General features: G+C 40.3%; 374 protein-coding genes and 1 pseudogene (2 of these 375 only partly in view). 168 read left to right on the forward strand and 207 right to left on the reverse strand.

Going from position 1 to position 461373, the window contains the following annotated elements; all coding sequences use genetic code 11:
- The 3 genes in view from BUR11_RS01945 to BUR11_RS01955 are tightly spaced (at most 51 nt apart) and all read left to right on the forward strand, a layout consistent with a single transcriptional unit that may run on beyond the window.
- Positions 1-479, forward strand: the final stretch of a protein-coding gene (locus tag BUR11_RS01945) for an NAD(P)/FAD-dependent oxidoreductase (protein WP_234982056.1). Its footprint begins 619 nt before the window's first position; only the last 479 of its 1098 coding nucleotides appear in the window; its start codon lies off the left edge, out of view; the stop codon is at positions 477-479.
- 51 nt (positions 480-530) lie between these two features.
- Complete coding sequence (gene nhaC, locus BUR11_RS01950) at positions 531-1982, forward strand: Na+/H+ antiporter NhaC (protein WP_074223152.1); 1452 nt, start codon at positions 531-533, stop codon at positions 1980-1982.
- A 1-nt stretch (position 1983) separates the two neighbouring features.
- Complete coding sequence (locus BUR11_RS01955; RefSeq protein WP_074223153.1) at positions 1984-2589, forward strand: 3'-5' exonuclease; 606 nt, start codon at positions 1984-1986, stop codon at positions 2587-2589.
- On the opposite strand, the gene BUR11_RS01960 is transcribed toward BUR11_RS01955, so the two are convergent.
- A complete protein-coding gene (locus tag BUR11_RS01960; protein ID WP_074223154.1) occupies positions 2579-3190 on the reverse strand; it encodes an IMPACT family protein in 612 nt (203 codons plus the stop codon). The two genes, BUR11_RS01955 and BUR11_RS01960, sit on opposite strands and share 11 nt — an antisense overlap.
- A 114-nt stretch (positions 3191-3304) precedes the next feature.
- Here BUR11_RS01960 and BUR11_RS01965 point away from each other — a divergent pair, with 114 nt between their 5' ends.
- From BUR11_RS01965 to BUR11_RS01975, 3 genes are read left to right on the forward strand one after another with little or no spacing between them, the layout of a single operon-like run.
- Positions 3305-3730, forward strand: a complete 426-nt coding sequence (locus tag BUR11_RS01965; protein ID WP_074223155.1) for a sugar 3,4-ketoisomerase — start codon at positions 3305-3307, stop codon at positions 3728-3730.
- The gene (locus tag BUR11_RS01970; RefSeq protein ID WP_084560838.1) at positions 3702-4637 is read left to right on the forward strand and encodes a hypothetical protein; all 936 of its coding nucleotides are present in this window, start codon (positions 3702-3704) and stop codon (positions 4635-4637) included. The genes BUR11_RS01965 and BUR11_RS01970 overlap by 29 nt, the downstream gene beginning before the upstream one ends.
- On the forward strand, positions 4634-5584 hold the full coding sequence (locus tag BUR11_RS01975) for a glycosyltransferase (protein ID WP_074223156.1): 951 nt from the start codon (positions 4634-4636) through the stop codon (positions 5582-5584). Before BUR11_RS01970 ends, BUR11_RS01975 begins: the two co-directional genes overlap by 4 nt.
- Here BUR11_RS01975 and BUR11_RS01980 read toward each other — a convergent pair.
- From BUR11_RS01980 to BUR11_RS02000, 5 genes are read right to left on the reverse strand one after another with little or no spacing between them, the layout of a single operon-like run.
- A complete protein-coding gene (locus tag BUR11_RS01980; RefSeq protein ID WP_074223157.1) occupies positions 5581-6852 on the reverse strand; it encodes a M16 family metallopeptidase in 1272 nt (423 codons plus the stop codon). The two genes, BUR11_RS01975 and BUR11_RS01980, sit on opposite strands and share 4 nt — an antisense overlap.
- Before the next feature lie 2 nt (positions 6853-6854).
- Positions 6855-8066 carry a type IX secretion system outer membrane channel protein PorV gene (gene porV, locus BUR11_RS01985; RefSeq protein WP_074223158.1) on the reverse strand — a complete coding sequence of 404 codons (1212 nt, stop codon included), beginning with the start codon at positions 8064-8066 and terminating at the stop codon, positions 6855-6857.
- Complete coding sequence (porU, locus tag BUR11_RS01990) at positions 8063-11314, reverse strand: type IX secretion system sortase PorU (protein WP_084560839.1); 3252 nt, start codon at positions 11312-11314, stop codon at positions 8063-8065. Before porU ends, porV begins: the two co-directional genes overlap by 4 nt.
- Positions 11311-12003 carry a CDP-diacylglycerol--serine O-phosphatidyltransferase gene (gene pssA / locus BUR11_RS01995; RefSeq protein WP_074223159.1) on the reverse strand — a complete coding sequence of 231 codons (693 nt, stop codon included), beginning with the start codon at positions 12001-12003 and terminating at the stop codon, positions 11311-11313. The genes porU and pssA overlap by 4 nt, the downstream gene beginning before the upstream one ends.
- Positions 12000-12710, reverse strand: coding sequence for an MBL fold metallo-hydrolase (locus tag BUR11_RS02000; protein WP_234982058.1), 711 nt, complete (start codon positions 12708-12710; stop codon positions 12000-12002). Before BUR11_RS02000 ends, pssA begins: the two co-directional genes overlap by 4 nt.
- Between BUR11_RS02000 and BUR11_RS02005 the strand changes: the two genes are divergently transcribed.
- From BUR11_RS02005 to BUR11_RS02015, 3 genes are read left to right on the forward strand one after another with little or no spacing between them, the layout of a single operon-like run.
- The gene (locus BUR11_RS02005) at positions 12709-13755 is read left to right on the forward strand and encodes an NAD(P)/FAD-dependent oxidoreductase (RefSeq protein WP_074223160.1); all 1047 of its coding nucleotides are present in this window, start codon (positions 12709-12711) and stop codon (positions 13753-13755) included. The two genes, BUR11_RS02000 and BUR11_RS02005, sit on opposite strands and share 2 nt — an antisense overlap.
- 22 nt (positions 13756-13777) lie before the next feature.
- Entirely contained in the window at positions 13778-17080 is a 3303-nt protein-coding gene (locus BUR11_RS02010) for a biopolymer transporter Tol (RefSeq protein ID WP_074223161.1), read from the forward strand.
- A gap of 15 nt (positions 17081-17095) precedes the next feature.
- A complete protein-coding gene (locus BUR11_RS02015) occupies positions 17096-17977 on the forward strand; it encodes a YicC/YloC family endoribonuclease (protein ID WP_074223162.1) in 882 nt (293 codons plus the stop codon).
- Positions 17978-18001: 24 nt separating this feature from the next.
- Here the strand turns inward: BUR11_RS02015 and BUR11_RS02020 are convergent, their stop codons facing one another.
- The 17 genes from BUR11_RS02020 to BUR11_RS02100 form a co-directional block, all read right to left on the reverse strand.
- Positions 18002-19561 carry an N-acyl-D-amino-acid deacylase family protein gene (locus tag BUR11_RS02020; protein ID WP_074225069.1) on the reverse strand — a complete coding sequence of 520 codons (1560 nt, stop codon included), beginning with the start codon at positions 19559-19561 and terminating at the stop codon, positions 18002-18004.
- 103 nt (positions 19562-19664) lie between these two features.
- A complete protein-coding gene (locus BUR11_RS02025; protein ID WP_074223163.1) occupies positions 19665-20336 on the reverse strand; it encodes an energy transducer TonB in 672 nt (223 codons plus the stop codon).
- A gap of 147 nt (positions 20337-20483) precedes the next feature.
- Entirely contained in the window at positions 20484-21158 is a 675-nt protein-coding gene (locus BUR11_RS02030; protein WP_074223164.1) for an energy transducer TonB, read from the reverse strand.
- Positions 21159-21225: 67 nt separating this feature from the next.
- The gene (locus tag BUR11_RS02035) at positions 21226-21597 is read right to left on the reverse strand and encodes a VanZ family protein (RefSeq protein WP_143185803.1); all 372 of its coding nucleotides are present in this window, start codon (positions 21595-21597) and stop codon (positions 21226-21228) included.
- Positions 21598-21608: 11 nt separating this feature from the next.
- Positions 21609-21983 carry a glycine cleavage system protein GcvH gene (gcvH, locus tag BUR11_RS02040; protein WP_074223166.1) on the reverse strand — a complete coding sequence of 125 codons (375 nt, stop codon included), beginning with the start codon at positions 21981-21983 and terminating at the stop codon, positions 21609-21611.
- Positions 21984-22039: 56 nt separating this feature from the next.
- Positions 22040-29008: a T9SS outer membrane translocon Sov/SprA gene (gene sov, locus BUR11_RS02045; protein WP_143185804.1), complete on the reverse strand. Its 6969-nt coding sequence runs from the start codon at positions 29006-29008 to the stop codon at positions 22040-22042.
- A 177-nt stretch (positions 29009-29185) separates the two neighbouring features.
- Positions 29186-29785 carry a Holliday junction branch migration protein RuvA gene (gene ruvA, locus BUR11_RS02050; protein ID WP_074223167.1) on the reverse strand — a complete coding sequence of 200 codons (600 nt, stop codon included), beginning with the start codon at positions 29783-29785 and terminating at the stop codon, positions 29186-29188.
- The gene (locus BUR11_RS02055; protein WP_074223168.1) at positions 29782-32052 is read right to left on the reverse strand and encodes an NADP-dependent malic enzyme; all 2271 of its coding nucleotides are present in this window, start codon (positions 32050-32052) and stop codon (positions 29782-29784) included. The genes ruvA and BUR11_RS02055 overlap by 4 nt, the downstream gene beginning before the upstream one ends.
- A 22-nt stretch (positions 32053-32074) precedes the next feature.
- Positions 32075-33172 carry a DUF4837 family protein gene (locus BUR11_RS02060; RefSeq protein WP_074223169.1) on the reverse strand — a complete coding sequence of 366 codons (1098 nt, stop codon included), beginning with the start codon at positions 33170-33172 and terminating at the stop codon, positions 32075-32077.
- A gap of 120 nt (positions 33173-33292) precedes the next feature.
- Positions 33293-34687 (reverse strand): LysM peptidoglycan-binding domain-containing protein, encoded by a 1395-nt coding sequence (locus BUR11_RS02065; protein WP_074225071.1) that lies wholly within the window; start codon positions 34685-34687, stop codon positions 33293-33295.
- 14 nt (positions 34688-34701) lie between these two features.
- Positions 34702-36129, reverse strand: a complete 1428-nt coding sequence (gatA, locus tag BUR11_RS02070; protein WP_074223170.1) for an Asp-tRNA(Asn)/Glu-tRNA(Gln) amidotransferase subunit GatA — start codon at positions 36127-36129, stop codon at positions 34702-34704.
- Between the two features lie 18 nt (positions 36130-36147).
- A complete protein-coding gene (gene tatA, locus BUR11_RS02075) occupies positions 36148-36345 on the reverse strand; it encodes a twin-arginine translocase TatA/TatE family subunit (protein WP_074223171.1) in 198 nt (65 codons plus the stop codon).
- Positions 36346-36454: 109 nt separating this feature from the next.
- Positions 36455-37702 carry a murein hydrolase activator EnvC family protein gene (locus tag BUR11_RS02080; protein ID WP_074223172.1) on the reverse strand — a complete coding sequence of 416 codons (1248 nt, stop codon included), beginning with the start codon at positions 37700-37702 and terminating at the stop codon, positions 36455-36457.
- Positions 37703-37707: 5 nt separating this feature from the next.
- The gene (locus BUR11_RS02085) at positions 37708-38448 is read right to left on the reverse strand and encodes a DUF4292 domain-containing protein (RefSeq protein WP_074223173.1); all 741 of its coding nucleotides are present in this window, start codon (positions 38446-38448) and stop codon (positions 37708-37710) included.
- The gene (locus tag BUR11_RS02090; protein ID WP_074223174.1) at positions 38441-40126 is read right to left on the reverse strand and encodes a tetratricopeptide repeat protein; all 1686 of its coding nucleotides are present in this window, start codon (positions 40124-40126) and stop codon (positions 38441-38443) included. Before BUR11_RS02090 ends, BUR11_RS02085 begins: the two co-directional genes overlap by 8 nt.
- A gap of 207 nt (positions 40127-40333) precedes the next feature.
- Positions 40334-41836 carry a polysaccharide biosynthesis C-terminal domain-containing protein gene (locus BUR11_RS02095; protein ID WP_074223175.1) on the reverse strand — a complete coding sequence of 501 codons (1503 nt, stop codon included), beginning with the start codon at positions 41834-41836 and terminating at the stop codon, positions 40334-40336.
- A gap of 15 nt (positions 41837-41851) precedes the next feature.
- Positions 41852-42637: an enoyl-CoA hydratase/isomerase family protein gene (locus tag BUR11_RS02100; protein WP_074223176.1), complete on the reverse strand. Its 786-nt coding sequence runs from the start codon at positions 42635-42637 to the stop codon at positions 41852-41854.
- A gap of 213 nt (positions 42638-42850) precedes the next feature.
- Here BUR11_RS02100 and BUR11_RS02105 point away from each other — a divergent pair, with 213 nt between their 5' ends.
- Together BUR11_RS02105 and BUR11_RS02110 are read left to right on the forward strand one after the other, a co-directional pair.
- Entirely contained in the window at positions 42851-44305 is a 1455-nt protein-coding gene (locus tag BUR11_RS02105; RefSeq protein ID WP_074223177.1) for an NADP-dependent isocitrate dehydrogenase, read from the forward strand.
- 94 nt (positions 44306-44399) lie between these two features.
- Positions 44400-45689, forward strand: coding sequence for a glycosyltransferase family 4 protein (locus BUR11_RS02110; protein WP_074223178.1), 1290 nt, complete (start codon positions 44400-44402; stop codon positions 45687-45689).
- 151 nt (positions 45690-45840) lie between these two features.
- Here BUR11_RS02110 and BUR11_RS21145 read toward each other — a convergent pair whose 3' ends face one another.
- Together BUR11_RS21145 and BUR11_RS02115 are read right to left on the reverse strand one after the other, a co-directional pair.
- Entirely contained in the window at positions 45841-46017 is a 177-nt protein-coding gene (locus BUR11_RS21145; protein WP_159439201.1) for a hypothetical protein, read from the reverse strand.
- 12 nt (positions 46018-46029) lie between these two features.
- A complete protein-coding gene (locus tag BUR11_RS02115) occupies positions 46030-46872 on the reverse strand; it encodes a VOC family protein (RefSeq protein WP_074223179.1) in 843 nt (280 codons plus the stop codon).
- A gap of 162 nt (positions 46873-47034) precedes the next feature.
- Here BUR11_RS02115 and BUR11_RS02120 point away from each other — a divergent pair, with 162 nt between their 5' ends.
- The 7 genes and pseudogenes from BUR11_RS02120 to BUR11_RS02150 all read left to right on the forward strand — a co-directional run bounded on the left by BUR11_RS02120 (position 47035) and on the right by BUR11_RS02150 (position 54821).
- A complete protein-coding gene (locus BUR11_RS02120; protein ID WP_074223180.1) occupies positions 47035-48174 on the forward strand; it encodes a DUF819 family protein in 1140 nt (379 codons plus the stop codon).
- A 329-nt stretch (positions 48175-48503) separates the two neighbouring features.
- Positions 48504-48722, forward strand: a pseudogene (locus tag BUR11_RS02125) (SusD/RagB family nutrient-binding outer membrane lipoprotein); the annotation flags it as partial.
- A gap of 56 nt (positions 48723-48778) precedes the next feature.
- Complete coding sequence (locus BUR11_RS02130; protein WP_074223181.1) at positions 48779-49717, forward strand: RraA family protein; 939 nt, start codon at positions 48779-48781, stop codon at positions 49715-49717.
- A gap of 27 nt (positions 49718-49744) precedes the next feature.
- Positions 49745-51022 (forward strand): mandelate racemase/muconate lactonizing enzyme family protein, encoded by a 1278-nt coding sequence (locus BUR11_RS02135; RefSeq protein ID WP_074223182.1) that lies wholly within the window; start codon positions 49745-49747, stop codon positions 51020-51022.
- A gap of 114 nt (positions 51023-51136) precedes the next feature.
- Positions 51137-52039, forward strand: coding sequence for an RraA family protein (locus BUR11_RS02140; protein ID WP_074225072.1), 903 nt, complete (start codon positions 51137-51139; stop codon positions 52037-52039).
- Between the two features lie 109 nt (positions 52040-52148).
- Complete coding sequence (locus BUR11_RS02145; RefSeq protein ID WP_074223183.1) at positions 52149-53633, forward strand: mandelate racemase/muconate lactonizing enzyme family protein; 1485 nt, start codon at positions 52149-52151, stop codon at positions 53631-53633.
- Positions 53634-53726: 93 nt separating this feature from the next.
- Positions 53727-54821, forward strand: coding sequence for a bile acid:sodium symporter family protein (locus BUR11_RS02150; RefSeq protein WP_407640227.1), 1095 nt, complete (start codon positions 53727-53729; stop codon positions 54819-54821).
- 5 nt (positions 54822-54826) lie between these two features.
- Here the strand turns inward: BUR11_RS02150 and BUR11_RS02155 are convergent, their stop codons facing one another.
- The 8 genes from BUR11_RS02155 to BUR11_RS02190 all read right to left on the reverse strand — a co-directional run bounded on the left by BUR11_RS02155 (position 54827) and on the right by BUR11_RS02190 (position 63555).
- Positions 54827-55246, reverse strand: a complete 420-nt coding sequence (locus tag BUR11_RS02155; RefSeq protein ID WP_074223185.1) for a nuclear transport factor 2 family protein — start codon at positions 55244-55246, stop codon at positions 54827-54829.
- 238 nt (positions 55247-55484) lie between these two features.
- A complete protein-coding gene (locus BUR11_RS02160; RefSeq protein WP_234982060.1) occupies positions 55485-56195 on the reverse strand; it encodes a class I SAM-dependent methyltransferase in 711 nt (236 codons plus the stop codon).
- Between the two features lie 23 nt (positions 56196-56218).
- Positions 56219-57085: a cation diffusion facilitator family transporter gene (locus BUR11_RS02165; protein ID WP_074223186.1), complete on the reverse strand. Its 867-nt coding sequence runs from the start codon at positions 57083-57085 to the stop codon at positions 56219-56221.
- 96 nt (positions 57086-57181) lie between these two features.
- Positions 57182-58489 (reverse strand): APC family permease, encoded by a 1308-nt coding sequence (locus tag BUR11_RS02170; RefSeq protein ID WP_074223187.1) that lies wholly within the window; start codon positions 58487-58489, stop codon positions 57182-57184.
- A gap of 137 nt (positions 58490-58626) precedes the next feature.
- Positions 58627-60384 carry an arylsulfatase gene (locus BUR11_RS02175; protein WP_084560841.1) on the reverse strand — a complete coding sequence of 586 codons (1758 nt, stop codon included), beginning with the start codon at positions 60382-60384 and terminating at the stop codon, positions 58627-58629.
- A 60-nt stretch (positions 60385-60444) separates the two neighbouring features.
- Entirely contained in the window at positions 60445-61578 is a 1134-nt protein-coding gene (locus BUR11_RS02180; protein ID WP_074225075.1) for a DEAD/DEAH box helicase, read from the reverse strand.
- Between the two features lie 86 nt (positions 61579-61664).
- The gene (locus BUR11_RS02185) at positions 61665-62900 is read right to left on the reverse strand and encodes a multidrug effflux MFS transporter (protein ID WP_234982062.1); all 1236 of its coding nucleotides are present in this window, start codon (positions 62898-62900) and stop codon (positions 61665-61667) included.
- Positions 62901-63114: 214 nt separating this feature from the next.
- Positions 63115-63555: a cupin domain-containing protein gene (locus tag BUR11_RS02190; RefSeq protein WP_074223188.1), complete on the reverse strand. Its 441-nt coding sequence runs from the start codon at positions 63553-63555 to the stop codon at positions 63115-63117.
- 173 nt (positions 63556-63728) lie between these two features.
- Between BUR11_RS02190 and BUR11_RS02195 the strand changes: the two genes are divergently transcribed.
- Genes BUR11_RS02195 through BUR11_RS02205 form a run of 3 tightly spaced genes read left to right on the forward strand, consistent with a single transcriptional unit; the run spans position 63729 to position 68215 of the window.
- Positions 63729-66257, forward strand: coding sequence for a DUF7133 domain-containing protein (locus BUR11_RS02195; protein WP_074223189.1), 2529 nt, complete (start codon positions 63729-63731; stop codon positions 66255-66257).
- 37 nt (positions 66258-66294) lie between these two features.
- On the forward strand, positions 66295-67386 hold the full coding sequence (locus BUR11_RS02200; protein ID WP_074223190.1) for a sugar phosphate isomerase/epimerase family protein: 1092 nt from the start codon (positions 66295-66297) through the stop codon (positions 67384-67386).
- Positions 67387-67423: 37 nt separating this feature from the next.
- The gene (locus tag BUR11_RS02205) at positions 67424-68215 is read left to right on the forward strand and encodes an SDR family NAD(P)-dependent oxidoreductase (protein ID WP_074223191.1); all 792 of its coding nucleotides are present in this window, start codon (positions 67424-67426) and stop codon (positions 68213-68215) included.
- Here BUR11_RS02205 and BUR11_RS02210 read toward each other — a convergent pair.
- From BUR11_RS02210 to BUR11_RS02225, 4 genes are all read right to left on the reverse strand, one after another.
- Positions 68208-68750 carry a dihydrofolate reductase family protein gene (locus BUR11_RS02210; protein WP_074223192.1) on the reverse strand — a complete coding sequence of 181 codons (543 nt, stop codon included), beginning with the start codon at positions 68748-68750 and terminating at the stop codon, positions 68208-68210. The genes BUR11_RS02205 and BUR11_RS02210 overlap by 8 nt on opposite strands.
- A gap of 84 nt (positions 68751-68834) precedes the next feature.
- On the reverse strand, positions 68835-69488 hold the full coding sequence (locus BUR11_RS02215) for an SGNH/GDSL hydrolase family protein (RefSeq protein WP_074223193.1): 654 nt from the start codon (positions 69486-69488) through the stop codon (positions 68835-68837).
- Between the two features lie 116 nt (positions 69489-69604).
- A complete protein-coding gene (locus BUR11_RS02220) occupies positions 69605-71296 on the reverse strand; it encodes a DUF2207 domain-containing protein (RefSeq protein WP_074223194.1) in 1692 nt (563 codons plus the stop codon).
- A 54-nt stretch (positions 71297-71350) separates the two neighbouring features.
- On the reverse strand, positions 71351-71914 hold the full coding sequence (locus BUR11_RS02225; RefSeq protein ID WP_074223195.1) for a LemA family protein: 564 nt from the start codon (positions 71912-71914) through the stop codon (positions 71351-71353).
- Positions 71915-72295: 381 nt separating this feature from the next.
- Here BUR11_RS02225 and katG point away from each other — a divergent pair, with 381 nt between their 5' ends.
- Positions 72296-74548 carry a catalase/peroxidase HPI gene (gene katG / locus BUR11_RS02230; protein WP_074223196.1) on the forward strand — a complete coding sequence of 751 codons (2253 nt, stop codon included), beginning with the start codon at positions 72296-72298 and terminating at the stop codon, positions 74546-74548.
- A 58-nt stretch (positions 74549-74606) separates the two neighbouring features.
- Here katG and BUR11_RS02235 read toward each other — a convergent pair whose 3' ends face one another.
- Positions 74607-75428: a polysaccharide deacetylase family protein gene (locus tag BUR11_RS02235; RefSeq protein ID WP_234982064.1), complete on the reverse strand. Its 822-nt coding sequence runs from the start codon at positions 75426-75428 to the stop codon at positions 74607-74609.
- Between the two features lie 2 nt (positions 75429-75430).
- Positions 75431-76762, reverse strand: a complete 1332-nt coding sequence (locus BUR11_RS02240; protein ID WP_074223197.1) for a GntP family permease — start codon at positions 76760-76762, stop codon at positions 75431-75433.
- Positions 76763-77002: 240 nt separating this feature from the next.
- Between BUR11_RS02240 and BUR11_RS02245 the strand changes: the two genes are divergently transcribed.
- On the forward strand, positions 77003-79039 hold the full coding sequence (locus BUR11_RS02245) for a family 20 glycosylhydrolase (RefSeq protein ID WP_074223198.1): 2037 nt from the start codon (positions 77003-77005) through the stop codon (positions 79037-79039).
- A 73-nt stretch (positions 79040-79112) separates the two neighbouring features.
- Positions 79113-79988 carry a DUF808 domain-containing protein gene (locus BUR11_RS02250; RefSeq protein ID WP_074223199.1) on the forward strand — a complete coding sequence of 292 codons (876 nt, stop codon included), beginning with the start codon at positions 79113-79115 and terminating at the stop codon, positions 79986-79988.
- A 36-nt stretch (positions 79989-80024) separates the two neighbouring features.
- On the opposite strand, the gene BUR11_RS02255 is transcribed toward BUR11_RS02250, so the two are convergent.
- The 14 genes from BUR11_RS02255 to BUR11_RS02320 form a co-directional block, all read right to left on the reverse strand.
- A complete protein-coding gene (locus tag BUR11_RS02255) occupies positions 80025-80501 on the reverse strand; it encodes an acyl-CoA thioesterase (protein WP_074223200.1) in 477 nt (158 codons plus the stop codon).
- Complete coding sequence (locus BUR11_RS02260) at positions 80501-80887, reverse strand: hypothetical protein (RefSeq protein ID WP_084560842.1); 387 nt, start codon at positions 80885-80887, stop codon at positions 80501-80503. Before BUR11_RS02260 ends, BUR11_RS02255 begins: the two co-directional genes overlap by 1 nt.
- 14 nt (positions 80888-80901) lie before the next feature.
- Positions 80902-81495, reverse strand: a complete 594-nt coding sequence (locus BUR11_RS02265; RefSeq protein ID WP_074223201.1) for a TMEM175 family protein — start codon at positions 81493-81495, stop codon at positions 80902-80904.
- A gap of 3 nt (positions 81496-81498) precedes the next feature.
- Positions 81499-82422: an SGNH/GDSL hydrolase family protein gene (locus BUR11_RS02270; protein WP_074223202.1), complete on the reverse strand. Its 924-nt coding sequence runs from the start codon at positions 82420-82422 to the stop codon at positions 81499-81501.
- Positions 82423-82426: 4 nt separating this feature from the next.
- The gene (locus tag BUR11_RS02275) at positions 82427-82885 is read right to left on the reverse strand and encodes a nuclear transport factor 2 family protein (RefSeq protein WP_074223203.1); all 459 of its coding nucleotides are present in this window, start codon (positions 82883-82885) and stop codon (positions 82427-82429) included.
- 89 nt (positions 82886-82974) lie between these two features.
- Positions 82975-84528 (reverse strand): M81 family metallopeptidase, encoded by a 1554-nt coding sequence (locus BUR11_RS02280; protein WP_074223204.1) that lies wholly within the window; start codon positions 84526-84528, stop codon positions 82975-82977.
- Between the two features lie 75 nt (positions 84529-84603).
- On the reverse strand, positions 84604-85533 hold the full coding sequence (locus BUR11_RS02285; protein WP_074223205.1) for an alkaline phosphatase family protein: 930 nt from the start codon (positions 85531-85533) through the stop codon (positions 84604-84606).
- Positions 85534-85540: 7 nt separating this feature from the next.
- The gene (locus tag BUR11_RS02290; protein WP_074223206.1) at positions 85541-85882 is read right to left on the reverse strand and encodes an L-rhamnose mutarotase; all 342 of its coding nucleotides are present in this window, start codon (positions 85880-85882) and stop codon (positions 85541-85543) included.
- A gap of 11 nt (positions 85883-85893) precedes the next feature.
- Positions 85894-86709: a sugar phosphate isomerase/epimerase family protein gene (locus BUR11_RS02295; protein WP_074223207.1), complete on the reverse strand. Its 816-nt coding sequence runs from the start codon at positions 86707-86709 to the stop codon at positions 85894-85896.
- Positions 86702-87733, reverse strand: a complete 1032-nt coding sequence (locus tag BUR11_RS02300) for a zinc-binding alcohol dehydrogenase family protein (RefSeq protein WP_074223208.1) — start codon at positions 87731-87733, stop codon at positions 86702-86704. Before BUR11_RS02300 ends, BUR11_RS02295 begins: the two co-directional genes overlap by 8 nt.
- A gap of 12 nt (positions 87734-87745) precedes the next feature.
- A complete protein-coding gene (locus BUR11_RS02305; protein ID WP_074223209.1) occupies positions 87746-88678 on the reverse strand; it encodes an aldo/keto reductase in 933 nt (310 codons plus the stop codon).
- 49 nt (positions 88679-88727) lie between these two features.
- Positions 88728-90317: a sulfatase gene (locus tag BUR11_RS02310; protein ID WP_074223210.1), complete on the reverse strand. Its 1590-nt coding sequence runs from the start codon at positions 90315-90317 to the stop codon at positions 88728-88730.
- Between the two features lie 102 nt (positions 90318-90419).
- Positions 90420-91154, reverse strand: coding sequence for a peptidylprolyl isomerase (locus tag BUR11_RS02315; RefSeq protein WP_084560843.1), 735 nt, complete (start codon positions 91152-91154; stop codon positions 90420-90422).
- A gap of 54 nt (positions 91155-91208) precedes the next feature.
- The gene (locus BUR11_RS02320; protein WP_074223212.1) at positions 91209-93446 is read right to left on the reverse strand and encodes an FdhF/YdeP family oxidoreductase; all 2238 of its coding nucleotides are present in this window, start codon (positions 93444-93446) and stop codon (positions 91209-91211) included.
- A gap of 246 nt (positions 93447-93692) precedes the next feature.
- On the opposite strand from BUR11_RS02320, the gene BUR11_RS02325 reads away from it, so the two are divergent.
- The gene (locus tag BUR11_RS02325) at positions 93693-94229 is read left to right on the forward strand and encodes a pyridoxamine 5'-phosphate oxidase family protein (protein ID WP_074223213.1); all 537 of its coding nucleotides are present in this window, start codon (positions 93693-93695) and stop codon (positions 94227-94229) included.
- 97 nt (positions 94230-94326) lie between these two features.
- On the opposite strand, the gene BUR11_RS02330 is transcribed toward BUR11_RS02325, so the two are convergent.
- The 6 genes from BUR11_RS02330 to BUR11_RS02355 form a co-directional block, all read right to left on the reverse strand.
- Positions 94327-94662, reverse strand: coding sequence for a HopJ type III effector protein (locus BUR11_RS02330; protein WP_074223214.1), 336 nt, complete (start codon positions 94660-94662; stop codon positions 94327-94329).
- 34 nt (positions 94663-94696) lie between these two features.
- A complete protein-coding gene (locus BUR11_RS02335; RefSeq protein ID WP_074223215.1) occupies positions 94697-95503 on the reverse strand; it encodes a metallophosphoesterase family protein in 807 nt (268 codons plus the stop codon).
- 115 nt (positions 95504-95618) lie between these two features.
- Positions 95619-96944: an ADP-ribosylglycohydrolase family protein gene (locus BUR11_RS02340; RefSeq protein ID WP_200800379.1), complete on the reverse strand. Its 1326-nt coding sequence runs from the start codon at positions 96942-96944 to the stop codon at positions 95619-95621.
- 40 nt (positions 96945-96984) lie between these two features.
- The gene (locus tag BUR11_RS02345; RefSeq protein ID WP_074223216.1) at positions 96985-97941 is read right to left on the reverse strand and encodes an NAD(P)-dependent alcohol dehydrogenase; all 957 of its coding nucleotides are present in this window, start codon (positions 97939-97941) and stop codon (positions 96985-96987) included.
- A 147-nt stretch (positions 97942-98088) separates the two neighbouring features.
- Complete coding sequence (locus tag BUR11_RS02350) at positions 98089-98916, reverse strand: class I SAM-dependent methyltransferase (RefSeq protein ID WP_074223217.1); 828 nt, start codon at positions 98914-98916, stop codon at positions 98089-98091.
- Between the two features lie 9 nt (positions 98917-98925).
- Positions 98926-99438, reverse strand: coding sequence for an OsmC family protein (locus BUR11_RS02355; RefSeq protein ID WP_074223218.1), 513 nt, complete (start codon positions 99436-99438; stop codon positions 98926-98928).
- A gap of 349 nt (positions 99439-99787) precedes the next feature.
- Here BUR11_RS02355 and BUR11_RS02360 point away from each other — a divergent pair, with 349 nt between their 5' ends.
- Complete coding sequence (locus tag BUR11_RS02360) at positions 99788-100342, forward strand: DUF2911 domain-containing protein (RefSeq protein WP_074223219.1); 555 nt, start codon at positions 99788-99790, stop codon at positions 100340-100342.
- A gap of 1 nt (position 100343) precedes the next feature.
- Here BUR11_RS02360 and BUR11_RS02365 read toward each other — a convergent pair whose 3' ends face one another.
- On the reverse strand, positions 100344-101621 hold the full coding sequence (locus BUR11_RS02365) for a glucuronyl esterase domain-containing protein (protein ID WP_084560948.1): 1278 nt from the start codon (positions 101619-101621) through the stop codon (positions 100344-100346).
- Positions 101622-102041: 420 nt separating this feature from the next.
- Between BUR11_RS02365 and BUR11_RS02370 the strand changes: the two genes are divergently transcribed.
- Positions 102042-104318 carry a glycosyltransferase family 4 protein gene (locus BUR11_RS02370; protein ID WP_074223221.1) on the forward strand — a complete coding sequence of 759 codons (2277 nt, stop codon included), beginning with the start codon at positions 102042-102044 and terminating at the stop codon, positions 104316-104318.
- Positions 104315-105340, forward strand: a complete 1026-nt coding sequence (locus BUR11_RS02375) for a glycosyltransferase family 4 protein (protein WP_074223222.1) — start codon at positions 104315-104317, stop codon at positions 105338-105340. The genes BUR11_RS02370 and BUR11_RS02375 overlap by 4 nt, the downstream gene beginning before the upstream one ends.
- Here the strand turns inward: BUR11_RS02375 and BUR11_RS02380 are convergent.
- The gene (locus BUR11_RS02380; protein WP_074223223.1) at positions 105332-106792 is read right to left on the reverse strand and encodes a glycoside hydrolase family 130 protein; all 1461 of its coding nucleotides are present in this window, start codon (positions 106790-106792) and stop codon (positions 105332-105334) included. The genes BUR11_RS02375 and BUR11_RS02380 overlap by 9 nt on opposite strands.
- 415 nt (positions 106793-107207) lie before the next feature.
- Between BUR11_RS02380 and BUR11_RS02385 the strand changes: the two genes are divergently transcribed.
- A complete protein-coding gene (locus BUR11_RS02385) occupies positions 107208-108380 on the forward strand; it encodes a dicarboxylate/amino acid:cation symporter (RefSeq protein ID WP_074223224.1) in 1173 nt (390 codons plus the stop codon).
- Positions 108381-108465: 85 nt separating this feature from the next.
- Here BUR11_RS02385 and BUR11_RS02390 read toward each other — a convergent pair whose 3' ends face one another.
- On the reverse strand, positions 108466-110868 hold the full coding sequence (locus tag BUR11_RS02390; protein WP_074223225.1) for an outer membrane beta-barrel protein: 2403 nt from the start codon (positions 110866-110868) through the stop codon (positions 108466-108468).
- A 492-nt stretch (positions 110869-111360) separates the two neighbouring features.
- On the opposite strand from BUR11_RS02390, the gene BUR11_RS02395 reads away from it, so the two are divergent.
- Both BUR11_RS02395 and BUR11_RS02400 read left to right on the forward strand, forming a co-directional pair.
- Positions 111361-112461 carry a hypothetical protein gene (locus BUR11_RS02395; protein WP_074223226.1) on the forward strand — a complete coding sequence of 367 codons (1101 nt, stop codon included), beginning with the start codon at positions 111361-111363 and terminating at the stop codon, positions 112459-112461.
- A gap of 46 nt (positions 112462-112507) precedes the next feature.
- The gene (locus tag BUR11_RS02400) at positions 112508-113848 is read left to right on the forward strand and encodes a TRAFs-binding domain-containing protein (RefSeq protein WP_074223227.1); all 1341 of its coding nucleotides are present in this window, start codon (positions 112508-112510) and stop codon (positions 113846-113848) included.
- On the opposite strand, the gene BUR11_RS02405 is transcribed toward BUR11_RS02400, so the two are convergent.
- The 4 genes from BUR11_RS02405 to ygiD form a co-directional block, all read right to left on the reverse strand.
- The gene (locus tag BUR11_RS02405; RefSeq protein WP_074223228.1) at positions 113845-114993 is read right to left on the reverse strand and encodes a patatin-like phospholipase family protein; all 1149 of its coding nucleotides are present in this window, start codon (positions 114991-114993) and stop codon (positions 113845-113847) included. The two genes, BUR11_RS02400 and BUR11_RS02405, sit on opposite strands and share 4 nt — an antisense overlap.
- 124 nt (positions 114994-115117) lie before the next feature.
- Positions 115118-115807 (reverse strand): DUF5995 family protein, encoded by a 690-nt coding sequence (locus BUR11_RS02410; RefSeq protein ID WP_074223229.1) that lies wholly within the window; start codon positions 115805-115807, stop codon positions 115118-115120.
- 38 nt (positions 115808-115845) lie between these two features.
- Positions 115846-117288 carry a hypothetical protein gene (locus BUR11_RS02415; protein WP_074223230.1) on the reverse strand — a complete coding sequence of 481 codons (1443 nt, stop codon included), beginning with the start codon at positions 117286-117288 and terminating at the stop codon, positions 115846-115848.
- A gap of 186 nt (positions 117289-117474) precedes the next feature.
- Positions 117475-118287, reverse strand: coding sequence for a 4,5-DOPA-extradiol-dioxygenase (ygiD, locus tag BUR11_RS02420; protein WP_074223231.1), 813 nt, complete (start codon positions 118285-118287; stop codon positions 117475-117477).
- Between the two features lie 282 nt (positions 118288-118569).
- Between ygiD and BUR11_RS02425 the strand changes: the two genes are divergently transcribed.
- On the forward strand, positions 118570-121665 hold the full coding sequence (locus tag BUR11_RS02425; protein WP_074223232.1) for a WD40/YVTN/BNR-like repeat-containing protein: 3096 nt from the start codon (positions 118570-118572) through the stop codon (positions 121663-121665).
- Between the two features lie 7 nt (positions 121666-121672).
- On the opposite strand, the gene BUR11_RS02430 is transcribed toward BUR11_RS02425, so the two are convergent.
- The 5 genes from BUR11_RS02430 to purL form a co-directional block, all read right to left on the reverse strand.
- Positions 121673-123130, reverse strand: a complete 1458-nt coding sequence (locus tag BUR11_RS02430; protein ID WP_074223233.1) for an aldo/keto reductase — start codon at positions 123128-123130, stop codon at positions 121673-121675.
- 3 nt (positions 123131-123133) lie between these two features.
- Entirely contained in the window at positions 123134-124612 is a 1479-nt protein-coding gene (locus BUR11_RS02435) for an APC family permease (protein WP_074223234.1), read from the reverse strand.
- A gap of 244 nt (positions 124613-124856) precedes the next feature.
- Positions 124857-125360, reverse strand: coding sequence for a hypothetical protein (locus BUR11_RS02440; protein ID WP_074223235.1), 504 nt, complete (start codon positions 125358-125360; stop codon positions 124857-124859).
- A gap of 627 nt (positions 125361-125987) precedes the next feature.
- Entirely contained in the window at positions 125988-126788 is an 801-nt protein-coding gene (locus BUR11_RS21250) for a helix-turn-helix domain-containing protein (protein ID WP_074223236.1), read from the reverse strand.
- A 171-nt stretch (positions 126789-126959) separates the two neighbouring features.
- Entirely contained in the window at positions 126960-130646 is a 3687-nt protein-coding gene (purL, locus tag BUR11_RS02450; protein WP_074223237.1) for a phosphoribosylformylglycinamidine synthase, read from the reverse strand.
- A 366-nt stretch (positions 130647-131012) separates the two neighbouring features.
- On the opposite strand from purL, the gene BUR11_RS02455 reads away from it, so the two are divergent.
- The 5 genes from BUR11_RS02455 (at position 131013) to BUR11_RS02475 (ending at position 138302) form a co-directional block, all read left to right on the forward strand.
- The gene (locus BUR11_RS02455; protein ID WP_074223238.1) at positions 131013-131615 is read left to right on the forward strand and encodes a TetR/AcrR family transcriptional regulator; all 603 of its coding nucleotides are present in this window, start codon (positions 131013-131015) and stop codon (positions 131613-131615) included.
- 60 nt (positions 131616-131675) lie between these two features.
- Positions 131676-133058 (forward strand): TolC family protein, encoded by a 1383-nt coding sequence (locus BUR11_RS02460; RefSeq protein WP_074223239.1) that lies wholly within the window; start codon positions 131676-131678, stop codon positions 133056-133058.
- 55 nt (positions 133059-133113) lie between these two features.
- Positions 133114-134247, forward strand: coding sequence for an efflux RND transporter periplasmic adaptor subunit (locus BUR11_RS02465; RefSeq protein WP_074223240.1), 1134 nt, complete (start codon positions 133114-133116; stop codon positions 134245-134247).
- A 2-nt stretch (positions 134248-134249) separates the two neighbouring features.
- Positions 134250-137654 (forward strand): efflux RND transporter permease subunit, encoded by a 3405-nt coding sequence (locus tag BUR11_RS02470; protein WP_074223241.1) that lies wholly within the window; start codon positions 134250-134252, stop codon positions 137652-137654.
- A gap of 135 nt (positions 137655-137789) precedes the next feature.
- Positions 137790-138302, forward strand: coding sequence for a UpxY family transcription antiterminator (locus tag BUR11_RS02475; RefSeq protein ID WP_074225080.1), 513 nt, complete (start codon positions 137790-137792; stop codon positions 138300-138302).
- Positions 138303-138327: 25 nt separating this feature from the next.
- Here BUR11_RS02475 and BUR11_RS02480 read toward each other — a convergent pair whose 3' ends face one another.
- The 5 genes from BUR11_RS02480 to ligA form a co-directional block, all read right to left on the reverse strand.
- Positions 138328-139032, reverse strand: a complete 705-nt coding sequence (locus tag BUR11_RS02480) for a hypothetical protein (RefSeq protein ID WP_074223242.1) — start codon at positions 139030-139032, stop codon at positions 138328-138330.
- Positions 139033-139163: 131 nt separating this feature from the next.
- Entirely contained in the window at positions 139164-139352 is a 189-nt protein-coding gene (gene xseB, locus BUR11_RS02485) for an exodeoxyribonuclease VII small subunit (protein ID WP_074223243.1), read from the reverse strand.
- Positions 139352-140659, reverse strand: coding sequence for an exodeoxyribonuclease VII large subunit (gene xseA / locus BUR11_RS02490; protein WP_074223244.1), 1308 nt, complete (start codon positions 140657-140659; stop codon positions 139352-139354). Before xseA ends, xseB begins: the two co-directional genes overlap by 1 nt.
- Positions 140660-140664: 5 nt before the next feature.
- Positions 140665-141528: a 4-hydroxy-tetrahydrodipicolinate synthase gene (dapA, locus tag BUR11_RS02495; protein ID WP_074223245.1), complete on the reverse strand. Its 864-nt coding sequence runs from the start codon at positions 141526-141528 to the stop codon at positions 140665-140667.
- A 73-nt stretch (positions 141529-141601) separates the two neighbouring features.
- A complete protein-coding gene (ligA, locus tag BUR11_RS02500) occupies positions 141602-144052 on the reverse strand; it encodes an NAD-dependent DNA ligase LigA (protein ID WP_074223246.1) in 2451 nt (816 codons plus the stop codon).
- Positions 144053-144190: 138 nt separating this feature from the next.
- Here ligA and BUR11_RS02505 point away from each other — a divergent pair, with 138 nt between their 5' ends.
- Together BUR11_RS02505 and metG are read left to right on the forward strand one after the other, a co-directional pair.
- Positions 144191-144823 carry a TetR/AcrR family transcriptional regulator gene (locus tag BUR11_RS02505; protein ID WP_074223247.1) on the forward strand — a complete coding sequence of 211 codons (633 nt, stop codon included), beginning with the start codon at positions 144191-144193 and terminating at the stop codon, positions 144821-144823.
- Positions 144824-144916: 93 nt separating this feature from the next.
- A complete protein-coding gene (metG, locus tag BUR11_RS02510; protein WP_074223248.1) occupies positions 144917-146977 on the forward strand; it encodes a methionine--tRNA ligase in 2061 nt (686 codons plus the stop codon).
- Positions 146978-147095: 118 nt separating this feature from the next.
- Here the strand turns inward: metG and BUR11_RS02515 are convergent, their stop codons facing one another.
- A complete protein-coding gene (locus BUR11_RS02515) occupies positions 147096-148001 on the reverse strand; it encodes a YitT family protein (protein WP_074223249.1) in 906 nt (301 codons plus the stop codon).
- 299 nt (positions 148002-148300) lie between these two features.
- Between BUR11_RS02515 and BUR11_RS02520 the strand changes: the two genes are divergently transcribed.
- The 3 genes from BUR11_RS02520 (at position 148301) to BUR11_RS02530 (ending at position 151705) form a co-directional block, all read left to right on the forward strand.
- On the forward strand, positions 148301-149728 hold the full coding sequence (locus BUR11_RS02520) for a circularly permuted type 2 ATP-grasp protein (protein WP_074223250.1): 1428 nt from the start codon (positions 148301-148303) through the stop codon (positions 149726-149728).
- A 7-nt stretch (positions 149729-149735) separates the two neighbouring features.
- The gene (locus BUR11_RS02525; protein ID WP_074223251.1) at positions 149736-150716 is read left to right on the forward strand and encodes an alpha-E domain-containing protein; all 981 of its coding nucleotides are present in this window, start codon (positions 149736-149738) and stop codon (positions 150714-150716) included.
- Between the two features lie 128 nt (positions 150717-150844).
- Positions 150845-151705: a transglutaminase family protein gene (locus tag BUR11_RS02530; RefSeq protein WP_074223252.1), complete on the forward strand. Its 861-nt coding sequence runs from the start codon at positions 150845-150847 to the stop codon at positions 151703-151705.
- On the opposite strand, the gene BUR11_RS02535 is transcribed toward BUR11_RS02530, so the two are convergent.
- Positions 151702-152472, reverse strand: a complete 771-nt coding sequence (locus BUR11_RS02535) for a DUF6503 family protein (RefSeq protein ID WP_074223253.1) — start codon at positions 152470-152472, stop codon at positions 151702-151704. The genes BUR11_RS02530 and BUR11_RS02535 overlap by 4 nt on opposite strands.
- 390 nt (positions 152473-152862) lie before the next feature.
- Between BUR11_RS02535 and BUR11_RS02540 the strand changes: the two genes are divergently transcribed.
- The 9 genes from BUR11_RS02540 (at position 152863) to BUR11_RS02580 (ending at position 169809) form a co-directional block, all read left to right on the forward strand.
- A complete protein-coding gene (locus BUR11_RS02540; RefSeq protein WP_074223254.1) occupies positions 152863-154080 on the forward strand; it encodes a PepSY-associated TM helix domain-containing protein in 1218 nt (405 codons plus the stop codon).
- Between the two features lie 161 nt (positions 154081-154241).
- A complete protein-coding gene (locus tag BUR11_RS02545; protein ID WP_074223255.1) occupies positions 154242-154910 on the forward strand; it encodes a response regulator transcription factor in 669 nt (222 codons plus the stop codon).
- Entirely contained in the window at positions 154907-156271 is a 1365-nt protein-coding gene (locus BUR11_RS02550; protein ID WP_074223256.1) for a sensor histidine kinase, read from the forward strand. Before BUR11_RS02545 ends, BUR11_RS02550 begins: the two co-directional genes overlap by 4 nt.
- A gap of 89 nt (positions 156272-156360) precedes the next feature.
- On the forward strand, positions 156361-160695 hold the full coding sequence (locus tag BUR11_RS02555; RefSeq protein WP_074223257.1) for a CusA/CzcA family heavy metal efflux RND transporter: 4335 nt from the start codon (positions 156361-156363) through the stop codon (positions 160693-160695).
- Positions 160695-161852 carry an efflux RND transporter periplasmic adaptor subunit gene (locus BUR11_RS02560; RefSeq protein WP_074223258.1) on the forward strand — a complete coding sequence of 386 codons (1158 nt, stop codon included), beginning with the start codon at positions 160695-160697 and terminating at the stop codon, positions 161850-161852. Before BUR11_RS02555 ends, BUR11_RS02560 begins: the two co-directional genes overlap by 1 nt.
- 307 nt (positions 161853-162159) lie before the next feature.
- Positions 162160-165375 carry a SusC/RagA family TonB-linked outer membrane protein gene (locus tag BUR11_RS02565; protein WP_074223259.1) on the forward strand — a complete coding sequence of 1072 codons (3216 nt, stop codon included), beginning with the start codon at positions 162160-162162 and terminating at the stop codon, positions 165373-165375.
- A gap of 37 nt (positions 165376-165412) precedes the next feature.
- Positions 165413-166960 (forward strand): SusD/RagB family nutrient-binding outer membrane lipoprotein, encoded by a 1548-nt coding sequence (locus tag BUR11_RS02570; protein ID WP_074223260.1) that lies wholly within the window; start codon positions 165413-165415, stop codon positions 166958-166960.
- 81 nt (positions 166961-167041) lie between these two features.
- Positions 167042-168136 carry a phosphoglyceromutase gene (locus BUR11_RS02575; RefSeq protein WP_074223261.1) on the forward strand — a complete coding sequence of 365 codons (1095 nt, stop codon included), beginning with the start codon at positions 167042-167044 and terminating at the stop codon, positions 168134-168136.
- Complete coding sequence (locus tag BUR11_RS02580; RefSeq protein WP_074223262.1) at positions 168133-169809, forward strand: metallophosphoesterase family protein; 1677 nt, start codon at positions 168133-168135, stop codon at positions 169807-169809. The genes BUR11_RS02575 and BUR11_RS02580 overlap by 4 nt, the downstream gene beginning before the upstream one ends.
- Before the next feature lie 61 nt (positions 169810-169870).
- Here the strand turns inward: BUR11_RS02580 and BUR11_RS02585 are convergent, their stop codons facing one another.
- The 9 genes from BUR11_RS02585 to BUR11_RS21150 form a co-directional block, all read right to left on the reverse strand.
- Positions 169871-170911: a serine hydrolase domain-containing protein gene (locus BUR11_RS02585; protein WP_074223263.1), complete on the reverse strand. Its 1041-nt coding sequence runs from the start codon at positions 170909-170911 to the stop codon at positions 169871-169873.
- Positions 170912-171115: 204 nt separating this feature from the next.
- Positions 171116-171625: a hypothetical protein gene (locus BUR11_RS02590; RefSeq protein WP_143185806.1), complete on the reverse strand. Its 510-nt coding sequence runs from the start codon at positions 171623-171625 to the stop codon at positions 171116-171118.
- Between the two features lie 218 nt (positions 171626-171843).
- Positions 171844-172452 (reverse strand): hypothetical protein, encoded by a 609-nt coding sequence (locus BUR11_RS02595; RefSeq protein WP_074223265.1) that lies wholly within the window; start codon positions 172450-172452, stop codon positions 171844-171846.
- Positions 172453-172892: 440 nt separating this feature from the next.
- On the reverse strand, positions 172893-173450 hold the full coding sequence (locus BUR11_RS02605; protein ID WP_074223267.1) for an OsmC family protein: 558 nt from the start codon (positions 173448-173450) through the stop codon (positions 172893-172895).
- Between the two features lie 144 nt (positions 173451-173594).
- A complete protein-coding gene (locus tag BUR11_RS02610) occupies positions 173595-174458 on the reverse strand; it encodes a helix-turn-helix domain-containing protein (protein ID WP_074223268.1) in 864 nt (287 codons plus the stop codon).
- Positions 174459-174735: 277 nt separating this feature from the next.
- Entirely contained in the window at positions 174736-175170 is a 435-nt protein-coding gene (locus BUR11_RS02615) for a VOC family protein (RefSeq protein ID WP_074223269.1), read from the reverse strand.
- A gap of 299 nt (positions 175171-175469) precedes the next feature.
- On the reverse strand, positions 175470-175772 hold the full coding sequence (locus BUR11_RS02620) for a hypothetical protein (RefSeq protein WP_074223270.1): 303 nt from the start codon (positions 175770-175772) through the stop codon (positions 175470-175472).
- 336 nt (positions 175773-176108) lie between these two features.
- The gene (locus tag BUR11_RS02625) at positions 176109-177191 is read right to left on the reverse strand and encodes a Fic family protein (RefSeq protein WP_074223271.1); all 1083 of its coding nucleotides are present in this window, start codon (positions 177189-177191) and stop codon (positions 176109-176111) included.
- Between the two features lie 477 nt (positions 177192-177668).
- A complete protein-coding gene (locus BUR11_RS21150; RefSeq protein WP_074223272.1) occupies positions 177669-177953 on the reverse strand; it encodes a hypothetical protein in 285 nt (94 codons plus the stop codon).
- Between the two features lie 316 nt (positions 177954-178269).
- Here BUR11_RS21150 and BUR11_RS02635 point away from each other — a divergent pair, with 316 nt between their 5' ends.
- The gene (locus BUR11_RS02635) at positions 178270-178674 is read left to right on the forward strand and encodes a helix-turn-helix transcriptional regulator (RefSeq protein ID WP_074223273.1); all 405 of its coding nucleotides are present in this window, start codon (positions 178270-178272) and stop codon (positions 178672-178674) included.
- Positions 178675-179006: 332 nt separating this feature from the next.
- Here BUR11_RS02635 and BUR11_RS02640 read toward each other — a convergent pair whose 3' ends face one another.
- The 7 genes from BUR11_RS02640 to BUR11_RS02670 all read right to left on the reverse strand — a co-directional run bounded on the left by BUR11_RS02640 (position 179007) and on the right by BUR11_RS02670 (position 188616).
- On the reverse strand, positions 179007-179915 hold the full coding sequence (locus tag BUR11_RS02640) for a GIY-YIG nuclease family protein (RefSeq protein ID WP_074223274.1): 909 nt from the start codon (positions 179913-179915) through the stop codon (positions 179007-179009).
- A 291-nt stretch (positions 179916-180206) separates the two neighbouring features.
- Positions 180207-181583 carry a hypothetical protein gene (locus BUR11_RS02645; RefSeq protein ID WP_074223275.1) on the reverse strand — a complete coding sequence of 459 codons (1377 nt, stop codon included), beginning with the start codon at positions 181581-181583 and terminating at the stop codon, positions 180207-180209.
- Positions 181584-181585: 2 nt separating this feature from the next.
- Positions 181586-183994: a hypothetical protein gene (locus BUR11_RS02650; RefSeq protein ID WP_074223276.1), complete on the reverse strand. Its 2409-nt coding sequence runs from the start codon at positions 183992-183994 to the stop codon at positions 181586-181588.
- Positions 183995-184375: 381 nt separating this feature from the next.
- The gene (locus BUR11_RS02655; RefSeq protein WP_074223277.1) at positions 184376-184891 is read right to left on the reverse strand and encodes a hypothetical protein; all 516 of its coding nucleotides are present in this window, start codon (positions 184889-184891) and stop codon (positions 184376-184378) included.
- A 22-nt stretch (positions 184892-184913) separates the two neighbouring features.
- Entirely contained in the window at positions 184914-185330 is a 417-nt protein-coding gene (locus tag BUR11_RS02660; RefSeq protein ID WP_074223278.1) for a hypothetical protein, read from the reverse strand.
- A gap of 379 nt (positions 185331-185709) precedes the next feature.
- Complete coding sequence (locus BUR11_RS02665) at positions 185710-186792, reverse strand: glycoside hydrolase family protein (RefSeq protein ID WP_074223279.1); 1083 nt, start codon at positions 186790-186792, stop codon at positions 185710-185712.
- A gap of 90 nt (positions 186793-186882) precedes the next feature.
- Entirely contained in the window at positions 186883-188616 is a 1734-nt protein-coding gene (locus tag BUR11_RS02670; RefSeq protein WP_074225081.1) for a glycoside hydrolase family 13 protein, read from the reverse strand.
- 366 nt (positions 188617-188982) lie between these two features.
- Between BUR11_RS02670 and BUR11_RS02675 the strand changes: the two genes are divergently transcribed.
- The gene (locus BUR11_RS02675) at positions 188983-189744 is read left to right on the forward strand and encodes an SDR family NAD(P)-dependent oxidoreductase (protein WP_074223280.1); all 762 of its coding nucleotides are present in this window, start codon (positions 188983-188985) and stop codon (positions 189742-189744) included.
- A 125-nt stretch (positions 189745-189869) separates the two neighbouring features.
- Here the strand turns inward: BUR11_RS02675 and BUR11_RS02680 are convergent, their stop codons facing one another.
- Both BUR11_RS02680 and BUR11_RS02685 read right to left on the reverse strand, forming a co-directional pair.
- The gene (locus BUR11_RS02680; protein WP_317045211.1) at positions 189870-190382 is read right to left on the reverse strand and encodes a VOC family protein; all 513 of its coding nucleotides are present in this window, start codon (positions 190380-190382) and stop codon (positions 189870-189872) included.
- 213 nt (positions 190383-190595) lie between these two features.
- Positions 190596-191177 carry a phosphonate degradation HD-domain oxygenase gene (locus BUR11_RS02685; RefSeq protein ID WP_074223281.1) on the reverse strand — a complete coding sequence of 194 codons (582 nt, stop codon included), beginning with the start codon at positions 191175-191177 and terminating at the stop codon, positions 190596-190598.
- A 329-nt stretch (positions 191178-191506) separates the two neighbouring features.
- Here BUR11_RS02685 and BUR11_RS02690 point away from each other — a divergent pair, with 329 nt between their 5' ends.
- From BUR11_RS02690 to BUR11_RS02710, 5 genes are all read left to right on the forward strand, one after another.
- Entirely contained in the window at positions 191507-192634 is a 1128-nt protein-coding gene (locus BUR11_RS02690) for a TIGR03364 family FAD-dependent oxidoreductase (RefSeq protein ID WP_074223282.1), read from the forward strand.
- Positions 192635-192718: 84 nt separating this feature from the next.
- Complete coding sequence (locus tag BUR11_RS02695; protein ID WP_074223283.1) at positions 192719-193297, forward strand: helix-turn-helix domain-containing protein; 579 nt, start codon at positions 192719-192721, stop codon at positions 193295-193297.
- A gap of 1 nt (position 193298) precedes the next feature.
- Complete coding sequence (locus BUR11_RS02700; protein WP_074223284.1) at positions 193299-193907, forward strand: hypothetical protein; 609 nt, start codon at positions 193299-193301, stop codon at positions 193905-193907.
- 4 nt (positions 193908-193911) lie between these two features.
- A complete protein-coding gene (locus BUR11_RS02705) occupies positions 193912-194430 on the forward strand; it encodes a GNAT family N-acetyltransferase (protein ID WP_074223285.1) in 519 nt (172 codons plus the stop codon).
- Between the two features lie 84 nt (positions 194431-194514).
- On the forward strand, positions 194515-196893 hold the full coding sequence (locus BUR11_RS02710) for a tetratricopeptide repeat protein (RefSeq protein ID WP_074223286.1): 2379 nt from the start codon (positions 194515-194517) through the stop codon (positions 196891-196893).
- Positions 196894-196948: 55 nt separating this feature from the next.
- Here the strand turns inward: BUR11_RS02710 and BUR11_RS02715 are convergent, their stop codons facing one another.
- Positions 196949-197623, reverse strand: coding sequence for an OmpA family protein (locus tag BUR11_RS02715; protein WP_074223287.1), 675 nt, complete (start codon positions 197621-197623; stop codon positions 196949-196951).
- A gap of 252 nt (positions 197624-197875) precedes the next feature.
- Between BUR11_RS02715 and BUR11_RS02720 the strand changes: the two genes are divergently transcribed.
- From BUR11_RS02720 to BUR11_RS02745, 6 genes are all read left to right on the forward strand, one after another.
- Complete coding sequence (locus tag BUR11_RS02720; protein ID WP_074223288.1) at positions 197876-199123, forward strand: alkaline phosphatase family protein; 1248 nt, start codon at positions 197876-197878, stop codon at positions 199121-199123.
- A gap of 1 nt (position 199124) precedes the next feature.
- Entirely contained in the window at positions 199125-199523 is a 399-nt protein-coding gene (locus BUR11_RS02725; protein WP_074223289.1) for a group III truncated hemoglobin, read from the forward strand.
- A 47-nt stretch (positions 199524-199570) separates the two neighbouring features.
- Positions 199571-200488 (forward strand): formate/nitrite transporter family protein, encoded by a 918-nt coding sequence (locus tag BUR11_RS02730; protein ID WP_084560949.1) that lies wholly within the window; start codon positions 199571-199573, stop codon positions 200486-200488.
- Between the two features lie 21 nt (positions 200489-200509).
- Complete coding sequence (locus BUR11_RS02735; protein WP_084560844.1) at positions 200510-201202, forward strand: 3-keto-disaccharide hydrolase; 693 nt, start codon at positions 200510-200512, stop codon at positions 201200-201202.
- Between the two features lie 137 nt (positions 201203-201339).
- A complete protein-coding gene (locus BUR11_RS02740; protein ID WP_084560845.1) occupies positions 201340-202086 on the forward strand; it encodes a hypothetical protein in 747 nt (248 codons plus the stop codon).
- 52 nt (positions 202087-202138) lie between these two features.
- Entirely contained in the window at positions 202139-203167 is a 1029-nt protein-coding gene (locus BUR11_RS02745; protein ID WP_074223290.1) for a CotH kinase family protein, read from the forward strand.
- Between the two features lie 57 nt (positions 203168-203224).
- Here the strand turns inward: BUR11_RS02745 and BUR11_RS02750 are convergent, their stop codons facing one another.
- Together BUR11_RS02750 and parS are read right to left on the reverse strand one after the other, a co-directional pair.
- A complete protein-coding gene (locus BUR11_RS02750) occupies positions 203225-203680 on the reverse strand; it encodes an RES family NAD+ phosphorylase (protein WP_074223291.1) in 456 nt (151 codons plus the stop codon).
- Positions 203681-203685: 5 nt separating this feature from the next.
- Complete coding sequence (gene parS, locus BUR11_RS02755; protein WP_074223292.1) at positions 203686-204147, reverse strand: type II RES/Xre toxin-antitoxin system antitoxin; 462 nt, start codon at positions 204145-204147, stop codon at positions 203686-203688.
- Between the two features lie 294 nt (positions 204148-204441).
- Between parS and BUR11_RS02765 the strand changes: the two genes are divergently transcribed.
- Both BUR11_RS02765 and BUR11_RS02770 read left to right on the forward strand, forming a co-directional pair.
- Positions 204442-204687: a hypothetical protein gene (locus BUR11_RS02765; RefSeq protein ID WP_074223294.1), complete on the forward strand. Its 246-nt coding sequence runs from the start codon at positions 204442-204444 to the stop codon at positions 204685-204687.
- A gap of 9 nt (positions 204688-204696) precedes the next feature.
- Complete coding sequence (locus tag BUR11_RS02770) at positions 204697-205851, forward strand: DUF4221 family protein (protein ID WP_074223295.1); 1155 nt, start codon at positions 204697-204699, stop codon at positions 205849-205851.
- Positions 205852-206265: 414 nt separating this feature from the next.
- Here the strand turns inward: BUR11_RS02770 and BUR11_RS02780 are convergent, their stop codons facing one another.
- The 7 genes from BUR11_RS02780 to BUR11_RS02815 form a co-directional block, all read right to left on the reverse strand.
- Positions 206266-209223, reverse strand: coding sequence for a DNA polymerase III subunit alpha (locus BUR11_RS02780; RefSeq protein ID WP_074223297.1), 2958 nt, complete (start codon positions 209221-209223; stop codon positions 206266-206268).
- 469 nt (positions 209224-209692) lie between these two features.
- Positions 209693-209860 carry a type II toxin-antitoxin system RelE/ParE family toxin gene (locus tag BUR11_RS21400; RefSeq protein ID WP_317045215.1) on the reverse strand — a complete coding sequence of 56 codons (168 nt, stop codon included), beginning with the start codon at positions 209858-209860 and terminating at the stop codon, positions 209693-209695.
- Between the two features lie 150 nt (positions 209861-210010).
- Complete coding sequence (locus tag BUR11_RS02790; protein WP_074223298.1) at positions 210011-210217, reverse strand: hypothetical protein; 207 nt, start codon at positions 210215-210217, stop codon at positions 210011-210013.
- Positions 210218-210385: 168 nt separating this feature from the next.
- The gene (locus tag BUR11_RS02800; RefSeq protein WP_074223300.1) at positions 210386-210946 is read right to left on the reverse strand and encodes a pentapeptide repeat-containing protein; all 561 of its coding nucleotides are present in this window, start codon (positions 210944-210946) and stop codon (positions 210386-210388) included.
- A 55-nt stretch (positions 210947-211001) separates the two neighbouring features.
- Positions 211002-211811: a creatininase family protein gene (locus tag BUR11_RS02805; RefSeq protein ID WP_074223301.1), complete on the reverse strand. Its 810-nt coding sequence runs from the start codon at positions 211809-211811 to the stop codon at positions 211002-211004.
- A 20-nt stretch (positions 211812-211831) separates the two neighbouring features.
- Positions 211832-213724 (reverse strand): tetratricopeptide repeat-containing sensor histidine kinase, encoded by a 1893-nt coding sequence (locus BUR11_RS02810; protein WP_074223302.1) that lies wholly within the window; start codon positions 213722-213724, stop codon positions 211832-211834.
- Positions 213725-214114: 390 nt separating this feature from the next.
- Positions 214115-214729, reverse strand: coding sequence for a hypothetical protein (locus BUR11_RS02815; RefSeq protein ID WP_084560846.1), 615 nt, complete (start codon positions 214727-214729; stop codon positions 214115-214117).
- Between the two features lie 332 nt (positions 214730-215061).
- On the opposite strand from BUR11_RS02815, the gene BUR11_RS02820 reads away from it, so the two are divergent.
- Positions 215062-215763 (forward strand): ferritin-like domain-containing protein, encoded by a 702-nt coding sequence (locus BUR11_RS02820; RefSeq protein WP_074223303.1) that lies wholly within the window; start codon positions 215062-215064, stop codon positions 215761-215763.
- A 24-nt stretch (positions 215764-215787) separates the two neighbouring features.
- Entirely contained in the window at positions 215788-216606 is an 819-nt protein-coding gene (locus BUR11_RS02825; RefSeq protein WP_074223304.1) for a ferritin-like domain-containing protein, read from the forward strand.
- A gap of 155 nt (positions 216607-216761) precedes the next feature.
- Here BUR11_RS02825 and BUR11_RS02830 read toward each other — a convergent pair whose 3' ends face one another.
- Both BUR11_RS02830 and dinB read right to left on the reverse strand, forming a co-directional pair.
- Positions 216762-217298, reverse strand: coding sequence for a GNAT family N-acetyltransferase (locus BUR11_RS02830; protein WP_074223305.1), 537 nt, complete (start codon positions 217296-217298; stop codon positions 216762-216764).
- Positions 217299-217359: 61 nt separating this feature from the next.
- A complete protein-coding gene (dinB, locus tag BUR11_RS02835; protein WP_074223306.1) occupies positions 217360-218550 on the reverse strand; it encodes a DNA polymerase IV in 1191 nt (396 codons plus the stop codon).
- Between the two features lie 251 nt (positions 218551-218801).
- Between dinB and BUR11_RS02840 the strand changes: the two genes are divergently transcribed.
- Both BUR11_RS02840 and BUR11_RS02845 read left to right on the forward strand, forming a co-directional pair.
- Positions 218802-219497, forward strand: a complete 696-nt coding sequence (locus BUR11_RS02840) for an XRE family transcriptional regulator (protein WP_074223307.1) — start codon at positions 218802-218804, stop codon at positions 219495-219497.
- A 98-nt stretch (positions 219498-219595) separates the two neighbouring features.
- Complete coding sequence (locus tag BUR11_RS02845) at positions 219596-220060, forward strand: methylated-DNA--[protein]-cysteine S-methyltransferase (protein ID WP_074223308.1); 465 nt, start codon at positions 219596-219598, stop codon at positions 220058-220060.
- Positions 220061-220062: 2 nt separating this feature from the next.
- Here the strand turns inward: BUR11_RS02845 and BUR11_RS02850 are convergent, their stop codons facing one another.
- Positions 220063-220575, reverse strand: coding sequence for a RidA family protein (locus tag BUR11_RS02850; RefSeq protein ID WP_074223309.1), 513 nt, complete (start codon positions 220573-220575; stop codon positions 220063-220065).
- Between the two features lie 74 nt (positions 220576-220649).
- On the opposite strand from BUR11_RS02850, the gene BUR11_RS02855 reads away from it, so the two are divergent.
- Both BUR11_RS02855 and BUR11_RS02860 read left to right on the forward strand, forming a co-directional pair.
- A complete protein-coding gene (locus tag BUR11_RS02855) occupies positions 220650-221114 on the forward strand; it encodes a GNAT family N-acetyltransferase (RefSeq protein ID WP_074223310.1) in 465 nt (154 codons plus the stop codon).
- Between the two features lie 107 nt (positions 221115-221221).
- Positions 221222-222046: a universal stress protein gene (locus tag BUR11_RS02860; protein ID WP_074223311.1), complete on the forward strand. Its 825-nt coding sequence runs from the start codon at positions 221222-221224 to the stop codon at positions 222044-222046.
- A gap of 1 nt (position 222047) precedes the next feature.
- On the opposite strand, the gene BUR11_RS02865 is transcribed toward BUR11_RS02860, so the two are convergent.
- Complete coding sequence (locus tag BUR11_RS02865; RefSeq protein WP_074223312.1) at positions 222048-222974, reverse strand: DUF6089 family protein; 927 nt, start codon at positions 222972-222974, stop codon at positions 222048-222050.
- 51 nt (positions 222975-223025) lie between these two features.
- Positions 223026-223928 (reverse strand): mechanosensitive ion channel family protein, encoded by a 903-nt coding sequence (locus tag BUR11_RS02870; protein WP_074223313.1) that lies wholly within the window; start codon positions 223926-223928, stop codon positions 223026-223028.
- Positions 223929-224093: 165 nt separating this feature from the next.
- Between BUR11_RS02870 and BUR11_RS02875 the strand changes: the two genes are divergently transcribed.
- The 5 genes from BUR11_RS02875 to BUR11_RS02895 all read left to right on the forward strand — a co-directional run bounded on the left by BUR11_RS02875 (position 224094) and on the right by BUR11_RS02895 (position 230601).
- Positions 224094-225635, forward strand: coding sequence for a bifunctional GNAT family N-acetyltransferase/carbon-nitrogen hydrolase family protein (locus BUR11_RS02875; RefSeq protein WP_074223314.1), 1542 nt, complete (start codon positions 224094-224096; stop codon positions 225633-225635).
- Entirely contained in the window at positions 225617-226192 is a 576-nt protein-coding gene (locus BUR11_RS02880; RefSeq protein ID WP_074223315.1) for a KdsC family phosphatase, read from the forward strand. Before BUR11_RS02875 ends, BUR11_RS02880 begins: the two co-directional genes overlap by 19 nt.
- Positions 226189-227037 (forward strand): 3-deoxy-8-phosphooctulonate synthase, encoded by an 849-nt coding sequence (gene kdsA, locus BUR11_RS02885; RefSeq protein WP_074223316.1) that lies wholly within the window; start codon positions 226189-226191, stop codon positions 227035-227037. Before BUR11_RS02880 ends, kdsA begins: the two co-directional genes overlap by 4 nt.
- Positions 227038-227050: 13 nt before the next feature.
- On the forward strand, positions 227051-228712 hold the full coding sequence (locus BUR11_RS02890; protein ID WP_074223317.1) for a L,D-transpeptidase family protein: 1662 nt from the start codon (positions 227051-227053) through the stop codon (positions 228710-228712).
- A 200-nt stretch (positions 228713-228912) separates the two neighbouring features.
- Positions 228913-230601: a L,D-transpeptidase family protein gene (locus tag BUR11_RS02895; RefSeq protein WP_074223318.1), complete on the forward strand. Its 1689-nt coding sequence runs from the start codon at positions 228913-228915 to the stop codon at positions 230599-230601.
- Here the strand turns inward: BUR11_RS02895 and BUR11_RS02900 are convergent.
- The gene (locus tag BUR11_RS02900) at positions 230552-231256 is read right to left on the reverse strand and encodes a murein L,D-transpeptidase catalytic domain family protein (RefSeq protein ID WP_074223319.1); all 705 of its coding nucleotides are present in this window, start codon (positions 231254-231256) and stop codon (positions 230552-230554) included. The genes BUR11_RS02895 and BUR11_RS02900 overlap by 50 nt on opposite strands.
- 296 nt (positions 231257-231552) lie before the next feature.
- Between BUR11_RS02900 and BUR11_RS02905 the strand changes: the two genes are divergently transcribed.
- Positions 231553-231963 (forward strand): 6-pyruvoyl trahydropterin synthase family protein, encoded by a 411-nt coding sequence (locus BUR11_RS02905; protein WP_074223320.1) that lies wholly within the window; start codon positions 231553-231555, stop codon positions 231961-231963.
- A complete protein-coding gene (gene folE, locus BUR11_RS02910) occupies positions 231923-232627 on the forward strand; it encodes a GTP cyclohydrolase I FolE (protein WP_074223321.1) in 705 nt (234 codons plus the stop codon). Before BUR11_RS02905 ends, folE begins: the two co-directional genes overlap by 41 nt.
- A 108-nt stretch (positions 232628-232735) precedes the next feature.
- Here the strand turns inward: folE and BUR11_RS02915 are convergent, their stop codons facing one another.
- From BUR11_RS02915 to BUR11_RS02955, 8 genes are all read right to left on the reverse strand, one after another.
- A complete protein-coding gene (locus tag BUR11_RS02915; RefSeq protein ID WP_074223322.1) occupies positions 232736-233332 on the reverse strand; it encodes a hypothetical protein in 597 nt (198 codons plus the stop codon).
- A 288-nt stretch (positions 233333-233620) separates the two neighbouring features.
- Positions 233621-235042, reverse strand: a complete 1422-nt coding sequence (locus tag BUR11_RS02920) for a sulfatase-like hydrolase/transferase (RefSeq protein WP_074223323.1) — start codon at positions 235040-235042, stop codon at positions 233621-233623.
- A 410-nt stretch (positions 235043-235452) separates the two neighbouring features.
- Positions 235453-236349: a DUF5694 domain-containing protein gene (locus BUR11_RS02925; RefSeq protein WP_074223324.1), complete on the reverse strand. Its 897-nt coding sequence runs from the start codon at positions 236347-236349 to the stop codon at positions 235453-235455.
- A complete protein-coding gene (locus BUR11_RS02930; RefSeq protein ID WP_143185812.1) occupies positions 236346-236975 on the reverse strand; it encodes a hypothetical protein in 630 nt (209 codons plus the stop codon). Before BUR11_RS02930 ends, BUR11_RS02925 begins: the two co-directional genes overlap by 4 nt.
- Positions 236976-237193: 218 nt before the next feature.
- Positions 237194-237961, reverse strand: a complete 768-nt coding sequence (locus BUR11_RS02935) for a DUF6090 family protein (RefSeq protein WP_074223326.1) — start codon at positions 237959-237961, stop codon at positions 237194-237196.
- On the reverse strand, positions 237945-238757 hold the full coding sequence (locus BUR11_RS02940; RefSeq protein WP_074223327.1) for a DUF6090 family protein: 813 nt from the start codon (positions 238755-238757) through the stop codon (positions 237945-237947). Before BUR11_RS02940 ends, BUR11_RS02935 begins: the two co-directional genes overlap by 17 nt.
- Before the next feature lie 277 nt (positions 238758-239034).
- Positions 239035-242211 (reverse strand): WD40/YVTN/BNR-like repeat-containing protein, encoded by a 3177-nt coding sequence (locus BUR11_RS02950; protein ID WP_074225087.1) that lies wholly within the window; start codon positions 242209-242211, stop codon positions 239035-239037.
- 234 nt (positions 242212-242445) lie between these two features.
- Complete coding sequence (locus tag BUR11_RS02955) at positions 242446-243213, reverse strand: hypothetical protein (protein WP_074223329.1); 768 nt, start codon at positions 243211-243213, stop codon at positions 242446-242448.
- 229 nt (positions 243214-243442) lie between these two features.
- Between BUR11_RS02955 and BUR11_RS02960 the strand changes: the two genes are divergently transcribed.
- Positions 243443-244576, forward strand: a complete 1134-nt coding sequence (locus BUR11_RS02960; RefSeq protein WP_143185814.1) for a hypothetical protein — start codon at positions 243443-243445, stop codon at positions 244574-244576.
- A 5-nt stretch (positions 244577-244581) separates the two neighbouring features.
- Here BUR11_RS02960 and BUR11_RS02965 read toward each other — a convergent pair whose 3' ends face one another.
- From BUR11_RS02965 to BUR11_RS02975, 3 genes are all read right to left on the reverse strand, one after another.
- Positions 244582-245025, reverse strand: a complete 444-nt coding sequence (locus BUR11_RS02965; RefSeq protein WP_159439202.1) for a lipocalin-like domain-containing protein — start codon at positions 245023-245025, stop codon at positions 244582-244584.
- Between the two features lie 416 nt (positions 245026-245441).
- On the reverse strand, positions 245442-246401 hold the full coding sequence (locus BUR11_RS02970; protein WP_074223332.1) for an alpha/beta fold hydrolase: 960 nt from the start codon (positions 246399-246401) through the stop codon (positions 245442-245444).
- 64 nt (positions 246402-246465) lie between these two features.
- A complete protein-coding gene (locus tag BUR11_RS02975; RefSeq protein WP_074223333.1) occupies positions 246466-247164 on the reverse strand; it encodes a helix-turn-helix transcriptional regulator in 699 nt (232 codons plus the stop codon).
- A 320-nt stretch (positions 247165-247484) separates the two neighbouring features.
- On the opposite strand from BUR11_RS02975, the gene BUR11_RS02980 reads away from it, so the two are divergent.
- Positions 247485-248510 (forward strand): phosphotriesterase family protein, encoded by a 1026-nt coding sequence (locus BUR11_RS02980; protein ID WP_074223334.1) that lies wholly within the window; start codon positions 247485-247487, stop codon positions 248508-248510.
- A gap of 10 nt (positions 248511-248520) precedes the next feature.
- Here BUR11_RS02980 and BUR11_RS02985 read toward each other — a convergent pair whose 3' ends face one another.
- On the reverse strand, positions 248521-248970 hold the full coding sequence (locus tag BUR11_RS02985) for a DUF4174 domain-containing protein (RefSeq protein ID WP_074223335.1): 450 nt from the start codon (positions 248968-248970) through the stop codon (positions 248521-248523).
- Positions 248971-249108: 138 nt separating this feature from the next.
- On the opposite strand from BUR11_RS02985, the gene BUR11_RS02990 reads away from it, so the two are divergent.
- Entirely contained in the window at positions 249109-250677 is a 1569-nt protein-coding gene (locus BUR11_RS02990; protein WP_074223336.1) for an L-serine ammonia-lyase, iron-sulfur-dependent, subunit alpha, read from the forward strand.
- A 25-nt stretch (positions 250678-250702) separates the two neighbouring features.
- On the opposite strand, the gene BUR11_RS02995 is transcribed toward BUR11_RS02990, so the two are convergent.
- Positions 250703-253429, reverse strand: a complete 2727-nt coding sequence (locus BUR11_RS02995) for a DUF6797 domain-containing protein (protein ID WP_074223337.1) — start codon at positions 253427-253429, stop codon at positions 250703-250705.
- Positions 253430-253658: 229 nt separating this feature from the next.
- Positions 253659-255377 carry a M28 family peptidase gene (locus BUR11_RS03000; protein WP_074223338.1) on the reverse strand — a complete coding sequence of 573 codons (1719 nt, stop codon included), beginning with the start codon at positions 255375-255377 and terminating at the stop codon, positions 253659-253661.
- A 175-nt stretch (positions 255378-255552) separates the two neighbouring features.
- Here BUR11_RS03000 and guaA point away from each other — a divergent pair, with 175 nt between their 5' ends.
- From guaA to hemL, 3 genes are all read left to right on the forward strand, one after another.
- Positions 255553-257082, forward strand: a complete 1530-nt coding sequence (gene guaA / locus BUR11_RS03005) for a glutamine-hydrolyzing GMP synthase (protein WP_074223339.1) — start codon at positions 255553-255555, stop codon at positions 257080-257082.
- 186 nt (positions 257083-257268) lie between these two features.
- Entirely contained in the window at positions 257269-258918 is a 1650-nt protein-coding gene (locus BUR11_RS03010) for an ABC transporter substrate-binding protein (protein WP_074223340.1), read from the forward strand.
- A gap of 3 nt (positions 258919-258921) precedes the next feature.
- A complete protein-coding gene (gene hemL, locus BUR11_RS03015; protein ID WP_074223341.1) occupies positions 258922-260214 on the forward strand; it encodes a glutamate-1-semialdehyde 2,1-aminomutase in 1293 nt (430 codons plus the stop codon).
- A gap of 220 nt (positions 260215-260434) precedes the next feature.
- Here hemL and BUR11_RS03020 read toward each other — a convergent pair whose 3' ends face one another.
- The gene (locus tag BUR11_RS03020; RefSeq protein ID WP_074223342.1) at positions 260435-261517 is read right to left on the reverse strand and encodes a DUF3667 domain-containing protein; all 1083 of its coding nucleotides are present in this window, start codon (positions 261515-261517) and stop codon (positions 260435-260437) included.
- A gap of 92 nt (positions 261518-261609) precedes the next feature.
- Here BUR11_RS03020 and BUR11_RS03025 point away from each other — a divergent pair, with 92 nt between their 5' ends.
- A complete protein-coding gene (locus BUR11_RS03025) occupies positions 261610-261963 on the forward strand; it encodes a Spx/MgsR family RNA polymerase-binding regulatory protein (protein WP_074223343.1) in 354 nt (117 codons plus the stop codon).
- On the opposite strand, the gene BUR11_RS03030 is transcribed toward BUR11_RS03025, so the two are convergent.
- The 5 genes from BUR11_RS03030 to BUR11_RS03050 form a co-directional block, all read right to left on the reverse strand.
- Positions 261960-263342 carry a c-type cytochrome domain-containing protein gene (locus BUR11_RS03030; protein WP_084560849.1) on the reverse strand — a complete coding sequence of 461 codons (1383 nt, stop codon included), beginning with the start codon at positions 263340-263342 and terminating at the stop codon, positions 261960-261962. The genes BUR11_RS03025 and BUR11_RS03030 overlap by 4 nt on opposite strands.
- Entirely contained in the window at positions 263335-264210 is an 876-nt protein-coding gene (locus tag BUR11_RS03035; RefSeq protein WP_074223344.1) for a sugar phosphate isomerase/epimerase family protein, read from the reverse strand. The genes BUR11_RS03030 and BUR11_RS03035 overlap by 8 nt, the downstream gene beginning before the upstream one ends.
- Positions 264211-264212: 2 nt before the next feature.
- Positions 264213-265718: a DUF1501 domain-containing protein gene (locus BUR11_RS03040; protein WP_074223345.1), complete on the reverse strand. Its 1506-nt coding sequence runs from the start codon at positions 265716-265718 to the stop codon at positions 264213-264215.
- 1 nt (position 265719) lies between these two features.
- The gene (locus BUR11_RS03045; protein WP_074223346.1) at positions 265720-268458 is read right to left on the reverse strand and encodes a DUF1553 domain-containing protein; all 2739 of its coding nucleotides are present in this window, start codon (positions 268456-268458) and stop codon (positions 265720-265722) included.
- 121 nt (positions 268459-268579) lie between these two features.
- Positions 268580-269527, reverse strand: a complete 948-nt coding sequence (locus BUR11_RS03050; protein WP_074223347.1) for an NAD-dependent epimerase/dehydratase family protein — start codon at positions 269525-269527, stop codon at positions 268580-268582.
- A 153-nt stretch (positions 269528-269680) separates the two neighbouring features.
- Between BUR11_RS03050 and kbl the strand changes: the two genes are divergently transcribed.
- On the forward strand, positions 269681-270877 hold the full coding sequence (kbl, locus tag BUR11_RS03055) for a glycine C-acetyltransferase (RefSeq protein ID WP_074223348.1): 1197 nt from the start codon (positions 269681-269683) through the stop codon (positions 270875-270877).
- A gap of 109 nt (positions 270878-270986) precedes the next feature.
- Here kbl and BUR11_RS03060 read toward each other — a convergent pair whose 3' ends face one another.
- The 3 genes from BUR11_RS03060 to folP form a co-directional block, all read right to left on the reverse strand.
- Positions 270987-271709: a DUF5715 family protein gene (locus tag BUR11_RS03060; protein ID WP_084560850.1), complete on the reverse strand. Its 723-nt coding sequence runs from the start codon at positions 271707-271709 to the stop codon at positions 270987-270989.
- 335 nt (positions 271710-272044) lie between these two features.
- Positions 272045-272923: a diadenylate cyclase CdaA gene (gene cdaA, locus BUR11_RS03065; RefSeq protein ID WP_143185816.1), complete on the reverse strand. Its 879-nt coding sequence runs from the start codon at positions 272921-272923 to the stop codon at positions 272045-272047.
- A complete protein-coding gene (gene folP / locus BUR11_RS03070; RefSeq protein WP_074223349.1) occupies positions 272920-273801 on the reverse strand; it encodes a dihydropteroate synthase in 882 nt (293 codons plus the stop codon). The genes cdaA and folP overlap by 4 nt, the downstream gene beginning before the upstream one ends.
- 16 nt (positions 273802-273817) lie before the next feature.
- Here folP and BUR11_RS03075 point away from each other — a divergent pair, with 16 nt between their 5' ends.
- The 3 genes from BUR11_RS03075 to BUR11_RS03085 are packed head-to-tail and all read left to right on the forward strand — an operon-like array spanning position 273818 to position 275992.
- Complete coding sequence (locus tag BUR11_RS03075; protein ID WP_074223350.1) at positions 273818-274366, forward strand: DUF1599 domain-containing protein; 549 nt, start codon at positions 273818-273820, stop codon at positions 274364-274366.
- Positions 274359-275459 carry a BT_3928 family protein gene (locus BUR11_RS03080; protein ID WP_074223351.1) on the forward strand — a complete coding sequence of 367 codons (1101 nt, stop codon included), beginning with the start codon at positions 274359-274361 and terminating at the stop codon, positions 275457-275459. The genes BUR11_RS03075 and BUR11_RS03080 overlap by 8 nt, the downstream gene beginning before the upstream one ends.
- Positions 275456-275992: a shikimate kinase gene (locus tag BUR11_RS03085; RefSeq protein ID WP_074223352.1), complete on the forward strand. Its 537-nt coding sequence runs from the start codon at positions 275456-275458 to the stop codon at positions 275990-275992. Before BUR11_RS03080 ends, BUR11_RS03085 begins: the two co-directional genes overlap by 4 nt.
- Here the strand turns inward: BUR11_RS03085 and BUR11_RS03090 are convergent.
- Both BUR11_RS03090 and BUR11_RS03095 read right to left on the reverse strand, forming a co-directional pair.
- A complete protein-coding gene (locus BUR11_RS03090; RefSeq protein ID WP_074223353.1) occupies positions 275975-277486 on the reverse strand; it encodes an OmpP1/FadL family transporter in 1512 nt (503 codons plus the stop codon). The two genes, BUR11_RS03085 and BUR11_RS03090, sit on opposite strands and share 18 nt — an antisense overlap.
- A gap of 74 nt (positions 277487-277560) precedes the next feature.
- Entirely contained in the window at positions 277561-278916 is a 1356-nt protein-coding gene (locus BUR11_RS03095) for a hypothetical protein (RefSeq protein WP_074223354.1), read from the reverse strand.
- 122 nt (positions 278917-279038) lie between these two features.
- Here BUR11_RS03095 and proS point away from each other — a divergent pair, with 122 nt between their 5' ends.
- From proS to floA, 3 genes are all read left to right on the forward strand, one after another.
- A complete protein-coding gene (gene proS, locus BUR11_RS03100) occupies positions 279039-280520 on the forward strand; it encodes a proline--tRNA ligase (RefSeq protein WP_074223355.1) in 1482 nt (493 codons plus the stop codon).
- An 89-nt stretch (positions 280521-280609) separates the two neighbouring features.
- Positions 280610-281074 carry an NfeD family protein gene (locus tag BUR11_RS03105; RefSeq protein WP_074223356.1) on the forward strand — a complete coding sequence of 155 codons (465 nt, stop codon included), beginning with the start codon at positions 280610-280612 and terminating at the stop codon, positions 281072-281074.
- Position 281075: 1 nt separating this feature from the next.
- On the forward strand, positions 281076-282083 hold the full coding sequence (floA, locus tag BUR11_RS03110) for a flotillin-like protein FloA (protein WP_074223357.1): 1008 nt from the start codon (positions 281076-281078) through the stop codon (positions 282081-282083).
- A 65-nt stretch (positions 282084-282148) separates the two neighbouring features.
- On the opposite strand, the gene BUR11_RS03115 is transcribed toward floA, so the two are convergent.
- The 3 genes from BUR11_RS03115 to BUR11_RS03125 all read right to left on the reverse strand — a co-directional run bounded on the left by BUR11_RS03115 (position 282149) and on the right by BUR11_RS03125 (position 287042).
- A complete protein-coding gene (locus BUR11_RS03115; protein WP_074223358.1) occupies positions 282149-283711 on the reverse strand; it encodes a WG repeat-containing protein in 1563 nt (520 codons plus the stop codon).
- A gap of 95 nt (positions 283712-283806) precedes the next feature.
- Positions 283807-285075, reverse strand: a complete 1269-nt coding sequence (gene hemA, locus BUR11_RS03120; RefSeq protein WP_074223359.1) for a glutamyl-tRNA reductase — start codon at positions 285073-285075, stop codon at positions 283807-283809.
- Between the two features lie 284 nt (positions 285076-285359).
- A complete protein-coding gene (locus BUR11_RS03125) occupies positions 285360-287042 on the reverse strand; it encodes an amidohydrolase (protein ID WP_074223360.1) in 1683 nt (560 codons plus the stop codon).
- Positions 287043-287050: 8 nt separating this feature from the next.
- Between BUR11_RS03125 and BUR11_RS03130 the strand changes: the two genes are divergently transcribed.
- The 16 genes from BUR11_RS03130 (at position 287051) to BUR11_RS03205 (ending at position 304717) form a co-directional block, all read left to right on the forward strand.
- Positions 287051-287524: a type I restriction enzyme HsdR N-terminal domain-containing protein gene (locus BUR11_RS03130; protein ID WP_084560851.1), complete on the forward strand. Its 474-nt coding sequence runs from the start codon at positions 287051-287053 to the stop codon at positions 287522-287524.
- 61 nt (positions 287525-287585) lie between these two features.
- Complete coding sequence (locus BUR11_RS03135; RefSeq protein WP_074223361.1) at positions 287586-288299, forward strand: Crp/Fnr family transcriptional regulator; 714 nt, start codon at positions 287586-287588, stop codon at positions 288297-288299.
- Between the two features lie 96 nt (positions 288300-288395).
- Positions 288396-288851 (forward strand): rhodanese-like domain-containing protein, encoded by a 456-nt coding sequence (locus tag BUR11_RS03140; RefSeq protein WP_074223362.1) that lies wholly within the window; start codon positions 288396-288398, stop codon positions 288849-288851.
- An 83-nt stretch (positions 288852-288934) separates the two neighbouring features.
- A complete protein-coding gene (locus BUR11_RS03145; protein WP_074225092.1) occupies positions 288935-289747 on the forward strand; it encodes a DUF547 domain-containing protein in 813 nt (270 codons plus the stop codon).
- Between the two features lie 56 nt (positions 289748-289803).
- Positions 289804-291159, forward strand: a complete 1356-nt coding sequence (locus tag BUR11_RS03150) for an NAD(P)/FAD-dependent oxidoreductase (protein WP_074223363.1) — start codon at positions 289804-289806, stop codon at positions 291157-291159.
- On the forward strand, positions 291156-292700 hold the full coding sequence (locus BUR11_RS03155) for a 4Fe-4S binding protein (RefSeq protein ID WP_074223364.1): 1545 nt from the start codon (positions 291156-291158) through the stop codon (positions 292698-292700). The genes BUR11_RS03150 and BUR11_RS03155 overlap by 4 nt, the downstream gene beginning before the upstream one ends.
- Positions 292701-294173 (forward strand): cellulose synthase family protein, encoded by a 1473-nt coding sequence (locus BUR11_RS03160; protein ID WP_074223365.1) that lies wholly within the window; start codon positions 292701-292703, stop codon positions 294171-294173.
- Positions 294160-294870 (forward strand): glycosyltransferase family 2 protein, encoded by a 711-nt coding sequence (locus tag BUR11_RS03165; RefSeq protein WP_074223366.1) that lies wholly within the window; start codon positions 294160-294162, stop codon positions 294868-294870. The genes BUR11_RS03160 and BUR11_RS03165 overlap by 14 nt, the downstream gene beginning before the upstream one ends.
- 11 nt (positions 294871-294881) lie before the next feature.
- Positions 294882-295757 (forward strand): hypothetical protein, encoded by an 876-nt coding sequence (locus BUR11_RS03170; RefSeq protein WP_074223367.1) that lies wholly within the window; start codon positions 294882-294884, stop codon positions 295755-295757.
- A gap of 65 nt (positions 295758-295822) precedes the next feature.
- On the forward strand, positions 295823-297076 hold the full coding sequence (locus tag BUR11_RS03175) for a glycosyltransferase 87 family protein (protein ID WP_143185818.1): 1254 nt from the start codon (positions 295823-295825) through the stop codon (positions 297074-297076).
- Positions 297077-297082: 6 nt separating this feature from the next.
- The gene (locus BUR11_RS03180; protein ID WP_074223368.1) at positions 297083-297817 is read left to right on the forward strand and encodes a hypothetical protein; all 735 of its coding nucleotides are present in this window, start codon (positions 297083-297085) and stop codon (positions 297815-297817) included.
- A gap of 28 nt (positions 297818-297845) precedes the next feature.
- Positions 297846-298592 carry a DUF6503 family protein gene (locus BUR11_RS03185; protein WP_074223369.1) on the forward strand — a complete coding sequence of 249 codons (747 nt, stop codon included), beginning with the start codon at positions 297846-297848 and terminating at the stop codon, positions 298590-298592.
- A 7-nt stretch (positions 298593-298599) separates the two neighbouring features.
- Positions 298600-299823: a bifunctional alpha/beta hydrolase/OsmC family protein gene (locus tag BUR11_RS03190; RefSeq protein ID WP_074223370.1), complete on the forward strand. Its 1224-nt coding sequence runs from the start codon at positions 298600-298602 to the stop codon at positions 299821-299823.
- Complete coding sequence (locus tag BUR11_RS03195; RefSeq protein ID WP_234982067.1) at positions 299820-300866, forward strand: glycoside hydrolase family 113; 1047 nt, start codon at positions 299820-299822, stop codon at positions 300864-300866. Before BUR11_RS03190 ends, BUR11_RS03195 begins: the two co-directional genes overlap by 4 nt.
- 143 nt (positions 300867-301009) lie before the next feature.
- Entirely contained in the window at positions 301010-302713 is a 1704-nt protein-coding gene (locus BUR11_RS03200) for a hypothetical protein (protein WP_074223371.1), read from the forward strand.
- A 27-nt stretch (positions 302714-302740) separates the two neighbouring features.
- Positions 302741-304717 (forward strand): ATP-binding protein, encoded by a 1977-nt coding sequence (locus BUR11_RS03205; RefSeq protein WP_074223372.1) that lies wholly within the window; start codon positions 302741-302743, stop codon positions 304715-304717.
- 10 nt (positions 304718-304727) lie between these two features.
- On the opposite strand, the gene BUR11_RS03210 is transcribed toward BUR11_RS03205, so the two are convergent.
- The gene (locus BUR11_RS03210) at positions 304728-306314 is read right to left on the reverse strand and encodes a hypothetical protein (RefSeq protein ID WP_074223373.1); all 1587 of its coding nucleotides are present in this window, start codon (positions 306312-306314) and stop codon (positions 304728-304730) included.
- A 313-nt stretch (positions 306315-306627) separates the two neighbouring features.
- Here BUR11_RS03210 and BUR11_RS03215 point away from each other — a divergent pair, with 313 nt between their 5' ends.
- Positions 306628-306840, forward strand: a complete 213-nt coding sequence (locus BUR11_RS03215; RefSeq protein ID WP_074223374.1) for a YgaP family membrane protein — start codon at positions 306628-306630, stop codon at positions 306838-306840.
- A gap of 148 nt (positions 306841-306988) precedes the next feature.
- A complete protein-coding gene (locus tag BUR11_RS03220; protein WP_074223375.1) occupies positions 306989-308377 on the forward strand; it encodes a Gfo/Idh/MocA family protein in 1389 nt (462 codons plus the stop codon).
- 125 nt (positions 308378-308502) lie between these two features.
- Here the strand turns inward: BUR11_RS03220 and BUR11_RS03225 are convergent, their stop codons facing one another.
- Genes BUR11_RS03225 through BUR11_RS03235 form a run of 3 tightly spaced genes read right to left on the reverse strand, consistent with a single transcriptional unit; the run spans position 308503 to position 311416 of the window.
- Positions 308503-309747: a DUF2264 domain-containing protein gene (locus BUR11_RS03225; RefSeq protein WP_074223376.1), complete on the reverse strand. Its 1245-nt coding sequence runs from the start codon at positions 309745-309747 to the stop codon at positions 308503-308505.
- A gap of 12 nt (positions 309748-309759) precedes the next feature.
- Complete coding sequence (locus BUR11_RS03230) at positions 309760-310623, reverse strand: 3-keto-disaccharide hydrolase (protein WP_074223377.1); 864 nt, start codon at positions 310621-310623, stop codon at positions 309760-309762.
- A gap of 1 nt (position 310624) precedes the next feature.
- Positions 310625-311416, reverse strand: coding sequence for an endonuclease/exonuclease/phosphatase family protein (locus BUR11_RS03235; RefSeq protein WP_074223378.1), 792 nt, complete (start codon positions 311414-311416; stop codon positions 310625-310627).
- A 236-nt stretch (positions 311417-311652) separates the two neighbouring features.
- Here BUR11_RS03235 and BUR11_RS03245 point away from each other — a divergent pair, with 236 nt between their 5' ends.
- Positions 311653-313260, forward strand: coding sequence for a DUF748 domain-containing protein (locus tag BUR11_RS03245; RefSeq protein WP_074223380.1), 1608 nt, complete (start codon positions 311653-311655; stop codon positions 313258-313260).
- 52 nt (positions 313261-313312) lie between these two features.
- Here BUR11_RS03245 and BUR11_RS03250 read toward each other — a convergent pair whose 3' ends face one another.
- Both BUR11_RS03250 and BUR11_RS03255 read right to left on the reverse strand, forming a co-directional pair.
- Positions 313313-313684, reverse strand: coding sequence for a PRC-barrel domain-containing protein (locus tag BUR11_RS03250; protein ID WP_074223381.1), 372 nt, complete (start codon positions 313682-313684; stop codon positions 313313-313315).
- A 149-nt stretch (positions 313685-313833) separates the two neighbouring features.
- A complete protein-coding gene (locus BUR11_RS03255) occupies positions 313834-314451 on the reverse strand; it encodes an FMN-binding negative transcriptional regulator (protein ID WP_074223382.1) in 618 nt (205 codons plus the stop codon).
- Positions 314452-314548: 97 nt separating this feature from the next.
- On the opposite strand from BUR11_RS03255, the gene BUR11_RS03260 reads away from it, so the two are divergent.
- A complete protein-coding gene (locus BUR11_RS03260; RefSeq protein WP_074223383.1) occupies positions 314549-316810 on the forward strand; it encodes a helix-turn-helix domain-containing protein in 2262 nt (753 codons plus the stop codon).
- Between the two features lie 51 nt (positions 316811-316861).
- Here the strand turns inward: BUR11_RS03260 and BUR11_RS03265 are convergent, their stop codons facing one another.
- The gene (locus BUR11_RS03265) at positions 316862-318508 is read right to left on the reverse strand and encodes a carboxylesterase/lipase family protein (RefSeq protein WP_074223384.1); all 1647 of its coding nucleotides are present in this window, start codon (positions 318506-318508) and stop codon (positions 316862-316864) included.
- An 89-nt stretch (positions 318509-318597) separates the two neighbouring features.
- On the opposite strand from BUR11_RS03265, the gene BUR11_RS03270 reads away from it, so the two are divergent.
- Positions 318598-319296 carry an NUDIX hydrolase gene (locus BUR11_RS03270; protein WP_074223385.1) on the forward strand — a complete coding sequence of 233 codons (699 nt, stop codon included), beginning with the start codon at positions 318598-318600 and terminating at the stop codon, positions 319294-319296.
- 166 nt (positions 319297-319462) lie between these two features.
- Here the strand turns inward: BUR11_RS03270 and BUR11_RS03275 are convergent, their stop codons facing one another.
- A complete protein-coding gene (locus BUR11_RS03275; RefSeq protein ID WP_074223386.1) occupies positions 319463-320998 on the reverse strand; it encodes a M20/M25/M40 family metallo-hydrolase in 1536 nt (511 codons plus the stop codon).
- Between the two features lie 207 nt (positions 320999-321205).
- Here BUR11_RS03275 and BUR11_RS03280 point away from each other — a divergent pair, with 207 nt between their 5' ends.
- Positions 321206-321745 carry an ECF-type sigma factor gene (locus tag BUR11_RS03280; protein WP_074223387.1) on the forward strand — a complete coding sequence of 180 codons (540 nt, stop codon included), beginning with the start codon at positions 321206-321208 and terminating at the stop codon, positions 321743-321745.
- Positions 321746-321757: 12 nt separating this feature from the next.
- A complete protein-coding gene (locus BUR11_RS03285; RefSeq protein WP_074223388.1) occupies positions 321758-324310 on the forward strand; it encodes a serine/threonine-protein kinase in 2553 nt (850 codons plus the stop codon).
- Positions 324311-324324: 14 nt separating this feature from the next.
- On the opposite strand, the gene BUR11_RS03290 is transcribed toward BUR11_RS03285, so the two are convergent.
- Both BUR11_RS03290 and BUR11_RS03295 read right to left on the reverse strand, forming a co-directional pair.
- Entirely contained in the window at positions 324325-325866 is a 1542-nt protein-coding gene (locus BUR11_RS03290; protein ID WP_074223389.1) for a thiol-activated cytolysin family protein, read from the reverse strand.
- 131 nt (positions 325867-325997) lie between these two features.
- On the reverse strand, positions 325998-326723 hold the full coding sequence (locus BUR11_RS03295) for a class I SAM-dependent methyltransferase (protein WP_074223390.1): 726 nt from the start codon (positions 326721-326723) through the stop codon (positions 325998-326000).
- A gap of 297 nt (positions 326724-327020) precedes the next feature.
- On the opposite strand from BUR11_RS03295, the gene BUR11_RS03300 reads away from it, so the two are divergent.
- Both BUR11_RS03300 and BUR11_RS03305 read left to right on the forward strand, forming a co-directional pair.
- Complete coding sequence (locus tag BUR11_RS03300; RefSeq protein ID WP_074223391.1) at positions 327021-327701, forward strand: Tat (twin-arginine translocation) pathway signal sequence containing protein; 681 nt, start codon at positions 327021-327023, stop codon at positions 327699-327701.
- Positions 327702-327710: 9 nt separating this feature from the next.
- The gene (locus BUR11_RS03305) at positions 327711-328127 is read left to right on the forward strand and encodes a DsrE family protein (protein ID WP_234982069.1); all 417 of its coding nucleotides are present in this window, start codon (positions 327711-327713) and stop codon (positions 328125-328127) included.
- A 48-nt stretch (positions 328128-328175) separates the two neighbouring features.
- Here BUR11_RS03305 and BUR11_RS03310 read toward each other — a convergent pair whose 3' ends face one another.
- Both BUR11_RS03310 and BUR11_RS03315 read right to left on the reverse strand, forming a co-directional pair.
- A complete protein-coding gene (locus BUR11_RS03310; RefSeq protein WP_074223393.1) occupies positions 328176-328937 on the reverse strand; it encodes a toll/interleukin-1 receptor domain-containing protein in 762 nt (253 codons plus the stop codon).
- Between the two features lie 13 nt (positions 328938-328950).
- Positions 328951-329736 (reverse strand): NYN domain-containing protein, encoded by a 786-nt coding sequence (locus tag BUR11_RS03315; protein WP_074223394.1) that lies wholly within the window; start codon positions 329734-329736, stop codon positions 328951-328953.
- 143 nt (positions 329737-329879) lie between these two features.
- Between BUR11_RS03315 and BUR11_RS03320 the strand changes: the two genes are divergently transcribed.
- On the forward strand, positions 329880-332054 hold the full coding sequence (locus BUR11_RS03320; RefSeq protein ID WP_074225095.1) for a B12-binding domain-containing radical SAM protein: 2175 nt from the start codon (positions 329880-329882) through the stop codon (positions 332052-332054).
- Between the two features lie 113 nt (positions 332055-332167).
- A complete protein-coding gene (locus tag BUR11_RS03325) occupies positions 332168-332737 on the forward strand; it encodes a Pycsar system effector family protein (RefSeq protein ID WP_074223395.1) in 570 nt (189 codons plus the stop codon).
- 56 nt (positions 332738-332793) lie between these two features.
- Here BUR11_RS03325 and BUR11_RS03330 read toward each other — a convergent pair whose 3' ends face one another.
- From BUR11_RS03330 to BUR11_RS03395, 14 genes are all read right to left on the reverse strand, one after another.
- Positions 332794-333684 (reverse strand): dienelactone hydrolase family protein, encoded by an 891-nt coding sequence (locus BUR11_RS03330; RefSeq protein WP_074223396.1) that lies wholly within the window; start codon positions 333682-333684, stop codon positions 332794-332796.
- 199 nt (positions 333685-333883) lie between these two features.
- Complete coding sequence (locus BUR11_RS03335) at positions 333884-334576, reverse strand: hypothetical protein (RefSeq protein ID WP_074223397.1); 693 nt, start codon at positions 334574-334576, stop codon at positions 333884-333886.
- Positions 334577-334626: 50 nt separating this feature from the next.
- Complete coding sequence (locus tag BUR11_RS03340) at positions 334627-335301, reverse strand: hypothetical protein (RefSeq protein ID WP_074223398.1); 675 nt, start codon at positions 335299-335301, stop codon at positions 334627-334629.
- 74 nt (positions 335302-335375) lie between these two features.
- Positions 335376-336686 (reverse strand): polysaccharide deacetylase family protein, encoded by a 1311-nt coding sequence (locus BUR11_RS03345; RefSeq protein WP_074223399.1) that lies wholly within the window; start codon positions 336684-336686, stop codon positions 335376-335378.
- Positions 336687-336776: 90 nt separating this feature from the next.
- Positions 336777-337358 carry an O-methyltransferase gene (locus BUR11_RS03350; RefSeq protein ID WP_074223400.1) on the reverse strand — a complete coding sequence of 194 codons (582 nt, stop codon included), beginning with the start codon at positions 337356-337358 and terminating at the stop codon, positions 336777-336779.
- A 79-nt stretch (positions 337359-337437) separates the two neighbouring features.
- The gene (locus BUR11_RS03355; RefSeq protein WP_074223401.1) at positions 337438-339711 is read right to left on the reverse strand and encodes an aminotransferase class III-fold pyridoxal phosphate-dependent enzyme; all 2274 of its coding nucleotides are present in this window, start codon (positions 339709-339711) and stop codon (positions 337438-337440) included.
- Between the two features lie 171 nt (positions 339712-339882).
- Positions 339883-340575 (reverse strand): SIMPL domain-containing protein, encoded by a 693-nt coding sequence (locus BUR11_RS03360; RefSeq protein WP_074223402.1) that lies wholly within the window; start codon positions 340573-340575, stop codon positions 339883-339885.
- A 118-nt stretch (positions 340576-340693) separates the two neighbouring features.
- A complete protein-coding gene (locus BUR11_RS03365) occupies positions 340694-341662 on the reverse strand; it encodes a Kelch repeat-containing protein (RefSeq protein WP_074223403.1) in 969 nt (322 codons plus the stop codon).
- A 103-nt stretch (positions 341663-341765) separates the two neighbouring features.
- Positions 341766-342614 carry a prephenate dehydrogenase gene (locus tag BUR11_RS03370; protein WP_074223404.1) on the reverse strand — a complete coding sequence of 283 codons (849 nt, stop codon included), beginning with the start codon at positions 342612-342614 and terminating at the stop codon, positions 341766-341768.
- A gap of 99 nt (positions 342615-342713) precedes the next feature.
- Complete coding sequence (locus tag BUR11_RS03375; protein WP_074223405.1) at positions 342714-343856, reverse strand: pyridoxal phosphate-dependent aminotransferase; 1143 nt, start codon at positions 343854-343856, stop codon at positions 342714-342716.
- Entirely contained in the window at positions 343856-344680 is an 825-nt protein-coding gene (locus BUR11_RS03380; protein ID WP_074223406.1) for a prephenate dehydratase, read from the reverse strand. Before BUR11_RS03380 ends, BUR11_RS03375 begins: the two co-directional genes overlap by 1 nt.
- A 3-nt stretch (positions 344681-344683) precedes the next feature.
- On the reverse strand, positions 344684-345925 hold the full coding sequence (locus BUR11_RS03385; RefSeq protein ID WP_234982071.1) for a 3-phosphoshikimate 1-carboxyvinyltransferase: 1242 nt from the start codon (positions 345923-345925) through the stop codon (positions 344684-344686).
- Positions 345926-345936: 11 nt separating this feature from the next.
- Positions 345937-346980: a 3-dehydroquinate synthase gene (aroB, locus tag BUR11_RS03390; RefSeq protein WP_074223407.1), complete on the reverse strand. Its 1044-nt coding sequence runs from the start codon at positions 346978-346980 to the stop codon at positions 345937-345939.
- An 88-nt stretch (positions 346981-347068) separates the two neighbouring features.
- Positions 347069-348166, reverse strand: coding sequence for a chorismate mutase (locus BUR11_RS03395; protein WP_074223408.1), 1098 nt, complete (start codon positions 348164-348166; stop codon positions 347069-347071).
- 523 nt (positions 348167-348689) lie between these two features.
- On the opposite strand from BUR11_RS03395, the gene BUR11_RS03400 reads away from it, so the two are divergent.
- The gene (locus BUR11_RS03400; RefSeq protein WP_074223409.1) at positions 348690-349874 is read left to right on the forward strand and encodes a proline dehydrogenase family protein; all 1185 of its coding nucleotides are present in this window, start codon (positions 348690-348692) and stop codon (positions 349872-349874) included.
- Positions 349875-349927: 53 nt separating this feature from the next.
- A complete protein-coding gene (lysS, locus tag BUR11_RS03405; RefSeq protein WP_074223410.1) occupies positions 349928-351631 on the forward strand; it encodes a lysine--tRNA ligase in 1704 nt (567 codons plus the stop codon).
- Positions 351632-351725: 94 nt separating this feature from the next.
- Here lysS and BUR11_RS03410 read toward each other — a convergent pair whose 3' ends face one another.
- On the reverse strand, positions 351726-352457 hold the full coding sequence (locus tag BUR11_RS03410) for a DUF4197 domain-containing protein (RefSeq protein ID WP_084560853.1): 732 nt from the start codon (positions 352455-352457) through the stop codon (positions 351726-351728).
- 262 nt (positions 352458-352719) lie between these two features.
- Between BUR11_RS03410 and BUR11_RS03415 the strand changes: the two genes are divergently transcribed.
- Positions 352720-354168, forward strand: coding sequence for a M48 family metalloprotease (locus BUR11_RS03415; RefSeq protein WP_074223411.1), 1449 nt, complete (start codon positions 352720-352722; stop codon positions 354166-354168).
- 78 nt (positions 354169-354246) lie between these two features.
- Here the strand turns inward: BUR11_RS03415 and BUR11_RS03420 are convergent, their stop codons facing one another.
- Positions 354247-354951: a DUF4197 domain-containing protein gene (locus BUR11_RS03420; protein ID WP_234982073.1), complete on the reverse strand. Its 705-nt coding sequence runs from the start codon at positions 354949-354951 to the stop codon at positions 354247-354249.
- Positions 354952-355212: 261 nt separating this feature from the next.
- Between BUR11_RS03420 and BUR11_RS03425 the strand changes: the two genes are divergently transcribed.
- Positions 355213-356427 (forward strand): arginine deiminase, encoded by a 1215-nt coding sequence (locus BUR11_RS03425; protein ID WP_074223413.1) that lies wholly within the window; start codon positions 355213-355215, stop codon positions 356425-356427.
- Between the two features lie 20 nt (positions 356428-356447).
- On the opposite strand, the gene BUR11_RS03430 is transcribed toward BUR11_RS03425, so the two are convergent.
- The gene (locus BUR11_RS03430; protein ID WP_200800396.1) at positions 356448-359123 is read right to left on the reverse strand and encodes a putative LPS assembly protein LptD; all 2676 of its coding nucleotides are present in this window, start codon (positions 359121-359123) and stop codon (positions 356448-356450) included.
- A 118-nt stretch (positions 359124-359241) separates the two neighbouring features.
- Here BUR11_RS03430 and BUR11_RS03435 point away from each other — a divergent pair, with 118 nt between their 5' ends.
- The 3 genes from BUR11_RS03435 to BUR11_RS03445 all read left to right on the forward strand — a co-directional run bounded on the left by BUR11_RS03435 (position 359242) and on the right by BUR11_RS03445 (position 362684).
- The gene (locus BUR11_RS03435) at positions 359242-360042 is read left to right on the forward strand and encodes an N-acetylmuramoyl-L-alanine amidase family protein (protein ID WP_074223415.1); all 801 of its coding nucleotides are present in this window, start codon (positions 359242-359244) and stop codon (positions 360040-360042) included.
- Between the two features lie 119 nt (positions 360043-360161).
- The gene (locus BUR11_RS03440; protein ID WP_074223416.1) at positions 360162-361790 is read left to right on the forward strand and encodes an acyl-CoA carboxylase subunit beta; all 1629 of its coding nucleotides are present in this window, start codon (positions 360162-360164) and stop codon (positions 361788-361790) included.
- 51 nt (positions 361791-361841) lie between these two features.
- On the forward strand, positions 361842-362684 hold the full coding sequence (locus BUR11_RS03445) for a transglutaminase-like domain-containing protein (protein ID WP_074223417.1): 843 nt from the start codon (positions 361842-361844) through the stop codon (positions 362682-362684).
- Here BUR11_RS03445 and BUR11_RS03450 read toward each other — a convergent pair.
- Together BUR11_RS03450 and BUR11_RS03455 are read right to left on the reverse strand one after the other, a co-directional pair.
- On the reverse strand, positions 362681-363259 hold the full coding sequence (locus BUR11_RS03450) for a redoxin domain-containing protein (RefSeq protein ID WP_074223418.1): 579 nt from the start codon (positions 363257-363259) through the stop codon (positions 362681-362683). The genes BUR11_RS03445 and BUR11_RS03450 overlap by 4 nt on opposite strands.
- 5 nt (positions 363260-363264) lie before the next feature.
- Positions 363265-363894: a 4'-phosphopantetheinyl transferase family protein gene (locus tag BUR11_RS03455; RefSeq protein ID WP_074223419.1), complete on the reverse strand. Its 630-nt coding sequence runs from the start codon at positions 363892-363894 to the stop codon at positions 363265-363267.
- Positions 363895-363930: 36 nt separating this feature from the next.
- On the opposite strand from BUR11_RS03455, the gene BUR11_RS03460 reads away from it, so the two are divergent.
- The 5 genes from BUR11_RS03460 to BUR11_RS03480 are packed head-to-tail and all read left to right on the forward strand — an operon-like array spanning position 363931 to position 367517.
- Entirely contained in the window at positions 363931-364845 is a 915-nt protein-coding gene (locus BUR11_RS03460) for a WD40 repeat domain-containing protein (protein ID WP_074223420.1), read from the forward strand.
- Between the two features lie 3 nt (positions 364846-364848).
- Positions 364849-365835 carry a DivIVA domain-containing protein gene (locus BUR11_RS03465; protein ID WP_074223421.1) on the forward strand — a complete coding sequence of 329 codons (987 nt, stop codon included), beginning with the start codon at positions 364849-364851 and terminating at the stop codon, positions 365833-365835.
- A complete protein-coding gene (gene folB, locus BUR11_RS03470; RefSeq protein WP_074223422.1) occupies positions 365835-366200 on the forward strand; it encodes a dihydroneopterin aldolase in 366 nt (121 codons plus the stop codon). The genes BUR11_RS03465 and folB overlap by 1 nt, the downstream gene beginning before the upstream one ends.
- The gene (locus BUR11_RS03475) at positions 366193-367056 is read left to right on the forward strand and encodes a ChaN family lipoprotein (protein WP_074223423.1); all 864 of its coding nucleotides are present in this window, start codon (positions 366193-366195) and stop codon (positions 367054-367056) included. Before folB ends, BUR11_RS03475 begins: the two co-directional genes overlap by 8 nt.
- 2 nt (positions 367057-367058) lie before the next feature.
- Positions 367059-367517, forward strand: a complete 459-nt coding sequence (locus tag BUR11_RS03480) for a DUF4268 domain-containing protein (RefSeq protein WP_074223424.1) — start codon at positions 367059-367061, stop codon at positions 367515-367517.
- Between the two features lie 32 nt (positions 367518-367549).
- On the opposite strand, the gene BUR11_RS03485 is transcribed toward BUR11_RS03480, so the two are convergent.
- From BUR11_RS03485 to BUR11_RS03495, 3 genes are all read right to left on the reverse strand, one after another.
- A complete protein-coding gene (locus tag BUR11_RS03485; protein ID WP_074223425.1) occupies positions 367550-368044 on the reverse strand; it encodes a DUF4136 domain-containing protein in 495 nt (164 codons plus the stop codon).
- A 139-nt stretch (positions 368045-368183) separates the two neighbouring features.
- Positions 368184-368687: a DUF6265 family protein gene (locus tag BUR11_RS03490; protein WP_074223426.1), complete on the reverse strand. Its 504-nt coding sequence runs from the start codon at positions 368685-368687 to the stop codon at positions 368184-368186.
- 35 nt (positions 368688-368722) lie between these two features.
- Complete coding sequence (locus tag BUR11_RS03495; protein ID WP_074223427.1) at positions 368723-369037, reverse strand: HesB/IscA family protein; 315 nt, start codon at positions 369035-369037, stop codon at positions 368723-368725.
- 110 nt (positions 369038-369147) lie between these two features.
- Between BUR11_RS03495 and BUR11_RS03500 the strand changes: the two genes are divergently transcribed.
- The 7 genes from BUR11_RS03500 (at position 369148) to BUR11_RS03530 (ending at position 376256) form a co-directional block, all read left to right on the forward strand.
- Positions 369148-369669, forward strand: coding sequence for a DUF7935 family protein (locus BUR11_RS03500; protein ID WP_074223428.1), 522 nt, complete (start codon positions 369148-369150; stop codon positions 369667-369669).
- A gap of 3 nt (positions 369670-369672) precedes the next feature.
- The gene (locus tag BUR11_RS03505) at positions 369673-370086 is read left to right on the forward strand and encodes a YkvA family protein (RefSeq protein WP_074223429.1); all 414 of its coding nucleotides are present in this window, start codon (positions 369673-369675) and stop codon (positions 370084-370086) included.
- A gap of 31 nt (positions 370087-370117) precedes the next feature.
- Entirely contained in the window at positions 370118-370744 is a 627-nt protein-coding gene (locus BUR11_RS03510) for a thioredoxin family protein (RefSeq protein ID WP_074223430.1), read from the forward strand.
- On the forward strand, positions 370741-371454 hold the full coding sequence (locus BUR11_RS03515; RefSeq protein ID WP_074223431.1) for a Rossmann-fold NAD(P)-binding domain-containing protein: 714 nt from the start codon (positions 370741-370743) through the stop codon (positions 371452-371454). Before BUR11_RS03510 ends, BUR11_RS03515 begins: the two co-directional genes overlap by 4 nt.
- Positions 371451-371903 (forward strand): D-aminoacyl-tRNA deacylase, encoded by a 453-nt coding sequence (gene dtd, locus BUR11_RS03520; protein WP_074223432.1) that lies wholly within the window; start codon positions 371451-371453, stop codon positions 371901-371903. Before BUR11_RS03515 ends, dtd begins: the two co-directional genes overlap by 4 nt.
- A 46-nt stretch (positions 371904-371949) precedes the next feature.
- Positions 371950-373428, forward strand: coding sequence for an ATP-binding cassette domain-containing protein (locus BUR11_RS03525; RefSeq protein WP_074223433.1), 1479 nt, complete (start codon positions 371950-371952; stop codon positions 373426-373428).
- Positions 373429-373508: 80 nt separating this feature from the next.
- The gene (locus BUR11_RS03530) at positions 373509-376256 is read left to right on the forward strand and encodes a hypothetical protein (RefSeq protein ID WP_074223434.1); all 2748 of its coding nucleotides are present in this window, start codon (positions 373509-373511) and stop codon (positions 376254-376256) included.
- 173 nt (positions 376257-376429) lie between these two features.
- Here BUR11_RS03530 and BUR11_RS21405 read toward each other — a convergent pair whose 3' ends face one another.
- Positions 376430-379129 carry an alginate lyase family protein gene (locus BUR11_RS21405; RefSeq protein WP_084560854.1) on the reverse strand — a complete coding sequence of 900 codons (2700 nt, stop codon included), beginning with the start codon at positions 379127-379129 and terminating at the stop codon, positions 376430-376432.
- A gap of 253 nt (positions 379130-379382) precedes the next feature.
- On the opposite strand from BUR11_RS21405, the gene BUR11_RS03545 reads away from it, so the two are divergent.
- Complete coding sequence (locus BUR11_RS03545; protein WP_074223435.1) at positions 379383-380642, forward strand: aminotransferase class V-fold PLP-dependent enzyme; 1260 nt, start codon at positions 379383-379385, stop codon at positions 380640-380642.
- A gap of 4 nt (positions 380643-380646) precedes the next feature.
- On the opposite strand, the gene BUR11_RS03550 is transcribed toward BUR11_RS03545, so the two are convergent.
- Genes BUR11_RS03550 through BUR11_RS03560 form a run of 3 tightly spaced genes read right to left on the reverse strand, consistent with a single transcriptional unit; the run spans position 380647 to position 382742 of the window.
- Positions 380647-381033, reverse strand: coding sequence for an iron chaperone (locus BUR11_RS03550; protein WP_074223436.1), 387 nt, complete (start codon positions 381031-381033; stop codon positions 380647-380649).
- 11 nt (positions 381034-381044) lie between these two features.
- Positions 381045-382085 (reverse strand): zinc-dependent alcohol dehydrogenase family protein, encoded by a 1041-nt coding sequence (locus BUR11_RS03555; RefSeq protein WP_074223437.1) that lies wholly within the window; start codon positions 382083-382085, stop codon positions 381045-381047.
- A 12-nt stretch (positions 382086-382097) separates the two neighbouring features.
- On the reverse strand, positions 382098-382742 hold the full coding sequence (locus BUR11_RS03560) for a MarC family protein (protein WP_234982075.1): 645 nt from the start codon (positions 382740-382742) through the stop codon (positions 382098-382100).
- Between the two features lie 116 nt (positions 382743-382858).
- Between BUR11_RS03560 and BUR11_RS03565 the strand changes: the two genes are divergently transcribed.
- On the forward strand, positions 382859-383197 hold the full coding sequence (locus BUR11_RS03565) for a nucleotide pyrophosphohydrolase (protein ID WP_234982078.1): 339 nt from the start codon (positions 382859-382861) through the stop codon (positions 383195-383197).
- A gap of 7 nt (positions 383198-383204) precedes the next feature.
- Here BUR11_RS03565 and BUR11_RS03570 read toward each other — a convergent pair whose 3' ends face one another.
- Complete coding sequence (locus BUR11_RS03570) at positions 383205-383537, reverse strand: hypothetical protein (protein ID WP_143185820.1); 333 nt, start codon at positions 383535-383537, stop codon at positions 383205-383207.
- Positions 383538-383739: 202 nt separating this feature from the next.
- A complete protein-coding gene (locus BUR11_RS03575) occupies positions 383740-385233 on the reverse strand; it encodes a sulfatase (RefSeq protein WP_074223439.1) in 1494 nt (497 codons plus the stop codon).
- A gap of 196 nt (positions 385234-385429) precedes the next feature.
- Between BUR11_RS03575 and BUR11_RS03580 the strand changes: the two genes are divergently transcribed.
- Complete coding sequence (locus BUR11_RS03580; RefSeq protein ID WP_074223440.1) at positions 385430-386188, forward strand: SDR family NAD(P)-dependent oxidoreductase; 759 nt, start codon at positions 385430-385432, stop codon at positions 386186-386188.
- Between the two features lies 1 nt (position 386189).
- Here BUR11_RS03580 and BUR11_RS03585 read toward each other — a convergent pair whose 3' ends face one another.
- The 3 genes from BUR11_RS03585 to BUR11_RS03595 form a co-directional block, all read right to left on the reverse strand.
- A complete protein-coding gene (locus BUR11_RS03585) occupies positions 386190-386900 on the reverse strand; it encodes a 2-phosphosulfolactate phosphatase (protein WP_074223441.1) in 711 nt (236 codons plus the stop codon).
- Positions 386897-387994 (reverse strand): glycine cleavage system aminomethyltransferase GcvT, encoded by a 1098-nt coding sequence (gcvT, locus tag BUR11_RS03590; RefSeq protein WP_074223442.1) that lies wholly within the window; start codon positions 387992-387994, stop codon positions 386897-386899. The genes BUR11_RS03585 and gcvT overlap by 4 nt, the downstream gene beginning before the upstream one ends.
- Before the next feature lie 157 nt (positions 387995-388151).
- Positions 388152-388478, reverse strand: coding sequence for a HesB/IscA family protein (locus BUR11_RS03595; protein ID WP_074223443.1), 327 nt, complete (start codon positions 388476-388478; stop codon positions 388152-388154).
- A gap of 95 nt (positions 388479-388573) precedes the next feature.
- Here BUR11_RS03595 and mce point away from each other — a divergent pair, with 95 nt between their 5' ends.
- The gene (gene mce, locus BUR11_RS03600; RefSeq protein WP_074223444.1) at positions 388574-388978 is read left to right on the forward strand and encodes a methylmalonyl-CoA epimerase; all 405 of its coding nucleotides are present in this window, start codon (positions 388574-388576) and stop codon (positions 388976-388978) included.
- 89 nt (positions 388979-389067) lie between these two features.
- Entirely contained in the window at positions 389068-390096 is a 1029-nt protein-coding gene (gene thiL / locus BUR11_RS03605) for a thiamine-phosphate kinase (RefSeq protein ID WP_074223445.1), read from the forward strand.
- A 160-nt stretch (positions 390097-390256) separates the two neighbouring features.
- On the opposite strand, the gene BUR11_RS03610 is transcribed toward thiL, so the two are convergent.
- From BUR11_RS03610 to rlmD, 4 genes are all read right to left on the reverse strand, one after another.
- Entirely contained in the window at positions 390257-390634 is a 378-nt protein-coding gene (locus BUR11_RS03610) for a hypothetical protein (RefSeq protein WP_074223446.1), read from the reverse strand.
- A 297-nt stretch (positions 390635-390931) separates the two neighbouring features.
- A complete protein-coding gene (locus BUR11_RS03620) occupies positions 390932-393511 on the reverse strand; it encodes a cation-translocating P-type ATPase (RefSeq protein ID WP_074223448.1) in 2580 nt (859 codons plus the stop codon).
- A gap of 74 nt (positions 393512-393585) precedes the next feature.
- Positions 393586-395256, reverse strand: a complete 1671-nt coding sequence (locus tag BUR11_RS03625; protein ID WP_074223449.1) for a Na/Pi cotransporter family protein — start codon at positions 395254-395256, stop codon at positions 393586-393588.
- A 197-nt stretch (positions 395257-395453) separates the two neighbouring features.
- Positions 395454-396863 carry a 23S rRNA (uracil(1939)-C(5))-methyltransferase RlmD gene (gene rlmD / locus BUR11_RS03630; protein WP_074225101.1) on the reverse strand — a complete coding sequence of 470 codons (1410 nt, stop codon included), beginning with the start codon at positions 396861-396863 and terminating at the stop codon, positions 395454-395456.
- Positions 396864-396971: 108 nt separating this feature from the next.
- Here rlmD and BUR11_RS03635 point away from each other — a divergent pair, with 108 nt between their 5' ends.
- From BUR11_RS03635 to BUR11_RS03650, 4 genes are all read left to right on the forward strand, one after another.
- Complete coding sequence (locus BUR11_RS03635; RefSeq protein ID WP_074223450.1) at positions 396972-397784, forward strand: SDR family oxidoreductase; 813 nt, start codon at positions 396972-396974, stop codon at positions 397782-397784.
- Positions 397785-401678, forward strand: a complete 3894-nt coding sequence (locus BUR11_RS03640; RefSeq protein WP_074223451.1) for an AAA domain-containing protein — start codon at positions 397785-397787, stop codon at positions 401676-401678.
- A gap of 136 nt (positions 401679-401814) precedes the next feature.
- On the forward strand, positions 401815-402150 hold the full coding sequence (locus BUR11_RS03645) for a helix-turn-helix domain-containing protein (protein ID WP_074223452.1): 336 nt from the start codon (positions 401815-401817) through the stop codon (positions 402148-402150).
- Positions 402144-403445, forward strand: a complete 1302-nt coding sequence (locus tag BUR11_RS03650; protein ID WP_074223453.1) for a type II toxin-antitoxin system HipA family toxin — start codon at positions 402144-402146, stop codon at positions 403443-403445. Before BUR11_RS03645 ends, BUR11_RS03650 begins: the two co-directional genes overlap by 7 nt.
- A 15-nt stretch (positions 403446-403460) precedes the next feature.
- On the opposite strand, the gene BUR11_RS03655 is transcribed toward BUR11_RS03650, so the two are convergent.
- On the reverse strand, positions 403461-404231 hold the full coding sequence (locus BUR11_RS03655; protein ID WP_074223454.1) for a YdcF family protein: 771 nt from the start codon (positions 404229-404231) through the stop codon (positions 403461-403463).
- A 215-nt stretch (positions 404232-404446) separates the two neighbouring features.
- On the opposite strand from BUR11_RS03655, the gene BUR11_RS03660 reads away from it, so the two are divergent.
- A complete protein-coding gene (locus BUR11_RS03660) occupies positions 404447-407383 on the forward strand; it encodes an FAD-binding and (Fe-S)-binding domain-containing protein (RefSeq protein WP_074223455.1) in 2937 nt (978 codons plus the stop codon).
- A 274-nt stretch (positions 407384-407657) separates the two neighbouring features.
- On the opposite strand, the gene BUR11_RS03665 is transcribed toward BUR11_RS03660, so the two are convergent.
- From BUR11_RS03665 to hutH, 5 genes are all read right to left on the reverse strand, one after another.
- A complete protein-coding gene (locus BUR11_RS03665) occupies positions 407658-408479 on the reverse strand; it encodes a mechanosensitive ion channel family protein (RefSeq protein ID WP_074223456.1) in 822 nt (273 codons plus the stop codon).
- A gap of 245 nt (positions 408480-408724) precedes the next feature.
- A complete protein-coding gene (gene hutG, locus BUR11_RS03670; RefSeq protein ID WP_074223457.1) occupies positions 408725-409687 on the reverse strand; it encodes a formimidoylglutamase in 963 nt (320 codons plus the stop codon).
- Positions 409688-409694: 7 nt separating this feature from the next.
- The gene (locus BUR11_RS03675; protein ID WP_074223458.1) at positions 409695-411695 is read right to left on the reverse strand and encodes a urocanate hydratase; all 2001 of its coding nucleotides are present in this window, start codon (positions 411693-411695) and stop codon (positions 409695-409697) included.
- 70 nt (positions 411696-411765) lie between these two features.
- Positions 411766-413019, reverse strand: coding sequence for an imidazolonepropionase (gene hutI / locus BUR11_RS03680; RefSeq protein ID WP_074223459.1), 1254 nt, complete (start codon positions 413017-413019; stop codon positions 411766-411768).
- 11 nt (positions 413020-413030) lie between these two features.
- Complete coding sequence (gene hutH / locus BUR11_RS03685) at positions 413031-414596, reverse strand: histidine ammonia-lyase (RefSeq protein WP_074223460.1); 1566 nt, start codon at positions 414594-414596, stop codon at positions 413031-413033.
- A gap of 100 nt (positions 414597-414696) precedes the next feature.
- Here hutH and BUR11_RS03690 point away from each other — a divergent pair, with 100 nt between their 5' ends.
- From BUR11_RS03690 to BUR11_RS03700, 3 genes are all read left to right on the forward strand, one after another.
- Positions 414697-415563: a LysR family transcriptional regulator gene (locus tag BUR11_RS03690; protein ID WP_074223461.1), complete on the forward strand. Its 867-nt coding sequence runs from the start codon at positions 414697-414699 to the stop codon at positions 415561-415563.
- A 178-nt stretch (positions 415564-415741) separates the two neighbouring features.
- Complete coding sequence (locus tag BUR11_RS03695; protein WP_234982080.1) at positions 415742-416527, forward strand: helix-turn-helix domain-containing protein; 786 nt, start codon at positions 415742-415744, stop codon at positions 416525-416527.
- 67 nt (positions 416528-416594) lie between these two features.
- On the forward strand, positions 416595-417713 hold the full coding sequence (locus BUR11_RS03700; protein WP_074223463.1) for a glycoside hydrolase family 16 protein: 1119 nt from the start codon (positions 416595-416597) through the stop codon (positions 417711-417713).
- Positions 417714-417723: 10 nt separating this feature from the next.
- Here BUR11_RS03700 and menD read toward each other — a convergent pair whose 3' ends face one another.
- Genes menD through BUR11_RS03715 form a run of 3 tightly spaced genes read right to left on the reverse strand, consistent with a single transcriptional unit; the run spans position 417724 to position 421045 of the window.
- Positions 417724-419409, reverse strand: coding sequence for a 2-succinyl-5-enolpyruvyl-6-hydroxy-3-cyclohexene-1-carboxylic-acid synthase (gene menD / locus BUR11_RS03705; RefSeq protein WP_074223464.1), 1686 nt, complete (start codon positions 419407-419409; stop codon positions 417724-417726).
- Complete coding sequence (locus BUR11_RS03710) at positions 419406-420623, reverse strand: chorismate-binding protein (RefSeq protein ID WP_074223465.1); 1218 nt, start codon at positions 420621-420623, stop codon at positions 419406-419408. Before BUR11_RS03710 ends, menD begins: the two co-directional genes overlap by 4 nt.
- Positions 420623-421045, reverse strand: coding sequence for a hotdog fold thioesterase (locus BUR11_RS03715; RefSeq protein ID WP_074225102.1), 423 nt, complete (start codon positions 421043-421045; stop codon positions 420623-420625). Before BUR11_RS03715 ends, BUR11_RS03710 begins: the two co-directional genes overlap by 1 nt.
- Before the next feature lie 51 nt (positions 421046-421096).
- Between BUR11_RS03715 and BUR11_RS03720 the strand changes: the two genes are divergently transcribed.
- The gene (locus tag BUR11_RS03720) at positions 421097-421714 is read left to right on the forward strand and encodes a histidine phosphatase family protein (protein WP_074223466.1); all 618 of its coding nucleotides are present in this window, start codon (positions 421097-421099) and stop codon (positions 421712-421714) included.
- Here BUR11_RS03720 and BUR11_RS03725 read toward each other — a convergent pair.
- The 3 genes from BUR11_RS03725 to BUR11_RS03735 form a co-directional block, all read right to left on the reverse strand.
- The gene (locus BUR11_RS03725) at positions 421704-422087 is read right to left on the reverse strand and encodes a hypothetical protein (protein ID WP_143185822.1); all 384 of its coding nucleotides are present in this window, start codon (positions 422085-422087) and stop codon (positions 421704-421706) included. The genes BUR11_RS03720 and BUR11_RS03725 overlap by 11 nt on opposite strands.
- A gap of 147 nt (positions 422088-422234) precedes the next feature.
- A complete protein-coding gene (locus BUR11_RS03730) occupies positions 422235-423005 on the reverse strand; it encodes a zinc ribbon domain-containing protein (RefSeq protein WP_074223468.1) in 771 nt (256 codons plus the stop codon).
- A 3-nt stretch (positions 423006-423008) separates the two neighbouring features.
- Positions 423009-424109, reverse strand: a complete 1101-nt coding sequence (locus tag BUR11_RS03735) for a Nif3-like dinuclear metal center hexameric protein (protein WP_074223469.1) — start codon at positions 424107-424109, stop codon at positions 423009-423011.
- Between the two features lie 41 nt (positions 424110-424150).
- Between BUR11_RS03735 and lpxK the strand changes: the two genes are divergently transcribed.
- From lpxK to BUR11_RS03775, 8 genes are all read left to right on the forward strand, one after another.
- Positions 424151-425188, forward strand: coding sequence for a tetraacyldisaccharide 4'-kinase (lpxK, locus tag BUR11_RS03740; RefSeq protein ID WP_074223470.1), 1038 nt, complete (start codon positions 424151-424153; stop codon positions 425186-425188).
- A gap of 14 nt (positions 425189-425202) precedes the next feature.
- Positions 425203-427137 (forward strand): putative porin, encoded by a 1935-nt coding sequence (locus BUR11_RS03745; protein WP_317045219.1) that lies wholly within the window; start codon positions 425203-425205, stop codon positions 427135-427137.
- Positions 427138-427139: 2 nt separating this feature from the next.
- Positions 427140-427751: a tRNA-(ms[2]io[6]A)-hydroxylase gene (miaE, locus tag BUR11_RS03750; protein ID WP_200800380.1), complete on the forward strand. Its 612-nt coding sequence runs from the start codon at positions 427140-427142 to the stop codon at positions 427749-427751.
- A 2-nt stretch (positions 427752-427753) separates the two neighbouring features.
- On the forward strand, positions 427754-428230 hold the full coding sequence (locus tag BUR11_RS03755) for a GyrI-like domain-containing protein (protein WP_074223472.1): 477 nt from the start codon (positions 427754-427756) through the stop codon (positions 428228-428230).
- A 120-nt stretch (positions 428231-428350) separates the two neighbouring features.
- The gene (locus BUR11_RS03760) at positions 428351-429595 is read left to right on the forward strand and encodes an ABC transporter permease (protein WP_074223473.1); all 1245 of its coding nucleotides are present in this window, start codon (positions 428351-428353) and stop codon (positions 429593-429595) included.
- Between the two features lie 120 nt (positions 429596-429715).
- Positions 429716-431404 (forward strand): GMC oxidoreductase, encoded by a 1689-nt coding sequence (locus tag BUR11_RS03765; RefSeq protein WP_074223474.1) that lies wholly within the window; start codon positions 429716-429718, stop codon positions 431402-431404.
- A gap of 177 nt (positions 431405-431581) precedes the next feature.
- On the forward strand, positions 431582-432208 hold the full coding sequence (pnuC, locus tag BUR11_RS03770) for a nicotinamide riboside transporter PnuC (RefSeq protein WP_074223475.1): 627 nt from the start codon (positions 431582-431584) through the stop codon (positions 432206-432208).
- Complete coding sequence (locus BUR11_RS03775) at positions 432186-433259, forward strand: acyl-CoA dehydrogenase family protein (protein WP_074223476.1); 1074 nt, start codon at positions 432186-432188, stop codon at positions 433257-433259. Before pnuC ends, BUR11_RS03775 begins: the two co-directional genes overlap by 23 nt.
- Positions 433260-433270: 11 nt before the next feature.
- Here BUR11_RS03775 and BUR11_RS03780 read toward each other — a convergent pair whose 3' ends face one another.
- The 3 genes from BUR11_RS03780 to mtaB form a co-directional block, all read right to left on the reverse strand.
- Positions 433271-435289: an alpha amylase C-terminal domain-containing protein gene (locus BUR11_RS03780; RefSeq protein ID WP_074223477.1), complete on the reverse strand. Its 2019-nt coding sequence runs from the start codon at positions 435287-435289 to the stop codon at positions 433271-433273.
- A gap of 154 nt (positions 435290-435443) precedes the next feature.
- Positions 435444-435797 (reverse strand): DUF805 domain-containing protein, encoded by a 354-nt coding sequence (locus BUR11_RS03785; protein ID WP_074223478.1) that lies wholly within the window; start codon positions 435795-435797, stop codon positions 435444-435446.
- Between the two features lie 67 nt (positions 435798-435864).
- On the reverse strand, positions 435865-437184 hold the full coding sequence (mtaB, locus tag BUR11_RS03790) for a tRNA (N(6)-L-threonylcarbamoyladenosine(37)-C(2))-methylthiotransferase MtaB (protein ID WP_074223479.1): 1320 nt from the start codon (positions 437182-437184) through the stop codon (positions 435865-435867).
- A gap of 234 nt (positions 437185-437418) precedes the next feature.
- Between mtaB and BUR11_RS03795 the strand changes: the two genes are divergently transcribed.
- From BUR11_RS03795 to BUR11_RS03825, 7 genes are all read left to right on the forward strand, one after another.
- On the forward strand, positions 437419-439581 hold the full coding sequence (locus tag BUR11_RS03795; RefSeq protein ID WP_074223480.1) for a glutamine synthetase III family protein: 2163 nt from the start codon (positions 437419-437421) through the stop codon (positions 439579-439581).
- 434 nt (positions 439582-440015) lie between these two features.
- Positions 440016-443333 carry a SusC/RagA family TonB-linked outer membrane protein gene (locus BUR11_RS03800; RefSeq protein WP_074223481.1) on the forward strand — a complete coding sequence of 1106 codons (3318 nt, stop codon included), beginning with the start codon at positions 440016-440018 and terminating at the stop codon, positions 443331-443333.
- A 30-nt stretch (positions 443334-443363) separates the two neighbouring features.
- Positions 443364-444947, forward strand: coding sequence for a SusD/RagB family nutrient-binding outer membrane lipoprotein (locus tag BUR11_RS03805; RefSeq protein ID WP_317045220.1), 1584 nt, complete (start codon positions 443364-443366; stop codon positions 444945-444947).
- A 422-nt stretch (positions 444948-445369) separates the two neighbouring features.
- Entirely contained in the window at positions 445370-448441 is a 3072-nt protein-coding gene (locus BUR11_RS03810) for a SusC/RagA family TonB-linked outer membrane protein (protein ID WP_074223482.1), read from the forward strand.
- A gap of 2 nt (positions 448442-448443) precedes the next feature.
- Positions 448444-450039: a SusD/RagB family nutrient-binding outer membrane lipoprotein gene (locus tag BUR11_RS03815; RefSeq protein WP_074223483.1), complete on the forward strand. Its 1596-nt coding sequence runs from the start codon at positions 448444-448446 to the stop codon at positions 450037-450039.
- Between the two features lie 180 nt (positions 450040-450219).
- On the forward strand, positions 450220-451074 hold the full coding sequence (locus BUR11_RS03820; protein ID WP_074223484.1) for an ROK family protein: 855 nt from the start codon (positions 450220-450222) through the stop codon (positions 451072-451074).
- 6 nt (positions 451075-451080) lie between these two features.
- Positions 451081-452943: an FAD-dependent oxidoreductase gene (locus tag BUR11_RS03825; RefSeq protein WP_074223485.1), complete on the forward strand. Its 1863-nt coding sequence runs from the start codon at positions 451081-451083 to the stop codon at positions 452941-452943.
- A gap of 55 nt (positions 452944-452998) precedes the next feature.
- Here the strand turns inward: BUR11_RS03825 and BUR11_RS03830 are convergent, their stop codons facing one another.
- From BUR11_RS03830 to BUR11_RS03855, 5 genes are all read right to left on the reverse strand, one after another.
- Positions 452999-454441, reverse strand: coding sequence for a sulfatase family protein (locus tag BUR11_RS03830; RefSeq protein ID WP_074223486.1), 1443 nt, complete (start codon positions 454439-454441; stop codon positions 452999-453001).
- A 14-nt stretch (positions 454442-454455) separates the two neighbouring features.
- Entirely contained in the window at positions 454456-455790 is a 1335-nt protein-coding gene (locus tag BUR11_RS03835) for a vanadium-dependent haloperoxidase (RefSeq protein ID WP_074223487.1), read from the reverse strand.
- Positions 455787-459074, reverse strand: coding sequence for a VCBS repeat-containing protein (locus BUR11_RS03840; RefSeq protein ID WP_074223488.1), 3288 nt, complete (start codon positions 459072-459074; stop codon positions 455787-455789). The genes BUR11_RS03835 and BUR11_RS03840 overlap by 4 nt, the downstream gene beginning before the upstream one ends.
- A 19-nt stretch (positions 459075-459093) precedes the next feature.
- Positions 459094-460341, reverse strand: a complete 1248-nt coding sequence (locus tag BUR11_RS03845; protein WP_074223489.1) for an ROK family transcriptional regulator — start codon at positions 460339-460341, stop codon at positions 459094-459096.
- A gap of 429 nt (positions 460342-460770) precedes the next feature.
- On the reverse strand, positions 460771-461373 hold the 3' end of the coding sequence (locus BUR11_RS03855; RefSeq protein WP_074223491.1) for a toxin-antitoxin system YwqK family antitoxin. Its footprint extends 972 nt past the window's final position; only the last 603 of its 1575 coding nucleotides appear in the window; its start codon lies off the right edge, out of view; it ends in the stop codon at positions 460771-460773.

A 461373-nucleotide genomic window follows, 5' to 3' on the forward strand; every position in this document is an offset into this window, starting at 1 on the left:
TGAAAGGGAAGGAATTGGCTATCTGCACCAATGCATTTACCAAGCAATTGTTGCCTGATACTACTTTGGAACCAGGAAGAGGGTTGGTGATGGTGTCAGAACCATTAGATTTCGAAATTCCATGGAAAGGAAGTTTTCATATGGATAAAGGTTATGTTTATTTCCGAAAGGTAGATGGAAGGTTATTGTTGGGAGGAGCTCGAAACATAGATTTTGAAGGGGAGAATTCCACCGCTTTTGAAATCAATCAAAAAATAAAATCGCATCTGAATAGGTTAGCACATGAGGTAATTTTTCCAGATAAAGAGATTGTCTGGGAAAAGGAATGGACCGGGATTATGGCTTTTGGAGAAAAGAAAACCCCTATTATTCAGGAAGTAGGAAAAAAAGCAAGTGTCGCTGTAAGGCTAGGAGGGATGGGTGTTGCGATCGGTTGGCAAGTAGGAAAAGAGCTGGCAAAGCTGATTTCCAAAAAATAAAATGATATTTTTTGATTAGATTCAACACTTAAATTCACAAACCAGCTGTTAATGGAAGGAACTATACGTGCCCCTAAGGTTTTTGACGCCCTTATCCCCTTAATTTTTTTAATAGTATTACTTGTCTTAAATATCCAGGTTTTTGGAACGGATGGATTATCTGGTTCCAATCAAATTGTACTGATTTTATCTGCCACGGTTGCTGCCTTGGTTTCAATTTTTAGATTAGGCTTTAGGTGGGAGACCTTGCAAGACGGGATTGTAAAAAGCATCAGTGCTGCCATGTCAAGTATATTAATTCTATTCCTGATAGGAGCACTTGCAGGAACTTGGCTTTTAAGTGGAATTGTTCCAGCCATGATTTATTATGGTTTACAGATTTTGAACCCAACCATTTTCCTTTTTGCAGCTTGTGTGGTAAGTGCTATTGTATCTATTGCCACGGGTAGTAGTTGGACTACAGTAGCAACAGTAGGTGTAGCACTCTTAGGAATAGGGAAGGCTCTTGGCTTTGAGGAAGGAATCATAGCCGGGGCGATTATATCCGGAGCTTACTTTGGAGATAAAATGTCTCCTTTGTCAGACACAACCAATTTGGCACCTGCAATGGCTGGTACAGATTTATTTACCCATATCAGGTACATGGCCAAAACGACAGTGCCCTCTATTACAATCACCTTAATCATATTTATAGTGGTTGGATTTAATTATGAAACAGTAGGCTCCGTTGAGGATGTGAAAGCAATCTCTGCCGTAATTTTAGAACGATTCAATGTGAATGGTTGGTTGTTTATTGTTCCTTTGGTGGTATTAGGGATGATCATAAAAAAAGTACCGGCAATTCCTGCTTTGCTTACCGGTGCGTTGCTGGGAGGAGTTTTTGCCTTGATCTTCCAACCCCAAATCATTTCCTTGATTGCTGCTGAAGATGGATCTTATGCTTACCAAGGTTTCAAAGCAGTAATGATGTCATTGTATGGAGAAATCAGTGTGGTTACCAGTAACGATGTCGTCAATGAATTGTTGGTGACTGGAGGAATGGCAGGAATGCTGAATACCATTTGGTTAATTGTCTGCGCCATGGTATTTGGAGGGATAATGGAAGAAAGTGGGATGTTGAGAGTATTGGCAGAGACAATTATCAAAAAAGTACATCGAGTGGGTTCTTTGATTGCTTCTACTGCAGCTACCTGCGTGTTTTTTAACATTACTACTTCTGATCAATATCTGGCGATTTTGGTTCCTGGAAGAATGTATGCGGATGTATATAAGAAAAGGGGACTTAAACCTGAAAACCTAAGCCGAACCTTAGAGGATTCAGCGACTGTAACCTCTGTATTGGTGCCTTGGAATACATGTGGCGCTACTCAAGCTTCAGTATTGGGAGTGGCAACCTTAACGTATGCACCTTTTTGCTTTTTTAATATTATTAGCCCGTTCATGACCATTTTGTTTGGGTATCTAAAAATTGGAATAACGTATTACGAGAAAGAAGAAGTATAGTATGATCCCTTTAAGGATAAGTAAAGATGAGATTAACCAGTTGCCCCTCGGTCAGTTTGAGGGGGAAATGTTTTTAATAGATGATATAGAGGATGTAGAAGAGGTTGCTGAATTTTTGGCAAAGCAAAGGATCATTGGATTTGATACCGAAACAAAGCCTGCTTTTCGAAGAGGGGTGATTAATCCGGTTGCTTTACTTCAATTATCTACTTCCACTCAAGCGTTCCTATTTAGGCTGAATAATATTGGGAGCTTTCCAGATGCTTTGAGAAATGTGTTAGAAAAAGAAGCTATTGTGAAGGTCGGAGCGGCAGTCCATGATGATTTAAAAGGCCTGGCAAAATTGACGGATTCTTTTTACCCGCAATCTTTTTTTGATTTGAATGATGAGTTAAAGAAAGTAGGATTCCATAATGTAGGGGTTAGAAATCTTTGTGGGATGGTCCTGAAAATCAGAATCTCCAAAGCTGAACAAGTTTCCAATTGGGAAGCTGAAGAACTTACGGAGAAGCAAAAACGGTATGCAGCCACTGATGCATGGGCTTGTTTAGAGATTTTCGAAAAATTAAAAAAGGAAGGTTATTTGGACCCTCTTTTCAAGAAATGATTTCAAGAGACTCTATTTCTTCTAAACTTTCTAATAACTGCTCTTCAATTCCTTTTCTATACTCCAGAGACATTTTACAGTCCAGCATCAATTCCTGATGAATGATTTCCAATTCATGGGTTTTCACTAATTTCATGACCTCATTCATCGCAGGATAAGAAAATTTGATTTTCACCGAGGATAAAACTTGTTCTTCAATGATCTCATTTTCTTCGATCGCTAATGCTGCAGAAGTTTTATATGCCTGGATCAAGCCACTCATGCCAAGTTTTGTGCCCCCAAAGTACCTGACCACCACGATGAGGATATTGGTGAGGTTATTTGATCGGATCTGGCCTAAAATAGGGTCTCCCGCAGAATGGTTAGGTTCTCCATCATCTACCGCACGAAAGGTAGTTGCTTCTTTGCCTAGCACATAGGCATAGCAATGATGCCTGGCATCATAATAAGTCTTTCTCAATTCAGCGAGATGGTCTTTTATTTCCTCCTCACTTCTGACTGGAAAAGCAAAGTAAAAGAACTTACTACTTCGATCCTTATAAAGTCCCTCGCTCGGCCTTTTGATGGTCAAATAAGTGTCATCTAAGTCCTCTAGATTCATTGGGAATAAAATGGGTTTTGGAGTTAGGTAAACGGCTAAATTAGAAATTTAACTATTCAGTAACCTTGAATCCGTCTGATTTCTATTAATTTTAATTAATTGGGATTTATAAAGATGATAGAATTGATTGCAAAAAAATTACCTTACTTAATAGACTTTCCAGGTCATGTGTCAGAGACAGGAACATTAAATTATTGGAAGGATCGGACACTCTTTTCAAGCGGAATTGAACGATGCTTTTGGATATCAGATGTAAAAGCTGGGGAGTCCAGAGGTAACCATGCGCATTATCAGGAATCCCAAGTAATCATCGCCATGGCTGGAGTTTTAGAAGTAGAAGTGACCCATGTAAGCGGGGAACTATTAAAATTTAAATTGGAATCTTCTTCAAAAGGGTTGTTCATCCCTCCCTTAAATTGGGTTTCAGTTATTTTCTCCGAAGGTTCTGTTTTACTTGGGCTCTGTGATCGAGCATTTTCTGAAGACGATTTTATTAGGAATAAACAAGATTTTGAAAACTACCAATACAGAAATCAGTAAAGAATTTGAACTAATTGTTCAACCCTCTGAAAGATGCAAAAAGGATTATTTATTATCCAATATTTCAGGAAGTGGGGAGGTAGAAGCATTGGATTTTTTCTGGGAAAAGAAAGGAAAGAGAAAAGCATGGACCACTTTTTCGATTGATTCAAACTTAGTCGCAAGTTCACTTCCCATGACTCCTTTTGGAGGGATATTTATTTTAGAAAAATTACATACAGAATCATTGGCATGTTTTATTCAAATGGTACTGAATACTTTGAAGAATAGGGGCGTAAGGCAAATAGAAATTACCTGTGCTCCCAAACCCTATGAAGAGCATCATGATTTAATCGCTTACCTTTTACAAAAACAGGGTTTTGAGTTAACCAGTATCTTGAGCCATCAATTCTTTTTGGGCCGGAAAAAAATAAAGAAATGGGTACAGCAGGAATACACTCGGTATCAAAAAAAGACTCAATCTGGTGCTATTTCGATGAGCATTAATTCTATCGGGAATTTTAATTTTTTGAAGGAAATCCGCCACTGGAATGTAGAACGAGGTTATGAATTTCAGTTGGATGATAACAGGATTATCATGCAAGTATCAGAGTATCCGGATCGATATTTTTTAATCAGCATCCTAGAGGCAGAAAAACCTGTGGCCCACTGTTTAGCAGTAAAGCTTTTTTCGGACTCTATCTATTATTTTCTTTCGGCTATTAACCCTCACTCTTCCATCAAAAATGGGGGTGAATTATTGCTGGCAAATCTGTTTAAATTGGCCAATGATGAGAAAGTCAAATTGATCGATTTAGGCTCCTCGGATTTGGGAGATGAGATAAACCATCCCTTGATGTTTTTTAAATCAAAATTCTCGAATGATATTTCAAACAAAGAGACCTGGGTAAAAAATCTAGAACTATGAGAAGAGGTAAGTTGGTTTCTGTGATCTGTATCTGCTTCAATCATGAAGATTGGATAGAGGAATGTTTGGAAAGTGTGCGATTGCAGGATTACCCTCAAAAGGAATTGATCATTATTGAAAATGGGAGCACGGACGACTCTCTTCAGGTAATTCAAAAGTGGATAAAGGAAAGCGCAGGAAACCTAAAGGTGGAATTGATTTCTAATCAAGAACCACAATCTTACTTGGCTCTTTTTAACCAGGCGATTAGGAACTCCAACAGCCAATATGTAGTGGATTTATCAGGTGATGATGTGCTTTATCCAGACCACCTCTCTTTGTCGGTAAAAATGCTGGAAATTTCTAGAGATGCAGCATTCGTATTTTCGGATGCCTATATTTTGGATGAGGATGGAGTAGTCAAAACATTTTACGACCGGAAGACAGGAGGGGACTTAGTCCATGAAATAGAAGTGAATCATATCTATGAAATTCTGGTCCAAAGCTATTATATCTGTTCGCCTACCATTGTGTTTGACCGGACTATTCTGCTAAAAGAAGGAGGATATGACGAAAACTTGACCTATGAGGATTTTGACATCCAAGTTCGCTTGGCCAGAAAATATCCCTTGGTATTCTCGGATCATGTGGGAGTCCTGAAGCGTAAGCTTTCCAATTCCTTATCAAGCAGACAGTATATACCCTATGAATCGAAAATGCTCCCAAGCACTTTGATTGTTTGTAAGAAAATCAAAAACATGAACGAAACCCCTTCTGAAATGAAAGCCTTGGGGAAGCGGATTTTATTCGAGCTAAAACACGCTTTATGGTCCTCAAATTTTGAGGTAGCAACTGGTTTTATTGCTTTGGGAGAAGAGATTCACTTGAAAAGTTTAACTTTTCTGATCTATAAACTCTGGGCAAGGTTTAAGTTTGATTTATCCTGGCTTTATACCAGAATCGGTTAACCCACCACTACCTCTATTAGCTTTTTGTTTTGGTAATACTTTTGAGATAGTTTGAGTAAATCCTCAGGTTGAAATGTTTTTAGGTAAGAGAGTTTGTCAAAATAATAAGATAAATCTAAGCCTGAGTGGTGAACAGCCCTAAATCTGTCCATGATATCAAAAGCAGAGCTGAACCGGCTCAACATCTGCCCAATCATGTAATTACGAACGACCTCTAATTCATCCTTTGCAACAGGTTCTTCTACTAGTTTATTGATTTCAAAGTAAATCTCATCTATTACTTCCTGGTAATATGCCTTTTGTACATCCGCGGAGATTACCCAATATTCAAAGTCACCAATTTCTGCCAGACTAGAAAATATTCCATAGGTATGCCCTTTGTCCTCCCGTATATTTTTGATCAATCGAGATCCAAAATAACCTCCCAAAATGGTGTTTAGCACCGAGAGTCCAATAAAATCAGGATGTGATTTTGGTATGGAAAAATTTCCCATCCTAATGCTGCTTTGCAATGCCGCTTCACGTGACTCTATCCATTGATATTTAGTAATAACTTCAGGGAAAAGAAGCTCCTCGGTAGCTTTCCTATTCGGGATTCTGGAAAGATCTTTTTCTAGACCATTTAATTCTTGTTCTGAAAAATTCCCACTAATAAAGATTTCTATTTCCTGCCAGAGTAATTCCTCATAATAGAATTTTAATCGATCTTGTGTGACTTCATCTACATGGGAGGCTATTGGTTCTAATCCATAGGGATGTTCCGGTCCAAATAAAGCCTTTCTGAAAAGTTGTCCGGCTCTTACAGCAGTTTTTTCTTTTTCCAGTTTTAAACCTAGCCTCTTTTGCGACTTCCGCTTTTCTAAAGAGTCTAAAGGGAATGTGGCTTCAGAAAATAAGTCAATAAATACGGGAAGGACTTTTTCCAGATGTTTTTTGGTAGTTAATAACCCCAATCCCTCATGGGCAAAAGAAAGTATAGGGTTCACCTCACTTGCGTGAAAATCGAAGAATTCCGCGATCTCTTCACCGGACATTCCTTTAAGTCCTTCTTGAAGGAGAATCAAGGTAAATGAAGGGATTAAATTCTGGGATAATGGGAGGGATGCTTTTCGCCCTTTTCCTATGACTTCTATTTTTACAACATCCAGATTGGGAGTGTTATTGAAAAATAACTTCGCCCCATTTTCCAACTTAGTTTCAAATGGGGGAGTAAGTTCAAAATCCTCCGGAATTCTAAATTCAGGAGCTTTGGACCTATCTAATGGCATTTTTAATTTGGAATGGTATAAAGAAGAGAGAATCTTAGCGTTTCTGCTAATGGATGGTTTTGCTTTTGAGGAACTAAATAAGAGAAATCAAATCCTATTCTCTTTAAATCAAACCCTAAGCCCATGGTGAAATATTTTCTACCACCTTTGCTTTGGTTTTCAAAAAAGTAACCGGTTCTTAAATTGAATTTTTCAGCATAGGTATATTCTACCCCAAAAGAGACAGTCACTTCTTGAATTTCCTCTGAAAAGCCTCCAGGAGCATCTGCAAACGAGCCAAACATCCCTGAAATCAAAGGCCGGTTGGGATCTTTTCCTTGGGCAATTACCAAATTTCCATCTTCATCTGTCACCAATGTGCCATCTTCGTTGGTTTCGTAATAAGGGGGCGTCGGAACCAATAATTTATTAAAATCCAATGCAAAAGTTAGGGTGTTCATTGGATCTAAATCCAATGAATAAGCAGTACCAATTCTAAAGTTAGTAGGGATATAATCTAAATCATCTGCACTATTGTAGGTGATTTTTGGTCCAATATTGGAAATGTTCACACCCCAGGACCAAGTACCTTCTTTTGCGCCAGCAAAGATTGGTTTTTGATAATAAAGCCCCACATCTGTACCCACGCTGATCCCTGGTCTACTTTCATTTCCTCCTGAAGAAGAAATGTTTCCAGAAAGATTGGAATGGATAAATCTGGCAGAAATACCTAAAGCGAGGTTAGACGATAGTTTTCTTGAATAAGTTCCTCCAATCGCAATGTCACGAGGGTTAAATTCACCCAATGGATTTCCCCTTCCATCTGTCAATTCTATATCACCCATATTGAAGTATCTCAACTCGAATCCAAATGCTGAAACCTCATCTATTTTTACAAAGCCTGTCAAATAACTTAATGACATATCATTTACAAGCTTTCCAAGCCAAGGAGAATAGGATAATGAAAAGCCCATTTTATCTTCCACAAAAGCAAGTTTTCCAGAATTCCAGTGAGCTGAATTAGCATCCGGAGAGGTAGCCACCCCAGCATCCCCCATGGCAGAATGCCGAGAGTCAGGTGCAAAATTTAAAAATGGCACAGCTGTAGTGATTACCCGCCTAGTTGGATCTTGACCTGATATGATGCTGCTATTTTGAGCAGAGGTTGTAAAACTAGCCAGGGTAAAAACTATTAGGAGTATGTTTATCCTGTTTCTAATGGCCATTATTTTCATTTAATAACGATTTGACCGCTAACTGTAGCCGTTGAATTGTCGGTTTCAGATTGAAGCGTTAATTTGTAAATATAAGTTCCTTTTGCGGGATATTTTGATTGGTTTTGTAAAAATATCCATGATAAATCATCAATCCTAGCGGATGCCTTGGTCAAACGAAGTGATTCAGTAAATATTGCCTGACCTGTAGTTTGAAATATAGAAATTGTAATTTGAAAATTTTCACCTGGTCTATTGTGCTCTAAAATAAAGTTACTGACCTCATTCGTGGGGTTAGGATATGTTTTGTGGTTCAGAATTTTCAACTGTTCACTTCCTTTTACAAAGAACGGTACACTTAAGTTACTTTGATTTCCCAAATTATCCCAAGCATTAATCAGAATCTCATTTTTTCCTTCAACAAATCCCTCCAATAAAATTTCGATGTACCCACTTTCGAACCTGTTATTTCGAGCAATAAACTCCCGGTTTAGGTACAAGGGTGCGCCCCCGTTGATCTCCACGGAAAGTTGACGTTCAGGCAAGAGACCAGAAATATCTATTCCACTCCTATCCTCCAAGTCAATATGAGCAAAAAGTGATGTAGAAGGGAAAGAATTTGAAACAGGGTCTACCCCATTTAACAGTAGTTGGATGGAAGGACCTTCCCTATCCAATACAGTTTCGTTTGATTCTTTCGCGAGAACCGATTCCGTTCCAAAAGCTTCAAAGTTAGATTGGTTTTCCATTGCGATGATTCTGATTCTGGCAGAGAATTCCTTTTCACCTAACTTCCTTGGAATAAAAATTTCAGTAGTGAGCTCTCCATTCAAAACACTTCCTTCCCCTCTGAATAAAACCACCTCTGATTCCGTGTAGGAAAAAGGAGGGTTCTCATCTCCGAAGCTTTTTTTGTCCGATTGCCCACCCCAAATTTCAATTTGATAGTTTCCATGGTAACCAATTTGTGTGGCTCCGCTCACTGGATCAATGATCGCACTTTTCAATATGAGAGCTTGTCCTGAAGGAAGTGAGTTTAGGGTGTTTCCTGCTTTATCTTCGATGGATATTAAATCCACTGCTAGCTCAGGTTTCGCCAATTTAAGGCTTGGATCACCTATTAAGGAGAAATTTCTATTGAAAGGCCCCTTCAAACTCTTGTTTTTAGTGTTTTTAAAAATAGTGCCAAGATCCTGGTATCCTGAAGTATTGGATTGGAATGCTTCTTGGATAAAGGCCTCATTGACGGAGAAGTTTACACTTGAAAATACGGGTCTTCCTGTACTCAAAATACCGATGGCTCCTCTATCCGAAGCAATAAGTAATTCTTCTGCTGCTGATCTAAAAAATGGGCTGTCCTGCCTACCAAATTCACAAGTGGCAGTGACCCATAAAGCTAAATTCTTTTGTTTGGGCCAATTCCTGATATCAGCAACTGTAAATACCTCTTCTGCAGTCAAGGAGGTTTCATTTCCATGCCCAATATAATTGAGAATGAGGGTTCCCTCTTCCAATGTTTTTTCTAATGCAGAAATAGCTTGAGGGGACTTTTGGTTTGTTCCTTCCGTTACCTGTTCATAGCTGTCTAGGTAAAGTTTTTTTTGTTGGATGAAGGGATGATTTTCTTCAAGATACGTTGCGTGCTTTTCAGCATCCCGCATATGAATGTTGTTATCACCGTCATCTACTAAAAACGAAATACCCTTTTTCCAAAAACCTGGTTCATGGCTACTTTCATAGGCAATTATTTTATTGACCACAACTAATGCCTCTTCTTTGCTGATAACTGGAAGTCGTCCCACTCCAATTTGCATCATTTCATCTCCCTCTGAGCTTTCAGCCCAAGAACCTTGGCCAATTTCCACCATCCCGAAGTAATCGTCAGAACTATAGGTAGTTAATGGGTTTAGGCTATTTCGGCTTGAATAAGTGGGGATCAGGTTAGGTCGTCCTCCCAATTTACCTTTGTAATCAAATGTCCCTTTTCCAAAGAGCAAGACATTTTTTAAGGAATTGGAATGATGATACCTACTGGCAATATAATTCCGGATGGCTGTCAGGTCTTGGTTACCGTATCCAAAATGATCAATTATCTCCTCGATCCATACTACTTCAGTAGGAATTCCGATCTGGATTTTGTGAGATTTTAGTTTTTCAGCTGAAAATGAAAAGATCTTGGGTGCAATGATTATTAATTCTGAAGAACTATTCGATTCCGATAACTGCTTGCTGATTGATTTAAATTGGCTTAGAGCAGATACTTCTTCTGGGTTAAAGACGATGAGTTTATCTATTTTCGGTTCCGTATTAAGTGCAAACTCTAAGCGTTGCGGTCTAAAAAAATCACTTACATCCCAATAAGATAACTTAGGGTCTTTGACCAAGGAAACACTTTCTGCATTCCAATTATAATAAATACCTGGTCCAAGGGTTTGACTTGAGTATGGAATTCCTACACAGATATTATCCCAATATCCAGTTGCACTTTGATCTGCAGATTTGAAGCTGGTACGTATTCGGTCCAGTCGATTCTCCTTAGGTGAAAATTCAAAAGAAAACTGATCCTCGATTCCTTTGATTCCATAGGTGGTAGTTGGGATCGCATCAAATGAGGCCTCATATCCTTCCTGATCATCTAATAGAATAGAAATGGAAGAAGGAGTTGAGGAGCTACTCATTAAGGTTCCAAATAATTTCCAACGTTCAGAATTTCCTGCTTGTTTAAAAACAGAAATAGTTCTTGAGCTTTGAGGTAAAATAGCTTCCGAATACCAAGTCCTTCCTGAATTCAGAATATTGTTTTCTTCCCCTTTGAATGGAATCAATTGATAGAGGGGTTTCGGGGCTGATATTGATTCAGGAAGTTCAAGGGTAGATACATCTTTTGTTCTGCTTCCAACCCCAATTAAATAGCTTAAACTATCAGCATAGAGGTGATGCCGATAGTTCCAATTGAAGCTACTATCTTTTTCAAAAACATGTGGTCCTTCTAAATAAATATAAAGAACGCCATTCTGGATGAAACTTGGGATTTCTTGTTTGGCCAACTGTTCTTCTTGAAGTGGTTGGGGGAGCATACCTGGATACCCAAAGAAGGAGATATCTGACAAAGAATTTGCTCCCAGTCTTTTAGCGTCTTCCTCCTCTAATTTAAAAATTCCCGATTCAGCAATTTTTATCGAATAGAATTGGCTTTGGGATAGTCCTTCCCAAGAAAAAGAGAGGCTGATGGTTAGGATAACTATTAGCTTTTTTATCAAAAGTCTCATTCACTACTCGTTGCATTTTCAACCACAGATAACCCAATATACGCAAGGATAATCAAGGGGATACCAGCAAGGCCCAACCAAACAAATAGAAGGATGCTGAGTGTGATTAGCGCATACCTGAAAATATTCTTAGAAAATGCGAAAGATTTGAACTTCAGTGCGATCAAAGGAATTTCAGAAACCAACAGTATGGATAGCGTTAGAGCAATTCCCACCAAGAAAAGCGGGGAAGTAATCACAGTGCCAATTTTTGTCCATTGGATAGCAAAATGAGGTAAAGTGGCTACAAATAATGCTGCAGCAGGAGTAGGAACCCCGATAAACCGGTCTGACTGCCTGTCATCTAGATTAAATTTTGCCAACCTCAACGCGGAAAATAAGGGAAGTATCAACGTGCCATAAGGGAGCCATTCAATTTGACTGGTACTTTTGGCCATTGCAAAAAGGATAAAGCCAGGAAGTACACCGAATGAAACCAGATCCGCCAATGAATCCAACTGTTTACCCAATTCCCCCTGAACTTTTAAGATCCTGGCTGCAAATCCATCTATAAAATCAAAAAATGCAGCCAGTAGGATAAACCAGGCACCAGAAAGAATATTTCCGTCCAACACCCACACGATCCCAATTAGACCTGATAGTAAATTTAAAAGGGTGACCGTGTTAGGGATATGTGACTTGATATTCAAAGCATTGCTCTTTGTCCCACGAATGGGTTGTTGATTTTTTCAAAACCTATGGTTGTTTGTGGACCATGACCAGGGTAAATGATTGTATCTTCCGGTAGTCTGAATAATACCGACTTGATTTTACTGATCAATTGGTTGTGGTTTCCTCCAGGAAGGTCTGTTCTTCCTATGCTTCCTTTGAAAAGAGTGTCTCCAGCAATTGCCTGCTTTGAATCCTGATGGTAAAATACCACATGTCCAGGCGCATGGCCTGGAACAAATAATATTTCCAAGGTTTCTGTGCCTATTTTAATTTCATTTCCTTCGACAAGAAATCCATCCGGTTCGCTTCCTTCATACATATGAAACCCATAATTTGGAGCGTAAACTTCCACAGATTTGATTACAGGGATTTCTTTTTCATGTATAAGCAATGGAACTCCAAAAGTACGTTTCGCCCAGGTATTCCCTAACACATGATCAATATGACAATGGGTATTAAGGATTTGCTTTACTGTGATTTTATTTTGTTTAATAAAATTCTCAAGTTCTTGTTTTTCAGAATCTTCATAACATCCTGGATCTATAATAGCCCCTTGCCCTGATTCATCATAAAGCAGGTAGGTGTTTTCCTGGAAAGGATTAAATGTAAAAGACTTGATGTGAAGCATAGGATTTGTCTGTACTAAGGCAACAAAATAAAGAATTATAGCTTTAATTTGAGCCATGGAAATTGATTTTTTACTGATTGGTCAAGGGCTAGCTGGAACAGCGCTAGGATATCGTTTGATAGAATCAGGTAAAAGTATAAGAATTATCGATCAGCCCTCAGGAAATCAGTCAAGCAGGGTGGCAGCTGGCTTGTTTAACCCAGTGACGGGGAGAAAAATGGTAAAGACCTGGAATGCAGATTATTTATTCCCTGAGCTTCATTCTTTTTACAAGAGACTGGAGGAAATTACTGGCGAATCGTTTTTGATAGAACAGCCTATTTATAGGCCTTTTTTATCCATTGAAGAACAGAATGAATGGATGGGGCATAGTGCAGATGAAGGATTCCAAATTTATTTGAAGGAAATCTATACCGAAAGCCAAAGTGATTCGTTGAATGATTCATTTGGGGGGGTGTTGCTAAAGCAATCGGGCTGGTTGAAAATAAATGTTTTCCTGAACGCGATGCAAAGGTATTTTGCAGAGAATCTTCATCAGGAATATTTTGATGAAAGTGTATTGAGAAAGGGGGATGGTCATTGGGAGTACAAAGGCATCAAGTATAAGTCCATCCTATTTTGCAATGGTCTGGGGGCGATGAATTCTTCGTTCTTTAACTATTTGCCGTTTGCACCAGTGAAGGGGGAACTATTGGAGTTGAAACAAGCCTTCTGCCCTGATTACATCGTAAATAGGGGGGTATTTAGAGTTCATCTTGGAAATGGGGTTCACAGGGTAGGTTCAACGTATACCAAACATGATTTGGACGAAGGACCTACAGAATCTGCCAAAGCTGAAATATTAGAGCGGCTTGGTGCTTTGGTAAAATTACCCGTAGAGGAAATTATTTCTCATAAAACGGGGATAAGACCAGCTACTAGGGACAGAAAACCATTTTTGGGTAAACATCCTAAGGAGCAAAGCGTTTACATATTTGATGGGTTTGGAGCAAAGGGTGTTTCTTTGGTTCCTTATTTTAGTAAATTAATGTGTGACTATTTGAAAGGGCAGGCTTCACTACCCAAGGAAGTAGACATAGCAAGGTATTTTAATTATATTTAAAAAAACATCTTCAGCAATACGAATGCGATATCACCTGTTACGAATATTGATTTTTGCTGGGTTATGGTTGAATTCATTTTTTGTTCTTGCTCAATTTGATCAAGAGAGATTTGGAAAGAACAGGGTTCAGCACCAGCAATTTGAATGGTACTATTTTACCTCTAATAACTTTGAGGTGTATTACTATGACCGTGGTGGAGCAAATGCAAAAATGGCCATTGAATTTTTGGAGGAAGAGTTTAATAGACTAACCCAAATGATCGGCTATGTGGCCTATACCAAACCAAAGATTTATATCTACAATTCTCCAGAAGAACTATTACAAAGTAATCTTGACCTCAACAAAATGGAATTGTATGAGGAAGGCCAGACTGATTTTAACAGGTTGATTGCTGAAGTTCCCTATAAAGGAGAGGTAGATCAATTTAAGGAAGATATTTTATATGCCACTTCCAAAGTGATCATTCAGGAGATGCTATATGGCTCTTCAGTTTCCGATGCTTTCCAGTCTAATTTAGTCAATGCTTTTCCAGAATGGTATATTGATGGAATTGCCTTATACCTGGCAAAAGGGTGGAGTTTAGAAATGGATGATTTTGTTCGACATTATCTACAAGAGGAGGAAAATCCAAAAATCCTAAAATTAAAGCAACATGAAGCGGCTCTGGTAGGACAATCAATTTGGAACTATATAGCCGAAAGGTATGGGCGAAGGTACATTTCCAGTATTTTGAATCTTTCAAGAATCAATAGAAATGAGGAAAATAGTATCGCAAATACGGTAGGTCTGAATTATGATACTTTTACTTCCGAATGGATCAAATATTATAAGACCATCAATGAGCAGGTATTTACCAATTTTAAAGATGTAGACCTATCAAATGCAGTAGCCTCTACTTCACCCAGAGTAATTGGAAACATCAGTGATATTAAATTTAGCCCGGATGGTCTAAATGTCGCTTATGTGATCAATAATGGTGGTCGGTATAAAGTCCAGATTAGGGAAGTGAGTTCTGGGAATGAACGGACCTTGTTACAGGGAGGGGCCGTTTACAAAGACCAGACACCCAATTTAATTTCCCCAGTAATTGCTTGGAAAGATTCCGCAAATCTTGCTATTGCCTCATTTAAAAGAGGCTTTACCACCTTGAGATTAAGATCAATTGATGGTAGTAGTCAAGATAAAATATTCCTGAGAAACATCACTCAGATCTTGAGTTTGGATTTCAATGAATCGGGGAGGAATATGGTGCTTTCGGCCATTTCTAATGGGAAATCCGATATCTATACCCTAAATACAAGGGGGGCAGGTAAAAGGTTGACCAATGATATTTTTGATGAGCTGACGCCTACATTTTTAAATGATTCCACGATCATCTATTCTACCAATTACACTGAATTATCCGATTCAGTAGATGTGAAGGAAATAGATTTGAGTAGTTTGCCAAATGCATATAATCTGTATCTCATGGAAGTTGGAGATACCATCGTGACTAGAAAGCTTACCAATACCAATAGCAAAAACATCCTTCCGAGAAAATTGAATGGTAATAATGTGGTGTTTTTGAGTGACCTCAGTGGGATCAATAATTTGATGAGATTGGGTGTTGGATCCCAAGTAGCCAATCAAATTTCTGGATTCAACAAGAGTATTGAAGTATTTGATGTGAGCAGTAGAATGAGCAAGATTGCCTACGCAGTGAGAGATGGAAGAGAGGTATTCTTAAAGATTGAAAATTATTCCAGTGCCGATCAGTTTACTCCAAGCACTCCAAGAATCCAATTAGAGCAGGCCAAATCGCTGAACGAGCGAATTGCAGCCAGAAGATTATTGGAAGAGAAAGCGGAGGCACCGCTGGAAGAAAAACCCGCATTGGAATTGCCTGTTGCGAAGGATACGGTAACTGTCAAGGTAGATACTACACAAAAAAACACCGCTACTTCAATCAACTTGGATAGACTTCGATTTGAATCGAGGAATGGTATCAATACAGAGAATTATACATTTGATTCGCTTCCTAGCCCGACGATTGCCAATGAGAGAACAGGGTCTGAAGGGAGAGATAACAAGATTAGTTTATTGGAAACCTTTAGAAAGCAGAGCTTGCAGAAAAGGGTTTCTGGGCCAAGACGAATGGAGCCCCAGTTTTTGACAAATAGTATCAATACAAGGTTTGTTGTAGATCCCTTGAGAGGTTTTGGGATCAGTTTTACAGGTAGAATGACTGATCTTTTGGATAACCATAAGTTCTATGCGGGAGTGATGACTACCTTGGATTTTAGATCTGGGGGAGACATTTTCTTCGAATATGAATACTTAAAAAGCAGAATTGATTTCAAAGGAAGGTTTGATCGAAAAACCATTCGAATTTCCGAAGGAGATATAACTTTCCAAAAGTATGTACTTACCAAGGTAGAAGCAGGGTTTTCTTATCCATTCAATATCAATGCAAGATTTACCCTCGCTCCATTTGTTGCCAAAACTCAGTATTTTAACTTGAATTCTGACTCTTTGATTCTTGGGCAAAATCCTGATCAAAATCGGTTTGATGTAAATTATATTGGTGGAAAGGCCGAATTTGTCTTTGATAAGACCGAGCCTATTGGTTTGTATTCTCAGGCTGGATTTAAAGGCAAAATAGGATACATGCAATACCAATCCTTAAATAAGTCTTCCCGCTCATTTGGTAATTTTTATTTGGATTTAAGGAATTATCAAAGAATTCACAAAAACATTGTACTTGCCTCCAAATTATATGCAGGATCCTTTATGGGGAATAATCCCCAAACCTATATTGTGGGAGGAATGGATAATTGGTTGTTCAATGAATTTTACAGACCTCCTTCCAATAGGCCAGAAGCTTCTCCAATCAGAAACCCTGCTGGGGTAGAAAATTCCAATATTTTGTTTGCAGACTTTGTGGATTTAAGAGGGTATGATTACGATGAAATCAGAGGCAGGAATGTGATATCATTTACTACTGAGCTAAGAGTACCTATTTTCTCCTACTTAACAAGAGGAAATATTACTTCCAATTTCATCAGGAATTTCCAATTAGTCGGGTTCTATGATATAGCTTCAGCTTGGAATGATGCCGCTCCTTGGGAAAAAGTAAATGATCAAAATACTGAAGTAATTAATACAGAAGGCTCTCCTTTTACCATCACGTTAAATAATTTCAACAATCCATGGCTTCAGAGTTATGGTGCTGGGCTCCGTACCGTTTTGCTGAATTACTATGTGAAATTTGATGTAGCACAACCAGTTCGAAATTATAAAAACGAAGATCTAAAGTTCTATGTAACTTTGGGCATTAATTTCTAATCATCAACATCAATTATGATCAAATCGATGACCGGCTTTGGAAATGCCGGATTCGAGAATGAGAAGGTTATGATCCACGTGGAGGTCAAATCTCTCAACTCAAAATTTTTGGACCTTTCCATTCGAAGTCCAAGACAGTTTTCAGATAAAGAACATGAAATAAGAAACCTGGTACAGGGAGTTTTGGATCGTGGAAAAGTAAGCGTGTCTGTTGAGTTTTTATCTAAAAGCTCAAAAGAATTACCGGTTTCTATCAACGAGGAACTTTTTGAGACCTTCTATGGAAAGTTTAAAGCCATGGCTCAATCTGTGGGTGATAATTCTCAGGATATATTCAAATTGGCCCTCCAAGCTCCTAATGTCATCAATAACCTGACGACGGAAGATAAAGACGAGGCGCAAGAGTGGGAGCATGTAAAGGCGGTGTTAGCAGATGCATTGAAAAACTGTGATGACTTCAGAAAAGATGAGGGTAGTTCCTTGCAAGAAAAACTGCAAGGAAATCTTGAAAATATTGCGCTAAACTTATCCCATATTATCAATGAGGAAGGGCAGCGAAAGGAAAAGATCAAACAGAAGATCAGAAATCATTTCAACGAGTGGTTAGACGAAAATTCCTTTGATGCCAACCGGTTTGAGCAGGAACTCATTTATTATTTTGAAAAACTAGATATTACAGAAGAACTGGTCCGTTTAGATACACACCTGAAGTATTTTTCCAAAATCATGTTAGAAGAGAAAAATCAAGGTAAAAAACTGGGATTTATTAGCCAGGAGATCGGAAGGGAAATCAATACCATTGGTTCAAAGGCCAATGATGCTGGGATTCAAAAATACGTGATTTTAATGAAGGATGAGCTTGAGAAAATAAAAGAGCAATCCATGAATGTATTATAAAAAAGGGGCTGTAAAGCCCCTTTTTTATGGTTGATTTTTTCGAATTACCCTGCCATTGGAAATACCGGTTAATTCCCCCTCACTCACCTCCATTTTTCCATTGACAATAACATACTCAATTCCTTCCGGATATTGATGGGGTTCTGTAAATGTGGATTGATCAATTACGGTTTTAGGATTGAAAATCGTGATGTCTGCAAAATACCCTTCTTTGATAACCCCTCTATTTTTTAACCCTAAACGGTTTGCTGAAAGACCTGTCATTTTGTGAATTGCTTCTGGAAGCGAAAGCACCTTTAATTCCCTTACATAATGTCCGAGAATCCTAGGAAAGGTTCCATAGGCTCTTGGATGAGGATGTCCATCCCCAGGAGATGATAGTCTTCCATCTGACCCAACCATGGTCATAGGATGTTTCATGATTTTTTCCACATCCTTTTCGTCCATGGCATGGTAAATAGTCCCGGTGCCACCATTCAATTGTGCCTGAATCACTAACTCTGCCCCATTATCCATGGAAGGTTCCATCCCTTCCATTTCTAACCAATCCTGAAGCGTTTTTCCTTCTAATTCCTTTTTCCAAGATACTCTTGAGAACTGTATCCTTCTTAGGTCACTTCCTCCTCGGTCATTCAGGATATTGAAGATAATTCCTGCTTTGATACTATCTTTTAACACAGGGTCTGCGACTCTGGTTTCGAATTCATTTCCTTCCAACGCCCAACTAGGTATCAAAATGCTAATTCCTGTGTGACTTGCCGCATAAGGGTATTGGTCCATCATGATGTCCAGGCCAACTTTTCTGGCTGAGTCCACCATGGCAAGGGTCTTGGAGCTTTGGCCCCACATTTTTACTCCAATAGCTTTATGGTGAGTTAAAACCACCGGGATGGAGGCCTCTCGTGAAATGACCAAAGCTTCTTTTACTGCATCAATTAACCCTAACCCCTCTTCCCTTAAATGTGAGGTATAGATTCCGCTTTTTGCACTTGCCATCTTAGATAACTCAACGACTTCCTCCAGTTCAGAAAAAGTACCAGGCAAATATTTTAAACCGGTAGAAATTCCAAATGCTCCGGCATCCATCCCCTCATTTACATAAGATTTCATCAGGTTTAGTTCTTCCTCGGTGGGCTTTCTGTCCTCCATTCCCATTACCTGCTTTCTAAGGGTGTTATGTCCAACCAGAAACCCGACATTAATACCAAGCCCTATGTGATCCAAACTGTCTAAATAGCTATCAAACGGCCAGGGACCACCCCCATCTGGACCTCCCAAAGCGAAAGTAGCTCCTTGTCTTAAGAGGCTTTCAGCCATAGGTAGCTCCATCAAAGGCTCTAAATGAGTATGCATATCGATAAAGCCAGGGGAAATTGCAAGGCCAGTAGCATCGATTACCACTGCAGATTTAGCATTTTCTAAATCTCCAATGGCAACAATTTTATCTCCCACTATACCGATATCCCCAGTAAAAGGACCAGTGCCTTGTCCATCGTAAATCTCCCCATTGATCAGTAGCAGGTCATATTTTTGAGTACAGGAAAACAGGAGAAGAATCATCAAGAGGAATACATAGTTCTTCATAACTGGTGCAGTTTGGTGGTTCATTTTGTGAAGAATCAATTTATAGATAAAAAAAGAAAGCCTACACTTTTGGTGTAAGCTTTCTCGGGGTTTAAATAATTCTTTAATTAAGTCTGAATTTGATGGGGATAGTCATCCTAGATCTTACTGCTTTTCCATTTATTCTGCCAGGATTCCAGTTTGGGGAATTTTTTATAACCTCCATTGCTACCTCATCACATCCCCCTCCAATTGTCCGAACAAGTTCCACATCTTGAATGCTTCCATCGGTATTGACGACAAATCGAACAATTGCTGTCCCTTCGATGCCCATTCTTCTGGCTTGGGTGGGGTATTTTAAATTATTTTTCAAATAGACATACCATTGGTCCATCCCCCCTTTAAAAGAAGCTTGCACCTCCACAAAATCATTGATGACATCTGGGTCTTCGACTACGGGAGGACCTTCAAATTCAATTTCCGTTGGGGCAGGTTCTTGTTCTAGGCTAAAATCAATGACAGCATCCAACTTTTCTATGATAACTTCATCAGGAACCAATTCGATTTCTGGTTGCTGTATAACCGGAGGGGGAGTAGGAGGTGTTTGGACCGTATTGGGGATATCCAACAAATCCCAAGTGTTGTCTTCCGTACCAAGAGACTTTATTTCGAAATCCTCATAAGCCTTCCATTCGAAGGCCACCAAAACTGCCGCTACGCTGAGCATTAATCCCAGATTAAAAATCATCCCGGACATTTTTCGTATGTCCGCTTTAGGGGTCTTTTTGTTTTCCATGGCTTGTTTTTGTTTAGGTAAAAATTAATACCTAAGAATTTAACCCATTGAAAAGCAGGAAGCTAGCTGGATAACAAAAATTAACTAAATCAAAAGGTGAAAAAATGTGAACAAAAAAAAGACCCGATTGCTCGGGTCTCTTATTTTTTAGCTCAGTTTAAATCTGATTGGAAGTCTCATTCTAGTACGAACTGGTCTACCTCTTTGTTTACCTGGTTCCCACTTAGGAGCTGCAGATACTACTCTAACTGCTTCTTCGTCACAACCTCCACCGATACCTCTCAAAACATCAACGTCTTGAATAGATCCATCAGTGTTTACAACGAATACCACAATTACAGTACCCTCAATACCCATTCTTCTCGCTTGAGTAGGGTATTTCAAGTTTTTACTAAGGTATTGATTCCAACCTGACATTCCACCTGGAGGATTTGGTTGAGTTTCCACTACGTCAAAGATTTCGTCAGCTTTCTCCTCTACTGGAGCTTCTGCAATTACTACTTCTTTGATGACAGTTTCTTCTTTCACATCCACATCAAAGTTTACTTCGATTTTTTCTTCGATTTCAACTTCATCAGGGATTTCCTCAATGATTGGCTGTTCTACTGGTGGTGGTGGTGGCGGTGGCTGCTCGGTGATTGGAATATCAATCAGCTCTTCGAAATTGTCAGTCACCTGGCCAAGGTCCTTAAGAGCACCTTCGTCGAATGACTTCCATTCAAATGCAGCAAGAGTAGCGCCAACAGCCAACGCTAAACCTAAGTTCAGGAACATTCCTGACTTTTTGGTTAGATCAGCCTTCGGAGTCTTTTTTGCTTCCATGGTGAATTGGTTTATACAGGTTAATTTTTTTCTATTTTAGAATAACAAGTCTAAGTATTTAGGACGATTATTCCAAGTTGTTTTTTACGACTGACAGCTTAAAATATGCAAAGAATCCTGCGATTCCACCTATCTCATTCACTGCCATGTCTATATAATCATACGTACGAAAGGGGATGAATTGTTGCAGATACTCCAAAATGATTCCGGCTAATACCCCGAAAATCAAATAGTTAATGAGTAATCTTTTACTTAAAACTCCTCTTTCATGAGGCTTTATTCCCACTCCACACCACAGAAAACTTAGTAAACTGAAGCAAATAAAGTGAATAAATTTATCTTGGAAATCGAACGCATCTACCTCAGGAAATTTATCTCCGGGAGTCAGCATTGCGATTGAAATGGTGATTAGCCAAGCTAAACTCAAGAATAATCTCAAAAGTCAACGAATTAGGCTCCTACTAATTCTGCATATTCATCTGCAGAAAGAAGGCTAGGAAGTTCACCGGAAATTTTCACCTTGACCATCCATCCGTCTCCATAGGGATCAGAATTTACTAATTCCGGTTCATCGGCAAGTTTTTCGTTTAGTTCAGTTACTTCACCAGCAACAGGCATAAACAAATCAGATACAGTTTTTACTGCTTCTACGGTTCCGAATACTTCTTCCGCTTCCAACGTTTCGCCAACTGTTTCAACTTCCACATAAACGATATCACCTAATTCTGACTGTGCAAAATCAGTAACTCCTATAGTAGCAATATCACCTTCGATTTTCACCCACTCGTGGTCTTTTGTGTACTTTAATTCTTGTGGAATATTCATAATTGAAATTTTTTGTAAAGAGTCCCAAAATTAAAAGGAATCGCGCTAAATAAAATCTATTGTGACAAATTAAATCTTAATTGTCCGCCAAATGCTGTAGAAGATCTTCTATAGGCAGTAGTAACCCTCGGGTCATTAATCGTTCTATCAAAATAAAGAGTCACACTTAGGTTTTGATTGATCAAATAACCAATCGTTGGCCTGATCTGAATATTTAAGTTACCGTTGGTGATGGTGCTACCTTCTTCAATTTTCCTCTGAACTTGTCTGGTATCTACCACTTTGGTGTCCAACCTGAAAGTCAGGTCATTTTTAAGTATTTTCTGCTGCCCCTGAATTTTGAAAGGTATTTTTACTCCTGCTTTGGTATAGCCTATGTTGATTCCAAAATCATTGCTTCTTTGCTCAGTCACTTGGGCGTTTGAAAAGTTTAATCCCAAGCTTCTTTCTTTATTGTATTGGACCGCAATATTCAATCGATCTTTGGTCAATAAGTCTACGCCGATCAATGGTGAAAAACGTTCTGCCATGACTACCTGATTTAATACATAGATAGGAATAAATTGGCCCTCGTCATTGGTTACATCAGGTCTCGGTATTCTTTGTAAGTTATTATAAAGCTCTAATCCTTCTTGGTATTGGAGAGAGTTGGAGAAATTACTGGCATCATAGGTAGAGGTGTATCCATGCAAAATATTGATGCTGCTAAATATCTCACTTAGTCCTTTGAGTCTGGAAAGACCTCTATACTCAAGTCTCCAGTTGGGCAATGGAGTTTTTGGGAAAGGATTCAATTTCATGTCAGAGGCGTTCTTTCCCCGATAGGCAGCTAAGAAGGCAGGTATTAATACATCTTGCCCATTGATGGAATATTCTCCTCCCGATGGATTTTCGCTATCCAACCTGCTTTTTACAATCGCACGATTATTTTCAAAATCTGTAAAAAGTGGGGAATTGTTTTCAAAATCGTCTCTTGAGAAAGAGGTCCCAAGCATGATCGTAGTAATACTGTAGGAACCTAATCGATTTGGACTAATTGAAACATATTCTCCGGGGTTATCCTCTGAATTTCTAAATATCTCTTGATAGTTTCCAGTCTCTCTTTTGGTGGCTGTCAACGTGATCCTAAAATCCTGGAAGGGTTCAATTAAACTACCCAACCTCAAATTCATAGCCCGGTTTTGGGAGAAAGGTTGCGTGAGTTCCGAACTTGGAGCCATGTATCCTGCACTGGCTAACCTGTAGCGGATAGCTGGATCTTGGCTACCAAAAAGGAAAGCTAATCCTGGATTTTCAAAAGCGCGGTCCATTCCCAATAACCCGGTGTTTGGTAAATAACCCGGTAAGAAAGTACCTTGGATCACTCCATAATTAAAAGTGATTTCCTTCACCATCATCAGCATTTTGAGAACCTTATTACTAAATGGTGTTCCGATGGTATCCTCCGCTTCTACAGAGCTCCTTCCTGGTATGGTTGGTCGCTTTGGAGCATTCAAAGCTGCTAACTTTTTATTTTTGTTGTAAAGCTTAATCAAGTCTAGCTTACCATTGATGGACTGATCCCTGGTGTTTTGAATCACATTTCCCAAGGTATCCTTTTGACCGATCGCTCCAGTCTGCCAGGTATAATTGGCGGTGTATTTGTAATCTGCCCTGATCCAATCCAAAATAGGAGTCTTGTCAAAAGGAATCGTATAGTTCAGGTTAATCGTTTGGTTGTAGTTAGTTCTTCGGCCAAATCTCCAGAAATTACTTTTTACAGAATCTTGCTTTGCTTCAGAATCCAAGTCACCTTCCGGTTCATCGATTACGGCCATCACCCTGGCAGAATAATCTACTCTAAGGTTCCTAGTGAGGTCCCAGTTGACCGTATAGAATCTGTTCATGAAATAGCTTTTTTGGAAAAGCGGGTCCACTCCAGAGGTACTCAATTGATCGTTTCTATATTGAGATCTTAGGAATCTTCGGTCTATATCCAATCTCGCTAGAAGAAGGGTAGGGGCTAAATTCAGATTGAAGTCTTTAATTAATCTCAAATGAGGAGATTCCAACCAGGTGCTGTTTTTAAATGGCTCAATCACCAAAGGTTTTGGCTGAAAGCTATAAGTAATATTTCCTTTATAGGTCTTAAAGGTGTAATCCTGGATTTGGGCATTGGTCTGTTTTACAGTTCCATAAGCATAGGAAAATGAGAAGTTACTCAGGTCATAGAACCTACTTACAGATTCAGGATCCGTCTTAATTTTCCGGACATTGTTAAAGCTTATGTTCTTTCTATTTAACTGATCCAAAGCGATGCTTCTATAAGCATCACGTTCCGCATCCGTTTCAAATTTACCCAATGCCACCTCAAAAGGCACGTCAGGGTTTAAAGGATCATATTCTGGTCTTGTAGATGAATTTTCCACACTAAAATACATAGGGATGCTTACCCCCAATTGGGCAGGAAGTAATTTATGCACATCTATGTTGGTAGAAATATCATACTGGGTAGTAGATTGTCTAGATCTTTCAGAAAGTCTCGTTTCCAAACCTCCAAAGCCTATAGAATTATGTCTAATTGAAGCGGACACCACGGCAACATCTGCAATCTTTGCATTCAATAATGCATTTGCGGCCCATCCATTTGATTTTGTGAATCCGGTCACGCGAAGTTCATTGGCCCATACGCAAATACTCTTGCTTGCACCACCCGATACACCCGGATTTCTGACCCCTATCATCATACCTTGAATCAAACTTAACTCAGGTCTTCCCACTACAGTTACTTTGTATTGGTCCACCTGGATCGTATAGGGTATGTTTAATGGAGACTGACTATTATCTCTTTCCACTTTAGCGCCGACAATATCCTGAATGGCAATGTCTATTTCATTTTCCAATGGCCAAATTTGTCGAGGGTCCCTCGTTCCCTTAGGGGTAATGGTTAGAGGAACTTCTATTTCATAATAGTTGTCGGTGTAGTCTGTTCCAAGTCTTAAGAATCCGGTAAATTCTCCATCCAATGCATCTTCGCTATCAGCATGGAAGAACATTTTGATTCTTTCAAATTGCACCAAATCCTGCGTAATGTTTCTGAAAACTGCTCTGGCATCTTTTGCAGGTAAATCTTCCACACAGATTCTTAAAGATTGCTCGTTCAATCTTCTTTCTACCGTGGACGTGTTATCTCGATCTCTGTTAATTCCAGGAGGTAATACATAAGGACTTTGAGTGGCACTTCCTTGACTGTTTTCCTCAATGCCTACCACATCGACAGTTACATTGGATACATCTGGCTCAGGAATTTCAAATAACCCTCTTTCGAAAAGAGATTCTTGGAATACCCTCCATTGACTACCAATCATTCGGAAATTGGCCATCCTCAATACCACCGGCTGTTCAAAATCAGTCAAATAGGTTCTCATCCAACGGATGGATTTAAAACCGGTAATATCTCCTTGAACCCGATCAGGTTGTCTTACTGGAATTCTGAATAAATACCAATCAACATTCTCTCCTCCCTCATTATGAGTCACCTTATCCACGATGTAGTTTTGCCCTACTACCAGATTACCAGGTCTTAAGTCAATCTCGTATTCATAATAATTTTCGAGTTCATTGATGGTATTATCGGTATTTAGGTCTTCATTATCAGGGGTGTTGGAACCAGATGGGGTATAGGGAAGGTTTTGGCTGGCAGTCACCGGAGTATTTCCTTCCATTCCATTAAACTTCTTATATCGTTCCAGAATCTTGACATTGTTCTGATCAAATTGTTCGTCTAGATAGTATTGGAATAAATCTGCAGATACATCTTGATTAATTCTATTCCTCGCTTCTTGGGAGACACTTAAACGATCCAAGAATCTAGATTGGAAAAATCCAGCCTCATCAGAGTTTTTCAGACCATCTAGTCCCACATCTTGGTTTTCCCTGGAGGATTCTGAGTTGTCAAAAGCAGGAAGAAGGTATTGTTCCCGGGTGATTCGCCCCCATTCATTGGAGGAGGTTTTGGAAGGATCTCCGTCTGCAGGAAGTCCATTTTCAAAAGCATGGCGACCATCTTTCATCACATCTTCTGAGATGTCTCCTAAATTCAGAAATAGCTTTCCGCCTGTGGTGTTGTTTTCATTGAATATCCCATCCAGGACACGCCCATTTTCGCCCTCAATAAATGGATCTAGCATCCAGAATTCGACGTACTCGATATTGGTCCGGTCAAAGTCTACCTCAGTAGTAATTGCTCTGGTTACTCCGCCATAGTTTTTCTCCGGGTCTGGAAGTAATCCATCAAATGTCAAATTAGGATTATAGTTGTACATTCCTCGCTCACTTGGGAAATAGGCAAGTTCAAATAGAGGCTCAGGAGTAATAATTACCGTCCGGTCTTGCTGCGGGAAAATTTCTTGCGGGACTACCCGGCGGACGTAATGATTTCGACGATCTTCCCTTGATATGTTGGAGGGTACACCTGGGCCACTTTCCCGATAGAAGATGTTATCAATATTATACCAAGCAAGTCGGGCTCTTCTATAAGTTGCCCCTAATAAATCTTCCGTTTGATCGCTCAGATCAAATCGATTATCATCAGTTTGTGGGGTAGAGGCTAATTTCCAGTTTTGGTTGGCCGCACCCCCTAGATTAAATGGGGTAACTGCTGCCTCAAAATCATCTATGTAGGAGGCCTGGTCTCCATCTACTTGATTGGAAGTCCCAGGGATTAAATGGGCAAACTCTCCACTAAAATTGACTAAAGAAGTCTCTTTGGTATCCGTAAAAGGAAGTGCATCTGCCATTTTCGTAAGCCAACGGGATTCATCCGAGAATCTGGCATCTAAACCCCAAAGGCTATTTCTTAAGGTTTCATTTCCAGTGGCAATCCTGGTGACATTAGGCCGTTCATTTAAATACAAGAAAGTGCCTCCTAAGTTGAATTTGTCACTGAACACATAGTCCAACCGAGTACCCAATAGGCTTCGCGTCTGGAAGGATACCAAATCTGCCTTTTCAAAACTGATGGATATTTGCTTTCCAGATTGTAAGATCGCGTCATTGATGATCACCACACGGCCTACATTGTAATCTACAGTAAAATCTACCCCTTCGGTCAAGGGGATATTTCCTGCCTGAACTATCACAGAGCCAGGTGAAATATTTAAGCCTGGGAGTTGGATTTCTGAAGCAGAACCTGCTGTTAAACGTCCTTTGATAAAATACTTATTGAGTCGGGTTACTAATTCTGCATCAGCTTGGGTTGTCTGATACAAGGTATCATAGACGTATTTGTCTTTGAGTACTATTTCTGTGTCCAGAAAGTATTTCTCAAGGTTGGAGCCGAAAGGTTCAAGTACAGGAAATATAAGTAAACCTCGATCTGGAAGAATGGTCAATCCTTCTACAAAGTCAAAATTTCCATCTGGGGCAGGGTCATTTTGAGGATTTAAATTATCCAAGCCTGTTAGCTTGATCAAAGGAACGTCTTTTACATTTTCACCTTCTAGAAGAGAGGGGTTGTCTAAACCGGTTCTATCATCACGGTAAATCACTTGAAGTTGGAACCCATCTCTTAAAAGTTGATTCGCATTTAAGTTATAGACGTTTTTCATCATCAAATCCCAAGAGGGAACCCTTGGATTGATTCTGGCTGGCCGTAATAGCTTCAAGAAAATCAATTCATCCTCCTGACGATTTTGATAGTCCTCTGTTAATTCACCGACCTTATACACCTGACCATTGTAAGTGTATTCATAAGAAACAGCTAGTACTTCATCGTTTTGAAGTTTTCGGAAGAGTGAGAGATAACCCAGTTGAGGGTTGAAATAATATTCGGTTGGACTCAGTTTTCTGGATCCATTGATCTGTTCAAAGTCAACCCCTTTTCTAATATTTAGACTTGATTCCATTGCCCGTGCACCGGTATCAAATGGCCTGAAGGCAGGGTTATTCGCTATATTATTAAAAAGGTTATTGGAACCATTACTGGCAGGTGCGCCTGGAGTTCCAGGTCCAATGGCAGGGTTGGATGGGTTTAATAAGGTTTGTCCTTCTCCCAAATCCATGAATGCTGCAAAATTCCTTAGCGTTTCGGTATTGGAAGCCCTGTTCATGATGTAAACTTCAATTCTGGTAACGTTTACGCCAGAAAGCACTTGAGGAAGTCCTCGAAGCCATCTTTCGTAATTGTCCCTAAAGAAATGAGCTAAGAAAAAGTGCCTGTTTTCATCATACTTAGAAGCTTGAATGTCAAAAGACCTTCCTTGACCATTGGCATCAATGATTAACTGGTCTCTTCTACCTCGTTGGGTGGAGGCAACCGCTGTGACACCCAATTTTCCAAATTGCATTTGAGTTTTGACCCCAAATAAATTTTGGGCTCCCTGGATCAATCGGTTCTGAACAGGCATGCTCACATTACCTATTTCAATGGATTTAATGATGTCTTCTTGGAAGCCTGTATATTCCAACTTCAGTTGATTTTGGAAGTCAAAGGAATTATTGGAATCGAAATTGGCCCCAATTTTCATTTTTTCTCCAAGGGAACCATTGACAGCCATTTGGATCTGTTGATCAAAATTAAATCCTCCATTTTGCTGTTGTCGGATTGGTAGGGTAGGGTTGTCTATCCTTCTGAAAATTGCCCCAAAATCCAAATTGACATATCCTGTAGGAACAATGTTGATTTCACTTCCTCCGAATATTCTATCAAATGAGGGGCTCACAGTCAATGGAGGGATTAACCCACGGCCTTCCACGGCACTTTCTCCATCTCCACCTCTGGATCTACTTCTCCAATAATCTTGTCTTACTTTGTATTCCTGAATTTTTGAGAATTCTTCAAAATCATATTCTTGTTCATTTCCTACCCTGGTGCTGTCTAGCTCTTCCACGATATTATATCTCAAGGTAGAGTCTACTAAAACCTGAACATTTTGATTGGTAAGTGGAGTAGGTAAAAAAGGAGATTCAGGTCTTAAGAAAGGGTTTCGGTAGGGGTATAGAGGACTCGTCCTCATATTTTGCCAAAGCAAAAATGAGGGAGCCATTCTCCTATAGTTAAGAGAATCGATTCGCGTTTGGAGGCTATCGGATACGGTTTGTTGAGCCTGGGAAGTAGAAAAGGCCAGAATAAACCCAAACAGGATGAAGTATTTGGGCAAACCACCGAAATACCTCCTCCTGCAAAAAGTCAGTAACTTCCGAAAGTTCAATGCAGCTTCAAATTATGGTGTCTTTAAAGATGCTTTAATTAATTCTTCTAAAGAAATTTCTCCAGTGGTTTTTTTCAATACAGCAGCGATGTTTTTTTCAGCGGCTGTTTTTGGGAAACCAAGAGTAATTAAGGCTTTTAACGCTTCTTCTCGAACTTTATTGTCAGATCTTAAAAATCCAGTTTGGGAAGCAGAAGCATCTGAGCCCACATCCTTTCCTATTTTATCTTTCAACTCCAATATGATGCGTTGGGCAGTCTTAGCCCCAATGCCCTTGACATGCTGGATGGTAGCCACATCTCCAGAAAGAATTGCATGTTCAATTTCTTTGGTATTTAAAGAAGATAAGATCATTAAGCCCGTATTAGGACCTACACCATTGATGGAGATCAATAATAGGAAGAGCCTTTTTTCTGCCTCTTCCTTAAACCCATACAAGGTATGGGCATCTTCTTTTATATGGAGATAGGTGAGGAGCTTGATTTGCTCCTCATCCTTAATGGCACTGTATGTTTGTAATGATATTTTGACATGGTATCCAATCCCTCCAATGTCAATGAGTACATAGGTAGGATCTTTAAATACCAGCCGCCCGTTAAGATAGTCTATCATGATTTTCCATTGGATTGAGCATCTACAACGGCTACCGCTACCATATTTACAATTTCGCGAATGGAACTACCTAATTGGAGTATATGAACAGGCTTGTTCATTCCCAAAAGAATTGGGCCAATAGCTTCGGAATTTCCTAATTCAGCCAAAAGTTTGTAGGCAATATTTCCCGAACTTAAATCAGGGAAAATTAAGGTGTTCGCCTTTTTGTTGATCAATTTAGAGAATGGATACATCTCCTTTTGTATTTCATCATTCAGGGCCACATTGGCTTGCATTTCTCCTTCAATAATCAAGTCAGGATATTTTTCCTTGGCCATGGCTGTTGCCTTAGCCATTTTATCAGGAATATCTCCTTTGGCAGAACCAAAATTGGAATAAGAAAGCACGGCAATTCTTGGTTCAATGTTAAAGAACTTCACTGCCTCAGCGGTCAAGCCTATTATTTCTACCAATTCTTCAGCAGTTGGATTCAAGTTAACCGTGGCGTCAGAAAAGAAATAAGGTCCTTTACTCGTGTTCATGATGTACATCCCTGCTACACGCTTAGTGCCTGGTCTGACTCCAATGGTATGTAAGGAAGGAAGGACAGTTTTAGGATAATCTCTGGTAAGACCAGAAATAAATGCATCCGCTAAACCTGTTTCCACCATCATCGCTCCAAAGTAATTTCTTTGAGTGACCAATCTGGAGGCATCGCCATAGGTCATTCCTTTTCTTTGACGTTTTGCAAAAAGGATATCCGCAAACTGAGAAAGTTTTTTACTGTCTTCCATTGGATCAATAATGGTGACATTTTGTAAATCCAATGAGTTTTCCTTGATAAGGGTCAGAATACGTTCTTTATTCCCTAAAAGGATCGGAATGGCAATCTTCTCGTCTTTCAGGATCTGTGCTGCCTTCAGGATTTTTCTGTTGTCCGCTTCAGCAAATACTACTCGTTTAGGATCTTTCTTCGCTCTGGCGATGACCACAGACATTAATCGTTGATCGATGCCTATTCTTTCCTGAAGTTCCAGTTCATAGGCTTCCCAGTCCAAAATTGGGCTTTTAGCCACTCCTGAATCCATTGCCGCTTTAGCAACAGCTGGGGCAATCGTGGTTATGAGACGAGGGTCCAAAGGTTTAGGAATCAAATAAAATCTTCCAAAACCTAGTTTATCTTCCCCATACGCCTTGTTCACGATGTCTGGAACAGGCTCTTTGGCAAGTTTGGCAATAGCATGAGCTGCTGCAAGTTTCATTTCCTCATTAATAGCGGTAGCTCTTACATCGAGTGCTCCTCTAAAAATGTATGGGAAACCTAGGACATTATTTACCTGATTGGGATGATCGGATCTTCCGGTAGCCATAATTAAATCCTCTCTTGCAGCTATGGCAAGGTCATAGGCGATTTCAGGATCTGGATTGGCCAAGGCAAAAACGATCGGATTGGCTGCCATGAGTTTCAATTGGTCCTGGGAAATTACATTTCCGGCAGAAAGTCCCAAAAACACATCTGCTCCAACCAATGCATCGTTGATGGTATAAATATCCCTGTCTGTGGCGAACTCTCTTCTGATATCATCCAAGTCAGGACGATCGGATCTCAAGATTCCTTCGATATCACATAAGACGATATTTTCTTTTTTGATCCCTAGTGTTATGTAAAATCTGGTACAGGAAATGGCTGCAGCACCTGCTCCATTGACCACCAATTTGATATCACTAATATTTTTTTCTACCAGTTCTAATGCATTGAGTAATGCAGCTCCGGAAATAATCGCCGTGCCATGCTGATCGTCATGCATGACCGGGATTTTCATTTCCTTTTTTAACGTCTCCTCAATTTCAAAACATTCTGGTGCCTTGATATCTTCTAGGTTGATTCCCCCAAAAGTTGGCTCCAGAGACTTGATGGTCTGAATTAGTTTTTTAGGATCTTTTTCATTGATTTCAATGTCAAAAACATCAATACCAGCAAACTTCTTGAAAAGAACTCCTTTTCCTTCCATGACTGGTTTGGATGCCTCAGGACCAATATCGCCTAAACCTAATACTGCGGTTCCATTGGAAATTACGCCCACCAAGTTTCCTTTGGCAGTGTATTTATAAACTTTTTCGCTGTCGGTAGCTATTTCTTTACAAGGTTCAGCTACCCCGGGTGAATAAGCCAAAGCCAAATCCATCTGACTGGATAAAGGCTTGGTAGGGATTACCTCAATTTTACCTGCTTTTCCTTGGGTGTGATAATTGAGTGCGTCCTCTTTGCGGATTTTAATTGCCATAAAAGCTCTAAGTTAGTTTGGGTCAGGACCCCTGCTCCTCAGTCCAACTAACATTTGTGTTTAGAAGAATGGTCTCTATTTCACGAAGTGCATCTCTGTGAACCTCATTCGGGTAGAAAACGAAGCCCTCCATGTAATACAGTTTTCCCTTCTTTTCGTCGACCATGATGTACCCAAGATAGGTGCCTCCCATGCTCAAATTATTAGTTTTCCAGGAGCCCCTAATTTCAGTCGTAAAATTATCATTTATAACCATGTTTCGGAAAGCAGGAGGGATTTGTTTTTCTGAAACCATAAAAGAATTTGGGTCCTCAGGATCTCCAAAAATCTCTTGTCTAGTGATTTCATCCCTAAGTTTGACAATATTGGCAGGAAACGTCTGCTCTTCGCTGGTGTAATCAGTTTCATAAAAGAACAGGCTAATGTCTGCTCTATTCGCTGTAGGAGTAGGTTGTCTCAACCAAACGAAACCAGGTTTACTTTTTGCAATTTGATAGGAGGCTGGAACATTTACCTGAATTCCTAAATTCTTTTCCGTTTCTGCGGAAGCAGCTGTATTCTTTCTAGCAAGAATAATTTTCTCTAACCTTCCTCTTTCCCTTACTTCAAACAAGTTGATCAATCTGGCTTTGTTTTTCTTGAGGTTGGCTACCAATTCCTCTTCCGTATTTCCAAAAAGATAAAGTACTTCTTGGCCAATGGCATATTCATCTTCCATTCTCAATGTATAGAGACTTGGGTCTGCTTCCGCTCTTTCTTTAGACTCTTTCGAGAATTGGGAATTGATCACTTGACTAGCGGCCCCTTTATCATCAAATGTGGTAACATAGATTAGATTGGTAGACATTTTAAGGATTCGGGTCATCGCTCTTGGGTCCACCCGATTTACTTTAAACCTTGATTCAGATCTGATCATTCCTGGAAGATCTGCCTCAAAAATATCTCGTAATTCATCTCCAACAGGGCCAGCCCATTTGGCAGAATCGATGACCAAAATTATTTCCCCTATAGTTCCTCTAGCTTTGGGTTTGGTACTGTCAGCACGGTTGGGGTCTCCTTCACAGGCAATAAGCAAAAAGCCTATGCAAAGGATTCCGAATATATATTTTAGAGCGCTCATATTCTGATGAATTTGTGTTAATAAGATACTTGTCAAACCTAAATGTAAGGATTCTGGTTTACTTAAAAATTTAAAAGGAGTTAAAAAAAAGCTTGGCTAAGTAGTTGAACTATTGCTTTTTCAACCAATAATCAGCTTTTGACCAGGTTTGATATTATTACTGTTAAGGTTGTTCAACCTTTTTATTTGGTCTACGGTAAGGCCTGCATGTTTTCTTGAAATGATCCATAGAGAATCACCTGGTTGAACCGTGTAAAGCAACTGACCAGAAGAATTGGTTCTTACTTCAGCCACTGCTGGTGTGCTACTGGAATAAATTGTTAAGTTCTGGCCAACTCTAATTAGGTTTGAATAGAGGCCATTCCATGATTTAATTTGGGTGACGGTAACCCCATGTCTCGAAGCGATTTTACCCAAGACATCACCGGATCTCACTTTGTAAGTGATGGCATTCAACTCTGGTTCTTCTACCAAATCCTCTATTGGTTTTAACATGAACTTACCATTATCTGTCAGATAGGTGGTAGGTGTGTTGTTGAGAGAATCACTCAACCAAGCTAAGTTTTGTTTGACAAAAGAAGCTTTGGCTTTAGGTAGATTGAGGGCAATGCTTTTGTTGACATCAGACACCTTTCCTCTTTTTAGAGATGGGTTTAGAGATTCTAAATCTTTGGTGCAGAGGTCCGTTAATTCAGCCAGTTTTGTTAAGTTAAGAGCTCTGTCAAAACGTATTTTCTCAGTGGCTTGGTAATACGTAGGATCTTCCAAATGAAGATTGTGTTCCTCCAAATGGTTTAAAATGTAAAGCATTGCTTGTACTTGGGGAACATAACTTCTGGTTTCTCTTGGTAAGTAATTGTAAATACCCCAGAAAGTCTTCTTTCCTCCGGATCTTCGAATAGCTCTTCTGACATTTCCTGGCCCGCAATTGTAAGCAGCCATGGCTACTTCCCAATCACCAAACATTCTATACAAGGATTTTAAATATTTGGCTGCGGCTTCAGTGGATTTTTCAGGGTCCATTCTGTCATCTATTTCACTGTTGACATACATGCCATACATTCTACCTGTTGCAGGCATAAATTGCCAAAGTCCAATGGCACCCACTCGGGATCTAATTTGGGGATCGAGTCCTGATTCAATTATTGAAAGGTATTTGATTTCGGATGGCATTTCATGTTTTTTGAGTGTCTCATCAAACATGTCAAAAAACAAATCCTTTCTGGCCAAGACCATACGGGTGTAATCTCTATTTCTAACTGTGAAATATTGGATGAATGAAAAAATTCTGTCATTCAATTCAAAAGGCATTTCGGTATCCATTTTGGATATCCGATCGGCCACCTCATCATAGGTGAAGTCAGGAATGTATTCGTAATGGTAATTGGGAATTACCTCATCTTCAGAAAATGTAGACGCAGCAACAAGTTGATCGTCCTGAGAAAAAGCCTGAGACAAAGGAGTCAAACAAGTAATAATCGCAAGTAAGAATAGATTGTTCCAGTTTTTTTTCATCATTAAAAATTTTCTTATGAGGTTAAAGCACTTAGATAATTGCTGAATGCATAGAGTTCAGCTTCCTTAAATGAGTTGCAAATTACCTGTAATCCTATTGGCATGCCTTTGGAATCCTTTCCATTGGGAATAGAGATAGCGGGCACACCTGATACAGATGCCTGAACAGTATAAAGATCTTCCAGGTACATGGCCACTGGATCATCCCTATGTTCGCCAAACTTAAACGCTGTAGATGGTGTCGTCGGCATTATAATATAATCAAAATCATTCAAAAGATTTTCAGTAAAGTCTTTTATTAACCTTCTGACCTTTTGTGCTTTGGTAAAATAGGCGTCATAATAGCTCGCACTTAAAACAAATGTACCAAGCATTATTCTACGTTTGACTTCTTCACCAAATCCTTCGCTTCTGCTCAGTTTGTACATGCTTTCCAAATTGTGAGCATTAGGAGTGCGGTACCCATATTTAACGCCATCAAATCTCGAAAGGTTGGAAGAAGCCTCTGCCGTGGTAAGGATATAATAAGTAGGAAGAATATAGTCTAATAATGGGAAATTCACTTCCTGAACTTCATGTCCTTCAGATTTTAATTTCTCTAAAACTGAAAGCGTATTCTCTTTTATTTCTTCTTGCAGGGAAGGAGACTCGATGGTTTCCTTCAAATAAGCAACTTTAGCTTTTCTGTCAAAATGAAGAAGTTGACTATAGGGTAGAACCGGTTTTCTGGAAGATGTGCTGTCAAACTCATCATGTCCAGCCATGATTTCTAAAAGTAAGGCATTGTCCTTCACCGTTTTGGTGAAAGTACCTATGGTATCAAAAGAAGATGCATAGGCTATCAAGCCCCATCTTGATATTCTTGAGTAAGTAGGTTTCATCCCTATTACTCCAGTAAATGCTGCTGGTTGCCTTACAGACCCCCCTGTGTCAGTACCTAAGGAGGCTGTGCAGAGATTAGCCTGAACCGCGACGGCCGAACCTCCGGAGGATCCTCCCGGAACTCGGCTTTCGTCCAGTGCATTTAATACTTTGCCATGGGCAGTATTCTCATTAGAACTGCCCATCCCGAACTCATCACAATTAAGTCTGCCGATAATAATGGCATCTTCATCGATCAGTCTCTGGATGGCGGTTGTAGTAAATTGAGATTCAAAACCCTGAAGGATTTTGGAAGAGGCATTGGCCTCATGTCCGGCGAAGCAAAGTACATCTTTGATGCCGATGACCATCCCGGCAAGTTTACCGGCTTTTCCTTCAGAAAGCTTTTGATCGACTAAATCAGCTTGCGCTAAAGCAGATTGCTCGTAAACTTCGACGAAGGCGTTTAAGTGCGCCTTCGTCTTAATGTTTTGAAGATAATGATTGACGATTGCTCTACAATCAGTTTCTTTTTTTTCGAGCGATTTTTTGATTTCGTCGAATGAAATGAATTTTTCCAATGCTATTGGCTTACGAGATTATTTCTTTTTGTCTTTCAGCCCTTCTTCAAGATCGTTCTGAATGTCTTTTGTAGCGTCTTTGAATTCTCTGATTCCACGGCCTAAACCGCGTGCTAATTCAGGGATTCTCTTAGCACCAAATAATAGTAGAACGACAAGTACGATTAATACAATCGAACCTCCGCCCATATTTTGAATGAAACCCAATGTAGTCATGATGATTTATGTTTAAGGGTAAATGTCCTGCAAAGATATAACTGTCATCTGCTTACGCAAAGTAATCAGTGCAGAGTTGTTCTTTTTTATAAATATACGATAATTTAAACTATTTGGACGTGATCCAGGTGGCAGGATCCATTACATTTAATCCTTTCCATGTTTGGAAATGGACCTCCGCTTGCCCATCAGGTCCTGTAGCTACCTGACCAATAACGTCTTTTGCTTTGACAGATTGCCCTGATTTTACAGAGATGGTTTTAAGCTTACTATACATGGTATAATATTCCCCATGTTTGATGATTACTGTTCCGCCAAAACCAGGCATGGTCGTAATTTTTGTGACCGTACCATCAAATACCGATCGGACATTGGAATTTGGTTGAGTCCGGATGTCCAGGCCGTCACTATCCATGGTGATTCCTTTTAAGGTAGGATGTGGATAGGTGCCAAAACCCTGGGCAATAAACCCGGTTTCTACCGGCCAAGGTAAGCGTCCTTTATTTCCTGCGAAGGAACTTGATAAAGCTGCAACTTCCGGAGTCATTGGCATGCTACTTCCTGCACTTTTGGTAGTGTTGCTATTGGATTTTTTGGCTGCAGCCTCTGCAAGTCTAATTTCCTCCTCGATCACCTGCTTGATCATACGGTTCAATTGGTCTTGTTGTTTTTTAGTGGCTGCAATTTGCTTCTGAATCTCTTTTTCCTTTTTAGACAGGTTGTTGACGATACCTTGTTGCTCTTGTCTGGCTTTATCCAAGGCCAACTTTTCAAGCCTTTCTTCTTCCAACACCTTTTCTTTTTCTGCTCTTTTCTGATCTAGAGAAACTTGTTCTTCTGCCAATTGTACACTGACAGCTTGAATCTGCTCAGCTTGCTGTTTCCGGTTATCAGTATATTGTTTTAAGTATTTCAACCTCATGTACAGTTGGTTGAAACTGCCTGAACTGAATACGAATGATACAATTGATAAACCTCGATTGAGTTTAGAGGTATTATAGATCATTCTGGCATATTCTGCTTTCAGGTCGATTAATTCCTGTTTAAGTTTTTTGATTTTTGATTCAGTCTGTTGAATCTCCTGGTCCAATAATTTAATTTCTCGGTCTAGGGTATTGACTAATCTGGATTGCGTTTGAACTTTTCGGGTCACTGCATTTAATTCTCCAATGGAGTTCTTCTTAATAGCAGTGGTTTGCTTTAATATCTTATCAAACTCCCTAAGTCGCTCCTGAACTTCCGCTTTCTCTCTTTCTAGTTGCTCCCTTGTCTTTTTTGTCTGCGCTGCTACATCTACTGAAAGGCAGCAAACGAAAACCAACAGGAGGGTAGAAATGATTAGATTTTTCCTATTCATCGAAATCAAAATCTGAATGGGAAGGTTAAAGGATCTGCGTGAGGTTCAATGGAATTCCACTCCAAATTGATGATGGTATTTTGACTTCCCTCTGGCAGTTGATAGGCTAATTTGTAAAGCACTTCTAAGGGAAATGGCTGTGAATCCACTTCCTGAAAATTAGGGAAGCTAGCCAACAAAGAACCTCGGTCGTCTAAAGAATTACTGACCAATTCCGATACTTTTCTAGTGTTGACATCCACCTTACTGAAATACCTCACTTTGTCCCGGATTTGGGTAAGCTCAAATGCTTTCCCTACCCGAACCAATCGATCTTTGTAATCAAAAGGAATAGGAGGGTTTGCCCAAAGTATATTTTGGAATAGATCTAAGGATAATTTCAATCCGTAAATGGTTTCAAATTCCGTAAAGGTGAGGTTGATATCTTCTTTACCAATTCGGTCTTTGATTTGGATTTTATCTTGGGTTATTAGGCCTCTGACCGCTTCCATCCCCAATCCGGGAGAAACGGTAAACCATAGGACGCTGTCTTTTTTTGCTCTTACATTCATGGAGCCCCGAGTAATTTTACCTGAGGCCTCTTCAATTATTATTTTGGCTTTTGCAGATAAAAAATCGTAGTCATTGTAAATAGGGGAAAAGTCTTCCATTTTCCCGTTGCTTTGGTAAGCCACATTTTTTTTTGCGCAGCTTGATAAAAATCCAATAGCCAACAGAATTGTAAATCCTGCAAAAAGCTTATTCATGGTATTTTCCTTCTTTAATTTTTTGAGGAAGTTTGTCTGAAGCTTCTGGGCTGTTTTCAGCTTTTTTCCAATAGCTGATGGCCTCAGATTTCTTTCCCAAATGGTATAAAATATCTCCATAATGTTCCAACATCACACCACTTGGCTCAGCTTCATGTTCTAGTGCAAGATCCATGTATTTTTTGGCGCCTTCGTAGTCTCCGCTTTGGAACAGTACCCATGCATGTGTATCAAGGAAAGTGCCATTGTTTGGAAATCTTTTAACAACTTTTTCAGACATGCTTTTGGCTTTATCCAAATCACGCTTTTCTAACGACAAAAAGTAGGCGTAATTATTCAGTACTTGCTCATCATTTGGGTTGAGCTTGATGGCCATGTCAAAGTTTTCGAAGGCTTTATCTTTTTCACCTAAATTATAGTAAGCATTTCCCAAGGCTCCATAAGAAGCTTGATCCAACCCGATATTTTTCCCTGCATTGATTTCCATAGATTTCTCCAAAGAAATAATAGCTGAGGAATCTTTTTTCATGGCATTCTTAATCACACCATCATAAAACCAAAACTCTGGTCTTTCTGGAAATTCATCCACACCCATGATTGTGAACTTTTCCACCTCAGCAAAATCAGCATTTTCACCAAAGGAATTGGTGATCACTTGTTCTAATAATTCTGCATTCTTGGGGTCTATTTGTAAAGAAGCTTTGAAGTGCCCTATACCTTCCTCTTTTTTACCTTCTTTCATCCTTCTTTTTCCAATAGCTGCAAAAACTGATGCATCATTGGGATGGTTTTGAAGCATTAAAACTTCTAGGGTGTTCAATAAGGAATCCCTTTCAGAGGTTTGCATCTCATTAATCAAAGATTCATAGGCTTTAGACTCCACTTGAGGGTCTAAATCAGGGTTGGAAAAAGCAGTGATAATTGATTTTTCCGATGCTTCTAATTGTCCTTTTTCTTTTTGTAGGGTATAAGCAGCCATATGTAACTCTGGCTGATTAGGGAATTTTGCCAACTCTCCTTTTACCAAGTCCAAAGCCTGGTCACTTCGATTGTTGTTATATAAAATCTCTACTAAGTTTAAAACATAGTCCGGATTACCAGACTTTGCTTCAATCAGGCGCTCACCTTCTTCAATGGCCTTCTCAAGATTGTTCTTTCTTAAATAAATCCGTTGCTTTTGCGTGGTAACCGGTTCCATTACTCCATAGTATTCTTCTGCTCTATCTAATACTACCAAAGCTTTGTCAAACTCGCCGGCACTTAGATAAATGGAAGCCAGGTCTAAATTGTACTGTTGGTTATGCTCTCCGTCTGCAGTTAATCGATCCAATATTTCTGCAGCTTTCAGCGGCTGTTTGAGGTTGGTATATATCTCAGCCACCATCAGTGCATAATATTTATTTTCTATGTCCAAGTTTGCAGCCGTTTCAGCATAAGGAAGTGCTTTTTCTGGCTTATTACCTCTTAACAGAACTTCCGCAATTTTGTAATGAATGGCTGGTTCCTCCGGAGAAAACTCCAGGGATTTCTGTAGATAGAAATAGGCTTTATCCAACTCGCCAAGCACCAAGTATTTCTCACCTTCAATGTAGTAGCGAGTAGTTTTAGCCTCAGTTTCCTGGGCTTTTCTCTCTTTTTTTGAAAGTTTTTCCTGCGAATAGCCTAAGGAGGAGGCCATTGTCAGAGCTAGAGTTATGATAAGGAATCTATTGAAAATCACGTATTGTAGGGGTTCGGCTTGAGATTACAAACATAATGCCTTTTATGCAAATAGACAGGTTTTTAGGTGTTGGATGCTTGTCCAATGACATTCTGTCTGCTTGTTCTTTTTGATAACCACGTATTTAACAAAATTGATCCCAAAAACTGATGAAAAAGTAAGAATTTATTTTTTGTCCCGCTTCAAATAGGACATGATTTGGTTTTTTTCCAATAGAAAAATGAAGGCTCCAAAAATCAAAATCAAGCTATTTTTAAAGATAAAATTCACTGTGGAATGTTCAAGCTCCAAGTAAAAGCCCCCATAACTTATCGCAAATCCTAACATCAAATAGAAAATACCTTTCCCAGTTTGATAAGGAATCGGGTAGTATTTTTGGCCATAAAAAAAGCATAACACACACATGATCAAATAGCATCCCAGGGTACTTAGAGCCGCTCCAAAATACCCCCAAATTGGCAAGAGAGACCAAATGATCACGATGGATGCAATCGCTCCGGCCAGGGTGATCCAAAAACTATAGTTGGTCTGATCGGTAATTTTAAACCAGATGGAAAGATTAAAATAAACCCCCAATAGTAAATACCCCATTAATAAGGATGGAACTATAAACAAGCCCTCTTCATAACCAGGGCTTCTCAAAAACAATGGCCCAATCCAATATAAATTGACAGAAATGGCAATCATTAAAAGGGCACAAAATACGATGAAGGCGTGCATTACTTTGGCATAGAGCAGAGGGGAATTCTGATCGTTGGATTTTTTGAAGAAAAATGGTTCTGCCGCATACTTAAACGCCTGGATGACCAAATTCATCAAAATGGCCAACTTGAAATTGGCTCCAAAGATTCCTGCTGCTTCACGGGTAGAGAGTCCAGGATAAAAGTTTTCTGGTAATAAGTATTCGAATAGAAGCCGTGAGATCAGTTCGTTGGTGACTCCTGCAAGTCCCATGAAAAGTAGGGGGATGGAGTACTTCCACATAGGGAATAGGATGGATGAATCCAATTGGAAACGAAACATGCCAGCCTTCCACCAAACAAAGGGCACAATAAGTCCATTTGCAAAAAGGTTTGCCAAAAGAATGTATTCCACTCCCCATTCCGACCTGTAGCCAAGAAACCCTTCTGGGATAATTCCTTCGGTAATTAAAAAAGGGAAAGCGACAATCAGGATCAGGTTGAACCCGACATTCATCAGGATATTTAAGATTTTGGCACTGGCAAAAATCAAGGCTTTATTCTCCAATCGAAGCTTGGCAAAGGGAATGGCCAAAATGGCATCAAATGTCAACAACAAAGCAGTCCATCTAAAAAGATATGCCTGTCCAGGGTATTCCATCCATTCTGACAAAACTGGCGCAGCCAAGTAAAGGGAGGAACCTAAGACAAGTGAACTGGTTATTAAGAGAGATTGAGTGGTATAATAAACTTTAGATGGATCTAGGTTCTTTCCCGTAGAAAATCTAAAAAATGAAGTTTCCATTCCATAGGTGAATACAATATTCAGGAAACCTATTAATGCATAAATCCCTGTAAATGCCCCCATATCCTCTTTGCTGAGGTATGCGGTATATACAATGATTAATAAAAAGTTAATGGACCTGCCCAAAATGCTACTGAGACCATAGATCGCAGTCTGGCTGGCAAGTTGTTTTAAGTTACTCATAAGGGAGAATAGGGATTACTCTCCTCGGAAATTTGGTTTTCTTTTCTCAAGAAATGCAGTCGTTCCTTCTTTGTAATCTCCAGATTTAACGCAGCGGGCAAAGCAGTTTGCTTCAGTTTGAAATCCATTTTCGTCCGATAAGAATGCTGCATTGACACAATCTATAATCATGCCGATTGCTAAAGGAGCCTTACTAATTATTTTTTCAATGAGCTCTTCGGCTTTCGCCATGGCATCTGCCTTGGTAGGCAAAACATGATTCACCAATCCCAAACTCAGGGCTTCATTGGCATCAATCATATCTCCTGTCATCATCAATTCATTAGCTTTGCCTCTTCCGATCAATATGGTAAGTCGTTGAGTACCCCCATATCCTGGAATGATTCCTAAATTGACTTCAGGTTGACCAAATTTTGCATTGGCAGAAGCGACTCTCATATGGCAGGCCATTGCTAGCTCACATCCTCCGCCTAAAGTAAACCCGTTGGTAACAGCAATAACAGGTTTGTGAAGGTTTTCTATCATACTAAAAATCTCCTGACCGTTTTCGGCAAATTTTCGCGCATTTACCTCGTTCAGCTCAGCAATTTCACTGATGTCAGCGCCAGCAACAAAAGCACGTTCCCCTGCTCCTGTGATGATGACCCCTTTGATAGATTTGCTATCGGCAACTTCATCAAAAATCGCTTTCAATTCTTCAAGCGTATCAAAGTTTAGGGCATTCATCTTATCTTCTCTATTTACTGTTAAATAAAGAATGCCTTCTTTTACCTCAGTCAGAATATTATTGAATTCAGCCATAAACCGTTTATCTGTTTAAAACAAATATACAAGCAGGGTAGCCAATCCCAAATTTTGAGACTTAGAAAAATTTAAGTTTAGTGTTCATTTTTTTCTTGGATTTTGCTTTAAGTCAATAGATTCATCTTATTTAAAATTCCCCAAAATTCCCTCGTCCATTTTTATTACTTTTGTGGAAAATCAGTATAATCTATATCCACTATTATATAAACTATGTCTTCAAAAAGAAAAATCACAGTGGCTTATGGTGACGGGATCGGACCTGAAATCATGGAAGCAACTTTGTCTATCCTAGAGGCTGCCGGGGCACCATTGGAATATGATGTCATCGAAATAGGTGAGCAGGTATACCTAAAAGGTATTTCTTCAGGAATGGATCCTAGTGCATTCGAGTCTTTGAGAGAAACAAAGGTGTTTTTGAAATCACCCATTACCACTCCACAGGGTGGTGGTTTCAAATCTTTGAATGTGACCACAAGAAAGTCATTTGGACTTTTTGCCAACGTGCGCCCATGTAGGGCTTTTTCTCCTTTTGTACGCACCCATTTCCCAAAAACTGACATGGTCATCGTCAGGGAGAATGAGGAAGATCTTTATGCAGGGATTGAACATAGACAAACACAGGAAGTTTATCAGACCTTAAAGTTGATTTCAGAGCCTGGCTCCGAGAAAATCATTCGATATGCTTTTGAGTACGCGAAGAAAAACGGCAGAAAGAAAGTGACTTGTATGACCAAGGATAATATCATGAAATTGGCCGATGGTCTGTTCCATAAGAAATTTGATGAAATAGCTAAGGAATATCCTGAAATCGAAAATGATCACAAAATCATTGATATCGGAACAGCCTTGATCGCAGAAAGACCTGAGATTTTTGATGTGATTGTGACGCTGAACCTCTATGGAGATATTATTTCAGATGTTGCAGCCCAAGTGACGGGTTCAGTAGGTTTGGGAGGCTCTGCAAATGTAGGAGAGGAAGTAGCGATGTTTGAGGCAATTCATGGTTCTGCTCCTGATATTGCAGGAATGGGCATTGCGAATCCATCTGGATTATTGAATGGTGCGGTGATGATGCTCGTGCACATTGGAATGCCGGAAATGGCCGAAAAAATCTCAAATGCCTGGATGAAAACCTTGGAAGATGGGATTCATACCGGTGATATTTATCAGGAAGGATTATCCTCAAAAAAGGTAGGAACTAAGGAATTTGCGCAGGCAGTAATCGATCGATTAGGACAGAAGCCTACTAAAATGACTCCAGTAGTCTATGATAAAGAAGATACTGAACCAATGAAAATCACGCTTTCTCCAAAGAAAAAAGCAAAGAAAGAGCTTATTGGTGTGGATGTTTTCATTGATTGGGATGAGGATAACAGGGATTTTAATGTGATCGGTGAAAGATTAAGAAAAGCCAATGTAGATGGTCTACAACTACAGCTCATTACCAATAGAGGAGTGAAGGTTTTTCCAGAAGGAATGAGAGAAACATTCTGTACAGACCACTGGAGATGCAGGTTTAAGACAGCAGATCAAAATGTGATTACACATGACATGGTCTTGGCTTTATTAAAGCAAATTCAGGATCTAGGGTTTGATTTTATTAAGACCGAGCACCTCTACACATTTGATGGGGTAAGAGGATATTCCTTGGCACAAGGAGAATAACTTGGAAACTTAGCTTAAAAAGGGATTTGGGAGACCATTTCCCTTTTTTCTTTTCTTTTTTGAAAGATTGCTACTTTGTATCTTTTCAACTTTTATGTCAAAAAAAGTTTTAATAATCACCTATTATTGGCCTCCAAGTGGAGGTAGTGGCGTTCAGCGTTGGCTGAAATTCGCCAAGTACCTTCCTGAAGCAGGGTGGGAACCAGTGATTTTTACACCTGAAAATCCTGATTTTGATCTAAAAGATGAGACTTTAATGGATGAGGTTTCTCCTCAACTGGAGGTTTTAAAATTCCCTATATGGGAGCCTTACCAGCTTTTGGATAAGATACGCGGTAAAAAAAAGAATCATCCAGGGAGGCTTTTGGAACAGAAAGAGAAAGGTTGGATTGAGAAAGCCGCTATCTGGTTAAGAGCGAATGTGATGGTGCCTGATCCAAGAGTGTTTTGGGTCAAACCCTCTGTTAAATTTTTAATTGACTTAGTCAAGTCAGGACAATTCCAAGCGATTATTACCACTGGCCCCCCGCATAGTATGCATTTAATTGGTCGGGATCTGAAGCGGAAAACAGGAGTGTTTTGGTTGGCTGATTTTCGTGACCCTTGGTCTCAATGGGAATTTTTGGATAAACTTCCGATGAAGTCAATGGTCCGAAGAAAACATGCTGAAATGGAAAAATCTGTGTTGAAAGAAGCAGATGTCATCACTACAATTTCTCCTACTTTTCAGCGAGACTTGAATCAGCTTGCGCAGAGAAAAATAAAATTGTTAACCAATGGATTTGATCCTGCCGATATCCCTGAACGATTTCAGGTGGAGAAAAAAGAGCCCCATCGATTAAACTTGGTCTATTCCGGAATTATAGATTCCATTCGAAATCCAATGCCGCTTCTGAATGCGATGAAAGAAGAATTCAAATCTGTTAGTGACCAGGTTTCATTCACTTTTGTGGGAAAGGTAAGTAACCATGTTCAAGAGCAAATTGAAGCGGATTCCTGGTTGAGAAAGCATGTGCATTATGCTGGATATGTTTCTCATGAGGAAGTGTTTGGCTTTTATGAAAAGGCTGACGCGCTGGTATTGATTTTGACCAATACAAAAAATGCACAGGGAAATATTCCTGGTAAATTATTTGAGTACTTAGCAACTAATATCCCCGTAATTGCATTGGGAGACCCCCAGGGAGATGCTTCCAAAATATTAGCTTCAGTAGGAGCGGGGGAAGTAATTGCACATGCGGACCATGTGGAGATTCAAGTAAGACTTCGGAAATTATTTGAATCTTCAGGAGCATTTGGTTCAAATGCTTCGATGGATCATTATTCCCGGAAAAATTTAAGTTTTCAACTAGCTGAATTGTTGGATGAAAGTTCCCTTTCCTGATCTTGATAGGATGGATTCAGAGCTGGAAAACGGCATTGAAAATAGAGGTCTTGGATTAGGTGAAAATGAGCAGCCCTAGTTTTTATCCCTCTAAATAACCTTGCGTTATGAGGTGAATAAGGCTGTGTTTGACCAAATTGTTTTTAAAAGTTTACCATCTTGGTCCACCTCCATACATTCCCACATTGATAGAAGGAGTCATTCTTACTCCATATGGGCCTCCTGAAAAGCTCATTCCTACTCCACCAGTCATATGCATATTCGAACAGCTATGAAGAATAAAAGCAACTCCGATCAATAAGCCCATGATTACTATTTTTTTTAACATGATTTTTTTGGATTAAGGGTTATAAACTTGAACAGCAAGAGGAGCTCCTGTTGGATCTAATAATAAAGCAACGGATCCATTTCTGATATCAGCATTTGGGCTTATCAATACTTTGGCGCCTGCATTTTTAGCCTTTTCAACGGTGGTGTTTACATCCGCTACTCGTATGTAAGGTACCCAGTGCGATCGTACTCCCGTGGATGGATTTTGGAGCATTCCTGCACAATTACGGTCATCGTATTTCAATACGGTGTAATCAATGTTCCCATCCTTAGTGGTGGATTTCGTGTACCCTACAACAGTGGTATAAAAATCTCCAGATTTTTGAGGATCGTTTGACCAAAGTTCCTGTCCTAAAAAAGTTCCTATGCCTGCCGGTTTTATTACAGGATCTCCATTGGATAATTTAATGAATGATACGTGTGCACCTTGAGGATCTTGGATGAAAGAAACCATTCCTCTGTTTTCTACTGGCATTGGTTTTTTCAAAATGATTGCACCCTGGCTTTTGGCTTTACTGGTGGAGAACTCTACATCTTGGACTGAAATTGCACCGATCCATTCACCTGTATTATTTTCAGTTTTATAGTATGCCATCAGCCCAACCGGGATGTCACCTTTTTTAAAAATCCATACTTTTTTATCTCCCTCTCCATAAGGAATGGCATCCCAATCAAATACAGCCTTGTAAAAATCAGCTGATACTTGCGGGTCTGGGGAAGCTAAATCATGCCAGACAATCCGACCCGGGGTATAGGTAGAAGTGGAAATTTCGGAAGCGATTGGAGGAGTTACACCGGGTGTGCAAGCTACCGCAACAACTAGTAAAATTGCCAGTTGAAAAATGTATTTCATGATGAATAATAATTAGTTAATAGATCCAATATAGACCTTGATAGTAATATTTAAATTAAAAATAGGGAATAAAATAAAAGTTTGATTGATGGGAAACTTTCTTTTCTATGCATTTTTTTGAAAATAACTCATTCTCAAAATATATTTTATCTATTTTCCAAAATGCGTTGGACACAGGACCCCATTTATGTGAGCGGGATGCTATGCATAGCTGTCTTACTATCTGTTTGGTTGGCTAAAAATAAAGTCGGGAGGACCATAGGTACTCCAATTTTGGTGATTTTGATCTGTGCAGTTTTTGCCAATTCAGGCATAATTCCCACTGCCACCTCGGGGCATCCGATTTATAATAGCGTATTTATGTATCTGGCACCCATGGGCATTTTTATTGCCTTATTGGATGTGGATTTGAAAAGTGTTAAAAATGCTGGTTTTCCCATTTTATTAATGTTTGGGATTGGAGCTTTAGGAACTATCATAGGGGTGTTAGTCGCTTGGTTTTTAGTGCAGCCAGCAGTAGAAATAGGTCCTTTGGCCAATGCCATTGCAGGAATGTATACCGGGACTTATATAGGTGGGAGTATTAATTTTAATGCGGTGGCTCTTGCCTATCAAGTAAATGAACATGCTGAATTATTTGCAGCTACGACGGTCGTAGATAATTTAATAGGCACACCTTGGATTGTAATTACCTTGCTTTTGCCTCGCTACCTTCAAAAACTTTTTCCCAGGAAAAAAATAATGCCGCCTAGTGGAGAGCTGGGGGAAATAAAAACTCATGAATTTATCTCGATAGGAGCTTTGGCAGCAATATTTGGATTATCCTTCTTAGCTATGGCCTTTTCTAAGCTCTTAAGTCTTTACTTCCCAGTAATTCCCGAGATTATTACCCTCACGACCTTGGCTTTAATTTTAGCCCAATTCTCTTTCATCCAAAGAATTCAAGGCACGCATACCATTGGCTTTTTTATAATCTTACTATTCTTAGGAGTGATTGGGACCCTATGTGATTTTAAAACACTTGCTGGGATAGGGGATCTTGCAGGAACGTTCATTTTATTCGTAAGTATTTTGATGCTGGTTCATGGGATAGTGATTTATGGTTTAGGAGGTATGTTAAAGATTGATTGGGATGTGGTGACCGTTGCATCCCAAGCAAATGTAGGAGGGAATACCACCGCTTTAGCGGCAGCAGAAAGTTTGAATAGACCTGATCTCTTAATCCCAGGAATTTTGGTGGGGAGTTTGGGAAATGCAGTTGGGACTTACGCAGGATTTTTTATAGCGGGGATATTGGGCTAATTTTTATGTTTGCTTTTTGGTGCTGAAATATGCTTAAACATTCTTAGTTTGATATATTTATAAAATTTACTACCTTAAAACCGCAATATTGTAATATATAATTTCGATTATGGGTTTAGGTCTTAATCAAGATTTTTCAAAAAGTTCCACAAATAGCCGAAAATCAAACTCGGACGATCTTGCGCTTTGGAGAAGCATAAGAAATGGAAATGACCTCACTTTTTCAATAAATCAATCTTGCAATTCATAGAAATTTATTTTCGTTGGGAACAATTTTCTCATTCTAAAGAAACAGTTGAAAAATATAGATTTTAAATCAGTTGTGTAATCTGTCCTCTTTTCTAAATAGTCCTGAGGCATTTGCGAATTTCAGAGGATCAGGCTTCCCTAGTTTGGATTCCAACCCTTTCCCTGGAAAAGAAGTGGATTTTATTAATCGGTTGACTTACCCTAATTCTGAAATTTCAGTAAATTCAGAGAATGTAAATGCTGCAATAGCATCTCAAGAGCCGGATAATCTTGCTACCAAAGTATGGTGGGACAACTAAGAATAATCGGGGCTTGGGACTTACTGAGCCCCGTTTTATTTAAATTATATCAAATTATGATCAAAAAAATCTCACTCACCCTTTCTCTATTAATACTGATTGTTTCGGGAGTATTTGCCCAACAAATATCAAAAGAAGAGATGCTCTTTCTGACCCAGAAGTGGACAGGAGAACGATTTGAGGATGGTCGTCCAAAAGTATCCGATGACATTTTAAGAAGAATGAAAGAAGTTACCCATGATGAAGCTTGGGCTGTGATGAAGAACGAGGGGTATCGATATCAATATGCAGATGGCTGGGGATTAATGATTAACCCAGATAGTGTTTTGGTAGGAAGGGCCTTGACAGCCACTTTCATGCCCGGTCGACCTGATATCCATGATGCGATTGACGAGCGTGGAAAAAAGGAGGGGAAACGTGGTCAGAATTCATGGCCTGTGGATCTTTTGGTGCCAGGGGATGTCTATGTGGTGGATCAGTTTGGAATTCATAATGGCGGTCCTACCATTGGGGATAATGTCGGAAATGCCATCTATGCCAAGTCCGGAAACGGGATTATTTATGATGGAGCAATCCGAGACATCGTAGGATTAAAGGAAATTGGTTCTTTTACTTCCTATGTATCCAGTTATCACCCATCCCATCACAATCAACCCGGTGACTTAAATACCATGCTGATTGGTATCAATAAGCCAACTAGAATTCACCAAGTTACTGTTATGGCCGGAGATGTGGTGTTGGGTAGAGATGGAGGAGTTTCCTTTATTCCAGCTCATTTGGCCGAAAAAGTAGTGGTTACCTCAGAGGTAGTTCGACTAAGAGATATGTTTGGCCATCAGCGGATAAGAGAAGGGAAATACACAGCAGGTCAAATAGATACCAGATGGTCTGATGAGATTGAAAAAGACTTTTCCCAATGGTTGAATGACCATATTGATGAATTACCGATCGCAAGAGAACAGATACAAGAGATCCTAAAGAAAAGAACCTGGTAACCTATAAGTACTAATTAAATTTCAATGATGAATAACAAAAAATCACGTAGATCATTCCTTCAAAAAGGTGCTGCTCTTGGATTAACCGGAGCAGGCTTATTGACCAATTTTGGCCAGGGTTTGCAAGCAGCAGTCCATAAACAAAATCAATATTCCAATCCTTCCGATTTGAAAATCACTGACATCAAATGTGGATATGTCCGCGGTGCTGTTTATGTGAAAATATATACCAATCAAGATGTTTGGGGTTGTGGTGAGGCGGTGGATGCCATTCAGGGGACTTATTACCTAGTCAAAAGACTGGGAAACCAACTGAAAGGACAAAACCCTTTAAACCCCAACCGGCTGGCTGAACAACTTCGAAAAGGTTCTTTTTTTGGTGGAGCCCAATCAGGGATTTTTGTGGCTGTCCTAACTGCCATTGAAACGGCTCTTTGGGACATAACAGGCAAGGTATTCAATGTTCCGGTATACCAATTATTAGGAGGAAAGTTCCGGGATAAAATACGTGTGTATTGCGATACTGCTCTTTATGCCTCAACCAACCCCACGCCGGATGATTATGCAGCAGCGGCTAGAGATGCTGTTTCCCGAGGCTATAATGCCGTAAAATTTGATGTGGATAACGGTAGGGATCCAAACAAATATGATCGATTCAATTGGACCGCAAATCCTGCTGAGATAGACAGAATGTACAATGCCATCGCAGCAGTTAGGGAGGAGGTAGGTCCCAACATTGATATTTGTGTGGACATGCATGGAAGGTACGATGCAGTCACAGGGTTGAAAATGGCTAGAATGTATGAGCCTTTGAACCTGATGTGGTTAGAGGAACCGGTTCCAGCAGATAACCCTGAAGTTTATAAGCACATTACGCAAGAGACAAGCACTCCAATTTGTGCCGGAGAGAATATCTACCTCGCTTATGGCTTCACCAAACTGTTGTCAGATGGTGCGCTGGATATCATCATGCCTGATTTACAAAAGGCGGGTGGATTGGGAGAAGCCCAACGCATCGCAAATTTGGCCAACCTGTACTATGTGCCGTTTTCACCCCATATGGTGGCCTCTTTCCTAGGTGCGATGGCCAGCTGCCATGTTTGTGCTTCAGTTCCCAACTTTCAAATTATGGAATGGCAGATCTACATGGACAAGGATCAACTTTGGAAAGATATCGTGACCTACGATGGTCCAAGAACCGAAAATAGCTTTATCACACTCTCTGAAAAGCCTGGTATTGGAGTAGAGATCAACGAAGAAGGAATGAAAAAGCATGCGGTTCCGGGGATTCCCTTTTTTGAATAGTCAAGAACTCTTCTCTAGTAGCATTGAATGTTAACAAGTAACCCAGAATGACTAATGAATTTTAAATTTCTACAAAAAAGCTATCCTTTGGCATTGGTGCTTTGTAGCATCCTGATGCTTCCAATAGGAAAAGCAACTGCACAAAATGTTGGGGCTTCCCCTGAGTATATTAAAGCTTTAACTTCCCAATGGAAGGGTGAGCGATTTCCTGATGGTAGACCTAAAGTATCTGACTCTATTCTTGAACGATTAAAAAACATTTCGATCGAGGAAGCTTGGGGTGTTTTGAGAAACAAAGGATTTCAAAATCAATACGAAGGTGATTGGCAAATTATGCTTCCCAATGAGGCAATGACTGGACGGGTAGTAACAGCTCAATACATGCCTCTCAGACCTGACTTGGAAAAACAAGTGAAAGATCAAGGAGTGGAAAAGGAAGGTAGGTCCCCTAAAGGAGGGACAAATTCCTGGCCGATAGATGTACTTGTGAACGGAGATGTTTATGTGGCAGATGGGTATGGGAAAATTGCAGATGGGACTTTGATTGGGGACAATTTGGGAAATGCGATTTTTGCTAAATCTCAGAGAGGGGTGGTATTCAATGGTTCAGTCCGTGATCAGGAGGGCCTTTCGGAAATTAAAGGATTTAATGCCTGGATCAAAGGACAGGATCCCTCTTATATCCAACAAATGATGTTGACTTCCATTAATACCCCCATTAGGATTGGTCGTGCTACGGTGCTTCCAGGAGATGTGGTGTTGGCCAAAAAATATGGAGTGATTTTTATTCCTGCTTACCTGGTAGAGGAATTGGTCCTAACATCTGAAGTGACTGGGCTGAGAGATGAGTTTGGACATCAAAGGCTTCGGGAAGGGAAATACCTTGCTGGACAGATTGATAGCCAATGGACCGAGGAAATCAAAAAGGATTTTTTGGATTGGTTAAATAACTATCCAGGAAAACTCCCCATGACGAAAGAGGAATTAGACAATTACCTAAAAGAGAGGAATTACTAATTGTTGACCTCCAAGCCTTGAAAGGGCTTGTCGCCTTTAAAGAGGCATTTTTGCTGGTTACTATTAACTGGCCTTCTATCATATTGAATTAACAATAACCCTGCATACCATGAAAAATACCCTTAAAGAACTCATTGAAAAGAATAAAATCAGAGAGCAGCAATATATTGCCCAACGTCAAGCGGAAATTGACAACCCTCTGACAAAAGATAATAGGAGAGATTTTTTGAAGAAGACGGCTTTGGGAGGGCTGAGCCTTTCAGCTCTTATGGGACTGAGTATCGAAGATACCATGGCTGAAACCACCAAAAATGTCCGTAGGGCATCGGCACCCTCTGATTTGAAAATTACAGATTTACGATATGCACATACGGCGGTCATGGGCGGTACAGCTATTCTTAGAATAGATACTAACCAAGGAATTTATGGGCTAGGAGAGGTGAGAGATGGAGCAGATCCAAAATATGCCTTGATGCTGAAGAGTAGGATTTTGGGAGAAAACCCATGTAATGTGGAAAAGATATTCAAAATCATCAAGCAATTTGGTGGTCAATCGCGTCAGGCAGGAGGGGTATGTGGGGTTGAGATGGCCTTGTGGGATCTTTGCGGAAAAGCGTATAATGTTCCAGCTTGGCAGTTGTTAGGTGGAAGATATCGAGATTCCATTAGGTTGTATGCAGACACTCCTGAAGCAAGTTCTCCAGAGGAGCAGATGAAGCTTATTAAATATAGAACAGAGGAGCAAGGCTATACCTGGCTAAAAATGGATGTTTCCATTGGTGAAATCATGGATATTCCCGGATGTATTGTCAACCAAGAGATTTTCAAACAAGGGAGAAGCCAGTGGCAAGGAGGGTACATGTCTTATGCGAACACGGCCCATCCTTTTACGGGAGTCCAAATCACAGAGAAAGGCTTGGACGAACTTGCCAAGATAGTGGATCATGTCAGGGGAATGGTAGGTTATGAAATACCACTTTCTACTGATCACTATGGACATTTCGATTTGAACAATTGTATCAGATTAGGTCAAGCATTGGATAAATACAGACTTGCCTGGCTTGAGGATATGGTGCCATGGCAAATGTGGGAGCAACACAAGACCATTACCACTGCTCTGAATACTCCTACTACAACAGGAGAAGATATTTATCTCCTTCAGCACTTCAAAGATTTGATTGACAATCATGCAGTAGATATCGTGCACCCTGATCTGGCTTCTTCCGGAGGTCTTTTGGAAACCAAACGAATTGCGGACTATGCCGAAGAAAAAGGGATTTCCATGGCCATGCATCAGGCAGGAACTCCTGTATCTTTTATGGCCAATGTGCATTGTGCAGCTGCCACACAGAATTTCCTTGCCTTAGAGCACCATTCGGTAGATGTACCTTGGTGGGAAGATATGGTCACTATGACCGGAGGAGGAAAAATGATTGACAAAGGGTACGCACCAGTTCCTTTGGACGCTCCTGGTTTGGGGATTGATTTAAATGAGGAAGTGGTGAAAGCCCATTTACATCCTTCAGATCAATCCTATTTTGCTCCTACTGACATGTGGAACGAAAAACGTTCTCATGATAGAACTTACAGCTAAGATTCCTATTTTACCTATTGATAAACCCGGAAACTTGCTACAAATCTTGTTTCCGGGTTAATTTCATGAGCATTCACCCAAAATACCTTCATTTTGAACCCTAAAATCACTAAATCTCTTTCAATTCTTTCAATCGCACTATTTGTTGGGGCAGTTGGAACCAGCTTGTTTCTTGGAATTGAATATGCAAGCTTTTTATGGATCGGCTTTTTCTTTATTTGTGCACTTTCATTTTTGGGAAGTGAAAAATTAAAGGGATATGCCTATTCCATGATGATCTTTGGCTCAGTAGCACTAGCGCTCTATTTTCCCCAATATTTCCTGGAATATCAAGGGTTCAAATTTAGCGCCTTGATCGTGCCTTTGATTCAGGTCATTATGTTTGGGATGGGGACTTCCATGAGCATTAAAGATTTTTTGGGAGTAGTAAAAATGCCCAAAGGGGTACTGATTGGGGTATTATGCCAATTTTCCATTATGCCTTTCATAGGCTTTACGCTCGCTAAATTAAGTGGATTCCCCCCGGAAATCGCAGCAGGAATGATTCTAATTGGCTGTTCTCCGAGTGGTATGGCTTCCAACGTAATGAGTTTTTTAGCGAAAGCAAATTTAGCTCTTTCGATTACCGTCACATCAATTACTACCCTATTAGCTCCATTTGTAACTCCCTTCCTGATGGGGTGGTTGGCAGGAGAGTTTGTAGCAATTGATGTAGTAGATATGATGTTCAGTATTGTAAAAATGGTGATAATCCCCATTGGTGCTGGACTGCTCTTCAATTATTTTCTTCGTGGTAAATCCAAATGGTTGGATGATTTGATGCCAATTATTTCTATGGCTGCCATTGCGTTGATTTTAGTGGTTATTGTGGCTGCTGGAAGAGATAGTTTATTGGATATTGGGCCAATACTGATAGTGATGGTCATATTCCATAACCTTGCAGGATATCTATTGGGGTATTGGTCAAGCCGTTTGTTCAAACTAAGTGAACGGGATTGCAGAACGATTGCCATTGAAGTGGGAATGCAAAATGGTGGACTTGCCTCTGGAATTGCCAAAGAAATGGGGAAAATAGCCACCGTAGGCCTAGCTCCGGCGGTATTTGGGCCATTTATGAATGTGAGTGGTTCCATTCTCGCGTCCTATTGGCATAAAAAACCGATTCCAGATGAAAGTTCATCTACCTAACCTTTTTAGGTTAATTTATAGGCTTGTCGAGCCAGTAATTTCCACTTGCCTTTTTCTTTATGCCAAAACATGATCACTCCGATTTCTATGGAATTGGTTTGGTCTCCATTCACCAAATCAGCAGCCAGTATATTTCTTACGATTGCTACATTTTTTTCAATCTGTATGGTTTGATCTTTAAAAGTAGCTGAGGCGAAATCTGATGCTCCAGTGACTAATGCTTCAATAAACTCAGATTGATTTTCGATTATTCCACTAGAATGTCCATAGCTAAGTTTATCAGAACTAAGTGCTTTTAAGCTCGCTTCGGTAGGATCAATGAGAGCTAGTCTTAAGGCTTCTACTTTTGTGGCTATTTCTTGTTCAGCTTGAGCAAAAACAAAACTACAACACAAGAAAAGTGCAAGTGTGAATAGGGTTTTCATGGGCGGATTGCTAGATTGATTGGAATGGAAAAGGATGAGGTTATTGAACTAATTTCTCAACTATAAATCATATTAAGATAAATAAAATGAGTTGAAAATTCTGTTCGTAACTTGATAATTTTTAAGGGTTAACCCGATTCTGTTAAAATAGATTAACCTCTAAAAAGATATTACAAACGAATCTTAAAGCTAGAATCAATAAGCTGAAAAACGGGGTGGGTGGAACTTGAAAGCTCAATTATTTAATGCCTCCAAATGCGCCGAAGCACATATTTTTATGTAGAATTTCGGTACTGCTAAAACCTACCTTTTTCATTAATTCCAATTGATAAGTCATAGACCTTGGCGAATCTTCCTTGTCCACATAGGCAAGGACTTTTTGACGATATTCCTTATCCACCAACGCCTCTAAATAATCTCCGTATCGTTCCCAAGTGAAATCATTCAAAATGGAGTTTTCTTGAGTGATCAAGTCGGATATCATCAAGCATCCCCCGGGCTTGAGTAAATGATACAGTTTTGTAAAGGTGCTTTCCCAATCTTCATCATCTCGTAAATGGTGTAAAACTGCACATGCCAATATGATGTCGTAACCGTGATCATCCAGTTCAGCAATACGAATGTCTTCCTGAATGCATGTTACTTTTCCTTGAGTCACTAGTTTGACTCTTTCCTCCGCTTTTTGGAGCATTGGTAAACTCAAATCCACCAAAGTACAGTGGAGATGCGGAAGCTTGGAAAGCATTTTTAAGGTATAGTTTCCTGCGCCACATCCAATGTCTAGCACATGCTTTGCATGCGGTACGATTCTTTTAGCGGCCTCGGTAATCAGTTCAAGTGAAACCTGGGCATCAATGGTAGAGAGTTGCCCTGTGTCCAGATTTGAAAATCGTTCTACATCTTGATCAAAACGGGCCCTTATTTCATCAATGGTGGATTTTTTCATCATAATCATTAAAAAAAACTGCTTTCCTAATAGGGTTCTATATGTATCAGTAGATGTCCTATTTCAGGGATTTCTTTTTGAAGTTTATCTTTCAATAAATGAGAGATTCTATGTCCTTCTTTTACGGTTAAGTCTCCATCCACCAAGGCATGTAGGTCCACATGGTAATCCATTCCTGCTTTTCGAATGAAGCATTTTTCAGTTCCTTTGACCCCTTTTACTTCAATAGCTATTGCCCTGATTTTCTCTATCAATTCCTCGTGATTATTTTCATCCATCACCTCAGATAATGCCGGTCTAAAGATTTTATAGCAATTGTAAACGATGAAAATTACAGCTACCAGGGCTGCATAATCGTCTGCTACTTCGAATCCTTCTCCAAAATATAAAGCGATTGAAATTCCAATAAATGCAGCGATGGAGGTAATTGCATCACTCCTATGGTGCCAAGCCTCTGCTTTCAAGGAATCGGAATTTATTTTTTTACTTCTCCTAATGACAATTTGATAGGAGGATTCTTTCCAGATAATAATGGCTGCCAATACCCATAAGGTAAAACTTTCAGGCAACGCATGAGGAATTCGTATATGTTGGATTGCTTGGTAGGCAATGGTAGCCGCCGAAACAATCAAAAAAGCAACGACTAAAAAGGTGATCAGAGGTTCTGCTTTGCCATGCCCATAGGGATGATTTTCATCTGCTGGTCGATTGGCATATCGAAGCCCCACCAAGACCAAAATTGATGCAAATACATCTACCACGGATTCAATTCCATCTGCAATTAAAGCATATGAATTGCCAAAAATTCCTGCTAAAAATTTAATCGTAGCCAAGGCAACATTTCCCAGCATACTGAAAATCACGGTTCGTATGGCAAGGTTTTTATTTGTCATTGTTGGGTCGAAGTTGAATGGGGTTGCCCATTTTTACTTAAATACTTGGTCATGCGCTACGTTTGAATAGGGCAAAAGTAACTTTAAGCGGAGTTTTTATACCACTTTATGTTGCCTTTTTCCTAACCAATATAGAATGGAGCCAATGATAATCAAGACAGCTGTTAGCCAGACGGAGGTCCAGCTCACTTGAATCATCAACCAAAGACAGGCTAAAATTCCAAGAATAGGAATTAGAATTCCACCCTTAAGAATAAAGGGGCTTTGATCTTTAAATCTAGGACGTAAAACAGGGATTGCTGCACAACTCATCATGAATAAAAAGAGTCTGGACAAGACCGTCATGGCAGCTAGAAATGTAAATGTTCCAAAAGCAGCCAGAGCAAAGGCAACCATTCCAAAAAACAAGACAGAATTGGCCGGAGTCAGGTATTTTTCATGTACAGTTCCGAACCATTCGGGAAGAGATTTCTCAAGAGATAATGCGTAGGTGATCCGCGTTGCTGAAAACATGGACCCAATTAAATTTGCGATCACTGAGGTTGCAACACCGATCATTAAGATTACCGCACCTGCACTCCCGAATAAAGAAGAAGAGGCATCCAAAAGTGGGGTGCTACTAGTTGCCAAATCAGGAACAGCCGCCTGCGTTACCAACTGGATCAACATATACAATACGGCGACGATAACTAATCCCAAAATCAGCCCCAAAGGCATGTCTCTTTCTGGTCTTTTTGCTTCTCCAGCAGGGACTACTGCCCCTTCAAATCCAACAAAGGCATAAATCAATAATAAAGCTGCTGCCCCTAAATTGGAACCATCAGGAAGGGGACTGCCAAAATTTGGCAATACCTCGGGACCTAGTAAAATAAACCCTCCAAATACTAAACCAATCAAAACAGAGAATTTGATGATTGTAAACAAGGTCATAGAACGGATGGATTCCACAGATCCCAGGATGTTGATCAGGCTTAATGCTCCACAGGTAATTGCAAGTGAAATGAGTCTTCCATATCCCTCAGCTGCTACAGGTAAAAAGTAACCGATGCTATCAGTTAACAAAACCGTATTGGCGGCAAATGAAATCAATCTTGCCAAATAGTAAAGCCAACCGCCTTGAAAACCTATAAACGAACCAAAAGCCAGTTTTCCATATTTGATTGGTCCTCCGGTTCCCTTGAAATAGCTTCCCAATTCGGCGAAACATAGGATCACTGGAAGCATTAACAGTGCACAAAATGCGTAAACGAATACACTGTATTCTCCGGCTAATCGGGCTGCTCCCGAGGGTAATCCAAAAATTCCAGCCCCAATGAGTCCATTGACTACCAGCATCCAAACTCCCCAAAGTCCTAAGTTTCTTGGTAATTTTTCTTGCACTTCGGGACTGGATGATTTCGGCATGGATTCTCTTTTTTTCAATGGTTAGGATTTAAAAAGATAAGCCAAAAATTGAATCTATTAAAAATGAATTATAAGTGTTGGTTGATTTTTTGATTGTAGGCATCACCTCTGTCAGGGATTCAGTAATTGATCGGTCCCTATTTTTTATGGATTTCTACCCAAAAAGGGAAGATTTGTTTTCCATTTACTTGATAAAAAGGGATGATTTGGGTTTTCATTCCAGGAAGCTGGATATCCTTCATTTCAATAAATTCTATTTTACCTTCCGATTCTAATTTTGTTTGATTGACAATAGGGCCTGTTTCCAGGTACATGGTGCCTTGAGAAGGAACATCTTTCACAAATTTGAATGTAAAATCATAGGTTCCAGAAGCTAATAACACGTTCCAATATCCATAAATCTCCTCTTGTGCCCAGATACCTCTTTGACCCGCAGCATCATTCCGGTTTAGAAATACAGGGTTCTCTTCCTCAAAACCAATCTGGATCAGGGGTTGATTCACCAAATGATTTTCCTGAATTAATTCCTCATACAATTCGTCCATTTCAATCTTAAGTTCCCTCCCTTTGGAAGTTTGAGAGGAAATTAAATTGGTGAGTTCGTATGGATCTTCAGTCAAGTTGTATAACTCAAACTCTTCGATGGGAGCTTGATAATCAGTTTTTCCAACCAGTTTCCAACCTGACTTTTGGATGGAGATGTTATTATATCGCTCTGGATATTTACGGTTCCAATACGAGAAAAAGCTTCGATTTTGAAAATTACCTGCATCTCCATTCATCAAGGGGATTAAGCTCTTGCCATCGATTTTACGATCGTTGGGTAAGTCAATTCCAACTACTTCTGCGATGGTAGGTAAGATATCCAAATGAGCAGTTAATTGATCTATCTTCTTACTTCCCTGGTATTTTTCAGGATAGTGAATCAAGAGAGGTGCTCGTACTCCTCCCTGAAAAACATTCCCTTTGAGTCCTCGAAGTCCTGCTACATATCGTTGTTGTTGAGGTCCATTATCTGTCAAAAAGATGATAATTGTTCGGTCATCAATTTCCAACTCTTCCAATTTGCTAAATAGCTTGTTCAGATTGTCATCGATGTTTTCTACCATGGCATAAACTTTTCGAGCATCTTCTTTTTGGGATTCAGACATCGGGTAAAATGGTTTGCCATCTTCTACAAATCCTTCACTGGGGTCTAGGTCTTTATATTTTTGATAATACTCATCGGGTACTTGCAAAGGGGTATGTGGTGCATTAAAAGAGAGATAAGTGAAAAATGGTTGGTCTTTATTTTTCTCTATAAACTTGATCGCCTCTTCGGCAAAGATGTCGGAGCAATAACCTTGATAGGATTGTTGTTGATTATTATGCCAAAGGACTGGATCAAAGTAGCTTCGGTTGCCCTGATAATAGGTTGTGAAATCACCCACCTGTCCCATACCACCTGATAAGTGTATCACAGATTCATCGAATCCCTGATCACTGGGACGCATGGGGTAGTTGTCTCCCAAATGCCACTTGCCAAAAATGCCTGTTACATAGTTTTTTTTCTTTAGTAACTCCGCAATGGTATGTTCCTCAGTTGCCATCATGGCACCCCCATTATAGGTGTCTCTGATTCCTGTACGCAGGGAATAACGTCCGGTCATAAGACTGGATCGGGTAGGGGCACAAACCGGAGATACGTAGAAATTTGTAAACTCCACACTTTCTTGGGCGAGTTGGTCGAGGGTTGGAGTAGAGATATGTGGATTTCCAGTGAACCCAAAGTCTCCATAACCTTGATCATCTGTGATGATTAGGATGATGTTTGGTGGAGTATTTTGGGAAAATGCATTCGCATGGACAATGAAAAAACTAAGAAAAATACTGGCTATTCTTGCGGCGGAGGTCATTTTTTGAAGGGCTTGTTCTATCCAAAAGATCCTCTAAAAAAATGGGAAATCAAATAGCATTTAAAGATCTAAGTCATCGGTGCTTCTTAATTGCACATGCTTTTTCATCTTTTTCTGGATGATTTTAAAGTGGTGCAAATCTTCTTCCGTGATCAATGAAATGGCTTCACCTGTGGCCCCGGCTCGTCCGGTTCTTCCTATTCGATGTACATAATCTTTGGGAGAACGTGGGAGTTCAAAGTTGATCACCAAAGGCAAATACTGAATGTCAATTCCCCTTCCGGCCAAGTCCGTAGCAACCAAAACCCGAGTTTTCCCAGACTTGAATCTTGCCAAAGCTTCGATTCTGGCACCTTGACTTTTGTCCCCATGAAATGCAATGGCATCGATGCCATTCTTCACTAATTTTTGGACTACGTTATTGGCAGTTCGGATGGAAGAGGTAAATACCAGGATTTGGGTCCAATTGCCATTTTTGATAAGATACCTTAATAAAGGACCTTTCTTTTCAGCGCTGACTCTGTAGGCATATTGATTGATCAGGTCCACATCAAGTACCTCCGGTTTGATAGTAATGCGCTTTGGATCCTTAAGAAGGGAGGAGATCATTTCTTCCAATGTCTCATCCATGGTGGCAGAAAATAGGATGTTTTGCCTCTTTTTAGGGATTTCCGACAAGATCTGATTGACTTCTTCACGAAATCCCATATTCAAGACCTTGTCCATTTCATCCAGCACCAAGATTTCTACTTCTGAAAGTGACAGCGCATTTTGAGATATTAAATCCAATAACCTTCCAGGAGTAGCAACCAAAATATCTGTTCCGTTCATCTTCATCATCTGAGGATTGATGGAGACACCTCCAAATACGGATACAGTTTTGACCCTTCTCTCTAAAAACCTTGAAAAGTTATCCGCAACTTGCGCTACTTGGGAGGCCAATTCCCTGGTGGGCACAAGTACCAAAACAGGAATATTTCTGCTTCTGTGTTCCTTTTTATTTTGAAGGATTTGTAAGATTGGCAAAATGTAGGAAGCGGTTTTTCCAGAACCAGTAGGGGCAATTCCCAAAATATCCTGACGCTTCAAAAATGCGGGAATCGCTTCTGCCTGAATTGGGTAAGGTTTCTGGTAATTTGCTTTCTCTATCGCGGAGATCAACTGCTTGTTTAATCCAAGTTCGGTAAAAGTCATATCCTTCATTTTGCACAAAGGTAAGGATGTTCTTGGATTGAATTTATTGGAATCAGGAATGAATCAGCACAAGAAAAGTAAAGCTCCTAACTAGCCAGCGCTTTTTTGTTATAGACCTTGCTGATACTTCCATTGATATTTTGATCCAGTTTCAGTACCAGGAATCCTGCTACAGCACAAGCAGCCATTCCACTCACCATGGGAAGAGAAGTGCCATCATGGAAGAAGCTGACACCGGCAGAAGCCAATCCACCAAATGCCATCCGGATACTTCCCAAAATCGCAGAAGCACTTCCTGCATTTCTTGAAAATGGAGCCAAAGATAGCGCGGCGGTATTTGGGCCGTTCAGTCCATGTGCGGTTAAGAAGACAAACATCAACATTAACAAAGTGCCCACTTCTAACCATTGAAAATATATGCCCAGGACCAATAGTAATCCAACTGTCACCTGATAGTGCATGGAGAAGTTGATGATTTGTTGGCTGGTAAATCTCCGAAGCAACAAGTGGTTCAATTGAGTGGACCCGATCATGGCAAAAGCCAACAGGGCAAAAATCCATCCGTACTGTGTTTCACTTACTCCATAAATATTCATAAAGACATCAGCAGAACCTGCGATGTAGGCAAAGGGAGCCGCACCTGCCAAGCCACCAATAGACATATAAACCAAGAATTGTCTGTTCTGAAGTACTTGGATATAATTTTTCCAAACCTGTTTAGGCTTCAATGAAACGTGTGTATCAGGTTCAGCCCCATCTGGAAGCACCCAAATTACTGCCATCCAAATGATCACGGTAAGGAATGCCAAAACAATGAAAACCCAGTGCCAATGGTAATAAGCTGTCACAAAGCCTCCCAAAGTAGGGGCTATCATTGGAGATACCGCGATCACTAAAGTCAATAAAGCTAAAACTTGAGCAGTCTTCGTTACAGGAAAAATATCCCGAACCATAGCCTGGGCAGCAACCATGCCTGCACAGCCCCCAATGGCTTGTAAGAACCTCATAAGTATTAGATTCTCAACAGAGTCCGATAAGGCACAGCCAATGGAGGCCAATACATAAATTCCAAGACCTACATAAAGCGGTTTTTTTCTTCCATATTTATCCAGTAGGGGACCATAAAACAATTGGCCGATTGCAATTCCTACTAGGTACGCAGTCAATGACAATTGAATATTGGCAATAGGAGTCTCCAATTCCCTGGCCATTGCTGGAAATCCAGGTAAATACATGTCTATGGAAAATGGGCTGATGGTACAAAGAGCTCCTAGAACCAAGACAATTTTGAAGTATTCCTTTTTTGAAATCTGTTTTTTCAACAAAAATTGGTTTAATCCCTAATAATCTTTGACTTCCAACAGGCAAAAGGCTTATTGAGTTCGTAAAATTCAGTCAAATATTTTAACAAAAAAATAATTAGGTTCCGGAAATTTTGAAAATCAAGCAATGAGTTAGAAAAAGTAAGTTTGCTTTTCCGTTTAGGAATGAAAGATTCGGGCAAGCGGAATAGTCAGAATAGATAATTTTTTGCACTTATTGATCTTCCATGATTTTTGTAATGGTCAACCCTTCACTTCCTGCGTAAAAGACAATTATTTCAGCAGGGATAGTTCCCCGGTTCTCCCCATAATGCACGGTATTCACTACTTCAATGATGGGGTCGCCAGCTTTCATATTTAGCTGATTTCCAAATTCATCTTCTACAAACAGCTCCCCTTTGGTTAATACTCCCGCATTAATTACTGGGTGGATATGTTTGGGAAGGGAGGAACCGGGAGGTATGGTGATTTTTAAGATAGAAATCTTGGGTTTTCCTTCAGGATAATCGGGGATTATCGTTCCATTCCAACTCAATTCGGAAGAAATGAGGATCTCGGATTCGTTTTTTAATTGGGAGCCCTTGGTGATCAGGTAGGTCGAAATCGAAGAGAGGATCATCAAGAGTAGGACTAAAAATGGCTTAAAGCTGAGCATAAGGATGGGGAATAGTTTTAAATAGGAATTGAAGTTATACCAAAAATAATTAGACCACTTAGTAAAATAGGCTTGTGAATCAATTGAATAAGTGTCAAATTAGGAAAACTGCCTTATTTATAAAATTGTATTTCGATGGGATAAATAGGCAATAAATAACCCAAAATAAACCTATGTCGAGTATCCGATTACCAAGCATCGTTGGTTTGATGCTGCTGGTTTTTGCCTGCACAAGTACCCAGAAAGAGGATCTGAATGCCATTTCCCCTCCTTTAAGCCCTGCTGAGGAACAAGCTACTTTTCAATTAGAACCTGGTTTCAAAATCCAATTAGTTGCTGCTGAACCAATGGTACAAGAGCCAGTAGCTATACAATTTGATGAAGATGGGCGGATGTGGGTAATAGAAATGCGGGGCTATATGGTAGATATAGAAGGAAATGACGAAGACCAACCCATCGGTAGAATTTCTATTTTGGAAGATCAAGATGGGGATGGAGAGATGGATAAATCCACTGTTTATTTAGATAGTTTGGTAATGCCCAGGTCAATAGGGCTTTTCAAAGGAGGTGCCTTGGTTGCTGAAAATAATGCACTTTGGATCACCGAAGATCTGGATGGAGATCTAAAAGCAGATACTAAAATCTTATTGGATGCTACCTATTCTCAAAATGGAGTAGTAGAGCATACAGATAACGGATTACTCAGAACAGTTGATAATTGGTATTACAGTGCTAAATCCAGATTGCGATATCGATTAAAGGGGGATGAATGGATTCGCGACAGTACTGAGTTTAGAGGTCAGTGGGGAATTTCTCAAGATGATAAAGGCAGACTGATTTATAATTACAATTGGTCCCAGCTCCATGGAGATCTTGTTCCTCCCAATTATCTTTTCACCAACCCCAACCATACCCCTTCTACCGGGATTGATTATGGGTTAACAATTGATCGAAGGGTTTATCCCATTCGGCCGAACCATGCAGTAAACAGAGGCTATATTCCTGGCACCCTGGACCAAGAAGGAAGGCTTTTGGAATTCACTTCTGCTTGTGCTCCTACAGTATATAGAAGCGCTTTGTTTCCCCAAGAATATTTAGGAAATATTTTCGTCATGGAGAATGCAGGGAATTTGGTAAAGAGAAATGTGGTAAAGGAAAATGGCAATTACCTGGAAGCACATGATCCAAATCCAGGTAGAGAATTTTTAGCCTCTTCCGATGAGAGATTCCGACCTGTGAATGGTTACGTTGGACCTGATGGCGCCTTATATATTGTAGATATGTACCGCGGGATCATTCAACACCTGGATTATATGACGGAGTATTTAAGGGAGCAAACTATTCAAAGAAAACTAGACGCTCCTGTTCATATGGGGAGAATTTGGAGAATAGTTCCTGCCGATACTGATCCTAAAAAAGTGGAGAAACTTTCTTCTAAATCAGATTCAGAACTAGTAGCCTACCTGGGTCATTCAGATGGTTGGTACCGGGATATGGCACAGCGATTATTGGTGGAAAATAATGATGAAAGCCAGGTACCGGTATTAAAGGAGATTGTTCTGAACTCCTCTAATGAGTTGGGAGCTTTTCATGCCCTTTGGACGCTGGAAGGAATGGGACAAGCGGATGAGGGATTTTTATTGGAAGTTTTAGACCATAATTCTGAGTTGATACAAAGTGCAGCTCTTCGAATTTTGGACAAGCTGGCAAAAGAGGAGGAAGGGATTAGGAGAAGATTGGGTGAAAAAATGATAGAGGTGTCAAAGAATGCCGGGAAATCCACGGATTTACAATTGGCATTAAGTGCTTACGCGCTGTCAGATCAGGATGCTCGACAAGTCTTATTGGAAGTGTTGTCAAAGCAGGGAGAAGATGCGTTGATCAGGGATGCAGCAATGAGTAGTCTGACCAACAGGGAATATGATTTTCTTCAAGCGATCTGGAAGGATGCAACCTGGAATGATTTGAAGCCAGCGCATGAAATATTTCTGGAAATGCTTACCGCTTCCATCGTAAAAAAAGCAGATCAAAATGAAATCAAAGGGCTTTTGGCACTGGTGGATATACCTGAATTGAGCTGGAAAGAACAAACTGTCCTGAGTTCACTGGCTATTCAATCTGCCAATTCGCCTGAAAAAGGTTTTGTGTCCTATAGGGCAGAACCATCGATTTTCCAACGAACAGATCTACCCATAGATTCCCAAAGAATGGGGATGCTGAAAAGTTTGTTCACCTGGCCAGGATTTCATCCTGATGAAGTCGAAGCAGTAGCTGGTACCTTAGATGCTTCTGCTTTAAAACAATTTGCAGATGGAAGACAGAAGTTTTTGGTCAGTTGTGCAAGTTGCCATGGCTCAGATGGCAGAGGAGAAAATAGAATGGGGCCGCCTTTGGTGAACTCTGAATGGGTTTTAGGGGATGAAAAGCGCCTTTCCTTGATTCTCTTACATGGTTTGGAGGGCCCAATTGAGGTGGATGGGAAGAAATACGATGCCCCAGAAATCCTACCGGTTATGCCAGCTCACTCTACGATGGATGACGCGAGTATTGCTGCTATCTTGACCTACATTAGAAATGAGTGGGGAAATCAAGCCCCTCCGATTTCAAGAAGGACGGTAGGAGGGATGCGTTTGACAACTCAAGGGAGAGTCTATCCCTGGTCTGCGGAGGAGTTGAATCAACACATAGAAAACCTAGAATGAAACTTCCACAATTCATGATAAACCCAACCTTTAGCCTATGAAAAATGTACAAAGTTATTTTGATTCAGGAAGACGAGATTTCCTGAAAACGGCAAGCTTGGGAGCTGTTGCACTGAATTTTTCATTCCCAGAAATCCCGGAGGAAATGGCAGGCATCCCCATGGGTGTGGTAGTTCATTCCTATGGAGCTCGATGGCATTCAAAAGCTGGAAGCCCTTCATATCCTTCATTTGAAAATGCCATCGATTTGATCCATCATTGCAAAGAAATCGGAGCTGGAGGAGTACAAGTAGGTGTCAATGGATGGGCGAGTGATTTTGCAAAAAAAGTAAGGGAGGAAAGAGAAAAAAGTGGACTCTATCTTGAAGGGAGCATTCGATTGCCACAAACTTCGGATCAAGTTCCAATATTTGAAAAAGAAGTATTGGCGGCCAAAGGAGCTGGAGCTGAAGTCCTTCGAACCGTCTGTTTGAATGGTAGAAGGTATGAGAATTTCCATTCTGAGAAGGAGTTTTTGGAGTTTAAAGCGGGGGCATTAATGGCATTGTCTCTGGCTGAGCCAATTGTAAGAAAGCACCAAATGAAGTTGGCAGTAGAAAATCACAAAGATTGGAAAGCTTCAGAACTTGCAGAAATAATCCGAAACTTGGGAAGTGAGTGGGTAGGGGTGACGTTGGACTTTGGGAATAATGTCGCGTTATTAGAAGACCCTACGATAGTCATTGAAACCTTGGCGCCCATGGCATTTTCTACTCATGTCAAAGATATGGGGGTCCAAGAATATGAACATGGGTTTTTACTTTCTGAGGTTCCCTTGGGAACGGGGATCGTAGACCTAAAAAAGGGAGTGGAACTATGTAAAAAATACAACCCATCCATCCATTTTAGTCTAGAGATGATTACTCGAAATCCTTTAGAAATTCCTGTGATGGAAAGTAATTACTGGGAGACCTTTCAAGATGTTCCTGCAAGAGAACTCGCGAGAACTATCATGGAAGTAAGGGAAAAAAGTTTCCCGGGGGAATTACCCAAAGTGGAGGGATTGAGTGATGAACAAAGGCTTGCATTTGAAGAAAATAATGTCACTTCTTGTCTTTCTTTCAGTAAGAAAAGCTTAGGAATAGGCTAAACCAAAATTGAAAAACAAAATATTTTAATAGTTAACTATGAATACTACAGTAAGTGAATTACCTGGAATTAAACTTTTTGATCTGACAGGACGTGCAGCAATCATTACCGGTGGGTCCAAAGGACTGGGGCAAGCTATGGCAGCGGGTTTGGCGAGTGCCGGTGCAAATGTGATGCTTGTCAGTAGGACTCTAGAGGAAGGCCAAATTGCGGCAGATGAAATTTCCAAAACATATGGAGTAAAGGCGATCGCTTTTCAGGCGGATGTGGTAAAGGAAGATCAAACCCTGGCAATGGCAAAAGCCGCCATGGAAGCCTTTGGAAGGATAGATGTATTGATCAATTCGGCAGGGATTAATATCAGAGGAGCCATCGATGAGTTGACCTTAGAAGATTTTCAGAAAGTAATGGATATCAATGTGACTGGCACTTGGCTTTGCTGCCGGGCGGTGACCCCCTATATGAAAGAAGCGAAAAGTGGCAGCATCATCAATTTGGCGAGTACTTTGGGATTGGTTGGCCTGGCAAACAGGACACCTTATACCTCTAGCAAAGGTGCAGTGGTTCAAATGACTCGAGCTTTGGGACTGGAGTTTGCACCATTTAATATCAATGTGAATGCCATTTGCCCAGGGCCATTTTTAACAGAGATGAATTTACCAATTGCAGATACGGAGGAAGGTAAAAAGTTTATAGTTGGGGCTACCGCTCTTGCTCGGTGGGGAGAATTGAAGGAGATTCAAGGAGCGGCAATTTTCTTGGCCTCAGATGCCAGTAACTATATGGTAGGTTCCATGGTAACCGTGGATGGAGGTTGGACCGCTAGGTAGCTTCCCTTAATCTTACAAAATGATTTTGAACCACTTTATCTAAAAATAGGGTGGTTTTTTTACAAGTGAACACCAATTGTTTTGGGAGATCCCCGAAGAGGGGAATACCTCCTCCCAAAAGCACTGGAATGGTGGTAATGATCATTTCATCAATCAAATCTTTCTTTAAAAAGCTTTGAATGGTCTTGCCGCCATCAATATATAGGTTTTTATAACCTTGTCCATGGATCTGTGAAAGGACTTCTTCCAAAGTGCCTTTAACCAGAAATGCTTTTCCATGGAATTTTAGAGGTAATTCCGAGGTGGAGTTGCTCCACACGAATACTGGTTTCTTGTAAAACCATTCCCCTTCAAAACCGGCTACAATTTGAAATGTATTTTTCCCCATTAATAATGCATCTACTTGGGATGTAAAATCATTAAACCCAGTGTCGATGTGGTCAATATCTGGAAAAGTTGAAAGCCAGTCCAATTCATCATTTTTTCCGGCTATAAACCCATCTAAACTGGTTGCTATAAAGACACTGTTTTTCATCGTAATGTATAGGCTAATTGCTTGACAAAAAGAGGGGCGATTGAATCAAAAGGACAAAAGGGAATAGGTTTGGCTGAAATTACTTTATTGAATTTCTTTATTCAGGAATTCATACACAATAGACCCTAATTGCTCGTATCCTTCAGGAGTATAATGTACGTCATCATCCCCAATTCCAAAGTTTTTATGAATTGTGATGGAAGGTTTATACAAGTCATTGATCAAAACGCCCTGCTTTTTCATAACGGATTTTGCCACTTTATTATATTTTTTAGGGTCTTTCTTAAATCTTCCTGCTTCGTTCTCCGGGACATATGTAGTGGTTACAAAAATTAATTTGGCATCAGAAATTTGTTTGATTTTTGATACAATAGAATGTAAGTTCGATTCATAATCCTCCAATGAATAGGTCAGCGTTCCATTTACTTTATCCCTGTTTCCATAGACTTTTGAGTCAGGGTGACGGTAACATAAATCCCATAAACCCCAATTGATTTGGATGATGTCCCAATCCTCCTCCCCAATCCATTCTTCAATCTTTTGAAGTCCCGTTCCAGTATGTTGGGCATTTCCAGGATTGTGCTTCACCATGGCAGCATCCCCAAATTTCTGTTCAACAAAAGGGGTGTAGCCAATAGAAATGGAGTCGCCAATGATTAGAATTTTTGGAGGATCCTGGAATGAAAGATTCCAAGAGTAAAAAAGGATAAGCGTGGTTATTAGTAATGTTTTTAACATTCTATTTGAAGAGGTAGTAAGGGATAAATTTTAAGTAATTGAACCTATTGAAAAGGTGATAAAAGGTAAATGATACGATGCTGATTCAGAAATTGGTAGGAGATTTATTAGTAAACCTACCAGCTACCTCCGCCTCCTCCTCCGAAACCACCACCAGAAGAGCCACCACCGCCGGAACTCCCGGAACTTGATGGTGAACTAACCATTGTTGATTTGGCAGAATTGATGGAGCTGGAGAAAGATTGGGAAAAATGATTCATAGAGACCATTCTACCGGTGCTAGAACTGTACCAGGTTGGGGGAGGAATATGTAAGTTGTCAAACTTTATTGCCCACTTTTCAAAGAGCCCAAAAGCAAGGGCATAACTCATGGTACTTTCAAAATAGTTCGGATCTTCCTTTAACAACATCCGCAATTTGTTTTCCTCAGCAACTTTAATGAAAGATTTAAAACCTTTCAATTCGGATAGTATCTGCGTTCCTTCTTTATTTTTCTTGATTAAAAACTGACTCATGATCAATAAGAAGATGATAGAAATGATAGAGGCTACAGCTGCAAGTATTCCCCAGAAAAAAAGAAAGGTTGGTGCTAAAACAAATAGGGTTAGAATCAAACCTCCTATGGTATAATTCCTCACTTTTCTGGATTTATTGACATAATATTTTTGGGCATATTCCTTCAGATTTCTCTTGGCCATATTCATGGTACTGTAAAACTTGTCCTTGAGGCTACTCACAAGTACCTCGTCATTGTTCCCGTACTTGGAAAAGAGTCCATTAAAAAGATCTCTTTCATAGAGGGTAGCCCCTTGGTTTAGGGGTGCCAATTTGATGAGCTTCGTATCATCCTTTGCAAACCAACCTTTTTTGTCAATGTCCTCAATTTTTAAGAAGCCTTTGGACGCCCAATAGGGGATCAGCGAAATCAGGTCTGAATTGTCACTGGAATCATCAATCAAATAGCCCACCATGGCAGGGTCCATTCCCTTCGGGGGGTAGTAGCTGGTGGTAGTGGTTACCGGATCGTCTTTTCCGTGTTTAAGCCAAATTCGGATAAATGCATAAAACACCAAGGTAAGGATCAATAGCCAACCAGATTCTGTCCAGAATGGCCAAAACGGTTTGATGACCTGAATGCTATCCGGAGGAAGTTTTAACAATACGGTGACACTTTCTCCTCCAGCAGAAGAATAACCTTCATTGCTAACCCCTGAAAATATTCCGCCTGATAGGTTTGTTTGGAAGTCACTACTGGGCTGGGTATTACCAAACGCTCCGGAATACACAAAGGCCTGCTCTGGGCTCAGGGTCACCCCTTCAGGTAAATGGATTTTAAAATCTATGGATTGAAAATCCGGGACCCAGTTACTCGGTTTGATGTTCCAATAAAATTGAGTAGTAGCCTCCTCATAGAGAAAAGCATTTTTCACTCTATAGTTTATTTCATAGGTATGGGGTCCTTCCAAGGTGATGTCTGCATCTCCAATTTTGATTCTCGCAGAACCATTCAACCGCTGTTCAAAGCCCGAACTTACTTCATATTTATAGCCTGGAACTTCAATATTGCTAAGTTTGATATTTCTTTGTTCAAGGCTTCCATCTTCTGTTCTTAGATCATAGGATAGCTGGATATCACGGTAGATCCCATGTTTTGGAACTTCAAAATTTAGCTGGTATTTCTCTTTGACATCAAAATAGCCCTCTTTGTTAATAAAGATTTCTACCGAATAATCCGAAACCGTGAATCCCTGGGAATAGAGTTCAGCGGTACATAGAATGAAAGAAAATAGAAAAAGTATTTTTTTCATGGCTTCAAGATATCTGAAAAAGAATTTTCTGAAATGCTAATGGTTACCAGTAGCTTACTTTGAAAAGTCTACTTTTACGTTCTCACGGCTTTCTGCTTCCGCCTCGAAATAATCAAAATGTTGGTAACTGAAAATACCGGCAAACAACACACCCGGAAAACTTTCTCCATAGGTATTGTTCTCCCTTACAGTGCCGTTGAAATACCTTCTAGCTCGCTCTAGATTTTCTTCAATTTCATTGAGTTTATCCTGGAGTTGAAGGAAGTTGGTATTCGCTTTTAAATCCGGATAGGCTTCACTCAATGCAAAAATACTTCTCAGGGTTTTCTGAAGTTGATTTTCAGCTTCAATTTGCTGATTGATGTCTCCGGATGGAACTGCCATGGCGGCATTTCTTGCCTGGATTACTTTTTCTAAGGTTTCCTGCTCATGAGCCGCATAGCCTTTGACGGTTTCCACCAAATTGGGAATCAGATCATACCTTCTTTTCAAGGCCACATCAATATTGCTCCAAGCATCTTTGACGGTGTTTTTGTTTCGGACGAAGCGGTTAAAAATACTTACCAGCATGAAGCCGATAGCCAATGCAACAGCTAAAATTATGAGTAGAGGAGACATAACTAATTGTTAAAGGTAAAACAAGTCAAAAGAATCTGATTGATACTAATTTCTATTAAAACATCATCCGTTGAAAATACTATCTTTTTCTACTAATCTCAAAATAAAGTGCTTACCGTGCATTTAATTGTGTTTGAAATTCCAGTGTGGGCCATTAAGATTTGGGCGTCGAACTCCCTTTGAATTAAGATCAATGATTTTTGTCAGGTACATGGTTTGAAGCCTCTGTTTTTGTTCTTTTTTCACTAAATTACTTACGGTCCATTTACCTATTGAGTAAGTGAAATACCCATAGTTATTATCTATGGAAATTTAAATTATATAAATAAAATTTTTGATAACTTAGCTGATCTAAGTAAATAACTAAAACTCTATTTTAACATGGATAACCCTCATAATCATTCTTCATCAAACGGAAGTAGTTACGGTGTAAACGACAAAGCAGGAAAATGTCCTTTTACTGGCGGTACTATGAAACAAGTTGCTGGTGGAGGAATGCGAAATCGAGATTGGTGGCCAAATCAATTAAAGCTGAATATCCTTCGTCAGCATTCTTCTTTATCAAATCCGATGGAAGGGTCTTTCAATTACGCAGAGGAATTCAAGTCACTTGATTTGAAAGAAGTGAAGAAGGATATTTTTGAATTGATGGAAACATCACAGGATTGGTGGCCAGCAGATTTTGGTCATTATGGCCCATTCTTTATCCGAATGGCATGGCATAGTGCAGGAACGTATAGAATTCAAGATGGTAGAGGAGGAGGAGGCTCTGGAACACAACGCTTTGCTCCTTTGAATAGCTGGCCAGATAATGCGAACCTTGATAAAGCCAGATTATTGCTTTGGCCAATTAAACAGAAATACGGGAAGAAGCTTTCCTGGGCAGATTTGATGATCTTGACCGGTAACTGTGCTTTGGAATCCATGGGATTAAAGACCTTTGGTTTCGGTGGAGGCCGTGAGGATGTTTGGGAGCCTGAGGAGGATGTTTACTGGGGATCAGAAGGTCAATGGATGGGTGATGAAGATCGCTACAGCGGAGACCGTGTCCTGGAGAATCCTTTGGGGGCTACTCACATGGGATTGATTTATGTGAATCCTGAAGGTCCAAAAGGTCAGCCAGATCCAGTAGGAGCTGCAAGGGATATTCGTGAGACATTTGGTCGAATGGCTATGAATGATTACGAAACTGTTGCCTTGATTGCAGGTGGTCATACATTTGGAAAAACGCATGGTGCAGCGGATCCCACGAAATATGTTGGAGCAGAACCTGCGGGTGCATCCATCGAAGAAATGAGCATGGGCTGGAAGAATACGTTCGGTAAAGGAAATGCTGAAGATACCATCACAAGCGGTATCGAAGTAACCTGGACAACCACCCCAACAAAATGGAGCAATAATTATTTTGAGAACCTGTTTGGCTATGATTGGGAATTAACCAAAAGCCCAGGAGGAGCTTACCAATGGACTCCAAAAGATGGTGCAGGTGCAGGAACTGTCCCTGATGCGTTTGATCCGGCTAAAAAACATGCTCCAGCGATGCTGACTACAGACATTGCTTTGAAAATGGATCCTGAATACGAGAAAATTTCAAGACATTTCTACGAAAATCCGGATGAGTTTGCAGATGCATTTGCAAGAGCATGGTTTAAATTAACTCATAGGGATATGGGGCCAGTAACCAGATATCTGGGTCCTGAAGTTCCGACTGAAGAGTTGATTTGGCAAGATCCTATCCCTGCGGTGACACATAAACTAGTGGATGCAGCAGATGTTGAAGATTTAAAAGCTAAAATTCTGGCTTCTGGTCTGTCCGTATCTGAATTGGTATCCACCGCTTGGGCTTCGGCTTCTACGTTTAGAGGTTCCGACAAAAGAGGAGGTGCAAATGGTGCAAGAGTAAGACTTGCTCCTCAGAAAAACTGGGAAGTAAATAATCCTGCCCAATTATCCAAAGTTCTTGAAGTATTGGAAAGCATCCAATCTGAGTTCAACAGCAAGCAAGTAGGAGGTAAGCAGATTTCTATTGCAGATACCATTGTATTGGCAGGTTGTGCAGGTGTAGAGAAAGCAGCAAAAGATGCTGGATACGATGTGAAAGTTCCATTCACTCCAGGAAGAGGTGATGCTTCCCAAGAGCAAACTGATATTGAGTCATTTGAAGCCTTAGAGCCAGCAGCGGATGGTTTCAGAAATTACTATGCTCCAAAACATAAAGCTTCGGCAGAAGAAATGTTGATTGATAAAGCTCAATTAATGACGTTAACTGCTCCGGAGATGACCGTTTTAGTAGGAGGGATGCGAGTATTGAATACCAACTACAATGGTGCAAAGCATGGGGTATTTACAGATAGACCAGGAGTTTTAACAAATGATTTCTTCGTGAACCTTTTAGATCTTGGGACTACTTGGAATGGCACTACTGATGCACAACATGTATTTGTAGGAAGTGACAGAACTACTGGCGAACCTAAATGGACAGGTACAAGAGTTGACTTGATCTTTGGATCAAATTCCGAGCTTAGAGCTATTGCAGAGGTGTATGGCTGTTCAGACTCAGGTGAAAAATTCGTCAAGGATTTTGTAGCTGCTTGGGATAAGGTGATGAATCTAGACCGATTTGATCTCCAATAAAACAAGCGTGTTGATTGATTCACTTAAAAGTGGGGCGGACGTTTGACGTTCGCCCTTTTTAATTAGTGAGTTTTTTGGAATAATCTGGGCTCAATTGGATCATTGCCTGTTCAAAATCCACATATTCTTCCAGACCTCTCATGGAGATCACTTGGAAATCATGTTCTTTCAGGTAATCCAAGTATTCCTGAAATAAATCTATGGGAGTATTCACCCAGGGATGTTCTATATCTGGTACGCCATGGATGGTGAGCACAACGATTTGACCATTTTTGGCTTGTTCAAGAGCTTGAATAATTTCCGTCTTATTGGATTCCTCCGTTGCCCAACTTGGAATTAAATAGGGATGATCTGTTAATGGATCATAGGCTCTACTTCCCCCAGCCCTGGCAAAGTGATAATTCCTTTCTTTCAAATACTTCAAGGCTTTTTCATTGAGTCCATATCCTGGATAGGCAAAATTAGTAATCGTTTGAATTTCCAACGAATCGCTTTTATGCTCTACATAAGCGAGCTGCGCATCGAACTCCTCTTGTGTCAATTTGCTGACATTGGCATGGGTATGTGTATGGTTACCAATTTCAAATCCTAGTTGGTCCAAGGCCTGAATTTGTCTCCAATTCATGTAAAGTGTATTGTCTTTGGAATTGGGAGGGAATTCGCAGACAAAAAAAGTACCTTCAAATCCATACTGTTTTAACAGGGGGGCTACCACCGAATAATGACTTGCAGGTGCATCATCAAAAGTGAGGATGACCAATTTATCCGGAATAGGCTTTTTTAAGATTTGTGCATCAAGAGAAAATAAGCCACACCCAAAGAATAGGAAGGTTAGGAACAAAGGTTTTGAACTGATGGTCATTTGATACAAAGCAAGCATCCTTAAGTTACAAACAATGAGATCAAATAGATCATTGAAATTGCGGTGATGGACATGATGAATGTACCGAGACTATGGGATTGATTTCCCTGTTTAATGGACAAGCCCGAAAGTTGGGTGACCGCCCAGAAAAAACTATCATTCGCATGGGAAACTGCCATAGCTCCTGCTCCCGTTGCCAATACTGCAAAAACCCTCATCGTTTCGGAATCTAATCCTAAAGTACCTAGAAGTGGAGCGATGATGGAAGCAGTGGTAATCATGGCTACAGTGGAGGAACCTTGGGCTGTTTTCAAGGAAAATGCAATCAGAAATGGTAAGAATATCCCCCAGCTTGCGCCACTTAAACTGGAGCTTACCAAATCTCCAATTCCTGAATTTTGAAGCATTTTTCCAAAAACCCCACCGGCCCCTGTGATCAAAATAACTGGGGCAGCGATCAATATGGCCTCTCCAATCCAACCACTTGAACTGAGTAATTTCTTGTCGTATTTAGCGGGCAATGTAAAGGATAAGAAAGTTCCTAATAGCAACGCGATTACTGGACTTCCCAAAAATAGGATGATGTCAGTGAAGAGATTGTCTCCAAAAGGCTGGGTTGGGTATTTGGCGATAGAAGCCATCACGATCAGCACCAAGGGAATAATTATTGGTAAGAAAGATTTAAAAGCGGTAGGAGTGTTCTTTAATTCATTTTCAGGATTAGAAACCGCAAACTTTGGTTCCAGGGGAAATTTTGAGACTACCTTTTTCACAAATAGATAACTAGGGATCAAAGTGATCAAACTGACAATAAAGCCCCAGAAAATCACCATGCCTAAGTCTGCTTCATAAATACCAGCGGTGGCAATAGGTCCTGGAGTAGGAGGGACTAAGGAATGCGAGGCGGTAGCACCCAAAGCCAATGCGATCGTAGTGGCAGCATAGGGAACTTTCCCCTTCAGAGAAAGAGATTTGCTGATGGGATTCATCATGATAAAGGTACTGTCTCCAAAAACAGGAATTGACAGAATATATCCACTAAACATCATGGCAGAGATCACCCTTTTCTCTCCAATCCATGATAAAATCTTTTGAGCGATTACTAATGCACCTCCTGTTTTCTCCAAAAATGTACCGATCATGACACCTAAAAGAATCAACAGGCCTATACTTCCCAAAACCCCACCGAATCCATCAGAAATGGATTTTAAAATGAGGTCAGTAGACATTCCTGATAATAATCCATAAAAAATGGCTCCCACGAATAATGCAAGAAAAGGATGAATGTCAAATTTGACGATGGCCACCATAATAAAAGCCAAGGCCACCAGAATAATCAGGAGGGTAATCATGTTTTACTGGGTTAATTTTGGGTTGATGGTAATTATTACCAAAGGTTTAACCTAAAAATTAACTAAAAATGCCCAATAAAAAATGCCGATCATGTATTTAGTGTGGGATCAAGTTGAATTCTCTAAAAAATAGTAGGAAAGGAAGCGCTTTTATTGGGAGTCGGAGGTAAACTGGGCAATTTTTCTATATTTTTGTTTCTTGAAATGAAAAACTTTTTCCCTTTAATAAATAAACCCTAAATGAAGTTTACCAGATTAATCCACCTATTTCTCCTACTGGCAGCGGTTGCTGCCTGTCAACCAAAACTCAATACTGAGGCAAATTTCAATCTTCTTCCCATTCCTGCCCGTGCAGATTTCAATGGAGCTTCCTCGATAGATCCATCATCCATCAGAGGGGATTTGGAAAAAGCGAAAAATGAATTTACATCAGGAGGGAAACTAGAGGCTGTTGATGCCGGTTCGATTGAATTGGTATTGAATTCTTCATTGAATTTGAAGCATGAAGGGTATCAACTTTCGATCACTTCCAATGATGTTCTTATTCAATCCAACTCGGAGGCAGGTTTATGGTATGGGTTGATGACCTTGGATCAGATCACCCAAGATTCGGAGGACCAGGAAGCCTATCTGCCTAGGGTGGAAATCTTGGATGAACCAGCCTTGGCCTATCGGGCCATCCAGCTGGATGTCAAACATCATTTGGAACAGAAAGAGTATTACTATGAATTGATGGATAGGCTGGCCGCTTTAAAAATCAATGGGATCATCATTGAAATAGAGGATAAATTAGGGTATGAACTTCAACCGGTTGTCGCCTCTTCTGATGCCTTTTCCATTGCGGAATGGAAAGCAATTTCAGATTATGCCATGGCCAGAAATATACGGATCTCACCTCTGGTCCAAGGTTTGGGACATGCTTCCTTTATTTTGAAACATCCTGAATACGAGGAGTTAAGAGATGATCCTGCCAGCGATTGGGCCTTCAACCCCTTGAATGAAAAAACGTATGAGGTACAATTTGATTTATACACTGATGCGTTGAAAGCATTTCCCCATGCCACCTATTTACACGTGGGTGGAGATGAAGTACATACTACCGGAAGGAATAGTGGAAAGTCTCCACTTGAGCTTCAGCTTATTTGGTTGAATAAAGTAAGTAAGTACGCAGAGGACAGAGGTTTGACCCCGATTTTTTGGGATGATATGCCATTGAAAAATGCAGGTGTATATAGTTCAATTTATAATTCAAACCTTACCGCAGCCCAAGTGGATAGTATTTGGGCAAAGAATGAAATCAACCTAAATAAGTTTGTGGATTTATTCCCAAAAAATTGCGTGTACATGCGTTGGAATTACAGCATGCCTGAGTCGCCGGGAAATGATCAAGCCATGAAGTGGTTTACTGAAAATGGATTCAAGGTAATGGGGGCGACCGCAGGTCAAACCCGATGGAATTTAATGCCATTGGAAAATAGCAATACCGCGAACATTCGTGATTTTGCTTTAAGCTCCATCGACAATGAAGCAGATGGGTTACTATTGACCTTATGGGATGACGACTCCCCGTTATTTGAACTCTATCAACGAGGGATTGCGACGTTTGCAGAATACACCTGGTCTGGAGAGAAAAGATCAGAAGATCAACTGCATACTGCTTTTAGACAGCGAATGTTTGGACCCAAATTGGCCTCCGGGGAATTTGCTTTTGTAGAAAGCCTGGAAGGTCCCGTGGCCTTTTGGAAGAATGCCTTATTGGATGGGAAAGACCGGAACAGATTGAGGAGAATAGAAGATCCTATACAGGAAGCAGTGATCGAATTACCAGACTTGGATACCCCTGGAACATGGACAGAAAAGTATCAAGAGAGAGTTTCTAAAGCAGCCGAGAATCTTGAAATTGTGGAGGAGGTATTATCCAAAATAGAGGCTTCCAAAAAAGCAGCAAAAAGGAATCAATACAACTTAGAGGCTTATGAACAAGTAGCAAAAGCAGTTCAATTTACCAATCAGGCCTTGATCACCTTGGCGAAATTAGACCATCCCAGTGGAGAGGAGCGAGCTATTGCAAAGGCAGAATTAGCAGGAATGGAAGCGCAATGGAATTCCATTGAGTCAGAACTGGAAAAGGTATACGGCAAAACCAGAGCATTGAATAAACCGGATGACTACGTTTTGGACCAGGATCATCATGTGCATTTGGCGAATCAAGCCAAGAGATTTTCGGATTGGCAGTTTTACGTAGAAGATTTATTTTTAGAAAAGATAAAAGAATAGTTTTTGGAAGACTTTGATGGAGCGTTATCTTCACAGGCTTAATGAGGAATTTCAAATTTGATTAGTTAATAGGATGGCTTCAGGATTATTTGCTTTACTGGACGATATAGCCACTTTGATGGACGATGTCTCGGTGATGAGTAAAGTTGCTGCGAAAAAAACGGCAGGAATTTTAGGGGATGATTTGGCTGTAAATGCAGAGAAGGCCTCTGGTTTTGTCTCCGATCGTGAGCTTCCGGTTTTATGGGCTATTACCAAAGGTTCCCTTCTGAACAAACTGATTATTCTTCCTGTAGCCTTTTTATTAAGTGCCTTCGTTCCCATTGCCGTTACCGTCATTCTGGTGATCGGAGGTGTTTACCTGGCTTTTGAAGGAGCTGAAAAAATCTATGAATATTTGATGCCTCATCAACACAATAAAGAGGTTTCTTTAGCGGAAAATCTGACAGAAGAAGAAATACTGAAACATGAAAAGGAGAAAATTAAATCTGCCATCGTCACTGACTTTATTCTCTCTGTAGAAATCATCATCATAGCCTTGGGTACAGTAGTGGGGGAACCCATTTTAAACCAAATTATAGTGGTGTCTATCATTGCATTAATTGCTACAGTAGGAGTTTATGGGATTGTGGCACTGATTGTAAGAATGGATGAATTTGGTTATAAATTAATCGCTTTGAATGAGGAGGAGAATAGTTTCTCCGATAAAGTGGGGAAGGTATTGGTCAATGCTTTGCCTAAGGTGATAAAAAGTATGGGAGTGATTGGCACGATTGCCTTGATCTTGGTTTCAGGGGGGATTTTCGTTCATAACATTGACTATTTTCACCATTTACTACCAACTTGGCCTTCGATCATCAAAGAGATTCTTATTGGCTTAATCATAGGTTTTGTGGCACTTGGAATAGTTGAAACAGCACTTAAGTTGTTTAAAAAGAAAGCACATTAACAATCAAGGCTCCTTTCCGGAGCCTTGATTGTTTTATTATTCATTAAAGAAGGGGCGCATTTCATTATGAATGGTTTCCCTCAGCGTTTTTAACCTAGTCGCATATTCTTCCAATTTCTTTTCTTGATCGGTCTGTGGTACCCAGGGCTTGACTTTTTTAGGGTTTCCATGTTCATCTACCGAAACAAAAATGATAATACAATGCGTCTTTTTTTCAAACTCATGTACTGAGAAATCACGGGAATAAATTTCCACCATAATATGAATACTGGAATTACCAGTATGGATTACAGCAGCATCCACCTTAATGACTTCTCCTATATTGATTGGCTTATAGAATCTAATTCCTCCCACATAAACAGTGACACAATAGGTCTCTGCCCAGGTTCTGGCACAGGTATATGCGGCTTGGTCAATCCACTTCATCACCATTCCCCCATGCACTTTCCCTCCAAAATTCACGTCGGAAGGTTCGCTGATAAACTGGAATGAGGTTTTATGTAAGTTTTCCATCAGGTTTGGTTTAAAGGATGTGTAAATACAATTAGGCCAAAAATTATCGCAAATACAGTATAAGCCGCTGTAAAAATTAAGATAGGGATTGAATCCATCTCCTTAGTAGCGTACTTAATTAAAGCCAAAGCACCAATCGCGAAGTGACTGAAATTACCTATCGCAATAGGTCTATTGTAAATTCCGCCAATCGTGCTGCCTTTGACCATCCAGTTGACCATGGCAAAACCAAAATACAGTGCCCCCATGACTTGCAAAAAAAGAAAAGATGCTGCCTGGAGATTCAGGAATAAGGAGATTTCCTGAGGAAAGAAGCTTAAAGAAATACCAAGTATTCCTAAAAACACTGCACTGGAGGAGAGAACTATTTTTGTGTTGATTTTCATTGAATTCTATGCTTTCAGTCTTCTTTTTTTTCTACCTCTCGGAGTATTCTTTCTATTCTCTTATCGGGGATGAGCCACATGAAGGCCACGAGGATATAAAAGGCCCCTGCAAGCCAAGGGATGAAAAAACTGGAGATAATACCAAGGATATAGAAGACCGGAGATAAGTATCCTTTCAAATCTGTTCCAATAGCTTTTGCTAAAAGAGAATCCTTTCCATGAACATGAATGATTCTATTTTGAAGGATGAAATAGGCTATTGCTGCCAGAAGCAATATGCACCCATACAAGGCCAATGTCATCGGAGCAAAATTGTTTTCCCCCATCCAGCCGGTCACAAAGGGGACCAAAGAAAGCCAAAATAAAAGATGCAGGTTTGCCCAGAGGATCCCACCGGAAACTTCCTTGACGGTATGCATCAGATGGTGGTGATTGTTCCAGTAAATTCCAAGGTAAATAAAGCTAAGGATGTAACTTAAAAACACTGGAATAATGGGCTTTAAATCTGATAGTTCGTCACCATGAGGGACTTTGATTTCCAGTACCATGATGGTAATGACGATCGCCAATACCCCGTCACTAAATGCTTCCAACCTACCTTTTTGCATCCCTTAATTTAGTAAGCTTTGAATCTGCTTTTCTAGTTCAGATATCTTTTTTTGTGCTTCTTCCATAGGAAGCCCCTCGTTCAACCCAGGCCTTAAGTGTCCCGTTGATCTTAGCCATGCATCCCTTTGAATTGCTTGTTTGTTGGAGATTAACTCCAGAAGTCCTTTGGAATTGGGCATATTTTCAATCGCCTCACTGAATTCTTCATAAGCAGAGACTTCTGTTTCCCCTAGAAAAAAGAGAATTTCCCTGGCCATCAGCCAATGACCCGTTGGGCCGGGATGTATTCCGTCTTTTGCTAGGTAATAGCTTGGGTCATCCTTTCTTTTTTCTTCCAGGAATTTCCGCATGGGCCAATGCGTATCAATGACATCCCAATGATCCGTATAGCTCTTGCTAAGCAACCAGTCCGAATAGTTGTCCAAGACATTTGCATAGGCTTCCCCTTTTGCAGGGTCATAAATTGGGGGAGTCAGGAAGACTCCTTTTGCTCCCATTGTTGAAATAGCATGGGCAAGCCAAAGGATACCGTCTTTGTATTTTTGAAACCGAAGGTCATCCAAAGGCTTATATATTCCATCGTTCATTCCATAATTGGCAAAGACCAAATCGGGTTTCAGCTGATTAAACACCCTGGATAATCTTTCATGCAAATCAGGGCGGGGAAAAGCACCTCCTGCATGCCCTTCCTCAGAAAGACCGGAAACCGTTTCGCTTGGTAATCCCAGGTTGATCCATTCTATGGAGGATTCTGGATGTTTAAGGCGATAATAGGTTTCTACATAGGTGATGTATTGTCCCGCATAGGTAATGCTGTTTCCTAAAAACAATACCTGTTTTGTTGATTTTGAAATCGGACTGGTTTCTTGGGAATTAGCCTGTCCAGAACATATCAGGAAGAATAAAATTAGGTGTAGCGCTTTCATACAATTACTTTTTTTCAGCGGCCGGGAAGCTATGTAGATTTTTGATTCTCCAGCCATATTCAGTTTTGAGGGCAACTACACTTTCAATCCAATGTATCTCACGAATTACTTCTCCATCTTTTAAAAACGTGGCGTAATTATGATAGACCGTATATCCCATATCCTGATCCACATGGGTTTCTATAAACTCAAATTTATTGGTCCGTATTCCGGAGTTTCGGCTTTTAGCGTTTGTCAATATGCCTTTAATGATATCCATGTCCCAGATTTCACCATTTTCCAATATTTTAATATCAGGAGTATAGAACTGATCTATTTGATCGAGGTCATAGGCAGAAAACAAGACATCGAATGATTCTTGGACTAAATTCTGGATTTGAACCTCATCAGTTGGGCCCTTTTCTTGGGCCATAACAGAATATCCAATTCCAAAAAGTAAGAGGACTAAACCTAGTTTTTTCATGTTATCTTGGGGTGTATCTGGTTTGAAGATAAAAAAATGCTGCTCCTTTTGAGAACAGCATTTTAAAATAATTTTTTAATGGATCCTCCTTATTGATCCGAGGCAGGAATGAATCGAGTACTAAGGTCTGGGGTTTCCATATCTTTATCTAGAGGGAACATGGGCCTGTTGATCCGCTTGTATCCCAATCGTTCTAGGTCTTGGTCCACACCTCCAGGAGTCAAAGCCATGACCCAATCACCTCTCATATCATAAAGTTCAGGAACTAAATACCCGATTTTCACCATCACGATATCGGCTTCCCTTGGCTTCAATCCCAATTCGGTGAAGTCACTCTCATTATGATAAGGCTTACGTTTTTTAGTGACGATCACATGGACTGAACCAATTCTCACTACTACTTCTACCTCTGCCGCCCGATCTCCTTCTTTGATGAATTCTACGGTACCTTTTAAGGGTACAGGTGGAGCAAAACGGTCATCTACTGCCGCACCGGCAGTTCCTTCAACTGTTCCTCCCACACCCACTTCCATTGCTTTTTCCACGAATTCAGGACCAGGAATGGATGCATAGATCAAAGTAGGGCCATCTGCTGATTTGAATTCAGGTCTTTTCAAAACTTCCGTAATCGTCCAGGTAACGTCCCCTGCACCACCTGCAGTAGGGTTATCGCCCATATCAGAAATCATATAGGGCTTTTTATCGCTTTCTAAGGCCATTTTTAAACTTTCGTCCAACGTGGCAACTGGGGCAACAAATTCAAATTCATTTCTAACCTCCCAAAAGCTATTCGCCAAATATTCTGCGGATTCAGAAACTTCTTTTTCATCATCACCGGTGACCATTACCACGGCATGGTTTCTTGGTTCATCTGCCCAGGCATAACCGATCCAAATGGCCGCATCGATCACTCCTTCTTTTTCTGTTTGGCTTGGGATTTTGGCATATAAGCTTTTTCCCGGATCGATTCGGGTACTGGTTTTTTCACCTGGAAGTAGAATGGGGACAGGAATCCATGCTTTATAAGCTGGTTTGCCTTTTCCACTTTCCAATCGATCGAGCAGGTTTTCTACCGCTCTTTGTTTGGATTCCAGGGCATCCTCATGAGGCGCCATTCTATAACAGGTGATCAAGTCGGTGTTTTTCGCAAGCCTTTGAGATACATTTCCATGCAAATCCATGGAAGTGGAAATTAAAGTTTCCGGTCCCACTACTTCGCGGACTTTCACAATGAAGTCTCCCTCCGGATCATCCAATCCCACTACACTCATTGCTCCGTGGATATCAAAAAACAATCCATCATAGGGTAAATTTTCCTGGAGCATTTCTAAGGTGACCCCGACCAATGAATCGTATGCTTCTCTAGTTACTATTCCTCCAGGAATGGCATGACCTCTTAACGTAGGAAACCATTCGGCCCTGTCTCTGTCTACTGAACCCGAATCCAAAAAAGGATAATAGCTGAATATTTCTTCTCCTACACGAGTTCTAAATGCAGCAGCATCACTTTGGGCAGGGGAGAAGGTACTGGATTCAATTGCCAATCCAGCAATCGCAATTCTGGGAAGTTTTTCCGAAGTCTCAGAACTGCTACATCCAAACACAAGAAACAACGCCAAAAGGCCAAAAATCGATAATCTCATAAATTAAGAGTTGGTGAGTTAGTAATGTTTTTTGGAACAGGTTATTCGGGTATTACAAGTATGCGGGATTTTTATTTATTTCTTAAATATTCCTGCAGGAGTTTTACCAATGGCAGAAGCCTGTAATTCTTGAATTCCAAAAATGGATGCAATCACCGATGCAGTATTGGCGTTGCTATTGGGGATTTGGAATTTTTGATCTTTCAAAATAGTAGGGCCCACTACAGCCCATGGAACTTCCATTTCCTCTTTGCTGAGCCCTCCATGTCCCTTTTCATTTCCTCCGTGATCAGTGATCAGAAAGAAATTCGTGTTCTTGAAAACATCCTCTGATTTCATTTTTTTTACCAAATCTCCAATTGCTTTATCTGCCTCTTCGATGGCTTTGATGTATTCTTTCGACATCCAGCCATTCGTATGGCCAGCATGATCAATGTGCACGGTATACAGGAAAATCAAGAAAGGGGAGTCTTTAGAAGCTTTTGCAAAGGCTAAGGCTTTATCATAATTCTCCCGGTAACCGTCGTTTTCCTCAAATCCTACTTCATCCAGGTATTTCTGATTGATGGAATTGATCAGATTCCCCCAGTTATAATAGTAAGCTGTTTTTATCTCTGGGTTTTCATCCTTTACTGCCTTAAAAATAGAAGGATAATATCCATCAGCATCTGTTTCCACTGGCGGCAATTCATGCGCTTCCAATGTCCAATTATTAGTAGTGACTCCATGTTGTTCAGGTCCTCCAGAAGTCAAATGACTGGTCCAGTTAGGTAAAGTGACTGAAGGCATGACCGCTCTTGTTTGAAGAGACAAAACCCCATCTGAAAATAATTTATCCAAATTGGGGGTTTTAGCCTTTTGAAATCCTTCCACACTCAGTCCATCAATCCCTATGACCAATACTTGTTTTGGAGATTTTGCAGTTGGGGAGATAAATCCTACTGAGCCCAGAATGACCAAAAACACCCCTACTACGGGGCTGATATTTCTTAAAATAATGGTCATCACTCTTTTACTCTCCTGATTTGAAAATGCGTTTCATGAGCACCCATTTTTCTCCTGGTTTTGCCCATGGAATAGCCTGTTGATAGTTCCACATAAGGTTTTCCCATTCCGCAATTTTAGGATTAGAAGCATCCATTTTAGCCTTTTCTTCAAATGTGAACTCATCCACTGTTTCCAGAATCATAAACATTCGATTTCCAGTCCTGAAAATTTCAATATTTGTAATTCCACAGTCAATGTCATGTTGGGTCACTTCTGGCCAGGCACTTCCTGGCGCATGATATTGCTCGTATTCTTGAATGGATTCCGGATCATCAATTAAATCCAGGGTTAGACAAAATCGTTGCATGAGGGTTGTTGTTAACTGAAAAATTTTCTAAATGACTGAATAGTTTGAATGGCAGCCTCATCAGGGCTTGGTTCAGGGAATGCTTCTGCTGAAATAAACCCTGAGTATTGGATATCCTTGATTGCTTTTGCGATAGGGGCCATTTCCGTATGTCCCAAGCCAATTGGTTTTCTGTTGCTATCAGCAAAGTGAATATGGCCAATGTGTCCATTTGCTTCGAGTATGCTTTTAGGAATATCCGCTTCCTCGATATTCATATGGAATAGATCAGCAAGGAGCTTTACCTGTTTCGTTTCCAATTTTCCCAGAAATTCCACCCCTGCTTTCATCGTATTCAATAAATTGGTTTCGTAGCGGTTGAGCGGCTCGTAAATCAAAAATGTATGCTGCTCTCCTGCCTTTTCTCCCAGAATTTCCAATCCCTCCGCTAACCAGGATAAAGTCTGGTTTCGGTCATTGCCCGGAAGGACATTTCCTTGCATGGAACCTATGATCGCAGGAGCGCCAAATGTTGCCCCAAAGGCAATCATATCAGAAATAAAGGAAATTGCTTTTTTTCGAATCTCCGGATCCGGGTCGGTAAGTGTTAGCCCATGGATGACTTTTCCGGCTCCGGTACCTACCGCTGCTAACTCTAATTGATACTTGGTCAGTAACTCGTGTAAGAAATCAAATTCTACAGTAGTAGAGGTAGGAGTAAATAACTCAATGGCATCAAAGCCTAGTTCAGCAGCTTTCTCCATCCCTTTTTCCAGATCCTTCCAAAAAATCCAGGGACCATAATTGATTTCAGGTACAAGAGCGATTGTTGCGCAAGATTTAATCATGGTATTCTCGGTCAAAGTCAATCATAATTTTGGTAATGCCAACGGGATTTGCATCCCAGTCTATCATGGTTTGAGGGGCTTCGTCTATGGTAACCACTTTACTGATGACCTCATCAACTGGAAACTTTCCCTCTTCCAGGTATCGAATGACCCTAGGGAAGTCACCCAAACAATTTCTGGAACCAAGGATTTCGATTTCTTTTTGAACAAATAAGGAGGTGTTAAAATCCACATCCTTTTTTGCATATCCGATGCAGACCACTCTTCCGGTAAAGGCTACTTCTTCTACGGCAGCTCTATAGGTAGAGGGGCTTCCCACCGCCTCAATGATGACATCTGGGCCATCATTATTCGAATACTTTTGAAGGGCTTCGTGTAGGTCTTCTTTACTTGGATTGATGGTGTGGGCGACTCCAATTTTCTTGGCGATCTCCAATTTATTATCGTCCAGATCTACTGCTATCACTTGGGCTCCTCTTTCCACTGCCGAAGCAATCGCTCCCATTCCCACAATGCCGCAACCCAGTACAGCGACTATATCCTCTTCAGAAATTCTTCCCCTTTCTGCTGCATGGAAGCCCACAGTCAGAGGTTCTGCCAAAGCAAGTTCCCGAAGGGATAATTTTTCTGAAGGAAAAGTGTCTTGATAAGGCACGGAAATGTACCTGGTCATCGCGCCCGGACGTCTTACCCCCATGGTTTTATTGGTTTTACAGGAGTTAGGCCTGCCTTTTCTACATGCTTTACAAGTTCCACAGTTTTGATAAGGATAGATCGTGACATTGGTGCCTACTTTGATTTCAGGAGGTACTCCTGGTCCGATTTCCTCTATAGTGCCACCAACTTCATGTCCTAAAATATTTGGGTATTCCTGCAAGGGAAAAAGCCCTCTGAAACTGTTCAAGTCTCCGCCACAAAATCCAACCATTCCTACCCGCACTAACACTTCCCCTGCTCCCACACGTGGTTTTTCTACTTCTTGAACTTCTGTTTTTCCAACTTCTGTAATGACTAATGCTTTCATGCTAATAGGTATTTATAGGTTGTTTTCTGGGTTTCCTTCAAACCACATTTTGTTTTTTACCGGAGCCAAAAGCTGTGTGATTTCCTCTAGCAATTGACTTGGGATGTTAAAATCTACGGCAGCTACATTTTGTTGGATAAGGGGTAGGCGATTCATTCCTACAATGGTAGTCGCAATATCAGGATGATCCATGGCATACCTCAGGGCTACATCACTCAAGCGAACCCCGTATTTGGCGCATAATTCCAATAAAATGGGCTGCATGGCTTTTACCTCCTCAGGGGATCGATGCCATTCAGGAAGTGGGGCGTCAGAAAGTATTCGTTGCATCAAAGGAGCTGCATTCATCAAGCCAAATCCTTTTTCTTTTGAAAGGGGGACCAACTCATCGTTTATTTCATCTTCCAAGAGATTGTAGTGTGCCCAAGATAAAACCGTGTCCACTTCCACTTCCCTGGCGATTTGGGCCAAGTACCGCACAGGTAGCCCGGTGATTCCAATGTACCTGGCTTTTCCGCTAGCTTTGATTTCTTCAATGGCAGGCATGGCTTCTTCCAAAATTTGCCGCTTATCGACAAACTCTATGTCATGCAGCTGCAACAGGTCTACATAATCTGTTTTTAATCTGGTTAGGGATTCATCGATACTTTTTAGAATCCTGTTTTTGGAGAAGTCGAAATCCTGAAGTCCATATCTACCACATTTGGTAGCCAGATAAACTTCGTTCCTTTTTCCTTTTAAGGCTGTTCCCAGCCTCTTTTCTGCTAAAGTGAGCCCATAAAAAGGAGATACGTCAAAGAAGTTAACCCCATGGTCTATGGCATAATGAACGGTTTCCACTCCGTCTTTTTCGGTGCATTCATCAAAAACATTTCCTAGGGGAGAGGCTCCAAAACCTAGAATAGAAACCTCCATATCGGTATTTCCAAGTTTACGGTACTTCATGTGATGTTGGGTTGATTGAAAAAGTGTGATTGATATAAATAGATTTTTTTTAGTCAATGGTTTTACTGCCCCACCAATCTTTATTCGGCTGAAAATCTTTGGAAAGCATGGCTTTTCTCTGATCTTCCAATCGTTGAATTAAGGTTGTCCTATAACGTTCTGCTACCATGGCCGCTGAATCTGGATTGTAAAGTGGGTCAGGCTTGGCAAAATTGGCATTTCTCTCATGGAGCCAATCTAGTAATTGTTGAGATAATGTCTCGGCGATCTCAGGATTTTCGCCTAATACATTCTGTTCCTCGCTTAGGTCATTTTTAAGATGATACAATTCTTTATGACCATCTTCCCAGTAATGGATTAACTTCCAATCTCCTTTTCTGATGGTAGAATTAGGTTCTCCACCTTGGTTGCCATAATGTGGGTAATGCCAATATAGAGCACGCTCTTGCAACGTTCCCCCTTCAAGAAGAGGTCGAAGACTAGTGCCATCAAGTCCTTCTGGTATTTGACTGACACCTGCATAATCCAACAGGGTAGGCAAGAAATCCACTCCGGTAACGGGGGTGTCATTTTTGGAGCCATTGTTTTGAAGCCAAGGAACGTATACCAGGTAAGGAATACGTATACCACCTTCCCATTGGTATCCTTTTCCTCCTCGCAAAGGATCTAAATTGGTGGAGTAATTATCTCCGGAAACCACTCCTCCATTGTCGGAAGTAAATACGATAATAGTGTTTTCTGCCAATCCTAATTCTTCTAATTTGGCGACTACGGATCCTACTGATTCATCCATTTGCTCTATCAGTCCTGCATACACTGGGTTGTCCTGGTATTTTCTTGCAGGAAGGACCCTTTCCATTTCAAAGCCTATAGAATCAATCCCCATGGCTTCTGCTTTGTCCCGATATCTCGCCCACTTTTCCTCAGAGGTTTGGATAGGAGCATGTACCGCATAAAAAGAGAGGTAAGCCAGAAATTTATCTTTCTGATGTTGTTCTATATACAAGTTGGTTTCTTTGGCCAGTTTCATAGAAAGGCTCATTCCCTTTTCTTCCGGGGCATCCTCCATCAATGGATTGTCGAAGGGAGAAAAGTAACCTCCGGAGTAAGGGCCTCCTACATGGTAACCTCCTTTGTTGATGTCAAAGCCATGATCGGTAGGCAATGACTTCTCCTCAGCAGAGCCCAAGTGCCACTTACCGGCAAAAAACGTATGGTATCCAGCTTCTTTTAATGCTTCAGGAAGCGTGGTCATTTCTTTTGAAAGCTGGTGTTCATAATCCGCGGGAAGTAATTTTGAATAACGGTTATAGCTTCTCCATTCCTCTCCTGCCGGAGCCCCAATCCAATCAGTAATTCCATGCACAGCAGTGAATTTTCCAGTCATTAAACTTGCCCTGGAGGGACTACAAACTGCACTATTGGCGTATCCATTGGTGAACACCATTCCCTTGGAGGCGAGCCTGTCGAGATGAGGAGTCTCATAAAATTCACTACCCATAAACCCCACATCATTGTACCCTAAATCATCTACCAGAATAAAGAGAAAGTTAGGTTCTGAAGGTGCTTTGGGTTCTTTGGAACAAGAGAAAAGCAGAAAACCACAAAGGAGTAAAGTGATGGGTTTTAATAGTTTCATGTCAGGAAATTATCTGGATCAAATTAAGCTTAAATAGGGTTGAAAGAAAAATTATTTTCCTCTAGTTAAAATTTTTGAAAGAAAAACAAGCTATGGAATTCTTTATTTAAGCTGTTTTGGCTGGTTAAGTAGGTACATTTTCATGCGGATGGCTGTAGTAGGTTGATCCTTTTCATCAGTGGTAGTGGAGGCAATTTTATCCAGCACATCAAAGCCATTTTCCAACTCTCCATATACTGTATAAGCACCATCTAAATGGGGTGTACCGCCAATAGAAGTGTATAATTCTTTTTGGAAGTCATTTAAAGTCAGTTCCCTCTCTTCTGCATGCTCTTCTAATTGGGGCAGAGTATAGGGTTTCCTTTGAACGATATAAAACTGGGTGCTACTACTGGCTTTTTCAGGGTTATTTGTTCTAGCAGCTGCCAATGCACCCCTTCTATGATAAATGTGTTGATCTGTTCGAAACTCAGCGGGAATTAATTCTTTGGAATAGGGTTGGGGACTTCCGTCAGGGGTGGGATTAGGTCTCCCTCCCTGGATCATAAAATCATTGATGACCCGATGAAATTCTAAACTATCATAATACCCCTCTTTTACTTTTTGAATAAAGTTATCTCTATGGACTGGTGTTTCATTGTAAAGCTTGACCATCATATCACCTTTCGAAGTCGCGATAAGAACATGATACAAGCTGTCTTTTTTGGGAATGAGCGATTGAAAGTCCTTGATTTTTGATTTTTCTTCAGATGAAAGCTTCACAGTGTTTCTACTGGATTGGCAAGCTGAGATTGAAAAAAGAAGTAGTGCCAGAAAAGCAACAAAAGGGGATTTCATAGAGGTGATTGATGTTAAATTGATCAATAAATATGATAATTAATTTGTGAAAGCTTAAGCCTGACTGATTTTTACTTTGACGGATTTACTGGCAGGCGTATTACTTTTTCGCGCTTTGAGTTGAAGAGGAACCAATTCATTGCATTCTGGAAAATAGGTGGCAATACATCTTCTGGGAATGTTATAAGGAATAATGGTCAATCCCTCTACTTTCCGGGTCTTCTGCCCGTAGGTATTATACAATGTAACAGGTTTCTGAAGGTCTAGTGCCAATGCAGCAATGTCGGATTTATTCATCAGGACCACCATGCGGATGCCATAAATACCCCGATACCGATCATCCATCCCGTAAATCGTGGTATTGAATTGATCATGACTCCGTATGGTCATCATCATCAGTTCATCTTCCTCCAGATGGTAATCGGGCAATGAATTAACAGTAAACCGAGCCTTACCAATGTCATTCGTGAACGTTCCTTTTCTAGGGCCATTGGGAAGTTCGAAAACGGCATTGTTTTTCAATTTCTCATTAAAGGACTCGAATCCTTTCACTGACTTACCGATTAATTCACGGATTTGATCATAGTCCTGGATCAGCGAATCCCAGTTGACTATTTTATTTCCCACCGTTCGGGAAGCGATTTGCGAAATGATATGGGGCTCACTAAGCAAATGTTCCGACCTAGGCTTTTGATTCCCCTGAGTACTGTGCACCATTCCCATGGAGTTTTCAACCGTCAATTTCTGGATTCCAGATTGCTCCTGGATAATATCAGTTCTACCCAAACAAGGAAGGATAAAACCAATATCTCCAGGGTAAAGGTGTGAACGGTTCAATTTGGTGGAAACATGAATCGTCATGCCACAATTTTCCAGCGCTGTTTTGGTATAAGCAGTATCCGGGGCTGCCGAAAGTAAATTTCCTCCCATGGCCATGAACACTTTTCCAGGCTCTTCGTGCATTAATTGTATTGCAGCTACCACATCTACTCCATGTGCTCTTGGTGGTTCAAAATTAAACGTAGAGGCCAAGCTGTCTAGAAACTCTTTACTGGGTCGCTCCCAGATTCCCATGGTGCGATCCCCCTGCACATTGCTATGACCCCGGACAGGGCAAGTGCCAGCCCCGGGTTTCCCAATACTGCCCTTCAACAACAACAGGTTTACAATTTCCTGGATATTATCCACGGCATTGACATGTTGTGTTAGTCCCATGGCCCAGCAGGCGATGATTTGATGGCGTTCGGTCAAGAGCTGGATTAATTGTTCAATTTGATCCATTGGAAGGCCTGTTCGCTCGATCAATTGTTGGAAATCCTGAGTTTCCAAGTGGGATTTAAAGGCTTGAAACCCATCTGTTTTTTCATTTATAAATGCTGAATCGATGATGTTTGGACGATCTTTGGACAATTCCAAAAGTTTTAATGAAAGGGCTTGAAATAGGGCTACATCCTCATTGATTCTAATTTGCAGGTATAGGTCAGCAATTGAGCTTCCAATACCGAGCATTCCAGCAACAGATTGAGGGTCTTCAAAGCTGATAAGACCTGCTTCCTTGAGTGGATTGATGACCACTATTTTCGCACCATGGCTTTTCGCTTTTTTTAGAGCTGAAAGCATTCTTGGATGGTTCGTCCCGGGGTTTTGTCCAACTATCAAGATCAGTTCCGACTGGTAAAAATCTTCCAGTTTTACCGAACCCTTTCCTATTCCCAAAGTATGGCTTAAGGCTATCCCGCTGGATTCATGGCACATATTGGAGCAATCTGGCATGTTGTTCGTTCCAAAAATTCGCACGAAAAGTTGGTAAAGAAATGCTGCCTCGTTGCTGGTTCTCCCTGAAGTATAAAAGATTCCATCATTGGGCGATGCCAAGCCGCAGAGTTTCGAAGCAATGGTATCAAATAGCTCATTCCAGGAAACTGGTGAATAATGAGCTTCGCCTTTTTTGATCCTCATCGGTTGGGTCAACCTTCCTTGATGCCCCAACCAGTAATCCGTTTGATCCCGCATCATTTCAATGGAATGACGCGCAAAAAATGCTGCATCCGCATTAGCATCCATCGCTTCTTCTGCGATGGCTTTCACTCCATTTTCACAGTATTCACCAAGTTTTGATCGATGTGAAGGGTCTGGCCATGCACATCCAGGGCAGTCAATTCCTCCTTTTTGATTTAAATCGCCCAAAATTTTAAAGGTCTTGCCTAGCTTCATAGCTTCAAAAGCTTTGCTCATAGCATGATATACTGCTTTAGGGCCTGCAGCCGAATTTGCCGGTTTTCCTGTTTTCATACAACTCTTCAAGGATTGTTTAAAAATACGATAAATCAAGGAATGATCCTGTTGGAAGTTTTTACCTCACATTGGGTAAGTATTGACAAAATAGTTTGAAGGCACCCTAGTTGGATTGACAGGTTAATTGTTATTGAATTTGTTTAAACGGCTGTTTGTCAGGTGTTTGTATTCTATTCCGTGTATTTTATCGTTGTTTGGAGTGAGGTTTGCAACTAGTTAGGTGAATTAGATGAAACAAATAATATGGAAACTTCAACAAAAGAAACAAAACAAAGAAATGTGGAAAATCTTAGTGGGAAGGCTGCGGTGAGTAAAATCCGAGAGCTGGTAGATTCTTCAGGCTTATGTTTTTTTCAAACTGAAGTATCATTTGACGAAAACCAATCCGCAAGACCGATGAGTATTCAAAAATCGGATGAGGATGGAACGCTTTGGTTTCTAAGTTCTATAGAAAGTGCTAAAAATGCCGAAATAAACAATAATCCAAAAGCAAGACTCTTCTTTCAAAAAACCAGTTCCATGGAATTTTTAGAGCTCAGGGGTACGGCAAAAATTTCCCAGGATAAAAAAATGATTCATGAACTTTGGGACGGAATCGCCAAAAATTGGTTTCCCCAAGGCAAAGACGATCCAAGAATTTCAATCATTCAATTTACTCCGGAAGCCGGACATTACTGGGATACCAAGCATGGCGCAGGTTTGGCAGGAGCCAAAATGCTCTTCGGCCTGGTGACAGGTAAACCCATGAAAGTAGGGGTAGAAGGAGAATTGGATGTGTAAAAATCTTCAGGGAAACAGCATCCCAGAAGTGCGGAATGCGCATAAGTTAATAGGTTTTTGAATTGTGAAAGGATCCGGAAGTTTTCGGATCTTTTTTTTATAAGGGAGTTAATGCCTCTCCTTCAAAAGAGATACCTTCCCAACCTGTTTTTATGAAATTCCGGATATTTGGATGGTTAACCCCTTCTTGATTTTTTAAGACATCAATTCGGTAATAGTCACCAAATAATTGAAGTGTTTGTGAGGGATTTAAGTCCATCAATTGCGCAAAAGAAAAGATTTTACATGACCCATTATTTTGGTTGGATTCATTGAGTAAAGATCCATTTTGGAATCGGGTAGGAGTGAACTGATAATGTTCGTCAATGTATTGGATTACTTCCTGAAAATTGATGTTCTGAGGTTCGTGTTGAATTTTTTCTAGTACAGACATTCAGTAAATAAATTGGAGTTTATTGAATAGTGGATCAGAGTGAATGACCATTTAAGACCATGCCGTCTTTCACGGTTTTGAGGTAGGTGATGGTTTTTCCATCTTCCAAAATTTCAACTACACGATAGGTATGGAAAGGGTTGCCCCAGCTTCCTCCAAAATGACCATCCCAAAGATATGGTTTTCCCCGATTGATCATGATTCCATCCACATCATGATCATGCCCATGAAATACGGCTTTGACATTTGAGTAGTTGCTAATTGTTTCAAGCAACTCATCACATTTTACCCCATGTCTTGTCCAGTCATTTTGTGATATATGGATGAAAACAAAGACATGAGAAAGCGTCCTATACTCCTCTAATTTTGATTTCAAATAAGTTACATCTCCGCAAAGGTATTCTCCAGCTTGATTTGAACAGTTTAGTAAAATCACCACTGAACCATCTTTAGTTTGAAAGGAGTGATTTTCTTGATAACCCCAAATATTTTCCCATTCACCATTTGCTACGCGATCATGATTTCCACGAGTTACATAATAAGGGGACTTTAGGGAGTCATAATACATTTTTACCTGGGGTAAAAAATTGGGGTCGTCATGAACCAAGTCCCCATTAAACACCACAAAATCTACTTGTTCCTCTTGGTTGATGGATTCCATCAATACAGAATGGGTTTGGATGTAATCCGTATTTGGTTGACCGAAATGCCCGTCAGAAGCGACAATAAACCGTAATTTCTTAGGCTCATTTTGAATGGTTTTACTTAAGCTATCCAGAGGAATAGATAAAACCGCCGTTGAAAATAAGGTGAGTTTCTGAAGAAATGGACGTCTTTGCATAGTGGGTTCGACTTTGGACTCCTTAATTTCTTAAAAGAAATTGATTTTGAGGCGGAGTTTAAGATTAATTACCTGTTAAATGTTCAACACAGGGGGATGTAGAAGTTGGGAAAAGCTACTTTAAAGGAATAATCCAAGTATTTTCTTGCGTGTCAACTTTACCATTCATTTCATTCAAAATCACTCGTTCAGTAATGGATACGCCGGTTTTTGCCATGTTTTCAAAGGTATCAATTCCCCCATTGGGAAAATTGATTCGCGTTCGATGGATATTAAATTGATTAGAAAAGGTCCTTCCAAATGCTTTTTCGATCCCATCTTTTCCAATCATAAAACCAAGCATACCTCCCCAAGTAGCGGTGGGATTATCAGAATCCCAACCTGCCAATGCCCCAATTTTAATCGTCTCAATTATATCGCCTTCTCCGTAGAATAAACTGACTAAGCTCGACGCAAAGTTTATTCCTGCAGCAAAACAACCATTGCAATATAGGTTTCTGGAAGTAATGTCATACCCGTCCAATTGATCAACTTGGTACCTGAAGTAGACAGAATCCCTCGCTTGCTCCCAAGGAATTCCCGACTCGTATTTTGATTTCACAAAGTCATACATTTGGGAGGGATACGAAGATTCAGGCAGGACATGTTTTGCTTCTTCTGCCATCCAAAACACCCGGTCTTTCCTACTCATCGAGGTATCTTCAAGGGAAGCTAGAGAATACATGGTCACATAAAAATCAGATATCCAAGCGGCTTCATTTCTAGCAGTGGTCTGGATGGGTAATTCTGCCATTTTCCTGGCAATATCCGGCCGTCCAGGAGCAAATAAACCAAAGATTTCAGTGGTCAATTGAGCGTCAATCATCTCAAAATGCTCATTCAATTCCGGATCACTGGTTTGTGGGGGAATAACACCTTCTTGCATCAAATCGAAGGCTTTTTGATTGGATACCCACAAGTAATTCTCTTCCTCTGATTTGATATGATTCAACCAACCTGCTCTTATTTGTTCTCCAGAAAGGAAAGAGGTCTGGTGTTGATCTAAAAGGTATTGATATAGATATTCAATATCCGTATCGTCATCGGATCCCCATATTTCGCCTTCATCAGCAAATACGAAGTCAATGGTCGGAGATAAATCACTTGGGATCCCTTCTGCCCAAATACTAGGTTGGTCGGGCTGGCCCCAATCATTTCTAGTGTAAAAATCTCCTGTTTTTATGGTTCCTATATTCCCGATTTTATCCATTTCGGTCACTAAGCCCGTCCAGTTGGCAATGCATTCTCCCAACCAAAAACCATAGAGTTGATCTTGGTATTTAGATGTAGAGAGGACAAGTTGATTCGACTGTTTTTCTACTTTTTTATTTTCATTACAGGACATGAAAATGATCAGAGAAGCGATCAGGAATGGATTCCAAAAGCGTTGGCTGAGTTTCATAGGAGTTAAGATGGGCAAGTTTTGGTCAATACGAAATGTCCTAATAGTGAATGATCACATTTCCTGTTTTCTGGCCAGAAAGCACATATTGATATGCTTCTGATATTTCACCCAAAGTGAAGTTTTGGTCAATAACCGGTTTGAATTTTCCTTTTTCCAATAAATCGATCATATAAGGAATGGTTTTCTTCAAACTAAAGGGGATAGGGAAGATGACTTTTTTATTCTTACTGAATTTTGTGGCAAGAGCGAAAAGTACATTTTGGGAATTAGTTCCCAATTCAGAAGAAATGTAAATGCCATTTTCTTTTAGTATGGGTTTACAGGCACCAAAGGTGCTTTTACCGACCGTGTCAAAAACAAAATCATATTTCTCGGTAGTTTGGGTAAAATCCTCCTTGGTAAAATCGATAATTTGATCAGCTCCGAGGGATTTGATTAAATCAATATTCTTGGTATTGCAAGTGGCGGTGATGTTAATGTCAAACATTCTTGCAAACTGCACTAATGCAGAACCAATTGCTCCAGTGGCCCCATTGATCAGCATCGATTGACCAGGTTGAATCGTCACATAGTGGATAAAGGAGTAGGCATAATGAGCTCCCTCCAAGGACGCAGCTGCTAAAGGAAAATCGATGTTTTCAGGAATGGAGTAGACCAAATCTTCTTTGACACATACCTGCTCTGCTTGAGACCCCAATCCCATGTCAAAAAAACCGAACACCCGGTCACCAGGATTAAAGGATTTTACCCGGCTGCCTGTTTGCATCACTTCTCCTGCAAAGTCAGTCCCCAAAATGATTTTTCTGGGTTTGGAAAAGCCAAGCATCAATTTCATGATAAAGGGCTTACCAGTAAGGTTGGCACAATCTGTTCTATTTACGGTGCTTGCCTTTACTCGAATCAATAATTCATCCTCTTTGGGGATAGGGTTTGGAAAGTTTTCTATGGTAATAGAATCTTGATTTCCATACTGACGCCTAACTGCTGCTTTCACATATATGCCGTTGAAATGAAAAATAATCGGCTTCCTGAAAAAGCCTTAAAAGGTTCAAAAAACAAATAATATTTGAATTAATCCAAAAATGGGAACAAAATGAAGTCTAGTATCCGGAGCCTTTTGATGAACTTGATCTGAAGGATTTCAATCAGAAGGAGGTTTTATTCCGATAGCCACGACAAATTCTCCAGGTATATCATAGCCAGTAGCTGTTTTGTAGGGCTGAATAGACTCGATGTATTCTTTTTGTGCTTCTTCTTTGGTCTGTTCATCAAATCGTGAATAGGCCATTGCTACCGGTCCGCCCATAAAAGATGCTTGGCAAGCCTCCTCATCACTGGAGTAGGGTAGGTTTACTTCAATTTTTTGGATGTTGATATTGGTAAAACCAGCTTTTGCAAAGGGGAATTTGATTACATCCTGTTCTCCCAAACTGAAAAACATGGGGCAAACATCTGAACTGACTCTTGCATCTACAATAGGGAATATTTCTGCCCAACCACATTTTTTTCTTGACCCCCAAATAGCCACTACTGCCCTTCCTCCTGGTTTTAATACTCTATACATCTCTTTTAAAGCTAGGTCTGGGTCAGGAAAATACATGATCCCCAAGGCGCAGGTAACTAGGTCAAATGAGGAATCTTCTACATCCAGATTCTCGGCATCCATTCTTTTAAAACCAACATGAGGGTAGCCTTTCGCTTTTGCTCTTTGGGAGCCGATTTTTACCATTTCATCTGAAATATCGGTAGCGAGAATACAACCTCCATCTCCGGTCAATTCGGCTAAGCGAAATGTGATTAATCCAGTTCCCGCTGCAATATCCAGAATACTTTCCCCAGGTTGAACTTGGGCTGTTTCCAATAATAAATCATGAGCCGGCTTCAGTTGCTTTTGCCAACTCTCCTCATAGTAAGCAGAGGCTTTGTCCCAGCCGTATCTTTGAACTCTTCGTTGTAAGTCAGGATGCATGACAGTGGGTTAATTAGTTTCAAATTCTACTTTTCTAATACAATGTTGCGCTCTTGAAAACACATCTAGATAGGGGCTGTGTTTATCTCCTTGGTCTAGTACCTGTTCCACTTCCTCTTTACTGGCTGGACTTTTCACTTTTACTAAATATTCTACCACACCATACCCGGGAGGAGAATCAGACGTATCAAACAATCCTCCGTCGTCATAGCTTGCAGAAATATGAACTTCTAGACTATCAATTGGAACATCCATTCTAGAGGCCCACATCATATACCCAATGGCGAGACAACTTCCCAGGGCAGCTCTTCCTAAAACCCCTGGAGTTGGACCTGTTTCAGTTCCGCCCACTTGACTTGGCATATCTGTATGATATACGTAATCACCTTCACGGATTTCACAGGATAGACCTCTAGTGATTCGTGATACCGATACTCCGGTTCCCAATCCTAAAGCGGGTTTAAGACTTAGCGCCTTTTGGGTCCTGATAAATTTATTTTTAATCAACTCTTGCTCTTCCATAATCTTGAGTTTAAAAATTTTAAAAAAGAACCTCTAGTTTTTATGAACTAATCATCCCTTGACTTGATGGAGCCTTAAAGCCAGGAGATGCTGCCATGATTGAGTTTCCTTGGTAGTGGTAATAATGCCTGCTTGAATAGAGCAATACAATCCTTCAAAAACCCAAGCGTCAAAACTTAAAAAAGCTGTTCAGATAATTCTTATTGAAGTTATCTATATTTATCTAAGCTTCCAAAAATCAATGAGTTAGAGTTTTTAGGTAAAATGGGTTTTGTCAGATAGAATCCATTTTCTCACTGTTTTTTGTTTTAATATTGGGTACTATTCTTAACCAAATAAAATTGAATCGATGAAAAACCTAATTCTTTCCATTTTACTCCTTATAGGGATCGCATCTGTATCCGACGCACAGTCATTTAGAGGCCCCGATAAAAGTCCAATGGACGTAGCCTATTTGCCAGACAACTTTGCTCATGATCGAAAGCCTGGTGAAAAGGCGATCGCTAAAGCTTACTACAGTAGACCGAATAAAGCCGAACGAGTAGTATTCGGAGGAATAGTACCTTTTGGTAAAGTATGGAGACTTGGAGCGAATGAAGCGGTGGAATTTAAAGCTTTTCAAGATTTGACTTTGGGAGGCAAATCACTTTCTGCTGGCACCTATTCCATGTTTGCAATTCCAGGAGAGAATGAATGGACCATCATTTTGAATTCAGATTTGGATTATTGGGGAGCATTCAGCTATGATGAAAGTAAAGATGTTTTCCGCTTTACCGTTCCATCCAAAAGCAGTGAACAAGTGGTCGAATCTTTCTCAATTCGTTTTGAAGATTTAGGGAATAACAAAGCAGTCATGAGAATGGGATGGGATCAGACCATAGTAGAACTACCGATTTCCTACTGATTTATAGGAATTCGTTCATAAACTGAATAAAAACGGGATAGTCAGAGGGGATAGTCCCATGACCTCCATCATGCATGTAATATCCCAGCTTGTTATGGATTAGAGAAGTGTCTCCCGCTGGAGGCATTTCATTTCCTTCTGGCCCGTTTTCACCAAAAAGTTGGTATACGTTGCTTGCTTCTTGCGCAGCGATGAATTCCCCCTTGGGATCGGACCAATAATCGGTACTTCCTGTTTGAAGTAATAGAGGGCGAGGGGCAATCATAGCTACCAAGGAATGGGCATCAAAAGGAAAATCTTCGAGATGAGTGGAGTATTCATGGTAGTTGGGAGCAAACTGATATGCATATCTGGATGGTGCAGACATATGTTTGATGTTTTCTCCATAATCCCTTCTGGCAATGGCGGCACCACCTTCTCCGGAACAACTGGCGATGATCATTTTGAATCGGGGATCCCGTATCCCTGTCCACAGGACCGTTTTTCCCAATCTGGAAACGCCCATTAGAGCGACTCGATTTTCATCAATTTGTTGGTCCTTTTCAAAATAGTCCATGGCTCGACTCAAACCCCAAGACCAAGCTGAGATGGTTCCCCATTCGTTCATTTGAGGCTTTGTTTCACCTGGTTTTAAAAACTCTTTTCGAATTCCATAGTCAAAACCTTCTTTGAAATCGGGATCTATATCACCATAGTATACCGTAGCAAACCCATAGCCAGCAGCTATAAATTGCTCCACATTGGTAGCCCGGAATCTACTCGGTTGATCTGCCTTCACCTTTTGGCCTTCTCGATTCCAGATCTCTCCAATTTGAACTTCGGGATCATCAACTGTTTGAGAATTTGCTGAAAATGAAATCGTAAAAAATAAGGGAGTTGCTTTAGTGGCATTTTTTGGCAAATAGATCAGAAGGTCCATTGGATGCTCCTGGCTATTCTCGGTAAGGTAAATTCTGACTTGTTTTCGAATTGCTTTCCCGTTGAAGGCTTTTCCTTCAGCTTCATAATATTCGTAGGTGATTTTTTTAGGAGCTGGCGGGGTATTACCGTATTGTAAATCAGCTACTGCTTGAAGTAATTCAGGTCTTCGTTTTTTAGTCCAGGTGTTGGCATCTTTTACGGTTTGACCATTTTCCAAGGTTAATAGGTCTGGCAGGCTGTAAGGAGGAATTGCCTCCTCGTCGTAATTGACGGGAAAACCCGCCACAAGGCTTGGAGGATCCTGAGCAACACATACTACTAGGGTCATGAAAAAGAATGCTGTAAAAATTGATTTCATCTTGGAAGGTACTGGCTTGTTTGGGAGAAATTCTCTCAGGTTCAAGTATTAATATACTGAAATACAGCCTGCTTTAGTGTATTTTAAGGCCTATTGTATGATACAAAGTAAAATCTTTTGTGGTTTCCACCTTTTTTTGTGACAGAATCTCAGATAAAAAGTCAAAGACCAAAAGACGATAAGCAGGATATGCTTTCTGGAATGATCTGAAAGTGAGATATATGTAAGTATTTTTCAGTTTTATGTAAGCTACAGGAGCTTTACTTATTTTACTTTTGGTGCTTGTCATAATGGAGTTTTAGGGATTAAGCAATAGCTAGAATTTTTTGGTCGATTGATCGGGTTTGAAAGATTATTAAATCTGATGAAAAAACATCATCCCCTGAAGCCGTTTTTGAGAATCCCTAACATCAAATAAAAATGAAATTAGCCTATATAGGAACCTATCCACCTCGAGAATGTGGCATTGGTACATTTACCGAAAACCTAACAAAATCCATGTTAGGAATTGATAAACAAGGGGTTCAGCATAATGAAGTACTAGTAATTGCCATGAATGATGGGAATCAGAAATACATATATCCTCAGGAAGTAAAACTTCAAATCCGTCAGGAGCAGCAAACGGATTACCTCGAAGCTGCCAATTTCATTAATATAAGTGGCGCAGATGTTTGCATTCTAGAGCATGAATTCGGGATTTTTGGAGGATTGAGTGGAGTATATATTCTTCCACTTTTGCATAGACTTGAAATCCCCTTAATAGTCACTCTACATACCATTTTAGATACTCCTTCTTACAATGAAAAAGCAATTTTGAAAGAGATCTGTAAAATGGCAGATAAAGTGGTAGTGATGAGTCAAAAGGCAATTCTATTTCTGACGAGTATCTATGATGTGTCTCAGGAAAAAATCGTCTTAATAGAACATGGTGTTCCAGATATTCATTTTGATAGAATGGACTCCAAAAAAGAATTCAAACTCACTCAGAAAAAACTGATTTTAACATTTGGCTTTATCGGGAGAAACAAGGGAATCGAAACAGTCATAAAAGCGCTCCCTGAAATCATCAAAAAACATCCGGATATTCTTTATATCGTTTTGGGAAAAACACATCCAAATGTATTGCGACATGAAGGTGAGGAATATCGAACGTTCTTGCAGTTGCTGATTAAAAACCTACATCTTGAATCCCATGTTTTGATGTTGAATGAATTTATTGGGGAAGTAGTACTTTTTAAATATTTGAGTGCATGTGATATATATATCACTCCTTATCTCAACAAAGCCCAAATCACCAGTGGAACACTATCTTATGCTATGGGGGTTGGCTGTGCGGTAGTTTCCACTCCTTATTGGCATGCTGCAGAATTATTGAATGAAAACCGAGGTAGACTTTTTGATTTCAATAATCACCAGCAACTGGCAGGAGTGTTAAACGAATTGTTGGATGACCCAGAAACACTGAAACAGATCCAGGCAAATGCTTACGAATACGGGAAAAATATCACCTGGCCGAAAATCGGTAAAAAGTATCTGCACCTTTCCAATAGTTTGCTTTCATTTCCTAAGCAGGAAATCTATAAAAAGGAATTGGTCATCAACTTGCTGTTACTCCCACCTTTTTCCCTTACTCATATCAAGAGACTCACAGACGATACAGGGATCATCCAGCATGCGAAATTTGGGATTCCCAATCTGAAAGAAGGCTATTGTCTGGATGATAATGCAAGGGCTCTATTAATGGTGTTGATGACTTATAAACAGAAGAAGGAGGAGCAGGCGTTGGAGTTAATGCCAATCTATCTGAGTTATATCCATTACATGCAAAATATCGATGGAACCTTTAGGAATTTCCTGAGTTTTAGTCGGACTTTCTTGGATGAGGTAGGTTCAGAAGATTCATTTGGTAGGACGATATGGGCTTTGGGTTATTTGATCGGGAATGCACCAAATGATGCCTATTATCAGACTGGTAAACTTGTATTTTTCGAAGCTTTTCCAAATTTCGAAAAGTTAAATTCAATTCGGAGTATTGCCAACACAATCATTGGAGTCAGTTATTATTTAAAAACCAATGCCTCAGACGAGCAGATGATGGAAGCTTTAAAAAACCTGACAAATAAGCTTATGAAGGCATATAGTGTTCATCATTCTGAAGATTGGCATTGGTTCGAGTCACTTTTGGCTTATGATAATGGAATTTTACCTCTTGCTCTTCTACATTCTGCCCAAATCACCCAAGATCCAAGGGTACAGGAAGTTGCTTTGATTACCATGGAGTTTCTTGAGGAGCACACTTTAAAAGATGGGGTTCTTTCGGTCATCGGAAATAAAAAATGGTACATCAAAGATGAAGAACGATCCTTTTTTGCGCAGCAACCTGTAGATGCGATGGCGATGGTTTTGATGTTTCATCAGGCGTTTTTAATGACAGGAGAAAAGGAATACCTCAATAAGCTTTTTGATTCATTTATGTGGTTTTTGGGAGAAAATGATTTGCGGTTGAGCTTGTATGATTTTGAGACTAAAGGCTGTTGCGATGGTTTTGAGAACTATGGGATTAACAGAAATCAGGGAGCTGAAAGTTCTTTGGCTTATCTGATTTCTCATTTAACGGTGCTTCAAGCTGATGAAGAGTTTTACCAGTCCGATGTCATAGAAAATCACACAAAACGGCTTCAGCCCGAAAGTCTATGAAGTTAGCGATATTAGCACCGATTGCCTGGAGGACTCCTCCTGAGAGTTACGGACCTTGGGAGCAAATAGCCTCTACGATAACTGAGGAAATGGTAAAATTAGGGCATGAGGTTACACTTTTCGCCAGTGGTGACTCGATTACCAAAGCAAAATTAGAGTCAGTCTGTGCACGCCCTTATGAAATAGATAAATCCAGTGATCCCAAAGTTCTAGAATGCTTGCATATCAGTCATCTGATGGAGCGAGCAGGTAGTTTTGATATCATCCATAATCATTTTGACTTTCTTCCGCTGACTTATTCTCGATTGATCAATACTCCAATGATTACTACTATTCATGGTTTTTCTTCGAATAAAATCATTTCCGTTTATGAAAAATACGATAATTCGTCAGCCTTTATTTCTATTTCGAATGCAGACAGAAATTGTAAATTGACCTACCTGGACACCATTTATCATGGAGTAGACCCAGCACTCTTTACATTCCAAGTCAGCAAAGCAGAATACTTACTTTATTTTGGTCGTATTCATCCTGAAAAAGGGCTGGATAAGGCTATTGAAATTGCAGAAAAATCGAACTGCCATTTGAAAATCGCCGGTTTAATTCAGGATGAATCTTATTTCAAATCGCAAATAGAGCCAAAAATCAATGGGACAACTGTTCAATACCTGGGGAATCTTGGTAAGGAGGCAAGAAACTTGATTTTAGGTGAAGCCAAAGCCCTATTGCATCCCATTTCCTTTGAAGAACCTTTTGGGTTGAGTGTTTTGGAGTCTATGATGTGTGGTACTCCGGTAATCGCATTTTCAAAAGGGAGTATGCCAGAGCTTATTGATGATGGCGTTTCCGGCTATTTGGTTTCTACTATTGACCAGGCAGTTGAAGCAGTGGCGAATTTAGATAAACTCTTACCTGTCAATTGCAGGGCACATGCTGAAAAGAATTTCAGCATGAAAAAAATGATACACAATTACGAAAATGCATATAGAAAAGTGTTGGAAGGAGAAGAACTATTAGTTTAACAAAGCTATAAATAATTCTTCCATGTTGACTACAGCATAAGTCGAGGAATAATCAGATACTGCATAGGGAAGAATAAGACTATCGTTATGAATCATGGATCCGCAGGAATAAACCACATTTGGAACATATCCATTTCGTTCCTCCTCAAGAGGCATTAATAAGGGTTCTTCCAATCGACCAATTTCTTTGGATGGATCATCTAGATCGAATAGAGAAGCGCCGATGCTGTATCGTCTCATCGGCCCCACCCCATGCGTAATGATCAACCAGCCCTTTTCTGTCCATAGCGGGGAACCACAATTTCCGATTTGCGTGAATTCCCAAGTGTATTTAGGTTCCTGTATCAGCTGCGGATTATTCCAGACGGTGGTCCGATCGGAATACATCAGGTAATTATTTACTCCATCAACCCTGGAAAGCATGGCATATTTTCCTTTTATTTTTTTTGGAAAAAGCGCAAGATTTTTTCCCTGAGCTCCCATACCTCTGAGAGGCATGATTCGAAAAGTGTAGAAATCTTCGGTACAGATTAATTTGGGTAAAATGGTGTGTCCATTATATGCTGTATAGGTAGCATATACTTTCGTGGTTTCATCTTCTTCTTTGAAGCTTACAAATCTTGCATCTTCTATGCCGTTGCTTTCAGAATCTGAAATCGGAAAAATCACACGTTCGGTTAGATCAGAATCTTTATGAAAATGGATATCATAAAATGAGTCTACTAGCCAGATTATCTCTTTGAAAGCTACTCTTTGTGGGGCAGTTAATTCTTGGTTTTTGAGTAAATTACCTAGGGTGTTTTTCAACTCATAATATTCAAATCGATCGGGAAGACTATCCATGATACTTTTGGAATACTGTTCATCAATGTGCATACCTTTGAGCCGTTTTATAAAACGCTCCTTATCGTAGACTTGCTTGTGGGAGATTTCAGCCTTATCAATAGAATTTCCGAGCTTAGTCAGTCGCAGGTTGTTATTCGCATCGAGAATTGCCCTTCTGAAAACAATAGAAGAAATATGCCCTTCTCCTGTTGCCCGAAATGAAATGATTACTCTTTTTTCACCGGTACCTAAATAGGATTGGTCAAAATCCTCAATGATGGATGGATTGAAAAATGCCGCAGACTCAAGAGAATATTCCATTGTACAGTATGAACCGATCAGCATTTTTTGTTCGTCAGAAAGCGAGTCAAAGTTGACATCCATCCCTTCAATAATTCCACGGATATTTTCACAATGCTTAAAAAAGAGACGAGAAATATTCCGATGCCTGCTGGCAAATTCCCTCAATGTCTGTTCCAATGCTTGAGTTACCTCTGTTTCAGTCATCAAGAAAATCTTACTTAGCAAATTCCGAGTTCTTAAATCTCCGTTTTTAAAGAAGCGAGCAACCACCCTACTTGAGTCAGGAAGGAAGGTTAAATTTTTGCGAAGGATTGAAACGCTCATGGATTCAAGAAGATTTAGAAGATTGGATTTTTGCAGGAGATCAGTTGGTGAACACCATTGGTTTGGGTGAATTGGTGGAATATTGAGTTATTGCTTATTCCAGACCCCCTGACCTTAAATGTGGCTAGTTTTTGATAAGGATGTATTACATTTTAAAAAGGAAGAGTTACAGAATTCTCACATTCTTAGGTACCTACCGAGTATTGCAGTAATAAGAAGGATTTAATAAAATTCGCTGAGGGTATTTTTTTGTTCTCAATAAATCAGGAATCGATTGGAGAGATTTTTATCGGAAGTTTTACCAATCATCAATTAATTCTGTGTCAATCGCCACGTAGACTACATTCCTTTTATCTTTGCACTTCAAAAATTTAAAGATGCATCTGAGAACTGATTTAGAATCAACGTCCAAATAATGAAAAACCTATTTTCTAATCTTCTTTTTAAAGTTTTTATAGCCATTGTACTTGGAATCGTTTTTGGTCTCTTTTTACCCGAATCTGTCAATAGGATATTTGCCACCTTCAATGCATTTTTTGGTCAATTTCTGAATTTTGCCATTCCTTTAATCATTCTGGGATTAATCATGCCGGCAATTTCTGATCTGGGGAAAGGAGCCGGAAAACTCTTATTGCTTACTGCTGCCATTGCTTATGGATCTACCTTGTTTTCCGGGTTTATGAGCTACTTTACCTCCTCTACCATTTTCCCATCTTTGTTGGCCTCCCATGTGAACGAAGCCACTGAAATAGCAGAAGAGGGGAATGATCTAGTTCCTTATTTTAGTATCACGATTCCAGCGGTGATTGACGTGATGTCCTCCCTGGTTTTGGCATTTGTGATTGGTTTGGGATTGTCCTATCAAGAGAATTCCACTTTGAAAAAGGTAGTGAAGGATTTTGAGAAGATCATCATGCAAGTGATTGAAAATGTGATTATTCCACTTTTACCCTTATTTATTTTGGGGATTTTTGCAAACATGGCGTTTAGTGGACAGGTGTATTCCATCCTATCCGTATTCCTGAATATCATCGGGGTGATCTTTGCCATGCACATTTTCTTATTGATTTTACAATATGTGATTACTGGAGCTATCGTCAAGAAAAATCCGGTGAAGTTATTGTTGACCATGTTGCCGGCTTATTTCACGGCTTTGGGGACGCAATCCTCCGCTGCCACGATACCAGTGACTTTGGAGCAAGCGGAAAAAAACGGAGTTTCTCCGAAGATCGCAGGCTTTGTTATCCCACTTTGTGCGACCATACATTTATCCGGAAGTATTATGAAAATTACCGCCTGTGCGATGGCGTTGATGATCTTACAGGGACTTCCTTATGACTTTGGAATGTTTGCCGGGTTTATTTTTATGCTTGGAATTGCCATGGTAGCAGCACCAGGAGTGCCGGGTGGAGCAATCATGGCTGCCATTGGTGTACTTCAGTCCATGCTCGGGTTCAACGAGGAAATGATCGGATTAATGATCGCGTTGTACATTGCGATGGACAGTTTTGGGACTGCTTGTAATGTGACTGGAGATGGAGCGATCGCATTGGTGGTGGACCAGGTAACCAAAGATAAAGACCTCTAATCAGCTAGGGGTAAATTTGGATGTATTCATCAAACAGGTGACATTTGATTTTACTAATCAACCTATCACCAATTTTAGTGTTCCTTTAATTAGTTCGCTGAGACTCCTCTTCCGATCCCAATTTTCTTTGTCGAGCTGCTTTTAGGTCTTGATTACCTAGTGTATAGGTGAGGTTAATCAAAGCAACTCGAGTGTCAAATTGGAGATGATAGTCTGAATTAAAACCAGGAACGTCGATTTTACCTATAAATTTATTGGTATGAAAAATATCTTGGATACTTAATCTGGCTTTGAATTTTTGGCTAAATGATTTTTGAATGCCAAGGTCTAAAGAGCCTAGCCAAGGTGCCCGAGCTAAAGCCTGAATAGATGGTGAACTAATCCATCCAGTTAGCTCTCCAGTCCAACCTTTTTGAAATGCAAAGGTATTGGACATGTTTATCCTACTGGAAATTTGCTCTACAATAATTGGGTTTTCCTGATAAAGGTAATTAAACCGGCTGTAAAGCCCAGTAAAATTCAATTGCGCATTCCATCCTTTCATGATTGCAAGAGGATAACTCATGGTAATATTATAGGATTGCGAGGTGCCTACATTATCCGGAGTTCTTTCCGTGCGAATACTATCTACAGGTTGGATGAGGTAAAAGATCAAATCAGAAACAAAACTTGCACCTATTGAAGTATAAAGTTTGTCTTTGAAACCGTGCTTTAATTCAAGGGAATGGGTGTATTCTGGTTGAAGGAATGCATTCCCTCGGCTGTATAAAAAGGGATCTACATAAGATCGGGCTGGGTTCAGGAATTGGTAGCTGGGTCTATTTATTCTATAACTATAGGAGAGAACTAGGGTGTGATTTTCGGATAGTTTATTAGAGATAAATACACTTGGAAAGACATTTAAATAGTTTCTTTTCACTGTGTTTTCCGTGTTTAGGGATTTTCCTTCAGAAATAGTATGTTCTGCTCTTAGCCCCATTTGTGCTTGCGTGGATTCGCCTAGTTTGCCGGAGAAGCTGATATAGGCAGCATTCACATTCTCAGTATAGATAAAATGGTTTGATAAAATAGGGTCTACAATTAGGTTTCCTTCTTCTCCCTGAAATAAAGTCAAATCATTATCGCTCTCTACAAAAGCAGTTTTAAGGCCTGCTTCCATATTCCAATTGTTGAATACCACACGGCTATAATCAGCTTTAGCAGTTCTAATGGTGATCGTAGTGGGCATTTCAGTTATAAGACCCTCCCTGGGTTGGGAAGGTTCCTCGGGTGTATGACTATCAGTCTGTAATGTATTTGAGTATTGTCTTTTGAATTGACCAATATCAAAGTCTGCTGTAAGCTGCCCTCCATTTTCACCGAATTTATGCTGGAAATTTAGATTGCCTACGTTGTTGGTAGAGATGCTAGAGATTTGTTTTGCAGTGCTAGTTTCTAGGTAATTGATGCCTTCGTTTCTTTCGAAATCACTACTAGCAGTACCATCTTCTCCATTATTACTCCAGAAACCTGTCCAAACTATACCGATTGTTGTGTTTTTTCCTAAGAAATAGTCTGCTCCTGCTTTTGCGTTTTGACCCCAATTATCAAATACAATATAGGTTAATTGGTCAATGTAGTTTTGTTGTCCCCCATTTTCAATAAACTGTCTGCTGTCTAAATCAAAATATCCGCCTCCTGCATTTGCGCTATAGTTTCCAAAGACATTGATTTTCTTTGCTCGATGGTTAATTTGTAAACTTCCTCTTTCTCTTTCAAAGCGCCCGGTACCAACTCCGACTGAAATTGATCCATTGGTACCTATGTCATTATTCTCTATCAATTTGATATTGATAATGCCAGAGTTTCCTGCTGCATCGTACTTTGCAGAAGGGTTCGTTATCAACTCGATCTGATCAATATTATCGCTTGACATGGTACTGAGTAAAATGACCAGATCCTCCATGGATAAATAGGTTTGCTTTCCATCCATTTGGACGATTACTCCATCTTTTCCGCGTAATCGGAGGGAATTGTTTTGCCTGTCAATTGTAACTCCTGGAGCTTTCTCCAAGACCTCAAGTGCAGTAGAGCCACTTGCAATAATGCTATTTGAGACATTGACTACCATTTTATCAATGTATTGTTCAACAAAAGGTCTTTTCTCTACGACCATTACCTCCTCAAGCTGCTGACTGTCTTCTTGAAGCTGTAGTGTAATTCCTTCCACAGCTTTCTTTTCATTACTGATAAGTGGTAAATAAACCTGCTTATACCCCATCATAGAGGCAGAAATAAGGTAGTTTCCATCGGGAATATCAAATATCGTAAAGTTGCCCAAGGTGTCAGTAACTGCGCCTTTGATCAAGGAAGAGTCTGAAGGAGTCAGCAAAAGCACATTTGCAAAAGATAAAGGAATACCTGATGGTTCAAGGACTTTTCCGGAGATTGATTGGCTTTTAACTTCCAAAGTCAAAAGTACTGCAGCAAAAAAGAAAAACAGTTTCATAGGCAAAAAAGAAAAATTGAAAAAAATTAATATATCAATTGAATAAACTCGTATTTAAAAATTAATAAAATACAATTTGAAGTTATAAAATCACAAATACAATATTTCCTATGAAATAATTTTTTTTGAAATGTAAAATGCTAAAAACTAATTATTTGTATTAGTTTTATGGATATTTGTTTAGTTTTTAATCTCTAAAAATAGTTATACAATAATTTGAATAATTATAATATAGGAGGGAGCCCATTTCTATAAGAGGAATTGATCCTCTAACCGGAATTTTTGCAGGCTTTATTTTTATGTTAGCAATTGTGATAGTTGCAGAACAGTGGGGGTGGTGGATCAAGTGACGGAAAATAGATCTGAATAATTGATTGAATTCAACTTTCTAAAAAAAAGAAGCAAGTATTCAATGGGTTGTATCAAAGGATTTTATCCGGATATGGTTAAATTTAGGTGAGTTTTTCGCTGTTGATTTTTTAACCATTGTCCATGAATACGATCAAAGTTTTTCTTTCCAGTAGAGTCAATTCTTCGTTTTCCAATTTGGATTCAGGTAAATCCCTCAAGGATCTAAGGAAGTTTTTACAAGTTGAATTAGAGAAAGAATTATTCCTCCAAGAGCAAATTTTTGATGTACTCATCAATGAAGGGACTTTTGATTCTACTTTGTCTAAGGATGCTTTTGAGAACTGCATGGAGACCTTGAGGTCTTCCCATGTGATCATTATCCTTTACAATGGGGAAGCAGGTTGGCCCATTGCAGATTTGGATTCTTCCAATGGGATTTGTCATGAAGAGTATTTGGCAGCCTTGCAGGAGTTCTCTGATATGACCTTTGGCTTGAATATCAGCCAGTTTTTTAAACTCCCTACCAAAGGACCAGCCTATGAAAGGAATCGAAGTTTTGCAGATGATATGGCCAATGACTTTAAACATTTTGAAACCATTGATGCCAGGGACTTTGAGGAATTGAAAGAGAAGTGCCTAATCCAGATCAAAAGGTATCTCTTAAAAGCTTTGGAGAAATCATTTGAAACCCAGAAAAGAGTGGTGGCAGGTTCCTCGAGTATTCCTGAAACCCTGGACTGGAGCAAACTTTCCTATCCAGAGCGAATTATTGAAATGAAGGAAACCTTGCAAACATCATTGGATAGAAATCCTGTTTTTTCGGATTCCATTTGTAATTATTATGCCGTGCCGGATAGCATGTCGGTAGCGGATGCCAGAAACCAGTTAGGGAGGCCTTTTTTATATGAACAAAAAGAAATCATAGGAAGCAACAAGTCATCCGGGGTGATTCATTTTATCGCAGTTTATGGTAGGGTGACTTCCTCACAAGCCAAAGGTCTGGTAGGTTATCCTGATTTAGCAGTCATCAAAACTCCTTTTGGCTTTTACCTCTGGGAGAAAAACTTACATATTCAGATATTTTTTCTTCAAAGCTGTGTGAACTCGAGTGTCATCAGATTGAGAATTGGGGAAATAGCCATTTGGCTGAATTCCTCCAGGGAAAAATTGAACATTCAGAAAAGAGCCGAAAAGAGATATAGTATTCTGAAGGCCATCAATGAGGCGAAAATCACTGAATAACTCAGTACAGAAGTTGAGATAAAATTTTACTTGAAACCATAGCGCTATGAAACCCTTATGTTTTGTGATTATGCCATTTGGGAAAAAACCGGATGCCACTGGAAGGATCATCAATTTTGATCAGGTATATGAAAATTTTATCAAGCCTGTCATTGAAGAATCTGGTTTGGAATCGATTCGTGCTGACCAGGAAATGATGGGAGGAATTATCCATAAACCCATGTATGAGCGTTTGATTTTATGTGATTTTGCCATCGCTGATTTGACAACTGCCAATGCCAATGTCTTTTATGAATTGGGGATCCGATACACTGCTAAGCCATATACCACCTTCAGTATTTTTGAAACCGGTACCAAGATCCCATTTGATTTGGTGGATGTCCGGTGTTTCCCGTATACCATTGTGGAGGATGAAATTTCTGAATTGGAAAGTAAAAAAGAGGCTTTAAAGAAATATATCGCTGGAGTTAGGAAAAGCAAGGTGACCGATAGTCCGGTTTATCAATTATTGGATGGGATAGAATTCAAGCACAACCTTTCCTCTGACAAAGTAGAGATGCTCAGGGAAAAAGCGAAGCAGGAAAATGATGTCAGTGAGTTAATCCAAGAGGTAGTTGAGTCAAAATCCAACCCGGATAAAGCAGCAGCATTGGCAAAGCTGGAAGAAAGCCTGCCTGATAAAGAAGATTGGGATGCTTCTTTAGCCATTAATTTCATGTTGGCCTATCGGTCAATAAATGCTTACCCGCAAATGGTTACCTATATCGAATCGTTGCCGGACCATTTGAGAACCACCGTCATGGTTCAAGAACAGTATGGGTTTGCATTGAATCGTTCAGGAAATAAAAATAAGGCCATTGATGTACTTACCGCGATTTTGGGTGATAAAGGTTCAAATAGTGAGACGCTAGGGATTTTGGGCAGGATTTATAAGGATAAATACATGGAAGCGAAAGGTCAAAATGAATTTTTGGCCAAAGGTTTCTTGGATAAGGCCATTGAAATCTATAGCGAGGGCTTTCAATCTGATTTACGTGATTTTTATCCAGGAATAAATGCAGCCACATTGAAATTTGTAAGAGGGGACCAGGATTCAGCTGGTTTTGCCAATGTGGTGGAATATTCGGTCTTGACCTATTTATCTAAGAAAGACAAAGTGTCAATGAGAAAAGCACCTTCAAATTTTGATGGGTATTGGCCTCATGCAAGTTTATTGGAGTTAGCCATCCTCCAAAATAATAAGGAGAAAGCATTCACTTATTTGTCCAATGCCATTGCTACCGCTCATGAAAGTTGGCAAACAGAATCCACCGCCAATAACCTTGAGTTATATCATTCTCAAGGAGATTGGGTGGCACAGGTTATTCAGGTTTTAAAGGAGAATTAAGAAAATTGTCCATCAAAGTGATACGCTTTCACGGAGTCTTTGGCTGCAGCTTCACCGATTTTATAGAGTTCTTCCCGGTTTTCTGCGTTGCTCATTTCTATGAGACTTGCCACATCTTTTTCCGTGTAATTTTTACCCAAGCCTAAGCCGTTGAGTTCATTTTCGGTGATAGGGAAATTGTATCTAAGATATTTGATCATGGGTTTGCCACCGATGTAATCATCTCTCAATGTCTCAATTTCCATATCTATATAATGGGCAGTAGGGGAGTTGGAGAGCCACTGTAGCATAATCTGGTTTTGCCAGCTCGCATCCTGCATCAGCATATCCGGCACATTCATGGCCCAGGTTTTCATCCAGGCTTCTTTGATTTCACCTACTTGTTTTTTGAATACACTATAACCCGTCCCTACAGAAACCACACTTAATTTATCTTCTCCCATTTCCCAATGGAATGGGAATCCTCTTAAGGTAGCTACCATTAGTAAAGTCATGGAAGGATTGTTTGCCATACTCACTCCACCATCCACAAATGCCGCTTGTTGCCCGTCGCCTACATCAATCATTTGCGGTGCAAAATAGGTAGGAGCGGCACTACTTGCTCTGACCGCCTGCCAAAGCGGGATGTTTTTATTTTTCCCCAAACTGGTGTCAAAAAATTTCCCCTGAGGATGATTGATCAAAGGCCATACGCTATTGGTGTCAGCTCTTTTAGCGACAATACAAAGACCGGTTTTGATTTGATCGCTACCCAAGGTGATGTCTCCAAAAGCTCCTTTCAATGATTTTTCCAACACCGTATAATCGTAATTGGCCTTCAGGAATTTCCAGGTTTGAAGGGGATTCCAAAAGCTATATTTTTTGCCGAAAATCTTTCCTCCCAAATCCATATAGAGATCTTTAATATCGTCTACTTTCATTCCTATGGCCAAAGCAGTCGCGATAATGGAGCCCGTGGAAGTACCGCCGATTAAGTCAAAATGATCACACAAGAGATAATCTTGGCCGTGTTTATTTTGCAGAATGGTCTCGATCTTTTTGAGGTACCCCAAACTCAATGCACCTCGGATTCCTCCTCCATCTAAAGAAAGTATGTTTTTGGGTTCACCGGTAAAAGAAAGGTGATCATGCAGTGTCTTTTTCATGTTCTAAAAGTCTAAAAATTAAATTCTTATTTAAGTTACGTTTTTTCCTTGTGGGTATAAAGCTGCGGGTAAGGATTTTGAAGATAGGTCGAATTCAAGTGGGTAGTTGAAATAAAAGGCACATTTAAAAATCAATGGCAAGAATCCTATTTCGCTTTAATACACTCCGTTCTAGTTTGGCTCTAAGAATTTCTCGGTGTTCTATTCCTTTTGTTCCCAATAACACGCAAGCTTGATCCCAAACTTCTTGTCTCCAATGGGTAATCAGAGAAGATATGAGGTATTCATCCAGGTTACCAAAAACATGATCCATCCATTCCATCAAAAGATCCGAGGGATTGATCAGTTCATCTTGTACTTGATCTATGGAAGTTGCAATTATTTCATTGACCTTACAATGGTCCTCATAGCGTAACTGCTGCTCTTCACGACTTAAATGGGGCCATTCTTGGTCAAGAAGATCAAATAAAGTCAATACCAAGTCATAATTGATATGCGCATTTACTCCCATTAATAAATATTGAACCTGCCGTAAGTTGAGTTCGGCGGTGCACTGATGCACCTCCTGCCAAATTTTTGGGGAGGTTTTTCCGCAATCATAACATTCCAGGGCATCAAAGTAATAATTGGCAAACCGATGAAGGAGGGTACTGATCCAAACTCTGTCATGAAACTCATCCATTTCTATCGCTTGAAACATATTTCCAGTCATGAGACGGTAACAACTTAAAAAAACCTGCCGATCATCGTTTTTTGTTTTCCAGTCCCTGATAAGGAAATCCATTCGGTTTAACACATCCAAATTAGTTGCCATCACTAGATTCATTCAATGTTACGAGTAAGGGGTTCTGTTTAATCTCCCCTCTTGAGATATTTAGAAATGCAATGCACCACCCCCTGTCTTTTAGCGAAGCTATTGAAGTCTCCAAGACGGTGTACGGTAAAGCCGAAGCTTTCCCAAAGTGCCTCCATATGATCATCCAAAACAGCTAGAGAAGCATATTCTCCATGACCGAATGTAGGTAAATAGACATGCTTGCCTACCTTTTCACTGTTTTCTACCAAGCAATTGTTGGAAGTGATATGATGCCAATTTCTGACAGAGGCTAGATCATTTTCCCTGGCGCCAAGGTAAAGGAGGTCTTTCAAAGCGCTATTGATATCTTTGTCATCAGGATTTTGGACGGCAAGGTCTCTCAAATAAGAAATTGGGATTTTTCTACCTGTGAATTCAGGATAATGTACCAAAGGGTTTCGGTGAACAATCACCCCTTGCTTTTTAAAAGATCGGGCAATTTCATCATAGGCTTCTTGAAGGTTATGACGACGGTTTGGGAACCCCAAGAGCTCATTGCCTAACTTGGGAGAGCCGACCATGATTTCAAATTTCCCATCTTCATTCTTCCCGATCAAACTGATAAACATATCCACATGAAAAATAGGTTGGAATGGACCGGTACCTACTCCCACAATATCCAGAATGTATTCGTCTGATTCTTTATTGCCTACATAAGCTGATATTGGGATTTCTTTTTTAGTCCCCGCCACGAACATCGGTCTGTTTTTATCCAAAAAATCAGAAAAACTCTGACGGACCAGCTCTTCTATTTGTTGACCTGTATTGACTCTTAGAGGTAGGGTTTGATCTTGGATTTGATGAATGGTGTCCTGGTAATAGTCTTTTCCCAATATCCAGAAATCATCTGCAACCAGGCAATTTCCACCCTGAAAAATCAACGGCGCCTGACTTGCGTTGATGTTGGTGTATTCTTCAATACTGTCTGCCAATAATTGATCTCCGGAACGAGGGAATTCCCAAGGTTCCATTAAATAATAAGTTTCGTCATAGGCGTCCTTTAATGCCAAATAGGCATCTTCCGCCCAGTCAGTAAAGTCCACATAACTAGGAATAGGAACCCAGGAAATCAAATTGGATTCATGGCCTACTGAACTAAACCAGGATTCAATGGTGTCTCGGTCCTGTTCATAATGTACAATGATAAACTTGGTTCCTAAACGAAGCGCTTTGATGACAGACCGATAGGCCTCCGTCCTTTCGGAGGCTCCAAAGTGGGGGACAGAAGGAAAAGCGAAAAGAATGGTATCAATTACTCCTTTATAGGAACTGATCAATTCAGGTGTTTGAAGACCTGGAGTGGGACTTTGGGCCTTTGTTTCAAATCCTGTAGCGGTAGTTTTCCCTCTTGTTTTCCCTGTTTTAAGCTTGTCTCCAAAGATGCGCATGTCTTTGGGAGCATCTGGGTGAATTGCAAAAAAGATCGATTGATTAATCATTGATTTCAAGTTGATTGAAAAAGTTCGATACTAAAATTTAGCTGCTTTCAAGAAGAAATCAAAAAAATAAGAGGATGCAAAAAAATAATGTAAGGGCATTGGTAATGCCCTCGAGATTGGATAAGGTTTCCCTAGCGTAAAACTCTAACTTATGGTTATCCGTCCCAGGAAAGCATTCGACCTATTTTAGGCTCCAATTTTAACAGAGGTCATGGTCAATGAACCTGCCAAGGGTTTATCATTGAATAATGAAATCTCCTCATTTTTATCCTGTAACCCGAGGGTGTATAATAAGGGTAAAAAATGCTCGGGTGTAGGAATTGACAGTTGAAAAGCTCTCCCTTGTTTAGAAAACTGAATTAGGTTTTCATGATCCCTATTCAAGATAAATTCACTCATTTTTTGACTTGCTTCCTCCGCCCAGTCAAAAGCATAATTTTCGTTCAGTCTTCTCCAATCTACCATTCGTAAATTATGGACTAGGTTTCCACTTCCCACAATCAACACTCCTTTGTTCCGTAATGCTCGAAGTTCCTGTGCTATTTGATAGTGTTCTTGTGGGCTTTTTCTGTAATCAATACTCATTTGAATGATCGGGACATTAGCTTCCGGATACATATGCCGGATTACTGACCAGGCTCCATGGTCCAAACCCCATTGATCATCCAGGTGAACCTCAGAGCTTTTAACCAGTTGCTGGGTTTGTTTGGCAAGAGCCGGACTTCCGGGTGCTGGATATTGGACCTCATACAAAGCTTTTGGAAATCCACCAAAATCATGGATTGTTGGAGGGAAATCCATCGCAGTGACTTGGGTTCCGGGAGTTTCCCAATGAGCAGAAACCACCAGAATGGCTTTGGGCATTTCTATTTCAGAGGATACTTTCCTGAAACCTTTCACAAATTCATTTTCTTCAATGGCATTCATGGGGCTTCCATGACCTAAAAAAAGGACTGGCATGGTAGAAGTGTTTCCCAAAGACTCAATAAATTGTTTCATCTCAATTGAATTAGCGCTTTTCTAGTGGTATAGACTATGGTTTTTTAAACCCTTTTGCTTATCCATCTTTGAATTGGTACTTCCTAAATCGAGAAGTTAAAGGACAAGTTCCATTTCTAGGACAAAGATTTTACCAATCATATGGACTATTGAGTTTTCAAAAAAGGATAATGAACCCTTTTTAATTTTTGTTTTATCTTGACTCTTCTAAAACGAGGTTGAAAATGTCAACACCTTTTAGAAGTTTTCATCTAGATTACTAAAACCCGTCACCTGTCCCAAATGAAGTTTAAGCTTACCTTTTTGTTGCTTTTTGTAGTGATTGGCCATGCTGTTTTTGCTCAATCTACCGACCTCTCTGGCCTTCAAAACTTGAATGTCAGGAATGTGGGGCCTGCCAATATGAGTGGAAGAATCACGGCCATAGACGTGGTCACTTCAAATCCAAAAATCATGTACGTTGGTGCGGCCTCAGGAGGGGTTTGGAAATCTGAGAATGGAGGTTCGGCTTGGAAGCCAGTTTTTGATGATCAACCCACACAAAATATTGGAGCCTTGGCAATCCAACAGAGTAATCCGGAGGTGATTTGGGTAGGGACAGGAGAGGGGAATCCCAGAAACTCCATGAACTTAGGTATGGGGGTTTTTAAAAGTCAGGATGGTGGAAAGACCTGGCAACATATGGGGCTAAAGGAAACCAAAACCATTCATCGAATTATCATCGATCCTAAAGATGCCAATACAGTGTATGTAGGAGCGATGGGTGATCCATTCACTGCCAACGAACATCGAGGTCTTTATAAAACCACAGACGGAGGGAAAACTTGGGAGAAAATTTTGTTTTCCAATAATCAATCGGGAATTGCTGATTTAGTCATGCATCCTGAAAACCCAAACATACTTTTTGCAGCACTTTATGAACATAAGCGAACTCCCTATTATTTCACTTCGGGCGGTTCTGGTTCAGGTCTTTATGTCACCAAGGATGGAGGGGTAACCTGGCAGCAACAAGGAGAAAATGAAGGATTACCTGCTGGAGAGCTGGGAAGAATTGGCTTGGCAATTTCCCTGTCCAATCCTGAAAGGATGTATGCAAAAATAGAAGCGAAAAGAAATGCCATCTATAGGAGTGACAATGGGGGGAATACCTGGCAGTTGATTAATGATGATCCAAAGTTTGCAAATAACAGACCCTTTTATTTTCAGGATTTAGCCATTGACACCGAAGACCCCGACAGGCTATATAATATTTACCAGCCTTTGTCAGTGAGTTATGACGGAGGAAAATCATTTGATCCGGTTCCCATGATCCCTGCTGATGAAACCAAAGGAATTCATGCTGATTTTCACGCATTTTGGGTCAATCCAAATGATGCACAGCATTTTATAATTGGGGGCGATGGAGGATTAGGAATCACCTATGACCATGGGAAAAGCTGGTATTTTCCTGAGTCTATTCCAGTCGCCCAATTTTATCATGTGGGAGTGGACCATGACGTCCCTTACAATGTCTATGGTGGAATGCAGGATAATGGCAATTGGTCTGGCCCAGCTTATACATGGAAGCGTGGAGGAATAAGGACCTTGTATTGGCAATACCTCGTGGGAGGAGATGGTTTTGATATTGCTCCAGACCTGGATAATTCAAGGTTTGGTTATGGCTCTTCTCAAAACGGTGATTTATATCGATATGATAAAATTACCGGCTACTATGTCAGCATTCAACCCCCGGCTCCGGACTTAGCAACCAGTTTACGGTTTAACTGGAATGCTGGGTTTGCAAAGAATCCCTTTGATTCCAATTCTGTCTATTATGGATCACAATATGTCCATAAGACCTATGATAAAGGACGCACTTGGGAAATTATTTCACCGGATTTGACCACCAATAATCCTGCCCATCAAAAGGCAGACTATGGAGGATTGACATTGGATGTATCAGGAGCTGAACGCTACAATTCGATTTTAACAATTGCTCCAAGTAGCCTAAATGACCAGATTATCTGGGTAGGAACCGATGATGGTCAAGTACAGTTGACTACTGATGCAGGAAAGACCTGGAAAAATATTACGTCCAATATCCAGGAAATGCCTGAAGAAGGTTGGGTTGCCCAAATTGAGGCTTCTAGGTATGAAGAAGGAGCGGCTTGGATGGTGGTCAATAATTATAGAAAGGGTGATTATGCGCCATATCTGTTTCAAACCAAAGACTTTGGGAATACCTGGCATCGGATGGCAGACGAAGGTCAAGTAAGAGGGTATGCGCTTTCTGTAATCCAAGATCCAGAAGAGTCTGGTTTAGTATTTCTTGGCACCGAACATGGATTATGGATAAGCTTCGACGAAGGAGAAAGTTGGGAGCAATTTCAAAATGGATTTCCCTCAGTATCAACCATGGATTTAAAAATTCAAGAACCGGAGTCAGCCCTGATCATCGGGACTTTTGGTAGAGCAATATGGATCCTAGATGATTTACTTTCTCTTCGGGAAATTGCTTCAGGTAGGCTTAAATCTGGAATTAATGCGATGCCTATGAACGATGCGGTCCAAGTCAAAGGCTTGTTTATCAATCCTCCAGGCAATATTTGGAGCGGTTTTAATACCACTTTTGAAGGAGAGAATAAAGTGTTCCAACAAACGAAGATTCCTTTTTACTTGTCAGAAATCCCTGAGGAAAACAGGACGGTAACTGCCAGGATTTATGATGCCGAAAATAGATTGATCAATACGGTGGAATCTTCTCAATTGGAAAAAGGGCTGAACTATATGATTTGGAAATTGGATGAGCATTCTTCCTCTTTAAGACCGAAAGGGACCGATGAATTTTCAAGAGACATTCCTGTATTGCCAGGAGAATATAAGATAGTACTTTCCTTTGGGGAGTATCTTGATTCCACCGCTGTCCAGGTAATTCCAGATCCCAGATTTAATCTGGATCCCAAGGTAGATGTGGAACTGTACAAGTATAGAAAAGCCATTGATGTTCAGGTGAAAAAGCTTGCAGAGGTCTTAGGGTTGATGGATGAAAAAACAAAGGAGGTAGACCACCTGATTGAAAAATTAGAAGAAGGAGAAAACACGAATCCAAGTTTAGAATTGGCTAAGAACATGAAAGCACAACTCCAGGCTCTTCGGGCCCAGGGACAAACCCCTAGGCCAGAAAGACAAGTAGGAGCTTGGCAATCCTTTGAATCTTCTCCTTACTCAAAAGTCCAGGAGGTATTAAAAATTGCGGCAGCTCAAACTCAACAACCCTCTGTTCAGCATCAGGAAATCTTGAATCAGGCTACTGAATTGGTGGAAGAATATTCTAAAACCGTGGATTCATTTATGGGAATAGAATGGAAAACCTTTGAATCGAAAGTAAACCTGGATTAGCAGCAAATTAATCAGCGGAGGAAATGATTGCCTCCGCTTCTATTTCTACGAGGTAACCTTCACCCACTAATTTGGCTTCTACCAAAGTATTGGCTGGGTTGATTCCTTTAAACCGTTCTCCATGTGCTCGGGCCACGGGTTCCCAGTCTTTAATTTCATTGACAAAAATCCTAGTCCTTACCACATCTTCCAAAGAACCTCCAAAGGAGGTAAGGACTCCCTCAATTTTATCAATCACAAAATGGGTTTGGGCTGCTGGATCCAGGCCGCCAATTTGATCTGGTCCATGGGTAGAAGTAGTACCCGATATATAGATTCTATTTCCATCTTTTACCGCCCTACAATAGCCGGCATATTCTTCCCATTCTGTTCCGCTGAAGATCTGTTCGCGTTGCGCTGTTTTCTGAATAGGAGTGAATGCCTTTGGGATGGTTTCCAAATGGTCACTGAGATCTCCTGAAGCGGTTAAGAACGGTGGTTTTCTGTATTCGTCTCCACAATCTCCAGGTATAGGGGTTAAACTTCTTTGAGCTTCTTGGATAAGCTCAAGATCTTCCGCTTGTAAATTGATTTCAAGCAGTTTTTTATTGTCTTCAATATGTTCGCTCTCTCCCAGGCGTGCACCTACGATGATGGCTGCAACATTGGGATTCTCCAAAATACACCGCCCCGCAATGTTGGCTACTGATACTTGGTGTTTCTCCGCTACCTGCTTGAGGGTTTGTAATAATTGTTGAAACACCTCCCAGCCACCGGCAGCATCTATGAAGCGCTTGTATTTCATTTGAGACCAGGTTTTGATTTCTGAATTGCTGGGTTCAGCTTTTCCTACCCACCTGTCCGTTAAAAAGCCTCCGGCCAAAGTGCCAAATGCCAATAATTTGACATGATACGTATCACAGACCTTTTTCATCTGTTGCGTAGCTCGTTGGTCAATTACCGAATGGCAAACTTGATTACTAACAATAGGGATTCCACTTGCACATGCAATTCTCAAATGGGCAGCGTCAAAATTAGTAACCCCAAGGTGTTGGATCAGTCCTTCTTCCTTCAGTTCATTTAAATAGAATAGTCCATCGAGCCAGCTTGGATCAGGGTAGTACCATGCATGGAATTGCAACAAATCTATCGAGGTTTGTTGCATTCTGTCAAGGGCAGTTTGAATGGCGCTGCGTACATCTGATCTGGTTATTTTCCCTGGCTTTGGAACCCATTTGGTAAACAGTTGGACCTTTTCTTTTTCAGAAAGACTGTTTTTAAATGTCCCAGCAATAATTTCACTGGAACCATAATGGTCCGCCATATCAAAAGAAGTAAATCCGGAATCAACATAAGCCTGCATGTATTTGGAAGTACTGACAGGGTCCAGGGTATTCCCGTCGCGCTCCATATCAGCAATTTGCCAAAGTCCGGTGACGATCCTCGAGATCTTTAAATTTTCTGCTAATTCAATATTCGGATTCATGTGTTATTCAGTAGGAAGTTCCAAAAATGTGTTTGTCAAATCAGGATCGTATTTTTTCAACTGCTTCCACTTATAAGCAAAAATAATACTTGCTAATCCCATGACAATAAGCCAGATAGGAGTGGAGTGAAAATACCAGGATGTTGTTTCTGATGTTAAATCTTTATAGGTGTGGATGATCAGGAATGCTGATAAAGTCAGAATTCCGGACCAGCCTATTAACAGTTGGGTTTTTCTGTTTTTCACCACCGATATTTCCTTCGCTAACTGGGGGTTAATCCTTGGGATTGCAACTAAGGTGATACACATCAGTAAGAAATTGACCATCATGGAGGTCACCATAATATCAATTCCCAGAAAAAAGTCACCTGCAAAATGGGACCCTATAACCCCAATACTTGCCATGCAACCTGCTACTAACAGGGCGACATAGGGAGTGTGATTTCGAAGATGAACTTTAGAAATTGCAGCAGGAAAGATACCGTCTTCTGCCCAGGCAAACATCAATCTGGAAACAGACAACAACATCGCTGGTAAATCATTAATCAAAGCAATGGCAGCCCCAACTAAGATAGCCACTCCCCAGCCTGAAGGTAAAACATAGCTCAATAAGCCAGGTGCTGAAATGTCTTTTTTCAATGCTTCTTCTGCTACAAAACTCCAAGGAACAATGTGATAAACTGAAGCTGAAAACAGGAAGTAAAATGCTCCCACCCCCACAATAGCTAATACAATTGCTTTCGGAAGATTTTTAGTTGGATTTTTAGCTTCTCCTCCAGCCTGAGCAATGGAGTCAAAGCCTATGAAACTAGAGAAAAGTAAAGCGGCTGCAGATAGAAACACTTTCAAGTCAAATGGCACTACGGGAGTAGGCTCAAAGTTTCTGGATTCCTTTTCTTGTAATGCTCTCAAAAAATCACTGGAGTCAAAAATTAATCCTGAGAAGATTACAATTCCTCCCAAGGCAAACATCAAAAACATCATAGGAAGTACGATTTTTTCGTATGATTTTATTCCTTGGATATTGATCAGGACAAAACCCCAGATGATCCCTAAGGCAAGGGAAACTCTAACCCAGCCTACCTCAAGAGTTTCAGCAATGCCATTCCATCCAAAATTGGAGGAAATATCCCGAATAAACGGGATGGTTAAATAGGAGATGACTCCGATGACTATGGAGAGCCCAAACCATTGGGAAAAACTAGCCACGAAACCCAAATAAGGGTTGAGCCCACGACTTGCGTAGATGTAGCTACCACCAGCTCTCGGCATAGCGGAGGATAATATTCCATAGGCAAAAGCGGCAAAAAGGGCAGGAATAGCGGCAAAAAGAAAAGCAGGTAAGACGTAAGGGCCTATTCCTGGAACATTCCTTTGAATCATAAAAGGAACCACATTGATGGAAGCTCCAAGCATAGAACAGACTCCCGTAGCAATCAGGGCCAAAAGTCCCATTTGCCGAGTCAATTTAGTGTTGCTCACTTAGGACGGTATTAGTTAGTTAATGAAAATGGATGAAACCAATAAATACTATTTGCGGAAGATAGTTTTTTTCATGCCATTTCACTCTATTTTTTAGACCAATGGTTGGAGAATATGAACGAGCAAAAATTTATAAACAGGGATTAAAAAAAATGGTAATTGAAATCTACTGCTTCAACAGATTGAAACCTGATTCTAAAAAAAAGCTTCCTATTGTTTTTCAGTAAATCCAGGAATAATACCTTCAGTTTTTCAAGTTTATATCCTGTTCTTTTTGTGATTCAACTAATGATTGGTGTACCTTCTTCGCTTGTGAGAGAAATGAACCCCATTTGGAATTAGTAGAGGTTAACTCTTCAGACTTTTCTTCAAGACAATAGAATCCTTGTTTGGTAAAAAGCATAATTCTGCATGCCCCCTTTTCAGGAAAAGGAATTTCTTCGATTTTAGTAGCCTTTTCAATCAATCCCTGAGCCATCTCTAGTAAAGAGAAAACTTCATTCCTTACGTTTTGGAAATTTCCACCCCCTATAATACCTCCTCCTTTGCTTAAATATATACTTGCATCACCTGATAAGTAGGCCACTAAACTGGCAAGTCCTTCTTCAAGCTCCCAGTCTATCATGACTCCAAATACTTTTGATTCAGAAATGGATGAAGGTGATTCAATTTGATCAGCAGTAATTCCTAATGCTCTTTTCCTTAAGTTGGTATATAGACTGGTTTGATTTTCTTGGGTGTTATTCATTTGGTTTGGTAATATTCAAATGGTGATAAACTGAAAAGACATTGAGTTTACGGGTGTTTGGGTGATGTTTTTAAAGTGAACCCAATGTCTTTAGAAAAACTTTGGCAATAATAGGTATTTTTATAAATCTCTTTTGATTTTGAATTATAAAAAATCAACTTTTAAAACTAACACTTTGTTTCCCGGATTGACAGGTTTTATTTTATTAGCAGGAAGCAAACCATATTTGGTAGGTGGCAAAATAACAATGAACTAGAATTAATAATCAATTAGTTGGTTGTGTTTTGCTTTTAGTTCCCTCTCTTTTTTATCTCTCTTTGTAGATTTTTAAAACTTTCATATTGATCAAATTTTAATAATTCATGTTTTTATTCAGAATAATTCTTTTTGCTGTTAAATAGAAAGGATATTTCCTAAGATAGGTTAATTAAATAGTTGGCTGGATGGTGTTCTAATATCTTAAAACTCTATACTCTTTCGAGGAATTTAAATTGATAGTAGATATAAAATTATCCAATAACCTTAACTTAGGAATCAACTATTTCTCACGATTATTTAAAAAATAATTTCAAACTTAATTTAGTTTGATTTTAAAACTTATAAATCACTCAAAAAGCGTATTTCTCTCTAAATCACTCCTTCAGCTAAACACTTTGCCATCAATTCAGCGGTGTTTGATGAATTTGTTTTGAGAAGAATGTTCTTTCTATGTGTTCTAGCGGTATTAAAAGAGATAAAAAGTTTTTCTGATATAGCTTTGGAGCTGAGGCCTTCACTCATCAGTTTGACGATTTCGAGTTCGCGCTTTGTAAGATCAGCAGTGCAGGAAGATTTATCAAGATTAGCTAGTTTCGGGTCAAACCTACCATGTTCAGCGTTAATATTTAAATAGGATTTTTTGGCATCATGATGAATGAATGAAACCCAGTCCGTTGTGATATTCCCTAGATGGCTTATGTCTGAATGAATGACGAAAGCATGTTCTATTTTCCCTTGATCAGTGAGTGTTAGAACTGTTGTTTGAACCATCATTGTTTGAACTTTACCGCTCAAAGCTCTACACCTATAGGTATAAACAGTTTTATAAGGAAGTAAATCTCTATGGTCATCGAAGGTTTGCATGAATTCATAAATTATTTTTTCCTTTTTTTCAATGATAGCTAATTCAGAGGGCAATGTTTGATTTAACAAACTATCTATCGTCGCTAATTCTTTTTTTATTCCAACCACATTTTCCACATTTGGATGGATATAATCCAGCTTGTATTTGTTCAGATTTAAAATGTAATAATAGGATTTACCGGGGGCACACATTGTTGCAATTTGATGGAACTGATCTGTGGGTTCGTATTTAGTGTATTTTTTTATTTGTAAGGCATATTCATTTTTCCAAAAATGCATCACACTATCACTTATCAAACCTCCCATAATGAACTATCTAGTAAAAAATATAACTAATAATATGTAAAATGTTGTTTAAATACAAATTTTTACTCCAAAATATTAGAATAATTAAATAGATGTGATTATCTGATAAAAAAAATCCCTCAGAGTAATCTGAGGGATATTGACTAGTTTATAATTTTCAGCTTTCTGAATTTAGCTTTCTGAATTTTCTTCTACCCATTTTCTAGCATTTACAAAAGCATCCATCCAAGGAGTAAAATCATCTTTTCTGTCTGCAGGATAATAAGGCCAGTTCCAAGGCTTTAAGCTTCGTTCAATATGTGGCATAATGGCCAAGTGACGCCCATCATCAGATGCTATCCCTGCTGTGGCATAATCAGATCCATTAGGGTTGCCAGGATAAGCTTCATAGCTATATTTCATAGCAAAGTGATAATCGCTTTCCGCTTGAGGCAAATGGAATTTACCTTCACCATGTGCCACCCAAACACCTAGCCTTTGACCGCTTAAAGAACCTAGCATCACCGAATCATTTTCAGGAATGGTTACATTCACGAAAGTAGATTCGAACTTATGGGATGCATTGTGAAGCATTTTTGGTTTATCTGTATGATTAGGTGTAACCAAGCCTAATTCAATCATGAGCTGACATCCGTTACAAACCCCTAAACTTAAGGTGTCAGGTCTAGCATAGAAATTATCCAAGGCTTGCTTTGCTTTTGGATTGTAAAGGAATGCACCGGCCCAACCTTTGGCAGAACCTAACACGTCAGAATTAGAAAATCCTCCAACAAAGACAATCATTTGAACATCTTCCAGGTTTTCTCTTCCGGCAATCAAATCCGTCATATGTACGTCCTTCACCTCAAATCCTGCTAACCATAAGGAATAAGCCATTTCCCGATCGCCATTCACTCCTTTTTCACGAATGATGGCCGCTTTCACTTTGCCTGCGGTTTTTCTGAAAGGATCTAACCCAGCTGCATTGAAATCACCTTTCCATCCTGCTGCAAATTCATAGGAAAGAATCTGATTCTTATAATTATCAAAGCGATCCTTTGCTAATTTTTCTCCGCTCTGCTTTCTGTCCAACAGGTAGGAAGATTTGAACCAGGTATCTCTCAACTCTGCTACCTCTAAGCTAAGTTCAGTTCCTTTGAATTCAACTTTACCTGTATCTGTAACTTTTGCAAGTTCAACGAAGTCAACATCATCTTCCACCAAAAGCTCCTCTACTGCATTCTCATCAGATACCTGAAGAATTACCCCAGGATTTTCAGCAAATAACATTTTCACCAAATCCTGCTCTTTCATTCGGTTAGGATGAACTTTCAGACCCACTCCAGGACTCGGGAAACACATTTCAAGTAAGGTAGTGATCAATCCCCCGGAAGAAATATCATGACCCGCTAGAATCCATCCTTGATCTATGAGATCCTGAACAGAAGCAAATGCTTTTGCAAAGTGTTCTGAATCCTTCACGTCAGGAGTTTCGGTTCCTATTTTATTAAGTGCCTGATAGAAGCTGGATCCGGCAAGTTTTGCTTCATCTCGGGAGAAGTCCACATACAAAAGCTTGCTTCCTTTGACAGGTTGAATGGCAGCCTTTACAGATCTCTTCACGTCCATACATTCCCCAACTGTAGAAATGATGACTGTTCCTGGAGAGTACACTACTTTTCCATCAGGATATTTTTGCGTCATGGACAGGGAATCTTTTCCGGTTGGAATATTGACCCCTAAATCAATCGCAAATTTAGAAACCGCTTCAACAGCTCTGTATAATCGATCATTTTCACCTTCATTCTTCGCTGGCCACATCCAGTTCGCAGATAAGGAAATTCCAGCCAATCCATCTTGAATCGGTGCAAAAATCAAATTTGTAAGCGCCTCAGCAATCGCTAATCTACTTCCAGCTTCAGGATCTGCCAAAGCAGCTACAGGAGCATGTCCAATAGAAGTGGCGATTCCTTTTTCACCAGTAAAGTCCAAAGCCATTACCGCGACATCGTTCAATGGAAGTTGAATAGCACCGACAGTTTGTTGAGTAGCAACACGACCTGTTACGGAACGGTCCACTTTATTGGTCAACCAGTCTTTACAAGCCACTGCCTCTAACTGTAACACCTCATTGATGTAGGATTTAATCAGTTCAGGATCATAGCTTGCTTCGGCAAAGCTGGATTTCTTGGTAGTGTCCTCTAGAATAGTTTTAGGTGAGGAACCAAACATATAACTCAAGTTCCAGTCTACCGGCTTTTCACCTGTCTTCTGGTTCTCAAATTTGAAATGCATGTCTCCAGTGGTTTCTCCAACTACATGAAAAGGAGCTCTTTCTCGATCGGAAATGGTATGAAGGGTATCTATGTCTTTTTTCCCGATCACCAAGCCCATTCTTTCTTGGGACTCATTGCCTACGATTTCCTTCGCTGAAAGGGTAGGGTCCCCCACAGGTAACTTATCAATGTGAATAGTTCCTCCTGTATTTTCCACTAATTCAGAAAGGCAATTTAAGTGGCCACCTGCTCCATGGTCATGGATAGAAATGATTGGATTATTTTCATTCTCTGCCATAGCGCGGATCACATTGGATACCCGCTTTTGCATTTCAGGATTGGATCTCTGAATCGCATTGAGTTCTATGGCGTTGGAAAGTTCACCGGTATTTAAGGAGGATACTGCTGATCCTCCCATTCCGATTCTATAATTATCACCGCCCATGATCACAATTTGATCACCGGCTTTTGGCTCTTCTTTTTTAGTATACTTCGCATTGGTAAAACCGACACCTCCGGCAAGCATGATTACTTTATCGAATCCATGTTGCTTACCTTCTTCTTCATGTTCGAAGGTTAGAACAGAACCAGAAATCAAAGGCTGACCGAATTTATTTCCAAAATCGGAGGCACCGTTGGAAGCTTTGATCAAGATATCCATTGGAGATTGATACAACCATGGTCTTGCTTCCAGATTCTTTTCCCAGCTTCTTCCTTCTTCAGTTCTTGGGTAAGAGGTCATGTAAACCGCAGTTCCAGCCAATGGAATAGAGGCTGTTCCTCCTGCCATACGATCTCGGATTTCACCTCCTCCACCGGTAGCTGCTCCATTGAATGGTTCTACAGTGGTGGGGAAATTATGGGTTTCTGCTTTCAGCGAAATGACCGTGTCAATATCTCTTGTTTCGAAAAAGTCTGCTTTGTCCTGTGTCTTTGGAGCAAATTGCTGCGCTTTTGGTCCTTGCACAAAAGCAACGTTGTCCTTGTAGGCAGAAGCAATTCTATTGGGATGCTTTTTGGAAGTTTCTTTGATCAGTTGAAATAAGGTCAAAGGCTTTTCTTCTCCATCAATGATAAAGGTTCCGTTGAAGATTTTGTGGCGGCAGTGTTCGGAGTTTACTTGACTGAAACCAAATACTTCAGAGTCAGTCAGGGGTCTTTCCAACTGCTTGGCAACGTTCTCTAAATAATCAACCTCTTCTTGGCTTAGCGCTAATCCTTCTTTTTTATTGTAGGCAGCGATATCAGAGATTTCCTGAATTTTTTCAGGCTCTAGATGAATATCAAAGATATCCTGATCCAGTCCATCGTAAGACTTTTGAAGCATGGGGTCAATTTGATCCCCTTCTTTTAGTGGGAAGAACTCTTCAATTCTGATGATTCCCTGAATCCCCATATTTAGGGTGATTTCCACCGCATTGGTAGACCAGGGAGTGATCATTTCTTTTCTTGGGCCGGAGAATTTACCTTCTACTTGTTTGGTTTCCAGTGCCTTGGCCTCTCCAAAAAGCCAGATTAATTTCTGGATATCTTCGGGTGCGAAAGGTTGTGGAGTTTGTACGGCGTAGATAAGGTTTTGAGGGGATTCGAAGAAGAATATCATGTCCTTAGGCTAGTAAGCTGCAAAGGTAAGAAATTGGACTTTAGATTGAAATATTTAGGAGAGGGTTATTTGATGAGGTTGGAAATATTCAGTGGGATCAACGTAGTTTGAAAATAGTTGAACTATGGAATTATAAATAACGTTTAGCCAAAATGTTCAATGGGTGAAAACAAATATTTCAGGGTTGTTTGCATAGGCTTAAGTCTTGAAAAAGTTGGAGAGCTACTCATATGTTCGAAAACGTGCGGTTTTCAATGTTAATTTTTTGTTAAATCGAAAGATTGTTCGCTTTTGGTACTGAGGAAACTTTTGGAAGGCGAAAAGTTTCCGTAGTTTTGCATTCGATTATACCAAGAGTAAAATTCAATGAGGAAGAAGATTTTAGAGGTAGCTGTAGAACAGTTTAGTCGTTATGGAGTAAGAACCATTACGATGGAAGATATCGCACGACTATCAGGAGTTTCCAAAAAGACCATTTATCAAGAATTCAAGGATAAAAAAGAGTTGGTAAAGGAGGCTTTTGGAATGCTTTTAAAAGAGGATCAAGAAAAGCTGGATGCTATTATGAGGGATGAAGATGGAGTGATAGAACATTTAGTTTATACCTCTAGGATGATTCGTGAGAGAATTGCCAACCTAAACCCCATGGCAGTGTTGGAAGTACAACGGTATTTTCCTGAAGCTTGGAAAATGTTCGAATGCTTCAGGGACAATGTTATTGTGACAGACATCGTCAAAGTGTTAGAAAGAGGGAAAAAGTTGGGGTATTTTCGAAACGAAATCAATACGAGGATTTTGGCGAGGATGCGGGTTAATCAAATCAATGCGGCTTTCGATCCCTCAAATTATAGCGGTGAGGATGTGAAGATGGTGGATATACAGATGGAGTTAATGGACCATTTTCTTCATGGAATTTTTACTGAAAAGGGTAGGCAGGCCTACCTTGAGGGAGTGGAATTAAATCATTAGAAAGCCAGCAATACAATATAAATTTTGAACTAGAGACCGACTATTATTTAGAATAACAACATGTTTAAGAAGAAGATTAAATTAGTAATCCTGAGCTTGTTAAGCCTAATTGGTTCAGGAGTTTTAGCACAGGAGACTCCTCCTTTGGAAGTTCTTCAGCTTAATTTAAAGGAGACTTTGGAATATGCGCTGGAGAATAATCCAGATTCAAAAAATGCCAAGCTGGAAGTCATGATTTCACAGACTACCATTAAAGAGAATACCGCTTCTGGTCTGCCACAAATCAATGGTTCAGTAGGGATCAATTACAACCCTTTGGTTCAGGTGGTGTTTTTACCGAATGAGCCTCCCTTTGGAGATCCAAGTAATCCATCCGATGTAATTCCAGCAAGGTTTGGGGTTAGCTATTCTGGAAATGCGGGCTTCACTTTGTCCCAAATGATTTTTGATGGATCATTCTTCGTGGGTTTACGTGCAGCAAAGACCTACAAGGCCTTAACTGAATTCGATAAAGTCAAAGTAGAGAATGATGTCATTGAAAATGTGAAAAAAGCCTACTTTGGGGTTTTGGTCAATGCAGAACGAATCAAACTTTCCCAATCCAATTTAAGCCGAATTGATTCTCTATTGGAGGAAACCAGAGCTTTAAACGAGGCTGGATTTACAGAAAAGATAGAAGTTTCAAGAATTCAGGTTCAAAGAAACAATACATTTTCTCAATTGAAGCAAAGTCTTACGGCTTATGATATTTCCAAACAGCTTTTAAAAATTCAACTGGGCTTACCTCGGAATTATGATATCGTGATTACCGAAACTTTAGCAGAATTAAATCCAGAAGAAGACTTAGCTGCTTTATTGGCCATGGAAGTGGGACATCGAGTAGAGATGGATCAGATCAATACCAACCTGGAGTTGACCCAGTTGGATTTAAAATATAATACTTCCCAGTATTTGCCGACGATCGATTTGAATGCAAACTTCACTAGGTCGGGAGCCGGAGATACTTTTAGTAGGTTGTTTAATAGCATCAACTGGTTTAGTTCTTCCATGGTGGGAGTAACTATGAACATTCCGATTTTTGATGGTTTATCTAAAAGTGCACGGATTCAAAGAAATAGAATTCAATTGCAACAGCTTGAAAATCAAAAGTTTTATTTGAATCAAAACATTGCCTTGGAAGTGTATCAGGCTAAGCAAAATCTGGCTAATGATTTGGAAGTGTTAGCAGTGCAAAGAGAAAGCATGGAACTCGCCAAAGAGGTCTACGATATTTCTAAAATCAAATACAATGAAGGAGTAGGCTCCAATTTGGAAGTAGTGGAGGCGGATGCCGCTTTGATAGAATCTGAAATCAATTATTTAGGAGCTCTTTATGATGGCTTGGTTTCTAAAGTAGACTTGGAAAAGGCTTTAGGAGTTCTGAAAAACGGATTGGATTATTAAGTGGTAGGTCCACTATCACCAACAAAACTTGTAACAACGATATTATTTATACACAATGAAATTATCACATAAATTTTTACCACTGATAGGGTTGACTTTCTTGGTTTTTTCCTGCGAACCAAAAGATGAGTTGGCTGCAAAAAGAGCAGAATTGGAAGAATTGAAAAATCAATCCAATGAACTGAATACCTCCATTGCTTTATTGGAGGAGGAATTGATGAAAATGGACCCTGAATTTGCGAGCCAAAATCAAAAGTCCATTCTTATTACTACCACTAATGCAAAAAAGGGAGAATTTGATCATTATGTGGAAGTAACAGGATCTGTACTATCTAAAAAGAACGTGGTAATCAGTGCCGAAACTTCAGGTAGAATATTGGAAATTCCAGTCTTGGAAGGAATGCGTGTTGCTAAAGGAACAGTGCTGGCCAAAATCGATGCAGAGACTATTGAGAGAAGCATAGATGAGTTGGAAAACTCTCTGGAGTTGGCGACTACTCTGTTTGAAAAACAGGAGCGATTATGGAATCAACAAATAGGTACAGAAGTTCAATACCTAGAAGCAAAAAATAGAAAAGAAGGATTGGAAAGAAACCTGGCATCAGCTCGAACCAATCTTGACAAGGCAGTTATTAGAGCACCATTTACAGGGACAATAGAAGAAGTTCAGGTGAGGTTAGGAGAATTGGTTCAGCCAGGAATGGGGATGTTCCAATTTGTAGGGGAAAGTGATCTCTTTATTGAAGCGGATATTTCGGAAAGTTACATTGGAGTGCTTTCCAAAGGTGATTCTGTAGAGGTGAGTTTCCCTTCTATCAATAAAGAACTTCAAACCAAAGTTTCTTCTGTAGGAGCAATCATCAATCCGAATAATAGAACCTTTAAGGTGGAGGTTTTTCTTCCTAATATGGACTTGGTGAAACCAAATATGATTTCCGTGTTGAAAATCTTGGATTATCAAAGTGCTGACGCAGTGATAGTACCTAGTTATTTGATCTTAAGTGATAATAGGGGTGACTATGTCTTTACCGTGGAAAATGGAAAAGCTATCAAGAAGTACGTGGAGCGAGGAAAGACATTTGATAAAGAAACTGAGATCCTAACTGGGCTTACTGGTTCAGAGGTTTTAGTGGACAAAGGGTTCCGTGAAGTAGGAGATAATTTCAATGTGAATATAGCACAGCAGTAATTATGGCAGAACAACAGAAACCACAAAAAACGAGAGAGTTTGGACTGTCCAGTTTGTCAGTGGATAATTCCACTTCGGTGGTTATCCTTACCCTAATTATCTCGGTGTTAGGACTTAGTGCCTACAGAAATATGCCAAAGGAAAGTTTCCCGGAAATTGTGATTCCTACAGTTTATGTAGGGACTCCTTATCCTGGTAACTCCCCAGTCGATATGGAGAACTTGATTACTCGTCCTATCGAAAAGGAATTGAAATCTCTAAACGACATCAAGGATATTAATTCCACCTCGGTTCAAGACTTTTCTTCCATTGTCATCGAGTTTAACCCTGGAGTGGAAATTTCTAAAGCCATCCAGGATGTAAAGGATGCCGTCGATAAGTCAAAGAGTGAACTCCCCACTGATCTAGATCAGGACCCAAATGTGTTGGAAATCAATACCTCTGATTTCCCGATCATGAATGTGAATATCTCCGGAAATTATTCTGAGGCTGAGCTGAAGAAATTTGGGGAATATTTGGAAGATGAGATTGAGAAGCTTCCGGAAATATCCAAAGCAGATTTGGCGGGAACAGTAGAGCGTGAAATCCAAATCAACGCAGATCCTTATAAAATGGAGTCGGTTGGCGTGAGCTTTAATGATATTGCTCAAGCAGTACAAACCGAAAATGTGACCATTTCAGGAGGTAATATCCGGTCTGGGGATTATCAGCGCACACTCAGAATAGATGGAGAATTCAGTGATCCTATGGATCTTCAGAATATCATCGTCAAAACGGATAACCAAAAAATTGTTTACCTACGGGATGTCGCGGAAGTAAAAGACACCTACAAGGAAAGAACCAGCTATGCACGTAGCAAGAACCTTCCGGTAGTTACCATCAACGTCACCAAAAGAAGTGGGGAAAACTTATTGTATGCTGCTGATAAAATCAAGGAGATCATTGAACAAACAAAAGCGAATAGATTCCCTCCAGATTTGGAGATTACTATTACTAATGATCAATCAAAGCAGACGAGACTTCAAGTAAGTGACCTCGAGAACTCCATTATTTTCGGGGTGATCCTAGTGGTATTGGTATTGATGTTCTTCCTTGGTTTTAGAAATGCACTGTTTGTGGGAATTGCCATTCCGCTTTCCATGTTTATTTCCTTCTTGGTATTAAATGCCTTTGGGATTACGCTTAATCTAATGGTGCTATTCTCTCTGATCTTGGCATTGGGGATGTTGGTGGATAATGGGATTGTGGTGGTTGAAAACATCTATCGTCTGATGTCAGAAGGAAAATCAGCTGTTCAGGCTGCTAAGGAAGGCGTAGGAGAAGTGGCATGGCCAATCATTACCTCCACAGCAACCACCTTAGCTGCATTTCTTCCTTTAGCATTCTGGGATGATTTGGTAGGAGAGTTCATGAAATTCTTGCCGATTACTTTGATCATTGTACTTTCTTCTTCCTTATTTGTTGCCTTGGTGATCAACCCTGTGTTGACCGCCTTGTATATGAAAGTGGAAGATGTAAGCAAGGATAAACCCAAGCAAAAATCTATTGTTGTTGCTGGGATATTTCTGATTCTGTCCACCATATTTTATTTGGTTGGAATCACTGCATTTGGAACGCTTCTACTAGTGGCCTGTGTGCTGACCTTGTTCAATGTTTTTGTCTTGAGAAAAGCGATTCGATGGTTCCAGACGGTATTATTGGTGAAGCTGGAGAATATTTATGAGTCGACCTTGGAATATGCGCTAAATGGTAAAAAACCATACTTATTTTTCGGAGGTACGGTACTCTTATTGTTCTTTTCCTTGGTTTTATTGGGCATAAGAGCTCCGAAAATATTGTTCTTCCCCGATAATCAGCCTCAGTTAATCAATGTATTCATTGAATTTCCTATCGGTACCGATATAGAAGCCACTAATGAATTTGTGGATGGGATGGAAGACGAGTTGATGGTCGCTTTGGCAGATTATGAAGATATATTGGAATCAGTCATTAGCCAAGTAGGTGAGGGGACAGGAGATCCCTTGGAAGGACCAAGTAACCAACCGACTCCTCATAAAGCAAAAATTACCATCGGCTTTGTGGATTATATTGACAGGCAAGGAATCAATACCAATGAAGCCATGGAAGTGATTCGTCAATTGGTTGAAAAATATCCGGGTGTACTAATCACGGTGGATAAACAGCGAAATGGCCCTCCAACTGGAAAAGCCGTCAACCTTGAGTTTGTTGGGGAAGATTATGACCAGTTGATCGCATATGTAAATAAAACCAGGGAATACTTGACCAACCTGAATATTGCGGGAATTGAGGAGCTTAAATCTGACCTTTCCTTAGGTAACCCTGAAGTGATTTTGAATATAGACCGAGAGAAAGCTAGAAGGTTTGGGTTGTCTACTTCTGAGATTGCCAATGATTTGAGAACTGCACTCTTTGGACTGGAAGTATCCAAATTTAAAGAAGGGGAGGATGACTATCCTATTCAGTTGAGACTTAAGGAAGGCTTCCGTTACGACATCAATACCTTGATCAATAAAAAGATCGGCTTTAGAGATAAGTTCGGTACTAAACGGGAGGTGCCTATTTCCGCAGTCGCAGAGATCAAGTATGGTTCTACCTATGGTTCTGTGAAGCGGAAGGATTTGGATAAAGCGATTACGGTTTACTCCAATGTATTGGATGGATATAACCCGACTGAAGTGAATGCTCAAATTCAAGCTGCACTTAGAAATTATGATGTGCCGGATGGGATCTCCGTGAAATATACGGGTGAACAAGAAGAACAGCAGAAATCAATGGAGTTCTTGATTGGAGCATTGGGGATCGCGGTATCCTTGATTTTCTTGATCATCGTGGCCCAATTCAATTCTGTGACCACACCGTTCATTATCATGGCCTCAGTAGTATTGAGTACGATTGGTGTATTCTTGGGACTGGTGATTTTCAATATGGATTTTGTGGTGATCATGACGGGTATTGGAATTATATCCCTCGCAGGAGTTGTGGTAAACAATGCCATTGTATTGATCGACTACACGAACCTGGTAAGAGAAAGAAAAAGAGAAGAGCTGGGGATGGGGCCAAAAGATCATTTGCCATTTAATTTGATGATTGCAAGTATAGTGGAATCAGGAAAAACAAGATTAAGACCAGTATTGCTTACAGCGATCACAACGGTCCTTGGTTTGATTCCTTTGGCTATCGGTATGAATATCAATTTTGGAACATTATTAAGTGACTTTAATCCGCAATTCTATGTAGGGGGAGATAACGCAGCTTTCTGGGGTCCAATGGCCTGGACTGTGATTTTTGGGTTAACCTTTGCGACCTTCCTCACGTTAGTAATTGTACCAGTCATGTATCTCTTGGCCGACAAGTTAAATATGCGGCTAAAGAAGATTAAAGCATGATTGTTTTAAGGTTGGTGGTTTTTTTTATAAAACCTCCGGGGTTCTATCCCGGGGGTTTTTTTCATTTTAAGTCCAGCTTGGTTCGGCCTTTGCTGCTAAAAAATGTTAATTTTGAATACCCAAATAGATTACAAAATGAATGAGATGAAGTGGTATGTGATGTATACAGCATCACGTTCCGAAAAGAAGGTAGCAGAAAGATTAAGAGAAAATGGCAAAGAGGTGTATTTGCCAATTATAGAGGAGGTTAGACAGTGGTCAGATAGGAAGAAAAAAGTACAAAGACCTTTGTTTAATGGGTATGTGTTTGTAAAAACGAATAGGAATCAATTGTGGGAATGTCTGCAGGTTCCTGGAGCAGTAAAATTCGTCCATTTCTCTGGCCAGCATGCAACGATCAGAGATGAGGAGTTGGATATCATTGAAAGGATTATTTCTACGGGGGTCGCAGTAGAATCAGATGGAACTGTTATAGAACCCGGAGAAAAAGTAGAGGTAATTGGTGGAGCACTTCAACATATGACAGGAGAAGTCATAGAAAAAGGGAACAAGGATTATTTCTTAATCAGAATCCCAAGTATCTACCAAAATATGCTGGTTAGTATTCCACGTAAATTTTTACAACCACTAGGAAAGGTCAGTCAATAAAAAAGGAGCGATTAACGCTCCTTTTCTATTTTTCAATTCGTGGGTAAAGATATCTTCTATAGACGATTTGGGCCTGAAATAAATGATCCCCAAATTTATTAAATCCAACATTTCCGTCTATATCATCCACAAAGGTGAGTAGCATGGTTCCTTCTGCCGCAATATCGGAATAGGCCCCTAACTGGAAGCTTAGGCCAGCCCGAACGGGGATGTAAGCTGTTGTTTTATTGAATTTCTCCGGAACCTCGTCTTCGTTAAAGGATTTGGTTTGTTTGGTGCTCGTATACATGACTCCCAACCCAAATCCACCATAAAGATTCGCAAAGCTTCGGTTCATATGATTTGAAAAAGGAATAAGATTGATACTTGGCATCATATCAAAATAGATGGCACTTCCTTTTGCGGTAAAAGCAGCATTATTTTCATACCAATAATCCCGAACTTTCGTACTTGGATTGCCACCACTAGAAATCCATTGAATGCCAGTGGTTGCCCTCAGATCAAACATGGGTGTCAACCTTTTTGCTATAGAAGCGGAAAAAGATGGTTTGATCTCGAAATTAAAAGTTCTGTAGGCTCCTCCATTATCCAAATAGGCAAAAGAGGGACCCATACCAATACTTAAGATATTATCTCTGGATATTCTTTCCTTATAGAAATTTTGAGCCTCTACTGTTTCGGAGAATATTAGAAATAAAATAAAAAACGGTATGGAAAGTAATTTTTGCATGATGGTATTCCTGATGCATTAATGTAAGTTTCAGGATTGTTGCAAATTCGTCAACAAATATGCCAATCCTTTAATATAATTCATATCCATAACAGGATTATTGAAGAATTATTGTTAAATGAGTAATCTGATCACTCGTTTTCGAAGGCTTTTTGAATTTCTTCTTCCGTGGATTTTAGCTTAAATCGGCATGCTTTTACCAATTCTGAAGCCTCTTTTACCAATTCAGATAATTCATCAATGCTTTTTTTTCCTTCTTCTAACTGAACCAAGATCTGTTCTAGACGGCTCATTGCTTCTGTATAATTTATATCTGCCATTACTCCTCAATTTGGGTAATTGTACTACTGATTTTTTTGGTTGATGTGTGGGTGATCATCAGATCCCCTTCTTTGATAGCTACTAACTGAACAGGTACTGAATTTACTTCCGTCTTGGTATACCCTCTCTCCAAAATTGATTTTGGATCCAATTGTGAAAGAGTTTTTGAGAGTCTTTCAACTCGATTGGATTCCTGAATCAAGGTATGTTCAACCTCTTGCTTGATCGTCTTTTCCAAGGATGAGAGTTTTACATTCTCCAGTTGAAGTAAACTCTTAGAAGCGCTTTTAATTTGGTTGAGGTTCGCATTCAACCTGTCGGTCTCCCTACTGAGCCTGTTCATGCAATTGGAATTGATTCGATGACTTAAACCCTGCAACACTGTGAATTGTTCTTGTAGCTGTATTCTGGTACTCCGGTCCAATCTTCGAAATTGCAAGGAAAGCATTTCGTCAAATTCCCGAAATCCTGAAAGTAAAAACTCCGCCACCGCGGTGGGTGTTTTTAACTTGGTATGTGCCACCAGATCAGCGATGGTTTCATCCCGTTCATGACCAATCCCAGTGAATACCGGTAAACTACATTGGGCAATTTTAAGAGCCAATTGATAGTCATCAAAGCAGTCCAAGTCTAATTGGGCCCCACCTCCTCTAATAATCACTATTGCCTCTAGGCCTAAGCGTTCTTTGGACTCTTCTGCAAGCTCAATGGCCCGAATCAAGTTGGCGGATGCTTCATTCCCCTGCATCAGGGAGGGGAATAATCTGTAATAAATATGGTAGCCACCAGGGTTAGATTCAAGTTGATTGATGAAGTCTCCATACCCGGCTGCAGTAGCACTACTGATAATACCTATTTTTTGAATAACCGGAGGCATTTCAAGTTGGCTATTCAGACTGATCATCCCTTCCTTGGTAAGTCGGTCGATCGTTTCCTGTCTCAACCTGGCTCTTTCTCCTAAAGAGAAAGAAGGGTCAATGTCCTTTACATTGATGCTTAGTCCATACAGTGGATGAAAATTAATGGCCACCTGAGCCAGGATATTCATTCCATTTTTCAAACTTGAACCAGTAACAGATTCGAATTTGGAAGCGATGTTTCTATAGGTAAAAGCCCATAGGTTGGCTCGGAGTTTTGCCTGGATTTTATTCCCTGATTTCTCTACGAGTTCAAAATAGGCGTGCCCTTGAGGGGAAAGCCTAAAGTCTGAAATTTCACCCACCACCCAATAAACCGGATCCAGTTCAGTGTCGATTACCTGTTGGATCAGCTGGTTTAATTCTGAGATGGATCGTGCATTATGCATTCAGATTATTTGGATTTTTGGTATACCGTTTTGATCTGCTGATTCAATTCAAGGCTTGCTCTCAACATAGGAAGTCTTAGCTGGTCGCCACAGATTCCCATATGCATTAATAGGTTTTTAATTCCAACGGGATTCCCTTCCTGGTACATCAAGGAATTGAAATCCAAAAGAGAAAAAGAGGCTTTTAAACTTTCTTTTTCTGAACCATGACAAATGGCTTTAAAAGTGGAAGGAAGTGCATTTGCCAAAACAGAAATGATTCCAGAACCGCCGATACTATACATGGCTTTTGTCATTAAGTCATCCCCGGAAATCAAAAGAAAATCTTTGGGCTTGGAGGCTGCGATTTGCATACACTGTTCCAGATTTCCGCTTGCCTCTTTCATTCCGATAATATTGGGATGGTCAGCTAATCGTAATGTTGTTTCGGCCGTCATATTTGACATGGTTCTTCCCGGAACGTTATATAGAATCACTGGTACAGGGCAGTTATCCGCAATTGCAGAATAATGTGCAATGATTCCTCTTTGACTTGGTTTGTTATAAAATGGGCTCACTGAAAGAATGGCAGAGATTCCGGTAAAATCGGTGTTGATGATTTCATTCAACACGAATTGGGTGTTGTTTCCACCAATACCATAAACCACAGGAACTCTCCCCGAATTGTATTCCAAACAAGCAGCAAGCACTTGCTTCTTCTCTGCAGGCAACAAAGTAGCGGATTCACCTGTCGTTCCTAAAACGACTAAATAATCAACTCCGCCATCGATCACATGGTCTATTAGCTTTTTTAATCCTGTAAAGTCAATAGAGCAATCATCATGAAATGGTGTGACCAATGCTACTCCTGTTCCTTTAAATTGATTCATTTGTAATAAATAGGTTTGAAGCCTAAAGATAATGGGCTTACTTGAATTGATCTTAAGAAAATTGATATTTGGATTATTCTTGTATCATTTTAAGGAATTCTTCCTCTGAAATCATAGGGATACCCAGTTTTTCAGCTTTTTCCTTCTTACTAGGCCCCATATCTGCACCTTCTATGATAAAGTCCAGATTTTTGGAAACGGATGAAATGTATTGGCCTCCATGAGCGATGACGGTATCTTTGATTTCATCTCTTTTGAAATGGACAAGTTTCCCACTGGCCAAAATCCGCTTACCTGCTAATGCATCCCCTAGTTGGCGGTCTTCATGATGCTCAATTTCAAATTTTAACCCAAAGGCTTTTAATCGGGCAATGATTTCTTGGTTTTTGGGCTGAGCAAAGAAATCATGGATGCTATGTACCAATGTTTCTCCTACACCATTGATCTCTAAAAGTTGCTCCGTAGTGGCAGCTTCTAATTTTTCAATGGACCCAAAATGTCTTGCCAATAATTGAGCAGTATTCTCTCCAATATTTCGAATTCCCAAAGCAAACAATACCTTTTCAAATGGTTGGTTTTTCGAAGCCGAAATCCCCTCCATCATATTCGAAATCACTCCGTCCTGAAAAGTATTTGCTTTCAATTTTTTAATTCGATCATGGACTTCGGGGGAGAGGTCTAAATTCAGTTTCAGTAAAATCCCATGGACGGTCCCTTCCAATTTAGAGGCAGATAAAATGGTTTCAAAATCCACTCTTCTTCCCAGTAAAATCTCTAGCACCACTGCTACTGGCACATAATCTTCCAGCTTAGGTAAGTTTCGATCTTTCAAATGGTTGATCAGGTACTCCACCATTCCCACGTTAGCTGGAACTTTCTTTTTCCAAAGCCTAATTTGTTCCTGAAATGACCTCAAGGTTTCCAGTAGTGGCAGCTCTGCTTTTTCCAATAAAAAGTCATGAATCTGTTTGAAAGAGATTTGTTCTGTCAAAGCAAAAAGAGCTTTTTCCACCGTGATATACAATAAACCATCTCCCTCCGTTTCGTATTGGTCATGGGACATTTCAAGTCCCAGAAGGTCCTGTTTTTTCTGCTCCAACTCGTATATATCTGCCGGATTGGAGATGAAATCCTGATCGATCAACGCGCGGATTCTCTCAGTTCCCATAGAATCAATATCCATGGCACGTTTATGTACAAAATGCTCTATTCTTCCTAAAACCTGAGGTGGACAGGTTGCTGCATTGGGACAATAATGTTTTGCTTCGCCCTCTTTTCTCTCCAAGGCTGTTCCACATTCGGGACAATGGGTGATGTAAGAAATGGGGTTAGATCCTGATTTCCTTCGATCAACATTGACTGCAGTGATCTTGGGAATGATTTCCCCGCCTTTTTCTACGTAAACAAAATCTCCCTCATGTAAATCCAGGCGTTCAATTTCATTGGCATTATGTAAGGAAGCCCGTTTCACGGTTGTTCCAGCCAATCTTACTGGAGATAGGTTGGCTACAGGCGTGATGGCTCCAGTTCTTCCTACCTGGTAGGTGATGGATAGAAGCTCCGATTCAGCACTCTCTGCTTTGTATTTATAGGCAATTGCCCAACGGGGGTTTTTAGCCGTAAAGCCCAATTCCTCTCGCTGATCATAATTATTGACTTTTAAAACCACCCCATCCGTGTCCACAGGAAGGGAAAAACGCTTTTCTTTCCAGTCATTAATGTATTGGACTACCTCCTGGATATTTGCTACTTTTCTATAGGTCTGGGACACGTTGAATCCCCATTGTTCTAGGAGTGCAATAGCTTCTGAATGAGTGTTGACACTCAAATCATCTCCGAGCAATTGGTAGAAATAACAGTTTAATCTTCTTTTTGCCACCACGGAAGAATCCTGCATTTTCAGGGTTCCGGAAGCTGCATTTCTGGGGTTTGCCAACAAGGCTTCCCCGGCTTCATCACGAGCATCATTAATTTTTTGGAATTCTCTCAAGGGTAGGAATATCTCTCCTCTGACCTCAAATTTTGCAGGGATATTTTCTCCTTTCACCTCGAGAGGAATATTTCTGATCGTCCGAACATTTGCAGTGACATCATCTCCACGATATCCATCTCCTCGGGTAACTGCCCTAAGCAAGCGTCCGTTTTCATACACCAGGCTGATGGCTACTCCATCAAATTTCATTTCACAGAAGTACTCAAAATCAGAATGCCCCAGACCTTTGATGACACGTTCGTCAAAAGCAATTAATTCTTCTACAGAATAAGTATTCCCCAAGGAAAGCATGCGGGTTTCGTGTTCTACCGTTTGGAACTCCTTGGTAATCGTACCGCCCACTCGCTGGCTGGGGCTGTCAGGATCTAACAAGTCAGGGAACTCGGTTTCCAATTTGATCAGCTCTTCCAATAATAGATCGAACTCATAATCAGAGATTTCAGGATTGCTTTCCTGGTAATATAGATTGTTATGGTGATTGATCTCTTGGGTGAGTTGAGCAATTTTTGCTGCTGCTTCTTGGTGGTTCATAAAAGGGACTGAAAATTGGAATGCTAAAAATACGTTTTGCCGCTGCAAAGATCAATTCGAATTCTTAGGAACAATAGGTTCTTTAAGAATATTTTCTCCTTAGATTGAATTTCTATCTTTGGGTTGATAAGATTCATCATGAGCAAAAAAAATAGCCAAGAGGGTAAAATTCTAGATGCGGCGTACAAACTTTTTCTTGAAAAAGGGTACCGCCATACCACGATGGATGAGATATCGGCAAGCTTGGGTATTAGTAAAAAAACGTTGTATAAATATTATCCTGGGAAACTGGAGTTACTGGAGGCTTCTTTTGAAGTTTTGAAATTGAAGATGAGCTCCAAAGTGGAGGCTATTTTGGAAAACAAATACATTTCATTTCCCCTCAAATTAAAGTCTACTTTAACCGTGGTAGCGAATCATTTGGCTCCCATCAATCCAGAATTGTTTGAAGATGTGCGTGAACATGCCCATGACATCTGGGAAGAAATGAAGGTTTATATCAACGAGTCTGCTTATTTGAGATTTCAGAAATTGATCAAGCAAGGAGTGGAGCAAGGTTTAGTGAATCCTGGGATCAATATCAATCTGGTCGTCATGCTGTATGCCTCGGCGGTCCAGTCCTTATTAGATCCTAAATTTATCGGCCAGTTTCCGGAGTCCATCCAAAAGGGAATGAAGCTATCTCCATCAGAAATCTTCGATCAGGCCATTTCGATTATCTATAATGGGATCCTAACGGAGGAGGCAAGGAATGATTTTGCAAATGCCTGACCTCTCCCTCAATCGTTTTACTTATCTTTGCGCCCAGAAATAATTGAATTGAAATTTATTTCACCCATTTAGCATTCGAATTATTCTCAGGATATGAGCCATAAAAACTTTAAAAGATACACTGTCACTTCAGCACTTCCTTATGCCAACGGCCCCTTGCATATTGGCCATTTGGCAGGATGTTATATTCCATCCGATATCTACGTCCGGTATTTGAGAAGCTTAGGGAAAGACGTGGCCTATATCTGCGGTTCTGATGAACATGGTGTTGCCATCACCATCAAAGCCAAAAAAGAAGGAAAAACTCCGCAGCAAGTCGTGGATCATTACCATGAAATCATGAAGGGGAGTTTCCAGGAATTTGGAATCAGCTTCGATCACTACTCCCGCACTTCAGCACCTATTCACCACGAAACCGCCCAAGGTTTTTTCAAGGATTTGTATGAAAAAGGGGAGTTTTTAGAGCAAAGTACGGAGCAATATTATGATGAGGAGGCCAAGCAGTTCTTGGCTGATCGATATATTGAAGGGACTTGTCCCAAGTGCGGGAATGAGCATGCCTATGGAGATCAATGTGAGAAATGTGGAAGTTCTCTAAGTCCAACTGAACTCATCAATCCTAAATCCAAGCTAAGCGGAAGAACACCGGTTTTAAAGGAGACCAAACATTGGTTCCTGGATTTGGCCAGGTACCAAAACTTTTTGAAAAAGTGGATTTTGGAGGAGCATGCTGAGGATTGGAAAAATAACGTGTTGGGCCAATGCCGCTCTTGGTTGGAAGCCGGGGATGGACTGCAGGCAAGATCCATGACCAGAGATTTGGACTGGGGGATCAAAGTGCCCTTACAGGATGCAGAAGGGAAAGTATTGTATGTGTGGTTCGATGCGCCAATTGGGTATATCTCTTCCACCAAGGAATGGGCACAAGAGAAAGGAATAGATTGGGAGCCTTACTGGAAAGACGAGGATACCAAACTGGTGCATTTTATTGGAAAGGACAACATCGTGTTCCATTGCATCATTTTCCCTGCAATTTTAAAAACCCATGGTGGTTATGTGCTTCCTGATAATGTGCCTGCAAACGAGTTTTTGAATTTGGAAGGGGAAAAGATTTCTACTTCCAGAAACTGGGCTGTTTGGCTTCATGAGTATTTGCAGGAGTTTCCGGGCAAGCAGGATGTCTTGAGGTATGTCCTGACTGCCAATGCACCTGAAACCAAAGACAATGACTTTACCTGGAAAGATTTTCAGGGAAGAAATAATTCTGAGTTGGTAGCGATTTATGGAAATTTTGTGAATCGTGCAGTAGTGCTTACCAAAAAGTATTTCGATGGAGCGATTCCAGCTAGGGGAGAATTGACGGGCTATGACCAGGAAGTGTTGGCTGAATTGGCAGGCTTCCCGGAAAAGATTGCTTCTTCGATTGAGCGATATAGATTTAGAGAGGCCCTTGCTTTGGTCATGGACTTAGCGCGACTAGGAAATAAATACCTGGCCGATACGGAGCCTTGGAAAACGATTAAAACAGATGAAGCTAGAACAGCTACCATTCTGAATATTGCCTTGAACATTGCGGCAAATCTGGCCATTGTATCCGAGCCTTTCTTACCGTTTACCGCTTCCAAACTGGTCAACTTGTTTGGAATGAAAGAATATGACTGGAGTAAAGCTGGAGATGCTGAATTATTGAAAGCAGGGACCACATTGGGAGAGATGGGGCTGTTATTTGAGAAAATTGAAGATGAAGTAGTGGAGAAACAAATACAAAAATTGATGGACGCGAAAAAAGAAAATGAGGCAGCAAATGCTCCTGTGCCAGTAATGAAAGAAATCATCACCTATGATGATTTTGCAAAACTGGATATGCGGGTAGTAACGATCTTAGCGGCAGAAAAAATGCCTAAATCCAAAAAGCTATTGAAGTTGAAAGTAGATACAGGATTGGGTGAAAGAACCGTTTTAAGTGGGGTTTCAGAGCATTTTGAACCGGAGTTTCTGGTGGGTAAGCAAGTAACGATGCTGATCAATTTAGCCCCAAGAAAAATGATGGGGATTGATTCGGAAGGCATGATTTTAATGGCTGAAGATAAAGATGGTAAGTTGAAGCTACTTACTCCACATGAAGGAACTGCGAGTGGATCGACTATATCCTAATTAAAAAGTACACAGAATAGCAGAATAAAGTTTGGTCGGGCTGAACGGTGCTGAAGCCCAACTCAAACTTAAACGATTCTAAAAAGCCAAAGAAACCAATTCTTTGGCTTTTGGCTTTTTAATGCATCGGCCTTTTTTTGATCATTCCCCCTTTGGTGTCTTTGATAGGGTATTGAATCACAAATGCCTTCGGATCTATTTTTTCAATTTCATTCAGCAACCTGGTTACTTCCAGCCTGGTGATGACACAGAAAAGTACTTTTCTTTCGGGGTAAAGATTGGCTTTTTCACCATATCCTCCATCCGATTTTAAGGCCGTAACCCCTCTTCCCAATCCATGGGAAATCATCGATTTTATTTCTTCAGTCTGGGGAGACATAATCATTACCCCTAAGTACTCTTCCACGCCGTTGATTAGAAAGTCTACCGTTTTTGAGGCAGAGAAATAAGTCAACATGGAATACATGGCTGTTTCTATATTGACAAAAACTGCAGCTACGATAAATAAGAAGACATTGAATACAGAGATGAAGTCACCTACGGTCAAGCTTGATTTTCTACTGACAGATATCGCCAAGACTTCTGTTCCATCGATTACTGCACCACCTCGAATAGAAAAACCTATCCCACTACCCAGGAAAAATCCTCCAAACACGGCGATCAATAATTTATCAGCGGTGATGGTAGGTAACTCTATGTAATGGACAAGGAGTGCTAAACCAAAAATGGCAAGGCTGGACTTAATGGCAAATGGCCAGGAAAACTGTTTTGCGCCCAAAAGGATGAAGGGAATATTGACTAAAACAATCAATACGGAGAGATTGACAGGAGTCAGGATTTCCAGTAATAGAGACACGCCCATGGCTCCTCCATCAAAAAAACCATTGGGGAGCAAAAATCCTTTTAGCCCAATACTGGCCATACAGGTACCGATGGCAATAAAAAGAAAATCCTTCCAGGTACTCCAGGAAGTAAATCTAGATGTGAAACTCGGCCTGACTGAATTAAAACTTTCATTATTCATGTTGTAAAATAACGGTTTTATCAAGTGTATTTTATAGCAAGACTTAAGAATACTTTGTAAATTATATCATTCATTGGTTTTTGGAGGGACAAGGCTTGTTTTGCAATATTTTGTTTTAATAGAATGAAAGTTAGGATCTACTAAGATTTTAAGCAATTAATAAATAACCCTGTTTTTTGAATATTTTATAGTTAAAATTAAATTTTGGTAAAAAATAACTCGTAAATGAGGTGAAAATTTGACTTTTATCTATTTTAACCTATCTTATTTGACCTCATATTTAAAAAAAGAGATTTTTAATGAAAACAGAAGGATATAGTGCGGGGGAGCATTTTGACGAAATGTTTACTCCAGAAGGTGAAGTGAGGCCTCATTACGAAGGTTTTTTCAAGTTTTTGAATAAAGCATCTTCCAAAAAAATGAAGCATCTTCAATTTTCGGCCAATAAGACCCAGTTGGCCATGGGGATGACCTTTAATGTATATCATGATAATCAAGGGATGGAGAAAATCCTTCATTTGGATATCATCCCAAGAATTATCTCCAATCAAGAGTGGAAAAAGTTAGAGGCCGGTTTAAAACAGCGGGTATATGCATTGAATCTTTTCCTTCAGGATATATACAATGAACAGAAGATCTTAAAAGATGGGGTGGTACCAGCGGAGCTGATCTTAAAAAGTAAGGACTATTTAAAGCCTTGTATTGGCTTAACTCCTCCGAAAGGAATCTGGTGCCATATTACAGGTACCGATTTGGTCAGGGATAAAAGTGGGGAGTTTTATATTCTGGAAGATAATCTCCGTTGTCCATCCGGGGTTTCCTACATGTTGGAAAGCAGAGAGATTATCAAAAGGGTTTACCCGGAATTATTCAATAATAAAGGGGTGATGCCTGTTTCCGATTACCCCGCCAAGCTTCTTAAAATGTTGCAAAATATCAGCGGGAAGCAAAAACCAGTGGTGGGGGTACTGACTCCGGGGATTTATAATTCAGCCTATTTCGAACATTCGTATTTGGCGCTCCAAATGGGAGTGGAGCTGGTAAGTGGGGTAGACCTGATTGTTGAAAACAAGAAAGTGTATATGCAGACCACCAAAGGCTTGCAACAAATTGACGTTATCTACAGAAGGATAGATGATACATTTTTGGACCCCATGGTTTTCAATCCAGCATCCATGTTGGGTGTTCCCGGAATTTTTGAAGCCTATAAGGCAGGAAATATAGGGATGGCCAATGCTCCCGGAACCGGCGTCGCAGATGATAAAGCAGTGTATGCCTATGTGCCCAAGATCATTAAGTATTACCTCGATGAGGATCCGATTTTAAATAATGTCCCTACCTACCTATGTAGAGAGGAAGAAGACAGAAAGTATGTCTTAGATAATATTCATGACTTGGTAGTCAAAGAAACCAACGCCGCAGGAGGCTATGGAATGCTGATAGGTCCAAAAGCCACGAAAGAAGAGCATGAGCACTTTAAGACCTTGATTAAGAACAACCCTTCAAATTATATCGCTCAACCTACCTTATCCCTTTCCACAGTTCCTAGCTTGACAGAAGAAGGAGTCGTGGGCAGACATGTGGATTTGAGACCCTATATTTTGTATGGAGAGAATATCGAGGTAATACCTGGAGCCCTGACCCGAGTTGCCCTGAAAAAAGGATCCCTTGTCGTAAACAGTTCACAAGGAGGTGGAAGTAAAGATACTTGGGTACTATATAACTAATTAAACTATGCTGAGTAGAGTAGCAAATCATATTTATTGGCTAGGGAGATACCTAGAAAGAGCTGAAAACTATGCTCGATTTATTGATGTCAATTTTAATTTAATGCAGGACTTGCCACTTGATCTCAAAGAACAATGGCAACCATTAATTGCAGCTACGGGGGATTTAAAATTTTACCTGGAAACCCATAAAACCTTTTCCAGAGATCAGGTACTTTTTTTCTTATCCTTTGATGAGAAAAATCCCAATTCCATGATCAATACAATTTACCGTGCACGGGAAAATGCCCGAATTATCCGGGATAGTTTAAGCAAAGAAACCTGGGAAGAGGTAAATGAGCTGTATTACATGATTAAACATGGAGCAGATAAAAAAATGTGGAAAAAGGAAGATCCCCGCATTTTTTTTGAACAGATAAAGAACCAAATCCTACTGATCTACGGGATTGCCGATAATACGGTTGCCAGGACAGAAGGATGGTTTTTTAGGCAATTAGGCCAATTTCTGGAAAGAGCAGACCAGACTTCCAGAATCCTGGACGTGAAATACCATATCCTGCTACCTTCTGCCGAGGAAGTGGGAACTCCCTTGGATTTCCTGCATTGGATGGCTTTGTTGAAATCGGTGACAGGTTTTAATTCCTACAGGAGAATCTATGGAAATATAGATCCTGCAGGAGTAGTTGAATTCATGGTGTTGAATAAATATTTCCCCAGGTCCATCTATTATTGTTTGAAAGAAGCAGAGAACTGTCTCTTGGCCATCACAGGGAACATGTCCGGAGGCTATCAAAATAGTGCAGAAAAGGCCATGGGGGAATTACGATCCAAGTTGGAATATGCAGAAGTAAGCGAGATTATCAACATCGGTTTGCATGAATATTTGGATAGCCTTCAAGTAAAGATCAACCATATCTCCAACCAAGTCAATGAGAACTTCTTTAAAATCAAAGACAATCTCTTAGTACAGAGTCAGGTGAATGAATAGAAATCACGAATTCAATTTCTACCCATCTGCGTGTTGAAGTGCCTCCGAAATGGTACTTTTTATGGGAAGTAGCGAGTGAAAAATTCACTTGGACTTCCGAATTCTATTGATAGTTACACTACATTTTAATGAGACTTCAAGTCAACCATGTCACTGATTACGCCTATGAAGATCAGGTATACATCGGGATACAAAAACTTTATTTGTTCCCACAGGTACGTCCACATTTTAAAATCCTGAATACAGATCTTCAGATTTTTCCAAATCCTGTGAACCAAAGTATGAGACAGGATCTTTTCGGTAATTTCTATTCATTGGTTTGGTTTAATGATTTATCAAGCCGCTTAAAAATTGAGAGTACACTGACGTTGGATATAGAAAGTTTTAACCCTTTTGCATTCTTGGTAGATGATGAGTTTGTCCAATCGAATACTCATTCTTCCCACCCCTTCTTCATTTATTCAGGTCCTGAAAAAGAAATGATTTCTTATTTTGTTTTCGATGATCAGGTTCCGGAATACCAATCATTTATACAGGAGTTTTGGAAAGGAAATGAAGACCTCATCGGTTTTCTGGTCCGAATTACCGCGGGGGTAAAAGCAGCCTGGGAACATGTGATCCGATATGAAATGGACCTTTGGTCCCCCCATTACACTTTTGCGGAAAAGAAAGGATCCTGTCGGGATTTGGCATGGATGCTCATGAATATTCTTGGGAATATGGGACTCGCCACCAAGTTTGTAAGTGGATACGCCTTTAATCCCGAATTAAACGATGGGCATGAATTACACGCTTGGCTGGAGGTCTATCTACCTGGAGCAGGCTGGGTAGGACTGGATCCCAGTTTGGGCCTACTAACCGATCATCATTACATCCCCTTAGCAGCTCATGCCAAACCTGCACTGGCTTCACCGGTCCAAGGTACTTTTTCAGGCAAAGGAGATTCTCGGCTGCTTACGGATGTTCAAATCAATTTGATGAAGGCTTAATCGGCATACACTCCTTTTTCAGGTTTTTCAAAAATGGAATCATCAAACGGTTCATCCAATAATAAGATGTCAGCAAAACTTACCTGATAGCGGATGCCTCTTGTAGAATCGTTTTCAATGGTAAAACCTGTGAGGTACCTTGGAAATACCAGGCCATCTGCGTTTCGGTAATCCTCATACCTTAATGCGGTAAAGGATGGATTGGGATTGCCAAAATAAGTCACCGTATAAAGCAAATACTCTAACCTTCCCGTTTCTTCATTCAGTAGCATGAAATATTGATCATTGGGAGATTTTCCGTTCTCCGGACTCATTTTAGCCTGTAAGGTTTTATAGGAGACCCCATTTAGGATTTTGTTTTCTACTTGTGAAACCGAGATGCCAGGGTCAGTGAAAACATAAGGGATAGAATAAAAATAGAAATATAAATTATGGTAAAAGTCAATGGACTGTCCTCCAAAAGCGTCCCGACTCGGAGAAACCCAGGTGCCAGTATCATCTTTTCCTATTGAAAAATTGAACCCATCCAATCGGATTTTTCGGGAATCGAGGTTGATGAAATAGTTCTCTTGGGTCAAATTGGTCTCGTGGATCATAGAAAAACTCATGGCTCTCGCTTGAATCCATTTTGACCAGTCTCCATGGGCATCCAATAAGGCTTCGTATTCAGGAGATACTTCGGGTAAAGGTTTTTCATCATTGGGTTGACATGCAAAGCACAAGACCAACAATAGGGCTGACAACAATGGGCTTATTTTCTTCATCATTCGAATATTTGGGTCTCAAGTTAAAGATATTCGTGAAACCAATGCCATTTGGGTTGGATCAATTCAAAAATACTTGGGCAAAGAAAAGGCTGGGAATTATTCCTAGACGTTGTCATGCCATCTAACCTAAATCAATATTGAGTTAGAGTCTAGTCCCTATTCTGATGAACCATTAGTTGGCTTTTAATTGAATGACTTTCCTTAAAGAGTCCTTGTTTTTTTGTATTCAGGAAGCCTGGTATGCACATGAAGCTTCTATTTTTCAAAGCCTGATAAAAAAATCGAATATTTTATATTGGAATTAGTCTAAATAATAATTAGGATTGTTAGTTTTGTGCCTGAACCATAAAAGGAAGCTACCTGTCAGACCATTAATCCATTGACCTCCTCATGAAGAATTCAACTCTTTGGCAATCCGTACGACATATTTTCAATGAAATCCACCTTTATGCAGGATTGATTTCCGGCATTATTGTCATAGCTGTCTGTTTAAGTGGGACAATCTATGTTTACAATACTGAGATCAGAGAATCCGCAAATCCTGAACTCTATTCAGTGGAGGAATCTGGAGCTAGGAAATCTGCAGAAGAATTGAAATTGAAGTTGGAAGGCGAGCTGGAATCAAAAGTAGTAGGAGTCAATTGGAATACGGATCCAGAAAGTAGTGTTCAGTTTACCTTGAAAAAGGAGGAGGAAAAGGGGAGAGGGACCACTTATTATGTAAACCCTTATACAGGTGAAATTCTGGGGGATTCCGGAGTGAAAACCGCAGCCTCTGAATTCATGGGCTATATGTTTAGCCTTCACAGATGGTTGTTATTGGACCGGGTAGAGGAGCCTATGATGGAGAGTATGTCCAACCGTGACTTGGGTAGGTTTATCAACGGAGTTGCCACCTTGCTTTTTACCCTGGGGGTGCTAACTGGAATAGTAATCTGGTTCCCTAAAAAAGTGAAAAACTGGAGACAAGGTCTGAAAGTAAAATGGAATGCAAACTGGAAAAGAGTCAATCATGACCTGCATAATACCCTGGCATTTTATTCCTTGATATTTTTATTGATCATGGGAGCGACGGGGCCATTTTGGTCTTTTCAATGGTATAGGGAAGGTTGGCAGAAAACCTGGGATACCTATAGAGACCCTAATGCCAAAGTAGAGGAAAGTGCCAAACCTGAACCTTTGGCATTCACTCCAGGAGAGTTTACCCTGGATGAAGTACTAGAAGCCACTGATGCGGCTCTTCCTTATGAGGGGGTATACAGGATTTCCTTGCCTGGAAAAGACAACGAACCGATCAGTGTCAGTAAGTATAGAAGCGGATTTTTTGCCCGGGCAGGGGCTGATCAATTAAAAATAAATGCAGGAACGTTAGCAGTGGTAGAAGCTAATTTATTCTCAGATTTACCAATGAGACAGCAGGTGGGAAGATCGGTGAAATCCTTGCATACAGGCGAGATTTTTGGGCAATTCACGAAATTCATCTGGTTTTTGGCTTGTCTGATTGCTACCAGTTTACCGATCACAGGCACGCTTATCTGGCTGAATAAAAAGAAGAAGAAGCCCACCAAAAAAAGAAAGCCTGTAGCGCGAACAGTGGAAATGGCCTGATATTTTGAGCCCCTTCTTAGCAGAAAGGGCTCTTTTTTTTGAATCATTCTACTACTTTTAAGAGAATCTTAAGAGCATTGTCTTGTCCCGGGAAGATTTAACCCGGAAATTTACCTGATTGATCTATTATTGGAAAGATCTAGAAATAAACCATATAGCGGATGCGTATTCTGGTAGTAGAAGATGAACCTGGGATTTCCAGCTTTTTAAAGCAGGGATTAGAGGAAGAGGCCTTTGCGGTGGATGTGGCTGATAATGGGAAGGTGGGGCTGGAGATGGCATTATCCGGAAATTATGATTTGCTTTTACTGGATTGGATGCTTCCTGGATTCAGCGGAATTGAAATTACCCGACAGTTTAGAAAAGAATTTCCGAGTACCCCGATTCTATTTCTAACCGCAAAGGACACCGTGGATGAGACCATATTCGGACTTCAATCCGGTGCGAATGATTACATAAAAAAGCCCTTCCATTTTGAAGAACTGCTAGAAAGAATACGGGTGCAGCTGAGATCAAAAGAAGGGGAGCATGAGAAATTTACATTGGGTCCAATTGAATTGTATACAGATAGACACCAGGTCTATAAGAATGGAGAAGAGGTACAATTGACACAGAAAGAATTTGCCTTGTTGGAATATCTGTTGCGGAACAAAAACAAAGTGTGCCGGAGAACCCGGATCATCGAAAGTGTCTGGGATATTCACTTCGAATACAACACCGGAGTAATTGATGTATTTATCAACTCATTACGGAAAAAACTGGATCTTCAAAAAGATGAAGATTATATACAGACTGTAAGAGGAGTGGGCTATATGGCTAAAGAAAAATGAAATCATCCTATAAAGAGAAAATAGCGCGGAGGTTGACATTGGTCACGGCATTGTTGGTGATGTTTGTTTTCGGGATCATCTACCTGGTAGTGAATTTCACGGTGGTGGAAACCATCGATCAGGAGCTGGAAATTGAATCCAATAAACATGTGGGGCAGATTTTTTTGGCCAATGGAGAAATCAAGTTCATGCACAAAGATGAATGGCAAGAAAAAGAACACCAGGAGATCCAGTTGAATCCCATATTCATTGAAATTGTCGATCTGGAAGGGAATTCCATGGATAAGTCCCCGAATCTTGGGACCAACCGTTTACTGTTTCATCCCAATTGGAACTCCAAAGAAGGTGCTTGGACCATCAACATTGGAGGACAGGAAGTTCGCCAGAAACAGATGCTCCTGAAGCATGAAGGGAAACCGGAAGGATATATGCTGTTGGCTACCTCTTTTGAAGATGCCAGGGAGTTATTGGATAACCTGAGAAATATTTTGCTGATTCTCTATCCCGGTATCCTGATCTCCCTGTTTCTTACCATGAGGTACCTGGCAGGAAAAAGCATACAGCCCATTCAAAAGATTATTTCCAAGACCAATCAGATCACCCAGAGTAATCTCAATGAACGGGTACCAGTATTGGATCAGGAAGACGAAATAGGTCAATTGACCCGATCCATCAATGAATTGCTCAACCGGTTGGAACAGTCCATGATCCGTGAAAAGCAATTTACTTCAGATGCTTCCCATGAATTACGGACCCCGCTTTCAGTGATGCGTGGGACCTTGGAGGTGTTGATCAGAAAGCCAAGAACTTCGGAAGAGTATGTGAAGAAAATCCAGACTGCTTTAGAAAGTATCGATCGAATGTCCGCCATGATTGATCAGCTGTTGGCCTTGGCAAGGGTGGAAAGGAGTGGTGAGTCAATGAAAGATGAGGTGGAAATTATGTCCTTTGTTGAAGAAGTAGCGGTTCAGATTGAAAAAGAAACTGGTCGGGAAGTTCGCTTCCATACCGAGGAGTCTATTCCTGTTTTTGTGCAGGTCAGTGAAAAGTCACTCCAGATGATTTTGAATAATTTGATCCAAAATGCCATTAAATATTCAGACGGGCCCATTGACTTGGAGATACAGGTCGAAAATGGAAAGCCCTTGATTTTTGTAAAGGATCAGGGACATGGCATTGGAGAAGAATCGATCAAAAAGATCTTCGATCCTTTTTATAGAGACCCCTCAGCTTTGGAAAAATTGATCCCCGGCACCGGGCTAGGCCTAGCAATTGTCAAAAAACTTGCTCAGGAAAGTGGTATTGAAATCAGTGTTTCCAGTGAATTGGGGTCTGGAAGTGCCTTTCGTCTCGGTTTCTGACCTTTTCCCATTTTTAAGATAATCTTAAGGTTTTAAAAAGAAGTCTATAGTATTAATTGTGGATTTTTGACTAACAATTAGCGTGTTCGATGTTAGACAAAATTATCCAGTGGAGCATAAATAATAAGCTCATCGTTTTTCTGTTCATCGCGGGATGGATTGCTTTTGGGGTTTATTCTTTGAGTTCATTGCCTATCGGAGCGGTTCCGGATGTAACCAATAACCAGGTTCAGGTGATTACCACTTCCAGAAACCTGGCAACGGAGGATGTGGAGAAATACCTGACGTATCCTGTGGAATTGGAGATGGCCAACTTGCCTGGAGTGCAGGAAATCAGATCTGTTTCCAAGTTTGGGCTTTCGGTAGTGACCATTGTTTTTGACGATGATTTAGGGACTTATCTACCAAGACAACTCATTGCCGAGCGTATTAAAATCGCTCAAGAAAGTATTCCAGAAGGATTTGGGCAGCCTTTCATGGGGCCCATCACGACAGGTTTGGGAGAGATTTATCAATACGTGGTGGATGTAAAGCCGGGCTATGAAGATCAATACACCACCACGGATTTAAGAACTATTCAGGATTGGATCGTTAGAAGACAGCTATCGGGAATTCCCGGTGTGGTAGAAGTGAATACCTGGGGAGGTTTTTTAAAGCAATATGAGGTTTCTATCAACCCGGAGCGATTAAAGGGGATGCAGATTGACCTGTCCGAGGTGTTTAAAGCTTTGGAACAAAACAATTCCATTGCAGGTGGAGGATACATAGAGAAAACGAATGAGAGTTTCTTTATCCGCGGAGAGGGCTTGGTGGAAAGTCTGGAGGATATTGGAAATATCGTCATCGAAAGCAGGGATGGTACCCCAATTTATATTCGGGACATCGCCACCGTAGGATTTGGACATGCCAATCGATTTGGTGCCATCACCGGAAATGGAGAAGGAGAAAAAGTGTTGGGGCAGGTGATGATGCTCAAAGGAGCGGATTCAAAAGGAACCATAGAAAGGGTAAAGGAGCGATTGGAAGAAATTCAGCCCAGCTTGCCGGAAGGAATTGAAATTAACGGGTTTTTGGATCGGTCTGAATTGGTGGGTAGAACAACCTCTACCATTTCCAAAAACCTGATTGAAGGTTGTTTGATCGTGGTATTCGTGGTGGTGCTTCTCTTGGGGAATATCCGCTCCGGTTTGGTGGTGGCTTCCATTATTCCCTTGAGTTTGTTGTTCGCACTTTCCATGATGAACATCTTTGGGGTAGATGCCAACCTGATGAGTCTGGGGGCCATTGACTTTGGGATCATCATCGATGGTGCGGTGATCATTGTAGAGTTTATTGCTTTTAAGTTTACCCAGATACACCAGAATTTCGCTGGATTAAGCAAGTCGGAAATCCAGAAACAGAAGGACCAGGTGGCATTTAACGGGGCATCTAAAATGATGCATTCCGCAATTTTTGGTCAGATCATCATCATTATTGTATTTATTCCTATTCTCTCACTTTCCGGAGTAGAAGGGAAAATGTTCCGTCCCATGGCAGAGGTATTCAGTTTTGCTTTGATCGGTGCCATGATCCTTGGATTGACCTATGTGCCAGTGGTATCTTCTTTGTTTTTGAAATCCACTCCTCCGGGACCAAAAAACATCTCCACACTTCTGATTCGTCAGATCAATAAAGTGTATGAGCCTACCATTAAATGGGCCTTGGACAATACTAAAATTGTTTTGAGCACTGCCGCTGCCATGCTAATCGCTGCGGTATTGTTATTCTCGTCCATGGGATCTGAATTTGTTCCTACCTTGGATGAGGGGGATTTTGTGATCCAGCCTGTGTTGAAGACAGGTACCTCTTTGACCAATACCGTGGAGACCATGACCCAGATCGAAAAGATCTTGATGAAATTTCCGGAGGTGAATCAGGTGGTTACCCGAATCGGAGCAGCTGAGATCCCAACAGACCCCATGTCAATGGAGGAAACAGATGTCATTGTGACCCTGCATCCTCCATCTGAATGGACCACGGTAGAAACCAAAGATGAATTGGCGGATAAGTTCAAGGAGGCCTTGGAGGTAATTCCAGGCTTGGATTATGAGTTTACCCAGCCCATTGAAATGCGTTTTAATGAGCTGATTACCGGGGTAAGGGCTGATTTGGCGATCAAAGTATTTGGGGATGATTTGGATCAGTTGCTTAAAACCGGAAACGAAATAGAAGCTGCTATCCAAGGGGTGGAAGGCGCCGCGGATATTATCGTGGAAAAAGTGGATGGTTTGCCTCAGATGAAAATTGAGTACAACCGCAGCAAGATTGCCAAGTATGGATTGAATATCTCTGAGTTGAACGACATCGTGACGATGGGCTTTGCCGGAGCTACTGCAGGAAAAGTGTTTGAAGGAGAACGGCAGTTTGACTTGGTACTTCGTTTTGAGAAAGATTTCAGAAAGGATATTTCAAACATTGAACAAGCTTCAATCTTACTGCCCGGAGGGGGAAGTGTTCCCTTAGGGGAGCTGGCGACGATTTCCTATACCAAGGGACCTGCCAAGATTTCCAGGGATGATACCCAAAGAAGGATTGTGGTAGGGGTCAATGTCAGAAATAGGGATTTGCAGTCCGTGGTGGATGATATTCAGGAAATCATCCGCACCCAAATAGAAATTCCAGAAGGCTACCGTGTAGATTATGGAGGTCAGTTTGAAAACCTGCAACAGGCGAGAAACCGCTTGTTGATAGCAGTTCCAATTGCCCTGATCTTGATTTTTGTGCTCTTATATTTTGCTTTCTCTTCCACAAGGGATGCCATGATGATTTATTCAGCGATACCGCTTTCAGCTATAGGTGGAGTATTGTTGCTATGGGTAAGAGATATGCCATTCAGTATTTCCGCCGGAGTCGGCTTTATAGCCCTGTTTGGGATTGCTGTCCTGAACGGGATTGTGTTAATAGAACATTTTAAATCCATGGAATCAAAGTATACAGATATCAAACAATTAGTATTGATTGGTGCCAAAGAACGATTGAGACCCGTATTGTTGACAGCCTCCGCAGCGGCTTTGGGATTTTTGCCCATGGCAGTTTCAGGTTCTGCCGGCGCCGAGGTACAAAGACCTTTGGCGACTGTAGTGATAGGAGGTTTGATTTCAGCCACGGTTTTGACCTTGGTGGTATTGCCTGTTCTGTATGTTTTATTTAAAGGGGGAGTCAAGATTTCTGTTTCAGGAGCCAAAAAGGCCGGACTCAGTCTGTTGATCTTACTTTCATTGAGTGCCGTTACCATGGCCCAGGAGCAGCAGGAAGAGCTCACATTGACCTTGGATGAAGCGGTGAACATGGCCTTGGAGCAAAACCTCAACCTACAAGCAGCCGGTAAAGGGCTGGAAGCCGCTACCGTCAACACGGGAGCAGGATGGGATATCTCAAAGATGCAGGTATTCTATTCTCGGGATGAAAACGACATCGCCGAAAATGGCTATGCCAACAACAAGTGGGGGCTTCTCCAAAGTTTTGCCTTCCCTTCCCTGTATACAGCCCAGAAAAACGTGCTAGAGGATCAGGTAGCCATGCAGGAAAATCAATTGGCCATTCAGCAGCGGAGCCTACGTGGGGAAGTCAGCAAAGCCTATGTTACGGCAGTTCACTGGGATGAGGTGAAGAATCATTATGCAAAGTTGGATAGTCTGTATCGGGTATTTGCGAATGCGGCAGATAGACGGTTTGAATTGGGTGAAACCAATTACCTGGAGAAATTAACCGCCTCAGGAAAGCAGCGTGAGATCGGGTTGAAGCTCACAGAAGCCGGACAGAATTTTCAGGTTGCTTTGGAAGGGTTAAAGATTTTGTTGAACTGGGAGGGAGACCTGAAGGTAGTGAGTTCAGGGATTCAACTGGAAATGGCCGAATTGGATGTGGAGTCGCATCCCGGAGTCAATTATTACCAAAGTGCATTGATGCAAGCCGATCATCAGGTGCAGGTGGAGAAAAGGAAGTTGCTTCCGGATCTCACCTTGGAATATGCCCGAGGAACCAACGTGTATTCAGGTTCAAAAATCTATCCTTCCTACATGGGAGGGATCAGCGTCCCTTTATTTTTTGGTGCACAGAAGTCCCAGGTGAGAGCCAGTAAGTTCCGTAAGGAAATGATGGAGCTCGAAGCCCTGAACTATGAGAAAAAACTGAGTTCCCGGTATAACCAAACTCAATATAAGGTAGACCAGAATTTGGAAGTCATCCGATATTATCAGGAAGAGGGGGAGCAGTTGGCTACCCAATTGATGGAACAGGCGAACCGATCCTTTCAGGAAGGAGAGATAGACTTTCTCCAATTTGTTCAACTGATGGAGAACTCCATGAATATCACGCTGCAATACCTAGAAAGCAGATACAATTACCAAATCAATGTGTTAGAATTAAACTATCTCATCAACTGATGGAAGCTATAAAATCAACTATTTATAAAAGTCTTATCATCGCGTGTTCTGTAGGAGCATTGTTTCAATGCAGCTCTAAAACGGAAGACGCCTCCAGTGGCGTGGAAATCCAGTCTGTTGGAGGTAATTCGGATCAGGTTTCTTTGACTCAGGCACAATACGATGCCATGAATATGGAGTGGGGGAACATGGTCTTAAAAACATTTTCTGAGGAACTGAAAGTCCAGGGTCAGGTGAAAATCCCTGTGGAGGGAATGCAGGATATCACGCCCTTTTTTGGAGGATATGTTTCCGGTCTCAAACTGATGGAAGGCCAAGAGGTTCGTAAAGGAGAAGTGTTATTTTACTTAGAAAGTCCGGAGTTTGTGAAATTGCAGCAGGACTATTTGGAGGCAACCAGTCAGCTGAATTACCTGAAGCAGGAGTTTGAAAGACAAAAAACCCTTTATGGAGAGAAAATAGCTTCCCAAAAAGGATATTTAAAAGCAGAGTCAGATTACCAAAGTACTTTGGCTAGATCAGAAAGTCTGAAGAAGCAACTGGCAATGATCCATGTCAATACGGATCAGCTTACTCCAGCTACCATTCAGGCAAAAGTTCCGATTATTTCCCCCATTGCCGGATTTGTGGAAAGCGTATTCACGGTACCTGGGGCGTTTTTGCCTTCTGCTTCCAAAGCTGCCACACTGATCAGTACAGAGCACATGCATATTGAGCTGAATATTTTCGAAAAAGATGCGGTTCATGTAGCGGAAGGACAAGGAGTGATTTTCACATTGCCAGACTCACCCGGGAATGAATTCGAAGCAAAAGTGTATGTGGTAGGAAAATCGATCAGCGAGCAACGCTTTGTTCCTGTTCATGCACATTTAGTAGATGAGAGTCAGGAGAAACGGCTGGTTCCAGGGATGTACTTGGAAGCCAGGGTCCAGTTAGCACCTCAGGAAGGATGGTCCTTACCTGTAGCCGCTGTAGTAGAATCAGAAGGGAAGAATTTCGTATTGGTTCAAAGTGGGACCAATGACCAGGGCTTTGTCCTTACTAAAGTAGAAGTTCAACTGGGAAGACAAAACGATCAATTGGTGGAAATATATCCCAATCAACAGCTGAACGAAAATTCAAAAATTTTGGTCAAAGGAGCTTTTAATATGCTCTGATAACTCTGGAAATAAATACTTGAAGCCTCCTGTTGGGAGGCTTTTTTTATGCAATCAAAAGTTTAGCATTTATATATTTTTTAATAACAAATCAGTAACAATTACTACATATTGAATCTCATATTAACCAACATAATCCTTGTTATTTTGTTGATTTATAAAATACTGGAACAATAATTTGTGATTTTAACAATAAATTAATTAACTTTTTGATAAAGCACTTTTAACCTCATTTTTTTATTGGAGGTTTAGCTTTGGTAAAATTTTTAACCAATAAAAACTCACTAATTAAAAACTCTACTTTAAAATGATTGCTAAGAAAAGCATTTGGTATGGAGTGATGACAGCAATGCTGTTTTTCACACTGAGCCTCACCTTTGCCCAGGAATCCAGGGTCACAGGGAAGGTAATTGACGAGAAAAACGAGCCTTTGCCGGGAGCTTCCGTGCTGGTGAAGGGAACGACACGCGGAACGGTAACCGATATTGACGGTTCTTATTCAATTATGGCTAATTCAGGAGAAATCTTGGTTTACTCATTTGTAGGTTTTGAAACAGTGGAGGAAACTGTGGGGAATTCCACCGTAATCAATGTGACATTGAGTGAAGGTGTTGCGTTGAGCGAGGTAGTGGTGACCGCTCTTGGAGTGGAAAGAGAAACCAAAGCACTGGGCTACTCGGTTCAGGCTGTGGACGGAGATAAGTTTACGGAGGCAAGAGAAACCAATGTGATCAATTCGTTAAGTGGTAGAGTGGCAGGCGTGCAAATCACCAATGGTTCTTCCGGAATCGGTGGATCTTCCAGGGTGACCATTCGGGGAGAATCCTCTTTGAATATCAACGCCAACCAACCACTTTTTGTAGTAGACGGGGTGCCGATTTCCAATAATATCATTGGTTCTTCCGGTTCCGGTAACCAGGAAGTCGATTACGGGAATGCTGCGGGTGAAATCAACCCGGATGATATTGCTTCCATGACCGTATTGAAAGGACCTGCTGCAGCGGCCCTTTATGGTTCCAGAGCAGCAAATGGTGCCATCTTGATCACCACAAAAACAGGAAAATCCAAGAAAGGGCTTGGGGTGACCATCAACTCCAATACCACTTTTGACAATCCTTTGGTATTGCCAAATTGGCAAAACAAATATGGACAGGGGAACAATGGGCAGTTTGAATTTGTAGATGGCGCGGGTTCCGGTATTGCGGATGGGGTAGATGAAAGCTGGGGTCCTGAATTGGATGCGGGTTTGATGATTCCTCAGTTTGACTCTCCAAGATCTGTAGAAGGCTTTAGAGGAGGTGATTTGAATGCCCCTCCGGGAAGTACCATTACTCCAACCCCTTGGGTATCCAATCCCAACAACATCAAGGACTTTTTTGAAACGGGAGTGACGCTTTCCAATAATGTTTCCTTGGCTGCGGCAAATGAAAAATCAAACATCCGGCTTTCCTGGACCAATCTCGACCAAAAAGGGATCGTGCCGAATACCGATTTGAAAAGAAATACCATTGCCTTGAACGGGGGAATGAATATCACCGAGAAACTTACGGTGAATTCGGTAGTGAACTACCAAAGAACAAACAGCGGCAACCGTCCCAGCATCAGTTATGGTACTGAAAACCTGATGTATCTGTGGATCTGGTATGGTCGTCAACTCAACACCAGAAACCTAAGAGATTACTGGATGCCTGGACTGGAAGGTCAGCAGCAGTTTAATTACAACTACAACTATCATGACAACCCATATTTCAATGTGTATGAAAATACCAACGGTCAGTCAAAGGATAGGATCTATGGAAACATCTCTGTGAATTACAAATTCACTGATAAACTCAACTTAATGTTGAGAACAGGTTTGGATACCTACAATGAATTGAGAGATCGTAAAAGAGCCTTCAGTACACAGCGTTTTCCAAAAGGAAATTATAGGGAAGATGATGTTTTCTTCTCTGAGCAAAACTCCGATTTCTTGTTGACCTATACAGAGCATACCAAGCCAGTTTGGTCTTACAGCATTGCTTTGGGAGGTAACTCCATGCGTCAGGAAAACAGATACGTACAAACTGTGGCTCCTCAGTTGTTGATTCCTGGAATCTACAACTTCACCAACACGGCGGTAAACCTTCAGGTGAACCAGTACACTTCTGAAAAGAGAATCAACTCCTTGTATGGATTCGGTCAAATTGGTTTCAAAAATGTATTGTTCCTGGATATAACCGGTAGAAATGACTGGTCCAGTACCTTGCCGGCAGATAACAACAGTTACTTCTATCCATCCGCGACCTTAAGTGCAGTGATTTCAGACATGGTCACCATGCCAGAAGCAATTTCGTTCTTGAAATTGAGAGCAGCCTATGCGGAAGTGGGGAATGATACCGACCCATATAGTCTATCCAATGTATACGGCTCACAAACCGCTTGGGGATCTGTTCAGGCGAAATCAGAGTCCAACAGACTTTCCAATGCAGAACTGAAACCGGAAAGAACCGGTGCCTTTGAAGTAGGAGCAGATATTAGATTCCTGAAAGGTAGAGTAGGCTTGGACTTCACCTATTTCGACAACAGAACCAGAAACCAGATTATTCCAATTGAATTGGATATTTCAACAGGCTATGCTTCCAGAATCATCAATGCCGGTGAGATCCAAAACAAGGGGATTGAAGCAGTAGTCAATGCCAACATCCTGAACTCTGAAAGAGGATTGAACTGGAGCATTGTAGCCAACTTCACTCGAACCAGAGGTAAAGTATTGGAATTGACGGAAGGGCTGGATGCCTATACCCTTACAGACAGAAATGGTGCGGTCATCCAGGCCAGAGTGGGTGAAAGAATGGGAAATATCTACGGGGTAGGTTTTGAAAGAGTGGAAGATGAAAACTCTGAGTACTATGGCCAGATTGTCCATAATTCCACTGGAACCCCACTTCGTGATCCGGAATTGAAGCTTCAGGGAAATTACAATCCTGACTGGATGTTGGGGCTACAGAACAATTTCAACTATAAAGGGATCAGTTTAGGTTTCCTATTCGATTTCAGATATGGGGGAATTGTCGTGTCCAGAACAAAAACCATCGGAAGTACTTCCGGTCAATTGGAAGAAACACTGTATGGTCGTGAAAATGGATACGATTTAGAAGTGGAAGGTAACGGAATCATCAGCCCTGGAGTAGTTCAGAATGCAGATGGGTCTTATAGCCCTAATACCTTCAAAACGACTTCTCGTAACTGGCACAACAGGTACTACGAGCGAAATAACGTAGAGGCTGCCAAGTACGATGCGACATTCTTGAAGTTGAGAGAAGTGACCATCGGATACACGATTCCAAGATCTGTATTGGGTAAAATGCCAATCCAGGATGTGAAAATCTCCTTGGTAGGCAGAAACCTGGCCCTTTGGACGGAGAATCCACATTTCGATCCGGAAACACTTTCCATGTCTGGTGGTACGCTACAGCCTGGTGTTGAAAACATGGCCTTCCCTTCTACCAGAAGCATCGGCTTTAACTTGAATGTGAAATTCTAATTCCACTGAACGAATCTAAATTCAAAGACAGACAATTATGAAATTTAATAGTAACTATATAGCAGGATTAGGTTTGGCTTTCGCATTGGCGCTGACTAGCTGTGACAAAGATTTCGAAGAGATCAACATGAATCCTAACAGTCCAGAGACGGTTTCCTCCAGCTTATTGCTGCCTACCATTATTAGAAACTCTACCAATGAGATTTCCGGTAAGGCCTGGGGTTATGGCAATGTGGTCATGCAATACACTGCAAAAATCCAGTTTACCAATGAAGACCGGTACAATTGGGGGCCTGAGGGCAACCCGTATAGCACCTTTTATAACTCGCTAAGGGACATCAACAACATGATCTCCATTTCCACGGAAGCAAATCAAAACAACTACGTGGCAGTGGCGAAAATCATGAGGGCTCACATGTTCTCCTTTATGACCGATGCCTATGGAGATCTACCTTACTCCGAAGCGACCAAAGCAAAGGAAAGCATCAACTATCCGGTGTTTGACTCCCAAGAGCAAATCTACAGCAACATCCTTTCTGAATTAGAGGAGGCCAATGAGTTGTTGGGGTCCACCAACGAAGTGATAGAGGGAGATATCCTGTTTGAAGGAGATGTGATGAGCTGGAAGAAGTTCGCGAATTCACTTCGTTTGAGAATCCTGATGAGACTTTCAGATCGAATCGATCCATCTGCAGCCATGCAGACCATTCTTTCGGATCCTACCAAATACCCTGTTTTCACCAGCTTTGAAGATCAGGCAGCACTTCAGTATTTGCAGGACGTGCCCAATCAACATGGCCTGTACACGACTAGATCAGGTTCCTTTGATGAGTATCGATTGAGTGAGAATATGGAATCCGTATTGAAAGAGTTGAACGATCCAAGATTGTATGCCTATGCGCAACCAACCAATGATTCCGGTGCAGGAATTATCGGAGAGGTGGACGACTATCAAGGAGTGCCTAACGGATTGGCGGATGAAGAAGCTTTGGCGTATAGCCCATCAGGCGATCCTGCCAAAGGGGGCTCCAACTTCATCTCCAGAGTAGGTTTGTTATGGTCTTGTTCTGCCTGTACTTCCCTGGCAAATCCGATCGGAGCGCAGGCAATTTTGATGAGCTATGCAGAACTGCAGTTTATCTTGGCAGAAGCCAGCGAAAAAGGATATATCACAGGGGATGCCGCAACGTATTACAACAATGGCGTGAAAGCTGCATTCAACTACTATGAATCCAGATACAGAATCGTGAATCTACCTGAGATTGCGGATCTATTGGTATTCGATGAAGCGTATTTGACTCAGCCTAAGGTGGCCTACACGGGTTCCACGGAAGAGAAATTAAGTAAAATCGGGACACAGAAATGGCTTTCCCTGTTCTTCACTGGATTGGAAGCTTGGTATGACTGGAGAAGAACAGATTATCCTAAAATTGAGCCAGGACCTGCGGCCTACATCAATACCGTTCCGGTGAGGTTTATGTATCCTTCCAGCATTCAGGCCTTGAATGGTGACAACTATGAAGCGGCAATTCAAAGACAAGGTCCAGATGCCATCACCACTCGTGTATGGTGGGATGTTGATTAATTGGTAACTTCTAAACGAATACTTCATCCGTCAAGCCATTCGGCTTGGCGGATTTTTTCACAACATACAACACGCAAATTCATGAAAAACCTCAAAATAACCTTCACCTGCTGTGTGATGCTGCTGGCACTTTCTTTGGAAGGAATGGCCCAGGATTACAAAACTGAACATGTGGTATTGATTACCCTGGACGGAATGAGATGGCAGGAAGTATTTAAAGGAGCAGATTCATTACTGGTAGATGATACGGGAATGATTGAATCTCCTGGTTCTTTACTGAAAGATTTTTGGGATAGGGACCCATTGAAAAGAAGGGAAATGCTGCTGCCGTTTTTTTGGAATACCTTAAGCAAAGAAGGGCAGATTTATGGCAACCGGGCTTATGGTAATAAGGTAGACAACAGCAATCACATGTGGTTTTCCTATCCGGGCTACAATGAGTTTTTAAGTGGTTTCGCAGATGATGAGCGAATCAACAGCAATGATAAAATCAACAACCCCAATGTCACCTTGTTGGAATATCTGAATCAATTACCTGAGTACAAAGGAAAGGTAATGGCTTTTGGATCCTGGGATGTGTTTCCGTACATCGTCAATGAGGAGCGAAGCGGTGTTCCTGTCAATGCTGGATTTGATGTGGCAGAAGGAGATGATCTGACCCCGGAAGAAATTCTGACAAACAAACTGCAAAGTGAAATCCGAGGTCCTTGGGGAGGAGTGAGATTGGATCCTTTTACCCATAGCTACGCGATGTCCGCTTTAAAGACCAAAAAGCCAAAAGTGCTGTATATATCATACGGAGAAACAGATGATTGGGCGCATGGCAATCACTACGACCAATATATCTGGTCCGCCAAACAAACCGATGCCTACATCAAGGAGATCTGGGATTTTATCCAATCGGATCCACAATACAAGGATAAGACAACGATGATCATTGGCGTGGATCATGGGAGAGGGATCACCAAAACCAGTTGGAGAGGCCATGGCACCCAAATCCCGGAAGCAGGCCAGATTTGGCTGGCAGCCATCGGTCCGGATACCCCTGCCACTGGGGAAATGAAAACCAATGGACAGTGGCATTCAGCCATGGTAGCCAGAACCGTATTCAAATTATTGGGATTGGAATACCCTGATGAAAAAGCAGCGCCAGCTATTGAAGAAATGATCAAATGAGAATATTGATTGCCCTAGTCGGAGTGATGCTATTATTCACCACCTGTACCAATCCATCCATCAAAAATGCTTCTCCCACCTATGGAGAGGCATTTTTTGCAAAGGAAGATTTGGTAAAAGCTCTTTTTGAACAGCAGTACCCAAGCGAAGGACTTCACCTGATCACAGAGGGCTGGGAGTTTTTAGGCGCAGATTCATTGCCCGGGATTGATCGAAGTTTACCGGAATTTGAAAAGGGAGAGCCGCTGCAATTACCTCACCGGGTGAATCTTCCCAATCATTCCCTATGGTACCGAACCCAAGTTGATTTGGGAAAAGGCTATCTACTAATTGACTCAGATGATGGGGCCCAACTTTGGATCAATGGGGAAAGAATTCCCAGAGAAGAAAAGTTGGAGTTGTTTCAAGTGAAGGAAATTCCACATGCGGAAGTGATCGTCCGAAGTGTGAACAATGCCATGTCAGGTGGATTGAGAAAGGTCTATTGGATCAGTGAGTCAGATTTTTCTACCTGGGAATCCCGTCAAAAAGAACTTCTTGATTCCTTGCTCTTTCAGGCAAAGATCCAATCTATAGTGGATGATCAGCTATTACAGAAATTGGATTCCAACGTACAGCAGGACCTGTTGGTGGATTATCCCATCTTACTCACGGAACCGGTATTGTTAAGCAACCCAGGTGGAGGATATTTTATCCGCTGGGTTTCGGAGGAGGCCAGAGGAGCAAGCTTGATTTTTGAAGATGGAAGAAAGGAATTGATCCAGTCCTATGAAGGAGTTTATACCTATGATTTGGAGGGGAAAGAGCTGGTCCGTTTTATGATCTCCCAAGGGAATTCATTGTTCGGACCCTATGAGTTTCAAAAACCCAAAGCCGATGATTCAGTGAAATTGGCCATTTGGGCAGATTCCCAAGGCGGTTGGGATACCTTCCAAGAGATCGCTCAGGGCATTGAATCACATGAGCCGGATTTGAGCATAGGTGCGGGAGATTTGGTCAACAATGGATCTGAACCTTGGGCCTTTCCCAGGTTCCTGCAAAAGCTGAGTTGGATGAAGACTGCCCAATTGCTGGTACCTGGAAATCACGATTACGATGGGTTTTACGAGGATCTGGAACCCAGGCTCCTGCAGCAATACATTCAACAATCCGGTGTACCCAGCTATGGAATGTCCCAAATAGGACCTGCGGCGATACTCAGTTTGGATCCTAACGTTAATTTCCCTGTTTCCATTCCTGAAGGTACCGATCAACGGGAATGGTTGGAGGCAACCATGGATTCCGAAGCATGGAATGCAGCTCCCTGGAAAATCATCGTGTTGCATCAGCCTCCCTATTCCCAAGGTTGGCCGGGGTATCAGGGGGAAGCAGCGATTTTGGATTTGTTGGACACCTATTTCCATCAAGGCAAGGTAGATTTGGTCATTGCGGGACATACCCATGACTATGAACGCCTGAGCAAGGAGTTCTCAGGACATTCCGTTCAGTTCCTCATTGTAGGAGGAGCAGGTGGAGGCTTGGAGCCTGAAGGCGAAAATTCTCCAGCGCCGGTAATGGATCAGCTGATCAAAAAGCATCATTATGGGATTTTGGAACTCGATCAGCATTCCTTGAATATGGAAGTAGTTGGAAAAGGAGGAGAAGTATTGGATGCATTTCAGTTCAAGAAATAAGAAAGGGGACTGGATGAGGTATTTCCCTTAAAAACAGAAGAAAGAGAATGGTGGATAGGATTTATTCGCCCTTCTCCCTCCTAATAATTTTGAGGATCCGACTGTAAATCAATTCCGAGAGGTTCCAGTGCATTCCCTCGAAATTGGTGGTATTGGTAAATTGAATCACCACTGCATCCAGGTCTTGGTGGTATTTTGCAATACTTTGGTAACCCGGAATCAGTCCCGTATGATCGTAGACATAGATGGAAGAATATATTTCCTTTTCCCCCTTTTTAAACAGAGAGCCGTCATTTAAGGCCCGCAGAAAAATCCCCACATCCTCCGCAGAGGATACCATGGAACCATATTCTGCGGTTTTGATATCCTCTTCGATGCCCTCATAATACCCACTCATCAAGTCCTCCAGCTTTGCCTCATGGAAGGAGCCATAGGTATGTTTCAGCCCAAGAGGAGAGAGCACTTCTTCCTGAATAAATTGGAATTTGGGATAGCCCAGCTCATTTTTAATGATTCTGGAAATCAACAAATAATTCGTGTTGGAATACTCATAACCTTCTCCTGGGGCAAAACCCGCAGGCAAGTCCAAAATCAAATCCATGGTTTCTTCAAAACTGTCAGGGGGATTCTCCCAAAATCCGGGATGGTTGGTGTAGTTGGGGATGCCACTTCGATGTTGGACCAGCATACGCAAGGTGATTTGATCCGCATGCTCAATCCGGTCCGCATACTCCGGAAAATATTCCGCAAGAGATTGATCCAAAGACAGGCGTTGGGCATGGACCAATTTGGCAATGGCAACCGCATCGTACAGTTTACTGATACTGGCGATCTTGAACAAGGCTTGAGGATAGGCCGGTATTTTTTGGTCTCGATCATGCCATCCGGCCGCATAGAATTGGGGTTCCTTTCCCGCTTGGTTCACATAGACGATGATTCCTTCAAACCCTAGTTCCAATCCTTGGTTCACTTCTTCCTGAACACTGACTGAAAGGGGAGCCATCCAGGCAAATAACCAGGTCCAAGGCACATAGAACAAGGAGATTACCGTGCCTACCAACAAGAAGATTCGTAGTAAGTTTTTGGATCGAGACTTGGTCATGAGAGGTGATTTTTGGACTTAAGATCTAGCAGATCGAATCAAAAAATGATAGTTGAAAAGCAGAATATTCAGTCAGACAATGTAATTCCCCACAAATTAACTCCATAGTTTTAAAAATCAAGGTGAAGAACCTCTAAAACTGGATGGATCAGGATGTAGATCCTCTCTACCTACTTCAGGATTACGAATCCTGAAGTGCGAAATTCACTTTATAACAAATAAGTCGATTAGAAAATTTACGATCTCTTGGCCAAAATCATTATCCAATAGTCTATAGATTCTGAGCTTTGAATAAGTAAAAGCAAACAGGAATAACAAAAGGCTCGCAAATTTTAACCTGCCGTAATATGCCAGTTCAAAAAGAACCAATGCAATCAATGGCATTAAATACAAGGCATCAACTAATGGACCGTTTGGACCAAACCCCAGATTTCCAGAGGCACGTTGGACGGCTGCCAAGGTTAGAAAAACCAGAGATGCCAGCATCAACCGTTTGTGATAATAGGTATTTCTTCTCAAAAGAATGGAAAGAAAAACGGTCCCTACTCCCAAAGCAATTTGCGATAGATTAAAAAGGGCCTCTAACAAAGATTTGTTGCCTGTATAGGTTTTATAAAGGATGGTGTAATAGCTAGAGACAAATACTGCTGATATTAATACAATACCGAAGAACCCTGCAAGTTTATGTTTTCTGATTTGGAGGGATGCTATCATTACGTTTTGAAAACAATAAAGCAAAATCCAAGAAGAAAAGATAAGGCCGTGAAGTTGAAGGTAAGGGGCTAATGGGGGAGTATAATTTTTAAAATAAAAGGTTCTGCCAAATCCCAACAAAACCATCCCCACAAACCAGAAGGAGGTAAGGGTAAAAAATTGCCTTTCAGGATGGCGTTTTATGGAAAAGAGTAGGTTTTTGCCTATTGAATTAGCCATCATTCATTTTTTTTTCTGTGGGAGAATGCATTTTTCAGAATCAGTAGAAATAGAAATAAAAAGATTCCTAATCCTATAGATGTAGCTACAAATAAAGGAAGGTTGGCTGTCATTTGGCTTCCTCGTCCTGGATTAGGCGCGTCTATAATACTGGCATATAAAATTTTTAAATCTTCCCCTTCTGTCTTCCAAATTTCTGTGATGAGAAAGGATGGTCCCCCTTCCTCTGTAAGTATATAGGAAACCAGATAATTATTGTCTACCTGTTCCAATACATTGTAATCTATTTGAAAAGTTGTAGTTGGGATTTTGTAAGAGCCCATGTTCTTAAGAATGTTTTCTTGCCCCTCGATGCGATTCCCGAATTCATAATAAACCCCTTGTTCGGAAAACTTTTGAGCATAGGTTTGGGTGTTTCCTGTATAAAAATCCTGATAACTCTCTGTCAACTGGGTTTTAATTAGGGCAGGAATACTGTCTGTGAGTTGCCCATGGCTATGAAAGGAAATGCTTAAAAAAAGAATTGCTAGGACTGGCCAAAAAGGAAGGGATTTTGAAAATACCATAAGGTTGATTCTAGACGCCCAAACCAATTGAATAGTTAACATCCTATTTCAATAGGAATGTTAAGAAGTGGGTGTAGGAGTTTAAACTATTGATAATCAAAATACTAAATCAATTTTTTTTAAACAACCTTCATATCGCTTCAGATTTCAGGTGAAGATTAATCCGAAAGCAAATTAGACTTTAGAGGCTCTCCCTTAAACTATTCGGTTTTTAATAAACTTGTCTCTTTTGGAAAAGAATTGTTCGCGTACCCTCACTGCGATCCCGAGGATCGGGAAAAGCAGTTTCGTTTAAAAGCTTAAGTGCTTCATTTTCAGGATTGCTGCGTCGTCGTACCTTTTCCTCCTCGTAATGCCGGATAAAAACCAATTTCTCCAAGCTTAATTCCATCAATCAATACCTAAAAAACTCACAAAAAAAGGATTACAATTTCTCGTAATCCTTTTCTAACACTTTGGGCCACACTATCTCTACATCCATATTACTCTTTTAATGCTACCTGAACATCCATGGGATGAATCAGGGAGTTGTAGAGAGGAGATTGCTTTGCCAGGGTCAGCAGTTCTTGCTTTTGGGCCTCATCCACACCCTCAATATCAAAGGTCACACGGATTTGCTGAAAGCCTTTGACCCCGTGTGGTGCCATACCCAGAAATCCTTTGATGTCAATATCTCCTTCCACCCGGGAAGAAACCGCTCCGATTTTGATGCCTCTGGCCGCTGCCAGTAAAACCATGGCAGTAGTCATACAACCCAGCAACCCATGCAGCAACACCTCTCCTGGATTGGCGCCTTTGTTGGTTCCCAACAGGACAGGAGGTTCATCATTGTCATAGATAAAAGGAACCGTACGGCTGGTGTCTTCTTGACCTGCTCCATAAAAATCCTGTACATAACTTCTGTTATGCGCTCCATCAATCCATTGGTTGGTGGCACGAAGTTCAAAATTTCCGATTTCAGGGTTGTTCTGTAATGCTGCTACTACACCTGCAATTGCTTCCTGATCAAATCCGTTTACTGTTTTTGCTAAAGTTTCCATTGTTCTCTTGATTAGGTTTTAAAAATGTAACTATGCAAATGTAGAGCGGATAGAGACCCCCTGGATAGGCAGAAAAGTTCAGAAGATTGACAATTCGGTTCAATCTAACCTCTTGAAATCGAATAGAGTAGAAGGAGGGACTCCCTACGATCTCTCCCTGTATTGGATGGGAGTCATATTGAATTTTGATTTAAAAGACCGGTTGAAACTGGATGCTTCTTCAAAGCCTGATTCAAAACCGATGAGGTTGGCGGGTTTGTCCGTGGTTTTCAATAAATGGGCAGCCAAATCCAATCGTTTGTTGGCCAGCCATTTGCCTGGAGAGGTATGGTAGATTTCCTGAAAGTTTCTTTTAAAAGAACTTAAACTCATGCTGCAGAGGTCGGCATATTGTTCCAGGTTCAGGCAGTAGGCAAAGTTCTGTTCCATGATTTGTTGTAACTGGGCACTTTGTTCCCGGTTGATGGAAAGCAGGTATTGGGCTAAAGTCCGATGGATGGGATTGGTGAAAATATTCAACAATAACTCCTCGAACTTCAGGTGCAACAGGTTCTTATCAGGATAGCTTGGAGAACTCAGGAAAGCGGCAAGGGATTGGATATACGCTTCCAAATAGGCATCCAATTGGATTCGTATGACCGCATCGGTATCATCCTGTTGTTGAAGCTTGTTCATTCCAGCGATGGTAGAAAAGCGTTGGATAAACTGTTTGATAAAATCATCGGGAATGAATACCATCAGGGCACAGTAATCCTCATCAAAAAACTGATGGACCAGGTTGGCTCCCTTTTTTACAAACAGGGAATCTCCTGCTTCCACTACATAATCCTTGTAAATGCTCCGCCACATTTTTTTACCGGAGGTGACAAAGACAAAGTAATTTGCATCCGACCAAATCCCCGCTTTGACCTCATTGACCAAGCATTTGTATTCAATAAATAGCAGGTCATGGATCTGAATTTTCTTATAGTGATTGCTCGATTTTAGAAATCCATAGAGGTCCAGCATGGAAAAAAAGTTTAGTAGCGCTGTTTTCTCCTAAAAATTAAGATTTTTTTATGATTAAACGCTCTTGTCCAGGTAATTCCAATACAATCAGAGTCCTAATGAATAGCAGGGTAGACTTTATATAGTATTAGCGAACCCAAGAACCAGTCTCGGAAAAAAGTAAATTCTTCAATATGGGGATTAGCATAGTGTTCCCCACAAAAAACCGGGGCAGCCTGTACCTCCTATCTATCTCATGATTACAAATTCTGAATCACAAAAAAACAAGAATTCCCTATTAAGCCTTTCCTTGGAATTTAGGATCATAATCCACCATCCATTCAATTCCATATTTATCCCGAAACATGCCAAAGTAAGAGCCCCAGGGGCTGTCGGCTATAGGAACTTCGACGGTTCCTCCAGCAGATAAACCATTAAATAAATGATCCGCTTCCTCTTTGCTTGCGGCACTGATGGAGATTTTGGATCGGTGTTCTTCTTCATTTACGGGACCCATAGATTCGGGAACATCATTTCCCATCAGGATATTTCCACCGATGGGCAGGGCAATGTGCATGATTTTATCGGCTTCCTTTTCTGAAACAGGCTCAGGGCCTGGCATATCTTTAAATCGCATAATCATGGCGAATTCGCCACCAAAGACCGATTGGTAAAAATGAAATGCTTCTTCGCAGTTTCCATTAAAGTTAATATAGGGATTAATCAGTGCCATTGGATTTGGATTATAAGTTAATACTCAAATATACCCACTTCACGGACAAAAAGCTGGGCTAAAATCCGTCAAAAAAAGGAGAGTTTGCGACAAGGGGGAGAAGGGACTGCAATGACTAAACTGTGTTTCAATACAATTTAGCTCATGATGGACTTTCATTTATTTAGCGCCAAAGGGTAGCCATCATACCGGGCCTTAGAAGTGTTTTTCTTCCAAATTAGCATATTCAGAATTTGGAGCAATAAACTTTCAAGCTCTCATTTCCGCTCGGTTGGGGCTAGCTGATGTTGTATACCGTTTTAATCAATATTTTTGTACCAAGGCACAAATTTCTTTTTGGCGAAAAGTCCCCTTTCTTTTTTCTTTTTGAGTTTACCATTCGCATTAAACTCATATAGTCTTTCCTTTTTGAAGAACAGTTTCTTTGGTACGTAATCAGGCGGTAATTGTCCTCCACTAGTAATATTGTCTATTGCAAACTGTTCATCTGATACTCGCTCGGTTGTCTTATTTAACGAACGCACTAGTGAATCAGGCTCACCCTTTCTTATCAATGTGTCCATTACCAGGGTTGGAGTAAGAATGATTGTATCACCTTTCATCTTCCAGTCATCAATTGACCATCCTGATGGCAAATCAAATTGATATTTGAACTCAAAAGTTGAATCACTGAAAAGCTCTATCTGATACCCGAAATTATCTTTTTAATTACCTGGAATGGATGTTTGAGCATCAACAAGGCTATATTGAAATAAAAAATATAATAATATAGCTTTCTTCATTTTGAAAGGTGTACAACGGCGTTCCTGGCTATGGCTAGTGCGGCATTTTGAAAACGTTCCGTCCTCGCCAGCAGGATGGTTGTTGAAAGTACAAAATATCATTTTTTAGTTTCAAAGCTAGCATTAGCTATAGGCGATGTTGTGCCTTCGTGCTTTTTAATTTTCAAGTATGTTCATTAATTTCTTATTCAGATATAATTTTTCTTTACCGACTCTTATGGATGTTAGAAATCCTTCTTCTTCTAAGGCCATTAGATAGTTTCCGACTGTTTTTGGTGTTCCTAGGTCCATATCAATTAGGTTTTGTCTTTTAGTATAAGGCAGTTTGAAAATGACTTCAACTAAATCTTTGGAGTAAACTTTAGGAAGCTTTTCTTTTATTTCTAGTCCTGTTATTTCCATAAGTTGAATTATGGATTCTAATCTATTTAACCCTTTTATAGCAGTTTTTTCTACCATATCCAGCATGTATAGAATAAAATTCGACCAATTATTTTTCTCGGTTATCGCCTTTAAACCTTTGTAGTATTTGTCTTTATTCTCTATGATGTACTCACTTAAGAAAAGGGCAGGGATGTCAAGTAGTTGCTCTAGTTTTAGCTGAAGTAAAAGAAGAATACGACCTGTTCTTCCATTACCGTCCGAAAAAGGGTGTATGGCTTCAAATTGGTAATGTGAAATGGCCATTTTAATTAGTGGGTCTAACGTATGATTTTCATTGATGAAAGCTTCAAGATTTGCCATTTTTTCTCGAATTACCTCTTCACCTGATGGTGGTGTGTAGATAATATCGCCTTTTGAATTAGAGAGAGTCGTTCCAGGAGTTGTTCTTATTCCAGCTGTATTTTGTTTGATACATTGAACAATTTCGATACAAAGGTTTGTTGTGATAAAAGGTTTTTCCTCAAGTCTTTTAAAACCTAACCAAATAGCTTCTTTGTAACTAATTACTTCCTTTGTAGCTGGGTTGTCGAATTTTTTATCTGCCACAACGGCTTGATACAAGTCGTCATTTGTTGTTACGATATTCTCAATTTCAGAACTAGCTTTTGCTTCCTGCAAATGAAGAGTGTCTAGAAATAAACTAGGATTAGGTAGGTTTCTTATTGCGCCATTTAATTGAGCTAAAGCCCTACTGGCTTTGATTGTTTTTGTAAGAATTTCTTTAGTTTCTAGATCTGCTGTTGGTGGGAGTAGAGGCAGATTGTTAAATGGTTTGGCTTTATCGAAGCTGTTCATAATCGAGAGTAATTTTTACACCTGTATTTTATTCAGAGGTAAAAATAATCAAAAATTACTCTCGTATTGTTTTGAGAAGTAAGTTTTACTCTTGTTTTTTTGCATGAGGCACAACGATTGTATATACCTAACTCTAATTCTCTATTATTTAAACATTTCTGTGCACAGGAATATTCGGAGTTGTGGAAACTAAATTAAGGATTTCGGTGATTTCCGCTCCACCTCTTTAAATTTTTCTTTGAAAATTTGAAATGGACCTCATGTTGCTTTCACTTGTTGCAAATACTTAACGATGGGTAGGCATTGATTAATTGTAAAAGGCTTATAGTTCCTGGCTTTGTTTATACTTCTCATAAACCAACGTACCAGAAGTCCCATATGAAGCTATTTTGAAAAATATTTCTTCCATTTATTCTCTTGTTTCACTATGGAGTGAACTCTTAGGAGAGTCGGAGCAAACATGCAACAACCATAACCTTAATTGTTTTTTGTTGAGGATTCTTGAGACTGGCTTTTGGGAGTAATGGAGTGGGGGCAATCTTGTTTCTGAAAGGAAGAACGAAAAGAAATAGAGCCTTGATGAATATGACTTGCCAGCAGTTCAAAAAAGTACTGCCTATTGCTCACGTCTAGGTGGGTTTGATCTCGTTGTGAAAGTTCCAGCATCCAACACTGGTACATTTCCCAGAGGTAGAGGTGGATGTCCTGGTCGCTGTAGTAATCGAACAAAGCATTTTCTAGATGGTCTAGTGGAATATGCATGGGATCATGTATTTTGATGTTCTTCAAATTATTGAAAGATGTTGGGCTATGGTATTCTTGGATTAGGTGTTTTAGCTAAGAATTGGAATAAATTATTCGTTGTCCTAAAACAAAAAAATATTGCCGATAAAGAAGGATTTACCGGGAAACTTAAGGAGGAGGAGCAATCCTAATAAACAAAGCCATCTTAGATGAGAAAGCAGACAATAAATGTCTGGAATTAGGTTTCCAAACTTGATTAAATCAGGTAAACAGAATAATTTAGTTAAAACTCTTTCGGAAGAATTCCTTAATTTCCCAATCTAAACTGTACAGCATGAACGAGAAGATCCACCACGGCAGAAATATCAAGCGTTTTCGGGAAATGATGGGCATCAAGCAAGAGGCTTTAGCCCATGAACTGGGAGATGACTGGTCCCAGAAGAAAATCAGCTTGCTGGAACAAAAAGAAGAAGTGGAGGATGATTTACTTCGCCAAGTGGCAGCAATTTTAAAAGTACCTGCTGAGGCGATTAAGAGTTTTAATGAGGAAACCGCGATTAATTTTTTTAACTCTTCTTTTAATGGACAATTTAGCGGGGTGAATTACCATACTACATTTAATGTTAACCCTATAGAGAAATGGGTTGAAGCACTGGAAGAAAATAAAAAACTCTATGAGCGACTTTTGGAAGCGGAAAGAGAGAAAGTGGAGATTTTAAAGAAGGTGTTGGAGAAGTAAACAGCATCAGATTTATTTAAATGTAAGTGCGTAATGTCGGGGCTATGCACCGTTTCAATGGCTGTATAGCCATTGTTGAGAAGCCGCCCCGAAGGGCGGTTTCCAAACGGTGTGGAGTCCCGACATTGAGAAACGACCGAAGGGATGTTTCTCAATTCCCATGATATAATCCGGTTCGTTTTAAGGATATAACCAAAAAGAATATATCATGGACACCTCGTTTTCTTTAAAAAAACCTGACTCAATCCCCATAAGAACCTCTCCGGTTCCGTGCAACACCGGTTTCATCGTTCGTGCTACGCACGCGACGAAAACCTAGTTGTTGCCAGCAGTTATTTTATTTCGTTTTGTTCAATTTCTTTAATTGATTTTCCATTTTCGTTTTTCCAGACGTTACGGCCATTAACTGAATATCCAAGTATTACAGCCGCTGCAGCAGATGGACTTGAAAAAAGGTGCTTTTTAGAAAAATACAATTTACCATTTGAATTTTTAGTGATAAACCCTTCTTCAATTAAGGATTCTCTCAAGGCTCCATATCCATAATTTTTGGTTGGATTATCTGCAACTTCTGAATTTTCCAAAACTACCAACCCTTCATTAGTCTGAATAGCCTTAGCTGTAATACCACTAACATTTAAATTCAGTTCTAGTTCGTCTTTTTTGTCAGATAATATTTCTTTCGTTTCGTCGATCAATTCTGTTGTCTCAGGAATGTGTTTGACTGAAATAGGATTTTCTAAAAATTTGTGTCCCAATGTACCAGTCAATAATTTAATATTGGTTAAAAACTCTTCCATTGCATCTCTGTCTGGTAAGGGAAGTCGATTTAGATTAGGGCTATTTCCATTTTTTAGTCTATACCTTTCCGTCTGTCTTGCAATTTCCACAATTCTACTCTCAAGATATTTAATATGAGATTTGGTTAAGTTGTCATCTTTACTTGTAAATACTATTACTTCATTCCAAAAGTCCTTTTTCAAATCGTGATTTTTCAATCTATCCCAGACATTTTCTGCTTCTCCGATATAAACCATTGGTTTTAAAGTGTCCTGTTCGTAACCGATTAAAAAATATACACCTTGAGTATTAATGGCAATCGCAAAGTGCTTGTTTAAATCCGATATTTTAGTTCTTGGGCAAGAAAGGGATTGAATTGTATGATTAACGAGTTCAGCAAACTTAATTCCAGTTACGCTTCCTTCTTTTAAATAAATTCTAATGCTTTTTCCTAATATCATTGGTCGGTTTTAATTGCTGGCAACGGTTGGTGTATGAAGCGTTGGGCATTTCGAAGCACTTTCCTGTCAAGCCGCTACAAATTTTATTAAATGTAACGACCTTGAAATTAGTACTATCCGCCCAATGATTTATACACTTTGTTACCGTTTCGTTGTTTTTTTCTTCCTCGCACTGGCAGGGCAAGCTCTTTTGCAATTTTGGATTTCAGAGTTGGCTTGTGTGAATTGCAAATGTGCTTGGCTGTGTGCAATGAGTTCACCTTTTTTGTGTATAATATTTGAAAATAGTATCTAATTTTTCAAGTTGACAATCAAATCTTCTAAACTTGTCATATTAGATTTGAACTTTTCAATTGACCATTCAGCTTCTAAAGAACCATTTACAGAAATAATAAATCCCGTGATATTTTCAATAGAAGTATGGTCGATGAAATCAAATTTTGAAATTGAATACAAACTAATTATAAGTTCTTGAAAACTATCAACCACAATATTATGGTTAAAACTATCAGCACATTCTTTCATGCTTTTATGAACACTTTCGAGTGTTTTTACTAAATACCCTTTTTTATCTGTCACATGAATTAGCCTTGAAGAATCAATGTTTTTTAATTTACTTATAGAATTTGTTGTAATCAATAAGTTGTCAATTGATTTGCTATTTTTAATAGCTTCTTCAGATTTACTAAGAGCTTCATTTGCATTGCCTTTGGCTTGCCTAGCATCTTCTTTTGCAGCTGAAGAGTTTATTAATGCTTCTGAAATATTTTCTTCCAAAGCTTTCGCTTTCGCATCAATTTCATCAACTTTTAACAAGATTGGCTCTGCATCGTCAATTCTTTTTTTAGCTTCCTTTGCTGTTTGGGAAGCTGCATCACTATCCTTTTTAGCAGAAATGGCACCTTCCTTTGCTTTATTTGATTCAAATATTGCAGTATTAATATTTCCTTCAAGGGTTGTTAATTTGGATTCTATTCCATCTACTTTGTCTAATGTTGGCTTTGCCGCATCAATTTTGTTTTCTGCTTTTTCTGCTTTTGAAATCGCACTTTCCAGCTCCTTGTCAATATTTTTTGATGTTTGATAATTAAGTAGAATTGGAATAAAAATCCCCAAAAATCCAATCACCCCAATCCAAATACTCACCCACATATTTAATCTGTCGATGCTTTCAGATATTTCGTCTTTGGTTTCACGAACTGCTTTGTCAACTTGATTTGTTAAAAAGAGGGTGTTTTGTTTTAATTCTGATAATTGCTTTTCCGTTAGCCTATAGGTTCCGTCTTTTTCTTTATTTGTAGGGAAAAGAAAATAGGGTGCTGGAATAATTTTATTACTTACAGTTGAATCAGCTTGAATATATTTATCAAGCAAAACATTCTTTAAATAAGCGATAAGCGAATCTTTTATCTCTGATTTAGTAATTGTGTCGAATGATATAATGAATGTTTCAGGAATAATAATATCATTTTCAACATGAAACTTTATTGATTTTAGTACTACTTCCGATATTTTATTATCCTTTTCCTCTAAAATTCTATTTACCCTGACATCTCTTAGCATCCAAAATGCTACAGATAAAACTATGATTAGAAATATCCAACCAGTTAAGCGTAGCCAAACAGGTGTTTTATTTGACTTATGAGTCATATCTTCTTGTACTGCCATTGTTAATAAAATTTATTATATATTTTTTGGGGCAAATATGTTGGTATTTTATAAATGATATTTAGATAATCATTTTTCTCTTTTGAGTCAAAATGTGGGAAGAGTCGAGAAAAAGAAATGTCATTTACTTGATTTTCAGCTGCAGCATTTATAGCACTTTCGAAAACTAATTCATCGTGTGTAAATAATATCAATTGTAAAGGTAAGTTCGGGGTAAAATCCTCGAAGATTTTAAACAGACTTTTGATAAAATTCTGAACTGTCGTTTTGTTCTTAAAATCACTTGCATAGAAAATATCATCCAGAACTAATGGCAAATTAATTCCTGTGTTTATTCTTGATGCTATGGCAATGCTAATACCTACCATTGTAGAGAATAGCCTGTAATGAAATGTATTAAGATATTTTTTTACAGGAAGAGGTTGAATGGTCTTATCTTTTGGAATTGCATAAGCAGTGATGATTTCAGAAAGTACTTCACCTGTTTCTTCATCAACAGTTTCTGGTCTTTTACTTATTTCAATATGGACATCTCTGTTATCCATTGTGGTAAAATAGTATTCAAGTATTTCCTCTACAATCAGTTTTATTGGAGCAAAAGCTTTTTCAACCTCGTTATTTAATTTCTTGTGATAAAATTCCAAATAAGCAGCTGTCTCACTTTTAATAGTATCAAATCTTGCCAATTCTTGTTGGAGTGACATAATTTCAGATTCGTTTTTTACAATGTCTTTTTCAAAATTTACAATTTTAATGTTTAAATCATGAATGTCTTTCTTTAGTTCAATAGATTGTTCTGAGATGGATTGATTCTGAGATTTTTCAGAAATTTTCTTTTCAATGTTTGAAATAATTACATTTCTTCTTTCAAACAAGGCAGGAATATCATTCACTACATAATTGAAAAGTTGATTGTTAATAAAATCTGTATTTGACTTTAGATAATTGAAAAGAAAACTGAATTTATCTTTAATATAATTTGGATTCTCTTCCAGATTTTGACCTTCTGAGAACATATCACTACCAACTAAACTTGAAATATTACTTAAGAACTTATTTTCAATTTCAAGAAGTTCAAGAAAATCTACTTTATCCTTAAGCGTTTTAGTTTCTTCATTTATTTTATTTCTAGCTAAATTTATTTGATTAATTAAATTGCTCAGTTGTTCCGTTATTTGATTAAATGAGTTATTTAGCTTTTGAGTTACCTTATTAAGCGATTCTATTTTCTCTATTCTCGTTTTAACATTTAATGAAATTGCATCAATTTCATCTTTTGAGTTTCTGCAAAATGGACAATTTTCTGATTCTTTTAAAAGTTCTAAACCCATTGATAGAAACTGGGACTCTTTATAATCACCTTTAACTTTAATAGCAATAAATTCTTTATATGATTCACGGTAGGTTGCAATCTTGAAAATGAAGTCATCAAATTCAAAATTGAAAGAAAAATAATTTTGTTTTAGGGTATTTAGCATTTCAAATAAATCTCTGACTTTTTTTTCATCATCGTTATTTTTTTGCTTTTTGAGAACAGAATCAAGCAAATTATTTTTTTCAATTAAAGCTTTTTTTGATGTTTCAATTGATTCTTTAGACGATTTGTTTTCTTTTTGTAGTGCTGTTATTCTTCGGCTTTCAGTTTGTCGTTTATAATAAATGAAAGATTTTATATTTTTTTCAAATTCCAATAATTCTGTTAACCCTAAGCTTTTTGCAATTGTGTAATGAAATGATTTATCATTTCCGTTTTCATAATCTAATCTTCCTTTATAATATATATCAAAGTCACTAATGAAGTGAGTATCAGGATTTACTTTCTGTCTTACAATTGAGGGAATACTTTCTTCATGGATATTGAAAGGTTTAAAATCACTTTGATTTATATTTATTCGACAAATGCTTTCAGAAAAACCATAATTAAAATGGGCTAAATAGTTTTCAAACCATTTATCATTATCAATACAATCTTTAAATGTTCTTAATTCTGCCTCACCAACTCTTCTGCAAAATGTATATTCTATTGCTTCGTAAATAGATGATTTACCTGAGCCATTTGTTCCAAGTAAAATCATGCTCTGGGGTTCTGCTCGTTCATTGCAGAAGTCAATTCCAAATGGCTTGTTAGATTTTGGAAACCCTCTTATAGCCGAAAGCTTAACGTCTTTAATTCGAAAGTCTTTATTCCTATATCTTTCAATTATTTCGGTTTCGTCTGTTTCAATTATTTCAAGTGCTTCCCTTTTTGTTTCTTTTAGTCTTTCGTAGAAAGGCAAAACATATTCAACGAATTTCTCTTTTTTTGAAATATCAATATTAGAATTTAAAGCAAAAACTAATGAAACTGTATTTTTCTGCAATTCAGGTTCATTAGCTAGCTCTTTGAGAAATATGTCTTTATTTTTTATCATTTTATGTGGTTTATATGTGCGTTTGCAAAATTTAGCTCTTTTGGTTTTTTCAACTTTTGGCTTGTGTGTCGACAAAAACCAAATGTGCTAATTGTGCGCTGGCTGTCTTTTTTACAATGAACGGTAATGTCGGGGCTATGCACCGTTTCAATGGCTGTATAGCCATTGTTGAGAAGCCGCCCCGAAGGGCGGTTTCCAAACGGTGTGGAGCCCCGACATTGAGAAACGACCGAAGGGATGTTTCTCAATGTTCCCACGCTTGGCGTTCGTGCGGGATTTCGGAGCTCAAAACTGTTAACCCAGCACTAAAGCCCAATTGGAAAACTGAACTTGAATGTAAGCACGTCACCCCGCATGACGCCAAACGTGTGTTAGGTGCTGTTATTTTATCTTTTCCCATCTGTCAATTAGGTCTGATTCAATAAGGTTTTTTACCGCATGCTTGTCTATTCTTTGTCTTGAATTTTCGCAACCCTGTATTGAACAACTGTCTCCCATAAATCTAATTGGTGTATCACCATGTTTAGTACAGAATGCTGTCAAGTCCGAAATAAATGGTCTGTCATAGTTAAAGAAAACACCCCACTTAAATAGAATACCTGTATTTGGATCAGTTGTCTTGTTGAATGATCGAAGTTTTTGTTGTTTTAAAGAGTAGTATGCTTTTTCCTTTTTGAATATTTTTCTGTACACAAATTTTAGAACCCAATAAGTTACAAGTGCAAGAATAACGTAAACAACTTCAATTTTTATTTCAAGTATTTTATTAAAGGCTTCTCTAAACGTTACTTTTTCTGTTACGCTCACAAATTTTGTATAGCCAAGAGTAAGCAAACCAATAATGCCTACTGAAATAACTTTACTCCAAACTGGGTCTGTCCATATTTTCTTTATCATATTTATTCTGTCCGTTGGAAGGTTAGCAATTATCTAAAAAGCCGTGTCTTAACATATATTCAACAATATCGTGCATTCCTCTTTTTTGTAGTTCTGCAATTAATACTCTTGGTGGTGGCCAATTACTCATATAGGGATTTGCGTCTGCACCAGTGTAAAGCCCTCCGCCAACACCTTTATAAAGTCCACCGCCAACACCTGTGTAAAGTCCGCCACCAACGCCAGTATAAAGCCCTCCACCTACACCTGTGTAAAGTCCACCGCCAACACCTGTATATAATCCACCACCTACACCAGTGTACATTCCACCACCAACGCCTGTATACATTCCACCACCAACACCGGTATAAGCACCGCCTCCAACACCAGTATAAAGTCCGCCACCAACGCCAGTGTATAGTCCACCACCGACACCTGTATATCTATTTCTTGGCCACATATTTTTTTGTTTTTTAGTTTATTTATTTATGTCTGTTTAGTTGTCCACTATAATTGCACCTAACATCTATATATGCGCATTGCGCATATATCCTTTATATTTAAAAGGTGAGATTTGTTTTTTAAGTGTATGTAAATCAGTGGCTTAATAAAACTTATCCGACAATAAATGTTTGTTGTCGTTTGTTGTCGGCTCAATCCACTTTTTGTCTAATTAAAAAATCAATCACAGTCTTATTAGTTTAGTCGACTAAGAACGTGAAATCAATTCTTTCATACAATACCCAGTACAGGGTATTTTTTTGGTGAAACTTAGAATGGGTAGTTGGATACCTGAATTGGATATGGATTCGGTTTACTTGATTATAATGGGCCTTTATCTATTCCCGAATCTTCAAAATATGACAAACAGTTCTGTCTTTTCCTTCTAGATTCCAACCTGAAGGAGCAAAGAGATAGGCAGGTTTCCCATTCATCATCAAGACTTTTGGACGCTCAAACTTCGGGTCGGGACCATAGATCTTCCGAACTTGCTCTGGGTTGTATTCCTTGAAATAAGCAGGAATTAAGTCATAGGCCAAACTGGATTGATCCAGGCTAAAGTGAATCCCATCGGTGGATTCCCAAAGAATACCTCCTCCTTGAATTCCAGTATTTTCTCCATGATTATCTGTAGTGATCAAATAATGTTTCCCGTCCATTGAAAAGGAGGAAGCATCTTCAATACTGGTTTTGTTATTGGTGATGGGCTCCCCATAAACCTGATAGGGGCCTTCTAGCTGATCCGAAATAGCAAGTCCAAATTCGCTGTGATTATTGACTCTTGCTTTAAAGTAAATATGATATTTATCGCCCACCTTCAACATGGTGGGATTCACCATGCCGTTTTGGGATTGTGCCACCCAGCTATCAGGGAATAACTCAGGGGAAAGAATTAAACCGTTTTCCCCAACTTTTTTCCATGGACCATAGGGGGATTTGGAAACCAGCATGCCAGTCCCTTGATTTTTGGGATGGGGAGGCTGCATGTAATCTGAATTGGCAATGTACAGCAAGACATAGGTGTCCCCAAATTTCCTGATTTCAGGATTATGTGGTGCAAATCGATCCCAATCACCTTCTATCCCTGTTCCTTTGACTGCCACATCGGAAAAGGTATAGGTGCCTTCAGGACTATCTGCTACATAATGGGCGATTTCAGAGGACTTTCGCCAGGCAGGATCTACATTTTTCTCTGGCCACCTCGCTACAAATACATGGATTTTTCCATCCTCTCCCAGGATGGGAGCAGATCCCCAAAGGGTATAGTTTTCATCCTCAATCGTTGCTACGGTCCATTCCAACCTGGAAGCAAAGGAAGAGGGTTCGGCTTCTTGTACAGCAATTTTCTGGGCGTTAGTGGTGCTTCCAGCAAGAATTAGAAAACAAATGACTTGAAGCAAAATGCTTGGAGTGAACTTCATGAATTTGGATTACAACAGGATTTATTTCCCAGTAGGGTCAAAAACTAAATTAGTAAAGCAATTCAATTGAAGGCTAACCATTGAAGGAAATTAATTGACCTGTACAATCACTGCCTGATAAGGCAACAACTCAACAGTATTTCCCGAAACCTCCAGTTCTGGATAATTATTGATGATCAGCTGATCCAAGTTTCCGGGTTCAGAAAGGGTAATGGTAGACTTTTCTTCAGAAAAGTTAAGCAGAACCAGCATCTTCTCGCCGTCGAGGGTTCTAGTAAATGCATAAACGGTAGGATGCTCTTGTTGGAGTATCTCATAGTTTCCATAAACCAACACCGGATGATCTTTTCTGACTTGGGTCATTTTTCTAAAGTGATTCAAAATGCTATTCGGGTCCTTCTCCTGGGCTGCAACATTGATTTCATGGTAGTTTTCATTCACTCGTTTCCAAGGAGTTCCTGTGGTAAATCCAGCATTTTTGGAATCATCCCATTGCATGGGAGTCCTGCCATTTTCCCTGGAGCTGTAATTCAGGATTTCCATAAATTCTTCCATGTCTTTTCCTGCCGCTAAGGCTGCTTTGTATTTACCTTTGGCTTCCACATCCACATATTCTTCAATGGTTGGCATATCCATATTGGTCATCCCTATTTCATCTCCATAGTAGGTATAAGGAGTGCCCCGCATACTGAGCAAGAAGGTATTCAGCATTTGAGTGGAAGGGGTGCGGAATTTCGGGTCGGGATTTCCAAAGCGATTGACCAATCGGGCATTGTCATGGTTGGAAAGGAAAATGGCAATCCATCCCTTATCGGCGAAGGCTTTGTCCCATCGGGTGAAGACCTCTTTAAAGTCAGCCAATTCATAGCCATCCGGAGTCCTGGACATGTCCACGTATTCAAAATGGTAGGCCATCTGCAGTTCCTGACGCTCTGCATCCACTAGTTTATGGGCATCTTCAAAAGTACTGCCAGCACCCTCTGCTACTGCGAACACATCGTATTTCTCCAGAACTTCATGGTACATTTCTTTTAAATACTCATGGAGTTGGGGTCGCATTCCATACCATTTAATGAAATCTTTTTCATGGCCTTCCGGAAATTCAGGCCAGGTGGTGTCTTTGCTGGCAAATTGGAAGGCATCCATTCGGAACCCATCCACCCCTTTTTCCGCCCAAAATTTCATGATGTCATACACCTCTTGTCTAAGTTTGGGATTTTCCCAATTGAGGTCCGGTTGTTCTTCCGCAAAAGTATGGAGGTAATACGCATTGCTCAGGGAATCATATTCCCAAGCTCCATCCGGATCAAATAGACTGTAGCGATAGGGTGGCTCACCCTTTTCTGCTGGCCACCAATGGTAATAATCCCGGTATGGGTTATCCCTGGAACTTCGGGATTGTTGAAACCATTCATGTTCAATGCTGCTATGGTTGACCACCACATCCAACACAAACTTAATCCCACGCTGGTGGAAGCCATCCAGCATTTGCTGAAAGTCTTCCATTGTACCATACCTCGGCAGAATAGCCCGATAATCGGCCACATCATACCCATTGTCTACAAGGGGAGATTCGAAAAAAGGGTTCATCCAAACCATCGTGACCCCTAAGCTTTCTATGTAATCCAGTTTTTCAATGACCCCTTGAAAATCCCCAAATCCATCTCCGTTCGTGTCGTTGAAGCTTTGCGGATAGATTTGGTAGAGGATGCCTTCCTTCCACCAGGTTCTTTCAGTTTCAAAGATCGGTTCTTGGGTCTGGTTTTGTTTGGTACAGCCAAAAAACAAGAGGCTTGCTAGTAATCTCCATAGATAGTTCTTCATGCTCAATTGATCTGATGGGTCCAATGTTAATTTTTCAACAGAAGTAGTTCTAATCCAATTTATTATATACTCAGGATATCTCACCTAGTTTTCATTAATTTCGCTCATACTTTTAAAAGTTACTATTTCTCAGTTATTTTCTTTTAAAATCTGTGGGGGTTAAGAAGGGGGATTTAGGTGTGATTTTTATTCAGGATTACAAATCCTGATTTTCGGTGTGAGATTGCGTTTTTGACAGCATTAAATCTGAATTTTTCATTGAGAATCAATCCTGATATTAAAGACGAAACTTTTATGGGGGGGATTTTGGAATCATCCACGAACTGAATTCTCCTAAAATTTGTAAAATCAAAAAAGAACAGAAAAATGAATATAAATAAGATAGCCCTTGTCACCGGCGGAAGCCGAGGATTGGGTAGAGATATGGCCATTCGTTTGGCAGAAAAAGGGAATGACCTGATTATTACCTACCATACCAATCTTGCTGCTGCCCAGGAGGTAGTTTCTGAAATTGAAAAATTAGGCCAAACTGCGAAAGCTTTGCAACTCGATACCAGTGATATCAAGAGCTTTGATGCATTTTTTACCATCCTCTTTGAATACCTGCAAAGCGAGAAGGAACGCACTAGCTTTGACTTCCTGATCAACAATGCTGGGACAGGCCTATACGTGCCCTTTCTGGAAACCACGGAAGCCATGTTTGATGAGATGATGAATATCCACTTAAAAGGGGTGTATTTCCTGACCCAAAAGGCAGTTCCGTATTTGGCGGATGGAGGTAAAATCATCAATATTTCTTCCGGCCTGGCTCGATTCAGTTTGCCAAATTCCTCAGCCTATGGAGCCATGAAAGGTGGAGTAGATGTGTTGACCCGCTATTTGGCGAAGGAATTGGCAGGAAGAAAGATCACTGCCAATGTAGTGGCACCCGGAGCGGTTGCCACAGAGTTTGGTGGGGGAGAAAACCGGGATAATGAGAAGAAAAGAACCTTGATAGCCGGTGCCACTGCCTTGGGTAGAGTAGGAGAAGCAGAAGATATCGGTGGAGTAGTTGCCTTCTTGTGTTCGGAAGATGCCCGTTGGATCAATGGTCAGCGGATAGAAATCTCTGGTGGGATTTTTCTATAATTTTCTGATGTAGGAAAAGTAGGCTAAAGAAGGTGGTTGAATTACCTATTCTTGCAATACCTGTCTATCGGGAGTTTTATAGCCTTCCGATAGGCGCTTGATTGTTATGATTTGGTTTTGAAAAACTATCGGTGTTGATCTATTAAAATCAAATTTCCATCTGGGTCATAAAGCATTAAACTCGCCGGGCCACTGGTATTTTCATCTGCCTCAGAAGTCAAGTCTAAATTTTCACTTTTCAGGTGTTTTTGAATCTCTCTGACATCGTGAAATTCATCTATGTTTTGGGCATTTTCATCCCAACCCGGATTGAAAGTCAATATATTTCCTTCAAACATCCCTTGAAAAAGCCCAATTAGACAGTTTTCATTTTTCATGATCAAGTAATCTTTACTCGTTTCACCACCCAATTGTTCAAAGCCTAATTTCTCATAAAAAACTCTGGAAGATTCAAGGTCTTTCACACTTAGACTGATAGAAAAAGCACCAAGTTTCAGATTCTCTTCTGGAAGTTGGACAGGGTTTGCAGGAGCCGTGGAATTGCTTTTAGTACTCTCTTTGAAGAGGAAGGAATGGGAATAGAACCCTAATCCAAATACCATTAAAAAGCTCAGAATTTTTACTTGCATCTTTTCCATTAGATATAAACTTAAGTCTGAAATAAACCCTAAAAATCGATTTGTTTCCAAAAACTGATTTAAGAAGAGAAGGTACAAAAAGTAGGATAATGTCAGTCGTTAATGTCTTAAAATGAATATGTTGTGAGAAATGAAAAAGACGAAATAAACCAAGGTTTATCAGTGGTAGGTTGGGAGTTAAATAGGGGGGATTTTAGAAGTGAGCTGGATTAATTAAGAGGCTAGAATTCGCTCTGCCATTTTCTTATAGTTCTCCAAATCCGGAAGTGGCACATGTTCTTCCTTGGCCATTTCATCCCAGGTCCTCATTTTTAGGGATACTTCAAATAAAGGGTCGTTTTCAAATGCCGCTGCCTCGGAAGCATTCATTTTCCCTCCCTGAAACTCCAAGGTCTTTCTGCTGGCTTCGGATAATTTGTCAAAGTACTCCGGGAATTTATACGTGAGGTAGCGTTTTGCCTGTACATGGTTTTCCACCAGTTTGGCTACTTTCTCTGGAAACCCCAGGTCTCTCAAAAAGTCTCCCCCGATCTTCTCATGGCTTTTGATGCCATATCCATCCATGGATTCAAAATTGCCCAGGTGCACACAAAGATGCCCGATATCATGAAAGAATGCTGCTAGAATCACCTCTTCCTCGTATCCCTCTTTTTCCGCAATCTGGGCAGATTGACACATATGTTCGATCTGTGATACAGGCTCACCAATGTAATCCTCTTCCCCATATTTCCGGTACAGGTCAAAAACCAGTTCAATGCGTTTGGTTTTGGATTGGTTTGAATAGGTTGGTTTCATGTCTTTCTAGTTTATAAATACTAAATAACCTGTTGAAGGATTGCCTGCAAAATCTGAAAGGTTAAGTTTAAATCAAGTCTCTATTAATTTAAGATTATTCAATCCCTAAAGGTTGAATAATCCCTAGAAGATTTGAATTTCATCCCTTAAGTTAATAAATAATTAACCTTATAAATAGTTTTGATACTGTACAAAAGTTTAATTTTGCTAAACAATAATTGAGTTGGTTTTGAAAATAAGGGGGCAAGTGTCTTGCACGAAGCTCCCTTTTTTTAGCAGTAGAAAAATGATTATCGAATCAACACTGAATTTTTAATAAATTAAGGGATATGAGTTCAACTTCATCAGCAATCGTCATTGGAGCCGGGATCGTAGGCTTATCTGTTACCCGTGCTTTGCAGGCCAAAGGGTGGAAAGTTACCGTCATAGAGCGGCATCCACAGGCTCAGGGAGCCTCTGTGCGGAATTTTGGAATGATATGGCCCATCGGACAGGCCCAAGGACCAGCCTATCAACGGGCCAAAAGAGCCCGTGAAATCTGGATCGACATGAGCCAAAAGGCGGAGTTTTTTGCGGAGAAAACAGGATCTCTTCACTTGGCTTATACGGATTTGGAAATGCAGGTGGTAGAGGAATATGTAGCTGCCATGAAAGGGGTGAAGTCCGCAGAGGCATTGACCCCCGAGCAGACCCAAAAAATAAGCCCAGCCACTAAATTGGATGGGTTGAAAGGAGCTTTGTGGTCGGATGAAGAAATGATTGTAGACCCGAGGGAAGCGGTGTTTAAGACTGCGAAATACCTGGATTCCTTGCCTGGAGTGGAGTTTATTTGGAATAAAGTTATTTCCAGAATTGAAGAGAATACGGTGTACAGTGGACAGACTTCCTGGTCTGCAGACAAGGTGTTTGTTTGCTCTGGAGCGGATTTTGAAACCTTGTATCCTGAAGTATTTGCGGGGATTCCCATCACCAAATGCAAATTGCAAATGATGCGCTTGGTACAGCAGCCGGAGAATTGGAGGATAGGACCGCCATTGTGTGCAGGGTTGAGTTTTATCCATTACAAGGGATTTGAAGTAGCAGATTCCCTGTCAAAGCTTCGTGAAGTGTACCAACAGCAATTCCCGGAATTATTGGAATTGGGCATCCATGTGATGGTATCCCAAAATGGATTGGGGGAATTGACCATCGGGGATAGCCATGAATACGGCCTGAATTTGAGTCCATTTGACCAAACCCATATCAACGAGCTCATCATCAATTTCCTGAAAACCTTTGCCCAGTTTAAGGATTGGAGAATCGGCTCGGCCTGGCATGGCATTTATCCTAAAATGACCGATGGATCCATTGATTTTGTAAGGGAAATAGATCAATATGTGACCATTGTCAATGGAGTAGGTGGGGCAGGCATGACCTTGTCATTTGGCTTGGGAGAAGAAGTCGTTGATCAACTTTAATGGTCCTCAAACCCTTTTAAGTAGTTAATTTTTTTCTGGAACGTAATTAATCAGTAGTTTTCCAGTTGTTTAGACCCAAAATTTATGGAGCATGAAGTAATCGTGCAGATCAGTAACAAGATCAAAAGCATCAGAAAAGAAAAAAACCTCACCCTACAGGATATCGCCGATCGAGCAGGAGTAACCAAAGGCTTGATCTCCCAAATTGAGAACAGCAGAACTATCCCTTCCCTTTTAGTATTGATCCAGATTATCCAGGCCTTGGAAGTGGATCTGGATTCATTTTTTGCAGAGTTAAGCAGGTATAGTCAGGAGACAAAAATTATCGTCCAGCGGAAATCCGACTACGAGCGATTCGAAAAGGAGCCTGCCAGTGGCTATGAGTATTTTCGGATTTTTACCAAGAAAATGGGGCAAAGCACCATCGACATTGTCCTGTTGGAAATCCAGCCGGGAAGCACCAGGGATTTTGTGCAGACCGAGGCTTTTGAATACAAATTCATCATTTCTGGCTCGGTCAAATATGTGTTCCGGGATCAGGAAATTGTTTTAAATGCCGGAGATTCCTTGTTATTTGATGGCCGCCTGGAGCATAATCCCGTGAATGAAGGGGAGGTGCCTGTCCAGATGTTGGTAGTCTATTTCTTTGAACAGAAACGCTAGAATGAAGTATTTTCTTTTCCTGATCCTCCTATTGGCAAGCTGGACCTCCCAGGCGCAGACCAGGTATCGTGATGAATTGGGCAGGTCGGTATCCAAAGATGAATTCCAAAACAAGATTTTGAACGGTCCTTATTTTGGGGTACCCAGTGAGGATCCGGAAGTGATGATGCTCATCTATCGTATGCCCTTCGGTAAAGTGGAACCGGGACCATTTTATGAAAAGCTGGGAAAATCAGAGGAGTTGAAGGAAGGGAAATCACTGATCGTGATTTTTTATCCGGGGAAAGATGAATGCAATTCCACAGGGGACAATGCCAATGACCGAAGGTATTTTCAGAAAACCCATGATTATTTAATGAAGGTGGCAGCGAAAAGAAATGCTTCTGAACCGGACTACATCTTCAAAAACTCCCATGGCTTGGAAAAATACCAAGGAATTATTTCCTGGATGCCCGATCCAGATGGTGTTTTTGAGCAGGAGTTTTTTAAATTCCCTTATCCCTGCAGAAGCTTTGTGGTGATCCATCCAAGTGGGGAATACCGTTCGATTTTGGGAGAGTTTCCCAACAACCAGGTCGATCAGGCATTGAAAATATTGAACAAAAACTAACATTATGAAACCCGTGGATATTCAGGAAGTAACTGCCAATGAATTAGAGGAGTTGGTACTTATGGCCAGGAAGTCGTTTTTAGAAGCTTTTACTGCCGGCAATAAAATTGAAAATGTTTACGCCTATTTGGATGAAGCATTCACTCCCGCCCAATTTGAAAAGGAATTTATCAACCCTTGTTCCAAGTTCTTTGTCGCGAAGTCAGAAGGGAAAATCATTGGCTATACCAAGGTCAATCAAGTGCCTTCCCAAACAGATATCCATGATGAAGAGAGTTTGGAGATTGCCAGATTGTATGTATTGGAAGTATACAAAGGTCAGGGTTTTGGGAAGCAGTTACTGGACTATGCTTTTGATTTTGCCCGGAAAAACTCATTGAAATATGTGTGGTTGGGAGTTTGGGAGCATAATAAACATGCCATTCAGTTTTACGAAAAACAGGGGTTTAAAAAATTCGGGACTCACCCTTTTCCATTCGGAGATGAGGTTCAAACGGACTGGCTGATGAAAAAAGATACCTGAATCCAACAGGTAAACATTAATCAGAAGGTAAATTCTCAAAATTGAATTTAATCCTTAATTTTCGAATTAAAGAATCTAGTAAGGATGAAGCAAAAACCCATTTTTTGGATACTTTTCATTTCCCTATTGGGGGCAGCATTATACATTCATACCTTTAATTATGGGTATTCCGGAGACGACGGGATTTATGCCTACTTCAATCGTGTCACCCAAAAAGGATTAGCCGAATGGACAGAACTGTTTCAATACGGTTCCATGAATTTTATTTCAATTAATCCCGTAAATACCAGTATTTACAGACCTTTTACTTTATTGACCTTTGCGATAGAGTATCAGATTTTCGGGGAGTTCAATGCCACAAACGGTCACATTCTCAATGTGATTTTATATTTCTTCTTATTGGTCATTTTGGGGAATCTTATGGTGATCCTGTCCCAAAAGAAGGCCCTTCCGATCTTTGTTCCTTTACTGGTTTTACTTCTGTATGCAGTTCACCCGATCCATACGGAAGTGGTGGCATCGGTCAAAAGCAGGGATACTTTATTAGCTTCCTTGTTCGCTTTTTCGGCGATTCTTTACTGGGTCAAAAATGAAGGGAGCTTTACCCTTCCTAAGCAATTTTTGGTGGGAGGCTTATTTTTCCTTTCCCTGATTTCCAAAGAGGAGACCATTACCCTGATGGCTTTGGTGTTCTTAATCGCTTACTTCTTTCAGAAACGCTCCTTTGGAGCAAGTATCAAATCTGTAATTCCCTATTTGATTCCGGTCATCCTTTATTTGGTATGCCGGGCGATCGTGTTGGATGAAGCAGCCACCGTATATGATTCCAAAATCAATTCCGTGTTATATGGAGTATCAGGCGGAGAAAGACTGGCCACCAACCTATTTATTTACCTCCAGTATGTAAAATTGCTGGTAGTTCCCCATCCACTTTCCTGGGATTATTCCTTCAGCCAGATTGATGTTCAAACCTTTGCCAATCCTCTTGTTTGGGTCAGTTTGCTATTCTTCGCCGGGTTGATTTTTGTGGCAGTCAAAGGCCTGAAGTCCCGGTCATTGATCAGTTTTGGGATTCTTTTTTACCTGGCTACTTTTTCGATTTTCGCCAACTTGACAGATTCTTTGACCATTGGATCGAATCTCGGAGAGCGGTTTCTGTTCATCCCTTCTCTGGCATTCTGTTTTTTGGTGGTATATGGACTTTATATGCTCATGCAGCATTATCAAATCCAAAAGGCCCCTCTTATTTCCTTGTTGATTTTAATGCCGTTCTTACTTGCTTTCTCCTGGAAGACCATCGATCGCGCCAAAGTATGGAAAGACGGCCTATCACTTTCCTATTCAGGAATTGAAACTGCTCCAAAAAGTTGGAGAACACATGTGATGTATGCAGAGGAATTACGTTTGGAAGCCGCCAAACTAAAAACAACTTCTCCAGATTCCGCCAGGGATTACTATGCCGAATCGGTGGTACATTTTGATCAGGCTTATGAGATTTTGGGAGAAGATGCCTCGGTCTCCCAATATTTGGCTGCATTAGCAGAGTCTTTACTAGGAGTGGGAGATACTACCAGAGCGTTGGTGGTGCTGGAGCAAAGCATAGAAAAACAACCGGATTCCCATTTCGCCAAATTCAAATTGGCGGCAATTTCCTTTGAACAAGGAGACTATGAGAGGGCAAGGCGGCTGTACCTGGAAAGCCTTCAGACGAAGAAGCCTGATTTGTATGCGACCTATAAAAACTTGGGATTGACCTATATCCGTCTGAATGAAAAAGCGAATGCGGTGGCAGTTTTTGAAAAGGCACTGGAGGTACAAGAGGATCCGGAAATCAATAGAAACCTGGCTTATCTGTATACCGAATTGGGGGATTTGGAAAAGGCCAAAGCCTATGGCGCAGGAGAAGATGATTTTTCTGTGGAAGAGACCGCCTTTTTATTGGCGATGAGAGCGGGAAATACTGCCTTTGAAAATAAAAATTATGCGGAAGCAGTCCGGAATTATTCAGAAATAGAGGCAGCGTTTGAGGACTTTGGAGGCTCAGAAAAGTATCCCTCCTATTATGCTGCTTACGGAAAAGCCTTGTTGGAGTCCAAGGATACCCTTGCCTCAAAAGCCAGGTTTTTGAAAGCATATGAGGTTGATCCGGGCAATTCGGTGGTGTTGACCAATTTAGGTACGATCTCCTTTTTGAAGGACAGGAATTATGCGAATGCAGAAAAGTATTTCAGGGCTGCAGTGGAGGCCGGTCATGAAGATCAGTTCTCCGCCTATACAAACCTTGGGACGGCCTTGATTGTACAGAGAAAAGAACGAGAAGCCATTGAGGCATTTGAAAAATCCCTTCAATATGGGTCTAGCAGATCTGTGCTCTCCAATTTGTACCTGCTCAATAAAGCGGTGGGGAATGAGGAACGGATGAAGTATTACCAAGAGCAATTGGCCAATACGAGTAATCAATAAAAAGAAAGGCAACCCATTGGGTCGCCTTTCGGATCTATAAATAGGGTGGTAGGACTTATTGTCCCAACTCACCTCGTTCAGCCATACGTTTCATTTTCTTATTGGCATAAATAGCCACTTCCACCCTTCGGTTTTGTTGTCTTCCGGCTTCGTTTTCATTCGTGGCAATCGGCTGTGATTCTCCGTATGCCGCAGTTTCCAATCGGGATCGATCAATACCCATGGCAGTCAGGTAATCTTCTACAGAATAAGCCCTTTCCCTGGATAGGTTTAGGTTATAGTCATCAGAACCTGTGGCATCTGTGTGGCCTTCCGCTAGGATATTGGTGTCCTCGTATTTTTTCAAGGTCTCAGAAAGTTCGGTCAAGTTTTCTCTGGAGTTGGCATTGAGATCAGATTTATCCACTGCGAACATCAATCCGGAATCAAAGGTGATCTTAATTCCCTCACCTACTCGTTCAACGGTAGCACCTTCCAGATCTCTCTGAAGTTCTTCAGCAGCCTTATCCATTTGGTTTCCGATAATGGCACCCGCGGTACCTCCGATGGCAGAACCAATCAATACACCTGTGGCTGTATTGTCTTTTCCGGCAATTACACCACCAAGCACACCGCCGGCGGCACCGCCTATTGCACCACCTTTGACGGCATTACTTGATTTACAACTCACAGCTCCCAGGGATACGGAAGCGATCATTACGGTATAAAGAATTTTGTTGGTCGTTTTCATAATCTTTTTGTTTGATACCAGCAGCAGTTCAAATCATAGGCCATTGCGATTCTGGGCGATTTTGGCTGTTTTTGCGAAATTAGGATGGAAAATTATTCCCGAAAATGGGGAGTAGTCCACAGTTTTTGACTAATCTTAATCTATAGAAGAAGGAGGTGAGGGGGCCAATCTGGATGAAAAAGCTGCAGCCATCAGAAAGGGATCCTTGGTTTCGATGCAATCCAAAAGTATTTTCATGCAAAGATTACTTTTATGAGAAAGACCATTCTGTTTGTAGTAGCCTTGATGGGATTGCATTGCTATTCCTGGGCACAGGAATCCAAAAAACCAGTGGTGATTCTGATCTCCCTGGATGGATTTCGATATGATTATGTGGAGCGGTTTCAGCCTGAAAACCTAAGTAGATTTATTGAAGGAGGGACCGCCGCTAAATCTTTAATTCCTTCTTTTCCTACCAAAACATTTCCGAATCACTACACCATCGCCACCGGGTTGAGACCGGAACACCATGGGATTGTGGATAATGGGTTTTATGATCCGAATCGCGACGAGGAATACCATCATAACAATCCTACCTATTCAACAGATGGGTCTTGGTATGGAGGAACGCCACTTTGGGTCTTGGCCGAACAAAATGGGTTGAAAGCGGCTAGTTATTTCTTTGTGGGGTCAGAAGCAGATGTTCAGGGAGTAAGGCCAAGCTACTATTTTAAGTACGATGGAAGGGTCAATAACCTGACGCGGGTAAGCCAGGTATTTGAGTGGTTACAGCTTCCCGAAGAAGAAATGCCCCAGATGATTACCATGTATTTTTCGGATATGGATGATGTAGGTCATGCCTATGGGCCGTTGAATGACCAGAAATTAAATGAAAGATTACAGCAGCTGGATCACACCTTAGGAACCTTGATGGAAGGTGTAAAAAGTTTGGACCTAGACGTCAACATTTTTATTGTTTCTGACCACGGTATGATGGAAGTGCCCTTTAAAAACTTCTTTGCGTTGGATGAGATCACAGAGGGGCTGGATTTGAAAGTAGTAAATAATGGAGCCTTGGCACATTTGTATCTTGACAATCCCAAAAAGAAAAAAAAGGTATTGAAGAAACTAAACAAACGTGAAGGCCCTTTTAAAGTGGTGGATGTGGAAGAATCAGAATACTATCAGGATTTATCCCGGTATGGGGATCGAATCGGTGATATTTTGATTTTACCTGAATTGGGATTTTACATAGCCAGTAACCGGGAGGGCTTGGCCCGGGTAAAAGCCAACATGGCTAGGGCAGAGTCCGATTATTACGGAGGCCATGGTTTTAGTCCTACCTACCAACAAATGCATGGGATATTCTATGCCAATGGACCTGAGATTAAGGAAGGGATGACCATTGAATCCTTTGAAAATATCCATATTTACCCCTTGATCTGTCAGATTTTGGGATTACCGATTCCGGAAGGTATAGATGGGGAGTTACAGGTGTTAGCGCCAATTTTGAAAGATTAGAATGGATAAGATTGATATTCGCAGTAGAAAAGAAGTAGACTTTCTGGTTCGAAGGTTTTATGATCAGGTACGGGTTCATGAAACCTTGGGTCCTGTGTTTAATCAGATTGTGGAGGACTGGGAGCATCATTTGACCCATTTAAGTGATTTTTGGGAGATGATTTTACTGCAAACCGGTCCAGGGGCCGGCAAGTTTAACCCCACCAAAGTCCATCGGGAAGTGGATGCCGCAGTAGATCACAGCATAGAGCAGCAACATTTTGGGAATTGGCTGGAGTTATGGTTTACCACCATTGATCGGTATTTTGAAGGAGAAGTGGCAGCTTATGCCAAAGAGCATGCGCGAAGAATGGCTCATATGTTGTTTATGAGAATATGGGAGGGGAGACAATTGAACTGACCTATCCTTTTTGCAAAAGAATCACCCAGGTGAAAAATCCTAGAAATATGACCGAGGAAGAAAAAAAATATGCTGCAGAACAAAAGAAGTTAGCTGCTGAAGAAAAAAAGCTGGCTGCAGAAGAGAAAAAGAAGCAGAAAGTAATAGACAAGGAAATCCAGACCACCAAAAAAACTGGGAAAGATGCCCCTAAGTCACATGGGGAGATCCTAAGAGACCAGATTTCTGATGCCTTGGAGACCTATGAAAAAAGTCCAAGTAGTTTGTTTTTGAGCTCTATCACCGCTGGTCTGGAGATTGGGTTTAGCTACCTGATGATATGCACCGTTTTCTTTTTTGCAATGGGCAAAATGGATGAAGGTTCTATTTTTAAGCTAATTTCTTTGGTCTATCCATTGGGGTTTATCTTGGTGGTATTGGGGCAAAGTATCCTCTTTACGGAGCAAACGGCCTTGTTGACATTGCCTGTTTTAAATAAAAAGCAAACAATTAGAGCAATGCTCAAGCTATGGGGAGTGGTGATCAGCGGAAATTTAATAGGAGGCTATATCATTGCGCTGCTCCTCAATTGGCTAGGTCCAAGGTTAGGAATATTTGATAAAGAGGTAGTGGTAACCATTGCCTTGCATGTCCTGGAAGTGAAACCAATGGTGATCTTGGTCAGTGCAATCGTCGCAGGTTGGTTGATGGGGCTGCTGTCCTGGCTCCTGGCTTCGGTCAAAGATACCATCAGTAGGATTGTCATGATCTTTTTGATTACCTCTGTCTTGGCATTCACGAGTTTGCACCACAGTATTATTGGAAGCATTGAGGTGTTTTCAGGTATGTTGAAGTCCCCGGAAATTTCGCTTTTGGATTATTTGATGTTTCAAGGATTGGCTTTACTGGGAAATGCTTTTGGAGGAGCAATTTTCGTAGGCCTGATTAAATACCGAGCATTTGTATACAATATCGTTGGCAAGTAGACCACTCTAAAATCACTTAAAATGAGGAATTTTTTATACGCTGTTTTTTCAATTGGATTGACAACCTTTTGTTTTTTTCAATGCACCAAGCCTTCTAATGCACCAATCCCCTTATTTAACGGGACTAATTTGGATGGCTGGCATATGGATGTTCCAGATTTGGAAGCTGACAGCAGTTTAAGGATTCCTTTTATTATTAGAGATGGATTGCTCGTGAGCTTGGGTACGCCAGAAGGACATTTAATTACCGATCAGGAATACGGGGATTATACCTTGGAACTGGATTACCGATTTGCCGGAGAGCCCGGGAATTGTGGAATACTGGTTCATGCATCTGAGCCCAGGGCATTGTATGAGATGTTCCCAAAATCCATTGAGGTTCAACTGATGCATAGCAATGCGGGAGATTTTTGGTGTATACAGCAGGATATAAAGGTGGAGGAGATGGAAAGTAGGAGAGGTCCAAAGGAAGATTGGGGTGTGTCGGAAGGGAAAGAAAGAAGGATTGTGAATTTGACGGATGATTCAGAAAAGCCTTTGGGTGAGTGGAACCATATAAAAATCAGGTGTTTCAATGACACGATTACCGTATGGCTCAATGGAGATTTAGTCAATGAGGGCTTTGGGGCGACTGCTACCAGAGGACAAGTGGCCCTGCAGGCGGAAGGTGCTGAAGTCGAATTTAAGAATATCTTTTTGACTGAAATAAACTGAAAAAAATCCTATATTAAAGAGTTGTAATTCATTGTTTTTCAAATTTTTGTCAGGATTATTGATGGAAATTTTAGTTTTAAATTGAACTAATTCAATTTGATTCAAGGATTATCACCAAACAACTCAGGGTTTTTATCATGGAAAAGTACCTAATCATTATTAATTGGAGGACTTTTGTAGTATTGGCAATTTCCGCGGTTACTACCCATTTGACGTTGGTAAATAATTTTCAATACAATTTTGGTCTGACTATGATCAGTATTGCAATTATTTTTCCTTTGGTTTTTTCCATTAAAAGTGCATTTAGGCGTAGAGAAAAGGCCTTGGAACACTTAGCTAGGTTCCGTTCGGCCTTGATTACTGTCAATGCCTGTTTACAAAGTCAGCCGAAAATCAGTGAGGAAGAAAAAGAGGCAGTGCAATCAGATATTCTGGCTGTTTCAAAAAGCTTACGAGCGTATTTAGGCCCCGATCCTATTCCATTGGAAAAAGTGAGGGCGGATGCCATTAAGGTGAGTACCTATATTCAGCAGCGATCTTCCCATATGAAGTACAATGCTTCTATGAAGATCCAAGGGTTTATGGGGGATGTATTGTCAGGGATAGAAAATACTGCAGCGATCAAAGAGCATAGAACTCCGGCTTCCATCAGAGCTTACTGCCTGATCTTTATTTACCTGTATCCGATCATTTATATTCCTTCCGTTTATTACTCCCTTCAAGAGGGTGGTTCAGAGAGTAACCCATGGATATTGTATTCTCTAGGGATGATTTCCACATTCATTCTGATTTCACTTTTTAATGTTCAGATACAATTGGAGAATCCATTTGATCAGGTAGGGGTAGATGATGTGAAATTGGAATTGTTTGATTTGAATGAGTGATCAGTCTGAAAGTCAGGCTGATGTTTGCTGTTTTTTATGAATTAATCGAGCTATGAAAAGTTTGTTGTACGGAATAGGGACTTGTTTGGTACTGTTGCTGTTTCAATTGAATGGGTATTCCCAAGAGGAAATCGATTTGTTTTCGGATCAAGAACCCCTGGAAATCAAAATGAAGTTTTCCCTCAAAGAGCTAAGAAAACAAACGAATGACTCTACCTATATGGATCACAATCTTCAGCTGAAAAATGAAGAAACCGGAGAATGGGAAACTTTGGATATTGAGCTGCGGGTGAGAGGGAATTTTAGATTAGATAATTGTTTTTATCCTCCGCTCCGAGTGAAAGTGAAGAAAAAACAAGCCAAGGGAACCGTGTTTGATGGAAACAGGAATCTGAAATTGGTGATACCCTGTTCCAAAGCAAATGGAGCGGATAGTGATGTTATCAAAGAATACCTTTGTTATAAGCTTTTTGAACCCATTACCCCTTATGCTTTTCAGACCAGATTAGTCAAAGTGTATTTTGATAATGAGGATGATAAGAAAGATGAGGAGGAGGAGCTGATTGGGTTTTTCATAGAAGATGATGACAATGTAGCAGATCGGTTTGGAGGAGAGATTCTGGATGGAAAAAAAATCATTGGAACCTTACTCGAAGATACTGCAGCAGTGCGTCATGATTATTTCCAGTTAATGATTGGAAATACAGATTGGTCCACCATGTACCAGCACAATATGAAAATCCTGAAATTAGACTCTAAAACAGTAGTTCCGTTGCCCTATGATTTTGATATGACGGGCATCGTAAACCCTCCTTATTCCCAGGTGAGTAATTTGGTGAATATTGAAATGGTGACAGAGCGACTGTATAGGGGATATTGTAGGGAGGAGTCCCTGATGCAGGCAATCAGGCAGGAATTTCTTGAATTGCAGCCGGAAATCTGGGCTAGGGTAGAAGCTCATGAAGCAATGATGGATAAGGGTGATTACAGGAATTTCAGTTCCTTTCTTCAGGAATTTTTTGACATTATAGGAAATGATCGAGCTTTTGAAAGCCAGGTTTTAATGGACTGCCGTAAATAATTTATTATAAGTTAAAAGTGCTGGAGGAAGGAAAGTAAATTTGTCTTACTGATCATCTCATTTAATAATTCTCTGGTCGAGTTGTAAAGGGTAGGTTTTGAAAGTAACCAGATTGAATTTTTCCGAGAGCGGGTTGATCACGAAATTCAATGAAGTTGGATCTACCACAGATGGGACAGCAAAACACAACGTTTTGGAAGTTAATAGCTTGGTTCCGAATTCCTGTGAAGTTTTGGAAGGAGGGAGTTGGTTCCAGTTGGAAGGGAAACCGTCAATTTTTGGAGAAAAAATCAGTTCCTCAGGAATCTGTATTTCCATGACGGAGTACTTGATCAAACGATCAGAAGAAAATAACTCCGGGTCGATCGTCAGTCTTTCCAACAGCGAAGAAGAAATACTTGATCCGGCATAAATAGCAGGATGACCGGGTAGATTCCATCGGCCTCCAAAGAGTTTAGCTCCTGTGCCACTGGTATCGTTGTATTCGGTTAAGGCTATTCGGTAGACAATCATGTTGATCAAATGGCGATGCCATACTGAAGTCTCATGATTTCTGTTTTCAGAAGATCAATTCCCTCGGTCAGATCGATTAATTCCAATGGCTTTCTGTTTCCAAGCGTAAATAGTGGACGCTCCATCCATCTTTTAAATCCTTCTCTGCCAAAGTAATTGATCCCAATTGCATATAATTCTGCGAGGCGATAGATTTTTTCTGATTGTAGGGTGTCAAAAACTTCTTTTCGCTGAAGGGTTTTGGAGGAAACACCCAAAGCAGTGGCTAATGTATTGTAATCCAGACCTGCCATTTCTTTGAGGGCATCAAAAGATTTTTTCTCCAAGCCATTTCTAAAAGTCTCCAAACGGCTTAAAGGCTCATCCAATGCATTGCCGGCGACATGAAGAATGTCAGAAGCAGAAAGGTTTGCTGTTTTAGCGTAGGCTACTGCAGGCTCATTGACTTTGGAAGATTTCTTTGCCATGATCAGAAAAGGAAATTTGTCTTTTAATATAACGTAAATTGTCCAATAAAGGATTCCTTAACTACATTTTTTTAACCTTCTGCATTCCAATATTCCAATCGTTCTCATCTGGTAGCTTCGATGTTGTAGAAGTCAATTTCGGGATTCAATTGATTTTTAAAAAAAAGCAAGTATTTGAATTTGATTTGAAACTATTTTACATCATCTATTTGATTATTAGTTTATTTTTTTTTTTTTTTTTTTTTTTTTTTTTTTTTTTTTTTTGAACTAACTTATTAACAAAACCTAAAAAAAATGAAAAAATTTGCCAGTATTCTTTTTGGTGTTCTTGTCCTAGTTGGCAGTTTAGTAACACATGTTTATTCTCAAGGTTTGCCACCGTGTAGTGGTGGGGTTTTGATATCAGGGACTGGAGGTCCAGGAGGTGGAGAACCTTCTGTTTATGATTTTGGCTCGTATATTCAGGTTATAAGTTCTTCTTTGCCAGGTGGAGGGTGTGCTGGTGAACATAGAGACTGTTCTTCAGCTCCACAACAATAAATTTGTTTTATGAGAAAATGTTTTTTAATCTTTATTTTCGGATTAATAGCACTTATATCTTGTCAAAATTCAAAAGAATCAGCCTCGGATTCGGGGTTGGTCTTTTTGAATTCTCAGAAATTTGAACTTGATAGTTTAGCTGTACCAAGTTTACTTTTTAATCAAGTGTCAAAAATTGAAAACAAAGAATACTTATTCAATTTAAATCAGTTAAATAATAGCTTGGATTTATATGATATAAATTCTGGGATATTATCAAAACGAATTTCTTTTGAGAACGCAGGGCCTAATGCAATAAAGGGGATAAGTGGGTTTTATGTTCACAACTTAGACTCTATATTCTTATTCCCTAAAATGAGTTTTGTCAAAACAACACTTATCAATATAGATGGTGAAACAAAAAATATTTATAGCCCTCAAATACCATTAGAAAACGAGATTCCTCGTGTATTAAATCATGCCTCTACTAATTATTTGCCAAGTTTCTACTATAATGGCAAAGTGTTTTTTGACCAATTGACCTTAAAAAATACTACTAAGGAAGGTTCGATTAACTCTGACTTTAGGCCATTAGGTTATTTAGATTTAGAATCTGATTCTATTTTATTAGAAAATAATTCTGGATATCCTCAGTTCTACTTAAATAAAAAGTACCCAATTTATGTTTCGGTTCATTCTAGAATTTTAAATAATAATAATAAACTTGTCTATTCCTGGGGCGTTTTGGATAGTCTTATTGTACGTGATTTAGATTGGGGATTGGAAAGGATGGTTTCTTCAAGGAGTAGGTTTCAAGATGGTGATTTTCCTCAAACTCCGAATGCAGGTTTAGTTCAGGAATTGGATGCTGTCATTAGTTCGGGGTATTATGGTAGAGTGGTTTTTGACCCCTTCCAAAAGGTATACTATAGGTTTTATCATATTGGTAGATTATATAATCCAGATCAAGACAATTCGATAACTTCTATCTTTAAGAATGATTTTAGCATTTTGGTTTATGATGAAAACTTGGAGTTACTTCATGAGTCAAAGTTTGATGGAGAGGTTTATGATTTTTATCAAGCCTTTGTAGGTGAAAATGGATTGTACTTACCTAGGCTAAACCCATTTTTAGCTGATCTAAGTGAAGATTTTATAGTTTGTGATATTTTCAGACTGAAATGATTCGACTGTTGTTTTGCTTATTCATATTTCTGATTTCTTGTCGGAATAATTCCGTCAATCAAGAGGAGCGATTAGAATTCTTTTTGCAAGATTTTTCGGAGGCCACATCCCCAAAACTTTTGTTTCTTTTTTTGGAAGGTTGTACAAGTTGCCATGAGTATCAAAACACACTATATCAGGAGGCACTTCTTGATCCTAATTATCAAGTTTTTCTTGTTACTAAATCAATAAAGAAAGCAAAATTGATTTTTGGAATGGTGCCAGATGGGAAAGTTTTTTTTGACAAAGAGCTTGATTCTGTAGATCTTGGTTTAGTAACTGGGGTTCCTATCGTTTATTTTTTGTCTGATTCTAGAAAACAAATTGATAGGTTCGAGATTAGCTTTGAGCAAGTACATTTGGGGTTGCCGTAGTTCATTCCCCTGCATTCCAATATTCCAATCGTTCACATTTGGTAGCCTCGATGCTGTAGAAGTCAAACTCTGCGGTGACTTTCCCTTCGATCAGGTAAATAGCTCGTCCCTTAAAAGGATATTTTTTGACCACGGGAGGGAAATGTACCGTATCGATCCATTGCCCTTCCCGATCGATGAAGGTGCCGAAATTCATGACTTCTCCCTTAACTGTTCGGGTGTACTTGACGGTTACCAGGTACCCGACGATCTGCACGGTTTTGCCCAGGTAGCTTTTGAGTTCGGCAGCACGAATGCCTCGAATGCTTTGGTCCTTGATCAGGTGAAAGGGTGAGTCCAGTGGAAATTCCAGAATGTCGATCTGGTCTACGATCTCCTGTCGGATGTCGATTTCCTCGAGTTGGGGTACTGCAGGCTGACGGAAATTGAACCCGGTATTTTGCTTGAATAGATCGGTGGGGCCAGGAATCGCTTTGCGCTTATTCAGGATGAAATGAGCTTCCCAAAGCAGTTCCTGTTTGGTTTTGCCGGTGAACCGGAAGCAATTGATCCGAATGAGAATGAGTAGCTGTTCCAGGCTGATTTCCACCCGTCCGCAGAAATCCGCCAGTCCAAGGAAGTGCCCATTTTGCCTGCGTTCGGTGAGGATTTTTTCTACCGAAGCTTTCTCCAAGTACTTGAGGTGGATGAATCCGAGATAAACCGTTTTTCCGATGATTCGGGTCAGGTATTCACTTTCGTTGATGTGGGGAGCCTGTATGTCCGCACCGTTCATTCGGAGTTCGTGCACGTAAAACTCCGTGTGATAAAAACCTCCGAAATTATTGATTACTCCCACCATAAACTCCAGTGGAAAATAAGCTTTGAGGTAGAGGCTTTGGTAGCTTTCCACCGCAAAAGAAGCGGAATGTCCCTTTGCAAAGGAATAGCCCGCAAAACTCTCGATCTGATGCCAGACTTCGGCAGCGATTTGATCGGGATGACCTTTCTCCCGGCAATTGCTGAAAAACCGGTCTTTCACACGCTGGAACTCATCTTTGGAGCGGGACTTCCCACTCATCCCTCTTCGCAGGACATCGGCTTCTCCCAGGCTCAATCCAGCAAAGTAATGCGCCACTTTGATCACATCTTCCTGGTAGACCATGATGCCGTAAGTCTCGGGCATGATATCGGCGAGGACAGGATGGGCGATGTTGCGTCGCTCCTCATCTACATGTCGTAAGATGTATTCACGCATCATCCCTGACCTTGCCACTCCCGGACGGATGATGGAGCTGGCGGCGACGAGCTCGAGGTAAGTATTGGCTTTCATCTTGGCCAATAGCATGCGCATGGCAGGAGACTCCACATAGAAGGCGCCGATGGTATGCCCTGTCTGCAGATGTTCGCGGATCAGCGGGTCTTTTTTAAACTCTTCCACCTTTCGGATGTCCACTTTCACCCCTTGGTTTTGGTAGATGATCTCGATCGCACTTTTGATATGTCCGAGGCCGCGCTGGCTCAGGATGTCAAATTTATGCAGCCCGATGTCTTCAGCTACATGCATGTCCACATGCGAAAGGGGGAATCCCTTGGGAGGCATTTCCGTGGCGGTATAATAATGGATGGGCTTGTGGGAAATCAGGATTCCACAGGCATGGACGGTCAGATGGGAAGGCATGTCATGGAGTACTTGGCTGTATTTCATGATCAGCTTTCCGAACTGGTCCGGCTGGTAGCCAGGTTTGTCCGCAAAGTGGATCAGGGACTCGATTTCACTTTTGGGGAGACCAAAAACCTTTCCGAGTTCACGGAAGACGGAGTTGTATTGAAAGGTACTGTAGGCTGCCAATAGACTGACATGTTCCTGTTTGCCTTGATTGTACTTTCTGAAAATATACTCTGTGACCTCATCCCGGTCTTTCCATGAAAAATCAATATCAAAATCGGGAGGATTTTCCCGGTATAAGTTGATGAACCGTTCAAAATATAGATCCAATTCGATGGGGTCCACATCGGTGATCCCCAGGCAATAAGCCACGATGCTATTGGCACCGGATCCTCTGCCTACATGGTAGAAGTTGCGCTGCTGGGCAAAGGTCACAATATCGTAATTGATCAGGAAATAGGAGGTGAAAGCCTTTTGCTGGATCAGTTCCAGTTCCTTTTCGATGCGTTGGGAAATCTCGGGTGTCAGATCAGGATAGCGGTAGAGCGCCCCCTTGAAGGTTTCCTGGCGTAGGAAATCGTAATCTTCCCAATCGGAGCCTAGAATATCCCGTTTGTTTTTGACCGCTTGAAAGTAAAAGGAGAACTGGCAGTGCTCCAGTAGTTTTTGGGCATTGGCCAGCAAGTAGCTATGACCTTCGGAGCGGGCGACCATATCGGCATAGCTATAGAAGCGGTCACCAGGGTCTCCCTGTTCCTCCAAAGGAAGTTTACTCAGTAGGGTGTTGAGGTCCATACTTCGCAAGAGGCGATGGGCGTTGAACTCAATTTTGGAGCTAAAAGTCGCGGGTTGCAACATGACCAGACGGTCCTTGTATTGGAACCAAGGAGAGGAGATTAATTGATTGAGTTGAGTGGGGTGTACTCCGATGTATTCATTTTCCCGCAGGGTAAAAAAGTGCTTGGGCAGGGGATAAATGATAAAGCTGTGATCGAAAGCCGGAGCCCGTTTCCCGAATGGTTTTTTGTGTACCAGGTGCTCAGAAAGATGTGAGTTGAGTTCATAGAACCCCACCTGGTTTCTGGCCAAGCCTACGTATTGTTGTTGGGTGCCATTTCGGAAGTCAATCCCGATGACGGGGTGAATGCCCACCCGTTGGGCTGCTCGGATAAAGGGGAATACTCCTGCGGTGCAATTGATATCTGTCAGGGCAAACGCATCCAGACGTTTGCTTTTCGCTTCCCCGATGAGTGCGTCTACGGATAAGGTCCCGTATTTGAAGCTGAAGTGAGAATGACAGTTGATAAACATGTTTTATAATATTACGCTACGCTGAAATAAGCCTTTGGCCAAATAGAGACGCTTCGCTCCTGAGATACAACTTTGCTGAGATAAGGTCGCTCCGCTCCAGAGATATGCATAGGGTATTATGTGCACTAGCCTATCTTAGTCTATCTTCCGTAGGGCTATCTTACGACCGTAGGGAGATATCTCCACTATACCCTTCTTAAATGTCAATTTAATTAACATTTTAATGTTTATAATGTAGTCAAAAAGTAAGTTCGAAAGCAAATAGAGGAAGTGAATTGTCGGGAATTTCTACTCAGAGATACTTTAATAAGAAGATCACAAAAGGAATCGCCAATCCAATCATAAGTATTAAAAGCTGGAAATTTGCAGATTTGGACGATTCTGGTTTTTTCATGAGCAGGATTGATATGACCAGAATGGTGATCGACTTTATAAAAAAATAATTGCCTATGTAAGGCAGATTAGAAAATCACAGATTAATTTGATTTAATAACTCCTTCAATTCGCTATCCTTGATTGTCTCTTTGTCCGATTTATCATAAATCGAAAGTAGAAAGACTGTCGTCTCGGTGATTTTTACAAAAGTAATGATTCTTGCCCCTCCAGACTTCCCTTTTCCCTTAGAAGAAATGGCCATTCTGATTTTAAAACAGTTTTACCTAATGGCGTTCCCTGGAAAGGATTTTTTTGAAGGGTCTGAATTAGGCTTGAAAAATCTTCTTTTAAAGAAGGATACTTTTTTGCCAATTTCTTCAGCTCCTTACCGAAATTAGGTATGGTAGCTACTTCATAGTTCATCCAATAAATCTTTTGCTGAGATGGCTTTGATTTTGCCTTCTTGGACAAGATTTAATTCTTCCACCGAACGTTTTAAATTTTTATAAACATTAGCTTTATAGGTAGAGATAGGCTCAGCTTTGACAAACTTAAAGTTTTTCAAGAGCTCCATGATAAAATCAGCTTTTTGATCTTCTATGTCTAATAAAACTTTCATCTGAAATAGGCTTTTCTCAAATATACGTTTTTCAAAAGGAATCGGCTACAATTTAAAATGAAGCTTAGTTTCTTGTTGGGAGCTGTTTTACCGCATGCCATTTCAAATCTTGATATTTGAAATAAAAAAACCGAAGCATTTGACTTCGGTGGAGTTTGGAGAGGGGGGTTATCCAATCTTAATCCCATATTTTCCCAGCAAACCAGGAAGTCCGTCCAAATCAAAACGGGCTCCTTTGATGCGGTTGAGTTCTGGGTCGATGCGGTAGTTTTGAGCTTCCCGGAAATCGGCTTTTTCCAATACAGTTTGGTCAAAAATGGCTCCACTTAACTCACTCCCAGCGAAGCTGCTTCCAATCAAATTGGCCATCGTGAAGTCCGCTTCAAGTAATCGGCAAGAATTGAAAATGGTTTTTTTTACCTGGAGATTGTAAAAGCCGCAATAGTCCATTTGACAGTTTTTGAAGGAAAACTCGATTAAGAATGGGTTGCAGCTTTGGAAGTGAATCCCCAGCATTTTACAGGAATCAAAACTGACGCCACGAAAAGAAACTCCAGGAACCTTGCAATTGCTTAGGTCACAATTAGTGAAACTGCAATCCTCAAAACTAAAACCCTGCAGGTTCATCCCCGCGAAATTGCATTGGGAAAAACTGCAGCCTTCGTATTCTCCGGGTTGGAAATTTTCTGGAATTAGATTCTGGAATTGCTGGTCAGCGTAATAGGACATCTAAACAAAGTCTAAAAGCTAGAGGGTAAAGGTTGAAATGATTCAAAGATTAAGGTTAAAGGCCGGCCATGTCCCACTTTCGGATGGTCTCCTTGATCAATCCAGCGATTTTTGCATTGACTTTTTGGAAGTATTCCTTGGCCTGTGCCTCATCAAAATTAGGATACCCTTGACCTTCTTGGTACAGCCCAATGCTGGATGGGAAAGGTACTGCTGAATAGGTTCCAGCTTTAGGATATGCAGTTGCCATGTCTGCATTGTATTTTTCTTTGTGAACCAAGGTAGGATCAATGGCCTGGATGTATGCGGTCTCATTGAGTCCGGCATGTCCACCGTCTTCTTTGAAAACTTCCATGGTCACATCGGAGGCATAAGACCACCAATTGATGACCAGGGTACGTACCCCCAGTTCATTGGAGATGTCTTCCGCTACTTTTTGTAAAACAGCAGTTTGTCCGCCTCCATGTCCGTTGAGAATGATGATGTTTTTGAAGCCATTTCTGGCCAAACCTTTCAAAATGTCCCGGATGAAAGGGGCATAGGCTTCTTCGCTGATTTTAAAAGCGCCAGGGTAGGCAGCCATGCTCCCTGTGATTCCATAATTGAGTGTGGGGGCGATCATGGCATTGAGTTCGTCGACAATGTCTTTGGCCATTGCAAAGGGAGCCGTATTGTCCGCTCCGTTATTGACTACACCATGGGGTTCCAAGGTGCCTGTAGGAAGCAAAACAGTGTTGATTTTTTCTGGGACAAACGCTGCAAATTCCATCCAGTTGATCCGGTCCATTTCCCGGGTAGTGATTTGTTGGGAAAAAAGAGGCATAGCCAACCATAATAGCAGTTGAAATAGAAAAAGTTTTTTCATTGGAGAGGAAAGAATTTGGGTTAAGACTCGATTAGTTCTTTTGTGGTATTTATACTCTCAAAGCTAAGAATGATCTCAGTTCCTTCATTGGGTTTGCTTTGAATCCGGAGATGTCCTTGGTTTTTTTCCATAAACTGTCTCACCAACAGCAGCCCTAAGCCTGTTCCTTTCTCCTTTTGAGTACCTTCAGTAGATTTAACCCGGACCACCTGGGAAGAAATTTCTTTCATTTTTTCTTCAGAGATCCCTATTCCGTCATCTTTGATATGGAGGTTGATGAATCCGTCCTCTTCCTGGACAGAGTTCCATAGTTTGATTTGACTATCGGAATTGGAGAACTTGATGGAGTTTTGAAGACAGTTTTGCAAAATGATGCGAAGCTGCTGGGGATCCACTAGCACCTGAGCTTGATCAAAAATCGATGAAAAATCGATGGTGATGTTTTTGGAAACTGTCTGATAATCCAATTGACCCACCTGTTCTTTTACGATTTCGGAAAGATCGGTAGCAGTTCTTTTGGTGATGATCCCATCGAGCTGCGCATGAGACCAACGAAGGAGTTTTCGGAGCATCTCATCTGTGTCTGACACTTGTTTGATGAGTAATTTCCTTACAGTTTTTTGTTCATCCTCATCCAAAAGACCATTCTCTTCCAATTCCAACAGTTGCTTGACAGAATTGATAGGGGCTTTTAGGTCATGGGAAAGGATGGAGAACAGCTTGTTTTTTTCTTCATTGATCGCTTCCAGTTTTTCATTCTGAATTTGAATTTCCTTTTGCTTTTCCAGAAGAACCTGATTTATTTTTTCTTTTTGTTTGATCACTCTTCCATATAAAATAAAGCCGATGATGAGGCCTATTAAAGCTATGACCAAAATAATTGTTAGTTTTTTATTGAACTGGGCACTGTTTTCGGCCAGCTCTTTTTCCTGAAGCAAGTTCTGGTTGTCGGCATCTGCCAAAAGTAGCTGTAGATGGCTGATTTCAGCATTTTTACTTTCATTGTATAAGCTGTCTGAATAGGCTTTATACAATTTGGCATGCTCTAATGCTAGGGCATATTGGTCAAGTTCCTCATAGATTGCCAATAATACTTTTGACAACCTTCCTTTATCCCAAAACCCTCTTGTTTTGTATACATAGTCTTTGGAAATCTCAGCATATTCCAATGCTTTTCTAGGATTTCCCTTCGCTATTTCGATTTCCGCCAAACCGGAATAAGCAAATGTATAGGCCCAGTTGGATAGTTGCCCCGGGTAGTTCAGCACTTGTCTGTAATATTTCTCGGATTCCTCAAGTTTTCCCTCATCAAAATAAATCTTACCAGCTCTATTAAGAGTCATGGTATAGATCACTCTGTCTTGATGATCTTTTAAGTATTCCAGAGCCAAGTCAATGGATTGATGGGCTTTGCCAAACTGCCCTAGGTCGGACTCTCCAATACTTCTATTAAAGTAATTCTTTCCTATTCCGTAAGTGTCTCCGAGTTTCTTGCTGATTTCAATGCACCGGTTGAATATATCAATGGCCCTTTCTAGTTGATTTTGACTTAAGTAAATGAGCCCTCGGCCATTGAGTGCAAAGTTCAGACCGGATTCATCTTGGGTTTTGTTGAAAATTTCGCTGGCAGTGGAGTAATACTTGATCGATTTTACGTAGTCCCCTTCCACATAGTACAAGGTTCCAAACAAATTGGCAACCTTCCCGACTTTATTGTCTTCTTCCAATAACCGGGCAAGAGAGTCCGCCTTGCTGAGGTAATAGAAAGCACTGTCCCATTCTGCATAAAGGTATTTTTCACCTTTACTGATCAGTGTATCCAACAACACCTCTGAATCAATTTTAGTGGTACTTTCCACTTGAATAGGGGGGGTAGCCCAAATCAGGGAAATCAATAAAATTAAATTGGACATTAGGTGATATCTAGGACTTAATTGCTTTTACAGAACGGAAATATAATTTACTTGGGGTAAATTAAAAAAATACACGTTTGAAAATTTTAAGTGGTTATTTAGGTAAATTATTGGATTACAGTCTTCTATGCCGCTGTTTTAAGGGGGAAAATAAATTGCCGTCATGGAATATTTTTTTTTGAATAAAAAAATAGGGATTTCCAGTATTGGAAAACGAAATTGATTTCTCTTCTCTCCCTTCAAAGTCTTCCTTTTACCATTTTGATTTAAATGCAGGAGTTTTCGAAAACGCTATTACCTGATTTACTATTGATTTCCAGTTTGTTGTGGATTTGACTAGTCGGGTGAGAGGGTGAAAAAAAAGGCTCCCAAAAAAGGGAGCCAGGTTGTTTACTCACAAGTGACATTTGGATTAAACATCGTGAATATACCATTTGGATTATGTTTCCAAACCCATACATGGAGTTGATAATTCCGGAAAGGTAGTGGAGCAGGAGGAAAAGCTTTATCAAATTCCTGCATTCCAAAATAAGGGATCATCTCATTTTCTGCATCCCAGGCATCCGCTACGATCACAAATTCTACTCCTACCAGTTTCATTTGGCCATTTTTATCCATTTCATATAATAATGCTTCTGGCATGGTAGGGTCATACTCTCCATCCAAAGCGGCGAAATTGACATAATGGTACCCCATTCCACCACTAGGGGTGGATACGCATCCAGACCCGTCAGGTAAAACATAGCCATCCTCCATTGCCACTTCTATCCGATGGTATTTAGCGGTAGCGGCTCGAAGACCTGCGAGCATTTTGTTTGTTTCAGAATCCATTCGGAGGTTCTCCAAGGAAAATGCTTCCGGATAATCTGTTGCTCTTTCGAGCGTGGTGTTTGGATCTAAAGGTTGATCAAGACTGCTTTCGTCGGTGATACAGCTTGATAGAATAATTGTCATTGTGAGCACCATTGCAAGCCCACAATACGAACCACGAAAATAATTTTTCATTGTTTTTTGAGTTTTTGTTTGAAAAAAGTGAATCAATAAAAATTTAAAATTTCTCTTTTGAAGAGTCCAGTCGCAAAATATTGACAGTCAGTATACTGTCCATCTAATTTATAAAAACAATTGCATTATTCTGTAATGAATTTGGTATTTTTTTAAGACTAAAGTATTGTTGCAATGACTAAAATCATCTTTTTTTCGGTCTGTTAAATCCAGTTACCCAAAACGCTTCGTAACTCCTTCCAAATCATCCGACCGAATCTGTTTTGGTCATATGGTTTCATTTTTTTCCATGGAAAACCAAAAACCGGATTATTAACCTAAACACAATTAAAATGAAAAATGAACTGATCAAGCCTAAAGGACTGGTGACCAATACCAACAGAAGGAATTTTCTGAAGTTTGGAACGATGTCAGTTGCAGGGGCAGGACTTCTGCTGATGGGCTGTAATGACGATGAAGATATGATGCCTCCTATGATGAACGAGGGAGTAAGCCTTGGTTCCGGGGATATCGGTATTTTGAATTATGCCTATGCATTGGAGCAGTTAGAAGCGGCATTTTATGCCAATGTAATTGCCGGGGGATATTTCGCCAATGCAAGTGCAGAAGAAAAGACCATTATGGGGGATCTGGAGAAGCATGAAAGGGCTCACAGAGACTTTTTTAAAGCGGCATTGGGAAGCGCTGCAATAGCAGACTTGGAAGTGGATTTCAGTTCCATTGATTTTAGCAGCAGGACTTCCGTTTTGGGAGCAGCCAAGACATTTGAAGATCTAGGTGTGGCAGCATATAATGGTGCTGGACAGTTTATCGAGAATGTGGACTACTTACTGATTGCAGGGAAGATAGTTTCTGTGGAAGCAAGACATGCGGCTGCGATTCGTGACTTGATCAATCCAGGTTCAGATGATTTTGCCGGAGATGATTTGATTGACTCCAATGGTCTGGAGCGAACCTTGGGCTTTACGGAAGTATTGACAGCGGCATCTACTTATGTGAAGACGCCGATCGACTTTAGTCAATTGCCTAGCTAATATTCACCTTAACCACAATTAGATATGAACTTATTAAAATTGCTTGATACCATGTGTCCGGACACCAATAGTCCGGAAGAAAAGGATCTATTTTTCTCCAGAAGAGAGGCTTTCCGCCAGTTTGGAGATCTCAGTAAAAAAGTAGCTATGGCTGCAGTGCCATTGGGAGTGCTTTCGGCCTTGCCAAAAGTAGCCAAAGCAGATACGGCCAGTCTGATCGATGTGCTCAATTATGCATTGACACTGGAACACCTGGAATACCGGTACTATCAAATGGGCATTGAGTCTGGGGTAATCGAGGGAGCCGACCAGAATATTTTCTTGAAAATCAGAGATCATGAGTTGGCGCATGTCAATTTCTTGACGGAAGTAATTGGGAATGTATTGATGGGAACGCCTGTTGAAGAGCCGGAATTTGACTTTACTGCCGGGGGGAATTTTTCTCCATTTACAGATTATCCCACCTTCTTAGCGCTTTCCCAGGCATTTGAAGATACAGGTGTAAGAGCCTATAAAGGGCAGGCTGGAAATGTGATGGAATCAGATGTGGTCTTAACGGCAGCGCTTTCCATTCATTCGGTGGAGGCCAGACATGCCTCGATGGTCAGAAGACTGAGAACGAAAAAAGGTCAGGATACAGTGAAAGGTTGGATCACCAATGGGTCTATCGGTTCCCTTCCAGCAGCTACTCAGGCGATTTATGCCGGAGAAGAGAATGTGATGCAGGGTGGAGTGGATGTGACTTCATTGACCGGGATTGATGCTGCAGCTGTCTCCGAAGGCTGGGATGAGCCATTGAGCAAAGATCAGGTACTTGGTATAGCGTCTTTATTCTTGGCGTAATCAGAATTGTTGGGTTGGGTGGTGAGATGTCATTTCCATTGGAGGTGGCATCTTTTTTTATTGGGTCGCTACGCTCCTGGGATGCGCCTTCGTCAATATCACCGACCATAGGGAGGTTCATTCCCATTGTGTTTCCACCATATTCCTACTGTATTTCAAAAAGATATTCGATACAGGCTACAGGGATTCAGGTGTTTTGACTTTTTTAGGTCCGGATGATCAAAATCCAGCCAATATTCCATTCCGATTTTTTGCATCACCCGAATGGAAGCTTTGTTGTCTGAGGAGGCCAGTGAAAGCACCTCTTTGAGTCCAAGTTCCTTTGCATAGCTCAAGCATCTTTTTGCCCCTTCGGTAGTATAGCCTTTGTTCCAAAATTCTTTTTGGATTCTCCATCCTATATCCACACAAGGAGTGAATTCCGCCTCAAAAGTTTTCCATCCTAATCCAATCATTCCCAAAAATTCGCTTGTCTCCAATCGCTCTACTGCGAAGTAACAATAACCTTTGTCTTCATATAGCTTATTCATCCGCTCCATCATGGCTTTGGATTCCTCCGTGTTCAGAGGTTTTTCAAAGTATTTCATGGTTTCCGGGTCAGAGTTCATGGCGCTGAACTGTTCCAGGTCGGAATTTATCCAGGTTCGAAAGCCAAGATGGGTAGAAGTGAAGAGATAAGAGTCTTTTTTCAAGGTAGAGTTGAGTTTAAAGCAATATCGTATATGTGCGATTGAATTTCAAGACTTCTTTTTCTCATACAGCCATTCCATTGAATGGGTTGAACCTTCTTCTTCCTACGCTCATGCCTACGGCTCGGCAGATGGTTTTTTCTCCAAACTTTCCATTGATTTTGTCCATGGCCTGGTACAGGTTGATTTGCTCCTGGGTGTCTTCAAAGAGTTTGATCTGATAATTCCCATAAACCAGCGAACTGAAACGTACTCCAATCAGGCGGATTAACATGCGGCGGCTGTAGAGCTTACGGAAAAGTTCCTTGACCAGTGGGATCAGTGTATGGTCTGCGGAAGTATAGGGGATGCGTTGCTGCACGGTGTGGGTATCAAAATCCGAATAGCGAATCTTGACACTCACACAGGCTGTTAACTGTAGGTTTTGACGCAGCTTTCCGGCGAGTTGCTCACACATGGCCACGAGCGTTGCTTCCAGCATTTTCACATCAATGGTATCCTGTTCGAAGGTGTTTTCCGTAGAGATGGACTTGGCTTCAGAGTAAGGAGTTACCGGAGACCGGTCGATGCCATTAGCCTTTTCCCAGATCATATTCCCATTTTTCCCAAAAGTAGCCTGCAGGAGTTCGGCTGGCATTTGCTGCAAGGTATGCACTTTCCGAACGCCCATATTGTAGAGCGTTTGGGAGGTTTTCTCTCCGATCATGGGGATTTTCCGTACCGAAAGAGGGGCGAGAAAAGGCTTTTCTTCCCCAAAAAGAACCTGTTTTTCATTATTGGGTTTAGCTTCACCCGTAGCTACTTTGGAGACAGTTTTGTTTTCTGAGAGTCCCAGGGAAATAGGCAGCCCGGTTTCTTTCATGATGCGTTGTCGGATTTGCTGCGAAAGCTTAAAGCAACCGAAAAAGCGATCCATTCCCGTAAGGTCGATGTAGAATTCATCGATGGAGGATTTTTCAAACAAAGGGACTTCCTCCCGGATGATCTCGGTGACCTCGTGGGATTTTTGACTGTACTTTTCGAAATCTCCTCGGATGATCAATGCCTCGGGACAAAGTTGCCTGGCAGTACGCATGGGCATGGCAGAGTGTACCCCGAATTTTCTTGCTTCATAACTACAGGAAGCTACGACCCCACGGTCTCCTGAGCCCCCGATCAATATAGGCTTCCCGTTGAGCCTGCTGTCAAATAACCGTTCTACCGACACAAAATAGGAATCCAAATCCATGTGCACGATGCTTCTCTTCCCTTCCATTTGTATTGTTAATTAAATTGACATTTTAATGTTTATAATTTAAACAAAAGTTTTATATTTGGATACTTGGAGTGAAAGATTGAAGGAGATTGACGGAAAGGGGGGGGCGTGGGGAGATAAGGTCATGTTGCTCCCGGGATATACCCTTCGGCTGACAAAGTATTCGGGTGACAAAGTATATGTGGCTTTAGTTTAACTCCCGCTTACGGGCCTTATCCCCATTTCATTTCCATTGTATTTCAGATGTAATTATGACTTTAAACGCCAACATTAAGTTTCTAAGAAAGAAAAAATCGCTCACCCAAGAGATGTTAGCCTCTGCCTTGGGGATTTCCAGGTCTAAACTGGCAGGCTATGAGCTCAATGTCAATCCTCCCTTGGAAACCTTGGTGAAGCTATCGGATCATCTGGGGGTATCAGTGGATATTTTGCTTCGGGAAGATTTGACATCTTATTCGGAATATAAGCTTCGTGAATTGCTGGAAACAGACCAGTTTCTGAGAGGAAGAAAACTTCGGGTTTTGGCGACGACCGTGGATGAACAGGGGAGGGAGCTAATCGAAGTGGTTTCCCAACGTGCCAAAGCAAGTTACCTGGCCGGTTTTGCCGATCCGGAATACATTGCTGAACTGCCTCGATTTGCCTTGCCATTTCTACCCATGGATAAAAAGCATCGCGTGTTTCAGGTAGATGGAGATTCTATGCTCCCCATCCCTGATGGAGCTTGGATCGTTTGTGAATATGTAGATGATTGGCTGTCCATCAAAAATGGGGAACGCTATGTGGTGGTGACCGAACAGGATGGCGTAACTTTTAAACTGGCGTACAATCGAATCCAAAAAGAAAAGAAGTTGCTACTTTGTTCCGCCAATCCGATTTACCCGCCTTTTGAGGTGGAGATTGAACAGGTAAGGGAGATTTGGAGGTATCGATTAGCGATGAGTTGATGTCTTCACTAATGAAATGGAAATATGTCTCATTCCGTTCGGCGAAATGCAGTTGAAATACGTTTATGTACCCTCTTTTAAAAAATACTAATTAGTCCATGCCAATTATAGCCACCACCCTGGGAAACATGCTCATCGAACTAGATGAGGGGAAACTCACTTTACTTCGGTTTACCGAGGATCCGGTGAGTGATGAATCCTTAGAAGGAATGGTGAAGGAAGTAAAACATCAGCTGGATGAGTACCTCTCTGGCAAGAGAAAAGTATTTGATCTTCCTTTGGATTTAAAAGGAACAGATTTTCAAAAAAGTGTTTGGCAGGCCGTGAATGAAATCCCTTTCGGACAAACGACTACCTATATGAAATTGTCCCAAAAACTGGGAAACCCAGCAGCAATTCGTGCGGTGGGAGCAGCTATTGGAGCCAATCCCATTTTGGTGATTGTTCCCTGCCACAGGATTATCGGTACGAATGGTCAGCTGACAGGCTATGCAGGAGGCTTGGAAAGAAAACAAGCACTGCTGGAGTTGGAAGGTTTTCCTGTCCAACAGAGCTTGTTTTGAGCCTAGTCTTTCAGTTCGACGATTACCTCTATTTCTACGGCAATATCATTGGGCAGTGCTGCCACACCCACGGCAGATCTTGCATGCTTCCCCGCTTCTCCAAACACTTCTACCATCAAGTCAGAAAAACCATTGATGACTGCAGGATGCTTGGTGAAGTCAGGAGCAGAATTGACCATTCCCAATACTTTTACAAATTGTTTGATTCGGCTCAGATCCCCGCCCGTAGCAGCTTTGAGCACTGCCAGAATTTCTACGCCTGTTTCTCTAGCAGCTTGATACCCCTCTTCCACGGTTAGATCAGCTCCCACTTTGCCGTACACATCAGGTCCATTTCCGGCAAGATAAAGCACATTTCCTACTTGTCGCCATTTAACGTAAGTCCCCATAGGTGCACCGACTTCAGGTAGGTTGAGGCCTAATTCTTTGATTTTTGCTTCAGGATTTTGAGCCTGTACCATCATTGGAAGGCAAAAGATGAATGCCAATCCGAGGATTAATTGTTTCAATTTCATGCGTTGGTTGATGTTTAGTATTCCTAAGCTAAGGGTTTCTGCTTATTTTTACAGCCTGTTTAAACCCTATTTCCATGAGCGATCTAAGCATAATTCCATATTCTCCTGATTACAAAGCTGATTTTGTAGCGATCACCAAAGCTTGGGTAGAAGATTATTTTACGCTGGAACCCTTTGATATTGCTCAGCTGGAAAATCCTGAGCAGGTAATCATCCAACCTGGAGGGGATATTATTTTTGCCAAGATGGGCGATGAAGTTGTGGGCACTGTAGGCCTTGCGAAAGCAGAAGATGGAATTTTTGAAATGGTGAAAATGGGAGTGAAGCCAGTTGCCCAAGGAAAGGGCGTAGGTATGTTATTGGGTAAGGCCATTATTGAAAAGGCCAAAGAAATGGGAGGGAAGAAACTGGTCCTGTATAGTAGTACCAAACTTCAGCCAGCCTTACATATTTACAAAAAACTTGGTTTTTATGAATCGGTGCCAGAAGCGGGTAAATATTGTAGATGTGATGTGAAGATGGAGTTAGACCTGGTCTAGGCCTGCTTTTGAAAACAGGATTTTTATCATGTTTCTCGTTGATTTTCATTAGGATAAGTTAATAGGTTTTTAAGGATATTGAGGTTTAAGTTTTAACCCCAATAACCATGAAGACTATACTCGTTCCTTTTGATTTCTCTCCCTATGCTGTTGCCGCTTTGCAGACTGCTTATAAAATCAGTCATAAGTCAGGTGCAGAAATTTTATGTGTTACCGTGGTCCCCACCGAATTGGACTGGGAATTTTTATCTGAAGAGGCAAAAGCCAAACATTCTCAAGTTCTGGATGAATACAATGAAGCCATGGAAGTCTTGCCCTCCTATTTAAGAAATATTGCTCCTGCCAAAGCCCCGATCAAACCTATCGTGAAAATTGGTGTTCCATTTGAATCAATTCTTCAGGTTGCAAAGGAGTATTCCACCGACTTGATTGTCTTGGGAGCTTATGGAAAAGGGAATGGGGGAGTGAATTTTATTGGGAGTACCCTTCAGAAAATCTTAAGAAATTCTCCTTATCCTGTTCTTGCAGTCAAGGAACTATTGGATGGGAATGGGTTTCGGAAAGTAGGTTTTGCCTCAAATTTTGATCCGGCTTCCAAAACGGCATTTGAACGTATCAAGCCATTGGTTAAACTTTTTAGAGCCAGTGTGCATCTGGTTTTTGTCAATACCCCTGCTCATTTTACCAATTCGATTGAAGTGGAGGAACGTATGAATCATTTTATGAAGGGCTTTGAGGAGCTCACCTTCCATAAACACGTGTTTAATTATTCCGATCCTGAAACCGGACTAGAGAAATTCAGTGATTTGCATAAAATAGGATTGATGGCTATGGTTTCCGGTCATCATGAAAAAATCCCGAATTATCAGATTGGAACGACTGAAACGCTGGTGTTTCAAAGTGACTTGGCTGTGCTCAGTATTAAAGTCTGAATTACCAGAATCTAAATCGCTTCTCGTAGATTCGATCCCTGAAGATCCAGTTTTCGAAGATGTCTTCGGATAGGTGGATTTCCAGTCCTATGTTGATGGTCAAGTATCCATCAAAGCGGTGCCTCAATCCAGAGCCTCTTCTGATTCTGCCTCCATTTTTTAGGATTTTATCTACATCTGGCATCCCATTGTCATCTAAAAACTGAGGGTTTCTAATGGCAAGCCTCAAGCGATCTGGATTGCTTCCATCTACATAATCTTCCACCAGATCCAGGTAAAATTCACTGACATTGTAGGCGGAAATATCATCCATATAGTCGGTGAGCGTGAATCTATAATTCCCCTCAAACGTCAGGTCCATGTATACATTTAACTTGTATTTAAGGCCCAGTCCCATTGGGAAAGCGATGATGTAACGCTCGTAGGGGTTGTTTTCGAGTTGTAAGGGTCTTAAATCCACCCACTCTCCATCTAGCTGTGTTTCAGGATTATTGGTGGACAATGCCAATCCTGCAAAAATATAGGGGTTCCAAAGTGGTCTATGGATATTGGGTACTTTGACCGGGTGCCAATGGTATTCGAAGATGCTGGAAATCTCCCAGTTTTTGGCTCGGAAGGTTAGATTTCTGGGAAATCTGAAGGCTCTTGGATCTGAAGGTTCATCCGCACCGGACATTTTGTAATAAGTGCCTTCCAACCTTGTCCGAAGGTGCGTTCCTATCGTTCTTCTCACCGAAAAGGTGGCGTTCCAATCTGGCTGGATTCCTTCCTGATATTTCCAAAAGGAATATAACTCTCCAAAATATTGGGTAGGTCCTATACTTGCTCCGATAGACCAGGGTTCTTCAAATCGATAGCGGTAAAAGCTTTGAGAATTGGCGGCTGACCAAGTGCAGATAAACAGACCTATGAATAACAGTTTTCTCATGTTCAACCCCAAGCTTTCCTGTATGAAAAGAGTTTATTTACGAAAAATAGGCTATTTAATCATATTTTCAAATCCGGAGCGAAGATGCAAATCCCTTTGAGGGAATGGAATTTCGATCCCTTCTTCACCAAATCTTCTAAAGATTTCATAATACAACTGACTTTTAAGGATTTTTGGTCTATTGATATATTCAGAAGTCCAAACCCTTAAGTTGAAGTTGATACTGCTGTCCCCGTAATCTTCAAAAAGTACATCTGGCTCCGGAGTGGTCAATACCCCCTTATTAGCATTCGCGACATCTAGTAATATTTCCCTGACTTTTTCTGGATTCTCCTTGTAGGAAACCCCCACTGGGAAATTGAAACGGATCTTTCGTTCATTGTGGGACCAGTTGATTACCTGACTATCTATGAATTGACTGTTAGGAACGATAATGGTGATGTTGTCGTTGGTGACAATCATAGTGGACCGTGCAGAAATCTTGATTACATCCCCTGTTACATCTCCCACTTCAATTCGATCTCCGACTTTGATGGGTTGCTCAAATAGGATAATCAGTCCACTGATGAAATTGTTGGTGATATTCTGAAGACCAAAACCAATACCCACACCCAAGGCACCGGCCAAAATCCCAAAAGCACTAAGATCAATCCCATTGGTTTGTAGGATGGAAAAGATCCCTCCCAGAATCAATAGATATTTGATCATGGTCCCAATAGATTGCTTGGTACCTACATCGATATGGTATCGTTTCAGAACCTTATGGACCATAAACCGTCTGATCCATTCTGTCACGACAAATAGCGCGACGAATGAAATGGATAGGGTAATGATTAATCCAATGGTAAGTTTAGAGTCTCCCAAATTGAAAAGGCTGTAATTCATGAGGTCCTGAAACCATTCTATAAATGAGGAAGCTTTTTCTTTTGCTACTTGATTTAGATTTTCTTGCATATAATTCGGGTACTTTGTCGAAATTTCGACTTTAAAATTATTGAGAATAAGGGCCTTAAACTATATATATTTAAACCTGATTAAAAATTCAATATACTATTTTGTTTTAAGAGTGATTTAGTCATGCTTTTAAAATGGATGATTGGATTTTATTAATTTTGACGTATGAGTAAGAATAAAGAAGAACTTGAACATAGGCTTCGGCTACGGAATATAAAGCTCTCGGATTTTGATGATATCCGGGAAATCATGGTTTCAATTTATAAAAACCCAGGGGGTGCCTGGACTAAAGAAGAACTTAAAAATCAATTACGAGTTTTCCCAGAGGGTCAGATTTGTATTGAGGACAATGGGAAGGTGGTTGCGGCAGCCTTGAGTTTGATCGTGGACTATAGCCAGTTCGGTGATAACCATACCTATGATGAGATTACGGGATATGGGAAGTTTGACACCCACAACGACGAGGGGGATACCTTGTATGGCACCGATGTGTTTGTAGATAAGGAATACCGCGGAATGCGGATCGGAAGGAGACTGTATGATGCGAGAAAGGAACTCTGTGAAAACCTCAACTTAAGGTCTATTATTGCCGGAGGTAGAATTCCCGGGTACGCCAATTATGCGGATGAGATGACCCCTCGTAAATACATCGATTTGGTCAAGAATAAAGAGATTTTTGATCCGGTGTTGTCTTTCCAGCTTGCCAATGAATTCCACGTTCGGAAAGTAATTACCAAATACCTTCCTGAAGATACTGATTCCCGTGCCTATGCCACCCTCTTGGAATGGATCAATATCTATTATGAGAAAGACGAAAAGCTGATAGGCAATAAGAAATCCATCGTAAGATTAGGTCTGGTTCAATGGAAAATGCGTCGTTTTTCCAATGTGGATGATTTGATGCAACAGGTAGAGTTTTTCGTGGATACGGTATCAGGGTACAAATCAGATTTTTGCTTGCTTCCCGAATTCTTTAATGCCCCTTTATTGGCAGAGTTTAATGACATGGATGCCTCTGAAGCTATCCGTAACCTGGCTGATTATACCGATGAGATTGTCTCTAGAATGAGTGACTTGGCAGTTTCTTATAACGTGAATGTGATTGGCGGTTCCATGCCCGAGTACGATGGCAAAAAGCTAAGGAACGTGAGTTACTTATGTAGAAGGGACGGTACGCAAGCCAAGCAATACAAACTCCATATCACTCCGGATGAAGCAGCCTATTGGGGACTTCAAGGCGGAAATGGAATCAATGTGTTTGATACAGATGCAGGAAGGATCGGTATTCTGATTTGCTATGATGTGGAATTCCCTGAATTGGGTAGGATCTTGGCTGAGCAGGAGATGGACATACTATTTGTGCCCTTCTGGACGGATACAAAAAATGCCTTCCTTCGGGTAAATACCTGTGCCAAATCCCGGGCCATCGAAAATGAATGTTACGTGGCGATCACGGGTTCTGTAGGAAACCTTCCTAAGGTGGAAAATATGGATATACAGTATTCTCAAGCAGCCATTTTTTCACCATCTGATTTCTCATTCCCTCATGATGCGGTGGTAGCGCAGGCTTCTGAAAATGAAGAAACCATTATTGTGGCAGATGTAGACTTGGATTTATTGACCAAGCAAAGAAAAGCCGGAAGTGTAAGAAATTTAGAACAAAGAAGATTAGACCTTTATTCAATCCAATGGAAACAGAAAAAATAATCGCATCCTATTTCAGTTCAATTTCTGAAGAGATCTGGGAAAGAGCAAAAAAGATCAAACTCCTGATTTCGGATATAGATGGGGTGATGACAGACGGGGGTATTATCTACGACGATAGAGGATTGGAATTCAAAAAATTCAATGTAAAAGATGGGTTGATTGTCAAGCATTTGAGGAAATCCGGTGTTTTGGTTGGAGCAATTACTGGCAGGGAGTCCCAGGTAGTGATGAACCGATGCGAGGAATTGAAGTTTGATTTTCATTACCATGGAGTGAAGGATAAAGGCAAAAAGCTAAACGATCTCCTGGAAACCATGGAAATAGACATGGAGACCGTTGCTTACATTGGGGATGATTTGATCGATGTTCCCATACTAAGTCAAGTAGGACTTGCCATTTGTCCTGCAGATGCATTGGTCTATGTACAGCCATTTGCCCATTGGGTGACCCAAAGCAAAGGAGGAGAAGGGGTGTTTAGAGAGGTAGGAGATTTAATTTTACATTCCAAAGGACTATTGGTCCCGATTATTGAGAGTTTATCAACTAAAGAAGCATGATTAGAAATACTAAACCCATGAAAATTACCGATCAGGTGATTTTAGGGGAAGAAAAACCGGTACTTTTTTCAGGCCCTTGTGCCGTAGAAAGCTATGATATTTGCCTTGAAATTGGCACCAAAGTAAAAGCTTGGGCAGAAGAACATGGCTTTTCCTATGTTTTTAAGGCTTCATTTGATAAAGCAAATAGAACTTCTTCAGGTTCATTCCGAAGTATTGGGATGGATAAGTCCTTGGAAGTTTTGCAACGCGTAGGCAAGGCTTTGGGCGTTCCTTTGGTAACAGATATTCATGAAAGCTACCAAGCAAAGGAAGTAGCTGAGGTAGTAGATGTTTTGCAGATACCTGCCTTCCTTTGTAGACAAACCGATTTATTATTGGCTGCCGGAGAAACCGGAAAAGCGGTGAAGATCAAGAGAGGTCAGTTCATGGCACCGGAAGATATGCAGTACGCCGTGACCAAAGTGCGGTCTACAGGAAATGAAAACGTGTGCTTGACAGAAAGAGGTTTTTCTCTTGGTTACCATAACCTGGTGGTGGATATGAGGGGGCTGCCCATTATGAGGCAATTTGCCCCGGTGGTATTTGACATTACTCATTCGGTACAGCAACCGGGAGGTCAAGGAGGAACATCCGGAGGGCAACGGGAATTCGCACCGATTTTGGCAAGGGCTGCAGCAGGCACCGGGATTGATGGATTCTTTATAGAAACCCACCCAGAACCAGCTAAAGCATTGAGTGACGGGCCGAATTTGATTCCGCTCCACAGAATGGGTGATTTCCTGGAGATGCTCAAGGAGGCTTGGGAAGTTGGAAGAAAATATCAGGACTTTCAAATCCAATAAATCGTAAACATCCATGAAGTTTCCATTTTTTGCCTTTTTCCTACTCCTTTTCATAGCTCATGTGGATGGTTTACATGCCCAATCTGAAGATGAGGTGAGTAGACTGATCCGGTTCAGGATGGAATCAGATGAACCCATGGATAAGATTGAAATCCGTATGATTTCCTTATTGACTACGGACGAGATCATCGACTTTTATAATCATCGGGCATTTGAAAAAGCATGGTCTCAAAATGGTTTATTGACAAAAGCAGCCTATGATTTGAGGTTGGAGATTCTTCAATCTGAATTTGATGGGTTGACGCCCGAGGATTACCATTTAAGTAGGATTGAGTCCTTTTTTAGGACTTTTGAAGCGAATAAGGCCAATGGAGTCCCAAACGAACCAGGAGACCTGGCTGATTTTGATATTTTCTTAAGCGATGCCTTTTTTCACTTAGCCAGGAATCTCGAGATAGGCAAGGTTGATCCGTCTAAGTTTGGCGAGGACTGGGAAATCGCCAGAAAAGAGCCCGTTTTTACCTATCCTGTCTTGTTGGAACAAGCCTTGGCTCAAAATGATATTCATGGAAGCATGGAGCTCCTGTACCCCAAATTCAGCATCTATAAAAAAGGGAGGGAAGTCATCCGTGAGCTTGTAGAAAAGGTAAAAGAGGATACGTTGAATTGGAAAAAGGTCAAAATTGACAAGGCAATCCGTGTTGGAGAATCCAATTCAGTGATTCCCCGATTAAGGGAACGTTTGATTTATTGGGGCTTACTGGAGGAATATAATTTCCAAGACGTTAGACTCTATGACTCGATCATGATGGATGGGATCAAGGATTTTCAGGGAACGCACGGGTTGGATATAGATGGTATTATTGGTAAGAAGACAGTCCTGGCATTTAATGATAGTCCGCAGCAACAGCTGAATACGGCGATCGTCAATATGGAAAGACTGCGTTGGCTTCCAGATACGGTAAAAAATGCAGAGTTTATTCTGGTGAATATTGCCAATTTCCAGTTGGATTACCTTAAAAATCTCGATACCCTTTTTTCCGAGCGGGTGATAGTGGGAAAGAAGTACCATGAGTCTCCCATATTTATGGCGGACATGAGTTACATCGTTTTTAGTCCTTATTGGAACATTCCCTATTCCATTACCCAAAGTGAAATCATTCCCAGTGTCAGGAGAAACCCGAATTACATTTCTGAAAAGAACATGGAAGTCATCACGCCTTCAGGCAAGGTGGTAGACCCAAGCACCATTAACTGGAATTCCAAGTCATTCCCATATTTGGTTCGTCAGAAACCCGGAGAAGGAAACTCTTTGGGCTTGGTGAAATTCATGTTTCCCAACAAACACAATGTATATATCCACGATACCAATGCCCGGTCTCTTTTCGCCCTGGATGATCGAGCGCTAAGTCATGGGTGTATCCGAGTAAGGAATCCCCAGGATTTTGCCAAGGTACTGTTGGCAGATGATCCAACCTGGACCATGGAGGGTATACAAACTGCCATGCATCAGACCCAGGAGCAAGTTGTCCAATTGAATCGTAAAATCCCTGTGGTGTTGGTTTATCTTACGTTTTGGGCAGACTCCAAGGGGGAGGCACATTTTAGGGAGGATATTTATGATCGGGACGAAAAAGTACTGTTGGCTTTGAAGCGGAACAGTTTGGACTCATAAGAGAGTCCCGATTCCCCAAAACAGGAATTTTATTTCGCGAATCCATTTGAATCCATTTCAAATGGATTTTTCTTTTTTAATCAAAAACTTCATTTGGAGCCTATATGGCCTTCTTTTTCGATTCTTGATGAAGCTTTGAAAATCCAGCATTCTAATTGGACTGAGGAGCATAGGAATACCTCAACCTACCCATCTTGACTATGAAAAATAAACCATTGATTATTATTTTAGTTTTATTTCTTATCGCTGTCACAATTTTTATAGTTGGTAGGATGAGAAGGTCGGATCTTACGGAGGAAATAGAAATGAGACTTTCTTCCTACGATGAAAAACAAACTGTTCAGATTGCTGGAGAGCCGCTACTTACCTCAGAAGAGATCAAGGCCTTTTATGCAGAAAGGGATTTTGAAGAAATCTGGTCAGAGAATGGAAAAATCAATTCTCTTGCTGAAAATTTCCTTGAGGAAATTGACCATGTCAAATACGATGGACTTAACCCAGAAGATTACAATCAAATTTTGATTCAGGAGTTTTTCGAAGAAATTGAAGGAAAAAGAAAGATTCTTAAACCCAAGTCCACTCCAGAATTAGTGGATCTGGAGTTCCTGATGACGGATGCATTTTTGAGGCTTTCCAAAGATTTGGAGGTGGGAAAAGTCGCTCCAAATGCGAGGGGATCCTATTGGAAGTTAGCGGCTAAAGAATCGAAAATCAATTCCCGGGATTTGCTGGAAGAAGTAGCGGACGGTCTTGACCTCCATAAAGCACTGGCATCCCTTTATCCTGAAATAGAAATGTATGCGAAGGGAAGAGAAGTAATTCAAAGTCTATATGAGAAGAGCGAGGATGATACGCTGAGCTGGAAGCCTGTCAGTTTCGAGCATTCTCTAAAAGTTGGAGATACCCATGCTTCTGTACCTGGCTTAAGGGATCGATTGAAGTTCTGGGGTTACCTGGGAGCGTATGAGGTGAAAGATCCCCTTCTTTTTGATTCAACCATGTGGAAAGGCTTGAAAAGTTATCAATTGGAAAATGGGATGAATCCAGATGGAGCTATAGGGGAGTTGACTGCTGATTTCCTAAATGATTCTCCTGAAAAGCTGATTGAAATCGCCTCGGTCAATCTTGAAAGGATGCGCTGGATTCCTGAGATCAAATGGGAGGAAGAATTGGTTTTGGTGAATATTGCCAATTACCAATTGGACTACATGAATGATGGGGATACCACGCTATCTGCTAAAGTCATTGTAGGGAAAGAATACAATGAATCCCCGGTATTTACCGCTCCAATGAGTTACATCGTTTTCAGTCCCTATTGGAACATTCCACCCTCCATTACGCATGATGAAATCATTCCTTCTGTACGAAAAAATGGAGATTATCTAAGGGAGAAAAATATGGAAGTAGTGTCTAACTCGGGAGAAGTCCTGAACCCAAAGCAAGTAAACTGGACGGGAAAAGAGGGCGCTGATTTTCCATATCGTATCAGACAAAAGCCAGGAGGATCCAATTCCTTGGGCTTGGTGAAATTCATGTTCCCAAATGATTATAACATCTACATTCATGACACCCCCGCTAGAAGTCTTTTTGCGAGAGAGTCAAGAGCATTGAGCCATGGGTGCATCCGTATTCAGTACCCAGACCTTTTTGCGGAAGCCTTGCTGAAAGATAAAAAATGGACCAAGGGACGAATCCAAGAGGCCATGCATCAGGAACAAGAAGAAGTGGTAAAACTGGACAGAGAAATCCCTGTACTATTGCTGTATTTGACATTTTGGACTGATGAGTCGGGAAATGCTCATTTCAGACCTGATATCTACCATCGGGATACGGAATTGATCAAGAAGCTGAAAGCACCTCTGAAGACTGAATCAAAGCGGAGGTCTTGAGATAATTGGGATCTTTTCCATAAATAAACAAAAGAGAGCCCCCTTTGATAAAATCAATGGCTTTTGAAGAGATTTCTGTTGGAAGCGCTGGACAACCCAGGCTCCTTCCCAATCTTCCTACGTTCTTTGCAAAATCCTCTCGGGCATAATCAGCACCATGGATCACGATCGCTCGATTTCTGGCTTGATCATTAAACCCTTTTTCCAAACCATCCAAGCGAAGGGAATAGCCATGTTTCCCGTGATAAGTTTCAGCGGTTTTATAAAAGCCAAGGCTGCTTTGATAGGATTCTGGCTGGTTGGAGAATTTGCTGGCCATCAGATTACCGGAATTTCTCCCATGGGAAACAACCGTATGAAGCAATACCATTTTGTTTTGTGGATCAATGATCCAAAGTCGCTTTTCTGTGGATGGCAAACTAAAATCAATGATGGTTATTACCTGTGATTTCAATTCTCCACTCAATTTCTTCCATCCCTTAAAGGCAAGATCGAACACTTCCTTATTGGGGAGCGCAACTGAAGTTTCAGCCAACTGCTCGTATAAAGTAAGGGGTGGAGACACCATGGTTTTTTCAATCGATGTTGGCTCTTCCAATGGAAGGACGTAACTGAAAATCCAAAGAATGGGAATAAGTAAATGGGTTGAAATCATTTAATCCGGGTAATTTTTCAAAGATACAATGTTGATTTCTGGAATAAAAGTTCCAATGGTTCAGAACTTTAAAGGATTTTATTGATTTGGATCAACTATTTATGGGAACCTATTGCTAAGTTCTTCTAGTTATTAAGTTGCTTGATTACTCAACGGCTTTTATAGCGAAATATTATTCTGTAATTTTGCAGCTGATTTTAAATTTAAAGCCCTGATCAGTAGGGAATTATTAATAATGTTTAAAAAAATCTAAAAAAAGATAAACAAAAAATAAATTTCCACTGTTCAAACAACGCATGAAAGTTACCGTATTTAGAAAAGAGCATTTTAATGCCGCGCACCGTTTACACAATCCAGAATGGTCAGATGAGCAAAACAAGGCTTTTTTCGGTAAGTGTAATAACCCCAATTATCATGGTCACAATTATGAATTAGTGGTGACTTTGAAAGGGGAGGTAGACCCAGCTTCTGGGTATGTATATGATATGAAAGTGCTCAGCGATTTGATCAAAGAGCATGTCTTAAATAGATTTGATCATAAAAATTTAAACCTGGATACCGATGAATTCAGTCAACTTAACCCAACCGCCGAAAACATTGCAGTGGTTATTTGGAATATTTTGAGGGATAAAATTGATCGGAAATTCGAATTAAAGATTCGACTTTATGAAACAGAAAGAAACTTTGTTGAATACGATGGGAATTAATATTTCCAGCGCCTCATTTGAAGAAATTGGGGAAGAGCATGTAGGGACATCTTTAGAAACACCATTGAGAGAGGATGCTTTTGAGATGGATGATGAATTAAAGATCGAATTAATCGAAAAGCATTTCCGTGAAATCATGCATATCATGGGTTTGGATTTGACTGACGATAGTTTGAAAGGAACCCCTCATCGTGTTGCAAAAATGTATGTAAAAGAAGTTTTCAGCGGTTTGAATCCAAAAAATAAGCCTGTTGCCAAACTTTTTGAAAACAAGTACAAGTACAATGAGATGTTGGTGGAGAAAGATATCACCTTCCATTCCCACTGCGAACATCATTTTGTACCGATTTATGGTAAGGCTCATGTAGCTTATATTTCAGGTGGAGAAGTAATTGGCCTATCTAAAATCAATAGAATTGTACAATATTTTGCCAAGAGACCACAAGTTCAAGAAAGGCTGACGATGCAAATCGGGAACGAATTGAAAGAGGTTTTGAAGACAGATGATGTGGCAATTATCATGGATGCCAATCATATGTGTGTAAGTTCCAGAGGAGTTCAGGATGTGAACAGTTCCACCGTGACATCTTTCTTTTCAGGAAAATTTGAAAAAGACGAACAAGCTCGAAATGAGTTTTTAAAATATATCTCTTTAGAGAAGTAATTTTAATTGTACTAAACCAACACCAAAACCGGGCCTAGGCTCGGTTTTTTTTATGCTTTGAGATTCCTCAATTGGATCATTGCCCTGTACTAGGAAGACAGGAGTTTTTCAACCCATATGACTGATTACATTGGCAAGGCCTGCTGCCCAAATCAAAAATCCCACCGCTATTTGCCACTTAAGCTTTTTATGGTACCAGATAAATAATCCGTAGCCCAGGATAAAAAACAAGATCCATGTTAAACCGAAATCTCCAAACAGATGCCCCACTGCACGGTCCCAGGCCGGTTGGATGAGCAGGAAAGAGCCTAACATGATATTGGCCTTGTGTTTAGTGGTGTCTTTTCTTCTGTTGTAATAGGCCAATCCGATTAAGATTGATCCAAAAACAAGCTGACTAAAAACCATGATCGATAATGGTGCAAATTCTTTGAAGTAGAGGGGTAAGGTGCTAAGGAGAAAACCGATGTAAATCAGAAAGCCAATTTTTCCGACTTTTATATGAGTTGCCGCATTTCCTTTTCTGATGAGTACATTTTGTACGACCAACAGGGTAAACCAGCTAAATGCAAAAAAAGCATGAATTAGAAATTTGGGTTGTGAGTTACTGGGTTGATGTACGTCGGTTAACCAATTGTCAGAAAAACCAATGACCATGATGATCCAAAGTAGTATGCTAAGCACCAAGAAGAAGTGTTTTCTCATATGTTTTGATTTATCCCATCTGGTTACTCAAAACCCGTTTCGTATTTCTTTTTAATTCCCATTCGGTTGGAGTACCTTTTCTAAAATACTAATTTTTAGAAAAATCCAACAAATTAGCAGGTATAAACCCTTTAGGGTTTAATGAGTTACGGGTAAAATAAGCCTTTAGTTTGAAGAGTGGGATGATTTGGCAAAGGCAACTTTATGCACCTTTAACCACCAGTTTTGGTGAGTTTGAGATCAAACTTACCAAGCAAAAAATTACTTCTTCCAAGTTTTCCAATCCACTTAGTTTGATGCCATTGTTTCCAATTCAGGCATCAACTGGTACCAGGAAACCACCTTCTCAGTGAGTCTTTTTACGATGTCAGGATAGGTCTCTGCACGATTATGTTCCTCTCCGGGATCATCCATGATCTGATACAATTCCGGCCTTCCTCCATCATAATCGCATAACAGTTTCCAGTCTCCCTCACGAACAGCTAAATCGGGAAGATTTTCAAATCCATAATAATTCTTTCTATCTGGAGGTCTACTATAAAAAATAGGAGTCTGCCGAGAAGATTTTGAATTCCCAAGAATGGTTTGAATCATGTTTTCACCGTCAGAAATAGCATTTGGAGCTGATTTGGTTCCTGTGAATTCCATCAGGGAAGGCATTAAATCGATCGCTGAAAATACGGATTCCTTGTTTCGGGTACCTTTTGCTTTTTCATCCATATATCCGGGACCCCAGACGATTAAGGAAGAGCGGATTCCGCCTTCATATAAATGAGTTTTATAGCCTTTGAGGTTTCCTGCTTGTCCCGCTCCCAGTTCAGGACCATTATCTGAACAAATCAAGATCAAGGTATTCTCGCGTAACTGATCGTTGGATTTGATATAATCGAACAATTCTCCAAACTGGCGGTCCATTGCCTCCAATACGGCAAGGTATAAGCCTCTTTTGCCAGCTTCTTTGGCTAATCCGTATTCTTCATAAGGTGGCCAATAAGGACTGTGCACGTCATCTGGCCAGATATTTACATAGAATGGTTGCTGGTCTTTTTCTGCTTGATCCATGAACTCGATCGCTTCCTCTATAAATCCGGTAGTAATCTCAGACCGCTGCATCCAGGTGACGGGATCACCCAAAATTTCTGCTCCTTCCCAAATCCTGCCCACTTTTCCGGTTTCATCTTTGGTGAGGGGAAGGAGTTTAGCACCCATTCCTTCAAAATTGGTCAGGGATTGATCAAAACCATATTCCCTAATAGAAGGAGCTTCCGTTACATCCCTTTGTCCTCCCATATGCCATTTTCCAAAATGTCCCGTGGCATAACCTGCTTGCTGCAGGTTTCTGGCTAACATGGGAGCGGAGGGGTCCAACCAGTTGGCCATTCCTCGTTTTTGGTTTTGGTTTCGGTTATCTAAGTAAGAAGTAATGTTCCATCGCTGGGGGTAGGTTCCGGTGGAAATAGCCACCCGGGAAGGGGAACAAATAGGAGAGTTCACATAAAACTGTTCAAAGCTGATCCCTTCTGAAGCCATTTGGTCGAAGTTTGGAGTTTGAGCATCGGTATTGCCGAAACTGGAAAAATCCGACCAACCCATGTCATCTATAAAGATCAGAATGATGTTGGGGTGCTTTTGTGAAGGAGGGATCGTATTAGAAAAGCTATAAAGAGGGAATAAGACAAGAGAGAAGAATAGGAAAAAAACGCTGTTCATTGATAAAAATAGATTTGGAAAATGAAGAAATGGTTTGGGTTCTAATTCTGGATTCTAAGTTATCAATTTAAGGGTATTGGTTTGACTTTGGGTAAAGATCATCTACATGTGGTGATGCCTATGTTTCTACCCTTGATTTTTAAGCATAACTGCCTTAACGAATGATTCTGGTTTATTCCATTTAACCATGGATTGAAAATCAGAAGAGTCAATTTCCTTTTTTCTTTCCAATTAAAATTTTAAGGAACCATAATCCTAAAAAAAATCCCACAATAAATATCAAAGCAGTGTTCATCTTTGTTTACTTTTTAATTTGATCTGTAAAATATGCAGGCCATCGAGGGTAAATCCAAATCAAGTGCCTCAATTTCTCTGATTGGAAAAATGTTAAAAACCTCCGCTCAAAACTTTTAGTAAATCAGGTCGTTCAATTGTTCCACCCGATAATCCGGGTGAGACTCAAATAACTCATCCAAGATCCATTTGTGAGCACCCCCATATATGATCAACAGGTTTTCAGTAGTTGTTGGACTCACCAGGTTTTTTGAATTGGCATAGATCCGGGCATTTCTTCGATACCATCTGCCCAAAAGATCAGCACCTACATATTTGTCTAGATATCCAACGTTCACTAGACCAGTGGTCCAAAGCTGCTTGTTTCTGATAGAGTTTTCCTTAGAATTGATGAGCAACAGGTAATCTGTGACATTTAAATGCTTTTGAATGGTATCCATATAGGTATTATACCTAAGATTTTCCTGGTCAAAGGATTGCCACAACTCCAAGTGACCCAAACTATCGGCATACGCTTCCCAATCATCTATTTCATTGAGACTTTCTGGAAGTGGAGGATTATTGTCTACACAATAGACTTTTTCATGGCCTAATATTTTTGCCAGTTTGAATCCGATCTGGAATGCTTCGTTTTTTCCTAGGACGTAATTTCCTGCGATATATTCTATGTAGAGCGAATCCATCCAATTTTGGTATTCCGGTCTCCATTCTACCGCAATTTTGGAAGGATTATACAAAACCAGTTTTTGAATTAAGGAATCTAGTTCCTTTTGATTCTGGTCGGTTGTTATATCAATATGGTTGCTGGCCACCACATCACTCCCATCTCTACTTCGGTCAAAATGGAAAACTCCAAGTGTTAAAACCTGATGGGCAGGATCTCTCTCAATACTAGGAAAGGATTGACTAACCGATGTGATTTCCTCTGAAGGAACCTGCGTTGTTTGGTTTTTATTTGCCTTTGAGCAGGAGCAAAAAATCACGCAAGAGAGGTAGACCAATGCTTGTTTCATGATGGATTTAATTTTTCGGAAACCATTGATTTCGCCTTTTTCAATTCTTCGGTTAGTTGGGCTTCTGTGCTGATTTGGTCATGTGCATAATTTTCAAGGATGATCAGGTACTTTTCATTGGTGAAGCTGTTTTCTCCAATTTTATTGGTAACGCTTTGCACATATGTGTTGGATTGTAATTCCAAGTCGCTTTGTAATTTGTATACTGAGGTAAGTTGTTCCAAAAGATCAATATCCAACCTGCTTAGTACCCCGGAAATAGAGGCTGACTGGAAAGAAGCATCCTTTAACAACGGGGGATTTAATCCTTTCCAAAATGAAAAATTGGAAGGTAATGAGTTTCTGTTTTCCAGATAAAAAATACTATCTCTTAATTGCTTGAAGTAGAGGGAGGATTCCTGAGTTACACCTTCATTGTATTCCAATTCATGAAAAATGTTGGTAAGTACCTTTTCAGTTTGTTGTAGTTCCGCCTTTTCCTCACTCCAATTGTTTGCCAATAGACCCAAATAAACTCCTAGCATCACTGGGAAAACTAGGACGATTACTTCATAAAGTATTTTTTTGAAATTTCTATTTCTGTTTTTCTTAGTAGGATTCTGCTCATTAGGATGCATAGTGCTCATCAAATGGTAACCAGTAATTTACCTAAGATAATAAAATGGACTGATTGGAATAGATGGTAGGTTTTTAAAAGTACCAAAAAGAGGAAAAGGCCAATTGTTTAGAATATTTTGATTACAAAAATCCCTTTCAAGTCCTGTGGATAAAGGGGCTGCCTATTTCCACTCATTCTAAAAACTGACCCTTCAAATACCCTTTTCTTGGTGATAGATTCCTTTTGTCAATGGTTATTAATATTGGACTCTAACATCCTAATTACTTGCTCGATATACCTTAGCAAAGTGACTTCATTACTCGTCGTATAGGATTGGTTTAGGTAGATTTCATAGATCGCCCCATCCACTTCCAAGGATGAAAAAAACTCAGCGTAATTAGATTCGGGAACTTTGATGGGATTAATTCTTAGCTCTCTTAAATAGTCGTTTCGGTCATAAGCTTCATCAAAATTTCGATAAGGAATATGTTTTCTGAAGAGTGGGGAAGCATTATGAACGATATGATCTCGCCGAATTATAGCATCTTCTCCTAAATCTTTTAATTTTCCCGTCCATAGGCTCAATAAGGTTTTAAGGCTGTCGTTTTGAATCAACCTCATCTTGCCGGAAGCAATGGTTTCGTCAAAAACTCCTGTCCGGGCATCAAAAGTGGCATAATTCAATGCAGTGCCAATAAGGCTGTCCACTTCAGAAGAACTCAATTCAGTACGATTTTCCTGCAGCAATGCATACCCTGCATCTAAAGAAGCTTGGTTCAACTTATGATCTTTGCTGAGTTCCGTGAGATTTATTTTAAATTCATTGGCGAGGCTTTTCAATACATTCTGCTCAATTTCCCGGTCGTTTTGGAAGGAATTCCAATTGTTGATCTGCAAGGCTAATAAGATCCCGATCACTACTAAAAAAATTTCTCCTATGGCATATAGTAGGTACCTGCTGAATTTATTCTCTGAAAGAAGTTTCTGACGGATTTTTCTAAAGAATTTTATCATTATTTATGCTTTCTAGTAACAATTGGAGATCGTCCAGCTGAATTATGATTGGCTTCAGATCATTTTGCTTGCCGGTCTCATTCCCGATTAAATACCGCAAATCCTTTTTTAAACCTTCGTCTTGCCGCAATTCTTCCACTACTGATCTGGCGTAATGGGGATCTATGGTTATTTCGCAAGCTTCCGGCAAAGCTGTCAGATAATTGCCCCTTGATTTCACATAGATATCGTTGCAATTGGATCGGATTTCAGTCTGAATTTCATCCGGCATCTTTCCTCTTAAATTCATTCTGTAGGTGTTTTCGAGTTTGAAAACTCCAGTTTCAGGCCATTCAATCTCGTAAAATCGAATTAAGGCAGTTTTTAAGACCTCATTTTGAATCAGGTTAATTTGACCGGAAGCAATAAGCTCCTTGTATGTGGAAGAAGCAGAATAGGAGTCTTGCAACTGGCTTGCCTGATACATATCTATAAGATTTTGAACTGGATCAGGATTGGCATCTTGTGAATTTTCAAATACTGCAATGGCTTCTTTGGCATGCCCAATCACCTGATTGGAATAATTTATAGTCGCTTCTAGGATTAATTTTTCTTCTTTGACATCTTCCAACACTCGTTTATAATATTGGGACTCTAGGTTACGGTCCAAGCGGTTTTGATTCCAATTATTGATCGATAGGGCTATTAAAATCCCTATGACTACCAGGATGATTTCTCCAATTGCATAAAGCAAATAGTTGCTGAATTTATTTTTAGCCAATAGACCTTGCCTAATTTTTCTAAAGAATTTTATCATGAGTCATTGCTAATACTACCAAATGCTAAAGTCAAAATAGTTGGAATCAACACCAATCAATCCTCCATTTGGATCGGCAATGTTCTTTTTCTAAAATACTCATTTTTAGTTGATTCCAAATTGGGGTATTCATGGGAGCTCTTCATAAAAGAATATTGGAGCCATTAAAAAAACCATTGAGGTGTTGGAGACCTCAATGGTTAATGGGGAGAAATTCTAAAACAGCTTGAGCTGATCAGGAAAAGAAAATGGATGCGCTTATTCGCTTACATGAAACCTAGTTTTTATTTACTTTCTCAATTTCTATTCGTCGGTCTTTTCGTTCCAAAGCTTTATTGAACTCCTGAATGTCATGGTTGATCAGTTCTGAAAATTGCTCAATGGCAACTTGTAATCGGGCGTCTAAAACCTGATAAACTTCACCCTGCTGGTCGGTAGGACGGTAGTCAATTCCACTTGCATTGATATCACTGGCCAATGCACTCAAGCGACCATAAAGCTTGATAGGGGATCGAAAGGCGTCTTCACGTGCTCCGGTCAGATGGATGTCATAGAGTTTGGAGGCCACTTCTTCGGCTGCTGTTTTTAATCGTAAGGCCTCTTGCTGCGTTTTCCGATCTGATTCTTCAGCGAGAATGATGTCCAATTCTTTTCTTAATTGTTCAACTGCATTGATATTACTAACGGCCAAATTCATGGCATCACGTAATTGTAAAGAGAAAGCAACTTGGGCTTGCAAATCTTCCATGCTGCCTTCAGCATAAGGATCTTTCAAGACCATAAATGTGGTGGATGTGTTCGCTACTTCTGTACCCGTTGAATCTGTCAAAATCAAATTGGCGGTATATTCACCGGGCACAACCCTTGGGCCATACTGTCCTGCCATCAGGTCTAAATCCCATTGCACCAATGGTCTCCAGCCTTCCCCATTGAGTTGAACCCAAGGCCTTCCTGGAGGTGCCACACGAAGTTTTGGAGTGTAAGTAGGCTCATAGCGTAAGTCCCATTGCACCCTGTTGGCTCCGGCATTGGTACGGGCAGGCAAGCTGCGCACCAATTCCCCATTGGTATTTTTAATCTCAATTTTGGCATCCCCAACAAAAGCTTCTGGCAAATGATAATTCAAACTTGCCCCATAATTTGGGTTTCGACCTGAATTGAAGCTGGCCCCATCTGTTTTGATGTTTTCTCGCTCGTTAAAGCGATACGCATCCCGAACTTCATAGAATGCGACCTCTTGCGTATTGTCTAGATTTCTGACAGCGGCAAGGTCATCCAAAATGTAATAACCACGACCATAGGTTCCCACTACCAAGTCATCAAAACGTTCCTGGATCTCCAACCAATACACAGGAGCAGGGGGAAGGTTGAGTTTTAGACGACTCCAGCTTTGTCCATCATCGTAGCTGACATAAATCCCTTTGTCGATACCGGCATAGAGTAATCCAGGTCTTTTTGGGTCTTCTTTGACCACATGTACAAAACTTGATTCAGAGCTTGGAATACCCTCGGAAATCTTGGTCCAGCTTTGTCCATAATCAGTGGTTTTGAAAATATAAGGATCAAAATCGCCCATTTGATGAAGGTCCACCGTGATATAAGCCGTGGCCTTGTCATAACGAGAAGGCTCAATGTTGGCGATGGTTCCCCATTCTGGAAGATCAGGGATATTTGCGGTCAAATTGGTCCAATTTTTTCCGCCATCCTTGGTCAATTGAACTTGCCCATCATTTGTCCCGACCCAAATCACATCCGCCTCCAACTTCGATTCTTCAATGGCAAAAAGAGTGGCCCCATCAAAAGTCATGAGGTTATCAGTGGCTACTCCTCCCGAGTTTTGCTGATGGTCTTTCAGGTTCAAAGTCAGATCAGGTGATATGATTTGCCAACTTTGGCCTTCATCATCTGTCTTATGCACAAACTGGCTTCCCACATAGACTCTTCCCTTGGTATGAGGAGAATGAGCCAGTGGAAAATTCCAATGCCAGCGATATTTCATGTCTGCCGGAGCCCAACCATAGCCTGCTTCTGGCCATACGCGCACCTCTCTGGAATAGCCGGTTCTCAGGTCATGCCTTTCCAACCCACCATCGTAGCAGCCAGACCAAATGATATGGTTATCCACCGGGTCAGGTTTGGCGAAGCCACTTTCACAACCCCCAACGCCTTTCCAAAGTCCCAAAGGAATGTATCCTGCCAAAGAATTGCTAGGTCCCATATAAGACCAACCATCTTGTCTATTTCCAAAAACATTATAGGGGATCTGGTCATCTACTGCCACATGATACATCTGTGCAATCGGCAATACCACCCGTTGAAAAGAAGCTCCATGGTTGAAACTGATACTTACCCCTCCATCATGGGCTACCATGATCCGGTCCGGATCGGTGGGGTCAATCCAAATGTCATGGTTGTCACCTCCGCCACGAGGCGGTCTGGGATTTCTGGTTTTACCCCCGTCTAAGGAATGGACAAAACGTACCGACATGGAATAAATTTCATTGGGATCTCCTGTGTTAACACGGAGTCGCGTATAGTAGGGTGCACGCTCGTTCCAGTCATGTTCCTGGCTCATCAATTCCCAGCTCAAGCCCTTATCTTCAGAGCGCCATACTTCAGGGCTTTCCGCCTCAAAAAGTGCATAGACCACATTGGGATCGCTGTGTGAAACGGCTACGGAAGTCTTTCCTACGGGTCTCTCTGCTCCGAAGGTCAAGCCATTCTTGCTCATGGGTTCCCAGGTATCCCCACCGTCAATGGATTTATAAATACCACTACCTGCTCCACCTGAGTTGAGCCCCCAAGTATTGATGTGGATGGACCACATGGCAGCATAAAGAATATCAGGGTTTTCGGGGTCTATTGCTAAATCTGAAGCCCCGGTTCCTTCATCAATGAATAGGACATGTTCCCAGGTATCCCCACCATCTTTGGTACGATAGATTCCCCTTTCTTTTTGGGGCCCATAGGTGTGTCCCAAGGAAGCTGCATAAACTATTTCAGGATTAGTCGGATGAACTAAAACCCGGCCTATACGACCTGTTTTTTCTAAACCTTTGTGTTCCCAGGTTTTGCCTGCATCAGGAGAGAAGTAAATCCCATTTCCCATGGCATGGGCTGGTCTAATGATAAATGTTTCTCCGGTTCCTACCCACACCTGATTGGGGTCTGAAGGGGCCAGTTCCACCGCAGCTACGGAGGATATATCCTGATCATCGAAAATGGGGCGCCAGTTGATGCCCATATCTTCCGTTTTCCAAAGTCCCCCAGAAGCAGCGCCAATATAGGCAACTTGTGGATTACCTGGTTCGCCTATAACCGCAATCGCACGATTGCCTTCAGGCCCAATAAACCGAAACTGATGATTGTTTAATTGCTCATCAAGCGAGGATTGGGCCAGGGTAATGGTAGAGATTAAAAGGAGTGATAAAAAACTGAGTAATGCTTTGCTCATGGTCTGTGTGTTGTTTGGGAACTTTAAAATAAGGAATATTCCCTTAGGAATTATCTGAATTCCACCAATGGACCCAGGCAGTTCTGTCTTTGGCTTTTTTGCTTTTCGTGATTTCAATCTCGAAAGGTAATCGTATGGGTAATAGTCTTATTCTCGCGCTTGAACCAGATTGGAAATCCGTCGGGGCAGGTTCAGGATTTTAGGTCCTGAATGGCTGAAAGCGGGGCTATTGGCTCAATGAATATTTTTGTCAATTAGCGCTAGCGTTTCAGTCAGGTAGTTTTGAAAAACCTTGTAAGAATTCAAGACATACATGTAATTCAAAGCATTATTGTAAACCTCGTTTTCAAATTCAAAGGTCCGGATTGTTTGTTCATAATTCACCTGGAACTCAGACTTGGAAATTGGGGGTAAGTCAAGACCTTCTTCAAAAAAATCCGGTACGGACATATTTCTCATTCGAACTTTGTCAGTGAGTGAAGGAACAAGAAAGCTGAATAAATAGTCTCGATAAATCACGATATCATCCTCTGTGTCGGAATAATAAAAAGACCAATTGGAGATCTGTTTTTTTAGTGCTGAATCCTGAATTAAATTCAGAGAACCTGTATTAAAAATTTCATTGATCGACCCGGTAATCAGATCATAAGACATGGTTTTATTCACGATAATATCAACCAAATGGTCCACTTCTTCGGGATTGATTTGCTGATCCCCTTTGATGATCTCCAGTAAATCAACCGATGCTTGATAGGCTACTTCAAAACTAGCGGAGGCAGTTTCAAGGTTTGAGATATTGTTTTGGAAATCAATCTGTAGATTTTTTAAGATCGCTTGTTCCCTTAACCTTTCCAACCTCTGATTGTTCCAATTCGTTACCTGAAGGGCTAAAAGAATCCCTACCATCACAAGCACAATCTCTCCAAAAGCATATTTTATATACTTTCTAGTTTTGCCTTCTAAAAGTAGATTTTGGCGAATTTTTCTAAAGAAATGGATCATGGCTTAGTGGTAGTCATTATCAAGCCAAATGAAAGCGTCTATTCATTAAGTGTCTGGCTTTTATACCCTAAACTACCCAATAATTTGTAATTCGAATTAAAGGATATCCAGTTGAGGCCATTTTAGTCAACAATGGAGTGTAAGATTTGGTCCTAGAAACTAGAATAGTTAAAAATCATCAAACTTTTTTGACTAAGAGCTTAAATACCTATTTTGTTAAAAATAGCTTATGATGAAACAAATTTTTTGGGTATTCCTGCTGTCTGCAATGTTGTCTTGCAGCGAAAAAGCCACCGAAGCGATCGAAACCAAAAACATTCCTGAACTAGTCGTGGTAGATAGTTTGGTGATAGATCGGCTGACCAAGCCCAGCTTGGTGGATGTGAAAACCGACCATTCGGAGTATTTATTTTATGATTGGAAGACTTCCGAATTTCTAAGAATCAGTCCCAATGGAGAAATTTTGGAATCCGCAAACTTGACCGGAGATGGAAAGAACAGCATGCAGGCTGGGTATTTTGTCGCTGCCAGGTATGGGAAGGATAATGAACTCTTGATTCAGACCATTTCTGGTACTTATGTGTATGACCTTGACTTTAGGTTAAAGGAGAAATGGGAGAATAACTATGAGCTGGTCACACGAACAGTAGGGGGAAGTCCCGGTTTTGATACGAATGGAGATATTTTATACACCTTTTCCATAGAGGCAAGTGACCGGCCAGAAATTATAAAAAAGGAAGATTATAGCATAGCTTATCCTTTTATTACCCTAAGGGACATTGAAACCTATGAAGTCCTACAATCCGAATTTATTCCCAAAGAAAGTCAATTGGCTAAAAAACCAGGCTACTATGCCAAATTGGATCCGCTGGTTCAGTTTGATGCCAATAAACTCTATCTCTTGTTTCCCAACTCTCCCGAGCTTTATGAGTACCAGTTGCCGGAATTAACCTTGGTTGATCAACTGGATTTAAATCCTGAGGAAAATTACAAGCTGATTGAGCCTGCCGAACTGGGAAGCAATCAAGAGTTTTTTAAAAGCTTGGCAGCTGGAGAGTATATTAACTTCACCTTTTCCAATGGTTATTTATTGACTAGTTATTATAGTGCCGCTCCAAAAGAGGAGGTGGAAGCACTTCCAAAAGAGGTAATAGGAGGAAAGGAATTTATGGAATTGGTGGATCTATATAAATCAACACCTACGTATCAAATCTTTAAGGGGAAGGAAAAGCTTTGGGAAGGGGATTTTGACATAAAACTGAATATCATCAGGGATGTGATCTTCGCAAGCTATCTGCCTGGTGAGGATCCTGATGCAGTAGAGAAGGATGTGCAGACGATTTATTTTTATGAATTGAGGTAACAAGTTCAGGATTTAGGATTTTGAACAGTTAGGATTTTACGCCACACCAATTTATGCTTGTTTGGACCAATGAAATCAGTACTTAATATGAGTTGGTCATCCCTGAATTCAAATTTTCTGATTTGATTTTGACCGACCCAATTCGGGAATGAGCTCATTTTTATTTGATGGACTACTTGATTAGAATGTGGGTGTACCTCATAATTCCCCGAATAAGCAATAAACCCCTTAAACGCTGCGAGAACTTCATTTGGTTGACTTTGAAGAGGGTCCTCAGATAGCATTAATGGCCGATTGTTTTTCATGATCATGACTGACATCTGTCCATGGCCGTCATAATTTATTTTCCCTATGGCATCCTCTCCATACGGAAATTCTATACTCCCATCTTCTTTCTCAATGGTCCATTCTTGTAGTTCCCAAGCACCAATAAATTGCGGGTCTTTCATGTTTTGCATAGTTAGATCCTTCCTATTTATTTAAGTCATTGTTTTCTGTGGAAGAGTGGGGAGGATTGCAACTCGTAACACATACGATCATCAGAAATGAGATTTTTAGCCATTCTTTCATGCCATTAAGTTTTTATATGGACTCTGATCAATAGGTAAATGGTGGAAGTTTTTTTGCTTCAATTTACCCATCAATTAAGCTTGTTGTCTTTCCAGTTGCCTAAGGATCAATCCTTTTTGAAATAGTCTTTCTAATTAAGCTTATTTTCTAAAATACTCATTTTAGACCAATATGGGTTAGGTTGGGTTTCAGTGAAAAAAGAAATCAACCTTTGGGTTAGGTTGCATACCTCAAAAGTTGATTTCTATAGGTCATTTAGAGTTGAAATCCTGGAAAGCGGAATGCTATTCTACCATTACCCATTTTTTGCCAACCATGCTAAAATTGTTTGGTTGGTATCTGCAGGTTTTTCCTGCTGAATCCAATGGCCACAGTCTAAACTCACTTCTTCCACCTGTGGCACAAATGCCGATAATCCTTCAAATTTTGGGATTACATCCTGATCTCCATAAATCATCAATGCTGGTTGGTTGATAATTGGATTCTTATTGGCCAATTGGTGCCAATTGCGGTCAAGGTTTCTGTACCAATTGATACTTCCTGTAAAACCTGTTGATTTGAAAGAGGAAGAAAAAATAGCAAGTTCACCTTCTCCCATAACGGGCTCGCCCTGTGGGTTTTTGGATTTGGCAAGATTGATCATCGCCATCCCTGGTTCTGGGGTGTTATGGGGTACATTCTTTCGAAATAAATTTCGAAGAAATTGTGTTGTATTGTTATCCAGAATTTTATCTGCAACTCCTGGCTGTCTATTGAAGTGTACAAAATAATAATCGCTACCTAGAATTTCTTCCATCCACTCAATCCAGGGTCTATCTCCACGAACTTGGTAAGGCACGGCCAATGCAATAATTCCCTTTACCCTAGTAGGGTGCAAAAGTGCTAACCACCAGGTGACCATCGCTCCCCAGTCATGTCCAACGAATATGGCATCTTCATATCCATAATGATCGAGGAGTGATACCAGATCTCCAGCTAAATGTTCTATATCATAGTCTGTTACCTCTTTTGGAATGGAGGAATTACCATAACCTCGTTGATTTGGTATAATAACATGATAGCCTGCATCAACAAGGGTAGGTATTTGATATCTCCAGGAAAAAGCATGCTCTGGCCAGCCATGACATAGAATAATAGGTTTTCCTGCATTTTTTTGACCTGCTTCAAAGACTTCCAATTGGATCCCATTGACAGGGATTAAAGTGGACTTTTGGAAGTTGAATTCCTCTAAAATTGCGTTGATCTCGTTTGTCATTTTTAAGTTTTTTGAATGTATATGACAAACCTACTAGTGGACTGAGACAGCCTTATGTCAAGGGTCAGGGAGAAGGTTGATATTTTTCAAAATATTCCTGGAGTGTCAATGGATGTGGTTCAAAATTTTCAGATAAAATTTCCATTTTTTGAATTCTATCAGGGCGAAAAAATCGAAAATCTTGACGGAGACGACACCATGCAATCAAATACCAATTCTCAGCACTTACAATAGCAAATGGCTCAATTACTCTCTCTGAACTGTGGCCTTTCTTATCGATGTATTGAATCTTGACCAGTTTAAAATTAGTGAGTGCAAATTGAAGGTCAGAAAGGTTACCACTGTTTCTTTCTAGATTCAAGGCCTCTTCATAGCGGGTTCTTTCAGCTAATAAATTGGCTTTGTCTTGGATGGAGTAACCGAGAATCGACTTGATTTTATCAATGGCTTCAGCATAATCTTGTACAAATGAGGCATCCTTGTTTTTCAATACGAGCTGTTCTGCCAGGATTAAGGCGTTGGCCTGTTTTTCGGTAAACATGATGGGAGGGATCCTATAGCCTTCCACTAAAGAATATCCTTTTCCTTCCTCAGTCAAAATAGGAACCCCAGCTTTTTCTAAGGTTTTCAAATCCCGATAAATCGTTCGAGAACTGACACCAAATTTAGAGGCAAGCTTACCAGCAGTGACCATTCGTTTGGTCTGTAACTGAGTTAAAATGGCTGTCAGCCTTGATATTCTTTTGAGATCATCTCCTTCCATTTAGGTTTTATATTTTTAAATAGAATAGGCCAACGATTGTGTAAACGAAACTAGTTTCGCATATTTATCACATATACGAAACAAATGTCTTGATTTTATCTTCTAAACTATCTAATATATTAGATTAAAAATTTCTTTTTTGAGTAAATTAAGTTGAATCTATTGATTCAAATTTTTTTAGAAGTTGGCAGGTACTTTATTTATGATTTGCTTTTTTGAAGTTTACATGGAAGATTTAGAATCCGATTTTTTACTTGGAGTTGAGATCCATTGAAAAAGGTTCCTTATTACCAATCCGGAACAGTAAACTTGATTGAGCTATGAGAAATATGTTTTTCGCTTTATGCCTCCCGCTTTTAATTATCTCCTCTTGTAAGGAAAAAGAGACAGATGAAGGATTAGACTATCCTCTAATCAATACGGTAACAGGGCAAATTCCAATCGACTCCATGGGTTTGACGTTGATCCATGAGCATATGCTGGTGGATTTTATTGGGGCAGATTCGGTTTCTCCAAATCGCTATGATCGGGAAGCGGTGATCAATAAAGTGCTTCCCTATTTATTGGAAGTAAAGCAATTTGGAGTCAAAACGATTTTTGACTGTACGCCTTCTTACCTGGCAAAAGACCCCTTGTTGTTGAAAGAACTTAGCGAAAAATCCGGAATCCGGATTGTGACCAATACAGGCTTTTACGGGGCTGTAGGCGGGAAATACTTATCAGATTTTATCTTTCAGGAAAATGCCTCTCAGCTTGCTGACCGCTGGATCGCAGAATTTAATTCTGGTATTGATTCTACTGGAATCAAACCGGGATTTATCAAGATTTCTGTCAATGAAGAGGAACCGTTAAGAGAGGTAGATGCCAAGTTGGTAAGAGCGGCAGGCATAACGCATGTGCAAACTGGCCTACAGATAGCTTCCCACACCGGAACCTGGAATACAGCGAAGCAAGAAGTTGAAATTTTACAAAATATGGGCATTGATCCTTCTGGATTTATTTGGGTGCATGCTCAGGCGGAACAGGATTTTCAGAATTACCTGGAAGCAGCCAATTTGGGGGTATGGATCAGTTTGGATGGAATAGGCTGGGGACTGGACGAGTACGTGGATCGCCTGACCTTTGCGAAATCAAATGGTATTTTAGAACATATCTTGATCTCCCATGATGCAGGATGGTATGATCCAGCCAAACCAGATGGAGGAGACTTTCAGCCCTTTACCAATATTTTTGAAAAGCTCATGCCTGCACTAAATGAAAAAGGATTTAAGCAGTCCGATTGGGATTTGCTGTTGATTGAAAATCCTAAAATTGCATTTGGAAAAGGACAGGAGGGAGATTCTTAATTCACTTTTCTCAAAGCTGATTGTCTTTCTTCTTTCTTCGGATTTCAGATATCCGCATAGGCATTTGATCAATCGTTCTAAATAGACTTTCGCAAGTAAGTAGCTCATTTTTTTGGAGTTTAACCCCTCCATCCAATCCCATCAGAATCACCTCAAATTCGGAAGTTGAATTTTTGAGTTTTTCTAGATCTTTTCCAGCCTTTTTCCAATCCTCTCTTTCCTCTAGTCCCATTTTGTAATTCCCGGCAACGGATAGGTATACTGCAATTTTCCGTTCCTCCAATCCCTCAGGATCTTTTTTAAATTCCTCTATTTGTTTCTTGAATAAGGGATTGGTAGCATTTTCGGACTGAATAATTACCAATCTATCCTTCCATTGATGAGAGGAAAGACGTTGTGCATTGCTTGGGGAAATGACCATAAATAAAAATATGATGAAGAATAATCTCAAGTTGATCATACTCACCTAACTCAATTCAACCCAATTGGTTATAAAAAACTGAGGGAATCTATTTTTTTCAGGGGATCATTTCTGTCTCTGGATTATTGTCTTAATCAGTTAAAAATCAATATATTGAACTAGCTAATTATTGACCCTATGAGTTACCCAAGCATTTTCAACGACGTCCTTGGTCCCGTGATGAGAGGACCATCCAGTTCCCATTGTGCAGCTGCTTTACGAATTGGCAGAATTTGCCATGACTTAATGGATGGCCGCATTTCAACCATTGAAATTGATTTTGACCCCGATGGCTCATTGGCTACTACCCATAAGGATCAAGGTTCGGATATGGGCTTGTTTGGTGGCTTTTTAGGCTGGGAAGCAGACGATGAACGGTTAGTCCATTCAGAAATTCATTTAGGAGCTGCAGGGATTCAATATAAAATAACGATCAAAGAACTGGAGTCCAAACATCCAAATACCTATCAAATCACCTTAAGTAACCCTTGGGAACAACACCAAGTCATTGCCAATTCTACAGGAGGAGGAATGATTGAGGTAATAGAAATTGATGGAGTTCCGATCTCTTTGGCAGGAGATAAATACGTTACCTTGATTTACGCAAATGATTTAGCAATCGTGAATCATTATTTGGAGCAAACTGGGGTGTGGGAGGATTTTGATGTCATTGCTGGACCTGGGAAGTTTGTCATGTTGACCGGATTGTCATTTTTAGAAACTACCCTACTGGAAGAATTAAAAGAGCTGGATGCTGTCTCCCAAATCAAACAGCTCAAACCGGTACTACCTATTCTGGCAAGCAAAAACCCTAAAGTACCCTTCATCACCTGTGATGAAATGTTTGCCTATAATGAAGACAAGAATTTAAGTTTGTGGGAATTGGCACTTAAATACGAAAGCATGCGGGGCAATATCTCTGAGGAGGAGGTGCTATCCAAAGCAAATTCTATTCGGATTATTCTAAAAAATGCAGTTGAAACCGGACTGAAAGGGACGGAGTTTGAAGATCGGATTTTAGGACCTCAATCGGTGAATTTCAAATCCATGATGGAAGGGAAAAAGCTGATCGACGCAGATGTGCTCAATCGGATTATCATGTACGTTTCTGCCATTATGGAAGTAAAGAGTTCCATGGGCGTCATCGTTGCCGCCCCTACAGCAGGATCTTGTGGAGCCATGCCAGGTGCAGTATTGGGAGTTGCGGATTCCTTGGGGCTTTCAGAAGAAGAAACCAATAAAGCCTTGTTAGTCGCTGGATTAATTGGAGTATTTATCGCTGCGCATTCCACCTTTGCTGCTGAAGTAGGAGGATGTCAGGCAGAATGCGGTTCAGGTTCTACTATGGCTGCTGCTGCCATTGTCAGTTTGGCCGGGGCCAGTTTGAAACAAAGTATTGCTGCCGCTTCCATGGCCTTGCAAAGTTCTTTGGGAATGATCTGTGATCCGATTGGAAACCGAGTAGAAGCCCCTTGTCTCAATAAAAATGTGATGGCTGCCTCCAATGCCTTATCCTGTGCCAATATGGCCTTGGCCAATTACGATCACTTGATACCTTTGGACGAAGTGATAGAAACCATGTATGCGGTAGGCAAAAGCATCCCAAATACCTTGAGATGTACCAATTTGGGTGGTCTTTCTATTACCAAAACTGCCAAAGAAATCGAAAGCCGATTGGAGCAAAAGCAATTCTTTAAAAGCTGCTAACTTTCCGTTTTCTTAACTCATGGTTTTACAAAACTGAAGAATTTCCCAGTTGGTGAATGGTATTCTGTATGGAACCTACGAGTTCTTTTCCATCCTCATCTTGAAGTTGGTACTGAATCTCCATGACCCAAGTAGGTTGGATTTCAGGGATACTCAATAAAATCGTTTTTCCATCTTTGTCCAATTCTACTTTTGATACGTTTATGGTCTTCTCATTGTAATGCTTGGACCCATAGTTTCTGGATCGTAACAAGTCCCAGGTTTTGACCGTGTAGTTTGAAATCTGCTGAACACTTTCCTCATCCAATGAGGCTGAAAATGTTAATTCAATGCCTGTTTGAGTGGCTTTGATTCCAATAGGAACAACTAGCGGTTGATCTACCTTTCTAATTCTATAGAGTCCACCTAACTGGGGTTGGGTAGAACCCCAGGCAGAAAGTCCACACAGGTATAGTTGTCCATCACCAGGGTTGAATCTCCCTCGCATGACTCCTGTAGAGAATCTTGGGATGGGTAATTCCACGATTCCCCCCTGGACTTGCTCTCCCACGGTTTCATAAGGAATCACAAATACTTTTCCATAGCCATAGGAGAGGTTCAAAAGCTTTCCATTGAGTGGTCCCCATTTTTCACTGTCTACCCAGAGAAGTTCAGAGGGGGATTGATCAATATCCCTTTCCACCCAAACCAATGGAAGCTCCATGCCACTTTCGGTGCTGTCAGCTGGAGGATTGTAACCAAACATATTGCCGTAAAAACCACCTTCTTTGACCCAATTGATTCGGTTCATCGGATTCCAATGACCTTCCTGATCTGTTACGATAAAGGTCCCGTCGGGATTGAGACATACGCCATTGGCGGCTCGAAATCCGCTGGCAATGATCTCCGTATTTTCTCCGTCTTTGCTTACTTTAATCAAGGTCCCATGTTGGGGGGTCAGTGCTTCCCTGGCATGTCGACCACTCTTTGCATAATAAAAATTCCCCTCTTCATCCACTTGAAGTCCCATGGCAAATTCATGGAAGTGATCGGTGACCATATGGTCATTGTTGAAACTTTCATAGAAATCTGTTTCTAGATCCCCATTCAGGTCCTGAAGACGAACCAGTTGGTCTCTACATGTAACAAAGATTTCCTCATTGACCACCTTGATTCCCAGGGGTTGGAATAGTCCCGAAGCGATTCTCTTCCAGCTCAGTTTTCCGGAATCTTCCAAAAACCCTTCTACAAGCCACACGTCTCCATCGGTAGAACAAATCACCCCTTTGTTGGGATCTTTGAAGAAGTCCAGACCGCTCAGTCTGAATTGATTTTTCCAGGGACTATCAAAGGGAGGGTTCATGATGTCTACCTGAAATGGTCCATCTTGCCCACCTCTTAAAATTTCAGTGTTAAGCTTTTCAGGATACCTGGCAGGCCCACCTTTGGTGAAGCTACTTAAGTCTTCTGGTTTAGGAGCAGAGTTGGCCAATTCCTGTAGCCCAGCGTTTCCTTCCTGGGCCATCCATAATTTCAATTGGATGGTTTTCCCACTTTCAATTTTCAAGACATGGAAACCTTCTTCCTTGGTTAAACTGGCACCTTCTCCCGTCAAGGCCACTGTAGTACTGCTCGGCGCTACTCTCATTTTTAGGGTTTCTTCCGAAGGAGTGAGGTGGAGTGTTCTGGTGAAAACAGGCTGATCATCCAGCGTTTCCAAGCCAAAAGCCTCCAAAAGCTTGGCGTTTCCCACGGTGTAGGATAAAACTACTCGGTCCCCATATTGATAAAGCCCTTTGTAATGCGTCCATTCCCTGGGCAAAGGGCCAAACTTCCGTTGGTCCCGAGCTGTAAACCTGGGGTCTTCAAAACTTCCGGTCTTGGGGTTTGCCCAGCCGGGTGCTACGGGATTTTCAAAATGAAGTTCACCAATGGTTCTTGGGGAGATATTGTGTCTACCATTGAATAATATTGCCTCCCAATCAATAAAACCTTCTCCAGTCCAAGCCCCTGCTACACGCATCAGGTCATGGTCAAACATCATCCACGCTTTTCCTGCCGCTACCCCTCCAGGCCCTTGATCCAATCGAATTGCAATGCCTTTGTATGCGAAATTTGAATTGACCAGATTTTCATCGGGGAGGGGAGCTTTGCCTGAAGACCGCTCCCTAGGAGCAGCGTCCAAACCGGCCAACTCATACGTGTTGATCAAGAAATTACCATAATCCATTTCTGCCCAAGGCTTGAATTCCTTGGGTTCCGGACCTATGTTGGTTCCGACTGGTAAGCTTGCCAAGTAGGTGGAATCTACTTCAACGAATTGTCCCGGGTTTTCCTCTTTCAAAAAAGTCTCTCTCAAGTAATTGATGAGATCATATTTTTCTACTGGGGTCAAATTGACTTGTGGAGGCATGGAGCCATAGCCCCGGGTCAGGGTTTGGTAGATGGAATAAGGATCTTTGCCCACCTTAAATTCGTCTTTCCAAAACTTAAAAGCATTCGGCATGGACCCTTCCTGATCTGGGTTTCCATGGCAATTAAAGCAAATGTTGTTGTAAATATGTTCTCCGGTTCGAATGGACTCGCCTTGCCGATCTCCCCAGGCAGATATCAACCGTTGATGGTCTAAGTTTTTTTCGAATGCCGGAAGATCTGACTCCGACAAAGTAAATCCGGAAGTACTTTTTTCATCAGAATCCTTGTTGCTGGAATCACAGGAATCAAAAATCAAGAGAAGAGAAAGAATGCTTAATCCAAGGACCAGTTTTTTCATAGGTTGATTTGATGGGTTTATCAAAAAAAGCGATTTCCTTCCTGCATATTTGCGGGATAGAGAATATGAAAAATACATATTTCTCAGGGCGAATGGTACTATTCATGGAATTTTCTTTCGAAAAAGAAAATTGCTTCCTGAATAGATATTTACCGGTCAAAAAAATGAACAATAGGTAGAATCAACCAGATACTAGATGATTTTTAGAGGGGATATATTGTTTCCTTGATTATTGAAAGGTTAGCTCTCCCAATTGGTTTTTGATGGCTTCCTGTGCATCTAAGATTTTTTTGAGCGTACCAGGATGGTCTACTGTCAAAAGATCTTTTACCGTATCCAAGGTTTTTACATAGTAATCTGACCAGGTATCGAGAATCTCTTGTTCCTCTTTGCTGGATCCTCCTGCCGCTATTGAAGATTTGCTCAACTCATATTCGGTGGTTAATCTTTTCTGTGCACTGGCTGCGATTAAATCGACCATTTGCTCGGCTGTTTGATTTTCTCCATTCAAAAGCGTGTAGGCCGAGACCAAAGCTGCAGTCCCGACATTGACCATCGTATTTTGGGAAACTTTGTCTAATCGATCCTGATCGGTATGGTAGAATTGGTCGGTAAAGTGCCAAAGCAATAAACCCGGGATGTCGGCTCTTAAAAATGGGGTATGGTCTGAACCTCCTTCAAAAGGGTTGGTTTTTACTACCCAATTTGCATAGGCGCCTTGCTCCTCAAAAACATAAATCATGAAATCATTCAGATAATGGGGTTTCATATCTTCCTTTTCCAAAGGCCTACCGCCCCATTCTGAATGTTGGTCTTCTCCCCGGGTCCAAATGGCACTGGGATCAGGCATTTTTTCGATCAGGAAGGTTCCCCCGGTGATCTCGGTGTTTTCACCCACCATATCCAACGATATTCCCCAGTTGATTTCTGGTTCTCTTTTTTCTTCTTCCTCAATGTATCTACGGGTAGAAATAATTTCATCTCCCCATAAAAAGGTCAGGGTTCTCTTTAAATCCAATTCACCCTTCTGAACGAGATCTGCGGTAATCTGTGCCATTTCCAATTGAGTCCCAACGCCGGTAGCATTGTCATTGGCACCAGGTTCTTGGATATGCGCCGAGAATACTAAACTTTCCATAGGAAGCTCAGAACCCTTTACATTTGCTACTACAGTCAGTTCTTCCCAATCATAAATCTTAGTTTGGATGTTGACATGCACAGAAACAGGGCCTTTTTCTAATGCTGCTTTCAGTTTTTCTTTGGCTTCGTAGGAAAGCGCCACTGCCCAAGCAGGTTTTTTTGCATCATATCGAAGACCTCTAAACTGAATGGATTTGGTGTTCTTGCTAGGTTGAAGGTAATCCGGCATATCATAGGTGAAGATTCCCAATGCCCCGCCTTCTTTCACAGCGGATTGAAAAGCACGGTAGCCTCCTTCGCCTGCAAATATGATTTTTCCTTCTACATCCAGGCCTTTCAAGGCTTCTTTGTTTTCAACGTAAATAACTTCCGCTGTAATCCCCTCTTTTGGAGTGGAAGAAGAATATTGGTACATCAAATGCCGATTGGTGGAAAAGTCCAACAGTTTCTCAGCTTGCCCAATAATTTGAACGGATCCATCCACGGGTTCCCAGGTGGGTCTTTCCATTTTTCTGGTTTCGATTCGGTAGGTCAAGCGATCTTCACTGGTAGCATTTTCCTCTAAAACATACCCAGCTTCTTCCAATTTGGAGGAAATACGGTACACCGTATTGTTGAACCCTGTATTTCCTGCTACCCTCCAATATTTTTCTACGAAGGCAACGGTTTCAAAGGCCTCTTTTCCTTCAAATTTGGGTCTGACCAATTCGAAATAGGAATTGGTGGTTTGAAGAAGGCTCTTCTTTTGGGAAAATACTGAAACAGATTGGATAAAAAGGAGCAGAAAAAGGATGCCTGACTTTTGCATAAGGAGAATCTCTATTCGTAATAAGCTGTAAATTTTATGGATTTTAGTTTGAGAACCTACCCGCTGAAGTAATTCTATCTATTGTTTTGGGGAGGATAGAAAAATAAACCAAACATTATTCGGTAAAATATTTCATATCATTTCCTCAATTTGCCTGACCTGCTTACCTTTGCGCATGGCAGAACAAATCCTAATCCTTGATTTCGGTTCTCAGTACACACAACTCATCGCCCGAAGAGTTAGAGAGCTGAACGTTTATTGTGAAATCCACCCTTATAATAAAGTACCAGAAATCACTTCCGATGTCAAAGGAGTGATCCTTTCAGGTTCTCCTTGCTCCGTAAGAGAGGCAGGTGCTCCTGATTTGGATTTGGATGTTTTAAGGGGAAAATTACCATTATTGGGCGTTTGCTATGGTTCCCAATTATTAGCTCAGAAATATGGAGGAGAAGTTCTCCCTTCTGAAATCCGGGAATACGGCAGAGCAAATTTAAGTCATATTGATACCCATTATGACTTGTTGAAAGAAATGAGTCATGGTTCACAGGTGTGGATGTCTCATGGAGATACAATCAAGGAACTTCCCGAAAATTTTGAAGTGATCGCAAGTACCGACTCCGTACGAGTAGCTGCGTTCAAAGTAAAGGAGGAAGAAACCTACGGTATTCAATTTCACCCTGAAGTAACGCACTCAACAGAAGGTAAAAACCTACTTAGAAATTTCGTGGTTGGTATCTGTGGATGCGCGCAGGATTGGACTTCTGATGTATTTATCGATGCTACAGTTGCTGAATTGAAAGAGAAAATCGGATCCGATAAAGTGGTGATGGGACTTTCCGGAGGCGTAGATTCATCGGTAGCTGCTACCTTGATCCATCGAGCAATTGGTGATCAATTGACCTGTGTTTTTGTAGACAATGGATTGCTGCGTAAGAATGAATTCGAAGAAGTATTGGATTCGTACAAGCATATGGGCCTGAACGTGATCGGTGTAGATTCCAAGCAGAGATTTTACGATGCTTTGAAAGGATTAACAGATCCAGAAGATAAAAGAAAAGCGATAGGTCGTGTTTTCATCGAAGTATTTGATGATGAAGCACATAAAATCGAAGGGGTAAAATGGTTGGGGCAAGGAACGATCTATCCGGATGTAATTGAATCTGTATCAGTGAAAGGTCCATCTGCAACGATCAAATCTCACCATAATGTGGGAGGATTACCCGATTTCATGAAGCTTTCTGTAGTAGAGCCATTGAATACCTTGTTCAAAGATGAGGTACGTGAAGTAGGTAGAGCATTGGAAATTGTGGAAACAATTATTGGTAGACACCCATTCCCAGGGCCAGGTTTAGGAATCCGGATATTGGGAGATGTCACAGCTGAAAAAGTCAAAACCTTACAGGAAGTGGACCATATTTTTATTCAAGGTCTGAAGGATCATGGTTTGTATGATCAGGTTTGGCAAGCAGGCGCAATGTTGCTGCCCATTCAGTCGGTAGGGGTGATGGGAGACGAAAGAACCTATGAAAAGGTGGTTGCATTGAGAGCAGTAGGCTCCGTAGATGGAATGACTGCAGATTGGATCCACTTGCCGTATGAGTTTTTGGGCAAAATCTCCAATGAAATCATCAACCGTGTCAAAGGGGTAAATAGAGTTGTCTATGATATCTCTTCCAAGCCACCAGCAACGATCGAATGGGAATAAACCCTTAGGGCGTTTTTGGAGCCACGAAGATCTTGTAATACAAGCGGTTGTATTATATATTGTTAAAACCCGAAGTAACAGCTTCGGGTTTTTCATTTTGATTAGCTTTCGGCCTAAACTTTGGGTTTGAAAATATTGGGTTAAATTTGCAAACCCTGTTTTGATGTTCGATACACTTTCAAATACATGAGAAAATATTTCTTATTACTTTCCGCGTTTTTCATAATCACCGTCAATTTTGCTCAGAATATTCCTGCGGACTATCAAAAGGCCCAAAATTTCCTGAATTCAAAAAATTATTGGGAGGCCATGCCTTTGTTCCGAGAGTTTTTGGATGCAGATAAATACGGGAACCTTTCCAATTATGCGGCATTCCATATTGGTGAAGCAGCTTTGGGGGCCAATCAGCCGGAGCAGGCTATCACAGCCCTTCGTTTGGTATCCGAAAAGGTTTGGACAAAGTCAGATGAATCTAAGTACTTATTGGCTTTGGCTTATTTCCAAAACCAACAAAATCAAGAGGCCTTGAAAACCATCAAAGGAATCAAGAAAGAATCTGTGAGGGAATTGGCAGAGAATGCAACTTTCGAATACCTCAAGCAGACCAGTGCCAGCTTTATGGTAGCCAATCTTCAAGAATTCAAAGAGAATAAAGGATATACTGCCGCCCTTAAAATGGTTTTGGAAAGCCAGACTATTTTGTCAGCAACGGAAAGAGCAGCCTATTATGAACTTCAGGGAAACGCGCAGGGTGTAAATACTGTCAAAGACATGGTCCTGGATTTTGTGGTGATATTGCCATTTACAAGTTCCCCCAATGCGCCTGCTTCTTCCGTGGAGGCGTCCAGTTTTGTGTTTGAGTTATTTCAGGGTATCAAGTTCGCAGTCAATCGTTTGAAAGAGGAAGGAAAGCAGGTAACGCTTCATACCTTTGATTCCAAGCGCGATATGAATCATTTGAGTGAGCTTTTGAAAGATCCGGTCATGGCAAAAGCCGATGCAATCATAGGACCTATCTATCAGGATGAGGTGGATTTGGTGAGTTCTTTTGCTGAAACATCCAAAATCCCATTGATTCACCCTCTTTCTAATTTGGGTGAGCGATTTGAAAATACAGAATACACCTATCTTTTTAGACCTTCCGTGGCCTCTCTTTCCAGAGGAGTAGTGGATGCGTTGAAGAAGCAGGGCTGGGGAAAGAAAGTAGCGATTGGATACAGTGGAAGTTCCCGTGATGAAAGAACAGGTCTTTTATTGAAAGATCAGCTGACTGCAGCAGGATTTTCAGTCATCGATGAGCAGCAAGTCAACCCTCGCAATGTGATTGACTTCCTACAACGACAAGGCATTAGAACAGGGATGGATAGTGTGGAATTAGAAGTAGATCAAATCATCTTATTAACGGATGACCCTTCTATCGCTCAGCCTACCTTTGGATTGATGGAATCGGTGAATGCTTCTGTTCCATTTTTGGTAATGGACTCCTGGTTGGGATTCAATTTTGCGAATTATGAAATGCTGGAGTTTCCCAACTTCCATTTTATTTCCAATAATACACCCAGGTTCCATGCGGAAGCCATGCAGCAGTTTAAGGATAATTTCTATGCCCAAAACCTAGTATATCCGAGCTTAAATGCAACTATCGGGAGAGAGTTGGTGTTTTGGTTATCTTCAAATATGGGTCCAAGCAAGGGCTTTGATTTGAGAAGAAATTTGGATCAGTCCGCCTTCCAAACAGGTAAAGTGACTTGGGGATTTAATTTCCAGAATAGCAATAATAATCGATATGTCCCTGTATTCAAGATGGAAGAAGGGGAATTGAAACCATTACAGTAATACATGCAAATTTCAGAAAGTAAAAGGCTGTTTGCCCATGCTCAACAATTCATTCCGGGAGGCGTAAATTCTCCTGTTAGAGCATTTCGTGCTGTGGGAGGAGAGCCTCTATTTATTAAAAAGGCAGAAGGTGCCTATTTGATGGATGAAGATGGAAACCAATTCATTGAACTAATCAATAGCTGGGGGCCTATGATTTTGGGACATAATCATCCCATGATCAAAGAAGCAGTATTAAAAGCCATGGAAGATGGTACTTCCTTCGGAGCTCCAACTGCCAAGGAAATTGAAATTGCTGAATTAATTGTCAGTATGGTTCCTTCGGTAGAGAAAGTACGAATGGTAAACTCCGGAACTGAGGCAACTATGTCAGCAATCCGAGTAGCCAGAGGTTATACTGGCCGTGATAAGTTTATCAAAATGGAAGGGAATTATCATGGACACGGAGACTCATTTTTAATTTCAGCAGGATCTGGAGCCATGACCATGGGAAATCCAGATTCACCCGGCGTGACGAAAGGAACAGCCAAAGACACTTTGTTGGCGCCCTATAATGACTTGGAAGCCATAGAAACATTGGTAGCTGCAAATAAGGGAGAAATTGCTGCCTTGATTTTAGAGCCAGTGCCAGGAAATATGGGACTTTGTCTTCCTAAAGCCGGATACCTTCAAGGCCTTCGGGATATTTGTACCAGAGAAGGAATTGTATTGATTTTTGATGAGGTGATGACCGGATTCAGATTGGCAAAAGGGGGAGCCCAGGAGCTTTTTGGAGTAATTCCTGATATGACTACGTTGGGTAAAATCATAGGTGGAGGAATGCCAGTAGGGGCCTATGGTGGGAAGAAAGAAATCATGGAATTTGTTTCTCCTTCAGGACCTGTTTACCAGGCAGGAACTTTGTCTGGAAACCCCATTGCCATGGCAGCTGGATTGGCCATGTTGAATCATCTCAATACGCATCCAGAAGAATATGCCAGATTGAATCATATTGGTGAATTGATCTCTGATGGAATCATGGCAATCAATAAGGAGCTTGGTTTGAATTACACGGTCAATAGGCTAGGTAGCATGTATTCTATGTTCTTTACAGATCAGGAAGTGTATGATTTTGCTACCGCTAAGGAATCAGATACGGCCCTGTTTGGGAAATACTTCCAAGCCATGTTGAAAAGGGGAGTATACCTAGCTCCTTCCCAATTTGAAAGTTTGTTTTTATCCACTGCCTTATCGGATGAATTGATCCATAAAATTCTTCAGGCACATAGGGAAAGCATGATAGAACTGATGCACTAATAGAAACCGGCTTTTAGCCGGTTTTTTTATTTCAATCCAAAAATAATTTTTAGAAAACCTGCCAAAAATACCCAATAATGGGTATTTCGCTGCATATTCATAACACGTACCTTTGATCTAGTTGATAAGTTTAAAAGAAGAGGTTGCTTAGTTTAACTTGATATTTAACATATTTTTTCTTCTATTTTTTGGGAACCTGTTTCATGCAGGTTTTCTTTTTTTAAAAGGTTTTCAGGGAAATGTATAACTCAAAAATCATCGCGAAAGCCAAGCCTGTAAAATAAAATAAGCCCAGGATCCAGAATTTTAATAGGGTTTTAAACCATCCTTGTTCGGATACATTCAACATGGATACATAGGTGTAAGTAGAGACTCCAATAAAGGCCAATAAGAAAATCAATGGGATCGCTATTTGTAATTTTGCCATCCATAGAATTGCCAATCCATAAAGAAGGTAGGCAAAGGAATGAATATGAAGTCCATGGATTAAATGTTCTACATAATATTTCTTACTTCGAATGTTTAATAGCCATAAAAGAAAAGCGAAGAATGGCAGTAATAAAAACATCATCAAGGGAAGGTTCTGGGCAGCACTTGAAATGAACAGACTGGAATTGGCTATAAATCTCCTTTTTTGAGGTACATCCAGACCTAGTGAAACATTGAAGGAGGTTTGGGACAACGCTTCAGAAAAGGTCGAGTCTGAAACTTCCGGGTCAATAGACATTGCCCTTAGCCTTTTCCAACTATTTTGGGAGCTTTTTATGGAATCTTGAACCAACTGATCAATATCTTCCAAGTTTTCGGAATTCAATTGCATGGAGTCAATAGTGATACCAAGTTCTTTTACTTCATCCAGTTTACCTGTTTTGTTGAGAGAATCAAATGTTTCACTTGCTCTCGAATTGATCTTCATTAATCCCTGACTATCTTTTTCAACCCCTTCTGGAGTGATTTCTCCACTCATGATTCGATCTACTAGATCTGCTGGAATGACCATGGAGACAATGAAAAAATAAAATAGGGAAGTGATTAAATACAAGCGGATAGGATGAATATATTTTCTTCTTTTTCCTTCATTAAATGTGTTGGTTAGCTTCCCGGGATGAAATAAGAAAACCGGTAGGGTTTGGAAAAAGACCGTTTCGAAGTTTAAATAATTGGAAATAAAATCTTTTAAAAAACGGATAATGGTAACCCTCTGGTCCACGTTTTCTTGCCCACAAAATGAACAGAAATTATCTGCATTCGTGAGCTCTTTGCCGCAATTGAGGCAATGATCCAGTTTTCTTGAGTCTTTCAATCGATGGTTTTTTTCAGGAAAATTAATCTATCAGGTTCAAATTAATACAGCTTTCGACATAACCCTTAAATTTGTTTGAAAATAAAAGCAACATGGCAGTAAAAGTATACGGAATCAAGAATTGTAATACCATGAAAAAAGCATTTGACTTTCTTCAGGAAAAGGGAGTTGATTACGAGTTTTTCGATTACAAAAAACAAAAACCTACCAAAGAATTATTAGAAAGTTTCTTGACCAAGACGGATTTGGATTCATTGATCAACAGGAAAGGAATGACCTTCCGAAAATTGGATGATCAAACCAAAGAGTCCTTAAATGATGCTTCCAAAGCAATCGATTTGTTGATTGATCACTCCAGTATGATTAAACGCCCTGTCATCGTCTATCCGAATGGAGCTTTGACATTGGGCTTTGATCCAGAGGCGATCAGTGAACAGTTGGCTTAATACTCAATCGTATCAGTTGGGAGAGGTGGAAGTTGATAGAGCTCATTCTCTAGGTAGAAGCTGAGGTCCTTTGGGATTTCAGCTTCTGATAGGGGTGTTTCAAAGGCAAACACTTTTTCCAAAGAAGGATGATTATTGAGGAGATTCAGTTGGTCAAAACTGATGGCCGTGTTATTCAGATAAAGATTTTTTAAATGCTGATTTGAATTTAAAGCAGCTAATGTAGAACCTGAAATCTCTGTTTGGTTTAATTTCAAAACAGTCAAGTTGGGAAGACTCGAAATGCTGTCCAGGATGGGGTCTGAAATTTCTGTGCCTGTCAAATCAAGGTAAACAATTTGATTTTTAACAGGGGTTAATTTAGTCCAGTCCTGATTGTTAAAGTCTTGAAAATTGATACAAGAAATGAGTAACCAATTCGACTCTTCGGATACCCGTTCGGCAAAAAATCCCTCAGATTTTAATTGATCAAGGGTTTCGGCCGAAGCGGCTTCTACTATTTGTTCTGGGTAAAACGGCTTTTCAACCCGATGAAAGAAAGGTTCCAGGGTTTCTGCTGAAATAGTGGATTCTCCAAGTTTGGAATCGGTGGTTCCTCCTAATTCTATCCATGCTTTGATTAGTTCTATGGCCTCTTTTTGAGGTTGTCTTTTTTCCTCAGGAGGCATATGGTCTTCATCGTCCTTGGGTAGAATCAACCGAGCGTACAAGGAGCTTTCCTCAGCATTCCCTGCCATCAATACACTTCCACCTTCTCCACCTTTCAATAGTGCTTCGTAGGAGGTCAGATCTAATTCTCCTTTTAAATTTTTGGGGTTATGGCAACTCTTGCAATTCTGATTGATGATAGGTTGCACCACCTGATCATAATAAGCCAATTGTTCCCATCCATGTTCCGGAATGACCAACCCTTGTTCAGCTTGCAAATCTACACCCATGAGTTCCTGGACTTCTGGCGGCAACACTTCAATAAGGTATTCTTCTCCATGGGTAATGTTTCCTCCCAAATGTCCAGTAAGAAGCATCAGACCAAAAAGCCCTGTGGATTTCCATTTTAAATATTTTGGAAATACGGACTCCTTGTTGACTTCGTAAAAGAGCCAAAAGGAAGCTAGCGCAGTGGACCAACCTAGCATAAAGTGAAACTGGACTGTATCCCATGTAAAACCTTCGTATTGGTATTGAAGAAAGCCAGAAACTGAAGAAAGGACTGCAGCGATTCCTCCTAGCAAAAAAGCAAGCCGGATCGCATCCAAGTGTTGATTGGAGTCTTTTTTAGAAAGAAAAACAAGGATGATCCCGAATGCCAATATGCCTATGGGAAGGTGAACAAGGATAGGATGAAACCTTCCGAATAGCGGTAAAATGAAATCAATCATGTGCGAAACGGGCTTGAATTGCTTTCATGATATATACATTGGCTTCCCATTGATCTGCAATGGGTTTATTGGTAAATGGAATGGTTGGTAAATACGGTGGAGGACCGAATTCCGTGGTAATGGTAAAAATTTCATCGTTGGAATTCCGGATGATTTCTTCCCATATATCCAAATGGACCTTTACTGCATTTTCCCATTCAGGAGCAGCTGGATTATTGATTTGTGGTCCTTCTGCAAAGCCCACCCGTGCATGAATATGATGGACAGCAGGCATGATTTTTTGAAGGTTGGGATCGTTTTTGGAGATCAATCGTTCGTGCACTACCATCCAATGGCTGATATCCAAGGTATATTTTAGATCAGGAAATTGCTCTAACATGGCAACCGCTGCAGGCAAGGTATAGGAAAATCTTCCTCGATGGGTTTCGTGGATGATTGGAATTCCAGATTCTTTGGAATAAGCGTCAGCCACTTTTATAAATGCCAAATTTTGTTCAGAAGTCCAGAAATCATTTCCCGTGTGGTTATTGACCTTGACTGGTTTCCAAGATACTATCTCTTTCAATCCTGCTTCATAGGATTTTAATGCCTCCTCAAATGGAAGTCCTCTATTGGTCCCGTGGAGGAAAATGACTTTGAGTTGATACTTTTCCAGTCCTTCTTTTAGGGTTGCTCTAGCTTCATCAGACCCTGGCATCCAAACTTCAATACCATCATATCCATCGGATTTCACCTTGGCCAAAAACTCATCCATAGGCAACTCATTTCCCCAATCAGTCTGGAAGAACATCAGTTGATGTTGGGCCAACAGGGTAAGGGGGAGTAATCCTAAAACTAGGAGTAGGATTGTCTTATTGGTCAATCGCATGTTTATGCTAAAATTTTTCTGATTAATTCGCCTTCTACATCGGTGAGTCTGAAGGGCCTTCCCTGGAATTCGTAGGTAAATTGCTCATGGTCAAAACCCATTAAATGCAGGATGGTCGCATGAATATCATGTACGGACACCTGTTCGCCTATCCCAGAGAACCCAAAGTCATCGGTCAGTCCATAACTGGCTCCTTTCTTGATTCCGCCACCTGCCATCCACATGGTAAAGGCATCACCATGGTGATCTCTGCCCAAAAAGCTTTGGGTTTTTCCTTCACGGTTTTCCTGCATGGGAGTCCTCCCAAATTCACCACCCCATACCACCAAGGTATCTTCCAGTAACCCTCTTTGTTTTAGATCCAGAAGAAGTGCAGACATGGGACGGTCAATCTCTCTACACTTATTTCTAAGCCCCATATCGATGGAACCGTCATGATCAGTACCATGCGTATCCCAGCCCCAATCGTAAAGCTGAACAAAGCGAACTCCCTTTTCCACCAGTTTTCTGGCCAACAAGCAATTATTGGCAAAAGACTCTGTACCGGGTTTGGTTCCATACAGGTCATGAATGTACTCAGGTTCATCATTGATGTTCATTACCTCAGGTACCTCAATCTGCATCCGGTAAGCCATCTCGTATTGATTGATTCTAGCTAGAATCTCAGGGTCTCCATAATTTGTGAATTCCTCTTTATTGACCTTGTTGATGGCAGAAATCAAGTTCTTCTTCATATCCCTGGACATTCCATCCGGGTCTTGAAGGTAAAGTACTGGATCGCCCTTGGATCTACATTGAACACCTTGGTAAACGGATGGGAGGAATCCACTTCCCCAAACACTCTTTCCGGCATCGGGGGTTTTTCCTCCTGAGGTCAATACCACAAAACCGGGTAAGTTTTGATTTTCTGTACCTAACCCATAGGTTACCCAGCTACCTAAACTTGGACGGCCTAATCTTGGGCTTCCTGTCTGCATGAAAAGTTGGGCAGGACCATGATTGAATTGATCGGTATGGACTGCCTTTAAGAAGGCTACCTTATCTACCACTTTGGAGAAGTGAGGTAAGAAATCAGATACCCAGGCCCCTGATTCTCCATGTTGTGCAAAGTTGGCTTGAGGTCCCAATAAGTTCGGAACCCCGCGGATAAATGCAAATGTTCTTCCTTCTAATAAGGATTCCGGGCAGGGTTGGTTATGGTATTTTGCCAACTCAGGCTTGTAGTCAAATAACTCCAATTGCGAAGGGGCTCCTGCCATATGTAGATAAATAATCGATTTGGCTTTCCCTCCATATGGAGGAGGTAATGGAGCTAATGGATTTAAATCCCGCTGGCTTAGATCAAGGCCGCCAGATTGTTTGGCAGTATCTGTGCTGCAACCAAACATCAAAGGTGCGAGTGCCAAACCTCCCATTTTACTAACACAATCCATTAGAAAATGTCGTCTGGTTTGCCTTTCCAGCTTTTGCTGGGTCAGCTCGTTTAATAACTTTTCGACTTGTTTCATATTAAGGTTTGGTTAGGAATTCATCCAAATTCAATAAGGCGTTCGCCACTACGGCCATGGCTGCCAGTTCAGGGGTGGTCTCCACATCCTCTAATTTTATAAAGGCATGCATGGCCGCGGTATCTTTTTTAAACTCCTGGTAAGAACTTTCATACAAAGAGGTCAAGGCATCTAGTTTCTGATCACTGATAGGACTTAGCATCAATTGCTCATACCCGAAAGCGATTGCTTTAGAAGGGTTTGAATCTTTGGCCTTCATGATTTTACCCAAATTTGCAGCAGCTTCTAAATAGACTGGATCGTTTAGCGTCACCAAGGCTTGGAGAGGGGTATTGGTGACGATTCTTCTACTTAGACACACCTCTCGACTTCCTGCATCAAAAGTGATGAAAGAAGGGTAGGGGCTTGTTCTTTTGATGAACGTGTAAATCCCTCTTCTATATTTATCTTCTCCTTCCGCTTCGGTCCAGGATTCTCCGTTATAAACGGTCTGCCAAATTCCCTCCGGTTGAGGAGGTTTCACGCTTGGCCCAAACATTTTAGGGGAAAGTAATCCAGCTACTGCCAACGATTGATCGCGAATTTGCTCCGCACTCAAACGCACTCTAGGCCCTCGGGCATACCATTTGTTTTGAGGATCTATCGAATAAAGAGCCGGAGAAACCACCGAACTTTGCCTGTAGGTTCTGGAAGTGACGATTTCCCGGATGAGTTTTTTCATACTCCAGTCATATTCGTTCATCGTGACCCAAGCCAGGTAATCCAAAAGTTCAGGATGGGAAGGAGGGTCAGACTGTGTGCCCATGTCTTCTAAGGTGCTGACCAAACCTCTTCCAAATAGTTGATCCCAAATTCGATTTACAAATGTTCTGGAGGTTAATGGGTTTTCCTTATCCGTCAACCAATACGCAAATCCCAGTCTGTTTTTGGGCCATTCCTCTTTCCATGGATTCAACTCATCAGGGGTGTTTGGATTGACCTTGTCTCCAAGCACCAACCAATTCCCACGTTCGAAAACTCGGGTTTCTCGCTTCATGTAATCCGGATTTTCGATCAGGATCGGAAGCTTCGTTCCTTTGAATTTCAGTAAGTCTTCCCAGGTTTCTTGAATGGGTTTATATCCATCTTTTTCTTTTCCCGGAAGGGTAGGGACAAATGCAAACCAAACTATGGCAGAAGTATTTTGCTGGGGTTTGGCATTTGGGCTAACCACCGAAATATATAAATCATTGATTCCATGAATTGGCTTAAAAGGAAATGCTGAGATGATTTCCCCATTCGTTTTATTAATAGTGAAGGTACTCAGGACTTCTCCTTCAGGACCGTCTTTTTGTATGGTTATTTTACTTCCATCAATTCCTGTCCGGTAATTCATTAGTAATTGATCTGACCCTTGCGTATCAATATTCCTCAGATAAGCAGATCCTCCAGGCCACATGCCCAGCCATTTGGTATCGATCAATTCAGCTTTGTCAAAATCCGTCGCAATATGGGCCTCATATTTTGGCTCAAAAAAGGTTAAGAAGTCCTTTCTTTTTCTTGCCTCTTCAGCTCCTTGTAAATCCTGTACCCAATTCACAATATTCGCTACATCAATTTTTTCCTCATCTGAATAAAATCGGAGTTTCGGCTCTTCGTCATGGGTGTCTTCATCACGGGTATTATTGAAAAAAGCGGCAGATTCATAAAACTCCTCCTGCCTGATAGGATCGTAAGGATGGCTATGACATTGTACACAGGCCATGGTGGTACTTTGCCATACTTCATAGGTGGTATTTAGTCGATCCAATACGGCAGAAACTCTAAATTCCTCATCTTGCGTTCCGCCTTCATCATTATTCATGGTGTTTCGATGGAAGGCAGTAGCTGTTAATTGCTCAGTGGTTGGGTTAGGCAATAGATCACCTGCCAATTGTTCAATGGTAAACTCATCAAAAGGTTTATCCCTGTTGAACGAATTGATTACATAGTCCCGGAAAGGCCATAGGGTTCTTGAAACATCCCGCTCATATCCTTTGGTATCAGCATACCTTGCCAAATCCAGCCACCAGCTTGCCCAATTTTCTCCATAAGTAGGTTGCTCCAATAAATAATCGACTGCCTCCTCGTAGGAGATCTTTCCATTCTCATAAAGTGTCACCAATGAATCGGAAGGAGGTAGGCCAGTAATGTCTAAGGAAACTCTCCGTAAAAGTTTGTTAGGGTTTTCTTCTTGAGAAAATTCCAAATTGAGTTCTTCCAGCTTTTCCTCTACAAAAAAGTCGATTGGACTGGAATTTGAAATGGTGTGTTCCGATCCTACGCCAGCTTCCAGTTTGATTTCTTGGGCAGCAGGCTCTTGCACCGGTTCATAGGCCCAATGTTTTCCCCATTTCGCACCCTGTTTAATCCAAGATTTAAGCAAATCAATTTCTTCTTGAGAAAGAGGTGCCTTTTCATAGGGCATCCTAAGTTCAGGGTCAGATTCCGTCAGTCTTTTAATTAATTCACTGTTGTTTGGGTCTCCAGGAATGATCGCGGGATGACCAGATTCTGTCGCTGCTAATGCCTCATTTTCAAACAATACACTAAATCCACCACTTTTTTTTACACCACCATGACAGGAGATGCAGTGTTTGTTCAAGATGGGTTTGATTTGGGTACTAAAATCTACTTCCTGTGACTTTCCAAAGAGAAGAAATCCCATTACGGCCAGGATGACCGCTGTAGAAAGAAGTAATATGATCCGATTGTTTGACATGGGTTTAATGCTGAATCGAAAAATAGTTATTTTAAAACTACTTCAAAAATCAAGTGCCTTTTCAGATCAAAATAGGCCAAAAAAAAGACTTGAAAGGAATGTTTCAAGTCTTTTGAGTTTCTTAAAAAGAAAAATTTGGAAGGTTCTCCAAGATGTCTTTTGTCATTTTGTCCAGATCATAGTCAGGTTTCCAACCCCAGTCCTTTTGGGCTGGGCTGTCATCGATGCTATCCGGCCAGGAATCGGCAATTGCTTGTCTGAAATCTGGATTGTATTCAATTTCAAAGTTAGGATAATGCTTCAAAATACTTTGGTAGATGTCTTTTGGAGCAAAGCTGATCGCAGAAAGATTATAGCTGGACCTTATTTTAACTGATTCTGAAGGGGCATGCATGAGGTCCAAAGTGGCTTTGATGGCATCAGGCATATACATCATAGGAAGGTAACTGTCTTCTCTCAGGAAGCAATTGAATTTTTCACCTGCAATAGCTTTATGATAAATATCCACTGCATAGTCGGTAGTTCCACCTCCCGGTAAAGATTTGTATCCAATCAACCCAGGGTACCTCAGGCTTCTTACGTCCACATGGTATTTTTGGAAATAATACTCACACCATCTTTCGCCCGCCTGCTTAGAGATCCCATAAACGGTATTGGGTTCTTTTACACAATATTGAGGGGTATTGATTTTGGGAGTGTTTGGACCGAATACTGCAATGGAAGAAGGCCAATAAACTTTATCCAATTTAAATTCTCGAGCCATTTCCAATACAAAAAGCAGGCTGTCCATATTTAAATCCCAGGCAAACAATGGTTTTTTCTCCCCTGTAGCGGAAAGTACTGCTGCTAAGTGATAAATCTGCTTTACATTCTCCTTCTTAATCAAATCTTTCGCAGCTTCCTGATCCATAATATCAAGCACTTCAAACCGGCAATAATCAAACTTGGATTTTGCTGCTTCATTTAAGTCTGTGGCGATAACTTGCTCACCACCATATAGTTCGCTTAGAGATTTTGTCAGTTCGGAACCAAGTTGTCCTGCAGCTCCGATTACAAGGATTTTTTCCATTTTAAATTCTTTCAAAAAACACCCAAAGCCCTGCTTTAGGTTTTTGTTTATATTTGGGAATGCGATGGCAAAAGTAAGAAAAATCTAAAGTCTTGCAGGACTTTTTGACTGATGGCTAAAGAAAGTATTTGAACTATTAATTCATAACTACAAATGTACGACAGATTAAAACCCAAATTGGTTGAAGAACTAAAAGGTATCGAGGAAGCTGGACTATTTAAAAAGGAAAGAATAATCACCTCTCCACAATCTGCAGAAATCACGATAGCAGGTGGGCAGAAAGTATTGAATTTTTGTGCCAATAATTATTTAGGGCTTTCTTCTCATCCAAAGGTGATTGAAGCTGCTAAGGATGCGATCGATACCCATGGTTTCGGGATGTCTTCCGTACGATTTATTTGTGGAACCCAAGACATTCATAAAGAATTGGAAAAGAAGATTTCCGAGTTCTTGGGAACAGAGGACACTATTTTATACGCAGCAGCATTTGATGCAAATGGAGGGGTATTCGAACCCATTTTAGGTCCAGAGGATGCCATTATTTCAGATGCCCTAAATCACGCTTCCATCATAGATGGCGTCAGATTATGTAAGGCAATGAGGTTTAGGTATCAGCATAATGACATGGAGGATCTTGAAGCTCAATTGAAGGATGCAGATGCAAAGGGAGCAAAGCAAAAAATAATTGTGACGGATGGCGTATTCTCCATGGATGGTACCATTGCGCAACTGGATAAGATAGTTGCCTTGGCAGAAAAATACGAAGCCTTGGTGATGTCTGATGAGTGTCATTCTACAGGTTTTATGGGAAAAACCGGAAGAGGGGTGCATGAGCATTGCAATGTCATGGGCAAAATTGACATCATTACAGGGACTTTGGGTAAAGCCTTGGGTGGTGCATCTGGAGGATTTACTTCTGGACGAAAGGAGATTATTGAGTTGTTGAGACAGAGATCCAGACCATATTTGTTTTCCAATACCTTAGCTCCATCCATTACCGGAGCTTCCATTGCAGTCTTTGATTTGTTGACCGAAACGACCGCACTTAGAGATAAGTTGGAAGAAAATACCACCTATTTCCGTGAGAAAATGACTGCTGCGGGATTCGATATTAAGCCGGGAACCCACCCGATCGTACCAGTCATGTTATATGATGCAGTACTTTCCCAAAAAATGGCAGAAAAGCTTCTTAAAAAGGGCATCTATGTGATAGGTTTCTATTATCCTGTAGTACCTAAAGGGCAGGCTAGAATCCGTGTTCAGATTTCTGCAGGTCATGAAAAGCAACATTTGGATCAAGCAATTGCGGCCTTTACGGAGGTAGGAAAAGAATTGGGAGTGATCAAGTAAGCTTAGCTTACTTTCAGGACTCTTTTGAAGAGTACTTAATTGAAAAAAGCCGGGTTTCTTAGGAAGATTCCCGGCTTATTTTTTTTGAATTAGTAGATATTTCGAGGCGTCACCTTACGGTCACATGGTAGCATCGCTGTTTTCTCTCTTTGAGGTAAAAGATTTTACCGGCTTTCTGGAATTCCTCCAAAACCTGTTCTAGTTTTTTCTGTGATTTTCTACTCCAGTTTTTCTTACCATTGAATCGGATGTAGGAAATATCAAAGGATGCACCATAGGAATGCGAGCTGTTTCCATTGGTTGCATTACTGTTTCTTCTTCTCAAGCTTTTTTGCTGTTTGGGAGTTCGGGTAACAGAGGTAAGCGTGAAATAGCTGTCAGATTCCATAATGGTTTGAAATGCCACTCCAATTTCCTCCAGGACTGCCTTAGAATAAGGAGTAATATAAGGGTGACTATGCGTTAATTTCATTACCTCATAGCCGGATCCCTTATCGATAAGCACTAGTTTTTCTTCCTCAATAAGTTTTTTGAAATGATCTTCGTCCTCAATTAACCCAAACCCATTATGTTCCGCTGCAAACAGGTGTTTGTCATATTCTTTGGTAACTTCCTTAGGAATCGGAGGGACTACTCTAAGTTCGGGCAATTCAACCTCGATGGCTTCAGGCATTTCAGGCTTTTCTTCCTTCGGGGCTGCTATCGTAGTAAGGGTAGTATAGGTGTCTTTTAATTGCTGTTTCAACTCTGGCATATAACCTTGTGTTGCCAGTGCACCTGCCGAAAAAAGTATGAAAAAAAAGGCTAGGTGAATGAAAGACGGTTTTTTCATAGGTGAAGTAAACTTGATTCCTTTTTAACTTTTTGTTAGTGACGATGAATGGAGCGAAGCAAAGATTAAACCAATCTAATGCTAGTCTGTATAGGTTGTACCAGAATGGCGTTTAATCTGACTTTCGAGCAAAGTAATGTTTAATTTTCTAACGAAAAATCCCAGAATAAATTTTTCTGTGGGCAATAAGAGTTTATAAAAGGCAAATTCATAGTTGAATTCTCTTGATTGGACCCGTGAGCGAGTAGGCAAGCACCCTTTCAAAAATATCGATACCTGGATTTTTTGCAGTATGTTTTCCAAAAGAAAAGGCAAACTATTCAGCTTGCCTTGGTTTAAGATGACTTACTGGTCATGGCCATTTTTCGTCTTTTTTTCAATTCATACTCTTCAATATCTTCAAATCTTGAATCCACATCCTCATTGTTCAGGTAGTCGTTGATGGTTTCCCGGACTTCCTGAAAAGACATGTTATGAAGAATTTTTCCGTTTTTTGCCATGGATAATTGCCCAGTTTCTTCGGAAACGATCAGGATCAAAGTGTCTGTTGCTTCCGACATGCCTATACCGGCTCTATGTCTTAATCCAAATTGAGCAGGTACTTCTCTTTCTGTTACTGGAAGAATACAACGAGCAGCTTTGATTTTACCGTTGTAAATGATCACTGCCCCATCATGGAGAGGACTGTATTTGTTGAAAATAGAAATCAGTAAGCGTTTAGAAAGGTCTGCATCCAAAATATCACCACTTTCTGCATAGAATTTCAATTCTGTACTTTTTGAAATAACCATCAATGCACCGGTATTACTTCCGGCCAAGGTTTTGGAAGCGTCTATGATTGGGCTGATATTGAAAACTGAGTTTTCTCGTTTTCTCCAGAAAAACAGAAGGTCTTTCCACATATTATCATCCGAGAGAAAAGAAGATCTGCCGATGAGCAGGAGGAATTTTCTGATTTCTGGTGCGAAAATGATAATGGCTGCAATCACACCGACTCCCATAAATTGACCTAAGATGGCGGAAAGTAGCTCCATTCTCAAAGCTCTCACCAATAGATAAATCAGGTAAATGGATAGGAACCCTAAAAATATTTTGATGGCCACACTACCCTTCAACAATTTATAAACCTGATATAATAGCGCAGCTACCAGCGCAATATCTATCATATTGACGATGGAGATGTCCAAAAATCCTATTTTAAATAAAAATGTCAAGGGTAAATTGTGTGGTATAATTTTAATGTTTCTTTTGCTTCTTTAACGTCATGTACTCTAAGTAAGTTTGCACCTTGACAAAGAGCAAACATATTTAAAGCAGTAGTCCCATTTAATGCATCATCCGCATTAATTTCAAGGGTTTTGTAAATCATTGACTTACGAGAGATTCCTACCAAAATAGGAGATGATAAACGTTGAAATTGCTTTAAATTTTTCAGCAAAAAATAATTCTGTTCAATCGTTTTTGCAAATCCAAAGCCTGGATCAATTATTACATCTTTAATGCCAAACTTTTTAAATTGTTCCTGTTTTTCAGCGAAATAATTCAATATTTCCGCTAAAATATCAGAATAATTTGTTAGTTCATGCATATTCGATGGATTTCCACGCATATGCATTGCGATATAAGGAACTTTTAACTTTCCTACCGTCGGAATCATTTCGGGATCTAAATCACCTGATGAAATATCATTTACGATATGGGCACCAGAACCGATTGCCTGAAGGGCAACATTTGCGCGAAAAGTGTCCACGGAAAGTAAGATGTCTGGGAAATTCTTAGAGATCCATTCTACCGCAGGCACCACCCTGTTAATTTCTTCCTCCTCAGAAACTTCTGCTGCACCAGGTCTTGTACTATAACCGCCAATGTCTAAAATGTCAGCTCCTTCGGAAATTAGTTTTTCAACTTGTCTAGCAAAGTCATTTGAAGTAAAATTGGCTCTGCTTTTTCCAAAAAATGAATCAGGGGTTACATTTAATATACCCATAATTTTTGGACTATTCCAAACTTGGAGCCGTCCGTTAAATTGAAATGTATATTTTTGGGGAAATACTCTATCTTCGAATGAAGAAACTCCCGTAACAGGAAACATTAAACTAGAATAAAATTTGGAGACGCTAACTAGCAACGAATATACACAAGTTATCAGCCGTTGTAAAGAATTATTTCGTAAGAAAACCATTGATTATGGGACGGCTTGGAGGATCTTAAGACTTTCTTCTATCACCGATCAAATTTTCATCAAAGCCCAGCGAATTCGTTCCATTCAAGAGAAAGGGAGTCAAAAAGTAAATGATCCTATCGTGGATGAGTTTGTGGGGATTATCAACTATTGCCTCATCGCTTTGCTTCAAATCAGTTTTTCTGAAGACAAGCGGATGGAAATACCTTTTGAGGATCTGGAACCGGTTTATGATAAGTGGGTCAGTGAGACCAAAGGTTTGTTGGAAAACAAAAACCATGATTATGGAGAGGCTTGGCGGGAAATGAGAGTCAGTTCCATGACTGATATTGTATTAATGAAGCTTTTGCGTGTCAAACAAATTGAAGACAACGAGGGCCAAACTTTAGTTTCTGAAGGAATAGAAGCTAATTACCAGGATATGATAAATTACTCAGTATTTTGTTTGATTAAACTAGGATATCACCATGATTAAAGATGGCTTTCTTTGGGTTCTTCGTCTGTTAGTAGGAGGGCTTTTTATTTTTTCAGGATTAATAAAGGTAAATGACCCAGTGGGTACCTCCATTAAACTGGAAGAATATTTTGATGTTTTTTCAAATGATATTGCGGGCTTTTTTGCCGTATTTGAACCATTTGCTCTTGAAATAGGAGTGTTTTTAGTGGTATTAGAGGTGGCCTTGGGGGTGATGTTGATTTTGGGGGTGAAAAGTAAGTATACAGTTTGGGCATTGGGTCTCATGATCTTGTTTTTTACATTTCTCACTTTTTATTCAGCTTATTTCAATAAGGTCACTGATTGTGGATGTTTTGGGGATGCTATCAAATTGACACCTTGGGAATCATTCTACAAGGATATTATCCTGTTGGTCTTGATTACTATATTATTCATTTTTCAAGCAGACTTGCCTAAGAGCTCAGCCAAATGGGCAAATGTAACAGTGCTAGTAGTCGTTGTTTCTTCTTTGATTCTATCCATTTTAGCGATTAGGAACCTTCCATTTATAGATTTTAGAGCCTATAAGGTAGGTGTAAATATTCCGAAGGCCATGGAGCCTTCAGCTCCTTTGTTGTATTCCTATGTGATGAAGAAAGATGGCCAAACAGTAGTGATGGATCAATATCCTTCCGATGAAAGCTACGAGTTTGTGGAAATGAACTTGAAGAATCCTGAGAGTCTTCCTAAAATCTCTGATTTTGCTGTTTGGAATGAAAATGGGGACTATTCTTCTGAAATGTTTGCGGGCAACAAAGTGGTGATTTTAGTGAGTAGTATGCCCAAAATGGATGATTCAAATCTGGAGGAGATCGATGAGTTGGTACAAAGTTTAAATGGCTCTCCTTTAGAGGTGGTCTTTGTAGCAGCAGCCACGGAGGAAGAGATAACTACTTTGATAAAAGAAAGAGGATGGGGGATCACGGGTCTTCAAGCAGATGCTACTGTGGTGAAAACAATTATTCGGTCGAATCCCGGAATCATGGTATTAAAAGATGGAGAAGTATTAGGTAAATACCATCATAACAATACCCCTTCTGCGGAAGAGGTGATTGATCTTTATGTAAAATGACAAAAGAGCTTAAAGTTGTTTTGGTAGGATTGCCTGGTTCAGGGAAAAGCACCTTTGGAAGGCAACTTGCTGCGGTGTTGGATTTTCCATACTATGATTTGGATTCATTGATTGAATCAACTTATAAAATGAAAATCCCCGAAATTTTCAAATCTTACGGAGAAGGGCAGTTTCGGGAATGGGAGACTGAATCATTGAAAAAAATATTGGAGGCCCAAGAATCCTACGTACTAGCTTCTGGAGGAGGATGTCCTTGCTTCAATGACAACATGGAGCTGATCAATGAGCATGCAGTTTCTGTATACTTAGATGTGCCGATAGGGGAGATTTCAAATAGGTTAGGAGTATCCAAAATCCAAAACAGGCCTATGTTTCAGGATTTAGACCGGGAAGAAATTGTAATGAAGCTAAAAAGCTTACTCACCGATCGGGAATATTTTTATAACCAGGCAAAAATAAAGCTCAGCGGAGAAGAGTTTTCCGCTGAGCTTCTAATGTCTGAATTGATCAGCTTGTTAAAAACTAAATCCTAGGGTTAGCATTCCTGTAAAGATTCTGTTTTCAAGTTCAGTAACCGGTCCAATGTTATTGTTTTGTCCATCTAACACCTGATAGCTGGAATATAAACCGTTAGCCTTTTGGCTAATCAAGGCCATGTCAATGGTAAACTTGTTGAATTTGGCTCCAACACCGCCGCTGATTTGATTGGTACTACGGTCAAAGTCTGAATTGGCAATTGGGTCTCCATAAAAAGCATATCCACCTCTTAAACGTAAGACATCTAATCGAACTTCAGCTCCCAGCCTATAGTTTAAAGTGCTGGTATAAAGCGTACTGATTACTTGATTGTCAGGTCCCTCGTCAAAATCTCTACTTTTGATGGTAGAGTTGCTGTAATCGACAAAGTCCACATCTGCAGAAATAAATCCATTTTTTCCTAAGAAGAAGGTAGCTCCTGCTCCGATCTTTAAAGGAGTGTTTAGGTTGTAAGATCCTAAAATATAATCTGACAATGCATCTACTTCTCCCAAGACAATGTCTTCAGGCTCATATTCGTAGTTGTCATAGTTGGCGTACATACTCGCTTCATATTCCTCATTTAAGGCATACCAGGTAGGTGTTTGGAAGGTGAACCCTAGGTTCAAGTAGTCAATGGGTTTATAAATCAATCCAAGATTTAGGTTGATTCCAGAACCGTTGATATAAAGCCTTTCGGTCAGTGAGGAGTTAATTAATGGTCCATCAGGGAATTCTTCATTGTAAGTTTTAATGGAGGTAAAATTCAAGTTCCTTATTCCTAGAGAACCGCCCACAAATACCTTATGATTAAAATTAGCGCCATAACTGAAGGATATTTGGTTGGAGCTTCCTTCTTGTCTGATGTTCTCATCTTGAAAAGGAAAGCCAGTTACAAAAGAATCATAGGTACTAGGGTCATTAATTACATTTCCATCCTCATCAAAAAACACAGGATTGATTTGATAGGTAGAATATGCCAAGCCTGTCAATCCAAAGGATTCAATTTGACTTTCACGGATTCCATTTGCATCCTGTAAGTAAAAATCAATGATAGAAGTATTCCCTAGTTGATCAGAAAAGAATCCATATTCTGTATTGAAATTGGCGATTCTTTGAATGCTGATGCCGAATGCCCCTCCTTTAAATGCTCCTCTACTTAAGCCTTCTTTTGGATTGGCCATTACATAACTAAGGTTCGGGAGATTGAAATTCGTGGTGTTATAGGATTTTTGTTGATTTAAATAATTGGTATTGACTTTCCAGTCAGAGTATCCTAATGAGATACTTGCTTCTGAAGTTCTGAAAAATCCTAAACCTGCGGGGTTACCAGCAATGTTGGACACATCTCCTCCAAGAGACCACTGTGTTCCTCCAATAGCCATTACTCTGGATGAACCTGCTGGTTTAACATGGCTGAATCTATATGCATCCTCATAATATCCACTTTGCCCAAAAGCTAAATTGGATGTAAATAATACGACAAAGAAAATAAAGGGAGTTAGCCTCATTGAATCAATAATTTGTTTTATAGATAACGGATGGGGTAATAAATTGTGACATTTTGGTCAAAAAAAAAGGGGAATTAATTTCCCCTTCCTCCTCTGGATGATGATCCACGGGAGACACTGCCTCCGCTGCTTCTCGAACCTCCAGTGCTAATTCCGCTACCTGAACTTCTGCTTGGAGTGCTAAAAGTTCTAGTATTTGTATTTCTAGATGGTGAAGACATTCTTGAAGGAGAGGTTCTATAAGATGGAGTTCTACCTGCAGGAATATTGCTTCTATTGTAGGAAGGACTAGCTGATCTATTGTAAGAAGGGCTAGTGCTTCTATATGTTCTTGAATTTCTACTTGGGCTGTTATAATAAGGATTAGAAGATCTAGAATTGGTTCCAGAATAACTTGGTCTTGCTGAAGGCATTGCACTTCTAGACCTTGTAGCACTTCTGGTAACTGCTGGAGAACTTACATTTCTAGTGGTTCCTACCCTCGTTCTACCATTGGTGTAGTAATCATTTTTAGAGCTGCTAAATTGTCTGGAAGCAGATCTGGTGTTATTTCCTGAAACTAAACTTCTATTGGTAGGAGAATTGATTGCCTCTCTTCTTGCTTGTGCTCTTGAAGTGCTAGGAAGAATTGCAGAGCTTCTGGATCTTGAATTAGCAGTTGCTAAACCAGCTCCTCTGGTTCCTCTAGAACCTCTCACTACTCTTCTATCCCCGTATTCACTACCAGGTAAGATGTAAATAGGTCTATTGTAACCATATCCTGGGAAACCATATCCTGGATATCCATAAACTGGATAACCAAATCCATACATCGGATAACCAAATCCTGGATAACCCCAACCAAGACCTAAACTAGGACCCCAGCCCCACATGGAGCCAAATCCAAATCCGATTCCAAAACCTAAGCTAAATCCTGGTCTGAATCCATAGGATGGAAACATTCCCGGCATGTAGAATGGATCATAGAATCCCATTCCCCAGGGACTAAATCCTCCCATGAAGCCAAGGTTAAAAGAAATAGATGGATTGAAACCTGATCCAAAGGATGAGGTATTTGAATTATTTACTCTAAAATCATCGTAGGCATTAATATCACCTTCTCCGGCGGAAGCAATTCCTTCGTCAAAATAAACCATGTCATTGGATGCAGTATCCTCTGTTGCAGAATATCTCGCGATATACTCAGGGTTTACATTTCGAGTACTGAAATTTTCACCTTGATAGGTTTCGGTATTTAGAGAACCTAAACTTTCAAAAGACTCAGGATTATTGTTCTGCACAGCGAATTCAGTCGCAATTCTTGCGTCTGAAGCCATGAAATACAAATTATCCTGTTCTCCTCCAGTACTTGCTAGTCTATTTGTACTACAAGCACTGATCGCAAAGGCTCCCAGAATTACAGATGATGTTAATAATGAAATTTTCTTCATGGTCGAAGTTAGATTGTTACTTTCTTATACGGTCTTAAAAGTGAAGGGTTATACTTTTTACTTTATATTTGCCATGCTCAATTTAGCAAAATTAAGGACAAAAAGTATCTGAATCAATTATAATGAGTAAAGGACTACCTAAGAGAAGTGAAGATTATTCACTTTGGTACAACGAATTAGTTAAAAAAGCTGACTTGGCAGAGAATTCTGCAGTAAGGGGCTGTATGGTAATCAAACCTTATGGCTATTCTATTTGGGAGAAAATGCAGGCTGAATTGGATCGAATGTTCAAAGAAACTGGACATACCAATGCCTATTTCCCATTATTTATCCCGAAATCTTATTTGAGTAAAGAAGCCAGCCACGTAGAAGGTTTTGCCAAGGAATGCGCTGTCGTAACCCACTATAGATTAAAGAATGCGGAAGATGGTAGTGGTGTGATTGTGGATCCAGAAGCGAAGTTGGAAGAAGAACTGATCGTTAGACCTACTTCTGAAACCGTGATTTGGAGTACCTATAAAAATTGGATACAGTCTTACCGTGATTTACCTCTGTTAGTGAATCAGTGGGCCAATGTGGTAAGATGGGAAATGAGGACTCGATTATTCTTAAGGACAGCAGAGTTTTTATGGCAAGAAGGACATACCGCACATGCCACCGCGGAAGAAGCAAAAGCCGAAACCATGCAGATGATGAATGTGTATGCACAATTCGCAGAGGAATTTATGGCACTACCAGTGGTGAGAGGAAGAAAATCTGCGAATGAACGATTTGCTGGTGCAGATGATACTCTTTGTATTGAAGCGATGATGCAGGACGGAAAGGCATTGCAAGCAGGAACCTCCCATTTCCTGGGACAAAACTTTGCGAAAGCTTTTGATGTGAAATTTGCTACCAAAGAAGGTGGGTTGGAATATGTGTGGGGAACTTCCTGGGGGGTAAGTACTCGATTAATGGGAGCATTGATCATGGCGCATTCTGATGACAACGGATTGGTGTTGCCTCCAAAATTGGCTCCAATCCAAGTGGTGATTATTCCAATCTATAGAAAAGACGAGGAATTCGAAGCGATTTCGGAAAAGGCCAATGAAATCATGGCTGAGTTGAGAAAAGCAGGGATTTCTGTGAAGTATGATCATAGAGATACGCATAAGCCAGGCTTTAAATTTGCCGAATACGAATTAAAAGGGGTTCCTTTAAGAATTGCCATCGGGCCTAGAGATTTGGAAAACGGAACGATTGAAATTGCCCGTAGGGATAATTTGACCAAATCACAATTTGAATTGGCATCTCAACCTATAGCTGAGAAAATCGGGGGAATGTTAGAAGAAATTCAAGAATCTATTTATTCCAAAGCTTATAAATTCAGGGAAGAAAAAACGACTGAAGTAAATTCTTGGGAAGAATTTAAAGAAGTATTGGAGAATAAAGGAGGATTTGTTTCTGCCCATTGGGATGGAACTCCAGAGACCGAAGATAAAATTAAAGAATTGACCAAGGCGACTATTAGGTGTATTCCTTTAAATAGGAAAGAGGAGGCCGGAACCTGTGTGTTGACAGGAAAGCCTTCTGAAGGTAGAGTATATTTCGCCAAAGCTTATTAATGAGAAACCCGGAATTTTCCGGGTTTTTTTATGTTAATTGACTACTCTAATCAGGATTCTCGTATTTTAGGATTCTAGTTCAGCACGTGATGACAATACTAATTTTATCCACTTTACTACTAATAGGCTTAATCTTGATGGTTGCGGAAGTCCTATTTGTTCCCGGTACTACCGTGGTAGGTGTATTTGGGCTGATTGTAAGTGCTGCAGGAATTATTTATGCATTCGTATCTTTTGATGCTGGGACGGCATGGTGGATCTCAGGAATTGCTGTGATTTTAAATTTACTGGCTATTGTATACAGCTTTAGATCAGGAGTATGGAACAAATTTTCTCTTAAAACAACCAACCAAGGGCGTGCTTTTGACGGAAGGACTGAAGGATTACAAGTAGGAATGCCAGGAAAAGCGATTTCAGATTTGAAACCTTTTGGAAAAGCATCTTTTGGAGTAGAAGAGAAAGTTTATGAAGTGAAATCTGAGTCTGGTTTTATTGAAGTAGGCAAAGTGATCACCATTATAAAAATTGAAAACAATCAAATTTTAGTTAAATAACATGGATCCAAATAGCTCATTGTTTATCCTGGTTGCTGCGGTAGCAGGAATCATTTTACTTTTCATCTTTCTTTATTTTGTACCGGTTAATCTTTGGATTACTGCTCAGTTCTCCAACGTTCGAGTGGGGTTACTAGAGCTAGTTGGAATGAGAATTAGAAAAGTACCACCAAGTGTAGTGGTGAATTCTTTGATTACTGCAACGAAAGCCGGTCTGGAACTTACCACCAATGATTTGGAAACGCATTTCTTAGCCGGCGGGAATGTGCCAAATGTCATAAGAGCCTTAATTTCCGCGGATAAAGCCAATATCAATCTATCTTTTAAACAGGCAACCGCGATTGACTTGGCTGGAAGGGATGTTTTCGAAGCCGTTCAGATTTCCGTGAATCCCAAAGTGATCAATACTCCAAATGTAGCTGCTGTGGCTGCAGATGGGATTCAACTGATCGCAAAAGCAAGGGTGACTGTTCGTGCCAATATTGCGCAATTGGTAGGTGGTGCAGGAGAGGAGACCATTTTGGCAAGGGTAGGGGAAGGGATTGTAACTTCCATAGGATCTGCCTCCAATCATAAAAGTGTATTGGAAAATCCTGATAAAATTTCCAAGCTGGTTTTAGAGAGAGGTTTGGATGCAGGAACCGCCTTTGAAATCCTTTCCATTGATATTGCTGATATTGACGTAGGAACCAACATTGGGGCGAAACTTCAAATCGATCAGGCATCTGCAGACTTAAAGGTAGCGGAAGCAAAAGCAGAAGAAAGAAGAGCTATGGCGGTAGCTTTGGAGCAAGAGATGAAAGCCAAAAATGTGGAAATGCGTGCGAAAGTAGTGGAAGCAGAAGCAGAGGTGCCAAAGGCTTTAGCAGAAGCTTTCAGAAGTGGTCAATTGGGGGTAATGGACTATTACCGCATGGAAAATATTAAATCAGATACTTCCATGAGAGATTCCATCGCCAAATCAGATACTGACTCAAAAGATTCTGGAAAAGGGAAATCTGATAAATAGAATTCCCTATAAAGTAAAAGCCCCAATGAATTTTTTTCATTGGGGCTTTTTGCTTTTTTGGAACACTACTTTTTGCTTTTTTTCTTCCCACTTGTTTCCGGCTCAATGACCAACACTGGTTCATAGAGGTTTTTAGTCAAGATTTTTCCGCTTCCGGAATCAATCAATACATCTTCAAAAGCCAATGGGAGGAGAACCTCTCCTGAGTCTGATAGCAGTCCAGTTTTTCCATCTTTTTGAACCACGATTAAGTCCCTTTGAGCACGATGTACACGATCAAATTCAATTGGGATTAATTCTTTGCCAGCTGGATCCAGAATACCTGATTTATTTGCTTTTTCTACAATGAAATATCCGTCATTGGTTCGAAGAACCTGATCGAAGGCTTCTTGATTGACTACCTCACCAAGAGCATTCAAGAGATAGAATTGATCCTTGGATCTAGCAATGGAAAAACCTTTCTTGAATGGCTTTATTTCATCCCAAGATGTATTTCCTAAAACTTCTCCGTTTGCTTTTATGATCCCCCATTTTCCTCCTTTCTTAAATCCTGCCAAGGATTCTGAAAATAGGGTCAAGTCTTCATATTGCGGTTGAATGATCCATTCCCCCATAGAGTTCACAAAGCCAACAGAACCTTCTTTCAAAGCTGGAAAAAGTCCGTTCGATCCCATTTGTATTCTTTCTAATGGAGCATTGGGTCGAACTAGCCATCCTCCTTTGCCTAGCAAACCTAAATTGCCATCTCTGAATCTAATATTGTAGAGGTCCTCGCCAATTCTTGTTACTTCTTCCATACCCACGGCATCCAACAGAATTCCGCCCTCTTTCATGACCCTGCGAAGCTTCCCATGGATGTATTCGAGCATCAATCCATCTTCTAAAGTGATTCTATGATAGGAGTTATACCGAACATTGGCTTTCATGTCATTACCTTCAATCAATAAAAATTGATTGTCCTCAAAACCAAAATAGAAATTCCCTTTGTTGTGCTTCAGTTCATCAATTACCGGGTCAAGTACATAATCGCCTTCCCGGTTGATTAATCCATATCCTGTATCTTCTTTTGCCAGAAGGAAGTCCCCTTCGGATTCTTCCAATAACTGAAATGATTTTTGGCCTGCATTGGATAAAGGGATAAAATATTCGTCTCCGATTTGGGTAACGAGCATCCCTGTTTTTGTGAAAAAAGCCTGATCCAACCTGCCCAGAGGGGTAGTTTTTCCATTACCTCGTTCAAAAACCCAGTACTTATTTCCTTTTCTTGCCAGCAATAAGTTGAAGTAAGTTTGAATTTCGTCATATTCTAAAGGAAGTACTTGCTGACCGTATTCATGAAAAGCACCTATCCCATTGGGCCCTTTTACCAAAATCCATGGTTCAAGGTATTGGTATACTTCGGTTCCCTGCAGAGAAACAGCAGGAGTGAGATCGGCTGATAATAAACTTAAAACAGAGTCTTTTTTACCAATCCTGACGGTCTCACTCAACAGTTCCACCTGATCGTAAAGGAGTCTTTTTTGCAATCTGTACTCATCATCATACACCTCCCAAGTTTGGGAAAAGGTAGATTGCCTGGAGCAAATTGTGATAATAAATAAAACGATTACAAACTTGATTGCTTTCATTTGTTATGGAGCAGAATTTTTGAATAGGGCTCAAATATAAAATGACCAAAGGTTTTTACAATCCTTTGGTCATTTCTCTTTAGGTGTTTAGTAAATTACTTTTTTGTGTTTTCCTTGTCAAGGTCAAAAAGATCAGAAATGAATTCGATCATCTCTTCTGCTTGATCTCGCTGACAGGCCGCTCTCAGTTGAACCACAGGTACTTTCAGGATTTTCTGCATCATGCTTTTGGTGATCTTGTCAATCACTGCATATTCTTTTTCATCTGCATTTTTCAAATACCTGCTTAACTCCTCCAATCGGATTTGCTCAAGAGTCTGCTTTAATTTATTGATGGTAGGAGAGACCATCATTTCTTTTTTCCAATTGTAAAACTCTTCGATGCTTTCCTCAATGATGCTTTCTACAAGAGGTACTGCAGCCAATCTTTTTTCTAAAGCTTCTGAAGTTTTACTTCGAATATTATCTACGTTATACAAGATCACCCCTGGTACATCCTCTACACTGGTTTCGATACTTCTAGGAACGGAAAGATCTACTAATAATTTGTAACTGGGAATGTCGAAAGATTTAATGAGCTCTTTGGTGATAAAAGGCTCGTTTTTCATGATCGAACAAACGATTACATCGGCCTCTTCCATAGCTTCGAAACAATTCTCAAAAGGAATGACCTCAAATCCCAAAGGTGCTGCAATTTCCTCTGCTTTGGAAAGGGTTCTATTGGTTACCTTCACTTTAGCATTAGGAAGATACACCATGTTTTTGGCAACATCTTCACCAATCTCTCCAACTCCGATCAATAAAATTCTAGGCTGGTAAGTATTAGAGGTCAGGCTTTCGATTAATTCAATCGCCGCGTAAGAGAGAGATGCGGCACCTTCTCTAAATCCGGTTTCCTGTACAATTCTTTTATTGGTAAAGAAGACCGTGTGCATCAATCGATGAAGGAATGGTCCGGCCATTTCTAAATCTGCAGATGCCTGATACGCTCTTTTTACCTGATTGGAAATCTGAATATCTCCCACTACCTGTGCTTCCAATCCCATGGAAACCCGGAACAAATGAGCAATCGCTGCTCTATCATTATTGTAGATCTGGAAATATTCTAAGTAATGGACTACGTCAGGAAGACCTTTTTCAAGCCCAATCAATTTGATGATTTCTGTACTCAAGTCAAGATCATGACTGTAATACACCTCAGTTCTGTTACAGGTAGAAAGTATCAGTACATCATTCAAACTGAAGAAATCCTTCAATTTCAATAATGTTCGCTGTATTTCCTGATCGCTGAGAGCGATAATCTCTCGAATCTGGACGGGGGCGGTCTTATGTGATAAACTTAATGCTCTGAACTTGATTTGCATAGGGACAAGTCTTACAACGCAAATTTAAATACAATAGGCATGTAATTGGCTTTTTTGCCTTGCGAAATTCCAATTTGGAATCTATCTAAATAACAATTGTCTAGATATTGCAAATGTCATGAATTTTGAATTAAGATGCCAATATTCTAAAATTATACCTCATAGACAGCATCTATTATTTCAGGCGATCCTATTTATTTTTTTTGAAAGGCAGTATATATGATGGACCCAAATCCTATTGGGGTTTTCTGATAAAGTGCCCGGAGGGTTCTTTTTCTTGCTCCTTATTTAGTGTTTTGATAGACGACTGCTCCTCCAATGACGGTTCTATCTATGGGGAGTTCTCTCAGGTTTTTAGCATCTTCGACCATGATGTCTTTTTCCATGATTACCAAATCGGCTAATTTTCCAACTTCAATACTTCCCTTTAAATTTTCTTCAAAATTTGCATAGGCCGCCCAAATGGTCATTCCCTTTAAGGCAGCTTCTCTAGTTAGTTTGTTTTCTATTTGGAAACCTTCATCCGGCCAATTGTTTTTATCTTTTCTGGCAACCGCGGCATGGAAACCATATAGAGGATTGATGAACTCTACAGGGAAATCACTTCCTAAAGCAATCATTCCATTTTGGTCCAACAGCTCATTGAAAATATAGGCATGCTTGATTCGATCCGGGCCTAAACGTTGTTCCGCCCAATACATGTCTGAAGTGGCATGGGTGGGTTGCACCGATGGAATAATGCTGTATTCGGCAAATTTGGACACATCTTCTGGGTTTACCACTTGTGCATGTTCAATTCTCCAGCGTAAGTCATTCTTTCCTTTTAAAACATCGGCATAAATATTCAGTAGGGTTCTATTCGCTGAATCTCCAATGCAATGGGTATTCATTTGGAATCCATGCTCATACATTTTTGCAGCCAAATCTTTGAAATCATCCTCCGTACTCAACAAAAAACCTGTCTGATCCGGTTTGTCAGAATATGGTTTTAATAAGGCTGCACCTCTGGACCCTAAAGCCCCATCTCCATAGATTTTAAAACTTCTTACCGTTAATTGCTCGTCTTGATAGATTCCTTTTTCAAAATAATAGTCCATGTTTTCCGCTGTTGGATTGACCATGGCATAAATCCTCATTTTCAATAAAGAATCCTGATGAAGTTGTTGGTATAATTCAATGGTTTCCCGATCTAGCCCAGCATCCACCACAGAGGTAAGACCTACTGCAAAACAATTTTCCTGAGCAGACAGCAAGGCTTTTCTGGCTTGTTCCGCAGTAGTTTTTGGAATTTTGGTACTTACTAAATCAATAGCATTGTCTACGAGTACCCCAGTTGGTTTTCCATTTTCTAAGATCACACTTCCGCCAAGCATTTTTGTCTGAGAAGTGATTCCACCCATTGACAATGCTTTTTGGTTTACTAAAGCAGCATGCCCATCAATTCTGGTTAGGAGAACAGGGGTGTTTGGGAAGAGCTCGTCCAGTTTTTCCCGGGTAGGGAACTCTTGCCCCTCCCATAGGTTTTGATCCCAGCCTCTTCCTAAAATCCAGGGTTCATCTGGATTGGCCTCCGCATAGTTTTTTACTCGTTGGATCAGTTCCTCATAACTTTTTGCCCCCACTAAGTCTACCACACGAAGTCCCTCAGCATATCTATTAAAGTGGGTATGGGCATCAATGAAGCCTGGGTAAACCGACTTTCCTTTAAGATCCACCTTTTCTGCCGCATCATATCCTCCTAGGATTTCGTCACTGGATCCAACGGCAAGAAATTTCCCGTCTTTGATCGCAAGCGCTTCGCTTATTTCAAATTTGGAGTTGACCGTATAAATCGTTCCATCAAAGTAGATGACGTCCGCCTGGATTTTTGGGGATTGGCAAGAAGCCAAAACAAACAATCCACTTAGGATAGAGGTAGTGAAGAACTTTGTGAAGAACTTTAATTTTGACTGAGGATTTATGTACATATTTGTTTATGAATCAGAGAATGGACCGTGTTCAATTACCAAATCTCAATCTTCCGCCCATTGAGCCAAAGCTTCAAGAAATGGATGGGAAATTAGGGATTTTTGATAGTCTCCGAAAGAAGTATTTGATATTAACTCCAGAAGAATGGGTTCGACAGCATTGGATTAACTTTTTAATAAATCAATTGGGCTATTCCAAAGGTCTGATCGCTTTAGAAAAAGGCTTGGTTTATAATAAACTTCAAAAAAGAACTGATTTGGTCGTTTGGGACAAAGATGGAGATCCGTTTCTCCTCGTAGAATGTAAGGCACCAAAGGTGAAGTTGACTCAAAAAACCATGGAGCAAGCATGCCTTTATCATCAAAAAATCAAAGCTAAATTTTTGATTATTTCAAATGGATTAAACCACATTTGTTTGGAATGGGATGTGATATCTAAGAAATTTCATCAATTGAAATCCATTCCAGAACCTCCGAAATAGCAGGGATTCTTATGATATATGTCAGTCTTTTTATAAATTTCACCCAAATAATTAGCCGATTATGAGTGGTCAATCTGGAAATACACCCTGTGAGCTTTGTGCAAGTAGAAAATTATCTCTTTTTGCCGATTTGCCTGAGCAGCACGTTTGCACCATTTCGGATAACAAAAACCTGATTTCTCATAAGAAAGGCCAGATTCTTTATTATGAAGGAACCAAGCCATTGGGTATTTTTTGTATCAATTCGGGAGTAGTTAAAGTTTATAAAACTGCTTCCAATGGAAAAGAACAAATCATTCACCTATCTCAGAAAGGGGACTTCTTAGGTTATTCTGCACTGCTTGGGGAGGAGAATTATACCAACTCTGCCATGATCGTTGAAGATGCTAAAATCTGTTTCATTCCGAAAGAGGCTTTTTTGACTACATTATTCAGCAATACTCCATTTTTTAAAAGAATCACGAAGGCACTCAGCCATGAGCTTGGAGTCATGGAAGAAAAATTGACAGATGCCACACAGAAAAGTATCAGGGAAAGATTAGCTTTTGTCCTGCTTCAATTGGGAAGCTGCTATGGTGTGGAAGGGGGAGAAAGCCAGAAAATTGATTTGGTTTTGAGCCGGGAGGAGATTGCAAGTATGGTAGGAACGGCAACCGAATCTGTGATTCGTTTACTTTCCGAGTTCAAGAAAGACAATTTAATTGCTTTGGAAGGCAAGCGTATTGTCATTAAAGACCGAAGAGGTTTGGCTAGATTGTCAGATTTTTACGCATAATATGAACCCTTGGGGATGCTCCTAAGTTTCATCATTATGACAGCCTCGAAACGAATACCGTTTTATCTTCCAAAAATATTCCTATTCACTTTGGTGATGTTTCTATCCCTAAGTGCAAATGGTCAATCCATCGCCTATAAGGCATTATTGAGCTCTTTTTATGATCCTGAATTCCCGGTGTTAAAGCCAGCTGAAATCAAAGACCTGTCAGCGTTTCAGGTGGTAGATTCTAGAGAAAAAGAAGAATTTGAAGTTTCCCATTTAAAGGGAGCCCATTGGGTGGGGTATGATTCGTTTGAACTAGCCAATGTGAAAAATTTGGATAAAGAAAAGCCAGTATTAGTGTATTGTACGGTAGGGGCTAGATCTCAGGATATTGGAGAAAAGTTGAAGGCCAACGGGTTCAAAGAAGTCTACAATCTATATGGAGGGATTATCCATTGGTCGAATGAGGGCTTTCCACTTTATCATGAAGGAAAAGCTACGCAAAAAGTACATACCTATTCCAGAAGCTGGGGAATCTGGCTCAATAAAGGAGAGAAAGTCTATTGAAAGAAATCTGTCAGGTGGACGACATAACTACTTTTTGACTGATCTTTGACTGGAACGGACCGTATGAGATGAAAAACGACATCATGAAGAGCATTAAAAACTATTTATTGGCCGGCTTGGCATTTTTCTCCTTAGCCTGCCAAAGTTCAAATTCGGAAGGATCGAATGGTAATAAAAAATCAGCAGAAAGACCCTTAACATCCTCAGAGGAAGTTAAAGTCCCTGACCATCAAGATTGGGATGAACTCTTAAAAAAACATGTGGATGCAAAGGGGATGGTGGATTATGAGGGGTTTGTATCTGACCAATCCAAACTCAACTCCTACCTTCAGACTTTAAGTGATAACCCACCCGACAAAGCGACTTGGTCCAAAGAAGAGCAATTGGTCTATTGGATTAATGCCTATAATGGGTTTACTGTTAAATTGATCGTAGATAATTACCCTACCAATAGTATAAAGGACTTAGGGCCTGTTTTAAAAATTCCAATGATCAGCGATGTATGGCATTATAAATTCTTTGAGATAGGTGGGGAGGAGTTCAACCTGGATGAAATTGAGCATGGCATTTTAAGGAAAGAATTTGAGGAACCAAGAATTCATTTTGCGGTGAACTGCGCTTCTATATCATGCCCACCTCTTTTGAATGAGGCATTCACCGTTTCAAAACTTGAGGAGCAACTCAATCAACAAGCCATTGCATTTATAAACGATGGAGTAAGAAATAAAATCACCAAAAATTCTATTCAGATTTCCTCGATCTTTTCATGGTTTAAGGGAGATTTCACAAATGATGGCAGTTTAATTGATTTTTTGAATCAATACAGCCGAGTGAAAATTGATAAGAATGCAAAAATCAGTTACTTAGATTACGATTGGAATCTCAATAAGCAGTAATGGAGGATTTTAGATTCAGTTAATAGTTAACAAACTTCAGAAAACCAGCCCATTTAATGAGTAAAACCCGACACGTTGTGATTATAGGCAACGGAATATCCGGAGTCACATGTGCCCGCCAATTAAGGAAATTGGATGATCAGATCCGCATTACTTTAATTTCAGGGGAATCGAAGTATTTTTTTTCAAGAACAGCCTTGATGTATGTCTACATGGGGCATATGAAGTTTGAACATACGCAACCCTATGAGCCTTGGTTTTGGGATAAGAACAGAATTGAATTACGCCAAGACTGGGTGAAGGAAGTTGATTTTGAGAACAAGAAACTTATGTTTCAATCGACTAATGAGTTAAGCTATGATGAGTTGGTGATCGCTACGGGATCAAAACCAAATAAATTTGGTTGGCCTGGGCAAGATTTATTAGGTGTGCAAGGGCTTTATTCCAAGCAGGATTTAGAGTCCATGGAAGATTTGACAAAGGATGGTGTGGAGAGAGCAGTGATTGTGGGCGGAGGTTTGATTGGTATAGAAATGGCTGAAATGTTAGCCTATCGAAAGATTCCAGTGACGTTTTTGGTGCGAGAAGAAGGGTTTTGGAATAATGTTTTACCAAAAGAAGAGTCGGACTTGGTAGGAAGGCATGTGAAGGCACATCATATTGATTTAAGGCTGGAAACTGGATTAAAAGAAATTGTTGCAGATCAACACGGACGGGTAAAATCGGTAATTACTTCATCTGGAGAAGAGATTTATTGTCAGTTTGTAGGCTTGACGGCAGGAGTGACTCCTAATATTGATTTTCTAAGAGAAAGTAAACTGGAAGTAAATAGAGGAGTAAAAGTAGACTCGCTCTTCCAAACCAATATTCCGAATGTGTATGCAATTGGAGATTGTGCAGAGTTTCATCAAGCCCCTGCACCGGATAGAAAAGTAGTGGAGCAGGTGTGGTATACCGGAAGAATGCATGGGGAGACCTTGGCTTATACCCTTCATGGAAAGCCTACACCCTACCAACCAGGCGTTTGGTTTAATTCTGCAAAGTTCCTGGATATTGAGTACCAGACTTATGGAACTGTTCCTCCCCAATGGTCAACGGAGGAATTTGACTCCTTTTATTGGGAACATTCATCTGGAAAGGTTGCATTTCGGATGTTATTGCTAAAAGATGGCACCATTCAAGGTGTGAATAATTTTGGATTTCGTCTGAAACATGAATTCTTTGACAAAGTCATTAAAGGAAGATGGAAGGGTGAACAAGTGATTGCACAGCTGGAGAAGGCCAATTTTGACCCAGAGTTTTTTGCCCCTTATATCCAGGAAATCCAAAAGGCGTATAATGCCCAATTCGGCACAGACATTAAAATAGGGAAGAGATCGTTCATCCAAAAACTTCTGGGAGCAAGCATATGAAATTGATTCAAAAAATAGGCATACTATTGTTTTTGGTGGGAATAGGACTCTTTACCGTCATTCCATTTATGGGGAGTTACAGACTGACTGAAACCCAAGTAATAGAACACACAAAAGATATTCACCAAGAAAAGATGGTGGAAATTCTTGCTCCGATATATGGAGAGGAATTCAGTTCTAACTTCTCATTTATAGAGAGTTTCAATGAATATTTCAATCAATATAATGACCAATTAAAATCCCAGTCCTTGTGGGATGAGGTCATTTGGGATGACTATAGTTTTCCTTTGGCGAAAGCTGCTTTGAGTAGTCCTGTTAAGGATAATCCAATGCTCTTCTTACTGCTTTCGGTAGGATTAGCAGTCTTAGGGGGACTGATGTACAACCTTCCTAGCTATCAAGGCGAATCCGAGGGGGTTAAGAATAATGGAATATTTCATTCTGCCATGAAAAATAGAGGCTGGATGGGGATGATAACCGGTGCCTATTTAATTCTCTTTTACATCATTTTGTATTGGTATCCAGCCTATCTGGTCAATTTGGTGGCCATGGTGGATCCCTTGAGTCAGATGTTAAGTGGTAATCCGGCCAGTCAATGGTTCCTCTACGGATTTATATACACCCTTGCAATCCTGGTGATGGGAATCAGGATGTTTCGAAAATATAGAGGGAATAAATACCAACAGCTCCGAACTGCCTCGGTCATGTTTTTTCAAACAGCCTTTGCTTTTTTGATACCTGAAATTCTGGTGTTATTTAATCAACCTTATTTTGATTTTAAAAACATCTGGCCTCTGGATTATGATTTCTTTTATGACTACCAAATAGATGCCTTTCTTAGTGGAGGCGGTGTTGGTATGTTTATGCTGATTTGGGGGATTTTGTTGATAATTATAGGGGTGCCTGTTTTTACCTATTTCTTTGGAAAAAGATGGTATTGTTCCTGGGTTTGCGGTTGTGGTGGTTTGGCTGAAACCTTAGGTGACCCGTATAGGCAGTTATCTGACAAGCGTTTAAAAGCCTGGAAATATGAACGGGTAATTATCCATAGTGTATTGGTTTTGGTAGTAGTCATGACAGTTTTGACTATTGCTAATTACTTTTCAGGATTTTCTCTTTTGGGAAATGTAACGAACCAGTTACATTCGTTTTATGGTTTTGCCATAGGATCAGCATTTGCAGGAGTTGTTGGTACCGGATTTTACCCTTTTATGGGCAATAGAGTGTGGTGCCGATTTGGTTGTCCTCTCGCCGCTTATTTGGGAATCGTTCAACGATTCAAGTCCAGGTTTAGAATTACCACCAATGGAGGACAGTGTATTTCTTGCGGAAATTGCTCTACCTATTGCGAAATGGGGATAGATGTAAGATGGTATGCACAAAGAGGTCAAAACATTGTCCGGTCTAGCTGTGTTGGTTGCGGAGTTTGTTCTTCAGTTTGCCCAAGAGGGGTGTTAAAACTGGAAAACGATTCGGAAGAAGGCAGAATCAATGAATTGCCCATTATTATTGGAAATGATTCCATAAAGTTGAACGCCTAAATGATCTTTCTTTACCTATTGATAGGAACATACATCCTGGGGATGCTATTTATATTTGTATATAGTCTTGCCCAGGGCAACCTTCTTTGGAATTTTTGGAAGGCTCGGAAAAAGTTGGCCAGCATCCCGGTAAAGGAAATGGAAAACTGGCCGAAAGTAACCGTTCAGCTTCCTGTTTTCAATGAACTTTATGTGGTAGAGCGCCTGATTGAGGCTGCTTCCAAATTGAATTACCCAAACGAGTTGTTGGAAATCCAAGTTTTAGACGACAGCACCGATGAAACAGCGGACTTGTTGAAAAAGAAGATAGCTCAATATCCCGAAATAAATTTCCAATACATTCACCGAACCAATAGGGCAGGTTTTAAAGCAGGTGCTTTGAAAGATGGACTGGACAAGGCAAGTGGTGAATTTATCGCCATTTTTGATGCGGATTTTGTTCCCGATCCCGATTTTTTGCGCAAGACTTTGCCATTTTTCAGTTCAGAAAAGATAGGGATGGTCCAGACAAGGTGGACCCATTTGAACAGAAATTATTCTTTGTTGACACGCTTACAGGCATTTGCCTTGGATGCACATTTTCTCATCGAACAAATGGGAAGAAACAATCAGCAAGCGTTCATCAACTTTAACGGAACCGGTGGAATTTGGAGGAAGAGCTGTATTCTTGATGCTGGAAACTGGCATGATGATACCCTGACAGAAGATCTTGATCTTAGTTATCGGGCTCAGCGAAAAGGATGGGAGTTTGTGTACCGACCGGAAATTGAATCCCCGGCGGAGCTTCCGCCTATTATGTCTGCTGTGAAATCCCAGCAGTTTAGATGGACCAAAGGAGGGGCAGAATGTGCGGTCAAACATATCCATGGAGTGATGGCACAGGCGCTTCCTTTTCGGGTGAAATTTCATGCGTTCGCTCATCTTTTCAACAGTAGCATTTTCATTGCGATCTTACTGGTGAGTTTTAGTAGCATTGGCGTTTGGTGGGCAGGGGTGACCGGATTGATTCCTGAAAAACTATTCAAGTTAGCAGGAGTATTTATGATTGGTTTCGTAATTATCGCAGGAGTGTATTTGGTCTCTTATTTCTATGCCAGAAGGTCTTTTATCAAAAGCTTAGGACAAGTGTTTTGGCAACTTCCGTTATTCCTTTCTGTTTCTATGGGCTTGGCACTTCACAATGCCCAGGCAGTCTGGGAAGGGCTTTCAGGAAAAAAATCCCCCTTTATCCGAACTCCAAAATTTAATTTGGAAGGAGGAAAACAAGGCCTGCAATCAAATAATTATATTAATTTCAAGATTCCGATTACCACTTACTTCGAGGGGTTGTTCGCCCTGATCTTTTGGGGAATGGTTTTCCTTCATATGCAATGGAGAACTTACGAAATGCTCCCTTTCCATCTCATGTTAGCTCTGGGATATAGTTTGGTTTTTATTACCTCATTCAAAGCTTATAGTCTTGGTAAATCCTAACGATTTCAATAATCCAGTAATTATTGATGTGATCATTCCTGCATACAATGAGGAAAAATCGATTCCCTATGTAATCCGTGATATTCCGGATTTTGTCAGGCATGTGGTAGTCGCCAATAATAATTCCACTGATGGGACCAAAGATGCTGCTGAACAAGAAGGAGCCGTAGTGGTTTTTGAACCTCAAAAAGGATATGGGAAAGCCTGTTTGACTGCAATGGCTTGGATTGAAAAACAAAAGATCCAACCAGACATCGTGGTGTTTCTGGATGGGGACTACAGCGACTATCCCGGGGAAATGGAGGGGTTGGTAAAGCCAATCATTGAGAATGAAGCGGATATGGTGATTGGTTCCAGGGCGAAAGGTCAAAAGGAAGCAGGATCTATGACGTTTCCCCAGGTTTTTGGAAATTGGCTGGCCACTACGATGATGCGCTATATCCATAAAGCGAATTATTCCGACCTTGGTCCCTTTAGGGCAATTGCCTGGAAGAAGTTATTGAGCTTGAATATGGAAGACCAAAACTTCGGTTGGACCATAGAGATGCAAATCAAAGCGCATAAAAAAGGGCTTAGGTATACTGAAAGGCCCGTGAATTATAGAAAGAGGATAGGTGTTTCCAAAGTGAGTGGAACTGTAAAAGGCGTGATCGGTGCAGGGTACAAAATAATTTGGACGATTTTTAAATATTGGTAAATTGATTTAAAATGAGACAATTAGCAATCTTCTTTTCTTTCATCATGCTTTTCGGCTGTGGTGTCAACCCTCGATCAGGTATCGACGAAAATCAGTTTTCCAACTACTGGTACCAAGGGAAGGCCGAAATAAATGTCTTTGATTTGGAACAATACCGCTATGGAGAAAAGCGTGAAGGGGAAGCAGTGATGATTTTCGTGACCGAAGACTTTTCAAGGAGAAAACAAGTGAAACTGGATAACCCTGAAGATGCAGGGGCAGATGCCCGAAAAGTTCTGAAAATGAATATGACAAGGGAATTTGTGACTGGGATTTATCCCTATCATACCATGCTTTCAGCTTTTACTCCGGTATATGATGAAGAAAATGCCTTTAAAATTACTGCATCTGTCACCGAATGGTGTGGACAGTCTTTTACCCAATTAAACTGGAAAAATGGATCCTATAAAGCACGGCTGTTCTCCTATTTTGAATCGGAGGGAGACCAAGAATTGAGCTTGGATGGTGCTGCAGAAGATGAACTATTTAATACCATTAGACTTAACCCGTCTATTGTTCCTGAGGGGGATGTTCGTTTGATCCCTTCATTAATTTTCCAAAGATTTTCTCATGTTCCTTTAAAAGTAGAAAGAGCATCCATTTCAAAAAGAGATGTCTCAGGAAACCAAGCAGAAATCACAGTAGAATATAAATCCATCAATAGGAAGGTTAGCGTCCGTTATCAGAAATTCTTCCCCTTCGAGATTTTGTCTTGGGAAGAAATCCAAACCAAAGAAAATGGAGAAGTGGAGCGAACCATAGGAACTAGAAAAAGCATGGAAATGCTTGATTATTGGAATAGAAACGGATCAGAAGATGAAGAGCTGAGAAGGGCTCTTGGGCTTTGAAAGAAAATCTGAAACGAGGTTGGCAATTCTTACTATGGCTAATTTTGGCTATTGGAATTTATTTTTTGAGTCAAATTCCTCGTGAATCCTTTGGGTTGGTCTTCCTGATTTATTCCTGTTGCTTTGCAGCCCTACTTTTAATTTATAGAAGTTCTAATGGTAGAATCAATTGGCTGGGAGTTTTTGTTGCCGGCCTGTTTTTAAGGCTTCTGATGTTCAATTCTACACCTCAATGGTCAGAGGATTATGCCCGCTTTTTATGGGATGGAGAGCTAGTCAGAATACATCAGAACCCATATCTGGAAATGCCCTCAGATTGGATGGAAACGCATGCGCAAGATTCAACCGATTATTTGGAAAGTCTTTACGGGTTGATGAATTCTCCAAATTATTATTCTGTGTATCCTCCGACGAACCAACTGCTGTTTGTTGTAGCTTCCTATCTATCTAAGCAAAATGTTCTGAATGGAATTAATTGGTTGAGGATACTTTTGATCCTTTCTGAAGTTGGGGTGTTTATTTTATTGTGGAAATTATTGAGAGGGAATTCTAAATTGATTCTGTATTGGTTCAACCCTTTTGTAATTCTTGAGCTAAGTGGTAACCTCCATTTTGAAGGATTGGTCTTATTGGCCTTGCTTCTTTCGCTTTGGGCTTATAAAAAGCAGCAATTTTTGGCTTCTGGATCATTTTGGTCTTTAGCCGTCGGTCTGAAAATCCTGCCTTTGATGTTGCTTCCTTCCTTTCTGGGAACAAAGCAAATCAGAAAATCTTTGGGTTTTTGGATTGGAGGAATCATTGTTTTTGGGATTTGTTTTTTGCCCTTGGTACTAAATAATTCCTGGATTAGTCTTCTGACCAGCTTAGAGTTGTATCAAGGTAAATTTGAATTCAATGCCTCTGTGTATTACCTTCTTCGAGAAGTAGGTTTTTGGATAAAAGGATACAATACCATCGCAACATTGACCAAAATTCTAAGTGCAATTACCTTGGTGGGGATTAGTTATATTTCTTGGAAGAAAAAAGCGGAGTCAATGGGGCAATTGGCTGAAATCTGGGTGTTGATCTATTTAATATATTTACTCCTCCAACCTATTATTCACCCTTGGTATATCATTCCAGCTTTTGGGTTGAGCCTTTTGACCAACATGAAATCCATGGTATTCTGGACTTTTTCAGCCGTACTTTCCTATCATGCGTATAGTCAGGTTGATTTCATAGAAAATCCTTGGGTTTTATTCTTGGAGTATTTGATTCTTGGTATTGGATTGACTTGGGATTTCAAGAAGGAGAACTTTAATTTAAAACCTATCCATTGATTCAGCATGAAAAAAATTTGTTACATCATTTTCTGCTCTCTTTTTTTGCTTGGCTCATGTACTAAGAGCCCAGAGCAAAAAGCGATATCAATTTTAGAAAAGGCAATAGAGGCACATGGTGGGCAAGAAGCTTGGGAGCAACTGGAAACATTGAAATTTAGAAAATGGACCAGATTATTGCTGGAGGATGGATCGATTGAAAGTGAAACAGATCAATTGATTGAACTTCGGATGAAGCCTTATTTGGAGGGAACCATTTCTTGGGTTTCTGATAGCATTGAACATATTTCTACTTTTAATGGGTCTACCATGAATTATACCATGGGTGGGAATTCCATTAAAAATCAAGGGTTTCTTCAATCCAAAAAGAAAGATTTTGATGCGGCTTATTATGTGATTGCACAGCCTTGGAAATTACTCGAAGATGAAGGAGCATCTTTGTATTATGAAGGTCAAAAAGAATTGGCATCAGGCCAGCTCGCAGAAGTGGTTCGTGTAGACTATGGACCTGAGCAGGATGTTTGGTGGTATTATTTTGATCCGGTAAGCTATCAAATGCTTGGAAATGAGGTTCAATTAAAGGACCATCGTAGTATGGTGGAAAATGATACCATGGAACAAGCCGGCCCTTTTCTTCTTTATGGAAAAAGAACCAGCTATAGAATCAATGAAAAAGGCGAAAAACTCTATGTCCGAGCTGAATACCAATATTCTGATTTTGAAATCACCCTTGAGAAATAACAAAAGTAACCACTCTTTATCCCCAATTATGAAATCTTTCTTTTACCCGCTGATTTTAGTTTCCATTGTTCTGATATCCTCCTGTGATACGAGAACCGAGGCCGAAAAAATAGTCGATAAATCCATTGAAGCCCATGGTGGAAAGGCGTATCAGTCTTCCATTATTGAGTTTGATTTCAGAGACATTCACTATACCATATATAAGACTCCTGAATCCTTTGAATACATCAGAGAGTTTTCGCATCCTTCTGGAGAAGTCAAAGACATTTTAAATAATGAGGGATTTGTCAGGACAGTAAATGGGGTAGAATTAGATACCTTAAATGCGGAGTGGATAGGAAAATATACTCGCTCGGTCAATTCGGTCGCTTATTTTGCATTTCTACCTTATGGTTTAAACGATCGGGCAGCAATCAAAACCGATCTTGGCATTACTGAGATTAAAGGTGAAGAATACCATCTGATCAAGGTTACCTTTTCTGAAGATGGGGGTGGAGAGGATTTTGAAGATGAGTTCCTTTACTGGATAGGTAAAGATGATTATTTGATGGATTATATGGCCTATTATTACCTGACTGATGGAGGTGGAGTGAGAATGAGGTCCGTGATGAAAGTAAATGAAGTAGGAGGGATTCGATTCCAGGATTATTTAAACCTAAAGCCAGAAAGTGAACAAACTCCGGTAGAGGACATGCAGGAGTTGTACCTAAATGGTAAATTGGAAGTGCTTTCTGAAATTATTCTTGAAAATATAGAAGTGAGAAAGTTGGAATAAGCTAGTTATGAACCCAAAAAAACTGACATTTAAGAATAGGAAAGGCCTGGATCTGGCAGCTCATTTGTATGAACCGCTAGATCAGGTACCTATTTACTATGCAGTTTTTGCTCATTGTTTTACCTGCTCTCAAAATTTTTCTGCTGTCAAGCGAATCAGCATTGCCCTTTCTCAACAAGGAATAGCGGTTTTAAGCTTTGATTTTACGGGTTTAGGAAATAGCGAAGGAGCGTTTGAAGAGAGTAATTTCTCCTCGAATATCACCGACTTAAAAGACGCTGCTGATTTCTTAGAGAATACCTATCAAGCCCCAAAAATGTTGGTAGGCCATTCCCTGGGTGGAGCAGCGGTGCTGTATGCGAGTTTGGATCTACCAAAAGTTACTGCAGTGGTGACCATCGGTGCACCGGCTTTTCCTGAGCATGTGACCCATCTTTTTACAGAAAGTCTGGAGCAAATAGAGAAATTAGGTAGTGCGGAGGTAAAGATCGGAGGAAGACCTTTTCGAATTTCGAAAGAATTCGTAGATGATCTAAATCAGAAACCTTTAGAAAATCTCCTGAAAAATCTCAAGAAATCACTATTGATTGTCCATTCCCCACAGGATGAAATTGTAGGGATCAATAATGCTTCTGAATTATATCATGCTGCAAGGCATCCGAAGAGTTTTGTGTCGCTGGATGGTTCTGATCATATGATCAGCAAAAAAGAAGATAGCCAATATGTAGGTGAACTTATTTCAAGTTGGAGCAAACGATATGTCTTGGTTGAGGGGAAAGAAGGTGAAAAATACCTGACAGATGGGAACCAGGTCAAAGTAAGATTATCTGGTCCTGGATATACCACAGAAATCAAGACTCCTTATCATCATATGATTGCGGATGAACCGTTGGAAGTTGGTGGGAATAATCTTGGTCCTAATCCCTATGATTTTTTAATGGCCTCTTTGGGGAGTTGTACAGCCATGACACTCAAAATGTATGCTACTAGGAAGAAATGGGACTTGAAGGAAGTGACAGTTTTCTTGAATCATGACAAGGTTCATTTGAATGACAGTAAAAACCCAAATGAAAAGGAATCAAAAGTCAGTCGATTTACCAGAATTATAGAATTGGAGGGAGATTTAGGGGAAGATCAGCGACAAAGACTCTTAGAAATTTCGCATCGTTGTCCTGTACATCGTACCTTAGAAGAAGATATTGTGATCCAGACACTTATTAAAAAATCATGAAGCCTTGGTATAGCAAGTATTTGTTAAGCTCTTTTGCGGTTTTTCTAGCCTTTGGAATGCTGTGGTGGAGCATGCCGGAAGAGGAAATATTGGTGGTTTCAGAAAAGTGGAAAGGTGTATGTTGGGTAGGTAGTAGATCTCCTTTGGATGGAAGTGAGTTAAGAGCTTTGAAAGCCATAGGAGCCAATGCCATTTCTCAAACTCCATTTGGGTGGCAAAGTGATATCCATAGTCCTGAGATTCGTTGGGAGGTGGACGCAGAGCGTCAATGGTGGGGGGAATCAGGTAAGGGTATTCAAGTGACCCATGATTCCTCCAAAGTATTGGGAATCACCAATATGCTGAAACCTCATCTTTGGGTGAGGGGCAGTTGGCCGGGAGAGATTAAAATGAAAAATAAGGCCGATTGGGAAGCTTGGTTCACTAATTACACTGCATTTATTTTAGATTATGCCCACCTCGCAGAGGAGTTGGGGATACCCATGCTCTGCATTGGGACTGAGTTGGAGATGACTAGTGATAGGGCAGAAGATTGGGAGCAGATTATAGCCGCTATTAGAAAGGTTTATTCTGGAAAGCTGGTCTATGCAGCGAATTTCACTGAGTTTGAACACATTACTTTTTGGGATAAGCTAGACTATATTGGGATCCAGGCCTATTTCCCCCTTGCAGATGATCACAACCCCAGCCTTGAAGAATTAAAAGAAGGATGGGGAAGACAGCTCCCGAAAGTTGAAAAGGTGGTTAAAAAGTACCAAAAACCAGTATTGTTTACCGAAATCGGCTATTGTAATACGGTGGATGCTGCCATTGAACCTTGGGTTTGGCCCAATGAACGAAAAGAAATTGAGTTTTCGGAAACGGCGCAAGCGCTATGTTATGAAGCATTTTTTGAATCAGCATGGCCCAAAAGTTGGCTGGCAGGTGTGTATTTCTGGAAGTGGTATCCCAACAGGCATGATCGGGAACCTGATTTTACTCCCCAAGGGAAAAAGGCCGAATTGGTAATGGCCAGGTACTTTACCAAGGATCAAGATTCGTAAGAATTCTCTGCTTGCGTAGATCCTGATTTATGTAGGCTGTGGTCTTGAAAATTTTATTCTGATAAAATTCTGTATTTTAGAATAATTGAACATTTTCAAAGTGAAATGGAGATTTGCCATTCCTGAGACAATTTGATTTTTCTATGAAAACGATCCGAATATTCATTGCTTCATCTTCAGAATTGAAAGAAGATAGGGATCAATTCAGGAATTTTATTAGCCGACAAAATGATATTCTTCATAAGAAAGGCTTGTACCTGGAATTGGTGCAATGGGAAAATTTTTTAGATGCAATTTCTGACTCCAGGCTTCAAAATGAATACAATGAAGCGATACGTAACTGTGATATCGTTTTGTGTTTGTTTTTCACGAAAGTAGGGAAGTATACCGCAGAGGAATTTGATACTGCATACCAAGTTTTTAAAGAAAAAGGGAAGCCAAGGATTTGGACTTACTTTAAGAATGCCCAAATCAATACTGGGTCTATTACCGATGAGATCAATACCCTGTTGGCATTCAAAAAGAAAATAGGGGCCTTGGGGCATTTCTATACAGAGTATACCAATATTGACAATCTGATCAATCAGTATAGGAATCAATTAGATAAGTTTTTGGTAAATTATGAGGAGGGGGCGAGTTCAGGGAAAGATCCAAAAACCAATAAGGAAAATGGGCAGGAAGCCCAAATTGATCAGGTAGTTTTCAATGAAGAATTAACAAAACGATTATTAGAGGCTATTAGCAGGCATAATAGGAAAGCTGCAGATTTCCTAGGTGCCAATGGGGATTGGGCTGAAAACCCACAGCTCGTTAGAACGGCCAAAAGGATCATCATCAATGGGTTTGTGGGAGTGATTGGAGTACAAATCCGAAAACTGATGTCCATCGGAGAGGAGCCCTACTCTACGAGTAAGTTGACAAGGTATATTGAAAATTGTCAACTGGCCGCGAAGCGAAGCCTTCAACTGATCTGTTACTCTTTGATATCTACCTTATGGGATCATCATTTGGAGAAGAAACCAGAATTTTCTCCGAAGCAAAAAGAAGCCTTTGCTAAGTTTTTTAAAAATGCCGCGGAAGAGGATCTGATGGACTTCTTGGACCTAATGGACCACCTGATCACAGCATTCAAAGACAATAAGTTGGAATTCCTGATTTCTGAATCATTGGAACTTCTTCCTCAACTACAAGCAGGCACGGTCTTTTACCAAGCTTGTGAGCAATTGATGGAGCTTCAGAAATCAGCGAAAGGAAAAGAGCTTTCAGGAAAAGACTGTTTAGAGGCAGAGGAGAATTTGTCCGTAATTCTGGAGAATTTGAGCTTCCTTGCTGAGTATAGAATGATTTCCATTAATGAGATCGATTTTAATCAACAGCGGAACGACGAGGAGGGATTGTACCTGCATAATTACACGTTTTTAGTGGGAGAAAGTCAGGCGAATAATACCAGCCAAAGTAATGTTAGAAGAGAGTCTTCTCCTGTGATTTCCCATGCTGTGATTTTGTTTAAAGACAATTACAGGAAGAATATTAACCTGGATCCCTTTATTATAGACTATAATGGGCTGGCTTTGACAGGAGGTTCAAAAATTTGTTTTTATTCTTATTGCAATACCTACGACGATGGCAATCTGAACTTCAAGTTTATCGAGGACAACAGCAATGTGGTGATTAATAAATCCAATAACCCCAAACCAGATGAGGAGGATTTAAATGCTTTGAATAGATGGCTTTCCAAAAAGGAAAATAGGAAAGACATGAATTTCGATAAGGTCTATAGTTTGTTTTATCATGCGAAGAAGACCCTGACAGGCATTGAAGAAGAAACCACCGAAGATTTATTTTGATTTCCGCACTATCTAAAAGATAATTTCATGAAAAAATATCCTTTCAAATTTCTGGATTCCTATGATAGAGAAGATAGGGTCGTATTTTTTGGAAGGGATGAGGAGATCAATACCCTGTATGAAATGGTGTTTCAGTCTCCCGTAGTATTGGTTTATGGGGCTTCAGGAACTGGTAAAACCAGTTTGATCAACTGTGGGCTAGCTGGCAAGTTTCAACCTCATGACTGGTTGGATTTGATGATCAGACGGGGAAATAATATCAACAGCTCCTTGAAAACCATTTTGAAAAATGCGGGTGGAGAGGCAGATGAGGAAGGTGCGCAATGGGTAGATGATTGGGATTCCGTTACTGATAAGAATGGAGAGGAGTTGACGCCTACCAGCAAAGCTTTAAAAGCAATCTATCAGAAATCCTTTAGGCCCATATACCTGATATTTGACCAGTTTGAGGAACTGTTTATTCTGGGGTCTAAATCCGAACAGCAGGAATTTTTAGAAACAATCAAAGGGATTTTGCATTCCTACCAGCCTGTTAAAATGATTTTTTCGATTCGGGAAGAGTATTTGGGATACTTGGTGGAATTCGAACGTGAAATCCCACAACTTCTTCAGAAGAAGCTGCGGGTAGAACCTATGAATTTGGATAAAGTGAAGCAGGTGATTATAGGTGCGGCTGCTTTTGAAGGTTCGAATATTAGCATCAAAACTGGTGAAGAAGATGCGGTCGCTGAGGCTATTTTTCAAAAAATTAAAGGCGGCAAGAAATCCCTGACAATCCAATTGCCCTTCTTACAGGTGTTTTTAGATAAACTTTATTTGAATATATCTGGGGATCAAAAAAGAGAGAAGCCTGCTGAATTTACCTTGGCCAAGGTCAATGAAATGGGAGAGATCGGAGATATTCTAAGCAATTTCCTGGAAGAGCAGGTTGCTTCTATTTCCAATGGATTGAAGGGTAAATACCCGAAGTTAAACGTAGAGACCACCTGGAAAATTTTATCTCCTTTTGCTACCCTGGAAGGCACCAAAGAGCCTATCAGCAAGAAAGAGCTTTTTGATCGATTACCGGATTTTGATAAAAAGTTGGTGGAAGAAGTCCTTTTGGCTTTTATCAATAGTCGAATGCTCCGCTATAATGAGAGCATAGACTCCTTTGAAATCGCGCATGATTCCTTAGCCAAGCCCATCGCTGAAAAACGAAGTGTAGAGGAGAAAGCGTTGTTGGAGATCAAACGCTTGATCAAAAGTCAGGTGTCAATCAAGGAGGAGGCAAGAGAGTATTTTTCCGAAAAACAACTGGTGTTTATTGAACCCTATTTAGAGAAGTTCAAACAAACCAAGGAGGAAACAGATTGGATTAAAAAAAGTGAACAATACATCCGGGAGCAAAAAGAGCTAGCAGCAAAGAATAAGCTGTTAGAAATGAATAAAAAGAAAAGGGAAAGAAGGGTTTGGATAGGTGTGATCGCAGGCATTATGCTGGTAAGTATTTCATTTTTTGTGATAAGGGAGATAAACAATAGAAGGTCTCAAATAGCAGATTTGGAGAGAGATTTAGCCAGACAAAAAGACCTTGATCGGACGGAAGAGTTGTTGAGATTGGTAATGAAGGGGCGTGGGAGAAATTATGAAAATGTAAGCGACTCTGCATTGATGGATATCCTTTATAAAGAGCGGACCTATCCTTTGGATAGTTTGATTTCTATAGAAGCATCGGTAAGCCCTTCCAATAAAGGTGGAAATAACAGGAATTTCACCATGTGGTTAGATGTGCCTTCCTTCCGCAAAGAAGAAATCAAAGAAGTGCATTATCATTTTTGTCCTGGATTTATTGACCGTCTTCGCATTTCAAAAGATCCATCTTCCCAGTTTTCAATAGGCTATTTGGGGTATGGCTATTGTCCAGTTATGAAAATCGAGATATTACTGAATGCAGGGGATACGATTACCAGAAACTTTTCCTATGAGGAGTATTTTAAAGCTAACCCACCAGAGGGTAGCTAATGTTCAAGTATTAATTGAGAGCTGGAATCCCCGCGCTTCTGAGGTGATCTTGTACCTCCCAACTTCCACTTAAATCCAGTTCAGGTACTTGCCCAATATCATTTTGGTGAAAATGGTACACCAGAATGGTCAGGTCTTTAGTGGGTAGCGTTTTAACCTTTAAATCATTGGGAAGCGTTGGATAGCTGTTTTGGAGGATTTCTTCAGCAAAACTGGTAGTCATGATGTTCCCACCCAGCGTAGCTGGCTTGGATGCCACTACAAATGCAAACATTCGGAATTCGGACTCCACCTCAAAAAAGATAGACTTGAAAATCTCAAAGTAGGAAAATTTCCCGTCCTCCCCCATGCTTTCGGTGAACCGTTTATCTGAGCTGACTTTGGTACCGTCTTTATTGAACTTTTCTAGGCTGGTAGTCATGGCATATCCGTCCATATCGTAATAGTAATGGAGATGATTACTTCCGAATCCTGCTTCTTGCATCTTGGATCTAAAAAATAAGTCTACCTGATTCAAAGTCTGCAAGTCAGGCTTAAAGTTTTTGATGATTTGATGGGTAGATGACTTAGGGGCAGGGTTAGGGAAAAAGTACATGATGTTTGGAGCTGGATTTGGTGCAGAAATAGCAGCTAAACTTTCGTCCCTAATCCCTTCAGACCTTCTAGATGGATACCTCCTTTTTAGTTGCCTAAAAAGCAAAGCCGTAACCTCTGGAGTCAACTCTTTTTTGATAAACTCATCCTCTTCAAAACGGAGCATTTCCATAAATTCATCATAATGATGATATAAGGTTTCTGTATTAAAATTGGCAGGGGGCCTAGTTCGTTGGGTAGCGAGAAATTTTAACTGTAAATATCTTGAAATTAACTCCAGCCTATTTTCTAACCGGTAATCTGGGTTAATCGAGTAGCTTTTAAATGAAGGTGCATTTGGGAAATCAATGGTATTGTTTAAAGTGGACATACTCAGAGGTATTTCGAAAAGTCCAGCATAGAAAGTAAGCGAATCCAATTCAATCCTATTCCGTTCTTTGGCTTTAAGAAAGATGCGTTGAAAGTCCGGATAGATGTTTTCGTTAAATAAGGAATTGTATTGGGTTTTCACTTTATATATTTCTGAGCGTATATCATCTGCTGCATCTAAGTCAAAATTGATGATTTCATAAAATGAAAGCTGTTGCATTGAATAGCTCGGATATTCATCTAGTTTGGCAGCGTTGTAAAAATTTATTCCCCGATCCAATACACTTTTATATCTTCTTAAGGTATTTCTATCTGGTTTCGAATCATTGAAGTAAAGCCGCTTTGCTTGAGTTTGATACCAAATGGACTGAGTAAAGCTGTGTAAAGGCTGAAAGGTTCTAATGAATGTTCGGTTTTTAATCTGATCCATTTCGTCTTTCTCAAAAGCAAGAATTTTCGAAATTCGATCGGCATCTATGGAGTCATAATAAATAGAAGTTAAATACAGGTTCATATAGGCTTGAGCTAAGGAGATCGTATCGTTTGGAACAGTGTTTACACGATGATTAGCCATGACCCCATTGATGAAAAAGGAGAAGAGTAAAAGGCAAGGAAGAATTTTGAAAAATTTCATTTCAATAATTTGAATGAATTTGACTCGTATTTTTTAAGAATAGAAAGAAGGAGGTAATAACGTGGTTGACAGAAAATTCAAATAGGGATATAGAACCGGTAGAACCTGCTTTCTTAATTTCAATATACTTTAATAATATGGTTAAATCCACTAGTATGGACTTGATATTCAATTAAATGTAGGATGATGGACCGTTAGTTAATCAACCTTTTATGTGACATAAGTCATGAATTTCTATGGGAAAATAGGTTAGGTTTATTGTGTTGAAAGAGTTTTTCGACGGAACCTTTACATCAACCAAACCTTGGAAATCATGAAAAAGAACATGGGAACAATCGATAGAGCAATTAGATTGGTGGTAGCGGCAGTTTTAGTGCTACTATACTTTTCTGGAATAGTTTCAGGAACATTAGGTATTATTTCATTAGTAGTGGCATTGATATTCGCAATTACTAGCCTTGTTAGCTATTGCCCTTTGTATGCTATCGTTGGAATCAAAACATGCCATCACCACTCGGTAAAATAGGATTGTTTATAAATACTAAAAATTTTAAAGCCAGAATGAATAGATTCTGGTTTTTTTATGGTGTAAATTCACCGTCTGAAAGAATTTAAAGTTGAAAATTTCAATATTTACCATACTATTGAAATTTGAATCCAAAAAATACCAATTCATGAAGAATAACAAACGAAGAGAGTTCCTAAAAGCTTCTGGTCTTGCAGGCTTAGGATTAATCGGGGCAGGATCTGCTTTTGCAGAGACAAACATCAATGAGCTGCCGGGACAAATTCAAAAATATGCCGGAAGAGCCCAAAAATTCAATATGTCTGGATATGCTGCTCCTAAAATTGAAACTGTAAGAGTGGGGATTGTAGGTTTGGGAATGAGAGGTCCTGGTGCTGTAAATCGTTTGAGTAAAATTGAAGGCGTTGAGATCAAAGCCCTTTGTGACCTGATGCCAGAAAGAGTGGAGAAGGCCAAAGAGCAATTAAAAGATACATCCCATAACCCAGATGGTTATTCCGGGAAAGTATATTCCTGGAAAGAAATGTTTGATCGTCCGGATTTGGATTTGATCTACATAGCTACACCTTGGGAATGGCATACTCCAATGGCTATTTATGCCATGGAAGCGGGCAAACATGCGGCATGTGAAGTGCCTATTGCAAGAACTTTAGATGAATGCTGGCAATTGGTAGAGACTTCTGAGCGTACCAAAAAGCACTGTATGCAATTAGAAAACTGTTGCTATGACTTCTTTGAATTAATGACCTTGAAAATGGCAAGAGAAGGGTACTTCGGTGAGGTTTTACACGTAGAAGGTGCCTATATCCATGATTTGCTTGCGCTTAACTTCGATAAGAATGGATACCAAGGTATGTGGAGATTGAAAGAAAATTACCGTGATGGAAATTTATATCCTACCCATGGTTTAGGCCCTATTTGCCAAATCCTGAATATCAATCGAGGTGATCAGATGGATTATTTAACTTCTGTTTCATCCAATGATTTTATGATGAAAGAGAAAGCGGAAGAATTGGCTGCTCAGGATAATTTCTTCTCCGATTTTGCTACCAAAAGCTATAGAGGGAATATGAATACCTCGGTAGTGAAGACAAAAAATGGAAAGACCATCATGATTCAGCATGATGTGACCAGCCCAAGACCTTATTCAAGACTTCATGTCATATCTGGTACCGAAGGCTATGCACAGAAATATCCAAGCCCTAAAGTATCAAGAGGGCATGGTTGGTTGAATGATGAGGAGTTTAAGGATTTGGAAACAAAATATACTCCGGAAATTGTACAAAAAGTAGGAGAGTTGGCCAAGCAGGTTGGAGGTCATGGAGGAATGGATTTCATCATGGACTGGAGATTGATTGACTGCTTGAGAAATGGTTTGCCTTTGGATCAGGATGTGTATGATGCAGCGCTTTGGAGTAGCATTTCTCCATTGAGTGAATGGTCTGTTGCCAATCGTTCTAACTCCATTGATGTGCCTGACTTTACTGGAGGTAGTTGGAAAACCAACAAGCCTGTTCCTATTACATTGAGAGGATAAAAATTGAAAGCCCGATAATTACTTATCGGGCTTCTTTAATGTTCGAAGAAAAAAAGTGATTTTTTCTATTGAACAACCTGTCTTATGGTGTGGAGTCGAACTAGGACCTCTTCCATGTTCAGTTGCTAGATTGCATGATCTCTCTTTTGATCCTCTCCTTTCCAAATCTTTTTATTGGTCCAGTCCTCTGCTGGGTCTGTCCAAAAAGGATGACTTGCAGGAAGTCCTAAGGGTAGGAATCCAAGCGAACAAAGGTATAAACTACCTGTGCTGATGTAGGGCTCTGCAAGGCCTGGCTGGTGTCCTGCTAATCCCAATTGCAGCCAATTGTTTGAATCAAAAGTACCCTTTGCCGAAAAAAGCCGGGTATATACTTGGGTCAAAGCAGCTCTTACCTGCCCGTTGCTCAGTTCTTCAGGAAGCATTTCCTTCAGGGCCAATTCTGCCAAAGGTTGGAATGCGCCAGATCTGTAACAAATAGATCTTCCAATAGCAGGATAGGTTCCTTCTGGAGAGATCATCAATTCCAGTTGTCTCCCAAACCGCTGCATCCGTATTTTAGCTTCTTTCAAATCAGCCTCGTAGGCTTTTTGTTTGGTTGCAGCTACTTCTAATACTTGGATGAGCATGGGTTGTATGACGTAGGAGTTGTAATAGTCTAAGTGGAAATTAGGACCATCTCCATACCAACCATCTCCAAGGTACCATTCCATGTGTTTTTTAATGGCGAAATCCATTCTCATCAAATCCCCTTGTTCTCCTACAGAAAACAAAAAGGCATCAATCATGGCACCAAAAAGAATCCAATTATTATAGAATGGCTTGATGGCCAGCTTTTGAGCATGAAGCTCCTTGATCAACCTTGCCTTGGTCTCCGCTTCCAAAGGTTCCCAAAGTTGATTTGGAGCCCGCATGATTCCATGCACCAAAAATGCCCCATCTACTAATGGCTGAGCACCTTTGGTCCAGTTGATGTAATCAGGAGAACCCGGATCTACTGCATGTTTGATGCTCAGCAGGGCTTTTTCTCTCAACTCCTGTTGTAATTGAGCTTCTTCACCACTGATATCCTCTAATGCTAACCAAGGAGCCAGGCCAGCAAGCAGCCTTCCTATGGCTTCTAAGTAAGTGACTGTGTCACGGTCTCCATAGGCATCCTTAGGGACTTCCACAGGCATGGATGCTGTAAGCTTTCCTTGGGACATGGCATCCAAAACCGGATGGGATATTTTATATAATAAATCTACCCAGGCTTTCCTGTCGGATGCCAGGGGAATTCTATTGGATTGGCCTGTTACCTGATGTGAAAGGCCTATCGCTGCACCAAGAGCTGGAACAGCCTTGATAAAGTCACGTCTTTTTAGGGTCATTTATGATGGTAATTATTCTTTGGAAGCAGAAAGTAGGTTGATCACGGCTTGATTTAACTGCTCATCTTTTCCTATCAACTCATCTATTTCTACAATGGATACTTTCCTGAAATCAATGGGATGACTTTCACTTTGAAGAGAAATGTAACCTTCTTTGATCATCTGTCCATCAATTTTTACCGCAGGGTCAACAGGTGAGACATTGCCTCCGCCGATTTGGGGTTTATTGTAACTGAAAACCGTATCCATCCCTACCATATGGTGAACGACAGAATCGTTCAACACAATAAAGTTGGCCGTTACCCATTGGTCTCCTGCATATGTTTTTGAAGAGGAATTAATACAATGTGGTGTGAAAAGGGAATCTGCCAAAACTACATTGGTTCCAGGAGTACAGAGATTACAGGTGCTTCGTTCATCTGTCCCATTCCCTCCCAAAAATTGAGCTTCTATTGAAATAGGGAAGTCTTGGTCTACCAGCATGGTTCTTGGATCCTGTCCGTGCAGCATTGCTCCACTGTTTCTCCATGCCCAACCTTCTCCACCAGTTGCTTGCTCTCCCACAAATCGGTATTGGACTTGAAGGACATAATTGGAAAAAGATTCATCATAGAAGATATGGCCATATTGCCGGTCGAATTGATCGTATCCATCATAGCGCACCTGCATCATTCCGTCTTCTACCCGAAATGTGTTGGCGAAGTTATCATTCAACTCATGTTTGCTGATTTTGATCATCCAATTGTCCAGGTCTTTTCCATTGAATAACTCTCTCCACTCAAGTTTTGGAGTTTCTTCTTCCACTGAAGATTGGTTGCCTGAACTACAGGCAAAAAGAGTAAGGCAACTCAGTGCCAAGCTGATAGATTTTTTCATATTATTTCAGTTGTAATGTGACAAGTACTGGATAATGATCCGAATGAGGAACATTCAATACCTCGTAGGATAAAAGTGAAAATTTGCTCGAGTCATACCATACATAGTCTATTCTCGCTCCATCTTCCATGGATCCATAGGTGGGAGAATAGGGGGTAGGCAATGCACCCGCGTCTTTCCAATTTCCTTTGATACTTCGATATTCTTCGGAAGTAGGTGTGAAATTTAAATCTCCTGCCCAAATTGTTGGTAGGCTTTCTTTTTTAGCTTTTTTGCTCACTTCCGAAACTTGGGCAATTCTGTTTTTTTCAAATTGGTGGCATAAGTGGGTGCCGGCAAAAGCGATTTTAGTCCCGGAGTCCAAGGTGATGGTAGCCCATGCCGCAGCTCTGGGTTCGCCCCCTTCTGGTATGGACAAGTTTTGAGTTTCAAAAGTAGCCGGATTTTTAATCAGCAAGCCCTCTCCATAGCCCCCTTCTGCAAAATCCATTGCTTTTGCAAAATAGCCATGGTACCCAGTTAGCTCCGCCAGTTGCTGTACTAAATCTACTTTCGTGCCATAAACTTTTGCCGTTCGGGTAGTCATACTGTCCACTTCCTGCATGGCTACCATATCTGGGTTAAGTTCTTTGATCAATGCCGCAATTTCATCCAGGTTAGATTGCCCTGGATTAAAAGGGTTTTCACCATGGTAAATATTGTAGGTTAGAATTTTTACTAGTTCATTTTTGTCCTGAGCAACAAGACCACTGCTTAGCAGGCAAAAAGAAAGCACAAAGAAAAAAGTTTTCATTAATTCAAATAGGGTTGGGTTTTCAATTGAAAGGTAAAAAGGAATACATCAACTTCTCCAGTTTCCTTGGTGAAAGGTTGATTTTAAAGGATGAAATTGATTTTTCATCGAATTTCATTCTAGTTGAGAGGAGGCTTTGAAAATAATTGGGGCTTGCTATTGAATTCCTCAATTGATTGAATTCAATAGGGGAAATATCCTGTAGAATCAACTATATTCAGGATAAAGTTAGTTAGATGAAAAAACTCGGGATAGCACTTATTTTGCTAGTTGTGCTAAGTATAGCAGGGACACATTTTTTGGAAAATTGGCTTTCCCAGAGAATTCCCGAAATCCTCAATGAGCAAAAGGATAGGGATTACGATTTGATTTTTGAGGAGATCAATATCCATTTATTGCAACGCAAAGTTGACCTTCATGCGATAAGGCTGGTACCGTTAAATGATTCCGTAAATACGAAAGTGAATGGTTCATTTCGAGATATATCCATGTCAGGATTGGACTTGTTAAAAATAATAGTGGAGAGAAAGCTTGAAATTAATGAATTGAAAATCGTGGAGCCTTCCTTGCGATTGATTCAAAAAAACAAAAAGGGAAATGCACAAGAGAGTTCTATGGCATTTCAACTTTTGTTTCAAGACATTATTTCCAGGGGAGAAATCAAAGATGTTATTCTGGTAAACGGTACAGCTGAATTTTTTACGGACCTGGATAGCCTGGTAAGAATTGGGCAATTCACGGATTTAAATTTAAATATTCATGGGCTCAAAACTGATTCTGCCCTGATCAAAGAAGACATTCCCTTTCGATTGGAAAGTCTGGAAGCCAATCTCAAGAACATAGAATATGCAGTAAACTCCAATCAACAATTAAAGGTGGAGGAGCTGAATTATAATTCTCAGGAAAAAGAGATGACCTTTAAGGGAATTGGTTTCACTTATAAAAAGGGAATACTTGCTGCTTTGAAACAATCGGAGCACCAAATGGATTTGATTGAATTTGGTGTAAAAGAATTCAAACTGATCCATATTGATACCCAGAGCAGTATTTATGGGGATTTGTCTCTGATAGCCGGGCTGGCGACGATTGACAGTCTGGAACTCATTGATCTTAGGGATAAGAACAAGCCCAGGCCATCTGAACCCGTTAAGCCAATGTTTGAGGGGATCATTGAGAAGATTCCCTTTCCTTTGAGACTAGATACGATCAGAATTCAAAACTCGAAGATCTCTTATCAAGAAATCGGGGAGGGGAATACCCAACCGGCTGATTTGTCTTTTGAAAATGTTTCAGCCGAACTATACAACGTGCTGACTACCGATTCATTACAGCAAGGTAAAACCATGACGTTGAATTCCAGGGCTAAGTTAAGAGGGCATGCTGATGTGGAAATGGATATTCAGGTTCCCTATGGAAATGACGTGTTTCAATTAGAGGCAACCATTAGCGGATTCAACTTACCCGCTATCAATGAACTATTTGCCAAAATGGGTAAATTCAGAGTTGATTCGGGAATTCTTTTAGGGTTAAGATTAACCATGGATGCCCAGAAATATTCATCCAGAAATACGCTTGCTTTTGACTATAGGGAGTTGAAGTTGGAAATGATTCCTGACGATGATTCCAAAAAAGGCTTAAATACTCTGATAAACTCAGCTGCCAACTTATTTACTTCAAAGGAAAATATTCCTAACTCTACTAATTACAAAACAGCCAGATATAGTACCAGTAGAAACGTGTACAGAGGCCCTTTTAATTTGATATGGGAATCCTCCAAGGAGGGATTGATGGAAATAGTTCCAGTCGGCATCGCCAGAACATTCATAGGTGGGAGGAAAAAATAAAAAGGCCACCACTTTGTATATGTTATATGGTAGCCTCCTTTTTCTGTTTTTATTATGCCTTAATCAGTCTTCTTTCGAAGCCATAATACGTATGAATATCATCAATGAATTCATGCTGTGGACCTGAAGGCCAATTGTCCTCGTCAAACCCGGGAGCCTTTTCAAGTTTTTCTTTATCTACATTTACAATGATGACATCATGTTGTTGGGTATGAAAATGAAATGCCTGCCATGGCAAAGCGAGAAGTTTGGTTCCCATATTTAGGAAGCCTTCGTCAATTGCCAATACAGCATACACTACTTCTCCGGTTTCTGTGTCAATCATTAAATCTTTGATTTTCCCTACTTTCTCATCTCTTGCAGTTTTAATGGTGCAGTGACAGGTAGTAGAGCTACTAATTGGGAAATGATAATCGGTATTCATGGTTAAGTTGGTTTAGTGAAACTTAAATTGTTATACAAAGCTATCAGCCAGTACCATGCCATCTCCCTAAATACTTAATAGAGCGGATTTTTGTGATATATAATGAAAATAGTGTGGGTTAAAGACTCAATAAGGGAAAAGAATTCCTGTTATTTTTTCTTTCTCTTGACCATCTCTTTTGCAACCTCCTGGTCTAACGGATACGGACTATGTTCTAGGTGGGTAATGATATTTTGGTAATTGGTTTCATCTCTATTTTGAGATAGTTTAGCACTTGCTTGTACCTCATTGATTTTTATTTCCACTCCAATTAAACCTTTCAATTGGCTGTTGAGATATTTTTCGCTCATACCTTCCACTGTGACTGCATGTGGTCTTCCTGCCTCAAAAGTATGGACGAGAGATTTGAGGTGTTCCATTAACTCATCCCCTTCAATAATCCGGATATTCCCATAGATGTGTACTGCCAAATAATTCCAAGTAGGTACATTTTCGTGATTGTACCAGGATGAGGAAATGTAGGCATGTGGACCTTGGAATAGAACCAATACTTCCTCTTCCCCCAAATGCTTCCATTGTTGATTGGCTTTTGCCACATGTCCAGATAAGACCGCATCTCCATTTTTGTCTTTGCTTAAAAGTAATGGGAGGTGGGTTGCCCATGGTCTTCCATCTACTTTGGATACCATGGTAGCAAAGGGATTCTGCTGGATTAGGTTGGTTATTTCCTCCTCGTTTTCCCAACGATTAATAGGATGTATATACATTGCTTGAAAGATTGTGAGCTGAAATTAAAAAGGAAATTTTGAAGAAAGAGAAAATCGGGCTTATTTCACCAATCATCATTTTTATTATTTTAGTTATATGAATAGTCAGTCCACTGATAAACTTGAGTTTGCTGCAAAATTTGTCAATAATACCAATGCACCGATATTCTTGACAGGGAAGGCAGGAACTGGGAAAACCACATTTTTACGAGATCTGGCGAAGCGTACCCATAAAAGGCATGTAATCTTGGCTCCAACTGGTATAGCTGCATTACATGCCAAAGGAGTGACCATTCATTCACAATTTTTGCTTCCCTTAGGAAGTTTTTTGCCTGTGAGAGAACCTGAGGGAAATTTTACAGATCAATATGGATTCTATACCCAGCATACCTTAGGGAGAAGACATCCTTTGAATCAGCTCCGAAAAAGTGTATTAAAAGCAGTGGAACTATTGGTGATCGATGAAGTCAGTATGCTTCGAGCAGATGTCTTAGATGCCATCGATTACAGGATGAAAAGTGTCAAAAGGAATTTTAAAGAGCCTTTTGGAGGAGTCCAGATATTAATGATCGGAGACTTGTTTCAACTGCCTCCTATCGTCAAAGATGAGGAATGGCAAGTGCTCAATCGATTTTATAATAGCATGCATTTTTTTGAGGCTAAAGCCTTGCAGAATTCAGGGATGGTTTACCTGGAACTGGATAAGATTTTCCGTCAACAAGATGATCAGTTTATTAATGTGCTCAACCACTTACGGGATAATCAGGTGACCCATGAAGATATTCAGCTTTTGAATAAACATTATAAAACAGCGGAAGAAATCGGTGAATTAGAGGATTACATCACCATCACAACCCACAATTACAAGGCGGATCAAATCAATCAAAAAGAGATGGGGAATCTGAGCGGTTCCTCCAGTTTTTATGAGGCGGATCTGGAAGGTGATTTCCCTGAATCTTTATTTCCGCTTCCACAAAAACTTGAATTAAGGGAAGGAGCTCAGATCATGTTTGTGAAAAATGACAGCTCTGGAAATGCATCCTACTTCAATGGTAAAATCGCCAAAGTGCTACATCTCAAAAAGAATGAGATTTTGGTCGAAATGCAGGATACCCATGAGGAATACACCTTGAGGAAAGAAGTATGGGAAAATAAAAAGTACCTGGTCAATCCGGATACCAAGGAATTGGAAGATGAGGTGGTGGGAACATTCGCTCAATACCCAATCAAATTGGCCTGGGCGGTGACTGTTCATAAGAGCCAAGGCTTAACCTTTGACAAGGCTATCATTGATGTAGGAAGAGCTTTTGCACCTGGACAGGTTTATGTGGCACTATCCAGGCTAAGAAGCTTGGAAGGCTTGGTGTTAAGAAGTAAAATCCAATCAAACTTGGTGTATTCTGATCACCAGGTTGTCAATTTTTCTCAAAGTGCCGGAAATCAATCTGACTTATCAGGTTTGTTGCTTCAGCACCAATATCGTTACCTGGTGAGTTTGGTGGATCAAACTTTTGATTTTGTGCCTGTTTTGAGGGAATTAGAAAGCTTCCAAAAAGAGCAAAACAGCAGTATGGAGTTTGAGGATGTTGAAATGCAAGTAACTATTCCCGAGGTTTTTGAAACCATTTCCAAAGAGGTAGGAAATACGGAAAAGTTTAGGAGACAGCTTCTCTTTTTACTTCAGGAAAAAGAATCAGGAAAGCTCCAGGAAAGAATTTCAAAAGGAGGTCAGTACTACCGAAACCTAATCGCTAATTCCTTGAAAAAAATTATTTCTCAGATGGGAATGGCTGAGCAATTTTCCAGAACTAAAAAGTATTTGGAAGGCCTGGAGGCGGTGGAGGAGAGTTTGTTAAGAAAATACCTGGAAATCAGTAAGCTAGGAAGACTGATTGAAGTGATTTCCATGGGAGGTGTTCCTGAAAGAATGGAGGATTTGGAAGAAGAGATGCTGAGCTTGAGAAGGCAATTTATCCTGATGGCCAAGGAGCATGCCGCAGATAAAATAAAAGATATAAAGTCTAAAACCGGTCGAAAAAAGAAAGGGACTTTAAAACCCAAAAGACAAAAAGGAGATTCTCAAGAAGTGACTTTCCAGTTCTTTCAAGAAGGAAAAACCATCCAGGAGATTTCTAAGGAACGAGGATTAGCCCTATCTACGATCAAAAGTCATTTGGCTTATGGGATTGAAACAGGTAGGGTAGAATTGGAAGATTGCCTAACTCAAGATGTCATAGCTGAAATCAGGGACCAATTGGAAAAGCAAAAGAGCATGAGTGATTTGAGAGCATTTTTTGATGGGAAATATGATTATGGAACGCTCAAAATGGTCATTGCAGGGAATAAGGTAGGATTTTAAAAAAATAAAAGGGGAGTCTTTAGGACTCCCCAACTCGGAAACGGGAATAGATTAATCGTTAATGTTTCCGTAGTATTTATCGTGAAATTTATATCGCGCCTGATCTTGTGCTTCTATTTGCTTACTCTCCACGTCAATGATCATACTGGCAGGTGTTTCATCCGAACCTACTACCACATCCCAAGTGGGAAGTCCCTCTCCATTGGGATTTCCAGTTTTAATGAAATTGGCAAAATATTCCATCATTGTTTTAGATACTTGGTAATCCTCTGCTGTCCAAGCATAGGCATCTACCAAGTGAAGGTTACCCATCGCATATTCAATCTCACAGGCATGGGGAGCACCGATGGGTTCCGGCATCTTAGGTCCCCCTTCGATTGTTCCTCCGGCAAGTCCAGGAGATAAATTAGCATCCTTAAGAGGTGGACGAAGTTTGCTATACAAATACCTGTAAACCGGTTGGTTTGAGTTTTTCGCATGTAGATCTAACCATTTCCAGGTGCTGTAGGCAATAAACCGATCTGCTGCCAAGTGTGTAGCCGACCATTCCACTTCTTTCATATCGCCATGCGGATGAAGCCTCAAGACCTCTTCATGGTCAGTTGGGTAAGTTTGCTTTACCACATCAATAAAGGCTTCAGGGGTATAGGGTTTCCCTTGCATAAAAGCCATTCCGGGGATTTCTGCTGAGTTCCACCCGGCAAGCAAAGGAACCATTGCCTGTTCTTGAGCTTCAAATATTTCTGGTAAAGTCTTAGGTAAAAAATATCCGTCAAGCACTACAGGGAACCCAAATCTTTGGGATTCATTGTAGATTTCATACACTTCTTTTGTAGATAAATTTCGTAATTCATCCAAGCTTTGGTACCCCGCTTTGGAAGCAAATTCAACTCCAGTTTGTTCTGCTTCTGCTAAACTTACAGGTGCCAAAGTAGGATTAATTCCTGCTCCGCTTTCTCCAATGGCTCCAGCGATTAAATCTTTGGAAAGGGGGGAGGCCATTTGATAACTTACAGAGATAGATCCAGCAGATTCACCTGCTATTGTTACTTGATTAGGATCCCCTCCGAATGCTTCGATATTTTCCTGAACCCATTTCAAAGAAGCCATTTGGTCGAGGAGTCCATAATTTCCGGATGCTTGGTAAGGAGATTCAGCACTTAGTTCCGGATGTGCCAAAAAGCCAAATACGTTCAATCGGTAGTTGACAGTGACTACTACAATTCCTTTCTGAGCCATGGCTTCTCCATTGTATCTAGGTTCAGAGCCATCTCCAGCCACATAGCCTCCTCCATAGAAATAAACCAGTACGGGGAGGTTTTTGGTGTTTCTGTCAGCAGGTGTCCAAACATTCAGGTATAAACAGTCTTCGCTTAAACCATCGGATTTAAAATCCATGTCTCCAAATACAGGAGCTTGTACTGCCCTGGGTCCAAATTGGGTGGTTTTTTTAATTCCTGACCAATTGTCAAATGGCTGAGGGGCTTTCCATCGAAGTTCGCCTACCGGTGGTTTTGCGAAAGGAATACCAAAGAATTTTTGAATCCCTGATTTGGTATCAAAAGACCCTTCTATAATTCCGTTTTTTATTTTAGTTTGCACAGCAAATGCATTTAGGTTTTGGGCTTTCAGTTGGAAAGGAATAGTAACCAAAAGTGCCAGCGTAAAAATCTGAACTAGTTTGAAAGCAGATTTCATAGGATTGAGTTTATTGTATCGTTGTGAAACAATAGTAATTCCTTATTTTTACAAATCCAATAGATAACCTAGATTTTCAAAGAAAACCCATGTCATTACCCACCAACGAATACATCCCTCACATTTCTTATGATTCCGTCATTTTTGGCTTTTCAGGGGAAAAGCTGAAAATCCTAATTCTGGAATACCATAATATGAAGACCTATGCGCTTCCAGGAGGATTTGTTAAAATGGATGAACCTTTGGATGATGCTGTAAAAAGAGGGCTTTCTGAGCGAACTGGCTTAGATAAAATTTACCTGGAACAGTTCCATACCTTTGGCTCTATGCAAAGGTTCAAGCCTGAAATCATGCGAAGAATTTTGGAGGAGCAAGGTCATCAGGTCGAGGACCATTGGATGTTGGGAAGATTTATCACAGTCGGTTATTATGCCTTGATCAATTATGAAAGCGTTATACCAACTCCAGATGCCCTTTCTGATTCCATAGACTGGTATGATTATGATCAATTACCAGAATTGATGATGGACCATCGGGAGTTGGTGGAAAAGGCCTTAGAGCACTTGAGAATTCATTTAGATCACAAGTTGCTGAGCTTTAATCTGTTGCCAGATAAATTCACGATGAAAGAGCTCCAACAGGTCTATGAAGCTATTCTGGGTGAAGAATTGAATAGAGCGAATTTCCAACGCAAAATGTTGAGTCTTGGCATCTTGCAAAGGCATGATAAACTATACACTGGAGGCTCTCACAAAGCCCCTTATTTGTACAGCTTTAAAAAGAATTGAGTTGATATAGTACCGGTAAGGAACCTAGGGTGTCTCTTAATTTTTTGGAGTAAATGATCGCCTAAAGGGTGGCATAAAATTACTCTTGTGTGAAGCCTCAGGATTATATTTCATGATCATAACAGTTGTCCCATTTTCAATGTTATTCATTGAAGAACATAGATCTTTATTTTTTGGGAAGCGTGTCTATAGTTTTTTCGGTTAGGATTGCCATGATGGTAGTGATTCCTTCTTTATAATTTCCTAAGCGGATATTTTCATTTGGACTGTGCTGGTTGTTGTCAGCGTTCACCGTGGGAATGGTCACAGCAGGAATTCCTAACGCATCCACAAAAGGAGAAATTGGGATGGATCCCCCAGAAATCCGTATCTGAACAGGATCTTTTCCAAATGCCCGATTCAAAGAAGCCCGGAGCCATTGCCCTGCTTCGGAGTCCAAAGGAGTTCTGAATGCCTGATAGGAAATGGAAAAATCAACTTTGACAATTTTTGGGTAGTTCATTCTTTCCTCATCACTGGGATCTTTGGTTACGATATGGAAGCCTTGTTCCTCGATGTGTTTTTTAATCAATCCAAACAATCGCTCTGGATCTGATTCTGGAACCAATCTAATGTCAATCTCAGCGACGGCAGTTGCTGGAACAATGGTCCTAGCTTCGTTTCCCACCCATGCAGATGCTAATCCTCTGATATTTAGCGAAGGGTATTGGATACTTTCTTGATAAGTTTGTCCTACGTTGTCAGTTCTTCCTATTCCTAGCTTTTTTTGGATGGCTTCTTCATCATCTGGGACTTTCGATAGAATTTCTTTTTCTTCAGCTGTCAATTCAATTCCATCGTAATAGCCTGGGATCAACACTCTTCCGTTTTCATCTTTCATCGAAGCTAATAATTGGGAAAGCAGTAAGGCTGGATTCGGTGCATAATTCCCATAATGACCACTGTGTTGAGGAAATTTGGGTCCATAGGTAGTCAAAGTCAAATCGGAAATACCTCTCGCACCAAAACTCAATGTAGGCTCATTGCTGGTATGCCTTGGGCCATCTAAAATCAACATCATATCCGCCGCTAATTTCTCTTTATATGTTAGAACGGCTCCAGGTAGTTTTGGGGATCCTTGTTCCTCTTCAAAGTCCAAAATGATTTTTACATTATAATCAGGCGCAATATTTTCTTTTGCCAACCCATCCCAAGCGGTAAGAAACATGGCTACAGGTCCTTTGTCATCCGAAGTGGATCGGGCAAATATTCTCCAATTTGGATCATACTCATGTTGAAGTTTGGAAGTGGGGATAATTTCCCAATCTCCATGAGCGTTTTGAGATTTAAGCACAGGAGAGTAGGGATCCTCTTGATTCCATTTGCTTCTATCTACCGCCTGTCCATCCATATGAAAATAAAACAGAATGGTTTTGGTAGCTCCTGGAGATCTTTTTCCAACCAATAGCAATGGAATTCCATCAGTGGCAAGTCGTTCGGTAGTCCAGCCTCTTTCTCCAAACTGCTTTTCACTCCATGCAATGTTTCTCTCAATTTGCTCAGGATAAAATGCATCGTTGGGCATACTGACAATTTCTTGCAATAAGGATAATCCATGTTGCCAATTTTGCTCCGTTAAATCTTCGAGCGCTGCTTTCTTTAATTCTTGGGCAAAACTTTGAAAGCAAATAAGGGATACAGCAAGGAGTAGTAATTTTTTCATAAGGTATCAGCTTGGATTTGAAAATAGATAAATAGAAGGCTAAATGAAAGAAGCATTTGCTAATTGGTAACTTTAAAATCTGGGGGGATACGGGTTTTGCCAGGTAAAACGCTGGATAATATGGCTTTAGGATTAGGAGCTTTTCGGTCTATAGCTTATTTTAGAGCTGTATTTTTATAATTCATACCGAGTATTTTGTAATTGATTATGCAGTCTTCCAGCTCTATTGCTCCAAAAGGGCAATACACACTAATTAAAAATCAATTCCTGAGTTGTTATGAAGAGCTTAGCAAATTGGCCCATAATAAATTGAGGTTTGAACATCATGCCTATACATTGGATACTTCTGCATTGGTGCATGAGGCCTATTTAAAAATGGAAAATCATGAAAATGGTTTTCAGGATAAAGGGCATTTTTTAGCAATTGCAGCGATCGTTATGCGTAGGTTTTTAGTCGATTATGCAAGACAAAAACAGCGGCTAAAAAGGGGAGGAGATCAAATCCAATTGACCTATGGGGCCATATCAAACCCTGTAATTACAACCCCTGAAGAGGTACTTCATCTCAATGAGGCATTGACTAGATTAAAATCTATAAATCATCGGCATTGTCGGGTGGTTGAATTTCACTTTTTTGGTGGATATAAGCATGAGGAAATAGCCGATATGATGGGAGTTTCTATTGATACGGTGAGAAGAGACTGGAGGCTAGCAAAAGCTTGGTTAAGCAATGAATTGAAGAATTAAACTTTTTTGACCATGATGAAGGGAAAGTGGGAGGAAGTAGAAAGACTTTTTCATCAGTTGACGGATTCGACTGTAGAGGAGAAAAGAAAATTGTTGTCCACCATTTTACTAGAGGATGAGGAGCTGCATTCGCTACTTTTGGCGTTGCTTGACTCTGATCAATCCAGCCATCGAATTTTTGCAGAGTCACCACAGAAGATATTCTCCAAATTAGACGATGACCAAGACCTAATTGGTGAAAATGTGGGGGCGTTTCGTATTGATTCGATCATAGGAACTGGGGCTATGGGTTCGGTTTTTTTGGCAAAAAGAAATGATGGGCAATTTGATCAGACGGTAGCGATCAAAATCCTGAAGCCGCTGATTATGGATTCAGGAATGAGAGAGTTTTTTCAAAAAGAACGACAGATTCTTGCCAGACTCAATCACCCAAACATTGCAAGGCTTTATGATGGGGGATTTACAGATTCAGAACGTCCTTTTTTCACCATGGAATATGTGTCTGGTAAATCCTTATTGGAATATATTGATGAAAAGAAATTGAGTCTAAGAGGCAGATTGGAACTGTTTTTACAAGTCTGCAAAGCTGTTCAATATGCACATCAAAACCTGATTGTTCATTTGGACTTGAAGCCTCAAAATATCATAGTGAATGAGGAAGGTCAAGTGAAGTTGTTGGATTTTGGAGTTTCCAGAATAGTGGAGGATTCAGAAGAGACAGCAAGTAGTTTTACGCTTGCTTATGCATCTCCAGAACAGATTCAAAAGAAGAATGCTGGAGTTAGCTCGGATATTTATTCTTTGGGGATGATCCTATTTGAAATTGTCTGTGGGATTCACCCCTATCAAAAATTTTTCCAAGATCCAGTCGCTTTGAAAGCCGCCAAGCTAGAAGGTAATTCAGCACTTTTTGATGCTGGTCAGGATACCAAAAGATGGTTTATTTCTGACCTTCACTCCATTTATGAAAAGGCAACACAACTTATTCCCGATGACAGGTTTTCTTCGGTGGAAGTGATGAATCGGGACCTTCAGGCGTTTTTATATGATTACCCCATTTCCTCCCGAACTAAAAGTTGGAATTATGCAACTGGGAAGTATTTAAAAAGGAATAGAAATACAGTAGTATCCATTGGTGTTGCTGCCTTGCTATTAATCAGTAGTGGTATTTTTTATACGATACGGTTGAGTCAAGAAAGAAATTTGGCACAATCTGAAGCAAAAAGAGCCAATCAAATCACAGACCTTCTTTCGGATGTATTTATGGCAGCCGATCCAAATGTTGGAGGAGCTGATACCATCACAGCCATTCAATTATTGAACCAAGGCTATGAGAATCTGGAGAAAAATTTGGGGGATGAACCTGAATTGTATGCTTCCATGATTTCTCGTTTGGCTCCCATTTTTTTGAACTTAGGGAATTATCAAAAAGGGGAGGAGTTGTCTAAGAAAGCCTTGGAGATCAACCTAAGTTTGCCGGGTATTTCCCCAGAAACCCTTTCGGATAATGAAACCCAAATGGCAGCCATGTATTATGTCAAAGGGGTTTATGATTCAGCTTTGGTATACGCAGAGAAAGCGATTGCTAGGCTCAAAAAAGCCGGTGATTTGCGAAGTATCTATATGTCAAATGCCTTAGTGGAGTTAGGGAATGTATTGTATGATTTTGGAGAATTTGAGCGAGCTGATTCTGCCTATCAAGCTGCTTTTGATATTAGTAAAAAGGAATATGTAGCGCCCCATGTGGAATTGGCTTTTGAATTACATATGATAGGAGCAAATGCTAGGGAAAAAGGAGACTACGCAAAAGCTGAGAACTATCTTTTGCAAGCCCTTGAAATGAAAAAAGAGTTGTTTGATGAACCACATTTGGAAATTGCTTACACCTATAATCACCTGGGTAGCTTATACCAATCCATGGGTCAAGATTCCATTGCCCTGGGTTATATTGAAAAGTCCCTAGAGCAGCGTCAATCCATATTGGGTGAATTTCATGTGGAAACCATGGCAAGCATGGCTAATTATGCACGGACCCTGGTAAGAATGGGGTCACCTTTGGATGCTATTCCTATTTATAATAAGACATTGATTATCACAGACTCATTGGTAGGGAAAAACCATTATTATTTTTGGGCTCTTACAGGAAGTCTTGGAACGGCACAATTTGAAGCGGGGATATATGATCAGGCAGCGATTAATTATCAGTTATCTCATGACCATTATCTAGAATTATTACCGGAAGGAGATCCGAGAATAGCCTCCCCATTAAATGGATTAGGAAAGATAAAAATGCAGGAGAAAAATTATGAACTGGCAAAAAACTACTTTTTAGAAGCGTTAAAAATCAGGGAAGAAGGGTATCCTAAAGGCCATCCCCAGATAGCCCAAAGCCAACAAGCACTTGGAGAATGCCTGTTAGCTTGTGGGGATTATTCTACCGCCATAGAATATTTGGAGATGGCCTTGGAATCATTAGAATCTAATCCAGAAACTTCACCTACTACCTTGGAGGAGCTGACCTCCAAATTGTTAGCAGCAAAAGAAGCGGTATTGGACAATTCCTAAACCCTGTTAGTTGCTTAGCAGGAAACGCCTTTTACATATACCTGAGTTTTTAATGCGTTCATGGTGCTTTCATAACAAGCTTGAGTAGGTTTTGAAAAGGTTCTATCACTTAGAAATTTCCATTTGAAACCATCTAGGAATTCAATCGTAAGTCGAATTCCATATGCACCTGCTGGTACGGTTTTTACTTTTTTAGTGTTGGTTTTGATATCCCCACTATTGATAGTCCGGTTATATTCTATCCCATTTGTTCGTTGTTTGTAGGTGACGGTAAAACGCATCGTAACTCCAAGGAATCCATTTTTATTGTTCAGTGAAATTTCAGCAGAAGGATATAATTTATCGGTGCAGGATTCTACATCGTATTCTGTGGTATAGCCCAATTTAGCAGTGCTATTATCTTTCAAATAAGTTAGCTTATAAGAAATCGGAACTCCAGGATTGTCTCTCGTATACACGGCATTGTCTCCGGTGATGATACTATTGAGGTCTCCAAAGTTTTTAGCTTCCACTGCCTTGGATGCCACGGAAGCATTACCCCCGATGGTCACTACCGTAATAGTAGATTTGTTTAGAATTTCTTTGTACTTGGATTCCAGTTCGGCGGAAACATTACTGGTGACTCCGGTGGCATAATTTAAGGTTCCTTCTAATTCTATGTCTGTCGCAGAGGAAGTAGATACCATTCTAAACATGATGATTCTACCATAGTTCACCGCCTGAACATAGGCAGGCGGAGCGGAGGCACTGAACTTTTGTTCCACATCTGCCAAGGTTGCTTTAGGTCCAAAAACCTCACCTGGATTGAAAGGTTCGTTCATGGTGATGGAATAAAATACCTGTTTGAATACCATCATCGCCACACGTTCAGTTTTTGTGGATTCGTAACTAAATTGAGTGGAGACATCTCCTCTTGCCCATTCTACATTCAGGCCCACATCCATGCTTAATTGCCTGGAGCTGTAGGAAGTACTGGCTGAATAGCTGGAATTAGCCGCATTGACATATCCTTCCTGATAAGCATTTGCGTTCCACCATTCCAAAGCCTCATCGATTTTAGCTTGTACAGAGGTATTGGTAGGATTGTCGACCGTTATATTTCCATTTTCACCTATGCCAGGTAAGTCTAGCCTTAAGGAAACGGGAGCCCTGTCAACTCCTGCTGGAGTAGGAAGCCCTCCTAGGGTTTCTTTATCTGCTATGACTAATGCCCCAGGATATATAATTCCATTGGTAGGACGGAGGATGGCGATGTTTTCAAAATTGTTTTTAAGGTCATACGTTAAGGTTACACATTCTGTAAATCCTCCTGAATATCCAGAAGTGCTTGTTTTACTATTGACTTGTGTCCTTTGAGAGGATCCTGAAATGGGCTGGACATTTAATATTTCTTCAGGATCATTCGGTAGATTCCTTAGGTATTCCCCAATGGTTTCAGCATCTGGAGAAATTTTGATCGGTTCTTCCTTACCTCCAAAATCGCAGGAAGAAAAAATCAGAGAGAGAAAAATGGCTAAGAAAAATGCCTGTTGTTTTTTTTGAAATAATAATTTCATGGCGAATAGAATTTTGGTTGTAATTCTATAGGCGCTGTTTCAACTGAAAAGTGGTAATTACTTCTTAAAAAAAAATGAAGTTTTTTATAAAAAGGCTCCTGGGGCCGTCCAACGAGTGATTTTTGATTGACTTATTTTTTCTTTTTGTATATGAGATAGTGCTGGATGGGCAAGAACTTTCCATTTTTCTCCAATTCAAAACCATTGGCATTCAACTCTTTGGTGACTTGTTTTTCGGTCATTTTGTGCAATGGTTTAATGTTGATAGTAGGGTCTTCACCTCGGTATTCAAGGAGTAGGACCTTGCCATTGGGAGATAAGGATTCATAAATACTCTGTAGCATTTCCTGAGGATAGGATAACTCATGGTATACATCAACCATGATCACTAAGTCTATTGCCCCTTTTGGAAGGTTAGATGATTTTTCTGATCCTTGAACAGTCTCGACATTCTTCAAGTTTAGCTCTTTACTTTTTGCATTGATGTAATCAATCGCATCTTTTTGAATTTCCACTGCATACACTTTGCCTTGAGGAACAAGTGGGGCGATACGAAAGGTGTAATATCCTGAGCCTGCTCCAATATCTGCCACTGTACTCGATGAATTGATGGGTAGGTTTTCTAAAGCTGCAGCAATTCCTTCTTCTCGTTCTCTACTGGCTCTCTCCAACCAGTCCTTTCCTGCAAATCCCATGACTTGGGATATTTCTCTTCCTAAGTAAACTTTTCCTGTTCCATCCCAACTCGGTTCTTTGGATTGGTAGACTTGGGTATCATTTTTAGAGGATTGTGCTAATACCACCTGCTGAAAATTGAAAGCAATTCCCAGGATAATGGCAAGGATATATCTTTTCATCTTATTTCTTTTACTACTAAACTTAAATAAATCATGCTTGTTTTCCTGCTAGGTTAAATATGGCTATTCTTAGAATGGAATTCCTTTTTTACTGGATTATTCAAAGAAATAAGTCAGAAACCATTTTTAAAGGGTTTTAACAAAATGTATATAAAAAAAGCGAAGTTAACCTATGTTTTAAGTCGTTCATTTTCAGTTAAATAATTGCTATTTCTTTAATTTAATAGTATATTCAGTTAGAATTTTTTAGCTACCTCAATTGAATAAGTATGTTAGTTCAACTTAATAAATTTTTAAATGAAAGAATCAAATAGTAATTCTCGAAGAAGTTTTCTTGAAAAAATCGCATTAGGTTCTGCGGTTGGTGGATTAGCAGGAATATTGAATCCAGCAGTTGCAAATCCACTAGAAGAAAATAAGAAGCAGATGCATGAAGCTGACGAATGGTTCAAAAAAATCAAAGGTTCGCATCGAATTGTATATGATGGTTCTACACCTCATGATGGATTCCCAATTATTTGGAATTGGGCATTTTACTTAACCAATAATCAAACCGATAGTCCTGATTCTGACATTACTGCCATGACGGTGCTAAGACATTCAGCCGTTCCGTTTGCATTGGAGGACAGACTTTGGTCAAAGTATAAATTAGGGGCTGTATTTGAAGTGAATGATCCTGCTACGGGGGCTCCTTCCTTAAGAAATCCATACTATGAGCCTAAACCAGGTGATTTTCCGATGCCTCAAATTCAAGGGATCAAAGATCTTCAAGCAAGGGGAGCCATGTTTTGTGTTTGTGATTTAGCACTTCAGGTGTATAGTGGGGCTATAGCGGGTCAGATGAACCTGCAAATGGAAGACGTATACAAAGATATGATAAGTGGAGTGCACCCCGGAATACAAGTGGTTCCTTCAGGGGTCTGGGCATTGGGTAGAGCCCAAGAGCATGGTTGCGCTTATGTATTTGCTGGAGGTTAAAATTTAGAAATGATGAAAAAGTCTGTTTTATTCCTGTTTGGATTGATTCTTTCCATGGCTGTATATGCTCAAACTCCTCCCGTTAAAATTGTTTTTGACGTGACAAGCGGTGAGGAAGGGGTACATCAATCAGCAATGAGGCACATTTCTGTGATGGCGAATCAATACCCTGATTCTGAATTCGAAATGGTGGTCTATAGCAGTGCTTTAGACATGGTTTTGAAAGATAAATCCTCGGTTTCCAAAGAATTGGAGGAATTAGCAAAAAAAGAGAATGTGACGTTTAAGGTTTGCCAAATGAGTTTGGACAGATATAAACTACCCACTTCCAGTTTGATCCCCGGTGTCGGAACAGTTCCTGATGGAATTTTAGAGATCATCAAGAAGCAGCAAGAAGGCTGGGGATATATCAAAGAGAGTAAATAATTGCTCTTACCTTTAAATCTAGGAGGGCCTGAGCAATCGGGCCCTTTTTTATTTTAGCAAAGCAACCAACTCATCCATTCTCATAAATTCTCCCAATGGAAATGAAATGGAATGTTCCTCGCTCGGATAGTTTACAAAAATCACTTCTTGATGGTTGTCAAAAAATTTACTGAATAGTTCCTGGGCTATGGAGGATTTTGAATTGATTGGATGGAGTTTTTTCAAAGTTTCTGCATGAAAAAAGCCGATGATCTGTTTCTTATTGTTCAAGGCAAATTCAATTTCTTTGGCAGACCAGACTGAATCAAAGATGTTTTCCGATAAAAAGACTCCGAAAAAAGGGAGCTTTTCAATGGCGGTTTTTACCTCCGAATTGATATGCTGATGATACAGTAAATCAGTTTCTGCCAGCCAAAGATGCAGGTCTTGTTTAGCCAGTGCTTTAGCCAGATCCACTACCTTATCCGAATCTTTGAAGCTATGGGATAAAAACATGCATTTTTCCGCACTTCGATCCAATTCATCCAATAAGAGCTCTTGATCTTGCTTAAAAAAATCCATCCCCTCTCTTTTTTTGACTTTATCAATATGCCCCCAGAGTACGTCTAAGCTTTTCTTAGAAGGCAAGGTGGAATAGCGAAATTGATGGTCTCTGCTTTTTTGATACGCTTTCAGTAACATTTCATCCAATTCCAAAGGAGAAATGGTGTCAATTTGTAAAGATTGAAGGATTCCCTGTGAAGTATTCCATTTCGAATTAGAGGTTAAAAGGAATTGTTCAACTTGATGTAGGAACCTGGAATCTTCCATATGCTAAGAGGTTTTATTTCAATTTGACCAAGGGATAATTCAGCCCATTCACCTCGTTTTTCATTACCTGGTATTTTTTCAGGCTTCGGAACAATTCGGTGAGGTTTCTAAAGCCATAAGATCTTGGGTCAAAGCTAGGGTCTATCTTTCTCAATGATGATCCGATTTTGGCGATGTGAATTTCTTCTTCTTCGTCCGAAGAAATCTCAAAAGCTTTGTCAATTAAATTTAAATCTAGGGTAGGAGCCTCTTTTAAAATTTCTTCTTTCTTAGAATCTTCTGACCTAGTATTTCCTTGTTTGGAAGTATTGGAAGGAGTTTTATCGCTTTTTCTAAAGGGAGTTTTATCCTCTTCTGTATCTGGGCCGAGGTTTTCAGCAAACGTGAATATCTCGCAGGATTGGACAAAGGCCTTGGGGGTAATTCTTCTTCCGATACCCATGACAAACAAACCTTCTTCCCGGATTCTTTTAGCAAGGCCTGTATAATCGGAATCACTTGAAACAATGCAAAATCCATCTACGCTATCGCTATGTAAAATATCCATGGCATCAATGATCAGGGAGCTATCCGTAGAGTTTTTTCCTGTGGTGTAGGAGAATTTTTGGATAGGATTGAAAGAATGGAGGTTGATCATTTCTTTCCAGCTATTCATCTGTGGGGTAGTCCAATCTCCATAAATACGTCGTATGGTGGCTTTTCCATATTTGGAAACCTCTTCTAATATCTCTTTGATTAATTTAGCCTGTGCATTATCGCCATCAATTAGTACTGCGATGTTGAATTTATTGTCTCTCATCTCTAATTTTTGTGAATAAGTAAATCTACCAAAAATTAAGTGCTTATCTCAGGAATGGTTTTCCTGAGTTAAGGTTATTTTAGAAAGAAGTACTTGGAATCAAGGATTCTTTGCGAACTTTGATCCTTCCTAACTCAATACCTGTGGCCACAAAAGTTCTATTTATTACACCACCCTTTACCCAGCTAAATACGCCTTATCCTGCAACAGCCTATTTAAAAGGGTATTTAAATACCTTGGGGATTCCTTCCAACCAAATGGATTTAGGGATGGAGGTAATTTTAGCCTTGTTTTCGAAAAAAGGACTTCGAAAGGTTTTTGATTTGATTGAACAGCAGGATTTGGAGTTATCAGACAATGCTGCCAGAATAGTCAGGCTCCAGGCAAATTACCTTCAAACCATAGATGCAGTCATCTCTTTTTTGCAGGATAAAAACCCCACGTTGGCTTATCATATTTCGGAAGGAGATTATTTACCGGAAGCTGGTAGGTTTGAACAATTGGATGATTTGGAATGGGCATTCGGGACCTTGGGGGTACGTGATAAAGCCCGGTATTTTGCCACCTTATACCTGGAAGATCTAGGAGATTTGATCACAGAAGCCATTGACCCAAATTTTGGTTTTAGTCGGTATGCAGAAAAACTTGCTGTTTCTGCAAGTGATTTTGATGAGATGGAAGTTGCATTGAATCAAGAGACTGGCTTGATAGACCAAATGATGTTAGAATTGCTTGGAGAGGAAATTGAAATGGTTCAGCCTGATTCCATCGCATTTTCTGTTCCTTTTCCTGGTAACCTTTATGGAGCTCTGAAATGTGGTCAATTTATCAAATCCCAATTTCCCGAAATCAGTGTATGGATGGGAGGGGGGTATCCAAATACCGAGCTGAGATCATTAAAGGATCCAAGAATTTTTGACTTCATCGATTTTATAACCTTGGATGATGGTGAAGCTCCTGTGCGCCTATTGTTAGAGCATTTGGAAGGGAAGAGACCGTTGGAGGAGCTGAAGAGAACATTTATTCGAGAAGATGATAAGGTGAGGTTCCTGAATAATTCATCTGTGAAGGATGTGTCCAAGCGAGAGGTGGGAACTCCTGATTATTCAGATTTGAAATTACAGGATTATTTATCAGTCATTGAAGTGGCCAATCCCATGCATCGACTATGGAGTGATGGGCGCTGGAACAAGTTGACCTTGGCACATGGCTGCTACTGGGGAAAGTGTACTTTTTGTGACATCTCTCTGGATTATATAGGCAGATATGAACCGATTACTGCTTCCATTCTGGCGGATAGAATTGAAGAGATAATGGACCAGACGGGAAATAATGGGTTCCATTTTGTGGATGAGGCGGCCCCCCCTGCCTTGATGAGAGATTTGGCAATTGAAATCTTGAGGCGAGGCTTGACAGTAGTTTGGTGGACCAATATCAGGTTTGAAAGTAGCTTTACCTTAGATCTTTGCCGCTTGCTCAGAGCTTCTGGGTGCATTGCCGTATCTGGTGGACTGGAAGTTGCTTCAGACCGCTTGCTTGCTTTGATTAAGAAAGGAGTGACAGTGGCCCAAGTAGCCCAAGTATGTAATCATTTTACAGAATCAGGAATTATGGTTCATGCTTATTTGATGTATGGATTTCCTACCCAAACCACACAAGAGACGGTGGACTCCTTGGAAATGGTCAGGCAACTTTTTGAAATGGGAGTATTGCAATCCGCATTTTGGCATCGCTTTGCTATGACAGCCCACAGTCCAGTAGGATTAAATCCAAAGGCCTTTAGTGTATCCAGAGTGGGAGAGAAAGAGGGGGATTTTGCCAATAATGAATTGGAATTTGTGGATCCTGTAGGAGCTGATCATGGGGAGTTTGGAGATGGATTAAGAAAGTCTCTTTTTAATTACATGCATGGAATTGGTTTTGAAATACCCCTACAAGATTGGTTTGATAGAAAAATGCCAAAGACAAGCATTGGTCCTCAGTATATCGCAAAAGCAATTCAAAGTGAACCTGGGATTCCCTATAAGGATCAACAACGAATTCTCTGGATCGGGGCTCAACCTGAATTGATTGCCTTGGAGGATGAGGATTCCTGTGATTTGGTTTTTTCAGGGAAAAAAGAAGATTTCGCGATGGAATTGCCAATGGCTTTGGGCGAATGGGTGTTTAATTTGCTCTCCGAGGTTTCCTACACCCAGAACCTAAAGACCCTGAAACCTATCCGTCAAAGTTATGAAAGCCAACTTGGGGACTTCGAAGAGTTGGCAGAATCTGAAGTTTGGGACATTTTGAGAGCGCAAGGATTGTTGATTTTTTAACCTGTTTTGGTGTTTATTAGTTGGTTAAAAGGCTGATTGTTAAAATTATGGTCTGGGATTTTTTCCTCTTCTTTTAAATTATTGTGTAAATTCCAGTGGTACATTCATATACTATGGAAGAACAACTCATTTTAAAAAAAGAAAAGACGGATAGAGAGCATCAGACTTTCTTTCGAGTGACTTTTAAGAATAATTGCAATCTTCTTCAGATTGCTGACAACAAGGCAAACATTATTATTAGTATCAATGCTTTGGTGATTTCATCTGTAGTGGCCATCATGGGGTATGGGACTATCTCTCATCAGATTGAAATAGAGCGACCCATTACTTTGTTGCCCATTTTATTGCTTCTATTTACCTGTTTTGTTTCTACGATCCTGGCAGTTCAGTCAGCAAAACCGAAAATCGTGGGTAATAAAACCACATCCAATATAGACCCAAAATCCAGTATCATGTTTTTTGGTTCAAGTGCGGATTTATCGATGGAAGAGTACTTGAGTGAGGTAAATCGGATTCTACCTTCCAAGAAAGAAATTCAGGAGCAAATGTCTATCGCGTTATTTTATCAAGCCAAAGTCCTCAATAAAAAATACATGCTCTTAAGACATGCTTATAATGTGTTTATCCTGGGCCTAGCCTTAGGTATATTGACCTTTTTGATTTATTTAGGCATGATTTACTAATAATATCGCATTAAAAAAGGGGAGTAAATCACTCCCCTTTTTTAGTATCGATAACTTTAACTTTTGAGCTTTTCATTAAAAAAGTCAATGGTTCTTTCCCAGGCCAAAGTCGCAGCAGCCTCATCATATCTCGGGGTGGTGTTATTGTGAAAACCATGATTTACATCTGGGTAAACAAATGCTTGGTATTCAATATTGTTGGCTTTCAAAACTTCTTCATAGGCTGGCCATCCTGCATTGACGCGTTCATCCAAACCGGCATATTGAAGCATCAAAGGAGCTTTAATCTTGGCTGCATCCTCAGCAGAGGGCTGTCCTCCATAAAAAGGAACTGCAGCTCCCAAATCGGGCAGTCTTACAGCCATCATATTGGAAATCCAACCACCAAAGCAGAAGCCTACTACTCCCACTTCACCTGTACAATCAGGGTGGTTTTTGAGAGTTTCATAGGCAGCGATGAAGTCCTCTAACATTTCATTTCTATCCCTTTTGGATTGCATGGCTCTACCTTCATCATCATTGCCGGGATAGCCTCCCAAAGGAGTCAACGCATCTGGGGCCAAGGAAATAAAACCAGCCACTGCACATCTTCTTCCTACATCTTCTATATAGGGATTCAACCCCCTGTTTTCATGTACTACCACGATTCCAGGAACCTTGCCAGTCATCCCTGTAGGAGTGGAGAGCAATCCTTTGATTTTGCCTCCTCCCTTGGGGGAGTCGTACATAATGAATTCAGATTCCAGGCGCTCATCATCTGGTAATATGGTTCGGGTGTCCACATAATTAGGCATCATGGCACTCATTAATGAGGCTACCGTAATTCCTCCAACGGCATAAGCCGAAAGTTTTTCTACAAAAGTCCTTCGGTCTAGTTTGTTGTGTGCATAGGCATCATAGAGATCAAAAACTTCCTGTTGGATATCCTCTTTGTTCAATTGTTTCATGGTCTGTTTGGTTTATCGGGGATTATTAAAAGTTCGAGTTATAATTTATTAAAAATCAGATGGTTTTCATGAAGTTTTCAGTAGGGAATTAGTTTTCTTTTACTAATGAACCTATGGAGTGAAGCATGGTAAAAGATTCTCGCTGAATTACTTATCCGGTAAATCTGACAGGATGTTTCAAATAATAGAAATTAAAATGTCAATTTTGAACTCGGGGAGTATACCTGATCAGTTGATCTCCTCCTGAAAATTGAATGACTTTATTACTGATCTTTTTTACTCCGAAACGGGTGGTTTTATCAAAGACTTGTTTCCCGATATTTTCAGCTAGGCCGATTCTTATGATTTTTGAGGAGTCATTTACTAAATCCAATTCAAATGATTCATGTCCAACCAAAGAAAAAATAGTATAGGTTTGGGTTTTATTACCTTTGATTAAGCGGATAGAACAAACCCCATCAGTTCCAGCGATGATTCCTTTGTTTTTGCTCTTATCCTCAAAATACTGAGCAACTGTTCCAGTAATAGGCATTTCTGTTTCTAATTCATAAAATTCAAAATGAAAGGTTACGGAATCAGTTTGTTTAGATTCAGGAATACTTTCAATGAAGACCTTGCTTTTTATGGGGTCTTTTTCCTTGGAATATTGGAGAATGAGTGAATCTTTTGAAAGTAGATAAGTGCCGTAACCATAACTCTCAGGGCCTAAGTCACCACCTCCTTCAGTTGTAAAGGTGCCATTTTCCGAAAATTCATACTTTTGATAAATATCAGTGAATCTGATCCCCCAATTAAAATAATAACTCCCCTCAAGACTTTTCTTGGCACAAGAGGATAGGATTATTAACCAACAAACAATTAAAAAAGATTGAATCTTAATAATGGATTTCATTGTTGAGTGATGTATTGATTTATTTCAATATAATCAATACACTTTAAAGATTAGTTATTTGGAAAGGTTAGGGTGATGCTGTCTTTCTTGTTTTCATACAGAATTTCAAAAGCGTTTGTTTTCAGGTTCTGTCCTAGCCGAAGGTTCTCTTCAAAATCACTGCTTTGAATACTAATTTGGGCACCCTCTTTGTCATCTAAGCCCAATATCATTCCCTCATATCCATCGCTTCTGTCAAATCCCAAAGAAACTCTATATCGATCCTTCATTTCTATTAGACCATATCCAGTTCTCTCGGTTCCTGTGGAATCATTCACGACTATACCTGAAGAAGGCCCAATCCTTTTGCCGAAAAAAGGGTCAGGGACATGATCCCCCAACGCCAATTTATCGTACCCATGTTCATCCAAAATCAACATGCCAAAGGCTTGATTATCCACTTCTTTTTCAAAGTTCTCCATGAATTTGGCTTCCGGAGGAAACCAGTCTGCATAGGCAGCTTCCACCTTTTTCAAATCATCTCTAATTCGATCCTTGGAGGTGGGAATTGGAGCCCCAATTAGTATTCTATCTTTTCCTTCTTCGTCAACAATCACAATCCCTTGTGTAATGATAACATGATGGGAAAATCTATCTACCCATAAAAAAGCGACGCTGATTAGTAATACAATTAATCCTAGTCCTTGCCATTTGACCATCCTTTCCAGTCTTTTAATCTCGTTCATCTGATTGGTGCTAAGTGTATAATAGTACTTACCCTAATAGATGCATTCAAAAAAGGAAAGGTTGCTCGGCTTGATTAATGAGTGATAAATGCACTTGATTCACCTAAACTGATATGGGATAGCACATATTTGCCCTTGGAGTCCTCTTGAATAGGAAGGCTTTCCTGTCCATTAGCAAAGGCTTGGTTCCATTCATTTGGAATATAGGTTTTGATGGTCAGAGGTACGGAATAGATCTTAGGGTCAAGCGTTGAATTTAAAACAATGTTGATTTGATCCTTTTCCATTGAACTTTCCACTTCAGTATTTTTCCGAGCTCGGATGTATTTGGTGACATCTCGGAACGTTTCAATCCAAAGCTCGTTTTCTTTGGATTTCATAAATGAAAAATACTCCTCAAGTTGCTCTTTCGTCTTTGGCTCCCAGCCCAGATTTTCTACTCCATGTATCACTAATACCAACCAGATATTATCATGATTCAGGGTCGTGTCAATCCATGATTTCATGTCTTCGAACGAATGCCGGGTTAGGATTCCACGCTGCCATTGCACGTATTCTTTTTGTGATTCTCCCGGAACAGCATCACTTCCACGGTTTATTTCTTCCAGCCAAGTTTCAGGCATCCTGTTTCTTAGCGCAGGGAATATTCCATAAGCATATTCCATGACACGTTCGTTTTCGGTGCCATAGGGCCCCTCCGCTGAAAAAATAGACTCTTCCCCAATAAACTGTTGGAGATCGGCTTTGCTTTGTTCCAGTTCATACAACATGTTCACTTCATCCAATACCGCTAATCTCGGATGGGTCACCGTATGGGAGGCAATTTCATGTCCTTGGGCAGCATAGGACTTATACTGTTCCCAAGTTGTGGTATCTTCTACATTGTTATGAAAAATAACTTCACCAGTATTCACCATTTCACCATTTCGGAGTTTTTCATAGCCTTCATCTAGCAGTTCATAGGCTTCCTCTACTCTTCCTGACTCAAACAATGATCCTACTCTGGCATGATAGTCTTCCGCCTCTGTGGTGCCTGTGAAGGCGATCAGGGAAGCCCGCTCAAAGAAATTGCTGGAATCTGTTTTGAATTCTCGCGTTTCAGCAATGATTTCCTGTGGATCTCTTCCGATAAATTTCCCTTTCCCAGAACCAGGAACTTTCCCGGTGATGATATAAAAGGTGGCAGGCAAGTTCAAACTATCCATAATCGGTTTCGCAATCGTGAATTGGTTGATAATTCCATCATCATAGGTGACAGATATTGCTCCTTTTTTATCTTCTGGCCATTTGGTGATTTCCGAGGTTCCAACAATTGGGTCAGGTTGGGAACATGAAAATGTGGAGGCTATACCTATCAAATAAATCCATTTAGAAAGGTTTTTCATGGAAGGTCAGGGCTTTAATTGTTAAGTTTTATCTTCTAACAGACTTAAGATACAGGATTGTTTGAAATGAAATGGTCTTTAAGCGGAAGACTAGTTGATTTTAGTCATTAGAATCACCCCTGTGGACCAGTTCATTTTGCACAAATGAAAATCTTCTCGGGATTCCAATTGTTTCACCAATTCCTGCGCTTTTTCTGCATGACCTTCCGGCCAATTAGGTTGTTCATCCATATCATCAATCACGTAGATTCCTCCCACCTGGAGCAGGGAAAAAATCTCATCCAAATGACTGTATTTACCAGGCCAGGCATCTGCAAAAATCAAGTCAAAGCCAGGGCCCTGGTACTCCTCTATCCATTTGGCACCATCCTCCAAAACCAAATTGACTCTAGAATCCTTTCCAAAAAATCCTTTTGCGATTTCAATTAATTGGGGATCGTTATCTACTGAAGTGATGGTTGAATCTGAATCCATCCCATCCACCATCCAGGAAAGTGATAATCCTATGCCGGTTCCAAGCTCCAGGAAATTGCCTTTTGGTTTACTGGCGATCAACGTTTTTAAGAGGCAACCTATGTAAAGGTCAGAAGGCATGGTAAAACCAATCTCTGAAGATTTAGCTTCAATTTGAGGGTGGATTTTCGGTTCGTTTTGGATGATACGATCGTTCATGGAAAAACTAGGATAAAATGAATTCAGACTCCTTGAATGTCAAGGGGGGATGCTATGTTATTACATTCCAAGTTGAATTTTAATAGGTTGCTTTCAAAATATCTTCAATCGTATCCACTACTTCCTTTGCATTGGATTTGGAAAAGCACAAAGGAGGTTTTGTTTTTATTACATTATCATGAGGTCCATCGGTGCTGATTAGGATATTTCTTTCTCTCAGCTCGTTTTTGATCCATGCTGCCAATTGGGTAGCTGGATTTTTGGTTCCTGGTTGAACGATCTCTACTCCTAAGAAAAGCCCAGACCCTCTAACATCTCCTATGCATTCATGACTTGCTTGTAAGGATTTAAAAAGTTCAGTATAGTAGTTACCTACCATTCTTGCGTTTTCTTGAAGCTTTTCTTCTTCAATTACCTCTAAGACAGAGAGTCCAATGGCACAGGAAACAGGATTTCCACCGAAGGAACTAAAAAACTCAACTCCCTTGCTAAAAGAAGCTGCAATTTCCTCAGTTGTCACAACCGCACCCATAGGATGACCATTCCCCATCGGTTTCCCCAAAATCACCATATCTGGAACTACCTCCTGAGCTTCATATCCCCAAAAATGATCTCCCATTCTCCCGAAGCCTGTTTGAACTTCGTCACTAATACAGATTCCTCCCTGTTTACGGATCGCTGGATATAGCTCTTTTAAATAGCCTTTGGCCAAGGGGACTTGTCCCCCGCATCCGACAATTGGTTCTGTGATAAATGCTCCAATTCCTTCAGGAAATTCTTCCATTAAAGAAATGGCTTCCTGAGCATATTGTTTACCAGCGCTCCCATCATTGGCTTGGTATTTTCCTAGATAGGTGTCTGGAATGGGGGCTTTTATAATGTTGGACTTTTGCCCAAACCCTTTTTTATTGGAGAATTTATAGTCACTGATATCTATGGAAATCTGTGTGTTTCCATGATATCCATGTTCCATGACCATGATGTTTTTGCTTTTGGTATGCGCAAAGGCCAAACGCATAGCCAAATCACTTGCAGCGCTTCCTGAATTGACAAAATAGACTTTGCTAAGGGACGGGGGGAATTTAGCCAGCAATTGTTCTGCATACTGGGGAAGAAGGTCGTATAGGTACCTTGTATTGGTATTCAGTTTTGCCATTTGTCGCTGGCCTGCCTCTACTACTTTTGGGTGGGAGTGACCCACATGGGGAATGTTATTATAGGCATCGAGGATGGTGTTTCCAGCAGCATCATACATGTATTGAAATGCAGCGCCAATCACAGGAAGAGGGTTTTTATAACTTACAGAAAGGATTGGACTGATGGATTGATGTCTTCTATGTAGCGCTTCCTTTACATTCGGTTTCTCAGGTATGGGAAGTCCTAAAGCCTTTTTAAAGAAATTACTTGCTTCTAATGGGCTGATCCCAACCCACTTTTTGAGCAGTCTCCAAGCTGACTTTTCACTCACTGAAGCATAGCTATTGTCGGGATCAGTTTTGCTTGCGTGTGCAGATTGGCAAACACTGATGCAAAGTCTTGCTGCGATCAGATAATAGAGAATCTCAATCTCTTTTTCCTGGAGGGGATTTGTTTGATGATAGGCTTTAAGGAAATCCTGTGTCCATTCCAATGGATTTTCTTGATCATAGATCAGGTAGCAAAGCGCTATGGCTACTTCGTTAATCAAAGGGGAATAGCTTACATCTCCAAAATCAATGATTCCCGAAACAGATCCGTTTTCCGTTAACACATTCCATTCATTGGCATCTCCATGTATGATTTGCCTTCTCAATTCAGGTAAAACCGGTGTCACGTTTTCTTCAAACTGAAGAAAAAAGTGTCTAACCAAATTTTGATCTGAGGGATGAGGGATATCAGTAATCAGCTTTTTGTTAAGCATGAGATGTTGGATGTCCCAATCCAATTCTCTTGCCTTTAAAACATAATTTGAAAAGCCTTCAAGATTTCGGTCTAATTCGCCCATAAACCTTCCCATGCTTGCAAAAAGGGAAGGAGAAGCTGGAGTATCACCTAAAAATGAACCATCTAAAAAGGAGAGGAGCCTCCCAATGGTTTTTTCTCCATCTAAATTAAACACTTGGAGAAATTCTCCATTTGCAAAAGAAATTGGTCTAGGATAGTTGTCTTTGGATAAGGTCTGAAGGTGGCAGAGGACTTGATTCTCTGCTTCCAGGGTATCGAACAGCTCCTGATCAAATTGATAAGTTTTCAGGATAAAGGAAGTATGGGGGTCAGAAACCAAATAGTTGATATTAAAATAACCATTTAGCTTTTCAATTTTTGGGTTATCAAAACCAAATTCATGTTGAAGGAGGGATTTTAACTCTTCCATGGAATTAATTTAGGCAGTGTTTTTTTGACTTGATTCCAGCCTGAAGCTTTCAATTCCAACAGGCCATTAAAACTAGAAAGAATCCATTAAAGCATGGATAAAAAAGAAGATTACATATAAAAAAAGAGACACTGGTTAGTGTCTCTTACTTCAATGATTAGGTGTGTTGAATCAGTAGGTATAATATACCATGACAGTTTTCTGTAGTGATTGGGAATCCGGAGCCAATAATGCCTCGTTTCCAGCATCGGCACTTGCTCTCATCGCCTGCATCTTATAAACTGGCTTTGGAGCGCTGCTAATGGATACTCGATGAACCCTGATGTTTTTGATTCCCAACGTTTCCGCGACCAGTCTGGCTCTGCTTTCAGCGTTCTTTAAGGATTCCGTAAGAAGTTCATTTTCCAAGGATTTTTGAGTTGCCTCAGATACTTGGAAATTCAGATTGAAACTCATATCTCCTGAATCTTGGATCGCTTCTACAATTTTCTGAAGATCTGCGTTCTTGCTGCTGGTAGTAATCATCAGATTTTGTGAAGCCACATACCCACTATCTCTTGCATATCCACTTCTATAAATGCGATTAATAGTTACGGAAAAGTTGTCTGCTACCAATTTATAATCTTTGATCTTGGCCTTTTCTAAGGCTTTTGCCAAGTTTTTTGTTTTAGTATTCAATACTTCGGTTGCATCTGTCACCTTCATGGACTTTTCTTCCAAATGGATAGAAAACACGGCTTCATCAGGTGCTAATTTCCGTTCAGAAAAACCCTCTACCTCGATAAGAGGGATGTTCATGTTTTCTTGGGCTAAAACCGGAATTGTTAAAAGTAAACCGAATAATAGGGCAAATAAATTTTTCATGGTTTAGTATGTTGATTTAGGTGTAGTAGTTCAAATGATAGGCCAGAAAGGCAGATCGCAAGAGGTTTACCTAAGAATTAGCTTCCGTTTTAGGAAATTTAAGACAGTGGATGGCTACTTATTTCCATTCCAAAACTTCAATGTTATTCAACTCGGGCCCACCTCCTCGATTGGCAGAACCTGCGGCTACATAAATCTTTCCTTTATAGTAAACCACGCCGGTGCCGTGCCTTCCTTGATTAAGTTCTGGTAAGCTAGTCCAAGTACCATCTCTGGTGTCCAGCATTTCCACTTCTGCATGAGCAGCTTCTTGGGCAATACTCTCTCCATTCATGACGACGAGGTAGGGGCCATTCGCTACATTGGATGTTCCGGCTCGTTCTGTAGGAAGAGTGGAATCTATGGTATGCCAGGTGTTTGTGTTGAAATCAAAATAGTCCACTTCAGGCACTGTGAGGTCCAGTACTTTCCCAATGACTGCAGAAGATCTTCTTCCTCCTACCAAATAAGCTCTGTCACCGACTAAAGTGGCACTGAAATGATCTCTAGCTCTCGGGGCATCAGGAAGAATGGTCCATTTTCCTGTTTTAGGATCATATTCATCAAACCAGGTGACATGGCCGTCCCAATGTCCATCGATGATCCCGCTTGCCAAATAGATCTTTCCATTTCTTGTAAATACACCCACAGAGCCTCTTAGTCTATCTTTTGGAATTTCTGGACCTTCACGCCATTCATTTTTCTTGGGGTTGAAAATCAGAAAATTTGGGATGGGGGTTTCATGGGGATAACCTCCTGTAAAGGCACCGATTACATATATTTCATGGTCAAAGGAAATTGCCTGAAAATGGTGGAAGTTCATTGGTACATCCGCCAATTGTTTCCAAGTTTTCGTTTTGGGGTCAAATTCTTCCACTGGTCGATCTGTTCTACCTCCCAGTGCATAGAACTTACCATCACATTCGACGAACGAATTCTCGTGTCTTGGGGAGGCCTCATTGGTAGTTTCCAGAATTTCCCAGGAAGAGTCTTGGGCAAACGATACGGAACAAATTAAATAAAGTGTAAAGAGAAATAGCTGTTTCATAGGTCTTTTGAGTTTAGATCATTGAATTTACTGATTTATCCATACAGTATATCAATAAAAAAACCACGAATGAATCGTGGTTTTCCATGTGGTTCTTTAGAGCCTATTTTTCTAGGTCTAGAATATCTCTGATTTTATTGATTTCATCCATCTCATTAAACAGCCCCTCTTTATCTTTCTGAGCTATTTTTTCACGGAATGAGGAAAGATTTGCGATATAACTATCCAAAGCACTCAAAATATTCTCTTGATTTTCCGTGAAAATGGGAGCCCACATGGCGGGGCTTGATTTTGCCAATCGAACCGTGGAGGCAAACCCTGATCCTGCCATATCGAAGATGTTTTTCTCATCGGCCATTTTTTGTAGGACCGTTTCTCCAAGCATGAAGGAGGAAATATGAGACAGGTGGGATACGAAGGCCAAATGGCGGTCATGTTCCTCTGGATCCATGAAACGAAGCTTTAGATTTAATGCCTCAAACAATTCATACGCCTTTTCTTTCAGGTGTAAATCTGTCTTTTCCAGTTCACAAATGATCATCACTTTCCTGTCCAACAAGTCATCAAAAGCTGCTTTTGGACCAGAATATTCTGTTCCTGCAATGGGGTGTGCCGCAAGATATTGAGCTCTTTTAGGATGTTCAGCTACCAAGTTTGTTAGTTTGGATTTAGTGGAGCCAACGTCAAAGATCAAGGTATTTGGACCCACTTGGTCCAAAGTGGCCAGCAATAAATCTCCTAGTGTATCGGCAGGGGTTGCCAATATCACCAAATCTGTATCTGCATCTGGGGTTTCCTTTGCTTCAGAAATAATCTCAAGTGTCAAGGCGTCCTTTTGATGTTGTGGGTTGGCATCATATCCAGTAATCGTCAAATCAGCTAGTTTCTTTTTTGCTCCCAATGCAAAAGAACCTCCTAGAAGTCCCAGTCCAATGATGTGTATTTTTTTCATCTGTTTAGTAATGTTTTATAGGTCAGATGGAATCTCGCAAGTAATAAAGCTATCTCTAAGATTGAAGAGGAAGGACTTACTCGATTTCATGGTTTATGGTTAAATGCGTTTGATGGCTTCCAAAATTTTAAATTCAGGCATACACAGAGAAAACCGGATGTAATTTTCGCCCTCTGTTCCAAAGATCTTACCTGGAGTAACGAAGATGTATTTTTCATATAGCAGAGAATCCACGATTTCTTCAGCGGTTTTTCCCTCGGGAACTTTACACCAAACAAATAAACCTGCCGCATCTTGAGCATAAGTAAGGTTTAACTTATCCGCAAGTTTCCATACAAGCTTTCTCCTGTTTTGGTACAATTCGTCCAAATCTTCAAACCAAGATTTTCCTAATCCCAAGGCAGCGATCGCTCCTTTTTGAAGACCTAGAAACATCCCGGAGTCCATATTGCTTTTTACTTTCAATATCTTTTGAAGCCAATCTGCTCTTCCTGCAAGCATCCCAACTCTCCAACCCGGCATATTGAATGTTTTACTCAAAGAATTTAATTCCAAAGCCACTTCTTCCGCCCCGTTGATGCTTAAAATGCTTTGTGGCTTTTCAGTCAGGATGTGGCTGTAAGGATTATCATGTAGTAATACGATTTGATGCCTTTTGGCAAAGGCTACCAATTCCTCAAGAATTTCAGTAGATCCTTGGGCTCCAGTAGGCATATGCGGATAGTTGATCCACATCAGTTTCACCTTACTAAGGTCTCTACGCTCTATGGATTCAAAATCCGGCCTTCCTTTTTGATTCAGGTCCAACGAATAAAATACTGGCTTTGCCTGTAATAAATTGGTCACTGAGGTATAGGTGGGATACCCAGGATTGGGAATCAAGACCTCATCTCCAGGGTTTAAGAAAGTCATGCTGATGTGCATGATTCCTTCTTTCGAACCCATCAAAGGAAGGATTTCTTTGTCAGGTTGCAGGTTGACCCCATACGCTCTGGCATAAAAATCAGCAAATGCTATTCTTAGCTCTGGAATCCCTTGATAGCTTTGGTATCCATGGGCTTGAGGATTGTCTGCTGTATTTTTTAATGCCTCAATTACTTTTTTATCAGGGGCAAGATCTGGACTCCCTATCCCTAAGTTGATGATTGGTTTTCCATCGGCAATCATCTGATTCACTTCCCTTAATTTGGCAGAAAAATAGTATTCCTGTACAGTTTCGATTTTCTCGGAAAATCCTTTCATTATTTTCTGCTTATGTATTCACCAAAGATTTTTACTTCTCCAAAATTATTCTGAATGTCCTCCATGGTGGATTTGAATACCTCATGGTTTTCAAATACCGTATCGATAAAGAAGGAATATTCCCAAGGTTTATGGATCACCGGAACGGACTGGATTTTACTCAAATCCAAGTTATTTTCGCTCATGAGCGTCAGGAGCTTTGCCAACACCCCTTTTTCATTTTTCAAAGTCACTTTGATGGACGCTTTGTTTGGAACATAATCCAGACTTTCTTTTTGCTTTTGCAAAATGAAAAATCTGGTGAAATTGGATTTTACTGTTTGGATGTCTTTAGCCAAGATTTCAAGGCCGTAAATATCTGCTGCAATCGTAGAGGCAATGGCTCCAATACCTTCCCAATTTTCGGAAGAAATCTGCTTGGCAACTGCGGCAGTGTCAATATCCTCTTTCAGTTCAATATCCGGATGTTCGGCAAAAAAAGCTTTGCATTGAAGCAAAGCCATTGGGTGGGAACGCACCTCTTTGATATCTCTCAGTGTTTGACCGGGTAGGGCCATAAGCTGATGGGCAATGGGTAAGTAATATTCATCCCTGATCGTTAGTTCGTATCGATCCAGCAATTCATAGTTAGGAAAAATTGCCCCGGCAATAGAATTCTCAATAGCCATGACTGCAAAGTCAGCGTCCCCATTGGCCACTGATTTTGCAACAGGCTCAAATGTGTTAAAAGAAAGAATTTCTGTCTCCTCCCCGAATTTGGTTAATGCCACCTGATGGTGAAAAGAACCTGGGACACCTTGAATGGCGATATTTAAGATTTTCATGGCTTAGGATATGGTTTCCATTTCTATTCCCAAAATCTCACAATGCTTCCAAAAGCTTGGATAAGACTTGTTTACCACTGCAGGATCTTCAATCAAAACGTTGGTTTTGGTCAATAACGGCATAAATGCCATTCCCATTCGATGGTCATCGTAGGTGTGTATTTCAACTAGGGAAGGCATCGTAACGGAAGGGATCACCTGGTAAACTTCTGGTTCGATTTCCTTTAGGTCTGCATTGAATTTAGCCAATTCTTGTTGAAGTGCGTAGATTCTATCTGTTTCCTTGATTTTCAGACTTTCCAGTCCTGTAAAGACCGCATTTTGACCAAGAATCGCGCAGGTCACTGCCACTGTTTGAGCGAGATCCGGGCAATGAGTGAAATCCCATTTTTCTAATCCTTTTACGGGCTGTTTTTGTAATAAAACCCCTCCCTCTTTAAAAGTGCTTTTGATCCCAAGATGATCCATGATTTCCACGATTTTGGAATCTCCCTGAAGACTGTTTTCTTTTAATCCTTCCAAGAATAAAGCCCCTGAATCTGCGCAGGCAAGCAAACTGAACCAATAGCTGGCTCCTGACCAATCGCTTTCCACGGCAAATGCAGTAGCTTGGTAAGACTGATGTGCAACAGATATTTTATTGTCTTTCCATTGGTAGTTAATGCCAAACTGAGCCATTAATTCCAAGGTCATTTCTATGTAAGTTCTAGACCCTACTTTGCCTTCCAGTTCAATCTCAAGCCCTTGCGGTAGAATCGGAGCGATCATCAACATCGCCGAAATATATTGTGAGGATACATCTCCCCTGATTTTTACCTTGTCGGCAGTTTGAGCAGATAGCCCATGAATTGCCAAAGGTGGATAACCTTCTACTCCTAAATAGTGAATTTCAGCACCAATACTTCTTAATGCATCCACCAAAATCCCAATCGGTCTTTCGCACATTCTGGGAGTGCCCGTCATGACTTTGTTTTGGTTCGTCACGGTAGCATAGGCTGTTAAAAATCGCATGGTGGTACCCGCATCCAATACATCATACACCGGAGGGTTTTTGCGAAGTAAGCGGATCATAGTTTGCGTGTCTCTGGCCTCCGCTAGGTTAGTGATTTTATTGGTTCCTTCAGTCAACGCGTCGATGACCAATACTCGATTGGATTCACTTTTGGAAGAGGGAAGAGGAATCGTCGTGGAAGAAAATTCACTTTTTTGGTTTAACTGCAAAACAGTTTTTATATCGGTACTCACGGAAATAGGATTTAAGAGAGTTCTAAGTTTTTATAGTAAAGGATTGCCTCTTCGATTTCATCCCTGGTTACCGGGATGTTGAAGGTGCATGTTCCTATTTTTTCCAATAAGGAGAACATCAGCACAGACCCTTCATTTTTTTTGTCTTGAAGGCAAAGGTTCAGGATCGGTGTCAAATCTGAATCCTCAAAAGAGAACTTTCCATAAATACGTAGGAAAGTGTGGTTAATAGTATCTAGCTCTTCTGGGCTCAGGTTTAATTTTTTCAAAGAAAGATAACCTTCACAAATCATCCCGATTGCGATGGCTTCTCCATGTAACAAGTGCTTCTCAGTATCTAAAAAATGAGATTCAAAAGCATGACCTATGGTATGGCCATAATTCAATATTTTTCGGAGGCCAGCTTCTTTTGGGTCTGCCAAAACCACTTGTTTTTTGATGCCTACGGAATGTTGGATCAACTCTTTCCAATCTTGGTTTTTCCAATCATTTACGTTAAGCTGCTCAAAATAGGCCTTGTCCTGAATCAGTCCATGCTTTATGATTTCGGCATATCCCGAACGAAGTTCTTCCTCTGGTAATGTCTCCAGAAACTCAGGGGAAATCATGACTGTTTCAGGTTCATTGAAGGTTCCTAAATGGTTTTTTAGGCCTTCAAAGTCTACTCCCAATTTTCCTCCTACACTGGCATCAACCTGAGATAGGAGCGTAGTTGGAATATTTATAAAACGGATTCCACGCTTGTAAATACTTGCGCAAAACCCTCCCATGTCTCCGATTACCCCACCGCCGATGTTGATAAATAATGCTTTTCTATCCAATGCAGCTTCAGTCATTGCTGACCAAATCTCTGAACAGGTACTTAAATTTTTATTCTTTTCTCCAGCAGCTACCGTCTTGAAGATGGATTTTGGAGGAAAAATGGATTGGAGTTTGGGTAAACAATGCTGCTCAGTGTTCTGGTCTGTTAGGACGAAAAGTTGTGAAAAAGAGATGCTTTGGAGCACCTTTTCCAAATCTGAGGCAATAGAGGATGAGAAAATGACTGGGTCCACCGGAATTTAATTGGGTATTTTAGTAGGTAGGCAAAAGGTTTTGGAAGGAAGACTCCTCCCAAAACCTGATAATGCTTAGCCTTTATTTTTACTTCTTAACAGCTTCAGATTCACGAAGTTGTTTTTCTTGACGCTTTACTGATTCTTCATGAATAGAATAAAGTAACTCCTTCATAAACTTTTCGCTTAGCTGACGCTGTACTCCCTTTTGAGTTCTGCTTTCCATTACATCTTTCCATCTATCTGCTTGAAATACAGTTAAATGGTGCTCTCTCTTGTGTGCGCCAATTTGATCGATTACTGCAAATCTCTCTTGAAGAATATCCAAAAGTTGATCATCAAGGTGGTCAACTGCTCTTCTCAAGTCGTTTAGTTTTTCGCTTGGTTGTTCTGATACCAACGGCTTTTTGAAATCGATGGCGTTCAAAATTTCCTTTAGTCTCTTTGGAGTGACTTGTTGCTTGGCATCAGACCAGGCATTATCAGGATCGTGATGCGTTTCAATCATCAAACCATCCAATCCAAAGTTGATGGCACGTTGGGAGATCTCTAGAATTCCATCTCTTTTACCTACAATGTGAGAAGGGTCGTTGATTACTTCCATTCCAGTCCAAACACGCTTTAAATGGATTGGCATAGACCAATTGGGCTTGTTACGGAATCTCTTATCGTAAGCATCAGAGAAACCTCTGTGGATCGCAGCCAGTTTCGTCAAACCTACCGCATGGAATCTTTCCAAGGCACCCATCCATAGGTCTAAGTCAGGGTTCATTGGGTTTTTTACCATTACAGGGATATCAGATCCTTTCAATGCATCTGCAATTTCCTGTACTGCAAATGGGTTGACAGTGGTTCTGGCACCTACCCATACCACGTCTACATTGTTTCTTAGTGCAATTTCGGCATGGGCAGCATTCCCTACTTCTACCGTAATAGGAATATTCAGGTGATGACGAACGATTTCCATCCACTTCAACCCTTCTTCTCCGATCCCTTCGAAGCTTCCTGGTCTTGTTCTTGGCTTCCAGATACCAGCTCTGAACATAGAAGGAATCACATTTTCTTCCTTCATCTCCAGACAAATCTTTTCGATTTGTTCAGGTGACTCGGCGCTACAAGGGCCGGCGATGATCATTGGTCCTGTTAGTCCCAGGCCCCAGTCTTTGATTTGTTTGTGCGTTTTCATACGGCTAAGCATTAAATGAAAAAACCCGACTCTTTCGAATCGGGCTCTTTGTTAGTTTATGTTCTTTTAGTTTTTGGCTAGACAATAGGCGGCACCGATTCGATTTTGGCTTCGAAAGTAAAAGTAAAAGAAGGTAAAATAGATCGCTGCTGTTATTAACATGGCCCAAATGTAAGGCAGTAGGTTTTAAAATCAAAATTAATTTTTAAAGCTATTTCTGTTAAGTCGATATTAAATAGAAGAAACTTCTTGAAAATCCTATTTTTCCACTTCCTAATAGTATGGAGCAGAAGATTATTCTGATTTCAATTGATTATTGTTTTTAAAATTCTTTGATATTTTTTTGGTGAAAATGATCTCATGCTGGAATCCGGTTTTGCTGCGGATCAAATTTGCTTGCAATTCAAGAATCAAAATTAAATTCTGAACCCTTCTAATTTTCCTTGGTTTATAGGATTGTTATTGACCAAAAAAGCCGAGTTGAAGTAGTTTTTTTAATATCTTTGCACCTTTATTTAGAAATATGCCTACAAAACCGACTATTTCTTTCGAAAATCTGGAAATAGCCTTTGCTTCTAAAACGGATGCAGAGCTAAAAAGAACGCACTTGGTGTTTTCTTTATTGAATAATAAAACGCTTTCCGATATAGGTATTGCCTTGACCCATTTTGCGTTGAAATTAAAGTTACCGATCAAATGGATCATGAAACAAACCATGTTTGGACATTTCTGTGGTGGAGAGACCATTCAGGAAAGCATCAAGGCCTGTGAGTCCTTGGCAAACTATGGTATTGAGGCCATTTTGGATTATTCAGTGGAAGGAAAAGGGGATGAGGAAAGCTTCGAAAAGACGACAGAAGAAATTCGCCAAACCATGGTTGCTTCTGCCAAAACAGATTATATGCCTTTTGGGGTGATTAAAGTTACCGGTTTGGGAGATTACCATCCCATGATCAAAATCCAGGCAGGCGAACCCTTGACAGTTGAAGAGCAAGAGGCATATGACAGGACCAAAGCAAGAGTGGATATGCTTTGTAAAACGGCACATGATCTAGGGTTGAAGATATTGATTGATGCGGAAGAGTCTTGGTTTCAGGATACAGTAGATGAGCTGACCTATGATGCCATGGAAAAGTATAACAAGGAGCGTTGTGTAGTATACAACACCTATCAGATGTACCGCCATGACATGCTCGGAAGGTTGAAAAAGGCCAAAGAAACTGCAGCACAAAAAGGGTATTTGTTAGGCGCAAAATTGGTGAGAGGGGCCTACATGGAGAAAGAAGGAGAAAGGGCGGAACGCCTGAAGTATCCAAGTCCTATTCAACCCAATAAGCAAGCAACGGATCATGATTACAATGCAGCAGTGGAGTTTTGTATATCACATCATGAGCGGGTATTCCTGATGTGCGGGTCGCATAATGAGAATAGTAACCTCCTTGCGACAGCTTTGATGGATAAATACAATATTGATCCGAAATCTGATCAGGTATTCTTTGCGCAGCTTTATGGAATGAGTGATAATATTTCCTTCAACCTGGCCAATGCCGGTTATCGAGTGGTGAAATATGTGCCTTATGGCCCTGTAGAGAAGGTAATGCCTTATTTGACTAGGCGTGCCGCAGAAAACTCCAGCATTGCAGGACAAAGCAGCCGTGAATTTGAATTGATCAAACGGGAAATGAAGCGTAGGAAAGCAGTGGCTTAACAGGCTATTGGAATTGAAATTAATAGTGAATCATAAAAGAGGATAGATAAAAAATGCAACTTTTGAGCGAACAGGAAATAGAGAGAAGAAAGGACCGGGAAGAATTGATGAAATTGGGAATCAATCCTTACCCAGCGGAAGCTTTTCCAATCAATGTGACCGCAGCCGACATCCATCGAAATTATGAAAATCGTAAAAACGATTACAAAAGCATTTCGATAGCAGGTCGTCTGATGAGTAGAAGAATCATGGGGTCTGCATCTTTTGGTGAAATTCAGGATTCCACCGGAAGACTTCAGATTTATGTGCGTCGTGATGACATCTGCCCAGGTGATGATAAGACTCTTTATAATTCAGTATTCAAAAAGTTGTTGGGTATTGGAGACTTCATTGGAGTGAAGGGATATATTTTTACCACCCAAACCGGTGAGATTTCTCTTCATGTGACAGAACTGAAAGTCCTTTCTAAATCAGTAAAACCACTTCCTGTAGTAAAAAGAGATGAGGAAGGAAATGTCCATGATGGATTTACCGATCCGGAATTAAGATATAGGCAACGATATGTGGATTTGACGGTAAATCCAGAGGTGAAAAAAACCTTCATCACGCGTTCCAAAATCATCACCCAGATGCGTCGCTATTTTGACGACCATGGTTGGTTAGAAGTGGAAACGCCTATTCTACAGGCTGTCCATGGAGGTGCTGCAGCCAGGCCATTTCAAACGCATCACAATACCTTGGATATGCCTTTGTTTTTGCGGATTGCAAATGAGTTGTATCTGAAAAGATTGATCGTAGGTGGATTTGATGGAGTATATGAGTTTGGTAAAATGTTCCGAAACGAAGGAATGGACCGTACGCATAATCCAGAATTTACCTCCATGGAGATTTATGTAGCCTATAAAGATTACATCTGGATGATGGAAATGGTAGAGGAGTTGATCGAGCAGGTGACTGAGTCCATTCATGGAAAGACCAAAATCAAGGTAGGGGAGAATGAAATTGATTTTGCCGGACCTTATAGAAGGCTGTCCATGTATGATTCCATCAAGGAATATGCTGGAATCGACGTCAGCCAAATGGATGAGCAAGGTTTAAGAAAGGTATGTGCGGAAATGGGAATTGCAGTTGATGACACCATGGGTAAAGGTAAATTGGTGGATGAAATCTTTGGAGAGAAAGTGGAAGCCAACTTGATCCAGCCTACTTATATCACGGATTACCCAATCGAAATGACGCCATTGGCGAAGAAGCATAGAACGGAACCAGGCTTGGTGGAGCGTTTTGAGTTATTCGTAAATGGTAAGGAAATAGCCAACGCTTATACTGAATTGAACGATCCAATCGATCAAAGAGAAAGATTCGAGGATCAATTGAAATTGGCAGAACGAGGAGATGATGAGGCCATGGCGATGGATTTGGACTTCCTTCGTGCATTGGAATACGGAATGCCTCCTACTTCAGGATTAGGAATCGGAATCGATCGATTGACCATGCTTTTGACCAACAATACCACCATCCAGGAAGTATTGTTCTTCCCTCAGATGAGACCTGAGAAGAAAGCGGTAGAGTTGACAGAGGAAGAAAAGCTAGTTTTGGATTTGCTGAAAAAAGAACATCCGATTGACTTGGGTAAGCTAAAAGAGCAAACAGGTCTGAGTAATAAAAAATGGGATGTAGCGATGAAAGGATTAAGCAAAAAAGAAGTGGCTAGGGTCCAAAAGGATGGAGATCTTTTGACCGTACAGTTACTTTGATCAACTGATAAAAAGTAAAACCGGGCTGTGAGGCCCGGTTTTTTTGTGCATTGGTACTTCTCATTATTTAAGGAAACCTTTTTAACCAGCTGCTTTAATTTCCTTGGGTTTGACTATCTGCATATCCAAAAACTTTTTGTAACAATAAGGTACTTCTGGAATTGACATTTTCACGGATCTTTAATTCTTCTTTGGCGATTTCTATAAAAAGTCCATCAATTGCTTTTTTGGTGACATATCCAGTCAAATCCGTATTCACTTTTTTGACAAAAGGTATTTTATTATATCGGATTGTTACATCTTCCCAATATTTGGTTGCATCCACCTTTTTGAGGCTTTGATCGATAATAGGCTCAAATTTTACAGCCAAGCTGTCACTGGTAGAATTAGCGAAATATTGCGTGGCTGCATCTTCCTCTCCGGTCAGTATCGATTTCACATCTTGAATGCTCATCTCTTTGATAGCCGATTCAAAAATAGGTTTCGCTTGAATTGCAGCATCTTCAGCGGCCCTGTTTACACTTACTATTACCTGATCCACCATGGAACCTAATCCCAAAGACCGAAGGGTGTTTTCGATGTTTTTTGCCTCTGGGGGGAAGAGGATTTTTACATCAAGGTTATTCAAATAGCCATTTTCTAAGTGAAGTCTGTCAGCACTAATGTCCGTGGCAAAAGTCAAAGCTTCCTTTAATCCGGCATTGAGTTGTTCATTTGTGGGCTTGAAGATACTTTGGGCCGTTAACGAACTTGTGCCAAGAGAGAAAACAAAAAATAAAAGAACAGTGAATAAGTGTGATGGATTAAAGCTTTTTGAGATTTGCATTAGAGGATTTCAATTGAATTTTATGATGATACTCAATGAACGTAATTCGATTGGATAAGATACCAGGGAATTAATAAAAATTGGTTGGTCGTTTATTTGTCCGCATGGAGAAAGAAACCCAATTGGCTGTTATGGAAAACCACGTCTCTTTGATTTAACGAATCACATTTGACCGCAGCCAAAAGGAAATTTTCTCCCCAAAATTAATTGGAATGAAATTTTCAATGAATCATTAATAAATACCCGCCAAACTTATCATCCAATGAGAACTTACAAGAATTACCTAAGCCTCTTTTCAGCATTTATACTCTTGGGTTTAAGTTCCTGTGCCATCAATCCTGTCACAGGAAAAAAGCAAATTGTATTGATGTCTGAAGCTCAGGAAATCGAGATGGGAAAGCAGTCAGATCCTGAAATTGTTGCCTTTTTTGGCCTTTATGAAGATCCAGAACTCCAAGAATTTATCACTACTAAGGGTAATGAAATGGCGGCAATTTCACATCGTCCAAAATTAGCCTATGAGTTCAAAATAGTGGACTCACCAGTAATTAATGCCTTTGCGGTGCCTGGTGGGTATGTCTATTTTACCCGAGGAATTATGGCGCATTTTAATAATGAAGCCGAGTTTGCGGGGGTGTTAGGTCATGAGATTGGGCACGTTACCGCTAGGCATTCAGTGATACAGCAGCGGAATCAGATTCTTGGTCAGCTAGGTTTAATAACGGGGATCATTTTAGTCCCTCAGCTCAGTGAATTCGTAGAGCCTTTGTCTCAGGGAATGCAGTTGGCTTTGCTGAAATTCGGAAGAGACGCGGAGCGTCAATCCGATGAGCTAGGTGTGGATTATTCTTCCCAAATCGGGTATGATGCGACTGAAATGGCCGGATTTTTCGAAACACTGGAAAGACAACAGGATAATTCTGGAGCGAATGAAATCCCCCCTTTTCTTTCTACTCACCCTTCACCAGAAGAACGAAATGCTACTGTTGAAAGACTTGCACTAGAGTGGCAGCAAAAATCTAAAATGACTGAATTTGAAATAAACCGAGATAGTTACCTGCGAAAAATTGATGGTCTTATAGTGGGAGAAGACCCGAAGCAGGGATTTGTGGAGAATAGTACTTTTTATCATCCAGTTCTAAAAATCCAATTTCCACTTCCTAAAGATTGGAGTCACCAAAACTCACCACAACAGTTTCAAATGGCACCAAAGGCTGGTGATGCAGTGATGATTCTGACTTTGGCCTCAGGAGCTAACCTGGAGGAAGCTGCAAATGCAGTTTTGGAGAATTATGGACTGACGCTAGTAGAATCTAGGAAAGAGACCATCAACAGCATGCCGGCAATACTAATGGTTGCTGATTATTTGCAGGAGCAAGCGAGTACTATACGTGTCCTTTCTTCTCTTATTCAATTTGAAGGAAATATTTATAGTTTAATGGGGGTTACGGAGCTAGCAAAGTTTGATTCATACCAGTCAGTTTTTAATAAGACGATACGTGATTTTCAAGAATTACGAGAATCGGAAAAACTGAATCGAAAACCAGATATACTAAAAATCAAAACAATTCCATATTCCATGTCATTGGAAGCTGCGTTTAAGTATTATGGAATGCCATCTGAGAGATATGAAGAACTTTCACTCCTAAATGGGATGCATTTGACAGATCAATTGAACAAAGGAATGTTGATCAAAGTCGTTGGAAAATAATCACTAGTTAGTCTGGCTTTAAAAAATTAAAACCGAACTTCTCAGCTCGGTTTTTTAAAATGTGATTGCAGCGGAATATTATTTAACTGTTCCTGAAACAGCTTTTTCTCGGTCAGCATATCCAAACACTTGTTGTAGCAACAAGGTACTTCTGGCAGTGACATTTTCACGGATTTTTAATTCCTCTTTGGCAATTTCATAAAAGAGTCCATCGATTGCTTTTTTGGTGACATACTTGGATAGATCGGCTTCTATGGGCTTTACTAAAGGAACTTGGTTATACCTTCCAATGACGTCTCCCCAGTATTTGGTGGCACCTACTTTATTTAAACTAGTTTCAATGATCGGTTTGAATTTTTCTTCCAATGAACCTGTCGTCTTATTCTCAAAATAGGTGGTTGCTGCGTCGTTTTCTCCCAGCAAAATGTTTTTCACATCAGTAATACTCATGTCTTTGATGGCTGCTACAAAAATGGGTTTGGCTTCAATGGCAGCATCTTCAGCAGCCCGATTGACGCTGGTAATTACTTGGTCACAAAGGTTTCCAAGTCCAATGGAGCGCAAGGTGTTTTCCACTTTTTGGGCTTCTTCTGGAAAAACGATTTTGATAGCCAAATTTCCCAAATACCCATCCTCCTTGGAGAGTCGTTCCGTAGCATAGCTGGTTCCATATTCCAAGGCTTGTTTGAGTCCTGAATTGATCTCTGCCTCAGTAGGGGTGCCTAACCCGAACTGCCCGCCCAATTGATTGATGGTGTCGCAACCAGAAAAAATCAGTCCCATAAAAAGAAAGATTAAAACTGTATTTTTATAGTTAGTGAGTCTCATGCTTTTTGTCTTTATTCTTTTTTAGAATCGATTCAACAATAGTACCTGAAATGATTCACCAATAAAATTGTAGATTGAGTGGTAGTTGATTTTTTAGAGTTTTATTTTTATATAATTAATGAATGGCTTTATTTGTTTCATTAATTTTTATAAAAACTCATTTTTATTTAAAAAATATTAATAAAATAGTATTATAAATAACAAATCGGTAATTAGATGAATCTTAGAATAAACTCAGAATTTGGAACCCTCCGAGCCGTATTGATGCATAGACCAGGAAAGGAAATAGATCGGTTGACGCCCTACAATAAGGAGTTCTTACTTTTTGAGGATGTTCCCTATTTAGAGGCCTTGCAAAAGGAACACGATGCTTTCTCCAACTTAATTAAGGAGTCCACAGGGGCCCAGGTGTATCAATTGCGGGAATTATTGATCCGTGTATTATATGATGAGGATATCCTGTTGAAGTTGGTGAGAGAGTCTTTGAAAAAGTCCGGCTTGGTTCATCTGGCGGAAGATATTTTGGAAAGATTTTCTACTGCGGAGTGTGCCTCAATTTTGACTGCCGGGTTAAAAATTCACGAATTAAGAAAGAAAATCCCCAATCTAAACTCTGGAGAACTGATGGAGTCTGCCTTTGCGATTTCACCATGTCCCAACTTATATTTTCAACGGGACCCCATGGCTTTGACTCCAGGTGGAATTATTTTTTCAAGTATGAAAATGGACGGAAGACAAAGAGAAGCGGATTTGTTGCGGACCATATTTGAAAACCATGCTGACTTTAAGGATAATGTCAATCGATTGTATCCTATTCAAGGGCATGATAATCCTCCAAGTATTGAGGGAGGAGATATCATCGTCTTATCGGGAAAAGCAGTGGCCATAGGGAATTCTGAGAGGACCGATGAAAAAGCGATTTACCATGCTGCCAAAGCCATGTTGGCTGAAGGATCAGTAGAACGGGTTTATGAAGTGCATCTTCCTCATAAGCGGAATTACATGCATTTAGATACGGTCTTCACCATCTTGGATGAAAATCTGGTGTTAACCTACCCTGATGCTCTCAACTCGGTATTGCAGACTTCCCGTTATACATTGAAGGAAATAAAAGACGATAAAGTCCATATCAAAAGAGAGGTGTTGAATGAATCTCTTTTAACCATCCTTGAGCGTGAAATTCCACATTTGGAAATCCTACACACTGCTGATGGGAATCCCGATTATTCCCTCCGTGAGCAATGGTTCGATGGAGCCAATGTATTTGCCATTGGCCCCAGAAGGGTGATCTCCTACAATAGAAATATTCATACTAATCGGGCACTAAGACAATTGGGAGTCGACGTATTGGAGATTCCTTCCTCTGAACTTTCAAGAGGACTTGGAGGACCCAGGTGTATGACGATGCCTCTAAGTAGGTCTAGAGTTTAAGGGATTGTTTGCCAGGTAAATTATCTATCGAAGAACGATCTTCTTCTGGACACTTTTAAGTCCTGAAGGATGCTTGATTTTACCCGAATATCAATATTGTACGAAGTAAATCGGCCAAATGGAATCCAGCTGACATTCATTTGCCAACAGTGGAGGTCCCTTGCAATACCGATCATAGACTGGGTGATCTTTTGTGTTTGTAAGTCTATGCCTGTATTGAAATTGATTTTCCACTTCTCAGACAGTGAAAAGTCTCCATTCAAATTCATTCCTTGGGTAATGTTGGTGGTCCCCGTGGTCTGTTTGCTATAACTCAAATTATAGCCAAAACTCAAGTTCCAGGGGATATTCCAATCAATGTATTGACTAGGATCTGAAACGATTCGATTGATTTCACTCTCCACAAATTCATTGAGAACTCCTCCCTGCTGCATAAAATTGGAAGTAACTTCATCCCTTACTTCTCCTGGTGTTTTATTTCCACCAGGGTTCAAGGACATATTCATATTCAAGGAAGCATTTCGAATTGTACCAATTCCCTGTCCATTGTTCCAAGCAAATTCATTGATCCTTCTGATTGTTTCTGCCCCAGTACTGCTTAGGAAAGTACGAGTGGCATAAGGATCCAAGGTGGTACTCATATTGACAGAAAGTTTCCTTTCAAAAAAGCTTGTTCTGGCGCTTATGCTAAAAGGGGCAAGGTTAAAGGAATCAGCGGCGAAATTGTAGCTCGTGCTCAAGTTGAGAGTCTCCAACAATGGGATTTTTTTGGTGGTAGCCTCTGCTGTATCTGATTCCGTTTTGATTTTGGCTTCCAATACATTTCTCAAATTAAAGGTCATGGCCCTGGACTCGCCCACTGCAGCCCCCCCATAGATAAACCCTTGATGTCTGGATAAAAGTCGAGTATCGCCTTCCTCATTTATCTGGACCTCTTGGTAGTATCCAAATCTTGGATCTGAAAAGTCCGGTCTAAAACTAAACCCAATGGAAGGTTGGATGTGCTGCCTGATCGTTTGGATTTTCCCATTTCCTTTGAAATTGAAGAAACCATAAACGTTGGTGTTGAGCGCAAAAGAAGAACTATACGTGCCTATCCGGTTGAAGCCCTCTTCCAGAATTTTATCCACTCGTTGCTCAGAAGCATTGTAGTAATAATTGATTCTGTTGAGGTACCAGAGTTCCTGGTAATTAAAGGAAGCGGTACCTGTAAAGTATTTAAACAGGGTGAAATTAGAGGAAATCGGAATGGTACTTCTCGCTCCATTGCTTGCATTGTCCAATAAAAGACTTGCATTTGCAAGGTTGAAGGGAATGTATTCAGTCTGTTCAGTCCCGGTAGATAGGTCAGTGGGTACCCCGAAAGATTGATCTACCCGGTTGGTGATGGAGTTTTGCAAGGCAAAATTCCAGGCAATGTTTAAGGTTTTTAAGGGCTCAAACTTCACATTTCTGAAAGGACTCTGTCTATTCATATTGACAGAAATAGAAGGGAGATCCAATCGCACTTCCCCAGTAGTCACACTCTGGGAATGCCTCATATTAGCAGACATGGAAAAAGGGGTGCCCGTGAAAGTCTTAGAATAGGCGACATTAGAGGTGAATTCAGAAGTAATATTATTCTGGAAATTATTCTGATTGATCACATTATTGAAGTAGCTGGTACTTCCTGCATTGACTGAGGCAGAAAATCTACTATTCCCTCTCGATTCAGGGGTATGACTCCATTGAACTCTAAAAGTATTGTAATTGACCGGATTTAATTCGGTTTCAGGAGAGACGAATTTCTGGAAGTCGATGTTAAAGCTCCCCCCATATCGGTAGCGCTTTTTATATACCGCTTGAGACTTTGCACCCCAACCCCCTTTGGAGTAGATGTCTCCTGTAAATCGGGCGTGGATGTAATCATTGATTGCAAAGTAATATCCAAAATCTCTAAGGTAAAGTCCTCTGACTTGCTCACTACCATAGGATGGGAACACAATCCCTGATGCTTTTTCTTCAGGCGTGTCGGGAATAATCCCAAAAGGCAACCCTAAAGGCGTAGGAATTCCATTGAAGTACAGGTTAAATGGTCCTGATACCACTTGCTTTCCCTGAATGGATTTGATTTTGTTGGAGGAGATATGCCAATGAGGCTCGGTTAACTTACAAGTGGTATAATAACCATGACTCAGGTAGATGCTTCCGTCTTCCGTTTTTTTGATGGTTTCTCCCCGTAAAACCCCATCCTGCTGCTCTGTCACAACGTCCTTGATAATTGCCTTTTGAGTAGCAAAATTATAGCGCATCTCCTTTCTGATCTCATAGACGCTAGGGCCATCTTTAAAAAATGGATTGCCTGTAATATTTCCTAAACTATCCGTCACTCCTGAGGCGTAAAGCATGGAGTTTTTCCAATCTATGACGATTAGATCTGCCTCAAGCTTCATCTGCCCATACTCAAACCAAGCTTTATTGTAGAGGTAAACTTTGTTTTCAGTGAAGTCAGATACGATACTATCTTCCGCATAATATGTAATATCTGAGGTAATTGGCCCAGTGGGCATAATTTTTGCCAAACTATCAGATGGCAAAGTGTCGGTTAATGCAGGAGGGTTAGATTCTGGCAATGTATCTAACAGGGGTGAAGCCAAGGTGTCAGGCACCACTAACCTCCGCTCTGTTTGTCTAGTAGGTTGTTGTGCAGCTACCATTACTGGAGCAATCAATAAACCGAATAGTGAAAATAAAAGGAGTCTAAATCCCTGCACAGTTGATTGCGCTTTGTTTAATTTGTGTAAAATTTCGCGTAAAGTTAATTCTATTGCCCTCATGGAACGGTCCAAAAGCAAAAAAATTCTTATCTCTTTAATTATCCTAATCCCATTTGTCTTCGGAGGATTCATATCTAACGAATCAATGATGCCAGCGTTTCGCATGAAGAAGATTGTTATCGATGCGGGTCACGGTGGTAAAGACCCTGGGAATCTTGGTTCAAGGTCCAAAGAAAAGAATATTAATCTAGCTGTCGCACTATTAGTAGGTAAATATATAGAAGAATACCTTCCAGATGTGGAAGTAATCTACACAAGAAAAGACGATAGCTTTCCAGAATTGAAAGAAAGACCGATCATAGCCAATAATAATAAGGCGGATTTATTTGTTTCCATCCACTCCAATTCTGCTCCTAACCGTTCTGCTTACGGTACAGAGACGTTTGTGATGGGGATGAAGCATTTTGATGCCAACTTCGACATTGTAAAAAGAGAAAATTCTGTCATCTACTTGGAGGATAACTACGAGGAAAATTATGAGGGTTTTGACCCCAAATCACCCGAATCTTACATGACTTTTAATTTGTTGTCAAAAGTACATTTTGAGAATTCGGTCACTCTTGCTGATCATGTAGAGACCCAATTCAAAAATCGGGTAGGAAGAAAAAGCAGAGGGGTAAAACAAGGTCCTTTTTACGTGCTTTGGACCCCATCCATGCCAAGTGTGTTGATCGAACTTGGTTTCTTGTCCAACAGCGAAGAAGAGCGGTTCTTGATGAGTCAAAAAGGACAGGAATACATGGCCTCAGCTATTTTTAGATCCATTCGGGATTACAAAGAAGGGATAGAGGCTAATTAATAGCTGAATTCACACGAATCATTTAGCCCTTTTTCAACTCGGAAAAGGGCTTTTGTTTATATTCAAACAAACTCTTAGGTTCAAAATTGAGTTTGAAAACTGTAATCCCAAATTTCATCATGAAGTCAAACACCTCTATGGAAACCCCTACTTTTAAATTCCTTCTTGATCAATTAAAATCTAAAACTGAACAGGTAAAACTGGGTGGAGGTGCCAAAAGGATTGAAAAAGAACATGCTAAAGGAAAGCTTACCGCCCGGGAAAGAATTGATTATTTGGTAGATGCTGGTTCTGAATTTTTGGAAGTTGGGGCTTTTGCTGCAGATGGGATGTATTTAGAAGAGGGCGGATGTCCTTCTGCAGGCGTGGTTACCGGGATAGGGTATGTTCAGGGGAGGATGGTGGTAATTGTAGCAAATGATGCCACTGTCAAAGCAGGAGCCTGGTTTCCGATGACTGCCAAAAAGAATTTAAGAGCTCAGGAAATTGCGATGGAAAACCATCTGCCTATCATCTACCTGGTGGATAGTGCGGGAGTATTTCTGCCCATGCAAAATGAGATTTTTCCCGATAAAGAGCATTTTGGAAGACAGTTTAGAAATAATGCTAAAATGTCCTCCATGGGCATCGTTCAAATAGCGGCAATTATGGGAAGTTGTGTGGCTGGTGGGGCTTATTTACCGATTATGTCTGATGAAGCCATGATTGTAGATAAAACAGGATCTATCTTTTTGGCAGGTTCCTATTTGGTAAAGGCCGCAATTGGAGAATCCGTGGATAATGAGACCTTGGGAGGAGCAACTACACATTGTGAAATTTCCGGTGTGACAGACAATAAATATGAAAGTGACCAAGAGTGTCTGGATGCGATCCGGGCTATTTTTGATAAAATAGGGGAGAATCCCACTGCTGGATTTGATAGAAAAGAGCCCAAAGCTCCCGCTTTATCTGGAGAGGAACTGCTTTCAGTTTTTCCCTTGGAACGGGTGAAACCCTATGATATGCACGAAGTAATCTCAGGATTGGTGGATGGGGGAGAACTGGATGAGTATAAAAAGGACTATGGAAAAACATTGATCTGTGGAACAGCCAGGATAGATGGATGGGCCATAGGAATTGTTGCCAACCAGCGCAAAATCGTCAAAACCGCCAAAGGAGAAATGCAGATGGGAGGGGTGATTTACTCCGACTCAGCTGATAAAGCGGCAAGGTTTATCATGAACTGCAATCAGCGCAAGATTCCTTTGGTATTCTTGCAGGATGTAAGCGGATTTATGGTGGGAAGTAAAGCGGAACATGGAGGTATCATCAAGGATGGTGCAAAAATGGTGAATGCCATGGCGAACTCCGTGGTGCCGAAGTTCACGATTATTCTAGGGAATTCATATGGGGCAGGCAATTATGCCATGTGCGGGAAAGCGTACGATCCCCGTTTGATTTATTCTTGGCCCACAGCCCAAATGGCAGTGATGTCAGGGGCTTCAGCAGCAAAAACCCTATTACAAATCAAAGTGGCTTCCCTAAAAAAGAAAGGGCAGGAAATAAGTGAGGAGGATGAGAAAGAATTGCTCCAAGAGATTACAGAAAAGTATAATGAGGAGCTAAGTCCTTATTATTCAGCAGCTAGACTTTGGGTGGATGGTGTGATTGATCCTCAGGAAACCAGAAAAGTCATTAGCATGGGCATTGAAGCTGCCAATCATGCACCAATTTCAGAGAGATTTAACGTAGGAGTTATTCAAACTTAAAGACAATTTCATTAAATTAATACAACATCCATTCTTTCAAGAAATTTGCATATGAGTAACTTGACTCCAGCAGAGTTAAACGCTTTGGTTTCACTTTTAGATGACACAGATTCTGAAGTAAGAAATCATGTGAGAGATCGAATAATTTCATTGGGAACGGAGATTATTCCATTTCTAGAAGAAAAATGGGAAACAAGCTTCAATCCTGAAATTCAAAAGGAAATCGAGGAGCTGGTTCACGATCTTCAATTTTCTTTATTGAAAAAGAGGTTATTGGATTGGAAAGAATCTGAAGATCGGGATTTGCTGACAGGGTTATGGATCATCAATACCTACCAATATCCTGATTTGGAATATGAAAAGCTGAATGCTGAAATGCATCAGATCTACTTTGAAGTTTGGACGGCCTTTAAAAATGATTTGGCTCCCTACGATCAAATCAGAACCATCAACAATGTATTGTTTAATACACTCCGGTTTACAGCCAATACCAAGAATTTTCATTCTCCTGCAAACAGTATGCTTTCCTCGGTATTGGATTCCAAAAGAGGAAATCCACTCAGTCTTTGTGCGATATATTTATTGGTTGGGAAAAAATTAGGCCTTCCAATCTATGGAGTGAACTTGCCCAATCTTTTTGTACTGACCTATAAAACAAAAGACCTGACATTTTACATTAACGCATTCAATAAGGGACTGATCTTTAGTAAGCAGGATATTTTTAATTATTTGGAACACCTGAAGTTGGAACCCAAAGAGGAGTACTTCGAACCCTGTGCCTATTTACAGATCTTATTAAGAACCCTTAGGAACCTTGGCAACTCCTTTGAGAAATTGGGGGAGATGGAAAAAGTGGAGGAGGTGAAAGAAATGATTGCTATTCTTTCAGATTAGAAACTTCTGACGTTGCATCCTACGGCTCTGACTTGTCCTGGGCTAGGTTGTTCCCCTTTTAAGATTTGATTGATGGCTCTTTCCAAATACTTCTCAGTGACAGAACCTGCTGCTTGTGCATTATTGTCTATGGCTCCTCTGTAGGCAGTAATTAATCCATCGGCACCAGGCGTGATAATTACTACTTCAGGGATTTTGGTGATGTGAAAGAATTTGATCCAATCTTGATTGATATCCATTAAATAGGACATGTTTAACCCAGTCTCATCAATAAATTTTCTTAAATCAGAGGCTTTTTGGTTTTCAGGATTTGGATCTGAATTCACCAGAGCAAAATCAATTCCCTGGTTCTGATACCTTGTTCGGATATCGATGATTCTTTCTTCATACATTTTGACAAAGGGGCAGGAAGTACTGTGAAAAATCAAAACCAATGCTTTTTGATTTACTTCATTCTCAAGTGAAAAAGGCTTTTCCGTCACTGCATCTTGTAAGCTAAGGCTGTTGATGTCTTGAGCCACAGCGTATACCGTAGATAGGTAAAGGAAAAATAGGATGGAATAAATTCTTTTCATGGTAGTTACCAAATTGTATAGGTTAATACGGTATCATTGATCACCCGTGCATGTACCGTATAATGGTGATCCGAATAGTCAGTTTCTCTTATTCTGGCCTTAATGACCGTGGCATCGGGAGAAAATGGTTCTAAGAGGATATTATCTCTAAAACTGACTCCTCTTCTGCCTTGACATTTAAAAATAGACTCTTTCGCTGACCAAGCCAAGGTATAATGTAAGGGATCCTTTTCCAGAAAATCCAGTTCGGATGGGTCGAGAAAACGAAAGCCAATCCGGAGGATTTTTTCACGGATGATGTCCATATCAATTCCCACTGGAGTATCTCTATGGAAAATAGCGCCCGCTAACCCTTCGGTATGAGACAGGGAGACAAACCCATTCCCATTCATGGAGTGAGATTTACCATGTTCATCTTTAAAAAATCCAGGATAGGGGATGTACAAGGTATCCAACGCGTCTTTAATGGCTCTTCTAGCTGTAGCCCATTCCATCCTTTTTTCGGGGTGGGAGATATTCGCATAGGATAGTTTTTCTCTAAAACTCAAGAAATCTAAACTATCTACATCATGCGTCTCAATAATCTTGATGGCTAAAGCCGAGGAAGAATCAATTTTTTCTATTTTTGTTTGCATAGGCCAATAGGGCACCGCTAAGTCATCGTCCAATATATGTCAAAAATTCAAGTAAATAAATTACAAACGCTGACAGGGCATAATGACTGCATTTATGCTTTGACAGAAGGAAGTGATCCGAGTTTCTTTTATACAGGTGCTGGAGATGGCATGGTCGTAGAGTGGGACCTTGATCATCCAAAAGATGGGAAGTTGATCGCCAAACTCCCGCATTCCGTGTATGCCATGGAGGTGGATAAAGAGAGGAATTTGCTCTTTATTGGGCATAACTTTGAGGGGATCCATGTCGTCGACCTGAATGAAAATAAAGAAGTATGGTCATTGAAATTTACTGATCAGGCGATTTTTGATATTAAGATTTTTGGAAATGAGGCCTATGTGGGGACAGGAGACGGGATTTTGGTCATTATTGACATTCCCAGTCAGTCCTTGAAAAAACGGGTTAAACTCAGTTCCAAAAGTATTCGGGTCATGACCATTTCTCCTGTCAAAAAGCATTTGGCAATTGGTCTTAGTGATCATACGATCAAAGTGCTGGATTTGAGAGATGATTTCCAGCCCGTTGCAAACCTCATTGGTCACGAAAATTCTGTATTTGCACTTTCTTATTCCCCAGATGAAGCCAGTCTTGTCAGTGGAGCCAGGGATGCAAGACTGAAGTTTTGGGATACCAGCAATTATCAATTAGAAGAAACCATCGTGGCACATATGTATGCCATTAATTATATATCTTTCAAAGAAGACGGAGAATTTCTGGTGTCCTGCTCTATGGATAAATCCATTAAAGTTTGGGATGCCAAAGAGAAAAAGCTCTTGAAAGTAATAGACAAAGCAAGAAATGCCGGACACGGCACATCCATAAATAAAGTTCTTTGGAGTACCTATTCAGGGCAGGTAATATCTATATCTGATGACCGTACAATTTCCATTTGGCAAATAGAAGCAAGCTAACCCATGAAGATCACACCAGCCTCCATCAGGCAACAATCCTTTGAAACTGCATTTAGAGGTTTTGAGAAAAAGGAAGTTTCCCAGTTTTTAGAAGAAGTCAGCCAAGTTGTTGACCAGCTTCATCAGGAAAATATCGAATTAAAATCCAAGCTTCAAAATACAGAAGCAGAAGCCAAAAGATTGAAAGATGTAGAAGATTCTTTATTCAGAACCTTGAAAACAGCAGAGGATACGGGTGCTTCCATTATTGAGGAGGCGAATGAAGCAGCTGATTTGATCATCTCTGAAGCTAACGAACACTCGGAAAAGACGATTGCCGAGGCCAATGAATATGCCGAGAAAGTACAAGCGCATGCCCAGCAACAAGCGGCTGTCATTATCAGTGCAGCTGAAGCCAAAGCGAAAGAAACCATTGTAGAACTTCGAGAAAGTATGCAAGGGCTTGTTCGATCCTATGATGGGTTGGTGGAACAACGCGAAGCATTGGTGAAAAGCTTGAGAAGAATTTCACAGGATATGTTGAATCAGATAGATCTTTCTGATGCACATTTCTCAAGGATTGATGCCAAAGCATACCAAAGAGCCATTGATGAATTGAGTAGATCCAATGCATTTACCTTTGCCAATATCGAGAACCTGGCTCCTGAAGAGGAAGAGGTTTTTACTCCCGAACCGGAAAAAGAGGATCCAATTGCAGAAATGGAAATCATAGAAGAGGATTTAGAATTGGAAATGCATGATGCTACACCAGATCTGAAGATGGATTTGGAGGAAGTTGAATCAGTCGTGGAAGAAGATCAAACCGCAGAGGCATACATTGAGACAAAAGAGGAGTCGATCCAAGAAGAAATAGATCAAATGGAAGAAGAAGAGCCTGCTGCCATCCAAAAGAAAGCAGAGGTAAAGCCTTCCTCCCTATCAGAAGAACAAGCGATTCCTAAAAAGGACACGGATAAAGGATCGGGATCATTTTTTGACCAATTTGACTAATGGGAAAAGTATCGTTGGAAGGGATAGAATTTCATGCCTATCATGGAGCATATCCTGAGGAAAATGTACTGGGAAATCGTTTTACCCTTGACTTGGAATTGGATACCGATTTCAAAAAGGCCATGCTTGAGGACGATTTGAAATCCACCATAGATTATACCAAGCTCTACAAGTTGATCAAAGAGAGGATGGATGTCAAAGTCAAGTTGCTGGAACATTTGGGACATTTAATCATTGAGGATATCCTAAGAGTGTATCCAGAAGTCAAGAAAATTCAGTTGACCTTAAAAAAACATCACCCATCTCTTGGTGGATTAGTTAAATACTCCGCTGTACAAATACATTATCCTGAAGATTATGCGTAAAGTAGTTTTAGTCACATTCATTTTAGTTGCATCCTGTTTGACCTCTTTTGGTCAAGGGCAAGCCTATCAGTTTTTTTCCAATAAAGGCAAGAAGCTGGATTTCAAAGACGTGGTGAAGATGGCCAATAAAGCTGATGTAACATTTTTTGGGGAATTGCATAACAATAGCCTTGCACATTGGCTTCAATTACAATTACTGAAAGAAATGACGGCAAACAATCCGGAGCTGGTTTTGGCTGCGGAATTTTTTGAGCGTGATGATCAATTGAATATTGATGAATGGTTTGCCGGAAAAATGACTGAAAAGAATTTTGAGGCAGAGGCCAAATTGTGGAATAATTATCAAACGGATTATCGCCCATTGATGAGGTTTGCCAAAGAACATCACCTGAATTTCATAGCCAGTAATGTACCCAGGAAATATGCCTCATTAACGAGCAGATCCGGTATTTCAGCTTTGGATAGCTTAAATCAGGAAGCAAAAGGCTATATGGCTACTTTACCTTTTGAAATAGATATGACCATGCCCGGTTATGTGGCTATGAAAGACATGATGCATGGGGGACCGATGAATTCTGATTTTATGGTTCAGGCACAAGCCTTAAAGGATGCCACAATGGCGGAATCCTTGTTTTCCACCCTCTCTTCTGGCGATAAAATCCTCCATGTCAACGGTTCCTACCATTCCAAAGATGGAGAGGGGATTTTATGGTATTTGAATGCTCGTTTTCCAGACCTGGAGATCATCAATATCCATACAGTTACGCAAGATCAATTGGATTCTTTGAATGCGGATTATGAAAAGTCTGGTCAGATCATTCTGGTGTTACCCTCCGATAGTCACGAATCTTATTAAGTATGTATAGTCGGGCAGAAACCTCCCGAATCCGAAAAGAGTTTTGGATTTCTTTCGGTCAATATATGAAGCCGATTAGAGGAGCTTCGGGATTCAGGGTCAATTGGCCCAATTATAAAACCGGTGTCAAGGATATTTATTTCAGGATGAAGGCCGAACAGGGTTTTGCTTCTGTGGGTATAGAAATCTGTCATTCAGATGAAGAACTTCAGGAATTATTCTTTGACCAATTTAAAGTCTTTAAAAAGTTGTTGACTGCGGAGTTAGGAGAAGAATGGGATTGGAAATTGTTGGTTGAGAATGAATTTGGTCAGCGAATATCCAAAATTGAAAAAGTGTTGAATGGAGTAAATGTCATGGATCAGAATGATTGGCCAGCAATTATCTCCTTTCTAAAACCTAGAATCATTGCATTGGATGCTTTTTGGGATAACATCAAGCCCGGTTTTGAGGATTTTTAGTCTGAAAAATTTTTACGAATTCTTTTAAGAAATTACATTAATCCGGCTATCAATTCGTCTAAGGCAGAGTTTATTGAACCTTTATCAATTATTTCATTGGCTGTTAATATCCCTGTTCCTGTCCCCATCCACAGAACTTCATAGGTTTGGGCATCTTGGATCAGAAAAATGACTTTTCCATATTTTCCTGACTCAAAGTGATTAGAAGAAGACATTGCATTAGCAGGCAAGCCAACGCCGGCATACTCCAGAATTTCATTTTCATAATTGATCGAAGCGATTACAGATTGGACCAGAAAATCTGGGTTTTTCTCCACTTTAGAATACCCTCTTTCTTTCATTTTTTTCTCAAATAGCTTATTAAGCAGGAGGATATCTTTGGAAGCATCAGGTTTGTTAATCACCTGAAAGGTTTTTTTTCCGGATAATCCTGAAGTATTACTAACCTGATCAACGATAATATTTTCAGAAGTTTTGCAAGAAATGAGTACCAAAAGAATTCCTGCAGCTAGAAGTAGATGTTTCATATAAAAAAGGGTTGAATTAGAATAATTTACGACATAAAAGTGAATTTAGTTTCATGAAAGAACATGTATTTATTTGGATTTCAAACAGTTGAAGATGATAAGAAAAATGATGTTTGTCTGATGAGTAGGCATGGGAGAATTAAAATCCCAGAAGATCTTGTTTCTGATAAGAAAACTCCACTAAATCTTTTTCTCCATTTTCGTTCAGTTCCAGCCAAAGAGCCATTTTATCACCTTCACGTTTCATTGTGAACCCATGAAACCAGATGGTGTTTTCATCTACTCCCACCAAAGGAAAAATGGTCCATTCATCTTTTTCCTCCCATCCCGAAAGGTCTGGGTTGAAATGCTTGAGTTTTAGATAAAACGTTTCTCCATCCTGGATCAAATTCATAAACTCACTAAAGATCAATTTGCCATCTTGCCAAAATCGAAACGTACCCACCATGGTTCCATCTATGGCAGGCATCCAGGTTTCGTCACATTCTCCCCCTAGTCCTGTTCCGGACCAATATCCTACGACCCAGTCTAAGTCTTCAACCTTTCCGATACCAGGTTTTTCACCTTCTTTCAAATGCTTGACTTGTGAAAAAATAGGAAATGCCACCAGGCAGAAGAGAATAATTAAAAGAGGAGTTTTCATCAGCGATCATTTGCCTATGAATTTATTAAAAAAAATTAGAGATCGTGTCTTTTAGGGATATCCGGATTGATAAAGGTAAATCCCCTTGCTTCATCTCCTTCAAAAAAATCAATCTGCATCCCCATCAAAAACATAAAATGTCTTTTTTCAATCAGCACAGGAATGCCTGCAATTTCAAATTGCTGATCATCCGATTTAGCTTTATCAAAACCTAATGCATAGGACATGCCCCCACAACCGCCACCTTTGACTCCTACTCTCAGGCTGTAATCTGCAGGAATATTTTTGTGAGCCATGATGTTTTTGATCTCAGCTTCAGCTTTTTCTGTGATTTGGACAGGAATAATCATGTGAGTCAAATGTTTTTGGCGCGGAATTGGTTCGTTTTCGTTTCAAATTTACGATCTCTGAAGTTTTTTGACAGAAATTATTTATAGATATTCGAAGGAAATTGCCAACTATGGATTACGCGATAGATTTATTAAAAATTCTTTTACCTGCCGGAATTGTCCTTTATGGGATGTATTTGGTGGTGGTATCCTTTCTCTCCAAAGAAAGAGAGAAAATGATTGTGGAATTAAAAACCCAGAATTCCAAAACCATTTTACCGATTCGCTTGCAAGCAGCTGAACGACTTTGCTTGTTGCTGGAAAGGATATCGCCGAATAACTTGGTCCGAAGATCAAATCCATCTTCGCTCACGGCGAGTGAGCTTCATGCGCAATTGCTACATGAAGTGCGGGAAGAGTTTAACCATAACTTCTCTCAACAGGTATATTTCTCGGAACAGACTTGGGAAGCTGTAAAAAATGCCGTGGAAAACGTGAATACCCTGATCAATCAGAGCAGACAGTCCGTAGACAAAGAGGCAAGTGGAATGGATTTGGCAAAAGCGATTTTCACTCGATCTTTAGAACAGAATAACGATGCGGTGAGCTATGCCTTGAAATTAGTAAAGTCGGAGATCAATATTTACTTTTAACCTATGACCACCCTTAAATCAAAAGCTACTGAAATGATTGACAAAGCCCGAAAGCTGTATGGAAAGCAGGTGGAGGTATTGGTCAAAAAAGAAGAGCAGGTTAAGGAGTTGATGTCTAATACCATTAAAAAAATAGGGAAAGTCGGCAAAGACTCCAGATTTGTAAAGTTGGTGATGCCGTTGGGAGTATTCATCAGAATGATCAAAGCCCATTTTAATGGTTCACATAAATTGGCTACCAGTACCTTGGGATTGCTGTTATTAGGTCTGGTTTATTTTGTTTCCCCCATCGATTTAGTACCTGATTTTCTAGGATTTTTTGGATTTGCTGATGATTTGTCGGTGGTTTTGGCCATTTATGCCAAGGTGAAAGATGAAATTGAAGAATTTTTGGAGTACGAGAGAACTCAAGCTTGATCAGAGCTGTTAGTTCCCAAATTCCAAAAGTATGCTTAACCCAACTACCCCAATAATTTCTGAGGAAATTGTCCTATCTGGGCTCACTTATGAAGAATATCGTCAACTGATTGATGAACTTTTGGCGGAAGGAAAAACTACTGGAACCAATCATTCGGAAGCCAATATCAATTACACAAAAATGAATGTGGCGCGGATGAGAAGGGTCGACAAGACTGCTAAAATTTCATCTGACATGGAGTCTTTGATAAAAGGGATTCAGGAGCCACAAACTTGGTTAGTGTTGACAGAGGCTTGGTGTGGAGATGCTTCCCAAAGTATTCCGTACTTTGCAAAATTGGCAGCCCTCAATCCGCTCATCAACTTGAAATTGGTTTTAAGAGATGAAAATCCTGAACTCATGGATCAATATTTGACCAATGGCGCGAGATCCATTCCAAAGCTGATCGGTCTCTCCCAGGATTTGAATGAGGAACTATTTACCTGGGGGCCAAGACCTCAATATTTACAGGAACGATTGATTGCCTATAAAAAGGACCCTCAAGGATTGAGCTCGAAAGAGTTTTCCGAAGGAACGTACCTTTGGTATGCAAGAGATAGAAATCAGGCAATAGAACAAGAACTAAAAGAAGCTATTGCACAATATGTAACCTTATGAATATCGCTTTAATCTCAGGAACTTCAGGAATGGTTGGCATGCAGTTATTGCATCAACTGTTCAAAAAATATGACTTTGTAATCAGTGTGGGCAGAAGAAAGTTGGCCCTTAAACATGAGAAGTTAGTTCAGCTGGAGGGGGATTTGTTAAAAATCAATATCTGGGATTGGGAGCACCTTCTGATGTCAAGCTCTTTGGGCGGAGAATATCAGCTGGTAAGAGAGGAGATACTTGAAAAGAAAGCAGAGATTCATGCGTTTTCAAGCCTTGGGACTACCATCAAACAAGCAGGGTCCAAAGAGCGTTTTTACCAAGTCGATCACGATATCGTGTTGGAATTTGCAACATGGGCAAAAAATCTAGGAGCCACTAAATTTTTATATGTATCGGCTTTGAGTGCTGATCCCGAATCATCCGTTTTTTATAGTAAGGTGAAAGGTGAAGTGGAGCAGGATTTACAAAAATTGGACTATTCATTTCTTGGAATTTTTAGACCCTCTTTGCTTCTTGGCAATCGAAATGAATTCAGGCTTGGAGAATGGTTTGCATCCATCGCCATGAAACCATTGGTTTGGCTTAAGGTCCTAAAAAATTATCGACCTATTTATGATTTCCAGGTAGCAAAAGCAATGGTATTGGTAGCTAATCAAGCCAGCTCCCAGAATGTGGAAATTATCAATTCGGGGCAAATGCAAGATCTAACAAAATGATAGTAGTCATACAGCGAGTTTCCGAAGCTTCCGTCAAAATTGAAGGAGCAATAAAATCAGCAATTGGAACGGGGATGATGGTGTTGGTAGGGATTGAGAATGAAGACAACCAGGAGGATATTTCCTGGCTTTCCAAGAAAATCATCAACTTAAGGATTTTCCCTGATGAAAACGGGGTGATGAATAAAAGCCTGATAGAGGTTAATGGGGATCTATTATTGATTTCTCAATTCACGCTACATGCCAGTACTAAAAAAGGGAATAGACCTTCTTATATTAAAGCGGCAAGGCCAGAGGTAGCGATCCCTTTATATGAAAAGCTCATTCAAACTTTGGAGTTTGATTTGGGTAAGAAAATTGGGACGGGTGAGTTTGGGGCAGATATGAAAGTTAGCTTGGTAAATGATGGCCCAGTCACCATTCAAATTGATAGCAAAAACAAAGTTTAATCCCTTCTTTTTATTTTTAGAAAAGTAACCTCTAACAAAAACTATTTTGTCCAATTCTATCCTAACTATTCATGGAGCCACTGTTTTATACAAAGCTCAGCAGGCTTTTGAAAACTTAAGTTTTAACTGGAAAACAGGTGAAAATTGGGCGGTGATTGGAGATTCCGGTTGGGAGTTGACCACGTTTATAGAAACCTTGAGGGGCAACACAGTAATTTCTAGAGGAGAAGTTCATAGACCATTTGCCCAGGCATATGTACAAGAAAAAACAGAAGCAGGGGAGGTACATAGTTTTAGGGACTTAATCGCCTATGTCTCTCAGAAGTACGAGTTTAAAAACCGCTCACATATCCAGAATTTTTATTTTCAACAACGGTTCAATTCGTCTGAATCTGAAGAAACTGCAACTGTAAGGGAATACCTTTTAGAAGTTACCCCGAAAGTCGTTGGACCCTGGACCCTGGAAAATGTGGCCAAACTTCTGAGACTAGAAGCCCTATTGGATAAATCTATATTGAAGCTTTCCAATGGAGAAACAAGGAGGCTGGCCATTGCCTTAGGCTTGATGCACCAGCCCCATATTTATTTAATGGATCAGCCAATGACGGGATTGGATGTGAGAAGCCGAGAGGAGTTTGGGACAATTATCCAAGAGATCAGCAAATCCGGTGTCCAGGTGTTGTTAACCACATCAGGGAATGAAATTCCGGATGGAATTACCCATGTAGCCAAAATCTCAAAATCAGGATTAGCGGGTCGTTGGACCAAGGAGGATTACCACCAAAGTGGAGGAAAGGAAACCAACATCCCTGCTTGGGATTGGGACTTACTTCAATCTCTTCTCCCACAGGATAGAGAATTGTTAAAGGCGCCAATAGTACTCCGGAATGTCCGTATTAAATATGGCGACAAAGTGATTCTAAAAGATGTCAACTGGGAGGTGAAAGCAGGGGAAAAATGGCTCTTGAAAGGGAAGAATGGCTCTGGAAAATCCACCTTGATCAGTTTGCTGATTGGAGAGAATCCCCAAGCCTATTCGCAGAATTTCTGGTTGTTTGGAAGAAAAAGAGGAACAGGAGAAAGTATCTGGGATGTGAAGCGGCCTACTGGTTTTGTTGCTCCCGAATTGAGTCGGTATTTCCCGGCCAATCAAACTTGTAGAAAAGTGATTTTGTCTGGTTTGTTTGATACCATGGGATTATTCAAAAAAGTCAGCCCCGAGCAGGAGGAATTGGCCAATCAATGGATCAGGCTTTTTAATTTGGAACCCCTTCAACATACAGTCATACAGAGATTGTCCTTAGAACATCAACGATGGACCCTTTTGGCCAGAGCATTGATCAAACAACCCCAATTGTTGATTTTAGATGAAGCAAGTCAGGGGATGGATGAATTCCAAAGAAGACTTTTTAAAGAGACCGTTCAAAGAGTTTGCGAAGGCTGTTCCATTTCCTTGATTTACGTCAGCCATTATGAAGAGGATGTGCCGGACGCAGTAGGGAAAGTCTTAGAATTGAGGTCCTAAAAATATTAATCTGGTTTATTTTTTATTTTTCCTTGAGCGATCATATTTTACGATCCTATTGAAAAACAGGAAGATCAGAAATGTTTAAAACAAGCTTTTTTAAAAAAGGACAATTTAAACACACCCTTAGTTTTTATTTTTTATTGGTCGGGTTATTCTTTCTAAGATCGAATGTGGCCTTTGGGCAGGAGTCCAGTCTAAGCTATCCTATTTCACTTGCCGAAAAAATATTTCTTACTACTGATAGGAGCATTTATCTAAACAATCAGACGCTTTGGGTAAATGCGATTGTTACCAAAGCAGCAGATCATTCACCTAGTCAACTTAGCGGGGTTTTATATATTGAATTGATTGATTTCAATGAAATCATACTAGAAAGGAAAACGATAAAGTTGGAAAATGGATGGGGACAAGCATTTTTTGACCTTTATCAGTCTTACTTGCCAGGGAGGTATTTACTAAGAGCCTATACCAAATGGAATGAAAATTTTGGGGCAGATTTTATCTCTGAAAAGTATGTTGATATTTATGCCTCCCAAGAAATTGGTAAAAATGACCCCATCTATGATTTAACTTTAGTAGAAGAGGAGTCCGGCAATACCATCCTAGAGGCAATTTTTGACCCTGCTTCCATCGATAGTCTAGTCAAGGGAAAGTTGGATGTTTTTGTGAACATAGATGGATTAGCAGATTCACTTAGTATTAAACCAGAAAATCAGATCTATAAACTTTCTTATCCCATTTCTCCAAAAGACAAAGTGGTAAGTTTGAGAATGCGTACAGATAATGGTATGAGTTATACCAAAACTGTAGCATTAAAGGATGGGGTTTCAGAGGTTGAATTTTTTCCGGAGAGTGGGAGTTTAGTTCATGGGATTTATTCTAGAGTTGCCTTTCATGCGAAGGATGTGAAAGGGAAAGGAGTTAAAATCAATGGGAAAGTCAGAGACCAGGAGGGAAACCTAATAACCACATTTGAAAGTACCGAGAGAGGGATTGGAAGCTTTTTATTGAAAGGAGATACTTCAAAAATATTCTTCGCCGAAATCCCTTTGGAAAATCAAGAAAGGGGGGTGCTCACCATCCAATTACCCGAAACAAAATTTAAAGGAGATGTACTGTTTGCCTATATAACGAATGATGAATTAAGGCTGGATATTACTTCTTCTTATCATGATAATGATAGCAGCTATGTGAGTTTATCCAGCAGGGGTGTAGAATATTTTTATGCTAGAGGAGTATTGTCAGAAGGGAAAATGTTTTTAAAATTCCCTCTGGATTCTATTCCAGAAGGTGTATCCTCCTTAACGTTGTTTGATCAAGATAAAAAGGTCCTGGCTAGCCGTTACATTTTTAATCCAAAACCCCAGGAAAGGCTTCAACTAATAGCTAATACAGATTTAAAAAGTTACAGTCAGCGTCAATTGACAAAATTGAATGTTGCCGTGCTGGATTCAGAAGGCCGAAATAGGGATGCGACTTTATCTGTCAAAGTTCTGGATGAACAATTATATGCACTATACAAGAAGGAGCAACAGAGTTTAATAGCGAGAACCCTATTATTTAGTGACTTTAACTATTCCTTGGCAAATGAGGACTCATTGATTCAGCCCGAAAATGCGCTGGAGTTAGATACTTGGTTAATGACAAAGAGACCAAGCGATTATAAATTTCATCAACTTGAGGTAGAAGGGAACGTAAGCCCTGAATATACTATTGGAGTTTCAGGAAGGGTGGAAGGTAATTTTCTAAGGAAAAAAGCGATAAATAGAATAGAAGTCACCCTAATGACTTTTGGAGAACAGGTCGGTGTTTTTCAGGAGCAAACTGATAGTTTGGGGCGCTTTAATTTCTTGCTTCCTGATATGTTTGGAACTGAAATAAATGCATTAGTCCAAACAGTAGATGAAAAGGGGCAAAAGAAAGATTTTTCAATTCTTCTTGATGATAAGGAGGTGCCACCTATTTCGTTTGATCAAAGAGAAACAATCTTGAGATTGGATAGCATCAAACGGAATGTAATTATCAAGGAGCAGAAAAAAGATACGGTGGATAGGGCTTTTAACCTTTCAAATAATTTCATCGAATTGGAAGAGTTTACGGTAGAAGATTATTTAATGACTCCGCAGAGACAGGAAGTGATGGAGAGATTCGGAAAACCAACTCATGTCGTAGATGGAGCTGAAATTGAATCCAAAGAAGAAAAATGGTCTTATGGGCTTTATAGTATATTACTTTTTAATTATCCTGAATTGATTTCAGTTACCAGGATCAATGTTAATGGAGGGTTTTTACATGCCAAAGTAAATGGTGGAGGGCTCACGCTTGTGGTGGTCGATGGTATACCTGTTATGAATTATGATTATCACCTGATTCAAAATATTGATCCCTCAGAAGTGAAAAGTTTTGAAATTATTAAAAATGCGAAAGGGTTTCCCAAGCTCTTTTTGGAGGTTTTTCCTTGGGTACATCCTTTGGCTGCTCCTCCAGTTGGAAGTGTAATTGCCATATATACTCATGCTGGGAAAGGCCTGTTTGGGGCCAATGCCACTGAGGGAGTGATGAAAACCTCCTTACCTGTTTTCTCAGCGATGCGTGAATATGAACAGATGGATTACTCAGCTCTAACTGAAGAACAATTGATTAAACCTGATCTCAGATCTTTGTTGTTTTGGAAAAACAATATTGAATTATCGAAAATGGGGCAAGAGGAATTGAGTTATTATAATTCTGATATCACAGGAAAAAAATTCATTATTCTTGAAGCCTTGACGCCCAATGGAGAAGTCGGATTCAAGGAGTTGGAGTATACCGTAGAATCTAAGTAATGGATTTTCAATTTTTTTTCTTTTTCTACTTATTATTCCTTGGTTATTCAACTAACAACGAAGACTTCACTTAAAGCATGTTGGCTTTGAAATCTGGTCCAATAGGAAATTTTATGAAGTAAGTTATTGGCTAACGGTTAACCGGGAAGCCAAAGGTCCATTCAACCTATGTTTTATTTGGTAACCAACTTCACAGTTCTAAACATATAGGGATTCTCGCTTAATCTTAACTCTTTCCCACTGGAAGTAGTCACATTATCTAAAATGACCTCTTTTGTGATTACATAGGGGAACTTTTCCTGATAGGAAGCATCACTATTTTCAGGATTAAAATTGTGAAAAATGGCAGGACCTTGATAACCCTCTGGATGATTGGAGTCTTCGATTTTCAGGTTTTCAAATGTGATTTTTTCAGGCATGTAGCAGGTATAACCGAAGTCATGCTGGCCAGAATTATACCCATTAATCAGGGAAGCACTATATGGTTTACCTCCATTTGGAATAAAGGTACAGTCACGAATGATGAATGCTCCTTGCCAAGTGCTGCCATAATCAGAACGTAAATTGATCACACTTCTTCCTCTGATAGTGGTGTTTTCAACAAGCAGGGTCCCACTTCCAATCGCATTGATTCCCATATGTCCCATCGTCGAATTACGGATCGTAGCATTAGCTACCCCCATGTGCGCATCAAATCGGGAGAGGGTACAATGGTCATACAACAGATTTTTACAATAATTAGACCCCATGATTCCCCAATAAGTGGGATCGTCAATGTCATTGGTTTGACTACAGTTAATAAAGGAAACATTCAATGCTCGGCTGACGGAAATATCATAGCTTCCCATGGAAACGGGTTTACCGGCATTGCCAATGGTTTGATAGGTTTTATGACCGGTTAATATGGTGTTTTGGACTGTGACATTCGCGCAGTTACTGATGTTCAGGAATCCACCATAGGGAGCACCATGGTCACCTTCGCCAATCACTCGGTGCTCTAATCCATCGACCACCACATTGGATCGTTTGATGGAGATATTTCGGCTATAATAATTGTACTTGGATTCTTCCTGATTCGCGATGGTAGTGAACTTACCGCCTTTGATATTGAGAACATTTTCATCTATCGGCAACACCTTGATATCAGTAATTTCCTCAAAATCCCAGATAATGGGGGCATTCATATCCACATTCCCTTCTGTGTCTACTAGAAAAATATCTGTCTGTGAAGCACCATTGTTCTGGTTTAATCCAAAGCGGATGTATTGTTTTTTGTTGGAGTTGGTAACGGTGATTAGGCTTGGTGCAGGGAATGAGACCTCCAGTTTCTCTTGGTTTCTTTTGAGTTTGTAAATTCCTTCCAATGGATAGGATTGTAACTTAGAACTGACCAGAAAAACCGGAGCCGTACGATTTTGGACGGCTCGGTCATCAATGATAAAACTGGCTGAACCAAAGTCAGTATCTGTTTGGATGATTGCGGTTTTATCCGATCCTCCCACATAAAAGGTTGAATTGTCATTTGCTTTTACCTTCAAGTCATGCTCATTGGCAAACTCATGAGTAGCGATGATCGCATCCATATCGTCCGTTTCCCCATCTCCGATCGCCCCGAAATCCTTGTAGCTGACAAATCCTTCGGAAATGAATTGTTGAAGTTGTGCATTAGAATTGGGAGTCGGATGTTGCCTGTTTATTTTATTTTTGGAAACCCATAACAAAGGAAATCTTACAGGCATATTTCGGACCACTTCCGGAGTATCAAAGTCCGCCTCCAGTTGATTCCATAGTTGTAAATAGTCCTCTTTTTCAAAAGCCATACCGCCAAACAACAGAAAGGGATGCCGAACGGGCCATTCCTCCCAAAACATGACATCTTGTTGATAAGGCCAAGAGTTTTTATCCTTTACATAGGGAAATAAAAATGTGATTCCTTGTTCCAAAGACTTTCCATCAGAGGTTTGATATTGGAATAGAGGCTCCTGCTCCTCTGCATATACCTGGCAAAGCGTAGCCATAGCATCCAAAGTGAATAGGGAATAACCATAAGGTTTGGTACGCTTGAGTTCCAAAGGAAAGCTTCCATCAGGGGCCATTTGATCTGGAAGCAGTACCTTTTTATACATCTCTTTACAGAAATCCAGGACTTCTTGGTTTCCTACTAGCTTGGCAAAGACTGCTGCCTGCATGGCCCAACAAACACTGTGATTATTTCCATGATCTCGTTCATCGATTCCATAGGAGTGAGTAGTCATCCATTCAAGGTAAGCCCCAAACCATTCTTTCATTTGCTGAATCTCTGATTTTGTAATCACTCCTGAATTTTCAACAGCTTCGATTGCTTTTGCCACTTCCATCAAATGAATGGTGTCAATGATGCCAATTCCTCTTCCTGTCACCTTCCCTTTGATCGCCTGGGCATAAAGTAGGCTCGGGTTCATTTTGGTGTCTTCATCAATCAACCAAGCTTTCAAGTGAGGAGCTAAAGCTTGTACATATTTTGCTTCGTTTGTGACCAAATAGGCCGAGGCCAATGCGCCGGAAATCTGACTGAATCGGATCATGGCTTCTCGGTGGGCAGTGAAATTATCTGGATTGGTGAGTCCGTCGCGTTGAATATAAGGCCCGGATGGGTTTGAAGGGTCCGGCCACCAATAATCCCCTTCCGAATAAAAATCATGAATTCCCCCTGCACTTCTAGGGCTTTGTTCAGCTGTTACAGTAATGGGTTTGTATGTGGCATATTTTTCTGCCAATCGAACCACTCTTTCTTTTTCCTTTGCATAAAGATCAGAGGTAAAGATTTCAGGTGCTTCCGCTACCTTGAGAGTTGAGAAAAAAGTAAAAAAAAGAATAAAAAGGAATTGCGGCATCTTGGGTTATAGGATTGAATAAAGATTTAAAATGCAATTATTTTCGATGTTTTGAAAGGATAAATCCCTGATAATTTGAAGTGGTTCTAGGATAGTTCTTATCAAGGAGGAAAGTCGATATTTTGTATGTTTCTTTACTATCTGTTGAATAAGAGGGGAGATCAAAGATTATTTTTATTCTATATTTAAAGCTCATTAGTATTTGATCAACCCTATCAAATTCTATTTTTTTTGAATTTCAAAACCAACTGATATGAAGAGTAGAAGATCCTTTTTGCAACAACTAGGTCTCGGAGTGATTGCTCCTGGACTCGTAGGTTTCCGGGAGGTTCAGGCAAATGGATTAAATCCAGCTCTTCGAGGGGAAGAGTTTTGGGAGCAAGTGAGGGAACAATTTCCATTGACTAAAAGTCGCATTTATATGAATAATGGAACATTTGGACCTTCTCCTAAGGTTGTTTTAGACGCATTGCAAGACTCATTTGAACAAACGAATACTTCTGGGGAATATGGGCATATTGCTCCTTTACGAGCCCAGTTGGCAGATTTTGTTGGAATCAAGGAATCAGAAATTTCATTGACTCATAATACGACCGAAGGGATTAATATCATGGTTTGGGGTTTGCCGTTAAAGGCAGGAGATGAAGTGCTGATTACCTACCATGAACACGCAGGAAATGCCATTCCTTGGTTGAATAGGGCAAAATTACATGGGATCGTGCTGAAACCTTTTGAGCCAGGAAAAACACGGGAGGAAAACCTTGATTTGATTAAAAGTCTGGTTACTCCCAAAACAAAAGTAATTGCCATTCCCCATGTTACCTGTACGACTGGATTGGTCATGCCTATTCAAGAGATCGCGGATTTTGCCAGAAGCAAAGGAATTTACACGGCAATTGATGGAGCCCATGGAGCAGGAACCTTTGACTTGAATTTAAAAGAGCTGGGTGTTGATTTTTATGCCAGCAGCTATCATAAATGGGTATTGGGTCCAAATGGGACAGGATTTTTATATGTTCGAGAAGAATTATTAGATCAATTGCAGGCATTTCAGGTAGGCGCATATTCCGAAACTGGATATGATCTGCATCAAGTGCCCTTAGAGCTGAATGGATATGTGAACACAGCTCATCGTTATGATTATGGGAGCCAAAGTTTACCGATGATCAAAGGAGTAGTAGCCGCCATCAATTTTCATCAGGAAATCGGTAGGGAAAAAATAGAATCCAGGATCCGGGATCTGAACCAGCAGCTATATGATGGCTTGGCAGAGATGAATAATCAGGTAGAAATTATTACTCCAAAAGAGCCTGAATCCAGGATTTGTATGGTTTCCTTCAAACCCAAAAACAAGGATTACGAGGTGGCCTATCGTGAAATTAGTCAAGAAGGATTTCGAATTAGGATCGTACCAGAGGGAGGAATCAACGCGATCCGTATATCCACACATATTTATAACCAGAAATCAGAGGTAGACTCCCTGTTGAATGCCGTCCAAAAAGTATTAGGGTAACCCTTTACCTAGCTTTTTTCTTCATTTTTTTCAATTCAGCATTTTGCTTCGCTATTTCCTTCCTGAAGATGGCAATATCAGCAATCAGCTTTAAGGGTAAATCTGCAGAATAGGGAATTTGGATAGCTCCTTTCGAAGTATGAAATCCTTCCAGTTCCTTTTTGAATTCTTCTATGGGTTGATTGGTAGGATAATACCCCAAATGATTTTTCATCGCTGCATAATAGACCAATACCTCGGTTGTTTTGATAGCGGGCATGTGGTAGCTGATGACTTCCGTCGCCTCAGGGACCGCTTTTTTTAGTGTTTCCCGAATGATGCGAAGTTTCTCCTGTATTTCTGAGGGAAACCAAGAAATGTATTCTTCAATGGAACTTGGCTTTGGATTCATAGGGGAACTAGTTAAAAGGAATTGATGATGGTAATGCCAGTTCCTTTAAATTTATTCATTTCAGTCAATTCCTCAATGGCTTGGTCCAGACGGATATGCTGGCCTATCAATAATTCAGGGTTCATTTTGTTTTGCAAGATCATCTCCAACATTTCCGGATACTTATAAGCTTGCATGCCATGGCTCCCATAAATTTCCAGCTCCTTGGAAAGTATTTGGTTCATGGGGACTGCAGCATGTTTATCATCTCCCAGCATGAGGCCGACTTGGATATGCTTTCCTCTTTTTCGCAGGTTAGCAATGGAATTAAAAGAAGTGGTAGGGCTTCCCAATGCATCTATTGACACATGTACTCCTCCTTTTGTGATCTCTATGATTTGTTCGACTGGGTTTAGGTCCCTCAGACTATTGATGCTGTAAACTGCACCGATTGATTTTGCCAATTTCAATTTCTCCTCATCAATATCGATGGCGATTACATTGGCTCCTAGGGCATTGGCAATCATAATTGCAGAAAGCCCAACTCCTCCGCATCCATGGACAGCCAGCCATTGACCGCCGGTCACTTTGCCCTGTGCTACTACTGCCCTAAAGGAGGTGGCAAACCTACATCCTAGGCTTGCTGCGGTTTCGAAGCTAATCTGTTCAGGTAAAGCAACCAAATTAACATCTGCTCTATCGATGGCAACATATTCAGCAAAGGAACCCCAATGGGTAAATCCAGGTTGAAATTGAGCATCGCAGACTTGATGGTTTCCTGAAGCACATTCAGGGCAGGTTCCGCAGGCGCAAACAAAAGGAACAGAGACGCGGTCACCAATATTCCAGTTTTTTACATCCTTACCTATAGCTGAGATAATGCCTGAAAATTCATGTCCCGGAACATGGGGTAATTCAATATCCTCATCATGCCCCATCCATCCATGCCAATCAGATCGGCAAAGCCCAGTCGCCTTCACTTCAATCACTACTCCGTCTGAACTGGGAGTAGGGTCTTTCACCTTGGTGATTTTAGGAGTGGACTGAAACGATTCATAGAGGAGTGCTTTCATTGGATTTTGAAATTAGTTTATTCCTGATACTTGGATGTCGAATGCCACTTTAATCCCTTCTATAATCATACTGGTTCCGATAATGGCAATGATTAAACCCATGATTTTTCCGATTACTGTGATGACATTCTTACCTACGCGAAGCACCAGTTTATCTCCCAACCGAAATGCCCAATGAGTCAGAATACACATGATGGCATAAACTGCTATTACAATCCCTATATGAATGAAATCGCCGGAAGAAACGAAGTTCATAGCAGTTACAATGGTGCCAGGACCAGCTAGGATGGGGATGGCTAAGGGGGAAATAGCAATATTCTCATCAAAAGCAGTTTCTTTGAGATGCTTCACGGTAGATTTTTTTGACTGAAGCATTTCAAAGCCCACAAAAAAAATCAATAACCCACCTGTAATCTTAAAGGCAGGAATGGTTATGCCAAACAACTCAAAAATGAACTTCCCTAACAAAACGAAAATAAATACTATCAGGAATGCAACAGTAGTAGCTTTCTTACTGATTTTTCGTTTAGTCTCTTTGTCTGCATCCTCAACTAAGGAAGAGAAAATAGGGACATTTGCAATTGGATTCATAATCGCAAAAAATCCTGTGAAAACAGAAAGTGTAAAAGTTAATAAATCACTTGTCATGGTAGACATAGGAGAGGGGATAATTATTAAGAAAGATAAAGCAAGATAAAAAAGCAGATTTGTTTTCTACTGTTCACAAGCTTGGTACTTTTAATATTCTATTTTAGGAACCATTGAAAAATCAGATGAAAAAAGAAATTACGCTCTCGGAAGCTCAAGAACAGGTGGATCATTGGATCAAAACGGTAGGAGTCCGGTACTTCAATGAATTGACCAATATGACCATTTTAATGGAGGAAGTGGGGGAGTTGGCTCGGATTATGGCCAGAACCTATGGAGAACAATCCTTCAAGGAATCAGATAAAGGAAAAGACCTGGGAGATGAAATGGCAGACATACTCTGGGTATTGATGTGCCTTGCTAATCAGACTGGAGTAGACTTGACTGAAGCTTTAAAAAAGAATTTAGAGAAGAAGAATATCCGTGATATGGACCGACACAAAAACAATGAAAAATTGAAGTGAAAAGCGTTTAATTCTTTTCATCGTTATCGATGGTAAAGGTTTGAGGCTGATTGTACAATTCGAATCCCATTAACTTCCAGGATAGCACCCCACTAATTTGAAGTTGGTTTTGAACTTCATTTAAGCCCATAAGACGCCAATTTAATCCTGCCACAAATCCAGTTAATTGGGCATGGGTGAATTGAGGCAATAGATGGTTAGATGCTTTATCTCGTATGATAGTGATATCAAGGTGGTGAGTGAATGTACTTTTTAGCTCCAAATGTTCCATAGTAGCAGGCAGATCGGGGCTTTTCTGATCGTCACGCTCATTTTTTGAATTACTTGTCAGTATACTCACTAGACCTAAGATGAATACTACAGAATAGAGTCTTGTTTCGATTGGTTTATTACTCCTTCTTTTAAAAAGAAGAGAAGAGCCAATCCATAGCCAGCCAAAAAACACGACCAAATTCAGAACTCCCCAGAAAAGATATCATAACTAAAAAGTTTTTAATAAGTTGAAAAAAAATAAATTAAAAGTCAATGATCACTATTAAAAGTCAATGATCACTGTTTTGGTTTTCATATAACCCTGTGTTTCCTTTTTCCAGTAAAGGCATGAGATTTTGGACAATGTCGGGGTTTTGAGCAGCAACATTGATGGTTTCTAAAGGGTCATTTTCATGATCATAAAGCTCAATAATAGGTTCCTGGTTTCGGAAATACCTTGTGAGTCTGTACCGGTCATTTCTTACCGTAATACCTCTTTTGAAATAGCCATATGCGGTTTGATTGATGGGTGTTGCTACTTGTTCAATCAAAGGAACTAAACTTTCTCCGTCCAAATCATAGGGGGATTCAATTCCAGCTAATTCTATGAGGGTAGGGTAAATATCTACCGATTCCACGATACTGTTTTCAAGTCTGGCTTTTTCTTCTTTTCCAGGGATTTTGATGATCAAAGCACTATTTAAGGCATTTTCAAATAGGGTATGCTTTCCCCAGATCTGCTGCTCCCCTAAATGCCATCCATGATCTCCCCAGACGATGACAATGGTGTTTTTTTCCAAGTCCAGCGCTTTTAATTCGTCCAATATCAATCCCACCTGTGCATCTGAATAGCTAGCAGCAGCATAATAGGCATGTTTGATTTTTTTGGCATAAGCTTCAGAAGCCACAGTTTCTAAGTCTGGATGCTCATCACCTAAGGCATATTGATTAAATTCCCCACTAGGCAATAAACTGCTTTCAGAAACATGCTGAGGTTTGTTGGGATTAGCTGCGATCGGGATGGTGTTTTCGTTATATAAGTCCCAATACTTTTTTGGAGAGGTAAAAGGAAGATGAGGTTTGAATAATCCCACTCCTAGAAAAAATGGCTTGTCCTGGTCTTTTAATTCCCTGAGTTTCCCAAGCGCAAGTTGTGTTGTCAGGCCATCAGGATAACCTAAATCATCTACTTCCCCAGCTTCATAAGGCTTCACTTGCTTGTTCATGCTTTGCCTGTTTTCACCATCGGCATAGGCGAAGAATGCATTCCAACCTGTTTCCCATTTTCCTGCATCAAAAAGCAATTCGTCCCAACTATAGGGTAATTCCCTTTTGGTAGAAACCTCTTCCTCGTATTCATACACATATCCATCTGCAGAATGACTGATTTTCCCAATACCTACCGTATGGTACCCATTTCTTCTTAGATGATGGATAAAGGTCTCTGGTATTTCATTTTCGGCTCTACCGGAAAATTCATTTTGCATAATGAGGTTGCTGAGTTCTGCGGTTCTCCTCGGGCGCATGCCCGTCAGCATTGCTGCTCGGGAGGCACCACAGGTGGGTACTTGCACAAAATGATTGGTGAAACTGACTGCCGAGGCAGCTAATTGATCAAGGTTCGGTGTTTGAATCTGGGTATTTCCATAATGACCTAATTCAGACCTAAGGTCATCAATCGCGATAAAAAGTATGTTTGGTTTTTTGTCCTCAGAATCTTGAGCAAGGAGGTTTTCTGAGATACAGAAAGTAATAAGGAATAGGAAAGTGAATATGCGAGGCATGGGTTAGATGATAGTTTGAAAAGAAAGTTAAATCAGGTTTAAGCAAGTTAAAATCTAGTTTATTTAACCGGTATTTCCTTGCGATCATTAATAAAGCTAATTGTAAGATAAAGAGGAAAGCCATCTTTTGTCTCCTATAATTTTTGCTTTGGGAACTTATCTGGTCTATTTTTCAAACGAAAGAAATTTATAAAATATGAGGTTAAAAGGAAAAACTGCGATCATCACCGGAGCTACCAGTGGAATGGGGAAGGCCATGGCAGAACGATTTTCTGCGGAAGGAGCATCTTTAGTCATCAGTGGTAGGAATTTAGAGGTGGGGTTGGAACTGGAAAAAAGTTTGAGACTGCATGGGGGCAAGGTAGTTTTTGTGGAGGGTGATGTAGGAAAAATAGAGGTGAATGAATTGCTCGTCCAAACTGCAATCAAGCAATTCGGACAACTTGATATGGTGGTAACCAATGCTGGAAAATTAGGATTAGGGTCTGTGACTGAGGTTTCTCTGGAAGAATGGCAAGAGACCTTTGCTACCAATTTGAATGCAGTGTTTTATTTATCCCGATTTGCAATTCCTGAGATGCAGAAGCAAGGAGGGGGAACGATATTGGCCAATAGTTCTATTGCTGCTTTTAAAAGCTTCCCTAACCATGCGGGGTATTGTGCTAGTAAAGCGGCTCTAGTGGCCTTAGTAAAAGAAATGGCGGTGGATTATGGGCCGGAAATCCGTGTGAATACCATTTGTCCCGGTCCGGTGGATACCCCCCTGATTTGGGATTCTGCAAAAGCTTTTGAAAACCCGGAAACGATTGTTCAGCAAACCGCAGAAAGTACGCTGATGAAGCGATTAGGAAAGCCGGAAGACATCGCATCGCTTGCTCTTTTTTTAGTGTCTGATGAAGCTTCTTGGATTACAGGTGCCGCTTATACGATTGATGGAGGGATTTTGGCTAAGTGATTCAGATTTCACTGCCGGTTAAAGTCCCATTTTCTACCTTTCCAATCATGGAAAATAAGTCAAGGGTTAAACAAAAATCGATGTCTGATTCAATGTTGTGATTCTGAAGTCTTTTGGCATGAGAGGCTTTTGATAAAAATCCCTTTAAATCATGGCCCTCTTTTTCAAACAATGCTTTCATTGCCAAAGCCCCGTCCTCAGATGGCTCATGGCTTGATTCCAGGCTTTTTACCAAGGCTCCGGCATACAAAGAGTCTTCTAGGTTAAACATGCCTTTCCAACCCGCACAATGGATCAAAACGTCCTGTTCTTTTCCCTGAAGGTATTGAATGGTGGCACTTAGGTTTGGGAAAGCACCAATTAAAACCTCATCTGCTTCAGCTGATTTGGAAATTGCCAAGGTTCCATTGGTAGTGGTCATCGCCAATTTTTTCCCCGAATAGGCTTCATTTAAATAGGCCACTGGAGAATTTCCCAGTTCAAAACCTGGTGCAGTCAATCCATTTCTTTCACCGGCAATCAGGTATCCTTGAGATTTCATACTTCTGCATTCTTCCAAATCCGCAAACGTTTTAATCTCTGTTATCCCATTAGCCAATGCGGAAATCATGGTGGAGGTGGCCCGAAAAATATCGACCACCACCACGATTTTACCTTGCAATGAATGTAAATGAATTAATTCTGGGCTAAAGCAGATTTCTACTTTTCTCATTGAGTCTTCAATAAAGGCAGCTTTTCTACCAATGCCTTTAGGTTTTTATTTCTTACTTGGATGAAAATTTCGGTCCCAGGTTTGGCGAATTCGGTTTTTACATATCCCAAACCTATTCCTACTTCCATACTAGGGGATTGAGTTCCTGAAGTTACTTCTCCGATGGTTTCCCCATCAGCATCCACAATAGGGTAGTGGCCTCTTGGAATTCCTCTTTCTTGCATGACAAAACCTACCAGTTTTCTAGAAACACCTGCTTCTTTTTGGGCTTTTAAAGCTTCTGAATTGGTGAATTCTTTGGTGAACTTGGTGATCCAACCTAGGCCTGCTTCTAGGGGAGAGGTGGTATCTGTGATGTCATTACCATAAAGGCAATATCCCATCTCCAATCTCAAGGTATCTCTTGCCCCTAATCCGATAGGCTTGATGTCAAAATCTTTTCCTGCTTCGAATATGGCTTTCCACACGTGTTCAGCATCCTCATTCTTGACATAGATTTCAAATCCGCCGGCTCCGGTATATCCAGTTCCAGAAATGATCACATCCTTTACCCCGGCAAATTCACCAACTGTGAAATGATAAAATTTTACTTCAGAAAGATTTACAGGAGTTAGTGCTTGAACTGCCTCGATGGCTTTAGGTCCTTGTACGGCGAAAAGAGAAATCTCATCTGAAATATTGGTCAATTTGGCTCCCATGGTATTGAACTTGTTTACCCAAGCCCAATCCTTTTCGATGTTGGAAGCATTGACTACCAGCATGTATTTTTGATCTTCAAATTTGTAGACAATCAGGTCATCTACAATTCCACCTGTTTCATTTGGAAAGCAAGAGTATTGTGCTTGCCCATTGATCAGTTTGGAAGCATCATTTGAAGTTACTTTTTGAATCAGGTTCAAGGCTTCTGGGCCCTCCACCATAAACTCTCCCATATGAGATACATCAAAAACGCCCACTCCATTTCTTACACAAAGATGTTCTTCTTTATCCGAGCTATACCGAACGGGCATATTGTAACCTGCAAATGGTACCATTTTGCCTCCAATGGCGAGGTGTAGGTCGTTGAGTTGAATTTTTTTGATTTGATCTTCCATAATTTGGGTAAAATTTAACGTGTGCAAAGGTAAGGAATGAGGTGGATTTTGGGGAATGGGAAATTGAAAAAGGAAAGGTAAATCCTTACAAATGAAAAAAAGACAGCTTTTAAGGCTGTCTTTTCTATTATTTAAGCGATTTAAGCGATATTATGAATCAGATGGAGAAGCTTTCTCCACATCCACATGTTCTGGAGGCATTTGGATTAATAAACTGAAATCCCTTTCCGTTTAACCCATCTGTAAATTCCAAGGTAGTGCCAGCGAGGTACAATAAGCTTTTTCGGTCTACGATGATTTTTACTCCTTTATCTTCAAATACATGATCGGTTTCTACTGTATTGGCATCAAAACCCAAGTCATACATCAAACCTGAGCAGCCACCACCTTTCACAGAAACTCTGATGTTTTCTCCTTCTTGGCGACCTTCTTCTCTTTTGAGTTCAAGGATTCGCTCTTTGGCTTTGTCAGAAACGATTATCATATCTTTATGCTTTTACTTTATATTCAATGGTTCAGTAGTGATGGCAACATCAGCTACTTGAAAATAATTCAATGGCAAATATAAGAAATTTAAAAATGAAGAAAATTGAACATATAGGTATTGCTGTTTCCAATCTCCAAGAATCCAATGCACTTTTTGCGCGCTTATTGGGAAAAGAGCATTTCAAGACCGAGCGTGTAGAAGGTGAGGGGGTTGAAACTTCATTTTTCCAAGTTGGAGAAACGAAGGTAGAATTGCTTCAGGCAACTCGGGAGGACAGTCCTATTGCCAAGTTTATTGACCGGAAGTCAGAAGGGGTCCATCATATCGCATTTGATGTGGAAGATATTCATGCTGAGGTTGAAAGGTTAAAATCGGAAGGGTTCGAAATCCTGAATGAAACGCCAAAACTAGGTGCGGACAATAAATTAGTGGTATTTTTGCACCCTAAAAGCACCAATGGTGTTTTGGTAGAACTCTGCCAGGAGATTTCAGCATAGCAGAAAAAAGTAAAAAGTAAACAATAATCAGCTCAATGGTTTTGCTTTAAAAGCATTGGACTTTGGGCTTGTTACCTTGTAAAAATAATATGTCAGAGAAAAGAACAGAAATTAGTGATTTGGGAGAGTTTGGTTTAATTGACCATCTCAACGAAAAAGTAATTATCAAAAATTCATCCTCTCTCAAAGGTATAGGAGATGATGCAGCGGTGATTGAAGCTGGAGACCATGTAAAAGTAGTCTCCACAGATTTGTTGATGGAAGGAGTACATTTTGATCTTTCCTATGCACCGCTACCTCACTTGGGATTTAAGGCCGTTGCAGTGAACGTTTCGGACATCGCTGCCATGAATGCGATCCCTAAACAAATCACCGTCAGCATCGCACTTTCCAACCGTTTTTCATTGGAAGCAGTGGAGGCATTATATGAAGGAATTTATGCGGCATGTGACCATTATGGAGTGGACTTAATCGGTGGGGATACCACCGCTTCCAGATCCGGTTTGGCGATCTCAATTACGGCCATTGGAGAGGCAAAAAAAGAACAGGTTTCCTACCGCTCCGGAGCCAAGGAAAATGACATACTCTGTGTCACTGGAGACCTTGGTGCAGCCTTGGTTGGACTCCAAATTTTAGAGCGGGAAAAGCAGGTGTTTTTGGCCAATCCGGACATGAAACCTGACCTGGAAAAATACACCGTTGTTACCGGCCGACAACTCAGGCCTGATGCCAGAATGGACATCGTGCATGAGCTGGGAGAGCTAGGTGTAGTACCCACTAGTATGATGGATATTTCGGATGGACTTGCTTCGGAAATTTTCCATATCTGCAAAGCTTCTGGGGTAGGGGCAACCATCTATGAGGACAAGCTTCCTATCGACAAGCAAACATTTGATACTGCAGTGGAATTGAACTTGGATCCCATCACCTGTGTCCTAAATGGAGGTGAGGATTATGAGTTACTTTTCACCATCGATCAGAAGGATTTTAAGAAGTTGGAAAAGCATCCAGATATCCATTTCATCGGTCATATAACAAAAGAAGCAGAAGGAAAATACCTGGTTACAAAGAGTGGAACTGCCGTACAGATCAAGGCGCAGGGCTGGAAGCATTTCTAAACTACTTAAGTATGAACTTCGTGTTCAAAATTTGCAATTCTAAGTAGTTTAAGTAGTCAATTATGACTTAAAATAGATTTGTATATTGTGTTGAAATCCAGTAAATAAAAAAGCTTTACCTAAATCAAAGGTAAAGCTTTTTTTATGCTACTTAGATAGCCTATTCATTAGGGTAAGGTACGTAGACAAAACTGGTGAAAGCCCCATCCATGACAAATAGGCAGCAGAACTCATCTGGGTCTTTGTAGGCTTTCTTAAAGTCTTCGAGTGCTTCCTCAGAGATTAATTTCCGCTGAACAAACTCATCTACATAGGTGATGAAATAGTTCCAATCCAAGTCTTTTTCAGCCTTGCCTAAAAATATTTTACCAATGGGTTGCATCTCTTTTGAGATTGGGAAAATCGGATAATCCGAAAATTTTCTAGAGCGTACCTGATAGGAGGCTTCCTTTAAAGTGTCAGAAATTTTCACAAAATCCTGAGTAATGGTGCCTAAATATTTTCCGCTTAATTCTGGATCGTTGAAATCTGAAATCATTTTTATTCGAGTCTTTTATTCACAAATTTTTCTACCAAGGTTCCGCTTTTTCATTCCATTTTTTACTTCCTTTTTGGATAACCTTTGAGAACAAAGTACGGACAATTTTGACTCAATTTCCATGTTTATTTGAATTGAATAAATTGAGAGAATATTGCCACTTGATTTGATCTGAAAATTGAGCCGTTTTTTTACATCAATTTCATGGGGATTTTCAGCCAAAAATTTTTTAAAAATAACCTCACTTGATTGCTTCTTTTTGATCCCATTCTTTGGAAATATTTTGCGCTCAAAAACTTAATTGATCAGTTTCAAAAATTTGAAAAAATGGATCAGGGGGATGGGTAATAAACTACCTATAAAAATGAGATTCCACATCTCTTTTTCGGGGAAGGAAAGTTCCAAAAGTTGGTTGATAGGACTGATCAAACTAGCCCCCAATAATAGCAGTGAACAGAAGATAATAGAGGCCCATAGATGGGGGTTTCTTACAATGCTGTTTTGGAATATAGGAGCCCCTCTTTTGATCAAATTGAAAGGATGGAACAGTTGGGCAAAAGCCAGGGTAAAAAAGGCTACGTTGTTGGTTTGGATCTCATTAAGCCCTAATTGGAAAGATGCGTATGCATAAACTCCCAGAATGCTCAAAGTGATGGTCAGTGAATAAACTATCAAAGACCTCCAATAAGCTTTTGTCAAAATAGGTTCATTGATGGTTCTAGGTTCTTGTAGTACATCTTTTTTAGTTCCTTGACCCATTCCCAAGGCTAGGGCAGGGAAAACGTCCGTGACGATGTTGAGAAAGAGGATTTGCAGTGGAAGTAAAGGAGAGCCCCAGTTTAAAAATGCTGCACTTGACACCACTAGAATCTCACTTAGGTTACAGGAAAGCAGAAAAATAACGAAGTTTCTGATGTTGTTGAATATGATTCTGCCTTGTTTAATGGCATCTGTGATGGAGGTGAATGAATCATTTTGTAAAATCATGTCTGCAGCTTCCTTGGCAACTTCGGTTCCTCTGAGCCCCATGGCAATACCTATGTCTGCTTTTTTTAGGGCAGGAGCATCGTTCACACCATCTCCTGTCATGGCTACTACCATATTTTGAGATTGATAAAACGCTACTAATCGAAGCTTCTGTTCCGGACTTACTCTTGAAAAAACAGAGGTATCTAAGATCTCAGCAGCCTTTTCTGAATCAAATAATAGGTCTTTTCCCTGAATAACATGCTGATCATGTTGATCCATCAATCCAATCGCTTTGGCAATCGCTTTAGAAGTCTCAGGGTGATCACCAGTAACCATGACTACCCGGATCCCAGCGTTTTTGAATTCAGTAATGGAGTCTAACACATCATGTCTGGGAGGGTCCTGAAGCCCTACCAGTCCAGCTAGTATAAATTGGGTTTCCTTAGTTGGGCTTGATTCTTCAAGGACCTGGAAAGCTGCTGCCAAGACCTTCAACCCTTTTGCAGAAAGCAGGTCTGTTTGCTCTAACCAATATTGGATGCCGGTTTCATTCAGGTTTTTGATTGCTCCCTCATCCTCAAAAAACTTACATTTTTTAAGCACTTCAGTAGTGGACCCTTTCAAAGAAACACGAAGCTCTTTTCCTTTTTGATGAAAAGTGGTCATGATTCTGGTTTCACTTTCAAAAGGGAGTTCATCGGTTTTGGTCCAAACAGACCTGATTTCTTGAATTGAATTAGGTTCAATTTCTTCCGCCCATTTCAGTAATGCGATTTCAACAGGATCTCCAACATCTGTATTTTGATCATTAAGCTCAGCGTTGTTACACAAAACCAAGGTGGTCAGTAAATTTTCGGATTGGTTTAATTTTGATAATTCTGGAAGTGTCTCCAGTACTTTTAAGTGATTTTCCGTCAGGGTTCCAGTTTTATCGGTTAAAATGATATTGGTGCTTCCCAGTGTTTCTACCGCAGCCAGTTTACTGACAAGCACTTTCTTTTTGGAAAGCCTAAGCATGCCGCTGGCAAGCGCAATGGTCGCCACAATGGGTAATCCTTCTGGGATGGCTGCTACAACCAGGGCGATGGCTGTTTCGATCAATAGATAGGGTTCCTTGGATTGAAGAAGTCCAATACCGACGAAAGGGATCATAATAGCAAAACTCAACCAGATTAAAGTTTTGCTGAACTTGTTCAGTTTTTTATTGAGGGGAAGTTCTTCTTCTTGTGCCTCTTCAATCATGGAAGAAACATTTCCAATTTGAGTTTCCTTTCCAATGAATACCACCACGGCCAATCCATTACCTCTCGTCACGGACGTTCCTCTAAAGATCATGTTACTTTGATCTCCTATAGAAACATCTTCTGGAATTGCAGCAGTTTGTTTGATGGTGGGCAAAGACTCACCAGTAAGGGCAGATTCATTTACTTCAAGTGCATTGGTTTTTAAAATCCGGGCATCCGCTCCAATTAGGTCTCCTGCTTCCACGGACAGTAAATCCCCTGGAACCAATTCTTGAAATGGAATCTGAATTACTTTACCTTCCCGAATAACTTTTGAAGTGGGTTGCTCCAGTGCCTTTAGTGCATGCATGGACCGGTTAGCTTGGGATTCCAAAATAAAGCCGATCACAGCATTGATTAGGATCACCGCCAGTATGGCAATCATTTCATAATAATCTTCGAAAAAGAAAGAAACAAGTGCCGCAACCACTAACAGCCCTACAATCAGATTTTTAAATTGAGCGATGAAAATGCTCCAAGCAGAGCGAGCTTTTGCGGGCTGAATCTGATTCAAACCATGGATTGACCTTCTTTTCAAAACTTCTTCTTCGGTCAACCCTTTAGTAGGATCTACTTGGAAGCTTTTTAACAGCTCTTCTATAGAAAGTTTTGCTGGTTTGATCACGAGTCAAGTTTGTGGTTATAAAAACTAAAAGCTAGATTTTCTCAGGGCACTATTGAATAATAAATAGCAATAAATTATCTAAATGGAGGTAGACTTTCAAATTGGACTGCCTGCTCTGGGTTCAACTTTTGATCTTTGAGCACTAAAATGATGGACTTGCAAGAAGAGTACAGCTCTCTATTAACATTTAAAACCGTGGCAATCTCTTCTTCTTCCAAATGTTTCCTATTGGAATGATCATAGACCATTTCCAACATTTTATCATAATTCTTCTGGTTGTCCAGCATCAGTTTTCCTAAGTCTTCTAAAAACAAACCTTCTTCTGTTGACAATAGAAATTGTTCAGTCCGGTTAATCATCATATGACTCACCTCATTGAATTGGGAATATAAAGTATTGAGGGTCCCGTTGCCTGACTTTCGGAAATTGGAAAGATCAAGTTCAATGTCTTTGATATCTTTTGCTGCATATAGTGCATTTCCCGTTGCTGAAATACTTCTCGAGAGCTTCAGAGATTCCTCCTCCGTTAAAGACTGCTTTTGAATATCACCATAGAAGTTAATCATTTCACCATGGAGTTGCTTGATTTGATAATAATAGTCCTTGAATCTTTCTTTTGGTTTAAAAAAATTCCTGCTTTTTGGATTGGAGACCTTGTTTTCTTGTTGTAGGAATGCCATCCTCCATAAATTAAGAACCAATTGAATCAGGTGTCCGGTTTCATTTCGTAAAGCTTCCAAAGCGATTTCGGGATCCTCAACAGGTGTGTCATGGATGAATTTTCCTATTCGCTCGTCTCCGCTTGAAAACCTATTATTCAGGAAATCAGCAAACTGTTTCAAGAATGGGAAAAATACGATGATCCCTAAAAGGTTAAACAAGCTGTGAAAGACTACCAGTCCAAATAATTTATCCTGAATATGGAGTACATCGGTAATAAATAGGATTAACATTCCCATGCATAGAAACGCAAGGATATCTGTGACCAAATTAAATAAGAAATGGCCTAGAGCAACTCTTTTCTTGGAAACAGTCCCTTGAAACCCTCCCAATAATACAGTGATAGTGGTTCCTAAATCAGCACCGATGACCAAGGCTGCAGCTGCATGAAATTCAATGATTCCAGCATTCAAAGCACTTAAAGTGATCACCATGGTAGCAGAACTGGATTGGATCAGAGCCGTAAAGAAAAACCCAACTAATAAAAATACGAAGGGACCATAATCTGCAAAGATGCTGATATCAAAATTTTCAGCTAAGTAAGAAATGCTATCCTTCATAAAGGACAGGCCAAGAAAGAGAAAGGCCAATCCCAGAATTAAAAGTCCTGTGTTGAAGAGCTGAGGGCGTTTCGGAAAAAGTACTGCCAATAAACCTCCTAAGGCTATAAAAGGCATGATGAAATGCTCGATGTCTACTTTGAAACCTAATGTGGCTACGAGCCAACCGGTAAAAGTGGTGCCCAGATTAGAGCCTAGGATGATGCCTAACGCATTTTTCATGCTGATCACTCCTGCTCCTACAAAAGCAAGAAGCATGAGCGATACCACCGAACTACTTTGTAACAAGGCGGTCACCACAGTCCCGGTCAGAATAGCCTTAAACTTGTTTTTCGTGTGTTTTTTAATAAAAACTTTGAACCTTCTTCCGGCTAATTCTTTGACACCATTTTCCAATTGGGACATTCCATAAAGAAACAGCCCAAGTCCGGCTAAAAATTTCCAAAGATCAAAGTTTTCCCACATGTGATAAACTCAGGTTAAAGGAGTGTGCCTCTTTCAGATTGATGGAGGCACACTTAAATTTAACCCAGTTTTTTGGAAAAGTTAGGGCTTGAAAACTTGATTTAAATCAGGTTTGGACCTTGGTCAACAAATTCCAGGAATGCAATTCATCCATCCACCAGTTTTGTTGGCCTATTCAGAATTGGAGATCATCCAATTTAAGAAGTTCGTTTGGTCAACAAGATCACATTTTCCACATGGTAGGTTTGTGGAAACATATCTACAGGTTGGATTTTTACGACATCGTATTTTTCAGCCAAAAGTGCTACATCCCTTGCCTGAGTAGCAGGATTACACGAAACATAAACCACCTTTGGAGCTTCTAGGCGAAGCAGCATCTGAACCACTTTTTCATCCATTCCCGCTCTAGGAGGATCCGTAATGATGACATCTGGCGCAGCATGGTTTTGAATGAACTCTTCATTTAAGATGTCCTTCATATCACCCGCATAAAACAGGGTATTTTCAATGCCGTTGATTTGAGAATTGATTTTGGCATCCTCAATTGCTGCTTCCACATATTCCACTCCGATCACCTGTTTCGCTTTTTTGGCTACAAAATTGGCAATGGTTCCTGTCCCTGTATATAAATCGTATACTACCTCATCTCCCTTCAAATCGGCAAAGTTTCTGGCCACTTTATAGAGTTCGTAGGCTTGTTCTGAATTGGTTTGATAAAAGGATTTCGGTCCGATTCGGAATTTTAAGCCTTCCATTTCTTCCTCGATATAGGGAAGTCCGGCATAAGTCACTAACTCTAAATCATGAAATGTTTCATTTCCCTTTGTATTGATTACATAGAGCAAAGAGGTGATTTCAGGAAATCTGTTTTTCAGGAAATCCATCACTTGATCAATTGACTCGGGGTCAGATTCTCCGAATTGCACAATGACCATGGTTTGTCCGGTGCTGGTAGTGCGAATGATCAGGTTTCTTAGCAATCCCACCTGATTTCGGATATCATAGAATGACAACTTATTTTCCAGGGCAAAACTTCTCAATTCATTTCTAACATCATTGGAAATTCCACCTTGTAAATAACAATGATCTACATCTATGATCTTATCAAACATTTTGGGAATATGAAAACCTAAGGCATTTCGATCAAAATCTTCTTCTGACCTGATTTGCTCCAGAGTAAGCCATTTCTTATTACTGAAGGTAAAATCTAATTTATTCCTATAATATTGGATTTGTTCGGAACCTAGCGTAGGTAGTACTTCCGGTAGTGCTACTTTTGCGATTCGCTGAAATTGGTCCAGCACCTGTTGTCGTTTGTAGGTTTTTTGCAAGTCATAATTAATATGTTGCCATTTACAGCCACCGCAAGTGCCGAAGTGGGAACAAAAAGGGTCAATTCTATCTTTAGAATATTGATGGAAGGCAACAGGTTCTCCTTCCATAAAGGAACTCTTTCCTTTCGTAATTCTAACATCTACCACATCTCCAGGTGCAACACCGGATACAAACACGACTTTTCCATCATGATGTCCCACACATTTACCTTCCGAAGCAATTCGTTCGATTTGAAGATTGGTGACTATTTTATTTTTCATTTTCCGCGACATGGGCGCAAAATTAGGGAAAAACATAGGGCCAAAGAAAATCCATGTTTAAAAGGTGGCACGATCCTTTCATTTTTTTTGTTTTGACTATCTTTGTAAGATCGTAAACCCATGGAATTTAAGAACAAAGTCGTCGTAATTACAGGAGCAACTTCAGGAATTGGTGCTGCTTGCGCGTATGCATTTGGTCGAGAAGGTGCAAAAATTGCTATTACAGGCAGAAATGCTGAGAAATTAGCGGTTGAAAGAGAAATCCTGGAAGAAGCAGGAATTGATGTTTTGGCAATTTTGGCGGACGCTGCTTCTGAATTGGATAACCAAAAAATGGCTGATGAAGTATTAGCCGTCTATGGTAGAATCGATATTTTGATCAATAATGCTGGGATTTCCATGCGGGCCTTATTTCAGGATCTGGATTTGGATGTCTTTAAGAAGGTAATGGACACCAATTTTTGGGGAACTATTTACGCGACGAAATATTGTTTACCTTCTATTATGGAAAACAAAGGTTCTATTATTGGGATTTCTTCCATTAATGGATTTAGAGGAACTCCTGCCAGGACTGCATATACGGCTAGTAAATATGCGATGAATGGATTTTTTGAATCGCTTAGAACGGAAGTCATGCATAACGGAGTCCATGTTTTGGTTGCGTCTCCGGGATTTACTGCTTCCAATATTCGGAACAATGCACTTACGGCCCATGGGGCTTCTCAAGGTGAATCACCCAGAGATGAATCAAATATGATGTCCCCAGAAGATGTGGCAGATGCCATTTTGAAAGCTACCAAAAAGAGGAAAAGAGATTTAGTCTTAACCACCCAAGGCAAACTCGCCGTATTTTTAAATAAGTGGATTCCCGGAATCATGGATGGTATGGTTTATCGGGAAATGGCCAAGGAACCAGATTCGCCTTTTAAATAAATGGGAGAATCGATCTTTCAAAACTACCTGAATAGATTGACTGACTTGTCTTCAAAAAACAAGTCGCTGTACATCCCCAAAGTTGAAGGAAGTGGATTTCTAGATCTTCAAGAATTTGATTTCCTAAATGGGGAGCCAGCTTTTGAGATCATAAGAAAAGCGATTCAAGGAAAGAAATCTATTTTTCTTATTCCAATAGCTGACCCTCGACAAACTTCCAGCAACCAACTTTCCAAGGCACTCTCCAAATTACAGTTTAGGGACCAGTTGACCCAAGAGGAAACCGGGGAGCATACCTTGGCTATTGCTTGGCTTTTTGTAGAAGGCAAGATGATGAATGGGCAGGTGCTTAGAGCGCCATTGCTGATGCATCCGGTAGCCATTCGGAAAGAAAAAGAACAATGGAACCTCTGCATTCAAGGCGAGTGGCAGATCAATCCTGCATTTTTATTGGCCTATCAATTGGCTTACCAACATGAATTGGATGTTGAAAAACTAGAGGAGCAACTAAACTCCCTGTCCAAAGATCCCATGGAATTTAGAACTGGCCTGTCCAAATTGATTCAGGATACATTCTCTATTCAACTTCATTCTGCACTTTTTGAAGACAAGATTCATTTTTTTCCAAATTCCCAGAAGTCTTTGGATCAAGATCAATTCAAGGATGGAAAAATCAGTTTGAAACCCTATGCTCTGCTTGGGCAATATGGGCAAAAAGAAAGTTTTCTGTTTAAGGAATATGAATACCTATTGGAGCATTATGGAAATCATGATTTAGAACAGGTGTTTCAGGAGTTCTTTGCATTGGATGCTGAATTGCCTGATCCTAAGGAGTCCAACCTGTTTCCGGTTTTTCCTTTGGATTCTTCGCAGGAGCAGGTATTACATTCCGTGCGGAAGGGGAAAAGTCTGGTAGTAGAGGGGCCTCCGGGAACAGGGAAATCCCAGCTCATTGCGAATTTGGTTTCAGATTACATTTCCAGAGGAAAAAAGGTGTTGGTGGTTTCCCAAAAACGAGCGGCGTTGGATGTGGTGTATGAGCGAATGCATAAGGCAGGTTTTGGAGAGTTCTTGGCCTTGGTCCATGATTATAGAGCCGATCAAAAGGAACTGTTCGCAAAAATCAAAAAACAGATTGATTCTATAGAACAGTATCAGGAATTAAACCGAGGGATTGACTCCATGCATTTGGAGAGGGAAATTTCACTTCGGTCCAAAATGATTGAATCACTTTCTTCCAAATTTGAAGATTTAAGGGAGAGTTTACTGGATAGTACTCAAGCGGGATTGCCCATCAAGGCCATGTATTTGATGTCTGGAGGTTCCAGTAGCCCAAGGTTGCTCCATGATGCTGGACTGCTTCAATTGAACTGGGAAGAAGCCAATGAATTTAAAAGTGAGTTTCGAATTTTTAAATCCTATTCAGAAAAATTCACCTCGACCTTTTGGAAACATAGAAACTCTTTTGCTCATGTTGATTCTCAACATTTCGCTTCTGTCCAAGAAATCTTGGTATCACTGGATAATTTTTATACAGAAAATATTCCTGAGCATTCTGATCAGACAAGCTGGGAGGGGGTACTGAAATACATGTTGGAGAATGATGCCATTTCAGATAAGCTGGAAGAAGTGATTCAAGGGTTCGACCAATTGGGAAATCCTTCACTTGCTTTGGAATTGATGCTATTTCCAAAAAGGAAAAAGGAACTGAAAAAGATTCAGGAATGGACCAAATTATCAAAAAACCGATTGGATTCCCTCTCCCTGAATCTGCCAGAAAATTTGCCTGCCGTAATGGAGGAGTCTGTCATGTTAAAAGAGAAGCTTCAACATTGGAAGGATCGATGGATGCTTTATTTTGCAAAGGGTAAGTATCCAAACATTGCTGCTTGGTTAGACCAAAATGGATTGAAATTCAATCTTCAAAACCTAAGAGTGTTGTTGAATGAATTGGATCAATTAGCCGACATGGCATCTGAAATTACTGCTCTTCCTAGTTTTTCAACACTGAACCTCTCCTTAGAAAGTTTAGAAAAGCACCAAAAGGAATTGAATGAACTACTCTATTGGGAAGAATTATGGATAAATATTCCGGTGTTAGAATCCTTCCACAATTGGAGAAAATTTGAAAAGAAGCCTGAAGAGCTTTCCATCTTTCTAAAACAGGTACAGAGAAAGGTCCACAGCTTTGAAAAACAAATGATGTCCTGGAAAATGTATTTTTCTCCTTGGCAAATCGGAGAGATTTTGTTCCGGAAACAGAAAGTTCCTCATGCGAATTTATTTCAGGAATTATCCGAGTTGAAGGCATTTGATCAATTTTTAGAAAACTGGGAGCTATCGAAAAGGAAAATTGCCGAAAATTTACAGAGGGAGTATCCAAAAGTTGACACTGAGTTTCAGGTTGAGGTGTTTGAGAACGCTTGGTATTCTAGTTGGATTTCAGAAATCGAGAAAAGGAATCCAGTTCTTGCTGAGGCTGGTGGCATGAAGCTATTCCATCAAATGCAGGAACTGAAAACTGCTATTTTGGAAAAAAGAGCGATGGCCAAAGATGTGGCTATGCTCCGGCTTCGGGAGCATATGAGTTCCGGTCTTGAGTTTAATCGATTGGGGAACCGAGTAACCTATCGGGAATTAGCACATCAAGTCAATAAAAAGCGTCAAAAATGGCCAGTTCGTAAAGTGATCAGTGAGTTGGGAGAGGAGGTGTTCCGTGTCTTGCCTTGTTGGTTGGCCAGTCCCGAAACGGTCTCAGCGGTATTTCCAACCCAGGATATTTCCCAAGGCATATTTGATTTGGTAATATTTGATGAAGCCTCACAATGCCAAGTGGAGAGAGGGCTGCCTGCGATGTTAAGAGGAAAGCAGGTAGTAATTGCTGGGGATTCCAAGCAGTTAAAGCCTTCTGATTTCTATCAAGTCAAATGGGACTCAGAGGAGGAGGGAGTGGCATTTGAATCGGAATCATTGCTGGAACTGGCTGGATACTTCTTTGAAAAGCGACAGTTAAAAGGGCATTACAGATCTACGGATCCTGCATTAATCCATTTTTCCAATTCACATTTCTACGAAAATCAACTAGAAACTTTGCCTGATTATGGTACAGTTAGATGCAAACATGCAGCATTTACCTGGCAAAAAGTAGAAGGCATATGGGAAAATCAAATCAATAGACAGGAAGCCGAAGCGGTATTGGAAAAAGTAAAAGATGTAGTGTTGAATTATCCTGAAGACACCATTGGGGTGGTGACGGGCAATTATTTCCAGATGGAGTTGATTCGGGAAGTACTTTGGAGTTCGGGGGTGCAGGATAAAGGGATCAAGGTTCGAAATATCGAAAATGTACAAGGAGATGAATTTGACCAGGTTATCCTTTCTTTGGGCTATGCTCACAATAGGGAAGGGAGGTTGGTAACCAATTTCGGATTACTCGGGAAGTCAGGTGCTGAAAACCGTCTGAATGTGGCCATCAGTAGGGCCAGGAAAAAAATGCACGTCATCAGCAGTCTGGAGCCAATCGATTTTCGATCCTCCCATCTCCAAAACCCCGGTTTGTCTTTGTTGAGAAGCTTTTTACTTTTTGTTCAGGAACAAGCGAAAAGTCCAGGAGTTCAGGCTCCCGAGGTTCAACGTGTAGGTTTTGAGGTGGACTGGAGTTTGAAGAAACGCTTGTTGAAGCAAGATGCTTCTTTTACGGATTCAGTTCCTTCTTCCGTGATGGATTTGATCCAACAGGAAAGTGATGGTCAGTGGAAGGCGATTCTCACAGATGATCAACGATTTTTTAATGCGAGCTCAGCGAAAGCTGCCATGACCTATCATCCGATTTTATTGGAACAAAAAGGCTGGAAATGGGATTGGAAGTGGAGTAGAGAAGAATTTTTTAAATAAATTGTACGATAAATCATTCGTTAAGTGTATTATTAAATTATTATGAATGATTTTTCATTCAAAAAATATAATATAATTTGTATGATTTATCATTCATTATTTTTTATATTTATGGTTAGTGAATGATTTTCAAGTCATGGATTATAAAACTAAAACCGATATTCAGATTCTCCAGCAGATAGGAGACTTTGTAAAAGCGGAGCGTATTGCTCAAAATAAATCCCAAGATCAGCTTTCCTCAGAAGCCGGGATCAGTCGATCTACCTTAAGCTTATTGGAGAGAGGGGAGAAGGTAAATCTGATCACCATGATTCAAGTGCTACGTGTATTGGATCAATTGCAATGGTTGGAAGCTTTTGAACTGAAAAACACCATCAGTCCCATGGATTACATCAAGCTTCAAAAAAAGCATGAACGGCAACGAGTTCGTAATTCGGATAAAGCAGCAGAAAATCCTCCATCAGAATGGTAGTAGCAGCAGAAATATGGATTTGGGATCAATTGGCAGGGGCGGTACTTTGGGACGAACGCCAGCAGGTAGGGAGCTTTGAGTTTAATCAAGACTTCCTCCGTTCGGGCTTGGATTTATCTCCAATCAAAATGCCTTTGGCCCAAGGAAGAAGGGTTTTTTCATTTCCAGAACTAAGGAAATCCAGGGGAGATGTATTCGATACGTTTAAGGGGCTGCCAGGATTATTGGCCGATATGCTTCCTGATAAATACGGAAACCAGTTAATCAATACCTGGTTGCAACAGAATGGTCGGCCAGCAAATAGTCTCAACCCGGTGGAGCAGTTATGTTTTATCGGAAAGCGAGGCGTTGGCGCCTTGGAAATCAAGCCGTCCTTGAGAACAGAGGTACGTAGGGCCACGAACATAGAAGTAGATAGTCTGGTCCAAATTGCCGGAAAAATATTGAATGCAAGGGCAGGGTTCGAATCGGACCTCAGTAGCCAGGAAAAGTCAGCTTTAGCGGATATCCTAAAAATAGGGACCTCTGCCGGAGGGGCTAGGGCAAAAGCAGTCATTGCTTATAATCCAAAGACGGGAGCCGTAAAAAGTGGGCAGGTCAAAGCTCCCAAAGGGTTTTCCTATTGGATTATCAAGTTTGACGGTGTGCATGATTCTCAATTTGGAGTGACAGTAGGGTATGGCAGGGTAGAAATGGCCTATTATTTAATGGCTTTGGAAGCGGGAATAGAAATGAACGAATGTCAGCTCTTGGAAGAAAATGGAAGAGCTCATTTTATGACCAAGCGATTTGATCGAACGAATGATGGTCAAAAGATCCACATGCAAAGCCTCTGTGGTATCCGCCATTTTGATTTCAACAGGGTGGGAGAGTTTAGCTACGAACAAGTGTTTGAAACCATGAGGATGCTTCGATGCACCTATCCAGAAGCAGAGCAGATGTTCATCCGAATGGTATTTAATGTTTTGGCAAGAAATTGTGATGACCATACCAAGAATTTTGCATTTCTAATGGATCAAAAAGGAAAATGGACATTGTCTCCAGCTTATGATATTTGCCATGCCTACCGACCTGGAAGCATTTGGGTAAGTACCCAGTCATTAACAGTGAATGGAAAAAGAGAGGGGATTTCTGAAACAGATTTTTTAGAGGTAGCCAAAAGGATGAATATCAAAAAGCCCAAGGAGAAAATTGCAAAAGTTACTGCCGCCATCCGGCGTTGGGAGGAGTTTGCTGCTCAAGTAGGGGTGGAGGAGCAATTAAAATCAGGGATCAAGAAAACGCTCTTGGTTTGACTCCTTCCTTTGTGCCTAGATATATCCTACCAATTTATAAACCGTAATACCCATCCATTCCTTCACCAATTTGTGCCAGTTTTCGATGGAAGAGGGACTAGGGTAAACCAGTGTAGGAAAGCTGAATTTTACATCATAACTGTAATAATCAGTGGGGAAAGTTTCAGTTTTCAATCCTACTTTATCGAAACAGCCTTTAGAGCGGTACATATGAAATGCCGAGGTGATCAGTAAAAACTCCTGATTGGTATCGATTTTATTTTCCTCTAGAAAAGCTTTGGTAAACTGCGCATTTTGAGCCGTGTTTTTTGCTTTGTCTTCGATTAATACATCTTCAGGAGGCACTCCGGTCATCAACAGAAATCGTTGTAATAATTCTGCTTCTGATTGGGGGTTGACCGGATTCAAGCCCTGACCACCGGTAATCAGGATTTTTTTGATTTTGCCCATCCGGTAAAGTTGGAGGGCATGGGTAATCCGATCTGCCCCTTTATTAAAGAACGTTCGATCGTATGCTGTTTTACTCAAGTTGGTGACCCCGGTCAGGACAATTCCGTATTCATGGGGTTTCACTTCATCGAATTCCTTGAATTCTGGTTCCCAGGCCAACATGGCTTGGTTTGCAATAAATTGGTTGGAGAAAAACCAGAGCAATAGGATTCCAGCCCAAAGGCTCCTTTTGCCCCATTTTCGTCGGAAATAAATTGCCCCAACTACAATGAGCAAAGAGATAATGGTCAAGGGCATCGCCAAAAAACTCAGGAATTGGGAGAGATAGAAAAACATATGTTGCTTGGGTGTACCTCACAAAGAAAAGAGGGAATTCACCAATTTTCAAATTCATGAAATAATGTTCCTGATCAATTGTGTATAAATGGAGTTTATTTGAGTCGTGAATAGATACGGACTCCAAATCTAATTTTCTAAAATAATCTGAATCAAATCAAAAATTCTTTATCCTTGAATATTCCTTTATCTCTAAAGGAAAGTTATTTTTGGGCATGAGTTCAAACCTATTGCCTTTACTGCAGGAGCTTTCTTCCCAATTGGAAGGAACCTTGCAATTCGATTCTCTGACAAAGACCCTTTATGCCACTGATGCTTCCGTTTATCGGGAGATGCCATTGGCAGTAGCTTTTCCCAAAACTGAATCAGATATCCAGAAGTTGATCCGATTTGCTTCTGTGAACGGGACATCCTTGATACCCCGAACTGCAGGAACCTCTCTGTCCGGTCAATGTGTAGGGAACGGCATTGTGGTGGATGTGTCCAAACACTTTACGCAAATCTTGGAGCTTAATATGGAGGAAAAATGGGTTAGAGTGCAACCAGGGGTCGTAAGAGATGAACTCAATAGATTTTTAAAACCTCATGGGCTTTTCTTTAGTCCCATTACTTCTACCGCTAACAGAGCAATGATTGGTGGGATGGTGGGGAATAATTCCTCTGGAACTACCTCCATTGTCTACGGGGTCACCAGAGATAAAGTGATTTCACTTCATACCATTCTAAGCGATGGCAATCCAGTAAAATTTGGGGCATTGAGCAAGGAAGAATTTGCACAAAAGACCCAACTGGATACACTAGAAGGAGCTATCTACAAAAAAATTGAAGAGGAATTAAGCGACCCGGCAGCGAGAGAAGAAATTCATGCCCAGTTTCCAAAAAAATCCATCCATCGAAGAAATACAGGATATGCAGTGGATGAATTGCTCAAGTCGGAAGTTTTTGAAGGAGAAGAGCAGTTTAATTTCTGTAAACTTCTTTCGGGATCGGAAGGGACTTTGGCATTTACCACGGAGATCAAAATCAGTTTAGATCCTCTGCCTGACCCAATTGAGATTGTGGTGGCTGCTCATTTTGAGACGATTCATGAAAGTATGGTTGCGTCCCAAACAGCCATGAAACATCCGGCCACTGCGGTGGAATTGATGGATAAGATCATTTTGGACTGTACCAAAGAGAGTATAGAATATTCCAAAAATCGATATTTCGTAGAAGGGGATCCTGAAGCGCTTTTAATGGTAGAATTCCGAGGTAAAACATTGGAGGAAGCCATGGAAAAGGGGAGGAAGTTAGTGGAGGATTTTCAACTAAAAGGGATCGGGTATGCCTATCCTATTATCGAGCCAGCCATGGTTTCTGCTGCTTGGGCATTGCGTTCGGCAGGATTGGGCTTATTGGCCAATATTCCGGGAGATCCCAAAGCAGTGGCTTGTATTGAAGATACTGCGGTGGATATTGAGGATTTGGCGGATTACATCGATGAAGTGGATGAGATGATGGAAGGCTTTAATCAAAAGCCCGTTCATTACGCCCATGCCGGAGCAGGGGAAATTCACTTGAGGCCCATTTTGGATTTGAAAAAATCTAAAGATGTGGAGGAGTTCTATCAGATTTCAAAAGCGTCTGCCGAGTTAGTGAAGAAGTACCAAGGTTCTTTGAGCGGGGAGCATGGAGATGGAAGGGTTCGGGCTGCTTTTATTCCTTTGATGGTAGGAGAGAAAAATTACCAGTTGTTTCGCCGTTTGAAATTCACTTGGGATCCTCAAAATATTTTCAATCCTGGGAAAATTGTGGATGCGGCTCCTATGAATAAATTCCTTCGATATGAGCCAGATTCTAAAACTCCGGAGCATCCAACTTTGATGGACTTTTCCAATGTAGGAGGGATCCTTCGCATGGCTGAAAAATGCAATGGTTCAGGTGACTGTAGGAAATTACCGGGTTCGGGAGGCACAATGTGCCCAAGTTATATGGCAACCCGGAATGAGCGGGATACCACGCGAGGACGTGCCAATACCTTGAGGGAATTTTTGACTATGGATAAAAAGGAAAATGCCTTTGATCATCCTGAAATCAAGGAAGCCATGGACTTATGTCTTTCTTGTAAAGGCTGTACCTCCGAATGTCCTTCCAATGTAGACATGGCTAGCTTAAAAGCGGAATTTCAATATCAATACCAACAAGCCAATGGAATCCCTTTACGTTCCAAAGCCTTTGCCCATATCAATGAACTGAATGAATTGGGATCCTTGGTTCCTGGAATTGCTAATTTCTTTTTAAGTAACAGTCTTACAGGGGGATTGATGAAATCTGTATTGGGGGTTGCTCCCAAACGAAATCTTCCTGCCATCAGCAATCAAAGTCTTAGGAAGTGGTACAAAAAGAATTATCAAACATTACCAGGAGCAAAGCAAACCATTAAATCCATCTACTTTTTTGTGGATGAGTTTACTAATCATAATGATACCCAAATTGGCATCCAAGCAATTTCACTATTGAAAAAACTGGGATATGAGGTGAAACTCGTCGATCATCAGGAAAGCGGGCGATCTGCTATTTCTAAAGGACTATTACCAAAAGCTAAAAAGCATGCAGAAGCCAATGTGAAAGTGTTCGCCAACTTGATTGATGGAACTACTCCTTTGATAGGTCTGGAACCTTCGGCAATTTTGAGTTTTAGAGATGAATACCCTCGCCTTGTTGGGAAGGAGTTTGTAGAATCTGCCAAAAAGCTAAAATTTCATGTGAAGTTAATCGATGAATTTTTGGCTCAGGAAGCAGCTGCTGGAAATATCAAATCGGATGCTTTTACTTCCGAAAATAAGAAGATTAAGCTTCATGGGCATTGTCACCAAAAAGCACTTTCATCGGTACTTTGGACTCAAAAAATATTGTCGCTTCCTGCTAATTATACGGTGGAGACCATACCTAGTGGCTGCTGTGGGATGGCTGGAAGCTTTGGATATGAAGCAGAGCATTATGAAGTTTCTCAACAGGTGGGTGAATTGGTATTGTTTCCGGCAGTGAGAAAAACAGAGCTTGAAACCATCATCGCGGCTCCGGGTACTTCTTGTAGGCATCAGATTGCAGATGGGACCGGGAGGAAAGCAAAACACCCAGTGGAGATTTTATGGGAAGCATTGATCCTTTGAGATTTCTAACTTCTACCAGGTTTTTTCTTGACGTCTTCCCGTTAATAATCAATTGATAGAAAGAAATAACATAGTTCTCAAGGAGCGTAAAAAAGTGACGAATAGCACTTCTTTTCTTAATGGGTATTGGCAAGAAAAGTACTTTAAAAAATATAATTTCTTTCTCGGAGTGATGTGCGATAAGGTATTGAATTGAGAGGGGGAGGATTGCATGGAAAAAGACTGGAAAAGTAAATTCCAGTCTTTTTGTTTACTTGGGTATTGGGATGAACTTTTAGGAAGCTTTCCCTTCTGGATAATAATGATGAACATCTCGTTGAGGAAATGGAATTCCGATATTTGCTGCATCAAAGGACTTTTTAATGTGCTCCTGCATGAAAAAATGGACATTCCAATAATCTTCAGTTTTGCACCAAGGTCTAACGGCAAAGTTCACAGAGGAATCGCCTAACTCCGATACAAGAATATCTACCGGTTGGGAATGGTCTATAAATTCACAATTGGCAGCAACTTTTTCGATGATACTTCTCGCTTTGTCAATATCTGCTTCATAGCTGATCCCGAATGTCATCGGAACTTTTCTTTCTGGGTTGGAAGTCAAATTTTCCAAAGGATTGGAGGATATCGCTCCATTGGGGATGATAATGACCCGGTTGTCCAGTGTGGTCAGAATAGTATTGAAAATCTGAATTTCCCGGACCGTTCCAGAGTAACCATTGGTTACGATGAAATCACCTACTTTGAAAGGCCTAAAGAATAATATTAGAATCCCTGCCGCCATGTGTCCAAGGTTTCCCTGAAGAGCCAAGCCAATAGCAAAGGCTAATGCACTAAAAATGGCAATGAATGAAGTGACGTTAAACCCAAACATTGAAGCTGCACTCAAAATGACTAATAGCCTTAATGAGATACCGATCAAAGAAGATAGAAAAGGGGCTAGAGACTTGTCAACATTACTTTTTGTCAGCGATTTTTTGATTTTTCCTGCGAAAATACCTGCAATCCAAAAGCCGATGAGCAAGGTTAAAATGGCACCCAGAACCTTAGGGGCATAGAGGTATACCATGTCCAAAATTTTCTCAAAATCGAATTCCATAATTAGAAAGGTTTATGTGAACAGGAACGTATTTGACCTGTATGAAAATGAAAACATAAAAAGAGTACCTATAATTTGGGAAAAAAATAGTTTAGTGAAAACAAAAATTTTAAAAAAATAAGAATTGGATCTTTGTCTTAATTAGATGATAATTAATATTGGTTCCGTTAAATTGGCTTTGGTTGGTTTTTTTAATTTTGGATGTTTTACGTTTCTCCAGACTATTGAAATTCTGTCTTTCGGACTTAAGAAAATATTTTTCTTACTACATATTCCGCACACCTTGCAGCAAGCCTGGCAGTGGCATGATCCAAGTCAAAATTCGGGTTGAGCTCTACCACATCCATGGATATGACTTTCTTGCTTTTGGTGATTAATTCGAATACTTTGAAGGCAAAGTCCGGTTCGAATCCCATTGGTGATGGTGCTGAGACCCCTGGAGCATAGGCCGAAGCAAAGCCATCCATGTCTACCGTGAGATAGATTTTATCTTTGGAATCCAAAAACCATAAGATTTTCTCTTGGATGACTTCCCAGTTATTTAGCCGAAAATCCTCCATGACCATCCATTGTGAGTTCGATCTTTCTGCAGTTTTAAAAAGTGACTTTGGATTCACGGAGCGCTGAATCCCTAAACACAAATAGTGAAAATCATCTTTAAATTCCTCAGCAAGTTGGAAGAAAGGGGATCCCGAATGTCCTTTCCCATTGTTTAAAGGTCTCAGGTCGAAATGAGCATCCAAGTTGATAATACCTAATTTTTCATCCTTGGATTTGAGGTATTGATAAACGCCTCTTGCATGAGCCAGAGCTAAATCATGTCCACCGCCCAATAGAACAGGAAAATGATTGGTTTCCAGAAGTTTGAGTACGGTTGTAGAAATGAGGTCATGGCTAGATTCCATGTCCGAGTTATGGGTAATGACATCACCATAGTCAAAAACTCTGGTTTGTTCCGGAAGATGAAAAGCAAGACTTCCCATCATATTCCGGATGGCTTTTGGCCCTGCTTTCGTTCCTAGTCTACCTTGGTTTCTATTGACCCCTTCTTCGCTGGCATAACCAAGGATTCCGACTTTTGGCTTTTCGGTATTGGTATCGAATTGGAGGTCATTTACTGAAATACTGGCTTGATGCCAATACTCAATCGCATTGGATTTCCTACCGTACCAATTGGAAGTTTCTGGATTTTGGTGAATTTGCCCCATCTTTTTTTTAAAGCAATTTATCCAAAATACTAGGATCTACCAGATTTGGGAGGGTTACTTTTAAATTTGGGGTCCTTTCCATTTCTCTTTGAATGGCTTCCAGGGAACCTGAATTTCTAGCCCAGGCTCTTCTTGCGATCCCATTATTGACATCATAAAAAAGCATGGAATTTAACTTTCTTTCTGCTTCCTTCGAACCATCGAGGACCATCCCAAATCCTCCGTTGATGACTTCACCCCATCCTACACCACCTCCGTTATGAATGGAGACCCAAGTAGCTCCTCTAAAACTATCCCCAATGACATTGTGAATCGCCATATCTGCGGTAAACTTACTTCCATCATAAATATTGCTGGTTTCTCGATAAGGAGAATCTGTGCCGCTGACATCATGGTGATCTCTTCCAAGTACGATAGGAGCAGAGATTTCACCGGATTCGATGGCCTGATTAAACGCGTTCGCAATTTTTGCCCTTCCTTCTGCATCGGCATATAGAATCCTGGCTTGGGAACCCACCACCAACCGATTATTTTCTGCCTCTTCGATCCAAGTGATGTTGTCCTGCATTTGTTGCTGGATGGATAAAGGGGAATTTTGCATGATTTCTTTTAGGACTTTCGCTGCAATTTGATCTGTTTTGGACAAGTCATCAGGATTCCCAGATGTACATACCCATCGGAAGGGTCCGAAACCATAATCAAAACACATAGGTCCAAGGATATCCTGAACATAACTTGGATATTGAAAGTCTATGCCGTTCTCAGCCATGATATCAGCCCCAGCCCTGGAGGCTTCCAATAGAAACGCATTTCCATAATCAAAAAAGTAGGTTCCTTTTTTCGAATGGTTATTGATAGAAGATGCATGTCTTCTCAAGGTTTCTTGAACCTTCTCTTTAAATAATTCAGGATCTTCGGCCATCATTCGGTTAGACTCCTCAAAAGATAAACCTACAGGATAGTAACCTCCAGCCCAAGGGTTATGTAACGAAGTTTGATCCGAACCTATTTCCACAAAAACATTTTCCTGATCAAATCTTTCCCAAACATCTACCACATTGCCTAGGTAGGCGATGGAAACCACCTCTTCATTGGCTTTGGCTAATTGAGTTCTGAGGACCAATTCATCCAGGTTTTCGACCAACTCATCTACCCAACCTTGCTCATGCCTTTTTTTGGCAGCAGCAGGATTGACTTCTGCACAGATGGTAATACATCCTGCAATATTTCCTGCTTTGGGCTGTGCACCGCTCATGCCTCCTAGGCCTGCAGTCAAAAATAGTTTCCCTTTTGGGGATTTTCCAGCACCCAGTTTTTTACGGAAGGCATTCATCACGGTGATGGTTGTTCCATGTACGATTCCCTGTGGACCAATATACATGTAAGAGCCAGCAGTCATTTGTCCATATTGTGTAACGCCTAGAGCATTGAATTTTTCCCAATCATCCGGTTTTGAATAGTTAGGAATCATCATTCCATTGGTGACAATCACCCTTGGAGCTTCCTTGGAAGAAGGGAATAGTCCCATCGGGTGCCCGGAATAGACATGGAGTGTTTGCTCTTCTGTCATTTCCGATAAATATTTCATGACCAGTAAATATTGAGCCCAGTTTTGAAAGACAGCCCCGTTTCCACCGTAGGTGATCAACTCCTCGGGATGTTGTGCGACCGCTGGATCTAAATTATTTTGGATCATCAGCATCATCGCAGCAGCTTGATTTGACTTGGCAGGATATTCACTGATGGGTCTTGCTTTCATTTCATAATCCGGCATGAATCGGTACATGTAGATTCTCCCAAATTCCTGGAGTTCGGCGAGAAATTCTTCTGCCAACTCGAAATGCCATTCTTTGGGAAAATACCTGAGCGCATTGGAGAGCGAGAGTTTTTTCTCTTCTTCAGTTAAAATATCCTTCCTTTTTGGGGCATGACTGATTTGCTCACATCTTACCTTTTTGGAAGGTAAAACGCTAGGGATACCTTGTGAAATTTGCTCTTGGAAAGTCATTTGAATGATCAAATTAAATGTGTTGAATTGAAGAAGAATCTTTTTTAAATAGGTGGTCCTTGTGCTTCGATTAATTTACTGAAGCAGTCACTCGGTTACCGCTTTTCCAAACTTGTGCAGGTTTGAGTTTTCCCTGATGGTAAAGAATCTCTTGGTAATTACTGCTAGGATAAATGGAAAAGTCCGCCAGCATTCCTGGTTTTAAAATACCTCTGTCGGATAAGTTTAAAGTTGCTGCAGCTCGTACTGTTATCCCGGCTAAGACCTCTGCGGTACTTAACTTTTGGAATGTGGCAAGAATAGATGCTTGAGTAATTAAATCTCCCATGGGAGCCGAGCCCGGATTCCAGTCGGAAGCAATTGCCAAAGAACCTCCTTTGTCCAATAATTTTCTGGCAGGAGTAAAATCACAGCCAAGGCCTAAACTTGCTCCCGGCAATGCAACGGCGATGGTACCAGTTTGGGCAAGCAAAGAAATCTCATGTTCTCCCGATGCTTCTAAATGATCGGCAGATTTTGCGTTGAATTTTACTGCTACTTCAGACCCTCCAGCCGTGAATTGGTCCGCATGGACTGTAATATCAAATCCAAATTCTTTAGCTTTTTGGAAATAGGGTTCTATTTCTTCCGAAGAGAATGCGCTTTTTTCAATGAATGCATCGACCCGATTAGAAAGCTGTTCTATTTTGATTTGAGGAAGTAAGGTCTCTCCAATTAGCTTTAGGTATTCTGCATTAGTCCCTTCAAAATCTCTAGGCTTCATATGAGCTGCCAAGCAGGTGGAAATCAAATCGGCGGGGGTTTTGGAATTCGCTTCTTTGATTGCCCTTAGCATTTTCAACTCCTCTTCATGATTTAGGCCATATCCGCTTTTTACTTCAATGGTGGTCACCCCTTCCATTAAGTGCTGGTTAGCATTTTTAGTGGTGTTCGCAGCGAGTTGGATGAGGTCTAGTTTTCTTGTTTGGGTAACAGTATCCCAAATTCCTCCTCCCGCCTCGGCTATTTCCAAATAGGATTTCCCTGCATTTCTCATGGCAAAATCTCTGGCTCTGGTTCCACCAAAACAGATGTGGGTATGACAATCGATCCAACCCGGTACTGCCACGCAATCCCCTTCCAAAAGATGGAGTTCGGTCTGGTCCAAGGTGATTTTTGATCTTAACTCCTCAAAGTTTCCAACTTCAATAATTTGATCATCCTGAATCAGGATCCCCGCCTCTTGAATGATTTCCAGGCTTTCGTCTTTAAGAGGCCCCTTAAGTGGAAGTTTATCCAATGTCAACAGCTGATGAAAAGGACCTATTAATTTTTGCTTATTCATGTTGAAATTTTTTAATAGGTGAACAATTCACTCCATTCCGTTTCAAAAGCCAAGCCTTCTTTAATGGCTACTTGTTTCGCAATTTCCACTAACTCTCCACTTTGAATCAGTTCGATCGCAGTTTCCATATCCTCGGTCATCACCCGGTCAGAGACCACTGGAGAAATTTTGGTACGAACGTGCTCATAAATGGCGGTCATGATTTTTCCTGATTTCATTGGAGCGTGGAAATCCATGGCTTGTGCTGCATAGAACAGTTCCACTCCGAGAATCTTCTCCACATTCCCAATTACTTGAAGCGCTTTTCTTGCCCCGATAGATCCCATACTCACATGATCTTCTTGCCCAAGGGAAGTTGGGATACTGTCCGCACTGGAAGGGAAGCAAAGCCCCTTGTTTTCTGAAGCCAAGGCTGCCGTAGTGTATTGCGGAATCATCAAACCTGAATTCAGGCCTGTTTCTTTAAGTAGTAATTTTGGTACGCCTGGAGTATCTCCTTCTATGGACAAGTAAATTCTTCTATCTGCGATGTTTCCTATTTCGGAAGCCGCCAGACAAGCATAATCCAAAGGTAGGGCAATGGGCTGCCCATGGAAGTTCCCCCCGCTAATCGTATGTTCTGCATTCAGTACAACGGGGTTATCTGTAACTGAATTGATTTCAGTCTCTATAGCATCCCTTAAATGTAACCAGGCATTTCTGGAAGCTCCATGTACCTGAGGCATGCAACGTAATGAATATGGATCTTGGACCCGGGCACAATTCGCATGTGAGTTCACGATCTCAGATTCATGGAGTAGATTTAAGATGGTTTGTGCAGTGTGTTTATTTCCAGGGTAAGGTCTCAATTGATGAAGCTCTGCCGAAAAAGGTTTAATGGACCCCATCAATCCTTCAATCATCATGGCGCCTGTAATATCAGCATGGGTGAGTACATTATGCAATCGATCCACCACTTTAACTCCGAATGCGGCAATAAATTGGGTTCCATTGATGAGAGCCAAACCTTCTTTTGGACCAAGTTGTATGGGGGATAGGTGATAGGATTGAAGGGCTTTTTCAGCTGAAATGATTGCTCCTTTCAAATGTACTTTTCCATATCCAATTAAGGGTAAGAAGAGGTGGGAAAGTGGAGCCAAATCTCCTGATGCTCCTACCGAACCCTGAAGTGGTACCACAGGAATCATATCATTTTCCAACATCCAGAGCATTCGCTCAATAGTAGCCAGCTGAATGCCTGAAAACCCCTGTGAAAGCGCCTGCACCTTCAAAACCAGCATCAGTTTGGAAATTTCTACAGGAATGGGTTCCCCGAGTCCTACCGCATGACTTTTCAAAAGGTTTTCCTGAAGAGTTCGGGTATCAGACTCGGAGATCCTGCTGGTACATAGAGGGCCAAATCCTGTATTGATCCCATAAACCGCTTTATCTCCCTTTGCAATTTGCTGAACTGCTTCACTGGATTTCATCACTTTGGATTTGGTCTCCTCAGTCAAAATCCCTTTTACCTCTTTTCTTGCAAGTTTTAAAGCGAAAGAAGAAGTAAGTCTATCAATGCCATATCGGAAAGTGTTCATTTCGTATTGGGTTATATTCTAAAGGGTTATACAAAAATACTTTATTTATGTGATAAGTTTTGATATCATTTTTATCATATATTGATAACTTTGAGTTATCATGGAATTACGACACCTTAGTTATTTTAAAGCCGTTGCAGAGGAGCTGAACTTTAGGAAGGCGGCTGAAAAATTATTCATATCCCAACCGGGCTTGAGTAGGCAAATCAAACAATTAGAGGACATGCTGGAGGTCAAATTACTGGAAAGAGATCAGAAGCATGTAAAACTGACTGCTGCCGGGGCCTATTTGAAAGGGGAAGTGGATTTTATTCTAAATCACTTAGAGATTACCAAGAGTCAATTGAAATTGATTGACTCGGGAAAGGTAGGGGAGTTGAGAATAGGCTTTTTGGGTTCTGCTTCCAATCGAGTATTACCGGACTTATTGGCCAAAATCAATCAGCATCACCCGCTCATTACCTCAAGCTTGGAGGAGCTAAGCAATTCGGTCCAAGTGGAGATGATTCAAAAGGATAAGTTGGATTTGGGCTTTGTTAGACTGGCTTCAGTAGCAGAGAATTTGGAAATGAAACCGGTGATGAAAGATTCCTTTTCGCTGGTAGTCCCTATTGATCATCCCATTCCTGAAAGCCAGTTCAAGTCAATTTCACAGTTTTCGGAAGAATCCTTTATCCTTTTTTCCAGTGATTACAGCAATTTCTATTACGAGCAAATCATTGGGATATGTAAGGATGCAGGGTTTTCTCCTAAAATCCGACATAAATCTGTACATGCCTTGACCATTTTCAAATTGGTGGAAAATGGGTTGGGTATCGCAATAGTTCCTACCTCCCTAAAAGAAGGCTATGATCTAACCGTGAGATTTATGGAAATTCCCAATACAAATCGATATTCAGAACTGTCAGTAATCTGGAAGCCGGGAAATAGGAATCAAGCTTTGAACCAGGTATTGCCTTTGATTTAAGGTTTAGTGTTTAAGTAGTATATCTGGATGGGTTTCTATTGAATGATGGTATTCAATATTTATTATTTTAGCCCAAATCCAGAATGTCGGGTAAATGTCGGGTGAAAACCGAGCTTATTTCAGCCTATGTCACAACTCAAAAGAAGAAATTGCCATGGTTAATCAAAAAATATATAAAATGAAACAACCAGAACTTGGCAGAAAAATTTCCGAAATAAGGAAGGCGAAAGGACTAACTCAAGAAGAGTTGGTAGAAATGTGTAATCTTAATGTACGGACGATCCAGCGCATTGAAGCAGGTGAAGTGACTCCTAGGAGTTATACAATTAAAGCCTTGTTTGAGGCTTTGGGAATTCAGGAAAACCATGAGTTAAAAGAAGCAGAAAATGAGCAGGCCGTTCCGAATATTTTGTATTTGGCATTGGCAGGTGGAATTCTATACTTCTTTGCTTCGATTTTTGAGATAGCAATGGAAGGAGAGTACGTAACGGGAGAATATTCATTTAAAAAATTAGGCTTTATAGCTGCAAAATCTTTATCCATTTTGGGATATGTAGTTTTTGGAATTGGCTGGATTAAAGTTTCTAAACTCTTTCCAAATCAGCTTTTAAAAATCAGCTTTTGGATTATGGTGGTAATCTCAGTTGTCTGGTACCTGACAGACATGGTGGCATTAAATTCACCTATCATTGCTTTTGAAGAATATTACTTGGTGAAAATAAGTTCTTTCGGCTTTTGTTATGTTTTGATAGGATTTGGGTTTATAGCCTATAAAAACTCTTTTTCTTCCATGGGAATGGTGATAGGAGGGCTTACCTTGGTTTCGGGAGTATTCATTTTCTCTTGGATTGGAGCCGTATTTGGTTTGATCTTTTTATCCTTGGCAGAGCTAGGTCAAATCGGATTGTTGATGTATTTAATTCCAAAAGTGGGAAGAGTTCAGACTCCCACTTTTTCCTTCTGATTTTAAACATTTTATGATGATATTACTTTTAGTATAAAAAGATCATCAACCCAAAATTTCTTCCAGGATGCTTCAATTGCAAAAGTCTCTTTTATTGCTTTTATGTCCTCTTCTTTTCATTGCTTGTTCCAATGGTGATGAGGTAGATGACCAAATCGAAACAATTACAAATTTTGTTCTCGAGGTTGAAAAACTAGGAGATGGAGAAGTCAGAGCGACTTTCTCTGCAGACAATGCAAGTTTCTTTAGAGTGAACTTTGGAACTTCTGGTGAAGTACCAAAAAGGGTCGATGGAAATACCGCAAACTTTACCTACACCGAAAAAGGAGATTATAACATCACCGTTTATGCCCATACTACAGAATCAAATTTTGTAGTCAATACCAGAACGATTAATATGAATGCCGCCTCCTTGGGATTGGACCCAAATACGGGCTATACTAGTCCAGATTCCTATGAAGGGTTTAAACTCGTTTGGTCTGATGAATTTAATGGGACGAGCATTTCAGATGATTGGACGTTTGAATTGGGGGATGGATGTCCAGACTTATGTGGATGGGGTAACGAAGAGCTTGAATATTACAAAAAGGAGAACACCTCATTGGAAGACGGTAAATTGGTGATTACTGCAAAAAATGAAAATGCCGGATCAAAGAATTATACCTCTTCTCGTTTGATCACCAAAGGTAAACAGTCCTTTACTTACGGACGGGTTGATATTCGTGCTTTACTTCCAAAAGGCCAAGGATTGTGGCCAGCACTTTGGATGTTGGGTGAAAATATTGATGAGGTAAGTTGGCCAAAATGTGGTGAAATAGATATCATGGAAATGGTGGGCGGTTCTACTGAGGACCGTGACCGAACGGTTCATGGAACGGTGCATTGGGACAATAATGGATCCTATGCGAATTATGGAGGCAGCACCAAACTTACTACAGGGATATTTAATGATGAATACCATGTTTTTTCAATTATTTGGGATCAGGAGGAAATCATTTGGCTATTGGATGGTGAACAATACCATGTGATTGACATTACTCCCGCTGGATTGGATGAATTCCATAAACCAATGTTTTTTATTTTCAATGTAGCAGTGGGAGGTATTTGGCCTGGGAGACCAGATGGAACCACCGTTTTTCCCCAAGAAATGAAAGTCGATTACATCCGGGTTTTTCAAGAAGAGTAGAAACCCTTCTTTATTCCATTAAGGAGTTAGAGATTTGATCTTTAATTGCTTTCAGAATAGAAGTATTAAGCTCACTTTCTGTTTCTATTTCTAAAATTTTGGGATGTAAAGATTCCTGGTAAAAATCTACCAATGAGGCATCCAGTTCTTCAGAATTTACCACTTTGGTATAGAAGAACCCAAATTCTGTTGCCAAATGCTGAGCTGATAATTTTTGTTTAGTCTCAAAAAATTCCTCAAGTTCAGGTTGCTCACTAGGGCCTTTGATGATCCTAAATATTCCCCCTGCATGATTATTAAGCAGGATAATTCTTAGGTTGGGCATGGCATAATTATGCCAGAAAGCATTACGATCGTAAAAGAACGCCATATCCCCAGTCACCAATGTAACCAGCTCTTTCGTGGTAAATGTGCAGCCCACTGCGGTAGAACTGGATCCATCAATGCCACTGGTTCCACGATTACAACAAACTTCCTGTTCTCTTGCTCCCAAAAAATTTAAATAACGGACAGACATGCTATTTGCTACATGAATTTTGGCTTGTTTAGGAGAGGTCTGGAGCGCTGCATGAAGGGCAGAGTATTCGCCAAAATCCACCTGGTTAAGTACCATAGGTAATTTATTTTTAACCTTTAACTCCAAGGAATGCCAAGCCTGATAAAATTCAAGGTTTTGCGGTTGTAGATTCCCAGAAAGCCATTTGAAAAAGACCATTGGATGAGTGGGCAAAATACGGGTAAGCCGTTGAAAGGTGTCTTTCGCATTTCCATCTTCCTGAATATGCCAATGGGAAGCTTTTGTTGATCTTAAGAAGAGCTTTAGTGCTTTGGAAATAATGGACTTCCCAAAGCTAATGATCAGGTCAGGCGCTAGATTGCTGTTTAGTTGAGGGATGCCTAACCAGTGATCATGGAAGGTGATACTTTTATCGGATTGCATATTCCCGATGCAATCGGAAACAAAAACTACCTGATGAGTGTCTGATAAAGAATTGAGTAGGTTTTGAATTTCCGGATTAGGCCTTTGCTGACCAACAATAACCAGCATTCTTTTCACGGCACCTAAGCGACTTTTGAGTTTTGCAAAAGATTCATCCGATAGCAGTACTTTGCTGGAAAGCTGGTTGAAAACACGAGGTTTCCCTGGAAAATGGATTGATTCCCCTTCAGTAGGGTAAAAGGGCTCCTTTAATGGAATGTTGAGGTGAACAGGACCACAAGGATATTGTTTGGAGAGGTTGATTGCCTCATTACTTACCCTGGCAGCAAGCCAGGAATCATCTTCCGTTCCTATTGAATTTGGGAATTGGAAACTTCCTTTCACATGTTTTCCATAAACCCCCTCTTGAAATATTGTTTGGCCATCGTATTGATCAATCCATTCATTGGGTCGATCGGCAGTGATGAGGAGCAATGGGATTTGTTGGAAAAATGCCTCTGCCACTGCAGGGAAATAATTCAAGGCGGCAGAACCACTGGTACATACCAAAGCCACAGGTTCTTCTAATTGTTGCGCCATCCCCAATGCTATAAATGCCGCTGAACGTTCATCAGAGATCGTCCTCGTATGAATATCCGGGTGACGTGCAAAAGCCAAAGTAAGAGGGGCACATCTGGATCCAGGAGACAAGATGACATTCTTGATTCCTTTTTTAGCGCAAATAGCCACCAATTCGATAATGTGAGAGAGGATCAAGCTGTTGGATTTTGGATAAATTTCCCAATGATTTCACACTTATACTCTGTTTCTTCCCATTCCTTTTCAGGAACTGAATCTTCAGTAACCCCTGCTCCAGAATATAAAACCGCTTTATTGCTAAAAAGAGCAGCAGTACGAAGATTGACAAAAACCGAAGTTTGTCCTTGAACATTTACTGGACCTAGGAATCCAGCATAGAAAGAACGATCAAAATCCTCATATTCCTGCAAAAAGTCATGAGCTTCTTTTCGTGGCATGCCACAAACAGCAGAAGTGGGGTGTAGTAAATTGAGCATGATGGAACCAAGCTCCGGAAAGCCAGTTGCTTCCATGTCTATTCTAAAGTCTGTCTTGAGATGTAATAGATCTCCTGCTACAACAGTTTTAGGACCGTGTTCCTCGTATTCTCTAAGTCGTATCTTCTTAAAGCAAGAAACTATATACCTGCTCACCAATGCTTGCTCCTCAATCTCTTTCTGCGTCCAGGCTACAGATTTAAGCGGGTTGTCCCCAGTTGCTTTTTGGGTCCCTGCCAACGACATGGTATAAAAGATATCACCTTTGGTTTCAATTAATACCTCTGGAGAAGCCCCCATCCAAGTTCCTAAATGTGGAATGTGGAAAAAGTTTATCAGTGCATTGGGATAGGAATTCATCAAACTTAAGAGCGTGCAAGCTAAATTGAAATCCTCTGGAATGTCAATGGTTTTCGTTCTAGCTGGAACGACCTTTTCCAGTTTATTTTCTTTTACAGCTTCTATACCCCGTTCTACAAGTTGGAGAAAATGGGATTTATCTTCACTGATTCCTGAAGTAATGATTTTGTTATTGATGGTTTGATCAAAAAGTAATTTTCTAAGCTCTGCATCATTGAGTTTTTGTTGGTCTTCCAGTTGGATTTTTGCCCATTCTGGTAAGTCTTCAGGTTTAAATTCCTGGTCTAGCTCGAAGCTGAAATACCGATTCGCCTTGATGTAATATGCTTTTTTATCCTCTTGATCTGCAAAGGGATGAACGATAAACCCAGGGGGCAATTCTTCAAGGCTTAATGCTACTTTCTGAGGAGACGCAGTTTCATCCAATACCATTTCCAGTTTTTTGGATTTTGGTTTTCTCCATATGGCAAAGGATCCGCCGGAAGTTAATCCAAGCTGCAACAAAAGCTGAATAATTTCTGTTTGGGTATGATTATATGAAACCTCAGTATTCATTATTTTCTATCTAAAATAGCCATTGTAATTCGACTGATGCAGCAAAGCTGGTTTTCTTCATTTCGGATTTTTATTTCCCAAACCTGAGTGCTTTTACCCAAATGAATGGGACTTGCAGTACCAGTTACAAAACCATCTTTTACGGATTTTAAATGATTTGCATTTATTTCCAAGCCTACGCAAAACTGCTTTTCCGAATCCAAAGTGAAGGAACTTGATATACTTCCCAAAGTTTCAGCAAGCACTACATTCGCTCCTCCATGCAACAAACCCATGGGTTGTTTTGTTCGGTGATCTACGGGCATTTTGGCAGAAATAGTATCTTCTGTAACATCCGTGAAAAGTATTCCCAAATACTCTACCATCGTATTTTCAATTTGTTTATTGAGTTGATCAAGGGAAGGCTTTCGCTTAAATACCATGAAAATTAAAGTAAATGAGTTTTCTTTGGGGGAAGACAAAAATAGAGAATCTTGAATCGAAAAAAAATTTACTTAGTTAGGCACGGGCAAACTGATTTCAATTTGAAGGGCGTAGTACAGGGAAGTGGGATTGATGCTGATATCAATGAAACAGGTAGAGCCCAGGGAAAGATGTTTTTTGAGGCATATAAAGATGTTCCTTTTGATCGGGTATACCATACTGCCTTGATTCGAACCAAGCAATCAATTCAGAGATTTATAGATCTAGGAATTCCGACGACTACCTTGCCAGAGTTGAATGAAATTTCATGGGGTGACTATGAAGGAACTCCAATGACTACGGAAGAGAATCAATATTACGAACACATGCTCAACCAGTGGAGGGTAGGTAATTTGGATTATGCCATTGCAGGAGGAGAAAGTCCAAACATTGTGGCAGCTAGAATGATTAAAGGAATTGAAAGAATAATTGCAGACCCAGGAGAAAACGTGTTAGTATGTATGCACGGAAGGGCGATGAGAATATTTTTAAGCCTGATCTTGAAGGAAGATTTGAAAAATATGGACCAGTTCGAGCATCAAAACCTTTGTCTCTATTTACTGCAGGAAAATGAAAATGGGGAGTTTGAACTAGTAAAGAGGAATGATGTGAAACATCTTAAAGTTTAGTATCTGCTTTAGCAAGTTTACCGTTCTTTTTGAGCTGCTGGGCTTCTTCATATTCTGAAATGAAGCTTTGCAGTTCTTCTTTCCCTTCCGTCAAATCAAAAAGGCGAAAAGCGATTTCCTGAAGTTGCATTTCTTGGCCCTCTCCAATTTCCACAATAAAACTTCCTAGACTGCATTCATCAATTTCACTGCTTGGGACTTCAATCACCAAAGTGAGGTCAGAATTCCCCGAATAGGTTTTTGTTTTAAAGGCCTCAGAAAACTGATCTTCAATTTTTTGAATGGAAGTTTTTAGCGATTTAAGCTCTTTTTGTTTGAAAATCACCATAAAGGTCTTTGGATCATCACTTTTTGCAAAGGATGAGAGAGACATAAACATGATTATTAGTAGGGTTCCTAAACTTCTCATACCTTCCAAGATACTAAAATAATGCCTGAAGAAACAAGAGCTAGTGTCTAAAAAAATAAAAACCCCGAAAATGAATTTATTTTCGGGGTCTCTTTTATTTAAATCTGTGATTTAGGAAGCTTTAGATCTCTTCTTTTTCACTGGAGTTGGTTCTTCAATCTCATCCTCTACTCCGGCTAAGATTCTACCACAGTGCTCACACACGATTAATTTTTTCTTTTCTCTGATGTCAGCTTGTCTTTGAGGGGGAACTGTATTAAAACAGCCTCCGCATGCACCTCTTTTTACGAGCACTACTGCTAAGCCATTTTTAGCATTGGCTCTGATCTTATTGTAAGATTTAACCAAACGATCCTCCACTTTCTTCAAAGCTTTCTCTCTATCCGCATTTAATTTTGCTTCCTCAGACTCACTTTCAGAAATAATAGTGGATAATTCGCTGTTTTTCTGATCAAGATCTTTTTGGCGATCTTTCATCACTGCAGTAAGTTCTTCTAGATCAACTTTCTTTTGATCAATTTTTACTCCTGCTTCAGCGATTTTTTTCTTTGAAACCTGAATTTCCAAGTCTTGCAATTCCAGCTCCTTGGTGATGGCATCATACTCACGGTTGTTACGCACGTTCATCTGCTGCTCCTGATACTTCTTGATCAGTTTTTCAGATTCTTTAATGCTGTCCTTGAGTTGTTTGATTTCCTCTTCGTATGCTTCAATCTCGGCTTTGAATTTTTCCAAACGGGTTTCATAACCAGCAATCTCGTCTTCTAGATCTTGAACTTCCTCAGGTAGAGCGCCTCTTACCTTGATAAGAGCATCAAGTCTTGAATCAATAAGTTGAAGGTTGTGTATAGCCTCGAGTTTTTGTGCTACTGTACTTTCCATGTACTATCGGTAGGATGTGGGATTTGTAACTACTTTCGTCAAATAGAGTGCAATATTAGGAAAATTTTGTGACAATAGCTCTCCTAGTAATTCTTTTGTGAAAATTTCACTCTCATAGTGTCCAATATCACAAAGGATTAATTGCCCTTCTGTATCAAAAAACTCATGGTATTTGACATCAGAAGTGATAAATACGTCCGCATTGGCCCTTTTCGCCTGATTTAAAAGAAAAATTCCAGCTCCACCGCATACGGCAACTTTTTTTATTTTCTTCTGAAGAAAGGAGGTGTGTTTGACCACCTTCAGCTCCATTTTTTCTTTCAAATAATCTAAAAAGCCAGTTTCTTCCATGGATTCCGGTAACTCCCCAACCATACCTGCACCTACTTCTTGATGTTCGTTCTCTATACTGGACAAGTAATAGGCAACTTCCTCATAGGGGTGACTGGATTTGAGCTGGGCTAAAACTTTTCCAATCAAATAATTTGAAACCAGTACTTCGACTTTTATTTCCTCCAAGGTTTCGGGTTTACCTTGTTTTCCGATTGTAGGATTGGCTTTGGAAGAAGGAGTAAACGTTCCAGTTCCTTCTGTTTGAAAAGAACATTCTGAATATTCCCCAATTTTTCCAGCTCCTGCTTGATAAATGGCTTTCAAAACTTGCTCTTTATCTGCTTTAGGCACAAAGAATTCCAACTTACTCAATAATTGTTTTTTAGGCTGGAGAATCCTGGTGTTGATCAATCCAAGCCGATCACAGATTCTCTTATTGACCCCGTTGGAGACATGATCCAAATTGGTGTGGATTGCAAAAATAGCGATGTCATTTTTGATGGCTTTGATGACAGTTCGCTCCACATAGTTTCTTCCTGTAAAACTCTTTAACCCTTTGAAAACAATAGGGTGATGGGCTACAATTAAATTGGCTCCCAGGGATATTGCCTCTTCCACTACCTCCTCAGTACAGTCTAAAGAACAAATCACCCCCGTCACTAGATCGTTCCGATTGCCCGTAATCAATGTGGCGTTATCGTAAGATTCTTGGTAAGAGGGCGGAGCATAAGATTCTAGCCATGAAATCAATTCTCCAATCTTGTATCCCATAATTTTTATGTTTATTTGGTCAAAAATAGTAAAACTTAGGAATGCGCCCTTACGCTTTTTTGCTTTATCCATTTGCCTTGCTTTATGACCTTATCACCCGGATTCGGAATAAGTTTTTTGATTGGGGATGGCTTAAAAGTAGTGAATCTCCCATCCCAAGTATTTTGGTGGGGAATCTCCGAGTAGGGGGGACTGGGAAAACACCCATGGTGGAATACCTAATTGAGTATCTAAAGGCCAAAAAGAACATTGCTACGTTAAGCAGAGGCTATGGAAGAAAAACTCAAGGATTTTTGCAGGCCTCAGGAGGTTCAACTCCATCTGATATTGGAGATGAACCATTTCAGATTTATGAAAAATATGGGAATGGTATCTCTGTTTTTGTAGGGGAGGATCGAGTTGGAGCAGCCTTTCAAATCGAAGAAAAAAAACCAAATACAGAAGTGTTGCTTCTGGATGATGCATTTCAGCATCGATCATTTCGGGCTGATTTGAATATTCTTTTGACTACCTATGATCAGCCGTTTTTCTCTGATTTTTTACTTCCGATGGGGAGGTTGAGAGAAAGTAGGTCTGGAGCTAAACGCGCCAATCTAATTGTGGTCACCAAATCTCCAAGAGGATTGGATGCCCAAAAAAGAGATAGGTTCAAAAAGAAAATCCAACCATATAATCCAAGTGTTCCCATCTTATTTAGTTCGATTGGTTATGGGCAACCTGTGACACTTCAACCCGAGCATACGTTTTCGGATTCAGTGATATTAGTAAGTGGGATAGCGGATGATTCGCAGTTGAAATCCTTTGTGTCCAATAATTATGATTTACTAGAAACGCTCAATTATCCTGATCATCATGATTACAAACAAGAAGATTTTGAACGGATGAAACAGGTTTACCAGCAAAATGCTTCCAAAAAACCAGTGTTGATCACCACCGAAAAAGATGCAGTAAAAGTTAAATCTTCTTGTCCAGCAGGATTTCTAAGAGAAATTCCGATTTTTGTCTTGCCAATCCAGGTGGTTTTTTCACCTGAGGATGAACAAATCATACAAAGTTTTATCGATCAGGTAATTCTTTAAAAGAAAAAGATTAGGTGAAAATCAGAGTTTTCGGTTTACTTATGTTGTTGGGTATCGGGCTTTCCACAAGTTTGATGGCTCAGCGTCCTGTGACTACCAATCCTAACCAGCAAAGGACGAGGGAATTGGTTGATCCTCAAGAGGAAGAGGAAGAGATAGATGGAAGGAGACCCTTGTTAGATGATAGTACCAAACAGGTCTACGGGCCTAAAACCAGCCTTTATTTTTTCGAAAAAGACATCAAGAGAAATAACTTAATTCTTTATCCTCAAGATACCTCGTTGACCAATTTTCATAACTATGATCCAGTGTCAAAAGGAGGATGGAAATATCAGGACCTAGGCAATATAGGAAGTGCTTCTCAACCAGTCTTTTATCAGATTCCGGAATTAATAGGGACTAGATCTGGGTATTCTGCCTATGATTTATATTACCGGAACCCCGAAAATTATAAATATTTTGATACCAAATCCCCGTTTACTGAAATGTCTGCACTTTTTGGGGGAGGGCATCGGAATATGCTGGACCTGGCCTTTGCTAGAAACATTAACCCTCGCTGGAATGTAGGGTTTGAGTTTCATACCATCAAAGCCCGGAAAACGCTCAATCCTGTAGCAAGAGACGATAATATGGTGGATCAGACCTCCTATTCCCTGCATACGAATTATCGTTCTGAAAACGGAAAGTACTGGTTCCTGGGTAATTTTTCCAGGATGAAACATAAAGTGAATGAAATAGGAGGCATCATACCTCCAGAAGTGGATAGTACTTCTATTTATTTCACTTATGAGGATGCCAAGGTGTGGTTGAGAAATTCACAGGCGAGGGACCTGAGACAAGATTATCATTTTTATCATGAGTATAAGGTCCAGGATGGTTTGCAGATTTACCATGTGTTTGATAAAAAAAGCCAAGACATGACTTTTGAATCTGATCTGACTACCTCGGACTCCCTGTTTTATCCGAAAACAAGATTCAATCAGCCCGATACAACCAGAAATTTCAATGAATTTTCGGAGTGGAGAAATGAAGTTGGGTTTAAAGGTACCTTTGGAGGCTTTTTTTACAATGCCTATGGGAAGTTCAGGACAGGAAGGATGAAAAATAAGTTTTTTGAGGAGGATGATAAATTCAATGAAGTTTATCTAGGTGGACAATTAGTAGGTAAAATTTCTGATCAATGGTCTTTGACAGCTGATGGGGAGTATTTACTGCCTGGTGCATATAAACTTCATGGAATTTTCGTTTCTCCTTGGATAGAATTGGAATATACCAAGGCCTTGTACAAGCCTACCTCGGTTCAACAGGTGTACATGGGGAATCATTATCAATGGGAAAATGATTTTGATAACACCGGGGTGGATCAAATCAAAGGGAAATTGATCATCAATTTTGATAAAATCAGGTTAAGACCCAGTCTGACCATCAACAGAGTTAATAATTACATTTATTTCAATGAAGATAGGGGCGCCACCCAAAATAATGGGGAAGCTTTTATGTTAATGCCTGGTTTGGTGGCTAACTTCCAGATTGGAAAGAAATTCAGGTGGGACAATGAATTGGTATTTACCCAGGTTTCTGGAGCCGGAAGTGATGCCTTTAGAATTCCAAAGTTTTACGCTAACAGTAAGTTTTACTTTGATAGCCCTGCCTTTGATGAACATGTATTTATCCAGTTTGGGATTGATATTCGATACAAGTCTGACTATTATGCGGATGCTTACTTTCCTTCTACACAGCAGTTCTATCTGCAGAATTCATTCAATGTATATGCCTATCCAGTAGCAGATATATTTTTGAATTTCAGAATTAACAGAACCCGGGTATTGTTGAAGTACAATCACCTGAATAGCGGCTTGATGAGCCAGGAAGGTTATTTTGTTACCCCTGATTATACTGGATATAAATCATTTATTGACTTGGGAATCACTTGGTATTTATTTGATTAATTATGAGTTGGGAAGAAAGCACCAGAGAGAAAATGCTTCATTTGAAGTTGCCAACTGATCCTCGCTGGGTCAATATTGCTGAAATGCAGATTGAAGATATATTGACGGATCATGCGTATTGCGAACAAAAGGCTGCTTCTTCATGTATTAGTTTGATTTTGAGATTTTTTGATTTACCTGAACTAGTGGATACATTGACTCCAATAGTTTCCGAGGAATGGGGGCATTTTGAGCGTGTCATGGAGCAAATTCGAAAAAGGGGGTTGAGATTTGGTGAACCTCGGAAAGATGAATATGTTACCCGTCTTCAAGGATTTGTCAAAAAAGGAGGCAATCGATGGCAGCAACTTACAGAAGTATTGTTGCTGAATGCATTGATCGAAGCCAGAAGTTGTGAGCGTTTTAAGTTATTGTCCAAGAACATTGAAGATTCTGAGCTTCAAAGTTTTTATTATGAACTTATGATTTCTGAGGCAGGACATTATGTGACTTTTATTGAACTGGCTAGAAAATACCAAGATCCCGAAATTGTAAATGCTCGCTGGCAGGAATGGTTGACATTTGAGGCGGAAGTGTTGAAAGAATTGGGGGTTAGAGGAGATCGAATGCATTGAGAATGGTAGTAAAAATCAGAGAAATTCAGCCAAAGGAATTGGTGGGTCAAAAAATTGTGACCTCTATTTCGAAGAAAGAAACTTCAAAACTATGGAAGCCCTTTAGAGAGATTCTCAAAGAAAAAGACCTTTTTCCTAACCTTTTTTATTCCATCCATAGATATGGAAAAGCCATGCAGGAGGGGAATTTTTCATCAGATACTCTATTTGAAAAATGCGCAGCTATTGAGGTAGATTCTGATAGACTTGATGGGTTGGAGAAAATCAGTTTGGAAGGGGGGAAATACGCAGTATTTGAACATTCGGGATCCGTTTCCAAATTCCAACAAACCATGCAGAGATTTTATCAGGAATGGCTTCCTAAATCCGGATATGGATTGGACAATCGAGCCCATTTTGAAACATTTGATGAGCACTATGATCCTTTTTCAGAAAGTTCCGTTGAATTGATTTGGATACCCATAAAAGCCTTAGAATAATCAATTAATTGAATTTTAAGGTTAAAATTTGTGTAGCAATAAGCATTGTCAATCATTATTGTTATACTTAATCATAATTTTTAAAGCAGGTTATAAAATCTGTTCCAATTCGGACAACATATGAATTTGATCGAAAATATTAGGGAAGCCCTTAATTCTGTAAAAGTAAACTTGCTTCGTACCATTTTGACCGGGGCGATCATTGCCATTGGTATTTCCTCATTGGTAGGGATGCTGACGGCGATTGACGGAATCAAGACACAAATTGCGGAAAGTTTCTCGGGGCTAGGAGCCAATTCCTTTGATATCCGAAACAAAGGGTATTCAGGTGGTAGAGCCATTCAACAGGGAGTAACGGAGAAGACCTATCCAAAAATCACGTTCAGGGAAACCCAGGCATTTAAGTCTGAATACAGCGCTATTGGTAGCGCTACGGTTTATACCAGAGTAACTGGGGCTGCCGAAATAAAAAGAGGATCCAAAAAAACAGACCCTAATTCAAGGATTACTGGGGGTGATGAGAACTATCTGAATATCAAAGCTATGAAGATAGAGAACGGTAGGAACTTCAGTAATTTGGAAGTTGAATATGGAAACAATGTTTGTGTCGTAGGTACTGAGATTATTTCCACTTTATTCGAGCCCAATGAGGATCCAATTAATCAAAAGATTACAGTTTTTGGAAGGCCGTATGTGATAGTTGGGGTATTGGAGGAGCAAGGAGGAGTAGGTCAAGATCAAGGTGCTGATAGGCAGGTGATTATTCCTATAGAGAATGCTAGTAGATTGGATAGAAATGGGAATTTCAATTATAATATCACAGCCTTAAGTTCTGATGGTACCAAGATCGAGTACGATATGGGGCAGGCCACTGAGATTATGAGAAAGATTCGCCAGGACCGTGTGACGATGGAAGATTCATTTGATTTGACAAAGAGCCAATCAGTTGCTGAGAGCTTAGAGGAAGTGGCAGGGTATTTAAGAATGGGCGGTTTCGGAATTGGATTCATCACCTTATTGGGAGCCTCCATTGGACTCATGAATATCATGCTGGTTTCGGTAACGGAAAGAACCCGAGAAATTGGAGTTAGAAAAGCCTTGGGAGCTACCCCTTTAAGAATTCGCCAACAATTTTTGTTGGAGGCAATCATGATCTGCATTTTAGGCGGAATTTTGGGAGTGATTTTAGGAATCGCCATTGGTAATTTAATTTCCTTGGTTATTGGAGTAGGAGGATTCCTGGTTCCTTGGCTATGGATGTTTGTGGCCTTCTTGATCTGTATTATTGTTGGACTTTTGTCTGGATACATCCCGGCAAAGAAGGCAAGTAAAATGGATCCTATAGAATCACTTCGTTACGAATAAGAATAAAATAGAAAGACTCAATCAAACCTCCGGAATTTTGGAGGTTTTTTTATGGAAAGGAATTTGACCAATCATCGAATTCAATTATGGAATTGAAGCGTAATCCTATATTTTTCAATTATGAAAGCAAATCAATTTGACGCGATCGTTATTGGGTCAGGAATCAGTGGTGGTTGGGCAGCAAAAGAACTTTGTGAAAGAGGATTAAAGACACTTGTTTTAGAAAGGGGAAGAGCGGTAAAGCATTTAACCGATTATCCTACTATGACAGCTGCTCCTTGGGAAATGCCCCACAGAAACCGGATTCCATTAGAGGATAAAATTGCCAACCCAGTAGTCAACCGCTGTTATGCTTATAAAGAAGATACCGAACATTTCTTTGTGAAGGATACCGAGCACCCTTATGTGCAGGAGAAACCATTTGATTGGGTAAGAGGATACCAAGTCGGCGGCAAATCGTTGATTTGGGCGAGACAAACACAGCGTTGGAGTAACTATGATTTTGAAGGACCTGGAAGAGATGGATTTGCGGTAGATTGGCCAATTCGATATCCTGATATTGATCCTTGGTATAGCTATGTAGAGCGTTTTGTGGGAATAAGCGGTAGTTATGAGGGTTTGGATACCTTGCCTGATGGGGAGTTTTTGAAAGCCTGGGAAATGAATTGTGTAGAAAAGGAAATCCAAAAAAGGATTGTAGAGGCCTACAAAGACAGAAATGTAATCATTGGTAGATGTGCTCATCTGACAGAACCCAAAGATATTCATCTTGCACAGGGTAGAGGTCAATGCATGGCTAGGAATCAATGTTACCGAGGGTGCCCTTTTGGAGGGTATTTTAGCTCCAATTCCTCCACCTTACCTGCTGCCGCCAAAACAGGGAATCTTACGATCAGACCAGATTCTGTGGTTCATTCCTTGATTTATGATGATCAACAAGAGAAAGTAACAGGTGTCAGAATAGTGGACCGTATCTCGAAAGAGGTGATAGAATATTTTGCAAAAGTGATTTTCGTCAATGCCTCAGCTTTAAATTCCAATTTGATCTTATTGAACAGTACCTCCAAGCGATTCCCTACTGGTTTGGGAAATGATTCAGGGCTGTTGGGGAAATACATAGCGTTTCATAATTATAGAGGATCGATTGGGGCTCAGTATGAAGGCTTTGAGGACTCCTACTATTTTGGGAGAAGACCTACAGCGGTGATGATGCCTAATTTTAGGAATGTGAAGAAGCAAGAAATGGATTTTATGAGGGGCTACATGACTTTTTATACTGCAGGAAGAGCAGGGTTTGGTCATGCGGATGCTCCTTTAGGAGCGGAATTTAAAGCAGCTAATACCAAAGCAGGACCATGGTCAGTGTACATGATGATGCAAGGTGAGACGATTCCTAAAGAATCCAATCAGGTGAGTTTGAGTACAGATCAGCAGGATGAATGGGGAATTCCCCTTTTAAAAGTCAATGTGGATTACGATGCCAATGATGAAATGATTTTGAAAGATTTCCATGAGCAAGGTGAAGAAATGTTGAGGAAAGCTGGGTGCACCAACATACGGAAATCCGATAGTAAGCAAGCTCCGGGATTGGATATCCATGAGATGGGTGGGGTTCGAATGGGAAAAAACCCAGCTACCTCCCTATTGAATGGTTATAATCAGATGCATTTGGCACCCAACGTATTTGTTACTGACGGGGCTTGTATGACTTCTACCGGTACTCAAAATCCTTCCATCACATATATGGCTCTGACTGCGAGGGCAGTGGATCATGCTGTAAGAGAGATGAAAAATGGAAGGGTTAGATAATCCCATGAGATACGATTATTTTCTATATTAGCATCATCAAATAAGGGGTGCCCTAAATTACGGGCTGAGATCATACCCATCAGTAAGAGGTTACTGAGCACCTGATCCGGGTAGTGCCGGCGTAGGGATAAGATGAATTGTTCTCCCTTTTTTGAATAATCATAACAAATTATTCAAATGGAAAATTTTATGGAATTGGATCTGCTTTTGCAGCAGATTAGGAACACGAGTTTGCTCGAATGGGTTGCTGTGGGCTTTGGAGTGACAGAAGTGTTGTTGGCTCGGAAAAACAATGTGCTTTTATACCCGGCAGGAATCATCGGTATAGTATGTTCCTCCTTTTTATTGATTCATGCTAAACTGTATGCAGAAACGCTATTGCACGGGTATTATTTAGTGATGAGTATTTATGGTTGGGCCATGTGGAAAAACAGAAGTAGCTCTGGGGCCAGCCAAATTTCAAGAAGTAGTCCCAAAGATCAAAGAATCACCTGGTCCATAGCATTGGGGGGATGGGTTCTGTTGTATTTTGCGCTTCGCTTCTTCACCGATTCAGATGTCCCTGTGATAGATGCTTTCGTTTCTTCAACAGCTTGGGCAGGAATGTGGCTTTTGGCTAAACGAAAGCTTGAAAATTGGATTTGGCTGAACATTTCAAACGTAGTGGCCATTCCTTTGCTAATTCACAAACAATTGATTTTGGTTTCATTTTTAACCTTGTTTCTTTTCGTGGTAGCCATTTTCGGTTATTTAGATTGGAAAAAAGAACTAGAAAAAAAGCATGAAGGATACAACGCTATTTAGTCACGAGCTCGCCCTTAAAGCTGAAAAATCAGGAGCCCTTCCAAAGGAATGGCTGGAGTTGATTTATCAGGAGAAATGGTTTAAACTATTTGTGCCAAAAGAGCTTGGAGGGTTGGAGTGTTCGTTGCCAGAGGCCCTACAGGTAGAAGAGCGCCTTGCTAGTTTGGATGGTAGCTTAGGCTGGACGGTCACCTTATGTGCAGGTGCGGGATGGTTTGTAGGTTTCATGGATGAACAAATGAGAAATACCGTTTTTCCAGCATCTGACTTATGCCTGGCAGGGAGTGGGTTTGTAGGAGGGAAAGCTGACTTTGTAAATGGAGGATTTGAGATTTCAGGAAGTTGGACCTATGCATCAGGAGCTTTGCATGCCACCCACTTCACAGCGAATTGCGAAATTTTTGAAAATGGAAAACCTAACTTGGATGAAGAAGGAAATCCATTGGTCAAAGCTTTTTTGCTGGAGAAAAATGAAGTGGAGATTCTAGACGGATGGAATTATATGGGAATGATAGCGACAGGTAGTCATGCATTCAAAGCAGAAAAAATCAAGGTGCCTGCCTATAGAGCATTTGAAATAAAGCCGGATAAAACCACTCTTAAAGATCCAATTTACAAATTCCCTTTTTTGCAATTTGCAGAGGCTACGCTGGCGGTAAATATTTCAGGGATTTCCCTGCATCTGATTGATTTAATAGAGGAATCCTTTTGGAAACGACATCATTATAGAAAATATGATCAAAAGCATTTGAGCTATTTTCAAAAGATACTGGAAAAGAAGAAAAAGAAGCTGGATAAGTATAGAAGTAATTTTTTTAAAGAGTCGGACAAATCCTGGGAGGACTTGAAACTTCACGGTGAGATTTCCAAGAAGCATTTGAAATCGCTCAGTAAATCCGCAAGAAAATTAAGCCATAAATGCAGGGAATATAATGCTGCACTTTACCCATTTTCAGGGTTGGAGGCAGCAAAAACCCATACTGAATTGAATAGAGTTTGGAGAGATTTTAATACAGTAAGTCAACATGCCTTACTGATCTTTCCATTTTAGAATCTAGGTTTCTAATCCTTTTGCTTCAACACCATCATGGTCCGGTTAGGGATATAAAGCAATAAACACTGGTTTTCATTGGTCAGGAAGGTGGTGCTCGTATCCAATCTTTCAAATCCTCCAAATTCCTTTTCATCCGAATCCAAAATCAATTGATAGGATCCAGTCCATGGTACTTGAATAGCAAAGCCAGAGAACGACTCCGTTGGATGGAAGGAGAATACAAAAATGAGCCCGGCTCGTTCGTATGCGAGTATTTTTTTATCGGGATCCAGGTGTAATTGGCGTGCATGTTGGGAAGCAAGAACCTGAAAGTCTTTAGCCAATTGAATCATGGATTTGTCCCAAGCAGCCAGTTGCCCATACCGAAGAAGAGGATCATCTGCCAAAGACCATTGTCTTCTGGCGTATTGGTAGCTCCAATTATTGCCTTCTCTTGGAAAATCTACCCATTCAGGATGACCAAATTCATTTCCTATAAATGTGAGGTATCCTTCTCCTCCTAAGGAAAGGGTGATCATGCGGATCAATTTGTGTAATGCAATCCCTCTATCTACCACCAAATTTTGCTGTAATAAAGACATGCTGAAATACATCTCTTTGTCCATCAGCCAAAATGCCAGCGATTTATCACCAACAAGCGCCTGATCATGACTTTCGGCATAGGCGATAGATTTCTCTTTGATGGGTCGATTGGATAGTTGGTGCCAAAGCTCAAACATATCCCATTCCTCATCCTGCTTATGTTTTAAGGTTTTAATCCAATAATCCGGAACACCCATGGCCATTCTGAAGTCAAAGCCTATTCCACCATCTTCTATTTTCCTGGAAAGTCCGGGCATTCCACTGACATCTTCTGCAATTGAAATACTTTGAGGTTTTAATTTATGGATTAATGTATTGGCAAGTTGTAGGTAAAGAATAGCATCATCATCCACATTGGAATCAAAATATAAATCGATGTTGTCAAAATCCATGAATAATCCATGATGGACATACATGATGGAGGTGACACCATCAAAGCGAAAACCATCCATATGGAATTCTTCGATCCAATATCGGATATTACTCAAGAGGAATTGTTGGACTTCTCTTTTTGAATAGTTGAATACTTTAGAGTCCCAACCTTCATGGTATCCTTTTGGGCCTGCATGAAAGTATTGGTGATCACTCCCATCGAATTCATTGATTCCTTCATTCACATTTTTTACGGCATGTGAATGAACGATGTCCATTACCACAGCTATTCCCATCTTATGGGCAGTATTGATCAGGGATTTTAATTCTTCCGGTGACCCAAAACGAGAGGTGGGGGCAAAGAAGTTAGATACATGATAGCCAAAAGAGCCATAATAAGGGTGTTCCATGACGGCCATGAGCTGGATGGTATTATAACCTGCAGATTTGATCCGTGGAAGGATGTTTTGTTCAAACTCCAGATAAGTCCCTACGCCTAGTTTTTCTTGTGCCATCCCTACATGGCACTCATATATTAAAGGTTGTTTCCTGCTTTCTGCCAAAGAAAAATCTTGATCAGTCCAGGGAAAAGGAGAATCAAACCAAACTTGACCTGCAAAATCATGTGTTTCTTCATTTTGAATTACCCGGGTGATGTATACAGGGATTCTATCCAAAGCCCCATTGGCACCTATGACATGGACTTTTACCTTTGAACCATGGACGAACGTATCTTTATATTGATCAAAGGGTAAGAAAATTTCCCAATCTCCCCGAGGATTTTTTTTCATAGGGTGGGATTGTCGATCCCAATTGTTAAAGTCCCCAAAGAAATAAAGTGCTTCTGCGGCAGGGGCCCATTCCCGATAGACCCAACCATTTCTCCAACTCTCGAAATGAATCCCATAAAAATGATGGTTGCTACCATATTCCAAAATGTCCCCACAGAAATTTTCAATTTCTTGGATAGCTGATTGGTATTTACTCCAACGAAGAGAAATCTTATCACTGTATTTTTCAAGCCAAGGCTCGTCTATTACTAAATTGAGGGGGGCGGACTTTCTCACAAACATGAAATTAACTTGGCTTAATTTAGAAAAATGTAAATGGAATCAAGCATGTACTTCTTTTTTTCATTCCTGTGGAGAATTGAAAAATAAAAAGCGGTAAGAAAATTTAATTCTTACCGCTCTGATTTAAATGCTAAATTATAAAATACGTCCAGCCTCAAACAATATCTGTCTTTCTAGGGTCTGGACCATATTGATTTTCTCCTTTCTGACCTTTTTTTGCGGCCAGCCAAATAAAACCTATAAAATTGATTGGAGGTGGGATCAATAAATAAAAGGCATATTTCCAATCCAGTCCTATATCATGTAGTCTTTTAATAGCTTGAACCATTAAAATGCTGATTGATGCTATCAAAGCCACTCCCGCTCCATAAAATATCATCCAGGATTCAGTTTGGAAACTATCCCATATTAACAATAAGCACAGAATGTTGATGAAATAGAAAATCATGAACATCCACAAATACTTTCTTCTAGTTATTCTTCCCTCCGGTTTAAATGTTGAATTCATAATTTTATTAACGAACTTGATAGGAAGTTGTTTTCAAAGCAGAAATCGGAGCACCCCTGGAGTCTACTCAATGATTCTCGTAAATGAATTCTGGTTCCATCACCTCGACAGTACCTTCATCGTTGATTTTATCCAAGGTGACCACTTTCAATTCATTGACTAACATGGGGTCATATTTGGCAGAAACCCGGATATAGTTTTCGGTAAATCCGTGGATTTTCCCATTTTCAATATCCTCTTCAAATAGCACTGTAAACGTGTTGCCCAGATTTTCTTCGTAAAATTTCCTTCTTTTCTTTTCAGAAAGTATCCGTAGCATTTTGGAACGTTCGTTTCTTTTTTTCATCGGAACGACTCCTTCCATTTCAACTGCTCTGGTATTTGCACGTTCAGAGTAGGTGAAGACATGCAAGTATGAAATATCCAGTTCGTTTAAAAAATTATAGGTTTCTAGAAATAGTTCGTCTGTTTCTCCCGGAAACCCTACAATCACATCTACTCCAATACAGGCATGCGGCATCAAGGTTTTGATCTTGGAAACCCTGTCTTCATATAATTCGCGAAGATATCGTCTTCCCATTTTTCTTAAGATGGTATTGGAACCAGATTGCAATGGGATATGGAAATGGGGTACAAATCTTTTGGACTGGGCCGCAAAACTGATGATTTCATTGGTGAGTAGGTTGGGCTCAATAGAAGAAATCCTAAATCGATTAATTCCTTCCACCTCATCAAGCGCATAGACAAGGTCAGCGAATTTTTCATTTCTTTTTCCATCGACTATTCCAAAGTCACCAATATTAACTCCGGTCAAAACGATTTCTTTCACTTTGGTTCCGGCTATTTCTTTTGCAGAGGCAACGACACTTTCTATGGTGTTACTTCTACTTTTTCCTCTAGCTAATGGAATGGTACAGAAAGCACATCCATAGTTACAGCCGTCCTGAACTTTTAAAAATGTCCGAGTTCTATCATTGATGGAGTAGGCATTGTTGAAAGTAGTGGCTTCTTGGATTTCTGAGGCTAGGATTTTAGTGTCCTGGGCTTTTGCAAAATCATCCAATAGCTCGATTAACCTGAATTTTTCTGCTGCACCCAAGACTGCATCCACTCCTTTTATTTCCGAAATCTCTTTCGGCTTTAATTGGGCATAGCAGCCAATGATTGTCACGTAAGAATTGGGAGAGATCTTTTTAGCCTCTTTTACTATCTTCTTACATTTTTTATCTGCATTCTCGGTTACCGAGCAGGTATTAATGATGAAAATGTCAGGATTATCCTGAAAATCCACCTTTAAATACCCTTTGTCTTCAAACTGTCTACTAATAGTAGACGTCTCCGAGAAGTTGAGTTTACATCCAAGTGTATAAAATGCTACCTTTTTCACAATTAATCTCCAGCTTATTTGAGAATGCAAAGGTAATTAAAGTCTACTTGTTTTCAATTTTCTAATTTCTGAACGGAAAATCACTTTTTTGAACGAAATGGTGTGAAAAAGACCATGTTTTTTTGATAAAACTGTAAATTTTTCAAAAAATGAGCTCAAATTTTGGTCATTTTCATTTTCGAGTCAGTATTTTTCTATTTTTGTGAGTATAATCTTAAACCACACTTTGTAGAAATGGCAACACTCAGACAACAAGCCTTGTCAATGGTGCAGGCTAGACAGCGATCTGCTGTAAAAGCACCATCTACCAAAATATCCGATTATTTTGGCGAAAATGTATTTGGAACTGCGCAAATGAAAGTGTCTTTAGCTCCATCCGTTTTCAAAAAGGTAATGGAAGCGATCGATAAAGGCTCAAAAATAGATGTTTCAACTGCTGAGGAAATCGCATCTGCAGTGAAAACTTGGGCTCTTGCGAAAGGAGTAACACATTATACTCACTGGTTCCAACCATTGACAGGTTCTACAGCTGAGAAGCATGATTCCTTTTTCGATGCGTTAGGCGGATTGGAAAAGTTCAAAGGTAGTGCCTTAGTTCAGCAAGAACCAGATGCTTCTTCTTTCCCAAATGGAGGAATCAGATCTACTTTTGAAGCAAGAGGATATACTGCTTGGGATCCTTCTTCTCCAATTTTTATTTTTGAAAACACACTTTGTATCCCAACTATCTTTGTTTCCTATACAGGAGAGGCGTTGGATTACAAAACTCCTTTATTAAAATCTATGGAAGCGATCAATGATGCTTCCGTGCAGATCTGCCAATTATTTGACAGGAATGTGAAGAAAGTATTTCCTTCTCTTGGAGTAGAGCAAGAATACTTTGTAGTAGACAAAGCATTGTTTGCTGCAAGACCAGATTTGGTAATGGCTGGTAGAACTGTTTTTGGTCATAGCCCTGCTAGAGGTCAGCAATTAGATGATCATTATTTCGGTACGATCCCTACCAGGGTGAAGGACTTTATGGTTGACTTTGAAATTGAGTCTCATAAGCTTGGTATTCCTGTAATGACTCGTCACAATGAAGTGGCTCCTGGTCAGTTTGAGGTAGCTCCTTTGTTTGAAGAGATCAATAAAGCGACTGATCACAACCAGTTATTGATGGATGTGATGGATAAAGTTGCTGAAAAGCATAATTTGAAGGTGTTGTTCCACGAGAAGCCATTTGCTGGTGTCAACGGTAGTGGAAAGCACAATAACTGGTCATTGATTACTGACACTGGAGTAAACTTGTTCCAGCCAAGTAGTTCTGCAAGAGAGAACCTTCAGTTCTTGACATTCTTGGTAGCGACTATCAAAGCAGTATATGATCATTCAGATTTATTAAGAGCTAGTATTGCTTCTGCAGGTAATGATTACCGATTGGGTGCCAACGAAGCGCCTCCTGCAATCATTTCTGTTTTCTTGGGTGCTACTCTTACGGAGGTATTGGATGAGCTTGAGAAAAACGGAAATATCAAAATCGAGAAAGGTGACAACATGTATATGAAGTTAGGTATCTCCAAGATTCCTGAAATCATACTTGACAACACTGATAGAAATAGAACTTCTCCATTTGCATTTACAGGAAACAAATTTGAGTTCCGTGCGGTAGGATCTCAAGCTAACGTAGCTGGTCCAATGACTGCTCTTAACGTAATCGTAGCAGATGTCTTGAAAGGTATGTATAAAGATATCGAGAAAGAGATGGCTGCTGGTAAGGAGAAGAAAATTGCTATTGTGAATGTATTGAGAAAATACATCAAGGATAGTAAGAAGGTAAGGTTTGAAGGTGATGGATACTCTGATGCTTGGGCTAAAGAAGCTGAAAAAAGAGGTTTATCTAACTTGAAGTCTACTCCAGTTGCACTTGACGTGTACCAGAAGAAAGCTACGAAAGAGCTATTCGAAAGACACAACGTCATGAATGAGATAGAACTTCATGCACGTCATGAGATCATGTTGGAGAACTTCATTATGAGAGTTCAGATCGAAGGAAGAGTAATGGGAGATTTGGCATTGAATCATATCATTCCAACGGCTATTCTATATCAAAATAAAATGATTGAAAATGCCAATGGTCTGAAAGGACTTGGTTTGGATCATACTGCTGCTGTTGCTACGATCAAAGAGGTTTCTAAGCACATTGAATCCTTGAAATCCAATATTACTGCAATGATTGAAGCTCGTAAGAAGCTCAACAAAGAAGAAGATATTGTGAAAATGGCGAAAGGCTATCAGACTGAAGTGAAAGAAGCTTATTTTGACAAAATCAGATATGCTGTTGATAAGCTGGAGTTATTGGTAGACGATGAGTCTTGGCCATTAGTGAAATATAGAGAAATGTTGTTTTTGAGATAAAATTAAACTCGAAAAGTACAAAAGCCTCTCATTCATTTGAGAGGCTTTTTTTATGCATTTACCTTTAGGAAAAATTTATTAACTCATGATCTAAAGAAGGAAATTTTATTTATAGCTATTAGTTCAAGAAGAAATATCGATTATTGGAAAGCAGGAATACTTAAAATAATTTAATTTTGAACTTACTTTTGTAAAAAAATTAAATAAATATCCTATTTCATTAAAAAATATTATCTAATTGTTTTGAATGGATTTTGAAATTTATAGATTTACCACACAGACTAGTGTATACTGAAAAGATTCTAAAGTTTCTCCTTGTCATTCGTCCGGAAACGAACTTTTAAGTAATCTTTAGTTATATAAGCCAAATAATTAGTAGGTATTCCCTGGTCTGTCTATTAACTCATTTATTTTCTAATCATTAATTAATTGCTATGAGAAAAGTTTTATCAATTGCTTTGACTCTGGTTATGATCTTTTGTGTCTCGGCTATGGCACAGGCTCAGAAAAGAGTTTTGAAAGGAGTTGTGACAGCTTCGCCGGATGGAGAACCCATGCCGGGTGTTACAATTCTGGACAAGACAAACCAGACGGGTACTACCACCAATATAGATGGTGAGTATTCTATTTCTGTGGGACCAAATTCAGTTTTGGTGTTTTCTTTTATTGGTTTTGCTTCTCAGGAAGTCGTTGTCGGAAATCAATCTGAGATCAATATTAATTTGGAGGAGGATGCTAGTGAATTATCTGAATTTGTCGTGACCGCTTTTGGGATGGACAAAAGTGAAAAATCCTTGGGTTATGCTACTAGTACAATCAAGGCTGATGAATTGATCAAAGTAGGTAATCCAAATGTAGCATCTGCTCTTTATGGTAAAGCACCTGGTGTTAGAATCCAAACAGGGGCGGGGGGAGCTACCTCAGCAGTGAACATTCAGATTCGAGGAATTAACTCGATTACTGGTAAAAACCAACCACTTATTGTTTTGGATGGTGTTCCAATCCGAAATGAAGAAGTAACGAACAACAACTATTGGGGCGACCAAAGACTAAGAGGAAATGGCCTATTAGACATAAACCCAGCAGATATTGATAATATTTCCATCTTAAAAGGTGCATCTGCGGCTGCACTTTATGGTTCAGAGGCGGTGAATGGTGTTGTTTTGATTACTACCAAAAAAGGCACCGCAGGTAAAAACGGAATGCAAGTTGACTTTAATGCGAATGTCAGCTTAGATAAAATTGCCTATTTGCCAAGATATCAAAACGTAAGAGGACCTGGTATGCCAGCTCATATCCAGAACTTAGGCCAAGCAGAAGATGGTTTTAATTATACGGAAGATGGAATTCGTACAGTGCCGAATACAACCACTAACTATGGACCAAGATTCGATGGTCAGCCAATGCAGGCTTGGGATGGTATTTCTAGACCTTATGTAGCACAAGAAGATAATTATGCGGCTTTATTCAATAGCCCAGTAAGTTCTAATATTAACGTAGCTATTTCTAATAGTACCGATAAAGCTAATTTCCGCCTTTCATTAACCCGTCAGGACAACGAAGCGTTGAGTTTGAATTCTAAAAACAGCAAGAATATCATGAATTTGAATTCAAGCTATAATGTGAACAAAAGATGGAAAGTGGATTTGATGGTGAATTACATCAATCAAAACACAAAAAACCGTCCTTATTCAATTGACCGAATGATCAATAACTTCGGTGGAATGATGACTCGTTTCGATAATGGTGAGTGGTATTTGGACAGATATCAAACGAGCCGTGGTTACAGATTTGTGACTGGTAATGGACAAAGTTTGACTCCTGATGAAAACATTACAGGTGCAGGTTTTAGAGGTGATATTGCAGATTATGTTTGGAGAGTAAATAAAAACTTGTCTTCCGAATTGAGTAATCGTGTAATTGGAAGTTTGACCAACCACTTTCAGATTACGGATGATTTGAAACTAAGGGCTAGAGTTTCTACAGACTTCACCAATAGATATTCTGAGTTCAGTAATTATTCTACTCGTCCTTTGGCTTTCGGACCTTCAGGTGCTTTTGGAATGAATACTGAATTATTCAGCATTCTTTACGGTGATTTGATGTTGACTTACACGAAGAGCCTTACCGACGAAATCACTTTGAGTGCAATGGGTGGGTATACTGCTAGAAAAGAAAGCTTTAGCAATGTGTCAAGAAGTACCAATGGTGGATTAAGTACTGAGAATCTGTTTGATATTGTGGCTTCCACAAACATCCCTAACTCAGGATCTGATAGATCTTACAGAGTAATTGATGCATTCCTTGGAACAGTGAATTTCGATTATAAAAACATTTGGTTTGTTGAGGGTACGATCCGTAGAGATAGAATTTCTACCATGAATCCTAACAACAATGCATTTGTTTACCCTTCTGTTAACACCAGTTTTGCAATTTCTGATGCCATTCAATTACCTCAATTTATCACATTCTCTAAGTTGAGAGGTTCTTGGGGTATCGTGGGTAACTATCCAGATATTTATAGAGCAAATATTGCATACTCTCAGAATTCTTTGGGCGTTCAGCAGCCAGGTGGAGCCAATGTGCTTTATACCACTATTTCTAACTCATTCGGTAACGATGGGATCAAGCCAGAGCAGAAGCATGAATTTGAATTTGGTTTAGATACTAGATTCTTTAACAATAGATTTGGTTTAGACCTTTCTTATTATAACGCTCAGATCAGAGACCAAATCTTGCCTTTGACGTTGCCTTCCACTTCAGGAGCTAGTTCCGTATTGACAAACATCGGTACTTTGAGGAATACAGGTGTTGAACTTTCATTGAATGGGGCGATCGTGCAGAGTTTGAACTTTGGTTGGAATATGACATTGAATGTTTCTAGAAACATGAACAAAGTTGAAAAGTTGGCCAACAATGCAACTGAATTGCTGCATGCGGATTATGATGGAAATGCGGCTCAACTTCGTTCTGTAGTAGGTAGACCAATGGGTGATTTCTATGCTAGACCAATTGCAACTGATGCAAATGGTAATAAGATCGTACAACCAAATGGTTTATATAAAATCGATGATCAAAACTGGATTCAGGTTGGAAATGCCATGCCAGATGCAGTAGGTGGTTTCATCAATGAATTAAACTACAAGAACTTCGCTCTTTCTGCAGTAGTTGACTTCCAAATTGGAGGTAGTGTTATGCCGACTGGTATCAACTGGATGATCAGCCGTGGTTTGACTGAAAAGAGTTTGAACTATATGGATGAAGCAAGCGGTGGTTTGGCTTATTATGTAAATGAAGATGGACAAGGAATCCAAATAGACCATTCTGCAACCCAAGGACCAAATGGTGAAACTGTTTATCACGATGGTATGGTGATGGATGGAGTGGTCGCAGATGGTTCTCCAAACTCTAATGTGATTTCTCAGGCATATTACTATTGGAACACTTACAACTGGGGTGGACCTCAGTATAGCCAGTCAAGATATGAATTGTATATCAAGGACAATGATTATGTGAAAATGAGAGAATTGTCTTTGAGCTATACCATTCCTGCTCAACTTACCTCTAAAATTGGTGCTTCCAATGTGAACCTTTCCGTATTTGGTAGAAACTTGTTTTTCCTTTATAGAAATATCAAGGATTTAGACCCAGAAGTTATGACTGGTGGATCTAGATGGACTCAAACGTTGACTAGTGCGGGTACCAACCCAGCTACTAGAACTTGGGGCTTTATGTTAAGAGCTAGATTCTAATAATTGATATAAGATAAAAACATGATGAAGATGAATATCAATAGAATATTACTATATATAATGCTTGTAGGCTTCTCGGTGAGTTGTACTACAGCAGATTTTGAAGATAACTACACGGATCCTTCGAAGCTTTCTGAAACTTCAGTGGGTAAGCAGTTTACCGGAATGATTTATACCAATCGTCAGTCCGTGTTGCCAACCTATTGGGATTACTTTGTGATTAAGCGAATTACTTCCAATAGATATACTCAGGCAGTAGGATGGGTAAACACAGAAAATCAATATGTGCCAGGTTCTGCGGCAGTAAATGACCGTTGGAATAATTACTACAATTTTGTAGCTCAATACAGAGAGCTTGAAAAGGTATATAATGATTTGTCTGAAGAGGAGAAAGTTGATAACCGCGTTTTCATGATTGCGGCAGCTACATACTTCTATGACCATACGCAGCAGGTAGTTGATTTGCATGGAGATATTCCATGGTCTGAGGCTGGTATGCTAAGTACTAATGGTGGAGACTACACTAAATCTTATGCTGGTTACGACAAGGCAAGTGATATCTATACCAAGATGTTGGATGATTTGGCTGGGTTTGCTGATGAATTACGTACACTACAAATCAATCCTGCTATTGAAATTGAATTCAGTACGCAAGACTTGATCAACCGTGGCGATATAGATCAGTGGTTGAAATATATCAATTCTTTGAGATTGAGAATGTTGACCAGAGTTAGTGGTACAAGTGAGTTTAGCGCAAGGGCAAAAACTGAAATCGGAACCATTTTATCAAATCCAGGACAGTATCCAATTGTATCTGAAAATGACAGTAATATCCTTTTCCGTATCCATACTTTAGGAACTTTGATGCCTGCTAATAACTTCCAGAGTGGTTTGGAGGATTGGGATGGTAACATTGCAGGAAAAGCGATTTTAGATCATATGGTAGGAAATGAAGATCCAAGATTAACCTATGTATTCCAACCAGGAGAGAATGCAGAAGGAGAGTATCTTGGCTTGGATCCATTAATGAATCCTACTGAACAGAATGAATTGGTATTGACACAAACTTTGAGTATCTACAATCACTCTACAATCAGTAGAAACCAGTATTTCCCAGGTTTAATCATTACTGCTGCTGAGGTACATTTAATGGCGGCTGAATATTACTTGAAGGAAAATCAGGATATGATGGCGAAGACTCATTATGAAGAAGCCATTCGCCAGTCTGTTGATTTCTACGAATACCTAAGAAGTATCAGTAATAATGCCGAGTCAGATGATCCGATTGTTCCTACAGAAGAGTCAATCAGTGCCTATTTATCAATGGATGATGTTTCTTGGGAAATGGCAGGTTCTTCTGAAGAGAAGCTCAAGTTAATTGCGGAACAAAAATGGTTACACTTTAATGTGGTTCAACCAAATGAAAGCTGGCATGAACTGAGAAGATTGGGTAAAGTTGACCTTGAGTTCTGGGAAGATAACTCTAACCAGCAAAGCCTACCTCCATCAAGATGGATGTATCCTGGATCAGAACAGACCTACAATATGGAAAACTATTCTGTAGTACAGCCAGAGGATAAATTGATGAACACCATTTTCTGGGATGTGAATTAATTTTTTCAGGTAGTATTTTATCAAAAAGCCTCTCAATTACATTGAGAGGCTTTTTTTATACTAAATATCCATTAATCTCTATGAATTATTCAAATAAAATTTTATGTAACTAATAAATAACCAAATTATATACTGTAAAAAACTCATTTACTATGTTAACTTTTTTAAAAAAATAGAAAAAATAAATTTATCTTATATAAAATATTAATTAAATACTTTTGAATATTTTTTAAAATATATAGCTTTACTCTACACAAAGTGATTGATATCAATTTTGAAATTACTTATGCTGTAAAGAGATTAATTTCTATACTTTTAGTTTTTTCAATTTTCTTGCCTAGCTGTTTTTTGAAAAGATTTAAAGATTTGATATCTAGCACTTTATGTTAAACTCAATTATTTCTAACCATTAATTACCAACTATGAGAAAAGTTTTATCAATTACTTTTACTCTGATTTTGATGCTTGGTACGATTGCATTCGTTCAAGCGCAGAGTAGGGTCTTGAAAGGAGTTGTGACCTCGGCGCCCGATGGCTTGCCCATGCCTGGTGTTACAATTCTCAACAAGAGCAATCAATCTGGTACTACCACCAACGTGGATGGAGAGTACTCGATTTCGGTGGAGCCAAGCACAGTTTTAGTGTTCTCTTTTATTGGCTATTCCACTCAGGAAATTACTGTCGGTAACAGGACCGAATTGAACATCACATTAGAAGAAGATGCAAGTGAACTCAATGAAGTAGTAGTTACTGCATTGGGTATCAGCAAAGAAAAGGAGAAGTTAGGTTATTCACTTACAGAAGTAAGTAGTGAAACCATGACAAAAGCTCGTGAAACCAACGTCGCAAATTCTCTTGCAGGTCGTGTAGCGGGTTTAGTAGTGAAAGGTACCAATTCTGGGCCTGGGGGAACATCAAAAATTACTTTGAGAGGTACTCCTAGTATCAACGGAACAGGATCTCCACTATATGTAATCAATGGTGTTCCAATGGACAATACCCAAAGAGGTGGTGCTGGACAATGGGGTGGTAGCGATAATGGAGATGGTATTGGAAACCTTTCTCCGGATGACATTGAAACAATGACTGTTTTGAAAGGTCAGGCAGCTTCTGCTTTGTATGGTACTAGAGCATCTAATGGGGTTATTTTGATTACTACAAAATCCGGAAGTAAAGGAGGAGATTGGAGCGCTAGTTATAATCTAAACTACATGGTAGAAAATCCTGTGGATTTCACAGATTTTCAAAATGAATATGGTCAAGGTACAGGAGGCCAAAGACCTACTACTGCTACAGATGCTCAAACAACAGGTAGATTAGCTTGGGGTGAGAGAATGGGTGGTTCAGTAATAGGATATGATGGAAACCAATATCCATATACTCCAACCAATGACGGATATTTGGATTTCTATAGAACAGGGTCCAATTTCACCAATACTGTTTCAGTTTCTAAAGGTTTGGGTTCTGATGGTTCATTTAGAATGTCGGTATCCAATTTGGATTCTAAGTCTATTGTCCCAAATAGTGGAATGGATCGATTGAGTTTGAACTTAAATGTGGATCAAAATATTACTGATAAATTGAATGTGACTGCAATGATCAATTACATTGATCAAAAATCTGATAACATTCCATTTTTGAGTGATGGACCTAAAAATCCTAATAACTTCTTATTCCTAGCTCCAAACATCAGTCAAAGCATCTTTGCTCCCGGTTATAATACAGACAATGGTGCGGAAACTGTGTTTAGTGATGATATTTACGTAACCAACCCTTATTTTATTGTCAACCAAGGGATCAATGATCTAGGTAGAAAAAGAACTATTTCTGCATTGTCTACCAAGTATAGTTTCACTGAAAATATCTATGCAATGGTCAGAATTGGAAATGATGTTTCTAATGATGATTTCTATAGCATTGATCCTTACGGATTGGCATATACTGCCAACTTACAGGGTAATTTGAATTCCAGAGGCCAATCTACTAGATCAGAATTGAACATAGATGGTTTATTCGGGGCAAAAGTTGACCTGACTGAAGGATTGGTTTTAGATGCATTGTTAGGAGGAAATATCCGTAAAAATAAATTCGAATCTGTAAGTGTTGGTGGTAGCCGGTTTGTATTACCATACCTTTATTCTCCTTTCAACGTAGAGGCCTTTTCAAGAGGGTACTCCTTCTCTGAATTAGAAGTTCATTCAGGATTCTATTCTTTGGATTTCGGAATTAAAGATTTCTTGACCTTGTCTACAACAGGACGTTATGATGTCTATAGTACCTTAACAAGTCCTGTTTCAGATGACAATAGCATTTTCTCACCTTCTGTTTCTGCTGCGTTCTTATTTGATAAATTCTTAAACATCTCAGCAATGGATTTCGGGAAGTTGAGAGTTTCTTATGCGGTGACTAGTGGTGATCCGGGAGTTGCTTACAGCAATCAATTCTATTATTCTTCTGCGAATTCATATGCTGGAGTTCCAGCTGGATCATCTCCAACTTCGCTTCCTAACTTATTCTTGAAGCCTTTCACTACAGATGAATTTGAAATTGGTCTGGACATGAATTTCTTCAATAACAGATTAGGTTTGGATTTGGCTTATTACACCAAGACTACGAATAATGAAATTATGAACGCGAGCTTGAGTATTGCTTCTGGTTTCAATAGTGCTGTAGTGGCAACAGGATCTATTCAAAACAAAGGGTTGGAAGTATTATTGACTGGTAAGCCGATCCAAACTTCGGATTTCACCTGGACATCTTCTTTTAATATCACTAGCGTGAAAAATGAAGTGTTAAGTACAGATGAAAACAACAATCCTGTAAACTTGGGACAAAATAGAGCTACTCTAGGAAATGCTGTGACTGCCTATGTAGTGGGTGAGCCTGGTCCTCAAATTAGGGCTTATGATTATCAATACAACCCGGACGGAAGTATTGTGGTAAATGAAGCTGGACTTCCAGTTAGAGGAGAATTGATCAATATGGGTTCTGTTCTTCCAACTCTTTATGGAGGATGGAATAACGAATTCAATTATAAAGGAATTTCATTCTCATTCTTGATTGATTACAACTATGGAAATAAAGTGTTATCAGCAACTGAGTTTTATTCTACGTTCAGAGGTTTGAATAAAGTGACGTTAGAAGGTAGAGAGTCAGGAGTAACCAATGGCGGAGTAACAGCTCCTGCTGAAGATTACTATAAAGCTTTAGCTCAAAATATTACTAGAACTTCTGTAGTAGATGGTGACTTTATCAAATTGAGACAAATGACATTGGGTTATTCTTTACCAGCTTCTTGGTTTGGAAATACTCCAGTCATCAAAGGATTAGATGTCTCTTTTGTGGCTAGAAACTTGGCTATTTTGATGAGAAAAGCCAAGAATATTGATCCAGAGGCTAGCTTTGGTTCCAATATCAACTACACAGGTATAGAAGGTACTTCTCTTCCAAGTACAAGATCTTTCGGTTTCAACCTGAACTTTAAACTGAACTAATTATGAAAAAAATATATAGCATATTGTTATCAGGCCTTCTCTTAACAGCTGCTGGTTGTGATGGGGATTTTTCCGATATCAATACCAACCCAAACAGTGCAGGTTCCAATGTTTTTGATCCTAACCTGATTTTACCAACTGTTTCTTATAACTATGGAAACATGATGACTGGTTATACCGGTGCCATCTTGTTTCAGAGTATGTGGGTACAAGTGATGGCTTCTACTTCTACAGGAGGTGCCAATTATTATTCTAATGCAGATAAATACGTGGCATCAGGTAGTACCAACAGTTATATCCAAAATGTTTGGAATAATGGGTATGCATCTGCTTCTAGAGTGTACCAAATGCAAAAACTAGCTGAAGAAAAAGGATTTAATAATCTTCAGGCTGTAGGTACCATTTGGAAAGTCTTGACACTGTCATTTGTGTCGGATATTTATGGGGATATTCCTTACAGCGAGGCATTACAGGCGGAAGATGGAATTACAACTCCTGCTTATGATTCACAGTCTGCTGCTTATACAGCGATGCTTTCTGATCTAGACAATGCCATTTCTTCCATATCAGATTCAGGTGATCCTATCAGAAATGATGTGCTTTATGGAGGTGATTTGGCGAAATGGAAAAAGTTAGGTTATTCCATTATGTTAAGAATGGCCATGAGATTGGTGGACGCGGATCCTTCAACTGCCCAGACCTATGTTACAAAGGCAGTTTCAGGAGGTGTATTTACATCTCCAGCTGATGAGGCTGTACTGGTTTCAGATCAAAATAATGGCTATTCAAATTCTAGTGCCAATGCACTGAATGTAACTGACGATGTGTATGAAGTTCGCTGGTCTGATAATTTAATTGATTTCCTAAAATCTACAAATGACCCTAGGTTGCCAATTGTTGCAGAGGTACCTGCTGCTGGTCTTGCCGCAAATAGAAGTGCCGCAGCTGGAAATAGTGACCCAGCTGTACAAATTGGACTTCCTAACGGTTATGATTTGAGAGGTGGAAGTACTGATGTTTCAAATGAGCCAAATTATCCAGGCCCTACTGGTTCTGGTGATGACGTAGCACCAATTGGTGCTTATTCAAGACCAACAGCCATTTACAGAGATCGAAATGCTCCTGTATTCATTCTGACCTATGCTGAAATCCAATTGCTATTGGCTGATGCTGCAGCAAGAGGTATTAATGTTCCAGGTTCTGCATCAAGTTATTATGCAGCAGGAGTTGAAGCAGCATTGACTTCCATTGGTAAATTTGGAGGAGGAAGTGTTTCAGCTGGGGATGCGGCAGCTTATGCGGCGGCAAATCCATTGGATACTAGCAGTTCTTCCGCTTCTTTGAAAATGATCAATGAGCAAATCTGGGCAACTACTGGATTGTTTGCAAATTTCGTTGAGTCTTGGAACAATTGGAAGCGTTCTGGATATCCAGAGCTAACTCCTGTAAACTACACAGGAAATTTCTCAGGAGGCCAAATTCCAACAAGACAGGTTTATCCTGCTTCTGAGAGTACTACAAACCCAGAAGGCCTTGCTAATGCAATTTCTAACATGGGTGGTGATACTTGGACCACTAAAATGTGGTGGGATAAATAACAAATAAAAATCTTCATAGATAGATTACCGAAAGGGGTTTTGATTAAGTTCAAAACCTCTTTCACTTTATATACTTTAATAAAATTCAAATGCGGCTTCTGCTTTCAGAAATTACAAATTGATTAGGAATGCTGGAATAATCTCTTTTTAGAAATGATCCGTAGAGAATATCTTTAAGAAATGATACAAATTGGAGTAGATATCGGAGGCTCACATATTTCAGCTGCAAAAATTAAGTTAGGAAATAGAACTTCCGATTGTTATGATGTTTACGAAGCTGATGTAGATACTTTTGGGGATCAAGAGTCCATCATTTCCGCTTGGACTAAGATAATTAAGAAGGCTGCAGGAAATGCAAAAGAATTTCAAGTAGGAATAGCCATGCCTGGTCCCTATGACTATCAACAAGGGGTTTCTTTAATCAAAGACCAAGGCAAGATGGCTTCTCTTTACCGGCATTCCGTCAAGAATTTACTTGCAGAAAGCTTAGGGATCCATCCTTCCAATCTAGTCTTCACCAATGATGCTGAGGCGTTTTTAATAGGAGAAAGTTTTGCCGGGGCTGGAAGAGCATTTCAAAATTCAATAGGCATCACCTTGGGTACAGGGCTTGGTTCTGCCATAAAAGTTTTGGATGTCGTCAAAGATGCCAAACTTTGGACCGCACCATTTAGGGATGGAATCGCAGAGGATTACTTAGGGACAGCTTGGTTCAAAAATTTTGCTTTGACGAAGTTTGGACTTGAAATAGAAGGAGTAAAAGACCTGATTTCACCAGAATTTGATCCAGAGGTCTCCCATCAGCTATTTACTTCTTTCGGTAAAGCCTTTGGCGAGTTCTTGTTTCCCTATCTGAGCCGGTTACATTCCGAAGGAGTGGTATTGGGCGGTAAAATCAGTTTAGCTGCTGATTATTTCCTGCCATCTACCCAATCCTATCTGGAAACAATGGGATATCCTGTTCCTTTTACTATTTCTGAACTTGGAGAAAAGGCAGCTTTGATTGGTGCCTGCTTGCCATTTTACACTGAATAATCACGGATGAAATATTTTACTTTTCCTATTTTGATGATCAGCTTGCTTTTTGGCTGCTGCCAAAAGTCAACTGCTCAAACTTCTTATGATCTGATCATCGTAGGAGGCGGGGCAAGTGGTACGGCAGCAGGAATTTCAGCAGGTCGATTGGGGATTAATACATTGATCATTGAACCCACCCCTTGGTTGGGAGGGATGTTGACATCAGCAGGCGTGTCAGCAATTGATGGGAACCACCGGTTACCTTCAGGAATCTGGGGAGAATTTAAAGCTGGGTTAGAGGCATATTATGGAGGGGAAAAGAATTTAGCTACCGGTTGGGTGAGTAATACCCTTTTCGAGCCCAAAGTAGGAAATGAAATTTTACAGGGTATGGCCGCCTCGGTACCTTCTTTAACCATTTCACTGGAGAGTGATTGGCAAAAGGCAGTTTATGAACAAGGGGTTTGGAACCTTGCTTATTTGAAAGATGGTGAGACTTTTCATATTTCAGCTCCAATTCTTATTGATGCCACAGAATTAGGTGATGTAGCTGCCTCTCAAGGCATACCTTATCGCTTGGGCATGGATGCGAGAGATGAAATTGGAGAAAGTTTTGCCCCTGAAAAAAGTAACCATATCATTCAGGATCTAACCTATGTAGTGACCTTACAGGATTATGGAGTGGGAGCGGACCGAACCATACCCGAACCCGAGAATTATAATCCAGAGGAGTTTGCCTGTGCCTGTGCCCATGCTGATCCCATCTCTGATCTAGCTCCTACCTTGGATTGTGATAAAATGATGAGCTATGGAAAACTTCCTAACGGAAAATACATGATCAATTGGCCCAATTGCGGGAATGATTATTATGTAAATATGGTGGAGATGAATGAGGAAGAAAGATGGTCTGCAATGGAAGAAGCCAAGCAAGCCAGTTTAAGATTTATCTATTACATACAGCATGAATTAGGGTACAGACATCTTGGTATTGCAGAAGATGAATATCCAACCAAGGATCATTTGCCAATGATCCCTTATCATCGGGAATCGAGGAGATTTGAGGGGTTGGTTGATTTTACCTTACCCTATGTGAGGACACCATATGAGGCACCTAATCCATTATACCGAACTGGGATTGCAGTAGGAGATTATACCATTGACCATCATCACAAAAAGAACGTAGATGCTCCCGCGATTGATTTCATCAAAATTCGTGTTCCTTCTTATACGATTCCTTTGGGGGCTTTAATACCGAAAAATCACCCTTCGCTAATCCTTGCTGAGAAGAGTATTTCTGTTTCAAATATCGTCAATGGAGCAACTAGGCTTCAGCCAGTGGTGTTAGGAATTGGGCAAGCTGCAGGAGTGTTGGCTGCAGTAGCAATCAAAGAAAATAAACCCTTGGGTGAAGTTTCTATCAGGGAAGTGCAGACCTTATTGCTATCTCAAAATGCCTACATCATGCCTTTTTTGGATATGAGTCCAAGGGAAGATCATTATGTAGCCATGCAGAAAATTGGAGCTACTGGAATTTTAAAAGGAGAGGGTGTCCCTTATCTCTGGGCTAACCAAACTTGGTTTTACCCAGAGCGTTTGGTCACTGAATACGAATTGGTAGAAGGAATGCGGTCTTTATATCCGGAATTGAAGGATTACTGGGGTGCTTCAGGGAATTATTTATCAGGAGAAAGACTTCGGGAAATACTGGAACTTGTGAAGCCCAATACTCCCTTATTGGAACTGGCACAAGCTTGGAAAAGAAGAGGATTGGAAGGGAATTTCACCTCTGAGAAGAAACTCAATCGAAAAGAAGTATCGGTGCTTCTGGATGAGTTGCTAAATCCTTTTTCTAAAGAGGTGAATTGGGAAGGAGCGTTAAAAAATTAATAGGAAAGAAAGGCTGAAAATCAATGAACTAGGAATTGATTTTCAGCCTTCAAATTTATTCTTCTATGGCACCATGTTTTCTCAAATTGCTTCCTTCTGATTCTGTCAAGGCATCTCCCATATCTGCTCTTGCTTGTTCTGCAAATTGATTCATTTGAGCGACTATTTCTGGATTTTTTGCAGCAACATCTGTTGTTTCATTTGGATCGGAAGACAGGTCAAAAAGTGCTGCTTTATCCAGATTCAGCATGTGGTATTTTACCGGAATTCCGTCATTTCTCATGACTGTACCTTCTGGTATACTTCGGTAAGAATGTGGCATAACCATTTTCCATTTCCCATAGATCACGGCCTGTAGTTCGTTTCTGTTGTAATAGGCATAATAGGGTTTTGGCTCCATTTCTTGACCCTCCAACATTGGAAGAATACTTCTTCCATCAATCGGTAAATCAGGCAGTTTAGAGCCCGTAATTTCTGCCAGCGTGGGAAGAATATCAATGGTCATCGCGGCTTGATTTTCCACTTTCCCGGCAGGAAAATGATTTGGCCAGACAAATATTCCTGGTTCCCGGATGCCTCCATCCCAAGAAGTTCCTTTTCCTTCACGAAGTCCTGCGGTTAAGCCTGCATGACCTCCATAGGAAAGCCAAGGACCATTATCAGAAGTGAAAATGATCATGGTATTGTCAGCCAGACCTAATTCCTCCAATTTCTTTCTTACCTGGCCCACAGACCAATCCACCTCCATCATTACATCTCCATACAAACCTTGTTCTGACTTGCCTTTGAATTTTTCTGAAACGAAGAGTGGCACATGTGTCATGCTATGAGCGAGGTAAAGGAAAAATGGCTGGTCTTTACTCTGCTCAATAAATTCCAAAGCCTTCTCGGTATAGTTGGTGGTCAGCATACTTTGATCGTCCAAGGTGTCAATTACTGCTGTGTTTTGATACAAGGGAAGGGGAGGGTAATAATCCTTTACTTCTGGATGATGTGGCCACATATCGTTGGAATAGGGTAAGCCATAATAAGAATCAAAACCTTGCTCGGTTGGTAAGAAAGGAGCCTGATGTCCTAGATGCCATTTCCCCACCATGCCCGTTGCATAGCCGTTGGCTTTTAGCATTTCTGCAATCGTAGTTTCCTCTGGGTTCAACCCATGTTTTGCAGTATGGTCCAAAGCTCCAAAGATTTCTAACCGATTGGCATAGGTGCCCGTCATTAAGGCTGCTCTGGAGGCAGAACAAACTGCATGGGGTACATAAAACTGATTGAACCGGACTCCGTCAGCGGCCAATTGGTCCAGGTGAGGGGTTTTCCACTGGGTAGCTCCATACACCCCCAAATCCCCATAGCCCATGTCATCTGCAAAAATCAATACGATATTAGGTTTGTCCGGAGTCTCCGGTGTTTCCGTTTCTGATGAGCTGTTTTGGCAGGAAGTAAACCCGACCAAAGCTGTAAATAAAGAGAGGTATATGGAGTTCTTAAATCGCATGTTGTACTAAAATTCTATTGTTTTTGTTGAAGGTTGGACCAGATCATATCGCCAATTTTTTCTCCCTGTTTCACTCCTTCTTCTATGGCATCCCTAAAATGGATTCCTCCATATAATCTGGAAATTGCAGCTTCTTCAGAAGCTAGGAGAAAAGATTTAAATGGCCTTTCTGGCAACCCAAAATAAGTCTCTGAACTGTCTATAAATTCAAAGTTATCCCCGAAATATCCTGTTAATACTACTGCAGAGGCTCGACTGATTACTGAATGACCAGAGGTATATTCAGGAAATGGAGGAGTTTGAAGGATGGGTCTCCAACGTTGATCCATTTTTTGATTAATCACCGTTTCAGGGCGAATTCGATCGGTGTCATATTTGGCTTTCCAGCAGGAGATAAATGCATCATGCAAAGTCATTCCCACCAATGCATGGATGTAGGCCGTTTCCTCAAAAGACAAATCAGCCTTTTGTGCTGCTATCCCTGTAATCCCCATCCAATGTCCTCCGGGTGAGATTTTTTTAACACCTATGGCCATATGGCCTGAAAATTCAACCTTAAAAGGATTACAATCCCAAAAATTGGCGATGAGAATTTTTTCCTCATCCAGCTCATTCGTGGTGTTGTACACCTCCATCAATTGCTTATGAAAAGAGCTTCCTTCTGACATGTCAAATGGAGCCATGGGTGCCGGTTTGAATTTTTCCAAATCTTGGATGAAAAAGGGTCGGATGGTTTTCCATTCTGGTTCTATCGCAGCGATATAGGCTGGTGGAGTGGGATACCAGTAACCTTCTCCTTTTTTTGGGGTATAACGAGTTAGGGTGGAGAGTTGAAGGTAGCCGTCTTTCTTGGCTACTTCCATTACTTTTTCCGCTATTTCTGTCGCTAAGTCAATATGGGATTGAAGGTTTTTTTTGCTCACGATCTTTGCCTTCATCGCTTTATCTATCCAATCCTGTTGTTTTCCTTCCAGCAAGTAGCCGGATGGCATGATGGCTTTTCCAACTTTCATGAAAGCCAGAATGGCAGCAAACTCCGGGGATTGAATTTTATCAGTACTGATATTCCAAGTATGGTCTGATAGATAAGTGTGCGCTAATAAACTCTGATGTTGAAATTGAGCCCCTTGGCTTTTACTTACTAAATAGGCTGCCAAACTGGTGTAAGCATAAATTCTTGCAGCAACTGGAGGACTTGCCACATCTGTCACCATGACTTCTGTGATATGAAAATACTCCTCAGCGTATGTTTTAGGCCAATCCGTTTCCTTTGAACCTGCGAAGGTATTTCCAAGTGCCCATAGGAATACAAAGCAATTGATCAAGATATGTTTTGTCAGTAATCTCATTTTAAGTGAAAGCTTTGCAGAGGCTGTTGGTTGACGCCTACTAAGATTTGAGTTCCTAAATCAGTTTGGATAGGCAAGAAGGATTTGATGTCCCCTTTGATGGAAATACCGGATTCAGCAGGAGATATGGGACTGAAGTTTCCATTTCCATCTCCTAACATGACGAGACCTAAGCCAGCGTCGATCACTCCAATTCGAATTCTTGTGAAAGATTGGTTTCCTCCTAAAATGAGGTCTTGATTTCCATCTTTATTGATATCTATAGGTAGAATGGCATAAATGGGGAATGATTGAGCAATTCTAGGTAATGGTTTAACGTTAAAACCTGATCCAGTATTTTCTAAATAAACCGACTCTAATATATTGGCCTCAAGTATTTGTGCATTCTCCAACTCTTTGGAGGAAAATAAATCCTGCATCGTTGCTTTAGAGTAGGATGCATAATCCGTAAATCGACTTCTCATACCTACCATTTGATCCAATAATTCATCCCTACTTGGAAATGGATACATTTTATCTCCTACAAAACATTCTAAAATCGGATCTATGGAACCATTTTGGTCAAAATCTGAAGCATATAATCTCAACGATTTGTTTTCGTTAGCTTCAAATTGAGAGTTTAAACCGAAGTTTCCGGCGATCAAATCAAGATCCCCATCTCCATCCATATCTGCTTTGCTGAGACTTCCCCACCAACCTGAAAGTTCATTTTTGAAATAGGAAGATGTTTGATTTTGAAAGCCAGAATCGGTATTGATCAAAATAGTAATAGGTAGAAACTCACCTACGAGAACCAAATCCATTTTTCCATCCGCATTCAGATCTAGTTTTTCTGATCCCGTAATCATTCCTATTTTTCCTTCCTCCGGCAAATAAGAAGATGTTTGATCTGTGAAATTCCCTTTCCCATCATTGATTAGGACTTTACTAGCAGGGATAATAGGGTACCTCCCAGGAATTAGTTTAGCCCCAACAAAAAGATCTGCTGCTCCATCTCCATTGATATCTATGGATTGAGCGGTTCCAGTACTGAATTTATAGGTAGGATAGCTGGATTGGCGAACAAGTTTACCTGTTCCATTATTGAGGTATAAGCGATCGTTTAAAGCATCATCAGAACCTATATAATCATGGTATCCACCACTTCCCAAGAATAAATCTTGATTTCCATCTCCATTAAAATCCTCAAAAATCGCCACAGCATCTGTAAATTCTGGCGAGCTTCTAAAGCCAGCATATTCAGTCCATTTCCCTTCAGAAAGGGAATATATTTTTCCTGGGTTTCCTTTTTCTCCTCCTACAAAAACCTCAGGGTTTCCATCCTTATTTAAGTCACCACTTGCTAAGATCGGATGGATATAACTTGCCATGGTAAGCATTAAAGGTTGACGTTTGAAGTCATTAAAAGTTGGAGGAATGGGGGAGTAGGGAGGTGTATTTGAACTCTTAGAAAGGAGTGGAGCTGTTGCTTCTACACTTTCGGTGGAGGAAGTGTTTTCTTTGTTTATCGTGATGAACTGGTTGGGTTGAATATTCTGAATGGTTTGAATGGTACCATCAGGCCAGCTTATCTCAATTTTATTAATCTGTTGATCATTTCCGATCCCGGCATGAATTCGTGGACTTACAGAAGATTGAAACCCACGGACTGGTTGGACTTCCAAAGTTTGGGTTTCTGTGTCCGAACTAATTTCAACCTTTGCCCCGATGCCGAAGGTATTTTGACCCTGTGAGGAAAGGGATAGTTGAATCCAGTTAGACTTGCCACTTTTATTTTCATATAAACTGGCAAAATCATTTAAATTACTTACCACCAAATCCAAATCCCCATCATTGTCTAAATCCGCATATACCGCTCCCGAAGAAAACCCTTTTTCATCCATCCCCCAATCGTCCGATCGGTCTTTGAAATCCAGGTTTCCTTGATTCTCGAAAATATAATTATGGACAGGGGTGGAAGTCATGGACGTGACCAAGTGGAGCGTATCTGCTTTTTCTTTGGCTATGGCCTGTTGGAAATAATAATCTCCCTTGTATTTCAAGAAGTCTCGGTTGGTATAATCCCGAAAGTACCCGTTGCTGATAAATAAATCCTTATTGCCGCTGTTCGTGGCATCAAAAAACAAAGCTGACCAACTCCAGTCACTATTTGAAATATTCGCCAATTGACCGATTTCAGCAAAGTTTCCGTCTCCTTGGTTCAATTGAAGCATGTTTCGCATATTTTGATGGTGAAATCCTTCTTGGATCATCAATGCGTATTGCTCATAATTTTCGGGACCATACAATAGTTTTTGCCGTTCATTATCCTCTGGCAGCATATCCAAGGTATAGATATCCAAATTTCCATCGTTGTTGATGTCTGAGATATCAGCACCCATAGAAAAATGGGATATGTGCTGAAAATACTCCTTCATTTGGTCCGAAAATGTCCCGTCTTTCTGATTCATGTATAGGTAATCGGGCTCTATGTAGTCGTTGGTGACTAATAAGTCAGGCCATCCATCTTGGTTGATATCAGAAACCACTACACCTAGGCCAAATCCTAATGCAGAACCTTTGATGCCTGCCTGTTCACTGATATCAATAAATTTCCCCTGGTCGTTTCTATAGAGTTTGTCACCGGCATAGGGGTGCCGGATGTTTTTGACTTCACTAAACTCCAATTCGTTGATTACTTCTATGTGGTGATTGAGAAGGAACATATCCAAATCACCATCCCGATCAAAATCAAAGAAAACGGCTTGAGTACTATTAGATGGGTCAGCAAGTCCATATTTTTCCGCTTCTTCACTAAAAGTAAAGTCTCCCTGATTAATCCAAAGCTCGTTTTTTCTGAATTCGGGACTTCCTTTTCCGGAATAGCAAACATAGATATCCAACAGACCATCCGCATTGACATCTGCCATACTGACCCCTGTGGTCCATACCTCCTTACCGGCAACTCCGGCAGACTTGGTTTTGTCCTCAAATTTCCAATTTCCCAAGTTCCTGAAGACTTTATTGGGGCTCATGTTTCCTGTAAAAAAGAGGTCTTCTAAGCCATCATTATCCAAATCACCCACAGCTACACCCCCTCCATTGTAGAAGTACTCATAGCGAAGGATATTGTTCTTTTGGTCTTCTTTTAATTGGTTTTTAAAAGTAACTCCCGCTTTTTTAGTTGAGATTTTTGCAAAAAGGGGAGTGTTAGCACTTTGTGCCAGTAGCGTATTTCCCTGAGTGATATAGACTAAAATCCCCAGAACAATGATGCTTGTCTTGGATTTAAATAGGAAATTCATGTAGTTAATTTGAAGAGTTTTAACTCAATCGATTGATGACATCTTCAAACAGTTTTTCGTTTACAACTGCAACCCCTCCCAAAAGTCCAACATCTTCACCTAACTGATAGAGCGCTAATTGGGACTTTTCACGGGATTTTGCCATACTGTAAATGTTCAGTGCTTGTTGGATTGGAGTAATCAAATACTGATTGGCCTCTGCCACGGAACCTCCAATGATGATTAATTCAGGATTTAATAACTGTATTAATATAGAAATACCTCTACCCAAATCAAGGCCTGCCTCCGAAAGAATGGTAATCGCTCTTTGATCGCCTGCAAGAGCAGCTTCCACTACTAAAGCTGGTTCGAGTTCACCTTTGTGATCTCTGACCATCCTAGCCAAAATGCTGTCTTTGTCAAGCTTAATGGCATCTTCAGCCATTCTTACGATGGCAGTTCCTGAAGCAACTGCTTCTAAACATCCTTTCTTCCCACAAATGCAGGTAACGTCGCGTGATTCAAATATTGGAGAATGCGAAAATTCACCGGCAAATCCAGAAGCACCTTGATACAATTTACCATCAATAATTATTCCTAAGCCAATTCCCCAACCCACGAATATCCCTAAGACATTTTTGTGAGAATGATCTGAACCAAATTTGAACTCTGCCAAGGTCATTGCCCGGGCATCGTTCTCCATGTATATTTTCTTGGAAAACCGTTCCTCAAGATTTTCAATGAGAGACTTTTTCCCAAATCTTAAATAAGTGTAGTTGACGCCTCCGACAGAGTCCACTAAACCAGGCATAGAGATCCCAATGGCAATCACTTTTTCAGGCTTGATTTCCGTCCTTTTCAGGTAAGAATCAATCAAATCACATAGATGATCAAAAGTCTCTTTTTCATTGTCCAGTGTGATCTTATGGCTTTCTTTAGGAAATGCTAATGTTTGATTACAGGAATATAGGGCGAAGTTTGCTTGAAATTTGGATAAATCTACCGATAAAACATAAAAGGCATCCTCTGCCAATCGGTATAAGTCAGGTTTTCTTCCCCCTTGGGATTCAGCTCTACCATGCTTGATTACTTCCCCAGAAGCCATCAAGTCCGATAACAAGGCATTTACGGTGGGAAGAGAGATCCCTACTTCGGCACAAATTTCACTTGCAGTGTTTGCCCCTTTCAGGTATAAGTTTTTGATGATTTTAATCTTATTAAGATAGCTCTTGATTTCGACGACACCGTCCATCTTATCAATAACTTCTTGCGGGTTTATTAGATGCATAAGTCTGAATTGATCTCTAATTAAGGTATTTTTTTGATTTCAAAAAAGCACTTATTTAAAAAAATATAGAAACATGTTTGTCTTTTTTATGGGAATTGAAATTAATTCCTTGAAGAAGTTGATTTCAGCAAAAGAATTGAATGAAAGATTTCCGCCTCCTCAATTTTTTCCTGTCTTAAACCGGGGAAAAAGAATGGTTAGGGAGTTTAAAAAAAGCCCGGTAAACCGGGCTAAAAAATTTTTAATAAGTCAGTCCGTAGCTCAATCACCCTTAAAATAAACTTAGTAGTCAAAAAAATGTCTAGCGGACAAGTTTTAAAAGTACATTAATATAAACATAAATATCTAAACATCAAAATATTGCATGTAAAAAACATTTTGAATTGTCTAAAATGTTTATGGGGTGAAATTGGCTTATTGAACCTTTTTTTAATTAAATCTGATTATTTGATTTTCCTCTTTTTCAACCACCACCTCATCTTCTTTATAATTAATCAAATCCTCCAACCTTCCAGACGGATTGTAATATCTCCAAGTACCTTCTTTCTTTCCATCTTTCATGGTTCCTTCGGATGCTTTTCTACCATTTTCATGGTAAAATGTCCAAATTCCTTCAGCTTTTCCTTGCTTATAACTTCCTTCCGATTCTTTTTTACCTGTTACGTAATAGGTAATCCTAGTGCCATTTCCGTCCTTTAATGTGCCTTTTTCATAGGTTTCTGTCCCATCGTAAGAATAATATTCTCCGACGTTTAGCAATTTCCCAGACTCCCAAAATTCTTCCTGAGTAAGTTTTTTATTATCATAGAACAAACCCCAAATTCCATCCTCTTTACCTAGTTTATAGGTTCCTACAGATTTTAACTGGCCCCCATCATAATAGTAAAACCATTGCCCTTCCTCCAGTCCCAAGTTGAAGCTTCCTTCTGCTATTAAGATTCCGATTTTATTGAAGTATTTCCAGACTCCACTTTGCTGATCATTTCTATATTCACCTATGGAATAAAGTTCCCCATCAGGAAAATAGCTTTT

This window comes from Algoriphagus halophilus (assembly GCF_900129785.1).
Lineage (GTDB): Bacteria > Bacteroidota > Bacteroidia > Cytophagales > Cyclobacteriaceae > Algoriphagus > Algoriphagus halophilus.

Excerpts from the sequence above, each read along its gene's own strand:
- nhaC (WP_074223152.1), top strand. The coding sequence starts at position 531 with ATGGAAGGAACTATACGTGCCCCTAAGGTTTTTGACGCCCTTATCCCC.
- BUR11_RS01955 (WP_074223153.1), top strand. The coding sequence starts at position 1,984 with ATGATCCCTTTAAGGATAAGTAAAGATGAGATTAACCAGTTGCCCCTC.
- BUR11_RS01960 (WP_074223154.1), bottom strand. The coding sequence starts at position 3,190 with ATGAATCTAGAGGACTTAGATGACACTTATTTGACCATCAAAAGGCCG.
- BUR11_RS01965 (WP_074223155.1), top strand. The coding sequence starts at position 3,305 with ATGATAGAATTGATTGCAAAAAAATTACCTTACTTAATAGACTTTCCA.
- BUR11_RS01975 (WP_074223156.1), top strand. The coding sequence starts at position 4,634 with ATGAGAAGAGGTAAGTTGGTTTCTGTGATCTGTATCTGCTTCAATCAT.
- BUR11_RS01980 (WP_074223157.1), bottom strand. The coding sequence starts at position 6,852 with ATGCCATTAGATAGGTCCAAAGCTCCTGAATTTAGAATTCCGGAGGAT.
- porV (WP_074223158.1), bottom strand. The coding sequence starts at position 8,066 with ATGAAAATAATGGCCATTAGAAACAGGATAAACATACTCCTAATAGTT.
- porU (WP_084560839.1), bottom strand. The coding sequence starts at position 11,314 with ATGAGACTTTTGATAAAAAAGCTAATAGTTATCCTAACCATCAGCCTC.
- BUR11_RS02005 (WP_074223160.1), top strand. The coding sequence starts at position 12,709 with ATGGAAATTGATTTTTTACTGATTGGTCAAGGGCTAGCTGGAACAGCG.
- BUR11_RS02000 (WP_234982058.1), bottom strand. The coding sequence starts at position 12,710 with ATGGCTCAAATTAAAGCTATAATTCTTTATTTTGTTGCCTTAGTACAG.
- BUR11_RS02010 (WP_074223161.1), top strand. The coding sequence starts at position 13,778 with ATGCGATATCACCTGTTACGAATATTGATTTTTGCTGGGTTATGGTTG.
- BUR11_RS02015 (WP_074223162.1), top strand. The coding sequence starts at position 17,096 with ATGATCAAATCGATGACCGGCTTTGGAAATGCCGGATTCGAGAATGAG.
- BUR11_RS02020 (WP_074225069.1), bottom strand. The coding sequence starts at position 19,561 with ATGAAGAACTATGTATTCCTCTTGATGATTCTTCTCCTGTTTTCCTGT.
- BUR11_RS02025 (WP_074223163.1), bottom strand. The coding sequence starts at position 20,336 with ATGGAAAACAAAAAGACCCCTAAAGCGGACATACGAAAAATGTCCGGG.
- BUR11_RS02030 (WP_074223164.1), bottom strand. The coding sequence starts at position 21,158 with ATGGAAGCAAAAAAGACTCCGAAGGCTGATCTAACCAAAAAGTCAGGA.
- gcvH (WP_074223166.1), bottom strand. The coding sequence starts at position 21,983 with ATGAATATTCCACAAGAATTAAAGTACACAAAAGACCACGAGTGGGTG.
- sov (WP_143185804.1), bottom strand. The coding sequence starts at position 29,008 with ATGGCTCCCTCATTTTTGCTTTGGCAAAATATGAGGACGAGTCCTCTA.
- ruvA (WP_074223167.1), bottom strand. The coding sequence starts at position 29,785 with ATGATAGACTATCTTAACGGGCGGCTGGTATTTAAAGATCCTACCTAT.
- BUR11_RS02055 (WP_074223168.1), bottom strand. The coding sequence starts at position 32,052 with ATGGCAATTAAAATCCGCAAAGAGGACGCACTCAATTATCACACCCAA.
- BUR11_RS02060 (WP_074223169.1), bottom strand. The coding sequence starts at position 33,172 with ATGAGCGCTCTAAAATATATATTCGGAATCCTTTGCATAGGCTTTTTG.
- BUR11_RS02065 (WP_074225071.1), bottom strand. The coding sequence starts at position 34,687 with ATGAAAAAAAACTGGAACAATCTATTCTTACTTGCGATTATTACTTGT.
- tatA (WP_074223171.1), bottom strand. The coding sequence starts at position 36,345 with ATGACTACATTGGGTTTCATTCAAAATATGGGCGGAGGTTCGATTGTA.
- BUR11_RS02080 (WP_074223172.1), bottom strand. The coding sequence starts at position 37,702 with ATGAATAGGAAAAATCTAATCATTTCTACCCTCCTGTTGGTTTTCGTT.
- BUR11_RS02085 (WP_074223173.1), bottom strand. The coding sequence starts at position 38,448 with ATGAATAAGCTTTTTGCAGGATTTACAATTCTGTTGGCTATTGGATTT.
- BUR11_RS02090 (WP_074223174.1), bottom strand. The coding sequence starts at position 40,126 with ATGGCCTCCTCCTTAGGCTATTCGCAGGAAAAACTTTCAAAAAAAGAG.
- BUR11_RS02095 (WP_074223175.1), bottom strand. The coding sequence starts at position 41,836 with ATGAGTAACTTAAAACAACTTGCCAGCCAGACTGCGATCTATGGTCTC.
- BUR11_RS02100 (WP_074223176.1), bottom strand. The coding sequence starts at position 42,637 with ATGGCTGAATTCAATAATATTCTGACTGAGGTAAAAGAAGGCATTCTT.
- BUR11_RS02105 (WP_074223177.1), top strand. The coding sequence starts at position 42,851 with ATGTCTTCAAAAAGAAAAATCACAGTGGCTTATGGTGACGGGATCGGA.
- BUR11_RS02110 (WP_074223178.1), top strand. The coding sequence starts at position 44,400 with ATGTCAAAAAAAGTTTTAATAATCACCTATTATTGGCCTCCAAGTGGA.
- BUR11_RS21145 (WP_159439201.1), bottom strand. The coding sequence starts at position 46,017 with ATGTTAAAAAAAATAGTAATCATGGGCTTATTGATCGGAGTTGCTTTT.
- BUR11_RS02115 (WP_074223179.1), bottom strand. The coding sequence starts at position 46,872 with ATGAAATACATTTTTCAACTGGCAATTTTACTAGTTGTTGCGGTAGCT.
- BUR11_RS02120 (WP_074223180.1), top strand. The coding sequence starts at position 47,035 with ATGCGTTGGACACAGGACCCCATTTATGTGAGCGGGATGCTATGCATA.
- BUR11_RS02130 (WP_074223181.1), top strand. The coding sequence starts at position 48,779 with ATGATCAAAAAAATCTCACTCACCCTTTCTCTATTAATACTGATTGTT.
- BUR11_RS02135 (WP_074223182.1), top strand. The coding sequence starts at position 49,745 with ATGAATAACAAAAAATCACGTAGATCATTCCTTCAAAAAGGTGCTGCT.
- BUR11_RS02140 (WP_074225072.1), top strand. The coding sequence starts at position 51,137 with ATGCTTCCAATAGGAAAAGCAACTGCACAAAATGTTGGGGCTTCCCCT.
- BUR11_RS02145 (WP_074223183.1), top strand. The coding sequence starts at position 52,149 with ATGAAAAATACCCTTAAAGAACTCATTGAAAAGAATAAAATCAGAGAG.
- BUR11_RS02155 (WP_074223185.1), bottom strand. The coding sequence starts at position 55,246 with ATGAAAACCCTATTCACACTTGCACTTTTCTTGTGTTGTAGTTTTGTT.
- BUR11_RS02160 (WP_234982060.1), bottom strand. The coding sequence starts at position 56,195 with ATGATGAAAAAATCCACCATTGATGAAATAAGGGCCCGTTTTGATCAA.
- BUR11_RS02165 (WP_074223186.1), bottom strand. The coding sequence starts at position 57,085 with ATGACAAATAAAAACCTTGCCATACGAACCGTGATTTTCAGTATGCTG.
- BUR11_RS02170 (WP_074223187.1), bottom strand. The coding sequence starts at position 58,489 with ATGCCGAAATCATCCAGTCCCGAAGTGCAAGAAAAATTACCAAGAAAC.
- BUR11_RS02175 (WP_084560841.1), bottom strand. The coding sequence starts at position 60,384 with ATGACCTCCGCCGCAAGAATAGCCAGTATTTTTCTTAGTTTTTTCATT.
- BUR11_RS02180 (WP_074225075.1), bottom strand. The coding sequence starts at position 61,578 with ATGACTTTTACCGAACTTGGATTAAACAAGCAGTTGATCTCCGCGATA.
- BUR11_RS02190 (WP_074223188.1), bottom strand. The coding sequence starts at position 63,555 with ATGCTCAGCTTTAAGCCATTTTTAGTCCTACTCTTGATGATCCTCTCT.
- BUR11_RS02195 (WP_074223189.1), top strand. The coding sequence starts at position 63,729 with ATGTCGAGTATCCGATTACCAAGCATCGTTGGTTTGATGCTGCTGGTT.
- BUR11_RS02200 (WP_074223190.1), top strand. The coding sequence starts at position 66,295 with ATGAAAAATGTACAAAGTTATTTTGATTCAGGAAGACGAGATTTCCTG.
- BUR11_RS02205 (WP_074223191.1), top strand. The coding sequence starts at position 67,424 with ATGAATACTACAGTAAGTGAATTACCTGGAATTAAACTTTTTGATCTG.
- BUR11_RS02210 (WP_074223192.1), bottom strand. The coding sequence starts at position 68,750 with ATGAAAAACAGTGTCTTTATAGCAACCAGTTTAGATGGGTTTATAGCC.
- BUR11_RS02215 (WP_074223193.1), bottom strand. The coding sequence starts at position 69,488 with ATGTTAAAAACATTACTAATAACCACGCTTATCCTTTTTTACTCTTGG.
- BUR11_RS02220 (WP_074223194.1), bottom strand. The coding sequence starts at position 71,296 with ATGAAAAAAATACTTTTTCTATTTTCTTTCATTCTATGTACCGCTGAA.
- BUR11_RS02225 (WP_074223195.1), bottom strand. The coding sequence starts at position 71,914 with ATGTCTCCTCTACTCATAATTTTAGCTGTTGCATTGGCTATCGGCTTC.
- katG (WP_074223196.1), top strand. The coding sequence starts at position 72,296 with ATGGATAACCCTCATAATCATTCTTCATCAAACGGAAGTAGTTACGGT.
- BUR11_RS02235 (WP_234982064.1), bottom strand. The coding sequence starts at position 75,428 with ATGCTTGCTTTGTATCAAATGACCATCAGTTCAAAACCTTTGTTCCTA.
- BUR11_RS02240 (WP_074223197.1), bottom strand. The coding sequence starts at position 76,762 with ATGATTACCCTCCTGATTATTCTGGTGGCCTTGGCTTTTATTATGGTG.
- BUR11_RS02245 (WP_074223198.1), top strand. The coding sequence starts at position 77,003 with ATGAAGTTTACCAGATTAATCCACCTATTTCTCCTACTGGCAGCGGTT.
- BUR11_RS02250 (WP_074223199.1), top strand. The coding sequence starts at position 79,113 with ATGGCTTCAGGATTATTTGCTTTACTGGACGATATAGCCACTTTGATG.
- BUR11_RS02255 (WP_074223200.1), bottom strand. The coding sequence starts at position 80,501 with ATGGAAAACTTACATAAAACCTCATTCCAGTTTATCAGCGAACCTTCC.
- BUR11_RS02260 (WP_084560842.1), bottom strand. The coding sequence starts at position 80,887 with ATGAAAATCAACACAAAAATAGTTCTCTCCTCCAGTGCAGTGTTTTTA.
- BUR11_RS02265 (WP_074223201.1), bottom strand. The coding sequence starts at position 81,495 with ATGCAAAAAGGTAGGTTGGAAGCATTTAGTGACGGGGTATTGGCGATC.
- BUR11_RS02270 (WP_074223202.1), bottom strand. The coding sequence starts at position 82,422 with ATGAAAGCGCTACACCTAATTTTATTCTTCCTGATATGTTCTGGACAG.
- BUR11_RS02275 (WP_074223203.1), bottom strand. The coding sequence starts at position 82,885 with ATGAAAAAACTAGGTTTAGTCCTCTTACTTTTTGGAATTGGATATTCT.
- BUR11_RS02280 (WP_074223204.1), bottom strand. The coding sequence starts at position 84,528 with ATGAGATTATCGATTTTTGGCCTTTTGGCGTTGTTTCTTGTGTTTGGA.
- BUR11_RS02285 (WP_074223205.1), bottom strand. The coding sequence starts at position 85,533 with ATGACCATTATTTTAAGAAATATCAGCCCCGTAGTAGGGGTGTTTTTG.
- BUR11_RS02290 (WP_074223206.1), bottom strand. The coding sequence starts at position 85,882 with ATGCAACGATTTTGTCTAACCCTGGATTTAATTGATGATCCGGAATCC.
- BUR11_RS02295 (WP_074223207.1), bottom strand. The coding sequence starts at position 86,709 with ATGATTAAATCTTGCGCAACAATCGCTCTTGTACCTGAAATCAATTAT.
- BUR11_RS02300 (WP_074223208.1), bottom strand. The coding sequence starts at position 87,733 with ATGAAAGCATTAGTCATTACAGAAGTTGGAAAAACAGAAGTTCAAGAA.
- BUR11_RS02305 (WP_074223209.1), bottom strand. The coding sequence starts at position 88,678 with ATGAAGTACCGTAAACTTGGAAATACCGATATGGAGGTTTCTATTCTA.
- BUR11_RS02310 (WP_074223210.1), bottom strand. The coding sequence starts at position 90,317 with ATGAAACTATTAAAACCCATCACTTTACTCCTTTGTGGTTTTCTGCTT.
- BUR11_RS02315 (WP_084560843.1), bottom strand. The coding sequence starts at position 91,154 with ATGAAATCCCCTTTTGTTGCTTTTCTGGCACTACTTCTTTTTTCAATC.
- BUR11_RS02320 (WP_074223212.1), bottom strand. The coding sequence starts at position 93,446 with ATGAAAACAGGAAAACCGGCAAATTCGGCTGCAGGCCCTAAAGCAGTA.
- BUR11_RS02325 (WP_074223213.1), top strand. The coding sequence starts at position 93,693 with ATGGAAACTTCAACAAAAGAAACAAAACAAAGAAATGTGGAAAATCTT.
- BUR11_RS02330 (WP_074223214.1), bottom strand. The coding sequence starts at position 94,662 with ATGTCTGTACTAGAAAAAATTCAACACGAACCTCAGAACATCAATTTT.
- BUR11_RS02335 (WP_074223215.1), bottom strand. The coding sequence starts at position 95,503 with ATGCAAAGACGTCCATTTCTTCAGAAACTCACCTTATTTTCAACGGCG.
- BUR11_RS02340 (WP_200800379.1), bottom strand. The coding sequence starts at position 96,944 with ATGAAACTCAGCCAACGCTTTTGGAATCCATTCCTGATCGCTTCTCTG.
- BUR11_RS02350 (WP_074223217.1), bottom strand. The coding sequence starts at position 98,916 with ATGCATCCTGACTTACAACGAAGAGTTCAAAGATACGGCTGGGACAAA.
- BUR11_RS02355 (WP_074223218.1), bottom strand. The coding sequence starts at position 99,438 with ATGGAAGAGCAAGAGTTGATTAAAAATAAATTTATCAGGACCCAAAAG.
- BUR11_RS02360 (WP_074223219.1), top strand. The coding sequence starts at position 99,788 with ATGAAAAACCTAATTCTTTCCATTTTACTCCTTATAGGGATCGCATCT.
- BUR11_RS02365 (WP_084560948.1), bottom strand. The coding sequence starts at position 101,621 with ATGAAATCAATTTTTACAGCATTCTTTTTCATGACCCTAGTAGTATGT.
- BUR11_RS02370 (WP_074223221.1), top strand. The coding sequence starts at position 102,042 with ATGAAATTAGCCTATATAGGAACCTATCCACCTCGAGAATGTGGCATT.
- BUR11_RS02375 (WP_074223222.1), top strand. The coding sequence starts at position 104,315 with ATGAAGTTAGCGATATTAGCACCGATTGCCTGGAGGACTCCTCCTGAG.
- BUR11_RS02380 (WP_074223223.1), bottom strand. The coding sequence starts at position 106,792 with ATGAGCGTTTCAATCCTTCGCAAAAATTTAACCTTCCTTCCTGACTCA.
- BUR11_RS02385 (WP_074223224.1), top strand. The coding sequence starts at position 107,208 with ATGAAAAACCTATTTTCTAATCTTCTTTTTAAAGTTTTTATAGCCATT.
- BUR11_RS02390 (WP_074223225.1), bottom strand. The coding sequence starts at position 110,868 with ATGAAACTGTTTTTCTTTTTTGCTGCAGTACTTTTGACTTTGGAAGTT.
- BUR11_RS02395 (WP_074223226.1), top strand. The coding sequence starts at position 111,361 with ATGAATACGATCAAAGTTTTTCTTTCCAGTAGAGTCAATTCTTCGTTT.
- BUR11_RS02400 (WP_074223227.1), top strand. The coding sequence starts at position 112,508 with ATGAAACCCTTATGTTTTGTGATTATGCCATTTGGGAAAAAACCGGAT.
- BUR11_RS02405 (WP_074223228.1), bottom strand. The coding sequence starts at position 114,993 with ATGAAAAAGACACTGCATGATCACCTTTCTTTTACCGGTGAACCCAAA.
- BUR11_RS02410 (WP_074223229.1), bottom strand. The coding sequence starts at position 115,807 with ATGGCAACTAATTTGGATGTGTTAAACCGAATGGATTTCCTTATCAGG.
- BUR11_RS02415 (WP_074223230.1), bottom strand. The coding sequence starts at position 117,288 with ATGATTAATCAATCGATCTTTTTTGCAATTCACCCAGATGCTCCCAAA.
- ygiD (WP_074223231.1), bottom strand. The coding sequence starts at position 118,287 with ATGAAACAATTTATTGAGTCTTTGGGAAACACTTCTACCATGCCAGTC.
- BUR11_RS02425 (WP_074223232.1), top strand. The coding sequence starts at position 118,570 with ATGAAGTTTAAGCTTACCTTTTTGTTGCTTTTTGTAGTGATTGGCCAT.
- BUR11_RS02430 (WP_074223233.1), bottom strand. The coding sequence starts at position 123,130 with ATGAATCCGAATATTGAATTAGCAGAAAATTTAAAGATCTCGAGGATC.
- BUR11_RS02440 (WP_074223235.1), bottom strand. The coding sequence starts at position 125,360 with ATGAATAACACCCAAGAAAATCAAACCAGTCTATATACCAACTTAAGG.
- BUR11_RS21250 (WP_074223236.1), bottom strand. The coding sequence starts at position 126,788 with ATGGGAGGTTTGATAAGTGATAGTGTGATGCATTTTTGGAAAAATGAA.
- purL (WP_074223237.1), bottom strand. The coding sequence starts at position 130,646 with ATGATATTCTTCTTCGAATCCCCTCAAAACCTTATCTACGCCGTACAA.
- BUR11_RS02455 (WP_074223238.1), top strand. The coding sequence starts at position 131,013 with ATGAGGAAGAAGATTTTAGAGGTAGCTGTAGAACAGTTTAGTCGTTAT.
- BUR11_RS02460 (WP_074223239.1), top strand. The coding sequence starts at position 131,676 with ATGTTTAAGAAGAAGATTAAATTAGTAATCCTGAGCTTGTTAAGCCTA.
- BUR11_RS02465 (WP_074223240.1), top strand. The coding sequence starts at position 133,114 with ATGAAATTATCACATAAATTTTTACCACTGATAGGGTTGACTTTCTTG.
- BUR11_RS02470 (WP_074223241.1), top strand. The coding sequence starts at position 134,250 with ATGGCAGAACAACAGAAACCACAAAAAACGAGAGAGTTTGGACTGTCC.
- BUR11_RS02475 (WP_074225080.1), top strand. The coding sequence starts at position 137,790 with ATGAATGAGATGAAGTGGTATGTGATGTATACAGCATCACGTTCCGAA.
- BUR11_RS02480 (WP_074223242.1), bottom strand. The coding sequence starts at position 139,032 with ATGCAAAAATTACTTTCCATACCGTTTTTTATTTTATTTCTAATATTC.
- xseB (WP_074223243.1), bottom strand. The coding sequence starts at position 139,352 with ATGGCAGATATAAATTATACAGAAGCAATGAGCCGTCTAGAACAGATC.
- xseA (WP_074223244.1), bottom strand. The coding sequence starts at position 140,659 with ATGCATAATGCACGATCCATCTCAGAATTAAACCAGCTGATCCAACAG.
- dapA (WP_074223245.1), bottom strand. The coding sequence starts at position 141,528 with ATGAATCAATTTAAAGGAACAGGAGTAGCATTGGTCACACCATTTCAT.
- ligA (WP_074223246.1), bottom strand. The coding sequence starts at position 144,052 with ATGAACCACCAAGAAGCAGCAGCAAAAATTGCTCAACTCACCCAAGAG.
- BUR11_RS02505 (WP_074223247.1), top strand. The coding sequence starts at position 144,191 with ATGAGCAAAAAAAATAGCCAAGAGGGTAAAATTCTAGATGCGGCGTAC.
- metG (WP_074223248.1), top strand. The coding sequence starts at position 144,917 with ATGAGCCATAAAAACTTTAAAAGATACACTGTCACTTCAGCACTTCCT.
- BUR11_RS02515 (WP_074223249.1), bottom strand. The coding sequence starts at position 148,001 with ATGAATAATGAAAGTTTTAATTCAGTCAGGCCGAGTTTCACATCTAGA.
- BUR11_RS02520 (WP_074223250.1), top strand. The coding sequence starts at position 148,301 with ATGAAAACAGAAGGATATAGTGCGGGGGAGCATTTTGACGAAATGTTT.
- BUR11_RS02525 (WP_074223251.1), top strand. The coding sequence starts at position 149,736 with ATGCTGAGTAGAGTAGCAAATCATATTTATTGGCTAGGGAGATACCTA.
- BUR11_RS02530 (WP_074223252.1), top strand. The coding sequence starts at position 150,845 with ATGAGACTTCAAGTCAACCATGTCACTGATTACGCCTATGAAGATCAG.
- BUR11_RS02535 (WP_074223253.1), bottom strand. The coding sequence starts at position 152,472 with ATGATGAAGAAAATAAGCCCATTGTTGTCAGCCCTATTGTTGGTCTTG.
- BUR11_RS02540 (WP_074223254.1), top strand. The coding sequence starts at position 152,863 with ATGAAGAATTCAACTCTTTGGCAATCCGTACGACATATTTTCAATGAA.
- BUR11_RS02545 (WP_074223255.1), top strand. The coding sequence starts at position 154,242 with ATGCGTATTCTGGTAGTAGAAGATGAACCTGGGATTTCCAGCTTTTTA.
- BUR11_RS02550 (WP_074223256.1), top strand. The coding sequence starts at position 154,907 with ATGAAATCATCCTATAAAGAGAAAATAGCGCGGAGGTTGACATTGGTC.
- BUR11_RS02555 (WP_074223257.1), top strand. The coding sequence starts at position 156,361 with ATGTTAGACAAAATTATCCAGTGGAGCATAAATAATAAGCTCATCGTT.
- BUR11_RS02560 (WP_074223258.1), top strand. The coding sequence starts at position 160,695 with ATGGAAGCTATAAAATCAACTATTTATAAAAGTCTTATCATCGCGTGT.
- BUR11_RS02565 (WP_074223259.1), top strand. The coding sequence starts at position 162,160 with ATGATTGCTAAGAAAAGCATTTGGTATGGAGTGATGACAGCAATGCTG.
- BUR11_RS02570 (WP_074223260.1), top strand. The coding sequence starts at position 165,413 with ATGAAATTTAATAGTAACTATATAGCAGGATTAGGTTTGGCTTTCGCA.
- BUR11_RS02575 (WP_074223261.1), top strand. The coding sequence starts at position 167,042 with ATGAAAAACCTCAAAATAACCTTCACCTGCTGTGTGATGCTGCTGGCA.
- BUR11_RS02580 (WP_074223262.1), top strand. The coding sequence starts at position 168,133 with ATGAGAATATTGATTGCCCTAGTCGGAGTGATGCTATTATTCACCACC.
- BUR11_RS02585 (WP_074223263.1), bottom strand. The coding sequence starts at position 170,911 with ATGACCAAGTCTCGATCCAAAAACTTACTACGAATCTTCTTGTTGGTA.
- BUR11_RS02590 (WP_143185806.1), bottom strand. The coding sequence starts at position 171,625 with ATGATAGCATCCCTCCAAATCAGAAAACATAAACTTGCAGGGTTCTTC.
- BUR11_RS02595 (WP_074223265.1), bottom strand. The coding sequence starts at position 172,452 with ATGTTAACTATTCAATTGGTTTGGGCGTCTAGAATCAACCTTATGGTA.
- BUR11_RS02605 (WP_074223267.1), bottom strand. The coding sequence starts at position 173,450 with ATGGAAACTTTAGCAAAAACAGTAAACGGATTTGATCAGGAAGCAATT.
- BUR11_RS02610 (WP_074223268.1), bottom strand. The coding sequence starts at position 174,458 with ATGCTGGACCTCTATGGATTTCTAAAATCGAGCAATCACTATAAGAAA.
- BUR11_RS02615 (WP_074223269.1), bottom strand. The coding sequence starts at position 175,170 with ATGGCACTGATTAATCCCTATATTAACTTTAATGGAAACTGCGAAGAA.
- BUR11_RS02620 (WP_074223270.1), bottom strand. The coding sequence starts at position 175,772 with ATGAAAGGTGATACAATCATTCTTACTCCAACCCTGGTAATGGACACA.
- BUR11_RS02625 (WP_074223271.1), bottom strand. The coding sequence starts at position 177,191 with ATGAACAGCTTCGATAAAGCCAAACCATTTAACAATCTGCCTCTACTC.
- BUR11_RS21150 (WP_074223272.1), bottom strand. The coding sequence starts at position 177,953 with ATGCATATTCCACTAGACCATCTAGAAAATGCTTTGTTCGATTACTAC.
- BUR11_RS02635 (WP_074223273.1), top strand. The coding sequence starts at position 178,270 with ATGAACGAGAAGATCCACCACGGCAGAAATATCAAGCGTTTTCGGGAA.
- BUR11_RS02640 (WP_074223274.1), bottom strand. The coding sequence starts at position 179,915 with ATGATATTAGGAAAAAGCATTAGAATTTATTTAAAAGAAGGAAGCGTA.
- BUR11_RS02645 (WP_074223275.1), bottom strand. The coding sequence starts at position 181,583 with ATGGCAGTACAAGAAGATATGACTCATAAGTCAAATAAAACACCTGTT.
- BUR11_RS02650 (WP_074223276.1), bottom strand. The coding sequence starts at position 183,994 with ATGATAAAAAATAAAGACATATTTCTCAAAGAGCTAGCTAATGAACCT.
- BUR11_RS02655 (WP_074223277.1), bottom strand. The coding sequence starts at position 184,891 with ATGATAAAGAAAATATGGACAGACCCAGTTTGGAGTAAAGTTATTTCA.
- BUR11_RS02660 (WP_074223278.1), bottom strand. The coding sequence starts at position 185,330 with ATGTGGCCAAGAAATAGATATACAGGTGTCGGTGGTGGACTATACACT.
- BUR11_RS02665 (WP_074223279.1), bottom strand. The coding sequence starts at position 186,792 with ATGAAGTTCACTCCAAGCATTTTGCTTCAAGTCATTTGTTTTCTAATT.
- BUR11_RS02670 (WP_074225081.1), bottom strand. The coding sequence starts at position 188,616 with ATGAAGAACTATCTATGGAGATTACTAGCAAGCCTCTTGTTTTTTGGC.
- BUR11_RS02675 (WP_074223280.1), top strand. The coding sequence starts at position 188,983 with ATGAATATAAATAAGATAGCCCTTGTCACCGGCGGAAGCCGAGGATTG.
- BUR11_RS02680 (WP_317045211.1), bottom strand. The coding sequence starts at position 190,382 with ATGGAAAAGATGCAAGTAAAAATTCTGAGCTTTTTAATGGTATTTGGA.
- BUR11_RS02685 (WP_074223281.1), bottom strand. The coding sequence starts at position 191,177 with ATGAAACCAACCTATTCAAACCAATCCAAAACCAAACGCATTGAACTG.
- BUR11_RS02690 (WP_074223282.1), top strand. The coding sequence starts at position 191,507 with ATGAGTTCAACTTCATCAGCAATCGTCATTGGAGCCGGGATCGTAGGC.
- BUR11_RS02695 (WP_074223283.1), top strand. The coding sequence starts at position 192,719 with ATGGAGCATGAAGTAATCGTGCAGATCAGTAACAAGATCAAAAGCATC.
- BUR11_RS02700 (WP_074223284.1), top strand. The coding sequence starts at position 193,299 with ATGAAGTATTTTCTTTTCCTGATCCTCCTATTGGCAAGCTGGACCTCC.
- BUR11_RS02705 (WP_074223285.1), top strand. The coding sequence starts at position 193,912 with ATGAAACCCGTGGATATTCAGGAAGTAACTGCCAATGAATTAGAGGAG.
- BUR11_RS02710 (WP_074223286.1), top strand. The coding sequence starts at position 194,515 with ATGAAGCAAAAACCCATTTTTTGGATACTTTTCATTTCCCTATTGGGG.
- BUR11_RS02715 (WP_074223287.1), bottom strand. The coding sequence starts at position 197,623 with ATGAAAACGACCAACAAAATTCTTTATACCGTAATGATCGCTTCCGTA.
- BUR11_RS02720 (WP_074223288.1), top strand. The coding sequence starts at position 197,876 with ATGAGAAAGACCATTCTGTTTGTAGTAGCCTTGATGGGATTGCATTGC.
- BUR11_RS02725 (WP_074223289.1), top strand. The coding sequence starts at position 199,125 with ATGGATAAGATTGATATTCGCAGTAGAAAAGAAGTAGACTTTCTGGTT.
- BUR11_RS02730 (WP_084560949.1), top strand. The coding sequence starts at position 199,571 with ATGACCGAGGAAGAAAAAAAATATGCTGCAGAACAAAAGAAGTTAGCT.
- BUR11_RS02735 (WP_084560844.1), top strand. The coding sequence starts at position 200,510 with ATGAGGAATTTTTTATACGCTGTTTTTTCAATTGGATTGACAACCTTT.
- BUR11_RS02740 (WP_084560845.1), top strand. The coding sequence starts at position 201,340 with ATGGAAAAGTACCTAATCATTATTAATTGGAGGACTTTTGTAGTATTG.
- BUR11_RS02745 (WP_074223290.1), top strand. The coding sequence starts at position 202,139 with ATGAAAAGTTTGTTGTACGGAATAGGGACTTGTTTGGTACTGTTGCTG.
- BUR11_RS02750 (WP_074223291.1), bottom strand. The coding sequence starts at position 203,680 with ATGATTGTCTACCGAATAGCCTTAACCGAATACAACGATACCAGTGGC.
- parS (WP_074223292.1), bottom strand. The coding sequence starts at position 204,147 with ATGGCAAAGAAATCTTCCAAAGTCAATGAGCCTGCAGTAGCCTACGCT.
- BUR11_RS02765 (WP_074223294.1), top strand. The coding sequence starts at position 204,442 with ATGAAAAAATTTGCCAGTATTCTTTTTGGTGTTCTTGTCCTAGTTGGC.
- BUR11_RS02770 (WP_074223295.1), top strand. The coding sequence starts at position 204,697 with ATGAGAAAATGTTTTTTAATCTTTATTTTCGGATTAATAGCACTTATA.
- BUR11_RS02780 (WP_074223297.1), bottom strand. The coding sequence starts at position 209,223 with ATGTTTATCAACTGTCATTCTCACTTCAGCTTCAAATACGGGACCTTA.
- BUR11_RS21400 (WP_317045215.1), bottom strand. The coding sequence starts at position 209,860 with ATGGCCATTTCTTCTAAGGGAAAAGGGAAGTCTGGAGGGGCAAGAATC.
- BUR11_RS02790 (WP_074223298.1), bottom strand. The coding sequence starts at position 210,217 with ATGAAAGTTTTATTAGACATAGAAGATCAAAAAGCTGATTTTATCATG.
- BUR11_RS02800 (WP_074223300.1), bottom strand. The coding sequence starts at position 210,946 with ATGTCCTATTACGCTGACCAGCAATTCCAGAATCTAATTCCAGAAAAT.
- BUR11_RS02805 (WP_074223301.1), bottom strand. The coding sequence starts at position 211,811 with ATGAAAAAACTTTTTCTATTTCAACTGCTATTATGGTTGGCTATGCCT.
- BUR11_RS02810 (WP_074223302.1), bottom strand. The coding sequence starts at position 213,724 with ATGTCCAATTTAATTTTATTGATTTCCCTGATTTGGGCTACCCCCCCT.
- BUR11_RS02815 (WP_084560846.1), bottom strand. The coding sequence starts at position 214,729 with ATGAAAAATTATTTTCGTGGTTCGTATTGTGGGCTTGCAATGGTGCTC.
- BUR11_RS02820 (WP_074223303.1), top strand. The coding sequence starts at position 215,062 with ATGAAAAATGAACTGATCAAGCCTAAAGGACTGGTGACCAATACCAAC.
- BUR11_RS02825 (WP_074223304.1), top strand. The coding sequence starts at position 215,788 with ATGAACTTATTAAAATTGCTTGATACCATGTGTCCGGACACCAATAGT.
- dinB (WP_074223306.1), bottom strand. The coding sequence starts at position 218,550 with ATGGAAGGGAAGAGAAGCATCGTGCACATGGATTTGGATTCCTATTTT.
- BUR11_RS02840 (WP_074223307.1), top strand. The coding sequence starts at position 218,802 with ATGACTTTAAACGCCAACATTAAGTTTCTAAGAAAGAAAAAATCGCTC.
- BUR11_RS02845 (WP_074223308.1), top strand. The coding sequence starts at position 219,596 with ATGCCAATTATAGCCACCACCCTGGGAAACATGCTCATCGAACTAGAT.
- BUR11_RS02850 (WP_074223309.1), bottom strand. The coding sequence starts at position 220,575 with ATGAAATTGAAACAATTAATCCTCGGATTGGCATTCATCTTTTGCCTT.
- BUR11_RS02855 (WP_074223310.1), top strand. The coding sequence starts at position 220,650 with ATGAGCGATCTAAGCATAATTCCATATTCTCCTGATTACAAAGCTGAT.
- BUR11_RS02860 (WP_074223311.1), top strand. The coding sequence starts at position 221,222 with ATGAAGACTATACTCGTTCCTTTTGATTTCTCTCCCTATGCTGTTGCC.
- BUR11_RS02865 (WP_074223312.1), bottom strand. The coding sequence starts at position 222,974 with ATGAGAAAACTGTTATTCATAGGTCTGTTTATCTGCACTTGGTCAGCC.
- BUR11_RS02870 (WP_074223313.1), bottom strand. The coding sequence starts at position 223,928 with ATGCAAGAAAATCTAAATCAAGTAGCAAAAGAAAAAGCTTCCTCATTT.
- BUR11_RS02875 (WP_074223314.1), top strand. The coding sequence starts at position 224,094 with ATGAGTAAGAATAAAGAAGAACTTGAACATAGGCTTCGGCTACGGAAT.
- BUR11_RS02880 (WP_074223315.1), top strand. The coding sequence starts at position 225,617 with ATGGAAACAGAAAAAATAATCGCATCCTATTTCAGTTCAATTTCTGAA.
- kdsA (WP_074223316.1), top strand. The coding sequence starts at position 226,189 with ATGATTAGAAATACTAAACCCATGAAAATTACCGATCAGGTGATTTTA.
- BUR11_RS02890 (WP_074223317.1), top strand. The coding sequence starts at position 227,051 with ATGAAGTTTCCATTTTTTGCCTTTTTCCTACTCCTTTTCATAGCTCAT.
- BUR11_RS02895 (WP_074223318.1), top strand. The coding sequence starts at position 228,913 with ATGAAAAATAAACCATTGATTATTATTTTAGTTTTATTTCTTATCGCT.
- BUR11_RS02900 (WP_074223319.1), bottom strand. The coding sequence starts at position 231,256 with ATGATTTCAACCCATTTACTTATTCCCATTCTTTGGATTTTCAGTTAC.
- BUR11_RS02905 (WP_074223320.1), top strand. The coding sequence starts at position 231,553 with ATGAAAGTTACCGTATTTAGAAAAGAGCATTTTAATGCCGCGCACCGT.
- folE (WP_074223321.1), top strand. The coding sequence starts at position 231,923 with ATGAAACAGAAAGAAACTTTGTTGAATACGATGGGAATTAATATTTCC.
- BUR11_RS02915 (WP_074223322.1), bottom strand. The coding sequence starts at position 233,332 with ATGAGAAAACACTTCTTCTTGGTGCTTAGCATACTACTTTGGATCATC.
- BUR11_RS02920 (WP_074223323.1), bottom strand. The coding sequence starts at position 235,042 with ATGAACAGCGTTTTTTTCCTATTCTTCTCTCTTGTCTTATTCCCTCTT.
- BUR11_RS02925 (WP_074223324.1), bottom strand. The coding sequence starts at position 236,349 with ATGAAACAAGCATTGGTCTACCTCTCTTGCGTGATTTTTTGCTCCTGC.
- BUR11_RS02930 (WP_143185812.1), bottom strand. The coding sequence starts at position 236,975 with ATGAGCACTATGCATCCTAATGAGCAGAATCCTACTAAGAAAAACAGA.
- BUR11_RS02935 (WP_074223326.1), bottom strand. The coding sequence starts at position 237,961 with ATGATAAAATTCTTTAGAAAAATCCGTCAGAAACTTCTTTCAGAGAAT.
- BUR11_RS02940 (WP_074223327.1), bottom strand. The coding sequence starts at position 238,757 with ATGATAAAATTCTTTAGAAAAATTAGGCAAGGTCTATTGGCTAAAAAT.
- BUR11_RS02950 (WP_074225087.1), bottom strand. The coding sequence starts at position 242,211 with ATGAGCAAAGCATTACTCAGTTTTTTATCACTCCTTTTAATCTCTACC.
- BUR11_RS02955 (WP_074223329.1), bottom strand. The coding sequence starts at position 243,213 with ATGATCCATTTCTTTAGAAAAATTCGCCAAAATCTACTTTTAGAAGGC.
- BUR11_RS02960 (WP_143185814.1), top strand. The coding sequence starts at position 243,443 with ATGATGAAACAAATTTTTTGGGTATTCCTGCTGTCTGCAATGTTGTCT.
- BUR11_RS02965 (WP_159439202.1), bottom strand. The coding sequence starts at position 245,025 with ATGAAAGACCCGCAATTTATTGGTGCTTGGGAACTACAAGAATGGACC.
- BUR11_RS02970 (WP_074223332.1), bottom strand. The coding sequence starts at position 246,401 with ATGACAAACGAGATCAACGCAATTTTAGAGGAATTCAACTTCCAAAAG.
- BUR11_RS02975 (WP_074223333.1), bottom strand. The coding sequence starts at position 247,164 with ATGGAAGGAGATGATCTCAAAAGAATATCAAGGCTGACAGCCATTTTA.
- BUR11_RS02980 (WP_074223334.1), top strand. The coding sequence starts at position 247,485 with ATGAGAAATATGTTTTTCGCTTTATGCCTCCCGCTTTTAATTATCTCC.
- BUR11_RS02985 (WP_074223335.1), bottom strand. The coding sequence starts at position 248,970 with ATGATCAACTTGAGATTATTCTTCATCATATTTTTATTTATGGTCATT.
- BUR11_RS02990 (WP_074223336.1), top strand. The coding sequence starts at position 249,109 with ATGAGTTACCCAAGCATTTTCAACGACGTCCTTGGTCCCGTGATGAGA.
- BUR11_RS02995 (WP_074223337.1), bottom strand. The coding sequence starts at position 253,429 with ATGAAAAAACTGGTCCTTGGATTAAGCATTCTTTCTCTTCTCTTGATT.
- BUR11_RS03000 (WP_074223338.1), bottom strand. The coding sequence starts at position 255,377 with ATGCAAAAGTCAGGCATCCTTTTTCTGCTCCTTTTTATCCAATCTGTT.
- guaA (WP_074223339.1), top strand. The coding sequence starts at position 255,553 with ATGGCAGAACAAATCCTAATCCTTGATTTCGGTTCTCAGTACACACAA.
- BUR11_RS03010 (WP_074223340.1), top strand. The coding sequence starts at position 257,269 with ATGAGAAAATATTTCTTATTACTTTCCGCGTTTTTCATAATCACCGTC.
- hemL (WP_074223341.1), top strand. The coding sequence starts at position 258,922 with ATGCAAATTTCAGAAAGTAAAAGGCTGTTTGCCCATGCTCAACAATTC.
- BUR11_RS03025 (WP_074223343.1), top strand. The coding sequence starts at position 261,610 with ATGGCAGTAAAAGTATACGGAATCAAGAATTGTAATACCATGAAAAAA.
- BUR11_RS03030 (WP_084560849.1), bottom strand. The coding sequence starts at position 263,342 with ATGATTGATTTCATTTTACCGCTATTCGGAAGGTTTCATCCTATCCTT.
- BUR11_RS03035 (WP_074223344.1), bottom strand. The coding sequence starts at position 264,210 with ATGCGATTGACCAATAAGACAATCCTACTCCTAGTTTTAGGATTACTC.
- BUR11_RS03040 (WP_074223345.1), bottom strand. The coding sequence starts at position 265,718 with ATGAAACAAGTCGAAAAGTTATTAAACGAGCTGACCCAGCAAAAGCTG.
- BUR11_RS03045 (WP_074223346.1), bottom strand. The coding sequence starts at position 268,458 with ATGTCAAACAATCGGATCATATTACTTCTTTCTACAGCGGTCATCCTG.
- BUR11_RS03050 (WP_074223347.1), bottom strand. The coding sequence starts at position 269,527 with ATGGAAAAAATCCTTGTAATCGGAGCTGCAGGACAACTTGGTTCCGAA.
- kbl (WP_074223348.1), top strand. The coding sequence starts at position 269,681 with ATGTACGACAGATTAAAACCCAAATTGGTTGAAGAACTAAAAGGTATC.
- BUR11_RS03060 (WP_084560850.1), bottom strand. The coding sequence starts at position 271,709 with ATGAAAAAACCGTCTTTCATTCACCTAGCCTTTTTTTTCATACTTTTT.
- folP (WP_074223349.1), bottom strand. The coding sequence starts at position 273,801 with ATGTTTCCTGTTACGGGAGTTTCTTCATTCGAAGATAGAGTATTTCCC.
- BUR11_RS03080 (WP_074223351.1), top strand. The coding sequence starts at position 274,359 with ATGATTAAAGATGGCTTTCTTTGGGTTCTTCGTCTGTTAGTAGGAGGG.
- BUR11_RS03085 (WP_074223352.1), top strand. The coding sequence starts at position 275,456 with ATGACAAAAGAGCTTAAAGTTGTTTTGGTAGGATTGCCTGGTTCAGGG.
- BUR11_RS03090 (WP_074223353.1), bottom strand. The coding sequence starts at position 277,486 with ATGAGGCTAACTCCCTTTATTTTCTTTGTCGTATTATTTACATCCAAT.
- BUR11_RS03095 (WP_074223354.1), bottom strand. The coding sequence starts at position 278,916 with ATGAAGAAAATTTCATTATTAACATCATCTGTAATTCTGGGAGCCTTT.
- proS (WP_074223355.1), top strand. The coding sequence starts at position 279,039 with ATGAGTAAAGGACTACCTAAGAGAAGTGAAGATTATTCACTTTGGTAC.
- BUR11_RS03105 (WP_074223356.1), top strand. The coding sequence starts at position 280,610 with ATGACAATACTAATTTTATCCACTTTACTACTAATAGGCTTAATCTTG.
- floA (WP_074223357.1), top strand. The coding sequence starts at position 281,076 with ATGGATCCAAATAGCTCATTGTTTATCCTGGTTGCTGCGGTAGCAGGA.
- BUR11_RS03115 (WP_074223358.1), bottom strand. The coding sequence starts at position 283,711 with ATGAAAGCAATCAAGTTTGTAATCGTTTTATTTATTATCACAATTTGC.
- hemA (WP_074223359.1), bottom strand. The coding sequence starts at position 285,075 with ATGCAAATCAAGTTCAGAGCATTAAGTTTATCACATAAGACCGCCCCC.
- BUR11_RS03125 (WP_074223360.1), bottom strand. The coding sequence starts at position 287,042 with ATGTACATAAATCCTCAGTCAAAATTAAAGTTCTTCACAAAGTTCTTC.
- BUR11_RS03130 (WP_084560851.1), top strand. The coding sequence starts at position 287,051 with ATGAATCAGAGAATGGACCGTGTTCAATTACCAAATCTCAATCTTCCG.
- BUR11_RS03135 (WP_074223361.1), top strand. The coding sequence starts at position 287,586 with ATGAGTGGTCAATCTGGAAATACACCCTGTGAGCTTTGTGCAAGTAGA.
- BUR11_RS03140 (WP_074223362.1), top strand. The coding sequence starts at position 288,396 with ATGTTTCTATCCCTAAGTGCAAATGGTCAATCCATCGCCTATAAGGCA.
- BUR11_RS03145 (WP_074225092.1), top strand. The coding sequence starts at position 288,935 with ATGAAGAGCATTAAAAACTATTTATTGGCCGGCTTGGCATTTTTCTCC.
- BUR11_RS03150 (WP_074223363.1), top strand. The coding sequence starts at position 289,804 with ATGAGTAAAACCCGACACGTTGTGATTATAGGCAACGGAATATCCGGA.
- BUR11_RS03155 (WP_074223364.1), top strand. The coding sequence starts at position 291,156 with ATGAAATTGATTCAAAAAATAGGCATACTATTGTTTTTGGTGGGAATA.
- BUR11_RS03160 (WP_074223365.1), top strand. The coding sequence starts at position 292,701 with ATGATCTTTCTTTACCTATTGATAGGAACATACATCCTGGGGATGCTA.
- BUR11_RS03170 (WP_074223367.1), top strand. The coding sequence starts at position 294,882 with ATGAGACAATTAGCAATCTTCTTTTCTTTCATCATGCTTTTCGGCTGT.
- BUR11_RS03180 (WP_074223368.1), top strand. The coding sequence starts at position 297,083 with ATGAAAAAAATTTGTTACATCATTTTCTGCTCTCTTTTTTTGCTTGGC.
- BUR11_RS03185 (WP_074223369.1), top strand. The coding sequence starts at position 297,846 with ATGAAATCTTTCTTTTACCCGCTGATTTTAGTTTCCATTGTTCTGATA.
- BUR11_RS03190 (WP_074223370.1), top strand. The coding sequence starts at position 298,600 with ATGAACCCAAAAAAACTGACATTTAAGAATAGGAAAGGCCTGGATCTG.
- BUR11_RS03195 (WP_234982067.1), top strand. The coding sequence starts at position 299,820 with ATGAAGCCTTGGTATAGCAAGTATTTGTTAAGCTCTTTTGCGGTTTTT.
- BUR11_RS03200 (WP_074223371.1), top strand. The coding sequence starts at position 301,010 with ATGAAAACGATCCGAATATTCATTGCTTCATCTTCAGAATTGAAAGAA.
- BUR11_RS03205 (WP_074223372.1), top strand. The coding sequence starts at position 302,741 with ATGAAAAAATATCCTTTCAAATTTCTGGATTCCTATGATAGAGAAGAT.
- BUR11_RS03210 (WP_074223373.1), bottom strand. The coding sequence starts at position 306,314 with ATGAAATTTTTCAAAATTCTTCCTTGCCTTTTACTCTTCTCCTTTTTC.
- BUR11_RS03215 (WP_074223374.1), top strand. The coding sequence starts at position 306,628 with ATGAAAAAGAACATGGGAACAATCGATAGAGCAATTAGATTGGTGGTA.
- BUR11_RS03220 (WP_074223375.1), top strand. The coding sequence starts at position 306,989 with ATGAAGAATAACAAACGAAGAGAGTTCCTAAAAGCTTCTGGTCTTGCA.
- BUR11_RS03225 (WP_074223376.1), bottom strand. The coding sequence starts at position 309,747 with ATGACCCTAAAAAGACGTGACTTTATCAAGGCTGTTCCAGCTCTTGGT.
- BUR11_RS03230 (WP_074223377.1), bottom strand. The coding sequence starts at position 310,623 with ATGAAAAAATCTATCAGCTTGGCACTGAGTTGCCTTACTCTTTTTGCC.
- BUR11_RS03235 (WP_074223378.1), bottom strand. The coding sequence starts at position 311,416 with ATGAAAACTTTTTTCTTTGTGCTTTCTTTTTGCCTGCTAAGCAGTGGT.
- BUR11_RS03245 (WP_074223380.1), top strand. The coding sequence starts at position 311,653 with ATGAAAAAACTCGGGATAGCACTTATTTTGCTAGTTGTGCTAAGTATA.
- BUR11_RS03250 (WP_074223381.1), bottom strand. The coding sequence starts at position 313,684 with ATGAATACCGATTATCATTTCCCAATTAGTAGCTCTACTACCTGTCAC.
- BUR11_RS03255 (WP_074223382.1), bottom strand. The coding sequence starts at position 314,451 with ATGTATATACATCCTATTAATCGTTGGGAAAACGAGGAGGAAATAACC.
- BUR11_RS03260 (WP_074223383.1), top strand. The coding sequence starts at position 314,549 with ATGAATAGTCAGTCCACTGATAAACTTGAGTTTGCTGCAAAATTTGTC.
- BUR11_RS03265 (WP_074223384.1), bottom strand. The coding sequence starts at position 318,508 with ATGAAATCTGCTTTCAAACTAGTTCAGATTTTTACGCTGGCACTTTTG.
- BUR11_RS03270 (WP_074223385.1), top strand. The coding sequence starts at position 318,598 with ATGTCATTACCCACCAACGAATACATCCCTCACATTTCTTATGATTCC.
- BUR11_RS03275 (WP_074223386.1), bottom strand. The coding sequence starts at position 320,998 with ATGAAAAAATTACTACTCCTTGCTGTATCCCTTATTTGCTTTCAAAGT.
- BUR11_RS03280 (WP_074223387.1), top strand. The coding sequence starts at position 321,206 with ATGCAGTCTTCCAGCTCTATTGCTCCAAAAGGGCAATACACACTAATT.
- BUR11_RS03285 (WP_074223388.1), top strand. The coding sequence starts at position 321,758 with ATGATGAAGGGAAAGTGGGAGGAAGTAGAAAGACTTTTTCATCAGTTG.
- BUR11_RS03290 (WP_074223389.1), bottom strand. The coding sequence starts at position 325,866 with ATGAAATTATTATTTCAAAAAAAACAACAGGCATTTTTCTTAGCCATT.
- BUR11_RS03295 (WP_074223390.1), bottom strand. The coding sequence starts at position 326,723 with ATGAAAAGATATATCCTTGCCATTATCCTGGGAATTGCTTTCAATTTT.
- BUR11_RS03300 (WP_074223391.1), top strand. The coding sequence starts at position 327,021 with ATGAAAGAATCAAATAGTAATTCTCGAAGAAGTTTTCTTGAAAAAATC.
- BUR11_RS03305 (WP_234982069.1), top strand. The coding sequence starts at position 327,711 with ATGATGAAAAAGTCTGTTTTATTCCTGTTTGGATTGATTCTTTCCATG.
- BUR11_RS03310 (WP_074223393.1), bottom strand. The coding sequence starts at position 328,937 with ATGGAAGATTCCAGGTTCCTACATCAAGTTGAACAATTCCTTTTAACC.
- BUR11_RS03315 (WP_074223394.1), bottom strand. The coding sequence starts at position 329,736 with ATGAGAGACAATAAATTCAACATCGCAGTACTAATTGATGGCGATAAT.
- BUR11_RS03325 (WP_074223395.1), top strand. The coding sequence starts at position 332,168 with ATGGAAGAACAACTCATTTTAAAAAAAGAAAAGACGGATAGAGAGCAT.
- BUR11_RS03330 (WP_074223396.1), bottom strand. The coding sequence starts at position 333,684 with ATGAAACAATTGAACAAAGAGGATATCCAACAGGAAGTTTTTGATCTC.
- BUR11_RS03335 (WP_074223397.1), bottom strand. The coding sequence starts at position 334,576 with ATGAAATCCATTATTAAGATTCAATCTTTTTTAATTGTTTGTTGGTTA.
- BUR11_RS03340 (WP_074223398.1), bottom strand. The coding sequence starts at position 335,301 with ATGAACGAGATTAAAAGACTGGAAAGGATGGTCAAATGGCAAGGACTA.
- BUR11_RS03345 (WP_074223399.1), bottom strand. The coding sequence starts at position 336,686 with ATGAAAAACCTTTCTAAATGGATTTATTTGATAGGTATAGCCTCCACA.
- BUR11_RS03350 (WP_074223400.1), bottom strand. The coding sequence starts at position 337,358 with ATGAACGATCGTATCATCCAAAACGAACCGAAAATCCACCCTCAAATT.
- BUR11_RS03355 (WP_074223401.1), bottom strand. The coding sequence starts at position 339,711 with ATGGAAGAGTTAAAATCCCTCCTTCAACATGAATTTGGTTTTGATAAC.
- BUR11_RS03360 (WP_074223402.1), bottom strand. The coding sequence starts at position 340,575 with ATGAAAAATTTATTTGCCCTATTATTCGGTTTACTTTTAACAATTCCG.
- BUR11_RS03365 (WP_074223403.1), bottom strand. The coding sequence starts at position 341,662 with ATGAAACAGCTATTTCTCTTTACACTTTATTTAATTTGTTCCGTATCG.
- BUR11_RS03370 (WP_074223404.1), bottom strand. The coding sequence starts at position 342,614 with ATGAAAAAAATACACATCATTGGACTGGGACTTCTAGGAGGTTCTTTT.
- BUR11_RS03375 (WP_074223405.1), bottom strand. The coding sequence starts at position 343,856 with ATGAAAGGATTTTCCGAGAAAATCGAAACTGTACAGGAATACTATTTT.
- BUR11_RS03380 (WP_074223406.1), bottom strand. The coding sequence starts at position 344,680 with ATGAAAATCTTAAATATCGCCATTCAAGGTGTCCCAGGTTCTTTTCAC.
- BUR11_RS03395 (WP_074223408.1), bottom strand. The coding sequence starts at position 348,166 with ATGAAAACGCACAAACAAATCAAAGACTGGGGCCTGGGACTAACAGGA.
- BUR11_RS03400 (WP_074223409.1), top strand. The coding sequence starts at position 348,690 with ATGCCTACAAAACCGACTATTTCTTTCGAAAATCTGGAAATAGCCTTT.
- lysS (WP_074223410.1), top strand. The coding sequence starts at position 349,928 with ATGCAACTTTTGAGCGAACAGGAAATAGAGAGAAGAAAGGACCGGGAA.
- BUR11_RS03410 (WP_084560853.1), bottom strand. The coding sequence starts at position 352,457 with ATGCAAATCTCAAAAAGCTTTAATCCATCACACTTATTCACTGTTCTT.
- BUR11_RS03415 (WP_074223411.1), top strand. The coding sequence starts at position 352,720 with ATGAGAACTTACAAGAATTACCTAAGCCTCTTTTCAGCATTTATACTC.
- BUR11_RS03420 (WP_234982073.1), bottom strand. The coding sequence starts at position 354,951 with ATGGGACTGATTTTTTCTGGTTGCGACACCATCAATCAATTGGGCGGG.
- BUR11_RS03425 (WP_074223413.1), top strand. The coding sequence starts at position 355,213 with ATGAATCTTAGAATAAACTCAGAATTTGGAACCCTCCGAGCCGTATTG.
- BUR11_RS03430 (WP_200800396.1), bottom strand. The coding sequence starts at position 359,123 with ATGGTAGCTGCACAACAACCTACTAGACAAACAGAGCGGAGGTTAGTG.
- BUR11_RS03435 (WP_074223415.1), top strand. The coding sequence starts at position 359,242 with ATGGAACGGTCCAAAAGCAAAAAAATTCTTATCTCTTTAATTATCCTA.
- BUR11_RS03440 (WP_074223416.1), top strand. The coding sequence starts at position 360,162 with ATGAAGTCAAACACCTCTATGGAAACCCCTACTTTTAAATTCCTTCTT.
- BUR11_RS03445 (WP_074223417.1), top strand. The coding sequence starts at position 361,842 with ATGAGTAACTTGACTCCAGCAGAGTTAAACGCTTTGGTTTCACTTTTA.
- BUR11_RS03450 (WP_074223418.1), bottom strand. The coding sequence starts at position 363,259 with ATGAAAAGAATTTATTCCATCCTATTTTTCCTTTACCTATCTACGGTA.
- BUR11_RS03455 (WP_074223419.1), bottom strand. The coding sequence starts at position 363,894 with ATGCAAACAAAAATAGAAAAAATTGATTCTTCCTCGGCTTTAGCCATC.
- BUR11_RS03460 (WP_074223420.1), top strand. The coding sequence starts at position 363,931 with ATGTCAAAAATTCAAGTAAATAAATTACAAACGCTGACAGGGCATAAT.
- BUR11_RS03465 (WP_074223421.1), top strand. The coding sequence starts at position 364,849 with ATGAAGATCACACCAGCCTCCATCAGGCAACAATCCTTTGAAACTGCA.
- folB (WP_074223422.1), top strand. The coding sequence starts at position 365,835 with ATGGGAAAAGTATCGTTGGAAGGGATAGAATTTCATGCCTATCATGGA.
- BUR11_RS03475 (WP_074223423.1), top strand. The coding sequence starts at position 366,193 with ATGCGTAAAGTAGTTTTAGTCACATTCATTTTAGTTGCATCCTGTTTG.
- BUR11_RS03480 (WP_074223424.1), top strand. The coding sequence starts at position 367,059 with ATGTATAGTCGGGCAGAAACCTCCCGAATCCGAAAAGAGTTTTGGATT.
- BUR11_RS03485 (WP_074223425.1), bottom strand. The coding sequence starts at position 368,044 with ATGAAACATCTACTTCTAGCTGCAGGAATTCTTTTGGTACTCATTTCT.
- BUR11_RS03490 (WP_074223426.1), bottom strand. The coding sequence starts at position 368,687 with ATGAAAACTCCTCTTTTAATTATTCTCTTCTGCCTGGTGGCATTTCCT.
- BUR11_RS03495 (WP_074223427.1), bottom strand. The coding sequence starts at position 369,037 with ATGATTATTCCTGTCCAAATCACAGAAAAAGCTGAAGCTGAGATCAAA.
- BUR11_RS03500 (WP_074223428.1), top strand. The coding sequence starts at position 369,148 with ATGGATTACGCGATAGATTTATTAAAAATTCTTTTACCTGCCGGAATT.
- BUR11_RS03505 (WP_074223429.1), top strand. The coding sequence starts at position 369,673 with ATGACCACCCTTAAATCAAAAGCTACTGAAATGATTGACAAAGCCCGA.
- BUR11_RS03510 (WP_074223430.1), top strand. The coding sequence starts at position 370,118 with ATGCTTAACCCAACTACCCCAATAATTTCTGAGGAAATTGTCCTATCT.
- BUR11_RS03515 (WP_074223431.1), top strand. The coding sequence starts at position 370,741 with ATGAATATCGCTTTAATCTCAGGAACTTCAGGAATGGTTGGCATGCAG.
- dtd (WP_074223432.1), top strand. The coding sequence starts at position 371,451 with ATGATAGTAGTCATACAGCGAGTTTCCGAAGCTTCCGTCAAAATTGAA.
- BUR11_RS03530 (WP_074223434.1), top strand. The coding sequence starts at position 373,509 with ATGTTTAAAACAAGCTTTTTTAAAAAAGGACAATTTAAACACACCCTT.
- BUR11_RS21405 (WP_084560854.1), bottom strand. The coding sequence starts at position 379,129 with ATGCCGCAATTCCTTTTTATTCTTTTTTTTACTTTTTTCTCAACTCTC.
- BUR11_RS03545 (WP_074223435.1), top strand. The coding sequence starts at position 379,383 with ATGAAGAGTAGAAGATCCTTTTTGCAACAACTAGGTCTCGGAGTGATT.
- BUR11_RS03550 (WP_074223436.1), bottom strand. The coding sequence starts at position 381,033 with ATGAATCCAAAGCCAAGTTCCATTGAAGAATACATTTCTTGGTTTCCC.
- BUR11_RS03555 (WP_074223437.1), bottom strand. The coding sequence starts at position 382,085 with ATGAAAGCACTCCTCTATGAATCGTTTCAGTCCACTCCTAAAATCACC.
- BUR11_RS03560 (WP_234982075.1), bottom strand. The coding sequence starts at position 382,742 with ATGTCTACCATGACAAGTGATTTATTAACTTTTACACTTTCTGTTTTC.
- BUR11_RS03565 (WP_234982078.1), top strand. The coding sequence starts at position 382,859 with ATGAAAAAAGAAATTACGCTCTCGGAAGCTCAAGAACAGGTGGATCAT.
- BUR11_RS03575 (WP_074223439.1), bottom strand. The coding sequence starts at position 385,233 with ATGCCTCGCATATTCACTTTCCTATTCCTTATTACTTTCTGTATCTCA.
- BUR11_RS03580 (WP_074223440.1), top strand. The coding sequence starts at position 385,430 with ATGAGGTTAAAAGGAAAAACTGCGATCATCACCGGAGCTACCAGTGGA.
- BUR11_RS03585 (WP_074223441.1), bottom strand. The coding sequence starts at position 386,900 with ATGAGAAAAGTAGAAATCTGCTTTAGCCCAGAATTAATTCATTTACAT.
- gcvT (WP_074223442.1), bottom strand. The coding sequence starts at position 387,994 with ATGGAAGATCAAATCAAAAAAATTCAACTCAACGACCTACACCTCGCC.
- BUR11_RS03595 (WP_074223443.1), bottom strand. The coding sequence starts at position 388,478 with ATGATAATCGTTTCTGACAAAGCCAAAGAGCGAATCCTTGAACTCAAA.
- mce (WP_074223444.1), top strand. The coding sequence starts at position 388,574 with ATGAAGAAAATTGAACATATAGGTATTGCTGTTTCCAATCTCCAAGAA.
- thiL (WP_074223445.1), top strand. The coding sequence starts at position 389,068 with ATGTCAGAGAAAAGAACAGAAATTAGTGATTTGGGAGAGTTTGGTTTA.
- BUR11_RS03610 (WP_074223446.1), bottom strand. The coding sequence starts at position 390,634 with ATGATTTCAGATTTCAACGATCCAGAATTAAGCGGAAAATATTTAGGC.
- BUR11_RS03625 (WP_074223449.1), bottom strand. The coding sequence starts at position 395,256 with ATGTGGGAAAACTTTGATCTTTGGAAATTTTTAGCCGGACTTGGGCTG.
- rlmD (WP_074225101.1), bottom strand. The coding sequence starts at position 396,863 with ATGTCGCGGAAAATGAAAAATAAAATAGTCACCAATCTTCAAATCGAA.
- BUR11_RS03635 (WP_074223450.1), top strand. The coding sequence starts at position 396,972 with ATGGAATTTAAGAACAAAGTCGTCGTAATTACAGGAGCAACTTCAGGA.
- BUR11_RS03640 (WP_074223451.1), top strand. The coding sequence starts at position 397,785 with ATGGGAGAATCGATCTTTCAAAACTACCTGAATAGATTGACTGACTTG.
- BUR11_RS03645 (WP_074223452.1), top strand. The coding sequence starts at position 401,815 with ATGGATTATAAAACTAAAACCGATATTCAGATTCTCCAGCAGATAGGA.
- BUR11_RS03650 (WP_074223453.1), top strand. The coding sequence starts at position 402,144 with ATGGTAGTAGCAGCAGAAATATGGATTTGGGATCAATTGGCAGGGGCG.
- BUR11_RS03655 (WP_074223454.1), bottom strand. The coding sequence starts at position 404,231 with ATGTTTTTCTATCTCTCCCAATTCCTGAGTTTTTTGGCGATGCCCTTG.
- BUR11_RS03660 (WP_074223455.1), top strand. The coding sequence starts at position 404,447 with ATGAGTTCAAACCTATTGCCTTTACTGCAGGAGCTTTCTTCCCAATTG.
- BUR11_RS03665 (WP_074223456.1), bottom strand. The coding sequence starts at position 408,479 with ATGGAATTCGATTTTGAGAAAATTTTGGACATGGTATACCTCTATGCC.
- hutG (WP_074223457.1), bottom strand. The coding sequence starts at position 409,687 with ATGGGGCAAATTCACCAAAATCCAGAAACTTCCAATTGGTACGGTAGG.
- BUR11_RS03675 (WP_074223458.1), bottom strand. The coding sequence starts at position 411,695 with ATGACTTTCCAAGAGCAAATTTCACAAGGTATCCCTAGCGTTTTACCT.
- hutI (WP_074223459.1), bottom strand. The coding sequence starts at position 413,019 with ATGAATAAGCAAAAATTAATAGGTCCTTTTCATCAGCTGTTGACATTG.
- hutH (WP_074223460.1), bottom strand. The coding sequence starts at position 414,596 with ATGAACACTTTCCGATATGGCATTGATAGACTTACTTCTTCTTTCGCT.
- BUR11_RS03690 (WP_074223461.1), top strand. The coding sequence starts at position 414,697 with ATGGAATTACGACACCTTAGTTATTTTAAAGCCGTTGCAGAGGAGCTG.
- BUR11_RS03695 (WP_234982080.1), top strand. The coding sequence starts at position 415,742 with ATGAAACAACCAGAACTTGGCAGAAAAATTTCCGAAATAAGGAAGGCG.
- BUR11_RS03700 (WP_074223463.1), top strand. The coding sequence starts at position 416,595 with ATGCTTCAATTGCAAAAGTCTCTTTTATTGCTTTTATGTCCTCTTCTT.
- BUR11_RS03710 (WP_074223465.1), bottom strand. The coding sequence starts at position 420,623 with ATGAATACTGAGGTTTCATATAATCATACCCAAACAGAAATTATTCAG.
- BUR11_RS03715 (WP_074225102.1), bottom strand. The coding sequence starts at position 421,045 with ATGGTATTTAAGCGAAAGCCTTCCCTTGATCAACTCAATAAACAAATT.
- BUR11_RS03725 (WP_143185822.1), bottom strand. The coding sequence starts at position 422,087 with ATGTCTCTCTCATCCTTTGCAAAAAGTGATGATCCAAAGACCTTTATG.
- BUR11_RS03730 (WP_074223468.1), bottom strand. The coding sequence starts at position 423,005 with ATGGAAAGTACAGTAGCACAAAAACTCGAGGCTATACACAACCTTCAA.
- BUR11_RS03735 (WP_074223469.1), bottom strand. The coding sequence starts at position 424,109 with ATGGGATACAAGATTGGAGAATTGATTTCATGGCTAGAATCTTATGCT.
- lpxK (WP_074223470.1), top strand. The coding sequence starts at position 424,151 with ATGCGCCCTTACGCTTTTTTGCTTTATCCATTTGCCTTGCTTTATGAC.
- miaE (WP_200800380.1), top strand. The coding sequence starts at position 427,140 with ATGAGTTGGGAAGAAAGCACCAGAGAGAAAATGCTTCATTTGAAGTTG.
- BUR11_RS03755 (WP_074223472.1), top strand. The coding sequence starts at position 427,754 with ATGGTAGTAAAAATCAGAGAAATTCAGCCAAAGGAATTGGTGGGTCAA.
- BUR11_RS03760 (WP_074223473.1), top strand. The coding sequence starts at position 428,351 with ATGAATTTGATCGAAAATATTAGGGAAGCCCTTAATTCTGTAAAAGTA.
- BUR11_RS03765 (WP_074223474.1), top strand. The coding sequence starts at position 429,716 with ATGAAAGCAAATCAATTTGACGCGATCGTTATTGGGTCAGGAATCAGT.
- pnuC (WP_074223475.1), top strand. The coding sequence starts at position 431,582 with ATGGAAAATTTTATGGAATTGGATCTGCTTTTGCAGCAGATTAGGAAC.
- BUR11_RS03775 (WP_074223476.1), top strand. The coding sequence starts at position 432,186 with ATGAAGGATACAACGCTATTTAGTCACGAGCTCGCCCTTAAAGCTGAA.
- BUR11_RS03780 (WP_074223477.1), bottom strand. The coding sequence starts at position 435,289 with ATGTTTGTGAGAAAGTCCGCCCCCCTCAATTTAGTAATAGACGAGCCT.
- BUR11_RS03785 (WP_074223478.1), bottom strand. The coding sequence starts at position 435,797 with ATGAATTCAACATTTAAACCGGAGGGAAGAATAACTAGAAGAAAGTAT.
- BUR11_RS03795 (WP_074223480.1), top strand. The coding sequence starts at position 437,419 with ATGGCAACACTCAGACAACAAGCCTTGTCAATGGTGCAGGCTAGACAG.
- BUR11_RS03800 (WP_074223481.1), top strand. The coding sequence starts at position 440,016 with ATGAGAAAAGTTTTATCAATTGCTTTGACTCTGGTTATGATCTTTTGT.
- BUR11_RS03805 (WP_317045220.1), top strand. The coding sequence starts at position 443,364 with ATGAATATCAATAGAATATTACTATATATAATGCTTGTAGGCTTCTCG.
- BUR11_RS03810 (WP_074223482.1), top strand. The coding sequence starts at position 445,370 with ATGAGAAAAGTTTTATCAATTACTTTTACTCTGATTTTGATGCTTGGT.
- BUR11_RS03815 (WP_074223483.1), top strand. The coding sequence starts at position 448,444 with ATGAAAAAAATATATAGCATATTGTTATCAGGCCTTCTCTTAACAGCT.
- BUR11_RS03820 (WP_074223484.1), top strand. The coding sequence starts at position 450,220 with ATGATACAAATTGGAGTAGATATCGGAGGCTCACATATTTCAGCTGCA.
- BUR11_RS03825 (WP_074223485.1), top strand. The coding sequence starts at position 451,081 with ATGAAATATTTTACTTTTCCTATTTTGATGATCAGCTTGCTTTTTGGC.
- BUR11_RS03830 (WP_074223486.1), bottom strand. The coding sequence starts at position 454,441 with ATGCGATTTAAGAACTCCATATACCTCTCTTTATTTACAGCTTTGGTC.
- BUR11_RS03835 (WP_074223487.1), bottom strand. The coding sequence starts at position 455,790 with ATGAGATTACTGACAAAACATATCTTGATCAATTGCTTTGTATTCCTA.
- BUR11_RS03840 (WP_074223488.1), bottom strand. The coding sequence starts at position 459,074 with ATGAATTTCCTATTTAAATCCAAGACAAGCATCATTGTTCTGGGGATT.
- BUR11_RS03845 (WP_074223489.1), bottom strand. The coding sequence starts at position 460,341 with ATGCATCTAATAAACCCGCAAGAAGTTATTGATAAGATGGACGGTGTC.